Here is a 456,539-nt window from a genome sequence, read left to right as displayed (position 1 = left end):
AACGAAGCCGACCTGTACCTGGTCGTGAACTATCCGAACATGGCCGCGCTCGACGGGATCGACGAGAAGATGGATCCGATCATGGCCAAGGTCACCAAGTTGAACTACAAGCAGGCCGATGAAGCCTCCGGCAAGCGCACCGTGATGCGCACGCTGCTGGGCCAGGAACTGTTGCGCGAACTGGTACTCAAGTAAGCCCCGAGGTGCGTTCGCAAGGCGGAACCCGCGACCCGGGTTCCGTCCTGGAGGTCCCCTATACTGGCCGTCCTTGCACACACCTCAGGATCTTCCATGCTCGGCACCACCCTGACGCTGGCCGCCATTGCCGTGGCCGCCCTTATCGGCATCTCCCTGTTCTTCTGGACCATCGCCCTGCGCCGCGTGGTTCCCGTCAACGAAGTCCACATCGTCCAGACCCGCAAGAACACCGTCTCCTACGGCAAGGGCTTCGCCAGCAACACCTACTACGAATGGCCCTCGCGGATTCCGATGATCGGCCTGGTGCGGGTGACGCTGCCGGTGTCCAACTTCTCCATCGACCTGCCGGACTACGCTGCCTACGACAAAGAGCGGGTGCCGTTCCTGGTGCATGTCATGGCCTTCTTCCGCATCAGCGATTCCAACACCGCGGCCCAGCGCGTGGCCTCGTTCGAGGAACTGAAGGAACAGCTGACCGCCATTGTGCAGGGCTCCGTGCGCACCGTGCTGGCCGCGCATGAAATAGACCAGATCATGCTGGACCGCAGCCGCTTCGGCGAAGCCTTCACCAAGGAAGTGACGCCGCAGCTGGGCGGGTGGGGCGTGGAAGCGATCAAGAACATCGAGCTGATGGACATCCGCGACTCCAAGGAAAGCGAAGTGATTCAGAACATCATGGCCAAGCGCACTTCGGGCATCGAGCGCGAATCGCGGCTGGTGGTGGCGGACAACACACGCCAGGCCGAAATGGCCGAGATCGCGGCCAAGCGCGAGATCGAGATGTCGCGCCAGCAGGCCTCCGAACAGGTGGGCCTGCGCACCGCCGAGAAGGAGAAGAACGTCGGCGTGGCCAATGAGCAGTCTTCGCAGCAGGTGAAGGTGCAGCAGCGCGAAACCGCGGCCAAGGAAATGGACGTGGTGCAGGTGAAGAACGTGCGCGGCGCCGAGATCAACCGCGAAGTGGCGGTGATCACCGCCGCCCAGGCCAAGGAGGTGGCGATCGTACAGGCCGATGCGGCCAAGCAGGTGGCCATCGTCTCGGCCGAGGGCAGCAAGCAGCAGACCGTGCTGACCGCCGAAGGCAAGCTGGAAGCGGCCAAGCGCAACGCCGAGGGCATCGCGGTGGAAGGCAGCGCGAAGGGCTCGGCGGAAACCGCGATCCTGATGGCGCCGGTGGACGCGCAGATCAAGCTGGCCGAGAAGATCGGCAGCGACCAGGGCTACCAGACCTATCTGCTGGGCATCCGCAACATCGAAGCCGCGCAGGCGGTGGGCACGGCCCAGGCCGAAGCGCTGAAGTCGGCCGACGTGAAGGTGATCTCCAATGCCGGTACTCCGAGCAAAGGGTTGTCCAGCGTGATGGATCTGTTTTCCGCCGACGGCGGCACCGCGATCGCCAGCATGCTGGAAGGCCTGGCGCAGTCGCCGGAGGGCAAGAAACTGCTGCAGAAGTTCGCCGACAAAAAACCGGAGTAGGCCCCGATCCGCGTAGGAGCGTCGTAGGAGCGCTGTAGGAGCGACGTAAGTCGCGAATGAAAAATGTCGGGCCACTTGAATCGGTCCGGTTCGATCCATTCGCGACTTACGTCGCTCCTACGGCATTGTCGGCGCCGATGTTGTTCACGGCGAGAATCGGGCGCGTCTGGCTTTGATCCAGCGTGGGCGGATCCACTTCCACAGAATCGCTGTCGATTTGCGGTGCCCAGGATCGTCGTAGAGACGTGACCCCAGTCGAGGAACCCCGCATGTCCCTGCCCAAGCCCATCACCCCGCACCTGTGGTTCGACACCCAGGCCAAAGAGGCCGCAGAGTTCTATTGCTCGGTGTTTCCGGATTCCAGCATCCAATCCGTCGTGCAGATCCGCGACACCCCGTCGGGCGACTGCGATGTGGTGTCTTTCGAGCTGAATGGCCAACCCTTCATGTCCATCAGCGCCGGGCCGCATTTCAAGTTCAACCCCTCGGTGTCGTTCTTCGTCCACTTCGATCCCTCGCGGGAAGCGGACGCGGTCGCGCGCCTGGACCGCACCTGGGCCGCGCTCATCGACGGTGGGCAGGCGTTGATGCCGCTGGACGCGTATCCCTTCAGCCCGCGCTACGGATGGGTACAGGACCGCTACGGCCTGTCCTGGCAGCTGTTCCAGACCGATCCCTCCGCCGAGCCGCGACCGGCGATCGTGCCGGCGCTGATGTTCACCGGCGAGGTCTGCGGCAAGGCCGAAGAGGCGGGCGAGTTCTACCGCTCGGTGTTCGAGGACTCGCAGACCGGACAACTCGTGCGTTATGCCGAAGGTGCGGCGCCGAACCAGGCCGGCATGGTCATGTTTTCGGATTTCCGGCTGGGCGAAGCCTGGTTCATCGCCATGGACAGCGCGTATCCGCACGGCTTCGCTTTCAACGAAGCCATCTCTTTCATGATCCATTGCCGCGACCAGGCCGAGCTGGACCGCCATTGGGCGCAACTGTCCAGCGTGCCGGAGGCCGAACAATGCGGCTGGTGCAAAGACCGCTACGGTCTGTCCTGGCAGATCGCACCAGCGGTGATAGAGGAATTCATGACGTCGGGCGACCGCGAGACCATCGACAGGGTGATGCGCGCCGCCCTGAAGATGAAGAAGGTGGACGTCGCGAAGATAGAAGCGGCGGGGCGGGGCAGATAACGGACCGCGCCGAAGATATCGCCGCAGGCCGGGTCGATCCGTTCGACCCGGCCCCGTTGCGATCACCAGGTATTGGAAACGCCGTGGTCGTCCACCGGCGTGGTGGTACCGGTGTAGGCGTTCAAGGTAGCGTCGTTGGCGTAGGTATCGGTGTTGAAGTAGATGCCGGTGCCGTCGTAGTAGAGCTTGTTGTAGCCGATCCGGTTCTTCTGCACCAACGCACCTCCCTTGCCGCCCAGTCCGGCGGCGATGCCGGTGGTCTGCTTGAAGATGCTGTTGCCTTCGATCAGGTTGTCGCGCACATCGGCCGAGGCGTAAGGGCCGGTGGGGCAGCCGCCGGTGAACTGCGGAATCATCGCGATCCCGGCATAGCCGTACTCGAATTTGTTGCTCTTGATCGTGTTGTCGCGGCTGCCGCGCAGCACCAGGCCGGTGTTTTCGATCTTCAACAACTGGTTGCCGCGGACCTGGTTCTTGCCGCTGCCGTCCAGAAGATGGATTCCGTAGTCGCGGATGCCCTGCAGTGTGTTGTTCTTGAGCAGGTTGTCGGAGTTGGCGTGGCCGCAGATGAAGATGCCACCGACGCTTTCCAACACCAGGTTGTCGGCGATGGTGTGCGCGCCGAGCACCGACCGGCTGGCGCCGGGGTAGGCGAAGATGTACACGCCCCAACCGTTGATGTTGCGGAAATCGTTGCCTTGCAGAAAGGTGCCCAGCGTGTCGCTGGCGATGATGCCGGCGCTGGTGTTGTCGAAGTCCACGCCTTGCACGGTGAGATAGTCGGCGCGGGTTGCGTTCACGCCGGTCCAGAAACCGGTGATGCGGCCCGGGCCCAGGATGCGCACGTTGCTGGCGGTGAAGACGGAAACGCCTTCCAGACCGATGCCGCCGCTGATGGTGTGGCCATTGAGGCGCAGGGTAACGCCGCCGACGGGCATGTAGAGCGCGTTCCAACCCGTGGTGCAATGCAGATCGGCGGTAAGGGTAGTGTCGCTGCTGAGGGTGTCGCCGCAGGCCAGGGCGTGGGCGTTGGGATGCCAAGCGAGAAGGGCGGCCAGGGCCAGGGTGATGAATGCTTTCATTGCTGCTCCTTTAGGCAACGGCGGGGGCCGCTGTCTTTCCTTCAACGCAGGACGCGGGGGAAAGGTGCCATGGGGCAAGACGGATCGGTCCCCGTCGCCAGAGCAAGCGAAGCGCATCGCATCGCGGCTCCTTCCGGAGCTTGATGTGCCTGGCCTTGGACTTGAAGGCTACGCCGACTGACGGTTCCTATTTCTATTTCGCGCGCGGACCTGTTCCTTCACCAGACCCTCGATCCTAAGCCTGACCTCGTGCCTGCGCTTTTCGGTCGGCAGGCCACGCTGCACCGAGTCGGCCTCTCCGCTAAGCCATTGCCGGAACTCGCGCCCGCTGCATTCTCTGCGCATGCGGGGCAAGTGCGTCTCCAATTCCGTCAACACTTGCTCGACCCAGGCGGTCGAATAAGCGGGCGAATTGCGGTCGCTGAAGTCTCGTCCAAGAATCTTCATGCGCGCATACTGCACGCCACGGCGTTAAGTTACGGCACTGTTCGGCGTGAAAGCTCTGCACATCGGGTGAACAAAAACGCTTTACGGAGTGGGGCCTGAGCCCATGCGTCGCCATGCGGCGCTCACGATCAGCGTCGCGTCTTTCCATTTCAGCTGTTCGCCTGTGGGCAGTTCGCGATAGAGAATCTCGAGTTTCGGCAATAGTTCGACCAGCCTCTCTCTGTGGTGGAGCAGAAAGGAGTCGTACCCGAACTTGAACGTGGGTATGTAGGTCTTGAAAGGAATATGGCTGCTGTAGAAGCTGCGGTGGGGATAGCAGCTTTCCCAGTAGGCGAGCTCGGCGACGATGTCCAGCAATACATTCGGCGCCAAGCGCTGTATGCGTTCAGCGGAAAACATGGGATACGACCTGTGGCCTGGGCCACGCGCGCCGCTCTAACCGTCAGCGGCTAGGTCCGTTGTACTCCTAATCGGAGCTCGCGACCGATTGCGCGAAAGTAAGCGACCAAAGGTAAGCGCTCCCCAGCCGTCCTGTTCACAGGCGTTCGGCGACGCCGGATTGCCGCAGCATCCTGTTCAGCTGGTTGCGAACGTAACGGCCGTCTTCGCGGCTGACGGCGCCATCTTCGATCACCTCCGCTTCGTCGGCGAACGCCGGCCAGAAGTCGTCCTCGTCCTCGGCGTCGGCCAGCATGCTGGGCAGGTCGGCCCGGAGCTTCTGCAGCCGCGCGTCTATCTCGTTTCTATCCATTATCGTCTCCAGCGACGGGAGACGGCAGAATCGAACGCCGCTGTCTCCTGGGTTGCGACAAGAACCCGGGGTTGATGCAATAGGTCTACACTGCTTCGCATGAACATGGAACTGGTTTGATGGCGCACGCACCGCCGCCGCTGGAAGTCGCACGTGGCTTGCTCGAGTACAGCCTGCAAGCCCTGGCGAAAGTGGCTCCCGCGATGATGGCGGATACGCCGGAGTGCGATCGATTGCAGGCGTACGCGGCGACGGCCGATATTCTTTGGGCGCAGGCTTGCGAAGCGGACAAGGTCTATGTACGCAGGCGCTTGCAGGATATCTATCGCGATGCCCACGATACTTCCGGGTATTACGAGCCCGGCCCGTAGTCGCGCTGTCGTCGAATAAGCGCGTAAGGCGCGATACGTTGCGCCAACGGTAACGCGATCGGCTTCACACTACGAAGATCGGAAATCCATTCTTTACGGTCCGCTTACTTGAATTTCACGACCCCGCTTCCGGACTCCGTGTTCGAATCGATGCGTTCGAATCGATATAGGGAGAGGAAAATGAAAAGAAGATATTCCATCGCCATTGCTTTGGCGTTTCTGCTACCCATCGGCTCGGCTATGGCCGCCACGGTATATGTCAGCGGCAGCGGTCAGAGTTACGACCCCGGCATAGCGCTGGAAAATGCCCGCGCCGATGCCGTCGCCAAATGCGCGGCGCAAGACGGCACTCCCATACAGGAGGTGTACAACCATCTGACCCGTGCCAATCTCTGGATCGCTTCTTCGATCTGGACCTGCGAAGTGCCCTGACTGGCACAAAACGGGCTTGAACCCGCTCCGGTCTATGCGGATGCGATAAATGATGGCGTGTGCTGCGACCTCCGGCGTCGTCGCGCCTGCACTCAACCGCGCCTTCGCTCAACCGTGCCTTCACTCAGCATCTCTTCTGGAAGGTCGGCGGAGGCTGGGGTAATCCGGCGCGCGAAAGCGCGGCCAGCAAGCGCGCGTGAAGCCGGCTTCTTTCCTTGATGTCCGCCGAATTCCTCGCCACCGACTGGACCTCGCCGCAGAACCAGCGCCAGAAATCATCTTCCGACGAGGAACGCATCCACATGCTGGGGATGTGGCCGGCGATCTCGTTGGTCATCGCGCCCAGGTCGTGCCGCTGCCGACGCGGGGTTCTTCGCTTGGAATGGTCGCGGGCCATGGCTTTCATGACTCTATCTTGCGGCAGGCGCCGTTAGACGGAGATACGCGAGCCGGCAATCGACGGATGCGCGGGCTTAACACTCCGTTTCCCATCGGTTCACGCTTGCGGATTCATTTACCTGACTCACGACCGTGGACGCGAGACGAAGTCTTGGGCGTAGGGAGCGAGCGTGGCGGCGTTCTCGATCCCCGTGGCATCTGTGGGGCCAAGCCGGGCCTCGATGCTAAAGTGCGTCGCCTTTCCCTGACGCCACGACCAAGCGAGCGACCCGATGACGACCGACGCCTTCTATCCCATCGGCACGCCCGGCCAACCCTGGGGTCCCGCCGAAGTAGCGGATTGGCGATCGCGACAGGTCCGCCGGCGCAGCTACGATGTGGACGTGCTGCGCGTGGTGGAGGACCTGCGCTCGCGCTTCGACGTAGTGGAGTACGGCCGCCTGGACTACGGTGCCGAGGTCTATCCGCTGTTCGCCATCGAGAGCAGAGACTGGAAGGACGAACTTCCCTGCGCGCTGGTGACCGGCGGCGTGCATGGTTATGAAACCAGCGGCGTGCATGGCGCATTGCAGTTCGTCGATGCGCATGCGTCGCGCTATGCGGGCCGGGTCAACCTGATCGTGGTTCCCTGCGTCAGTCCGTGGGCCTACGAGCGCATCCATCGTTGGAACCCGGAGGCGGTGGACCCGAACCGTTCCTTCCGCGCCGATAGTCCGGCCCAGGAATCGGCCGCGCTGATGCGTCTGATCGCGCCGCTGCGCGAGCGCATCGGCCTGCATATCGATCTGCACGAGACCACCGATACCGACGAATCCGAGTTCCGCCCAGCGCTGGCCGCTCGCGACGGCAAGGCTTACGTTGCGGGTGAAATCCCCGATGGTTTTTATTTGGTCGACGATAGCGAGAACCCGCAACCCGAGTTCCAGCAAGCGGTGATCGCGGCGGTGGCCAAGGTCACCCACATCGCTCCGGCCGATAGCGACGGCCAGATCATCGGTTCGCCGGTGGTCGCGCCGGGCGTCATCAACTACGCGTTCAAGCGGCTGGGCCTGTGCGCGGGCGTCACCAACGCCCGCTACACCACCACCACCGAGGTCTATCCCGACAGCCCCCGCGCCACCCCCGAGCAATGCAATGCCGCGCAAGTGGCGGCGGTGTGCGCGGCGCTCGATTTCATGCTGGCGCACGCCTGATTCGCAAAGGGGGCGTGAGGTGGGGGTAGCCCCGCGTTGACATTCTCCATTTATCTGACTAAAGTCAGATAAATGGACGAAAGCCAAATCCAGCAAGTCCGCAGCTTCAACCGGGCCGTTACCCAGCGGATCGGAGTGCTGTCGGACGACTACCTCAGTCGCGGCCGTCCGCTGGGCGAATCGCGGCTATTGTTCGAGATCGGCAGGAGCGGCGCGGACTTGCGCGATTTGCGCGCACGGCTGTCCTTGGACTCGGGATATCTCAGCCGGATGCTGCGTTCGCTGGAGGCGCAGGGTCTGGTGGGTTCGCAGCGCGCCGCCGAGGATGGCCGGGTGCGCCGGGCGGTGCTGACGCGGAAGGGGTTGCGGGAATTCGACGCGCTCGATCGCCATTCGCAGGATTTCGCGACTTCGTTGCTGGCTTCGCTAGGCGCGACGCAGCGCGAGCGCATGATCGCGGCGATGGCGGAGGTGGAGCGGCTGATGCGCGCGTCGGCAGTGATTATCGAACCGGCCGATCCCGCCAGCGCGGACGCCCGTGCATGCTTCGAGGCGTATTTCCGAGAACTGGAAGAACGCTTCGAGACGGGGTTCGATCCGGCGCGCACCGTGTCGGCCGATCCGGAAGAACTGGTGCCGCCGGCGGGGCTGTTCCTGCTCGCGCAACTGGATGGGCGTGCGGTCGGTTGCGGCGCGCTGAAGGTGAAGGGGCGCGGACTGGGCGAGATCAAGCGCATGTGGGTGGCGCCCGACGCGCGCGGTCTGGGCATCGCGCAGCGCCTGCTCGATGCGCTGGAAAAGCACGCTGTGCGGATGGGCTTGGATACGTTACAGCTGGACACCAATCGCGCCCTGAAGGAAGCCCATGCGCTGTATACCCGCAACGGCTACCGCGAAATTCCTCGCTACAACGACAATCCCTATGCGGACCATTGGTTCGAGAAGCGGGGGCTGAAGCGGGGTGTCGAATCGGACTAAGAGAAGTTGGTTTTCTCCAGCCGCCCGAAAATCCGTCGTCCAACTCCTACGCCTGCATGCTGCCAACGTCCGTCGTGGCGTCTCTCCAAGCCGCCCGCCGGCACCCCGCAGCGTAAATAGTTCACAGCTGAGGTAGACAGCCTTGGACGGCTCCAGGAGCCATAAGGAAGCGACCGGTTCGACTTGAGCTATGCTTCCAGCCCCGGGGAACGGAGCAGGTGGCAGGACGCACCATGCAAGAAGACAGCTCCAACAATCTTTCGCCAGAGCTGCTCTCGCAGCTGGCGCTGTGCGGGGATGCCAAGTGGTATGGCCGGAACGAGCTGCTGATCGAGGAAGGCGCCGTCTCCGACGCGCTCTATATTCTTATCGCCGGACAGCTCAAGGTCTTCACCCAGGACAGCAAAGGCCGTGAGCTGGTCTACAACATCCTGCAACCCGGGGAGTTCTTCGGAGAGCTTTTCCTCGACGGCGGGCTCAGATCGGCATCGGTGAAAGCAGTCGTCGATTCGCAATGCATCGTGGTCGATCACCTGGCTATCCGCGGCTTCATGAAGACCTATCCGGAGTTCGCGGAATGCCTGGTCTACAAACTGATAGCGCGGTTGCGCCATGCCACTCAGCTGAGCAAGAGCCTGGCGCTGCATGACGTTTACGAACGCACGGTCGACCTGCTGAATCAAGTGGCGTTGAACGAGGGAGATACCCGCGTGGTGCCGCTGACCCTGACCCAGCAGGAGATCGCCGATCGAGTGGGCGCCACCCGGGAGATGATCAACCACATTCTTCGCGACCTGATACGCGGAGGATTCCTGGCGAGAGACGAACAGAAACGGCTGGTTTTCTCCAAGATGCTGCCGAAGCGCTGGTAGGTCGGGAGGCGGGAGCTGCGCGCAAGCCCTGCTTTCGGTGTCCGTTGCCTCCACGCCAGCGCGTTGGAGTTCTTGATGGCCGTCCCGGCCGATCCACGGAGATCTTCGACATGGGCCTTACCCGACGCAGTTTCCTCACCGCGCCCACGGCGCTGGCCGCCACTTCGTTGCTTCCGGCCGGACTGCTGTCCGCGCTCGCGGCCGAAACGCCCGCCTCGCCGGACCTCTCCGACTGGGACAAGGTGCGCGCGCAGTTCGTGCTGGATCCGGCCTATATGCACTTCGCCAGCTTCTTCATCGCCAGCCATCCGGCGCCGGTGCGCGAAGCGATCGAAGGCTACCGCCGCGCCATCGACGCCAATCCCTTCCTGGTGATCGAGCGCGGACTGTTCGAAGACGACGCGCACAACATGCCGCTGCAAGTACGGACCGAGATCGGCCGTTACCTGGGCGGCCGCGCGGAGGACGTCTGCCTTACCCCCAACACCACCACCGGCCTGGCCCTGGTCTACCACGGTCTGCCGCTCAAGCCCGGCGATGAAGTGCTGTGCACCACGCATGATCACTATTCGCACCACGAATCCATTCGCCTGGCCACCGAACGCGCCGGCGCCAGCATGCGCAAGATTCCTTTGTTCGCCGATGCGGCCAGCGCCAGCACCGATTCGCTGATCGCCGCCTTGCTGGCGGGGATAGGCCCGAAGACGCGGGTGGTGGGCCTGACCTGGGTGCATTCCAGCAGCGGCATCCGCCTGCCCATCCGCGAGATCTCCGCCGCCTTGCGCGCCCGCAACGGCGCGCCGCTGTTGCTGGTGGTGGATGGCGTGCACGGCCTGGGCAGTACCGACGAAACCATCGCCACGATGGGTTGCGACTATTTCTGCGCGGGCACACACAAGTGGATGTTCGCCCCGCGCGGCACCGGGCTGATTTGGGCCAACGCCGACAACTGGGCGCGACTGCATCCGATGATTCCCAGCTTCAGCGATTGGGACCAGTACACGGCGTGGGAGAAGAACGAAAAACCCGCTTCGCCCAACAACGCCAACCGCATGAGCCCAGGCGGCTTCGTCGCTTACGATCACCAATGGGCGACCGCCGCGGCGTTCCGTATGCACCAGCAGATGGGCCCGGCGCGGGTGGCGGCGCGCATCCGCAGCCTCAACGACCAGTGCAAGACCGGTCTTGCCGAGAATCCGCGGGTGAAGATCCACACGCCGAAGTCCGGCGATCTTTCCGCCGGTCTGGTCTCCTTCGAAGTGGAAGGCGTCAAACCCGCCGACGTGGTGAAGCAACTGCTGGCGCGAAACATCGTCGCCAGCACCAGTCCCTACGCCATCACCTACGCGCGGCTCGCGCCGAGCCTGGTGAACACGCCCGAGGAAGTGGAGCGCGCGGTGCGGGCGGTGCGTGAGATCTCGGGGTGAGCACTGCTGTCCCGCTACTCGAGTGGAATGTGCACGGCTTGAAGAGTCCGCAGGAGTGATGCCATCCTCACGTCATGAACCAACCGTGCCATGTGCTCTACGAACGCGAACAGACGCTCGGCGTCGATGAATTTCGACAGGTGCTGGCGCACTCCGGATTGGGAGCCACGCGACCGGTCGACGACGAGCCACGGCTCAAAGCGATGCTTTCCGGGTCCAACCTGATCGTGACCGCGCGGCTGGATCGGCCGGGCGCACCGCTGGTGGGCGTGGCCCGCTGCATCACCGACTTCTCCTGGAATTGCTATCTCTCGGAGTTGGCGGTGTCCGCCTCGGCGCAGAAACTCGGTATCGGAAAAGGGCTGCTGGACGAAGTCCGTCGTCAGCTTGGACCGAGCGTCAGTCTGATCCTGGCATCTGTGCCCGATGCCGTCGGGTTCTACGAACGGGCAGGCATGACGCGGCTGCCGGATGCGTTCTGGTATCGACGGGAATATTGAAGGCTTCCCGCGGAGCGCAGTCGGGCGCTCCGGACCGTCATGTCATGGCTCGCCCAGCCAATGGAGCACCGGCTGCGGCCGCCCGAACAGATAGCCCTGGCCGTAGTCGCATCCCATCGCCGTCAACACCTCGCGCTGGTGCTGGGTCTCTATGCCCTCGGCCACGATCTCGACGCCCAGCGCGTGGCCCAGGGCCAGGATCGCCCCGATCACCGCCGAACTGCGCGGAGAGACGCCGTCTGCGAACGGAGCGATGAAACTGCGGTCGATCTTGATCATCTTCAGCGGGAAGCGATGCACATGCCCGAGCGAGGAGTAGCCGGTGCCGAAATCGTCCAGCGCCGCTTCGATGTTGGCTTCGCGCAACCGCTTCAGCACCGCCACCATGGCTTCGGGGTCCCCGAGCAAAGTGCCTTCGGTCACTTCCAGCCGCAAGTACTTGGGATCGAATCCGATGTCCAGGGTCAGGTCGAGCAATTGCCGGTCGAAGTCTCCCTGTTGGAACAGGCGCGGCGAGACATTGAGAGTGATGTAGGCGCCATCGCGGACCAGCTCGCGGCTGCATTCCAAGGCCAAGCGGAACATGCGCCAGTCGATGGCTTCGATCAGCCCGCTGTCCTCGGCCACCTGCAGGAACTCGCCGGGCGCCAGCACCCCGCGTTGCGGATGCCGCCAACGCAGCAGCGCTTCGTAACCGACCACGACGTCATCGGCCAGGCGCACCAACGGTTGGAAGTAGGGCATGAACTCGTCGTTGAGCAAGGCATCGCGCAGCGCCTGCTCCAGGTCTAGCACCCCCATTGCGGGATGCTGCATGGCGTCGTCGAACAGCACGAAGCGATTGCGCCCCGCCGCCTTGGCCCGGTACAGGGCGAGGTCGGCATCGTGCAGGATGCGGTCGGCGGAGTCGTAGCTGTCGTCGATGATCGCAATGCCAACGCTGATGGAAACCTGTAGTTCCCGATCGCCCGCGGTCATCGTCGACCGCATCGACTGCAGCACGCGTTGCGCGATCTTGGACGCCGTTTCCGGCAGTTGCACCTGCTCGATCAGAATCGCGAATTCGTCGCCGGCCAGGCGCGCGACCATGTCCGGCTCGCGCACGCACCCCGCCAGGCGCCGGGCGACTTCCACGAGCACTTCGTCGCCGGCAAGGTGTCCCAGGCTGTCGTTGACCACCTTGAAGCGGTCGACGTCGATATACAGCAGCCCCAGCCGCTGGTTCGGATCGCGGCGCAGGCGGGCGATGCCGCGTTCGAGACGGTCCCGCATGTAGACGCGGTTCGGCAATCCGGTCAGCGCGTCGTGCATGACCTGATGCTGCAATTGCGCCTCGACCTGTTCGCGCACGGCGATCTGTTCGCGCAACTCGCCGGTCCGTTTCTCCACCCGCTGTTCCAGCGAGGCGTTGGCTTCCTTCAAGGCATCGGCGGCCATGCGGCGCTGGATGCTGTTGGCCAGCTGGTAGGACACGAAGGTCAGCAGTTCCGCGTCGCGTTCGTCGAAATTCACCTCGGCGTCGTAACTCTGCACGGCGACCACGCCTATCGGGCCCTCCGCTCCAAGCAAGGGGGCGCCCAGCCACATGAGCGTGGGTTTGGCCGTCATCCCGGGTTCGATTTCGCCGGCCTCGATCAGGGCCTGCACGCGGGCGACGTCGACCAGTTGCGGTTTGCCGGTGCGCAGGACGTACTCGGTCAGCCCGCGCCGGTGCGAGCGAGCGCTCCAATCGTTCTCCTGCTGGTCTTCCGCATAAGGGAACGACACGGTGTTGCCGTCCTCGGAGGCCAGCGCGATATAGAAGTTCCTGGCATTGATGAGCTCGCCGACGATCGCGTGCACGTGCTGGTAGAAATGGGTGCTGGTGTCTTCGGCATTGGTGAGCGCGGCGATCTGGTACAGGGCCGCCTGCAGGCGTTCGCCGCGTTCGCGTTCGATCACCTCGCGCCGGAGTTCGAAATTGGTTTCGGCCAGCTGCCGCGTGCGTTCCTCGACCCGGCGTTCCAGCTCCGCCTGCGAGGTCTTGCGCTCCAACGCGGTGAGGACGTGCTCGGCGACGAACGCCAGCAGGCTCATTTCCGCCGTGGTGTATTGCGTTCCCTCCAGGTAGCTCTGCACGACCAGCGCCCCGCGCACGCGCCCTTCGCGCATCATCGGCACCCCGAGCCAGTCGTTGCTGTCGGCGCCATGCAGGCGCAACGGGCCGGAGACCTGGGTGCTCAGCTGCTCGGCCGAACCCATCAACGGCTTGCGGTCGCGAACCAGGTACCAGGTCAGGCCGCGTTCGATCTGCGTCAGCGGAATTTCCTCGTCGGGGTCGAGTTCCTGGGTGTCGACCACATCGGCGAAATACAGGAAGCGCAGACTGTCGCGACCGCTGTCGTACAGGGCGATGTAGAAATTCTCCGCGTACATCAGGTCGGAAACGATGCGGTGCAGGCCACGCAGCATGTCCGGCATGTCCAGGTCGGAGCCGGCCATGTCGGCGATCGCATACAGCGAGCGTTGCAGCATTTCCGCCTGTTCCAGCAGCTCCACGCTTTGCTGCATGCCCAGCAGCGTCAGCACTTCGCCGAGCCGGCGTGCGGCCGGCTCCAGCCGGTCGGGACAACCGGCCGGGCAATGCAGCACCGCCACCATCTGGTCGCCGTCGTCGTGGAGAACGCGCAGGTGGGCCGGCAGCAAGCCGTCAGCCCGCGCCTTGAGCACCGCATCGGCCGCCTCGGCCAGGATGGCGTCGTCGGGTACGGCCGGGTGGTAGGTGATATCGCGCGGCCAGTGCGTCGACCACAGCACGGTAGCCTGGCGATCGATTCGCAACAGCACGTCTGCGACCTCGGCGGGTGTCGAAGCCTGCAGCAGTCGGCTGGCCTGTTCCTCGGTTCGCGCGGACGCGGCGGCCGCATCCGCGGCTTCCGCCATACCCGACCTTAGCCTGGTCATCGCACGCCTCCTTGTCGCTTGATGGAGCTGTCGCTGTTGTCGTCGCCGATAGGGGGAGGAACAGCGCTGGATTTCATGGCGGGCAGGGGTAGGACATATTTCATCCAGCGTACGGGGAGCCGGCCTCGCATACCGTGACGGTAATCGCCTTCGTCGCAGGGGTTCAGGCTAAAGAGTGCGGACAGGCGGCCTCGTCAGCGCGGGCTGGGGTAGGGCGCTACGGTGGATTGGCGCGTAACGCGGGCATCAGCGCCTGCGGAAGGCGCCCTCTGGCAGCGCAATCCGACCGCAGAAAAACCACTTGCGCGGCGTGCCGAAATACCGTATGATGATCGTCATATGAAGAGAACCGCTGCCAGATCCAAGGAAGCTACCCACGATCGCATCGTCGACGCTGCGGCGCGCGCCATCCGGCGCAGCGGCTACAACGGCACCGGCGTCGCCGACATCATGAAGGCCGCCGGCCTGACGCACGGCGGCTTCTACGCCCATTTCCCCTCGCGCGAAGCGATGCTCGCCGAGGCCGCCGACCGTGCCGGCGGCGAAGCCGTGGAGATGATGGAGCGCATCGCCGCCAGCGTGCCGCCGCAGCAGGTGCTTCCGGCCATGATGCGGGCCTATCTCTCGAAGGAGCATCTGGAAGCGATTGAGACCGGCTGCGCTACCGCCGCGCTTGGGTCTGAGATGCCACGCCAGGCGCCCGAGGTCAGGCGCGCCGCCACGCGTCGGATCAAGGAGATGATCGACCTCGTCGCTCGCCAGTCGCCCGACTGGGGGCAGCCGGGCGCACACGAGCGCGCGCTTTTCACCGTCGCGACGATGGTGGGCGCACTGGTGCTGGCGCGTGCCGTCGACGAGCCCAAACTTTCCGATGCGCTGCGCGAAGCGGCGCTGAAACAGCTCGCCCCGACCTTGGGCTGATCCCGAATTGGAACCCGTCTATGCGTTTGATCTTTAATATGATGATCATCATAAAAAATACACGAATGCGTCTCCGCTCCGCCCCGACGATCGCCACCGTATCCGCGTTCGTCCCCATCCACTGAAGGCACTCATATGAAAACCAATACATCCATCGCCCTCGTCACGGGGGCTTCTTCCGGTATCGGCCAAGCCACCGCGCAGCGGCTTGCTAAGGCCGGTTACAAGGTCTATGGCACCAGCAGACGCGGCGCACAGGAGGGCCAGCGATCGTTCCAGATGTTGTCGCTCGACGTGACCAGCGACGAATCTGTCGAAGCCGCGGTCAGCCAGCTGATCCGGTTGGAAGGCCGCATCGATCTGCTCGTGAACAACGCCGGCTTCGGCGTCGCGCCCGGCGGTGCGGAAGAGAGTTCGATCGAGCAGGCCAGGGCGATTTTCGAGACCAACTTCTTCGGGCTTATCCGCGTGACCCGTGCCGTCGTGCCGCACATGCGACGCCAGGGAAACGGCCGCATCCTCAACATCGGCTCGGTGCTTGGTTTCCTTCCGATGCCCTACGGGGCTCTCTATGCCGCCACCAAGCATGCGGTCGAAGGTTATTCGGAGTCGCTGGATCACGAGTTGCGCACACGGGGCATCCGGGTTTCGGTGATCGAGCCGGCCTATACGAAAACGCAGTTCGACGCGAACTTTATGGCTCCCGACTCGAAGCTCGATGAGTATCGCGAAGATCGCGCGCTCCTGGACAAAGTGCTAAAGGAGGTGATGGCGACTGCCGACGATCCGACAGTGGTGGCCGATGTCGTGCTGAAGGCAGCTAGCGCCGTGCACCCCAAACTCCGATATACGGCCGGCAAGCTCGCCGGGCGCTTGCGATTGCTGCGCAGGTTTGCGCCGGCCGCCCTGGTGGACGACGGGGTCAGAAAGAGCTTGGGACTCGGTAGCAGGCACAATGCCGACACGCACAAGCTCCAGCAAACCTCTGAGAAAACATCATGAAGGCATTCATCATTGATCGGTACGACAAGAAGGATCCGATGCGGTTCGGCGAAACGCCAGCGCCTGAGCTTCGGGACGACGACGTGCTGATCGAGGTTCACGCTGCAGGCCTGAACGTGCTGGACTCTAAAATAAAAAGCGGCGAGTTCAAACAGATCCTGCCTTACCGTATGCCGCTGGTGCTGGGTCATGACGTGGCTGGGGTCGTGACCCGAGTAGGGTCGCGAGTTCGGCAATTCAAAGTGGGAGACGAAGTCTATTCGCGCCCACCCGACCGCCGCATCGGCACGTTTGCGGAGTTCATTGCCGTGAATGAAAACGATGTCGCGCCCAAACCCAAGAACATCACCATGGAAGAAGCGGCGTCGATCCCTCTGGTCGGCTTGACGGTCTGGCAGGCCTTGGTCGAAAGATGCGGTCTGAAGACGGGGCAGAAGATCTTCATTCAGGCGGGGTCCGGCGGCGTCGGAACGTTCGCCATTCAGTTGGCCAAACATCTGGGAGCAACGGTAGCCACCACCACAAGCAGCGCCAACCGCGACCTGGTGAAGGGCCTCGGGGCAGACATCGTTATCGACTACAAGAAAGACGATTTCGAGAAAGCGCTGCAGGACTACGATGTGGTTCTGCACAGCCAGGATGCGGCGGCGCTGGAGAAGTCCCTACGCGTTCTCAAACCCGGCGGAATGCTTATTTCGATTTCCGGACCTCCCGATCCCGCGTTCGCCAAAGGAATCCGGGCGCCGTGGTTCGTGCGCCTCATCGTCCGTCTGCTGAGTTCCGGGGTCCGGAAAAAGGCCGCCCGTCGTAACCTGAAGTATTCGTTCCTCTTCATGCGGGCCAACGGCAACCAGTTGCGCGAGATCACCCGCCTCGTCGAGGCCGGAGCCATCAAGCCCGTGATTGATCGGGTCTTTCCCTTCGAGTCCAGTAACGAGGCTCTGGCCTATGTCGAAGCAGGCCGCGCGAAGGGAAAGGTCGTCGTCAAGATCAAGTGAGTCGCCATCTATCGCGACTCCGGGCACGACGATTGGAAAACTGATAGCGCCGCTGCGTCGGCAAATGACTATGCAGAGCAGCGGAATCTCGATCGTCCGCAGGTTACTCATGCGACTATATCGGAGGCGATTCGCGTTTACGCTAAGTCGCTCGGCGTTGCTAAATAATGTCGACGATAGTCTTCATGATCTCTGTCCCAAGCGATCGCGTAGGAATTCGATGAAGCGTTGTGTCTTCGCGGGCAGTAGGCGCGTCTCGGTGATGGCATAGACAGAAACCGTGGTGGCGTTCCACTGCGGCAGCACGCGGCGCAGACGCCCGTTGGCCAAGTCCTCGGCGGCAATCTCATCGGCCAGGACAGCGATGCCGAGATCCTGTTTGGCAAGACGCTGGATCATGCCGATGCTGTTGAGCCGGAAGCGGCCGCCGACCTCGACTTCTACCGCCTCGGTTTCGCGACGCAACGTCCACGTGTTGGCCTTCGCAGCGTAGAAGCGCAAACACTCGTGTTGGGCCAGATCGTGTGGCTGGCTCGGTTCGCCGGAAAGTTCGAGATAACGTGGCGACGCGTAAAGGCTTTGCGGTAGACGGCCGAGCTGGCGCGCGATCAGGTTCGAGCTCGGCGGCTCTCCCATACGGATGGCGACATCGAAAGGCTCGGTCACCAGATCGACCCGTCGTGGCGTGAGGTCGAATTCGAAGCTGATGCCAGGGTAGCGCTGGGCGAATTCTGCGATCAACGGCGCCAGGAAGATATTGGCGAAATCCACCGGTAGCGACGCACGCAATACGCCGCTCGGTTGCGCCAACATTTCGCCGAGTTGCTCATGCGCGAGCCTCGCTTCCTCGACGATGCGTTTGCTGCGCTCGTAATAGAGCTGTCCAGCCTCGGTCAGCTCGATCTTGCGCGTGGTGCGGTGCAAGAGCCGCAGCCCGATCGCTTTTTCCAGGGCGGTGATCCGTCGGGACAGGGACGAGTTAGGCATGCCGATCGCCTCGGCAGCACGGCGAAAGCTCATGGCTTTGACGACCTCGACGAACAAGGCCATGTCGTTCAGTAGCTCCATATCGATTGCTCCACTGGTGGATCAATTATTTCAATTCTGCCATCTTTATCCCGCGTGTGGACCGGAGGACCATGCTTCCTAGCATTCACCCAGGAGAGCGGCATGAGCCAACTGTTCACCCCCGTCCGTATCGGGCGCTACACCTTGCCTAACCGCCTGGTTATGGCCCCGATGACCCGTTCGCGCGCCGACGGCGACGGCGTTCCCGGCGACCTGACCATCACCTACTACGCCCAGCGAGCCAGCGCCGGTCTGATCATCTCCGAAGGCGTGTTCCCGTCCGCCCTGGGCAAGGGTTATGTGCATACGCCCGGCATCGAAACCAAGGCCCAGGTTGCGGCCTGGAAGAAGGTGGCCGAGGCCGTGCATGCCAGTGGGGGCCGCATTTTCATGCAGTTGATGCATTGCGGCCGGGTCTCGCATCCGTCACTGCTCGATGGCGCAACGCCCGTAGCGCCATCGGCCATCAAACCCGAGGGCCAGGCCTGGACCCCCGCGGGCCAGGTCGACTTCGTCACCCCCCGCGAGTTGAGCCTGGCCGAGATTGCCGGCGTCATCGACGACTATCGCCAGGCGACGCGTCGTGCCATTGAAGCTGGCTTCGATGGCGTGGAATTGCATGGGGCTTCTGGCTACTTGCCCGAACAGTTTCTCTCGTCGGGCAGCAACCAGCGGCAAGACCCCTATGGCGGTTCGGTCGAAGGCCGTGCCCGCTTCATGTTGGAAGTGCTGGCCGCGATGGTGGCGGAGGCCGGGGCCGACCGCGTCGGCATCAAGATTTCGCCGGAGATGAACTACAACAGCATCACCGATGCTGCGCCCCAGGAAACCTACACCTATCTCGTCGACAAGCTGCGCGGATTGGGTCTGGCTTATCTGCATGTCGCTCTGTTTGGCACGAAGGTCGACTACCACGCGCTGTTGCGCCCGCGCTTCGACGGCGCGTATCTGATCGGCAGCGGTCTGACCCAGGACAGCGCCCAAGGGGCGCTGGTGGAGGGCAGGGCCGACGCTACGGTGTTTGGCAGCGCCTTCCTCGCCAACCCCGACCTGCCTGAGCGTTTCCGCCAGGGCGCCGCACTCAACGCGCCCGACCGCAGCACGTTCTTCGCGCCGCCTACCGCCCAGGGATACATCGATTATCCGGCGCTGGCTGTAGCCGAAGCCGCCTGAGGCCGACGGTCATGACCACCATCGCCCGAATGCAGCGTGCCAACCGGGGAAGCCATTTTCGAGCCTATCGGCTGGATAGCTCCGATCCCGCGTTGATCGATCCTTTCCTGGGAATCGATCACGCCTGGATGAGCGCTCCCACGTTCCCGCCGCATCCGCATGCAGGCTTCTCCGCGGTGACTTATCTGTTCCTCGATTCGGAAACGGGCATCGCTAACCGCGATTCGCAGGGCAACCGCATGCTGATCCAACCGGGCGGTCTGCATTGGACCGCCGCCGGGCGTGGTGTGATCCACGAAGAGAATCCTACGGTGACGGATAGCACCGCGCACCTACTGCAAATCTTCGTCAACCTTCCTCGGGAACGGCAGAACGCGACTCCGTTTGCGCTGAGTCTTGACCCGCAAGAAGTGCCCGTGATTGAGCGCCCCGGCGTACGGGTTCGCGTTCCGTTTGGCAACTTCGGCGGCGTGCAGTCCCCGCTGACGCCGCCGACCGAAGTCACCTTGCTGGACATCTCGCTGGAGGCGGACTCTGAGCTGGAACTGCCGTTGGCCGCAGGGCAGCGCGCCTTGGTCATGCCTATCTTCGGCGGCGCGGAGATCGATGGCGTGAGCTTCGGCCTCGACGATCTCAGCGTCCCGATACTTCCCGCTACGACCGAAGCGGCGACGTACAAGCTCGTCGCCAAGGCTGGCGGAACCAAAGTCGCTGTATTCATCGGGGAACCGTTGCGCCAACCCGTGTTTTCGAACGGCCCCATGGCTTTTGTGAGCCAGGAGAACTTACTCGCTGCAACCGCCGCTTACCAGCTTGGCGGATTCGGACGGCTGTAACCCGTCGCCACCTACCGGGACACGCGTCCCATCGACTCAGGAGATACATGATGAAATCCGAACGATTCACTGCCGACAACACCGTCTTGCTACTGATCGACCACCAGGTCGGCACGATGCAACTGATCAAGAATATAGACCGAGAGCTCGCTGCGAAGCAGTCGATTGCCCTGGCGAAGATGGCGAAAATACTAGGTATCCCGACCGTGATCACGTCCAGCCAGGAAGACCACGCCCAAGGTCCGATTCTCCCGGAAATTGCCGAGATCCTACCCAAAGAACATGCAGCACGGATCAGGCGCCCCGGCGTGGTCAATGCCTGGGCCTATCCCGACTTCCGCAACGCCGTGCTCGCCACGGGGCGCAAGAACCTGATCATGGCGGGTGTGACCACCGACGTGTGTCTGATCTTCCCGTCAATCGATGCTGCGCTCGAAGGCTTTGCCGTACAAGCCGTGATGGATGCCTCGGGATCGCCCAGCGATCTTTCCGAAGAGTTTTCCCGTCAGCGCATGCACGATGCGGGCGTTGTGCTCACCGCCACCAACACGCTGATGGCAGAAATCGCGCAGGACTGGTCCACGCCCGCCGGGCAACAGCTGATCGGTTTGTTGTTCAGCGATGTCTTTCCAGCCCTTGGCGCCGGCATCGTTTGAGCCAGGCCTGAAGACGACTGTGTCGTGCAAGAAATACCTATGGATGCCGGCTAGTCGCGAGAAAAACAGTGCCGCCGGCTCCGCCGATGAACTATGCGGAAGCTGGCGGTATCCCCGAGGTTTCGCCAAGAGCTGAAACTCTCAAATCTATAATCCCTTGGAGTGCAACTGTGATGAGCAGCGAAAGCGATATCAAGAAGCGCAGAACGAAGGCCATAAACACCCCTTCGCCCCTGGGTACGGATGCCGTTCGCGACATCTCAGGCGAGCTCAATGCGTTGCTCGCCGACATCTTGGCGCTGTATCTGAAGACCAAGAATTTCCATTGGCACATGTCCGGACCGTACTTCCGCGACTACCATCTGCTGCTAGACGAGCAGGCTGATCAGATCTATGCGACGGTGGATCCCATCGCCGAACGCGTGCGCAAGCTCGGCGGCACTACCTTGCGTTCCCTCGGGCATGCCAAGCGGCTACAGCGCTTGCTCGATAACGATGCCGACTATGCCACCCCCGACGACATGTTGGCCGAGTTGCGCGAGGACAACCTTCAGTTAGCTGCCTATATGCGCGCTACTCATGCGCTGTGCGACGAGCACGGCGACGTAGCAACCGCAAGTGTGCTGGAGAACTGGATCGACGAGGCCGAGAACAGGGTGTGGTTCCTTTTTGAAACCAGTCGACGCGCCTGAGAGAGGTCGGTCTAAAACGGCGTGGTTTCGCGACGCGAAGCCTCACACTGCACCGCATTACGGAGGAAACGATGGACCCGGCTCAGCTTCTGGATCTTGAGCGACGTCTCGGGATGGTTGAGGACGAACTCGCCATACGCAATCTCGCCGCACGGTTCACCGACGCCGTCAACGAGCGCGATGTCGACGCGTTCCGCCAACTCTGGACCGACGATGCGGTCTGGGAGATCGGCCCGCCTACATCGGTTAGAGCTGACGGAGTCGACGCGATCACAAAGCTGTGGCTCAGCTTGCTCGAACCCAAGACCTTATTCATCCAGCTCACGCATTCCGGCGTCATCAACTTCACTGGCAGCGACAGTGCCACGGCTCGGTTCACGGAGCGCGAGCGTGGAAAGGGCGAGCACGACTATTACGAAAACCTTGCGATCTATCGGGATGAGCTCGTGCGAACCCCCAATGGCTGGAGGTTCAAGAGTCGAAAATATGAGTACCGCTATCTCGACACGTCTGCTTTTTCGGGTGATGTATTCGCCCCTGCCTCAAAGAAGGAGGCAGGGGCATGACATGGGGCGAAGATATTATTTTTAGAAGGTGTACCGCGCCGCGCTCATCCACGGGATGGGGCGGGCTTCGGTGCCCAACATGATCTGGGACACGCCCGGAAAGCTTTCGGTATCGGCGTGGGAACGCGTACGGCTGGTTCCCTACTGGACGGGACGCGCCGGACGACAAATCGGTTCGCTCGCGGGCGAAGCCGAAGTAGCGTCGTATGCCTATGAACGGCCGGACGGATCCGGTTACTACCGCGAGACCAAGGCGGGCGGCATTCCGATCGAAGGACGCATCCTTGCGGCCGCCACGGCGTTGGCCTCGCTATGCGTCCAGCGGCCCTGGCGCGATGCATTCGCCGACGACGCCGCAGAGTCACTGCTTATGGCTGAAGCCGCTGCAGGACGCTACGATGTCGACGTCGCCCGTGCCCTATTGAACAAAAGTCGATCGATCAAAACCAAGCTGCCGCCCGCGCCGCTGGCCAGTCTGCTTACCGAGCGCGAGCGGGACGTATTACGTTGGATAAGCCATGGCGCGAGCAACAAGGTGGCCGCGCAGAAACTGTCCATCAGCCCAAGTACCGTGCGCACCCACATCGAGAGCGTGTTCCGCAAGCTGGAATGCTCAACCCGAGCGGCGGCCACGCTGAAAGCTACGCAATTGGGCTTGCTGTAGACGCAGCTGTCCGTTCCCGGCTGTAGGCCGCGCAGTGCATCCAACTCGCTGTCAGCGGGGGGAGCCAGAGTCGCGATCGGTCACGACTTCGACGCCGCGCTCGGTTTGGCGCGAACCTTGTCGCCCGCGCCCAGCAGCGCGTTCGGCGCCAGGATCACTGTGTCGCCGGAGGAAATCCCCGAGAGCACTTCGATCTCATTGCCGAGATTGCGGCCCACGATTACGTCCCGGTATTCCAATGTGGAGTCCTGGCGCAGGGTAGCTACTTGCGCCCCCGTGGCGCGTTGAATCACCGTCGAAATCGGCAGGATGACCGCTGGCGCCGGTCGGGTCAGATGCATGCGCACCGTGCCCACCATGCCTGCAGGGATACGGCTGTCGGGATTGGGAAGACGCAGTTCCGTGCGCATCACGCCCGAGTCTCGGGAGAGCGCGCGCGCACTGCGCGCCACCTGGGCCTTGAAGGTTTCGCCGGGCAGTTCCGGGAAACTGACTTCAGCCTCGACGCCGGGCTGGATCTGCAACGCCACATGCTGCGGCACGTCGACCACGACCCGCAGCGGATCCAGGACGTTGATTTCGAACAGCGGCGCCGCCGCAGCGGCCGAATCGCCCACGACGCGATCGCCGCGTTCGACATTGCGTGCGACGACCACGCCCGAGAATGGCGCACGGATCGTCTGGAACGCCTGGCGCTCTCGCGCAGACGAGAGCCGCGCTTCTGCTGCGGCCCGCGCCGCGACGGCGACGTCGTTGTTGGCCTTGCGATCGCTATACAGTTCTTTCGAGATCGCACCAGAGCTGACCAGCGTGTTGGCCCGGTCGAAATTGACCCTGGCCAGGTCCTGGTCCGCCTTGGCCTGGGCGAGCTGCGCCTGCGCCTCGCGCACGGCCTGGTCGGCTTCCGGCGCGGAAACAACCGCGAGCACCTGACCGGCGGCGACCTTGTCGCCCAATTCGACGCGGCGTTCGCTGATGAAGCCGGTGGCGCGCGCGAAGATCTGCGCCGATTCGCCGGCTTGCGCGCGCGCGGGCAGGCTGAGGTCGTAGGCGCTGTCCGCGGCCTTGGCCTGGATGGTCAGCACTTCCGGCACGGCGGCGGTCGCGTTCGGCTCGGCATCGCCGCGGCTGCAGGCGGTCAACGCCACGAGAACGGCTGCGAGCAGAGAAGCGCGCACGAGGTTCGCTTGAGAGAAGGTGTTCACGGAGCTACTCCTGTTTCGGTGCCGATGACCGCGGTGTGGGCTTGTTGCGCGGAAGAGCGTTTGATGCGTCGGCCCAGGACGGCGAGGATGGACGGAACGAGAATCAGCGTGGCGGGCGTGCCGAACAACAGACCGCCGATCACGGCGCGGCCCAACGGCGCATTCTGTTCGCCGCCGTCGCCCAGGCCGATCGCCATGGGTACGATGCCCAGCACCATGGCGCTGGCCGTCATCAGCACCGGACGCAGACGCACCGCGGCGGATTCGTAGGCGGCCAGTTCCGGATCGTGGCCCTCGGCGATCAAACCGCGCACAAAGCTGGTGACCAGCACGCTGTTGGCCGTGGATACGCCGATCACCATCATCACCCCCATCAATGCCGGTACGCTCAGCGGCGTACCGGTGACGAACAGGCCCACCGCCGCGCCGGCGATGGCGATCGGCAGGCCGGACATCGCCACCAGAGGTTGTATCCAGGACTGGAAATTGATCACCAGCACCAGGAAAACCAAAGCCGCCGACATCGCCAGACCCGCAGCGAGTTCGCCATAGGCGCTCTGCATTTCACCGGCCTGGCCGACGATCTCGATGCGGTTGCCCGGCTTCAACTTGCCTTGCAGCTCACCGGTGATGCGCGTCAACTTGTCGTATACCGATCCCAGATCGGTGCCTTGCACATTGGCCAGCACGCTGATCGTGGGCGCCAGCGTCGTGCGCGCGACGCTGGCAGGCACCCTGCGCGGCGTCACCGTGGCGATGTTCCGCAACAACACGGCTTGTCCATCATTGCCGATGCGCAGCGGGGCGTTGAGCAATTCGTCGATGCTGGTCATGTTGGCCGGCGGCGCCTGCACCTGCACGGTGTAGGCGATGGCGTTGACGGTGTCGGTCCAGTACACCGGCGACACCGTACCTGCCGAACCCAGGATCGCCAGCACCGCACGCGCCGCCTGTTGCGGGTCCAGCCCCAGCTGCGCGGCGCGGGTGCGGTCTATGCTTACCTGGTACTCGGGCAGATCGAGCACCTGGCGCAAGGCGATATCGACCGCGCCAGGCACTTTGTGCAGACGCTGTTCGACTTCGCGCGCCAAGGTTAAATTTCCGGCGTTGTCGCGGCCAATGATGCGCACCTCGAAGGCCGCGGCGGCCGAGCCGGCGAGGGTTCGGCTGGTCGCATCGGGCGGACGCTCGAACAGCTTCGCCTCGGGGAAACGTTCGGCGATGCGTTGGCGGATTTTCACCAGATAGTCGTGGCTGGAGGCATGCGGTGCGCGCAGCTGCAGGAAAATCTCGGCTTCGAAGGAACCGACCACCGCGCTGTCCACCAGCGACAGGTTGACCGCATCGGGAACGCCGATCTGTTCGTAGACCGTCTGCAGCTCGGCTGGGGGAATGATCTTGCGGATCTCACGCTGGATCTCGGTCAGCTTGGCTGCGGATTCCTCCAGGCGCGTGCCGCTGGGCAACCGGATCTGCATGCGTAGCTGTCCCGCATCGACCTGCGGGAAATATTCGCGCCCCAGCGAAAGCGCGGATACGACGCCCGCGCCGAACAGCAGCAGCGCCGCCAAGGCGAGCACGCCGCCGTGGTGGCCAAGTCGTAACAGCAATGCATGGTGGCGATCGCGCAGCCTGTCCAGCACGGCCTCTACGCGGTGATTGACCGCTAGCAATAGGCGTTCGGGCTTCCAGCGCGGGTTCTTGCGGCTTTGGATGTCGGCGGGAAGCAGCAGGTAGCAAAGCACGGGGATCAGGGTGCGCGACAACAGGAACGAAGCGATCATGGCGAAGATCACCGCCAGCGCGAGCGGCGTGAACACCCAGGCCGATAATCCGGTCATCAGCAGAATGGGAGTCAGCACGATGCAGATGGCCACGGTGGAAACGAATTCCGGGAATACCACTTCGCGCGCGCTGTCCAGGATCGCGGTGGGTACATCCTTGCCCAGTGCGATGTTGCGATTGGTGTTCTCCACGTCGACCACCGCGTTGTCGACCAGGATGCCGATCGCCAGCGCCAGTCCGCCCAGGGTCATCACATTGAAGGTGTAGCCCAGCACGCTCAGCATCGCCACCGAAGCCAGCAACGCCAGCGGAATGGCCGACAGCACGATCAGGCTCGAGCGCCACGAGCCGATGAACATCAACACCACTAGCGCGACCAGCAATCCGACCAGGATGCCTTCATGGCGGATCGAGCCGATCGCGTTGTCGACGAATACCGACTGGTCGAAGATCGCCTGGATGCGCGTGCCGGGTGGGGCGGAGGCTTCGATTTCCGGCAAGCGCGCGCGTACCTGGCGCACGATCTCCACCGCAGAAGAGCCGCCCAGCTTGATCAACGCCACCGACACCGCGCTGGAGCCGTCCATGCGCGCCACATTGGTCTGCAACGCGCCGCCGTCGCGCACCGAGGCGACGTCGCGCACGTAGATCACCACGCCATTGCGCGAGACCACGGGAATGTCCAGGAATTCGGCGGCGGTCGCGGGGCTGACGTTGAGCGAGATCTGCATCTCGCGCGCACCTTCGCGTATCGAACCGGACGGCAATGTGGGGCTGCCCCTTTCCAGCGCACCGGTCACGTCGGCGGGCGTCAGGCCGTAGGTCTGCAATGCGGCCGGGTCTAGGTCGACCATGATCTGCCGTGCGGCGCCGCCGTAGGGTAGGGTCATGCGGATGCCGGGGATGGTCTGTATCTGCGAGCGCAGCTGCAAGCGCGCGTAGTCGTAGAGCTGGGCCTCGGTCAGCGAGTCCGACGACAGCACCAATTGCAACACCGGTGTACTGGAGACATTGTTGCGGATCACCAACGGCGGCGAAGTGCCGGGCGGCATGCGCCGCAGGATCGCTTGCGATACGGCGGTGATCTGCACCAGCGCACGGTCCAGGCTGACATTCGGCTGGAAATCGATACGGACGATACTGGCGCCGCTGATGGACTCCGAACGGACTTCCTTGAGGTCGTCCACAGTATTGAGGATCGCCGCTTCCGAGAACGAAGTAAGCTTCGCCGCCATGTCAGCCGCCGGCAGCCCGCTGTAGGTCCAGACCAGGTTGACCGAAGGAATGCCGACTTCGGGCAGAATGTCGGTCGGCATGCGCCGCGCTGCCAATACGCCGAACAGCAGGATCAGGATCGCCAGCACGCCGATCGTATAGCGCCGGTTCAAGGCGTATTGAACAATCCACATCTTGATTTTTCCGCAGGCTTCGTGGGGGATGCCCTACACGCGGATCGGCGCGAAACGCTCAAGACACTCCGGCTGCAGGCAGGAGCGTCTGGAGGGTCATGCGATGTGCCGGGGGAGGGCAGGAGCAAGTTAGCCCCCAACACCCAAGAGTGTTAAGCACATTACTGCCGGAAACTTGCCTATTCCTGCAATTTCACGGGATTAGTGCACTATGTCATCCAGTCGGGCTGGATAATCCACCGCTCGTAATTGCACGTCGGAAACCATGAATTCCAGCACTTCTACCGAATCCATCGCCCACACGTCCGGCTGCGCGGCGCAGGCCGAGCTGGTCGAGCGAATTGCCCGATTTACGCCTGGCGACGGAGTGCACCTTACCCCCGTGCGGCAACTGATGCTGATCCGGATCAGCTCGCCGACGGAATGCACGCCTACGGTCTACGAGCCGCGGCTGGCCCTTGTCGCCCAGGGCAGCAAAGTCGCGACTCTTGCCGGGGAAACCTATCGCTACGACCCGCTCAATTATCTGGTGGTGTCGGTGACTTTGCCGATGATCGGCCAAGTCATCGAGGCCACCCCCGAAAAACCCTACTTGAGCCTGCGTCTGGACATCGACCCGGACGAGATTGCCGAATTGCTGATCGATGCCGGCCAACCGCACGCAGACAACGGCGTCGATCTGGGCCTGTATGCCGCTCGTGTCAACGCGCCGCTGATGGATGCGGTGCTGCGCTTGATGCGGCTGCTGGACACCCCGCAGGACCTGCCGGTGCTTGCACCCATGGCGTTGCGGGAAATTTTCTACCGCGTGCTTGGCGGCGACCTGGGCCATCGCCTGCGCGCGCTGGCGGTCAACGACAGCCGTTCCAGCCGCATCGCCAAGGCCGTGGCGATACTGCGCCAAAGCTATCTGCAACCCCTGAGCATCGACGATCTGGCCCAGAGCGTGCACATGAGCACCTCGTCGCTGCATCATCAATTCAAAGCCGTAACCGCCATGTCGCCGCTACAGTTCCAGAAACAACTGCGCCTGCACGAAGCGCGCCGGCTGATGATGGCCAATGGATTGGAAGCCATCGCCGCCGCGCATCGTGTGGGCTACGAAAGCCCATCTCAGTTCAGCCGCGAATACAAACGTCTGTTCGGCGCTCCGCCGCGCTCGGAAATCGGATTGGCGAAGGCGACGTTCGAAAACTGACCCCCCGGGCGTGCCGGGTCGTCCCACCGGCGTTTTTTTTAAGGGGAAGCGGCCGGCCGCTGTCAGCCCGGCACGGCATGCAGCGCCACGTTCAACCGGTCCACCACCATCGCCCAGTCGGCATCGTCCTGGCGCTCCTCGCGCAGCAGTTGCGACTGCGCGGGCGACCAGAACGGCGCGTCCTCCAGGCGCATGCCGTCGGGCATTGGCGAATGGGTAGCGAGGAAGCGCTGGATACTGGCGTTGTCGTTGGCCAGCCCCAACTGGGCGAACAGTTCGGAGAAGGGGTGGACGGTCAGTTCCATAAGGCGCTACTCGAAGTTGCGATAGCGCCAGCCTAACGATGCGCAGGTTAAGCCGCTGCTAGGCCACGCCACGCGGACGTCCGTCATTTCATGTGTAACTGAAAGCGACGCTTTGCCTGACCGCCGCGCATGCGTTAGCTTGTCGCCCTCGCGGAATAGTGGGCTCGAAAATGAAGACAAGGCATCGTAAGGCCGACGACGCGCCGCTGTTGGCGCTATGCGACGGCGGGCAACGCACATGAGCGTGCGCAGAGGCTCGCCCATTCCCCTGCAGGACTCGCTTGCGGGCATGGAAACGAGGTCTGATACCGGCAGCCTATTCTTCTGCGTATTTCCTGAGCCCGCGGCCCGCGAAGCCATCGCTGCCGAAACCGACGCCCTGCGCGTCGAGCACTCTCTGGCCGGCCCTGCTATCCGGCCCAACCGGTTGCACGCCACTCTGCACTACCTGGGCGAGCACCTGATCGACCGTGCCGACATCGTAGACGCGGCGACGACGGCGGCCGCCCGGGTCCGGCATGCGCCGTTCGAAGTGACCCTGGCCCGCGCCTCGAGCTTCTCCACACGCAACGACAAGCATCCCTGCGTATTGCTGTGTGCGGAAGAGCGGCCGCCGATCCACGGTTTGTGGCGCGAGCTCAGCAACCGCCTGATGGCGGCCGGATTCGGGCGTTATCTGAAACGGGAATTCACCCCGCATGTCACCGTGCTCTACGACACGCGTGTGCTGACCCCGCACGCCATCGAACCGATCCGCTGGCAGGCGCGCGATTTCGCGCTGGTACGCAGCTGGCAGGGCGAATACGACGTGATCAGCAGCTGGCCGCTGCGCGCGTCATAACGGATCGGTCGCACGCAGGCCTTCCAGCATCGTTCGATATTGCGCGTGTGCCGTTTCGTCCTTACCCGCGACCAGCGCCAAGGCCTGCTGTAGAGCGCGGCGGGCGCGCCGCGAATTCCCCATCGCTGTGTAAGCGCGGGCCAGCCCGAGGTAGAACCGGTGTTCGTCGCCATACAGGCGGATTGCGTGCTGGTAACGTTTGATGGCCTGGTCGTAGCTGCCCTGCCGCTCGAATTGCACAGCGAGCAGGAACTGGTGGAAAGGATCCCTCGATTGCACCTTGTCCAGCCGGCGCTGAAACTGCGCTTCGCGTTTTTGGTCGCCATTGCGCTTGTACAAGGCCACCAGATTGAACAGGGCGCTGGAATGCTCGGGATCCAGCGACAGCGCGGTGGCATAGGCGTGTTCGGCGCCGGCCAGGTCGCCACTGTGCAAACGCAACACGCCGGTGTTGCTCCAGGTGTTCGGATAAGTGGGGTCCAGTTCGATGGCGATGTCGGCATGGGCCAGCGCCGTGGGCAGATCGTCCTGGAACATAAGTTGCGCGGCGCGATTGTTGTAGTACTGGGCTAGCAGGCGCTGTTCGCTGATGATATGCGCCGGATGGCGTCCGATCACGAAGCTGCTGCCCACGTCCACCACGTAGCGCTGCGCGCCGAGCCGCACCGCGGCGTTGACGTGGTTGCTGCGATAGACGATATCCCCGCGCTGCTGCCAGGACAGCGTTTCGTCGATCTCCTGCGGGTACGCATCCAACCCCGCCTCGCGCGCCAGCGCCAGGAACACCAACGTGTAGGTGAGACAATTGACCCGCCGGTTGAGATAGGCCTGTTCCACGGTCTGGGTGGCGTCGTCGTGGTACTCCAGGCGCAGTCCTTCCGGACTGATCGACATCAGGTCGATCAGCCGCCGCAACCGTTGCGATTGACTGCGGCCTGGAGCGTTGACCTGCTTCAGCACCAGCGCGTGAAGATCGGGCGGCACCGCCATTATCTGCGCGGGGTCGGGCGGAGCGTCGCCGCTCGCAGCTGGGGACAGCGCCATAGCCGCCGCAAGCGCCCAACCGATCATTGCGGACCCTCCCATGGCAAGCGGCCCATGCCGTTCGCGACGAGTCTAGACCCTCGTCCGTGCGATGCCTGTGCGCAGTCGGTCAGCCTGCGGACGCCGGAGAACCTGGTGTCCGCGGGTTGTACTAGTAGGACGAGGCAGGGCAGGTGAAATCGACAATCGCCGTCACCCTATCGTTCATTCCGGCGGGGTTATCCTCGCCCCCCACACGTACCTCAACAGGAGGCCACCATGGCTACCGGCTGGGCAGGCGACGGCGCCGTGCAGGACCAGATCGACGCTACCGTGAAAGACGGCATCAAGCGAGCCCGCAGCCAGTTGCCGCAGGGGCCGAGCCTCACCCACTGCGAAGAGTGCGACGCGCCCATACCAGAGCCCCGGCGCAAGGCCGTGCCTGGTGTGCGCTTGTGCGTTCCTTGCCAGGAGGCGCGCGACGAGGAAGACGGCGGGCACAGCGGCTACAACCGCCGCGGCAGCAAGGATAGCCAGCTGCGCTGAGCGTTCGAACGCCGGACGTTTTCGTTCCCATCATCGCGCCGCGATCGACAAGCAACCCGTTACGGCAGGTACTCCACGCGCAGCTTCGCGGTCGCGCCCTTGTCTATCCACAAATAGTTGGTGGAAGTGGGATTGCCGCTGAAGCGCAGGCGCAACTGGGTACGGCCGCCACGGTTGATCGCGGACAGGCCGGCGCTGGCGAATGCGTTGCTGGTCTGGCTGCCGCCGCTGAAGCTCAGCAGTTGCGCCACCGCGCTCGCGCTCGCAGCCGCTGCATAGTCGCCAGTCTCGATCACGCATGCGCCGAAACAGCCGTTGTTCACGTCCACGACCAAGGTATTGCCGGCGGGATTGCCCCATGGATTGCCCGACGCGCTGCGGTACGCCACGGTGACCGTGGCCGACACTAGAGTGGCGCCGTCCGGCAACGACGAAGTATCGAACGACAGCACGCTGCGGTTGAACTTGCCGTCGGTGCCGCGCCCCAGAGCCAGGCCGGAATAGGCTTCCAGCGTGCCTACTGCCGGTGCGCTGCCGTCCGCATTGGCCTTCACGTAACCGTCGTTCGCGTCCTCGTTGGAGAATTCCACCAGCAGCGGCGTGCCGCCACCGGAACCTTCCAGTACGTTCACCGTGACCGAGGCCGAGGTGCCCACGTTGTCCGCCAGGTCGAATGCGCGCGCCTGCAGCGCGTGGTTGCCGGTGCTGGCGGTGTCCGAGTTCCAACTGATCGAGTACGGCGCGCTGGGATCGCTGTCCAGCAAAGTGCCGTCCAGCAGGAATTCCACGCGGTCCACGCCGATGTCGTCGCTGGCCGCTGCGCTGACCGTGACCGTTCCGCTGAGGTTGGCTCCGTTCGCAGGCGCGGTAAGGCTGACGGTGGGCGCGTTGCCGTCCAGGTTGTCCAGACTCCAGAAATGGCCGATGTAGTAGCTGGAGCACAGGTTCACGTCGAGGATATAGGCACCCGCCGTGCCGCACTGGGTTTCGCCGGTGCCCGGATCGACCGGCGTCCCATGACCCATGCCGGTGATGGTGTAGGTCTCCACCCGCGGCGTACCGCCTGCGTCTTTGTAGACCTTGTGCGGAAAGCCGCCTACGGTGTCGCTGACGTCCGCGGTCTGATCGATGCCGTGCACATTGGTCCACTGCTGCATGCTTTCGGTGAGGTTGGCCGGACGCACCACATAGTCGGCGTCGCCGTGCCAGATCGAGACGATGGGCCAGGCACCGGTGTGGCTGCTGGCCGCGCGTACTTTGTCGCCCCATTGCGCCGGGGTGAGGTCGGTGCCGGGATTCATGCAGCTGAAAGCGGCCGACTGGCTGGTGGCGCAACGATAGGGCAGGCCGGCGACAATGGCGCCGCCGGCGAAGACTTCGGGATACGTGGCCATCATCACCGAGACCATCGCACCGCCGGCCGAAAGCCCGGTGACATAGACGCGCGCCGGGTCGCCGCCGTGATCGACCTGCATGCGGTCGACCATCTGCTTGATCGACAGCGCCTCGCCGGATCCGCGCGCGGTATCGCTCGCCTCGAACCAGTTGAAGCAGGTGCTGGAATTGTTGGCGCTCTGTTGCTGCGGCAGCAACAGAGCGAACTGCCAGCGCTGCGCCAGCATTTGCCAGCCGGTTTCCGCGTCGTAGCTGGCGGCGCTCTGCGAACAGCCGTGCATGGCCACCACCAGCGGCGCGTTGGCCGGCAGGCCGGGCGGTACGTATTTGAACATGCGCAGGTTGCCGGGATTGCTGCCGAAGCCGGTGACCTCGGTCTGGGCGAAGGCGGGCAGGCATAGCAGTCCCGCCATCGCCAGGAAAGCCGCGGCTTGCCAGCGCAGCCTGCGAATACGCGGGCCGGGACGAGAAGACAATGGAATGCAGTCGGGCAGGACGGACATGTGTTCGACTCCTTGGACGGCGGGCAAACCGCAGTAGCGCACGCAGCCGGAGGCGTCGCCATCGTCCAAAGGGGCAAGCTGCGCTGCAGCATGGCTGCGCCTATGCGCGGCGCGTCAGTCCAGGCCGGTGTTCGCGCAGGCAATGAAAAACGCCCGGCACTTGCCGGGCGTTCTGTTTTCAACTTCGTGCGGCGGGTCAGTGCAGCAACTGCAGGCCCAGGATCACAGCCAGGATGGTGGCAGTGATGGCGTAATCGCCGTCGCCGCTGCGGCGACCGTAGCGGTAGCGGCCGTAGTAGCCATCTTCGTAACCGCGTTGGAAGCCCTGGCGGAAATAGTAATTGTACTGGTCCTGGCGGAGGTAGTAGCCGTTGTAGCCGTAGTTGGCGTCCTCGTAGGCATAGCTGTTGCGGTAGTCGCTGCGCCAACCGTCCTCACGGTCGGCTCGGCCGGCGCGCAGACCTTCCTGGTAGCCATAGTTCACGGCCTGTGTCATCAGGTCGCGACCGTAGCGGTTGGTTTCGTAATAGCGGCCGCCGTAGTTGTAGCGGTAGCTGGCGGGGGTGTAGTAATACGGATCGTTGTAGTAGTTGTAGTTGCGCGAGCTGAAGCGGATCTGTTGCTGGCGCAGGCGGTCGTAGTACTGCTGCTGGTAGCGGTACTGCGAATTGCGGCGCTGCTCGCGCAGTTGGCGGGCGTAGCGCTGTTCCCAGTCGTTGCGGTTGCTGTAGCGCCGGCGTTCCTCTTGCTGGAAGCGTTCGGCGCGCTGGCGCTCCTCGCGGATACGGCGCTCCTGCACTTCGCGGCTCAGACGGTTCTGCTCGTTACGACGGTCGTCGTCGCGACGGTCGTCGCGGCGGCCCGGCTGGTTGCCGCCCATGACGCGTTGAGGCTGGCTGGAGGTCTGACGTTGCAGCTGCTGGCGGGCAGCGGCGTCGCGGATTGCCTGTTCCTGTTGGCGCAGGCCGCCATCGCGTCGCTGTTCGCGGATGCGCTCGCCTTGGCGCGCGGCCTGCTGGCGCTGCAACTGTTCGCGCTGCGCATTCTGGCGGGCTTCGTTCTGCTGGCGCAGGGCGCGCTGTTGGTCTTCGTTGCGGCGCTCCAACTGCTGACGCTCGCCCTGGCGCGCGGCCTGCTGGCGCTGCAGCTGTTCGCGCTGCGCGTTCTGGCGGGCTTCGTTCTGCTGGCGCAGGGCGCGCTGTTGGTCTTCGTTGCGGCGCTCCAACTGCTGGCGTTCGTTCTGACGCGCGGCCTGCTGACGGGCAGCTTGTTCGCGCTGGATCTGCTCACGCTGACCATCTTGCTGGCGCATGGCCTGCTCGCGCTGCTGTTCCTGGCGGCGTTCCTGCTGCTGGCGGGCGGCGTTCTGGCGCGCTTCCATCTGCTGACGCTGGGCATCGTCGTTGCGACGCTCCATCTGCTGGCGTTCGCCCTGACGCTGGGCCTGCTGTTGGCGGGCCTGTTCCTGGCGGGCTTCGGCCTGCTGGCGACGCTGCTCCGCACGGGCTTTGTTGTCGTCCTGTTCCTTGTCTTCGCTGTCGCGGTTGCCCCGGTCCTGCGCGGTGGCGACCGTACCCATGCCAAGGGCGAGGGCGGCGCCTAGCGCAACGGACCAAAGCGTCTGTTGGCGGTGAGAGAGTTTCATGTCGGTTTCCTGTTCGGACTACCAACGGTGTAGTTGGCCTGTGCGTAGTTGGCGGCCAAGGCAATGAATGGATTCTGAGGCCGTTCCGCACCATTTAACTGGCGGAAGGCGTAATCGGTTACAGATTTCGGATGGATTTGGAACGCTGCGTATTCCCTTGCGGCAGGTACCCGCACGGCCGGGATCGCGTCGCGCAATCCCGGCCGTGGCTAGCAAGAAATGTAGACATCAGTCAGTCAGCAGCGTGCGCAATCGGCTCCAAGCTTCCAACCATTGAAAGGGTATCTGCCGCAGACAGCCCAGCGCTCCGTCGCGCGACAGGCACGCGTTGCTGCTTGCCGGCGCCGGTGCCGGCGATTGCGCAGCAGCGCTGACAGGCTGTGAACTCTGGGTCGTGTTGCCCGTACCCGGACGTGCTGGCAGCGGACCGGACATGACGCGCGCATCGTCGGAGACGATGGTGCCTGTAGCTTGCGCATCGGCCAACGTCGCTCCCGCCGCTCCGCTGAGAGTCACGGTGAAGGCCTCGTTCGGTTCGCGTTGTTGGTCGCCATTGACCGTGACCACGAAGGTTCGGCTGGTCTGCCCGGCAGGAATGGTTTCGCTGGACAAGGAGCGGGCGACATAGTCGCTGCCCGCAGTCGCCGTGCCGTTGGCGGTGGCGATGTTGTAGCTCACCGCCGCGGTGGACGGACGCGACAAGGTGACGTTGAAGGTCATCCCCACCGTGCCGTTTTTGCCTTCGATCACCGACGCGTCGCCGATAGAAAGCGCCAGTGGCGCCGCGTTGACCGTAAGCGTGCTGGTGCGGGTAACGCCCGCATAAGTCGCCGACAAGGTGCCTGAAGCCAAGCTGTTGGAAGCGATGGTGGTGATGGGGAACGTGGCGCTGGTAGCGCCTTGCGCCACGCTGACGTTGGCAGGAACCGAGAACGCGCTGCTGGCGCTGCTGAGTGCGACCTGTGCGCCGCCGCTGGGCGCGGCAGCGGTGAGCGTGACCGTGCCGGTGGCGGTCTGTCCACCGGTCACCGGGTTGGGCGCGGCGCTGACCGCGTTGAGTGCAGCGGTGGCGACCACAGGTTTCCAGCCCAACTGGATCACTTCGAAGTCGCTGGCCTTGAGCGTGGCGAACGCGGGGTTGAGCGTGCCGTTATTCCAGCGCACATCGAAGGTGCCGGAGATATACAGATCCGAGCCGTTGTCGACCATGATCAGCCCGTACTTCTGCATGGCTCTGAAGATCTTGCGCGAAATCGGATCGCTGGTGCGCAGCGCCGGGTCGACGCCGCCGACGTTGGTCTTCAGACGCAGACGCGCGCCCATGGGTAGCGCGCCTGAGGTGCTGCCCGCGCTATGCGAGGCCGGATACACATGGCCGTTGCTGGCGCGCAGGGTGACGCGCAGGGCATGGGTGATTTCCGGCACGGCCGCATTGGCCGCTTCGTCGTAGCGCACCAGGCCCGGGAAGATCGCCAGGCCCGAGGCATCGGCCGAGGTCCAGCCTTCCGGGCGGCGGCCGTTGGTGTTCAAGTCGAAGAACGCGCCCGAACCGGCGTACCAGCGGTTCTGCGAGGCGTTGTAGTAGACGTTGTAGAGCTCGTAGAGATGGCGATTGGTGCAGTCGATCATCAATAGATGGCGGTCGGAGCTGCCGCGCTGGTCGACATTGCCTGCAGCGCCGCCTTCCACCCAGTGCACCTGGCTGATGGCCTGGGCGGGGATGGGGTAGAACGCGACGCCATTGCCATCGCTCTCGTCGTCGTAGTCGAAGGTGACGGTCTGCTTGGGCTGCGAGCCGTTGACGATGGCGTACGGGAAGCCATAGATGTTGGTGCTGCCCGGGGATTCTTCGCCGCCGAAATCCGGATGCAGCGCGCGGGTGCCGCCGATGAAGGAAATGTAGCTGGCCGAGGACGCATCGACCGGCGCCGCGCTGATGTCGGTGTTCCACCAGTTGTCGGCGGGAAACACCGGAGCGGCCACAGGCGCGCCTTGTACGGGAACGGTGGCGGGGCAGGATTGGGCCAGGACGGCGGGGACGGCAAGGAGCAACAGGGAGGAGGCAAGCAATCGGCACAACAGGGGACAGCGCATGCGTGTTTACTTCTTTCAACTACAGGGGAGCGGCGATGGTCGGGGCGGGGTTAGGGGGTGTCAAACGCGGTCAGGCGAGGTTTTTACCTGAATGGGTGTTGTGCGAGACGCAGGCCACATAAAGCGCTAAATGCGAGGTAAATGCCGGGGAATTGGCCGCGCTCTGACGCCCGGAGCGTCCTCAGCGCGCAGCGCCATGGGCCAGCGCACGTGGCGACCGGGATCAGGCTGGACCAAGGGTTCTGGCTACAGATAGGAGCGGATTTTCCGCTTGATCTGCTCCACCAGCGGTGGCGTCAACCGGCCCAGCAGATTGCGCCTCTCCACCGGGATATGGGCGGCGGGATCCTGATCATTGAAGACGTAGTGATCGAACAATCGCTTCCAGGCCTCGCGCTCGCTGCGGGGCAGCGGTTTCAGCGCGAGAATGGCGTGCATCAGCGCACCCAGCCCGGACTCCGGCATTACGCCTTCCGGAGTGATCGGTTTCCACCAGTAGTTCACCAGCGCGTTCAATCGCTCCAGCGAGGAGACGTGGTGCCACCACAGCGGCGGCATATAGATCGCGTCTCCCGGTTCCAGCTCGGACACCAACGATTGCGCCAACGCCTGTCGCAATCGCGGAAAGCGGGGATCGTCGGGTCGATCCAATCGCGCCATGCTGATGGCCGCACCGGTAGGGGCGAAATCCAGCGGGCCGATGTAGAGGTTACCGACTTGTTCCGGTGCGAACAGGGTGAAGCGTCGTCGGCCGCACACCACCACAGCCAAGTTGTGAGATGCATCGAAATGCGCGGGCGTGGTGACCTGGTTGCCGACCCATAGGCGTGGCTGGATCGCCGCATCCAATAGGGGGAGCGGATGTTGCTGCTGAAAGCCCGGTAGGCAGGCAGGGATCAGCGCGCTCTGCAACGCCACCCCTGGAGTAAGGCCGCCGTGACGGCTATAAGCCGCCAACCGTCGCAGAGCTTCGGTGACCGGGACGCGGAAGTGCCGATAGTTGAAGCCATCCATTTGCGCGTTGTAGCCGATGACGCCGTTTTCCTCGGGCGCCATCAACAGCGTGTCGACCTCGGTTCCGTTGTCGTATCCGGCCAAGCGAGTGGCGAAAGCGGTGTCGGATTCGCGGGCCGCCGCGACTATCGGCCAGTCACGGCACAATCCGCGGATCACCAGCGGTCGTTCGCGGTCGGCCAGGTCGGCCTGGGCGAAAGCGTGATCGCCTGCGTGGAATTCATCGATTGCGGAAGGCATGCATCGGTCCGGTGGTTGAAAGCCAACGGACGAATGCTAACGCGCCCTATGCATCGCGTCGCCGCTTGACCGACAATGCCCCAGGTGCCCCAGTACCGGTAGGCATCGAGCAACGCCGAGGACTTCGTATGCGTAGTTTCGCTCTGGTTTTCTGCCTTCTGGTGCTGTCGGCGGGGCATCCATATCCGGCCCTGGCGCAGGGCAGCGCCGCGCCGGCCATCCGCTATTCCGGCGGCGACGGACTGACGCTCAAGAAGGCCATCGTCGTGACCGGCGCGGGCAGCGCCAGCGAAGGTCTGGCTGCCGAGCAGGAATGGATACGCATCCATTACCCCGACGCAACAGTCGAATCGAAAGGAAGGGTGATCGGCCCGCCGCACTACGACGTGATTACTCTGAAACTGGCCAGCGGCTCACGGCTGGACCTGCATTTCGACATCACCGCGTTTTTCGTGGAATGAACGGCGAGCGGCCTCGAGACTCCAAGGATTCCGCGATGCAGACGATTTCCTGGGGCGATTTCGAGAAAGTCGAGCTGCGCGTGGGGCGGATCGTCGCCGCCGACCCGTTTCCCGAAGCGCGCAAGCCGGCCTATGTGCTGAGAATCGATTTCGGAGAAACGCTCGGCGTCCGCAAGTCCAGTGCGCAGGTCACCGGTCTGTACGCCGCAGAAGAGCTGGTAGGCAGGCTGGTGGTGGCGGTGCTCAACTTCCCGAACAAGCAAATCGGCCCGCTGATGTCCGAATGTCTGGTCACCGGCTTCCACAATGCCGATGGCGAGGTGGCCCTTTGCGTGCCGGATCGTGAAGTGCCTCTGGGCGCCAGATTGCTTTAACCCGCAAGGATTCCGGTCCTGCCGGGAAAACAGGTCTAAGCGACCGGCAATCCTCGCCAGGCAACAGGAATGTTTCTGGCGATATAGTGTTCGCGTGAATCCTGGCTGGAGTCGAGATGTCCGCGCCGCTGACACTGCCCACAGTGATGCTGTCCGAGCTGGAAGCGGCGTATGCGACGCCACTGCGTGCGTACCACAACTTCGGGCATGTGCAGGAAGTGCTGCATCGTTTCGCCGAGGTGACCGTCGGGCCAGGCTGGACGCAGCCGGTAGAGGTCTATCTTGCGGTGCTGTACCACGATGCCATCTACGAAGCCGGACGCAAGGACAACGAGGCACGTTCGGCCGAACTGGCGATGGCGCAGATTACGCGGTTTTTGCCGGAATCGGGCATCGATACGCTACGGGTGGCTGAGCTGATCGGCCTGACCGCGCGCCATGGACAATTCTCGCCGGTGGACTTCGGCGACGATGGTTTCTCGCTTGACACGCGGCATTTCCTGGATTGCGACATGGCCATCCTGGGCGCGGAAGCCGACGTGTTCGATGCCTACGATACCGGCATCGCAGAGGAATACCGCGGCCATGTGCCAGGATTCCTGTTCAGGCTCAACCGCAAGCGCTTCCTGAAAGGATTGCTTGCCCGCGAACGCATCTACCTGAGCGACTGGTTCCATCAGCGCTACGATGCCGCAGCGCGCGCCAACCTGCGGCGTGCCATCGCCGGCTAGGTGCCGCCACCACCGCAATCCAGATGGGTCAGGTACAGACGCAGGTCGAATTCGAGCTGGTAGTAGTCCGGCGCCATATGCGTGCAGAGTTGGTAGAACGGCTTGTTGTGCTCGCTTTCCTTCAGGTGCGCCAGTTCGTGCACCACGATCATCTTCAGGAACTCGGCCGGCGCGTCCCGGAACACGGTGGCGATGCGGATCTCGCGGCTGGCTTTCAACCGGCTGCCCTGCACCCGGGAGACGGTGGTATGGGTGCCCAGCGCGTGCTTCACCACTTGCAGCCTATTGTCGTAAACGACTTTGTTGAGCGGCTCGGCCTTGCGCAGATAGCGGTCCTTGATCTGCAAGGTGTACTCATACAGCTGCTTGTCGTTGCGCACCGCATGCGTTTCGCCGTATTTTTCGCGCAGGATGGCGCCAAGCCGGTCCTGTTCGATCAGGGCGCGCACTTGCTCCTGCAGATGGTCGGGATAGCCGGCGAGGTATTTCAACGGGGGCATGGGGCAACGATACCGGTTCGCGGCGCTAGAGTGAGCGCATGACTATTGCCGACGACCCGCCACCGCAGCGTCCCAGCGAACCGGATCCGGCCGATTGCTGCGGGGAAGGCTGCGCCCGCTGCGTCTACGACGTGTACGAAGCCGCGTTGGCGCGCTATGAGCAAGAACTGGCGGCCTGGCGCGAGCGCCACAAGGGTTAGATGAAGATTCCGTCCTACGGAATCGCCGGAGTGTCGTAACGCGTGCGGTAGATCTCGCGCTCGTCGCGGCAGTATTCGCTGCCCATGGCGAACTTGCGGCAGATGCCGGGGCGCTGGTCGTAGATGCTGCAGCACATGCGCAACGGATCGATCGCTACGCACCAGCCGTCTTCGCCATGGGCCATCACTTCCACGCCATGGTCGTTGCGCTCCACCAGATGGCGCGGAACCTCGTCTTCCGGCATCACCACCACGGTCAGCCGGCAACAGACGGCATCGCAGGCCGAGCAGGACACGGCAGGGTCGACGCCTTCCTGCAGGAACAGGGGAATCATGCTCATTGCAGCACGTTCATTGCAGCGCTCGCGAAGCATTGGCCATGGGTACGCCGCGCCGGTAGCTGAGCAGGCGACCCCGGAACGGTTCGCTGTCCTTTTCATCGAAACGGCTACGTATTTCGGTGACTTCGTACCCCTGCGAGGCCATGGCCCGGGTGAACGGTCCGCTATTGCCGCGGCCAGGATCGGTGACCAGCAATTCGGCATCGGGATTGGCGTGGCGCAGCATCATCGCCGCGATCTGCGCGGCGTGGTCGCGTTCGTACAGGATATCGCTGCCGATGATGAGGTCGAAGCTGCCCAGAGTCGCGTCCGGCACCGCCCAAGGCAGGTCGCGATAGGTCACCGCGGGAAGGTCGTTCAGGCCGGCGTTGTAGGCCAGGAAAGACTCAGCCAGCGGATGGTGGTCGCTGGCCACCACGTTGGCGCCGCGTTGCGCCAGCACCAGGCTGGACAGGCCCAGGCCGCAGCCCAATTCGAGGATGCGCTTGCCGGCCACGTCGAACTGGCTCATGGCCTCGGCCAGCACCCGGCCGGACGGCCAGACTTGTCCGAACAGGCTCCAGAGCGAGGAAGAGATGCCCGCACGCTGCGCCTGTCCGGTGGGGTCGGCGAACTGCTGCAGGTCGCTGAGTGCGCGGATGCGATAGTCGTGTCCGCCCAGACGGACGGTCAGCAAGCGGGTGGCATAGCCCGGCATGGGCGCTCCAGGAATGGCGTCGCAGAGGATCCCGCTGGCGGGAGGGAGGACGCGGGGAAAGGAGCGAAGCGGGCGACTGGAGTACGGCCGGGCGAGACGCGCGAGTGTGACCCCGACATCCTACGCCAGCCTTCCTGAAGGCAGCCGTCTTGCCTGCGCGGCTGTTTTCCCGAAGATCCGGAATCGCCAGACCAGGCGCGGGTCCTGGCCGGAGCCGGCGCACCTAACCGTTTCCCATTGAGTGCACGGGGAATCGCATGCTGCCTGCGAAACGGTCGACGTTCTGGATTTACCTCGCTCTGATCGGCGCCGTGGCGTTGTGCGTGTACTTCTATCGGACCAAGGTGATTCCCGCACCGACCGCATCCGACGGTGCGGTGTCTTTGGCGGTGCTCGGCGATTCGGACAGCCATGCCTACCACGACTCGGTTTTTTTCCCGCCCGGAAGCGCCAAGCGGGGCGGCGCCTATCGTCCGACCACCTGGCAGTGGACCGAGCTGTTGCAGCGTCTGCGCGGGCGGCAGCTGGATCAGGGCGAATGGGGGATTCACGGCACGCGCGGTGCGGTGGCGCGTGCCAACCGTTGGCTGGGACGGGAAGGCCGTTCCCCGCCCAAGCAGGATTACCACTACAACTTCGCGCTCTCCGGCGCCGATTGCAGCGACCTGCTGGAAAGTTATTCGCAACAGACCAGGGCGCTGCTTTCGCTGATGAATCAGGAACCGGCGCGCTGGCGCAATGGGGTGGTGCTGATCCGCATCGGCGTCAACAGCTTCGGCGATGCGCGGGATCTGGAGCAGTTGGCCCAAGACCCTCGGGCGCCAGCGGTGCAGGAGAAGATCGCCGCCTGTGTGCAGGCCATCCAGGGTTCGGTAGCGTTATTGCGCAGCCACCATCCAAGCGTACGCATCGTGCTGGTCGGGATCTTCAACAATGCCGATTGGCCGAATTACCTGGACCGCTGGCACGATCCGGTGCAACTGGCCAACATCGGCGAGGGCCTGGATGTATTCGACCATGCGCTGGCCGGGATGGCGCGCGCCGATCCGCGTATCGCCTTCTTCGACGATCGCGCCTGGTTCGCTTCGCGCTGGGGCTCACGGGACGGAGAGGGGCGCCCCGCCTACCGCGACCTGGTGCTGGGCAAGTTGCGGGTGCGCAACGTGGCGGGCGACGGGCCGGAACACACGGTGCTTGCCGACGGCCATGCCGGCAGCGCATGGAATGCGGAATGGGCGCGCGCCCTGGTCGACCTGATGAATGCGCGCTTCCAACTGGCGGTCGCGCCGATCAGCCGAGCCGAGGTCATTGCCGCGCTCGGCCAGAAAGAGGCGTCTGCGTCAGAAGCTCGACAGGCCGGTGGCCTCGGTAAAACGGTAGCGCCAGTAACGCAGCCGTGAATCATCGGCATAACGGGCATAAGGCAGACTGATCCGGCGTCCGTCGGTATTGCTCCAGCTTTGCTCGAAATAAGCGGCCGCCCGCGCCATCACTGCGGTATCGGCGGCGGCCAGCACACGCACGCTGCTTTCCAGGTTGTAGTCGTCCAGATTGCGTCGGGTGTAGTTGGCAGAGCCTACGATCAATTCCGTTTTCCCTGCGGCGCTGCGCTTGAGCATGAATTTGGCATGGCATTGCTCGCCGTGGGTGTCGCACCAGCGTATGGGCACCCCGGCGCCGTGCAGTTCCAGCGCGGCCTGGCGATTGGGAATGCCGTTCTTCTTGCGGCCGAACGCATCCTCGTTGGGATCCAGCAGCACGCGTATGCGCACGCCGCGTCGCTGCGCTGCCGCGACTTCCTTCACCAGTCCACGGTGGGAGAAGTAGAACACCGCGATGTCCAGCCGTTCGCCCGCTTTGGCGCTGGCGATGCCGGCGAGCAGCGCATCGCGGATACGGCCCTCGGTAACGACCTGCACCTGGATGCCGTCGGCGACTTTGGCGGGGAGGGCGGGCGCTTCGATCGACGCCAACGGCTGCGGCCAACTTGCGCCGGACATGGCCGCTGCAGCACGCTCGCTTTGCAGCAGGTCGAACGCGGCCGGACCGCGGAATCGCACAGCCACATTGCCGTGCGCGCTACTGCCGTCATGCGGGTTGGCGCTGGCTACCAGCCCTACCCAGTCGTCGCCCGAATCGACCACCAAGGTCTTGCGGTGGTTGGCGTTGAGGTTGAGCAAGGCCAGATAGCTACGCAGTGTGACCTCGCCTTGGCCGAACGGACTTGGCAGCCAGCCACCGCTGTCGCTATTGCCCAGCCATCGGCAGCACAGTTGCCAGAGTCCTGACCATGCGGGATTGGGCGCGCGGATCCGGGCCAGATCGGTGACCACCACTTCGATGCCCGCCGCGCGCAAGGCGTCGACGTGCTTGGATTTCATTCCGCCGTAGAGCGTGTTGATGGGGTCGGTGATCATCACCACCTGCAAGCTGGGCACCGCCCGTTTGCGTTCGACCAGCGCCTGGGTCAGCTGAGCGCTCAGGGGACGCAGGACCGGCGCGGCATCTGCCCCGGTGAAGTCGTTGAACAGGAACATGTCCACCACGACCACGCGTTGCGCCTGTCCGATCAGACGAAGGACTTCATCGAACACCTGCTGCTCGCTATGGCGCACGCCGACCGCATCGACATAGGTGATGTCGGTGAGCAATGCCACGTCATAGGACGGTGCGAGGGGAAAGTCTCGGCCGATGCCGGCGGGCAGGGGCTTGTAGACCTGCCAGAGGGCCGAAACCAAATAACAGGCGAAGAATGCCAGCAACAGGCGCTTGCATCCGCGCAGGAAGCGACCTTTTGCGGCCTCCGAGGAGACGATGGTTCCGTCCAAACTGCCTACCCCATGGAATCCGTTGCGTCGACGGACGGATGTTACGGGATGGCGAGCACTTCCCGTAGGATGGATCGGTACCCTTAGCGATCCACGGAGGAAGTCCCATGATCCAGCGATTCGAAATCGGCAAGCGTCTTTCGGAGATGGCGGTCCACAACGGCACCATCTACCTGGCCGGCCAGGTCCCCGAAGACACCAGCGTCAATATCCAAGGCCAGACCAAGCAGGTGCTGGAATCCATCGACGGTTTGCTGGCGCAGGCCGGCAGCGACAAAAGCAAGATCCTGCATGCGCAGATATTCCTGCCCGACCTAGGCGATTTCGCCGCGATGAACGAGGTCTGGGAGGCCTGGGTAGTGCCGGGACATACGCCCACGCGCGCCACCGTGCAGGCCGCGCTGGCCAATCCCAAGTGGAAGATCGAGGTGGTGGTAACCGCCGCAGTCTAGAAACTCGTGGGAGCGCCGTCCCGGCGCGAGCTTCTGCTCTTTGTCGATCAAGTCAAGGCTGATCAAGTCAAGAGCTCGCGCCGAGACGGCGCTCCCACGACGGCGGTATGCCCATCAGGGCATTATTTGCTCTTTTTCTTTTCCTGCTTCTCGGCGCGCTTTTCCTTCAGCGTCTTGGTCGGCGCCTTCTTCTCGCTTTTCTTCTGGTCCATTCCCTTGCTCATGGCAAGCCTCTCGTCGGTAGGTGGGTGATTGTTATTTATTAGGCAGAGTTATTAGGTAGAAGCGGGGGCTGCGGCGGCGAGGCCAGCGCAGCGCTTAGTTTCGGCATCGGGATGCGTCGCCGTCAATCATCGCAAGCGTGACCGCGGTTGCGTTAACAGCAAACATTCAGAAGCGTTCGCCGACCGGAAGGTAACGCCATTCGCCGACCGGCATCTTGCTCAGCGGGATACGGCCGATGCGGATGCGGCGAATGGACAGCACGTCCAACCCTACCTGCCCGCACATGTGCCGCAACTGCCCCGGCCGCACCGCTTTGATCGCAAAGCGCAGGCGGTTCTCGCTCTGCCAGCTGACTTTGGCGCGGGGCAGGGCGCGGCCCTGGTAGAGCATGCCGTCGCACAGGCGCGGCAGGCCGTAGGGGGCGAGTTCGCCGTCCACTTCCACCACGAACTCCTGCTCGATCATGTCCGCATCCTCGCTCAATCGCCGCCAGACGCGCCCATCCTGGCTCAGCACCATCAGCCCGCTGGCTTCGGTATCCAACGGCATCAGCGGAGTCAGACGCGCGAAATGGCGCTTGAGCACGCGAACCTCCGGGTCGTCGCCTTCGGTGCGACTGGCGGGAGTTGCCAGTTTGGGCGTGGCTTCGAACTCGATGCCTGCCGGTTTATGCAGCAGCAGGGTCGCCGGTTCTGCGGCTTCCAGGTCGGCTTCCGGGTCGATCAGCACGGTTTGGGTGGTGATGGGGTGTTGAGGAGCGTCGATCACTTCGCCATCCACGGTCACCCAGCCGCCCTGGATGTACTGGTCGGCCTCACGTCGGGAGCAGCCAGCGATTTCGGCGACGCGTTTGGCCAGACGGACGGGTTCGGACATGGGAAGGCGTGCGGTTGCGGGCGTGCAGTGTAAGCGCTTGCCTGCAAACGGTCCGTTTTCTCCGGTTCGGGCCGCCGGGCAGGCACAATGGGCGCCCCCACTGGCCGAACCCCGCACTGGATGAAGACCCCGCAAGGCCTGCAAGCGCTGATCGATGACGGCGTGATCGACGAAGTGATGCGCCCGCTGAAGAGCGGCAAGGAAGCTGCCGTGTACGTGGTGCGCTCCGGCGACGATGTGCGCTGCGCCAAGGTCTACAAGGACATGGCCCAACGCAGCTTCAAGCAGCGCGTGCAATACCAGGAAGGCCGCAAGGTGCGCGGCAGCCGTGAGGCCCGCGCCATCGGCAAGGCCAGCAAGTACGGGCGCAAGCAGCAGGAAACGGCCTGGAAGAACACCGAGGTCGATGCGCTCTACCAGTTGGTCGAGGCCGGCGTGCGCGTGCCGCAGCCGTTCGGGTATTTCCACGGCGTGCTGGTGATGGAACTGGTCACCGATGCGGACGGATTCTCCGCGCCGCGGCTGGGGGAAATCGACCTGAGCCCGGAAGAGGCGCGCGATTACCACTCCTTCCTCGTTCGCCAGGTGGTGCTGATGCTTTGCGTTGGCCTGATCCACGGCGATCTTTCCGCGTACAACGTCCTGGTCGGCGCGGAGGGACCGGTGGTCATCGATTTCCCGCAGGTGGTCAGTGCCGGCGGCAACAACGCGGCGCGCGCCATGCTGTTGCGCGACGTCAACAACCTCACCGCGACCCTGGGCGCGTTCGCTCCGGATTTGCTGGATACCTGGTACGGCGAGGAGATGTGGGCCTTGTTCGAGCAGGGCGACCTGCTGCCGGATACGCCGCTCACCGGCAAGTTCGTGCACGACGAGCGCAGCGTGGATCTGGATGGCGTGCGCGACGCCATCAACGACGCCCGCGAGGAAGCACTGATTCGCCAGCAGGGCCGCGAGGCCGCCGCCGAACAGGATTGATCATTCGCATTGTGCGGGTAGGAGCGATGTGAGTCGCGATGAAACCTACCGCGAAATCTACATCGCGACTCACGTCGCTCCTACATCCATTTCAACAGGAATAAAAATGACCATTCTCCTTTACGCTGCTTCCGTTCCGGTATTCCAGCAACTGCTCGGCAGCCTGGACCAGCTGCTGGCCAAAGCCGAAGCGCACGCGGCCGAACGCAAGATCGACCCGGACGCATTGCTGCAGGCGCGTTTGTTCCCCGACATGTTCCCGCTGGCCAAACAGGTGCAGATCGCCTGCGATTTCGCTCGCGGCGTGTCCGGCAGGTTGGCGGGGGCCGAATTACCTGTCTTCGACGGCGAACAGAAAACCTTCGCCGATCTGCGCACGCTGGTGGCGGCAAGTCTGGATTTCATCGGCGGTTTGGACCCTGCGGCCTTCGAAGGCGGCGAATCGCGCGAGATCGTGCTGCGTCCCGGCACCCCGAAAGAGCGCAAGATGGAAGGGCGGAACTACCTGTTGCACTACGGTTTTCCGCAGTTCTTCTTCCACGTTACCACCGCTTACGACCTGCTGCGCCACAATGGGGTGGAAGTCGGCAAGCGCGACTTCATGGGCAATTACTGAACCGGCGCCTTACCGAATCGAGACCACCAATGACCAACCGTTCACCGAAACCCTGGGACCGCAAAAATCCCTTGAGCGCCGAAGCGCATACCAAACTGACGTCGGAACAGATCGAGCAGGCCAAGGCGCGCGCCGCAGCGGCCGGGCGCAGTTATCCGAACCTGGTCGACAACATGTACGTCGCCGCCCAGGCGCGCAAACAGGGCAAGCGGAAAGCATCGGCCTGATGTTTTCCGCGAGCGATTGTTCTCACTTACTTCGATCGGGATAAGAAAATGAGCTGGCTGGGAATGCTGCTGATCGTGCTGGGCATTTACCTTGCATTGAAGGTCGCGGGCTTCGCACTGAAGCTTGCGCTGTGGGTGCTGGTGATCGCCGGCGTCTACTGGTTGCTTGCGCCGTATTTGGGGTTGCCGGTTCCCTTCTGAACACATCACTCAGTGTCATGAGAGTGACGCGGAAACCTAACCGAATTTCAACACGGCGATGGATATTCTTCCGCCACGTCCGCGATCGTCGCGGGCAGGGATAAATTCCTTGCCGGGCCATGGCGGACGACCAGATCAGGACGGCATCGACGCCTTCAGCCAAGCCACCGCGCCTTCACCGGCGCGGTGGCCGCTGGCGAAGCAGGCAGTCAGCAGATAGCCGCCGGTCGGCGCTTCCCAATCCAGCATTTCGCCTGCGCAGAACACGCCGGGCAATGCTATGAGCATCAATCCGTCGTCCATCGTCTCCAGTCGTACGCCTCCGGCGCTGCTGATGGATTCCGCCAGTGGACGCGGACGTTTCAGCGTCAAAGACAGTCGATGGATGGTGCGCGCGAGCAGCGCGGGATTGTCGAGCTGGGCTTTGTCCAGCATCTCGTAGATCAGCGCAGCCTTGACTCCGCTGATGCCCGCCTGGCGGCGCAGGTGTTCGCTGACGCTGCGGTGGTCGCGGGGCTTGGCTAGTTCCTGCTGCAGGCGTTCGAGACTGCGTCCCGGCGCCAGGTCGAGTTGTAGGGTGGCGTGGCCGTTGCGGGCGATGGCTTCGCGCAGTTCGGCGGATAGGGCATAGATCAGACTGCCTTCGATGCCGTCGGCGCTGATCACGCATTCGCCCTGCAGTTCGTGTTCGCGGCCCTCCGCATCCCGCCAATGGGCGATCACGGGTTTCAGCGGCGTGCCGGCATGGCGCGCGGCCAGATGTTCGCTCCAGTCGATATCGAAGCCGCAGTTGGCCGGCTGCAAGGGCGCGACATCGATGCCTCGTTCGGCCAGCAGCGCCTGCCACGCGCCGTCGGATCCCAGCTGCGGCCAGCTGCCGCCGCCGAGCGCGAGCACCACCGCATCGGCGGTTACGTCGGCCTCGCCATCGGTGGTGGCGAAACGCAGGGCAGCGCCGTTCCAGCCCAGCCAGCGATGATGCACATGGAAGCGCACTCCGCTTTCGCGCAGGCGGCGCACCCAGCCGCGCAGTAGCGGCGCGGCTTTCAAGTCGGAAGGAAACACGCGTCCCGAGCTGCCGACGAAAGTCCCCACGCCGAGTCCACTCGCCCATTCGCGCAGGGCGCCTGCGTCGAACTCCCTCAACCAGGCGCCCACTTCGTCCGCACGTTCGCGAAAACGCTGCACGAATGCGGGCGTCGGCTCGGAATGGGTAAGGTTGAGCCCACCCTTGCCGGCGATGAGAAATTTGCGCCCGACCGATCCCTTGGCCTCGTACACATCGACTTCGATACCCGCCGCGCGCGCGACTTCAGCGGCCATCAGACCCGCGGGGCCGCCGCCGATCACGGCCAGGCGCAGAGAGGTCGCAGCAGGAGCAGAGGTCATGGCGGATCAGTGCGGCTTGACGGCAAGTAGCTCGACTTCGAATACCAGCGACGCATTCGGCGGAATCACGCCGCCCGCGCCATCGCGGCCGTAGCCGTAATCGGAAGGAATCAGCAAGCGCCGCTTGCCGCCGACCTGCATGCCGGCGACGCCGTCGTCCCAGCCGCGGATCACCTGTCCGGCGCCGAGCAGGAAGGTGAAGGGCTCGCCGCGATCGACCGAGCTGTCGAACTTTTCGCCGCGCATATCTTTGGCTTTCTCGTCGTAGAGCCAGCCGGTGTAGTGCACGGTGACATCCGAGCCCGCGGTCGCCGTAGCGCCGGCACCGGGTTTTTCGTCGATGCGTTGCAGCTCGGCGACGCTGCCGCCGGACGGCGGGCCGGGATCGGCGCATGCGGAAAGGGCAAGCAGGGCAAGCAACGGAAGTGCGAAACGCATGGGGATTCCTGATCTCGGGGCGCGCAGGGTAGCGCATGCGGCCGCTTTCCTGCTTCGCGGCTATCATGTGGTCATGGCCAAACTCCTGCTCAACCTGCGCAACGTGCCCGACGACGAAGCCGAGGAAGTGCGTGCTTGGTTGACCGAAAGCGGCATGGACTTCTACGAAACCCAGCCCAGCCCCTGGGGGATCTCGTCGGGCGGCATCTGGATGCGCGAGGATGCGGACATCGTTCGCGCCAAGGCCTTGATGGCCGAATACCAGGCCAAGCGGCTGCGGCAAGCCAAGGCCGTCCAGGCCGCCGCACGCGACGACGGCAGCGCGGAAACTTTCGGCAAACTGTTCAACCGGCGTCCGTTGTACGTGCTGGCGGTGCTGGGGGCCATCGTCGGCATCGTGGCGTTGACGCTGGCGCTGCCGTATCTGTTCCTGGGCTAGGCGGGAAGTTTTTGCCCGTAAGCACCCCGGTAGGCGCCGGGGCGCGGCTTTCCGGCCAAGTTATGGAATGATCTTTTCGTACTCGGCTTCCAGACGCGTATGCGTGTCCCAGAAACCTGCCGGTTCGCGGCCTTCCAGCTTGTCCAGCAGTATTCCCAGGTGCGTATGCCAACCACCGGCGACGCTGAGCATCTGCTCGCGGTCGGGCAGGCGGCTATGCACGAGGATCAGCTGCACCGCATCGCCGCGTGGAATCAGCTCGAAACGGACGTGCGAGGTGGCTTCGCCTTCGCCTTCGCCCCAGTCGTAGGCCAGCAGTCGCGGCGGCTCGCAGGCGGTGATGCGGCCGCGCATGCGGCTCTCGCCTGCGTGCGCCGCGTACTTCGGGGGCGGAGTGCCGTCATGTCCAGTCAGCTCGGAATTCCGGAACACGTGTTCCACCGAACCGCCTTCCTTCAATTCCATATCACCGGCCGCCAGCCATTGGCGGCGCTTTTCCGACTCGGTGAGATACGCCCAGACCCGTTCTATCGGACCGGGCAGGGTACGTTCGATGCGTACGGTGAGGGGAGCGATGACGGTTGCGTAGGAAGCATTCATGGTTGTCCCTTGTGTCGTGGGGTCAGAAAAGCCCGGCGAGCGCGTCGAGCATGGTGTTCCAGCCATCCTGCGTGCGTTGCGCGTACTCGGCCCACTTCGCATCCATCGTGTGGACGAGGGTGAGCACGCTGCCGCTGCTGGAGGCGGCGATATCGATCCGCACCTGGCTGGGCGCGTCGTCCGAATCGCCTTTGATCGCCCAGGTGAAGACGAGGCGATGCGGACGGTCCATTTCCAGATAGGTGCCGATGTGGTCGACCAGCTCGCCCTTGCGTTCGACCTTCAGCGAAAAGCTGCCGCCTACGCGCGGATCCACGTCCAGGCGCACCACGTTCTCGTCGCGCACACGCGGGCCGAACATCCATTGCCCCAAGGTGCGCGGCACCAGCCAGGCGTCGAACACGCGTTCGGGCGGGGCATTGAAGTAGCGGGTGATGCTGACTTCGACGGGTAGGGTGGGACTCATTTGTTCTTTCCTTTGGCGGGCTCGATGGGTTCGGTGCGCAATGCGAGTTCCAGCGCATCCAGGCGTTCGCTCCAGAACTGCTGGTAGTACTGCAGCCATCGCTCGGCTTCGGCCAAGGCTTCGGCGCGCAGCTGGCAGAGGTGGGTGCGTCCTTGGATCCGTCGTTGCACCAGCCCAGCCCGCTCGAGCACCTTGATGTGCTTGGAGGCCGCGGCAAGAGAAATCTGGAAGGGCGCGGCCAGCTCGCCCACGCTGCGAGGCTGCATGCTCAGACTGCGGAGCATGCGGCGACGGGTGCCGTCGGAGAGGGCCTGGAACACCGAATCCAACTGCGGGGAATCCAGCTGTGGAGAGTCATATTCAACCATGGGGTTGAATATTAGCCGTTGCCGCTTGACTGTCAACCATTTGGTTGAATGTTTTCTTTGCGCGGGTTGGCGGCATTTACAATGGCGTCCATGATTCTCAATACCGCCGCCTACCATTTCGTTCCGATCGCCGATCCGCCCGTCCTGGCCGCGCAGGTACGCGCGTGGGCGGAGCTGGGGCCGTTGCGGGGTACCGCACTGATCGCGCCGGAAGGGGTGAACCTTTTCCTGGCGGGAGAGGAGCAAGCCATCCGCGCCTTCTTCGATCAGCTCATGGCCGATCCGCGATTCGCCGAGCTGCGGGTCAAGTACAGCCGTAGCGGTACGCAGCCCTTCGCGCGTCTTAAGATCAAGGTCAAACCGGAAATCATCAGCTTCCGTCGCGACGAGACTTCCCCCTTGGCCGGACGCGCGCCGGCAGTCGCTCCGGCGACGCTCGCGCAGTGGTTGCGGCAGGGCCATGACGACTCAGGCAAGCGCGTGGTGCTGCTGGATACGCGCAACCGACAGGAAGTGGAGTACGGCACCTTCGTCGGCGCGTTGACCTTGCCGATAGACAAGTTCACCGATTTGCCCGCGGCGATCGAGCCCCATCGCGACGGACTGGCCGATGCGACGGTGGTCAGCTTCTGCACAGGAGGCATCCGCTGCGAAAAAGCCGCGCTGTGGATGCAGGCGGCTGGCATGGACAACGTGCTGCAGCTCGACGGCGGCATCCTGGGCTATTTCGAGCACGTGGGCGGGCAGGGCTACGACGGTCATTGCTTCGTGTTCGACGAACGCGTCGCGCTGGACCCCGAACTCAAACCGCTGGTGGACGCGGCCTGACAGGACGTCGTGTCGAGCTGCATATCCGTGAGAGCGGCGTCCCGCCGCGAGCTCCTAACTGGTGCCCACACAACAAGCACGATGACTTCATCGAAAGTGGAAAGCTCGCGGCGGGACGCCGCTCCCACGTCGGTCGATCGAGTGCGTTGGGCTATGATCGGTATGCGTCGATGACGCGTTCTCCCACTATTTCGAGGAAACCATGGTCGCTGTCCATCACCTCAACAATTCCCGCTCACAGCGCGTGCTCTGGCTGCTCGAGGAACTGGGCCTGGACTACAACGTGATCCGCTATCAGCGCGATCCCGAAACCATGCTGGCGCCGCCGTCGCTGCGCAAGATTCACCCGTTGGGAAAATCGCCGGTGGTGGTGGACGGCGAGAATACGCTGGCCGAATCCGGCGCGATCCTCGAGTATCTGGTGGAGCGCTACGATACCGCGCGCGATTTCGCTCCATCGCCAGGTACGCCGGAAAGCCTGCGCTATCACTATTGGATGCATTACGCGGAAGGCTCGGCGATGCCGCCATTGCTGATGAGCCTGGTGTTCTCGCGATTGAAGAAAGCGCCGATGCCGTTCTTCGTCAAATCGGTAGCAAAGGGAATCGCGGACAAGGTGATGAAGACCTTCGTCGGGCCGCAGGTGAAGCTGCACCTGGATTACATGGAAAACGAGCTGGGCAAGTCGCGCTGGTTCGCCGGCGACGAGTTCAGTGCGGCCGACATCCAGATGAGCTTCCCGGTGGAAGCGGCCGCGGCTCGCCATGGATTGGAGGACAAGCCCAATCTGAGCGGATTCCTGCAACGCATCCACGCCAGACCCGCCTATCAGCGGGCGCTGGAGCAAGGCGGACCGTTCGACCTGCTTTCCTGATCCGCTTCATTATCTGCAGTGGCGGGCGGCGCCCGCCCTACGTAAGTGTGGTCGATATTCCATCCGCTCATGACGCTGTGACGCGGCTGGTGGCTATGCTTCAGCTTTCGATGACATGGAGTTGCGATGTCTTACGTGCGTGCCTTGCGCGGGCTGGGATCGGGCATCGAATATCCGCCGGATGTGCCGATGAACCTGGATCCGGTGGATGGACGGCCCGTGGAAATGGTGCTGGATCTCGACCGGCTCGCGGCCGAGCGGCCGAACGCGGCCTGGTACCGACCGCAGCGTCGCGATCTATGGCGTTTCGGCGCGCTGATGGCCCTGGATATCGAATCGCCCGTGGACGCTGCGCACATCGTCACACTGGGCGAGGGCGCCACGCCGTTGCTCGATTACGCGCATCATCCCGTCGCGCGCCGGGCCGGCATCGCGCTGCAGCTGAAGGACGAGGGTAGGGCGCATGTCGGTTACGGCGCCAATCCGACGCAGAGCTTCAAGGACCGCGGCATGGCCATGGTCGCCGCGCAGGCACGCCGGCTTGGCCTGAGCAAGCTCGCAGTGCCGACCCAGGGCAATGCGGGCGATTCGCTGGTGCGCTACGCGCTGGCCGGCGGGCTGTCGGTGGTGGTGGCGATGCCGGAAGACACGCCGCTGCCGATTCTGGGCAGCGTAGCCGCGGCGGCGCTGCGCTTTCCGGGCCGCATCATTCTCGAACTCGCCGGGCCGACCATTCGCGAGTCCGGTGCGTTGTTGAAAGAGAAATACATTCCGCAGCGCTATTTTTCCGTGGCCACGTTCCAGGAGCCGGGCTGGCGCATCGAAGGCAAGAAGTCGTTGGGCCTGGAGCTGGCCGAACCGTCCCATGGCGAAACCCAGTGGTCGCTGCCGGACGCGGTGATCTACCCCACCGGTGGCGGCACCGGCGTGCTGGGCATGTGGAAAGCCTGGGACGAGCTGCAGGCCTTGGGCCTGATCGACAGCCGCCGCCCGCGCATGCTTTGCGTGCAGAGCGAAGCCACGCCGCCGCTGGTCCGGGCGTTCGACGCAGGCGCGGACGACACCACCGCAATGACTGCAGGGCAGACGCTGGCCGTCGGCCTCAACGTGCCAGGAGGCGTAGGCCATTTTCGGGTGCTGCAGATCATCCGCGCCAGCGCAGGCGCGGCGGTTGCGGTGAGCGAGGCCGAGATCGCCGCCGAATTCTCGCGTCTTTGGCGCGAGCAGCCGGCGTGGATCGGCTCCGAAGGTGCGGCTTGCCTGGCCGCGTTGCCACAATTGCTGGATCGCCGGTTGATCCAACGTGGTGAACGCGTGGTCGTGGTGAATACCGGCTCGGCCGAGAAATACCTGCCGCAGCTACGCCATCTGATGTGATCGCGCAGGCCGCACACGGAATGCAGCGTCCCGCATCGGTGCGCTGGCAATGCGGCGTCACCGACCCAACGTAAATCGGTACCTTCGTCTGGAACGACCGTTGCCATGGTTCCCTTTTCCATCCTCGACCTTGCCCCCGTCTGCGAAGGCAGCGACGCCGCCCATGCTTTCCGCAACACGCTGGATCTGGCGCAACACGCCGAAGGCTGGGGTTACCAGCGCTACTGGCTGGCCGAGCACCACAACATGCCGGGCATCGCCAGCGCCGCCACCGCAGTGCTGATCGGTTATGTCGCCGGCGGCACCAAGACAATTCGCGTGGGCTCGGGCGGCGTGATGCTGCCTAATCACGCGCCGCTGCAGGTGGCCGAACAGTTCGGCACGCTCGCTTCGCTCTATCCGGGCCGCATCGATCTGGGCTTGGGCCGCGCGCCGGGTACCGACCAGCCTACGGCCAAAGCGCTGCGTCGCTATTTCGACAGCGCCGAGCAGTTCCCTCATGACGTGCAGGAATTGCTGGGCTACTTCGCGCCGGTGCAGCCTGGCCAACTGGTGCGTGCCGTTCCTGGCGCCGGGCTCGACGTGCCGGTCTGGTTGCTGGGCTCGAGTCTGTTCAGCGCACAGCTGGCCGCAGCGTTGGGGCTGTCGTTCGCCTTCGCCTCGCACTTCGCGCCCGACGCAATGGATCAGGCGTTGGCGGTTTATCACCGCGACTTCCGTCCTTCGCAATACCTCGCCAAGCCCCATGCGATGCTGGCGTTGAACGTAGTGGCCGCCGAGACAGATGCTGAAGCCAGGCGTCTGTTCACCACCGCGCAACAGAGCTTCGTCAATCTGCGTCGCGGCAAGCCGGGCCTGATCCCGCCTCCTATCGACGACATCGAAACCTATTGGCAGCCGCATGAAAAACTGGGCGTCGAGAATGCGCTGGCCTGCAGTGTGGTCGGCAACCCGGAGACGGTGAGGCGGGGCATCGCCGCTTTCGTCGACCGCCACCGGCCGGATGAACTGATGCTGGTCGCCAATGTGTTCGAGCACGGGGCGCGGCTGCGCTCGTTCGAAATAGCTGCCGATGCGATGAGGAAATCGTGATCGTAGGACGTAGGAGCGACGTGAGTCGCGAAGTTTTATCTTGTTTGTAGGGACCACCGTTTTCAGTCGCGACTCACGTCGCTCCTACGCCTCACACCGCATTGCCTGCGGCGTGGCCCGAAGCCCACGCCCACTGGAAGTTGTAGCCGCCAAGCCAGCCGGTGACATCTACTACCTCACCGATGAAGTACAGGCCCGGAACCTTCTTCGATTGCATAGTGCTGGACGACAGCTCGTCGGTATCCACGCCGCCCAGGGTGACTTCGGCGGTGCGATAGCCTTCGGTGCCGCTGGCGATCAGCGGCCAGCTCTGCAGCTGCGTCGCGATCTCCCGCAACTGGGGCTCGTTGAATTGTTTCATCGGCTTGTTCGGCAACCACAGCTCGCACAGGCGCTGTGCAAAGCGCCGCGGGAGAAGATCAGATAGCACCGTCTTGAGTTCGGCGGCCGGACGCGAAGCCTGCTGCTCGCGTAGAAGCCGCAAGGCATCGCTGTCGGGCAGCAGGTCGAGGCGCAGATCGTCGCCGGGCTGCCAGTAAGAAGAGATCTGCAGAATCGAAGGCCCGCTCACACCGCGATGGGTGATGAGCATGAAATTGCGGAAGCTGCGGCCATTGCAGGTCGCCTCGACCGGCAGCGCCACGCCGCTCAGGTCTTGCAGGTGTTCCTGATGCTTGCCCGTGAGCGTGAGCGGTACCAATCCGGCGCGCGTCGGCAGCACCGCGTGCCCGAACTGGCGCGCGAGTTCGTAACCGAATCCACTGGCGCCCATGCTGGGAATCGACAGGCCGCCGCAGGCGACCACCAAGGACGGCGCGGACAGGCTGCCGCGCGTCGTGCGCAAGCGGAAACCCTCATCGGTGCGCTGCACGTGTTCAACGCTGCAACCGGTTTCTATGCGCGCCCCGACTGCTTCGCATTCGTCCAGCAGCATCTTCACGATTTGTTTGGAGGAGTCGTCGCAGAACAGCTGTCCCAGCTCCTTTTCGTGGTACGCGATGCCGTGGCGTTCCACCATCTGGATGAAATCGAGCGGCGTGTAGCGCGCCAGCGCCGATTTGCAGAAATGCGGATTGGCCGACAGATAGTTCGCAGGCGTGGTGCCGGTGTTGGTGAAGTTGCAGCGCCCGCCACCGGACATCAGGATCTTCTTGCCCACGCGGTTGGCGTGTTCCACCACCAGCACGCGAAGCCCGCGCTGGCCGGCCGTCAACGCGCACATCAGCCCGGCCGCGCCGCCGCCGATGACCAGCACGTCGTGGCTGTGGCTCATGCGGTTACTGGCCTTGCGTGGCCGCCTGGCGCACCACGGGCTTGATGTCGATGGTGACGTCGCCGCCCAGCACCTGCAGCTCGCCGTCCTGGATCATCACGTTCAGGCGCATGCCGCGCACCATCATCGCGGTGAGCTGTTCGACCACTTCGATCGGAATATCGATCACGGTCAGGTTCCGGCTGCGGGCGAGCGAGGCGGCGTTCTTTTCCCACCAGATGTCGGAACTGCGCCCGCCGTAGGTGAACAGCACCACCTGCCGCGAGCGTCCGCAAGCCTTGCGGATGCGGGCTTCGTCCGGCTGGCCCAGATCGATCCACAACAAGATCTCGCCGGTCAGCTCCTTGAGCCACAGGTCCGGTTCGTCGTCCTGGCTCAGGCCGCGGCCGAACTCCAGGCGTTCATCGGCATACATCGCAAAAGCCAGCAGACGCACCATCAGGCGCGCGTCGGTTTCGGAGGGGTGCTGGGCAACGGTCAGGTTGTGGGCCGCGTAGTAATGGCGATCCATGTCGCTGATCTGCAGCTCGGCTTTGACGACGGTGGACTTGAGCGCCATGGAGGTGTCTGCCGTTGAGGTGCTTGGAGAAAAGGTCGGCCATGATACGGCCTTGTTCCGCGGAGGCCTCGCTTTGTCCGTTCCCCGTTCCGATCCCGAGCTCGATCCCGCCGAGGCGGTCGCCAGCACACTGCAACTTCCGCCCGGCGCCTGGGCGACCTTGCTGGACGGTTTGTGCGCGCGCTTTCCGCAGATCGGACGCACCTGCTGGCTGGAGCGGTTCGCGCGCGGGCGGGTGCTGGATTCGGCGCGGCAGCCGCTGACCGCCGATGCGCCTTATCGGGTCGGCGCGACGATCCACTATTTCCGTGAAGTGGCGGAGGAACTCCGGATTCCGTTCGAAGAGACGATCCTGCATGTGGATCAAGATTTGGTGGTGGCCGACAAGCCGCATTTCCTACCAGTAGCTCCCACGGGCGCGCACGTGCGCGAAACGCTGCTGACCCGGCTGGTCGACCGGCTGGGCAACAAGAACCTGGTCCCGCTGCACCGCATTGATCGCGGCACGGCGGGGTTGGTGCTGTTATCGGCCAATAAGGACAGCCGGGGCGCCTACCAAGCGCTGTTCCGCGAGCGTCGGATCGAGAAACACTACGAAGCGGTAGCGCCGGCATTGCCGGGGCTGAGGTTCCCGCTGGTGCGCGAGTCACGCATCGTGAAGTCGGAACCTTTCTTCCGTATGCGGGAAGCCGAGGGGGAAGCCAATTCCCGAACCCGGATCGAGGTGCTGAGCTCGGACGGGGAATGGTGGCGCTATGCGCTATTCCCCATCAGCGGCCGCAAGCACCAGCTGCGGGTGCATATGGCTGCCCTGGGGGCGCCGATCCGGCACGACCCTTACTACCCGGATCTGGCGGACCAGGCTCCGGACGACTACAGGCGCCCCCTGCAATTGCTGGCGAGGGGCCTGTCCTTCGTGGACCCTGTGAGCGGGGTCCAGCGGACGTTCGAGAGCCTGAGGGTGCTGGAGAACCTCGATTAGCGGCCGCCCGACTAGTGGCCGCCGGATTAACGGCCGCCGCCGGACGAGTCCGACCCGGCGGGCGGGGTGTCTTCGGCCTGGCCAGGCTCCCGCGTAGCCTGCTTCTTGGCCAGTTTTTCGTCCTGCTTCTTCTTCTTGGCCAGCTCACGCTGCTTCTTCTCGAACGAATAATTGGGCTTCGCCATGGGCTTCTTTCCGGTAGGGGAGGCCAGTTTAGGGCAAACCACCCCTCTGCCGCTTATCTGCGGTTGGGCGGGGGATTGGCTTTTCCCGGAAAGGTGTGTAGTGTGCACGGCACTGTGTTTGCTTGGGTCACCGTAAATCGTGGCCTGATGCAGTCGATCCAAAACGATCAGCTACATCTTTCCGCTTTGCTTAACACCTGCAACTCAGTCTCGGCCCGGGGTCCCCAGGTCGTGATTTTTTTCATCCGTTTCAGGAGTTTCAAAGATGTCTGACCGTCAAACCGGTACCGTCAAGTGGTTCAACGATGCCAAGGGTTTTGGCTTCATCACCCCGCAGAGCGGCCCGGACCTTTTCGTGCATTTCCGCGCGATCCAGGGTTCTGGCTTCAAGTCGCTGCAGGAAGGCCAGAGCGTTAGCTTTGTCGCCGTGCAGGGCCAGAAGGGTATGCAGGCCGACGAAGTCCAGCCGCTCTAATAGCGACTGTATCGTTGTCCGAAACGCCGGGGCTTGCCCCGGCGTTTTTGTTTGCGCCGCTTCAACCGCGGGCGCGTAGCCTGTGCCGATGAAACCGCTGACCTTCGACAACCGCTTCGTCACCGACCTTCCCGGCGATCCGCAGCAGGGAACGGGCGTACGCGAAGTCCGCGCTGCGTTGTATTCGCTGGTGAATCCGACTCCGGTCGCCGCGCCACGGCTGCTGGCCTGGTCGCGGGAAACGGCCGCCCTGCTGGATCTGGAAGAAGGCGACGTCGCCTCACCGGAATTCGCCCAGGTCTTCGGCGGCAACGCCCTGCTGGAGGGCATGCGGCCGTTTGCGGCCAACTACGGCGGCCATCAGTTCGGGCATTGGGCGGGGCAATTGGGCGACGGACGCGCCATTTCCCTGGGCGAAGCGATCAACGCTGCGGGCCAGCGCTGGGAACTGCAGCTCAAAGGCGCCGGCCCGACGCCTTATTCGCGCACTGCCGACGGACGCGCGGTACTGCGTTCGTCCATTCGCGAATTCCTGTGCAGCGAAGCCATGCATCACCTGGGGGTGCCCACCACGCGTGCGCTGAGCCTGGTGGCGACGGGCGAGCCGGTGGTGCGCGACATGTTCTACGACGGTCACCCCAAAGCCGAACCGGGCGCCATCGTCTGCCGCGTCGCGCCTTCCTTTCTGCGTTTCGGCAATTTCGAATTACCCGCCTCGCGTGGCGAGCTGCCCTTGCTCAAGCAGTTGGCGGACTTCACCATCCGCCGCGATTTTCCCGAACTCGAAGGCGAGGGCGAAGCGCTTTATTCGCGCTGGTTCGCGCAAGTATGCGAACGCACCGCGACCATGGTGGCGCACTGGATGCGGGTCGGCTTCGTGCACGGAGTGATGAATACCGACAACATGTCGATCCTGGGCCTGACCATCGATTACGGCCCGTATGGCTGGATCGACGACTACGACCCCGACTGGACACCCAACACCACCGATGCGCAGGGACGGCGCTACCGTTTCGCCTGGCAGCCGAAGATCGCGTACTGGAACCTGACCCGGCTGGCGGGCGCGTTGTCTTCGCTGTTCGCGAGTCCCGAACCCTTGCAGGAGGGACTGCAGCGTTATCGGGAAACCTATGCCGCCGCCGATCAAGACAACATCGCGCGCAAGCTGGGCCTGGCCGAGTGCCGTGAGGAAGATGCCGCACTGATGGAAGACCTGCAGTCGCTGCTGCATGCGGGTGAAGTGGATATGAGCATCTTCTTTCGCGGTCTGGCCTGGGTGGATCCTGCAGCGCCGACCCTCGATCCCCTCAATGGGGCTTTCTACGATGCCAGCAAGCGCTCAGCCACCGAGCCGGCGCTGATGGACTGGCTGCGGCGCTACGCGGCGCGGATCGGCTCCGATCCGCTCGATTACGAAACCAGGCAAGCGCGCATGCGCATGGCCAATCCTCGATTCGTGCTGCGCAACTATCTGGCGCAGCAGGCGATCGATCGCGCCGAGCAGGGCGATGAGGAGGGGATTGCAGAGCTATTGGACGTCATGCGCCATCCCTACGACGAACAGCCGGGTCGCGAAATCTTTGCGCAGCGTCGCCCGGACTGGGCACGCGATCGCGCCGGCTGTTCGATGCTTTCCTGCAGTTCTTGATCGGATATCCGGCGCCGGGGGTGTGGCCCCGATCTACAATTCGGCTGAATCAAGCGCGGAGAGCTCCGCGCAACCTTTCCCCCGCTTGCGGGGGAAAGTGCCGAAGGCGGACGCCCCGAAGGAAGTACCCTTGGGGTATGGGGGCGCTCTTGGCGCAGCCCATCCAATCAAAGTAAAAGCGTTTCGCGCGTTGCGCGAGTCACTTTTCTTTGAACGGCAAAGAAAAGTAACCAAAAGAAAGCCGCCCTATGGTGCGCCCAACGATGAAGCCGTTGGGTTCGCATGCGAATCGGGAATTTCCGTAAGGCGCATCCTGCGCCTCCGGAAACGGCGCACATCCTTGTGCGCCGCCCTTCGGGTTTACCCAATCCGCATGCCGCGCCTCACGGGTTGTTCCGGCAACAGCAAAAGCGAACGCTCAAATTTTACGGACGCGGAAATTCTTGCCCTTGATCCTGCCCTTCTCGAGCCGCGCCAGCGCGTTGTTGGCCTGGTTGCGCGCGATGGCGACATAGGAACGCGTGGCGAAGATGTCGATCTTGCCGATGGCGCTGGCGGGCAATCCCGCATCGCCGGTGAGCGCACCCAGGATGTCGCCGGGGCGAAGCTTGTCCGTGCGCCCCGCATCGATGCGCAGCGTCGCCATCGCGGCAGGCGGCGCGCTGCGCGCCGCGGGCGCCACGGCGACCGGCTTCTTCCAGCGCAACGGCGAACCTTGCCTTTCCTCGATCACGTGTGCGCGCGATATCTCGCGGGGAGTGACCAGGCTCAGTACCTGGCCGCCCTTGCCCGCACGCCCGGTTCGGCCGATGCGGTGCACGTACACGTCCGGATCGGTGGGCAGTTCGTAGTTGACCACGGTAGCCAGCTCGTCGATATCCAGCCCGCGCGCGGCGACGTCGCTGGCGACCAGCACATTGCAACTCCGGTTCGCGAAACGCACCAGTACCTCATCGCGGTCGCGTTGCTCCATGTCGCCATGCAGGGCCAGCGCGGTGAAGCCGAAGTGCTTCAGCGATTCGGCCACTTCGTCTACATCGCGGCGCGTATTGCAGAAGACGACGCAGGATTCAGGGCGTTGTTCGAACAACAGCCCCGCCAGCGTGGTCTGCTTGCGCGACAGATCGACTTCGTAAAAGGTCTGCTCGATCGCCGGCTGTTCGGTGACGCCGCCCGCGGTGACCTCCAGCGGGTCGCGCATGGTATTGCGGCCGATATCGCGGATGGCCTCGGGAAAAGTGGCCGAAAACAGCAAGGTCTGCCGCTCTTTCGGGGTCTTGCCGATGATTTCGCGAATCGCTTCCTCGAAGCCCATGTCGAGCATGCGATCGGCTTCGTCCAGCACCAGCGTACGCACACCGGCCAGGTGCAGGGCTTTCTTGCGCATCAGCTCCTGGATGCGGCCGGGCGTGCCGACCACCACGTGGGGATCGTGGGTCAACGAAGCCAGTTGCGGCGCCAGCGGCATGCCGCCGGTCAGCACCAGCACCTTCAGGTTGGGGATGCCGGTGGCCAGCTTGCGCAGCTGCTTGCCCACCTGATCGGCCAGCTCCCGGGTGGGGCAGAGCACCAGCGCTTGGGCACGGATCAGCGCGGGATCGAGCCGGTGCAACAGCCCCAGGCCGAATGCGGCGGTCTTGCCGCTGCCGGTGGGCGCCTGCGCAATGACATCGCGTCCGGCGAGGATCGCGGGCAGGCTTTCGGCCTGGATGGGGGTCATTTGCGCGTAGCCGGCCGCCTCCACGCCCTGCTGCAGTCCGGGCGAGAGGGAAAGGCTTTCGAAGTCCGTCGGTTGGTCGCTCATGCGCCATGATCGCAGCATCGCGCTGAACTGCGTAGCCTCGCGCCTCGCGGAGCGGCGAACGCTCAGTCCTCCAGTGCGACGAAATCCCTTTCGCGCAGGGCCAGGAACGCCCAGAACGGCACGTCGCGCTCGGCCCAGGCGCGGTTGCATTCGTCCAGAATGCTGACCAGCGTGTCGAAGTCTTGCTCATCCACGTAATGCAGTTCCCCTGCGCCATCGAACAGCAGCACATAGCCCTGGGCCGGCATCCAGTTCAGGTCGCGCAGGCTGTCGGAAAGCGCATCCCAGTTGCGGCTGGAAGTGGTGGGGAAATCCATGGCCACCGCGATCCGCAACAACAGGGTCGCCTTGTTGCCGCAACCCATCAGATCGACGAGGCACGGCAGCAGGCCGGCGTCGTGCGCGGCGGCGGCGAGCACGTTGAGATCGTCGCCGGTGACGAAGAAAACCCCGGCGCGTGTCGGGTCGTCCAGACCCAGTTCGAAACCGGATTCAGTCATCGCGCGACCTGGAAGCTGCGGAATGAGTCGTAATGGTCATCGGTGTAGTAATACATTTCCGGTGGTTTCCCTCCGGTGATGATACGGCGGGCGCCGCGATGGCTCAGACCGGGCGTCTCCACGGTGTATTCGCGGTAATAGCCGCGCGGCTTGGCGGGAAGGCGTTTTTCGCGGTTGCCGAACACGCTGCCGTCCTGCGGATGGGGGAAGGGTCCACCGCGGGCGATCAGGGTCAGGGTGTCGCGTGCTTCGGTGGGCAGGAAGGCGGGCAGGGGACCCTGCTTCGCTGCGTGCTGCCGCAATACGTCCGCGGGCGGTATGGCAACGCCCGAACCATCGGCGACACCCATGCTCTGTCGCAGCCACCACCCGCTGGCAAGCAGCAAAAGAAGTAGAGCTATGGCGGAAAGCTTTCGCATGCGGGTTCTTTTATCGATCCGGCCCGGAATAGTAGCGACAACGCATACCCGTGGGAGCGGCGTCCCGCCGCGAGCTTTTTCAGGGTAAGAGAAATCAGGAGCCCGCGGCGGGACGCCGCTCCCACTATTTCCCGGCCGGATAAGCCTCACGCACGGGACGGTCGGGTCCTGGGTTAGCTATCGAACCCAGGTGCAGTTCGGCGAGCAGTCCGAAATGGTCCGAAGCCCATACGCCTTGCGTATCGGGGCGATCGAAAAGGATAGTGGCGCTCACCGGAGCGAAGGCGTCACGCTGGAAGAAAACATGGTCGATGCGCTTGGCCGCGAAATACTTCAGGTTCAAGGTGCTGCTCGAGACCGCGTCGGCATCCGGATGCCGGTTGCCGTAAATATCGACGAAGCGTTCGCGAAGCGCCGCTAGTTCCGGCGAGTCCGCTGTCGAATTGAAATCGCCGGCCACCAGACTCGGAACGTTCTCCGAAGTCTGGTCGACGTACTGCATCAAATCGGCGACCTGTCGGCTGCGAATCGCTCCGCCCTGGTCGGTCCAGTGCAGGTGGGTGGCGTAGACGTTGAGCAACCTACCGTCCAGATCGATGCGCACGAACGCTGCGGTACGGCTGTCGTCCAGCGGCTGCAGGGACTTCTGGCCGCGTCTGAGGATCGGGTGGCGGGTCAGGATCGCATTGCCATAGCGTCGCGGGTTGCCGACTGGATCGGTGCTGACGAAATGCCACTGATAATCCAGCTGCGCCGCCAGCCATTCGGCCTGGTTGGTCAGCGTTTCGTGCTGGAGCACTTCCTGCAGCGCTATTACGTCGGGCCGCAACTGCCTCAATTTCTCCACGATCTGTACGCGGCGCTTCGGCCACTCGTCCTTGTCGTGATAGAGGTTGAGGGTGACGACTCTCACGGTCTTCTCCGAGACGCCGTCGGGGGATCCGACGGCGTATGCAGGCAGCGAGAAAGCGACCAGCGACAGCAGCAGGCACAGCGCGAGCGTCTTCATTCCATTGAAACTCATGCGAGGATCAGCGGGGAACAGTAGCGATGCGCATCACCGGGTACAGGTTGTAGCGTTCGTCCCATGAGGAATGCAATCGATAGAAGAACTCCAGGCGCGCCTGTGGATTCTGGGCGAAAGCGGCGTCTTCGCGGATGCGCTTTTCGAACCGCGCCTTCAGCGCCGGGTCCTTCGCCAGCATCGCGCGCGCGACTTCCTCGGTCACGTAATCCTCCATGTATTCCTTGCGCTCGAAGGCGTTGTTGAATTCGCCCCATGCCACCAGCGAATCCGGCGCCAGCGGTTCCAGGAGCGACATGACCAGACGCGACTTGGGTTGCGCGATCGGCACGAAGAGCGCACCGGCGCCGAGATCGCGCTTGTCCGCCTTCCATTCGCCCTTGACGACCATGCGCTGATGGCCTTCGGAAGGCTGCGCGGCGGGCGTCGTCTCGCTGGCGCGGAAGCTTTCGACCGCCAGCCCGGCGCGCGCGTCGAGCGTGCGGAAGTCGATGCCGTGCTGTTTCAGCTTCGCGCCCACCCAGGCGGCATGCGCCGCGGGCACCAGATAGCCGCCGCCCGGCGCGGCCACGCTGAGGCTGGGCTGCAGATTGTCGCGCAGCGGAATCTTCCAGATCTGCGGCTTGGTCTCGTCGTAACGCGTCATCAGCGCGCCGGAAATCTCGGAGGGCGTGCGCGTGTATTCGTAGCCGCGGAAATCGACCAGATGCGATTCCTTGCCGGCCGCATAGGTCAACGGCACGGGGCGTCCTTTCAGCTTGCTGGCGCGCGCGTCGGCCTGGTGCGCCAGCTGCAGCCATTGCCGACCGTTCTTCGCGACCTGTTCCAGTACCGAGACCACGGTATTGCGCGTAATGCGCACGCGCACCGGATAGGTCTTCCAGGAATGGGTTTCCACCAGCATGCCCAGGCGATTGCGCAGCCAGAAGTAGCCATGGGAGAACCGCGGCGGCGGCACGCCGTCGTCGAAGCCCGAAGTGGGGTCGTCGGAAACCGCGAAAGAAGGGTAATAGGGCAGGGGCAACGAGCCCTGGCGGCTCAGATCGGCGATCACGCCGTCGCGCCAGGTACGGCCGGCCTTGCGTAGTTCGCCGTCGCCGGCATGGACCGGTTCCACCTGGATGGACACGTCGTGTTCGAACTTGGCGCCATCGGTGACGTGCAGATCCACTTCGGCCAGCGGGTCCCACTCGTTGACCAGGGCCAGCATCGCCTGCATCTCCGGTGCGTCGGCTTTTACGTAGTCGCGGTTGAGGTTGTAGCCCTGCGCGGTGGTCCGCCAGCCCATTTCCTCGGGACCGCGCTGGTTGGGGCGGTTCCAGGCGCCGAAGCGCTCATGGCCGTCCACGCTGAATACCGGCACGAAGACCCACACGAGTTTGTCGAGCGCGCCCTTCGCCGCTTTGCCTTCCAGGATTTCGCGCAGCGCCAGGAAACCCGCGTCCTTGCCGTCGATTTCGCCCGCGTGGATGCCGCCCTGGATGAGCACGACGGGCAGGCCGCGTTTGCGCGCCGTCGCCGCGTCGAGCGCACCGCTGGTGGAAGCGACCAGCGCCTTCATCTGCCGGCCTTCCGGAGAGGTACCGAAGTCGATGCAGCGCACCGCATCCGGATAGGCTTTGGCGAACGAGTCGCACAGGGCGACGACCTCTTCGTAGCGTCCGGTCTTTAGGAAGCCGGAGCGTTCGGCGACCGTGGTCAACGACGCATCGGCGGCGGAGGCGGGCATGGCGGTGGTGAGCAGGAATACCGGAGCAAGCAGAAGCAATGATCGCATGGAGTCGGTTCTCGCCTTCAAAAGGCAATGATGCACGTTGCGGGCCGGTATCGCATTAGCCGGAAACGTCGATTCGCGCACGCTTCCTGGGTTACCCTTCCCGGAACTATTCGCTGGAATACCGGATGAGCACCACAGCCACGGCGCAATCGGCACGCCTGCCGCGACAGGTTCCCTACATCATTGGAAACGAGGCTTGCGAACGCTTCAGTTTCTACGGGATGCGCAACATCCTGGTCCAGTTCCTGGTCAGCAGCGTGATCCTGGCCTATATCCCGGAAGCCGATCGCGAAGGCGCAGCCAAGGATGTCTTCCACAGCTTCGTGATCGGCGTGTACTTTTTCCCGCTGCTGGGCGGGTGGCTGTCCGACCGCTATTTCGGCAAGTACAACACCGTGTTCTGGTTCTCGCTGATCTACTGCGCGGGCCATGCCTGCCTGGCCGCATTCGATGACAACAAGACCGGCTTCTACACCGGCCTGTTCCTGATCGCGCTGGGTTCCGGCGGCATCAAGCCGCTGGTGGTGTCGTTCGTCGGCGATCAGTTCGACGAGTCGAACAAGAGTATGGCCAAGATCGTGTTCGACTTCTTCTACTGGACCATCAACTTCGGCAGCTTCTTCGCTTCGCTGCTGATGCCGCTGTTCCTGCGCAGCTACGGGCCTGCGGTGGCTTTCGGCATTCCCGGCATCCTGATGTTCATCGCGACCCTGATCTTCTGGCTGGGGCGCAAACAATACGTACGAGTGCCGCCGACGCATGGCGACGACCCGGATTCGTTCTACAACGTCGCCCGTACCGCGCTGACCCGGCGCGAAGAAGGACAGGGCAGGCCTGGTCTGTCGGTGGCCCTGGCCGGTGCCGTGCTGGCGGCGGCGATGCTGCTGTGTTGGGCGGTCAAGCCCGGCTTTTGGCCGGTAGGTTTCGGTTTCGTCATTACCGCCTGCCTGGCACTGGGCGCGTTGATCGCGTTCGGCGGCATCGGCGTGTCGATGCAGCTCGAACGCGCCCGCGGCCGGCATCCGGATTCGGCGGTGGACAGCGTTCGCGCTGTGCTGCGCGTGATCATCGTGTTCGCGCTGATCACGCCGTTCTGGTCCTTATTCGACCAAAAAGCTTCCACCTGGGTACTGCAGGGCAAGACCATGATGGTGCCGCACGATCTGTGGTGGTGGCCCAGCTGGCTGGTCAAGGAGGCCGGACAGATGCAGGCGCTCAATCCGTTGCTGGTGATGCTGATCATCCCGTTCAACAATGTCGTGCTGTATCCGCTGCTGCGGCGCATGGGCTTCGAGCCTACCTCGCTCAGACGCATGGGGTTCGGCATCGCGTTCTCCGGTGTGGCATGGATCGCTGCCGGTGCGATCCAGTTGTGGATCGATGGCGGCGATCCGGTGTCGCTGGCCTGGCAGATCCTGCCGTATCTGCTGCTGACCTTCGGTGAGGTGTTGGTGTCGGCCACGGCGCTGGAATTCGCCTATAGTCAAGCCACGCAGGCCATGAAGGGAGTGATCATGGCGCTTTGGTATCTCTCCGTCACTTTCGGCAACGTCTGGGTGTTGCTGACCAATGTCAGCGTCCGCAATGAAGCGGTGATTTCGCGCATCGCCAGCACCGGGCTGAGCGAAAACGCTTTTCTGATGTTCTTCTTTGCCGCATTCGCCTTCGTCGCGGCCCTGGTATTCGCACTGTACGCCTGGCGCTATCCCATGCAGGACAACTATCGCGCCGTCGGAGCCGTTTGATGGAAACCCCCGTTACCTATGCCTTGATCGCCATCACCTGCCTGGTGTCTTGGATCGCGTTCAACAACCGCAAACTGGCCGACCGGTTGATCCTGTGGCCGCCGGCGATCGACAAGCACAAGCAGTACGACCGGCTGGTGACCTACGGCTTCATCCACGCCGATTTCATGCACCTGCTGTTCAACATGCTGACGCTGTTCTTCTTCGGACCACAGATCGAGTCGTTGATGGGCGACGTGGGCGTGTGGGTCTATCCGCTGTTCTACGTTTCGGCGCTGGTGGTGTCCATCCTGCCGACCTATCTGAAGAACCAGCACAATCCCAACTACCTCAGTCTGGGTGCGTCGGGCGCGGTGTCGGCGATCCTGTTCGCCTACATTCTGGTCAGGCCGTGGTCGATCATTGGCGTGTTCTTCATTCCCATGCCGGCCATTTTGTTCGCCGTGCTCTACGTGGGCTATAGCATCTGGATGGACCGGCGTGGCGGCGATCGCATCAATCACAGCGCGCATCTTGCTGGCGCCGCTTACGGTGTGTTGTTCATGCTGGTTATGGAGCCGCGCGTGCTGGGTCATTTCCTGCGCCAATTGCAGCAGCCCTCGTTCGGAGGCTGAACTCCAGGTCAACACGATCACCGTATCTGAATGTTTTGCGTGTTATCGAGTAACCGCAGGATTCAAAAACGGAGATCGTGAGCGATGGCTACCCCTAAAGCCGGCAAGACACCCGCCAAGACATCCAAGGTCGCCAAGAAAGCGGCCGCAAAGAAGAAGGCTCCCGCCAAAGTCGCAAAGAAGGCGACCAAGGCTGCGATGAAGAAGCCCGCAGCCAAGAAAGCTACCGCGAAGAAAGCAACCAAGTCGGTTGCGAAGAAGACGGTTGCGAAGAAGACGGTTGCGAAGAAGACGGTGGCGAAGAAGACGGTGGCGAAAAAGTCCGTGGTCAAGAAAGCGGCGAAGACGGTCGTCGCCAGCAAAGCAGCGACAAAGAAGATTCCGGCGAAGAAGGCGGCGACTACGGCAAGAAAAACGCCCGCCAAACCGGTTCCAGCGAAATCCGCCGCTGGTTCCGCACCCGCCAAGGGCGTGGGTAAGCCGCAAGCTCCGCGCAAACCCACGCCGCGGCAGGCGTTGGCCGTGACCCGGAAGCTGCTGGAACAGAAGCAGGCGCACGATCGCGAATCGCAGCCCTGGCAGTTGCTCGACCCGCATCACACGCCGGTCTTGGATCCGGGATTCCAGTCCAACGAAGCGGCTGAGAAGGCGTTGGAGCTGCATGCCGCCGAAAGCAGGATGAAGGCGATACAGGGCAGTTCCGGCACGCAGGATCGGCGCAACCAGGGCAAACGCGACAATCGCTGAGGCCGTCGACGCGGTTTTATTTGTCGCAAAAAAATGACGCAGGTGACCCCCGTCACCTGCGTCCGGACCTGTGGACAGGTCGTCTTGTTGTTGTGCTTGGAACCGTTGTTGTTTCGGTAACGCGCTGCCAATACGGCAGGAAAACTTTAGTCGACCAGATTCAGCGGATTAGCAGCCACGTGCATGCCCATGTCGACGCCACCGTTGTAGGAAGACAGCAGGCGCTCGTACACGGCGTTGTTGAGGCGCTCGAATTCCCAGTCGTCGGTGTGGCCGGTGACGGCAAGCTGGTACAGACCTTCCAGCAGGGTGAAGTCGCTGGATGCGTTGTTGCTGATGGTTGCGTCGTCGAAGTTCATTGCCGTTCCCCGTGTGTTTGCTCTTGGGAGGGATAAAGCAGTTATCGTGCCAACTATCGGCGGCCGTCTCGAAAGCGTTGCAGGACGGGAACAAGAGGCGCCAGATCGCCCGAATGTGACGCGCCGCGTCCAGTTTTGCCGCCGCTTGAACCGCCCACGGCACAATGCAGCCGCCGAGCATCCACCCATTGGAGAGACCTCATGTCCCTGCGTATCGACCACGATCCCGGTTCCCGCCGTTTCGCTACCCAGGTGGACGGATACGAGGCGGAGTTGATCTATCGCCGGCAGGGCGCGCGCATGATCATCGACCACACCGGCGTGCCCGAAGCCATAGGCGGTCGGGGCATCGCCGGGGAACTGGTCAAAGCCGCACTGGACTATGCCCGGGCCGAGGGTCTGCGGGTGGTGCCGGCTTGTTCCTATTCGGCCGCCTATGTCCAGCGCCATCCCGAGTACGCCGACCTGGTCGATTAGCGAATCGCCGCACCCCGAGAACCCGCTGTCATGCTGCTGCGTCGCGGCATAAACTGTGTGCATTCCCTGGAAGGAGTCTGGTCGTGCGATCCGTGTCGAAATTCCCCCTGTTGTTTCTGCTGGCCCTGGCCCTGGGCGCATGCAAGCGCGAAGCCGACACGCCCGCCGCCCCCGCGCAACCCGACACCGCACCGGCAGGGACGCCCGCCACAGGCACGGCCGCAGCGCCCGAGCTCAAGGACGTCATCGAAACCAACGACGCCTATGTTGTGGGTATCAGCTATCCGCCGACGCTCAACAAGTATCCGGGCCTGGCCCAAGCCGTCGCCGCCTATTCCGATGCGGCGCGAGCGGAGCTGATGCAGGCCGTGGCCGGCTTCGGCAACGACAAGCCCTCGGCGCCGTACGAACTGTCGCTCAGCTTCGAACAGGTCGCCGAAACGCCGGAACTGGTGGCCGTCGCCGCCGACGGCAGCCGCTACACCGGCGGCGCGCATGGCGAACCGTTGGTGGCGCGTTTCGTGTGGCTGCCTCTGCAGAACAAACTGCTTACCGCCAATGAGCTGGTGCCCAAGGTGGAAGGTTGGGCGGTCATCGGCGCCTATATCCGGGAACAACTGCACACCAGCGTGTCGGTACGGGCCGACGCCGACGAACTGCCGCCGGAAGAGCGCCTGCAGTTCGTGCGCAGCGCCGACAAGATGATCGACGAAGGCACCGAGCTGGACGTCGATAATTTCAGCCAGTTCCAACCGATAGTCGGCGCCGACGGCAAGATCACCGCCTTGCGCTTCGTGTTTCCGCCCTATCAGGTGGGTCCGTATGCGGACGGTACGCAGACGGTGGACGTGCCGGCGGTGATATTGCTGCCCCACGTTGCGCCCGAATACACCGGCCTGTTCGCCAAGTCCTCATAACCGAACCATAGCCATGCCGCAGCAGCGCTTCCAACGACGGGTCGCCGATCTGCTTGAGAGTGCCGATGTGCGGATCGGCAGCGACCGTCCTTGGGATCTGCAGGTGCACGATCCCCATTTCTACGCGCGGGTGCTGGGGCAGGGATCGCTGGGGCTGGGCGAAAGCTATATGGAAGGTTGGTGGGATGCGGAATCGCTGGACGGGTTCCTGTTCCATGTGCTGCAGGCCCGGCTGGAGCAGCGCGTGCACAGCGCCGGCGAACTGTGGGATGCCCTACGCGCGCGGCTGCTGAACCTGCAGAGCCGCAACCGCGCCCGGGAAGTCGGCGAACGCCACTACGACCTGGGCAACGATCTTTATGCCGCCATGTTGGGCCGGCGCCTGGTCTACAGCTGCGCTTACTGGACGCAGGCCGATGGGCGCGTGCTGGACGGACTGGACGCGGCGCAGGAAGCGAAGCTGGATCTGATCTGCCGCAAGCTGCGCCTGAAGCCGGGCATGCGCGTGCTGGACATCGGCTGCGGCTGGGGCGAGGCGCTGAAATTCGCGGCCGAGCGCTATGGCGTCAGCGGGGTGGGAATCACCATCTCGAAAGAGCAGGCCGACTATGCGCGCGAACTGTGCGCCGGCCTGCCTATCGAAATCCGTCTGCAGGATTACCGCGAGCTGCACGAACCGTTCGATGCGGTGCTGTCGGTCGGCATGTTCGAACACGTCGGCGTCAAGAATTACCGCGGCTATTTCGAAGTAGCGCAGCGCTGCCTGCCGCCGGGCGGCCTATTCCTGCTGCATACCATCGGCACCAACCGTTCGGTCAACCATACCGATCCCTGGATCGGCCGCTACATCTTCCCCAACTCCATGCTGCCGTCCACGGCGCAGATCGCGCAGGCGGTGGAAGGCCTGTTCGTCATCGAGGACTGGCACAACTTCGGCACCGACTACGACCGCACGCTGCGGGCCTGGCGCGACAATGTGGAGCGCGCCTGGCCGCCGGATCCGCGCTACGACGAACGCTTCCGCCGCATGTGGCGGTATTACCTGAGCGCGTCCATGGCGACTTTCCGTACGCGCAATTCGCAGTTGTGGCAGGTGGTGCTGTCCAACGGCGGGGTGAAGGGCGGTTATCTGGCCCCGCGCTGATAAGGGGTTTTTCATGGTGCGTGAAGGTAGGGGGGATTACGGTCGGGCCATTCCCCCAACTGGAGCCGCGTCATGAAACGCGTTCCCCTGGTTTTCGCCGCGCTCATCGGCATCGCCGCTGTGCCGACGCTGGCGCAACAACTGCAGCAGCCCACGGTGCCCACCACGAAGCCGGTCACGCCGCCGACCAATAGCGGCATCGGCCCCAAGCTCGATCAGGTGCAGCCTACGCAGGTGCCCAAAGTGGCCAGCAATCCCAACCAGCGCCCGCAGGCGCCTACTGCCATCCCGAGTACGGGGCCGGCCCGGGAAGTGCCGACCGGCACTGCCGCGCCTGGCGCCCGGAAACAGCCGACCAACCTGCTGGACGCGAACGGCAAGTCGGTCAACGGCATGATCCAGGTCGCTCCCAATCGCGTGTACGACCCGGCTACCGGTCGCTATCACTGGACCGAAATGTCGGGCGATCAGCAGAAGCTGGTGGACTAGCTACGCGGGTTCGTCCGGCGGACCGGCTAGTCGCCGTGCACATCGCCTTCTCGGGTTGTCGAACCCGGCGCCCTGTGTTGCACGGAATCCTGGGATAGCCGCATCGTTTGTTGTTTGTCGCGCTGCGCTAATCCGATCAGGGTCACGGGATGTAAGTCATTCGGTAAAGCCGCTGCAACCTGCGCATTCGAGGCTGGCCGCGTCGGCTTGAGGGGGGAGGTCGGCATCCGACTTTCCCGAAAAGGACGAACCGATGAACAAGAGACCGAATTGCATAGCGCTTGTCCGTGCGTTATCCGTGTGCGCCCTGCTCTCAATGGCCGCGATCGCTTCCGCGCAACAGGCGGTGGGGCTGCGCAAACCCGACCAGCAGCAAGGGCAGGCCAAACAAGGCTTGATCGTTATCGCCCATCGTGGCGCCAGCGGTTATCGCCCCGAGCACACACTGGCGGCCTACCGTTTGGCCATCCAGCAAGGGGCCGACTTCATCGAACCCGATCTGGTCGCCACCAAGGACGGAGTATTGATCGCGCGCCACGAGAACGAAATCTCAGGCACTACCGACGTCGCCGCCCATCCCGAATTCGCCGGCCGCAAGACCACCAAACGGGTCGATGGCGTTGCGATGACCGGCTGGTTCACCGAAGACTTCACCCTGGCCGAGATCAAGACGCTGCGTGCGAAAGAGCGCATTCCGCTGGTCCGCCCGGACAATACCCGCTTCGACGGTCAATACGCCATTCCGACTTTCGCCGAAGTGTTGCAATTGGCCAAACGGGAGAGTCGCGGTGGGCGCCGCGTCGGCGTGTATCCGGAAACCAAGCATCCGACCTATTTCGCCAAGGAAGGCCGACGGATCGATGGCACTCCCATCGGCGTGTCCCTCGGTGCCAAGCTGATCGAGACCCTGGTGGCCGAGGGCTTCACCGATCCGGCGCGGATCTATATCCAGAGTTTCGAGTTCGAGAACCTGATCGAACTGGAAAAGCGCTGGATGCCCGCGGCCGGCGTCGAGCTGCCGCTGGTGCAGTTGTACGACGACTTCTACACGGCCAAACCCTATGACGTGACCTATAACGTCAGCCATGGCGCCAACCTGGTCGCGCTATACGGCGGCTTGATCGGGCAGGTCGAGGGAGGCTTGAATGCCAACACCTTGTACGGCGCGTTCGCCACCGAGAAGGTTCTGCAGTGGATGAAGGCGAATTACGCCAGCGGTGTCGGCCCTTGGAAGGGCAGCCTGCTGCCGCGCGAATCGCTGGCGTCGAAGGTCGACGCTAACGGCGATGGCAAGGCCGAATTGGCCGGCCAGGGAACCAGTCTGGTCCATCCCATGCTGGGTTGGGCGCTGAAGGCCGGATTGCAGGTGCATCCCTATACCTTGCGCGCAGAGGAGTCTTATTTGGCGCAGACGCCGGGCGGAATCCCGCAGTCCGTGATCGCCGAGGCCGTGCAGTTATACGGTCTGGGCGTGCAGGGCTTCTTCATCGATCAGCCGGATCAGGGCGTGGCCGCGCGCGAAATCTTCCTGGATTTGAGCCGGCCTTTGCGCGATCGCTGAGTTCATTCCGCGACCAGCGCATAAAAAACGCCCGGAGAAAATCCGGGCGTTCTAGTTTTTTGCGGTTGGCGCTTCTTATTTCTTGCTGGCCTCCGGCGACGGGATCGGATCGGTGCCGTCGGCGACTTCCGCCACCAACCCGCGCTTCTTCAGCAACGGCTCGATCTTCGGCGCGTGGCCGGCGAAATCCTGGAACAGCTGCAGCGCGTCCTTGCTGCCGCCGCGCGAGAGCAGGGTCTTGCGGAAGTGGTCGCCGTTCTCGCGCTTCAGGCCGCCGTGCTGCTCGAACCATTCCACGCTGTTGGCGTCCAGCACTTCCGACCAGATGTAGGCGTAATAGCCGGCCGAGTAGCCGCCCATGATGTGGCTGAAGTAGGGCGTGCGGTAACGCGGCGGAACCGGCGCGTAGTCGGTGCCGTCGGTTTTCTGCGCGGCGGCTTCGAACGCCATCACGCCGGCCGCGGCGGGCACCTGGTCGGCGCTGATCTGGTGCCAGCGCTGGTCCAGCATGGCCGCGCCCAGATACTCGGTGGTTTTGAAACCCTGGTTGAACTTCGCGGCAGCCACCACTTTGTCCAGTAGTTCCTGCGGCATCGGCGCACCGGTTTCATGGTGCTTGGCATAATTCTTCAGGATCGACGGCCAGTCGGCCCACATCTCGTTGACCTGCGACGGATATTCGACGAAGTCGCGCGGCACGCTGGTGCCGGTGAAGTAGGGGTATTCCACGTTGGAGAACATGCCGTGCAGTGCATGGCCGAACTCATGGAACATGGTCGTCACCTCGTCCCAGGTCAGCAGGGTCGGCTTGCCGGCCGGCGGCTTGGGGATGTTGAGGTGGTTGGCCACCACCGGCAGATAGCCGGTCAGGCCCGATTGCGACACGTAGGAATTCATCCAGGCGCCGCCGCGCTTGGATTCGCGCGCGTACATATCGGAGATGAAGATCGCCAGCTGCTTGCCGTCGGCGTCGAACACGTCGAACACGCGCACGCTGGGCTCGTACACGGGCAGGTCTTTGCGTTCCTTGAAAGTCAGGCCGTACAACTGGTTGGCGGCGTAGAAAACGCCGTTCTGCTGCACGCTGTCCAGTTCCAGGTACGGCTTGAGCTGGGCTTCGTCGAAGTTGAATTTTTCCTTGCGCACTTTCTCCGCATAGAAGGACCAGTCCCACGGCGCCAGCTGGAATCCGCCGCCTTCCTTGTCGATCATCTTCTGCAGGTCGGCCGCCTCGCGTTTGGCGTTGGCCACCGCGGGCGGAGCCAGCTTGCCCAGCATGTCGTTGACGGCTTGTGGGGTCTTGGCGGTTTCGTCTTCCAGCACATAGGCCGCGTGGTTGGGATAACCCAGCAGCTTGGCGCGGTCGGCGCGCAGTTTCATGATCTTGCTGATGATCTCGCGATTGTCGAACTCGCCGCCGTGGCTACCGCGCGCGATCGAGGCTTCGTGCAGCTTCTGGCGCGTGGCGCGGTCGGTCAATTCGGATTCCGGCGGCTGGCCGGTGGTGTTGAGCAGGGCGATGACGTACTTGCCGTCCAGTTTGCGCGTCTTGGCGGCAGCGGCAGCAGTGGCGATCTGCTCGGGCGTGAAGCCGTCCAACTGCTTGGCGTTGTCGATGACTATGGCCGAGGCGTTGACGTCGCCCAGCACGTTCTGGCTGAACTTGGTGCCCAGTGCGGCCAGTTCGCCATTCATCGCCTTGAGCTTGGCCTTGTCGGCATCGGATAGCTTGGCGCCGCCACGCACGAAATCGGTGTGGTAGCGCTCGATCAGGCGCACGCCCTCGGCGTCCAGGCCCAGGGTGTCGCGCTTGCCGTATAGCGCGTCGATGCGCGCGAACAGTTTGCCGTTGAGCGCGATGGCGTCGCTATGCGCGGCGAACTTGCCGGAGTAGTCGCTGCGCAGCTTCTCGCGCGCGGGGTTGGTGTCGGCGCCGACCAGGCTGAAGAACACGGTCTGGGCGCGGTTCAGCACCTGACCGCTCTTTTCCATGGCCAGGATGGTGTTGTCGAAGGTCGGCGCTTCGGCGTTGTCGGCGATGGCGTCGATTTCCTTCAACTGTTCGGCCATGCCGGCATCGAAGGCGGGGGCGAAATCGTTGTCCTTGATCTTGTCGAACTGCGGGTAGTGCAGCGGCAGCGGACTTTCGGAAAAGAACGGGTTCGAAGCCTTGGCGGCTTCGGTGCTCGCCGGTGCGGCGGCCTGGGAATAAGCGGGCATGGCAAGTCCAAGGGAGGCGGCAAGCGCCAGGGCAAGACGGGTGGTCATTCTGCAGCTTCCTTACAGAGTTGGACTTTACAGGCTAACCGATGAGGCCATTGCCGCACCTGTGACGAAAGACAGGGGTCGCCACGGCGGTGCTGGGATAAGCTCCCGGCGGCCGCTTTCTGGCCTGCCGCTCACTTCCCATGGAGATTCCCGGATGAAGCATGTCCTGTGCCTGTCCCTTGCATTGTTCCTTGCCGGTCCGGCAGCGGCGGCCGAAACCATTCGTTATGTGGCCTTGGTCGACGGAGGAAAAAAGGCCGGCGAACAGGTCGTGCGCAAGGACGACGACGGCACCACCCATGTCGATTTCATCTTCAAGGACAACGGCCGCGGACCGGAATTGAAGGAAGAATACAAACTCGCCGCCGACGGGACCTACAGCCAGTACAAGGTCACCGGCACGTCCACTTTTGGGGCCAAGGTCGATGAAACGTTCTCGCGCACGGGCGACAACACGGAATGGAAGTCGACCTCGGACCAGGGCAAGCAGCAGGTTTCCGGCACGGCGCTGTACTCGACCCTAGGCGGCACGCCGGAAGGGTTTTCGGTGGCCATGTCCGCGCTGGCCAAGCGCAGCGACGGCAAGCTGCCGCTGATTCCCAGCGGCACGTTGACGGTGCGCAAGGTCGCCGACGCCGAAGTGAACCATGGCAGTGAAAAGCGTGCGGTGCAGCTGGTGGCGATGACCGGCGTGGGCCTGACGCCCACGTTCGCATGGGCGACCACCGGCGACAATCCGCGGCTGTTCGCCTTCATCTATCCCGGGTTCCTGCAACTGATAGAGGAGGGTTGGGAGTCCAACGCCATGGCGCTGGAAACGCGTCAGAAGCAGGCCGAGGGCGAAGTGCTGTTGGGCATGGAACAGCGCCTCGCGCATCCGCTGACCGGGACCACGCTGATCCGCAATGCGCGCGTGTTCGACAGCGAGAAGGCGACCTTGGGGGCGGCCTCGGACGTGTTGATCGGCGACGGCAAGATAGTGTCGATCTCCAATGGCGGCGGCGAAAAAACCAAGGCCGACAACGTTATCGACGCAGACGGAAAAGTCCTGCTGCCTGGCTTGTTCGACATGCACGCGCATTTCGGCCCGTGGGACGGCGGCCTGCATCTGGCTGCCGGCATCACCACCATCCGCGACATGGGTAACGACAATGCCACCCTGCAGCAGCTGATGGCGCAGCTGAGCGAGGGCAAGCTGCTGGGCCCCAGCGTGGTGCCCGCCGGTTTTATCGAAGGCGAGAGCAAGATGTCGGCCCGCAACGGTTTCGTGATCAAGAACCTGGACGAAGCCAAGAAGGCGGTCGACTGGTACGCCGAACACGGCTATCCGCAGGTCAAGATCTACAACTCGTTTCCGAAGGACATCCTGCGCGAAACCGCCGCCTATGCGCACCAGCGCGGCCTGCGGGTCAGCGGCCACATTCCCGCCTTCATGCGCGCGCAGGATGCGGTGGACCAGGGTTACGACGAGATCCAGCACATCAACCAGCTGATGCTGAACTTTTTCGTCACTCCGGAAACCGATACGCGCACGCTGGAGCGTTTCTACCTAGTGGCGAAGAAGACCGCCGGTCTGGATTTCGATTCCAAGCCCGTGCAGGACTTCATCGCCCTGTTGGCGAAGAAGCAGATCGTGGTCGATCCGACTCTGGCCACTTTCGAATTCATCCATCAGCGCGAAGGCGAGCTGTCGCCGATCGTGGCCGATGTGGCCGACCATCTGCCGCCGGACATCCAGCGCAGCCGCCGGGTCGGCGAGATGAATATTCCTGACGACGCCACCGAGTCGCTGTACAAGAAGTCGTTCGATAAGCTGGTCCAGTTCGTCGGCCTGATGTACAAGGCCGGCGTGCCGATCGTGGCCGGTACCGACGAGATTTCCGGCTTTACCCTGCAGCGCGAACTGGAGCTGTACGTGAAGGCCGGCATCACTCCGGCGCAGGTGTTGCAGATCGCCACCTGGAACGGAGCCAAGTACACGCGCACCACCGAGGATCGCGGTTCGGTGGCGGTGGGCAAGCGCGCGGACCTGATCCTGGTCGACGGCGATCCCACGGTGAACATCGCCGATATCCGCAAGGTGGCGCTGGTGATCAAGCAGGGCAAGGCGTACTACCCCAGCGAGATCGACGAAGCGCTGGGCATCAAGCCCTTCGCAACGCCCGTGCAGGTGCGACCCGCGGCGCGCTGATCGCGGACGTCGCGGTCGGTCAGAGCTGAAACGCTTCGTAGCGCCGCAAGATCCAGGACAGTTCGTATAGCAGTGCCGCCACGGCTAAGGTGCCGTGGTAGTGCCGGTTGCGGGTTTTCATGGCGACCAGGCTGGCGACGATGTAGCCGGTGTTGCGGAAGAGATATTCGGGACCCAGGTGGTGGAAGTAGTCGGCTCCCTTGATAGCGGTGTCAACCACATCCACCGCGAACATCACCGCCAGCAAACCGAAAAACCAGTGCCTGCGGGAATAGAAGTAGTCGCGGTAGTCCTGGTAGTCGTCCACGCTTTCCGGAAAGACCAGCGCGCACAGCAGGTACAACAGCAGCGCGTAGACGGTGACGAACAGGTAGAGGTTGAAGTTCCATTGCGTCCGGTGCGAGAGGGAGAATTCCCACCACCAGAAGTGCAGCAGGTAGACGAACATGAACATCGCCCACACCAGGTGCACCCAGTAAACCCGCCGCGCCTTGGGACGTTCGACGATGCGCGCCAGATGCCGTAGCAGGTGGGTCAATCCCAGGCCAACGATCATGCCCAGCAATATCCGGACGTGGATGTACAGGGTAGCTAGGGAATTGGGGTCGGAAGTTGTCTGCATGGGCGTGGAGTGTTCTGCTCTAGCACTTCAAAGGCAATTCGATCCGTGTGTCGGCGCACAGATCTCTAGGAAATTCATAAGCTCCCTCTCTTCTTCTCTTCCTTTTTGCTGCATGGCGAACGGCGAGAATGACCATGTTGCGTTCGCCTATTGTGACTTATAGAGCATTACATCGCGGAGCATTGATTTGTATCCAAGGGAAGGACAATCTTCGCCCTGCCGCAAGGTGGCGGTATCAGCAATGACGAGAATCAGCATTACAATTCTGGTCGGTTTTTTGGCTCTAGGCTCGCTTGTTTGTTTGAACAAGGCATTTGCTAGTCAATCGGTAGTGGTTAACGGCAATACTTTTGTTTGTCGGACTTCATGCGTAGTCTCTTCCAATCCCAGTGGGCAGTTAAGTGCTAGAGATAGCGCATACGGCTGGATATCGATGATCGTTAAGGGTCCTGGAATCATCAAGGTTCCCGAGTAAGCAGACATCGCTAATCGGATAACTCATGCACAAGACAAAAATAGTCTTCGTTCTAGCAGTCCTGGCTGCAATCGCGATCATTTGCGTTCTTGCAACGAATACATTGAACATCGGAAGTACGCTGTTCGGTGTAAAAACAGAGTCTTCGCCAGAGGCAGCTTCTGTGGTCAGCTCAGCTAGAGTAGGACAGAGCGATTCAGATTCTAGCGACGATGGATTATCGGCCAGTACGGCGCAGGCTCAAGCCTCCGGGAATGACAGCACTGCCGCACATCTCATTTCGACGGAGAAGGTTCGGCCAGTAGAGTCGTTGCTGGTTTCTCCGGGTGGATTAAGAGTCGGATACATCAATGCGATCATCGGCGTGGACGAGTTCAATCGAGTCTTAAACAGGCTGAAATCCGAAAGCTATACCGACCCGGACGCTACTGAGATAAGCCGGGTCTACGAGGAAAATCTAAAGGCCGCCCTGAAAACATCTGGTGCTGGGGTTTCGCTGGATAAGCTTGCCTGTGGTCTGACTGCGTGTGCAGCTTCTTTTAATGGCAAGCTCCAGGATGAAAGAAGCTTTACGACTATGTTGCTGGGAGCGGGGAGCAATGGAGGCGTAGGCATATATTCGGCAATAGTTCGATCTTTCCCCCCTTCTATCCCAAATGGTCTTGCTACTTATCGGGTGGTCTTCTCCACTGATAAGAACAACAACGCGATCACGGTGAATTGAATTTATCTTCGTAGGGTTACAACCTCACTTGTCTGACCTTGTGGTACAAAATTTAAGTTTCCAGGGGCTTGCTCATTCCGGGCATCGGGTGTCTGATAAGGCATTCTCCGGAGCGCAACCATGACCACCGCCTACGAATTCGAAGCCACCGACATCGATGGCAAAAACGTGCCCCTGGCCGACTATCGCGGCAAGGCCCTGTTGATCGTCAACGTGGCTTCCAAATGCGGTTTCACCCCGCAGTACACCGGCTTGGAGAAGCTCTGGCAGGACTACCGCGACCGCGGACTGGTGGTGCTGGGCTTCCCTTGCGACCAGTTCGGCAACCAGGAGCCGGGCAACGAGGAAGAGATCAAGAACTTCTGCTCGCTGACCTATGAAGTGGACTTCCCCATGTTCGCCAAGATCGAGGTCAACGGCGCCAACACCCATCCGCTGTGGAAATGGCTGAAGAAGGAAAAGGGCGGACTACTGGGCATCGATGCGATCAAGTGGAACTTCACCAAGTTCCTGGTCGGCCGCGATGGCAAGCCGGTCAAACGCTACGCGCCCACCGACAAGCCCGAGTCGATCGCCGGCGACATTGAAGCAGCGCTTGGCTGAGAAGAGTCGACTTGGCTAGGCCCCTGCCGGGCGCTTGAGCACTTCCTCAGGCAGCAAGTCCATGATCTCGGCGATGAAGCCCTCAAGCATCTCTTCCGAATAACCGCGATGCACGTGGGCTATTTTGCCGTCGCGGTCGATCACGAACATGTTGGGAAGCGAGTTCACCCCGTATTCGTCGCTGGCGATGCCCTTGCCGTCGTGGACGTAATTCATGTCCAGCTTGCGATTGGCGCGTAACACGTTGAGGAAATCCGATCGTGGTTCCTTGAAGTTCACCGCGATCACCTCCAGCGCGTCATGTCCGATCACTTGCTGGAAACGCGCCAGCACCGGCAGCTCGCGCCGACACGGTCCGCACCACGACGCCCAGAAGGTGACGATAACGACTTTGCCGCGGTAGTCCGCCAGGTTCACTTGGGTATTGCCGCCATGCAGCTTGCCCAGCATGGGTGGCGGAACCTCGCCGACCTTGGGTTGCGGTTTGAGTTCTGCTGCCATGCCGGCCAGCGCGCAGCCGCAAAGGGCCATACCCCACAGGATCTGTTTGATCATCGGACTCCCCTCCGTTTGCCGGAAGGCTAGCACGCGAGATCTATTTTTCGACGAAGGCGCGTTCGAAGACGTAATGGCCGGGAGTGCCTATCCGTGGCGCAGGAGCAAAACCCCGCGCATCCAGTATGCCGCGCAGGTCGGCCAGCATCTGCGGGCTGCCGCAGATCATGGCGCGGTCGTGCGCTGGGTCCAGTGCGGGCAGGCCTAATGCGTCGGTCATGCGGCCGCTGTCCAGCAGCTCGGTCAGGCGGCCTTGGTGGGTGAAGTTTTCGCGGGTGACGGCCGGGTAGTAGAGCAGCTTCTCGCGGATCTGTTCGCCCAGGAATTCATGCTGGGGCAGTTCCTTTTCGAAGTAGTCGCGGTATGCCAGGTCGTGCTGGTGACGCACGCCGTGGGTGAGCACGATGCGGTCGAAGCGCTCGTAGGTTTCCGGATCCTTGATGATGGAAAGCCACGGTGCCAGGCCAGTGCCGGTGCCGAGCAGGAACAGATTCCTTCCCACATGCAGGTCGCTGATCAGCAACGTGCCGGTAGGCTTCTTGCCGACCAGCACGGTGTCGCCTGGCTTGATGTGTTGCAGACGCGAGGTCAACGGACCGTTGGGCACCTTGATGCTGAAGAACTCCAGCTGTTCTTCCCAGTTGGCGCTGGCGATGGAATAAGCGCGCATCAGCGGCTTGGGCATGCCGTCCGCTTGCTGGCCCTGCAGGCCGATCATCACGAATTGGCCGTTGTCGAAGCGAAAGCCGTCGTCGCGCGTGGTGGTGAAGCTGAAGTAATCGTCGGTCCAGTGGCGGACGTCGAGCACCGTCTCGGTGCCGAAAGCGGAAGACATGGGGGATATCAGAGGCGGTAAGTCAGGTGTGTATTGTAGCCGACGCGATCGCGCGCCTTTGTAGGAGCGACGCGAGTCGCGAAGTCCTCAGGCTATCCACTGTCCAGAGCTTCGCGACTCGCGTCGCTCCTACAGAAAAACAGGGCGCTTTCGCGCCCTGTTTCAATTAGCCCTGACCGCCGCCGCGCGGACCGCGATTGCCGCCGCCCGGCGGGCGGCCTGCGCCACGCGGGCCGCCGGGACGCGGACCGTTCGGACGCGGGCCTGCGTTGTTGTTGGGACGATTGCCGCCCGGACGCGCGCCTTGCGGACGCGGCGGGCGCGGCTGCTGGCCGTACGGATTGTAGGCACCGGGGTTGGCGTGATCGGAAGGAAAGCTGGGCGCGTTGCCTGGATGTCCATACGGACGCGGCGCGCGCTGCTGGCCTTCGCCCTGGCCTTGTCCACCCTGACGCGGACCCTTCGGCCCCGGGCCGCGCGGACCGCGGGCTTCGTTGCCGAAATTACCTTCGCTGCGCGCGGCATAGGGACGATTGCCGCCCGCACCTGGGCGACCACCCGCGCCGCCACCAGGACGGCCGGCACCGGGGCGACCCGCACCCGCGCCCGCGGGACGCGGACCACCGGGCCTGGCGCCGTAGGGCTTGGGCGGACCGGCATTACGGTGACCGGTTGGGCCGGTGTCCACGCCTTCGGGCACATACCAGCTGCGGAACGCAGCGGGATTGCCATCGGGCAGCGGCTTCGGGCCTTTGGTGGGACGCGACTTGAATGGTTTCTGCGATTGCTTCGCCGCCGCTTCGCCGCTGACGGTCAGGCCGCCATGTGGCTTCTTGCTGCCGAAGCGGCCACGGCCGCGGTCTTCGCGCACGTGATCGAAGCGGCGCAGTTCGCGTCCTTCGTCGGCGGTGTTGTGGCCGTTGACATAAGCCTGGCCTGTCGTGCGACCGCCGCCCACATGCACGGTGGCCTTGGCCGCCTTGCGTTGGCCGATCACCGGCTGCAGGGTGAGTGCGGGCGGAGCGCCGGTTTCCAGACCCAGCTCGGCGCGCAGTTTTTCGACCTGCACGTCCGGCAATTCCTGCGACTGGCCGCGCAGCAGCGGCTGCGGCAGCGAGATCTTGCCGTAGCGCGTGCGCTTGAGGCGGCTGACCTGGCAGCCCTGCGATTCCCACAGACGGCGAACTTCACGGTTGCGGCCTTCCTTCACCACCACACGGAACCAATCGTGCGAGTCGGTGCCGCCGATGCGTTCGATCACATCGAACTTGGCCGGGCCGTCTTCCAGGGCGACGCCGCGGGCGAGGCGGTCGACCAGATTGTCGGGAACCGTCTCCATGCCTTCCGGCGCGCGCACGCGGCAGACGTATTCGCGTTCCACTTCGTAGGACGGATGCATCATCGCGTTGGCGAGTTCGCCGTCGGTGGTCAGCAGCAGCAGGCCGGTGGTGTTGATGTCCAGGCGGCCGATGGCGATCCAGCGCGCGCCTTTCAATGCGGGCAGCGCTTCGAAAATGGTGGGGCGGCCTTCGGGATCTTCGCGCGTGGTCACTTCGCCTTCGGGCTTGTTGTACAGCAGCACGCGCGCCGGTTCGGTCAGGGCGCTGGCGACGAAGGTCTTGCCGTCCAGTTCGATGCGGTCGCCGCCCTTGACCGACATGCCGGTCTGCGCGACTTCGCCGTTGACCTTGACCAGGCCGTCGGCGATGCGCTGCTCCAGCGCGCGGCGCGAACCCAGGCCGGCCTGCGCCAGCACCTTGTGCAGGCGCTCGGAAAGTTTAGCGGTGTCGCTGGCCTCAGCGGCGTCGCCGCGCTTGAGGGAGAGTTTGGAGAGTTTGTTCTTTGGGGGGGTGTCGCTCATTGTTTCTGCTCCGACGAGGCCTGGCTGTCCGGATCGGCGCCTTCGGTTTCGTCCTGGTTTTCTAAGGAATGTTCTTGATGGGGAATCGCTTCGGAAGCGTCTTCTTCCGAAGCGATGTCTTGTTCGTCTTCCGTCGCGTGGTCCGCGTCGGTGTCGAGCTGTTCGTCGTTGGCGGCCCGCATTTCTTCGTCGTCGTCGACGGTGCCGCCTTCCTGCGCGGCTTCCGGACCGGGAAGGCCGACCGGCACCGGCGCTTCGTCCATGAACAACTGCGGCTCCAGTTCGCCGATGTCCTTCAGTTCCGACAGCGGCGGCAATTCGTCGAGGCGCTTCAGGCCGAAATAATCCAGGAAAATCTTGGTGGTGCCGAACAGCGCCGGCTTACCGGGCACGTCGCGATGGCCGACCACGCGGATCCATTCGCGCTCTTCCAGGGCCTGGATGGTGTTGCTGCTGACCGCCACGCCACGGACCTGTTCGATCTCGCCGCGGGTGATGGGCTGGCGGTAGGCGATCAGCGCCAGTGTCTCGAGAGTGGCGCGGGTGTACTTGGTCTTGCGCTCGGTCCACATGCGCGAGACCCAGCCGTGCACTTCTTCCTTCACCTGGTAGCGGAAGCCGGAAGCGACCTCCACCAGCTCCACGCCGCGTTCGGCGCAGGCGTCGCGCAATTGTTCCAACGCCTGCTCGACGCTATCGGGCGGGGCGGGTTGTTCTTCGGGGAACAGTCCATGCAGCTGCGCCAGCGTCAGCGGCTGGTTGGCGGCCAACAGGGCGGCTTCGACGATACGGGTGATGAGCGCTTGATCCATGCGGTGCTTGGCTTCTGGGTGTCGGTCAGTTGTCGTTGGCGGCGTCGCCGTCGTCGAATTCGCTGGAGAACGCCAGCGGTTCGTTGGTGTTGTTGAGGGCCAGCGACTTCAGGTAGATCGGCGCCAGCGGCGCTTCCTGCACGAAGTCGAGCAGCTGTTCCTTGGCCAGTTCCAGCATGGCCAGGAAGGTGACCAGCACGCCCTGCCGGCCTTCTTCGGGCGTAAACATGGATTCGAAGCGGTGGAACTTGCCGTCCTCCAGCCGCGTCAGCACATCGCCCATGCGCTGGCGCACGCTGAGCGCATCGCGCTTGATGGCGTGACCGGTGAACAGGTCGGCACGCTTGAGCACATCGTGCAGGGCCAGCAACATCTCGCGCAGGTCCACCGGCGGCGGCAGACGGACCACGGCGCGTTCCGGCACATGCGCCTGCACCGGGGTGGTATCGCGGTCCAGACGGGGCAGGGCGTCGATGTCTTCGGCGGCCTGTTTGAAGCGTTCGTATTCCTGCAGGCGGCGCACCAGATCGGCGCGTGGGTCGCCTTCCTCGCCTTCCTCGCTGACCGGGCGGGGCAACAGCATGCGCGACTTGATCTCGGCCAGGATCGCGGCCATGACCAGGTATTCGGCCGCCAGCTCGAAGCGCAGATCCTGCATTACGCCTATGTACTGGACGTATTGGCGGGTGATCTCGGCCACCGGGATGTCCAGGATGTCCAGGTTCTGCCGGCGGATCAGGTACAGCAATAGGTCCAGCGGGCCCTCGAACGCGTCCAGGATCACTTCCAGCGCATCCGGCGGGATATAGAGGTCCTGGGGAATCTGCAGCACCGCTTGCCCATGCACCATCGCCAGCGGCATCTCATGTTGCTGAGGGGCCGGCTGTTGGGGCTTGAGCGTATCGATTTGCGGATTCGCGTCTTGCGCGAGGTCGGAAGTCATCTAATAAGCCATGAATTGCAGGCACCACGCGGCTGGGGCCGACGTGCTTGGGTCTTGCGGCTGAACAGTGCGTCGCAGTGCGATCGCATTCCCACACATCAAGCAGGCAATGCACGCCAAGGGACAGGGCGGCAGACAGCGAGAAGGTCGTTGGGCCCGGGCGGGTGGGGGCAGCGAATCGGTCGACGGGACTGCTGGCAAATGAGCCTGAAGGCGAATGAGCCGGGTCCGGGCGGGCCGCTGCTTCCGGCCGTGCAATAGATCAAGAGTAAGCGGTGGCGAGGCAGGTGTCCAGCGCCAGGCTTGCGGCCCCACCGTACAATTCAGGCTGGACAGGATCCAGGAGAGATTCAGTGTGGTATGCGATTGAAGGTTATGACGCGGTCGACGCCCTGCCCAAACGCACGGCTGTGCGCCCCGCGCACTTGGCGCGGCTGACCGCATTGCGCGACGAAGGCCGGCTTTTGCTGGCGGGGCCATGCCCGGCGATCGATGCCGAGGATCCAGGTCCGGCCGGTTTCAGCGGCAGCATCGTGATCGCCGAATTCGACTCCCTGGAATCCGCGCGTGCCTGGGCCGACGCCGATCCTTATGTGGAGGCAGGCGCCTATGTCCGCACCGAAGTGCGTCCCTTCCGCAAGGTCCTGCCTTGAGTAGCCGGCTCGCCCGCATCCGCGAGGCGCTCGAGGCCGCCTTCGCGCCGACGCGGCTGATCGTGAACGACGATAGTCACTTGCATGCCGGGCACGCGGGTGCTCGAGACGGCAGGGGCCACTACAGCGTCGAAATAGTCAGCGCCGCCTTCGCCGGCAAAACCTCCCTGGCCCGGCACCGTGCGGTGTATGCGGCATTGGGGCAGATGATGACGACCGACATCCATGCGCTGCAGATCCAGGCCCGGGCGCCGGGCGAGCCGGACTGACTTCACGAACTGTTGCGCTGCGTCTTACACGCTTTCCTGAAAACGTTTACATTTGCCCGCCTGAAATCTGGAAGAGGGAGCGGGAAATGAAAGCGACGCATCGAAAGGGGAATCGTGGAGGGCGTGCCCGGAGTTCCCTGGCGCTGTGGGTAATGGCCTTGGTGCCCTTTGGGGGCCTGACCGCCGAAGCGACAAAACCCTCCGATAGCGCGGAAACGGCTTTCGTCGAGTCCCTGCTGGCGCGGATGACCCTCGAGGAAAAGCTGGGGCAGTTGAACCAGCCGCCTGGCATCGGCAATGACACCGGCCCCAAGGCGAAAGCCGCCGGTACGGAGCAGGTGCGCAAGGGTCAGGTGGGTTCGTTCCTGGGCATGCAGGGCGTAAAGCTGACCTGCGATATGCAGCGCATCGCGGTCAAGGAATCCAGGCTGGGCATCCCCCTGCTGTTCGGCTTCGACGTGATCCACGGCTATCGCACCGTGTTCCCGGTACCGTTGGGCGAGGCGGCCAGCTTCAACCCGGTCGCCGTGGAGAAGGCTGCCCGCGTGGGTGCGGTAGAAGCCACCGCGCACGGTATCAACTGGACGTATGCGCCGATGGTGGACGTAGCGCGCGATCCGCGCTGGGGTCGGGTGGTCGAGGGATCGGGCGAAGACACTTATCTGGGCGAAGTGATGGCGGTAGCGCGAGTGCACGGCTTCCAGGGCAAGGACTTGCGCGCCGCCGACAGCGTCCTGGCCACCGCCAAGCATTTCGTCGCCTATGGCGGCGCCGAAGCCGGCCGCGACTACAACACGGTGGACATCTCCGAGCGCACCCTGCGCGAGGTCTATCTGCCCCCCTTCCACGCAGCGGTCGACGCGGGCGTAGGATCGATAATGGCCTCCTTCAACGAGATCGCCGGCGTCCCGATGCACGCCAATGGCCCGTTGATCAACGGCGTGCTGCGCGGCGAATGGGGTTTCGATGGCGTGCTGGTCAGCGATTACACCGGCGTGATGGAACTGATGAACCATCGCATCGCCGCCGATCCCACCGAGGCAGGTAGGCGCGCGCTGGAGGCCGGCGTGGATATAGACATGGTCAGCGACATCTACCGCAAGGACATGCCCAAGGCGGTGCGCGCCGGGAAACTTCCTGTAGCTACGGTCGATGACGCGGTGCGCCGTGTGTTGCGCGCCAAGTACCGGCTGGGTTTGTTCGATAACCCGTACCGGAATTGCGACGAGTCGCTGGAAAAAAGCCAGACGCTCACCGCCGACCATCGCGACGCCGCGCGCACCATGGCGCGCGAATCCATGGTGCTGCTGAAGAACAAAGGCAATGTGCTGCCGCTGTCCAAACAGGTTCGCACGCTGGCGGTGATCGGGCCGCTGGCCGACAACCCGCGCGCGATGCTGGGCAGTTGGGCGGGCATGGGCCGTCCCGAAGATGTGGTGACGCCGCTTGCCGGCATCCGCGCCGCGGTCGGACCGGAAACCAAGGTTCTGTACGCGCGCGGCACCGACATCAACACTGCCGACACCACCGGAATCGCCGAAGCGGTGCGCATCGCCGGACAGGCCGATGCCGTGCTGCTGATGCTGGGCGAAGCCGAGGACATGAGCGGCGAAGCCAACAACAGGACCTCGCTCGATCTGCCGGGCGTGCAGGAGCAACTGGCGCTGGCCGTGCAGAAGAGCGGCAAGCCGGTGGCAGCGGTGCTGTTCAATGGCCGGCCCTTGTCGATCAATAGTCTGCAGGAACAGGTGCCATCGATTCTGGAGGCGTGGTTCCCCGGCGTCGAAGCGGGCCATGCGTTGGCCGATGTCCTGTTCGGCGACTACAACCCAGCTGGGCGCCTGCCTATCACCTTCCCGCGCAACGTCGGACAGGTGCCGATCTACTACGCCCACAAGAACACCGGGCGCCCGCCGCGCGAAGAGGAACGCTATTCCTCCAAGTACCTGGATGTGTCGTGGAAGCCGCTGTACGCCTTCGGACACGGGCTCAGCTACACCAGCTTCCGTTACGACGCGTTGCGCCTGAGCCGGAAAAAGATTCCGGCCGACGGCACGCTGCAGGTGGAAGTGACCGTCACCAACACCGGCGCCCGCGCGGGCGACGAAGTAGTGCAGCTGTACCTGCGCGACGACGTGGCCAGCATCACCCGTCCGGTGAAGCAGCTGCGCGGGTTCCGCCGTGTCCACCTCCAGGCCGGGCAGTCGCAAACGCTGACCTTCACTCTGACCGCAAATGACTTGAGCTTCTACGGGGCGGACATGAAGCCGATCGTGGAGCCGGGTAGTTTCACGGTGTTCGCGGGTGGCAATTCGGTCGACAACCTTGAGGCGAAGTTCGAGGTAACCGCGCGATAAGCGGTCGCGTCGGACAGGATTGGCCGGTGGGACGAGGGTCCACCGGCGGTTGAAATATGTTGCGTTGCGTCACTTTTTCGACCGAATTATTTTCTGCAAGCGATTGAAAAATAACGAATTGTCTGCAGGACTTATGAAAGCTTTACATATGCTCCTGGAAACGTTTACAGTCGCCGCCACTTAGTACAGTCGTAACCGCGGAGGGGCGGTGAATGGCTCGAACCAATGTCACCATCAAGGATGTTGCACGTGAGGCGTCGGTATCCGTCGCCACCGTGTCGCGCGCACTGAACGGACATGAGAATGTCGCCGAAGGCGTGCGCAAACATGTGACGGAGATCGCAAATCGGCTCCGCTACCAGCCGCACGCCGCCGCCCGCAGCCTCAGCAGCCGTCGTACTCAGACCATCGGCGTGGTGCTGCCGGATCTGTACGGCGAATTCTTTTCCGAGCTGATCCGCGGTATCGACGTGGTCGCCCGCGCCCGTCGCCAGCATCTGCTGGTCTCCAGCTACCACGGCCACCCGGAAGAGCAGGGCGAGGCGTTGCGCGCCATGCGCGGCCGCGTCGATGGCCTGCTGGTGCTGTCTCCTTATGCGGATCGTCCCGGGTTCCTCACCGACAACCTTCCGACGGCGTTGCCGGCGGTATTGATCAACACGCATCTGCCCGATGCCACCTATCCGGTACTGAGCATCGACAACTTCGGCGGCGCTTCGACCATGGTCAAGCATCTCGCGGAGGCCGGGCACCAGCGGATCGCCTTCATCTGCGGCCCAGAAGACAACTTCGACGCCAGCGAGCGTTTGCGCGGTTATCGCAGCGCGTTGGCGGAGCATCTGCCCGATGCCGAGGCCATCGAGTTGCCGGGCGATTTCGACGAGTCCTCCGGCTATGAAGCCGGCAAGCGGATCGTCGCCTCCAAGCAGCGTCCCGATGCGGTGTTCGCCGCCAACGACATGATGGCGCTGGGTTGTCTCTACGCTTTCAACGAAGCGGGCGTGAAAGTTCCGGCAGATATAGCGCTTGCCGGCTTCGACGACATTCCGCTTGCGCGCTTCGTTCACCCTACCTTGACCACCATGCGGGTCAGCATTGCGGAGTTGGGTGGGTTGGCGCTTACCCGCCTGCTGCAGTCGATCGAGTCCGACGACGTGCAGCCGTCGACGCAGCAGACGCTGGTGCCGGAACTCATCGTGCGCGAATCCACCATCCATGCAACACGCCGGACAGCTAAATCCGATAGCTCTTGAGCCGAATATTTTTTGCCGACGATGTAACCGATTCCAACCGTTTTTCCAATTCTAGTTTGCATACCCTGGGAGGGGAGAGGTCATGAAGAACCGCAAGCCACGCAACATCCGTCCCACACGCACGTTGCTTACCTGCGCCCTGGCCAGTTGCTTGACGCTGAGCATGGCCCCTGCCTTCGCCCAGTCCGCCAACGCAACGTTGCGTGGTAACGCGCCTGTCGGGGCCCAGGTGACAGCGAAGAACACCGCCACTGGTGCGACCCGACGGGTCATGACCAATGCCGATGGCTCCTATTCGCTGGTAGGCCTGCCGCCAGGTACGTACCAGGTCGATGCCGGTCCCGGCACCGAGAGGACCGTGACCCTGGCCGTCGCTACTTCCGTCAGCCTCGATCTGAACGCTCCTGCGGCGGCTCCCACGGGAGACGCAACGACGCTCGATACCGTGACCGTGACCGCCCCGCCGTTGACGGAGGTCAAGACTTCCGAGGTCGGCACTAACGTATCGCTCAAGCAGATCAATACGGTTCCCCAACTGACCCGCAACTTCCTCGAATTCGCCGACACCGTTCCGGGCATGCAATTCACCACCGACGGATCCGGCCACAGCGATATCCGCGGCGGCGCGCAGACCACCAGCGCGGTGAACGTCTACATCGACGGCGTCGGCCAGAAGAGCTATTTGTTCGGCGGTGTGTCCGGTCAGCAGCAAAGCGCGGGCAACCCGTTCCCGCAGTTGGCGATCGGCGAATACAAAGTCATCACCTCCAACTACAAGGCCGAGTTCGACCAAGTTGGCTCGGCTGCGATTGTCGCGGCCACCAAGTCGGGTACTAACGAGTTCCACGGTGAGGTGTTCGGTCGGCATACGGATTCCGGTTGGCGTACGGAAACCGCTGGTGAAAGAGCACCCGGCAAGGAAAAGCAGAAGACACATCAGAACGAGTACGGCTTTGCATTGGGCGGCCCGATCATCCAGGACAAGATGCACTTCTTCTTCAGTTATGAAGGAAAAGGCTTCGTCATTCCTGCGGATCCTATCGTCCCGGGCACCAATGTCGGTATCGGCCAGTATCTGCCGGCAGACGTTCAAGGCAAGTTGGGACCGGTGACACGGCCGTTCCAGGAGGATTTGTACTTCGGCAAGATCGATTGGGAGATCGGCGACAACGACAAGTTGGAGTTTTCCGCCAAGGTGCGTGACGAGGACAGCCGCGACAGCGTTGGCGGCATCACCACGGCCGACGCCGCGAAGAACAACAAGAATACCGAAGAGCGCTACGACCTGAACTGGGAGCACTACGGCGAAAGCTACTTGAACGAACTGCGCGTCACCTATGAGGACGTGTTGTTCAATCCGACTGCCTACTCCATCGGCAACCAGTCGGTCTATACGCTTGGCCTGGACCAGAATCGGGTCATCCTTTTCGACGATGCGACCAGCGGCCTGGCTATTCAGCGCAAGGGTCAGAAAGGTCCGGCCATCCAGAACGACATCACCTTTAATGGCTTCGAGTGGCACGGCGACCATGTCGTCAAGGCGGGCATCAAGTACAAGCAGGTCGATCTGACCCAGAGCGAGAATTCGACCGAGAATCCCTCGTTCTACTACGCCGTCAACGATGGTACGCAAGCGGGGTTGCCGTTGGGCACCGGCGACATTCCGTACCAGGTCAGGTTCAATTTGCCGTTCGCGGGCGCCACGCCTTCCGTCACGACCAAGTCCAAGCAGATCGGCCTGTATATCCAAGACGACTGGAACGTGACCGACAAGCTGCAGCTCAATCTCGGCCTGCGTTGGGACTATGAGGAAATCCCGTCCTACACCGACTTCGTCACCCCGCCGGAAGTCGTCGCTGCATTGACCGGTCCGGGCACCAATCCGGCTATCACGGCGACTTACGCGGAGCAGTTGGCGCTTGGCGGCATCGATCTCGACGACTACATCAGCAACGGAAACAATCGCAAATCCGACAAGAACAATTGGGCGCCGCGTCTCGGCTTCTCCTATGACCTCAACGGCGACGAGCGGCACGTGATATTCGGTGGCGCCGGCCGCAGCTACGATCGCAACTTGTACGACTACATGGGCCTGGAACAGGTCAAGTCCGCGCTTTCCGGATATACGATTCGTTTCTCGGATACGACAGGCTGCACGCCGGCACCGGGCAGTTGCGTGGCTTGGGATCCGCGCTACCTCAATGGCTCCGAGGAGCTGGCGACGCTGGTGACCTCGAACGTCCGCAACGGCGAAATCGACCTGCTCAACAATGACCTGGTGACTCCGTATTCGGACCAGTTCTCTTTGGGCATGCGCAACAAAGTGGGCGAATGGAACACTTCGGCCACGGTAGCCTATATCCACAGCAAGGAAGGATTCGTCTTCACGCTCGGCAACCGTTATCCCAACGGCGACTTCTTCCAGGACGGTTCTCAGCCTTGGGGCCACTCGCCGCCGGGTTTCGGCGCATTGATCATCGGCAACAACGGCATCGAGACCAAGACGACCCAGCTGTTGCTTTCTGCGGACAAGCCCTACACCAAGGAATCGGGCTGGGGTGTTTCGGCGGCGTATACGTTCTCGCACGCCACGGGCAACCGGGGTGGCGATGAGCATTACGCCTTCGATGCCGCGACCATCGAGGATTACGCGTTCATCGATCTGAAGGCTGTGCCTAAGCATCGCTTGGTCGTGACCGGCATCTACGACCTGCCTTGGAACATAACCGCATCGGCCAAGCTGACCCTGGCCACTCCGGCGCCGTTGAACGAGATCGTGGGTTTCTATAATTATGGCGCGCCGAACACAGTGCTCCCGCGCGCGGTGGCGGTGGATGCGCCGGGGACTTTCGGCGTCAAACAGCTGGATCTGTCTCTGTCGAAGGACTTGCTGGTGACGGAGAACGTGACAGTGCAGGTGCGTGGCGATCTCATCAACGTCACCGACGCGGATAACCTCAGCCAATACAATGTCAACTGGGGCAGTGGTGGAGTCTACAGCCCGGACGTCAGCTTCAATCAGTACGGCTCCCAGTACACGCCGCCGCGCACGCTGTTCATGAGCGTCCGGGTGATCTGGTAACCGCAGTTGTAACAAGAGCGGCAAAGACAAGGCCCGCGAACGCGGGTCTTGTCTTACGATAGGACGGAAGCGTTGGAAATGGCTGGAATGAAATGACGAATTTGGGCCGTCATTGCGCGAAGAGCGTAATCCGATGAGCGAAAACGCGATCAAGAATATCGTCATCGTCGGAGGCGGCACCGCCGGCTGGATGGCGGCGGCGGCGCTTTCCAAGACGCTTGGCGACGCGTGCTCGATACGGCTCATCGAATCGGAGGCCATCGGTACGGTCGGTGTGGGCGAGGGCACGATTCCCCATATCAGGCTGTTCAACAGCCTGCTGCAGATCGACGAGGCCGATTTCGTTCGCAATACCCAGGGCACGTTCAAGCTCGGCATCCAGTTCAACGACTGGAACCGGCTCGGCGATTCCTACATGCATGGCTTCGGCAACGAGATCGGCCGCGGCCTGGGCATGCTCCCGTTCCATCAGTACTGGATCAAGGCTTCCCAGTCCGGAAAAGCCGCGGACATCAGCGCCTATTTGCTGAGCGCGCTGGCTGCACCGCGCGGGAAATTCATGGTTTCCGCTTCCGATGTGCCTCCGGCTTCGCCGCTGGCCAACATCGCCTACGCCTATCATTTCGACGCAGGCTTGTATGCGCGTTACCTGCGAGGCTATTCCGAGAAGAAGGGAGTGCAGCGCACCGAAGGCATCGTTGCGCGGGTGTTGCTCCACGCCGAACGCGGTTTCGTGGACGCGGTGGAAATGGAGGACGGCGAGGTTATCCGCGGCGACCTTTTCATCGACTGCTCCGGCTTCCGAGGCCTTCTGATCGAAGACACACTCAAGACCGGCTACATCGACTTCACCCACTGGTTGCCCTGCGATCGTGCGATGGCCGTGCCCAGCGAGAACGTCGGGCCTGCCGCCCCTTACACTCGCGCCAATGCGCGCGAAGCGGGATGGCAGTGGCGTATCCCGCTGCAGCACCGCACCGGCAACGGCTATGTCTACTCGAGCGCGCACATCAGCGACGACGAGGCGGCGGCGACCCTGCTGCGGAACCTGGAGGGACGCGCGCTGGACGATCCGCGTCCCTTGCGCTTCACCACCGGCCGTCGGAAAAAGTTCTGGAACAAGAACGTCGTTGCGCTTGGGCTTTCCAGCGGCTTCATGGAGCCGCTGGAAGCGACCAGCATCCATCTCATCCAGGTGGGAATAATGAGATTGCTCAGCCTGTTTCCGCGGGCGGGCGTCAACGATGTCCTGGTGGATCGCTACAACGCCCAATTGAGCTTCGAGTTCGAGCGGATCCGCGATTTCCTGATCCTGCATTACCACGCTACCGAACGCGACGACACCAGGTTCTGGCGCGAATGCCGGAAGATGTCGATTCCGCCCGAGCTGCAGGCCAACATCGATCTGTTCCGCGACAGCGGCCGTTTCTTCCGCAATGGCGAAGAGATGTTCGCGGAAATGAGTTGGGTCCAGATCATGATCGGGCAGGGCATCCTGCCGCAGAGCTACCATCCCATGGTCGATCAGCTGCCGGATGAAGATCTGGCCCGTTATGTCGCCAGCATAGGACGCACGATTTCCGATTGCGTCGATGCCATGCCGATGCAACAGGCCTTCATCGACCGATATTGCGCCGCCACGCCTCCATCGGGCATGTAGAAAAGCTTGGGTGGATTGCGCGTCAGCGTGCGATCAGATCCACGACCTAAAATGAAAACGTTTACAACGGACCGCTAGATGAATTCAGGAAATTTTAAACTTGGCCGCACGATCGCACTGGGTGCATTGATCGCCCTGGCGGCCGCATGCAACAAGGCGCCGCCGCCTACGGCGGCGCCGAAGCCGGCGGACAAGCCGGTCGCGGCCGTGCCCGCCAAGGACATCAAGCCGGAACTGCCGCCGCTGTTCCGCGACATCGAGCGCCGTACGTTCCAGTTCTTCTGGGACACCACGAATCAAACGAACGGACTTACGCCCGACCGGTTCCCGTCGCGTCCGTTCGCCAGCATCGCCTCGGTCGGTTTCGCGTTGACCGCCTATCCGATCGGCATCGAGAACAATTGGGTCAGCCGCAATCAGGCGGTGGACCGCACCTTGCTGACGCTGAAATTCTTCCGCGACATGCCGCAGGGACCGCAGCGGACGGGCAAGAGCGGCAACAAGGGTTTCTACTACCATTTCTTGGATATGCAGAAAGGCCAGCGTTACGACAGCTGGGTGGAGCTTTCCAGCGTCGATACCACCTTGCTGATGATGGGCGTGCTGTTCGCGCAGTCCTATTACGACCGAGACGATCCGCGCGAGAAGGAGATCCGCGACGTCGCCGAAGAGCTTTACCGACGCGTGGACTGGAACTGGATGCAGCAGAACAAGCCGCTGATCTCGATGGGCTGGTATCCGGAGAGCGGTTTCATCAAGCACGACTGGGCGGGTTATAACGAAGCCATGATGGTCTACATCCTGGCGCTGGGCTCGCCTACGCACCCGGTCAGCCCGGATGCGTGGGAAGTGTGGACGCGCACCTACAACGATGTGTGGGGCGTTTATCAGGACCAGGAGTTCCTGGCTTTCGGCCCCTTGTTCGGCCACCAGTACAGCCACGTCTGGATCGACTTCAAGGGCATCCAGGACGACTACATGCGCGAACGCGGCATCGACTACTTCGAGAACAGCCGTCGCGCCACGCTGGCGCAGCGCTCGTACGCCATCTCCAATCCGATGAAATGGAAGGACTACGGCGAGAACGTGTGGGGTCTGACCGCCAGCGACGGCCCGCAGCAGACCCTGCAGGACTATCGCGGCGAACAGCGCGAGTTCCGCCATTACTCGTCGCGCGGCGCCGGCTTGCGCGAGAACTTCGACGACGGCACCATCGCTCCGACCGCCGCTGTCGCCTCCTTGCCTTTCGCTCCCGAGATCGTGATACCCGCGACCGTGGAAATGCACGATCGTTATGGCGAATACATCTATTCCAGCTACGGTTTCCTGGATTCGTTCAACCGCAGCTTCGACTACGACATCCCGCTCAAGACCGGGCGACTGGTGCCGGGCGAGGGTTGGGTATCCAGCGATTACATCGGCATCGACCAGGGGCCGATCCTGACCATGATCGCCAACTACCGCAACGGATTCGTCTGGAACGTGATGAAGAAGAACGAGCACATCCGCGATGGCCTCGAGCGTGCGGGATTCAAGGGCGGATGGCTGGCTCCGGAGGGCGAGCCGGTACCGGCGGCGAAGGGCGATCCGAAAGCGGCCACCGCGCGCGCGCTGGGCAACGCCGAATCGCGTGCCGGCAACCCCGACGGCCAGCAAGAGGCGGCGCCGAGGCCGCAGCAGCCGCAGTAAGCTGTGCGAATGTCGAGCCGGAACGAAATGGACGAAGCCTGGGCCTGTCTCCATGTCGGGCCGCATAGCCACGCTCCGTCATCCCAGCGAAAGCTGGGATCCATCTTGATTTTTCCATCAGCTGGCCAGGATGTCTCCACTTCAACAGCAAAATGGATCCCAGCTTTCGCTGGGATGACGGCGGACGGGACTTGGGGTTGCGGACGACAATGACGCTACGCAGACTTCTCGCGATCGCTGCGTTGTTCACGCTGGCGGTCGCCTGCGCCCGCAAGACCGACGACCGCGAAGTCGTCACCTTCTGGGCGATGGGCTACGAAGGGGAGGTGGTCGCCCAGTTGATACCGGAATTCGAGCGCCGCAACCCCGGCATCAAGGTCGATCTGCAGCAGCTTCCCTGGCTGTCGGCGCACGAAAAGCTGTTGACCGCCTTCGCCGGCGAATCGCTCCCCGATGTCTCGCCCATCGGCAATACCTGGATTCCGGAATTCGCCGCGTTGGACGCATTGCACCCGTTGGACGAAGAAATTGCGGCGGCCAGCGATTTCGATGTGCCCGACTATTTTCCCGGTGTTTGGGACAGTGGAGTGGTGGAAGGAAAGATCTATGCGGTGCCGTGGTACGTGGAAACACGATTGCCGTTCTACCGGACCGATCTGCTGAAGGAAGCCGGCGTCGGCAAAGTGCCGCAGAGCTGGGGCGAATGGCGGACGGCCATGATCGCCGTCAAGCGAGAAGTGGGTCCTGAGCGTTACGCGATCTTGCTGCCGCTGAACGAGTTCGAACCATTGCTGAGCTTGGCGATCCAAGAACCGGAACCGCTGTTGCGCGAGGGCGGGCGCTACGGAAATTTCCGCAGCGCAGGCTTCAAGCATGCGCTGGGCTTCTACAAAGAGATCTTCGACCAGAAGCTCGCACCGGTGGTGACCAACAACCAGATTTCGAACGTATGGGACGAGTTCGGCAAGGGCTTCTATTCGTATTACATCTCCGGGCCCTGGAATATCGCCAAGTTCAAGGAACGTTTGCCGCCACAGCAGCAGGACGACTGGATGACGATGCCGCTGCCGGGACCGAATGGACCGGGCGCATCGCTGGCCAACGGCACCAGTTTCGTGGTCTTCCGCCAATCGCAGCACAAGGCTGCGGCGTGGAAGCTGATCCAGTATTTGTCCTTGCCCGAGACGCAGGCGAAATTCCATTCGTTGACCGGCGACCTTCCGCCGCGGCGTTCGCCCTGGCAGACCTCTGCACTGGCTAACGACCGGCATGCGAAGGCTTTTCGCGAGCAACTGGAGCGCGCAGTAGCCACGCCAAAAGTTCCCGAATGGGAGCGCATCGCGCAGGAAATGCGGGTGATAGGCGAGGAAGTGGCCAACGGCCGCATGAGCGTGGACGAAGCCGCCGAGGAGATGGACAGACGGGCGGACAGGTTCCTGGAAAAAAGGCGCTGGATGCTCGACCAGGCGAAAGGCAAGGCAGGGGCGCCATGAAACCGTCGACCGCAGGCTGGATGTTCGCGGCACCGGCGCTGACCGTGATTGGCTTGTTCTTCGGCCTGCCGGTGATCGCGGCGCTGGCGCTGAGCCTGACCGACTTCGACATCTACGCCCTTGCCGACCTGAATAACCTGCGGTTCGTCGGCTTGGGCAACTATGCAGGCCTGTTGCAGAACCCCTTGTTCTGGAAATCGCTGGGCAACACCCTGTATTTCGTCGTGGTGGGAGTGCCGCTGTCGGTGGCGATGTCGCTGGGGGCGGCTTTGCTGCTGCATTCCAAGGCGGGGCGGTTCAAGCCTTTCTTCCGTACCGCGTTCTTCGCGCCGGTAGTGACCACTGTAGTGGCGGTGGCGGTGATCTGGCGCTATCTCTTCCACACCAAGTACGGACTGGTGAACTGGGGCCTGTCGTCCGTCGGCATCGATGCGATTGATTGGCTGGGCGATCCACACTGGGCCATGCCGACCATCATCCTGTTCGCGGTGTGGAAGAACTTCGGCTACAACATGATCATCTTCCTGGCTGGTTTGCAGAGCATTCCGGAAGATTTGTACGAAGCCGCGCGCATCGATGGCGCCGGCACCTGGAAGCAATTCCGCCATGTGACTCTGCCGATGCTGGGGCCGGTGCTGCTGCTGGTGAGCATCCTGACCATGGCCGGTTATTTCCAGCTGTTCGCCGAACCATACGTGATGACCCAGGGCGGGCCGCTGGAGAGTACCAAGAGCGTGCTGTACCTGATGTACGAAGAAGGCTTCAAGTGGTGGAACCTGGGCAACGCCTCGGCGGTCGCGTTCCTGTTGTTCGTGCTGATGGTGGCGACGACCAGCGGATTGCTGTGGTTCGCGCGCCGCAAGGGCGTCGAATGAAGCGCCGCCTGCTTCCGTCGCTGGTCGTGAACGGACTTCTGGGGGTGGTCGCCGTCGTCAGCCTGGCGCCGCTGCTGTGGATGCTGTCGGTGTCGTTCATGCAGACCGGCGAAGCCGGACACTTCCCGCCGCCACTGCTGCCGTCGCAGGCCACCTTCGCCAACTACCGGGAACTGTTCGTGCGCGCGGGCATGGGCCGCTTTCTGTTCAACAGCTTCCTCATCTCCACCTGCGTGATGCTGTTGTCGGTGCTGTTCAATACGTTGGCGGGATACGCCTTCGCCAAATTGCGCTTCAAGGGCCGCGACCGGACCTTCCGTGCGCTGCTGGCCGCGCTGGTCATTCCCGCGCAGGTGGCGATGATGCCGTTGTTCCTGCTGCTGAAGCAGATGGGGCTGGTGAATACCTATATGGGCGCCATCGTGCCCGGTATGGCCGCGATCTTCGGTATCTACCTGGTACGTCAGTACGCGCGCACCATTCCCGACGAATTGCTGGAAGCTGCGCGCATCGATGGCGCCGGCGAATGGCGGATCTTCTTCCAGATCGTGCTGCCGGCGCTGAAGCCGATCCTGGTGACGCTGGCTATCTTCAGTTTCCTTGGCGCCTGGAACGATTTCATGTGGCCGTTGATCGTGTTGAGCGATGAGAGCCTGCAGACGCTGCCGGTGGCGCTGGCCTCGCTGTCGCGCGAACACGTGATGGACTACGAATTGATGATGGCCGGCTCGGTGGTGACCATCCTGCCGGTGCTGTTGCTGTTCCTGGTGTTGCAGCGCTACTACATCCAGGGTTTGTTGTTGGGAAGCGTGAAGGGATAAAGAAGGGTTGAAACACCGATGAAAATGAAATCGTCATTCCCGCGAAGGCGGGAACCCAGCGACTTTGCTTCACCAAGGAAGCTCAGAAGCGCAAGTCACTGGGTTCCCGCCTTCGCGGGAATGACGAGATTATTTCTTTTGGCTGCTTGCCTAGGATTGGTCGCAACCACCGCAAACGCGCAAAGCAGGTCCCGTATCCTCGACGACTTCAGCGATGCCTCCACGTGGCGGGTGGTCACGTCCAACCAGGTCACCGCCGCTCTTCGCCAGGTCGAAGGCGCGCAAGGCAAGGCGCTGTGCCTGGACTACGACTATCACGGCGTCTCCGGCTATGCAGGCATCCAACGTACCTTGCCACTGGAGTATCCGCAGAACTACCGGTTCGATTTCCAACTCCGTGGCGACTCGCCGCGCAACGACCTGCAGTTCAAGGTCACCGACGCCAGCGGCGACAACGTGTGGTGGGTCAACAAGCCCAGGTACGAGTACCCGCACCAATGGACCGGCGTGCGCTACCAGAAACGGCATATCGACAAGGCTTGGGGTCCAGATCCCGACCGTGTCCTGCGCAAGAGCGCAAAACTCGAATACACCGTCTACAACAACGAGGGCGGCAAAGGTTCGGTGTGCTTCGACGAGTTGACCTTCACTCCACTGGCGCCGGAGGACCGTTCGCCGCTCGCTGCCACGGCCAGCGCATCGGCAGCCAATGGCAGCGGCGTGGGCGGCAATGCGTTGGATGGCGATCCGGAGACGGCCTGGTATGCGGACTTCGCCGCCGCGAAACAGCCGCAACTGACCCTGGATCTGGGCAAGCAGCGCGAGTTCGGCGGCCTGAAACTGGTGTGGAAACAAGGCGAATCCGCCTCGGACTATCTATTGCAGCTCTCTGAGGACGGCGCGCATTGGCGCGACGTGCGCACCGTGGTGGGCGGCGACGGCGGCAGCGACTATCTGGCGCTTCCCGAATCCGAAGCGCGTTATTTGCGTTTGAGCGTGGGCGCTGGACCTGGGAAATCGTTCGGGCTTGCCGAGGCGGTGATAGAGCCGCTGCAGTTCGCTGCGACGCCCAATGATTTCATCAAGTCGGTCGCTGGCGAAAGTCCGCGCGGCTGGTTTCCGCGTGGCTTCGTCGGCGAGCAGCCGTACTGGACCATCGTCGGCATCGACGGCGGCCACGAGCAGGGCCTGATCGGCGAAGACGGTGCGATCGAACTCGGCAAGGGCGCGCCCAGCATCGCGCCCATGGTCCTAGTCGACGGCAAGCTGGTCACCTGGGCCGACGTCGAGTTGAACCAGTCCTTGCAGGACGGGTATCTGCCGATTCCCAGCGTCGACTGGAAGCATGCCGATTTCGGTTTGCGTGTGACCGCGTTTGCCGAGGGCGAGCCGGGCGATGCGAAGCTGGTGGGACGCTATCGGCTTACGAACACCGGCAAGCGCACGCGCGACTACGTGCTCGCCTTGGCGGTGCAGCCTTGGCAGGTCAATCCATCCAGCCAGTTCCTCAATACTCCCGGCGGCATCAGTGCGATCACCGAGCTGCAGCTGACCCCAACCCACCTCTGGATCAACAACGATACCGACAGGCCCGATACGCTCCAGCATAAGATCGTGGAAGCCGTCGAGCCAGCGGATGCGATGCTGGCGACGCCTTTCGACGCGGGCATGATCGCCCGGCGATTGCAAGCGGGCGACGATCTTTGGAGCAGCACGGACGCCAAGCTAGCAAGAGTGGAAGAGGATTCGACAGGACTGGCTTCCGGTGCGTTGCTGTACCGGATCAAGCTGACGCCTGGGGAAAGCCGCGAAGTAGCATGGCTACTGCCGCTGGAAGGCGGCATCGCCTATGACCACGTCGCCACCACCGGTTTCGATGCCCGCACCGCCCAAGAACAGGTCGCCGCGCAGTGGCGCGGAAAACTGGATCAGGTGCGGATCAAGGTTCCGCCGCAGGGCCAGGCACTGGTCGATACGTTGCGTACCGCCACCGCACACATGCTGATTTCGCGCATCGGCCCGCGCCTGCAACCGGGCACGCGTTCGTACGCGCGCAGCTGGATACGCGACGGGGCGATGATCTCTGAAGGCCTGCTGCGCATGGGCCGCGAGGAAGTGGTGCGCGACTATGTCGAATTCTATGCGCCGTACCAGTTCAAGGACGGCATGGTGCCGTGCTGCGTGGACGACCGCGGCAGCGACCCGGTGCCGGAGAACGACAGCCACGGCGAACTGATCTACAACATCGCCGAGCTGTACCGCTACGACGGCGACAAGGCGTTCCTGGAAGAGATGTGGCCGCATGTGCTGGGTGCGTACGAATACATGGAGAAATTGCGCCTGAGTGAGCGCACCGAGGCCAACCGCGCGCTCAACCCTGCCTTCTACGGAATGATGCCGGTGTCGATCAGCCACGAAGGCTATTCGGCCAAGCCGGTGCATTCGTACTGGGACAATTTCTGGGCGCTGCGCGGCTACAAGGACGCGGTGGACGTGGCCCTTTGGCTGGGCAAGGACGAAGACGCCAAGCGCTTCGCCGCTTCGCGCGACCAGTTCCATGAGGACCTGTACCTTTCTTTCCAGGCTGCGGTGCGGCAGCACGGCATCGACTTCCTGCCGGGCTCGGCGGAGCTGGGCGATTTCGACGCCACCTCGACCACCATCGGTCTAGCCCCCGGCGGCGAGCAGGACAGGATGCCGAAGCAATTGCTGGATGCGACCTTCGAGCGCTACTGGAAAGAGTTCGAGAAACGCAGCAACGGGACGCGCGAGTGGAAGGATTACACGCCTTATGAATGGCGGAATGTGTCGGCCTTCGTGCGCCTGGGCTGGCGCGAGCGGGCGTGGGACGCGGTGCAGTTCTTCTTCAAGGACCGTGCGCCGCAGCCCTGGAACCAGTGGGCGGAAGTCGTGTCGCGCACGCCGCGCAAGCCGTTCTTCGTCGGCGATCTGCCGCATGCGTGGGTGGCGTCGGATTTCGTGCGTTCGGCGCTGGATATGTTCGCTTATGCGCGCGAGTCGGACGACAGCATCGTGCTGGCGGCGGGCATCCCGACGGACTGGCTGGAAGGGAAGGGCATCGCCATCCGCGACCTGCGCACGCCGGAGGGCAAGCTGGGTTATTCGTTACGTCGGGTGGGCGGCAAGCTGGAGCTGCAGACCGATGGAGGCCTCAAGCTGCCAGTGGGCGGATTGGTGCTGCCATGGCCGTATCCGAGCGCGCCCGGGAAAACGACCGTCAACGGACAACTCGCGGAGTGGAAGGACGGTGAGCTGCGCGTGTTGAAGTTGCCCGCGCGCGTGATAGCCGAGATGCCCTAGAACAATGTCGATTGCCGTAGGAGCGACGTAGGTCGCGAATACATCTTCTTCCGGCAATCCTTCGCGACTTACGTCGCTCCTACGGCATTCCGGCTAGTCGGTGTTCCGGATGGAACGTTGGTCGGCATGGCGTACCACTACAAGAAGCTCTGAACAGCGGACTACGCCCCACGTACCTCGGCAACGATGGCAGCAGCCTTCGCCGAACTGGCAGTAACCTTGTTCCACTCGCCGGCCTCGATCCAGTTCTTCGGCACCATCCACGATCCGCCGATGCAGACCACGTTGGGCTGTGACAGATAGTCGGCGGCGTTGTCTTCGGTAATGCCGCCGGTGGGGCAGATCTTCAGGTCAGAGAGCGGGCCAGCCAGGCCTTTCAACATCGCCAGGCCGCCCACGGCACTGGCGGGGAACAGCTTGCACACGCGGAAACCGCGCGCCATCAGCGACAGCAGTTCGGTCGGCGTCGCCGCACCGGGGACTACCGGGATCGGCGCTTTGGCCAAGGCGTCGGCCATTTCCGAAGGCGTGCCTGGCGTGACCAGGAAGTCGGCGCCGGCGGCGATGGATTGCTCCATCTGCTCGATGGTCAGCACGGTGCCCGCGCCGATCACGATATCCGGCAGTTCTTTCTTCAGCATCGCCAGTGCTTCCATCGCCACCGGCGTGCGCAGGGTCAGCTCGATCGCCGGCAGGCCGCCCTTGAGCAGCGCCGCGGAGACTTTGCGGGCTTCGTCCAGCGTATGCACGGTGACCACGGGCAGGATGCCGGCGGCGCGGAGGAGTTGTTCGGCTTTCTGTTGATGCTGGGCGATGGTCATGTTGGTTCCAAGTGAGCGGTTCCTTCTCCCATTGGGAGAAGGTGGCGCGCAGCGCCGGATGAGGGAATGGAGGGAGTATCGGTTTGTAGTGAAAGTCTGTCGTGACGGAGAGAGCACGCCCTCATCCGCCCCTTCGGGGCACCTTCTCCCGGTGGGAGAAGGAAGAGCTAGGCGTCTTTGGCTTCATGCGGAGCTCCGGCCGCAGCATGATCGTGCCCCAACTCGTATTCCGCATCGTATTCCCAACCGCCTTCGGGCGAGGGCGGGCCGCAGGAAATCGACAGCGCGCCCTGGTCGGCGGGAGTCACCAGATTGCGGCTCCAGGCGAACAGATTGCGGCCCAGGTCCTGCGCGGCGGGCGCGGTATTGGGCGCGTGCGTGCGTGCGTTCCACTCATCCGCATCGATGAGGACTTCGAGGGTGCCGGCTTCGGCGTCGAGACGGATCATGTCGCCTTCGCGCAGTTTGCCGATCGGGCCGCCACGCGCCGCTTCGGGCGTGAGATGGATCGCCGCGGGAATCTTGCCGGAGGCGCCGGAAAGGCGGCCGTCGGTGACCAGCGCCACGCGCCGGCCCTGGTTCTGCAGCAGGCCCAGCAGCGGCGCGAGCGAATGCAGCTCAGGCATGCCGTTGGCGCGCGGTCCCTGGTAGCGGACCACGGCGATGAAATCCTGCGGCAACACGCCTGCCGCATGCAGTTTGTTCAGTGCGCGTGGATCGTCGATGACCACGGCCGGCGCTTCGATGCGGTGGTATTCGGACTTCACCGCCGAAATCTTCATCAGCGAACGGCCCAGATTGCCGCGCAGCAGGCGCAGACCGCCGTGCGGGTCGAAGGCGTCGCTGACCGGACGCACCACCGCTTCGTCCGCGCTCTTGGCCACGCCCGGCGTGTAGTCCAGTTTGCCGTCGGTCAGTCGCGGCTCATCGCAGAAAGCGCGCATGCCGCCGGCAACGACGGTGGCGATATCGCCATGCATCAGGCCCGCGTCGATCAGTTCGCGGAACACGAATTGGGTGCCGCCGGCGGCCGCGAAACGATTCACGTCGGCGTCGCCGTTCGGATACACGCGCGCCAGCAGCGGCACGATCTGGGAAAGTTCGTCCATGTCGTCCCAGGTCAGCACGACGCCCGCGGCGCGCGCGACGGCGATCCAGTGGATGGTGTGATTGGTGGAACCGCCGGTGGCCATCAGCGCGACCATGGCGTTGACGATGGCGCGCTCGTCGATCAGATGGCCGATGGGGCGATAGTCGTTGCCCAGGGCGGTGATGCGCAAGGCGCGTTCGGTGGAGGCGCGGGTCAGCGCATCGCGCAGCGGCGTGCCCGGATTGACGAAGGAAGTGCCGGGGAGTTGCAGGCCCATCGCTTCCAGCAACACCTGGTTGGAATTGGCGGTGCCGTAGAAAGTGCAGGTACCGGCGGCATGATACGAAGCCGCTTCCACTTCCAGCAGTTCTTCGCGGGTCGCTTCGCCGGCGGCATAGCGCTCGCGTACTTCGGCTTTCTTCTTGTTCGGAATACCCGGCGTCATCGGGCCGGCGGGCACGAACATCGCCGGCAGGTGACCGAACGCGAGGGCGCCGATCAGCAGGCCGGGCACGATCTTGTCGCAGACGCCCAGGTACAGGGCCGCGTCGAACATGTCGTGGCTCAGCGAGATGGCGGTGGCCTGGGCGATGTTGTCGCGCGAGAACAGCGACAGTTCCATGCCCGGACGGCCCTGGGTGACGCCGTCGCACATCGCCGGTACGCCGCCGGCGACTTGCGCGGTGGCGCCGAGCTCGCGAGCCACCTGGCGCACGATCTCCGGGTAATGCTCGAACGGCTGATGCGCCGACAGCATGTCGTTGTAGGCGTTGATGATGCCCAGGTTGGGGGTGACATCGGCGCGCAAGCGACCCTTGTCGGTCTTGCCGGAAGCGGCGAAGGCGTGGGCCAGATTGCCGCAGCTCAGACGCGTGCGGTTGGGGCCTTCGCGATGGGCGGCGTCGATGCCGGCCAGGTAGGCGCGCCGCGAATCGGCGCTGCGCTTGCGGAGACGTTCGGTGATTTCGTGGAGGCGCGGATGCAGGGTCATGGCGGAGGCTGGGTCTGCGGAAGGGGCAGGGAACGAAGATCCGCTGCCACTGAAGGCCGGCGGATGCAGAGCAAGACCTTTCCGCTAACAGACCACAACAATACCAATTATCTGAATGGGTCTGGGAAAGCGCTCCGCCCGACTGAGTTTAGCCGTTCTGGAGTTTCGTTTCTTGGCTATTTTGAATGCCAGTCAAATACCACTGCGTACCAACCCCGCACGAGCGCTGCGGGGGTTACTTCACGCCGAAGCTTTCCACCGCGAAGGCGGCCGCGCCTAGCAGTCCAGGACGCGGATGCACGACGGCCAGGGTGGGCACGCGCGACATGGCCGGCGAGAAACGGCCCTTGTGTTCGAAGCGCTGGCGGAAGCCAGAATGCTGCAGCGACGACAGCAGCTTGGGCACCAGTCCGCCGGTGAGGAATACGCCGTCCCAGGCGCCGGCGCTCAACACCAGATCGCCGGCGATGGCGCCGAACACCGCGCAGAACACATCCAGGGTGCGCATGCAGCGGCGATCGCCCGCCGCGGCGCGCGCGGTGATGTCGGCCGGTTGCATCGGACCAGGGTCTTCCCCCGCGATCTCGCTCAGGGCGCGGTGCAGGTTGACCAGGCCGGGTCCGCAAATCAGGCGTTCGTTGGAAACGCGGCCGAACTGCGCTGACAATTTCTCGAGTATCTCGATCTCTTCCGGCGTGCCGGGCGGAAAACTGACATGGCCGCCTTCGGTTTCCAGCGGATAGCGACGGCCGTCGCGCACGATCAGGCCGCCTACGCCCAGCCCGGTGCCCGGGCCGATGACGGCGTAGGTCTTGTTCACCGATGCGGGCGCGGGCGACCAGCGTGCGCCGCCGATCGGCACCACATCGGCCGGAGTCAGCAGCGACACCGCCATCGCCTGCGCGGCGAAATCGTTGACGAGCTTGATGGCGTCGAAGCCCAGTGCGCTGCGCGTACGCGACAGCGAGATGACCCAGGGATGGTTGGTGATGCGGGCCTCGTCGCCATCGACGCGGCCGGCCACCGCGAACACGCCGTTCTGCGCTGTCGCGCCGGTCTTGTCCAGGTAGTGCTGGGCCGCATCTGCAAGCGAAGGGAAATCCGCGACCGCGAATTCGCCGACGCTATCGACGATGAGCGGCGTTTCCAGCGAGGTATCGGCCAGCGCGAAGCGCGCATTGGTGCCGCCGATATCGGCCAGCAGTACACGCTCTATAGATGCGCGCTCTATAGAAGCACGCTCTGCGGGAGCAGGGGGCGTGGCGGTCATGCGGAGTACTTCAGGCGATGGTTACAGAGAGTATTCCGCGGCATCCGACTCAGTCGTCCTCGTTGCTCAGCGCTGCGCCGTGAGTGGCGACAACTTTCGCATAATAGCGTGCGCTGTCCTTCGGTGTGCGGGTCTGGGTTTCGAAATCCACGTGGACAATACCGAACCGTTTGGAATAGCCCAGCGACCACTCGAGGTTGTCCAGCAGCGACCACACGAAGTAGCCGCCGATGTCGCAGCCGGCCTCGATCGCCGCGTGCACTGCACGCAGATGTTGGCGCAAGTAGCTGAGACGCAAGGGATCGCGCACGCGGCGGGCCCCCGAAGAGTTCGTTTCGGATTTGGGCGGATCGAAGAAGGCCGCGCCGTTCTCGGTGATGAAAACCTTGGGGTTGCCATAGCGTTCCTTCACCCACACCAGCGTGTCGGTCAGCCCTTGCGGGAATACCTCCCAGCCGGTTTCTGTATACGTATGCTGGTTCTGCCGGACCGGTGCGACCTTCAGCGGCCAATTCAGTTCGTCGTGCTTGGCCACGTTGCGGGTGTAGTAGTTGACGCCGATGAAATCCAACGGCTGCTTGATCAGGTCCATGTCGTCCTGCGACCACTCCGGCCAGGCTTCGCCGAAGATCTCGCGCAGTTCTTCCGGATAGGTGCCGAAGAACGCCGGGTCCAGGTATTGACGGTTCATGTAGGCTTCGGCGCGACGGGTCGCAGCGAGATCTTCAGCGCTATCGCTGGCCGAGTACTTGGGCTCGATGTTCACCACCAGCCCGATCTCGTGCTTGCCCACTTCGCGGTAGGCTTTCACTGCCGCGCCATGCGCGCGCATCAGGTTGTGCGAGGCGATGGGCGCTTCGAAACGGTTGCGGTGGCCCGGCGCCAACGCACCGTGCAGATAACCGCCATCGGTGACCACCCAGGGTTCGTTGAGGGTGGCCCAGCGCTTGATGCGGCCGTCCAGCCGCTCGAACATCAAACGGCCGTAATCGGCGAACCAGCCGGCGATATCGCGGTTCAACCAGCCGCCCTGGTCGTCCAGTGCGGCGGGCAGATCCCAGTGGAAGAGGGTGGCGACGGGCTGGATGTCGTTCTCCAGCAGGGTGTCGACCAGGCGTTCGTAGAAATCGACGCCTTTCTGGTTCACGCGGCCCTTGCCCTCGGGCAGCACCCGGCTCCAGGAAATGCTGAAGCGGTAGGCCTGCATGCCCAGCTCTTTCATGATCGCGATGTCTTCGCGCCAGCGGTTGTAATGGTCGCAGGCTACGTCGCCGGTATCGTTGTTGAGCATGCGGCCCGGCGTATGGGCGAAGCGCTGCCAGATGCTGGGGCCGGCGCCATCGGCGAGCGGGGAGCCTTCGATCTGATAGGCGGCGGTGGCGCTTCCCCAGACGAAATCGTCCGGGAACTGGTAAATATTCGACATGGCCCCTCCGGCGGTGTCGTGGGTGTATCAACAGGATTCGGGATATTGCGTTGTGAAAACGGTTACATGGCAGAATACCGTAAGCCTTCGGTCAGCGGAACCGGTCAGAGGGCTGAAATAGAAATAAAGCCAACTGCATCCCGATTGCCGCACGCGGCAATCGGGATGCATGCCAGCAGTCACCGGGAGGGCCGGCGACCGTCAGTACTTCATCGCCGGAGAGATGATGGCCAGCGTTCAACTAGATAACGTCCGCAAGATATACGACAACGGCCAGGTGGCCGTGCACGGCGCCAGTTTCGAAGTCGCCGACGGCGAACTGATGGTGCTGGTCGGGCCCTCGGGCTGCGGCAAGTCCACCTTGTTGCGGATGATCGCCGGCTTGGAAGACATCACCGCCGGCACGCTTTCCATCGGCGAGCGCGTGGTCAATGAAGTGGTGCCGAAGGACCGGGACATCGCCATGGTGTTCCAGAGCTATGCGCTGTATCCGCACATGACCGTGGCCGAGAACCTCGCCTTCGGGCTGAAGCTGCGCAAGTACGACAAGGCCACCATCGAGAAACGGGTCGCGGCGGCGGCCGAGACCCTGGGCCTGACGCTCATGATGGACAAGCTGCCGGGGCAGATGTCCGGCGGCCAGCGCCAGCGCGTGGCGCTGGGCCGGGCGCTGGTGCGCGAACCCTCGGTGTTCCTGCTGGACGAGCCGCTCTCCAATCTGGACGCCAAGCTGCGTCATTCGGTACGCACCGAGATCGCCCGCCTGCACCGGCAACTGGGCACGACCATGATCTACGTCACCCATGACCAGGTCGAGGCGATGACCTTGGGCCAGCGCATCGTGGTGATGAAAGACGGCGAGGTGCAGCAGATCGACACGCCGATGGCGCTGTATCTGAAGCCCGCCAACTTGTTCGTGGCTACCTTCATCGGCAGCCCGAAAATGAACTTGTTATGGGGCGAACTGCAGCAACGCGATGGCTTGCGTCTGGTCATCGCCGAGGGCGTTGAGTTGCTGTTGCAACCGCAACCCGCCATGGAAGCGATCTTGCAGACCTACGTCGGCAAACAATTGACGATAGGACTGCGGCCTGAAGACATGCATCTGGGGCCGCCAGGGGCGGGTCGCTTGCCGGCCAAGGTGGAAGTGGTCGAGCCGGTGGGCAACGAAGCCTTCCTCAATCTGGGCTGCGGCGGCTGCGATCTGGTGATCCGCCTGCCGCCCTACGATCTACCGGTAGTCGGTGGCCAGGTCCACCTGGGCTACGTCTCCGAACGCATGCATTTCTTCGACCCGGACAGCGGAATCCGCGTCGAGCCGGCTTAAGTCTGTCGTCGGAAGCGGCCCGCATCCGTGCGCTTTTGTCCGTGCTTTAGGGGACAGAGCTTGCCCGGCTGCCTTGCCACCAGGATCAAGAGCAGCCGCGCAAGCTCGGCCCCACAAGACAATGGCTTGCGACGGGAGGCGCTCACGCCCTGCGGCCCGTTATACTCCTTGGTTGGTGCTTTGTTCGCAGACCACCTTCGCAAGTTAAATCAGTAACTTGGCGTCGAAATATAATCCCGATTACTAAATGTGGCAGCGCGCCGGCCAATCCGGCCGCGATGCCCGGAAGCAACCGCCGCATGCGCCTTTCCACCATCAAGCTGTCCGGTTTCAAATCCTTCGTCGATCCGACCACCCTGCATCTGCCCACCAACATGACCGGCGTGGTCGGTCCCAACGGCTGCGGCAAATCCAACATCATCGACGCCGTGCGCTGGGTGATGGGCGAGAGCTCGGCCAGCCGTCTGCGCGGCGATTCGCTGACCGACGTGATCTTCTCCGGCTCGGCCGCGCGCAAGCCGGTGTCGCAGGCCACGGTCGAGCTGATCTTCGACAACAGCGACCACACCATCGCCGGCGAATTCGCCGCGTTCAACGAGATCTCGGTCAAGCGTCTGGTCAGTCGCGACGGCACCAGCAACTACTACCTCAACGGCACCAAGTGCCGCCGCCGCGACATCACCGACCTGTTCCTGGGCACTGGGCTGGGCCCGCGCAGCTATTCGATCATCGAGCAGGGCATGATCAGCCAGATCATCGAGGCGCGCCCGGAAGACCTGCGTATCTATCTGGAAGAAGCGGCCGGCATCTCCAAATACAAGGAGCGCCGCAAGGAAACCGAAACCCGCATCCGCCATACCCGCGAAAACCTCGACCGCTTGGGCGATCTGCGCGAAGAGATCACCAAGCAGCTGGAACACCTCAAGCGCCAGGCCCGCCAGGCCGAGCAGTACCAGGCGTTGCAGGAAGAACGGAAGATCAAGGACGCCGAGTGGAAGGCGCTGGAATACCGCGGCCTGGACGGCGAATTGCAGAAACTGCGCGAAGGCCTGTCGCAGGAAGAGACCAAGCTGCAGCAGCTGATCGCCGAACAGCGCGAGGCCGAACGTCAGCTGGAAACCGGTCGGGTCGGGCGCGAATCGGCCAGCGACGCCTTGAACAAGGCGCAAGGCGAGGTTTACCAGGTCGGCAGCGCGCTGGCCCGCATCGAACAGCAGATCCAGCACCAGCGCGAACTCGCCGAGCGCCTGCAGAAGGCCCGCGACGAAGCGCAGAACGCGCTCTCCGAACTCGGCCAGCACATCAGCGGCGACGAAACCAAGCTCGCCGTGCTGCGCGAATCCGTGGCCGAGGCCGAGCCGCAACTGGCGCAGTTGCAGGAAGACGATCAGCACAAGCAGGAAGCCCTGCGTGAAGCGGAAACCAAGCTCTCAGACTGGCAGCAGCGCTGGGAAGGCCACAGCCGCGAATCCTCCGAGGCCGCGCGTGCCGGCGAAGTCGAACGCACCCGCGTCGACTACTTGGACAAGCAGTCGCTGGAAGCCGACCGTCGCCGCGAGATCCTGACCAGCGAACGCAGTGGTCTGGATCTGGACGCGCTGGCCGCGGCTTTCGAACAGGCGCAGTTGCAGCACGAAACCCAGAAGGCGTCGCTGGACGGGCTCAATACCGATCTGGAAACCCGCAAGCAATCCGTCGGCGCATTGCAGGAACAGCAGCGCGGCGCGCAGTCGGAGCTGGCGGAAGTCCGCAAGAACACCCAGGCCGCGCGCGGCCGACTGTCCTCGCTGGAAACCCTGCAGCACGCGGCGTTGGGCCAGGAGCAGGGCGCGGCGGTGGCGTGGCTCAAATCGCGAGGGCTCGATTCTGCTGCGCGCGTCGGTGAAAAGCTGACCGTCGAATCGGGCTGGGAAAACGCCGTCGAAGGCGCGCTCGGCCAGCTGATCGAGGGCGTTCTCGTCGATGCCCCTGAAACGCTGGTCGAAGCGCTGGGCGAACTCGGCGAAGGCCGGATCGCACTGGTGTCTTCCGATGACGACGGTTCTTCCTTCGCGCCGACTTCGCTTGCGGCGAAAGTACAGGGCCCACTGGCGATCCGTCGCCTGCTCGCGCGTTTGCACGTCGCCGAGGACCTGGCCGAAGCACGCCGCCTGCTGCCGAAACTCGGCGAGGGCGGGCATACCGATCAATCGGTCATCACCCGCAGCGGCGAACGCATGGGCGCCGGTTGGGTGCGCGTGTTGCGTTCGGGCGCGGCCAAGCAGGGCGCCTTGCTGCGCGAGCGCGACATCCAGTCGCTGCGCGTGGAAATCGAAGCGTTGCAGAAGCGCGAAGCCGAACTCGACCAATTGCTGACCAGCTTCCGCGACCAGTTGCTCGCCGCCGAACAGCACCGCGAGGACGCGCAGCGCGCGCTCTACATCGCCCACCGCGGCGTTTCCGAACTCGCCGGCCAGTTGCAGAGCCAACAGGGCAGGGTCGAATCCGCACGCAACCGCATCGACCGCATCGACGGCGAACTGCTGCAGCTGCATGAAACCCTCGACAACAGCCGCGAGCAGGCCCGCGAGGCCCGTTCCAGGCTTGAGGACGCCATCAGCCGCATGGCCGAACTGGAAACCGCACGCCAGTCGCTGGATGCCGAGCGCCGCCAGTTGGCCGAAGCGCGCGACGCCGCGCGCGATGCGGCCCGCAGTTCTCGCGACAGCGCCCATGCGCTGGCGCTGACCCTGGAATCCCAACGCACCCAGATCGTGGCCTTGAGCCAGGCCTTGGAACGCATGAGCGGCCAGCGCGGCCAGCTCGATTCGCGCCTGGGCGAACTTTCCTCGCAGTTGAGCGCCGGCGACTCTCCGGTCGAATCGCTGGAAAACGAACGCCAGGCCGCCCTGGAGCAACGCGTGCTGGCCGACCGCCAGTTGGGCGAAGCGCGCGCGGCGCTGGAGGGTATCGACAACGACCTGCGCAACTTCGAGCAGGTGCGCCACCAGCGCGATGAGCAGTCGCTGACCCAGCGCGAGGTGATTTCGCAGCGCAAGCTGGACCAGCAGGCGCTGAGCCTGAAGGCCGAGCAGCTGTCGGGCGCCGTGGTCAAAGCGGGATTCGTGCTGGAAGACGTCATCAACAGCCTGCCCGAAGTCGCCGCCGTGGCCGACTGGGAGCAGGCGGTCGGCAACATCGACGGCAAGATGCGCCGGCTGGAGCCGGTGAACCTGGCCGCGATCCACGAGTACGGCGAAGCCTCACAGCGCTCCGAATACCTGGAGGCGCAAAACGCCGATCTGACCTCGGCGCTGGAGACCCTGGAAGAGGCGATCCGCAAGATCGACCGCGAGACCCGCGGCCGCTTCAAAGACACTTTCGACCGGGTGAATTCTGGCGTGCAGGAACTTTATCCGCGCCTGTTCGGCGGCGGCCACGCCTATCTGGAGCTGACCGGAGAAGATTTGCTGGACACCGGCGTGGCGATCATGGCCCGTCCGCCCGGCAAGCGCGTCTCCAATATCTCGCTGCTCTCGGGCGGCGAGAAGGCGATGACCGCGGTGGCGCTGGTATTCGCCATCTTCCAGCTCAATCCTGCGCCGTTCTGCTTGCTGGACGAGGTCGACGCCCCGCTGGACGAGGCCAACGTCGGCCGTTTCACCGCCATGGTCAAGGAAATGAGCGAGAAGGTGCAGTTCCTGTTCGTCAGCCACAACAAGTCGACCATGGAAGCCGCACACCAGCTCAGTGGCGTTACCATGCGGGAGCCTGGCGTCAGCCGTCTGGTCTCGGTGGACCTGGAAGAGGCCGCACGCCTGGCCGGCGCCGCCTGATTTTGGGCGACATGGCCTTGGGCGGCACGACCCTTGCAAACAGGACCCTGAAAAGCGCGATCTTGATAAGCACGGCTTTGACAAGCACGATCCCCTCAGCGACCCCCGCGCGGAGAAACAGATAAATGTCCGACATGGCCTTGCTTAGAATCGGCATCCTGATCGCAGGCGTGCTGCTGATCGTGGCGATCGTCTTCTTCGGCCGCCCCAAGAAATCGAAACAGGGCAAACGCATCGAGCCCGGCGAACGCGATGGCGCGCGCACTGAGCCCAGCCTGGCCGGGGACCTTTCCGCGGACGGTTCGGGCCTGGATTACAGCAGCGATGCGGTTTCCCAGCCGGAACTGGGCCTGCCCGGCGGCGCCATCGAAAGCGATCTGGGCAAGCGTCCCAGCCAGGATTTCGACAAAATCGTCTCGCTCTACGTCGCCGCGCGTGCCGGCCATACCCTGCGTGGCGAGGACATCGTCGTCGCCGCGGAAAAAACCGGCCTGACCTTCGGCCATATGAACGTGTTCCACCGTCTGGTCGAAAACCATCCCGAGCGCGGCCCCATCTTCAGCATGGCCAATATCCTGCAGCCCGGCAGTTTCGACATGGCCAACATCCGCGAACTGGAAACGCCGGCCATCGCTTTCTTCCTCACGCTGCCGGCGCCGCTGACCGCGTTGGACGCCTGGGAGAAGCTGCTGCCCAATGTGCAGCGCATGGCCGAGCTGCTGGACGGCGTGGTCCTGGACGACAGCCGCAACGCGCTGGGCCGCCAGCGCATCATGCATATCCGCGAGGAGCTGCGCGCCTACGACCGCCAGCACGAAGCGCCGCCGCTGACCAAGTCGCCGCGCTGGTGATTGAGCCCCTCTCCCTGCGGGAGAGGGGTTGGGGTGAGGGTACGGCGAAGCCATGATGGTTACGACGACACTGACTCCGCCGTACCCTCATCCGGCGCTACGCGCCACCTTCTCCCGAGGGGAGAAGGGCTCGAAAAGCCGCTACTGCATATGACTAACCCAGCCACCCGCGCCACCAAACTCCGCCAACAGCTCGACGACGCCAGCTACCGCTACCACGTCCTCGACGAACCCAATATCCCGGACGCCGAGTACGATCGGCTGCTGCGCGAGCTGGACGAGCTGGAGGCCGCGCACCCGGAGCTGGCGACGCCCGATTCCCCGACCCAGCGCGTCGGCAATGCCCCGTCCTCGAAGTTCGCTGAAGTCCGCCACGCCATTCCCATGCTTTCGCTGGGCAATGCCTTCAGCGAAGCCGAGGTGCGCGACTTCGTGCGCCGCATCGAGGAAAAACTGAAGCGCCCAGTGCTGGAATTCTCGGCGGAACCGAAACTCGACGGCCTCGCCATCAGTCTTCGTTACGAAAAGGGCCGCTTCGTGCAAGGCGCCACCCGCGGCGACGGCGCCAGTGGCGAGGACGTCACCGCCAATCTGCGCACGGTGAAAGCCATTCCGTTGCACCTGCGCGGAAAAGGCTGGCCCGCGATCCTCGAAGTGCGAGGCGAGGTGTACATGCCGCGCGCCGCTTTCGAGAAATACAACGAGCAGGCGCGTCTGCACGGCGGCAAAGTACTGGCCAATCCGCGCAACGGCGCCGCGGGATCGCTGCGCCAACTCGACCCGCGCCTGACCGCGCAGCGCCCGCTGGCCTTCTTCGCTTATGGCGTCGGCTTGGTCGAGGGCGGCGCGTTGCCGGACACGCATTCGGCGACGCTCAAGCAGCTGCGCGAATGGGGGTTCCCGGTCAGTTCGGAATCGAAAGTGGTCGAGGGCGTCCAAGGCCTGCTCGATTACTACGGGCGGATCGGCGGCAAACGCGATGCGCTGGCCTTCGACATCGACGGCGTGGTCTACAAGCTGGACGACAACGCCGGCCAGCGCGAGATGGGTTTCGTCTCGCGCGCGCCGCGCTGGGCGATCGCGCATAAGTTCCCCGCCCAGGAACAGTCCACCACGGTCGAGGCCATCGAGATACAGATCGGCCGCACCGGCGCGGCCACGCCGGTCGCACGCTTGAAGCCTGTGCAGGTCGCCGGTGTGGTCGTCACCAACGCGACCCTGCATAACGCCGACCAGATCGCGCGACTGGACGTGCGCGTGGGCGATACGGTGATCGTGCGCCGCGCCGGCGACGTGATCCCGGAAGTGGTCAACGTGATGCTGGAGCAACGGCCGAAAGGCGCCAAGCCGTGGAAGATGCCTGCGGCTTGCCCCATCTGCGGTTCGGAGATCGTGCGCGAAGAAGGGGAAGCGGCTTGGCGCTGTTCGGGCGAGTTGAGTTGTCCGGCGCAGCGCAAGGAAGCTATCCGCCATTTCGCCTCGCGACGGGCGATGGATGTCGACGGCCTGGGCGACCGTTTCATCGAGGCACTGTCCGACCTGGGTTACCTGCAATCGGTGGCGGACCTGTACAAACTGACCCTGGAAGACCTGCTGGAAATGAAACGTCGCGCGGACGAGCGCGATGGCACCACGCCGGAGACGGTCAAAGCGGGAAAAGTCGCCACCAAATGGGCGGAGAACCTGATCGAGGCCGTCGATCGCAGCCGCAACACCACGCTGGAGAGGTTCCTGTTCGCTCTCGGCATCCAGCATGTCGGCGAAAGCACCGCCAAAGCATTGGCGGCATGGTTCGGCGATCTGCAAGTGATCCGGCACCTGCCATGGCCTTTGTTCAAGCATGTCCCGGATGTCGGCGGCGAGGTCGCGCGTTCCATCGGCCATTTCCTGGACCAGCCCGGCAACCAGCAGGTCATCGACGAGTTGCTGGCGCGAGGGGTGAAGATTTCCGATGCGCATCCGCCGACCGCGAAACTGCGCGAAGGCCTGGACGTCGCGACATTGCTGGTGGACCTGGAAATTCCCAAGGTCACCCGCGTCCGCGCCGAACAACTCGGCAACGCCTTCGGCACGGCGCAGGCGCTGGTGGATGCGCCTGCGCATCAGTTCGTAAGCGCTGGCTTGCCTTCCGAATCCGCCAATGCGTTGGCGACGTGGCTTGAGGTACCGGACAACGCCAGCCTGTTGCTGCGAAGCGGTGATGCCATCGGCCAGCTGCTGGCCGCAGTTCCTGAAACGGAAGCCATCGTCGCAGGGCCGCTGGATGGCAAGACCGTGGTCTTGACCGGCAGCCTGTCCTCGATGAGTCGCGACGAAGCCGGAGAGAAACTCGAAGCGCTGGGCGCCAAGGTCGCAGGCAGCGTTTCCAAGAAGACCAGCCTGGTGGTGGCAGGCGAGGCGGCCGGATCCAAGCTTGCCAAAGCAGAGGAACTCGGGGTCGAAGTATGGGATGAGCAGAGGTTGTTGGATTTTCTGGCAAAGCATTCATGACGCAAAGGAAGCAGCGTGCCACGCCGCCTGCCAACCTCGATGCGCTGCGCCTGCGCGCGGCGGTCAACGCGCTGTTCCGCCTGTATTTCGCCGAACGCGACGTGTTGGAGGTGGAGACGCCCATCCTGTCGGAGGCCGGCAACACCGAACCCAATATCGAAAGCTTCACCACCCACTTCACCGGGCACTCCGAAGCGGGCGCGCGTACGCGCTGGATGCGCACCTCGCCCGAGTACCCGCTAAAACGTCTGCTCGCCGCGGGCGTGGGCGACTGTTATGAGCTGGGTCGCGTGTTCCGCAACGGCGAGGCGGGCGGACGCCATAACCCCGAGTTCACGATGCTCGAATGGTATCGCGTGGGCTGGGACCACCTGCAGCTGATCGAGGAAACCGTGCAACTGGTGCAACGCGCACTCGGCCTGATCCGCCGCGAAGCCGAAGTGGTTTCCTGCACTTACCTCGAGCTGTTCCAACAAGGGCTCGGCCTGAATCCGTTCACTGCTTCCGACCAGCAACTGCGCGCGCCTTTGTCCGCACACAGCATCGACGCAGAGGGGCTGACGCGCGACGACTGGCTGGACCTGCTGATCACCCACCTGCTGCAACCTGCGTTCCCGGCGGACCGCATTACCGTGGTCCGCGACTGGCCCGCGTCGCAGTGCGCGTTGGCCAGAATCCGCCCCGGCGATCCGCCGCTGGCCGAACGCTTCGAGTTGTACTTGGGCAGTCACGAACTGGCCAACGGGTACCACGAACTGACCGATGCGACCGAGCAACGCCTGCGTTTCATGCGCGATCTGTCGGTGCGCGAGTCGAGGATCGCGTCGCTGCCGCCAGTGGACGAACGCCTGCTCGACGCCATGGCCGGTGGGTTGCCCGCGTGCGCGGGAGTAGCGCTGGGCGTGGATAGATTGCTCATGGCCATGATGGGCACCGACCGCATTGCCGATGTGCTGGCTTTCCGATTCAGGGAAGCCTGAATGGATATCGGCGGATCGGGCGTTGAGGCGCCTTATTTTTCATATTCGTTAACGGGATTCGTGTGACTCTGTCGCTGGCGTTACGGGGGCAAGCATGAAACTCCTTTCGAAAGTCTGCTTGGTGCTGCTGCTGGCATGTTCGGCCGATGCGTTCGGCGAACCGCCAACGGCCAGCGGCATGCGTTTTCGTTGCGAATCCGACCGCACCGAGCAGCACTACTGCGAGGTGGATACCGACGAAGGGATCACTTTGGTCAAGCAGTTGTCGAAAACGCCCTGCATGCAAGGGCGTAACTGGGACTACGATCGGCACGGAGTCTGGGTGTCGCACCGTTGCCGCGCCGAATTCATTACCGGCAAGTCGGTCCCGGTAGAGGACAAGGTCGACGGCACGCTGGTGCGCTGTGAATCCCGGGCCAATCGTGTGGAACACTGTCTCGCGGAAACCCGCAATGGCGTGCGCCTGACGCGGCTGTTGTCCGACTCGGATTGCGTCGAAAACCTGGACTGGGGCTACGACGAGACCGGTATCTGGACAGCGCGCGGGTGCCGGGCCGAATTCAGGGTGGGCAAAACCGACGCCACCGCGTCACCCATAGAGACCCGTTCGACGAAACTCCTGTGCGAATCCGATGACAGGCAGCGGAAGCGTTGCGAGGTAACGGTGGAAAAGGGAGTGGACCTTTTGCGCCAGCTGTCCCGGACGCGCTGCGTGAAAGGAACCAATTGGGGCTGGGACAGCGCGGGTATCTGGGTCGACAAAGGTTGCCGCGCGGAATTCGGCGTGTATTGAGCGCAACGCTTCGCTTACCGGCGATGATTTAAACTTGAGGCATGGAAAAAGATATCGACTATGCCCGCTACGACCGGATTCGCCCGATCCTCTGGACCGGGGAAACGCTTGATCTGCTGGACCAGCGCAAACTGCCTTTCCAGGTCGAACATCTCAGTTCCCGCAGCAGCGATGAAGTAGCCGCCGCGATCCATTCGCTGGCGGTCCGTGGCGCGCCGGCCATCGGCATTGCCGCGGGCTGGGGGGTGGTGCTGGCGGCACGCGAGATCGAGGCCGCCGATGGCGCCGAGGCGGCGCTCAAGCTGGAGCCGGCCCTGCAGAGGTTGAACGCAGCCAGGCCGACCGCGGTCAATCTGGCTTGGGCCTTGGCCCGCATGCGCCGGGTGCTGCAGCCCGCCGGTGCGGACTGGCAACAGGTGCTGGAGCGCGAGGCGCAGGCTATTGCGGAGGAAGACCTCGCCGCCAACCGCCACATGGGCGCGTTGGGCGCCGGCTTGATAGAACCCGGCAGCGGCGTGCTGACCCATTGCAATACCGGTTCGCTGGCCACGGCGGGCTTCGGTACCGCGCTCGGCGTGATCCGCGCCGGCGTCGCGCAGGACCGCATCGCCCGGGTATTCGCCGACGAAACCCGGCCCTGGCAGCAGGGCGCGCGGCTGACGGTCTGGGAACTGCAACAGGACGGGATCGACGCGACCCTGATCGCAGATTCCGCGGCATCGCACCTGATGAAGACCGGAGCGGTGCAGTGGGTAATCGTCGGCGCCGATCGGATCTGCGCCAACGGCGACACCGCCAACAAGATCGGGACCTACCAGCTGGCCATCGCCGCGCGCCATCACGGGGTCAGGTTCATGGTGGTGGCGCCGTCCTCGACGGTGGACATGGACACCGCCACTGGCGATCTGATCGAAATCGAGGAACGCGATCCGGGCGAAATGCTAGGCATCGGCGGGGTGCGCATCGTCGCTGAAGGCATCCGCGCCTGGAACCCGGTCTTCGACGTCACCCCGGGTGAGTTGATCGATGCCATCGTCACTGAGAAGGGCGTGATAGAGCAGCCGACCGCAGAAAAGATGCGGGCTGCTTTCGGTCATTGATTTTCCCTTCTCCCGGACGGAGAAGGAAAGACAGGCTACGGGAGCTGCAAGTGCTTGTTTTTCTGGAAAATACGCCTGCAGAAAAGCCCTGTTTTGTGGTACACTTTTCAGGTTGAAAATCCCACCGATTTCCGGCCCGCCGAACCTGCTTCGGCAGCCCGGTCTTTGGCCGTAGAAATAACCAGAAAACGGAACCCGAATGGCAGAACTCGCCAAGGAAATCATCCCGGTCAACCTCGAAGACGAGATGCGCCGCAGCTACCTGGACTACGCCATGAGCGTGATCGTGGGGCGCGCGCTTCCCGACGTACGCGATGGCCTGAAACCCGTGCATCGCCGCGTCCTGTTCGCGATGAACGAACTTGGCGCGCACAGCAACAAGGCCCACTTCAAGTCGGCGCGTATCGTCGGCGACGTGATCGGTAAGTACCACCCGCACGGCGACCAGTCGGTGTACGACACCCTGGTGCGCATGGCCCAGCCGTTCTCGCTGCGCTACCTGCTGGTGGACGGGCAGGGCAACTTCGGTTCGGTCGACGGCGACTCCGCCGCCGCCATGCGTTACACCGAGGCGCGCATGTCGCGCCTGACCGACCAGCTGATGGCGGACATCGACAAGGAAACCGTCGACTTCCAGCTCAACTACGACGAGAAGGAATACGAACCGACGGTCATGCCGACCCGGTTCCCGAACCTGCTGGTCAATGGCTCGGCCGGCATCGCGGTGGGCATGGCCACCAACATCCCGCCGCACAACCTCACCGAAATCATCGACGGCCTGATCGCGCTGATCAACGACCCGGAAATCGACGTCGATGGGTTGATGCAATACATCCCCGGCCCCGATTTCCCCACCGCGGGCATCATCAACGGCACCAGCGGGATAGTGGCTGGCTACCGCACCGGCCGTGGCCGGGTGCGCATGCGCGCCCGCGCCACCATCGAGGTCAACGACGACACCGGCCGCGAGTCGATCATCGTCACCGAGATCCCGTACCAGGTGAACAAGGCGCGGCTGATCGAGAAGATCGCCGAGCTGGTCAAGGAAAAGAAGCTGGAAGGCCTGAGCGAGCTGCGCGACGAGTCCGACAAGGACGGCATGCGCATCTACATGGAGGTCAAGCGCGGCGATTCGGCCGACGTGGTCCTCAACAACCTGTACCAGCAGACCCAGATGGAGTCGGTGTTCGGCATCAACATGGTGGCGCTGGTCGACGGCCGTCCGCAGACGCTGAACCTGAAGCAGATGTTGGAGGCGTTCATCCGCCACCGCCGCGAAGTGGTCACCCGCCGCACCATCTTCGAACTGCGCAAGGCCCGCGCCCGCGCGCACATCCTCGAAGGTCTGACCGTCGCGCTGGCCAACATCGACGAGATGATCGAACTGATCAAGACCTCGGCCAATCCCGGCGAAGCGCGCGAGCGCATGCTGGCCAAGACCTGGGAGCCCGGCTTGGTCGGCGCTTTGCTGGCGGCCACCGGCGCCGATACCTCGCGGCCGGAAGATCTGCCTGCTGGCGTCGGCTTCCTTGACGGCGCGTATCAGCTGACCGAGATCCAGGCCACCCAGATCCTGGAGATGCGGCTGCATCGCCTGACCGGTCTGGAGCAGGAAAAGCTGACCGAGGAATACAAGGAGCTGTTGGAAACCATCGGCGGCCTGATCCGCATCCTGGAAAACCCGGATGTGCTGCTGGAGGTGATCCGCACCGAACTGCTGAACATCAAGGAAGAGTTCGGCGACGCACGCCGCAGCGAAATCCGCCACAGCGAAGAAGACCTGGACATCCTGGACCTGATCGCGCCGGAAGACGTGGTGGTGACCCTGTCGCATGCCGGTTACGCCAAACGCCAGCCGGCCAGCGCCTATCGCGCCCAGCGCCGCGGCGGCCGTGGACGCAGCGCGGCGGCGACCAAGGAAGAGGATTTCATCGATCAGCTGTGGCTGGTCAACACCCACGACACCCTGCTGACCTTCACCAGCAGCGGGCGCGTGTTCTGGCTGTCGGTGTACCAGCTGCCGGAAGCAGGCTCCAATGCGCGAGGGCGTCCGATCATCAATTGGATTCCGCTGGAAGCCGGCGAACGCGTGCAGGCGGTGTTGCCGGTGCGCGAATACGCCGAAGGCCAGTACGTGCTGTTCGCCACCCAGGACGGCACAGTCAAGAAGACTCCGCTTACCGAGTTCGCCTACCGGCTGTCGCGCGGCAAGATCGCCATCAACCTGGACGAAGGCGACGCGCTCATCGGTGTGGCCCTGACCGACGGCAGCCGCGACGTGATGCTGTTCGCTTCCAACGGCAAGGCCGTGCGTTTCGCCGAGAAGGAAGTGCGCAGCACCGGCCGCAACACCACCGGTGTGCGCGGCATCCGTCTGGCCAAGGGCGAGCAGGTTCGCAGCCTGATCGTGGTCGAAGGCGACGGCGACATCCTGACCGCCAGCGAGCGTGGTTACGGCAAGCGCACTCCGGTCGAGGACTATCCGCGCAAGGGTCGCGGTACCCAGGGCGTGATCGCCCTGCAGACTTCGGCGCGAAACGGCCAGTTGGTCGGTGCGGTGCAGCTGTCCGACCACCACGAAGTGCTGCTGATTTCCGACGGCGGCACTCTGGTGCGTACCCGCGCCGCGGAAATATCGCAGGTGGGCCGCAATACCCAGGGCGTGACCCTGATCAAGCTGGCCAAGGAAGAAACCCTGCAGGCGGTGGAGCGTCTGGATGCTTCGCTGGACGAGGACGACGACGTGGTTGCAGATAGCGCGTCACTGCCGAGCCTCACCCCGGAAGCCTGAGCGAAGTAACCCCCCTTTGCAAAAGGGTGATCGAGGGGGATTTGCTTTTCGCGCCAAGAGCAAATCCCCCGTAGCCCCCTTTTCCAAAGGGGGCAAAGCAGAGTCGATCAACAATTGTCGAGGGACAAGAATTCGCCCTCGCAGAATCTGAGTTGACTTGACCCCAAGCGGACCAGATTTGCGTTCTATACTGCCAATACAATCTGGGCAGGGAAATGCAAATGGAATCGGCATCTCGGGCAAAGTCGAACGCGCGTAACCGCTGGGTACGCGCGTTTTTCGTTTCGGCATTGATGCTGTTGGCGCTGGGCGCCTGCAAGCGCAACGAAACCGGGCAGCTTCCCGAGCCGAGCGGCGAACCGATCAAGGCGCAGAAGGAAGAGATCAAAGGCTTCGCGCTGGCCAGCATCTATCCGGACGAGCACGACGGCGATCTCTCCATCGCCCTGGAATTCAGCCGCCCGTTAGTGGGCTCGCAGAACTTCGACGATCTGCTGGTAGTGACCGACGACAAGGGGGCCATCGTCAAAGGCAGTTGGGTGCTGGACGAAAAGGGCCTGATCCTGCGCTTCCCGTACGTGGAGGCGGCCAAGGACTACGAGGTCCTGGTGCGCGCCGACCTGCTTGCCGCCGACGGCAACCGGCTGGGCAAGGAGCTGAAGGAGAAAGTCCATACCGGCCAGCTCGATCCCGCCGTGGGTTTCGCTTCGCAGGGCAGCGTGCTGCCGGCACGCGAAAGCCGCGGACTGCCGGTGGTGTCGATCAACGTCAAGGAAGTGGACGTGGAGTTCCTGCGCGTCAGCGAGAAGAACCTGCCCAAGTTCTTTTCCGAATACCAGCGTGGCGGCAGGCGCGGCAGTTGGGACCTGGATAGCGAGTACAACGACAACACGCCGATAGGCGAACTGGCCGAGCCGGTCTACGTCAACCGCTTCGTGCTGGGCGGCAAGCCCAACGAACGCATGCTGACCTACCTTCCCATCCAGGACATCAAGGAGCTGCAGGATCCCGGCCTGTATTTCGCGGTGATGAAGCGGACCGGCAAGTTCTCCGGCGATTTCGAAACCGCCTTCTTCACGGTCAGCGACATCGGCCTGCATGCACGCGCCTACAAAGACAAATTGTTCGTGCACACGGCCTCGTTGAACAATGGCGATGCCATCGGCGGCGTGGAGCTGAAGATCCTCGACCCCCAGGGCGAGGTGTTCCTGAAGGGCGAGACCGACAGCAACGGCAACGCGCTGCTCAACTACAAGCTCGATGCGGGACAGGTGCTGATCGCCAAGCGCGACAAGGACGTGTCCATGCTGCCGTTCAACCAGCCGGCGCTGGATCTGTCCGAGTTCTCGGTCGCGGGACGCGAGGCGGCCTGGTTCGATGTTTTCGCCTGGTCCGGGCGCGATCTCTATCGTCCGGGCGAAACCGTGCGCATCAATGCGCTGCTGCGGGACAACGACGGCAAGCCCACCAAACCACAGCCGATTTTCCTGCGCCTGAAGCAGCCGGACGGCAAGACCTTCCGCGAGACCCGCATCCAGCCGGGCGCGCAGGGCTATTTCAGTTTCGAACAGGCCATCCCGACGGAAGCGCCGACCGGACGCTGGCAGGTCGAATTCCGCACCGATCCGGCCAGCAAGGAAGCCGTGCAGGGCATGACCCTGCGCATCGAGGAATTCCTGCCCGAGCGCATGAAACTGGATCTGGAAGCCGCCCAGCAGGTGCTCAAGCCGGGCGAGCCGTTCAAGCTGAAGGCAAAGGCGGCGTATCTGTACGGCGCGCCGGCCGACGGCAACCGTTTCACCGCCAAGCTCGCGGTCGCAGTGGAGCAGCATCCGCTGGAGCAATTGCCCGGTTATTTCTTCGGCGATCCCACCTTGAGCTTGCCCAAGGAAGCCAAGGACATCATCGACACGACCTTCGATGCCGAAGGCGTCTACGAGGAAGACATCGCGCTGCCCGCCGAAGCCAAGCCCACCAGCACGATCGCGGCGGTCGTTTCCGGCAGCGTCTACGAAACCGGCGGCCGCACCGTCAACCGCACGCTCAAGCGCGTGCTGTGGCCGGCCAATGCGCTGGTCGGCGTGCGTCCGCTGTTCGACGACAAGGACGGCGCCGACGCCAACAGCAATGCGCGCTTCGAGCTGGTGCGCGTGGACGCTGCCGGCAAGCCGCAGCCGGCCAAGGGCCTCAAAGTCACGCTGGTACGCGAAATCCGCGACTACCACTGGAACTACGACGAAGATGATGGTTGGGATTACGACTTCACCCAACGCTTCGAGAACAAAGAAGTGAAGACCATCGACATCGGCGCCACTGCCGCCAAAGTCGATTACCCGGTGGAGTGGGGTGGGTACCGGCTGGAAGTATTCGATCCGGCGACCGGCCTGACCACGCGCTATCCGTTCAATGCAGGCTGGAGCTGGGACGACGAGAACCGCGGGCTGGATGCGCGTCCCGACAAGGTGAAGATCGCGCTGGACAAGACCGGCTACAAGGCCGGCGATACGCTCAAGGTCACGGTCACTCCGCCGCATCCCGGCAAGGGTCTGCTGATGGTCGAGAGCGACCGCATGCTTTACGTGCAGGAGATAGACGCCAAGCCGGGCAGCACTTTCGAGATCCCGGTGACCAAGGACTGGGAACGCCATGACGTGTACGTCACTGCGCTGGTATTCCGCGGCGGTTCCGTGCCCAGCAAGATCACTCCTGCGCGTGCCGTGGGCGTGGCGCATGTGCCGATGGATCGCAGGGCGCGCCGGGTCTCGGTAGGACTGGTCGCGCCGAAGCAGATGCGACCCGAGCAGGACCTGCCGGTCACCGTCAGCGTGCCCGAACTAGCCGGAAAGCAGGCGTTCGTGACCGTCTCGGCGGTGGATGTCGGCATCCTCAACATCACCCGCTTCCCGGTGCCCGACGCCAACGCGCAGTTCTTCGCCCAGCGTCGCCTGGGCGTGGATGCGTACGACGTGTACGGCCGCGTGATCGAGAGTTTCGAAGGCGATACCGCCAAGATCCGTTTCGGCGGCGACATGGCGCTGGCGGCGTTGCCGCAGGCCAAGCGCCCGACCTCGCGCGTGCAGACCGTGGACTTGTTCGCTGGCCCGGTGCAGTTGGATGCGAAGGGCAATGCGCGGGTCAAGTTGAAGGTTCCGGATTTCAACGGCACCTTGCGGGTGTCGGTGCTGGTGTACTCGGAGGATCGTTACGGCAACAAGGATCGCGAAACCCTGGTGCGCGCGCCCATCGTGGCCGAAGCCAGCCTGCCGCGCGTACTGGCGCCGGGCGACAAGAGCACGGTGACCCTGGATGTGCAGAATTTCACCGGGCAGCCGGGCGATTTCAAGGTGCAGGTGGATGGCATCGGTCCGTTGTCGATCGCGCAGGCTTCGCGCAGCGCCAAACTCGGCAAGGACGCCAAGACCACGCTCAGTTTCCCGATCACCGCGGGCGAGGGCTACACCACTGCGCAGGTGCGGGTGCGGGTGGACGGAGGCGGCTTCAAGGTGGACCGCAAGTACGACGTGCCGGTGCGCGCCGGCTGGCCGTCGGTGCTGCGTTCGCAGACGCGGGTGCTGGACACGCTGGCGCCGGTTGAACTGGGAAGCGGTTTCGCCGATGGCCTGATGACCGGTTCGGTCAACGTACGCATGATGGTCAGTGCGCTGCCGCCGATCCCGTTCGCCAGTGCCTTGCAAGGCGCGCTGGAGTATCCGTACGGTTGCGCCGAACAGACCACCAGCAAGGGCTATGCCGCGTTGGAGCTGGACGATGCGACGGCGAAGATGCTGGGCGTGAAGGGCCTGGATCCGAAGAAACGCCGCGAACGCATGGAGGGCGCCTTCGGTCGTCTGGCTTCCATGCAGGTGTCCACCGGCCATTTCTCGATGTGGGGCGATGACGGCTACGTCAATCCGGGCCTGACGCCTTACATCGTGGAGTTCCTGTTGGATGCGAAGGAGGGCGGCTTCGCTGTGCCGGATACGGTGCTGCAGAAAGCCTTGACCCGCCTGAGCGAGGACCTGCTGGCCGGCGGTGCGCAGTTCTATGGCTACGATTCGCGCGACCATCTCAAATTCGCCAGCCAGGCCTATTCCGGTTATGTGCTGGCCCGGGTGAACCGCGCGCCACTGGGCACGCTGCGTGCGCTATACGATAACGAGCGCGGCAAGAGCCTCACCGGACTGCCATTGGTCCACCTGGGCATCGCGCTGTCGCTGCAAGGCGACAAGAAGCGAGGCGAGAAGGCGATCGCCGATGGCTTCGCCAAGGCCGGCGACCGTCCGGGCTATCTGGGCGACTACGGCAGCCGCGTGCGCGACGACGCCTTGATGATCGCGTTGGTGCACGAGCGCAAGCTGTCCAAGCCGGCTTACGATGCGCGTTCGGTCGCGCTGGGCCGGGAACTGGACGCGCGACGCAACAGCGGCTGGATGTATCTCAGCACGCAGGAGCAGGTGGCGCTGGCGCGTCTGGGCAAAGCCTTGATGGCGGATCAGAAGAAGCTCGTTTCCGGCAGCTACAGCGTAGGCGGCGAAAGCGAAAGCATTGCGCCGACCAAGCTGTTCGGCCGTGGGTTCGACTACGCCACTCTGGCCAAGGGCGTGAAGTTCACCCCGGAGGGCGCGCCGCCGCTGTTCGCCAGCTTGGAAATCGCCGGCATTCCGCGCAGTGCGCCGGCTTTCGACAACAAGCAGATCGGTATCGAACGCAGCTATTACACGACCGATGGCAAGGAGTGGAAGGGCAGCACCTTGAAGGAGGGCGAGGCATTGATCGTGCGGGTCAGCATCACCGCCAACGTAAGCATGCCCGACGCTTTGTTCACCGATCTGCTGCCGGCCGGTCTTGAGATCGAGAACTTCAACCTGGGCGACGCCAAGCAGTGGGCGGACGTAGTGGTGGACGGCATCAACATCACAGACCGCTCCGGCTCGGCCGACGTCAAGCACGAGGAGTACCGCGACGATCGTTACGTGGCCGCCTTGAAGCTGGATCGCGGCGACGCCGCCAAGGTGTTCTACCTGGTCCGTGCGGTCACCCCTGGCACCTACAGCGTGCCGCCGCCGCTGGTGGAAGACATGTACCGCCCGGATATCCGCGGCGTGGGCAAGTCGACGCCGGCTTCGATCACGGTGGTGCAGCCGTGATCGGTGGTTGGCAGGATAATTAACCGACGTCATCCCGGCGCAAGCCGGGATCCATCTTGATCTTGCTCCTGGTTCTCTCTTGTCCGGATGGTTCAAAAGCAAAATGGATTCCAGCTTGCGCTGGAATGACGGTTGGCTACGACGACGTGGACTGCCTTGGCTGCGCTGGGGCACGGTAATCCTGTTGGTGACGATCCTCGTCCTGGATATCACTTTCCCGCCACCACTCCCCAAAGCCCGCGATACCAGCACTCTGGTAGTGGCGCGCGACGGAACTCCGTTGCGCGCCTTCGCCGATCGCAATGGCGTCTGGCGCTACCCGGCCACTCCCGAAACCGTATCGCCGCTCTACTTGCAGGCGCTGCTCAACTACGAAGACCGTTGGTTCTGGAAGCACCCCGGCATCAATCCATGGGCGCTGCTGCGCGCAGGCGGGCAGTGGCTGCGCGGCGGACGCATCGTTTCCGGCGGTTCCACCCTGACCATGCAGGTCGCGCGCATCCTTGACCCGCACTCGCGCACGCCATGGGGCAAGGCCAAGCAGCTGTTGCGCGCGCTGCAGCTGGAAGCGCACCTGTCCAAGCGCGAGATCCTGCAGTTGTACCTGGAGCGCGCGCCTTTCGGCGGCACCATCGAGGGAGTAGAAGCGGCAAGCTGGGCCTATCTGGGCAAGCCGGCGTCGCGTCTGTCGCAGGCCGAAGCGGCCTTGCTGGCGGTATTGCCGCAATCGCCCAGCCGGCTGCGCCCGGATCGGCATCCGCAAGCTGCGCGCATCGCACGGGACAAGGTACTCAAGCGCATGGTCGCGTTGGGTGTCTGGCCGCAGGCGGAGGTGGACGATGCCCGCGTCGAATCGGTGGTCGCCCGTTCCCTGAAACCGCCGCTCAGCGCCGCCTTGCTGGCCGAACGCCTGCATCAGGCCGATCCCAAAGCCGCGCGCATCGTCTCCAGTATCGATCCCGAGCTGCAGCGCACGCTGGAGGAACGCGTCTCCGCCTATTTCTCCAATCTGCCCGAGCGTACTTCAGCGGCGCTGCTGGTGGTCGACAACGCCAGCATGCAGGCGCGCGCCTACGTCGGTTCGGTGACTTTCGGCGACAAGCAGCGGTTGGGCCATGTGGACATGGTGCAGGCCTGGCGCTCGCCGGGTTCCACGTTGAAGCCTTTTCTCTACGGTCTGGCGCTGGACGACGGGTTGATCCACTCGGAGAGCCTGCTGATCGACGCGCCGCAGACTTTCGGCGGCTACCGTCCGGGAAACTTCGATTCCGCCTTCAACGGCCCCATCGGTGCGGCCGAAGCTTTGCGGCTTTCTCTGAATGTGCCCGCGGTGGATTTGCTGGATCGTGTGGGGCCGTCGCGTTTTTCCGCGCGACTGGCCAACGGCGGCATCGAGTTGAAATATCCGCGCGGCGGCAAACCCAATCTCTCCATGATCCTGGGCGGCACCGGTGCGCGGCTGGAAGACCTGGTGGGCGCGTTCGCCGCATTCAATCGCGACGGTCTCGCCGGACGCGTGCGTTATACCGATGCCGATCCGGTCATCGACCGTCGCATGATGTCCTCGGGAGCGGCCTGGATATTGCGCGAAATACTCGAGGCCAATCCAAGGCCCGGTTACGGGCTGGGCACTTTCGACATCGGCTCGCGTCCGCGCGTGGCATGGAAGACGGGCACCAGTTACGGGTTTCGCGATGCGTGGGCGATCGGCGGCACACGCCGCTACACGGTCGGCGTGTGGGTGGGTCGGCCGGACGGTACGCCCTTGCCGGGGCAGTACGGTGCGGTCACCGCATTGCCGCTGATGTTCGAGGTGATCGACAGCCTGCCGCGAGCACGCAGCGATGGCGTGCCGGCGCCGCCGCCCGCCAACGTCGCCGAGGCGGAAATCTGCTGGCCGTTGGGCCTGCCTCCTGAAGCAGACGCCCCGCAGCTATGCCAGCGACGGATGAAGGCATGGACGTTGGACGGAGCCATTCCACCGACTTTCGCCGAGCGCGATGCCAGGCTCTGGAATACGGGACGCGAGCGCTTCGAGGTGGACGCGAAAACGGGGTTGCGGCTCTCGGGCGAATGCGCGAAGCCGCATGAGTCGCGCACCGCGCAAATCGCGCGTTGGCCGGCGCTGGCTTCGCCCTGGCTGTCATCGCAGGTGCGGCAGCAGTCCAGGCTTCCGGTGCTGTCTCCCGACTGCGTTTCGGATGGGCGCGAGGCTTCAAGCGAATTGCGGATCGAAGGTCTCAACGATCGGGCCACGATCGCGCGTGCGCCCGGCAGCGCGCATGGCGCACGGCTGCAGCTACGCGCCTTGGGCACGGACGCCAAAGTGCAGTGGTTACTGGATGGAAGATGGATCGCCGAGACGAACGGAGCGCAGGCGTTCCAGCGCGATTACGGCGAAGCGGGCGAACACACGCTGACGGCCCTGGCCGAAAGCGGCGCCTGGACGCGCATCAGTTTCCGGGTACTGTTGTAGGAGCGATTTAGGAGTGCGTAGGAGCGACGTGAGTCGCGATTGGACATAGAACCCTCGGCTCAGCGGTCGAGGGTTCTTTGGTTTCGCGACTTACGTCGCTCCTACACGCTCCTACGCTAGTTGCCGATCCAGCCGTCCAGCAGGTCCGAAAACTCGTCGGCATGCTCTTCTTCCTGGGCCAGGATCGATTCCAGGATGCGCTTGGTCGTAGTGTCGCGGTCGCCGATGTAGTTGATCATTTCGCGATAGCTGTCGATGGCGATGCGCTCGGCGATCAGATCTTCCTTGACCATGTCGCGCAGGTCGTGGCCGACCTTGTATTCGGCATGCGCGCGCTTGGTCAGCGTGTCCGGGTCGAGGTCCGGTTCGCCGCCCAGCTGCACGATGCGCTCGGCGAGCTTGTTGGCGTGCTCGTGTTCCTGCTGCGCGTGCTCCAGAAATTCGGCCTTGATCGAGTCGGCCAGCATGCCCGAGGCCATGAAGTAGTGGCGGTAGTAACGCAATACGCAGACCCATTCGGTGGCCAGCGCCTCGTTCAAGAGCCGGATCACCACTTCCTTGTCGGCGCCATAAGTGCTGGTGATTGCGCCGTCTTCGATGTTCTTGCGCGCGTTGGCGCGCAAGGTGGCGGTGGCGGTCAAAGGCGACTTGCCGGCAGTGGAAGCTTTCGGCGGCTTGGATTTGCTGGCGGGCTTGGACATTGGCTGGCCTTGTGGGGGAGGGGAGGGAATCAGTTCGGCAGGTTTTCCAGCACGTGTTCGGCCGAAGACACGTTGAACTCGCCAGGGGATTCGACCCACAGCTGCCTGACCACGCCGTCTTCCGCATACAAGGCATAGCGCTTGGAACGCACGCCCATGCCGTAGCCGCTGGCGTCCATTTCCAGACCCAGCGCGCGGGTGAAATCGGCATTGCCGTCGGCCAGCATCTGCAGGCCTTCCGGCACTTCTTGCGACTTGCCCCAGGCCTGCATCACGAAGGGATCGTTGACCGACACGCAGTACACGTCTATGCCGCGCTTGCGGAATTCGTCGAAGTGCGCGATGAAGCCGGGCAGGTGACGTTCGGAGCAGGTGGGCGTGAAGGCGCCGGGCACCGCGAACAACACCGCGTTGTGGCCTTGGAACAACGTGGGCGTGTCCACCGTTTCCACTCCCTCGCGGATGCGCTTCAGGGTGATTTCGGGGATTGCATCGCCGGTCTGGATGGTCATGGAGACTCCTTGAGAATGAACGAAGGGTAGGCGGTGGAATGGTAAGGCCGCGTCAAAGGTACTTGAAACCGGCCGCTTTACTCCTATCTCTTGGCCATGGCGGCCGAGTGCCGCTCCTTACCGGAAACAATATTCAGGAGTCACATCATGCATGCCGTTCGTTACCGCCATTGGCCGCGCCAGGTCGCGCGCCAGCAGCAGATCAACCAGTTGTTCGAGCACTTCTTCGACAAGGCCGCCGCCAACGCTCCCGCAGAAGCCCAGTGGGTGCCGCGTGTGGACGTGCGCGAGGAAGCGGAGCGTTTCGTGATTCTGGCCGACCTGCCGGGCATCTCCGCCGACGCGATCGAGATCCAGATGGACAAGGGCGTGTTGAGCATCAAGGGCGAGCGCGCCAATCCGGCGCTCGGTGAAGGTGAGAAATACTCGCGCACCGAGCGGCGCCAGGGGGCGTTCCACCGCGAGTTCGCTTTGCCGGACAGCGCCGACGCCGAAGGCATCGTCGCCAAGGGCGGCAACGGCGTGCTGGAGATCAGCATTCCCAAGAAGGCCCAGCCGGCTCCGCGCCGCATCCAGGTCGGCGAACCGACTGTGCAGTAAGCAACATGGACAGGGCGCCGGCCTCGGCAGCGGCGGCCGTCCTAGTAGAATCGGCTCGCAGTCGCAGGATTGCGGGCCGATTGTTCATGAGGTAAGCGATGCAGTTCAAGGATTACTACCAGGTGCTCGGGGTCGAACCCACCGCGGGCGATGCCGAGATCAAGACCGCCTACCGGCGGTTGGCGCGCAAGTACCACCCCGACGTCAGCAAGGAAGCAGGGGCCGAAGAGAAGTTCAAGGGCGTCAACGAAGCTTATGAGGCTCTGCGCGATCCGCAGAAGCGCCAGGCCTACGACCAGTTGCGCGCACAAGGTTACCGGCCCGGCGAGGAATTCCGCCCGCCACCCGATTTCGGACGCGGCGGCGTTGGCGGCGGCCCGGGCTTCGACTTCGAGGAAGTGTTCGGCAGCGACGGCGCGGCAGGCGGCGGCTTCAGCGATTTCTTCGAAGGCTTGTTCGGGCGCCGCGCGCATCCGGGCGCCGGCGCGCGCGGACCGCGTCCTCCCGGCGATACGCGCGCGAAGGTGTCGGTGCCGCTGCAGGCGGTCTACGACGGCGGCAGCGTGCGTTTGGGGCTCAACGGCAAGCAGCTGGATGTGCGCGTGCCCAAGGGCGTGCGCCCCGGTCAGGTGATCCGCCTGGCCGGACAGGGCGACGGCGGCGGCAACCTGCTGCTGGAAATCGAGTACGCCGCGCATCCGCAGTTCGAGGTGGACGGGCGCAACATCATTTATGTGCTACCGGTGGCTCCTTGGCAGGCCGCACTCGGGGCGACGGTCAGCGTGCAGACCCTCGGCGGTCCAGTGGAGCTGAAGATTCCCGCCGATTCGGAAGCGGGACGCAAGCTGCGCCTGCGTGGACGCGGACTGCCCGGTACGCCTGCGGGCGATCAGATCGTGGAACTGGAGGTCACCGCGCCGCGTGCGGTCAACGAGCGCCAGCGCACCATCTATCGGATGCTGGCGAATGCGTTCGAGGGAAACGAAAACGACGGGTAAGCACCCGTCGTTTTCATGAGTCGCCCGACTACTGGCGTCAGGCTGCAGTGGACGGCGGCATTTCGCTGGTGCTGAAGATGCGCTCGATGACTTCGGCCAGTTCGTCTTCCGAGAACGGCTTGGTCAGATAGGCCTTGGCGCCCTGGCGCAGTCCCCACATGCGGTCGGTGTCCTGATCCTTGGTGGTCACCAGGATCACCGGGATGTGCTTGGTGGTGGCTTCGCGACTCAAGGTACGCGTGGCCTGGAACCCGTTGAGGTTCGGCATGACCACGTCCATCAGCACCATGTCCGGAAGTTCGCGCTTGGCGACTTCGACGCCTGCGGCGCCGTCTTCGGCGGTGAGTGATTCGTGGCCAAGTTTTTCGACGATCCGCTGAATGCCCAGCAGCTGCGAAGGTGAATCGTCGACGATCAGAATGCGCGCCATGCTTTACCCCAAGTTGTCCCCAGTGCCGATTGTAGTGTGACTTTGTGTCAACGGAAAATGGGGGGTGTCCGCCCGGCGTGACCGGGTTCGCGTTTAGCCGATTTTGACCAGGGTGCGGCCGAAGGATTTGCCCGACAGCATGCCATTGAAGACCTCAGGAAGGCCGTTTAGCGTCGTTTCCCGCGTGCAAATGGCTTCCAGGCGTCTCGGTTTCCAGTCGTCGGCCAGATGCCGCCAGATATCGTCGCGTAGGTTGCGGGCGGTTCCGGCCGAGGCCACGCCCAGCAACGAGACGCCGCGGATAATGAAAGGCATGACTGTGGTGGGCAGTTCGTGGCTGGCGACCAGCCCGGCGGAGGCCACGTTGCCGTAGGGAGCCGTCTGTGCCAGCAGGCTGGTCAGCATGCTGCCACCCACGTTGTCCAGGCCGCCTCCGAAGCGCATCGATTCCATCGGACGGGTGGTGGCCAGCGCGTCGCGTCCCAGCACCTGCGTGGCGCCCAGCGACCTCAGATAGTCCGCCTGGTCGGCCTTGCCGCTGATGGCATGCACCTCGAAACCGGCACTGGTGAAGATATCGACCGCCAGAGACCCCACGCCGCCAGTGGCACCGGTCACGGCCAACGGCCCTAATGCGGGCGTCTGCCGGTTGTCCAGTATCCGGTAGAGCGCCAGTGCGGCGGTGAAGCCGGCCGTGCCCAGAATCATGCTCTCGCGCAGGCTCAGGCCCGCAGGCAGGGGGATGACCCACTTCGACTCAAGGCGCGCATAGGCGGCGTAGCCGCCGTCGCGGGTTTCGCTCAATCCGGATCCGGTAACCAGTACCGCATCGCCTTCCTTGAAAGCAGAGTCGGTACTGGCCACCACATGGCCGGCGACATCGATGCCGCCCACCAACGGGAACTTGCGCAGGATCTTGCCTTCGCCGGTACCGGCGAGCGCGTCCTTGAAGTTGACCGAGGAGTAGGCGGTCTTGATGACGACTTCGCCGGGATTGAGATCGTCCAGCGATATCGATTCGATGCCGGCGCGGTAGCCGGCGTCGTCGCTGTGGATGCGGAAGGCGGGGAAACTGCTGGGGATGGTCATGAAAAGTCCTCGTCATCCCAGCGGAAGCTGGGATCCATCTTGATCTTGTTCTGAACCGATTCAAAGTATTTCGGAATAAAGATCGCGCCAATCTGGATTCGACTTCTCTACCAGCTCAATTTTCCAGAGACGCTTCCAGGCTTTGATCGCCTTCTCGCGCAGGATTGCAGATTCCATGACCCCATGCACCTCATACCAGACCAAAGTATGTATCCGGTACTTCTTGCTGAAGCCATCCACCTGGTCGTTCTTGTGCTGCCAGATGCGGGTGGGGAGGTTGGAAGTGACGCCGACGTACAGAGTGCCTCGCGGTGCACTGGCTAGGATATAGACGCAGGGAATGCGTTCTCGTTGCATTTGGCTGTCCTTAGCCTGTAGTTGCACAGAAATAATGAATCGTCATTCCAGCGAACGCTGGAATCCATTTTGACTTTGATCTTGGCGTGGCGATTCACATTCATTCGGTCGAGTCACGCGATTGACCGGACTCCCGCGAAGATCAAGATGGATCCCAGCTTTCGCTGGGATGACATCGGTAAGAATGTTTTGAGCATCTAATTTGCTGGTATCGCATGCGGCTCCACTCACCGCAATGCGGTCCGCCTCTTCTCGTCGATCCATTTCGAAGCCTGCGCTGGCTGGTAATCGCGCATCCACTGCAGCATCGCGGCGATGTCCTCGCCGTGCCACAGGTCCTGACGTTGTTCCGCGTGCAGGAAGCGCTCCTCGACCATCCGATCGATCATGCCGATCAGCGGCGCATAGAAGCCGTCCACGTCCAGGAAGGCGCATGGCTTGTTGCCGATGCCCAACTGGCGCCAGGTCAGCATCTCGAAGATCTCTTCCATGGTGCCGAAGCCGCCGGGCAGGGTGACGAAGCCGTCGGCGAGATCGAACATGCGCGCCTTGCGTTCGTGCATCGAGCCGACGATTTCCAGTTCGGTCAGGCCGCGGTGCGCGACTTCCCAATCGGCGAGCTGCTGGGGAATCACCCCGGTGACCTGGCCGCCGGCCTCCAGCACCGCGTTTGCGACCACGCCCATCAGACCGACGTTGCCGCCGCCATAGATCAGACGAAGCCCTTCCTTGGCGATGCGATCGCCCAAAGCTGCGGCGCGCTCGGAATAGATGATCTTGCTGCCGGCGTTTGAGCCGCAATAGACGCAAATCGATTTCATGATTGCTCTTGCTTCCTTCTCCCACCGGGAGAAGGTGGCGCGCAGCGCCGGATGAGGGAGGGGGAATGACGCGCCATGAAGCTGACACTAATGCCGACAGCCCATGCCCTCATCCGCCCTGCGGGCACCTTCTCCCGGAGGGAGAAGGACGAGAGATCAATTGACTTTATGGATCGATCGCTTGGCCACCGACATCGCCGCATCGTGCACGGCTTCGGACAGGGTCGGGTGTGCGTGGCAGATACGGGCCAGATCGTCGGCCGAGCCGCTGAACTCCATGGCCAGCACGCCTTCGTGCACCAGTTCCGATACGCCGACTCCCACCAGGTGCATGCCCAGGATGCGATCGGTTTCCTCGTGCGCGATGACTTTGACGAAGCCCGCCGGCTCGCCCATCGCCACCGCGCGGCCCAAGGCGGCGAACGGGAAACTGCCGGTCTTGTAAGGAATGCCTTCGGCCTTGAGCTGCTGTTCGGTCTTGCCGACCCATGCGATTTCCGGCTCGGTGTAGATCACCCACGGAACCGTGTCGAGATTGACGTGGCCGGGCAGGCCGGCGATCAGTTCGGCCACCGCAATGCCTTCCTCGAAACCCTTATGGGCCAGCATCGGGCCGCGCACGCAGTCGCCCACGGCCCAAACGCCGTCGACACCGGTGTGGCAGTGTTCGTCCACTTCCACCTGGCCGCGTTCGTTGAGCTTCACCCCGGTGCCTTCGGCCAGCAGGCCTTTCGAGGCGGCCTTGCGGCCCACGGCCACCAGCAGGCGGTCGACGACGAGGGTCTTCTCGCCTTCGGCGTCGGTGTAGGTCACATGCACCTCTTTCTTCTTAACTTCGGTCTTGCTGACCTTGGCGCCGAGGCGGATGTCCAGGCCTTGCTTCTTGAATTCCTTCGCGGCCGTCTTCGAAACTTCGGCATCGGCGGCCGGCAGGAAGTCCGGCAGCGCTTCCAGGATGGTGACGTCAGCGCCCAGGCGCTTCCACACGCTGCCCAGCTCCAGGCCTATCACGCCGGCGCCGATCACCGCCAGGCGCTTGGGCACGCTGGTGAAATCGAGCGCGCCGACATTGTCGACGATGTATTCGTTGTCGAACTTGGCGAACGGCAGCTCGATCGAATCCGAACCCGCGGCGATCACCACGTTGGTTCCCTTCAACTCGATTTCGGTGCCGTCGTGCTGCTTCACCTTGACGATGTTGCCGGGTTGCAGCTGGCCGAAGCCGTAGTAGGGCGTGATCTTGTTGGCCTTGAACAAGAGGGCGATGCCGCCGGTGAATTGCTTCACGATCTTGTCCTTGCGGCCGATCATGGTGCCGACATCGATCTTGGCATCCTTGGCGGTGATGCCGTGGTCGGCGAACAGATGCTGCAGGTTCCAGAACTGGCGCGAGGAATCCAGTAGCGCCTTGGACGGAATACAACCGACACGCAGGCAGGTGCCGCCCAGGGCGGGCTTGCCGTCCTTGCCCAGCGCGGCGTCGATGCAGGCGGTTTTCAGGCCCAGCTGCGCGGCGCGGATGGCGGCGTGGTAACCGGCGGGGCCGGAGCCTATGACGACGACGTCGAATTGTTCTGCCATGTTCGGATTTTCCTTTGCCTTTCCCTTCTCCCTTTTGGGAGAAGGTGCCCGTAGGGCGGATGAGGGTACGGCGGAATAGAAATGGTGCCGCTAGCAGGGGATTAAAAGGGGCCGATCGCTACCTTCTTGGGTCATCGGCGCTACTCCGCCGTACCCTCACCCCAACCCCTCTCCCGGTGGGAGAGGGGCTTGAAGCATCACATCCCAAGCAGCATGCGGCTGGGATTCTCAAGTTGGTTCTTGATGTCGACCAGGAACAGCACCGCGTCCTTGCCGTCGATGATGCGGTGGTCGTAGGACAGGGCGATGTACATCATCGGCGCGGCGATGACGACGCCGTTCTCGACGATGGCGCGTTCCTTGATGGCGTGCATGCCCAGGATGGCGCTCTGCGGCGGGTTGACGATGGGCGTGGACATCAGCGAACCGAAGGTGCCGCCGTTGGTGATGGTGAAGGTGCCGCCCTGCAGGTCTTCCAAGGCCAGCTTGCCGTCGCGCGCCTTCTTGGCGTACTCGCCGATGCCTTTTTCGATGTCGGCGAAGCTCTGGCGTTCGACGTTGCGCAGCACCGGCGTGACCAGGCCCTTGTCGGTGGAAACGGCGATCGAGATATCGGCGTAACCGTGATAGATGATGTCGTTGCCGTCGACCGAGGCATTGACCACGGGGTGGCGCTGCAGCGCGTTGGCCGCGGCCTTGGCGAAGAAGCTCATGAAACCGAGCTTGACGCCGTTGGCCTTCTCGAACGATTCGCCCAGCTCCTTGCGCATCGCCATGACCTTGCCCAGGTTCACTTCGTTGAACGAGGTGAGCATGGCGATGGAGTTCTTGGACTGCATCAGGCGCTCGGCGATACGCGTACGGATGCGTGTCATCGGTACGCGCTCTTCCGGACGGGCGCCGCCGGAAACGCCGGCGGTCTTGCCGCTGGCGTAGTTGATCAGGTCTTCCTTGGTCACCGCGCCCTTGCGGCCGGTGCCTTCGACGTTGGCCGGATCGATGCCTTCGGTGACAGCGGTGAAGCGCGCGCCGGGCGGCAGGCCGTCGGTGGAAGCCACGGGCGCCGGCTTGGTGGAAGCGGGGGCAGCCTTTTCGGCCTTGGCGGCTTCGGCTTTAGGTTGGACTTCCTGCGCGCCAGCGGCCGGTGCGGCCTCGGCCTTCTTTTCCGCGCTCGGGGCCGCTGCGGCGGCGCCTTCCTCGATGATCGCCAGCAACTGCTGGCTGGTCACCGTGGCGCCTTCGGCGAACTTGATTTCCTTCAGCACGCCATCGACCGGCGAGGGCACTTCCAACACGACCTTGTCGGTCTCCAGGTCCACCAGGTTCTCGTCGCGCTTGACCGCGTCGCCGGCTTTCTTGTGCCAGGTGGCGATGGTGGCATCGGAAACGGATTCGGGAAGAACCGGGACTTTTACTTCGGTGGCCATGTTGGAAAGGCTTCCTGTTTGGATGGGTGCAATTCGAATGGAATTATTTCGAATGGAATTATTCGGCGACGATGACGTTGCCGAACTCGTTGACCAGCGCGTCGGCGACCAGCTTCAGCTGTTCCTCTACGTGCTGGGCGAAATGACCGGCGGCCGGCGAGGGCGAACGCGCACGGCCCGCGTAATACAGTTCCTGCTTGTCGGTGGTGCAAGCCTTCAAGTGGTGTCGTATCTGGTACCACGCGCCTTGGTTTTGCGGTTCTTCCTGGCACCACACGACTTCCGTGGCGCCGGTGTAGCGCTTGAGTTCGGCGGCCAGCAGTTCGCGCGGGAACGGATACAACTGCTCGATACGCAGGATCGCCACGTTCTCCTGGCCGCGCTTTTGCTGGTCTTCCAGCAAGTCGTAGTAGACCTTGCCCGAGCACAGCACCACGCGCTTGACCTTCTTCGCATTCGCGGCAGCGTCCGGAATCAGGTGCTGGAATTCGCCGTTGGCCAGCTCGTCCAGCGACGACACCGCCAGCTTGTGGCGGAGCAGCGATTTGGGCGTCATCACGATCAGCGGTTTGCGCGTGGTCATGCGCAGCTGGCGGCGGATCATATGGAAACACTGGGCCGGCGTGGTGGGTACGCAGACCAGCATGTTTTCCAGCGCGCACAGCTGCAGGAAGCGCTCCAGACGCGCGGAACTGTGCTCCGGGCCCTGGCCTTCGTAGCCGTGCGGCAGCAGCAGGGTCAGGCCGCTGATGCGGCTCCATTTGGCCTCGCCGGCGGCGATGAACTGATCGATCACCACTTGCGCGCCATTGGCGAAATCGCCGAATTGCGCTTCCCAGATGTCGAGCGTGTTGGGATCGGTGGTGGAGTAGCCGTACTCGAACGCCATCACCGCTTCTTCGCTGAGCAGCGAGTCGATGATGGTGGCGTCTTCCGGGTTGTCGACCAACTGGCGCAACGGCAGGTAATAGCTGTCGGTCTTCTGGTCGTGCAGGATGGCGTGGCGGTGGAAGAAGGTGCCGCGTCCGGCGTCCTGACCGACCAGGCGCAGGCGATGGCCTTCGGAAAGCAGGGTGGCGTAGGCCAGGTTCTCGGCGAAGCCCCAGTCGCCCGGCAGCTCGCCCTTGGTCATCTTCACGCGGTCTTCGTAGATCTTGGCCACGCGCGGATGCAGGGTCACGCCCGCGGGAATGGTGTTGACGATCTTGGCCAGCTGGTCCAGCGTCTTGCGCTTGACCTTGGTGTCGACCGGATCGGTGACCTTGCCGGACAGGTATTTCGACCAGTCGATCGCGAGCTCGTCGGGTTTGGGCTTGGCCAGCTCGGTGGTGACTTCGCCGGAGTCGAGCTTGTTGCGGTAGCTGTCGACCAGCGCCTGCGCCTCGCCCGCAGCGATCACGCCTTTCTCTTCGAGCTGCGCGGCATAGAGTTCGCGCGTGGTCTTGTGCGCGCGGATCACCTGGTACATCAGCGGCTGGGTCGCCGCCGGTTCGTCGGCCTCGTTATGGCCCCAGCGGCGGTAGCAGACCAGATCGATGACCACGTCCTTCTTGAACGCCTGGCGGAATTCGTAGGCCAGGTTCGCGCAGAACACGACCGCTTCCGGATCGTCGCCATTCACATGCAGCACCGGCGCGCCGACCATCTTGGCCACATCCGTGCAATACAGCGTGGAACGGGCGTCGTCGCGTGCGCTGGTGGTGAAGCCGATCTGGTTGTTGATGACGATATGCAGGGTGCCGCCGACCGCGAAACCGCGCGCCTGCGACATCTGGAACAGCTCCATCACCACGCCCTGGCCGGCGAAGGCGGCGTCGCCATGAATGATCACCGGCAAGACCGCCTTGCGCTCGTTGTCGCCGCGGCGTTCCTGCCGCGAGCGCACGCTGCCGGCGACCACGGGGTCGACGATTTCAAGGTGGGAAGGATTGAAGGCCAGCGCCAGATGCACCGGATTGCCCGGGGTGGCGATGTCGGCGCTGAAGCCCATGTGGTACTTCACGTCGCCGGTATGGGCGCGGTCGTCCTCGAGATGCTCGAACTTGCCTTCGAACTCGTCGAACAGCTTGCGGGGCGATTTGCCCAAGGTGTTGACCAGCACGTTGAGGCGGCCGCGGTGGGCCATGCCCAGCACGATGTCCTTGACCCCGTCGGTACCGGCGCGGCGAATGGTCAGGTCCAGCAGCGGGATCAGCGCGTCGCCGCCTTCCAGCGAGAAGCGCTTCTGGCCGACGTACTTGGTATGCAGATAGCGCTCCAGACCCTCGGCCGCGGTCACGCGCTCCAGGGTGCGGCGCTGAGCTTCGACATCCAGACCGTAATTGCCGCCGGCCGCCTCCAGGCGCTGATACAGCCATTGGCGCTGCTCGACGTCGGTGATGTACATGAATTCGGTGCCGATGGAGCCGGCGTAGGTGGCCTTGAGCCGCGCCAGCAGGTCGCGCAGCTTCATGCGCGGCTGGCCGGCGACGCCGCCGGTGCTGAATTCGGTGTCCAGATCGCGGTCGGACAGATTGTGGAATGCCAGTTCCAGGTCCGGCGAGTCCTGGCGCGGGGTCAATCCCAGCGGGTCCAGATTGGCGGCCAGATGGCCGCGCGAGCGGTAAGAGGTGATCAGACGGCCGACGTTGCGTTCACGCTCGTCGCCGGCGCCGGTGGCCCCGGCTGGAGCGCTGGCGTAGCCGTTGTTGGCGGCGTGGCGGGCGGCTTCGGTGATCTGGGAGATGATGGCCGAATGCGGCACATCGCCGGCCTCGCGGCCCTTGAAGCCGTCGAAGTAGGTCTTCCACTTGGGACCGACGCTATCTGGAGAGACCAGGTACTGCTCGTATAGGTCTTCGATGAAGGAGGCGTTGCCGCCACCGAGTTGCGAGGATTGCGCAAACTGCTTCAGGAGGTTGTCCACGATGGCGTAGGTTGGCTTTGTCGGGCTGGGCCGGTATCCGGCCTGGGGGTTACCGACGGGTGCAGATGCCACCCGTGCGGGCTATATGAATACGCGGAAATTATACGCGCATGGTGACAGGGGCGCGTAAGCGTCTAGGACTAAAGGCGCAGATCGTGCGCGGGATCGATGGCTCCCGGGACGGCGCGGGGACAGCGGCCGGGACAGGGGCCATCAGATGCCCAGGGCCCGGAATTCGGTGCAGGGCCGCGAACGTTCCCAAAATCGGCCGAACTCGTCACACAATTGCCGTGCGCGGCCTGCGCCCTGCAGATCGGCTTCGCCATCGAAACGGTGGCCCAACGTGCGGAAGTAATAGCCCCCCATGTCGTTGGCGATGAAGGCCGAGGCATAGGCTTTGTCGACGGGCTCGCGCACCTCGCGGAAGGCGAACACGCTGGGCAGACGCTGGCTCAGGGACAACAAGGGCGCCAGCGTGCGCTGTGGGGTGGCCGCATCCTGCAGCAGGACCTGCACTTCGCCACCGCGTTTGCCGGTCGAGAACCGGCGCAGCGCTTCCAGCACGCTGCTGTTGTCGAGCAGGCCCGGGTCCAGTTCGCGGCTGTAGATCCGCAAGGTACGACGTGCATGCGAGACGACGGCGACCACCGCTGCGATAGCCCCGGCCGCATTCTCGACCGCCGTGGGGCCGTGCAGCGCGCGGCGCATGGACTGGTGCTCGATGCCCGCTTCCCAAAAACGCTCCCCGTAGGGAATGAACCCCTGGCGTGCGTAGAACGTCTCGGCCGACACCTGCGCGTTGAGCGAAACCGCCGGCCATCCGAGCTTGCGGGCTTCCGCCATCAACGCCGCCAGCATCGCATCGCCGACGCCCAGGCCACGCCAGTCGCCGAGCACCGCCATGCGCCCGATTTTGTGTTCCGGTGTGAGCCGGCCGGTGCCGATGGGCCGGCCCGCCTCGTCGCGGGCGATCACATGCCGGCACAGCGGATCCAGCGCGTCCCATTCCTCGGCGATGGGCACCTGTTGTTCCTGCACGAACACGGTTTCGCGCACCGCACGCAGTTCGGCCAACCCGCTGGCGTAGTCGATGGGTTCTACGTGGAATGCGCGAGCGCTCATTCGTTTTCCTCATCCAACAGCAGCTGGTAATGCCCCTGCGAATAAAGATCCATGGCCACGTCGCGGCCTGCGTCGGACAGGCTGGCGTAAGCAGCGCAGTCCAATGCTTCGGCGGCCGCGAGTTGCTGCGCATCCTTGACGGGCAGCCTGAACTCCAGGCCGCTGCAGAAAAGCGTGGCCATGCGGCCGCTTTTGCGCCAGGCCAGTCGCGAGAAGGGATGGCGCTGCAATAGTGCGCCCTGTTGCAGATCCCATTCGATCTCTATCCGCGAACGCGAATCGCCGCCAGCAACCACTTCGCCGCCTGCGCGGTAGGTAGTGATGAACCGCCCGAACCAGTCGCCCAGCTTGTCCGGGTCGTTGAGGCGCAGGGTGTTCAGCGCCTCCACCGCGCGTGCCATCGCCGCGGCATCGATTTCGTTGGGGTCTTTCGGTGGCGCGAGGTCCGGGTCGTGATAGCGCATGGACTCGTCAGCCTCGGCGATCAGGTTGTCCAGGTAATCGCTTACCAGTTCCGCGGAGGAAGGCGCGCGCATGCCGACCGAGAAAGTCAGGCAAGGATTCACCGCCACACCGTGGTGCGGCACTCCAGGCGGCAGATAGAGCATGTCGCCGGGTTCGAGTATCCAGTCGTGGCTCGGGCTGAATTCACGGAGCAGCTTCAGCTCGACGTCGTCGCGGAAGTCGGTGGGCGGATTGGGTCCCGCGTCGATCTGCCAGCGCCGCTGTCCCTGCGCCTGCAGGAGGAACACGTCGTATTGGTCCACATGCGCACCGACCGAACCGCCGGTGGCGGCGAAACTCACCATCACATCGTCGATGCGCCAGCGCGGCAGGAAGTCGAAATGGTCCAGGATTCCACGCACGTCCACATCCCACTTATCCACATCCTGCACCAGCAGGGTCCAGTCGTGGTCGGGCATGCTAGGGAATTCTTCCTCAGTAAAAGGCCCGGTGCGCAAGGTCCAGACATCGCGCTCGCGGTCGTGCGCGACGATGCGCGATAACGCCAGTTCCTCGCAGGCCAGACCGGCCAGATCTTCGGGTTCGATCGGCGACACGAAACCTGGAAACGCATTGCGGATCAGCAGCGGCTTCTTTTGCCAGTAATCCCGCAGGAAGGTTTTGGCCGGCATACCGAGCGGTTGGTTCTTGCTGGCGTCGACTTCGATCATGGGGGCGATCCTGCGCTTTCCTTGGTGATTCTGGCGTCCAGGTTGCGGCTGGCGGTGGCGGAGTAGCGGCGACAGGCAGCCGGGTCGATCAGCGGCGCGGTGGCTTGCGGTCCCAGGCGCGACCACAGGTTACTGGCGTCGGGATGCGGGGTGATCAGAATATCGCAGGGAAGTTCGGCGACGGTGACGAGGGTTTTACGGAACGCCGCCAGTACGCCGGGATGCCGCGCTTCGTCGCTGTAGCGGTAGACCTTGTCGGAGAACGCGCTCAGGCTGTCGGCATAGACGATGCCGAGACAGCGATCGGACTCGCAGGACTTCCAGGTCCAGCTGGTGCTCCCCTGGGTGTGGCCTGGAGTGGCATGCGCTGTCAGCGATAGGGAACCCAGTGCGAGGGTTTCGCCATCGACGATGCGGCGCACGGACGCGACCGGCGGAAAGGGATCGACAGACAGATATTGGGGATCGCTGCGGTCGCTTTTTCCTCGTTCGAGAATGGCGGCGGCCGGGCCGCGGGCCACGACGGTCGCGCCGCTGTCGCGCTGCAGTTGGGCAATGCCGCCCGCGTGGTCCAGGTGTTCGTGCGAATTGAGTATGTAACGGATGTCCTTGAGATCGAAGCCGAGCGTGCGGATGTTTTTCTCGATCAGCGGCGCCGCCTTTTCGGTGGCGCCGTCGATAAGCATATGGCCTTCGGGCGAAGTGATCAGGATCGCTGAGATACCGCAGGTACCGACATACCAAGTATTGCCGTAGATGCGCCGCGGCTGTGCAGGTTCGTTCCAATCCGCATCGGTCGCGCAGGCCTTCGTGTCCGCAGGGGCGGGAACCTCAGGAAGGGATTCGGCATGGGCGCCGGAAGCGATCAAAGCCAGGAGGAAAAGGGATAATCCGTATCGCAAGCGCAAAATCCTCATGTCGTTATTTCGTCGTAGCCGCGGCCCAAGAATTGCAGCAAGCACCATCCGTGCCCGAAGGGGTCGGCGATCTGCACGATGCGTCCCCAGTTGGCTTCGCGGATGTCGCCTTCCTGCAGCGCGCCTGCCTCCAGTGCGCGGGCGAGCGCGGGTTCGAGGTCGTCGACCACGATATCGATATGCAAGGGCATCCAGTGGCGTCCGTACTTGCGAGCGTCGTCGCCGGCACCGATGCTGCCGGAGGCTTTCTGCAGCAGATAAAGCGGCGCTGTGCCGCCGAGCATCTCCAGCACTTCGCTGCCGAGGCGACGGCCCCCATGCAACCCGAATGCTTCGCTGTAGAAAGCCTCGGCTGCGTCAAGGTCAGGGACATCGATATTGATCAGCTGCTTCATGCGGGGATCACCTGGGCGAAGCGGAGGCCGAAGCCGGCGGGATCCACCATTACGAAATCGCGGAGCCCGTAAGCACGATCCGCGATCGGATTGCCGATCTTCAGCTGCAGACCGTTCGCCTTGCGCCATAGCGCGTCCACGTCGTCGACCATGATCCGCAGGCTACGCCAGCATTCGGTGATCTGCGCGTCCGGGTTGCCCGCCAGGAACAGCCGCGTGCCCTGCCAATGAACCACCGCGAATTCGCCGCTGCGGCGTTCCAGTTCGAAGCCCATCGAGAGATAGAAGTGGAGCAGGGCGTCCACGTCGGGGCCGACGATCTCGACCACGCCCTGGGATTCGGTTTCGGCAATCTCGATTTTCATCATTCACTCGTCATCCCAGCGTTCGCTGGGATGACGTCGCTTATATTTTGCGGGCCAGGGAGTCGGCAAGACCGATGTAACTTCCCGGAGTCAGATCGAGCAACCGCTGCTTCGCATCCGCAGGCAATTCCAACGAACCGATGAATTCCCGCATCGACCGCTCGGTGATGCCTTGCCCGCGAGTGAGCGCCTTCAGTTGCTCATAGGGGTTGGGCAACCCATGTCGGCGCATGACCGTCTGCACCGCTTCGGCCAGGACTTCCCAGGCGGCATCGAGATCGGCATCCAGGCGTTCCGGCGCCACGGTCAGCTTGCCCAGGCCCTTGGCCAGCGAATCCAGCGCGACCAGCGTATGGCCGAAGGCGGTGCCAAGCGCGCGCAGGACGGTGGAATCGGTGAGGTCGCGCTGCCAGCGGCTGATCGGCAGCTTAGCGCTGAAGTGTTCGAACAAGGCGTTGGCCAGGCCGAAGTTGCCTTCCGCATTCTCGAAGTCGATCGGATTGACCTTGTGCGGCATCGTGCTGGAGCCGACTTCGCCTTCCTTGAGGGTCTGTTTGAAATAACCGAGCGAGATATAGCCCCAGATATCGCGTGCCAGGTCGATCAGGACGATGTTGGCGCGGCGGGCGGCGTCGCCGATCTCGGCCACGTTGTCGTGCGGCTCGATCTGGGTGGTGTAGGGGTTGAAGACGATGCCCAGTTTTTCGATGAAGGACTGCGCGAATGCCGGCCAGTCGACCTCCGGGTAGGCGATCACGTGGGCGTTGTAGTTGCCGACCGCACCATTGATCTTGCCGGTCAGCTCCACCCCGGCTATCTGCCTACGTTGGCGCTCCAGGCGGGCGACCACGTTGGCGATTTCCTTGCCCAGCGTGGTCGGCGATGCGGTCTGTCCATGGGTGCGCGACAACATCGGCTGCGCGGCCTGGGCATGGGCCAGCGAACGCAGGAGCGCCGCAACCTTGTCCAGCGCCGGCAACAGCACTTCGCTGCGCGCCTGCTCCAGCATCAGCGCATAGCTCAGATTGTTGATGTCTTCGCTGGTGCAGGCGAAATGGACGAATTCCAGCGCCGGGCCCAGCTCGGCATCGTCCTTGAGCTGTTCCTTGATGAAATATTCCACCGCCTTGACGTCATGGTTGGTGGTGCGCTCGATTTCCTTGACCCGCGCCGCATCGTTGGTGGAGAAAGCGGCCGCCAGCGAGCGCAGGCGCTGGCTCGCGGCCGCGCTGAAGGGCGGCAGCTCGACGATGCCCGGGGCGTCGGCCAGCGCCAGCAGCCATTCGACTTCCACCTTGACCCGGGCCTTGATCAATCCGTATTCGGAGAAGATCGGACGCAGGGCGTCGACCTTGCCGGCGTAGCGGCCATCGAGCGGTGACAGGGCTAGCAGGGCGGAGTCGGACATGTAGGCAAGGTTGAGGCAGTGGGGCCGACATTCTAAACGTTGCGGGCGTATCCTTCAGAAAACCGATTTTCGTCATTCCCGCGAAGGCGGGAACCCAGTGTCTTCCGTGAAGATATCGCCATCTGTACGAAAGTCGCTGGGTTCCCGCCTTCGCGGGAATGACGATCGAAAGATATCTGGTAGCGGAGACCGTCATGAGTGCTTCCTTTCGTACCGAACACGACAGCATGGGCGAGCTACGCGTGCCCGCCGAGGCGCTGTGGGGCGCGCAGACCCAGCGCGCCGTGCAGAACTTCCCCATTTCCGGCCGACCGATACCGCGCGGTTTCATCCGTGCGCTGGGCCTGATCAAGGCCGCGTCCGCCAACGTCAATGTCGGCCTGGGATTGTTGCCGAAAGGCGTGGCCAAGGCGGTCAGGGCGGCGTCGCTGCAGGTCGCGTCCGGCGAGTACGACGCGCATTTCCCGATCGATATCTATCAGACCGGCTCCGGCACGTCGTCCAACATGAATGCCAATGAGGTCATTGCCAATCTGGCCTCGGCAGCGGGCAAAGCCAAAGTCCACGCCAACGACCATGTCAATCTGGGCCAGAGCTCCAACGACGTGATCCCCACGGCGATCCGCGTGTCGGCGCAGCTCGCGGTGGTGGAGAACCTGCTGCCGGCGTTGAAGCATCTGCGCCAGACCATCGATCGTCGCGGCAGGTCGCTGGCCAAAGTGGTGAAGACCGGCCGCACGCATCTGATGGATGCGATGCCGCTGACTTTCCAGCAGGAGTTCTCGGCCTGGTCGGCGCAGTTGAAATCGGCGGAGGACCGCCTGCAGGACAGCCTGAAGCGCCTGCGGCGCCTGCCCTTGGGAGGAACCGCGATCGGCACCGGCATCAACGCCGACCCGCGCTTCGGCGCCAGGGTGGCACGCGCGCTGTCGACGATGACGAAGTCCCGCTTCGAATCGGCGGCCAACAAGTTCGAGGGCCTGGCCGCGCAGGACGACGCGGTGGAACTCTCCGGCCAACTGAGCGCGCTTGCGGTGGCCCTGATCAAGATTTCCAACGACTTGCGCTGGATGAATTCCGGACCGCTGGCGGGCCTGGGCGAAATCGAGCTGCCCACCTTGCAGCCGGGCAGTTCGATCATGCCGGGCAAGGTCAATCCGGTGATCCCGGAAGCCACGGTGATGGTGTGCGCGCAGGTCATCGGCCACCACACCGCGATTACCGTGGCCGGGCAGACCGGCAATTTCCAATTGAACGTGACCCTGCCGCTGATCGCCGCCAACCTGCTGGATTCGATCAACCTGCTAAGCAATGTGTCGCGCTTGCTGGCCGATTCGGCCATTGCCGGACTCGGTGTGCGCCAGGCGCATATACGGGAAGCGTTGGACCGCAACCCGATCCTGGTCACTGCGCTGAACCCGGTGATCGGTTACGAAAAAGGCGCGGCCATCGCCAAGCAGGCCTACAAGCAGAACCGCCCGGTGCTGGAGGTGGCGATGGAGGTCACCGGGCTTCCGGAGAAGACGCTGAAAGCGCTGCTGGACCCGGCGCTGCTGGCCAAGGGCGGCATCCACGGCAAGCCGGGCGGCGGCGCGGGATAGAGCAATTTTGATTCAGCCCTCCACATTTCAGACCTATACAAAGCTCGTCATCCCAGCGAAAGCTGGGATCCATCTTGATCTTCGACTTGGCGCATAAAGCAAAAGCAAAATGGATCCCAGCTTTCGCTGGGATGACGAAGAAATTTCGTCTCCAATTGACCGGCAACCAGATATCAGCGTTTCTGTGTCTGGCCGTCAGCAGCAGCGGCATCCGCCTGGGCAGCCGCATCGCCGGGTTCGGCGGCCGCTTCGTCGCCTTTGACCGCTGTGGCCTCATTGCCTGCGCGGTAGCTGACCTTTTGTTTAGATCCGCAATCATCGACGTCCGACGCGTCGATGGTGGCATAAGGCTTGAATGCGGGAAGCTGGTCGGCGAGCGCGTCCTGGGAAACCTTGATGGTCACCAAGCGCTGGCATAGCCGCATCGCCTGTTGCTCGATTTTCTCGGCTTCGGCTTCTATTTTGGCGTCGATCTGGTCGCCATCGCCGTTGATCGCGCCCTTGATGGCTTCGCTGACCGCAGTGCCCGCCAGTGCGGCGCCTTGTTTGCCGATGGCGATGCCGTCGGCGGTCATCGCATTCATCTCCTTGAGGTAGCTCTGCAGCAGCGCACGCTGGGCAGGGTTCACCGCGACCGCCTTGCCGTCGATGGTCAACTCGCCGTCGGCGGAAATTTTGGCGTCGGGCTGTCCGTTGGCGCGCAAGGTGATGACCTTGCCGTTGCTGGTGACATTGCCGTTGTCGGTGGAGACATGCGTGCCAGGCTGGCAACCGGCGATCAATGCGGCCAGGGCAAGTACGAGCAACGAAGAATGCATGATCTTCATGAGGGTCTCTTGGATAGGAGTCAGTTGTCGCTCGGCACGCTGACGCGGCCGTCGATGCGATTGTGGTTCACCGAGCCGCTGCCTTTCGACTGGACGGAGAGGTCGCCGCGAATGTCCTGCACGTCGACGTCGCCCGATCCCAGTGAAGCCACCCTCACACTGCCGGAAACGTCGCTGACCGTGGCGTCGCCGGAGCCGACCGAACCGATTTCGACATCACCTGATGCGCCTTTCAGCTCGAAGTCTCCCGAGCTGATGCTGCCGACTTTGGCGGGTCCGTGCACCTTTTTGGCCGAAAGATCGCCGGAACTGACCGAAATGACATGCAGCGAACCGATGTCTTCCAGAGTGATATCGCCGGAGCCGACCGTTGCCGCCACCAGGCCACGGATGTGCCGGGCTTCCACGTCGCCCGAACCGACGTCGGCGCTGAGCAACGAGGCGCCGGTGACCACGGCATCGCCCGAACCCACTTTCAGCTGCACCGTGATGTTGTCGGGCAGCGTTCCGGCGAGTTTCAGGTAGGCGTAATTGTTGCCGAAGGAGATACCGCCGAAAGCGCCTTCCCGCCGGGCGGTGACGTACAACTTGTCCCCCGCCTTGTGCTGAGTCAGTTTGAGTTGTTGCAGGTAGTCCTCGCTGGAAGCGCAGGCCTTGCCGCCTAGTTCGGCCTTGGCACCGGCCGAGGCGTCGATGGTCAGGTCGTTGTTGGCGATATCGAAGACCACCGCCTTCACGCCGGTCAGGTCCAATTTGAGATCGCGGGGCTGCGAGTGCTTGCATTCCGGTGCCGCCGCGAAAGCCGAAACCGGCGCCAGCAACAACAGGGTCAACAGGGATAGCTTGCGCATAGGGAACTCCAGTTCAAACCAGTGCAGGAATTTGTCGCCAGGCTGGTCCGTGAGGATCCAGCCTGTTGCCACGCTTTAGTGGTGCAATCGAGTCCGGACGCCGATCAATCGGCCAGTTCGCGCCAGCGACGCAGGTAGATGGCGCCGATGATGCAGGCGACTCCGAACACCACGCCGATCCAGATGTCCGCGGTGGCGAAGGCCTGCCAGCTGGTGGTCAGGTCGACGGCGCTGGCCAACTGGTCTGGCGTATCGATGTGGACGTTGGGGTCGATGGCGCCATGCTCCAGAGTGGGGTACCAGGCGCCAGGCACGACGCTCAGCAGACCACGGTAGACCAGGGTGTACCAGACCAGATCGTGGCGGACGTCGATGCCCGGCAGGATCGAGGTCATGCTGGCGATGACGCAACCCAGCACCGGCAGCAGTACGGCCCACAGGAACGGCTTGCTGCGCGCCCATGCCGAGCACAACATCAGCCAGCCCACCGTGGGCAGGGCCCACATGATGTAGACGGGCAACGAACCCAGCACGCCGCCGATGATGCGCAGCGGATGCGAATCGGTGAACACTGCGGTGCCCGCACCCAGGCCATTAACGGTCAGGGTCAGCGCCGAAATGATCCACAAGACCACACCGATCAGGATGCCGACGGCCACGGCCACGATAGGCGCCAGCAACAGGGCCCATGCCGCCTTGGAAAGCACCATGCGCGTGTCCGAAACCGGCAGCGATTTCCAGAACAGCACGCTGCGATCGCGGCGGTCGTCGTACAGCGAACCCAGCGCGTAGAAGAAGACCACGAAGGCCAGCACGACCAGGGCCAGCAGCACACCCGCCAGCAGCACCCCGTCGCCGAACGCGCCGATGGCTTTGGCGACTTCCTCATGCGAGCCGTTGATGACGAACCCGTCGGCTCCCGCCGACCTGCGTCCGGCGATGCTGCCGATGATGGCCATCAGCAGGTAGAGGAAGGAGACGATAGCGCCGGTGATCACCGGCGCCCACAAGAAACCACCGCGGTTTTCCCAGTATTCGCGCTTCAACAGCCACTTGAAATTGTTGGTTTTGTGCGTGGTCATGCTCGTAGTGGCGGGGGCGTTCATGCGTAGGTTCCTTTCATGATGGCCACGAACAGGTCGGCCAGACCGGGGTTGCGCGTTTCGCCCAGAGCGGCGAGTTGTTGCCGGGGTACGCCGTCGAAGAGCATCACGGTCTTGCCGAAGGGCAGGGCGCGTTCGTCGATGGGCTTCAGGGCGCGGGCTGCGTCGACGTGTTCGGCCGATGCCAGCACTTCTGTGTAGCGGTCCGCGACTTCGTCCATCGGCGAAGTCAGTACGATCCTGCCGTCGCGGATGAACATCACGTCGGTGAGGATGTTCTCGATCTCTTCCACCTGGTGGGTGGTGATGATGATGGTCTTCTGTTCGTCGAAGTAATCCTCCAGCAAACGCTGGTAGAACTGCTTGCGGTACAGGATGTCCAGGCCCAGGGTCGGCTCGTCCAGTACCAGCAGCTTGGCGTCGATGGCCATCACCAGCGCCAGGTGCAACTGCACGATCATGCCCTTGGACATCTCGCGAACGCGCAGGTTGGGGTTGAGCTGGGTATTGGCGATGAAGCGCTCGCACTTGGCGCGGTCGAAGCGGGGGTGGATGCCGTCGACGAAATCGATGGCTTCCTTGACCTTGATCCAGCGCGGCAGCACGGCGACGTCGGCGATGAAACACACCTCGTTCATCAGTTCGTCGCGCTGCTTGCGAGGATCCAGCCCCAACACTTTCAGGTCGCCATCGAAGGGCACCAGCCCCAGGATCGCCTTGAGCGCAGTGGTCTTGCCGGCGCCGTTGGGGCCGATCAGGCCGATGATCTTGCCGGCTTCGATCTGGAAGCTGGTGTCGTTCAAGGCCAGCTTGTTGCGATATGCCTTGCGCAGGTTGCGCGCGGTGATCACTGTGTTGGCGACAGCGCTCATTTGGCACCCCCCTGGCGCAGCAGTTCTTCGGTGGACAGGCCCAAACGGTTGATGCGCTCGGCGACCGCCGGCCATTCGTCGTGCAGGAATCGTTCGCGCTCGCTAACGAGCAGTTTCTTCGCGGCTTCGTCGGTGACAAACATCCCCAGTCCTCTACGTTTTTCGACGAGTGCCTCGTCCGCCAGTTCCTGATAGGCGCGCGAGACGGTGATCGGGTTCAGCTGGTACTCGGCCGCCACTTGGCGGACCGAGGGCAGGGCGTCACCCGGCTTGAGTACACCGTCCAGCATCATCGCGATCACGCGATCCTTCAGCTGGCGGTAAATGGGAGCGCCGTCGCTCCACTGGATTGAAGTCAGAGTCATCATGGTTCAGCCCCGCGGGCGCAGTGATTGAGCGAAGGAGAAATAGGGCATCGACAGCGAGGAGCGGCTGCGACGGTGTTTGCGCTCAACCGGGGCCACCACTTCTTCGGTCGCCTGCACGGCGCCGGTTTCGATGGATTCGACCAGCGGGCTGTCATTGGCCAGATTGTCATTGGCATGCGCCGGAAGGCGGCTAGCCTCGCCGTTTGCCATCAGCCCCACGGCCAACAGCGCGGTGCTGATGGAGAGGCTGGACAGTGTGGTGAACAGTTTGTGGTTCATGGGACCCCCGCTGCGTTGGGTGAGTGGTGTTGTATTGAACTATAACACCTAATCACGGCGCGTCAATAGGTCATGTCAACTTTGTTACCCAACTAAAGGCATACTGCGCTCCGGCTTCCTTCCAGGTGTTCTTATAATGTCTAAGGCATTGAAAACGTTTATTTTTATTGGATTCTTGGCGGTGGGGCAGACTGCATTCGCCCAGGATTTACTGGACCAGAACTACCGGGCGCTGGCCGGGAAAACCGCCGTGAACCTGAAGGAAGCCTATGGCGGCGACGTCATCTTGGTGGTCAATACCGCAAGCAAGTGCGGTTTCACCCCTCAATACGAAGGTCTGGAGGCATTGCAGCGGAAGTATTCGGCACGCGGTTTCACCGTTCTGGGCTTTCCTTCCAACGACTTCAAGGGCCAGGAGCCGGGCGAGGAGGCGCAGATCAAGGAGTTCTGCACGCTTACCTACGGGGTGAAGTTCCCGATGTTCGAAAAAGTGCACGTCAAGGGCGAGGAAACGACACCGCTGTATCGGGAACTGGAGAAAGCGACCGGCGTGTCGCCCGGCTGGAATTTCCACAAATACCTGATCGCACGCGACGGCACGGTGGTGGCGAACTTCCCAAGCAAAGTCAAGCCGGACGACGCGGCGCTGGTGGCTGCGATAGAACGCGAACTGAAGGCCAAGCGCCCCAGCAAATAAGCCCCGCGTCATCGTCGCCGTGCATGCGACAATATTCGCATTGCGCCGGATATGGGCGTGGGTTCCAAATTTTTTTCCAGGAGTTAGCAATGAAGCGGGCGATGCGCGGCGTAGCCGCATTGATGGCGGCGACTTTGGCAATGATGGGAGGCAACTTGTCGGCACAGACCGTGGAAAAGGGCGGCAAGGCCGCGCTGGTGACGGAGAAGGATAAGGTCAGCTACGCGGTGGGCATGGACGTGGGCAGGTCTTTCCAACCTGTCGCCGAATACATCGACATCGCCGCGTTCGAACGCGCTGTCGGCAATGTCTTCGCCGGCGGGCAGCCGCTGATTACCGAGGCCGAAGCCAAGGCGACCGACGAAGCGCTGCGCATGAACCTAGCGGTGAAGCAGGGCGCGCCCGTTCCCGGCATGCCGCCGGGCTCGCAGCCGCCGGCAGTGGCCAAGGATAAAGTGGGTCTGATGCTGGGCAGCTTCGCCGTGGGCCCGTCGCTGGCGCCGCTGAAGGACGAAATCGATCTGCCGGTGCTGATCCAAGCGGTGCGCAGCTCGCTGGCCAAGAGCGCGTTGCTGATGACCGAACAGGAAGCGCAGGCCACCATGCAGGCCTACATGACCAAGAAGCAAAGCACCGCCGGTCAGAAGAACCGCGCGGAAGGGGCCGCTTTCCTGACCAAGAACAAGAACGAGAAGGGCGTCATCACCACGCCGTCCGGCCTGCAGTACATGGTGTTGCGTCAGGGCAGCGGCGCGCGTCCCACACCGCAAAGCCGCGTGCGGGTCAACTACGAGGGCAAGCTGCTCAATGGCACCGTCTTCGACAGTTCCTACCAGCGCGGTCAGCCGGCCGAGTTCGGCCTGAACCAGGTCATCGCGGGCTGGACCGAAGGCGTTTCGCTGATGCCGGTGGGCGCCAAGTACCGTTTTTGGATTCCATCCGGCCTGGCGTACGGCCCCAATGGCGGCCAGGGCCCGATCGGTCCTGACGCAACGCTGACATTTGATGTCGAACTGATGGGTATCCTGCAGTAGTCCTTTTACTGAGTCAGTGAGTCCCCCATGCGGATAGCGATTTTTGGAACCGGTTATGTCGGTCTTGTCACCGGCACTTGTCTCGCGGAAGTAGGCCATGATGTGATCTGCGTCGATATCGACGCAGACAAGGTGCAAGGCCTGAAGCAGGGCGTGGTGCCGATTTTCGAGCCGGGCCTGCAGCCGATGGTGAAAGCCAACTATGCGGCCGGCCGGCTGGATTTCACCACCGACGCCGCCCTGGCCATCGCCCACGGCGAAGTGGTCTTCATCGCGGTGGGCACACCGCCGGACGAAGACGGCAGCGCCGATCTGCAGTACGTGCTCAAGGTGGCGCGCACCATCGGCCAGCACATCGACAGGCCGGCGCTGGTGGTCAACAAATCCACCGTTCCGGTGGGAACTGCCGATAAAGTACGCGCCGCCATCGCCTCGGAATTGCAGGCGCGCGGCGCCGAAGTGGCCTTCGACGTGGTTTCCAACCCCGAATTCCTCAAGGAAGGCGATGCCGTCAAAGATTGCATGCGCCCCGACCGCATCGTGATCGGCGCCGATGGCGCACGGGCGGTCGACAAGATGAAGCGCCTGTACGCGCCGTTCAACCGCAACCACGACCGCATCGTGGTGATGGATGTGCGTTCGGCGGAGCTGACCAAGTACGCGGCCAACGCCATGCTGGCGACCAAGATCAGTTTCATGAACGAGATCGCCAACATCGCCGAACGCGTCGGTGCCGATATCGAGCATGTGCGCCATGGAATCGGCTCCGATCCGCGCATCGGCTGGCATTTCATCTATCCCGGCGCGGGCTACGGCGGCTCGTGCTTTCCGAAGGATGTGCAGGCGCTGGCACGGACCGCGCAACAACATCATTACGACGCACGCCTGCTCAACGCGGTGGAAGCGGTCAACGAATCTCAGAAAGGCCATTTGTTCGAACTGATCCAGCGCCACTACGACCTGGGCGAGGACGAAGGCGTGCGCGGCAAGACTTTCGCGGTCTGGGGGCTTTCCTTCAAACCCAACACCGACGACATGCGCGCAGCTTCCAGCCGCCGCCTGCTGGAGCAGTTGTGGCAAGCCGGCGCGCTGGTCCGCGCCTACGACCCGGAGGCCTCCCATGAAGCCCGTCGCATCTTCGGCCAGCGCGATGATCTGGTGCTTTGCGACTCGGCCACGGCGGCAGTGCAAGGCGCCGACGCGCTGGTAGTGGTCACCGAATGGAAGCAGTTCCGCAGCCCGGATTTCGCGCGGTTGCGAGCGGCGCTGGGCGATGCGGTCGTTTTCGACGGCCGCAACCTTTACGAGCCCGTCGACGTCGAGGCCGCGGGCCTGGCGTATTACGGCATCGGCCGGGGGAGATCCGTGCGTGCAGAGTGATCCGAAAGCGCTGGATCCGGCGCTGGAACAACGCCTGATCGAGCTGGAAACCCGGCTTGCCTTCCAGGAACACGCGCTGGGAGAGCTGAGCGAAGCGCTCGCCGACGCGCGTGCCGAAGGCAACCGCACTTCCGAGCTGATGCGCAGCATGCTGTCCGATCTGCGCAAGGTCCGCACCGAGTTGTACGCCGATGCCGCGGACGAACCGCCGCCGCCGCACTATTGATACGCTGCTGATACGCTGCGCGGCTCTACTGGTTCCTTTCTCCTGGCTCCAGTAGATACTGGAGCCAGCGACTCTCCCCACTGATCCACGATCATGACCGATTCCCTACGCGACCAACTCCTGGGGCTCGGCTTCAAGCCGGCACCGAAGCCCGAAAGAAAACCCGAACGCAAGCCGGAGCGCAGGCCCGACTCCCGGCCGGACAACCGACATGCCAGTGGCAAGCCTGCAGGCAAACCCGCTGGCAGGCCGGGCCAGGGTCCTAGGCCGAACAATGCGCCGCACGCGGCGCAGGCCAGGCCTGCACGCTCGCGCGAGGAAATGGACCTGGCCAAGGCTTACGCCATCCGCGCGCAGAAGGAAAAGGACGAACGCATCGAAGCCGAGCGCGTGAAGCAGGAAGAGGCGCGCGCGCGTCGCGAAGCCAAGGCCCGCGTCGAGGAGCTGCTGAAAGGCAAGCCGTTGAACGATCCGAACGCGGAGATCGCCCGGCATTTTCCTTACGGCGGAAAGATCAAGCGCATCCACGTCAATGCAGAACAGTTGAAAGCGCTGAATGCCGGCGAACTCGGCGTCGTCCAGCAGAACGGCCGCTACTTGTTGGTCACAGCGGCGCTGCTAGCCGAAGCCGAAAGCATCTTTCCGGCTTGCGTGGCGCTGAAGGTCGATCCGGATGCGCCGGCGGGCGACGATCCGTACTCCGATCCGCAGTATCAAGTGCCTGACGATTTGGTTTGGTAGCCAGGAACGATCAACGGCTTATTGTCTGCCTGCTGCCCGGGCTCGATGGCATCGGTCGACTGTATGGCCGTCTGGCAACGGACTTGTCGGGCGATTTCGACGTGCGGATACTCGACTATCCGGTCGACGGATTCGATGGTTACGAAGCGCTTGCCGAAACGCTGGCACTCCGCCTACCGCGGGACAGCTCCTTCCTGATCGTAGCGGAATCCTTTGCCGGCCCGTTGGCGGTGCTGCTCGCCGCGGCACGGCCACCAGGCCTGAAGGGTGTGGTCATCGCGGCATCGTTCCTTCGCGAACCGATTGCGCGGGCGGGCTTGCTGTCTCGAATACTGCGATTCTTGCCTGCATCGGTAACGCCGCCGCTTCCCGTGCTCGAGGCAGTCTTGATGGGAGGCTGGCAAGGCGCCGAAGTTAGACGCGAGCTTGAATCGTCATTGCGTCTAGTCGAACCGAGGGTGCTCAAGGCGCGTCTCATGGCGACGCTGCAGGTGGACGTCAGAGAAGAATTCCAGCGAATAACCGCGCCCATACTGTACCTGCGGGCCAGCCGCGACCGACTGCTTCAAAGCGGCGTCGAGAAAGACTTCGCTATGCCCGGAGTGTGGCGTAGCGACATCGATGCGCCGCATTTCGTATTCCAAGCTGTAGCTTCTCAAGCTGCTGAAGCTATACGGAATTTCCTGCGCGATCGCGATATCTGGAACGGGTGATCGACGACGCTGATCTGCCGTAGGAGCGACGTGAGTTGCGAATGGACAACTGAACGCGCGCAGATTGGAATAATTCGCGACTTACGTCGCTCCTACATCGCCCTACGGGGCGTGTCGCCTCACCAGCCAGTACCACGCTATGACGGCGGCTAGCAGCGCGAAGCAACCTGCGGCCAGGAACGCGACATCGCCGCCGAAATGCCAAAGCTGTCCGGCGGCCAGCGCACCGGCCACGCCACCGACGCCCGACGACAGGCCGTAGAAGACTCCTTGCCCGTGGCCGTTCATGCGTCCCGGAAAGAAACGCACCAGCAATTGCATCACCGCGGCGAAGAACGCGCCGAAGTTGAGGGCGTGGGTCAGCTGCGCCACCATCATCAGGGGAATATTGTCGGGCCAGAGCGCCGTCGCCCACCATCGTAACGCCGCGCTCAACAGGGCGAACGTCAACACCTTGCCGGCATCCCATCGTCGGAAGATGCGGCTGGAGAGAAAGAACACCCCGATCTCCGCCAACACGCCCACCGTCCAGAACACGCCGAGCATGGTCGCCGAATAGTGATGCTCGGTCAGATAGATCGAGAAGAACGTGTAGTACGGACCGAACGAGATCTGGGCAAGGAACGCAGCCACGAAGAAGGCGATCACCTGCGGGCGCTTCAGGCGCGCCCCGAACCCTACGTGGTTCTCGTCGTGTATCTCTTCGACCGGATGCGCGTAGCGATTAGCGAAGGACGATGCCAGCAGCCCCGCCAGCAACGGCAGCATCAGCCAGGGCAGGGTGCCCACGCCGAAACGATCGAGCAGCACGCCGAACAACGAAACCACCACGATGAAACCGATAGAACCCCAGACCCGGATATGCCCATAGCGATCGCTGCGCGCGCCCAGATGCGACATGGTGATCGATTCGAACTGCGGCATCACCGCGTTGTAGGCGAAACAGAACGCGCACATCACCGCGAACAGGCCGACAAAATCCAGCGGGAGCAGGAAAGCGGAGAAGCTCAGCAGAGTCAACAAGCAGCCCAGGCGCAGCCAGCGGATGGGATGCGGAGAGTGCGCCGCCAGCGTGGTCCAGGTGCTGGGTGCAACGATGCGGGTGGCGTACCACAGGCTCATCAGCACGCTGATCGCCGCAACGTCCATGCCGCGCGCCTTCAGGTACAGGCTCCAGTACGGCGTGAACGCTCCCAGGGCGGCGTAGTAGGCGAAATAGAAGCTGGACAGACGGACCGCAGGTACATGCGGTCCAGCTGCCGTTCGCTGCACGGGGTCAGCCATGGCCGTAAATGCTCAGAGCAGGTCCTCGACGGGCGTGTTGAGCAGCTCGCTGGCTTCGTGGGCGAAACGGCGCAGACTCGAAATGCCGAGGTCGCGGATCAGCGAATGGGTCTGATGCGGAAGCACCGAGTCATAGAGATCCTGCGGCGCGATGTTCTTGCCATGCACGCCGGGAATGAACTCGACGCCGGCCGCCGCGTAACAGTGCTGCACCATCGCCGAACAGTACAGTGCGCCTTCTTTGGCCAGCAGGTTGTCGCGTTTGCGCAGGCGGGTGCTATGCATGGCGAACAAGGTGCCGACCAGTTCGCTGAGCGAATAACTCGAGAGTCCCGACAACAGATCCAGTCCAGCAATCTGGACCTGCCGGGTCTTCGTTTCATCCAGCCCGAAATCCAGAATGGCCAGGTTGGGAAATAGCTCGTCGTCGAAATAGCGGTCGGCGCGATTTTCCTGGACTCCCAAGCGTATCTGCCGATAGCGCAGGTCCAGATCTGATTCCAATACCCACCAATGCCCGTCGAGGCGTTGTTCGCTGAAAACGAAAGCATGCGACCACAGGCTGCGATGCCCGTCGTTAGTCAACGGCGCCTGCGCCTTGCGGATGATCTTGTTGATCCAATCCCGCCCGCCGCACAGGCCGATACGGCCGGGCGCGGCATGTTTGCGTATGAAAGCGGCATTGGCGCTGTTGGTGGTGGCGTCCATGCGTGGATCCCAGGTCTAATATCGATTGATGGAAGGTAGATCAACCCTATCCTGTTCGTGGTTCCAGGTTTGTTGCCTACTTATTCCGGATCGTAGTCCAGATTGGAGGCCAGCCATCGCTCAGCCTGCACCAGCGTCGCGCCCTTGCGCTTGGCGTAGTCCTCGGCCTGTTCCTTGGACACGCGGCCGACCACGAAGTACTGGCTCTGCGGATGGCTGAAATAGTAGCCGGACACCGCCGCGGTAGGCAGCATGGCGAAGCTTTCGGTCAGCGTCATCCCGGCATTCGCGCCTGCGTCCAGTAGTTCGAACAAGGTGCCCTTCTCGCTGTGTTCCGGGCAGGCGGGATAACCCGGGGCAGGGCGGATGCCGACGTACTTCTCCAGAATCAGCGCTTCGTTATCCAAGGCCTCTTCGGCCTGGTAACCCCAGAACTCCTTACGCACGCGTTGGTGCAGCCGTTCGGCCAAGGCTTCGGCCAGACGGTCGGCCAGCGCCTTCAGCAAGATGGCGTTGTAGTCGTCGTGATCGGCTTCGAAGCGGGCCACGTGTTCGTCGATGCCTATGCCGGCGGTGACGGCGAAGGCTCCGATCCAGTCTTGCTTGCCGCTCTCCTGCGGCGCGATGAAGTCGGCGAGGCAGAAATCCGGGCGCTCTACGGGTTTGTCCACTTGCTGGCGGAGGAAGTGCAGGGTTCGCGTAGGAGCGACGTCAGTCGCGACTGACGTCGCTCCTACGCCTTCGACCACGACGTCGTCGCCTACGCTGTTCGCCGGCCACAAACCGAAAACAGCCTTGGCGGTGAGCCATTTCTCCTCGACGATCTTCTTCAGCATCGCCTGCGCATCGCGGAACAGCTCGCTGGCCTGCGTACCGACCACTTCATCGGTCAAGATCGCCGGATACCGGCCCGCCAGCTCCCATGCTTGGAAGAAAGGCGTCCAGTCGATGAGTTCCACCAGCTCGGCCAGCGGGTAGTCATCGAATACGGTGATGCCCGGCTTATTGGGCGTCGGTGGCGTGTAACTATCCCAGCCGCCCTCGAACTTCTGCCCGCGCGCCTTCGCCAGCGGCACCAGCCGCTTGGCGTCGCCACGGTTCTTGTGGCGTTCGCGGATCTCGGCGTAGTCGGCGTCGTTGGCGGCCATGAACGGGCCGCGCAGATCCTTGGAGATCAACGACTGCGCCACGCCGACCGCGCGCGAGGCATCCTTGACCCAGACCGTCGGCGATTTGTAATGCGGATCAATCTTCAGCGCCGTATGCGCTCGTGAAGTCGTCGCTCCGCCGATCAGCAGCGGCATGGTCATGCCCTGGCGCTGCATCTCGCGCGCCACATGGGTCATTTCCTCCAGCGAGGGGGTGATCAGACCGGACAGGCCGATCAGATCCGCATTCTCGGCCCGCGCCACGTCCAGGATCTTCTGCGTCGGCACCATGACGCCGAGATCAACCACGTCGAAGTTATTGCAGGCCAACACCACGCCGACGATGTTCTTGCCGATATCGTGCACGTCGCCCTTGACCGTGGCCATGATGATCTTGCCGTTGGACTTGCCGACATCGCCGGTGCGCAGTTTCTCGGCCTCGATAAAGGGCAGCAGATAGGCCACCGCCTTCTTCATGACCCGCGCCGACTTCACCACCTGCGGCAGGAACATCTTGCCGGCGCCGAACAGATCGCCGACCACGTTCATGCCGTCCATCAACGGGCCTTCGATCACGTCCAGCGGACGCGTGGAAAGCTGGCGCGCCTCTTCGGTATCGGTTTCCACGTATTGGTCGATGCCGTGCACCAGCGCGTGGCTCAGGCGTTCGCGTACCGGCTTGTCGCGCCAGGCCAGGTTCTCGACCTGCACTTCGCCCTTCTTGCCGCGGTAGCGCTCGGCGATTTCCAGCAGGCGTTCGGTGGAGTCCTTGCGGCGGTTCAGCACCACGTCCTCGACGCGCTCGCGCAGGTCGGGTTCCAGATCGTCGTAGATCGGCATGCCGCCGGCGTTGACGATGCCCATGTCCATGCCGGCCTTGATGGCGTGGTACAGGAACACCGAATGGATCGCCTGGCGCACGGGCTCGTTGCCGCGGAACGAGAACGATACGTTCGATACGCCGCCGGAGACATGGCAGTGCGGCAGAGTCTGCTTGATGATGCGGGTGGCTTCGATGAAGTCGACCGCGTAGTTGTCGTGTTCCTCTATGCCGGTGGCGATGGCGAAGATATTGGGGTCGAAGATGATGTCCTCGGGCGGGAATCCCACCTGCTCGGTCAGCACTTTGTACGCGCGCGTGCAGATCTCGACCTTGCGCGCGCAGGTGTCGGCCTGGCCGTCCTCGTCGAAGGCCATCACCACCGCGGCGGCGCCATAACGCAATACCTTGCGCGCGTGTTCGACGAAGGCTTCCTCGCCTTCCTTCAGCGAGATCGAATTGACCACGCTCTTGCCCTGCAGGCACTTCAGGCCCGCCTCGATCACGCTCCACTTCGATGAGTCCACCATCACCGGAATGCGGGCGATGTCGGGCTCGGACATGATCAGGTTGAGGAAGCGCACCATCGCTTTCTCCGAATCGATCAGTCCTTCGTCCATGTTGACGTCGAGGATCTGGGCGCCGTTGGCGACCTGCTGGCGCGCGACTTCCACCGCTTCCTCGTAACGCTCTTCCTTGATCAGCTTCTTGAACTGCGCGCTGCCGGTAACGTTGGTGCGCTCGCCCACGTTGATGAACAACAGATCGGGAGTGATGACCAGCGGCTCGAGGCCGGACAGGCGGGTATGACGGATCTCGGTGCTCATGCGGCGTCGGCCAGCTCCAGATCGGCGGGAAGGCGGCGCGGCGGGATGCCGCGCACCGCTTCGGCGATCGCCTTGATGTGCGCAGGGGTGGTGCCGCAGCAGCCGCCGACCAGATTGAGCAAGCCGGATTCGGCGAACTCCTTCAAGGTCGCAGCCATTTCTTCGGGGGTTTCGTCGTATTCGCCGAACGCATTGGGAAGACCGGCGTTCGGGTGCGCGCTGACATAGCCGTCGGCCACGCGCGCCAGCGTTTCCACGTGTTCGCGCAGGTCTTTGGCGCCGAGCGCGCAGTTCAGCCCAACCGACAGCGGTCGCCCGTGCGAGATGGAGGCATAGAAGGCCTCGGCGGTCTGTCCCGACAGGGTGCGGCCGGATGCATCGGTAATGGTGCCGGAGATCATTACCGGCAGACGGCCGCCACGGGCTTCGAATACTTCTTCGACCGCATACAACGCGGCCTTGGCGTTGAGCGTGTCGAAAATGGTTTCCACCATGATCGTATCGGCGCCACCGTCGATCAGTCCTTCGATCGCTTCGCGATAGGTGGTGCGCAGTTCGTCGAAGTTGGTGTTGCGGTAGCCCGGGTCGTTGACGTCAGGACTGATCGAGGCGGTGCGGCTGGTGGGGCCGAGCACACCGATCACGAAGCGCGGTTTGTCCGGCCGGCCTTTACCAGCCTCGGCGGCTTCCACAGCATCGCAACAGGCGCGGGCGACGCGCGCACCTTCCTTGTTGAGTTCGTAGACCAGGTGTTCCAGGTGGTAATCGGCCTGGCTGACGGAAGTGGCGTTGAAGGTGTTGGTCTCGACCAGGTCGGCGCCGGCTTCCAGGTATTCGGTGTGCACGCCGGCGATCACTTCCGGCTTGCTCAACAACAGTAGATCGTTATTGCCCTTCAAGTCGTGGCCGCATTGGCCGTCGTGGACATGCGCGCTGTCGAAACCGTCGACGAAACGCTCGCCGCGATAGTCGGCTTCCTCCAAACGATGGCGCTGGATCATCGTGCCCATGGCGCCATCGATGATCAGGATGCGTTCGGACAGCGCTTTCTGCAGGGCATTGGCACGCGCGGGATTCAGCCAGGGCAGCGTTTTCATGGTTTGACTCCGATCAGCGAGATCACTTCGAAATGCGGTGGACGGCGCTCACGGGTGACCGTGCCCAGGTTCGAGACCTGCAGGCCGGCTTTTTCGGCGAACTTGCGCAGTTCCTTGTCGCCGAAGCCCAAGTTGAGATGGCCATAGGCCTGCACCGCGGCCTGATGTTCGTGCTTGGCGAGGCTGCTGAGCAGCAGGCGTCCGCCACGGCGCAGAACGCGCGCCGCCTCGGACACCGCCTGTGCGGGCTTGGAGGAGTAAGTGAGGGCGTGCATCAGGACCACAAGGTCGAAGCTGTTGTCCTTGAAGGGCAGGGCATGCATGTCGCCTTCGCGTACTTCCACATTGGGGAAGCGGCGAAGGCGCTCGCCCGCGGCCGCCACCACGCGCGCGCTGGTATCGATGCAGACGTAGCGCTTGGCGTGCGGCGAAAGCAGTTCGGCCAGCACGCCGTCGCCGGAAGCGATGTCCAGCACGTCGCCGGTTTCCAGCAGGGGCAACGCGGTGCGCGCCAGTGCTTCCCAAGTGCGTCCCGGGGAGTAATGCCGTTCCATGTCGCCCGCGACGCTGTCGGCCCAGTTCTGTTCGGCCGCACGCGCGGCCAGCACCGAGGGCACGCGCTCGGCATCCTGGCGCAGCAGCGGATCGTCGCTGCCCTCCCGCAGATTTCGCCAGAGCTCGCGTTGCGCTTTGTCCAGATTGTCTTCGTCGAAACGGTAATAGGCCGATACGCCGGCGCGACGGTCGCGCACCAGGCCGGCTTCCTTCAGCTTGGCCAGATGGGTGGAGACACGCGGCTGGGCCAGCTGGGTGATGGCCGAAAGCTCGGCCACGGTCAGCTCTTCGGAGGCCAGCAACACCAGCAAACGCACGCGGGTGGCATCGGCGAATACCTTGAGCCGGGTAGACCAGGCTTCCAGATCCATACATATCTTCCTATCGCGATATAAAGATATTGTCCGCCCGGACGGGCGCCGGGTCAAGCCGCGTACGCCCGCGCATGGTGGCCCGGTACAATGGGCGGACATGCTTACAGGAAGGGGTTTGCCGTGGATTTCGGATTTACCGAAGAACAGTTGATGATCCAGGACGTGGCGCGGCGCATCGCGAAGGAGAAGATCGCGCCCAGCGCCGAACACTTCGACCGGGTAGGCGAATTTCCGTTGGAGAACATCCGCCTGCTGGGCGAGAACGGCCTGATGGGCATCGAAGTGCCCGAGGAATACGGCGGCGCCGGCATGGATCCGATCGCCTACGTGCTGGCCATGATCGAGATCGCGGCCGGCGACGCGGCCCATTCCACCATCATGTCGGTCAACAACTCGCTGTTCTGCAACGGCATCCTCTTGAATGGCACGGAGGAGCAGAAGCAGAAGTACGTGCGCGCGATTGCCGAAGGGCGCGAAATCGGCGCCTTCGCGCTGACCGAGCCGCAGTCGGGCTCGGACGCGACCGCGATGCGTTGCCGTGCGGTCAAACAGGCCGATGGCAGCTACGTCATCAATGGCAAGAAGAGCTGGATCACTTCCGGCCCGGTCGCCAAATACATCGTCCTGTACGCCATGAGCGCGCCGGAACTGGGTGCGCGCGGCGTCACCGCTTTTCTGGTGGACACGGCCAAGCCGGGTTTCCATCGCGGCAAAACCGAACCAAAGCTCGGCATCCGCGCTTCGGCCACCTGCGAAATCGAATTCCAGGACTACGTGGTTGCTGCAGAAGACGTGCTGGGCGCCGAAGGGCAGGGCTTCAAGATCGCCATGGGCGTGCTGGACGCCGGACGCATCGGCATCGCCTCGCAGGCCATCGGTATCGCCCGCGCCGCTTATGAAGCGACCCTGGCCTACGTCAAGGAGCGCAAGGCTTTCGGCGTGGCCATCGGCACCTTCCAGATGACCCAGTCCAAGATCGCCGACATGAAATGCAAGCTGGATGCCGCTACGCTGCTCACGCTGCGTGCGGCTTGGGTGAAGGGGCAGGGCCAGCGTTTCAGCAACGAGGCCGCCATCGCCAAGCTCACCGCGTCCGAAGCGGCGATGTGGATCACCCACCAGGCCGTGCAGATCCATGGCGGCATGGGTTACTCGAAGGAAATGCCGCTGGAACGGTACTTCCGCGATGCCAAGATCACCGAGATCTATGAGGGCACGTCCGAGATCCAGCGTCTGGTAATCGCCCGTAACGAGACCGGCCTGCGCTGAGAAGGACCGATACGCCCGCATACGCCGCTGCATGGCGGTGTATGCGGATCCGACACGGTCGACGACTTGTCGTGTCTTGTCCGGCTGGCGCTTCTGTGCGATCGACCCATCTTTAGTAATGAGACGGGCCTGTACCTGGTCCGCTAGAGTTCTCTGATGCGGGAGTCTGTCTCCCGCATCCACCCTGGAGAACCCGATGCGTAAAACCCTGATCTTCTGTGCTCTCGCACTGGCCCTGACCGCTTGCGACCGCGCGGCTTCGCCCGAAGCCGGTACCGCCTCGACGCCGGCGACCTCCTTCTCGCAAGCCGATGTCGCCGCCGAAACCGAACGCCTCAACCAGTGGTTCGAGAAGAAGTACGAGGAACAGCTGCACTTCAGCCCGATCCAGCTGACGTTCCAGGGTCGCAAGGACCTGTACGGCCAGTTGGACGACATGTCGGAAAAAGCGCAGCTGGACCAGGTCGCCTGGCAGAAGGCCAGCGTCGAGGAAATGGACAAGACCTTCGACTACGACAAGCTCAGCGACGAGGGGAAGTTTTCCTACGACCTGTGGAAGCTGCAATACGAGAACGCGCGCGATGGCGTGCCGTTCCTCGGCAATGGCTACGCGTTCGACCAGATGAACGGCGCGCAGAGTTTCCTGCCCACTTTGCTGATCAGCTTCCACAAAGTGGAAGAGGAGTCGGACTACACCGCTTACGTTTCGCGAGTGAAGGCCGTAGCGCAGGCATTCGACCAGTTGCTCGAGCGCGCGCGCAAGTCGGCCGGGCAAGGTATGCGTCCGCCGAAGTTCGCCTATGAGGGCGTCATCGAGCAGTCGCGCAAGGTCATTGCCGGTGCGCCGTTCTCCGCGGGCAAGGATTCGGCGATCTGGGCCGATGCGCAGGCCAAGGCCGACGCCCTGGTGAAGAGCGGAAAGGTCAGCGCCGAGCGCGCTACCGCGCTCAAGGAAGAAGCGCGCAAGGCGCTGCTGGAACAGTTCAAGCCGGCCTATGAGCGTGTGATCGCGTGGTCCGAGGAAGAACTGCCGAAAGCAGCGGTCAATGCCGCCGGCGTGGGCACTACCCAAAGCAACGGCAAGGCGTACTACGAGTACCAATTGCGCCAGATGACCACCACCAACATGACGGCCGAGGAAATCCATGCGCTGGGCCTGAAGGAAGTCGAGCGCATCAAGGGCGAGATGAACGCACTGAAGGACAAGGTGGGCTTCAAGGGCGACCTCGACGCTTTCTTCGCCTTCATCGATTCCGATCCCCGGTTCAAGTATCCCAATACCGACGCCGGCCGCCAGGGCTACATCGACGATGCATCGAAAGCCATCGCCAACATCAAGAAGGAACTGCCGAACTATTTCGGCTTGCTGCCGAAGGCGGATCTGGTGGTCAAGCGCGTGGAGGCCTTCCGCGAGCAGGACGGCGCGGCGCAACACTATTTCCCGGGCACGCCGGACGGCTCGCGGCCCGGCGTGTACTACGCGCATCTGTCCGACATGAATGCGATGCCGAAACCTTCGCTGGAAGTCATCGCTTACCACGAAGGTCTACCGGGCCATCACATGCAGATCTCGATCGCGCAGGAACTGACCGGCGTGCCGAAGTTCCGCACCCAGGCCGGGTTCACCGCTTATCAGGAAGGCTGGGGTCTGTATTCGGAATGGCTGGCCAAGGAAATGCCGAACACCTACCAGGACCCGTATTCGGAATTCGGCCGTTTGAGTTCGGAAATGTGGCGCGCGATCCGGCTGGTGGTGGATACCGGCCTGCATGCCAAGGGCTGGACCGAACAGCAGGCGGTGGAATATTTCGACGCCAACAGCGCGGTGCCGCTGGCGGCGATCAAGTCGGAAGTGCGGCGTTACTTGATCATGCCGGGGCAGGCCACGGCCTACAAGATCGGCATGATCCGCATCCAGCAGCTGCGCAAGAAAGCCGAAACCGAACTGGCCGACAAGTTCGACATCAAGGGCTTTCACGACACGGTGCTGGGCGGCGGCGCTTTGCCGCTGACCCTGCTGGAACGTCGTGTGGACCAGTGGATCGCGGGGCAGAAAGCGAAGGCGGTTGTTGCGGCGAAATAGCTTCGTCGAAACCAGTCCGGTTGATAGAGAGAAAAACCCCGGCCAAGCCGGGGTTTTTCATAGGCCGACGGTTGGTTTCAGGGCGACTTCGAGGCAGGCGCGAAACGGTCGCCGAAGAAATCGCCCTTGTTCCATTTCGGTCTTTCCGCTGCATCGCCGACCAGCGTGCCGATGCGCGCATTGAGACGGGCCAGGCGAGCCGCGTCTTCGTATTGAATGGGTTGCGATGCGTCGTCGCAGGGTTGGTGATAGCAAGTGCGCAAGAACTTGTCCAAGGCCTCTTTCGGACTCGCTCCGCCCGCGGAGGCGGGCTCCACGCCGCCGTCCAGATAGACGGCCGGGATGCCCGCACGCACGAAGGCGTACTGGTCGCTGCGCACGAATACCACCTCTTCCGGAAACGGATCGGCCGATAGGCCCACGCCGATTTCCTTGGCCGCCGTGTCCAGCGCGGTCTTCAGCGTCGAATGCTCCAATCCGATCGGCACCACGTCCTTGCCGGGCACCAGCAGCACCGGCATGTCCATATTGATATTGGCCACCAGATCGTTCCTGGGCACGGTGGGATGCGAGGCGAACCACTCCGCGCCCAATAATCCCTTCTCTTCGCCGGTCAAAGCGATGAATAGCAGCGAGCGTTTGGGTTTGGTCGCGGCATCGGCCAATTCCTTGGCCGCCTCCAGCATCACCGCGACGCCCAGCGCATTGTCCAAGGCGCCGTTGTAGATGCTGTCGCCATTCACCGCGGCGCCTACGCCGATATGGTCCAGATGCGCGGTGTAGGCGATGAATTCGCGGGCCAAGGCGGAGTCGCTGCCGTCGAGCCTGGCAACGACGTTGCGCGACTCGGCGGGTTCGACGCGGGTTCGCCCGGCCAAGGTCAACGTGCCCGGCAGATCGAATGCCTTCAGCTGTCCGTCGGCGGCGGCCTTGAACAAGGCGTCCGCTTCATGTCCACTGCCAGCGAAGACTGTCTTGGCGGCCGCCGCGCTGACCGAGGCGCCTGCTTTGAGCTGCGGAAAAGTATCGATGCCGGTGCCGTCCTCGGCGCGCAGACGCATGCCGGGCATGCTCCATTTGGCGGCATAATTGGCCCAGGGGCCGCGTTCCTCGTGTTCCGGAGTGCCCACGAACACGACCCCAACCGCGCCTTTCTCGGACAGCGTACGCAACTTTTGAGTGCCGGAAGAATAGAAAGCGCGACGGTCGTTGTCGAACCGCGCGGGCGCGCCTGGGAACAGCACCGCGATCTTGCCGCGCACGTCGATCCCGGCGAAATCGTCCTGCCCCAGCTCCGGTGCGTACACGCCCTGGCCCACGAATACGGCCGCTGCGGTCAGCGAATGCGAGGGCGCGTTGTAGTTGAGGCTGGGCAGGAACTCGTCGCGGAACGTCAGCGACACCTTGCTGCCGTCGCGGTCGATGGTGAATGCGGCGCCCTGTTCCTGGCGTAGCGCTTTCAGCAGCGGTACGCGCTGGAAGAAGGTTCCGTCGTCGCCTGCCGGCTTCAGGCCCATTTCGGCATAGCGGCGGGCGACGTATTCGGCCGCAAGGTCGTAGCCAGGCGTACCGGTATCGCGTCCCTCGAGCTTGTCGTCCGCCAGGTAACGCACGTCGGCTTCGATGCGTTTGGCTTCGTTGGAGGAGGCGCTTGCGGAAGGCGCCTGCGTTGAGGTTTCCGGCGCCGGGGCCGGATTGGGCTTGCATGCGGTCAGGCAGGCAAGCGCCAGGATCAAGGAAATATTCCGGGGCATTGGGAACGGCTCCATCGAAGGAGCCGGAACCCTAACATGCTCATTGCGGGCCCACCGAGTGCCGTCGCGCACAACGCCCAAATACCGACAACTCCCCGACAACTCCGGCGACAGTCCGTGGACCATCGCCGGATGAGGCGTCAATGCGGCGTCGGCGTCACCGTGGGCAGCGACGGTTCCGCATCGTCGTCTTCGGCCTGCGCATGCGCCTTGCTGTGGTCCTGGGCAAGGTACAGATAGAACGCCGGCAGCACGAACAGGGTGAACGCGGTGCCGATGGTCATGCCCGAGGCGATCACCATGCCCATCGAGAAGCGCGCGGCGGCGCCGGGACCGCTTGCGATCAGCAGCGGCACCATCGCGAATACCAACGCCGCGGTCGTCATCAGCACCGGGCGCAGACGGATGGCGGTCGCTTCCTCGATCGCCTCCCGCTTGCTCAGGCCTTTCTCGATCTGCAGCTTGTTGGCGAACTCCACGATCAGGATGCCGTGCTTGGAGATCACGCCGACCAAGGTCACCAGGCCGACCTGGGTGTAGATGTTGATGCTCATGCCCGGGAAGGCTTCGATGCCCGAGAACCCGAGTATGCCGCTCAATATCGCCAGCACGTTCAGCACCAACAGCGCGCCGCAGATCGCCATCGGTACGGTGATCAGCATGATGATGGCGTCGCGGAAGCTCTCGAATTGCGCCGACAGCACCAGGAAGATGATGATCAGCGCGAACAGCAGGGTGACCAGCATGGTCGCGCCTTCCTGCTTGAACTGCCGCGACTCGCCGGCATAGTCGACGCTGTAGCCCTGCGGCAGCACTTCCTTCGCCGCCTGGTCGAGGATCTCCAGCGCCTCGCCCTTGCTCACGCCCGGACGCGGCGCGAAGGTTATGCCGACCGCGTTGAGCTGCTGGAAGCGTTTGAGCGTCTGCGGTTGCGCGCTTTCCTTCAGGGTGACGATGGTCGACAACGGGATCAGCTCGCCGTCGCGGGTGCGGGTGTAGTAGTTGCCCAACTGCTCGGCGTTAAGCCGGTCGCTGCGCTGCACCTGCGGGATCACCCGGTAAGAACGGTTCTGCATGGCGAAACGGTTGGTGTAGCCGCCGGAAAGCATCGCCGCCATATCAGCCGACAGGGTCTGCATGTCGATGCCCAGCGAAGCCGCCTTGTCGCGGTCGATCTGCACTTCGATGCGCGGCTTGTCGATCTTCAGGTCCTTGTCCAGGAAGATGAAGCGCTTGCTGGCCATCGCCTTGGCGAGCACGGCGTCGGCCAGCTCTTGCAGCTGCTGCAGCGAGCCGATGCCGCCGATGATGAACTCGCCACCGCCGTCGCCGCCGGCGGTGGGCAACGCTGGCGGAATCAGCGCGAACACGTTCAAGCCGGTGACCTCGGAGATCTTCGGCTGCAGCTCCTGCTCCAGCACCTGCTTGGTCGAACGCTCGCGCTCGCTCCATGGCTTGAGCACGAAGCCGGCGATCGCGCTGTTGCTGGCGCCGCCGCCGCTGCCGAAGCCGCCGTTGAACAGGAAGTAGTTCTCCACTTCCGGTACGTCCTTGGCGATCTTGGTGATCTCCTCGGTGTAGCGCTCCACGTAGTCCAGCGTGGCGGATGGATCGGCGCTGCCGATAGAGAAGATGAAGCCCTGGTCCTCGGCCGGCGCCGGTTCCTTGGGCGAGCCGATGAACAGGAAGATGCAAGACACGAACACGATCGCGCCGAAGATGGCGATCACGCCCTTGGTTTCGAGGGCGCCGTGCAACTTGCCCTGGTAACCGTGGCGCAGCCAGTCGAAGCGCTCGTCGAGCCACTTCTCCAGCTTGCCTTTGCCGCCTTCGCTGTGCGGTTTGAGGATCTTCGCGCACATCATCGGGGTCAGGGTCAGGGCGATCACGCCCGACAGCAGCACCGAGCCGGCCAGGGTGAAGGCGAACTCCGTAAACAGCACGCCGGTCAGCCCGCCCTGGAAGCCGATCGGCAGGTATACCGCGACCAGCGTGGTGGTCATCGCCACCACCGGCCAGGCGAGTTCGCGCGCGCCGCGGATCGCGGCGTCGTACGGCGACATGCCTTCTTCGATATGCCGGTGTACGTTCTCCAACACGATGATCGCGTCGTCGACCACGATGCCGATCGCCAGCACCATCGCCAGCAAGGTCAGCAGGTTGATGGTGAAGCCCATCAACAGCATCAGGAACAGCGCGCCGATCAGCGACAGCGGCACCGTCACCGCCGGGATCAGCACGCTGCGGAACGAACCCAAGAACAGGAAGATCACCACGATCACGATGATCACCGCCTCGACGATCGTGCTGATGACCTCGTTGATGGCGTCCTGGATCGCCTCGGTGCTGTCGTAGGGAATCGTGGCTTTCATGCCCTCGGGCAGTTGCGGGACGATCTCGCTGTCCCAGGCCTTGCGCACATCCTTGATCACGTCCAGCGAGTTGGCGTCCGGGGCGACGAAGATGCCCATGAAGGTCGCCGCGTCGCCGTTGATGCGCACCGAGGTGCCGTAGTTTTCCGATCCGAGCGCGACGTCGGCGACGTCGCCCAGGCGCACGATCGCGCCATCCTGTTCGCGGACGACCAGCGCACGGAACTCCTCGGGCGTACGCAGGTCGGTGCGCGCGGTCAGGTCGATGGCGACCATCTCGCCCTTGGTCGAGCCCAGCGCCGACAGCACGTTGTTGGATTGCAACGCCTTGCTGACGTCGCTGGCGGTGACCTGCAATGCGGTCATGCGGTCGGGCTTGAGCCACACGCGCATCGCGAACGAGCCGGCGCCGAGGATGTCGGCGCGCTGCACGCCCGGGATCGTCGCTAGCTTGGGTTGGACTACGCGGGTGAGGTAATCGGTGATCTGGTTGTTGTTGAGCACTTCGCTGGCGAAGGACACGTACATCGCGGCGATCTGCTGGCCTTGCTGCAGGTCGATCACCGGATCCTCGGACTCCTGCGGCAGTTCGCCGCGCATCTTGTTGACCTTGGCGGAGATCTGCGTCAGCGCCTCATTCGGGTCCTGATCGAGACGGATGTAGGCTTGGATCGAGCTGATGCCAGCGGAACTGGAGGAAGTCAGGTACTCGATGCCGTCGGCGCTGGCGATCTCGCGCTCGAGCGGGGTGGTGATGAAGCCCTGGATCAGGTCCGCATCGGCGCCGAAATAGGTCGTGCTGACGTTGATGACCGCGTTCTGCAGCTCCGGATACTCGCGCACGTTGAGCGAGGTGAACGCGCGCAGGCCGAACAGCAGGATGAACAGGCTGACGACGATCGCCAGTACCGGTTTGTTGACGAAGATGTCGGTGAATTTCATCCGTTTTCTCCCCCTCTCCGGCGTGGGAGAGGGTTGGGGGTAGGGTGAGCGCGCATCTGCGCGTTCAGGACGCTAGCGACCGTGTGCGGCGTCAACGGTTTTCCGGCGTCGGCGTTTCGCTGGCCGCCGGTTGCACCTTGTTGTTGATCGTCACTTCGGCGTCGTTGCGCAGCTTCAGCAGACCGCTGGTGACCACGCGTTCGCCGGGCTTGAGGCCCTCGGTCACCGCGACCAGATCGCCGCGGGTGGCGCCGGTTTTGACGAAACGCTGTTTGACCAGGAGCTTGGAACCGGTAAGCGGCTTGCCCTGCATGTCCTTTTCGTCCTTGCCGCGCGGCACTTCCGAGATCACATACACCGAGTTGCCGTAAGGGTTGAAGCTGATCGCCGTCTGCGGGATCACGATCACCTTCTGCTCGGCGCCGGTGTTGAAATTGACGTGCGCGAACGCGCCCGGGCGCAGATTGCCTTCGGCGTTGACCAGGGTGGCCTGGGCTTTGAAGTTGCGTGTGTTGGTGTCGATCTGGGGTTCGACAGCGGTGATCCTGCCCTCGAACGTCCGGCCCGGCATCCCATCGACGGTGGCGCGGACCGGCAGGCCCAGGGTGACTTCACCGATACGCTGTTCCGGCAGCGAGAAGTCGAGGTAGATCGGGTCGAGCGCCTGCAGGCTGACGATCGGATCGCCCGGATTCACGAACTGGCCCAGGTTGACCCGGCGCAAGCCGAGCACGCCATCGAACGGGGCGCGGATGGTCTTCTGCGAAATCAGGGCGCGTTGCGCATCGGCGTCGGCCTGAGCGCTGGCCGCGGCGGTGGCGCGTTGCTCCACTTCGTCCTGCGATACCAGTTTGTCCTTTCCCAGCGTGCGCCAGCGGTCGCGTTGCACTGCCGTCAGCCTGGCGGTGGCTTCCAGCGATTTCAGCGTCGCCAGTTCGTTGGCGGTATTGAGCCGTACCAGCACGGTGCCGGCCTTGACCGGCTGGCCGGCCTCGAAGGTGAGTTCCTTGACCACGCCGCCGGCTTCGGTGGTGACGTCGGTGCCGTTGATCGCGACGAAGGTGCCGACGGCTTCCTGCGCGTCGGTCCATTGCTCCTGCTTGGCGGTATAGGCCGTCACCGCAGACGCCGGTTGCGGCATGTTGTCGAAGAACTTGTTGGTCTCTCCGCCAAGGAATGCCTTGACCCCGAATACCCCGCCGAACACAACCAGCGCTCCCAACAGCATTAGGGACAAGCGGAGGGGAAACGAGGCGGGCTTCTTCTGCTTCTCTTTCTGGACCATGGGGTAACCTCAGGGCAAGGGGCAGGCAGGGTCGTGGCGACCGTGCATAGGATTTAGCGGGGCAGGACCCGGGCGTTGGACGTCATCTCATCCGCAACCGGTGTGCGGAAGACAGACGGACGAATGCAAGCATGGCTGGGGGAAGCGCTGAAGGTGAAAGATACCGAACCCATGAGTACAAGAAAAGCCCCCTGATTGAGTCAACGCATCGGAATCATCGTGGACGTACGCAGTCGCATGGACTGCGACATGCCGTGCGACTCTGCCGGACTGAAGCCCGCGACGGGTCCGAACTCATCAGAGACACGTGGATCGCACTGGCTTCCTTCAACGACGAACCGAAGCGTGCTGTTTCGACATCCACTATGCATTTCCATAGCACTGGCTATCCTTTGCCTCGATTGGCGGCTTGCCGGCTTATCCGCCCGGCATTGTAACTGTCGTTACGGCGGCAATCTCTTCGTTCTTAAAAATAAAAACCCCGGCACGATGCCGGGGTTCTTATCGTCCACGCACGAAGATCAGCGCGGCGCAGGCTGCTGCTTGTGTTCCAGATATTCCTTCGAGGGCTCATCCAGCTTGTCGCCCAACATGCGGCGCACCACCACGAAGAACACCGGGATCAACAGCAGGCCGATGAAGGTAGCGAACATCATGCCGCCGATCACGCCGGTACCGATGGCGTGACGCGAATTGGCGCCCGCGCCGGTGGAGATCGCCAGCGGAATCACACCCATGATGAAAGCGAAAGAGGTCATCAGGATGGGGCGGAAACGCAGGCGGCAGGCTTCGACTACGGCTTCGCGCAGGGTCTTGCCTTCGCGCCGCTGTTCGACGGCGAACTCGATGATCAGGATGGCGTTCTTGGCCGCCAGGCCGATCACCGTGGTCATGCCGATCTTGAAGTACAGGTCGTTCGGCAATCCGCGCAGCATCGAGAAGGACAGTGCGCCGAGGATGCCGATCGGCACCACCAGCATCACCGCCAGCGGGATCGACCAGCTCTCGTACAGCGCGGCCAGGCACAGGAACACCACCACCAGCGAAAGCACCAGCAGCAGCGTGGCCGAGTTGCCGGCGATGATCTCCTGGTAGGACATGCCGGCCCAGTCGTAGCCATAACCCGTGGGCAGCTGGTCCCTCACTATCTCCTCCATCGCGGCCATCGCTTCGCCGGAGCTGCGGCCGGGCGCTTGCGCGCCGACGATGTTGACCGCCGAATAGCCGTTGTAGCGAGTCAGCGCGGGCGGGTTGGTCACCCATTCGCTGCTGACGACGTTGCTCAGGGGAATCATGCTGGTGGTACCACCGTTGTCCGCGGCCAGCGTGCTGGGCGTGTAGAAGCGCGATAGCGACTCGGGACCTTGCCGGTACGGCGCATCGGCCTGGATGTTGACCCGTTTGATGCGGCCTTCGTAGAAGAAGTCGTTGACGTAGACCGGTGCCAGCATCAGCTGGATCGCGCTATAGATGTCGGTGACCGACATGCCCATCGACTGTGCCTGCACGCGATCCACGTGCAGCTGCAACTGGGGAGCGTTCTCCAGGCCGTTCGGCCGCACGCCGGTGAGCACCGGGTTCTGCGCGGCGGCACCGAGCAGGGTGTTGCGTGCCTGGGTCAGGGCTTCACGGCCTGCGCCCGCGCGGTCCTGCAGCCACATGTCGAAGCCGCCGAACTGGCCCAGACCCTGCACGGTCGGCAGGTTGACCACGAAGATCTGCGCTTCCTTGATGCTCGAGAACGCGCCGTTGGCCTGGCCGATGAAATCGGAGGCGACTACGTCGCGCTCATCCCATGGTTTGAGCCGGATGAAGGCCATGCCGACGTTCTCGCCGGAGCCGACGAAACTGAAGCCGGCGATCTGCAACATTCCTTCGATCCCCTCCATGCCGTCCAACTTGCCGCGCATTTGCTCGAACACCTTGTTGGTGCGCTCCAGGGTCGCACCCGGCGGCAGCTGCACGATGGCAAGGGCATAGCCCTGATCCTCTTCCGGCAGGAAACTGCCCGGGATGCGGGTGAACAGGAAGCCGGTCAGTACCGCCAGTACCGCGAACAGGATCATCCAGCGCGGCGCATGCTTGACGGCGCTGGTGATGTGGCCGACGTAGGTGTGCTGCACCTTGTCGTAGTACTTGTTGAAAATGCGGAAGATGAAGTTGGGCTTCCTGTTCTCGTCGTGGTGCTCGGACTTCAGCATGGTCGCGCACAGCGCCGGAGTGAAACCCAGCGCCAGGAACGCCGAAAAGGCCATGGCGATGGCGATGGTGAGCGCGAACTGCTTATAGATCTCGCCAGCCGCGCCGCCCTGCAGAGCGCTGGGAATGAACACTGCGGCCAGCACCACCGTGATCGCGATCACCGCGCCGGTGATCTGTCCCATGGCCTTGCGGGTGGCTTCGCGCGGCGGAAGCTTTTCTTCCGACATGATGCGCTCGACGTTCTCGATCACCACGATCGCGTCGTCCACCACGATGCCGATCGCCAGCACCATGGCGAACAAAGTCAGCTGGTTGATGGTGAAGCCGATGATGCTCATGCCCAGGAACGTGCCCAGCAGCGCGACCGGGATCACCAGCGTGGGAATCAGCGTGGCCCGGAAGTTCTGCAGGAAGATCAGCATCACCAGGAACACCAGGACCATCGCCTCGACCAGGCTCTTGATCACTTCCTTGATCGAGATGTTGACGAAGGTGGTGCTGTCGTAGGGCGAAAACCATTCCACGCCCTGCGGAAAGCTGGGCGCCAGTTCATCCATTTTGCTGCGTACCGCGCCAGCCACATTCAACGCATTGGCGCCGGGCAGCAGCTGCACGGCGAAGGCGCCGGTGGGGGCGCCGTTGTACCTGGTGTCGTTGCCGTAGCTCTGGGCGCCGAATTCGACCCGCGCCACATCCTTCAGCCGTACCGTGGTGCCATCGCTGTTGGCGCGCAGCACCACGTTCTCGAACTGCTCCGGCGAGCTGAAACGCCCTTCGGCCGAAACCGTGGCGGTGAAACCCTGGCCCTGCGGCTGCGGCGAAGCGCCGACCGAGCCGGCGGCGAACTGCACGTTCTGGCCGCGGATCGCCGTCAGTACCTGGCTGGCCGACATGCCGTAGCCCTGCAGGCGGTCGGGATTGAGCCAGATGTTCATGGCGTATTCGGAACCGAACTGCTGGGTGCTGCCGACGCCGGGAATACGCGAAATCTGCTCCAGTACCCGCGAGCCGATGATGTCGTTGAGGCGGTTGCGGTCGATCGTGCTGTTGGTCGAACGCAGGCCCACCACCATCAGGAAGCCGGCGTTGGCCTTGGCCACCACCACGCCCTGCTGGGTGACTTCGCTAGGCAGGCGCGGCGTGGCCAGAGCGACCTTGTTCTGCACCTGCACCTGGGCGATGTCGGCGTCGGTGCCGGTTTCGAAGGTGAGGGTGATGCTGACCCGGCCGTTGGAGCTGGAAGAAGAGCTGAAGTACAGCAGGTGATCGATGCCGGTCAGCTGCTGCTCGATCACCTGGGTGACCGATTTTTCGGCGGTGTCGGCGCTGGCGCCGGGGTAGGTCGCGTTGACGGTGACCTGCGGCGGGGCGATGGACGGATAGGACTCGACGCCGAGTCCGAGGATCGAGATCACCCCCGAAAGCGTGATCAGGATCGCCACCACCCATGCGAAGACGGGATGGTCGATGAAAAACTTGGACATGGTCTGGCGCCTCGGTCAGTGCTGCTGCGCGGGCTTTTCGCCCTGCTTGGCCGGCGTCTCGCCGTTTGCGGCGGGCTTGGCGGCGCCGGCAGTACCCGCAGCGGGTTTGGCGGCGTTCGGGGCGCCGACCGGGGCTGCGTTCGGATTCCACGGGGTCGCCTTGGCGGGCGAGCCTTCCTTGACCTTCTGCAAGCCTGCGGCAATGACTTGATCGCCTGCGGCCAGGCCGGAGGTCACCAACCAATTTCCCTCGCGCGTACCGGAAGTCTCGACGTTCTTGCGCGCTACCTTGCCGTCCTTGCCGACGACCATCACGTAGGCGCCGATCGTGTCGCGCTGCACCGTCACCTGCGGTACCAGGAACACGTTGTTCTGCTCGCCCAGCGTTGCCTTGAGGGTGACGAAGCTGCCGGGCAGCAAAGCCTTGTCGGGATTCGGCAACTGCGCCCGCAACGACACCGCGCCCGTCTGCGGATCCACGACCACGTCCGAGAAATCCAGCGTGCCGGTTTCGCCATACACGCTGCCGTCTCCGAGGGTCACTTGCACCTGCGCCTTGCCGTTGCCCTGCAACGCCACGCTGCCGGCGCCCTGCGCCTTGCGCAGCGCTTCCAGCTCCGAAACGCTCATCGAGAAATTGACGTATAGGGGATCGATCTGGTCGATGGTGGTCAGCAGGGTCACGTCGCCTTGTCCGACCAACGCGCCCTCGGTGACCTGTTGCTTGCCGGCACGCCCGGAAATGGGAGCGCGCACGCTGGCGTAATCCAGACTGATGCGCGACCCGGTGACCCCCGCTTTGGCGGACTGCACGGCCGCCGCGGCGCTGCGTTCGGCGGCCTCGGCATTGTCCAGGTCCGACTTGGAAATGAACTTCTGCCCGATCAACTGGCGCGCCCGCTCGGCGGCGATATGCGCGTTGGTATAGCTGGCTTGTGCCGAAGCCAGCTGCGCCTGGCTTGAGCTGAGGGAAGCCTGCAGCGGGGCAGGGTCGATCAGGAACAGGACTTGGCCTTCCTTCACGTCGCTGCCTTCCTGATAGACGCGCTTGGTCAGTACGCCGGGCACACGAGCGCGGACGTCGGAGCTGCGGTAAGGGGCCAAGCGACCGACCAGGTCGCGCTGCAGCGGAACCGTCTGCGGCGCGGCGGTGATTACCCCGACCTCAGGCGGTGGCGGCGCGGGTTGTTCCTGCTTTTTGCAGGCAGCCACGGCCATAAGCAATGCGACGCTCAAGGCGATCGGACGAAGAGTGGGGGTCATGGGGGAACTCCGGGTCAAGACTTGGATGCGGAAGGTAGGAAAGCGATAGCAGACCTTGTGGGCGGGGCTTGTGTTCCCGGCGCGAATGCGCGCAAGAAGGCATCGACGGCGAATTCGGCCCAACGCCTGCGCACGGCATCGGTGTCTCGATGCGGTACGGCGAAGCGTTGACGCTCGAAATCCAGGCCGACGATCATGCCCAACAGCAATTCCGCCGCGCAGTGCGGATCGTCATGCCTGAGTTGCCCACGGCGCATGGCCAGATCCAACCATTCAGCCAGGCGTTGCTGCAGGGTGTCGCAGCCGTCGCGGTACAGGGTCCGGGCCTCTTCGGGGAACAGGGCAGCCTCCGCGCTCAGGAGTTGGCAGGTCGTGATCACGTGGGGCTCCGACAGGCGCTGCAGGTGCTCCATCGCGAACGCTAGCAGGGTCGTGCGCAAATCGCCGTGTTCGCCGTGTTGGTCGTCCAGGCGGGCCGTGGCCATGTCCAGGTGTTCCTGCATGACGCTGCGCATCAGCTCCTGTTTGCTGCCGAAATACGAATACAGCGTCTGTTTGGAGCAGCCGGCGCGTGCGGCTACCGCGTCCATGCTGATCCGGAAGCCCTGTTCGGCCATCAACTCCCGCACGGCGTCGTGCACGCGTTGGCGGCGCCGCAAGGCGGGACTAGGGCTGGGGGAGGCTGGCATCTGAATTGGACTATACCGTCCAGTTCAGAATTTGACCAGCCCTGGACGCGAAATCGGAGGGCTCGCTCCGATTTCGGCACAGACGATTCATCGCCAGCGGCAGGGTGCCTTCTCCACGTGATGTCCGATGCGCGCAAGCCGGATCAGCTCCGTTCGCTAGCAGCAACCCGCTGATTCCCTCATGAAGGGAGGTCGATGATTTGCGGCCGCGCAACAAGGCTGTCATCGCCCGCGAGGCTACAATTACCTACTGCCTACAAACACAGAGCCACGGCCTGCATGAACGCTGTTCGCAAACCGAAAAAAACCGCGAAGTCCTCCTCCAAATCCGACCTTACGACCAGCGATACCAAGGCCTCCGCGGCCAAGACCAGCAAGGCCACGGCAGCGAAAACGGCGCCAGCCAAGTCCACCTCTGTGTTCTCGCTCGAACCCATTTTCACCGCCATCCGCAAGCGCTTGCCGGCGGCGCGCCAGGCCGAAGCGAAGGCCTTCGCCGAATCGTTCTACAAGCGCATGGAAGACGACGAATATCCGCACCACGCGCCCGAAGCCTGGGCCGCGCTGGCCTGCGACATGCTGGATTTCGCGCGTGTGCGCAAGCCGGGCACCGCCAACGTGCGCGTGTTCAACGCCACCCTGAAAGCCAACGGTTGGGAATCGCCGCACACCGTACTGCAGATCGTCAACGACGACATGCCGTTCCTGGTCGATTCGGTGAGCATGGCCCTGGCCGAAGCCGGTATCGGCGTGCATGTGCTGGGGCACCCGTTGCTGCGCTTCAGTCGCGACAAGGCCGGCAAGCTCACCGCGGTGGGCGAAGGGCAACCCGAATCCCTGATGTTGCTGGAAATCGACCGTCAGCCGGCCGAGCAGATGCCGGTGATCGAAGCCCGCGTCCGCAAGGTGCTGGGCGAAGTCCGCTCCATCGTCCAGGACTGGACCGCGATGCGCGACAAGATGCTCTCGCTTGCCGAGGACCTGGCCACGCGTCGCATGCCGGTCAACGACGCCGGCCGTCGTGAAGCCCAGGAATTCCTGCGTTGGGCCGCCGACGACCACTTCACCTTCTTCGGCTATCGCGAATACCGGATCGAACGCAAAGACGGCGAACGCATCCTGGAAGCAACCGGGGGCGGCCTGGGCCTGCTGCGTGGCAAGGGCCAATCGACCGCGCGCAACGTGAAATCGCTCGCCGCTCACTACATGCCGCAATCCGGTTCGGTGGATACGCTGATCCTGACCAAGACCAACGCCCGCTCCAGCGTGCATCGTCCCGGCAACATGGACTACATCGGCGTGCTGGAATTCGACGCCAAGGGCAACCCCGTGGCCGAACAGCGCTTCATCGGCCTGTACACCTCCAGCGCCTACAACCGCCGGCCCTGGGAAATCCCGCTGGTGCGCGAGCGTCACGAACACGTCATGCGCCAGTCCGGCCTGTCTCCCAACAGCCATAGCGGCAAAGCCCTGCGCCACATCCTGGAAACGTTGCCGCGCGAGGAATTGTTCCAGTCCAACGAAGACGAACTCAGCCGCACCAGCCTGGGCATCCTGGGCTTGCAGGAACGCGTGCGCAGCAAGCTGTTCCTGCGCCGCGACCGCTATGGACGGTTCTTTTCGGCGTTGGTTTATATCCCGCGCGAGCGCTTCAACACGGATGTGCGTTTACGCATCGAAGCCTTGTTGAAGGAAGCGCTGCACGGCGAATACGTGGATACCAACGTCCAATTGGGCGAATCGCCGCTGGCGCAGCTGCACCTAGTGGTGCGCCCGCACGCGGGCGAGCAAGTCGACGTCGATACCGCCCAACTCGAAGCGCGCCTGGCGCACCTGCTGCGCAACTGGCAGGACGACCTGCGCGAAACGCTGATCGCGCGCCATGGCGAATCCGAAGGCCTCAAGCTTTCCGGCAGCTATGCACGCGCCTTGCCGGCCGGTTATATCGAAACCGTTTCGCCGGATATCGCCGCCAGCGACGTCGAACAGCTCGCCGCGCTCAATGGACCGGACGATCTGCGCCTGAGCCTGCATCTGTCGCGCCGCCAGCGCGAAGGCGAGGGCAGGTTGCGCCTCAACCTCTACCGCCAGCACCGCGACCTGCCGCTCTCCGACGCCCTGCCGTTGATGGAGAACATGGGCCTGCGCGTGATCTCCGAACACCCGTTCCGTCTGGAAGTGGAGGGCACCCCGGTCTATATCCAGGAATTCGAGGTCGAATCGGCCAGCGGCGAGATCGATGTCGAGAACCGCAACGCCGCCTTCGAGGAAGCTTTTGCGCGTATCTGGCGCGGCGACGCCGAGAACGACGGCTTCAACCGCCTGGTGCTGGGCGCCAGCATGGAGTGGCGGCAGGTCGCGCTGCTGCGCGGCTATTGCAAATACTTGATGCAGACCGGCGTGCCGTTCTCCCAAAGCTATGTGGAAGAAACGCTCAATCGCTATCCGCTGCTGGCCAGGCTGCTGGTCGAGCTGTTCGAGGCGCGCTTCGATCCCTGCACGGGCAAGGAGAGCAAGGCCGAGATCAAGCAGGGCCAGGAGCGTTTCGCCCGACAGCTGCGCGCCTTGGCGGGTGGCGATGAAGCCACGCTCAAGTCCCTGCAGTACGTAATCGAGATGCGCGGCGAAGGCCGCGAACACCAGGTCGAAGCCACCCACAAGACTTTGCTCAAGTTGATGGACCGCGTCTCCAGCCTGGACGAAGACCGCATCCTGCGCAGCTTCATGGGTGTGATCGAAGCCACGCTGCGCACCAACTATTACCAGAAAGGTGCGGACGGCCGTCCCGCGCACACGATCAGCTTCAAACTGGACTCGGCGCAGGTGCCGGACCTGCCCAAGCCGCGTCCGTACCGCGAGATCTTCGTCTACGGTCCGCGCGTAGAGGGCGTGCATCTGCGTTTCGGCCCGGTGGCGCGCGGCGGTTTGCGCTGGTCCGATCGTCGCGAGGATTTCCGCACCGAGGTGTTGGGCCTGGTCAAGGCGCAGATGGTGAAGAACACGGTGATCGTACCGGTCGGCGCCAAGGGCGGTTTCTTCGTCAAGCAGTCGCCGGTCGGCGCCGATCGTGATGCGGTGCTGGCCGAAGGTATCGCCTGCTACAAGATGTTCATCCAGAGCCTGCTGGACATCACCGACAACATCGTCGGCAACAAGATCGTGCCGCCGCAGGATGTGGTTCGCCACGACAACGACGATCCCTATCTGGTGGTCGCGGCGGACAAGGGAACGGCCACGTTCTCCGACATCGCCAACGGCCTGGCCATCGCGCACGGTTTCTGGATGGGCGATGCGTTCGCCTCCGGCGGTTCGGTCGGTTACGACCACAAGGGCATGGGGATCACCGCCAAGGGCGCGTGGGAATCGGTCAAGCGCCACTTCCGCGCCATGGGCCGCGATTCGCAGACCCAGGACTTCACCTGCGCCGGCATCGGCGATATGTCGGGCGACGTTTTCGGCAACGGCATGCTGCTGTCCAAGCATATCCGCCTGGTGGCCGCGTTCGATCATCGCCACATCTTCCTGGATCCGAATCCGGATGCGGCGCGCTCGTTCAAGGAGCGCGAGCGCATGTTCCAGGTGCCGCGTTCCAGTTGGGCCGACTACGACGTCAACCTCATCTCCAAGGGCGGCGGCGTCTATCCGCGCTCGCTGAAGGCGATCAACCTCACGCCGGAAGTGCGTGCGGCATTGAGCATCGCCGACGAGGTGAAGTCTATGTCGCCCAACGAACTGATGAGCGCGATCCTGAAGTCGCCCGTGGACCTGTTGTGGAACGGCGGTATCGGCGTTTACGTGAAGGCCAGCAGCGAACAACACGCCGATGCGGGCGACCGCGCCAACAACGCGCTGCGCGTGAACGGCAGCGAGCTGCGCTGCAAAGTGGTGGGCGAGGGCGGCAACCTGGGTCTGACCCAGCTCGGCCGCATCGAGGCCGCGCAGCACGGCGTGCTGCTCAACACCGACTTCATCGACAACTCCGCCGGCGTGGACACCTCGGACCACGAGGTCAACATCAAGATCCTGCTCAACGGCGTGGTTCAGTCCAAGAAACTGACCTACGACGCGCGCAACAAGCTGTTGGCGTCGATGACCGATGAAGTGGCCGATCTGGTCCTGTTCGACAATTATCGCCAGAACCAGGCGATCAGTCTGATGGAGCGGATGAGCGTCTCGCGTCTGGGTTCCAAGCAGCATTTCATCCGAACCCTCGAATCGCAGGGCCTGCTGGATCGGCAGATCGAATTCCTGCCGTCCGATGCCGAACTGGCCGAGCGCAAAGCGCGCGGGCAAGGGCTGACCCGCCCGGAGCTGTCGGTGCTGCTTTCCTACTCCAAGTTGGTGGCATACCAGCAGCTGCTGGATTCGGATATTCCCGAAGACGCCTACCTGTCCAAGGAACTGCAGCGCTACTTCCCCGAACCGTTGCAGAAGAAATACGCCAACGAAATGGAGAAGCATCGCCTCAAGCGCGAAATCATCGCCACCGCGGTGACCAATTCCACCATCAACCGCATGGGCGCGACCTTCCTGTTGCGCATGCAGGAAGACACCGGGCGCAGTCCGGCCGAAGTGGCCAAGGCGTTCACCATCACCCGCGAAACCCTGGATGCGCGCGCGCTGTGGACGCAGATCGACGCATTGGACGGCAAGGTGCCCGAGCCCGTGCAGATCGATGCCCTGCAGGTGATCTGGTCGTTGCAACGTTCGTTCACCCGCTGGCTGTTGAGCCGCCCGGGCGCGATTCCCGATATCGCCACCGCGGTGGCGCGCTACCACGATGGCTACAACGAAATCCGCGCGGCCGATGGCGTGTTGCCGGATTCCCTGCGTCCCGCCTACGAGGCCAGCCTGAAGGATTGGAAGGAAAAGGGCCTGCCGTCGACGCTCGCCGGCCAGCTCGCGGCCTTGCCTTATCTCGAGCCTTCCAGCGACATCATCGAACTCGCGCGTGCGCGCAAGCTCAAGCCGGCGGAAGTGTCCAAGGCGCATTACCGCCTGGGCGAGGCGCTGCATCTGCCGTGGCTGTTCGACCAGATCGACGGATTGCAGGTCGACGGGCGCTGGCATGCGGTGGCGCGCGGCGTATTGCGCGACGAGCTCGCGACCCAGCAGCGCCTGCTTACCGACCAGGTGCTGTCGATGAAGGGGAACGACGCCGATGCCAAGGTCCGCAACTGGATCGAACGCGACGATGCCGTCCTGCGTTTCACCCTGAACATGCTCAACGAACTGGCCGCGCAGAAGACGCTTGACTATCCGACGGCCTCGGTTGCGGTCCAGCGCCTGTCGCAGTTGTCGGCCAAGCATTGAGCGAGCTACAGGAGCGGGCCTTCCCGCTCCTGTAGCGCTGGGTTGAGGTTATGCTGCCGCCATGACTACGCCACGCATCGCCTTTCTCGCCAGTCCCTCTGAAGAAGCGCAGCAGGCGCTGACGCAAATGACCGCGCTTCACGGCGTCTGCGAACCCGAAGACGCCGACGTGCTCTGCGCGCTGGGCGGCGACGGGTTCATGCTGCAGACCCTGCATCGCCATGGCGGCCTGGGCAAGCCGGTGTTCGGCATGAAGCTGGGCACCGTCGGCTTCCTGATGAATCATTACCGCGATGGCGGTCTTTTGGACCGCATCGCCGCGGCCGAACCCGCCAAGCTGCGCCCACTGGAAATGCTGGCGCTCACCGAATCGGGCGCCAGCATCGGCTCGCTGGCCTACAACGAGGTTTCGTTGTTGCGCCAGACCCGGCAGGCCGCGCATCTGAGCATCGATCTCAATGGCCAGACCCGCGTCGACGAGCTGGTCTGCGACGGATTGCTGGTGGCCTCGCCGGCCGGCAGCACCGCCTACAATTTTTCGGCGCACGGCCCGATCCTGCCGTTGGGCTCGCACACCATCGCCCTGACCCCGATCGCGCCGTATCGCCCGCGCCGCTGGCGTGGCGCGATCCTCAAGGCCGACACCGAAGTGCGTTTCCGCGTGCTCGACCCCTACAAGCGCCCGGTCAGCGCCACCGCCGATTCGCACGAAGTACGCGACGTCGTGGAGGTCACCATCCGCGAATCACGCGAGCGCACCGTGACGCTGTTGTTCGACCCCGAGCACAATCTGGAAGAGCGCATCCTCAGCGAGCAGTTCGTGGTCTGACCCGCCTTGACTTGACCGGAAAAGAGGTATGCTTTCGATAGCCGTGAAGTGGGGCGGCTCAAGTACAGACATTCCGATTGGGGGAGGGGTCTCCTATGAAGGGCAAGTGTGCGGTCATGCTGTGCGCGCTATTGGCCGCACCGCATGTTTATGCGTGCGGAATGACCAGCAAGCTGAAGCCGTTCGCGCTGGCTGCGGGCAGTGCGCCGGTCGAAACGGTGGACGGCGAGATACCTGCGCCGGTGGTGGCGGTCACGGAAATAGTCCGCGGCATCGGTCCCAAGCACACCACCTGCGATGACACCGGCCTGCTTTCGGTGGAGGTCGAATGGCCGCGCGGAAAGCACAAGCTGCGCGATGTAGGGTTCGAGTTCAAAGTGGTTTCCAATAACCCGGCCTATGCGATCTTCCCCGAAGGGCCGATCCAGGCTCCCGTCGAGGGACGCAGCAGCGATTTCCTGTTCATGTGGCAGGAAGGCGCGCCTGCGCAGCAGAAAACCATCGACCTGCAGGTCGAAGTACGGGCCGTGACCCGCGACAATCAGCGCGGGCCTCCGACCCGGATCGTGGTGCGCGCGGTTCCCGGAGGCACAAGCTAGCCAGGGCCTTCTCGTCGGATGCGACCGGCATGCGGGATAATGGCGCATGTCTTCCGATAACACCCCCCGCCTGCTGACTGTCGCGGTCACTTCCCGCGCGCTTTTCGACTTGGAAGAAAGCCACGCGCTTTTCGAGAGCGAAGGGGTCGAGGCGTACAGCGATTTCCAGCGGACGCACGAAGACGACGTGCTGGCTCCCGGCATGGCTTACTCGGTCGTGCGGAAATTGCTGGCGCTCAATGAAGGCGCGCCCGCCGATACGCCCAGGGTCGAAGTGATCCTGCTGTCGCGCAATTCCGCCGACACCGGGCTTCGCATCTTCAATTCCATCCAGCACCATCAGCTGGGCATCGTCCGCGCCACCTTCACGTCGGGCGAGCCGACTTGGCCGTACGCGAAGCCCTTCGGCGCGGACCTGTTCCTTTCCGCCAATCCGGAGTCCGTGCGGCGCTCGCTGGAACACGGCATCGCCGCGGCTACGATCCTGCCGGCCAAGGCTTTGCAGCAACGTTCCGACCAGCTGCGTATCGCTTTCGACGGCGACGCGGTGATCTTCGGCGACGAAAGCGAACGGGTGTCGCGGGAGCAGGGAGTGGAAGCCTTCGGCCGGCACGAGCGGGACCGCGCCAAGGAGCCTTTGTCGGGCGGGCCATTCAAGGGCTTCCTGTCCGCGTTGCACGATCTGCAGGCCGCTTTTCCGCCCGGCAAGGACGCACCCATCCGCACCGCGCTGGTCACCGCGCGTTCGGCCCCGGCGCACGAGCGCGTGATCCGTACCTTGCGCGAGTGGGGCGTGCGCCTGGACGAGGCGCTATTCCTCGGCGGCAGGCATAAAGGTCCGTTCCTGGAGGCGTTCGGCGCCGATATCTTCTTCGACGACTCCCAGCACAACATCGACAGTGCGCGCCTGCATGTGGCCACCGGCCATGTGCCGCACGGCGTGGCGAATCCCTGATTTCCTACAAGGGTAAGCGGATGTCGGCCAGCTTCCAGGTCAGCCCGTTGCGTTTGAACACGAACACCACCGGGTCGCCATCCTCGTCCTGCACGGTGGCGGTGAAACGCGACAACGACTCGTACTTATGTGTCGCCGTTTTCAGAGGATCGGCAGGCACGGGTTTGCCGTAGGTGTCGCCATCCACGGTCTCGCCGATGGATTGCTTCCACATGCTACGCCCCTGCAGCAAGGCGCCGATGCCCAGCGGGGTGACCATGGCGTCCACCCCGCTGCCCATGACATTGCTGGCGATCGACAAGGCGAAGGCGCCGAAGATATTCGACCCCAGGTCGCTGCCCGCGCGCCGCGCCAGGGCATCTTCCATCTGCGCCTTGATGCTGACGCGCAGAGCAGGGAAGTCGACATGCCGCTCCAGCTTGCCGGTGTCCTGCTCGGCCAGCGCCGTGCGGATGCCGTTGATCGCAAGGTACGGGCCTGCGGCCACATAGCCGACCAGGGCGATCAACAACACCAAGACCAAAGCGATCCATTTCTTCATGTTCAGAACTCCAGATCCAGGGCGGCGCACAGATAGTCCACGAATGGGGCCAGAGCGGCAAGGTCGGCCGCCAGCGTCTGCCGCAGCTTCGGCCCGGTCATGGTCCCGTTGTCCAGCAAACGCCAGAACACGAAGTTCTTGTGCCTCAGATCGTCGATGAATTCGAAATCGGCCGGAAACCCGCGCGGCGGGCGGCTCAACATCTCGCCTTCTTCGAATTCGAAGCGCTTGCGGAATTTCGGCGCATGAGCGGCGGCCTTCCAGCTGCCGGGATTGTCGACGATGAACTGGCGGATGCGGCGTTGGGTATCGGGTTCCGGATGCCAGAGACCGGCGCCGACGAAACATTCGCCGGGTTGCAGGTGCACGTAGAAGGAAGGTGCGGGCACTTGCTTGCGCCGCTCGTGGTAGAGCCGTGCGCCTTGCCAGGATTTGTAGGGGGACTTGTCGTTGGAGAAACGCGCGTCGCGATAGATGCGGAACAGCGAGCCGCCCACGGTTTTCGGATCCGAGCGGAAATGAGGGCTAACCTGAGCAAGATCGGGCTGCAGGTCGGTCAACAGGCGCAGGAACGGCTGACGCACGTGGTCTTCGTATTTCTGCTTGTTGGCGGCAAACCAGGCCTTGTCGTTGTGCTTGGCCAGGGCCCGCAGGAACTTGAAGCTGGCATCGGAGAAATAGGTAGTCATAGAAAGGCCATAAGCAAAGTTGCAGATAATCGCGCGTAGGAGCGACGTAAGTCGCGAATGAAATCCATCAAGATCCATTCGCGACTCACGTCGCTCCTACGATAGTTGGCGTTCCAACTCTTTACCCCATGCCAGCAGTTGATCCAACAAGACTTGTTTGACGCCGTCTTCCGCGCACTGCAGGCGAAGGGTATCGATCTCCTGATAATAGGATTCGAAGGTTGCTTCCGACATTCCGCTGTCCCTATGAAGTCGTTGCCTGCGGTAATGATTCCAGCGCTCCTGTTCGGGCTGGGTCAACGTGCCGGGCCAATTGCGGGCGCGATAGCGGAACAGAAGTTCCGGCAGGCGCGGGTCCTTGAAGCCGAACTCGCGCTTGTCCAGATGCTCGGGTGGCGTGGCACGGACTTCGGCCATCCTGCGCTTGTCGCCATCGGCGATGAAGCCGTCGTAAAGGGCGGCATCGACGTCGGCTTTGTCGTGCGCTCGCTCACTGCCGAAAACCTGCCGCATCTTCTCCGCGAGCTGCGTGGCGAAAGGACGCAGCCGGTCGGCCACGGCTTCGGCGGCGAGCCTGTCGATCCCCAGGCGGACGTAGTCCTCCTCGCGCAGGTGCGACCATGCGACCAGTGCGGGCGAGCGGTTCAGATGTACTTCCTTCAGTGGCACGCGTTGCTCGCCGGGCGGAAGATCCGCCGCGGGCGTGTAGAGCCGGTCGGCGATATCCCCAGCCTCGAGGCTCAACAGCGCTTCGGGATCGCCATCGAGATCGAATACGATGATGCGGTTGTCGAATCGCGGATGGCGGGCCAGGGGAAGCACAGGCGCTGCGCACATCCGGCTTGCGGGATAACGCTGGGAAATATGTAGGGCCGGGGTCAGCGCCACGGTGTCCAGCAGCGTGGCGGCGAAACGCTTGTCGCGCAGCTTGAGCGCGTAGTCCCACAGGCGTGGCTGGGCGTCGCGGAACTTACGCGCCATGCCTATCGTGGCGTATACGTCGGACAAAGCCTCGTGGGCGTCGCCCTCACGAACGCCATTGGCCGCCGCCAGATGCTCCAGCTTGAAAGAGGTGGCTCCATCCTCGCGTTCGGGCCAGACGATTCCCTCTGGACGCAGCGCATGCGCAAGCCGCATCACATCCAGCATGTCCCAACGGCTATTCCCACCGCGCCATTCGCGCTCGTACGGGTCGTAGAAATTGCGGAACAGTCCATGGCGTACGAACTCGTCATCGAAGCGCAGCGAGTTCCAGCCCAGCGTGCAGGTCTCCGGGCGCGCCATTTCCTCGGCGATGCGGGCGAAGGCTTCCGCTTCATCCACGCCCTCACGCAACGCATGCTGCGGGGCGATTCCGGTGATCAGCGTGGCGGCAGGCGAGGGCAGCAGATCGTCGGCGGGTTTGACGAAGAAGCTGATCGGCTCTTCTACGACATTCAGATCGCTATCGGTGCGTACTGAAGCGAACTGCGCGATGCGGGTGCGACGCGGGTCGCGGCCGAAGGTTTCCAGGTCGTAGAAAAGGAAACTCGCGGCCATCAGGCGGCGTCCACCAGGATGTCGAGGCGCGACATTATTTCGGCATCCACGGCTTTCCAGTCGACCGCCTCCAGCGAGTCCAGCCCGCGCGTCGCCGCGACCAGGATTTCGCGCTGTATCTCGCTACGATGCAGCGCCGTCGCGTACGGAATCAGCATGAAAGTGACCATGGTGTAGTGCGGCACGAAACGCCCAGGATGCCGCTCCTGCAGCACACGCTCAAGTTCCCGCTGCAGCAGGAAATCCGGGTCGTCGACACGGTCCCGCATCTCCAGGTAATTCTCCAGCGCCATCTGTTGGATGGCCGAGGCATTGGGCTTGCGTTCGGCCTCGAATGCAGCGAAGGCATCGGCAAGATCCGCATGCTGTTCCAGCTTCCGCGCCAATACCACGCAATCCTCGAACGCGCAGTTCATGCCCTGGCCATGGAAGGGCACCATGGCGTGCGCGGCATCGCCGAGCAGCACGGCGCGACCGTCGATATGCCAGCGATCCAGGTACAGCGTGGCCAGCAGCCCGGGGGGATTACGCTCCCAGTCCTGCTCCAACCGTGGGATCAACGGTACGGCATCGGCGAAATCGCGTTCGAACAAGGCCCTGGCCTCGGCGCCGGTTCGCAGCGTGGCGAAACTGGGATCGCCCTGGTTGGGCAGGAACAGGGTGACCGTGAAGGTCTTTTCGTCGTTCGGCAGCGCGATGCACATGTAGTGGCCGCGCGGCCAGATATGCAATGCATTGGGTTCGATCTTGAAATCGCCGTTCGCGTCCGGCGGGATTTCGAGTTCCTTGTAGGAATGGTCGAGGAACTCCGTCGTCTCGCCCAAGTCGGATCGTTTCATCATCGCCGCGCGCAACGAAGAGCCCGCGCCGTCGGCGCCCACCAGCGCTTCGAATCCAGCTTCGCTTGCCGAGCCGTCGCGCTCGTCGAGGAAACGCGCGGAACGGGCGTCGAAGTCGACGCTTTCGAGCTTGTGGTTGAAATGCAGACGGGCCCCGGCCTGTTCGGCAAGATCGAGCAGGACGATATTGAGGTCGCCGCGGTGGATCGACCAGATCACTTCCGAATCGTCGCGTCCATAACGCTGCAACTGCTGGCGGCCATCCAGGAAATGCACCATGCGGCCGCGCATCATCACCGCCTGTTCCATCACTTCGTCGTCGGCATCGGCCTGGCGCAAGGCATTACGCCCGCGCTCGGCGAGAGCCAGGTTGATGGAACGGCCGCCTTCGTAGCCTTTTACGCGTGGATCGCCGCGTTTCTCGTATACGTCGACGCGCCAGCCACGGCGGGCGAGCAGGATGGCCAGCAACGCGCCGGCCAGGCCGGCGCCGATGAGTGTGATGGATCTGGCAGTCGTATCAGTCAATGCACCCACCTGTCGTCATTCACTTATTTGCTCGTCATTCCCGCCTTCGCGGGAATGACGATTTTAAAGATGCCGTTTACACGCCCCGCCAAGACTCGACTTCCTCGACGAAACGATAAACGTCCATGAATTTGTTGTAGAGCGGTGCGGGCGAGATGCGAATCACATCGGGTTCGCGCCAATCGCCGATGGTGCCGACGGAGGAAAGGTATTCGAACAGCTCGCGTCCCCGTTCGCGCCCACCGGCGACGCGCAACGAGAGTTGGCTGCCGCGACGTGCCGGCTCGGAAGGCGTGACGATCTCCAATGTTTCGGGAACGCGCGCGCGTATCAGCGCCTCCAGGAAGCCGGTGATCTTCTCGGACTTGGTGCGGATCGCGGCCATGCCGCCGGCCTTGTCGAACACTTCCAGCGACGCCAGCAACGGTGCCAGCGCGAGGATGGGCGGATTGCTGAGCTGCCAGCCATCGGCGCCCGGCGTCGGCACGAACTGCGGGCCCATCTGGAAACGGGTTTCCTTTTCATGGCCCCACCAGCCAGCGAAGCGGGGGCGGCTGGTGCGGGCATGGCGCTCGTGCACGAAGCAGCCGGCGACGGCGCCCGGACCGGAGTTCATGTATTTGTAATGGCACCACACCGCGAAATCGGCCTGGCTGTCGTGCAGCTCGATTGGCACGTTGCCGACGGCATGGGCCAGGTCGAAGCCCGCCACCGCGCCTTGGGCGTGGGCGAGGCGCGCGATTTTCTTGAGCTCGAAAGACTGTCCGGTGCGGTACTGGATGCCAGGCCACAAGACCAACGCGGCACGCGACCCGTGCTCGCCTATCGCACGTTCTATGGCCCCCATCGACAAGGTGCCATCGGCCTGGTCGGGCTGCACTTCGATCAGCTGGGTCGCCGGATCGAAACCATGGAAGCGGATCTGCGATTCGACCGCATGCCTATCGGAAGGGAAGGCGCCGGCTTCGATGATGATGGCGGCGCGTTCGTTGGTCGGACGGTAGAAACTGACCATCATCAGGTGCAGGTTGGCGGTCAGCGAATTCATCGCCACCACTTCCGAGGGCTGGGCGCCGACCACGCGCGCAAGCGGTTCGCGCACCTGTTCGTGATAGGTCATCCATTGCGCCTGACCGGTGAAATGGCCCTCCACCGCTTCGTGGCTCCACTTGTCCAACACCTGCAGCACATGCGCGCGTGCGCCGCGCGGCTGCAGGCCCAGCGAGTTGCCGCAGAAATAGATCTGCTCGTTGTGTTTGTGCTTGGGAATCAGGAATTCGCTGCGCAGCGGACGCAGCGGATCGGCGGCGTCCAGGGCCATGGCATGGGTACGGGAAAGCAGATCGGTCATTTGGCAATCAATCTCTGGAAAAAGCGTGGGTTCTGGTTCATGCGAAGCGCGAGGCCGACAGGCCCAGCCATTCCAGCGCGGTGCCGTGGTACAGGCGCGCCTGTCCGGCCAAATCGAGATTCAGGGCTGCGATGCCTGCGCCCGGCTCCTGTTCGCCTAGTGGGAAGGGATAGTCGGTGCCCAGCATCACGCGCTCGGTGCCCACGGTGTCCAGCAGGTATCGCAACGCGCGGGGATCGGCCACCCATGAATCGAAGTAGAGTTGCTTGATGTAATCGCGAGGATTGCCGGGGTTGTCCGTGGCCACCAAGTCGGGGCGCATATTGAAACCGTGTTCGATGCGGCCGATGGTGTAGGGGAAACTGCCGCCGCCGTGGGCCAGGCAGATCTTCAATTTCGGCAACCGTTCCAGTACGCCGCCGAAGATCAGGCAGCAAGCAGCGCGCGATTGCTCGGCCGGCATGCCTACCAGCCAGGGCAGCCAGTATTTGGGCATGCTGGCCGCGCCCATCATGTCCCAGGGATGCACCAACACCGCGGCTTCCAACTCGGCCGCCGCCTGGAAGAACTCGAAGAGCTCGGGTGCGTCCAGATTCCAGTCGCCGATATGGCTGCCGATCTGCACCCCTTGCAGACCCAACTGGTCCATGCAGCGTTCCAGCTCCTGGACCGCCAGCCGTGGCGACTGCATCGGCACCGTGCCGATGCCCGCGTAGTGGCGGGGGTACTGTCGGCAAGCTTCGGCCGTGTGATCGTTGAGCGCCTGGTGCAGTTCCAATGCCTGATTGGGCTTGGCCCAATAGCTGAACATGACCGGCACGGTGCTGAGCACCTGCACCTGCACGTCGAACCTGGCGTAGTCGTCGATGCGTACCTGCGGATCCCAGGTTTTGGGCCAGATCTCGCGGAAGAACTTGCCATCCTTGTAGATGCGAGCACGCCCGTCATCGCCGTGATGGATCACGGGGAAGCGCTCGTCGTGGTACTTCTTCGCCAGGTCCGGCCAGGTATGCGGCAGGTAGTGGGCGTGGGTGTCGATCTTGAGCATGGCTCAGTTTAGCCGGGCGAGGCGGGCATTGCCTGGCTTCTGCAATCACGGATAGGGAGCGGGCAAAAATCTGACAGGAAAATCAGGATAGTAGGGCGGGCACGGCCCGCCGATGCCGCTAGCCTGCCGGGGATGCCAAACTATCGTCGCGCTCGTGCTCCCGGAGCCTGCTACTCGTTCACCGTGGTCACCGCATACCGGCGGCCGATCCTGGTGCAGTCCAATATCGAATTGCTGCGCGGGATTGTGGCTGGGGTACAAGCCTTATTTCCATTCCAGATAGATGGCTGGGTAATACTCCCCAATCACATACATGCCATCTGGCAATTGCCCGAGGACGACTGCGACTATTCAAAACGATGGGGGCTCATCAAAGCAGGATTCTCCAGGGAGAGCGGGCTATCCCGCAGCGATGGAATCGGTTGCGACGCACGCGTATGGCAGCCCCGCTTTTGGGAGCACCTGATCCGCGATGAATCGGATTGGCGCCGTCAGATGGATTACCTGCATTTCAATCCAGTCAAGCATGGTCTCGTAGAGCAAGTGCGAGAGTGGCCTTACTCCAGCTTTCATCGTCTGGTGAGGCAGGGGTTTTACGACCGGGATTGGGGGCTTGCCAACAATGGCCCAGACTCGGGGTTTGGCGAGCGATGACGGAAAGAGCGGCGGGCAGTGCCCGCCCTACATTCGCATTCCACGTGGCAGATACGGTTTGCTGTGCGCTTAGGTGTCCGGCATTACGTACCGATCGGGAGCCGGATTCAGATGCCCGCAGTTCCCGCAGGTGCGATGTTCGGCCGAGGAATAGAAGCGGTCGAACACGGGCGGGAAATCCTTCTCGATGTCGTGCAGGTGGAAGTATTCCTCGTACACCTTGTGGTTGCATCGTTCGCAGAACCACAGCAGGCCGTCGTCCTCGTGCGGCAGGCGCTTGCGTTCGATGACCAGGCCGATGGAATCGGGCATGCGCTGGGGCGAATGCGGCACGCGCGGCGGCAACAGGAAGATCTCGCCGGCCTTGATCGGGATATCGCGCACCGCCGCATCTTCTTGGATACGCAGCACCATTTCGCCCTCAAGCTGGTAGAACCATTCCGGGCCTTCGTCCCAGTGATAATCGGTGCGCGAATTCGGCCCGCCTACGACCATCACGATGAAGTCGCCGGCATAGATCACCTTGTTGCCGACGGGCGGCTTGAGCAGGTGGCGGTGTTCCTCGATCCAGGCTTGCAGGTTCAGTGGGTTCGGAAGCATCCGGTTACTCCTTGATCGCTGCGACGCACTTCAGTTCGATGGCGATCGGCGTAGGCAGGGCCGTTATGCCCAACGTGGTCCTGCAAGGGGCGGCGGCAGGGTCGGGGAAATGCTCGCCCCAAACCCGATTGTAGGCCTTGAAGTCGCGCGCCATGTCGGTGAGATAGACGGTCACGTCGATCAGGTCTTCCCAGGCAGCGCCGCTGGCCTCAAGCACCGCACGCACATTGGCGAAAACGGCACGCGCCTGCGCCTCGATGTCGTACTTGCGCACGCGGCCATCGGCGAAATACTCGTTGCCGGCGATGCTATCGTCGACAGGGTTGCGCGGACCGATGCCGGAAAGGAACAGCAAGTTGCCAACGCGACGCGCATGCGGATAGCTGCCCACCGGGGCGGGCGCGGAATCCGTACGCACCGCCTCACTCATGGCGATCGCCGTGCGGCTGCACCGCAGCGATGGCTTTCTGGTAGGCGGGCGCGAGTTGCTCGGTGCCGTCCACGTCCATGCCTAGCTGGCGCACGCGTCCGTCGAACAGGCTGTAGACCCAGCCGTGCACCGAAACCGCCTGCCCGCGCGCCCATGCGTCCTGCAGCATGGTCGTCTGGCACACGTTGCTGACCTGTTCTATGACGTTGAGTTCGCACAGACGCGCGTGGCGCAGCGAATCGGTTTCCACCTGTTCCAGCAGAGCGGCGTGTTTCTGCGCGACATCTCCCACGTGGCGCAGCCAGTTATCGGCCAAGCCCACGCGGCGGTTGGTCAGGCTGGCATGCACGCCGCTGCAGCCGTAATGGCCGACGATGAGGATGTGCTCGACCTTGAGCAGATCGACTGCGAACTGGATGGCGCTCAGGCAGTTCAGGTCGGTGTGCACGACCAGATTGGCGATATTGCGGTGTACGAAGACCTCGCCCGGATCCAGTCCCAGGATCTGGTTGGCCGGCACGCGCGAATCCGAGCAGCCGATCCAAAGGTAGCGGGGGGATTGTTGCTGGGACAGGCGTTTGAAGAAGCCGGGATCTTCCTGCTTGATCCGTTCGGCCCATTCGCGGTTGTTGTGTAAAAGCTGTTCGAGGTCGGTCATTCGTCCATTATCCCAGACTAAAGGCAGCAGACTAAAGGCAGCAGACTAAGGCAGCAGGGCCAGGCAGACATTCTTGGGTTCGGTGAAGAAACGCATCGCTTCGGCACCGCCCTCGCGACCCAGCCCGGAAGAACCGACGCCGCCGAACGGCGTACGCAGGTCGCGCATCAACCAGGTATTGACCCACACGATGCCCGCGCGCAACTGCGCGGAGAGCCGGTGCGCGCGATCCAGGTCGCGGGTCCATAGCGATGCGGACAGGCCGTAGTCGCTGGCATTGGCGAGGGCCAGAGCCTGCGCTTCGGTATCGAAGGCTTGCAGCGTGACCACGGGCCCGAAAATCTCTTCGCGGTTGCTTGCGCAGTCGGGCCCGAGCCCTTCGATCACGGTCGGTTCGACGAACCAACCGGCGCGATCTATCCGATTGCCGCCGTACAGGAACCGGCCGCCTTCTTCGCGCGCCCGCTGCAGACAGGCCATGACCTTATCCAGGTGGGCCTGCGAGACCAGCGGGCCCAGCTGTGTTCCCTCAGCCATGGGATCGCCTATTTGCAGATTGCGCACGCGTTCGACCAGGGCATCGCGGAAATCCGCGTAAATGGAGCGTTCGATCAGCAGGCGTGAACCGCACAGGCATATCTGGCCGGAATTCTGGAAAGCCGAACGCACCAAGGTATCGGTTTGGGCGCGCCAGTCGCTGTCGGCGAACACTAACGACGGATTCTTGCCGCCCAGTTCCAGCGACACTTTCTTCAACGCGGGCGCAGCCAGCGAGGCGATGCGCTTGCCGACCGCAGTGCTGCCGGTGAACGACACCGCACGCACCTGCGGATGGGTAACCAGCGGTTCGCCGACTTCCGGCCCCAGCCCGTGCACGATATTCAGCACGCCGTTCGGAAAACCGATCTCGGCCGCCAGTTCGCCCAGCATCGTCGCCGTCAGCGGCGTCACTTCAGAAGGTTTGGCGACTACCGTATTGCCGGCCGCCAAAGCGGGGGCGATCTTCCAGGTGAACAGATAGAGCGGCAGGTTCCACGGCGAAATCGTCGCCACCACGCCTAATGGCGGGCGCAAGGTGTAATTCAACCCCGCCTCGCCGTGATGCGATTCGCTGGCGAACTGGGTCGCCGCATGGGCGAAGAAGCGCAGGTTGGAAACCGCACGCGGTATCTCGACATCGCGCGCCAGCGCGAACGGCTTGCCGCCATCCAGCGACTCTGCGCGGGCGAAGGTATCGATGCGCGATTCCAACGCCACAGCGAGTTTCTCCAGCCATGCGGCGCGGTCGCTGTTGCGCAGAGCGGACCATGCCGGGAAGGCCCTCGCGGCGGCGGCGACGGCGGCTTCCACGTCTTCGGCATCGCCGCGCGCCACCTGCGCATGGGGCTGGGCCGTGCAGGGATCGAATACCTCCAGCCAACCTCCGCTTCTGGGCGGTTGCGCCTGGCCGTCGATCCAATGGTGCAGCTTCTGCATACGCCAAGCTTAACCGCCCGCGTCGAAAGCGTCATCGTTGGCGGAATGGGCGCCGATGGAGATGTATCCGGTGAAGCGTGTTCTCGCGCTAGATCGATTGCATACGCCCGCCGTCCACCGCCAGGCTGACGCCATTGACGTAGGCGGCCGCAGGACTGGCAAGGAAAGCGATGGCGGCGGCGATCTCACCGGCTTCGGCGAACCGGCCTACCGGCACGGTCGACAACATAGTGGCGGCGATCGCATCGCGTGTCTTGCCGGTGGAGGCGGAGCGGTCGTCCAGAATTTGCTCCAGTCGTGCCGTACGGGTATAGCCGGGCAATACGTTGTTGACCGTGATTCCGTCCTGGGCCAGTTCGCGCGACAAGGTCTTGGCCCAGCTCGCGACCGCGCCGCGGATGGCATTGGAGACGCCGAGGTTGACGATAGGTTCTTTCACCGAGGTGGAAATCACATTGACGATGCGGCCCCATTGCGCGCCCTGCATGCCGGGCAGCACCGCCCGCACCAGCATCTGATTGGCCAGCAGATGTTGGTTGAAGGCGTCGAGGTAGGCGCTGGCGTCCGCATCGATCGCGCGGCCACCGGGCGGCCCGCCCGTGTTGTTGACCAGAATATGCACCGGGTTGGCGCTGGCCAGCGCCTGTACGCGCGCAGCCAGCGCTTCGTGCTCGGAAATATCGACGGCTATCCAGTCGTGCCGCTGGCCTGCGGCATTGCGGGGCAGGGAGGACGCTACTGCTTCAAGCGTTTCGGCACGCCGTGCCAGCAGAGTGACGTCCGCACCCAGCAGCGCGAGCTCCAGTGCGGCCGCGCGTCCTATGCCTGCCGAGGCTCCGCAAACCAGCGCATGTTTTCCGTTGAGATTCAGGTCCATGCATTCCTCAGTCGGGCGCGCGACTTGCGAGTCGCTCCCTCATCAATTCCGCGATCTCATGCGACTGCGGATCCTCCAGCTTCGACAGCCCGTCCGCTGCACCCCGCACATTGGCCGCAGGATGGTTCTGACTGAGCTTGAATTTCAGTTCGATCCGTTCGGGCACGAAACGGAACCCCACGATCCCGCGCAACTGGCTGCGGAGCCTGGGGTTTTCGTGCTCGTAGCGCCAATCGCTGCCGACGGCGGTTTCGTGACGGACGCTCAGGCGGTCGACGATGCTGGCAAGGAAAGCCTCTTCGGTGGAAGCTTCCAGCCTGCCGGTCAGGTGCGCTACCGCGTAGTTCCAGGTCGGCACCCGCGCCGCTTCTTCCTTGTCGGTGTACCAGCCTGGGGAGATATAGGCATGCGGGCCGTGCGCGATCATCAATGCGGAGCCGCCATGCGCTACCTGCGGATTCGGCCTGGCCCAATGCCCTTCGATCAGCACGCGCTCGCCGTTGCGCGAATACAGCACGGGCAGATGGCTGGCGAAGGGGATGCCTTCCTCACAGCTGATCAGAGTAACGAAAGGATCGCGCCCCAGCAGCCGATCGAGTTCGAGCAGGTCGGTTTCAACGAAAGCCGAGGGCGTGTACATCGAAGCGGATCAGGCCCGCGCGCCCAGCGACTGCACCATCAGATTGCGCAATGCGGCGTCGTTCTCCGCGCGCGGCGGCGAGACTTCGTCCAGCGAGAAGCCCCTGGCCAACGCATCGTCTTCGTCCAATCCATCGAAAGCCACGAATTCGGCATCGAACAGCGCGGCGCGGGCGGTGTCGTCGCTGTCGTAGGTCAGGGTATTGCCGTCGCTGTCGAAGATTTCCGCGGTGCCCGCTTCGCGCACGCGCAGCCGCGCCCAGACCAAGGTGCGGCCGAGGGACGCTACATACCACTGATAGTCGATCGTTTCGTTCATGCCATCACCAGGGACAGGACCCAAAGCGCGCCGGCGCATGCCAGACCGAAAAAAATGACCAGCAGCGAAACCTTCGCCGGCGTCGCCAGACCGGTCAGCGAACTGTCGTGCGTTTCGCGGTAGCGGCCGCTCAACAGCCAGCCCAATGCGGCCGGCTTGAGGAAAGCCCCGGCGCCGAATTCGGCGGCGAGCGCTTCATGGCGGTCGCGCACGTGCACCAGCGTCAGCGGCCAGAAAATCACGAACGCGCAAAAACCGGCGATGGCGGTGGCGACGAAGAGCAGGGCGAAGAACAGGATCACTAAGAATCAAACCTCAGGAAGTTTTTAACGTCGTCATCCCAGCGAAAGCTGGGATCCATTTTGACTTTGACTTTGTTTTTCGTGCGTCAGTTAAGGCCACCGCGAAGATCAAGATGGATCCCAGCTTTCGCTGGGATGACGATGCTCTTTTTTCTTGGATGCCGGTGACATCAAAACTCAGCATTGCCCGGCGCGCGCGGGTAGGGGATCGAATCGCGGATATTGGAAAGTCCGCAGACATAGACCACCAGCCGCTCGAAACCCAGGCCGAAGCCCGCATGCGGCACCGTGCCGTAGCGGCGGAAATCGCGGTACCAGCCGTAATGCGCCGCATCCAGCCCGAACTGCGCCATGCGCGAATCCAGCACGTCCAGCCGTTCCTCGCGCTGGCTGCCGCCGATGATCTCGCCGATGCCGGGCGCAAGCACGTCCATCGCGGCCACGGTCTTGCCGTCGTCGTTGAGGCGCATATAGAACGCCTTGATGTGCTCCGGATAGTTGGTCACCACCACCGGCCGGCCCACGTGCTGCTCGGTCAGCCAGCGCTCGTGCTCGGTCTGCAGGTCCAGGCCCCATTCCACCGGGAAATCGAACTTCTGCTTGGATTCCTGCAGCAGCTTGATCGCATCGGTGTACTCGATGCGCTCGAACGGCGCGTTGATGAATTCTTCCAGCTTGGTGATCGCGGTCTTGTCCACGCGCTCAGCCAGGAACGCCAGGTCGTCGCCGCGCTCTTCCAGGACCGCACGGAACAGATACTTCAAGAACTCCTCGGCCACGCGCGCGTCCTCGGCCAGATCGGCGAAGGCGATCTCCGGCTCGATCATCCAGAACTCGGCCAGGTGGCGGGTGGTATTGCTGTTCTCGGCGCGGAAGGTGGGGCCGAAGGTGTAGACCTTGCTCAGCGCCAGGCAGTAGGCCTCGACGTTGAGCTGGCCGGACACGGTGAGGAAGGTTTCCTTGCCGAAGAAATCGCGGCTGAAATCCACCTCGCCCTTGTCGGTGCGCGGCAGGTTGGCCAGGTCCAGCGTGGACACGCGGAACATCTGGCCGGCGCCCTCGGCATCGGAGGTGGTGACGATGGGCGTGCTGATCCAGTAGTAGCCGTTCTGGTGGAAGAAACGGTGCACCGCCTGCGCCAGGCTGTTGCGGATGCGCGTCACCGCGCCGAACAGGTTGGTGCGTGGACGCAGATGGGCCACTTCGCGCAGGAATTCCAGCGAGTGCGCCTTGGGTTGGATCGGATAGGTTTCCGGGTCTTCCACCCAGCCGACCACTTCCAGCTCGGAGGCCTGGATCTCGTAACTCTGGCCCTGGCCCTGGGACACGACCAAGGTGCCCGTGGCCACGACCGCGCAACCCGCGGTGAGGTGCTTCACTTCGGATTCGTAGTTGCCCAGCGCGCTCGGGACGACGACCTGGATCGGCGCGAAGCAGGAGCCGTCGCTGACGTTGACGAAGGACAGGCCAGCCTTGGAATCGCGCCGTGTGCGCACCCAACCGCGTACCGTGACTTCGCCGCCGGCCGGGATCTTGCCCGCCAGCGCATGTTCGACGCTTACCACCGTCATGACTTGAATCCTTCGGGAACGCAACCATTAATGGAACGCGGAGTTTACCGGAGCAGCGCCGGGAAAGCCCCGTTCGCAGTCCTATGCAGGTCTATAATTGTCGCCAGCAGGAGATTTGATGGCTATCACCCTTACCCCGGTCGCGTTCCAACGCGTGCAACGCTTCGTTGCCGAGACGGGTGCTTTGGGCCTGCGTTTCGGCGTTACCCGCACCGGTTGCTCGGGTTGGGGCCACGTGGCCGACCTGGCCCGCGAGCAACGCCAGGACGACACCGTGTTCGAGCAGGAAGGCGTGAAGATCTTCGTCGATGCCGATAGCCTGTCCTTGGTCGACGGCACCGAGATCGATTTCGGCAAGCAGGGCCTCAGCGAAACCTTCTTGTTCCGCAATCCCAACGCCACCGCCGAGTGCGGCTGCGGCGAGAGCTTCACCACCGAAGCCGATCTGGCCTGACGCCATCGCAATGTGGCGGGTGCGACCAATGGCACTCCCACCGACCTGACCTCTCCGTATTAAGCTCCCGGTTCGCCGAATCCGGAGTGGTCCATGTTTCGTTCCTTGTTGCTGGCAGCGTTGACGCTTGCCGCCGTTCTACCCGCGCACGCCCAAACCACTGCTCAGAATCCCACGCTGCACAAGCTTTTCGCCGACGAATGGGAGCGCGGCCTGCGCGAAAGCCCAGAGAACGCCAGCTACAACGGCGACCCTCGCTTCAACGACCGTTGGACCGATTTCAGCCTGTCGGCGATCGTTGCTCGCCAGGACGAGGATCGCGCGGCGTTGGAAAAGCTGCATGCGATCGACCGCAAGACCCTGTCCGCGGCCGACCAGCTGGACTACGACACTTTCGAATGGAACCTGCAGCGCAGTATCGAGCGGCAGAAGTTCCGCGAATACCAGCAGCCGATCAGCCACCAGGGCGGGCCGCAGACCGCGGACGGAATCGCGGAGGTGCTGCCTTTCGCCACGGTCAAGGACTACCAGGACTGGTTGAAGCGCCTGCAAGCGTTGCCCAAGACCATCGACCAGATCGTCGTGTTGCTGCAGGAAGGCGTGAAAGCGGGCAATCTGCCGCCGCGCGTGCTGATGCAGCGCGTGCCGGCGCAGATCGCGGGGCAGGTGGTCGATGACCCGGCCAAGAGCGCCTTCTACAAGCCGTTCCTGAAGTTCCCGGACAGCATCTCCCAGGCCGAGCGCGGCAAGCTGCAGGCCGACGCCAAGCGCATCATCGCCAGCGACGTGGTTCCCGCGTATCGCAAGCTGCAGACGTATTTCAACGGGGAATATCTGCCCAAAACCCGCGAATCGATCGCCGCGACCGATTTGCCGGACGGCAAGGCCTACTACGATTTCCTGGCGCGCTACTACACGACGACCGAGCTGAGCGCCGACCAGATCCACGCCATCGGCCTGAAGGAGGTCGCGCGCATCCGGGCCGAGATGGAGAAGGTCAAGGCGCAAGCGGGCTTCAAGGGCACGCTGGGCGAATTCTTCACCTACCTGCGCACCGATCCGAAGTTCTTCCACAAGACGCCGGACGAGCTGCTGACCGCTTACCGGGCGCTGTCCAAGCGCATCGACCCGGAACTGGTGAAGGTATTCAAGACCATCCCACGCCTGCCGTACGGCGTGCGGCCGATCCCCGACAACATCGCCCCGGACACCACCACCGCCTACTACCAGCCGGGCGCCTCCGACGGCACCCGGCCCGGCTATTACTACGTCAATCTGTACAAGCCCGAGGTTCGGCCGACCTGGGAAATGGTGCCGCTGTCGTTGCACGAGGCCGTGCCTGGTCATCACTTCCAGTTCGCGCGCGGGCTGGAGATTCCGGACGCTCCGATGTTCCGCCGCACCGCCTATTTCGTCGCCTATGGCGAAGGCTGGGGCCTGTACGCGGAGCAGTTGGGCTACGAAATGGGGCTATACGACGACCCCTATGACCGTTTCGGTCAGTTGGTCTATGAAATGTGGCGCGCGGTCCGGCTGGTGGTGGACACCGGCATGCATGCCAAGGGCTGGAGCCGGGAGCGGGCCATCGCCTATTTCAAGGACAACGCGGCCAAGACCGATCAGGACATCGTCAACGAGATCGACCGGTACATCGGCACGCCCGGGCAGGCGCTGGCCTACAAGATCGGGCAGATGAAGATCTCCGAGCTGCGGGCCAAGGCCAAGCGCGAGCTGGGGCCGAAGTTCGATCTGCGGGAATACAACGACGCGGTGCTGGAGACCGGTTCGGTACCCCTGGAGGCCCTGGAAAAGCACATCGACGCCTGGATCGCGAGCCGCAAAGCCGCCCAATAAGGCCTCGGCTTGCGGCTAAGTCATTGAGCTGACATAATTTACGGCTTCCTGCGGGCACCCGCTCGTGGGAACCCTTGCCCCACCGCGTCCTTCATCCTCATGTTTTTGGGGGACGGTTCGGGGGGCTGTCCGGTCCGGCTTCCCGCCGGGCCCTCATCCGAAAGGTATACAACGATGCGTCATTATGAAGTCGTGTTCCTGGTCCATCCCGACCAGAGCGAGCAAGTGCCTGCCATGATCGAGCGTTACAAGACGCTGGTCGAGAATGGCGGCGGCAAGATCCACCGTCTGGAAGACTGGGGCCGCCGTCAGCTGGCTTACCCGATCCAGAACCTGGTCAAGGCCCACTACGTGCTGTTCAACATCGAAGTCGAACAGGCGATCCTGGCCGAACTGACCGAAAGCTTCCGCTTCAACGATGCGGTGCTGCGCCACCTGATCATGAAGCGCGATGAAGCCGACACCGAGATGTCGATCATCATGAAGAGCAAGGACGAGAAGGGCGATAAGCCCGAGCGTGGCGAACGCCGCCGTCGCGATGACGACGAGGGCGAGGTTGTCGAAGCCGCCATCGACACCGATTCCGACACTGCCGAAGCTGCCTAAGGAGCAAACCCATGTCCAAGTTCTTCCGTCGCCGCAAGTTCTGCAAGTTCACCGCCGAAGGCGTGAAAGAGATCGACTACAAGGATCTCAACACCCTGCGCCAGTACCTGACCGAAACCGGCAAGATCGTTCCCAGCCGCGTGACCGGCACCAAGTCGCGCTACCAGCGCCAGTTGTCCACCGCGGTCAAGCGCGCCCGTTTCCTGGCGCTGATCCCGTACACCGACAGCCACGACATGTAAGGCGGTGAGGTCGGCAGCTGCGCTGCCTGCAAAGGGCCAAGGGTGAAGTAACAGCCGTTTGCCATTGACACTTCGCAGCCCGCAAGGGCGACTTCACTCTTTACCGTTTACGTCCAATTCGGACAGCCCACCGCTGCGGGATGAATCCCGCTAACGAATACGGAGCAAGACCATGCAACTGATCCTCCTGCAGAAAGTGACCAATCTCGGCGTGCTCGGCGATAAGGTCGACGTGAAGCCGGGCTACGGCCGCAACTACCTGGTGCCGCAGGGCAAGGCCGTGCCGGCCACCGCCGCCAACGTCGCCGAGTTCGAAGCCAAGCGCGCCGACTACGAAGCCAAGGCCAAGTCGATCCATGACGAAGCCGAAGGCCGTCGCGCCAAGCTGGAAGGCGCCAGCGTCACCATCAGCGCCAACGCCGCTACCGAAGGCAAGCTGTTCGGTTCGGTCGGTCCGCGCGACATCGCCGAAGCCTTCACCAAGGCGGGTTTCCCGCTGGAGAAGAGCGAAGTCATCCTGGGCGAAGGCGCGTTCCGCCATATCGGCGAATACGACGTGCTGGTGCACCTGCATGCCGACGTCGAAACCACGGTCAAGGTCGTCGTCATCGCCGACGTCTGAGCCTGATCCGCCGCAATACCGTGACGGGCGCCGAAAGGCGCCCGTTTCGTTTTCGGTATCGCAAGATTTGAGACCGGCAAGGTTTATCAAGCAATCGTACTTATCCACAGGTTGTGCCATCGCGAGCACACAGGCGGAACACCTACGATGGCCGATCAGATCCGCCGAGCGTTGTCCACCCGCGTTCACCTCATCGCAAGCCCTGCACAGGAATCCACCGCACCCATGTCCGCACGCCCAGGTTTCCGCTACGACCAGCACGACGCGCGCATCGAACAACTGCGCGTGCCGCCGCATTCCATCGAAGCGGAGCAGGCGGTGCTGGGCGGGTTGATGCTGGCGCCGGAAGCCTACGACCGCATCAACGACAAGCTCAACGACACCGACTTCTACCGCCGCGACCACCAGTTGATCTATCGCGCGATCAGCGAGCTGGCGGAGAAGAGCCGTCCCTACGACGCGGTGACCCTGGGCGAGTGGTTCGAATCTCAGGGACAGATCGAGCAGGTCGCCGGCGGCGCCTATCTGGTGGAACTGGCCACCACCACGCCGTCGGCCGCCAACATCGTGGCTTACGCGGAAATCGTGCGCGACAAAGCGGTGATGCGGCAGCTGATCGAGGTCGGCACGGCGATCATCAACGACGGCTTCCAGCCCGACGGCCGCGACAGCGCCGAACTGCTGGCCAAGGCCGAACAGGAAGTCTTCGCCATTGCCGAAGCCGGCGCGCGCGGGCGCACCGATTTCACCGCGGTCAATACCGCGTTGAAGGACGCATTCGAAGTGCTGCAGAGCCGTTTCGAGAACGGCGGCAGCATCACCGGTCTGCCCACCGGCTATCACGACTTCGACGAAATGACCGCCGGCCTGCAGCCGACCGACCTGCTGATCCTGGCCGCCCGTCCGGCCATGGGCAAAACCACGCTTGCCTTGAACATCGCCGAGTACGCAGCGATCAAGTCGAAGAAGGCGGTCGCGGTGTTCTCGATGGAAATGTCGGCTTCGCAGCTGGCCTTGCGCCTGATTTCCTCCAACGGCCGGGTCAACGCCACCCGCCTGCGCACCGGCCAGCTGGAGGACGAAGACTGGAGTCGGGTCACCAGCGCCATCCGCATGCTCAAGGAAACCAAGATCTTCATCGACGATACGCCGGCGCTGTCGCCGGACGTGCTGCGCTCCAAGGCGCGCCGGCTCAAGCGCGAGCACGATCTGGGGCTGATCGTGATCGATTACCTGCAGCTGATGGCGGTGCCAGGCAATAGCGAGAACCGGGCCACGGAAATCTCCGAGATCTCCCGCTCGCTCAAGGGACTGGCCAAGGAACTCAACGTGCCGGTGATCGCGCTCTCGCAGCTCAACCGCTCGCTGGAAACCCGCACCGACAAACGCCCGGTCATGGCCGACCTGCGCGAATCCGGCGCTATCGAGCAGGACGCCGACGTCATCATCTTCATCTACCGCGACGAGTACTACCACAAGGACTCGGCGGACAAAGGCCTAGCCGAAGTCATCATCGGCAAACAGCGTAACGGCCCCACCGGTTCGATCAAGCTGAAGTTCTTCGGCGAGTACACGCGCTTCGACAACCTGGCGCATGACGCGGTCGGAAGCTTTGAGTAGGGCGGGCATTGCCCGCCACCTAGGTGCGATGGACGTTCGCGGCGGACAGTGCCCGCCCTACATATTGGCCTTCGGCTTTTCCTGCGTCACCTTGTTCAGCAGCTTCACCGCATAACCGCTGCCCGGTACCACCGCCGAAGCCACTTCCGCGCCCAGCTCGAACATCATTTCCCGCGACATCACGATGTCGACTTTCTCGCGGAACCATTCGCCGTTCTCGATCACCTCGCCAGTGAGGCCGTCGATCTCGATCACGCCCAGCTTGTTGTTCCAGTTGTATTCGAAGGCGAACACCGGGCGGAAATACAGGTGCGCGGTGGTGAACTCGACCGTGTCGCTCTGGATCGAATGGGCGTCGATGGGCTCGGCGGCCAGTTTCGCCTTCACGATCTGCACGGCGGCGTTGAACGGCAGTTGCGGCGGAATGGTGCCGTCCATGTCGAGCTGGGCGCGCTCGGTCGCCTTGTAGCGGTCGATATAGCCCTGCAGCTTGGCCGGTTTGATCCCGCGCTTGAGCCCATCCTGGTGGACCACCGCATCGATCTTGCGGTGGCAGAATTCCTGCAGCTGCACATCGATGCGCGGCTTGCTGCCGCTATTGGGAACGATCTCGAAGGAACTTCCGGCGATCTCGACCTTGCGCGCGTAGGGATTGGTGATCTGCACCGGATATACCGCTTCGTGCAGATAGTCGATCTCGCGACGCGCAACCAGGTGCCAGAACGGTTCGTAGCGCAGCTCCCATTTCGAGAGTTTCACCGTTTCCGCCTTCGGCCGGTTCAGCGGATTGAGCCGCGCCAGCGTACCGAAGGCGGCCAGCTTGCTCTTCTCGGCCTGTTCCTCCGCCGCCCGGCTCGGGTATATCTCTTCGAAATAGAGGATGCGGTAGACCGAGCTGTCCGGAGTGAGCGTGGTGTCCATCTTCGATCCTGGCGCGCCGTGGCTATCGTTATCGATACGGAATCCGGCGACGGCGCAGGCCAATGCGCCGCCGACGGCGGGCTCGCCAACGCGAGGACGCTGCGGACCGTTCGCGTTGCCGCCAGGGTGGGGCGGCTACAATCCGGCGATGTCCGACTCGTCTCCGACCGCCGTGCCCGGTCAACCCAACCCGTCTCGCGCCGAAGCCAGCGACCGTCCCACGCGCATCCGCGTGGACCTCGACGCATTGACCCATAACCTGCAGGCGCTGCACAGCCACACCGGCGTGCCGATCATGGGCATCGTCAAAGCCAATGCCTATGGGCATGGCCTGGTGCCGGTGGCCCGGCACCTTGAAGCGCAGGGGATCGCCCAGTTGGGCGTCGCCTTCGTGGAGGAGGGCCTGGCCCTGCGTCGGGCGGGAGTGCGGATACCGATCCTGGTATTGGGCGGGATCCACGCGCCGCAGGTGACCCAGTTCCTGATCCACGACCTGGAAGTGACCGTCTCCTCCATAGACAAACTTCGCCAGGTGGAGCAGGCCGCTCAATCGGTCGGCCGCAAGGCGGTGATCCACCTGAAGATCGATACCGGCATGGAACGCATCGGCGTGCACAGCGAGAGCGCGGGTGCCTTCATCGAAGCGGCCGTGGCTTCGCGCTGGTGCACGGTCAAGGGCGTCTATTCGCATCTTGCCTGTTCCGACGATCCTTCCTCCGCCATGACTGCCGAGCAGTTGCAGCGTTTTCTGGCCGCCTGCTCGCACTTCGAGCGGATCGGCGCGCCGATGCCGCTGCGCCACCTCGCCAATTCCGGAGGCGTGCTGCATTTTCCGGACACCTGGCTGGACATGGTGCGCCCGGGCATCGCGCTGTACGGGGTGATGCCGGACCCGGCGTCGCGCGCGACCGTGGCGCTGAAACCGGCGCTGTCGCTGGTATCCAGCGTGGTCTACTTCAAAGTGGTCAAAGCGGGCCGCACGGTGAGCTACGGCGCTACCTGGGCGGCGGCGGCGGATACGCGCGTGATCACGCTTCCCATCGGTTATGGAGACGGCTATCCGCGCGCGTTGTCCTCGCGCGGCGAGGTGCTGGTGCGCGGGCAGCGTCATCCGATCATCGGCCGCATTTGCATGGACCAGTTCATGGTCGACATCGGCCCGGCCGGCACCGCCTACAACGGCGATGAAGTGGTGCTGATCGGGCGGCAGGGCGATGCGGCGATCGACTGCGAAGCGGTGGCGCAGGCCGCGGGCACCATTCCGTATGAAATCCTGACTGGCCTCAACCAGCGCATCCCACGCGAGTACCTCGTGGCCAACGCCGCCGGCGCATAGCGCCGCTTCCCGCCAAGAGACGCGCCGGCGCTGGCCGCCTGCCAGCGCAGCGCAACATCCGAACTGCGTTGACGCCCTTCGCCGCCGCGTGCTTCACTCGACGCGGGAGAGGAGAAAACGATGGCAACGACAAAAGCGCCGCGCAAGCCGCGCAAGGAACCCATGTCGCGGGTGGATACGGCATGGTTGCGCATGGAACGCCCCACCAATCCGATGATGATCACCGGCGTGTTGATGCTGGACGAGCCGATGACGCTGGAAACGCTGAAGAAACTGGTCAGGAAGCGCTTCCTGGCCTATCCGCGCTTCCTGCAGAAGGCGGTGGATACGCCCGCTGGCGCGGCTTGGCTGGAAGACGAGCATTTCGACCTGGACTGGCACGTGCGCATGACCGCGCTGCCGGGTCGCAGCGACAAGAAATCCGAGAAGAAGGCCTTCGAACGTTTCGTCAGCCAGATGGCGTCCACGCCGCTGGACAAATCGAAACCGCTTTGGCAATTCCACCTAGTGGAGAAATACGGCGGCGGTTCGGCATTGGTCACCCGTATCCACCATAGCTACGCCGACGGCATCGCCCTGGTGCAGGTGCTGCTGTCGCTGACCGACACCACCCGCAAACCCGAGAAAAGCAGCGAGTTGCGCGCCGCTTGGTTGAAGCAGGATGGGGCCGAAGTGGTGCGCCGCGTCGGCGCCATGGACCGCTACATGAAGATCGGCGGCAAAGTGCTGGACAAGGGCATGGAGATGTACCGCGATCCGACCCTGGCAACGATGCTGGCGAAGGAGGGCGGCGAGATCGGCCGCGAACTGCTGGCGGCGCTGGCGCTGTCCGACGATCCGCCCACCATGCTCCGCGGCAAGTTGGGAGTGAGCAAGCGGGTGGCCTGGGCCGAACCCTTGGACCTGGACGAAGTGAAAGCGGTCGGCCGCGCCTGCGACTGCACGGTCAACGACGTGCTGATGGCGGCAGCGGCGGGCGCGCTGCGGAGCTACATGATCGAGCGCGGCGAAGATCTGGAAGGCGTGACCCTGCGCGCCACCGTGCCGGTGAATCTGCGTCCGTTGGAGCACGCCAAGAAACTGGGCAACCATTTCGGTCTCGTCTTTCTTGAGCTTCCGGTCGGCGAGGACAATCCGATCCGCCGGGTGGAACGCGTCGCCCAATGCATGAATGACTTGAAGAATTCTAGGCAAGCTATTGTTGCATTTGGGCTTTTAGCCGCGCTCGGCATGGCGCCAACGGCAGTGCAAGGGATCGCGCTTGAGCTCTTTAGCCGCAAGGCAACCGCCGTTGCGACCAATGTTCCCGGCCCCCAGCAGCCGCTGTACCTGGGCGGCTGCAAGATGCGGGAGATGATGTTCTGGGTGCCGCAGACCGGTTCCATCGGCATCGGCATCTCCATCATGAGCTACAACAACCGGGTGCATTTCGGCCTGATCGCCGATGCCAAGCTGGTTCCTGATCCCGATGCGGTGATCCAGCGTTTCGGTCCCGAGTTCGAGAAGTTGCTGTATCTGGCGCTGATGGGCAACTGGGACAAGAGCCTGGACTCGGACGCGGCGGCGGCGCTGACCGCTAAGTCAAGCTGAACGAATTACGTTCTGTTTGCGTCTTTTTCACCTGTCTTTAGCTGTCAGACATCCCAAGCTAGGTAGCTTGCCGGTTCTGAACCACCCAGTGGGACACGGTCCCCAAGACAGGAGAAGTCGAATGAAGACCCATGCACTCAAGGCCACCGCAGCTGCACTTATCGCCACCGTTACGCTGGGTGGTTGCGCCACTTATACCGGCCAGACCAACGATCCCAATGATCCTAACCGTACCCGCAACAACGCACTGATCGGCGCCGGTATCGGCGCAGTGGCTGGCTTGCTGAGCGGCGGCAACGCTACCGAACGGCGTCAGCGCGCTCTGGTGGGCGTGGGGGTAGGCGGCCTCGCCGGTGGCGCTATCGGCGCCTATCAGGACCGTCAGGAAGCCGAACTGCGTCGCCAGACCGCAGGAACCGGAATCGAGGTCAGCCGCGATGGCGATGTCATCAAGCTCAACCTACCGGACGGCGTCACCTTCGACTTCGGCAAGGCCAACCTCAAGTCCCAGTTCTATCCGGCGCTCGACAACGTCGCTTCCACGCTGGCCCAGTACAACCAGACCATCGTGGAAGTGTCCGGCCATACCGACAGCGTCGGCAGCGACGCGGCGAACCAGACCTTATCGGTGCAACGCGCCAACTCCGTCGGCAATTACCTGATCGGCAAGGGACTGGTGCGCGAACGCTTCGAGATCGTCGGTTTCGGCGAAACGCGGCCGGTGGCCAGCAACGATACCGATTCGGGCCGTGCCCTGAACCGTCGGGTCGAGATTCGCGTATTGCCGCTGCGTTCGTAAGCCGCAGCATTTGAAGTTCAAGGAAACGGGCCGCGAAAGCGGCCCGTTTTTATTGCCGCTTCGCTCTCGCGGGATTGCCGAACACCGTGGCGCCGGCGGCCACGTCGCGGGTCACCACGCTGCCGGCGCCGATCAAGGCATCGTCGCCGATCGTTACTCCGGGCAGGATCAGCGCGCCGGCCCCGATCCAAACGTTCTCGCCGATGCGCACCGGGCGACCGAATTCCATTCCGGTGCGCCTGATTTCCGGATCGCGTGGATGATCGGCGGTCAGTATCTGCACGCCCGGTGCGATCTGGGTCCTGGCGCCGATGGTTACGGCCACAACATCCAGGATCACGCAATTGAAGTTGAGGAATACGCCTTCGCCCAGGCTGATATTGAATCCGTAGTCGCAATGGAACGGCGGACGGATGACAGCGCCATCGCCCACGGCGGCCAGACGTTCGCGCAGCAATTGGCGGCGAAACGAAGCAGGCTGATCCGCGGCGGCGTTGTAACGCGCCGTCCAGCGCTTGGCCGCGGCCTGTGCGGTCTGTATTTCCGCATCGCCCGCGTCGTACAACTCGCCCGCGAGCATTTTTTGCATTTCGGATGGGGGATTCATCGGTCTCGGCTTATGCGCGGGGTAGCGCAATTCTAGAGTCCGCGCATACGGATGGCGGAAGCAGCCTGTCTTCCACAAAAGAACGGGCCGCTTTCGCGGCCCGTTCTTTCCACTGGATGGTGGAGATGGCGGGAATCGAACCCGCGTCCGAAGGCACTCCATCCCCGGTACTACATGCTTAGCGTTCCGTTAGATCTCGTCCTCGAGCAGCACGGCACGCAAAGCGCACCCGGTGACCAGCCTGTTTTGGTTAAGCCGTGACTGACAGGCAGCCGTCACAGCCGGTTCCGTGATAATGACCCTACATCCACGAGCACGGGCACAAGTGGGTTCGGGGCTTACGCCTTAAGCGGCGAGAGCGTAGTTGTCGTCGTTGGCAACTAGAAGTTTGCTACTGGATTAACGAGGAAAGTCGCCCCCTCGGCATGCACCAGGCAATTTCGCAACCCCCGTCGAAGCCAGTGCATCCCCGGGAATCAGATCTTGCTGATGTCCCCAGTGTAGGGGCGATGGACCCGGGTCACAACTTCTGCGACAGGCGCTGGTTAGCATCGCTTCATCGCTTTCCCAGCGGATGGCCCCAAGCCCGGGGGAAGCGCGTTTCCCATGGAAAAATGGAGGATCGACCATGGCAGCAAAGAAAGGCGGCAAGCGCCCCTCTTCATCCCGCGGCGTCGCGGCAGCGGCAAAGACAACCAAGAAAGTGGGCAAGGCGGCAGCCAAGGCCAGGAAAGCCGCCTCGCCGACGGCCAACCAGTCGAACGCCCTGCAGCGGTCCGATTTCATGGCTGCCGCCCAAGGCGAGGCCAAGACCGTCATATACATCCATGGCATCGGCAACAAGCCGACCTCCGAAGTCCTGCGCTGCCAGTGGGACAAGGCGCTGTTCGGACGCGGAATGGGCGAGCGCACGCGCCTGGCGTACTGGGTCAACCGCGATCGCTACCCGACCCCGGAACCCGGCAGCTGCGGCGACCGCGACGAAGGCCCGACCATCAACCAAGCCGAGCAACGGATACTGAGCGCGCTGGGCGTCGCACCCAGTCGCCGCGATCTGGACGAACTGGCCGATGCGCTGGCCAGTACGCCCGCCGAGAGCGCGATGCTCCACACCATGCTCGATGAAATGGGCGCCACTGGGACGCCGCAACGGGGTCCCGGCAAGCGTGGACTGCTCGACAAAGTCAACGAGATCCTGCTCAAGATGATCTCGGCGGCCTTGCTGCAGGATGTGCATGACTTCTTCTTCGACAAGAAGCGGCGCGAAGCGATGGAACGTAGCCTGCTGGATCGAATGGAATCCGGCGGCGGCCCGTTCGTGGTGGTGGCGCACAGCCAGGGCTCGATGATCGCCTACGAAGTGCTGCGCAAACTCGACCCGGCCAAATACGACGTGGCGCTGTTCGTCACCATCGGATCGCCGTTGGGCCTGCCCAGCATTCGCAGCATGTTCAAGCGTTCGATCGGCAAGAAGAAGCTGCCGTTCCCCGCCTGTGTCCGCCATTGGTACAACGTGGCCGATCGCCAGGATCCCGTTGCGCTGGACGGCAATCTGACCGACGACATCGACAATCCGGGGCAGCGTTTCTCCAACCTGCAGGGAGCCGACATCAATACCGACAGCCCGCGCAACCCGCACTCGGGTTCCGGTTACCTGTCCAACCTGCATGTGCGCGCCAAGGTGCGCGAAGTGGTGGGCGTGGGCTTCGACCAGCCGGTTTCCAACACCGTGCTGATCAAGGACCTGTCCGATCAACTGGAAGCCAACGGCGCCCAGCATCGCCATGAAGTCCTGATCGAGTTGGACAAACTGCCGGCCGGCGAGGGTGGGCGCGAGGCGGCGCGCACCGCGCTGGTCGCGCGCATCCGCACTCTGGTCTCGGCGACGAGCGAGCTCAGGAACGAAGCGCTGGACGATGAAATCTGTCTGGAAGACGGCCTGCAACGTTTCGTTTCGGCCAAATTGACCCGTTTCGAAATCGAATCGCTGCGCAACGACTATCAGACGCTGAGTTTCAAGCGGCTATGGCGCGATGCGGGCAAGCGCGCGCTATTGAACCAGTCGCGCAGCGTGATCCAGGCCGATGCCGCGCAGACGGCTTACCGTGCGCTGGGGCAGAAGATCGGCTGGGCCGTGCTGGATACCGGCATCGCGGCCGGCCATCCGCATTTCTACGAGAAAGGAAAACGCGACGTCGTCGTGGCGCAGTGGGATTGCACCATGCGCGGCAAGCCGAAGAAGCTGCTCCGTGCCGATGGCGTGGCTTTCAGCAAGTTGGACCGCAATGGCCATGGCACCCATGTGGCCGGGGTGATCGCAGGGCAGTGCAGTGCTCCCTTGCCGGGCGCGGATGGCAAGGAAAAGGTGGATTTCACCGGTATCGCACCGCTGGCGCAGTTGTACGGGTTCAAGGTGCTGGATGACGACGGCAACGGTCGCGATTCGTGGATCATCAAGGCGGTGCAGCAGGTCGCCGACATCAACGACCACGCCGGAGAGCTGGTCATTCACGGCATGAACCTGAGTCTGGGCGGTTATTTCGACGCCGAAAGCTACGGCTGCGGCTTCACTCCACTGTGCAACGAACTGCGCCGCCTGTGGCGGCAGGGCGTGGTGGTGGTGCTGGCCGCGGGCAACGAAGGCCTGGCCTGGCTGGTGCAGAACGACGGCGAGTCGTACCCGGCCAACATGGACATGACCATCGGCGATCCGGCGAACCTGGAGGACGCGATCGCGGTGGGCTCGGTGCACAAGGGCAATCCGCACAGCTACGGCGTCTCCTATTTTTCCTCGCGTGGCCCGACCGCCGACGGCCGGCACAAGCCCGATGTGGTGGCGCCCGGCGAGAAGATCATTTCGGCGCACTACGATTTCAAGGCGTCCGATCCGAAGACGTGGATGGTCGAAATGAGCGGCACCAGCATGGCGGCGCCGCATGTATCCGGATTGATCGCGGGCTTCCTTTCGGTACGGCGCGAGTTCATCGGCTTCCCCGATAGGGTCAAACAGATCGTGCTGAGCCACTGCACCGATATCGGACGCGATCCCTACATGCAGGGGAAGGGCATTCCCAACATGATCCAGATGCTGGCATCGACCTGATCGGACGACCTGATCGGAAGCGTCCTGATCAGGCGTCGCGGTTGTGGCGGCGCATCACGCGCTGCTTGTCGCGCGCCCAGTCGCGGTCCTTGCTGGCTTCGCGTTTGTCGTGGGTCTGCTTGCCTTTGGCCAGGGAGATGCCGGCCTTGACCTTGTTGCCCTTCCAGTAAAGCGAAGTGGGCACGATGGTGTAGCCGTCGCGCTCGACCTTGCCGATCAGCACGTCGATCTCGCGTTTGTGCAGCAACAACTTGCGGGTGCGGCGGTCGTCGGCGACCACGTGGGTCGAAGCCTGGATCAAGGGCGTGATCTGCGCGCCGAACAGGAACAGCTCGCCGTTGCGGACCACCGCGTAGGCTTCGGTGATATTGGCGCGGCCGGCGCGGATCGCCTTCACCTCCCAGCCCTGCAACGCCATGCCCGCCTCGTAATGTTCCTCGAGGTGGTATTCGTGGCGTGCGCGCTTGTTCTGCGCAATCGTGCCAGTGCTGTTTGCTTTATCCTTGCCGGGTTTCTTCGCCATGGCGCTATTGTCGCCGATGGTGGAAGTGCAAGCGAGCCTAACCCAGCCAGAGCCCCGTCAACGCATGCAAACCATTCGCCGCAGCGCCCTGGTCGAACACTCCACCGCCCGCATGTTCGACCTAGTCAACGATGTGGCCGCCTACCCGCGGCGTTTTGACTGGTGCAGCGCCGCCGAGCTGATCGAATCGGGCACCGACAGGCTGGTCGCGCGGCTGGACCTGGGACTGGGCGCCTTGAGCACCTGGTTCACCACCGAAAACACGCTGGATCGTCCGCACAGCATCGACATGAACCTGGTCGACGGCCCGTTCCGGAAATTGCACGGGCGCTGGGAATTCCACGCACTGGACGAAAGCGCCAGCAAAGTCACCCTGACCCTGGAGTTCGATCCGAGCAATCGTTTGCTGGGTCCCGCTATCGCGCTGGGATTCCAGGGATTGGCGGATCGCATGGTGGATGATTTCGTGCGGGTGGCCGACCGGGGCGAATGATGAAAATCGAGCTGGTCATGGCCTGGCCGCGCCGACATGAGGCCGTAGCGCTGGATCTGCCCGAGAACGCCACCTTGCGGCAGGCGCTGGAGGCGGCGGGCTGGGCCAGGATCGAAGGCGTGAACGGCTACGCGATCTTCGGCATCAATGCGGAAGCATCGACCGTATTGCACGAAGGAGATCGCATCGAATTGCTGAGACCGCTGCAGATCGATCCCAAGGATGCGCGCAGACGGCGCGCGGCCAAGCCTAGATAGCGAAGATCAGCGACGGCTGCCTTTCTTCTTTTCCTTGGCCAGGTTGGGACCGAACTTGCGCACGTCCTTGGACAGCTGCACGTCGTTTTCCGGGAAATATTCGCCCTCCCACTTGGTCACCGTGTCGCCTTCGAAAAACACCGTCAGGTTCTTGATTTCGGTGGTGCCGCGACGGTTGGTGCGTTCGACGGCGGTATAGTCCCAGCGCTGCGCGTGGAACGGGTCGGCGATCGAAGGCGTGCCGAGCAGGGCGACGACCTGCTGCTTGCTCTGGCCCACGGCCAACTGGTCCGCATTGCTCTTCTCGATCAGGTTGCCCTGGTAGATCGGCTGTTTGTACAGAATGCCGCAACCGGAGACAGCGAAGGTCACGGCGGCGATCAGCAGGAATTTACGCATCGGGAAGGGCACCGCGTTTCGACTGGGAAGAGGACCCGGCGATGATACACTTCCGACGGCCGCCGCAACCCAGCCCAAGGCGGCTGGCGCTAAACCGCCAATGAACGGAGAGGCCATGGAATCGCAGGATTTACGCAAAGTCGGACTGAAGGTGACGCATCCGCGGATGCGCATCCTGGAGCTGCTGGAACAGAGCAAGCCCCGGCACATGACCGCCGAAGACATCTATCGCCATCTGCTGGACCACGGCGATGAAATCGGGCTGGCCACGGTGTATCGCGTGCTGACCCAGTTCGAGGCGGCCGGCCTTGTTCTTAAGCACAATTTCGAAGGCGGCCAGGCCGTCTACGAACTGGACCGGGGCGAGCACCACGACCACATGGTGGACATCGAAACGGGCAAGGTCGTCGAGTTCTCCAGCGAAGAGATCGAAGCCTTGCAGCGGAAGATCGCGTCCCAGCACGGTTACGAGATCGAGGAACACTCGCTGGTGCTGTACGTGCGCAAGAAGCGCTGAGGTTGTGTCTTCCCTTCTCCCCTTGTGGGAGAAGGTGCCCGGAGGGCGGAAGAGGGGCGAGCGAAGTGGTTATTTGTCTGCTTCTTCAACAGTCAGAACAACACGCGGCCTTGCGAATGCGGCTTGATGGCTGCGATCTGATGTATTTTCCTCTCCGTCGGCCCCTCTCCCGGCACGCTCCGCGCGCCGACCTCTCAGCCTTGCACACCCTGCGGGCGCCACGAGGGGAGAGGTAGACAACAGGAGCTACGCCACGTCGCTTAAAAGCCGCTTCGCCGCCGCACGCGCTTCCTTGCTGACTTCCACGCCGCCCAGCATGCGCGCGAGTTCTTCCTCCCGCTCTTTCGCGCCCAGCAATTCCACCGAGCTTTGGGTCATGCCTTCCACCGGCGCCTTACTGACCCGGTAATGCGCGTGGCCCTGCGCGGCGACCTGCGGCAGGTGGGTCACGCAGAGCACCTGACGCTTTTCGCCCAGCGCGCGCAATTTCTGCCCGACGATGTCCGACACCGCGCCGCCGATGCCGGAATCGACTTCGTCGAAGACCATGGTGGGAACCGCATCCAGTCCCAGTGCGGCGACCTCGATGGCCAGCGAGATGCGCGAGAGTTCGCCACCCGAAGCGACCTTGCGCAGTGCGCGCGGCGGTTGCCCGGCGTTGGCCGACACCAGGAACTCCACGCGCTCGCTGCCTTGCGGATCAGGCCGTTCGACTTCATTGGATTCGATGGCGATCTCGAAATGCCCGCCCGCCATTCCCAGTTCGGCGATCAATGCGCTGGTGGCCTTGGAAAGTTTCGCCGCCGCGGTTTGCCGGGTCTTGCCGAGCTTGATCGCGGCAGCGCGCCAGGCAGCGGCGGCCGATCCGATCTCGAGATTGAGGCTGAGTAGGCGCTCGCCGGCGCCGCGCAGACCCTCCAATTCCGTGGCAATGGCATCGCGACGCGCTCCAAGCTGTTCAGGCGCGACCCGATGCTTGCGCGCCAGGTCGTGGATGCGGGTGAGCTTGCGTTCCAGTTCCATGAATTGCGCCGGATCGGCATCCAGGTCGTCGCGCACCTTGTCCAGCACCACCAGCGCTTCGTCCAACTGGATGTTGGCGTTTTCCAGCAGCGAATCGACTTCGCGAAGGCGCGGCTCGTGTTCGGCCATGCGCGCCAGCTCGCTGCGGGTCTGCTGCAGCTGCCGAGAAACCGAAGGCGCTTCCTCGCCCGCCAGGCGTGCGAATGCGGCATTGCAGGCATCAATGAGGCCCGAGGCGTTGGCCTGGCGACGGTGGCTGGCGGAGAGCGACTCGATGTCCGCGGCGGCCAGATCTTCGCGCTCCAGTTCCTTGAATTGATGCTCGAGGTAGTTGATGCGGTCCGACACATCGCCTTGCTGGGAGAGAGCATCGCGTTCGTGCAGCAAGGCATTCCAGGCTTGGGCGGCGTTGCGCACAGCGCTTCGCTCGGATTCGTTGCGCGCATAGGCGTCCAGCAGCTCCAACTGGCTGGCGCGGGACAGCAGAGCCTGATGTTCATGCTGGCCATGGATTTCCACCAACAGGCCAGCGAGTTCGGTCAGCTGGGCCAGGGTGACGCTGCGGCCGTTGATGAAGGCGCGCGAACCGCCGTCGGCACGGATTACCCGGCGCAGTTGGCAGTCCCTGCCGTCGTCGGGTTCGTTGTCGAGTTCGTTGTCGCGCAGCCAGGCCAGGGCGGGGGCGGCGGCGTCCAGGCCGAACTCGGCGGAGAGCTCGGCACGCTCGGCGCCATGGCGCACCACGCCGCTGTCGGCGCGCAACCCGGAAAGGAAGCCCAGGGCGTCCACCAGCAAGGACTTGCCTGCACCGGTCTCGCCCGAAATCACGGTCATGCCCGGGCCGAATTCCAGTTCGGCGGAACGGACGACGGCGAAATCCTTGAGGGCGAGGTGTCTGAGCATGGGTGCGCATTGTAGTGGCATGCGGCGCAATCTCTGAGACGGGCGGCGGGCGTTTGCGCAGGGCGGCTTGCATTGGTCCATCGGGAAGGCTATCTATCCGCAATGTCCACACGCCCCGCCGATCTCGACATCCGCGCCCGCCACCTGCTGCGCACGCTGATATCGCGCTACATCCGCGATGGCGAACCGGTGGGCTCGCAGACGCTGGCCCGGCATGCGGGTCTGGATGTCAGCGCCGCCACCATCCGCAACATCCTGGGCGACCTGGAAGAACTCGGCTTGCTGGCCTCGCCGCACACCTCCGCCGGTCGCATTCCCACCGCGCAGGGCTACCGCATGTTCGTCGACAGCCTGGTGCAGATGCAGCCGCTGGGCGAGGGAGAGGTGGCGCGGCTGCGCTCCGAGCTTCCGGCCGGCGTCGGCACCCAGGCCTTGCTGGGCAACGCGTCCGAGCTGCTCTCGGCGATGACCCATTTCGTCGGCGTGGTCAGCGCGCCCAAACGCGAGCAGTTCGCCTTCCGCCATATCGATTTCGTGCCGTTGGACGGGCGCCGAGTGCTGGCGATCCTGGTGTTCGCCGATAACGACGTACAGAACCGGGTAATCGAGCCGCGCCGCACCTACGATCCTTCCGAGTTGGAGCGGGTCGCCAATTACCTGAATTCCAATTTCGCCGGCCGGCCCCTGTCCGAAATCCGCGCGACGCTGCTGCGCGACCTGCGCAATGCCCAGTCCGAGATGGAAGGACTGCTGGCGCATACCGTGGAGCTGGCCGAACACGCCTTCGTGCCGGCGAGCGACGACATGGTGCTGACCGGGCAGACCCGGCTGATCGGGGTGCAGGACCTGTCGGACCTGGACCGCCTGCGGGAACTGTTCGAAACCTTCGCCCGCAAGCGCGAGATCCTGCAGTTGCTGGAACGCACCCTGCAGGCCCCGGGCGTGCGCATCTTCATCGGCGAGGAAACCGGCCTGGCCCCGCTGGATGGGGTCTCGGTGGTGACCGCACCGTATATCGCGGGCGGGCAGGTGCTGGGTGTGCTGGGAGTGATCGGGCCTACCCGGATGGCGTATGAAAGGGTGATTCCGGTGGTTCAGGCCGCCGCCGATGCGCTGGGTTCCGCCTTGAATCCTGAAGCGCCGACCCCATAGGTTCGTCTTACGCCGCCCGTTACCGAGGACGGCCTGCCACGGAAGCCCGCATGACCCACAGCCAAAACCAATCCGACTCCGCGCCCGACGATGTCTCCGAAGGCGAGGAAAACAATCTTGAAGCCCAGCTGTCCAACGAAGTAGAGCATCTGCGCGCCGAACTGGAACAGACCCGAGCCGATGTATTGCGCGAACGCGCCGATCTGGACAACCAGCGCAAGCGCGTGAGCCGCGACTTGGAGCAACTGCGCAAGTTCGCCAACGAGCGCTTGCTGTCGGACCTGCTGCCGGTCTTCGATAGCCTGGACGCGGGGTTGGCGGCGGCAGGCAAGGAGCCCGGCCCGTTGCACGACGGCCTGGAGCTGACCTTCCGTCAGCTGCTGAAAGTCGCCGCGGACCATGGCTTAAGCATGATCGACCCCACCGGCGAAGCATTCAATCCGGAATTCCATCAAGCCGTCAGCCATGTGGAAGCACCGGGCGCGGCCCCCGACAGCGTTGTTCAGGTGTTCCAGAAGGGCTACCTGCTCAACGACCGTCTGCTGCGGCCCGCCCTCGTGGTGGTGGCCAAGCACGACTGATTTTTTGCTCCTTCCCCTTCAAGGGGAAGGCCGGGAAGGGGATGGTTTTCCGAGCAGACGAGATGAATCTCGGAAGCGGGCAAACACCATCCCCACCCAACCCTCCCCTTGAAGGGGAGGGCTTAAACCCCACATTCCATCCATCAACCCGGCATCGGCCGGTTAAGACTGACCTTTAGGGAGCAAGCAACATGGGCAAGATCATCGGCATCGACCTGGGCACGACCAACTCGTGCGTGGCGATCATGGACGGCGGCAAAGCCCGCGTCATCGAAAATTCGGAAGGCGACCGCACCACGCCCTCCATCGTCGCCTACACCAAGGACGGCGAAGTGCTGGTGGGCGCCTCGGCCAAGCGTCAGGCCGTCACCAACCCCAAGAACACCTTCTACGCGGTGAAGCGCCTGATCGGCCGCAAGTTCACCGACGCCGAAGTGCAGAAGGACATCGGACTGGTTTCCTACGGCATCGTCCAGCACGACAACGGCGACGCCTGGGTGACCACTTCCGACGGCAAGAAGCTGTCGGCGCAGGAAATCTCCGCGCGCATCCTGGAAAAAATGAAGAAGACGGCCGAAGCCTTCCTGGGCGAAACCGTTACCGAAGCCGTGATCACCGTGCCGGCCTACTTCAACGACAGCCAGCGCCAGGCCACCAAGGACGCAGGCAAGATCGCCGGCCTTGACGTCAAGCGCATCATCAACGAACCCACCGCGGCCGCGCTGGCCTACGGCCTGGACAAGGACGGCGGCGACCGCAAGATCGTGGTCTACGACTTGGGCGGCGGCACCTTCGACGTGTCGGTGATCGAGATCGCCAACGTCGACGGCGAGAAGCAATTCGAAGTGCTGGCCACCAACGGCGACACCTTCCTGGGCGGCGAAGACTTCGACAAGCGCGTCATCGATTACTTGGTCGAGGAATTCCAGAAGGACCAGGGCATCGACCTGCGCAAGGATCCACTGGCCCTGCAACGTCTGAAGGATGCGGCCGAGCGCGCCAAGATCGAGCTGTCGTCCTCGCAGCAGACCGAAGTGAACCTGCCGTACGTGACGGCCGACGCCTCCGGGCCGAAGCATCTCAACATCAAGCTGACCCGCGCCAAGCTTGAGGCGCTGGTGGAAGATCTGATCAAGAAGACCATCGAGCCGTGCCGCATCGCCATGAACGATGCCGGCCTGCGCACCAGCGACATCGGCGAAGTGATCCTGGTCGGCGGCCAGACCCGCATGCCCAAGGTGCAGGCGGCAGTGACCGAATTCTTCGGCAAGGAACCGCGCAAGGACGTCAACCCGGATGAAGCCGTCGCCTTGGGCGCCGCGATCCAGGGCGGCGTACTGGGCGGCGATGTCAAGGACGTGCTGCTGCTGGACGTGACCCCGTTGAGCCTGGGCATCGAGACCCTGGGCGGCGTGTTCACCAAGATCATCGAGAAGAACACCACCATCCCGACCAAGGCGTCGCAGACCTTCTCCACCGCCGAAGACAACCAGTCCGCAGTGACCGTGCATGTGCTGCAGGGCGAGCGCGAGCAGGCCCGCTTCAACAAGTCGATGGCCAAGTTCGACCTGTCCGGTATCGAGCCGGCGCCGCGCGGCTTGCCGCAGGTGGAGGTGTCGTTCGATATCGACGCCAACGGCATCATCCACGTCAGCGCCAAGGACAAGAAGACCAACAAGGAACAGAAGGTCGAGATCAAGTCCGGTTCGGGCCTGTCCGAAGCCGAGATCGCGCAGATGGTGGCCGACGCCGAAGCGCACCGCGAAGAGGACCAGAAGTTCCACGAGCTGGTGCAGGCGCGCAACCAGGCCGACGGCCTGATCCACGCCACCCGCACCGCCATCACCGAGCATGGCAGCAAGGTCGACGGCAGCGTCATCGGCAACGTCGAGGCGGCCCTGGCCGATCTGGAAACCGCGATGAAGGGCGACGACAAGGCGCAGATCGAAGCCAAGACCAAAAACCTGGAAGAAGCCGGCCAGTCGCTGTATGCGGCGGTCGCTGCGACGGGACAGGAAAGCGGCGGCGGTCAGGCCTCCGGCCAGAACGCGGGCGAAGACGTGGTCGACGCCGAGTTCACCGAAGTCAAAGAAGACGAGAAGAAGTGATCGGGTAACGATCGTGATTCTGTAGATCCGATGGGGCGGGGCGTTTGCCTCGCTCCATCTTGTTATCCGATTCCTGAAACCTGGTTCCCGATCGACTCATGAGCAAACGCGACTACTACGAAGTCCTGGGCGTGGCCCGCAACGCCAGCGAAGAAGAGCTGAAGAAGGCTTATCGTCGCTGTGCGATGAAGCACCATCCCGACCGCAATCCCGGCGACTCCGCCGCGGAAGCCGCGTTCAAGGAGTGCAAGGAAGCCTATGAGGTGCTGTCCGACGGCGGCAAGCGCCGCATGTACGACCAGCACGGGCATGCCGCGTTCGAGCACGGCATGGGCGGTGGCGGCGCAGGGCCCAACCCGGCCGACATGGGCGACATCTTCGGAGACATCTTCGGCAATATCTTCGGTGGCGGCGGTGGCGCACGCGCTGCGCGCCGTGGCGCCGACGTCGGCTATGTGATGGAACTCGATCTGGAAGAGGCCGTCGCCGGCATCGAGAAGCGTATTGAGATCCCGACATTGGCCGCATGCGAGCCCTGTCATGGTTCCGGTTCGGAGGACGGCAAGACCGAAACCTGCAGCACCTGCGGCGGTCGCGGCCAGGTACGCATGCAGCGCGGCATCTTCGCCATGCAGCAGGCCTGTCCGCATTGCGGCGGCCGCGGGCAGATCATCCGCAATCCCTGCAAAACCTGCCATGGCGCGGGCCGCGTGGAAGAAGAGAAAGTCCTGTCGGTGAAGATTCCAGCAGGCGTGGACAACGGCGACCGCATCCGTCTTGCGGGCGAAGGCGAAGCCGGCCCTGCCGGTACTCCCCCCGGCGACCTTTACGTGGAAGTGCGCGTGCGCGAGCACCCGATCTTCCAGCGCGACGGCGACGACCTGCACTGCGAAGTGCCGATCCGTATTTCCCAGGCCGCGCTTGGCGACACCGTGCGTGTGCCTACCCTGGAAGGCGAAGCGGAAATCCGCATTCCCGCCGAAACCCAGACCGGCAAGCTGTTCCGTCTGCGCGGCAAGGGCGTGAAATCCGTACGCAGCCGCAGCACCGGCGACCTGTTCTGCCGGGTGGCGGTGGAGACGCCGGTCAACCTGACCGCCGAACAGCGCGAGCTGATGGAAAAATTCGAGGCCACTTTCACCGGCGAGGATGCGCGCAGGCACTCGCCGAAGTCGGCGACTTTCCTCGACGGGGTGAAGTCGTTCTGGGACCGGATGACTTCGTAAGGATTCCCCTCGGTCCCATGCAACAATCGCCGCATGCGCAAGGGCGAGGTCACGGCCAACGGTTTGCGGTTCACCTACCTGGAGCAGGGGCAAGGTCCCCTGGTCCTGCTGCTGCATGGCTTCCCGGATAACGCGTACTCCTGGGAGCGCCAGATGCCGATGCTGGCGGAAGCCGGTTACCGGGTCGTGGCCCCTTTCCTCCGCGGCTATCCGCCGACTGAAATCCCCAATGGCGGCTACTTCGATCTGGCCACGCTGGCTACCGACATCAAGTGCCTGATCGAGGCGCTGAACGCTGGGCAGCGCTGTTGCCTGGTGGGCCAGGACTGGGGCGCGGCGATCGGCTATTCGGTTTTGAGCGCGTATCCGGGATGGATCGATCGTGCGGTCATACTGGCGGTGCCGCATCCCAAGGAAGGGCGCCGCACGATCAGGAGATCGCCCAGGCACATCCTGCGTTCGTTTCACTGGTTCCTGTTCCAGTTGCCCTGGTTGCCGGAAGCGCTATGCAAGGCCGGCAATTTCGCCTTCATCGAACTTCTTTGGAAAATGTGGTCGGCGGCCTACGACGACCGCGCGCATGTCCAGCAGGTCAAGCGGATGCTCGCGCAACCCGGCGCGATGGAAGCCACGCTGGCCTACTACCGGGCCATGATGAATCCCAAGAAAGGCGACCCGGCGCTGGCCGACGTCACCGCCAGGCTGGACGACCTCATCGCCACGCCCACGCGCGTGCTGTGCGGATCGCGCGACATACGCAGGGAACTGCTGGGTCGTCAGAGCGATCTTTTCGCCGGCCCTTACGAATGGGACATCGTCGAAGGGGCAGGGCATTTCCTGCATCGCGAGAAGCCTCTGGAAGTCGGCGCGTCCATCATCGACTGGCTGGCCAGGACGGAAGTCTGACTCTGGAAGCGCTACTGAGGCGCTAAGTCGGCCCCCGGACCAACGGCCCGCCCGGCTAACCGGTAAACTTGCCGGATGACGACCTCCATCCAAATCTCCAAGCGCGCCCAGGGCCTCACCAGCTCGGCGATCCGTGAAATCCTCAAGGTCACCGAGCGGCCGGAGGTGATCTCCTTCGCCGGCGGCCTGCCGTCGCCGGACACTTTTCCCATCGAGCGCATGCGCTGGGCCTGCACCAAGGTGCTGGACGAAGCTCCGCAGGCGGCATTGCAGTACGGCCCCACCGAGGGCTATACGCCGCTGCGCGAATGGGTTGCCAAACGGTTGAGCCAGAACGGCGCCACCATCCGCCCCAGCCAGGTGCTGATCACCACCGGTTCGCAGCAGGGCCTGGACCTGCTGGGCAAGGTGCTGATCGACGAAGGCAGCAAGGTGCTGGTGGAAACCCCCAGCTACCTCGGCGCGTTGCAGGCGTTCTCGCTGTTCCAGCCCGCGTTTTCGGCCATGGAAACGGACGAGGACGGCATCGTCACCGACGCATTGACCACGGATCAGCTGGCCGGCGCCCGTTTCATGTACTGCCTGCCCAACTTCCAGAACCCCACCGGTCGTCGCCTGCCGCTGGAGCGCCGCAAGGCGCTGCTGGAAAAAGCCATCGCTGCCGGTGTGCCGGTAGTCGAAGACGACCCTTATGGCGAGCTTTGCTACAGCGGCGACGCGCTACCCAGCCTGCTGTCGATGGCGCCGGAAAACGTGATCTACATGGGCTCGTTCTCCAAGGTGCTGGCTCCCGGCCTGCGTTTGGGCTTCGTGGTCGCGCCCGAAGAACTGCACGGCAAGCTGGTACAGGCCAAACAGGCCGCCGACCTGCATACGCCGTCGTTTTCCCAGCGCATCGTCTACGAAGCGGTGCAGGACGGCTTCCTGGATGCCCACATTCCCACCATCCGTACGCTGTATGCGAAGCAGTGCCAGCTGATGCTGGCTGCGCTGGAGCGTTATTTCCCCTCCGAAGCGAGCTGGAACCAGCCGGCCGGGGGCATGTTCATTTGGGTCAACCTGCCCGAGGGCGTGGACAGCGGCGCCCTGCTGGCCAAGGCCATCGAACAGAACGTGGCTTTCGTACCCGGCGCGCCGTTCTATGCGGTCGATCCGCAGTCCAACACCTTGCGCTTGTCGTTCGTCACCGTGCCCGCGGAGAAGATCGAGATCGGCATGCAGAAACTGGGCGCCTTGTTGAAGACGGAAATCGCCGCTTTGCCCGAGCGCAATGCGGCGTGACTTTGTTTTTTTGCTGTGCCGTAATGCGGGTTCCAGGAGTTGTAAGGTGTGACGCCGGTTGCAGGCGTCGAGGAGTACGGACATGCCTGACCCGATCGTCCCGCGCAGTTTCACGCCCACGTTGCCATTGGATATTCCGCGCCATTGGCTTCCCGGCAATCCCGTTGTCTCATCGATTCTGAATGCCTATACGGTGCTGGTGCCGGCCAACGAGGCGTTCTACATACGCACGCTGAAGCGCTGCACGCCGCGGATCCACGATCAGGCGCTTCGCGACACCGTGGTCGATTTCATCCATCAGGAAGCGCAGCACGGCATCGCCCACAAGCGTTACTGGCGCAATCTGGATGCGCAAGGCTACCGGTTCAGAGGTTTCGAAAAGGCGGTGGAGTTGCTCACTTTCCGCACGATCGAGCGCACCACGCCGCTAGCGCTGCGCGTGTCGCTGGTGAGTTGCGTGGAACACATCAACGCCTATATCGGTCATGAATTCCTGTCGCAGGACTTGCTGGCCGAGGCGCATCCGCAGATGCGCGCGCTGATGGAATGGCATTTCGCGGAAGAAATCGAACACAAGCGCGTCGCCTTCGAGGTGCTCGCCGCCGTTTCGCCGGCTTACGTAATGCGAGTGCTTGGTTTCTTGCTGACCGTGCCGCTGTTCTATCTATTGATCAGCATGGCCATGGTCCGTTTCCTGGCGCAGGACCGACTGCTGTTCAAGATCGGTACGTGGAGGCAACTGTGGCGGCATCTCGGACCGGACCACCACATGTTCGCACGCACCTTGGGTCATCTATGGGCTTATCTGCGTCCGCGATTCCATCCTGACCTGCTCGACGATCGCGAGATGTCGCGCACTGTGATCGCTGGTTATGCCTTGGCGCAGCCACCGTTGGTGGTGCCCACGGCGCGTTCGAAAAGGGCGACGCAGGTTTCTCCATAAGCCCGGATTGAAGCCGGCATCGCTCAGAGGCGGCTTGTTACCGCATGGGCATCGGGCTAGCCTTGGCGGATGAACCGCCCCATTAAATTATTGATCCACGGTGCCTCCGGTCGCATGGGCCAGGCCTTGTTGCGGTTGTGCGCCGAGCAAGGCGACTGCCAGATCGTGGCGGCCGTTACCCGCAAGTCGCCAGCGCAACGTGTGGTGGACGGCGTGCCGTTCTTCGCCGCCAATGAGCTTTCGGGTGCGCCTGCTTTCGACGTCGCCATCGATTTCAGCCTGCCCGAGGGATTCGACCCCGTGCTCGGTCTGTGCGTGGCGCGTGGTGCGGCGCTGGTGTCGGGAACCACCGGGTTGAGCGAAGCGCAACGCGCAGCGCTGGACGCTGCGGCTACCAGAGTTCCGCTGGTCTGGGCCTCCAATTTCAGCCTGGGCGTGGCGGTGTTGACCGAACTGGTGGAGCGTGCCGCGGCGGCCTTGCCCGGCTGGGACTGCGATGTGATCGAAGCCCACCACACCCAGAAGAAGGACGCGCCCTCCGGTACCGCCCTCACTCTGGGCGAGGCAGCGGCCGCCAATGGCGCCAAAGTCAGCTATGCCAGCCTGCGCGCCGGCGACATCGTGGGCGAGCACACGGTCCAGTTCACCGGCCTGGGCGAGCGTCTGGAGCTGGTGCACCGCGCCGGCAACCGCGATATTTTCGCCCGCGGCGCCTTGCACGCGGCCCTGCGCATTGTTGGCAGACCTCCAGCCGCCTACCGGCTCCGGGATTTGCTGGACTGAACGTTCCGGTTCCGCCCGATTCCTGAAAAACGACTGGCGTCCGCGACCCCGCGCCCGTACAATTCTCGCTCGCCTGTTACCCACCGCCACGGACCGGAGAAATACCGAGTTCGCGGTTTCTTGCAGCCGCAAGTTGGAGGGGCAGGGTTCCTTCACCCCCAAGGCGAGCCCAGTGACCCAACCCGCAATCCTCGTACTCGAAGACGGCAGCGTATTCGAGGGCGAATCCGTAGGCGCGAGCGGCCTTTCCGCAGGCGAGGTGGTATTCAACACCGCCATGACCGGCTATCAGGAAGTCCTCACCGATCCCTCGTACGCCCGCCAACTGGTCACCCTGACCTATCCCCATGTCGGCAACACCGGCTGCACCGACCAGGACGACGAAGCGCGCCAGGTCTGGTCCGCCGGCCTGATCGTACGCGACGTGCCGCGCCGTCCCAGCAACTGGCGCAACCAGCAGGCGCTGCCCGAGTGGCTGGCGCAACGCAACGTGGTGGCCATCGCCGGCATCGACACCCGCAAGCTGACCCGCCTGCTGCGCGACCGCGGTTCGCAGAACGGCGCGCTGATGGCGGGTGCGGCTCTCAACATGCAAGCTGATGTGGAAAAGGCCCTGGAAGCCGCTCGCAAGTTCCCAGGCCTGAAAGGGATGGATCTGGCGAAGGTGGTTTCCACCACGCAGAACTATCCGTGGAAGGAAGGGCAGCTGGATCTGGATACGGGGCTTCCCGTCAACGCCGGGGCCAGATTCAAGGTGGTCGCCTACGATTTCGGCGTCAAATTGAACATCCTGCGCATGCTGGCCGAACGTGGTTGCGATGTAACCGTGGTCCCCGCGCAGACCTCCGCTGCCGATGCGCTGGCGCTCAAGCCCGATGGAGTGTTCCTGTCCAACGGCCCCGGCGATCCGGAGCCCTGCGACTACGCGATCGCTGCGATCCGCGAGTTCGTCGCGCAGAAGATCCCGACTTTCGGCATCTGCCTGGGCCACCAGTTGCTCGCGCTAGCGGCAGGCGCCAAAACCCTGAAGATGGGCCACGGCCATCACGGCGCCAACCATCCGGTGCAGGATCTCGATAGCGGCCGGGTGATGATCACTTCGCAGAACCACGGCTTCGCCGTCGACGAATCGACGCTGCCGGCCAACGTGCGCGTGACCCACCGCTCGCTGTTCGATGGCACCAACCAGGGTATCGAACTGACCGACGCGCCGGCGTTTTCGTTCCAGGGGCATCCGGAAGCGTCGCCGGGGCCGCGAGATGTGTCGCCGTTGTTCGATCGCTTCATCGTGTCGATGCAGCGCGCCGGATGATCCGTTGGCGCGCCAATCCGGCTTTCACGCGCTGGTCGCGCCGCGTGATCGTCGTTGGCGTGCTGCTGGGGGCGTATCCGGTCTTCGTGTTGAGCGCCGTGTATGCGCAGTGCCTGGGCTCGGACCTGCCGGGTGGGCGCGACGGTCCGGGCGATGCTTATCGCCACACGCTGGCCAGCGCCATCGTCGCCTACACCAGTTCGCCGCGTTGCGTGGACTGGGTGACGCAGGCAATGGAGCGCGACGCGCAGGAGCGACCCGATCGCGCGATGGACGCGCACAACAACAAGATCGGCGCGCGAATAGGCGCCAGCGCCACCAGTTGGACTTCGATGCAGCAAGCCGTGCTTGCCGCCATCCACGACGGGACGGTCGATGCACGATCGCCCGACCAGATCACCTGGCGCGCGCCCGACGCGTGGCGGGAACGACTTTACTGAGGACGAAATGCCCAAACGTAGCGACCTGAAAACCATCCTGATCATCGGCGCCGGCCCCATCGTCATCGGCCAGGCCTGCGAGTTCGATTATTCGGGCGCGCAGGCGTGCAAGGCGCTGCGGGACGAGGGCTACCGGGTGGTGCTGGTCAACAGCAATCCGGCCACCATCATGACCGACCCGGAGATGGCCGACGCGGTCTATATCGAGCCCATCACCTGGCAGATGGTCGAGAAGATCATCGACAAGGAGCGACCCGATGCGCTGCTGCCCACCATGGGCGGGCAGACCGCGCTCAACTGCGCGCTGGATCTGGCCGACAACGGCGTGCTGGAAAAATACGGCGTCGAACTGATCGGCGCCAAGCGCGAAGCGATCATGATGGCCGAGGACCGCGAGCTGTTTCGCGTGGCCATGGCCGAGATCGGCCTGGAGTGCCCGAAGGCCGAGGTCGCGCGTTCGCTGGAACAGGCGCTGGATATCCAGACCCGCGTGGGCTATCCCACCATCATCCGCCCCAGCTTCACCTTGGGCGGAAGCGGCGGCGGCATCGCCTACAACCGCGAAGAGCTCATCGAGATCGTCAACCGCGGCCTGGAACTCTCGCCCACCAGCGAAGTGCTGGTGGAAGAATCCGTGTTGGGCTGGAAGGAGTTCGAGATGGAAGTGGTCCGCGATACCGCGGACAACTGCATCATCGTCTGCTCCATCGAGAACCTGGACCCGATGGGCGTGCATACCGGCGACTCGATCACCGTCGCTCCGGCGCAGACCCTGACCGACAAGGAGTACCAGCGCCTGCGCGATGCCTCCATCGCGGTGCTGCGCAAGATCGGCGTCGACACCGGCGGCTCCAACGTGCAGTTCGGCATCAATGCGCAGACCGGGCGCGTGGTGGTGATCGAAATGAACCCGCGCGTCTCGCGTTCTTCGGCACTGGCGTCCAAGGCCACCGGTTTTCCGATCGCCAAGGTCGCGGCCAAGCTGGCCGTGGGTTACACGCTGGACGAACTGCGCAACGAGATCACCGGCGGCCTGACCCCGGCGTCGTTCGAGCCGGCCATCGACTACGTGGTCACCAAAATTCCGCGCTTCGCCTTCGAGAAGTTCCCCGCCGCCGATGCGCGCCTGACCACGCAGATGAAATCGGTGGGCGAGGTGATGGCGATGGGCCGTACCTTCCAGGAGTCGCTGCAGAAGGCGCTGCGCGGCCTGGAAACCGGCAAGGTCGGGCTGGACCCTACCGGGCTGGACCTGTCCAGCGCCGACGACCTGGCCACGTTGCGCCGCGAGATGAAGGAACCGGGGCCCGAACGGCTGTTCTACGTGGCCGATGCGTTCCGTGCCGGCATGAGCGTGGAGGACGTGCACGCATTGTCGTTCATCGATCCGTGGTTCCTGGACCAGATCGAGGAAATCATCGCCGAGGAAAAACGGCTCGCCGCCGAAGGACTGGGCTCGCTGGACAAGGCGCGCCTGCGCAAGCTCAAACGCGCCGGCTTCTCCGACGCACGCTTGGCGCAACTGGCCCAGACCGACGAAGGCGCCGTGCGTAATCTGCGCCGTACGCTCAAGGTCAAACCGGTCTACAAGCGCGTCGACTCCTGCGCAGCGGAATTCTCCACCAGCACCGCCTACCTGTACTCGACCTACGAGGACGAGTGCGAGGCGGAGCCGACCGGCCGCGACAAGATCATGATCCTGGGCGGAGGCCCTAACCGCATCGGCCAGGGCATCGAGTTCGACTATTGCTGCGTGCATGCCGCACTGGCGCTGCGCGAGGATGGTTACGAGACCATCATGGTCAACTGCAACCCGGAAACCGTCTCCACCGATTACGACACCTCCGACCGCCTGTACTTCGAACCATTGACGCTCGAAGACGTGCTGGAGATCGTCGAGCTGGAGAAACCCAAGGGCGTGATCGTGCAGTACGGCGGACAGACCCCGCTGAAGTTGGCGCAGGCGTTGGAAGCCAACGGCGTGCCGGTGATCGGCACTTCGCCCGATTCGATCGATCTGGCCGAGGACCGCGAGCGCTTCCAGCAACTGGTGGAAAAACTGGGCCTGAAGCAGCCGCCCAACCGCATCGCCCGTAATGACCAGGAAGCGCTGGTCCTGGCGCGCGAGATCGGCTATCCGCTGGTGGTGCGTCCGTCGTATGTGCTCGGCGGCCGCGCGATGGAAATCGTCTACGGCGAATCGGACCTGGCGCGCTATGTGCGCGATGCGGTCAAGGTCTCGAACGATTCGCCGGTGCTGCTGGATCGCTTCCTGGACAACGCGGTGGAAGTGGACGTGGACATCATCGCCGACAGCACCGGCGCCGTATTGGTGGGCGGGGTGATGGAACATATCGAGGAAGCCGGCGTGCATTCGGGCGATTCCTCGTGCTCGCTGCCACCGTATTCGCTGTCGGCCAAGACCCAGGCCGAGCTGCGCCGCCAAGTCGTTGAACTGGCCAAGGCGCTGAACGTCGTGGGCCTGATGAACACGCAGTTCGCCATCCAGACCAACGACGACGGCGACGACACCATCTTCCTGCTGGAAGTGAACCCGCGCGCCTCGCGCACCGTACCGTTCGTGTCCAAGGCCACCGGCATGCCGCTGGCAAAGATCGCCGCGCGCTGCATGGCCGGCAAGTCGCTGGCCGAGCAGGGCGCGATCAAGGAAATCGTGCCGCACTACTACTCGGTGAAGGAAGCCATCTTCCCGTTCGCCAAGTTCCAGGGTGTCGATCCCATCCTCGGTCCGGAAATGCGCTCCACCGGCGAGGTCATGGGCGTGGGCCGCAACTTCGGCGCCGCGTTCGCGCGCGCGCAGGAAGCCGGCGGCATCAAGGCGCCGCCGGTGGGCAAGGTGTTCCTGTCGGTGCGCGATCCGGACAAGTCCCGGGTACTGCCGGTGGCCAGAGACCTGATCCAGCGCGGCTACACCCTGGTCGCCACCCGCGGCACCTGCGCCTGGCTGCAGCAGAACGGCCATGCCTGCGAACAGATCAACAAGGTGGTCGAAGGCCGCCCGCACATCGTCGACCTGATCAAGAACGGCGAAATCGTGTATATCGTCAACACCACCGAAGGACGCCAGGCGATTTCCGACTCGTTCTCGATACGGCGCGAAGCCCTCCAGCATCGCGTGACCTATTCCACCACCATCGCCGGCGCCCGCGCGCTGGTGCATTCGCTTGAATTCCGCGGCACCGGTCCCGTCTGGGCGCTGCAGGAGCTGCACAAGGAGTTGCAAGAGCAATGAGAGCGCCACTTACTTTGAAAGGCTCGCAGCGCCTGCGCGACGAGCTGGACCAGCTGAAATCGGTGAAGCGCCCGGAGATCATCAATGCGATCGCCGAAGCGCGCGCGCACGGCGATCTGAAGGAGAACGCCGAATACCACGCCGCCCGCGAACAGCAGAGTTTCGTCGAAGGCCGCATCAAGCAGCTCGAAAGCGAACTGTCGCATGCGGAAGTGATCGACGTGACCCAGCTCAACGCGGGCTCGCGGGTGGTCTTCGGCGCGACCGTGACCCTGGCCGACGTGGAAACCGACGAAGAGAAGCGCTACCAGATCGTCGGCGACCTGGAGGCCGACATCAAGCTATCGATGATCGCGATTTCCTCGCCGCTGGCACGCGCGTTGATCGGCAAGAACGAAGGCGACTCGGTGGTCATCGACGCGCCGGCCGGTCAGCGCGAGTACGAAATCGTCAGCGTCGCGTACGCGGGCTGAGCGGGCGGTCAACGACGATGGCATCGGCAACGCTGCTGTTGCCCGCGCGTTCGCGGTTCGCGGGCCGACCGTTGCCGGCAGCGTTCGCCAAGGCGCTGGCGCAAGCCGATCGCGAAAGCAGCGAGGCGGGCGAACCCGGGCAACTGCGCCGCCATTTCCAACTGATTCCGGACCACTGGCCCGTCGCCGCGCTCACCCGGCAACTGGATGCCGGCGACGCGGCGCAATCGTCCTGGCTACGGGTGGACCCCGCGCATATCGCCCCGGACATGGGCGGAGCACGCATGCTCTCGCATGGCGACTCGTTAGGGCTCACCGCCGAGGACAGCGCCCAACTGCTACCGGCCTTGCGGCCGCTGTTCGGCGATGCCGGTTTCGCCCTCGACGCGCCGCGGCCTTCGCGCTGGTACCTGCGCCTTCCCCGGGAATCGAAATTGCCGGCGTTCGCGGCGCCCGACGAGGTGCTGGGCGAGGACCTGTTCGCCCACCTGCCCGAAGGCGACCTGGGACGCCGTTGGCGCGCGCTGCTCACCGAAACCCAGGTCGTTCTGCATAACCATCCCTGGAACGCCATGCGCGCTTCGCTAGGCAAACCGGCGGTCAACTCCCTCTGGTTCTGGGGCGCGGGCGCGCTGCCGGATTTCGTGCGCACGCATTACCGCCAGGTCAAAGGCAACGAGATTCTGCTGCGGGCATTGGCCAATGCCGCAGGAGTGTCGGCGACGACCGCCGACGCGGAGGAAGTCGACGCGCTGGTCGATCTGCGCCATCTGCGCGACCTGGCGCTGGTGGCTCACGAGGCCGTACAGCCGCTGCTGGAAGCGGTACGCAAACGCGAGCTGCAGTCGCTGACCCTCGACTTCGAAGACGGCGCGATTTTCCATCTGCGTCGCGACCAGCGTTGGCGGTTCTGGCGGAAGCCGTTGGCGACGCTGTAAGCATGGCTCAAGGCCCGAGGATCCGTCGCCGCGAGAGCGATACGGTAGGACGCTGGCCGGAGAGCCTTCCGCCGCTGCTGCGCCGCATCTACGCCGGACGCGGCGCGACCAGCCTGGAGCAGGCGCAGCCGAAGCTGGCGCAACTGCTGCCGCCCGAAACCCTGGGCGGGCTGGCCGAAGCGACCGCATTGCTTGCCGATGCGATCGCCGCCCAACGCCATATCGTCGTGGTCGGCGACTTCGATTGCGACGGCGCCACCGCTTGCGCCGTCGGCGTGCGTGGATTGCGCATGCTCGGCGCAACGCGTGTGACCCCGGCAGTGCCTAACCGCATGGTGCACGGCTATGGCCTGTCGCCGGCCTTGGTGGGCGAGCTCGCCGCGCTGGAACCCGACCTGTTGGTGACCGTCGATCACGGCATCGCCTGCCATGCAGGCATCGCCGCAGCCAAAGCGCTGGGATGGAAGGTGCTGGTGACCGACCATCATCTGCCTGGCGAGGTGTTGCCGCCGGCCGATGCCATCGTCAATCCCAACCTGCGCGGCGACGCGTTCCCCAGCAAGATGCTGGCGGGCGTGGGGGTGATGTTCTACGTGCTGCTGGCGTTGCGGAAGCAGCTGCGCGAGCAAGGTGCGCTGGCACAAGGCGAGCCCGATCTTTCCATGCTGCTCGATCTGGTTGCGGTCGGCACCATCGCCGATCTGGTTCCGCTCGACGTCAACAATCGCGCGCTGGTCGGCGCTGGACTGCGGCGGCTGCGTGCAGGGCAGGGGTGCGCAGGACTCCGGGCGCTGATCGAGGTCTCGGGCCGCGAGGCCGCCCGGCTGACCGCTGCGGATATCGGTTTCGCCATCGGACCCCGGCTCAATGCCGCCGGCCGCCTGGAAGACATGGCCATCGGCATCGAATGCCTGCTCAGCGACGACGCCACCCAGGCCTATGAACTGGCGCAGATATTGAATGGGATCAACGCCGAACGCCGCGGTGTGCAGCAGCAGATGGTGGACGAAGCCGAAGCTGCGATCGAACGGCTCGAAAGCGCGGGCAACCAGCAGACGCCGATCGCGCTATGCCTGTTCGATGCGGAATGGCATCCGGGCGTGGTCGGCCTGGTGGCGTCGAAGGTGAAGGAAAAACTGCATCGTCCGGTGATCGCCTTCGCGCCGTCGGAACCGGGCGGCAGCAGTCTGCGCGGATCGGCAAGATCGATTCCCGGTTTTCATATCCGCGACGCGCTGGCCAACGTGGACGTCGCCTATCCGGGACTGATGGGCAAGTTCGGCGGTCACGCCATGGCGGCGGGACTGAGCCTGGAAGCAAGAGAGTTCGCTCGTTTCCAGGCCGCTTTCCTCGAACAGGTCGAGGCGATGATGGATCCAGCCATGCTGCATGCGGAACTGCTGAGCGACGGCGAACTGTCGGCCGAGGAGTTCGTCGCGGCCAACGCCGAGGCGCTGCGCAGCGGCGGGCCCTGGGGGCAGGGCTATGGCGAGCCGCTTTTCGATGGCGTGTTCGAGGTGATCGACTGGCGCGTGGTCGGCGAACGCCATCTCAAGCTCAGCTTGCGAGTCCAAGGCCGCCGGGAACCGCTCAATGCCATCCACTTCGGCGGCTGGCGCGAACAGGAACCCGAATCGCGCCTGCGCCTGGCGTATAGGCTGGTCCCGGACGACTATCGCGGTGGCGCGGCTATCCAGCTGATTGTCGAACATCGGGAAGCAGCAGTCCGGGTGGACGGCGATACTTGAGCCCGAACAGCGGCCGCATCCAATTCATCCGCCTGATGATTTCGTAGCCGCCGAAACAGACGGCGAACGTCAGCACGATCAGCAATGGCCCTTCGAACACGGGCGCAATGCCCAGCGGTTTCAGGTTGTACGCGGCGACCACGATGACGCTCTGATGCAGGATGTAGACCGGGAACACCGCCGGCACCAGATAGCGCAGCGCAGGGCTGTCCGCATGGCGGAAGCGGTAGGCGAAGCCGAAGATGGCGGCGATGCTGCTCCATTGGTTCAGCGCCCACACCGTCCGTTGGAACTGGCGCAAGGCATCCGGCGGTGGGTTGGCGTCGCCAAAACCGCTGCCGTAGAAGTACCAGACGATGAACCCATAGCTGCCGGCGGCCAGGGCCAGCGATGCCCAGCGCAGACGCTGCAGCGCTTCCCAGAATCCGGTGGCGCGTGCCATCAGGAAGCCGAGCAGGAATACACTGAAGTACTGCGCATGGTTGTACCAGTCGTCGACCAGCGCATGGGTGGCTTCGAAGCGTTCGACCAGCGCGATCCGTGCGACCGCCAGCAACAGTACCGGCCACAGCAGTACGCCCCAGCCGGATAGTCGGCCACCCAGCCATTCCCGCGCATGCCGGCAGACGTTTGGCATCAGCCGGGCGATCAGCCAGATCGCCACGGTGTACACCCACAGATAAGCAACGAACCACAGGTGGTTCCAGGTCGGCAGATCCAGGCAGCCATCGTCATCGCAGAACGTCCCGTCGTTCGCCAGATAGCGCCCCCAGAAGGCCAGATAGCCGTCGTGGTAGCCGCCGGGGATGCGCGAATCCATGACTTCGTAGTACGCCTGCGGCACCACGATGACCAGCATCCCGAAGACCAGTGGAACCAGCAGGCGCCAGGAACGCGACTTCAGGAATCCCTGCGGCTGCTTGCCGAACAGAAAGGCGCTGGCGGCACCGGACACCAGGAAAAGCAGCGAGAGCCGCCAAGGACTGCTCAGCAGCATCAGCGGCTCGATGGTTCCGCTGGCGTAGGGACTCTTCACATGCCAGTCCCAGGTCACGTAGTACATGCCCACGTGATAGAGGACAAGCACGCCGAAGGCGCAGACGCGTACCCAGTCCAGGTCGTGGCGACGTTCCATGGCGAATTCCCGTTCTCAGTGAAGATGACGGCCATTGGGACGCCGGCAGTCCTGCGGCGCGAGCGCAAAGGGACGGGTTGCCGGGACGAAGGGACGAACTGCAGTCCCACGGGGACGACCGTTGGCAGGAAATTCCGTGCGCTCGCCTAGAATGCGCCTATGCCCGAATCCGCTACCGATGCCGCCTATCGCCGTTTCCTGCCCTGGCGCCGTACCTTCGAGATCGGCTTCTGGGTATTGCTGATCGGCATCAACTGCGTGGGCAACAGCATCACTACGCTGATGGAAATCCGTCGTGGCCGGTCTGACATCCTGAGCTGGGAGCCGGCGGTGTGGGAGTCCAGCAGCGCGGTGATGTGGCTGGTGGTCTTGCTGCCCGCCATTGTCTGGTTCACTCGCCGCTTCCCGCTGCACTGGGACAACTGGCGGCGACAGCTGCCCTGGTATCTGCTGGCCAGCGTGCTGGTTTCAATATTGCACGTGACGGGCATGGTCGCCCTGCGCGTGCTGATCTATCGCTGGCAGGGCCTGGAATACGACTTCGGCCCCTGGGGCCGGGAATTCCTGTACGAATATCTGAAAGATGTCCGCAGCTTCATGATCATGGTGTTCAGCATCGAGGCTTACCGTTTCCTGCTGCGTCGCTGGCAGGGCGAAGCCAGTCTGCTCGACACGCCTGATGAGGGACCGCCGGTGGAGCGGATCGAACTGCCCGAGCGCTTCTTGGTGCGCAAACTGGGCAGGGAATTCCTGGTCGCAGCCAACGACATCGAATGGATCCAGGCTTCGGGCAACTACGTCAACCTGCGCATGCGCCAGCACGACTATCCGCTGCGCAGCACCATCGCGGCCATCGAGACCAAGCTCGATCCGCGCCGCTTCGCGCGGGTCCACCGCAGCTATCTAGTCAATCTGGACCAGGTCGCCTCTATCGAGCCGATGGATACCGGAGACGCACGCCTGCACCTGAAGGATGGCACCACGCTGCCGTGCAGCCGCCGCTATCGCGCCGACCTGCGCGGGCGAGTGGGCGCGGGAGTGGGCGTGGAATTGGGCACACCCAGCGCCTGAACCCGGCGGCCTGCTAGAATTCGCGGCTGTTTCGCATCCCAATACCCTCATGATCGAACTCAACCCCATCCGCCAGCGCATCGCCGATCTCCAGGAACGGCTGCATTCGCTTCGGGGGTATCTTTGACTACGACGCCAAGCGCGAGCGCCTGGAAGAAGTAAACCGGGAGCTGGAAAGCCCCGACATTTGGAACAACGCCGAATACGCGCAGACCCTGGGCCGCGAACGTTCCAGCCTGGAAAAGAACGTCAACGGCATCGTCAGCCTGGAAGAAGGCCTGACCGGAGCGGTCGAACTGCTGGAGTTGGCCGAAAGCGAAAACGACGAGGAAACCGCCCTGGCGGTGGTCGCCGACGTCGATCGCTTCAATATCCACGTGGAAAAGCTGGAATTCCAGCGCATGTTCTCCGGCGAACTCGATCCGGCCAACTGCTTCGTCGATATCCAGGCCGGCGCCGGCGGCACCGAGGCGCAGGACTGGGCCGAGATGATGCTGCGCATGTACCTGCGCTGGTGCGAATCGCGCGGCTGGAAGACCGAGCTGATGGAGGCCAGCGCCGGCGAAGTGGCGGGCATCAAGTCGGCCACCTTCCGTGTAGAGGGCGACTATGCCTACGGCTGGCTGAAGACGGAGATCGGCGTGCACCGCCTGGTGCGCAAGTCGCCGTTCGACTCGGACAACCGCCGCCATACCTCGTTCACTTCGGTATTCGTGTCGCCGGAAGTCGACGACAACATCGAGATCGACATCAATCCCGCCGACCTGCGCACCGACGTCTATCGCTCTTCCGGCGCCGGCGGCCAGCACGTGAACAAGACCGAGTCGGCGGTGCGCATCACCCACATCCCGACCAATACCGTGGTCGCCTGCCAGACCGGCCGCAGCCAGCACGCCAACCGCGACACCGCGATGAAGATGCTGAAGGCCAAGCTGTACGAGCTGGAAATCCAGAAGCGCAACACCGAACGCGACGCGCTGGAAGCGACCAAGTCCGATATCGGCTGGGGCAGCCAGATCCGCAACTACGTGCTCGACCAGAGCCGGATCAAGGACCTGCGCACGGGCGTCGAACGCACCGACACCCAGAAGGTGCTGGACGGCGACCTGGACGAATTCGTCGAGGCCAGCCTGAAATCGGGCCTGGAAGCCGGTTCCAAACGTAGCGACGCATAAGACGGCAAGAAGGCGGATCGAAAACTGGGCCGTCATCCCCGCGCAGGCGGGGACCCAGCGACTTTCGCTTCGCCGAGCAAAATCAAAGACACTGGGTTCCCGCCTGCGCGGGAATGACGATCAAAAGCAGCGTAGCCACGGCCATCTCCATGACAGAAAACTCCACCCCTCCCGTCGATGAAAACAGCCTCATCGCCGAGCGTCGCGCGAAACTCAAGGCGTTGCGCGGGCAGGGCATCGCGTTCCCCAACGACTTCCGCCGCGTCGACTACGCGGGCGACCTGCAGGCGCAGTACGGCGACAAGGACCTTTGGTCCGCCGAGGCGCTGGAGGCCGCACAGCGCGAAGTGAAGGTGGCCGGACGCCTGATGGCCAAGCGGGTGATGGGCAAGGCCAGCTTCGCGCAGATCCAGGACGAATCCGGGCGCGTGCAGCTGTTCCTGCAATCCAACACCCTGGGCGAGGTCTACGACGCCTTCAAGGGCTGGGACGTCGGCGACATCGTCGGCGTGGAGGGCGGACTGACCCGCACCCGCACCGGCGAACTGTCGGTCAAGGTGACCAGCCTGCGCCTGCTGACCAAGTCCCTGCGCCCGCTGCCGGACAAGTGGCATGGCCTGTCGGATGTGGAGCAGCGCTACCGCCAGCGCTATGTCGATCTGATCGTCACCCCGGAAGCGCGCGAAGTCTTCATCAAGCGCTCCAAGATCATCCGCGCCATGCGCGAATGGCTGGATGCCCGGCGTTTCCTGGAAGTGGAGACGCCGATGATGCATTACATCCCCGGCGGCGCGGCGGCCAAGCCGTTCACCACCCACCACAACGCCTTGGGCCTGGACCTGTACCTGCGGGTGGCGCCCGAGCTGTATCTCAAGCGCCTGGTGGTGGGCGGCATGGAGCGCGTCTACGAAATCAATCGCAACTTCCGCAACGAAGGCGTCAGCACCCGACACAACCCCGAATTCACCATGCTGGAGTTGTACGAGGCCTACGCCACCTACAACGAGATCATGGACCTGACCGAAGGCGTGATCCGCGATGTGGCCCATGAAGTGCTGGCCACCGGCCAGGTGCTGTGGGACGGCGAACGCATCGATCTGGACCCGGCTTTCCGCCGCTGGCGCATGGACGAAGCGGTGCGCCACCACAACCCGGAGATCAGCCTGGCCGACTGCACCGACCGCGAAGCGCTAGTGCGTCACTGCGAGCGCCTGAAGATCCACGTCAAGCCAAGTTACGGTTGGGGCAAGCTGCTGCTGGAGATTTTCGAGAAAACCGTCGAACACACCCTGATCCAGCCGACCTTCATCACCGACCATCCGGTCGAGGTCTCGCCACTGGCCCGTGCCAACGACGACCAGCCCGGCTATACCGACCGTTTCGAGCTGTTCGTCAACGGCAAGGAGCTGGCCAACGGTTTCTCCGAGCTCAACGATCCCGAAGACCAGGCGGCACGCTTCCTGGCCCAGGTCGAGGCGAAGGAGGGCGGCGACGATGAGGCCATGCATTTCGACGCGGATTACATCCGCGCCCTGGAAGTGGGATTGGCGCCCACTGGAGGCCTGGGAATCGGCATCGACCGCCTGGTGATGCTGCTGACCGGTTCGGATTCGATCCGCGACGTGCTGCTGTTCCCCTACATGCGTCCTGAAACCGCGGGCTGAGGCGGTGCTCCAAGTGACGCCATTGGGCAGCTTTTGCCCGTAGATCCCCACTTGCCTTGCCTTGCGTCTCTGGCCGAATGCGCCCCATGAACCTGGGTATCGTTAATATTGTGACGTTCGTCACAATTATTCCCTCAGGGGTTCAGGTAGGAAAAGTGGCACGGTTTCTGCGTTATTCCGGCTAAAGACAGGACTTTTCTCTCGTTCCCCCTAACATGCGGGTGAGGAGTCTCCCAGTTCCGAAGCACCGGTTTGTTCGTCGCCAAGACGAGTTTGCCGGGAGGGGTTGAAGCTATGCTAGATGCCAGCAGGGTCTACACCGGAGTATCCTCACCCGACAGCCACGTTGCGTGGCCTAACGGGGTTGGAAGCGGCTTGGATATCGTCATCGTGGACGATCAGACATCAGCGCGGACGATGCTGCGCCATGTCATCGAGGACATCGCGTCGGAATTATCTGTGCACGACTTCGGCGATCCCGCCGTAGCGCTGGCCTGGTGCGAAGCCAATCGCACCGATCTGCTGTTGCTGGATTACCGCATGCCCGGCATGGACGGACTGGAATTCGCGCGCCGTTTCCGCCGCCTGCCGATGCACCGGGATATCCCGATCATCCTGATCACCGTGGTCGGCGACGAGCCCATCCGCCAGGCGGCGCTGGAAGCCGGCGTCATCGACTTCCTGGTGAAGCCGGTTCGCCCGCGCGAACTGCGCGCCCGCTGCCGCAACCTGCTGCAGCTGCGCCAACAGAGCGAGAACATCAAACAGCGCGCCATGTCGCTGGAGCAGCGGCTGCTTTCGAGCATGCATGAAGTGGAAGAGCGCGAACGCGAGACGCTCTCGCGGCTGGCGCGCGCCATCGAATACCGCGACAGCGGCACCAGCGCCTACCTCGAGCGCATGGCGCATGTCGCCGGTCTGATCGCCGAACAGCTGGGGCTGCCCGAGGACGAAGTGCGCGCCATCGAGATGGCGGCGCCGCTGCACGACATGGGCAAGATCGCCATCCCCGATTCGGTACTGATGAAACCAGGCCCGTTGACCGAGGAGGAAACCGAGGTCATGCGCCGGCATCCGCGCATCGGCCACGAATTGCTGAGCGGCAGCCACAACCGTTTCATCCAGGCTGGCGCCATCATCGCCTTGCGCCACCACGAGCGTTACGACGGCAGCGGCTATCCCGACGGCCTGAAAGGCGACGCGATCCCGCTCGAAGCCAGAATAGTGGCGGTTGCCGATGTGTTCGATGCGCTGATTTCGCCGCGTCCGTACAAGAAGGCCTGGGATCGCGATGCCGCCCTGGCTTATCTGTACGCGCAGCGCGGCCGCCTGTTCGATCCGGCCTGCGTGGATGCGCTGGGCCGCGGCCGGGCCAGGCTGGACGATATCTGCGACCAGTATTCGACCGTGCACGTCCGCCCGGGCATGCAGTAATCCATGCACGCCTTGTCCGCCATGCACGCCTTGACGACCTGGGTCCGGAGCCGGCTCTCCAATCGCCCTGACAGCGAACACGGCCAGGCCCTCGTGCGCCTGACCCTGATATCGCTGATCCTGGCCTACGCGCTGCTGCCTTCTTCCCGCGAGATGCTGGATGTCCGGGAGTATTCGATCGTGCTGACGATCGTGCTTTCGGGTCTGTTCAACGGCATCGGCATCGTCGCCTGGCTGCTGGTTCGCCCCGGCAAGTCCGGCCCCCGCCGCGCGTTAGGCATGGTGGCCGATTACGGCTTGATGGCCGCCGCCATGATCGGCATGGGCGAGCCGCTCGCCTGGGCCTATATCGTGCTGATGTGGGTCACCGTGGGCAACGGACTGCGCTACGGCAACCGTTATTTGATCATCGCAGTGGCGATGGCCTGCGCTAGCTTCGCCGTAGTGCTGGTGATGAGCGACTATTGGGTGCAGAACCGTACCCTGGGCATCGGCCTGCTGCTGGGCTTGATCGCCGTGCCTATGTACCTGTCCGGCTTACTGCGGCAGTTGACCCGCGCCACCGAAGAAGCCCATCGCGCCAACGAGGCCAAGAGCCGCTTTTTGGCCAACATGAGCCACGAATTCCGCACGCCCTTGAACGGCTTGTCCGGCATGTCCGAGTTGTTGGCCACTACGCAACTGGACAGCGAACAGCGCGAATGCCTGCATACCATCCAGGCCTCCACCCGCAGCATGCTGGCGCTGGTAGAGGACGTGCTGGACATCTCGGCGATCGAAGCGGGCAAATTGAAGCTCGATGTCGTCGAATTCTCGCCGCAGGAGCTGATCGACAACATCGGCATGATCCTGTTGCCGCAAGCCCGCGGCAAACAGCTCAACTACGAAACGCGCATCGATCCGGACGTGCCGGCCAAGTTGCGCGGCGACATCCGCCACCTGCGTCAAGTGCTGCTGAATCTGGCCGGCAATGCGGTCAAGTTCACCAATGCCGGATCCGTGAAGCTGGAAGTCAAACGGGTACCTAGCCACGACGACAAGATAAATCTGCGTTTCATCGTCACCGATACCGGCATCGGCATTCCCGCCAGCGTGCGCGCAAAGCTTTTCGAGGCTTTCGAACAAGCCGACGTCAGCCTGTCGCGACGCTACGGCGGCACCGGCCTCGGCACCACGATCGCCAAGGGCCTTACCGAGGCGATGGGCGGCAGCATCGGCTTCGAAAGCGCCGAGCATCGCGGCAGCAGCTTCTGGGTCGAGCTGCCGTTCGAAGCGGTGCAGACCGTCAAGACGCCAGTGGTTCCGGCGTGGATCGAAGAACAAGAGCAGCACAGCGCGGAAAACATCATCGCGTTCTCCGATCCGTTCCTGCGCCATCGCGCACGCGTGCGCAGCCTGCAGATCCTGGTTGCGGACGACCACGAAGCCAACCGTATGGTCGTCCAGCGCCTGCTGCAAAAAGCAGGGCACCGGGTGGTCTGCGTGAACGGGGGCGAGGAAGTGCTGGACGCGCTGGAAATCGCCGACTACGACACCGTCATCGTCGACTTGCACATGCCCGGTATCAGCGGTTTGGATCTGCTCAAGCAGTTGCGCATCATGGAAGCCGGCGGCGGGCCGCGCACTCCGGTGCTGGTGCTGAGCGCCGACGTTACGCCCGATGCCATCTCGCGTTGCGAACAAGCGGGCGCGCGCGCCTTCCTCGCCAAGCCGATCGTGGCCACGCGCTTGCTGGACGTGCTGGCGGAAATCGCCCAGAACGGCCGCGTTACAGCTCCGGTGCAGATCGACCGGCCTCAGCTTCCGGTCTCGGACGACGTGCTGGACCCGAGCGTGCTCAACGAACTCAGCGTGTTGGGCATGGGCGATGCGTTCGAGCGCGAGTTCATCCAACAGTGCCTCAACGATGCCGAGGGCTGCCTGGGTGCGATGGCCCACGCGATGGAAAGCGGCGACGGCGCCCATCTGCGCGAGCATGCGCATGCGCTGAAAGGCGTTGCCAGCAATCTCGGCTTGGTCAAGCTTGCGCGCGCTAGCGGCGAACTGATGCAAGCGGGCGACAAGGAGATCGCCACGGAATGGCGTCAGCGGCTTGCGATGTTGAACACAAGCCTCAGCCAGGGACGCGTGGCGTTGGAAGCGCGCGGACGTACGCGCGATGGCGTCAAAAAGGACAGCGATCGTTCCTGACGGCTGCGCGGCGCAGCCGTTTTCAACCTTTCCCCCTGTGCTAGTCCTTTAGCGGTCTTGCTCCATAACCTACCGTCTTGGCTTAGGCAGCGCGCACCGAAGCGCGTCTTTCCTGGGCACGCACGATGCGCTCCATCATCTTCAGCGACTTATCGCCCAACGCCAACGCGGTATCCACCCAAACCTCGGTGATGCGCATAAGTTCGTCGTAGCCGACCGGCTGCGCGAGATTGCGGCAAGCATTCATGGCCAGGTAGGCGTGCGAGGAGCGCTGCTGCTTGCTGATCAACTCCTGCACCGCCGATGCGCCCTGGCCCTTGGGAACCAGTACATCCACCACGCCCATGCGGTACATCTCGTCGCTGCTGAAGATATTGCCTTCCAGGATGATCTTTTCCGCCAGCTGCGGCGACATGCGCTTGCACAGGAAGGAATAGGCGCCCATGCCCGGGAACAGACCGAACAGCACTTCCGGCAAGCCCATGTCCACGCCTTCTTCGGCGACGATGGTGTGGCAGGAGAGTGCGATCTCCAAGCCGCCGCCCAATGCGTCGCCCTGAATCAGGGCGATGGTGCGCACATCGCCACCCAAACCGGTGTTGAGGTGGTACACGCCATCGATGCAGCGGCGCGCGTAGCTGAGCAGGCGGTCGCGATTGCCTTCGCGGATCAAGTGCGAGAACAGCGCCAGGTCACCGCCGAGATTGAATGCGGAACCTTCGGACGCAACCACCAGGTGACGCAGTTTGCCCGACTGGCGTTGCGATTCACGCAGAGTGATGGAATTCATGAAGCTGAGCACATCGTCGAGCATCTGGCTGTGGAAGCAAGGGCGAACGCCCGGAGCGGCTTCCGCATGCATGTACATCCAGTGGCTATCGCCACTCGGCTCGGAATCGACGCGAAGGGTCTGGTAGGGGCGGCTGCGTAGCAGTTTTTCGACATTGCTCATTTTTGGATCCTCGGCTTGAATGCGTTGTAAGGGAAGCTATGGGGTCTGGACGGTGCTGCGGTCAAATGTGACTGGCGGGGCCGATCCTACACCTGAACACTCCGTTAAAAACCCCTTGCGGCGCCGTGAAGAACCAATGAAGTGGCAGGGTTAATGTCACAGCTTACAAAAGTGTGACGTAGGTCATAAAATCTCCCTGGGGGCTCCGGGGGGATATGGGCACAGGCCAAAAAAAAAGGCCGGCTTAAGCCGGCCCTCGGGCTGCTGGGCTCAGGACTTCTGCGGCGGAGGGTCGCGCAGCTCCTTGCGCAGGATTTTGCCGACATTGGTCTTGGGCAGTTCGGTGCGGAATTCGACCAGCTTGGGCTGCTTGTACCCGGTCAGGTTCTCGCGGCAATAGGCCTTGATCTGGTCGGCGGTGAGGGAGGGATCCTTCTTGACCACGAATGCCTTGACCGCCTCGCCCGACTTCTCGTCGGGCACTCCGATGGCCGCCACCTCGAGCACGCCTTCCATGCTGGCGATGACGTCCTCGACCTCGTTGGGATACACGTTGAAACCGGACACTAGGATCATGTCCTTCTTGCGGTCCACGATGTAGAAGAATCCGTTCTCGTCCATCTTGGCCATATCGCCCGTGTGCAACCAGCCGTCGGCGTCGATCACGTTGGCGGTCTCCTCCGGGCGCTGCCAATAACCCTTCATCACCTGCGGGCCCTTGATGCATAGTTCGCCGACTTCACCCAAAACGGTAAGGGTCACGCCATCGTCGTCCTTCAGGCATACATCGGTGGAAGGAATAGGCAGGCCGATAGCGCCGTTGTAGTCCTTTAGATCCATGGGATTGATGCAAGCCGCTGGCGAAGTCTCGGTCAGGCCGTAGGCTTCCACCAGCGTCACTCCAGTCACTTTCTTCCATTTTTCCGCGACCGCGCGTTGCACGGCCATGCCGCCGCCCAGGGTCATCTTGAGATTGGAGAAATCGACCTGGTCGAAGCCGGGCGTGTTGAGCAAGCCGTTGAAGAGCGTGTTGACGCCGGTGATGGCGGTGAAACGCGTCTTTTGCAGCTCCTTGACGAAACCGGGCATGTCGCGCGGATTGCTGATCAGGTGGTTGAGCCCCCCCAGTTTCATGAACACCAGGCCGTTCGCCGTCAATGCGAAGATATGGTAGAGCGGCAGCGCGGTGATGATGACCTCATCGCCATGGTCCAGGCCTTTGCCCACCCACACGCCGGCCTGCTGCATGTTGGCCACTAGATTGCGGTGGGTCAGCATGGCGCCCTTGGAAACGCCGGTGGTGCCGCCGGTGTACTGCAGAAAGGCGATGTCCTCTCCGTCTATCTCTATCTCGGGCAACTTGTGCATGCGGCCGAGAGTCAATGCGTCCTTGAAGCGAACGGCGCCGGGGATGTCGTAGTCCGGGACCAACTTCTTCACGTACTTCAGCATGAAGGTGATGATCGCCCCCTTCGGGAAGCCGACCAGATCGCCCAGCCCCGTGGTGATGACCTGCTTGAGCGGCGTATCCGCCACTACTTCCTGCACGGTATGGCCGAAATTGTCCACCACCACCAGCGCGCTGGCGCCCGAGTCGATCAACTGGTGCTTGAGTTCGCGCGCGGTATACATCGGATTGACGTTCACTACCGTCAGTCCGGCGCGCAGGATGCCAAAAATGGCGATCGGATACTGCAGGCAATTGGGCGCCATGATGGCGACGCGGTCGCCTTTCTTGAGCTTCAACTCGCCGAGCAGGTACGCCGCGAAATGACGGCTTAGCGCTTCGATTTCGCTATAGGTCAGGGTCTTGCCGAAGTTGGAGAATGCCGGACGACCGTTGAAATTCCGGACTGCGGTATCGAATACCGAAACGATGGACCGGTATTCGTCCAGATCTATTTCATGCGGCACGCCTTGCGGATAATTCTTGAACCACGGACGATCCTGACTCATCTTTCACTCCCTCCCCAGGGCCTTGGTTTGGTCCGGCACGTGCGAAAAGCAGGTGTCGATTGTGGGGTTCCACGATACGAGCATACCGCCCCGGATGGAAAAGGCGAAGACATTGCAGACCTTTCGACGATTGGCCGGGACCGGTTGGCTGCTGCTGGCTCTGGCAGCGCTGGCGGCTTGCGCACGCGATACCCCAGAAGCGGCATTGCGCGCGCAATTGCAGCGTATGCAGACTGCGGCGAGCGAGCGTAAGACATCGGATTTCATGGAAGGCGTGGCCGACGATTTCGTCGGAAACGAAGGAATGGATCGTGCTGCGTTGCACAATCTAATGCGGGCGCAGGTTCTAGGCAATTCGACGATAGGCGTAACCATCGGACCGGTCGAATTCGAAGAGAAGTCGGGCCAGGCCACCTTGCGCTTCACTGCGCTGCTGACCGGAAGCCAGGGTCGCTTCATTCCCGATAGCGCGCAGACCTATTCCATCACCACTGGCTGGCGGCTGGAAGACGGCGAATGGCGCGTTTACTACGCGCAATGGAAGCCGAATTCGTAGCCAGGAACCCGTCACCGTAGGTCGGGGCTACGCCCCGACGCATGTGATATCAATTGCCGCACGTCGGGGACGTAGCCCCGACCTACCTAGGCAGCTTTTCGGGCCGCCAGTTGACGCAGCACGTAATGCAGCAAGCCGCCGTTACGGAAGTACTCCACTTCCTTGGGCGTCAGCAGCAGCACCTTGGCGTCGAACTTCAGCATGCTGCCGTCCGCGCGGGTCGCGGTGAGCGTGGCAAGTTTGCCGGCGCCATCCTGCAGGCCGGTGATGTCGAAGGTTTCCGACCCGTCAAGGCCCAGCGTCTGCGCGTTCTCGCCGTCCTTGAACTGCAGAGGCAGTACGCCCATGCCGACCAGGTTGGAACGGTGGATGCGCTCGAAACTTTCCGCGACAACCGCTTTCACGCCGAGCAGGTTGGTGCCTTTGGCCGCCCAGTCGCGCGACGATCCGGTGCCGTATTCCTTGCCCGCGAACACCACCAACGGCACGCCGTCGGCCTTGTATTTCATGGCCGCATCGTAGATGGCCATTTTTTCTCCGACAGCGTCTTTACCGCTGAAATAAAGGGTATTTCCGCCTTCTTCGCCGCCGAACATCAGGTTCTTGATGCGGATGTTGGCGAAGGTTCCGCGCACCATCACATCGTCGTTGCCGCGGCGCGAACCATAACTGTTGAAGTCGGCCGGTTGCACGCCGCGCTGCTGCAGGAAGCGGCCCGCGGGCGAGTCCTTCTTGATATTGCCGGCCGGCGAAATGTGGTCGGTGGTGATGGAATCGCCGAACAGACCGAGCACGCGCGCGCCATGCACATCGTCGATGGTGCCGACATGCATGGTCATGCCGTCGAAGTAGGGCGGGTTTTTGATGTAGGTGGAAGATTCGTCCCACGCGTAGGACTCGCCATCGGGCGATTCGATCAACGCCCAGCGCGAGTCGCCCTTGAACACGTCCGCGTAGTTCTGCGCGAACAGCTCCGGCCCCACGGTGGCGGCGATGGTGTCGCCGATTTCCTTGTTGCTGGGCCAGATATCGCGCAGGAAAACGTCCTTGCCGTCCGCTCCTTTGCCTAGCGGCTGCGTGGTCAGGTCGATATTGACCGTGCCGGCGATGGCGTAGGCCACCACCAACGGCGGCGAAGCCAGGTAGTTGGCTTTCACTTCCGGATGCACGCGGCCTTCGAAATTGCGGTTGCCGGACAGTACCGAGGCCACCACCAGTTCGTTTTCGGCGATGCCCTTGGACACCGCATCCGGCAACGGTCCGGAATTGCCGATGCAGGTGGTACAGCCATAGCCGACGACATAGAAACCGAGTTTTTCCAACGGATCCAGCACGCCTGCCTTCTTCAGGTAGTCGGTCACCACCAGCGAACCCGGGCCGAGCGAGGTTTTCACCCAGGGAGCCGCTTTCAAGCCCTTGGCCACCGCATTGCGAGCCAGCAGGCCGGCGCCCAGCATCACCGCCGGGTTGGAAGTATTGGTGCAGGAAGTGATCGCGGCGATGACGACCGAGCCATCGTTGAGCTCGGCATCCTGGTCCTGGATGAAGATCTTCGAAATCGGCTTGGCGGCCAGGTGTTCGGCCTGCGGCTGCCCACCGCCTTCGTCGACCAGACGTTCGATACTGCCGTTCTTGGGTTTTCGGCTGGCGATCAACGGAGCCAGGCTTTCTGTGAAGTTCGCGTGTACGTCTTCCAACAACACGCGATCTTGCGGACGCTTCGGTCCGGCCATCGAAGGCCGCACTTCTGCCATGTCCAGATGCAAGGTCGCCGAGTAGGTCGCTTCCTGTTGACCGGGCTCATGCCATAGACCTTGGGCCTTGGCGTAGCTTTCGACCAGCGCGATCAGATCGGCCGGGCGCCCGGAAAGACGCAGGTAGGTCAACGATTCCGAATCGATGGGAAAGATGCCGCAGGTGGCGCCGTATTCGGGCGCCATGTTGGCGATGGTAGCGCGGTCGGCCAACGGCAGGTGCTGCAGGCCGTCGCCGAAGAATTCGACGAACTTACCGACTACGCCGAATTTGCGCAGCATCTGAGTGACGGTCAGCACCAGATCGGTCGCGGTCGCGCCCTCCGGCATCCTGCCGGTCAGTTTGAAGCCCACTACCTGCGGGATCAGCATGGAGGAAGGCTGGCCCAGCATCGCCGCCTCGGCTTCGATGCCGCCCACGCCCCAGCCCAGCACGCCGATGCCGTTGATCATGGTCGTGTGCGAATCGGTGCCGAATACGGTGTCAGGAAACGCCAGCAGTTCGCCGCCAACTTCACGCTCCATCACCACCCGCGCCAGGTTCTCCAGATTCACCTGGTGAACGATGCCGGTATTGGGCGGCACCACCTTGAAATTACCGAAGGATTTCTGGCCCCAACGCAAGAAGCTGTAGCGTTCCTTGTTGCGTTCGAATTCGATCTTGCCGTTGAGGTCCAGCGCGTCGGCGCGGCCGAACACGTCGACCTGCACGGAATGGTCGATAACCAATTCGGAGGGGATCAGCGGATTGATCTGACTGGCCTTGCCGCCGAGCTTGCCTACGGCATCGCGCATCGCCGCCAGGTCGACCACACAAGGCACGCCGGTGAAATCCTGTAATACCACCCGCGCTGGCATGAAGGCGATTTCGGTGTCCGGCTCGCGGGTGGCATCCCATTGCGCCACCGCTTCGATATGGTCCTTGCCCACGGTCATGCCGCCGTCTTCGTGGCGCAGCAGATTCTCCAGCAGGATCTTCATGGAGTAGGGCAGACGGGCGATATCGAAGCGCTGGCCCAATTTGGGCAGGCTGAAATAGGTATAGGACTTGCCATTGACCTGCAGGGAGGTGCGGGTGGCGAAGGAATCACTCATCGGGAGGCTCCTGTAGCTGGGGGAGGGCGCGCGACTGGCGCTTGCTTCGAGGTCAGACCTCATGCCGCGTCGACCGTTCAGTGATTATCCCCAATCGGGGTGTCATCCACCTTACGACCAATGTAGGTCGGGGCTACGCCCCCGACGCTCCGGGTACACGGACTACAGCCAGTATGCGCGCTTGAGTATGGATAATAAAGTACGTATTATTGACGCATACCTGAGGAGCATGCTGATGGAAGCGACCGTCGCCGAACGTGGCCAGATCACCCTGCCCAAGGCAGTGCGCGATGCCCTGGGCCTGACCAAGGGCAGCATTCTGAAAGTGGAGCTGGAAAACGGCCGCATCGTCCTGCGTAAGAGTGTGGACGACGCGATTTCCCGCGCTCGCGGCCGCTTCAAATTGGACGGCTTCGATTCCACCGACGAAGCCATGCGCGCGATCCGCGGCCGGGCGCCGGGCGATCCGCTGGATCCCTGAGACGGCCTTGTCATGATCGCCATCGATTCTTCCGTGCTGGTGGACCTGCTGGCCGACGGTCCGCAGGCCGACGCCGCCGAAGCCTGTCTACGCCAGTGCCTGAGCAACGGACCTGTCGTGGTATGCGACGTCGCCCTGGCGGAGGTCTGCAGCGCGCTGCGCGATGGCTCGGAAGCCTTGAACGTGCTGGAGGAAATGAGCATTCGTTTCGATGCCCTGGAAGCCAAGTCGGCGCTGCGGGCCGGCGAAATGCAGCGCCGTTATCGCCAGCGCGGCGGCGCCCGTAGCCGCGCGGTGCCCGATTTCCTGATCGGCGCCCACGCGCTGCTGCAGTGCGATGGACTGATCACCCGCGACGACAGCTTCTATCGCGACTATTTCAAGGGTCTCAAGCTGATCGTTCCTGCCGCTTGAACCCATTCACTGACAACTGATTTCCCCGGAGACGTATCCATGCTGCAAGCCTACCGCCAACATGTTGCCGAGCGCGCCGCGCTGGGTATTCCGCCCTTGCCGCTGTCGGCGCAGCAGACCGCCGAGGTGATCGAGCTGCTGAAGGCGCCGCCTGCGGGCGAAGAAACCTTCCTGGTCGAGCTGATCACCCATCGCGTGCCGGCCGGCGTGGACGACGCGGCCAAGGTCAAGGCTTCGTACCTGGCGGCGGTGGCGTTCGGCAGCGAGAAGTGCGCGCTGATTTCCCGCGAACGCGCGACCGAACTTCTCGGCACCATGCTGGGCGGTTACAACATCCATCCGCTGGTGGAACTGCTGGACGACGCGCAGCTGGGCGCCATCGCCGCCGAAGCGTTGAAGAAGACTTTGCTGATGTTCGACGCCTTCCACGACGTCAAGGACAAGGCCGATGCCGGCAATGCGCATGCGCAGGGCGTGATCAAGAGTTGGGCCGAAGCCGAATGGTTCACCAGCCGTCCTGAAGTGCCGCAAAGCCTGACCGTCACCGTGCTGAAAGTGACCGGCGAAACCAATACCGACGACCTGTCGCCTGCGCCCGATGCGACCACGCGCCCTGATATTCCGCTGCACGCGCTGGCCATGCTGAAGAACAAGCGCGACGGCATCACGCCCGAGGAAGACGGCAAGCGTGGCCCGGTGAAGTTCATCGAATCGTTGAAGGAAAAGGGCCACCTGGTCGCTTACGTGGGCGATGTGGTCGGCACCGGTTCCAGCCGCAAGTCCGCGACCAACTCGGTGCTGTGGTTCACCGGCGAGGACATTCCTTTCATTCCCAACAAGCGCTTCGGCGGTGTGTGCCTGGGCAGCAAGATCGCGCCTATTTTCTACAACACGATGGAAGACGCCGGCGCGTTGCCGATCGAACTCGATGTCACCCAGATGAACATGGGCGATGTGGTCGAACTGCGCCCGTACGAAGGTAAGGCGCTCAAGAATGGCGAAGTGATCGCCGAATTCCAGGTCAAGTCGGACGTGCTATTCGACGAAGTGCGCGCCGGCGGCCGTATTCCGCTGATCATCGGTCGCGGCCTGACCGCCAAGGCGCGCGATGCGTTGGGCCTGCCGCCGTCCACGCGGTTCCGCCTGCCGCAGGTGCCGGCCGATACCGGCAAGGGCTTCACCCTGGCGCAGAAGATGGTAGGCCGCGCCTGCGGTCTGCCGGAAGGCAAAGGCATGCGTCCGGGCACGTATTGCGAGCCGAAGATGACCTCGGTGGGTTCGCAGGACACCACCGGCCCGATGACGCGCGATGAATTGAAGGATCTTGCCTGCCTGGGCTTCAGTGCCGATCTGGTGATGCAGTCGTTCTGCCACACCGCCGCCTACCCGAAATCCGTGGACGTGAAGACGCACCACGAGCTGCCGGCCTTCATCAGCACCCGTGGTGGCATCCCGCTGCGTCCGGGCGACGGCATCATCCACAGCTGGCTCAACCGCATGCTGCTGCCCGACACCGTCGGCACCGGCGGCGATTCGCACACGCGCTTCCCGATAGGTATTTCGTTTCCGGCAGGTTCTGGCCTGGTGGCCTTCGCCGCGGCTACCGGCGTGATGCCGCTGGACATGCCCGAGTCGGTGCTGGTGCGTTTCAAAGGCGAGCTGCAGCCCGGCGTGACCTTGCGCGATCTGGTCAACGCGATTCCGCTGTACGCCATCAAGTCCGGCCTGCTGACCGTCGCCAAGCAGGGCAAGAAGAACATCTTCTCCGGCCGCATCCTGGAGATCGAAGGCCTGCCGAACCTGAAAGTGGAGCAGGCGTTCGAACTGTCCGACGCTTCCGCCGAGCGTTCCGCCGCCGGTTGCACCGTGCACTTGGACAAGGCGCCGATCATCGAGTACATCAACAGCAATATCGTGATGCTGAAGTGGATGATCGCCGAAGGCTATCAGGACGTGCGTTCCATCAACCGCCGCATCAAGGCCATGGAGGCCTGGCTGGCCGACCCGCAACTGCTGGCGCCCGATGCCGATGCCGAATACGCGGCGGTGATCGAGATCGATCTGGCCGATGTGCACGAGCCCATCGTCGCCTGCCCGAACGACCCGGACGACGTGAAGACGCTGTCCGAAGTCTCCGGTGCGGCGATCGACGAAGTGTTCATCGGCTCGTGCATGACCAACATCGGCCACTTCCGCGCCGCATCCAAGCTGCTGGAAGGCAAGCGCGATATTCCGACCAAGCTGTGGGTCGCGCCGCCGACCAAGATGGACGCGGCCGAGCTGACCAAGGAAGGCCACTACGGCACCTTCGGCACCGCCGGCGCACGCATGGAGATGCCGGGCTGCTCGCTGTGCATGGGCAACCAGGCGCAGGTGCGCGAGGGCGCCACCGTGTTCTCGACCAGTACCCGCAACTTCCCCAACCGCCTGGGCAAGAACTCGAACGTGTATCTGGGTTCGGCGGAACTGGCCGCGATCTGCTCGCGCCTTGGCCGTATTCCCACCAAGGCCGAATACATGGCCGACATGGGCGTATTGAGCGCCAACGGTGCCGAGATCTACCGCTATATGAACTTCGACCAGATCGAGGACTACAGGGACGCAGCCGACACCGTAAGCGCCTGACCGCGATTGCGATGCACAACAAAAACCCGGCTTCTTGCCGGGTTTTTTTATGGGTTCATCGCAGCCATTCGCTCGCCGCATCGGCCATCGCGCGCCGCGAGAACAGAAAATCCCAATAACTGCCGCCGAGTTGCCGCCACAACACCGCCGAACGCACCGCTGCCAGCAGGATGGCGCGGATCTCCGCCACCACGCCGGGCTGGCCCAGATAGTGCGGATTTCCCTGCACCATCACCCGCGGACGCAGGTGACTGATCGTGTCCGCGTACAAAGCGCCCAGTGCGGAAAGCACTTCCGGGTGCGTGCTGCCGGCGGTCTCCGCCTGGGCCGCGATCTCGTTTATTCCACTAGCGACCGCAGCCGCGGTATCGGTTTCGCCGACGAAACGCCTTTCCAACTGCAACACCGCCAGCGCAAGCCGGGGCAGGCCGTCGTCGCCGGTTTCCTTGTTGAAATAATCGCGCAACAGGCGCAGGCCGGGCGCTAGATCGGCAGCGCGGCCATAGACCGCCTGCGGCGTATCGGCATCGATGCGGAACACGCTGTCCAGCACGGTTTGCACCGCGCTGGCGTCGGACTGGCCGGTCTCGGCGATGCGCCGCACCTGAGCCAAGGCCTGGACCACGCCGGCCAGGGCCAGCACGCGTTCGGAAAGGGATCTGCTCAAGCCGCTTGCTCCGCTGATTTCCGCTTCAATTCCTGCTCCAATTTCTGCTCCAAGGGCGCATTGGTGCGCGCGATCACAGCGCCGCCCAGGCATACATCGCCCTGGTAAAGCACCACGGATTGTCCTGGGGTCACGGCCCGCTGCGGACGCGGGAAGACGACTTCCAGCGTGCCATCGTCCGCCACCTTCACCCGGCACGGTTCGTCGGTTTGCCGATAGCGCGTTTGCGCGGTGCACTCGAACTCGTCGGCAGGAGGGTTCCCTTCCACCCAATGCGCGCTTTCCGACCACAGCGCGGTGGATTGCAGGTAAGGGCTGGCCGACTCCTGATCCACGTACAGCACGTTGCTGGCCACGTCTTTGCCGACCACATACCACGGCGCTGCGGCGCGGCCGCGCACGCCGCCGATCTGCAGGCCTTCGCGCTGACCTAGCGTGAAATAGAAAACGCCCGGATGCTCGCCGATCTTCTGTCCGCCGGGGTCCCGCATCTCGCCGGTCTTGGCGGGCAGGTAGCGGCCGAGGAATTCGCGGAAATCGCGTTCGCCGATGAAGCAGATGCCGGTGGAATCCTTCTTGTCGTGCGTCGGCAATCCCGCTTCGCGGGCGATATCGCGCAAATCCGATTTCTGCAGTTCGCCGACCGGAAACAGGGTCGCCGACAACTGGGCCTGGCCCAATTGGTGCAGGAAATAACTCTGGTCCTTGTTGCGGTCCACAGCACGCAGCAATCTGGACACGCCGCGTTCGCTGGCGATACGGGCGTAGTGGCCGGTGGCGATCTTCTCGGCGCCCAGTTCGCGCGCCGCGTCCAGGAAATGCTTGAACTTCACTTCCCGGTTGCACAGTACGTCCGGATTGGGCGTGCGGCCGGCGGCGTATTCGGCGAGAAAATGCGAGAACACCTCTCGCCAGTACTCGGCGGAAAAATCGCGGAAATGGAAGGGAATTCCGAGTTTTCCGCAGACCGCGACCGCGTCCCGGCGATCTTCTTCGGCACGGCAGTCGCCGCTCCCGTCATCGGCCCAGTTTTGCATGAACAAGCCGGCCACCGAGTCGCCGGTCCGTTCGCCGGCCCTCACCAGCTGAAGAGCGGCCACCGACGAATCCACGCCGCCCGACACACCCACGATGACGCGCGGCGCGCTCATGCGATCTGCTGCAGCATCGATAACGGCGAGCGACGTCCCGCCAGATAATCCTGCACCACCTGCCAGACCAACGGACTGCGGTGACGCGCCTGTTGTTCTTGCAATTCCGCGGGAGTCATCCACAAGGCCTGCACGATACCTTCGTCCAGTTCGCGCGCCGCATCGTGGGCGAGCGGCTCGGCCGCAAACGCGAACCGCAGGTAATGGCGGTCCGTTTCGGCTTTCCACTGGTAGGCGCCGATGAACGCGGTCAATTTCACGTCCCAACCGGTTTCTTCGCGGGTCTCGCGCAGGGCCGCTTCGGACAGGCTTTCATCCGGTTCCAAATGGCCGGCTGGCTGGTTGAATACCAGCTTGCCCTGAGCCCGCTCCTCGACCATCAACAACCGCCCGTCGCGCACCACCACCGTGGCCACGGTTACGTCGGGCTGCCAGAAGCGGCCTTCGCGGTAGCTCACCTTAGAGGTCGTCCTGGCCGGGATTGAGTTCGTTCTCCATCTCGTCGGCGAGCTTGATCGCCGCATCGATGGCGTCGTCCAGCTCTTCCTTGCTGGCGTCGGAGGGAATCTTGACCACGAAGGTCGCGTTCTTGCCCTGTTTCACCCAGGCGCCCAGCTTGGCGATGTTGGAAGCCTCCAGCAGGCGATTGGCGACTGGCCCGGGGAAGTCCTCCGTAGCCGACTCGTAGGCCGGCGACCACACCTCGCGTACCGAGTGCTCGCCGTAGGTTTCCACCGCGGACAGGACATATACGACCTGGCTGCGTCCCTCGTCGCCGACTTCGAAAACCAATTTGAAATCGTTGTCGTCGTCCAGTTCGTATTTGTAGCCCAGCTCCGTCAACTGAGCCTTGATGCCCGCATCCGGAACGGTCCTTTCCGTTTCCTGGGCGCTCAGCGGCAGGGATAAAGCCAAGCCAAAGCCAAGGCCGAGGGCCAGCGATAGGGACGTCAAGGGCGATTTCCTGTGCAAAGCGACTCTCCGGTTGAAACGTTAATTGTGCGGGCAGCGATGCAGCCCGTCCAATCCGTATAATTCTCCCATGCCCCGCAATAACGAAAACGAACGCGACCACGGCGTAATGGTGGAAACCAGCAAGCCGGAAGTGGCGCGCCCGCCGCTGTACCAGGTGTTGTTGCTCAACGACGACTACACACCGATGGATTTCGTGGTGCTGGTGCTGCAGCAGTTCTTCGCCATGGACATCGAGAAAGCCACCCAGGTCATGTTGCACGTCCACACCCGGGGTCGCGGCGTATGCGGGGTCTATACCCGCGAAGTGGCCGAATCCAAGGTTTCCCAGGTCAACGAATACGCGCGGATGAGTCAGCATCCATTGTTGTGCACGATGGAAAAGGCTTGAAGGCGGTAAAGAGGCAAGGGTAAAGGGGGGAACAGGAAAAGCTTGCGCCAGCCGCTGCCGTCCGTGTGTTGCCCGATTGCCCCGCTTTTCCCGTTTACTCTTGACTCTTCACCCTTTATCTTCTTTCCGTCCATATCCTGAACACTGAAACCCGAAAGGGTTGTGGAAATCCGCCGGACAGGCCTCATATTGTGGGGAACAGCAGTCGGAGTAACCCATGTTCAGCAAAGATCTAGAGCAAACCATCGGCCAGTGCTACAAGCGCGCCCGTGAAGCCCGGCATGAATTCATGACCGTGGAGCACCTGTTGCTGGCCCTGCTGGACAACGCCTCGGCCCAGGCCGTGCTCAAAGCCTGCGGCGGCGACGCTCCACGCCTGCGCAACGATCTGGAGCAGGCCATCGAAGCCTCGGTTTCGCGTCTGGCCGAGGACGACGGCCGCGACACCCAGCCCACCCTGGGTTTCCAGCGCGTGCTCCAGCGCGCGGTCTACCACGTGCAATCCTCGGGCAAGAAGGAAGTCACCGGCGCCAATGTGCTGGTTGCGATCTTCGGCGAAAAGGACTCCCACGCGGTCTATTTCCTGACCCAACAGGACGTCACCCGTCTGGACGTGGTCAATTACCTGTCGCACGGCATCGCCAAGCAAGGCGAGGAAAACGAATCCGGCAGCCACCCCGAAGGAGAGGGCAAGACCGGTGAGGGTGCCGATGGCGAGGGCAAGGGCGATGCCCTGGCCGAATTCGCCAGCAACCTCAACGAGCTGGCGCGCAACGGCAAGATCGATCCGCTGGTGGGCCGCGCCGATGAGGTGGAGCGCACCATCCAGGTCTTGTGCCGCCGCCGCAAGAACAATCCGCTCTACGTAGGCGAAGCCGGCGTGGGCAAGACCGCGCTGGCCGAGGGCCTGGCCAAACGCATCGTCGAAGGGCAGGTACCCGAAGTGCTGCTCGATGCGACCATTTTCTCGCTGGACCTGGGCGCGCTGGTGGCCGGCACCAAGTACCGCGGCGATTTCGAAAAGCGCCTGAAGGGCGTGCTGTCGGCGATCAAGAAGCTGCCGGGCGCGATCCTGTTCATCGATGAGATCCACACCATCATCGGCGCCGGCTCCGCCAGCGGCGGTACCATGGACGCCAGCAACCTGATCAAACCTGCGCTGGCCTCGGGCGAACTGCGCTGCATCGGTTCCACCACCTTCCAGGAATACCGCGGCATCTTCGAGAAGGACCGCGCCCTGGCGCGCCGCTTCCAGAAGATCGATATCGTTGAGCCTACGGTCGGCGAAACCTTCGAAATCCTGCAGGGTCTCAAACCCAAGTACGAAGCCCACCACCACGTCACCTATGCGGACGACGCGTTGCAGGCGGCGGTGGACCTGTCGGTCAAGCACATCGGCGACCGCTTGCTGCCGGACAAGGCCATCGACGTCATCGACGAGGCCGGCGCGCGCCAGCAGTTGCTGCCCGAAGGCGTACGCAAGAGCCTGATCGACGTCGAGGAAATCGAGACCATCGTGGCCAAGATGGCGCGCATTCCGGCCAAGCAGGTGTCCTCGTCCGACAAGGACGTGCTGCAGCACCTAGAGCGCAATCTGAAGATGGTGATCTTCGGCCAGGATCCGGCTATCGAGACGCTGGCCTCGGCGATCAAGCTGGCCCGCTCGGGCCTCGCCAATCCGGACAAGCCGATCGGCAATTTCCTGTTCGCGGGCCCCACCGGCGTCGGCAAGACCGAAGTCACCAAGCAGCTGGCGCTGCAGCTGGGCATCGAGCTAGTGCGCTTCGACATGAGCGAGTACATGGAATCGCATTCGGTCAGCCGCCTGATCGGCGCGCCTCCGGGCTACGTCGGTTTCGACCAGGGCGGCCTGTTGACCGAGAAGATCGTCAAGACGCCGCACTGCGTGCTGCTGCTGGACGAAGTGGAGAAGGCGCATCCGGATATCTTCAATATCCTGTTGCAGGTCATGGACCGCGGCATCCTCACCGATACCAACGGCCGCGAAGCCAACTTCAAGAACGTGATCCTGGTGATGACCACCAATGCCGGCGCCACCCAGGCGGCGCGGCGTACGATCGGCTTCACCCAGCAGGACCATTCCACCGATGCGATGGAAGTGATCCGCAAGAGCTTCACCCCGGAATTCCGCAACCGCCTGGACGCGGTGGTGCAGTTCCAGGGCCTGGGCTTCGACCATATCCAGCGCGTGGTGGACAAGTTCCTGATCGAGCTGGAGATGCTGCTGCAGGAGAAGCACGTCAGCCTGTCCACTACGCCGGCCGCTCGCGACTGGCTGGCCAAGCACGGCTTCGACCCGCTGATGGGCGCCCGCCCGATGTCTCGTTTGATCCAGGACAAGGTCAAACGTCCGCTGGCCGACGAACTGCTGTTCGGCAAGCTGGTGGGCGGTGGTCGGGTCAGTATCGACGTGAAGGACGACGACCTGGTGGTCGTCGCCCAATCCGAACCCGAGAGGTTGTTGCCGGCAACGGTCTGACCATTGCCGGCGATCGCCGGGTCAACGCTGCCTGCGAACGTACTTTTCGTACTCGTCTTGGTCGACGCGCACCACCTCACGCGCCGAGCAGCTATCGCGCTTGCCCGAGACTTTCGTATCCCGCGGACACAGGCGGTTGGCCTGGCCGTCGGTGCTGATCTTCACGGCGGGGGAAACCGCGATAGCGCTGCAACTGCCGTTGAAGCCGAGACGGTAGTAATTGTCGCCGTCCTTAACCAGCAGGTACTGGGAACCGAAGCGCGCGGCCTGGTAATCGGCAGGCAGGTCGACGCAATCCGCCAACTTTTCATTGTCCTGCCGGGCGTGGGCTGCGGTCGCGAAACCCGCTAGCGCCACGAGTAGCAATGTCGATTTGAGCTTGAACATCTGAGCTTGACCAGGATGACAGCCCGGAAGTGGGCCGACCTCAGGTTAGGCAACCCAGGGCAGACACGAATCTGCTTGAAGTGTCGGTGACCAATCGCACGTGTTCAGGCCAAAGCGTGCAAAGCCGGTAGCGGCGGTTAGGCCGCAAGCGCCGTAAAAACAACAAAGGCGACAAAAGTCGCCTTTGTTATCAATGAGTTGATGAAATTATTTCATCCGGTACGTGATGCGACCCTTGGTCAGATCGTAGGGGGTCATTTCGACCTTTACCTTGTCGCCGGTGAGGATGCGGATGTAGTTCTTGCGCATGCGGCCGGAGATGTGGGCGATGATTTCGTGCCCGTTCTCCAGTTTGACCCGGAACATGGTGTTGGGCAGCGTCTCGGTGACGGTGCCTTCGAATTCAATTGAGTCGTCTTTCGACATGTAAACCTGTAGGTGTAGCGAGCGGCGTGGGCCGTAAGAGCGGGGATTCTACGCGTCGGCCGCCGCGCATGCAAAAAATGCGTTAATCAGACCTGACTTCGGCCAGTGCGGCGGCCTCGATGATACCGAAGCGCTGGCTCCAGTTGCCCGGCGCTTCCGGGAGGCCGGTGAGCAGGTCGATGTTCTCCAGGAACGCGGAACGAGGCCAGCTTTCCGCTCCCAAGCTGGACAGGTGCGGATTTTCCACCTGGGCATCGATCAGCGGCCATCCCCATTCGCGCAAACGGAACGCCAGCGCAGCGAGCGCGACCTTGGAACCCCCGGACTCTCCGCTGTACATGCTTTCGCCGAAGAACATCCGGCCGATCGCCACGCCGTAGATGCCGCCCACCAGCCGGCTTTCGCCCGAAGGGTCGACGTCGAACACTTCGACCGAATGCGCATGCCCCAGCCGATGCAACTCCAGGTAAGCCGCCCGCATGTCGTCGGTGATCCAGGTTCCGTCCTGGCCAGGTCGAGGCGTGCCGGCGCAAGCTTTAATCACACTGCCAAAAGCGGTGTCGGCGCCGATCTGCCATGTGCTTCGACGCAACTCCCGCCGAAAACGCGAGGATAGCCGCACGCCTTCCGTACGGAACACCATGCGCGGGTCCGGCGTCCACCACAGGATCGGTTGGCCTTCGGAATACCAAGGAAAGATGCCGTGGCGATAGGCGTTGAGCAGCCTTTGCGGGGAAAGGTCGCCGCCCACGGCCAGCAGGCCATCGGGTTGGCGCAATGCGGCATCGGCCGGCGGAAAAGGCGAGTCGGGATCGGGCGAGAGGAATGCAGGGCGTCGCATCGTTGAAGGTTAACCGGTGCGGCCTACGAGGTTCCTACGGATTTGAACGGAGAATGCATGGCAAGCGTCGCCGCATAGCGCTTCACCGATAGAGTTTCCTCGGCGCACCAACGCCGCAGCGCATCGGCGAAATCCGCATCGGCAATCCAGTGCCGGCTACGCACATAAGCGGGCAGGAAGCCGCGCGCCAGCTTGTGCTCGCCCTGGGCGCCGGGCTCGAAGACCTTCAAGCCCTCGCGCAGACAGTATTCGATGCCCTGGTAGTAGCAGGTTTCGAAATGCAACCCAGGCGAAGTTTCGCTCGCTCCCCAATAACGGCCGTACAAGGTGTCGCCACCACGCAGGCATAGGGCGCCGGCGATCGGAACCCGCCGCTCATGGTGAGCCTGTTGAACCACGCGTTCGGCGAGGAAAACGACCAGGTTGCGCGGCATGGTCCGAGCCAGATGACGCACGAATTCCAGGGTCAGCGCAGGTGAATTTCCGTAGTCGCGGAAAGTCAGCAGGTAGAAGGCGAACATGGTCGCGAGATCTTCGTCGCTGGCCTCATCGCCATGCACGACACGGAAACTGATACCGGCACGTTCGACCTTGGCGCGTTCCTGGCGGATGTTCTTGCGATGCTTGTGGTCGAAGGCGGCGAGGAACCCGTCGAAGTCCTTCCAGCCGGCCTCATTGCGCCAGTGGTATTGCACGTCGGTACGGGACAGCCAGTCGGGGCCGAAAGCGGAATCTTCCTCAAGCGTATGGAAATTGATGTGGGCAGAGGAGACGCCGTCGTTGCGGGCTTGTCCGATCACCGCGGCGAGCAAGGCTTCTTTGTGCGCTTCCGTACGCGCCAACAGGCGTGGGCCGGTGACGGGCGAGTAGGGCACGGCTCCCAGCCATTTGGGGAAGTAGTCGCGTCCATACTGCGCGTAGGCGTGCGCCCAGGCGTGATCGAACACGAATTCGCCATGCGAGTTGGTCTTCAGGTAACCCGGTGCCGCGGCGACCAGTTCGTCGCCTTCCCACAGGGTGACGTGATGCGGGGTCCAACCCCAGTCGGGACGCAGGCAACCGTGCTGCTCCAGGCCGGAGAGAAAGGCGTGCGATACGAATGGATTGCCGCTGCCGTGCAGGGAATCCCATGCGGTCGCGGGCACACCCGCCAGGCCGCCGACGATGCGAAGCTGGGTCATTCCGGTCCGCTTGCGGCGCGCCGATACACGTCCGGATCGTGTTTCTGCATATGCTGCCCCGGGTGGCTCAATTCGGTGAAGCCGACCTGGGCGTACAGATCCTGCATGTCGCGGGTCACCAAGTGCCAGCGGCGCAGGCCCTGCAAGCGGGAATCCGCCATCAGAGCACGCACGATCTCGCGTCCATAGCCCTTGCCGCGCTGATCCGGTACCACGAACACATCGGCCAGATACGCGAACGTGGCTTGGTCGGTGACCGCGCGGGCGAAAGCCACCTGTGCGCCGTCGAGATAGCCGCCATAGCAGAGGGAGTTGGCCAGGGCGCGGTCCAGGGTGGCGCGGGGGATGCCCGCGGCCCAATACGAGCCACGGGCAAGGAAATCATGGATCAGCGCGACATCCAGCTCGGTCGGGTCGGCACTGATCCGCAGCATCAAGCGTCCTTGTCCAGGTAGCGCTCGGCGTCCAGTGCGGCCATGCAACCGAAGCCGGCCGAAGTGATGGCCTGGCGGTAGACCTGGTCGGCGACATCGCCCGCGGCGAACACGCCCGGCACGCTGGTGACGGTGGCTTCGCCTTCCAGGCCGGTACGGATAGTGATGTAACCGTTCTTCATCGCCAACTGGCCTTCGAACAGGCTGGTGTTAGGCGTATGACCAATGGCCACAAACAGCCCATGCGCGATGATGTCGCGCGTACTGCCGTCCTGCACCGACTTGACCCGCACACCAGTGACGCCGGCTTCGTTGCCCAGCACTTCGTCGACTGCGTGATGCCAGACCAGCTCGATCTTGCCAGACTGGACCTTGGCGAACAGCTTGTCTTGCATGATCTTCTCCGCACGCAAGGTGTCGCGGCGGTGCACTAGGTAGACCTTGCGGGCGATATTGGAAAGGTAAAGCGCTTCCTCGACGGCCGTGTTGCCGCCGCCGACCACCACCACGTCCTGGTCGCGGTAGAAGAACCCGTCGCAGGTGGCGCAGGCGGACACGCCGCGGCCCTTGAACAGCTCTTCCGAGGGCAGTCCCAGGTACTTGGCGGTCGCGCCGGTGGCGATCACCAAGGCATCGGCGGTGTATTCGCCGTTGTCGCCGATCAGCTTGAACGGCCGCTGGGCCAGGTCCACGGTGTGGATATGGTCGAAGATCACTTCGGTGTCGAAGCGTTCGGCGTGGGCCTGCATGCGCGTCATCAGGTCCGGGCCCATCAGGCCATGGGCATCGCCCGGCCAGTTGTCCACTTCGGTCGTGGTCATCAGCTGGCCACCTTGCTGCAGTCCGGTGATCAGGACCGGCTTGAGGTTGGCGCGCGCGGCGTAGACGGCGGCGGTCCAACCGGCGGGGCCGGAACCCAGAATCAAGAGACGGCAGTGTTTTGAAGTGCTCATGTATACTCAAAATGAAGGTGGGAAAGGCGATGCGGCTGCGTTTTCGCATCGCTTCGGCGAACGCATAGAGTGGCGGTGGGGCGAAGTCGAATCAAGGCGTGCCAATGGAATGCGCTGGTGCGTATTGGTTTGTGGCGATCTCATAGCCCCGTTCGTGGTGAGCCTGTCGAACCACGCTCTTGGCGGGTTAACAGCGAATATTGAGCCCGTCCGCAAAAAGCGTGGTTCGACAGGCTCACCATGAACGGGATATTGAATCGCTACAGACAACTCCGATGGCATCACAATAACGTAAGAGCTACTGAAATCCCCATTTGATTCGTTTATTATCAAAGACTAATGCAGCATTCTTAAGGTCTGGTCGATAGGTGGCAAAGCAGCTTCCGGAAACTTCCAAAGCCAAGGGCGCCAATTCGGCCGCCCGTAAGCAGGCGTCGACGGTCAATCCGCGTCGCCAGCGCCTGTGGCGCGACCTCGCGCTCATCGCTATCGCGCCTTTGTTGCTTTATCTGCTGGCGAGTCTGTTCACCTATTCGCCCGACGATCCCAGCTGGACGCAGTCCGGCAGCCTGACCACGCCCATCCACAATCTGGGCGGCAGGGTGGGCGCCGTCGTCGCGGATCTTCTCTTGGCCTTCTGCGGCTACATCGCTTTCCTGCTGCCGATCATGCTGGGCGTGGTGGCGTGGATCGCGTTGTTCGGCATGGACAGCGATGGCGATGGCGAGGCCGACCTGGGTCCGGCGCTGCGCCTGATCGGCATCGTCGGCTTCCTGATTTCATCGACCGGGCTGCTGTTCATGCGGGCGGTACCGGCCGCCGATTTTTCCGCAGGACCAGGCGGCATCCTGGGTCGCCTGGTGGGCGGCTCGCTCAATAGCCTGTTCGGCAGCCTCGGCGGCAATCTGTTCCTGCTGGCGCTGTTCCTGGTGTCGGTGACCCTGGCCACCGGCCTGTCCTGGTTCGCGGTGATGGAACGCATCGGCAAGGGCGTGATGGCGCTGCCTGCGCTGTTCCGCCGCGGCACCCACCAGGCAGCCGAATGGCAACAGACCCGGGTCTTGCGCGAGGAGCGCGAGGAAGTGCGCAAGGTCGACGCCGTGCAGCGCGCCCGTCGTGAGCCGGTGCATATAGAACCGCCCCCGGCGCCGGTCATCGAAAAGAGCGACCGCGCCAAGCGCGAGCAGCAGATACCGCTGTTCCACGGCACCGGCGGCGACGATTCCGGCATTCCGCCGTTGTCGCTGCTGGACGATCCCAAGCCGCAGACCCGGGGCTATTCCGAAGAAACCCTGGAAACCCTGTCGCGCCAGATCGAATTCAAGCTCAAGGACTTCCGTATCGATGTGCAGGTGGTCGGCGCCTATCCGGGGCCGGTGATCACCCGTTTCGAGATGGAACCGGCACCGGGCGTCAAGGTCAGCCAGGTCAACTCGCTGGACAAGGACATCGCCCGCGGCCTGAGCGTGAAGTCGGTGCGCGTGGTGGACGTGATTCCCGGCAAGTCGGTGATCGGCCTGGAAATCCCCAACACCAGCCGTGAAATGATCTACCTCAGCGAGCTGCTGCGCTCCAAGGAATACGACAAATCGCCCAGTCCGCTGACGATCGCACTGGGCAAGGACATCGCTGGCCGGCCGACGGTAGCCGATCTGGCGCGCATGCCGCATCTGCTGGTCGCCGGCACCACCGGTTCGGGTAAATCCGTTGCCGTGAACGCCATGGTGCTGAGCCTGCTGTACAAGGCCAGCGCCAAGGATGTGCGCATTCTGATGATCGATCCGAAGATGCTGGAACTGTCCGTCTATCAGGGCATTCCGCATCTGCTGGCGCCGGTGGTCACCGACATGAAGGAAGCCGCCAACGGCCTGCGCTGGTGCGTGGCGGAAATGGAGCGCCGTTACAAGCTGATGAGCGCGGTAGGCGTGCGCAACCTGGGCGGCTTCAACAAAAAGGTGAAGGACGCGCAGGACGCCGGGCAGCCGTTGATGGACCCTTTGTTCAAGCCCGGCTCTAATACGGGATTCGCCGATTTGGGCGATGCGCCGATGCCGCTGGAAACGCTGCCTTTCATCGTCATCTTCATCGACGAATTCGCCGACATGATGATGATCGTCGGCAAGAAGGTGGAAGAACTGATCGCCCGGCTGGCGCAGAAGTCGCGCGCCGCCGGTATGCATCTGATCCTGGCCACTCAACGGCCGTCGGTGGACGTGATCACCGGCTTGATCAAGGCCAACATCCCCACCCGCATCGCCTTCCAGGTCTCCAGCAAGATCGATTCGCGCACCATCCTCGACCAATCCGGAGCAGAGACGCTGCTTGGCATGGGCGACATGCTTTATCTGCCGCCCGGCACCGCCATGCCGGAACGCATCCACGGCGCCTTCGTCAGCGACGAGGAAGTGCATCGGGTGGTAGAACATTTGAAAGCGACCGGCAAGGCCGACTACATCGAAGGCGTGCTGGAGGAAATCCAGACCATGGGCGACGGCACCGTGGTCGGCGCTACCGGCCTGCCGGAGGCCGCGGCCGGATCGGGCGATGCCGAAAACGATCCGCTGTACGACGAAGCGGTACGCATCGTCACCGAAACGCGCCGCGCCTCCATCTCCGGCGTGCAGCGCCGGTTGAAGATCGGCTACAACCGCGCAGCGCGCCTGGTCGAGGCCATGGAAGCGGCAGGCGTGGTGACGCCGCCCGAGCACAATGGCGATCGCAGCGTGCTGGCGCCGCCACCGCCACCGCCACGCGGATGATGCTGCCTGCAGCAGCTATGCCCCCGCAGCAATCCCTCGAATAACCGGAACCACGCATGCAACGAATCGCTGCACTGCTATTGATCGTCTTTTCCCCTGTCGTCTGCCTTGCGCAGGAGCCTGCCAGCACGACTCAGACGACTCCTCCGGCGGAACCGCAGCCGGCCGCAACGCAGGAGCCCGTCAACAGCTTCAGCTTCGTCCGCTACCGCGCCGACTACGAAGTGAAGGCGGACGCCACCAGCGTCGAGACCAACGAATACGAAATCCTGATCAAGACCAAGGCCGGCGTGGACAACTTCAGCCAGGTGCGCCTGAGCTACAGCGAGAAGATGGAGTCGCTGGAAGTCATCGCTGCCTACACCATCGCTCCCGACGGCACGCGCCACGACGTGCCCGCCGACAAGATCTACACCCAAGAAAGCTATTCCAGCGCCTCGGCCGCCATGTATGCGGACCGCAAGGTCAAAGTCATCGTTTTTCCCAACCTCTCGCCCGGCACGCGACTGGTCTATAGCTACCGGCAGAGCCAGAACACTCCGTATTTCCCCGGTTATTTCGGTCTGTGGGAAAACCTGAGCCTGTTCACCCAGTACGACGACGCGAAGATCACCCTGACCGCGCCCAAGAACCTGCCCATGCACCTGTACACCCGCGACGTGCAAGGCAGCGACCGCCCCAGGATCGAAGGCGATACCGCGCGCTGGTCGTGGACCTACAGCCGAAAAACGCCGATGCAGAACCAGAACTGGACCGCGGCCGGCTGGGAATACGGCCCCACCGTCATGGCCAGCACCTATCCCGACTTCTCGGCGATGGGCCGCGCCTACCAATTGAAGGGCGCCGAAGCGGCCAAGCTCACGCCGAATGTTCAGGCGCGTGCCGACGACATCACCAAGGGCATCGGCGATCGTCGCGCACAGGCCTCCGCGATCTACGAATGGGTCGCCAAGAACATCCGCTACGTAGCCGTCTATCTTGGTAACGGTGGACTGGAACCGAATTCGGCGGAAAGCATCCTCGCCAACCGTTATGGCGACTGCAAGGATCACACCGTGATTCTGGAAGCGCTGCTGGCCGCCAAAGGCATCGCCAGCACGCCGGTGCTGATCGGGGCCGGCGGCGGCCCGACCTTGCCGGCGATCGCGGTACTGGGCCGCTTCAACCACGCGATCAACTACCTGCCGGAATTCGATCTGTATCTGGATTCCACCAGCCCCTATGCACGCTTCGGCCAATTGCCCGCCAGCGACTTGGGCGCGCCGGTCGTGCACACGGTGGACGGAAAGCTCTCTCGCACGCCCCCCAATGGGCCTGCCGTCAATGCCTATCGGGCAGATAGCGTCTACACCTTCGGCGCCAACGGCGATGTCAGCGGACGCACCCGCCAGGACGGCAGCGCTTCCGGCGAAATCGGCCTGCGCGGCATGTTCGCGCAGCTGACCTCGCAAAACCGGCCGCGCGTCGAAGAATCCATCATGTCCGCCTCCGGCTTCAACGGCGTAGGACGCCTGAAACTGGAAGGAGATGTCGACGACCTGCGCAAGCCATTCGGTTATTCGTTCGCCTTCGACGCCACCGACTACGTCGATTTCAGCGTGGTCGGTGGAATGACCCTGCCGGATCCGCCGGGCGCCGATTCCATGCGCGGCATCTACGCCACCGCTTCCAGCGAAGCTAACGCCACTCCGTTCTATTGCAACGACAGCCTGCGGGAAGAGACCTATACCCTGAAATTTCCAGCGACGGTCCCCATCATCGCCATTCCGCGCAGCAGCCGCTTCAGCAACGCGGCGGGCGAATACGAGGCGAGTTGGAAGCGGGAAGGGCAGGAGGTGATCGCCACGCATCGCCTCAGCCTCAACGCCATCCACGGCGCCGACAAGCTGTGCCTTTCCAGCGACTATCCCGCGTTCCGCGAGCTTTACCAGTACGTCCGCCGCGGATTCCGCGCGCAGATCGTGTACGGGGACTTGAAAACCGCGCAGGTGGTCAATGAAGCGCCGTAGCGTCGACGCCTGCCGTTGCACGGCCGGGTTTTGCGGCCCCGCGATTCTGCGCGGTTCAGCGAAGATCGGGCGGATCGGCACGTGTTCAGCTTCATCTCGCGACACTGAGCACCAATAGTCATCCAAGGACTCCCCATGAAACAGTCCCTCCAACTGCTGTTCCTCGGCACGGCGCTGCTCGCCGGCAACGCGGTCGCCGGCGCCCGCGACGAACTCAAGTCCTTCGCTTCCGGCCTCAAGGGCCTGGACGGGCAGTTCAGCCAACAGGTCTACGACGCCAAAGGCAAGCTCAAGGAAACCTCCAGCGGTCGGGTGGCGCTGTCCGCACCGCGCCTGTTTCGCTGGGAATACGCCAAGCCGTACCCGCAGTTGATCGTCGCCGACGGCAAAAAAGTGTGGGTCTACGATCCCGATCTGCAGCAGGTCACCGTGCGCGATCAAGGCAGCGAGGAGCAGAACAGTCCGCTGTCGGCGCTGATCGATCCGGCCAAACTGGATCAACAGTTCAACGTCAAGGAATCCGGCAACGCCGACGGCCTGCAGTGGCTGACCCTGACCCCCAAGAGCGAAGGCGACGCGAGCTTCCAGTCCGCACGCTTGGGCTTCGGCAAGGGCGGATTGAGCCGGATGGAAGTGCTCGATGCCGTCGGACAGAGCACCAAGATCAGCTTCAGCGGTTGGAAACGCAATCCGGCATTCGCCGGCACCACCTTCAAGTACACCCCGGCCAAAGGCGTGGACGTAGTCGGCGATATCTAACCGTTTAAGCCTTCTCCCCTTGCGGGAGAAGGTGCCCGAACAGCCTGCCCCGCACTTGATACGAGAGGGCGGATGAGGGGCGAGCGGAGCGACGACCTTTCCGCGCCAAACCCGTCGGGGACGTGGCCCCGACCTACGGCCTTCGCGTCGCCTGCGACTCCCTGACGGCTAGAATGTCCGGGTGGCGAAGCCCAAGACCAAACTGACCGACGAGCCCGATCTGCTCAGTGTGGACCGCACTGCGATGCGTCCGCTGGCCGAGCGCATCCGGCCCCGTACGCTGGACGAAATGGTCGGCCAGCGCCGATTGCTCGCCCCGGGCAGCGCGCTGCGCCGCGCGGTCGAGTCGGGCCATGTGCATTCGATGATCCTGTGGGGCCCCCCGGGTTGCGGTAAGACCACGCTGGCGCTATTGCTGGCCAAATACGCCGATGCCGAATTCAAGGCGATCTCCGCGGTGCTGTCGGGGTTGCCCGAAGTGCGGCAAGTGCTGGCCGAAGCCGCGCACCGTTTCGCCGAGGGGCGCCACACCGTGCTGTTCGTGGACGAGGTGCATCGTTTCAACAAGGCCCAACAGGATGCGTTCCTGCCGCATATCGAACGCGGAACCATCATCTTCGTCGGTGCGACCACCGAGAATCCTTCGTTCGAATTGAACTCCGCGCTGCTCTCGCGATGCCGCGTGCATGTGATGGAATCGGTGTCCAGGGACGACATCATGGAGGCGATGCGCCACGCCTTGAACGACGAACAACGCGGGCTCGGCGGGCAGGGTATCGAGGTATCCGAAGACTCTCTTCGCGAAATTGCCGGCGCCGCCGACGGCGACGTGCGTCGCGCTTTGACTCTATTGGAAATCGCCGCCGAACTGGCGCTGGGAGAAGGCGGCCTGATCACCGAGCAAACCCTGCTGCAGGTGCTCGCCGACCGCACCCGCCGTTTCGATAAGGGTGGCGAACAGTTCTACGACCAGATCTCGGCGTTGCACAAATCGGTGCGCAGCTCGAACCCCGATGGGGCCTTGTACTGGCTTACCCGAATGCTGGATGGCGGCTGCGATCCCGGTTACCTGGCCAGGCGCATGACCCGTATGGCGGTGGAGGACGTCGGCCTGGCCGATCCGCGTGCGCTGCAGATGGCTATCGAAGCCTGGGAAACCTACGATCGCCTCGGCAGCCCCGAAGGCGAGCTCGCCTTGGCGCAATTGGCGATCTACCTGGCCAGCACCGCCAAGTCCAATGCCGGATACGTCGCTTTCGGCGCGGCCAAGCGCGACGTGCGCGAATACGGTACCCAGGACGTGCCCATCCATCTGCGCAATGCGCCGACCAAGCTGATGAAGGAACTGGGCTACGGCAGCGGTTATCAATACGATCATGACGCCGAGGGCGGCATCGCTCTGGACCAGACCGCGTTCCCCGATGCGATGGGCGAACGTGTGTACTACGAACCGGTGGAGCGGGGCATGGAGATCAAGCTGAAAGAAAAGATCGACCGCTTGCGCGCCGCTCGCACCGAAGCGCAACGCGACAGCGTCCGCAAGCCGCGCGGCGGCAAGAGGTCCGACGCATGAGTACGCCTTTTATGCAGGCCGTGGCGGTCGCGGTAGGTGGCGCCGCCGGTGCGCTGTTGCGCCATGGCGTGAATCTGCTGCTGCCCAGATCGGCGCAGCACGCGTTTTCCGTTTCCACTTTGACGGTGAACGTCGTCGGCTGTTTTTTCGCCGGCCTGGCGCTGGTCTGGATCCTGCAACGCAACGAAACCGATTTCTGGCGTGCCCTGCTGCTGACGGGCTTGATGGGTGGCCTGACCACCTTTTCCGCGTTCGGATTGGACTTGCTGCATCTGGTCCGTGCGGAACGGTGGGCGTGGTTGGGGCTGACCGTTTTCCTGCATGTGGCGCTAGGCCTGATCGCCGTATTGGCGGGCTGGCGGATAGGCCAATCGGCCTGGCCGCTGCCGGGTTGAGGCTGCGCAATCGGGCGTGTTTTCCGGCCTGAAACATACCTAAAAAGCGGGCGCTCTGAATTCGCACCCCGACTTTTTTGTTAACCCCGATGAGCCGTCTTTTCGATGTCGTTTTTTAGGATTTTCCGCTGCGTTTGTCCGGTGGCGGATTTTTGCTGCGTTATTGGCAAACTTTTATGTAATCGCGAATACAAACCGCTGGACCAGCTTTTCGCAGTCTTCAATCATTAGTTTTTCTTCACACATTGCAAGCGCACTCATAACAAATCGCGTTGTTAATGCGACGAACCGTCGCTTTATTGACGCCTCCCCTGGGTGTCAGGCCGACGTGTCAGGAGAATGGAGATGAGTACGAAGAAGACCTTGATCGCAACGGCGGTCGCGCTTGGCCTGGGATTGGGCGGTCAGGCGTTTGCCGCGGAAAACACCGAAAACGGCGCTGGTGAAAATGTGCAAGTAGCGATCGACACGATCACTCTTACAGACAACAGCGATAACAGTGACAACAGCGACAATAGCGACAATAGCGATAACAGCGACAACAGCGCGAATGGCGTCGCTTATGCGGACGGTTACGGCACAGCCGCCGCCAATAACGGCGGAACGGCCACAGCCACCTTCTCGAATTCCTTCAACCACAGCAAGGCCATAGCCACGACCAAGCTCAATGGTTATGTCACCGATGTGCGCGTGCACGATATCGGCAATGTCGCCAACAATTGGGGCGACGCCAATGGTGCCAGAGGCGGCGCAGGCGGTGACGGCTACGGTGGTGAGGGCAACGGTGGCGATGGCTACGGTGGCAATGGCGGAAACGGCGGAGACGGCGGCAGCGGCGGCTCCGGTGGCGATGCCAACAACGGTAGTGCATCGGCTGGCGATTCCAGCAATGGCAGCGCCTGGATCGGCGATGCGAACGCGGGCAACGGCGGCCGTGGCGGTCGTTCCGATCACAACGATAGCGGACGCGGCGGCGACGGCGATGGCGACGGCGGCGATGCCGGCAGCCTGAGTGCAGCGGGCGGCGGCGACGGCTATGCCGGCGGCGGCGATGGCGGCGGTTTGAGCGCAGCGGGCGGCGGCGATGGCGGTGCTTGGAGTGGGCGAGTGCGCGAACGCGGTGCGGGTAGCGCCACGAGTGGCGATGCCACGGGCACCGGCGGCGACGGCACTTCCGGCGATGGCACCGGTACCGGCGGATCCGGCACGGCCAGCGGCGGCGCGGGCACTGCTGGTTCGGCGACCGCTACCGGCGGCGATGGCACGGGCACCGGCGGCAACAGCGGTGACGTGGCCAGCACGGCGGGCAACGGCGGCGACGGCGGTTCGGCCACCAACGGCGATGCCACCAACGGCGGCGCGTCCTCAAGCGCGACCAATGGCGATGCGACTGCCGGCGATGGCGCAGTCGGCGCGATGGGCGCCGAAGGCGGCGTGGGCGGCGACGGCAACGGCGGCACCGGCAACGGCGGCGTCGGCAACGGAGCGGTCGGCGGTGCGGGCGGAAACGGCGGATCGGTCGCCAACGACGCGGGCGCCTTCGACATGTCCAACAACATGACCAGCGTTGGCCAATCGGCGGCGGGCATCATGGTAGCGGCGCAGAACAGCGGCGCAGCTTCGCTGATCCAGCAAGGCCTCACCGTGCAGGCCAATCTGACCGTAGGTCCGTAAGCGCTTCGCAGCGATGCACCGGGCCGTTACGGCGGCCCGGCGCATCACGCGCGACCGCGCCGGTAGAGGCGGCAAGCGCGTGCGGAACGCATGACAAGGATGGCAAGGGAGGAATCACCATGCGCATCAATCGCTTTATTTCATTGCTGGCTTGCGCCGTGGCGGCTAGTCCATGCGTTGCCGGCACCATGGAGGCGTCTGTACAGGGGCATGACGCCGCTCCGCTTCCGGCGACCTACACGGACGCCGGCACGATCGTATTCGCTAACGCCATGCTTTTCGGTGAAGAACCCATGCCGGCGGCGTCGACCGAAGCCAGCGACACCGGTATCGGAATTCCTGTCGATGCCGGAGAACTGGAACGGCTGCGAGGCGGAGAGAGCACGGTCGACAACGACGTGCTGATAGACGGCACCGTCGAAGGCAACACCGCCGACCATATCGTCAGCGGCGCCAATGCCATCAGCGATGGGGCTTTCACCAACGCCAACGGCATCAACACGGTGATCCAGAACAGCGGCAGCAACGTGCTGATCCAGAACGGAATGGTTGTGAACGTACAGTTCGTGGCGCCGCCGTCGCCATGATCAGGATCGGATCCCTGGTCATGGGCACGGTTCTATCGTTGGCATGGGCCGTGCCCGTGCTTGCGGGTGGAATCGATGTACGCGCACCGTACGGCGGCAGCTACGATTTGCGTATCACCAGTTTGAAGGAGGCACGGTTCAGAACGACCGTGCCTCAACGATACGATTTCAGTTGCGGATCTGCGGCCACGGCTACGCTGTTGAGCTATCAGTACGGAGTGCCGGTGAACGAAGAGCAGGTCTTCGTGAAGATGTACACCCATGGCGACCAGGTCAAGATCCGCAAGGAAGGCTTTTCCATGCTGGACATGCGGCGTTACCTGCAGTCGCAGGGTTTCGAGGCGGACGGATTCGAGTTGCCGCTGGATAAGCTGGCCGAAGAAGGCGTACCTGCGATCGTATTGTTGAACGACCGCGGCTATCGGCATTTCGTCGTGGTCAAAGGCCTGCGCAACGGTCGCGTGCTGCTGGGCGATCCGGCGCGTGGCACGCGCGCGATGTCGCGCGCACGCTTCGAGGCCTTGTGGGACAACCGGGTGCTGTTCGTGATCCACAACCGGCGCGAGATCGCACGCTTCAACCAGACACGCGATTGGCGCACCGCACCACCAGCTCCGCTGGACATGGGCATCCAGCGCGAAGGGCTGCGCAATATCGCCATGCCCCGACGTGGACCGGGAGACATCTGAGCCATGAACACGATCGCCGGTTTCGTTTCTTTATGCGCGCTCTCCGTAAGCGCGTGCCTGCCATTTTCCGCAAGAGGGCAGGTCAGTGCCGAGTCGCCCACTCTTCTCGGCGACGAATGGGTGCCCGTGGATCCGGCGCGATTGGCGGATATGAGGGGCGGCCTGTTGATGCCGTCCGGACTTTCGCTTTCGTTCGGCATCGAGCGCCTGGTCTACGTCAATGGGCAACTCGTCGCCAGCGCCACCTTGCAGATCCCCGACCTGGGACGCATGACCGCCGACCAGGCCAGTGCGCTGGCTGCCATCAACGAAGGCAGGGTAGTGCAGATAGGGGAAGGCAACCGTATCGGTCCTGGCGCCGGCGGCAACGCGCTGGTGATCCAGAACACGCTCGACGGACAGGACATCAGCGCTCTGACTACGTTGAACGTAGGCGTGGACACCTTGGGAATGCTGCAGGAACTCAACAGCTACGACGCGTTGCACAACGCACTCATCACTTCGCCAGGATCGCCCTGAGCGCCCACTACAGGGGACAGCGCATGAAACGAAAGGAATTGACTCATTTTCCGCTACTGCCCATGGCCTGCTTGGCGATGGCGATCTGTGGATCCCTCCGGGCACAGGAGCTGGTCGCGGCAGGCGATGAGTCGAAGCTCGACGGGCTACAAAGGCAGATCAACGAACAGTCGCGCCAGCTCGACGACATGCGCAATTCCATCGAGACGCAGGAGCGGAACCTCTCGCAGCTGCAGCAGGCGCTGAATGAGGAGCTGCTGGCCAATGCGCGCGCCCGTGGCTTGCCTGCACCGGCGCTTTCGGCGGGAGCCATGCAAGTACCCGCCTATGCGCAGTCCAGTGCGCAGCAACCGGCTCGGCAACCTGTGGGGCAGGCGCCCGAATCTCAGAGCAGGCCGCCCGAGGTGGCGCAGATCTTCGATCAACCCGGTGTGCTGACTCCCTCCGGCACGCTGGTGCTGGAACCCGGACTGCAGTACGGATACTCTTCCAATGATCGCGTCGCCCTGGTCGGTTACACCATCATCCCGGCCTTGCTGATCGGCTTGATCGATGTGCGCCAGGTGAAGACCACCTCGGCGACCGCCGTGCTGACCGCCCGCTACGGCATGGGCAACCGCTTCGAGATGGAAGCTAGGCTGCCTTACGTCTACATCAACAGCGATACGGTTAGCCGCGAGATCTTCACCGGTACGGCGGTGGATCGGGTGTTCAATGCCAATGGAAGCGGTATGGGCGATGTGGAAGTGACCGCCCGCTACCAACTCAATCAAGGAGGCCCGGACAAGCCTTATTACGTCGCTTGGCTGCGTTACAAGAGCCGCACCGGCACAGATCTGTTCGAGGTGACCACCGACTGCGTCACCCGCTGTATCGGCAATACCACCGGCACCGGTCTTCCCATGGAACTGCCCACCGGAAGCGGCTTCAATGCCCTCCAGCCGGGCATTACCTGGCTGTTTCCGTCCGACCCCGTGGTCTTCTTCGGCAGCCTGAGTTACCTGCATAACTTCAAGCGCAGCGATGTCTCGCGCACGGTCATAGGCGGGCAGAAGGAATTCCTGGGCGATGTCGAAGCCGGCGACATCATCGGTTTCAACCTGGGTATGGGCCTGGCGCTCAACGAGAAGGCCGCGATCAGCATAGGCTACGACCAGAACATCATCGGCAAGACAAAACAGAACGGCGAAGACGTGGCGGGCGCGGTACGCGTCACCCTGGCCACGCTGTTGCTGGGAGGAACCTATCGTTTCAACGATCAGGTGTCGCTGAACGTCGCCCTTGGCGCAGGCTTGACCCGCGATACCCCGGATCTGAATTTCACGGTGCGCGTCCCGGTGACGTTCTGAGCCGAAGAAGGAAACTACCGATGGCGATCATGATTCGCCGGATCGCTTGCCGGCAAGCTTGCGCGCGCGTTGCGCCTTCGCCTGCTTGGCCATGTCTTCGTAGCGCTGACGCAGGCGATCCAGCTCGGCTTCTTCCAGCTCTTCCAGATCCAGCAGCTCGTTGTTGGCCATCCGGCTGACGAAGATCAACTCGTCCAGCTTGATCTGCATGGCTTCGGTGTCGCGGTTCTGTGTGTTCTGGATCAGGAACACCATCAGAAAAGTGATGATGGTCGTGCCGGTGTTGATCACCAACTGCCAGCCTTCGCTGAAGTCGAACAAGGGGCCGGTGAGCGCCCATATCAGCACCAGCGCCGCAACCAGGCAGAAACACAGCGGATTGCCGGTGAATTTGGCGGTGGTCTGGGCCAGCCTGTTGAATGTCTTTGCGAGTTTCATCCCTGCGGCTCCTTGGAAGAATGCCTCGCATGATGCGCGGCTTTGAGAAACCGCGGGTGAAGCAGAATCGCGCTTCCTCACGCTTGTATAACGGCCGCAGCGGTATCGATTCCTGGTTGGCTTGAGTACCTGCGAGCCGTTCTTCAAAGGAGACCTCCATGGCACGACCCATCTGGACCGGCACGCTATCTTTCGGCCTGCTCAACGTCCCGGTCTCGCTGATGTCCGGCGAACGCAAGGTGGACCTGCATTTCCGCATGCTGGATTCCCGCGACAAGAATCCGATACGTTTCGAACGCGTCAATGCCGAGACCGGCGAGGAAGTCCCCTGGAAGGACATCGTCAAAGCCTTCGAGTATTCCAAGGGAAACTACGTCACCGTGGAAAAGGAGGACATCCAGTCCGCGGCTCCCGAAAGCCACGAATCGGTGGAGGTGGAGGCGTTCGTGGACGCTGGCAGCATCGACCAGCGCTATTACGAAAAACCCTACGTCCTGGTTCCAGGCAAGAAAGCGGAGAAGGGCTACGTGCTGCTGCGCGAGACCCTGAAGGCGAGCAATAAGATCGGAATCGCGCGCGTGGTCATCCGCACCCGCGAGTACTTGTGCGCGGTCATGCCCGAGGACGATGCGCTGGTATTGATCCTGCTGCGCTATCCGCAGGAGCTGGTGGATCCTGCGGACTACAAGCTGCCGACTGGCAAGGCCTCCCAGTACCGGATCACGCCCAAGGAAATGGAGATGGCCAAGCAGCTCATTTCTTCCATGTCGGGAAAATGGTCGCCGGACGACTACCACGACGAGTTCCGCGAGCGTCTGCAGGCCATTATCCAGAAGCGGGTGAAGTCGAAAGGCGCCACCACCAAGATCGTCGAATCCAGCGCAGAACCGGAAGACGCGGCCACCAATGTGGTGGATTTCATGTCGCTGCTGCAGAAGAGCCTGGATAGCAAGAAGCGCACACCAGCCAAGAAGGCAGCCAGAAATACCAAGATGCCTACCAAGAAGCCTGCCAAGAAGGCCGCGGCCAAGGTTCCGGCCAAGAAGGTGGCCAAGCGCAAGTCGGCTTGATCGATGTCGCTGCGCGATTACCACCGCAAGCGCCGCTTCGACGACACGCCTGAGCCCGACGCAGAATCGGGCGGGAGGAACGCAAAGGCGCGGCGCCCGATCTTCGTCGTGCAGCTTCACCACGCACGGTCGCGGCACTACGACTTCCGCCTGGAAGCCGACGGCGCCCTCAAGAGTTGGGCGGTGCCGAAAGGCCCGTCCTTCCGCCTGGGCGAAAAGCGATTGGCGGTGGAAGTGGAGGACCATCCGTTGGCCTATGCCACGTTCGAAGGAGATATTCCGGAAGGCAATTACGGCGCCGGACATGTGGATGTCTTCGATCATGGGACATGGGCCAGCGAAGGAGATCCGATGGAAGCCATCGCCGCAGGCAAGCTGGACTTCGTCCTGCATGGCGACAAACTCAACGGCGCGTGGAAGCTGGTACGCACCAACCTGCGCGGTAAACAGAAACAGTGGCTGCTGATCAAGCGCGACGACGAATACGTTGCCGATCTCGATGCGGACGAACTGGAGGCGGGAAAGAAACCGCCACCGACCGCACGCAGCCGCGTCAACACCAGCACCGGCAAAGCGAAAAAGAGCCCAAAACCTGCCGGCAAAGCACGCTGGTCGCAGCGCGCGCTGCTCATCGAAGGCGCGCGCAAGGGCGACTATCCCACCGGATTCTCTCCACAACTCGCCAGCACCCGCGAAATGCCGCCCACCGGTGAGGACTGGCTGCACGAAATAAAATGGGATGGCTACCGAATGATGGCCGACCTGGTCAAGGGCAAGGCCAAGCTGCGCTCGCGCGGCCAGCTGGACTGGACCGAAACCTTTCCCGAAGTGGCCCACGCTGTCGAAGCGCTGCCGGTCAAGGAGGTACGGCTGGATGGCGAGCTGGTAGTAATAGACAAGCAGGGCCGTAGCGATTTCAGCGCGCTGCAGCGCGCCATAGACGGAACCTCGAAACAGCCGCTGCGCTACGTGGTGTTCGACATGCCCGGCATCGAAGGCGTGGATCTGAGCCGCTGCGCGCTGGTCGAACGCAAGCGCCTGTTGAAGGAACTGGTCGGTAGCGAGCCGGGCGTGCTGGCTTTCAGCGAACACATCCTGGGCCATGGCAAGGAAGTGTTCGCCGCGAGCAAAGAGAGAGGACTGGAAGGCATCGTCAGCAAGCGCATCGATTCGGCCTATAGCCAGTCGCGCAGTCCGGCCTGGGCCAAGGTCAAGCACGAGGACACCGACGAGTTCGTCGTGGTTGGCTATACCGCCCCGAAGGGTTCGCGCAACGGATTCGGCTCTCTGCTGATGGCCAAGCCGGAGCATGGCGCGTTTCGATATGTCGGCAGGGTGGGCACCGGGTACGACGATGCGACGCTGAAATCGCTGGAGGCGACCCTTTCCAAACTGCGGACGCGCGAGGCGTCCATCGAACTGCCGCGGCATGTACCGTTTTCGGCACACAGCGTGCACTGGGTCAAGCCAGTCGTGGTCGTGGAAGTCGCCTTCCGCGGCTGGGCCAAGGAAGGCCTATTGCGACAGGCGAGTTTCAAACGATTGCGAGAGGACAAGCGGATGAAGGATCTGGACACAGGCAGCGGCGAGGTGAACATTACCCATCCCGAACGCGTGGTCTACAAGAAAGAGAAGATCAGCAAGGGGCAGGTGGCCGACTATTACCGACAGGTGGGGCGCTGGTTATTGCCCGAACTTGTGCGGCGACCGCTGTCGCTGGTGCGTTGCCCCGACGGGGCGCAGGGAGAATGTTTTTTTCAAAAGCACCACAGCGATGCGCTGGGCAAGTCAGTGCGTGCGATTTCTCTCAAGCAAAAAAGCGGCAACGAGGATTACCTGTACATCGAGGACCTGGCGGGACTGCTGGAACTGGTGCAAATGAATTCCCTAGAATTCCATCCCTGGGGCTCGCGCGTGGAGGCGCCCGAAAAGCCGGACCGGATGGTGTTCGACCTCGATCCGGGACCCGGCGTGACCTGGCCCCAGGTCAAATCCGCGGCGCGCGACATCCGTAAACGCCTGGAACAGGCAGGACTGCAAAGTTACTTGCGGCTCTCGGGAGGCAAGGGCTTGCACGTTGTCGTACCGATCAACCCGGCGCCGGGTTGGGACGAGGTCAAGGACTTCTGCGGCGCCTTCGCCGAAGCGCTGGCTGCCCATTCGCCGGAAAAGTACGTGGCGACGATGAGCAAGGCCAAGCGCAACGGGGTGATCTTCGTCGACTGGCTGCGCAACGGGCGTGGAGCTACCAGCGTGTGTTCGTGGTCGCTGCGCGCGCGCGAGTTGGCCACGGTCGCCATGCCGCTGCGCTGGGAAGAACTCGCCAAGGTCGACGCGCCCGGCATGTACACGATGGCGCGCGCGCTGCAGCGCGCGGCCAGGCTGCGCAACGATCCATGGGAAGGAATGGATCAGGTCAGCCAGGACCTGCCCGGGACCTGATCGCACGGCCTATTTTTTCCGCTCAGCGCTTGAAGCGGTAGTGGGCCACCATCCATTCGTTGCCGTTGTCGTAGCCGAACAACTCCGCGCAGGCCATCCAGAACATGCGCCAGCGCTGGTACCACACTGGCGCGTCGACCATGCCGTAGACGCCTTGCAGCACGCGCATCACCTGCTCGCGGTTGTTATCCTGATTCTGCAACCAGGCATTGGCGGTCTTTTCGTAATGTTGGCCGGACAACAGCCAACGTTGTTCGATCGAAATTCTGTCCTGGAAGTGCAGCAAGGTGTCGGCCGATGGCATCAGTCCGCCGGTGAAGAAATGCCGTCCCATCCAGTTGCCTTCGCCCTTGGCCTCGAACAGGTACAGCAGCTCGCGGTGGCAGAAAAGATGCACGAACAACTTGCCGCCAGGCACCAGCCAGCCGGCGATGCGCGACAGTAATTCCTGGTAATTGCGCATGTGTTCGAACATCTCCACCGACACCACGCGGTCGTAACTTGCGTCTTCCATGCGCAGGCTGTTCACGTCCGCGGTGACGACTTCCACGTTGAAGATGGCGCGCTCGCGGCAACGGGCCTCGATGAATTCGCGCTGGATCTTCGAATTGGAGACTGCGGTGATTTTCGACTCCGGATACTGCTTGGCCATCCACAAGGTCAGCGAACCCCAGCCGCAGCCCAGCTCCAGGATGCGCTGGCCGTTGGCCAGTTCGGCGCGCTCGCCGTACAGGCGCAGCATGTGGTCTTCGGCCATGTTCAGGCTGGTGGTGGCTTCGTCCCAATAGCAACTGCTGTATTTGAGCTGCCGACCGAGACACAGCTGGAAGAATTCCGCCGGCAGTTCGTGATGCGGGCGATTGGCGGTCTGCGTCTCGGTGGCGATATCGCTGTTGCGCAAGCCTTCCAGCCAAGCCTGCTGACGCGCGAACACTTCATCCGCACCGCCTTTGCGTTCGTCTTTCAGACGTTGCGCGCATTGACGGCGGATGCCCATGCGCAGCAGGTTGTCGGGGAGGCGACCGGATTCCGCCAAGCGAGTGGCAAGACTCTCCTTTTCTTCGAAATCGGCGGCAAAAGGGGTGGGTGTGGACATGCGGGCTCCAGGGGATGGATATCAACGCTCCGGGGGAAGCGGCTTCGGGGGAAGCGGTACACAAGGGCTGTGGTGCGGCTGGCACCCGGCATGGTCCTGAGGCGCTCGCGCCTCCGCTGGGAATGACCAGTCACGCTTTTTACGGGGCGCAGCACGGCGTAACTGAACAACCCCATGACCGCTCCCCAAAGCGCACTCAACGTTACCAGCACTAGTACCAAAGAATCTGTGAAATGGACCGCACCCCGGCCATGCGAGGCGGCCCGGCAGGAATGCGCGCTCGCGATGCGGGGCAGGGCGCTTGCCGCCATCGCCTACCGATATGAGGGTGAAAGTCCTACGGATCCGGCCCAACAATCCGCATCAGCGTCAGCTTGGCGCTTCGATAAAATTGCCAAGCGCCTACGGACAGGCGATGCAGACTGAGGAGCAGGACATGCGTGCCGCAATTCTGTCGTTGTTGTTTTTCATCGCGCCAACGGGCAATGCGCAGCAGGTTCATAAATGCGTCAAGGGCAGGGAGGTGAGCTATCAATCCGCAGCTTGCAACGCTGGCCAGCGCCTGGTGAAACAGTGGGATGCCGTACCGGAATCCGAGCCCGTGGCGGAGCTTGGCCATAATCAGGAAAAACGTCGACAGGGCGAGGTGAAATTCGCGCAATTCGGACGTGCGGCAAGCGAGCGTCGAGCACATTCCGGCAACCGTGGCGGAAAGAGATATACGATCGATGCCGCCGACAAGAGATGCAATGCCGCCAAAGCGCGTCGCGAGGCCAAGCTGATCTCGGTAGGACTGAAAAGGACGTTCGATCTTCTGCGCAAACTGGACGACGCTGTCCATGAGGCATGCAAGCCATGACGGGGCTCTACCCGATTAGCCGGTCCCATTCCGGCTCTTCGCCGAAGCGGGCAGCGAGGAAATCCAGGAAGCTGCGCACTATCAATGGCATCTGCCGTCTAGACGTATAAACGCCGTAGATGCCCATGCTATCGACGGCGTAGTCGGGCAGCACGACCACCAGTTCGCCCCTCCTGATCAACGGCGAGACCAGATAGGTCGGCAGCATGGCGATGCCCGCGTCGGCCCTTACCGCTTGCAGCAACGCGGTGGCCTCGTTGGCGCTGATGTTGCCGCCGACCGCAACCGGCGTGGTCTGGCCGGCCCGTTCGAGGTGCCACAGGCTTCTGCCGACGTAATGGTGGGTCAGGCAGTTATGCATCGCCAGATCTTCGGGATGCAGCGGCACGCCATGCGTACTGAGGTAGGCCGGCGAGGCGCACAGCACCGAGCGGCAGACAGAGAACTTGCGCGCGATCAGCCCGGAGTCGAGCTCGCCGCTGATACGGATCGCCAGGTCGATGCGCTCCTCGACCAGATTCACCGCGCGATCCATCAGCATCATGTCGACCGCTGTGCCGGGATAGCGCGCCACATAGTCGGCTACCGCCGCCGCCAGGTGGCTGAGGCCGAAAGAGGTGCTGCAAGTGATGCGGATCCGGCCGTGCGGCGCATCGTCTGGATCGGCTAAGGCGGCACGCATGTCTTCGCCCAATTCCAAAATCGTACGGCAACGCGACAGTGCCGCTTCCCCGGCGGGGGTCAGGCTGAGACGGCGGGTAGTGCGGTGGAAGACCCGCGCGCCTAGCCAATTCTCAAGTTCGGACAGGTAGCGCGACACCATGGCGCGCGACATGGAGAGCGCTTCGGACGCGGCCGTAAGGCTGCCGCGGTCGGCGACTTGGACGAAGACAGTGATGGCGGTGATCCGGTCCATTTGATCGATTTACGCAACAGTTAATCGACTTATACGCGGTTTTTAGATCTATTTCATTCTCTTATTGTGGTCGTCCATCTCCGTAGACCTAACCCCAGGAAAAGACCATGAAAGCTCGTCCTTCAAGCGCAGCTATTGCGATCGCCATTGCCATCGCCCTCAGCGCATGCACAGCAAAGACTCCCGCCAATGCTGAAGCCGAAGCCACGGCCGCGGTGGCCAGCGCGCCCGAACCCGTCCTGCAACCGCTGAAGACCGAGGTCTATAATCCCGGTGCGAATGGCATCTTCGAGGTGTCCTCGACGCTGATCACCGGCGCCAACGATGCGGTGCTGGTCGATGCGCAGTTCTCCACCGTCGACGCGCAGAAACTGGTCGATCTGATCAAGGCTTCGGGCAAGCGCCTGACCACGATCTATATCAGCCACGGCGATCCGGATTTCTATTTCGGCCTGGTGGCTTTGACTACCGCGTTCCCGGAAGCGAGGGTGCTCGCCACCCCGCAGACCATTGCCCACATCAAGGAAACCTCTGCAGGCAAGCTGCAGTTCTGGGGACCGAAGCTAGGCGCGGGCGCGCCCAGCCGGATCGTCGTTCCCGAGCCGATCCAGGGCAACCAGATCGAGTTGGAAGGGAACCAACTGGAGATCATTGGCCTCGATGGCCCCACGCCGGATCGCAGCTTCGTCTGGATCCCCTCCATCAAGACCGTGCTCGGAGGGATTTCCGTCTTCGCCGGCGAGTACGTCTGGATGGCCGATACGCAGACGCCGCAGTCGCACGCCGACTGGCTGGCCACGCTGGACCGCATCGCCGCATTGAAACCAGATGCTGTGATTCCTGGCCACTTCAAGCCAGGCTCGCCGCAGAACCTGGATGCCGTGCGTTTCACCGCCGACTACATCCGCGCCTTCGATGAGGAAACGGCAAAGGCCAAGAACGCCGACGCGCTGATCGCAGCGCTGAAGCAGCGGTATCCCGACTTGGCTGGCGTGTCTTCGCTGGAACTGAGCGCCAAGGTCGCCAAGGGTGAGATGAAATGGCCTTAGGCTACGGCTCGTGAGGAAAATCTAATCCTGCTTTCGCCACACCGAGACCGGGATGCCTCCGTCAGGACGCGGCGGCACCTGGTAGCTCAGTACGCCATCCTTTAGGGTGTACTTGCGCTTTTGTACGGTGCCTTCCCAATTAGGGAAAGAGGCCGACTCGATCGCGAAGGTGAGAATGCCTTCGTGCGCATCGACTGCCACAGTCCCGTAGTGAGTACTGGAGCCCATCACCGCGGCCTTGAATTCGGATTCTCTGCCCGCGGCCTTGTCCGCTGCCTCGAAGCGCGGGCGCTCCGACTTGAATATCTGCAGGGAATAGCGTCCGTCTGCGTCGACCATCAGTCGGCCCTTGGGGTTGTCGCCGTAATCGCGCACCTGCTCGCCGTTGGACAAGATCCGATCCGCCGCCACCAGCGTCCAGGTGCCTTGCAGAGGCGATTCGACCGTCGCTTGAGCGGCCATTGCCAAGCCGCTCAGGCCGGCCAATGCGCTTAGACCAATACCTATCGTGCTCATAGTCGGTTTCTCCCTAAATGCGAGTGCGGGTAGTAACCGTAGTGCATCTCCTATCATTTGAATATGGCATTAGTGTATATATCAATCATTGCAAATCCTTATCTTTGTAGCCCATGAAAACCTTGGACGTAGCCGCGGTCAGGGCGTTCGCGCTCACCGCAGAACTGCAAAGCTTTACCCGCGCCGCGGACGTGTTGGGCACCACCCAGTCCGCGATCAGTCTCAAGTTGCGGCGGCTGGAGCAACAGCTCGGCCGCCGGTTATTGGAGCGCACGCCACGACAGGTACGCCTGTCCGCGGAAGGATTGGTCTTCCTGGAAGCGGCCCGCGAGCTGGTGGCGGCTCACGACCGGGCCACCGCCGCATTCGAGGTCGAGCCTCGTCGGCTGGCCATCGGCATCAGTCAACAGCTGGTGGGTGGCGAGCTACCTGCATTGCTGCGCCAGTTGAAGGACCGTGATCCCGCTCTGCTGATTGAGCTGCGCATTGCCGGGACGCGCGAATTGATGCAGGCCTACGAGCAAGGCGAGATCGACGCGGCTCTGGTACTGCGCCCTGATGATGGGCGCAAGCGGGGTAGGGCCGTGTTCGCCCAATCCTTCTCTTGGTTCGCGCTGCCAGGCTGGACGCCCTATGCCGGCCAGCCGCTGCCGCTCGCGACGCAGGGCGAAAGTTGCCGCATCCGAACCATGGCGGTGCGTGCGCTCGACAAGTCCGGTATTGCCTGGAGCGAAGTTTTCATCGGTAAAGGCGGCGCTGCCGTGGGCGCTGCGGCGGCCGCAGGCCTGGCCGTGGCTTTGCTGGCGAAAAGTACGGCACCGGTAGCCACTGTGGATGTCGCCAGCAACCTTGCGCTACCGCCTATCCCTGACCAGGAGGTGATGCTCTACAGCGCCCTTAACGACTCCAGGTCCCGCGATGCGCTACGCATCCTCACCATGGCCTTCCGGTGAACCTAAGTGATCAAAGGGCAGGGCTTCCTTCGAAGGCGAGGGGCGCCGCGCCGGGCAAACGGAAAGCCCAGGCGTAAGCGTTGGCCGTCTGTTTGCGCAGCGATGCCGGGATCTCGACCACGGTGGTGTCGCCCTCGCGACGCCACGCCAGCCGCGCGTCGTCGCCGAGCAGCTTCACTTCCGCGCCGCCGACGGGTGCGGGGCCAGGAATGCGCAGCGTCGCCGGCAACTTCTTTTCATTGGCGTCGGGGAGGTAGAGCGCGTAAACGGTGCCGTCCTTCAGCCGCGTGTAACGGAACTTGCCGTCGCGGTAGGGGGCGACGGATCGGCTGGCGTAGATCGCTTCGCCGTTGACCTTCATCCACGTGCCGATTTCGTGCAGGCGCTGGACCGCGACCGGAGGAAGTTCACCGTTGGCGTCGGGACCGACGTTGAGCAGATAGTTGCCGCCCTTGGCGACCACGTCGACCAGCATCTGCACCACGCTGCGCGAGGATTTGTAGTTGTCGTTCGGTGTGTACGACCACGAGTCGCCCAGGGTCATGCAGGTCTCCCAAGGGTACGGCAGCGGTTGGTCGGGGATTTTCTGCTCCGGCGTGCGGTAGTTCTCGTAGCGCCCGCCCACCGCGCGGTCGACGACGATCAGGCCGGGCTGGTTCTTACGCGCCATCGCAGCCATGCCCGGCATATCGATGTCCTGCGGCCACGGCACGCCGGCGTTACCCTCCGCAATGTTGTCCATGGTGTCGGTCGGGCGCACCCAGCCGCCATCCAGCCACAAGATGTCGAGCGGACCGTACTGCGAAGTCAGTTCGCCGACCTGCGCATGGGTGAAGTCGGTGAAGCGTTTCCAGAGGTCCGGATGCTTGCGCGTGTCGTAGTTGTTGTGGCGGTTCGGCGTGGCCCAGCGTGGTGACCAGTAGTCGTCGCTATGCCAGTCGGGTTTGGAGAAATAAGCGCCGATGCCGAAGTCCTGCGCGCGAAACGCGTCGAATACTTCCTTGGTGATGTTGGAGCGCGGGTTGCTGTGGAACGGAACATTCGGCGCGGTGATCCTGTAATCGCTCTGCCGTGTGTCGAACATCGCGAAACCGTCGTGGTGCTTGGTGGTGAAAACCACGTACTTCGTGCCGGCGTCCTTGGCGATGCGCGCCCACAGCTCCGGGTCGAACTTGACCGGGTTGAATGTAGTCGGCAGTTGTTCGTAGCGCTTGACGTAGTCGACGTAGGGCTCGCCCTCGGGACGTTTGCACCAGTCCACGTCCTCGGAGCAGATCGACCACGACTCGACCACGCCCCACTGGCTATACGGACCCCAATGCATCATGAAGCCGAACTTCCAGTCCTGCCATTGCTCCAGTTTGCGCACCACCAACGGGTCGGTTTCCGGCACGTAAGCGCCATGGTCTTCGGCGTGCACGGCGGACAGTGGCGCCGCGCACAGCAACGCGGCCAATACGAGTCGTAGCGGTTTCATTGGTTGTTCTCGATGGGGAGGTTGTTTTCGCTGCCGGGCTCGATTGGCCGGGCAACGGGAGCAGTGCTAACGTGGACGTCTTCGCGAGCGAATGCCATTGGCGATGGCATTCTCGCAATCCGAACCAGAATAGGGAGCCGGCAGGTAGTGAAAGGAGCATCAGCGGAACAGCAACGCGCCGAGGCGAGCGCGCCGTACGTCCTCGAAATCGCCGCCAACTCGCTCGCCTCGGCGCTGGCCGCGCAGGAAGGGGGCGCTTCGCGCATCGAACTATGCACGGCGCTGGAGCTAGGCGGCCTGACTCCGTCGCCGGCGCAGATCGCACTGGTGCGCGAACGCTTGTCCATCCCGGTGCATGTGCTGGTGCGGCCGCGCGCTGGCGACTTCGCATACGGAGACGAGGAGCACGCGACCATGCTCTCCGATATCGCCCACTGCGCCGCCGCCGGTTGCGATGGGGTGGTGGTCGGTGCACTGACCGTGGATGGCGACGTCGACGTGACGCGTTGCCGGGAACTGGTCGCCGCCGCCGACGGGGTCGATCTCACCTTCCACCGTGCAATCGACGTCTGCCGCGACCCGATGGCAGCGCTTGAGGCGGTCATCGGCCTCGGGTTCAGGCGCGTGCTCAGCTCCGGCGGCGCAGCCAGCGCAATAGAAGGCAGCGCCAACCTGCGACGGTTGATCGAACAGGCCGCCGGCCGCATCGAGATCATGCCGGGCGCGGGCATCGACGCCGACAACATCGCAACGCTCATGGCCGCGACCGGCGCACGTGAATTCCATGCCTCGGCCAAGCGCGCATTGCCTTCGCGGATGCGATTCGCACCGGCGGACGCATTAGGCATGGCGGGTGGCGAAACCCGCAGCGATGCCGCCGAGGTGCGTCGCCTCGTCGAAGCGTTGCGCTGCGCCGCCAAGCGGACATGAGCGATGCCTCTCTCGCCACGAATGCCGACGGTATAAACGGCAGCGGCGAGGCGGCCGGCTCCATCTAGGCTTCCACCGCCGCTGCGCCGAGCAGCGCGATCGCTTCGGCATGCGTCGGCAGCGCCGCGAACGCGCCATGCCGGGTCACTGCCAGCGCGCCGCAGGCCGAGGCGTAACGCAGACAGCGCTCGAGTTCCGTCGAATCGGCGAGGAACGCATCGAACGTGCGCGTATCGACCCCTTCGCGCTGAAGCTGCGACAGCAGACCGCCGATGAAAGCATCGCCGGCGGCGGTGGTGTCCACCGTCTTGACATCGATCGTCGGCAGTTCGCCGCTGCGTCCGCGCGCGTACCAGCGCATCGGCGCGGCGCCGTCGGTGATCAATACCAGACGCGCGGTGCGCAGCAGGCGGGCAACGACGTCGTCGTCGCCGAAGCGGCCTTCTTTCAGATATTCGAGCTCCTCGCGCGCCAGCTTGATCAGATCGGCGGCCTCGAGCGCGCGCCAAAGCACGGGCAGAGGCGGCGCCGCGTCTGGCCACAGCGCAGGACGCAAATTGAGGTCGAAGCTGACCAGCGCACCGGCGGCACGCGCGCGGACCATGCCCGACAGCGTCGCTGCGGCGATGTCGGCATCGGTCAGGCTGTTGCTGCAGGCATGGAAGATGCCGGCTGCGGCGAAGCAGTCGGGGTCGAAATCCGCGTCGCGGAACAACAGGTCGGCGGCGGGCGGACGGTAGAAGTTGAAGCTGCGTTCGCCGTGCGCATCCAGCGAGACGAAGGCCAGCGCGGTATTGGCCGCAGCGGTGCGGCGCACGTAGCGTACGCCGGCGCCGGCGTCGCGCAGGCTGTGCAACAGGAAGTCGCCGAACATGTCCTCGCTGAGCATGCCGACGAATTCGCAGCGGCCGCCCAGTTTCGCCACCGCGACCGCGGCGTTGGCCGGTGCGCCGCCGGCGAACTGGCGGAACGTGCGTGCTTGGCCTTCGACGGGCTCGCCGGCGAGGAAGTCGATCAGCGCTTCGCCGAAGCAGAGGATGGTGTCGTTGGCGGCGCTCATCAATCGGTTACCACTCGTTGCGGATCGCGGAACTCAGGCGCTGAGCGCATGCGGGGTACTCTCTCGTTCGGTCAGCTGCACGGGCACGATCACCGATTGCCGCGGCGACGACGGCGCCGCAGCGCGCTGCAAAAGAAGTTCGGCGGCCTGGCGCCCGCGCGCGCGCGGATCGGCGTTCAACGTGGTCAGTGGCGGAACGCCGACTGCGGCTTCGGGGATATTGTCGAAACCGGTAACGGCGAAGTCGACGCCCGGTTGGCGACCCAGGCGGGCCAGCCCCAGCATCAGACCCAGCGCCACCGCGTCGTTGTAGCAAACCGCCGCGGTGGGCGCCGCATCGACGGCGAACAATGCGTCGGCATGCACATTGGCTTCGAGGCGGGTGGGCGCGGTTTCGATCATCGAGGACGGATCGACCTGGATGCTCGCCGCGCGCAACGCGTCCTGGTAGCCCAGACGGCGTTCGCGGCAGGAACTGGAATTGGCGTGACCGCCATAGAAGGCGATACGGCGATGTCCCAACTCCAATAGCCGCTTGGTCGCCACGCGCGCGCCGGCGCGATTGTCGAGGCCAAGAAAGTCGTATTCGAAACCCGTATCCGGCGTGCCGGTCAGTTCGCGGTTGAAGACCAGCAGCGGCGCGTGCCGGCCGATCGTCATTTCCACATCGGTGACGTCGCTGTTTTCGGCCGGCGACAGGATGATCCCGGCCGGATGATGCTCTATGAGCGATCCCAACAGCTGACGCTGCCGCGCAGGCGACTCATTGCTGCTACCGAGCAGGGTGACGTAGCCCTTCGCGCCGAGCGCCTCGTCGACGCCGGTAGCGAACTCGGCGAAGAACGGATTGGACAAGTCGTTGATGACCAGCGCCACCGTGGTGGACACGCGCTGGCGCAGGTTGGCGGCGGCGCGGTTGTAGACGTAGCCCTGACGCTGCATTTCCGCCTCGACCCGGCGGCGCATATTGGCGTGCACCAACGGACTGCGACGCAACACCAGCGACACGGTCGCGCGCGAAACCCCACAAGCGAGCGCAATGTCGTTCAGGGTGATACGGCGCGGTTTATCCAAGGCGTCACCAATCCGATTTAGATCGATCCAACAGTCGTATCCTGCGACAAACGGGGCACACCTGCAAGTCGTGACGTCTCGTTTGCCGCACTTGGCGGCGGCTGCCGCCAACGGCCAAATCGACTGTGCGTGGTTGAGGCCCGGACCGCCAAAGCATAGCCGTTCGACCGTGGCGCAAGTGCCGGTCAGGTACCGTTTCCTGGACCAACGCGAGCTCACAAATGAGTTTTGTGAGCCGCTGATCACAAATCGCCGGGCTGGCCGCACAGGTAAGGGCTTTTCAACAGCCGTTGGCTCGTCAAAGTGACGTCCTCGGCAGCGCGTAAACCATCAATTCCTAAGCCATCAATTCCGATGATCCGACAATCCCCTGCTATGGAGACGGCAGCAAGCGTGGATCCAGCACCACGTGCTTGATGCGCTGGCGCTTCCAGGTGTAACTGATGTGCACCAGTCCGTCGCGGGTCTGGATGACTGCCGGATAGGAGAACTCGTCCTTGGGACTGTCCTCCAGCGTCAGCACGCGCCGCCAGCGCATGCCGTCATCCGACAGCGCCACCGCCAGCACACCTCGACCCTCCCACCAGTCCTTGCCGGCCAAGGTCGGGTTATAGACCAGCAACGCGCGGCCGTCGCGCAGCATCACCGCATCGGTGCCGGAGTTGGGATTTTCGATGTCCAGCAAGGTCATCGGCTCCCAAGTGGCGCCATCGTCGTTGGAGAAGACGCTGAACACATGGTTCTGTTTGCTGCGTCCGAGCGCCTGCAGGCGGCCGTCGCGATGGCGCAGCAGGCTGGGCTGGATCGCCCCGATATGCGCAGGATCGTTGAGCGCGCCGCCACGCCGCCAGTGCAGCCCGTTGTCGTCGCTGGTTTCGATGTGCGCGCGCCAGCCGTCGGTCTCGTCCTCGCTGCTGCTCGGGGCGAGAATGCGGCCGTTGGCCAACTGCAGCGGCTTGTTCTTTATCGGACCGAGAATGCCGTCGGGCAGACGCCTAGGCGCGGACCAATGCGCGCCGTCGTCGGAGGAGAGGGTGAGCAGTCCCCACCATTGCCGCGGATTCGGGCCGACCTTGTAGTACAACTGCAATGGACCCTGCTCGGGTTGGAATAGCACCGGATTCCACGCCGGCTGCGGCCGGCTGTTGTCCTGCATGTTGTTGCCCTGGGCGCCGTCGGCCACGCGTCGCGGCGATTGCCAGTGGTCTGCATCGCGGCGAGCAAGCCAGATGCCTACATCCGCCGCGCCTTCGTGTTCGCCGCCAAACCAAGCGGCGAGCAAGCTGCCGTCGCGGGTTTCGACCAGGGTGGACGCATGGCTTTGCGGCGTCGGCGGCCGCGTGGCGATGAATTCCTCCAGCACCACCGGCGACCGTGCGGGTAAGGCTCCGCACGATGTCACGGTGGCAAGCAACGAGAAGGCGAGTAGGGCATTGGTTCGTGGAAGACGCATGGATGAGGATACGGGCGCTCACCGCGCCGCTGCTACGCCTTTGCCGGTGTTGAACAATTGGAACTCGCGGATGTGCGCGGGATCGGAACTGGACAGGATGTTCAGGCGTACTCGCGAGGTGGTCACCGGCGCGAAACGATCGATCTTCATCCGTCCGATCGCCTGCGCCTGCGTCAGCCGCACCCACCGACCGTCCTGCCACGCCTCCACCGCGTATTTCTGCACGCGCTGGCCGGCGTTGATCCATTCCATGCTCAGCGCGCTGTCGAAAGTCACCGGCTGTTTGAAAGTCAGCTCCAAGGTCGCATGGTGCGAGCCCTCGGGCGCACTCCAGAAAGTGTCGCGGTCGCCATCGGCCGCCGCGGCACCGGTACCTGCGCTTTTCAGACTGCTCGGCACCAAGTTCTTGGCAGGTCCATACAGCGCCTGGATCGCTTCGCCCAGCTCGCGCAGCCGCCGTACGTCCGCTTCCGGCAACAGACCTCGGGTGTCTGGCGCGATCCCCAGCACCAGCTGACCGCCCAAGCCCACGCTCTTCTCCCAGATCTCCACCAGCTCGTCCAGGCTCTTGAGAGTCTGGTCGCTGTTGGGATGCCAGAACCATTGAAAACGATGCAGCGGCGTATCCACTTCCACCGGCCGCCAGCGCAGGAAGCCATGACGATCGATCACGTTCCAGTTCTCGCCCACGATGAAGCCGTCTTCGTTGCCGACCCAGCGGATGTCGCCGTACTCGAACAGCGCCGTGTCGGCGAACACCATCGCGTTCGGCTGGTAGGTGCGCAGCTCCTCGATGTATTTGTCGAAGTCGTAGACATGGCCGGCGCTGCCGGCACCGTCCAGCCACCATTCGGTGATCGGCCCGTAATGAAGCGCCAGGTCCACCAACTGCGCGGTATAGAACTTGTCGTAGGCCTTGGCGTCGGCGTACTTGGGTTCGTGCCGGTCCCAGGGCGACAGGTAGATGCCGAAGCCCAAGCCTTCCTTGCGAACCGCTTCGCTGGTCATCCTGACCAGGTCGCCCTTGCCTCCCAGCCAGGGACTGTTCTTGACCGAATATTCGCTCTGCGCGGTCGGCCATAGGGCGAAGCCGTCATGATGCTTGGCGACCAGGATCAGGTATTTCGCACCGGCTGCCTTGGCCGCGCGCGCCCATTGCCCGGGATCGACCTGATCGGGATTGAACACCGACGGACTGGCGGTGCCGTCGCCCCATTCCTGGTCCAGCCAAGTGTTGGGATTGAAGTGCACGATCACGCCGAACTCCATCTCCTGCCAAGCCACTTGTTGTGGCGATGGCCGAACCTCGGAGAAGTTCTGCGCGGCGGCCAGCGGCAGAGCCAGAAAGGACAGCGTGAGCGCGGCCAGGCGAAGGATAGGAAAGCGAAAGAGGCGGGTCATCGGGATACCTTGCAAGCGATGGCACGGCCATTGGCCGCGCGGATCGGGAACGGTGGGGAAGGGTTTGATCCAGCGAGCATGCCGCGAACCTCAGTCATGTCCGTGATTGCTCCACAACGGCTCCGTGGTGCCGCGCACGCTGGCGTCGTCGACGCTGTCCAGATCGAACACCACCAACGGATTGTCGCCTTGCCGTTGCCACGGCGCCGGGAAGTACAGCGTGCGCTGCGGGCCGATGTTCCAGTGGCGACCCAGATTGCGGCCGTTGGCCCAGGCGAAACCCTTGCCGAACGCAGCCATGTCGAGCCAGACGTCGGCCGGAGCGGCGATGCGCAAGCTGCCGCGGTGGAACGCCGGACCTTCCACCTTGGCTGTGGTCCAGCCTCGCAGCGTGTCGGGCGAACGCATCGGCAACGGGAACGCCTGCCAACCCAGCAAGCGTTCGCCGTCCAGCAACACCGGATCGACCAGTCCGGCGCGGCCGTCGGCCATGCGCGGGCCATAGTTGATGCGCCCGCTGTTTTCCACCAGCACGTCGAGCGTGTGTTCTCCAGCGGGTACGTCCAGCGTCACCGATACCTGTTGCAAACGGCGTTCGACGCTGCCGGCTAGCTTGCGATCGAGATAGACGCGCGCGTAATCGCGCACTTCGCCCAAATACAACTCGCCCTTGCGCGGCCCGGTCACGGTGGTGCGGTAAAGGATGTAGCCGTAATCCTGGCCATAGGCTTCCATTGGCAATGGGGTGTCGCTGGCGACCGGCTCGGGCAGGTTGTCCCATAGCGACGCCGATTCGCGCAGCGCGACCCGCGGCAACGCGGCGAAGCGCACCGGCGCCGGCAGCGGTGGCGGCTGCACTCCGGTCGAACGTGCGATGGCGTCGCGGAGCAACGCGAACTTAGGCGTCGGCCGTCCGGCCTCGTCCAACGCCGCGTCGTAGTCGTAACTGGTGGTCTGCGGCGCGTAATGGTCGCTGGGATTGCCCTGCAAGTTGGCGCCGTTCATGAAGCCGAAGCTGGTGCCGCCGACGAACATGTACAGATTCACCGAATGGCCCTGTCGCAGTATCCATTCCAATTCCTCGGCCTGCTGTTTGGCGTTGGTGCTGGCGTGCGGCTTGCCCCAATGATCGAACCAGCCCGCCCAGTATTCGCCGACCATGCGTGGCCGGCCTGGCTGGAACTTCTCCAGCTTCTCGAACGCGCTTTTGGCTTCGCCAGGCGCGAAGTTCACCACCGCCAGCGTGTCGGGCGACGTGCCGTTTACGAGCGCGCCGTTGGCGAGCATGTCGGCGCCATCGGAAGTGAACAGCAGTGCCTTGTCGAAGCCGGCCTGCACGAACAACTCGCGATTGGCCCGCATATAGGCGTGATCGTCGTCGTAGGAGCCGTACTCGTTCTCGACCTGCACCGCGATGATCGGGCCGCCGTTGCCGTTGAGCAACGGACCCACCTGCTCGGCGACGGCTTTCAGGTACGCGCCGCTGGCGGCGAGGAAACGCGGATCGCGGCTGCGCACGCGCATGCCCGGCTCCGCGAACAACCAGGTCGGATAGCCGCCGGCTTCCCATTCGGCGCAGACGTAGGGGCCGGGGCGCAGGATCACGTTCAGTCCCTGCGCGGCAGCCTCGCGTACGAAGGCGGCGACGTCGTTGTCGCCCTGGAAGTCGAACTCGCCGCGTCGCGGCTCCACCAGATTCCAGAATACGTAAGTCTCCACCGTGTTCAGACCGAGCGCGCGTGCCTTCTGCAGACGGTCCTTCCAATACGCGCGCGGTATGCGCTGGAAATGGATCGCGCCGGAGACGATCTGGTAGGGCTCGCCGTCGCGGGTGAAATGGGTGGCTTGGGTCGAGAACACGGGCCAGATGTCTGCAGCGATGCCTGTGGTCGGTGCCGTCAGCGCGAGCGTTACGACGAGTGATGCGAGGAGGTTGCGCAGCATGTGGGTCTCTTCAGTGTGTTGCATTGGTGACGGATTGCTTGCTCGGGCCTTTTTCCCTTCTCCCACCGGGAGAAGGTGGCGCGCAGCGACGGATGAGGGAGTGGAGTGTCCGCGTGCAGCAAACTCGATGGCACGTCATTGCCATTCCCTCATCCGCCCTACGGGCACCTTCTCCCGGAGGGAGAAGGGAGAAGCCAATGCTCTGGCGATTTCCAATTCCCAACTTCCTGCTTCAAATAAACGACGGTGGCAAATCTTCCAGACGACTGCCGAAATCCCGATTGGGTTCCGGCCCCATCTCGAATTCCAGGGTGCCGCCCGCGGCCAGGTCGGCGTGGCGTATCCAACTGCGCGCATACGGTTTGCCGTTCCAACGCACGCGTTGCACGTAGACGTTCCGTGCGCTGTTGTGGCGGGTGACGATGCGCAGGGTGCGGCCGCCGCCGACATCCAGTTCGGCGCGGCGGAAGAGGGGACTGCCGAACACGTAATTGCCGCTGACCGGATCGACCGGGTAGAAGCCCAGCGCGCTGAGCACGAACCAGGCGCTCATCTGCCCGCAGTCTTCGTTGCCGGACAGACCGTCGCGGGCGTCGCGGTACTGCTCGCGCAGCAGTCGGCGCGCCATGGCCTGAGTCTTCCAGGGTTGCCCGGCGTAAGCGTAGAGATAGGCGACGTGGTGGCTGGGCTCGTTGCCGTGCGCGTACTGGCCGACCATGCCATCGATATCCGGCGGCGCGCCGGCCGGCAGCTCGGAGCTGGTGCTGAACAGTTCATCGAGCTTGCGCACGAAACCGTCGCGGCCGCCGAACCGTTCCATGTAGCCGTATAGGTCGTGCTGATTGAGGAAGGTGGCCTGCCAGGCGTTGGATTCGGTGAAGTCGTGCCAACGCTCCGAGTGGCCGAGCGCGCGCGGGTCGAACGGTGCGGCCCAGCTGCCGTCTTCCAATCGCGGCTGGATGAAGCCGCTGTCCTGGTTGAACAGGTTGCGATAGTTGCGCGAGCGGGCGAGGAGAGCGCGGTAGTCGTCCTCGGCGCCGGCCGCGCGCGCCAGATGCGCGCAGGCCCAGTCGTCGTAGGCGTATTCCAAGGTGCGGCTGGCCGCTTCGTTGACCTTGTCGCTGGGGATGTAGCCGAGTCGGCGGTAGTAGGGCAGGCCATGCGAGTCGTCGTCCATCGCGCGCTTGCGGTACAACGGCCAAGCCGCGGCGTAGTCGATGCCCTCGAAGCCCTTGGCGTGGGCTTCGGCCAGCGCCACCACCGAGTGGTAACCGATCATGGTGCCAGTCTCTACGCCCTGCAGCGGCCAGATGCCGACCCCATCCGGGCATTCGGCCGCGCCGCGCACCAAGCCCTGGATCAGATCGGGAACGCGTTCGGGCTGCACCAAAGTCAACAGCGGGTGCAAGGCGCGATAGGTGTCCCACAGCGAATAGGTACTGTAGTTGCGGTAGCCCTCGGGCAAGGTATGCACCTGCAGGTCCATGCCGCGGTAGCGGCCATCCACGTCGCTGAACAAGGTCGGCGCCAACAGCGAGTGGTACAGGCTGGTGTAGAAGATGCGCCGCTGCGTGCCGTCATCGGTATCGGGGTCGTCGGTATCGATGCGCACCCGCGCCAGTTCCTTCTCCCAGGCGGCGACCGCCTCGGCGTGCACGCGGGCGAAATCGAAATCCGGCAACTCGGCATCGAGGTTCGCCAACGCATTCTCGGCGCTGACCGCGGAGATGCCGACCTTGATCAGCAGTGGCGCGGCGTCGGCATCCGGGAAATGCAGCGCCGCCTTCAGCCGGGTGCCGTCGGCCTGGCGCGCCTGTTCGGCCAATGGCTGGTCGTCGCTATACAACTGCACTTGCGCGAACGGACGCGACAGCCGCATCGCGAAGAACAGATAGCGGCCCTTCGCCCATTGATAGACGCGACGGCCGCCGGTGACCGTGCGTTCGTCGACGATACGCAACTGCGCGTCGCTGACGCGGGTCGGAGTGGATGCGTTGTCCTGGAAGCCGTGGCTCAAGTCCAGCAGCAGATGACCGGGCTGGCCTTGGGGGAAGCGATAGCGGTGCAGGCCGGCGCGCGCGGTAGCGGTCAGTTCGGCGTGGATGCCGGTGTCCTTCAGCAGCACCCGGTAATAGCCCGGAGAGGCGGCCTCATCGGCGTGATCGTAACGCGATCGATAGCCGGTCTCCGGGGCGTTCAGCGGACCGGGCTGCAGTCTGACTTCACCCGTGCGCGGCACTATCAGGAAGTCGAGCATATCGCCGATGCCGGTGCCGGACAGATGGGTGTGCGAGAAGCCCATGATCGAACCGTCGGACTCGTGGTAGCCGCTGCACGCATCCCAAACCGCGTTGTAGGTGTCCGGGCTGAGCTGCACCATGCCGAACGGCAGCGTGGCGCCGGGGAAGGTGTGGCCGTGACCGCCGGTACCGATGAACGTATCGACATGGCGGGTCAGGTCCGCGCGCACGCGGGCATCGGCGGGCAACGCGAAGTTTCCGGCAAGCGCGCGCGCCGGTCTGGCCTGTCCGCCCACGCCGAACAAAGCCAGCGCAATGGCGCTTTGCAGGAATCCGCGTCGTGTTGGCATGCATGCTCTCCGTAGTGCGTTCTCCCGCAAGCGGGAGAAGGGATAGGTCAAACTTTGCGCAGCAAGTGCGGTTTGCGCTGCGCCAAATCGATAACCAGTTCGCCGAACAGGCTGTTGGCCCAGGCGAACCAATCGCGGGTGAACTTCGCCGGATCGTCCTGATCGAAGGCCTCGTGCATGAAACCGGTGCCCGCGTGGGTGGTCTTGAGCCAGTGTAGGCACCGACTGATTTGCGTATCGTCGTCGCTGGCCAGCGCGTATTGGATGATCGCCATCGGCCAGATCGTGCGCAGGCCGCTGTGCGGGCTGCCGACGCCCTCGGCGGCGCGGCCGCGGCAGAAATAGGGATTGCGATCGCTCCAGGCCAACTGACGGCTGCGCAGGAACACGGGGTCGTCGCGCTCGCAGCAGCCCAGATAAGCCAGGCTCAGCAGGCCGGGCGCGTTGGCGTCGTCGATGAACAGTTGGTTGCCGTATCCGTCCACCTCGTACGCCCAAAACGCTTGACCATCGGCGTCGCGCATCAAACCGTGCTGGCGCGTCGCCTTTTCCACTTGCTCGGCGAGCGCGCTGCACTCGGAGGCGAAGTCGCGGTCGTGATGGATCGTCCGGCTCATCTGCGCCAGTTGCCGCAGCACCGTTACCGCGAACAGGTTGGCCGGCACGAACAGCGGATACACGCAGGCGTCGTCGGACGGCCGGAACATCGAATGGATCATGCCGTTGGGCCGGGTCGGCTGGCCGTAGCCTCCCAGCACCAGAGTTTCGGTGGCGAGCGATGAGGGCCGTTGGAAGGTGTAGGGACCGCGGTCGTGCAGGCGCTGCTGCTCGCGGAAAGTGCGCACTACGATACGCATCGCCTCGCGCCAGTCGTCGTCGAACGGCGCGGTGTCGCCGGTGGCGCGCCAGTATGCGTGCGCCAGTCGGATCGGGTAGCACAGCGAATCGACTTCCCATTTGCGTTCGCCCACACCGGGCTTCATCTCGGTGATGTCGTTCACCGACCACTTCAGACGCTGGGTCGCGTCATCGGGCAGAAAGGCGTTGGCATAGGGATCGAGCCGGATGCAGAACGACTGCCGCCGGATCAGGCCATGCAGCATCCGCCGCAGCGCCGGGTCCTGTTTCGCCAGAGGGATATAAGAATGCACCTGCGCGGAGGAGTCGCGCAGCCACATCGCTTCGATGTCGCCGGTGATGACGAAGGTGTCCGGCTTGCCGTCGCGGGTGCCGGTCTGCACGGTGGTGTCTAGCGTGTTCGGGTAGCAGTTCTCGAACAACCAGGCCAGTTCGGGATCGCCGACCTGCGCCTTGATTCGGGCCAGCTGGCGTTCCACCGCAGCGCTGACGAAGCCGCGCCGTGCCTTGGGCGGACGGCGGCTGGTGAAGGCCGCACCGTCGGCGGCAAAGCCGGGCAGGGCGGTGGCCAGCAAGGCGGCGCCGAATACATGAAGGACATCGCGGCGGGTGGGCATGTCGAATATTCCTGATTCGTCTTCTGGGTGTGGACCGCGCAAGGGCGGCGCCGATCCGGGTGTTTCCATGGCGCTTGACGCCTCCGTCACTTCGGCATCGGCATCCGACCCTGGATCGAGAACGCCGCTTCGCCACCCGGCGCACCGGTGCCGGGCTGGCCGCCGCCGACGAATACGCGGTAGTTGCCGGCCTCGACCGCGCGCTGGCCGGCGCGGTCGACGTCGCTGAGCTTGCGCGCGTCCAGTTCGAAGTTCAGTTCACGCGATTCGCCTGGCTTCAGCGTCAACCGCTCGAATCCGACCAGACTGCGGATCGGCGATTGCGGTCGCTGCGGATACTCGAGATAAACCTGCACCACCTCATCGCCGCTGCGGTCGCCGCTGTTCCGCACCCGCACGCTTACACGCAGCGGTTCGCCAGCCTTCAACGTCGGCGTCGACAGCCGAGGCGCGTCATAAGCGAAGCTGGTGTAGCTCAGGCCGTGACCGAACGGATACAGCGGCGTGCCGGTGAAGTAGCGGTAGGTGCGGCCCTTCATGTCATAGCTGATGTAGGCCGGCAGGTCCTTGGTCGAGTGGTAGAAGGTCACCGGCAGTCGGCCGCCGGGATTGAAATCGCCGGCCAGGGCCTGGGCGATGGCGGTGCCGCCGGACTGGCCGGGGTACCACGCGGCGAGGATGGCATCGGCATGTTGCTGCGCCCAGTTCAACGCCACCGCGCTGCCGCTCATCAACACCGCGATCAGGGGCTTGCCGCTGGTCTTGGCGCGTTCGAGCAGCGCCTGCTGCATCGCCGGAAGACCGATCGCGTTGCGGTCGCCGCCGTCGAAACCGAGCACGTCGACCTTCAGTTCTTCGCCCTCCACATCCGGCGACAAACCGACGAAAGCCACCACTGCGTCGGCCTGCGCGATTACGCGCTCGGCTTCGGCCAGTTGCGCCTCCGCCGGCGCCAGCCATTCCAGGCGTAGGCCCTGATCCTGGCCTTGGTGTTCGATCTCCAGACGGAGCCGCCGTGGTCGCGTGTCCTCGAAACGGATCTGCGCCTCGACGTTGCGGCCGTCGGCGTTATGCACACCGGTGGCAACGCGCTTGTCTTCGGCGTTGCCTGCGATCACCAGTTCGTCGTCGATGTACAGGCGCACCGGATCGTGCCCGGTGCAATCGAAGCAGCGCGCCACGCGTACCGCCAACGTGTAGTCGCCGGGACCGGGCGGCAGCAGTTCGCCGGTCCAGCGTACCGAGTAACGATTCTTGTCTACGCCGGAAGCCGGCGCCACCTGATCCCAGTTGAAGCTGATCACGCGATCCTGACGTACCAGACGTGGAGTGCCGGCCAAGTCCGGATTGTCGAAGTACTCGCCCTTCAGGCCCACTTTTCCGTCGTTGCGCAGTGCGGTTTCCGGAATCATCACCGGCACTCCGGCAGACAGCGGCGCGCCTTGGGCATAGCTCACGCGCTGCTGACCGAAGCGTTGTCGCAAACCCACCAAAGGCGTCACCGGATCGACCGAGGTGCCTTGATAGTTGGCTTCCAGTGCGGCAAGAGCGTCGGCGTTCGGGCCGATCACCGCCAGCCTGGTGTCCGGCTTCAGCGGCAGTGTCGCGCCCTGGTTCTTCAACAGCACCAGCGACTGCAATGCCGCTTCAAGCGCCAGCTTGCGGCCGGCGGGTGCGCCGATGTCGTCCGCACCCAATCGTGCGTAAGGATCCTGTCGGGGTCGTTCCAGTTCACCCAGGCGGTAGCGTGCGGCGAACAGGCGTACCAGCGATTGGTCCAGCAGCGCTTCGTCGGCCTCGCCACGATCCAGCGCCTGCCCCAGTGCGCGATAAGTGTTGCCGCAGTTGAGATCGTGCCCGGCCTTCAGCGCGGCGGCGGCGGCACCGGCTTCGTCGGGACGGAAGTAATGGAAGTGAAGCATGTCGTAGAGCGCATCGCAGTCGGAGACCACGAAACCCTTGAAGCCCCAGTCGCCGCGCAAGCGGCCATCGAGCAGCCAGTCGGCAGCGCAGGCTGGCAGGCCGTGCAGCGAGTTGTAGGCGCACATCACCGCGCCGGCATGGCCCTCGACCAGCGCGGCGCGGAACGCAGGCAAATAGGTCGCCTCCAGGTCGCGCGGGGAGACGTCGACGTCGAAGCCATGGCGGCCCGGCTCCGGACCGCTGTGCACGGCAAGGTGCTTGGGGGTGGCGATCGTGCGCGGGTGTTGCGGGTCGTCGCCCTGCAGGCCGCGAATGAAACCTACCGCCAGTTCTCCGGTGAGGTAGGGATCTTCGCCGTAGGTTTCCATGCCGCGGCCCCAACGCGGGTCGCGAAAGATATTGATGTTCGGCGACCAGATGGTCAGACCGTCATAACGCTTGTGATCGCTGCCAGGGCCGCCTGCAATGTTGAACTTGGCGCGCGCCTCGGTCGAGGTCACGGTACCGACTTGCTCGAGCAGATCGGTATTCCAACTCGCCGCCAGCCCGATCGCCTGCGGGAACACCGTGGCATGGCCGCTGCGGGCGACACCATGCAGACCCTCGTTCCACCATTCGTAGGCCGGCACGCGCAGCCGCGGAATCGCCGGAGCGGCGTTCATGGTCTGAGCGATCTTCTCCTCGCGCGTCATCTTCGCCACCAGCGCGGCCGCGCGGTCCTCGGCTTCGTCGGCGCGGACGGGAGCGGATGCGATGGCAAGCAAGGCGACCAGCATCGTCATCCCCACCCAGGCGAGGACCCAGCGATTTTGGGCACGGGAAGAACAAAAGGCACTGGATCCCCGCCTGCGCGGGGATGACGGATTACTCATCGTTTCGCCTCCGCAGGTTCAGCCGGCGCACCAGCGAGTGTCGCCGCGAGGTCACGGATCTGCAGCGACGCCTGCAGTGTTTCCAATGTCGAGGCGCTGCGTACGCGTACCGTCAGCGGTTCGCCCGGCAACAAGTCGAAGGCGTTATCGGAGACATGCACGTCCAGATCGCCGAACGAGAGCCAGACCTCGCGCGCCAACGCGTCGCTGGACAAGGTCAGCGCGAAGCCGTCGCCGTCGGCCTTCCATTCGCTGCGGACCTGTACGGCAGGCAGCGCGAGATGCTTGGCGGCATCGAAGAACACCAACTGGCGCGACAGTACGCGCTCACCATCGAGCAGTTCGAACACCGCAAAGCTTCGCTTCCGATCGGCGCGGCCGAGCAGTTGCGCATCGCTGAATTGGCCGATCGGGGTGCTGCTCAGTGGCGGCAGCGTCGCTGTCTTCTCGCGGCGGCTCAGTTCCTTCCCGTCGAAATCCATTACGCGCAGCCGCCAGCGTGCGGCAAGCGGTGCGGTGCGGTCGGAAACCAGGGAAAGCGTCGTCTTGCCGTCCTTGCGCAGCGCGGCGGCCAGCTCCGGCGCGTAGAAATGACGGGCGTGGTAGTTGAGCGCTTTCCATCGTCCGTAGTAGTCCACGCTGGACCACGATGCGCCCGGCCACACGTCATTGAGTTGCCAGTACAGCGAACCCATCGCCTGAGGACGCGACGCGCGCAGGTGCGAGGCGGCCAGACCGATGCCTTCGGCCTGCATCAGTTGGCTCAGGTAGACGAAGCTTTCGAAATCCTTCGGTTCGCCGAACTCGCGGCGGATGTACAGGAGCAGGCGTTGATTGCCGTTGCCGTTGTCGTACTTCTGATGCGCGCGCATCACCGGTGATTCCGGTTGCATGTCCTGTGGGCCGGCGAAGGCGCGGAGAGTGCGCATGTCCGGAAAGGACTGCAGCCCGTATTCGGACAGGAAACGGCTGTCGACGTCCAGGTAGGCCTCGACCGGCTTGGCTTCGCCGCCCCAGACCTGCCAGTAGTGCATGTCGCCATCGTCGCTCAGGTCCGCGCCGCCATCGAAATCGGTGCCGGGCGAGGTCGCCCAGTACGGCACGTCCGGATCGTGCACGGCGACCACCTCGCGGAACACTGTGCCGAACAACGTGGTCATGCCGCGTTCGATTCGGCCGCGTTCCTCCGGATCGATCGACTGTTTGAACTTGACCCGGTCGCCCCAGTGATCCCAACCGGTCTGCACTTCGTTGTTACCGCACCACATCACGATGCTGGGATGGTCGCGTAGGCGCTTGACCTGTTCGATCGCTTCCTGCCTTGTGTTCTCGCGGAAAGCCACGTCGTACGGCGGAATAGCGCCGCCGAACATGAAGTCCTGCCAGATCATGACGCCCAGTTCGTCGGCGAGCTCGTAGAAGCGGTCGTCCTGGTAGTGGCCGCCGCCCCACATGCGCAACATGTTCATGTTGGCTTCGCGTGCGTCGAGCAAAGTGCGGCGCATGCGCTGCTCATCCACACGGGTGGGGAAGCTGTCCAGCGGAATCAGGTTGGCGCCCTTGGCGAAAATCGGGATGCCGTTGACCACCAGTTCCATGCTCTTGCCCCACTGGTCCTTCTCGCGGCGCAGCTCGACGGTGCGCAGACCGGTGCTGCGCTGGACCGCGTGCGTGTCGCCACTGGCATCGCGCAGCGTCGCGACAAAGGTGTAGCGATCCTGGGCGCCGTAGCCGAACGGGAACCAGCGCTTGGGGTCGGCGATGCGCAGCGGCATATCGATGCGATTACGGCCGGGATCGACCACCGCATCGCGTTCGAGCCGCGTGACCAAGGCGCCGTCCGGGCCGCGCACTTCCAGCGCGACCTGCACCGGCCCGCTGGCGTTGGCCTCCAGCTCGATCTGCGCTTCCAGCTGCGCCGCTCGCGCGTCCACCCGTTGCTGTGCAATGTGCAGGTCCTCCACGCGCAGCGTGTCCCAGGCTTCCAGACGCACGTTCTTCCAGATGCCGGCGGTGACGATGCGCGGCCCCCAGTCCCAGCCGAAATGGTAGGGCGCCTTGCGGACGTAGGTGGTGCTGAGCCGGGCCTTCGGCTCATCGCCGAAGGCCGAGTCGTAGCCGCCCGGCAGCGCATACGGCTGTTGCGCCAGCCACGGCTGGATCTTCTTGATCGGCGAGCGCAGGATCACTTCAAGCACGTTCTCGCCGCGCTTGAGCAGCGGTTTGGCATCCACGCGCCAACGCCGGAACATATTGTCCGCGTCCAACAGCGGCTTGCCGTTGAGGCGAACCTCGGCCAGCGTGTCCAGCCCGTCGAATACCAGTTCGACGCGCTCGCGCTTCAAAGTCGCCGCATCGATTTTGAAACGGCCGCGGTACTGCCAGTCGCTCAGGCCCACCCATTGGATCGCGCCCTCGTTGCTGCCCAGGAACGGATCGGGCACCAGTCCGGCCGCCATCAGATCCGTCTGCACCGTGCCCGGCACCTGTGCCGGCAGCCACGCCTGCGCTTGCGGATGCTCCTTCGCCTGCGCCTGTCTCGGCAGTAACCGAACTTGCCAACCCTCATCGAGGCTGAGCGAGGTTGGCGGTGCGGCCCAAGCCGGCATTGCCAGAGCCGTGCAAAGCAGTGCGGCCCAGTAAGGAAAGCGGCAGGAACGCAAGCGGAGGTAGGGCGAGAACATGCAAAGCTCCTTAAGGTGAATCAGCGCTTGGGTGGCGACTGCGCGGTGGCCTCGATCAGGTGGACGGCCCCGATCGCGTACAGCGGACCTTCGATGGGCGCAGTGAAGCGCAGGCACAGATCATGGACGCCTTCGCGTGGCGGCAGTGGCGCTTCCAGAGTGAATTGTTCGCCCAAAGTGGCGCCGGCCGGCAGCGCCACTTTGGCCAGGATCTCGCCGTCGCAACCGCTCAACACTTCCAGTTCTCCCTGCGGTGAGCTCGGAGGATACTGATGCACCTTGGACTGATCGTGCGCCAGCCCATAATTGCGCGCCAGGCGCACGGCGTCGACGCGGATTCCTGTAATACCGTCCAACCGCGCCTGCGGGTAGGTCCAGCAGGCGTAGAACAGGTCGACGTTGTACACCGGCGTGTCGGTGCCCGGCATGTCCGGCAACAGCGGTACGCGCAGGCCCAGCGGACCTCCGTCGTGGCAGTTGCGCAGGCCCTGGGTGTCGACGCTCAGCAGCGCGTCACGGTCGAGATGGCGGCTACGCGCAGCGGCCAGCGGCTGTCCATCCTCGGTGAATACCGCGGCTTTGACCGTCACCGGCAGCGTGACCGCGAACGGCGCGCCGTAGCGCGAGGATTTCAGGGTCGGCTCGCTGCCGTCGATGGTGTAGCGGATCTGGCCGATGCCGGTCTGATTGCCCAACGCGATCTTGGTCGGGCCGCCGTTCAATACCGTGTTAGTCGATACCTTGTTAGAGCTGCCGTCGATCTTGATATCGGCGGCGAAGGCGCCGTCGCTGTAGTCGATGCCCAGCGCGCGATAGCGCTGCAGCTGTGCCGGCAAGCGCGCGAGGAAACCGTCCCAACTACGCGCGGCCATCGGCGACCAAGCCACCTCGGCCACTGCGGCTAGGCGCGGGAACAGCGCGTGGTCGACGTGGCGGGACGAAGGAATGTATTCGCTCCACAACGCGCCCTGCGCGCCGAGCACGTGCCGGGCCTGGTCAGCGGTCAACCCCGCCGGTACCGGATCCAGTTCGTACACACGCGACAGCGGCAGCATCGCCAGGCGGCCGTTGGGCTCGTCGCTGCGATCGGTCTGCAGATTGTCGAGATACATCCAGCCGGCCGGCGCCAGCACCACGTCATGGCCGAGTTTGGCGGCGGCTACGGCGCCTTCCACACCGCGCCAGGACATCACCGAGGCGCTTTCCGGCAGGCCGCCTTCCAGGATCTCGTCCCAACCGATCAGACGCCGGCCCTTGCTGGTCAGGTACTTCGCCAGTTGCGCATTGAACCAACCCTGCATCGCATGCGCGTCCTTCACTCCGAGCTGTCGCATCTGCGCACGGACCGCCGGCGACGTTTCCCACTGATCCTTAACCGCTTCGTCGCCGCCGATGTGGATGTATGGCGAGGGGAACAGCTCCAGCACTTCGTCGAGCACGCCTTCGATGAACTTCATGCTGCGTTCGTCGGTGTCGAACAGGTAGGGATTGACGCCCCAATCCACTGCCACCGCTGGGCGTTCGCCGGTCACGCCGACCTCTTCCGGATAGGCCGCCACCGCCGCCTGTGCATGGCCGGGCATGTCGATCTCGGGCAGGATGGTGATGTGGCGCTCGGCGGCATAGGCCACCAGGTCGCGGATCTGTTCCTGCGTGTAAAAGCCACCATAGCGCTGCGGCGTACCGTGGCGGCCCGCGCCCGGTGGTGTGCGCCAGGCGCCGATCTCGGTGAGCTTCGGATAGCGCTTGATTTCGATGCGCCAGCCCTGGTCGTCGGTAAGGTGCAGGTGCAGCACGTTGAGCTTGTGCTGGGCCATCGCGTCGATCACGTGTTTGACCGTGTCCACGTCGTGGAAGTGGCGGGCCACGTCGAGTAACTGGCCGCGCCAGCCGAAACGCGGCCAATCGCGGATCGTCACCGCCGGTATTTCGAAAGCACCGTGCTTGGCATCGGCGCTCGCCAGTTGCCATGCGCTGATCGCACCGTAGAACAGGCCAGCAGCGTCGCGCGCGCGAATGCGCAGACCCTGCGCGTCCACATCCAACGCATATCCCTCGGCCTGGGCAACCGGCGATTTAGAGTCCAGTTGCAAGCGGATGCTGGCAGGCGAGGATACAGGTTCCTCACGCACGCTCAGGTCCAAGCCGCGCGCATCGCGCAGCAACTCGACTAAATGGTTGGCCGCGTCGCGCGCCGGAACATCGCCTGGCGGGACAGAAACGACAGTCTTGGCAGTGATCTGCAAGCGACCCTCGCCACGCTCGACTTGGGCCGGTGCGGGAATCAGCGGCAGCACTTCGGTGCGCGCGGCGGCGGTGACCGGAGCTGTGCGCTCAGCGCAGCCGGACAGCGAGAGGCCGGCGGCCAGCAGCAGGGAGAATGCGCGCATCAGCGTGCCGGTGCGTACGAAACGGACGGATGTGGTGATCATGCGGTCGCCTTCTTCATCGTTCTTGTCGAGGCCGGTCGCCTGGCAGCGATCCGCGCTGGCATCGGTCTCGCGCGCCAGGCGCTCGCGTTGGTGACGGTGGCCATGTATGCCGGAGGAACAATAACGTGGTCGTGGTCTGCGCAGCAGACGACTCTGTCACGGCGGAGAGAAAAGAGGGGAGTGCGTGCGGCCGGCGGTGCCGGCGTTCGGCGTGCGGCTCCAGCGTGGCGGCGGAATGGAGCTGCGTGGCAGCGGCTTTCGGGCGTCATGGGGAACGGCACTCCTTGCGAAAAAAGTTGCGGGGCCGCTGCCGCGGCCCTGCAAAAAAAGGGCAGGCCATCGTGGAGGGAACGATGGCCCGCCCATACCACACCACCTTAGAACTTATAGGTGAAGGCCAACTGGTAGTTGCGTCCGCTCTTGTATACGCCGAGCGGGGTGCGCTTCTGGGTGTCGTACCAGTAGTAGGTTTCGTCGAGCAGATTGGTGGCGCTGAAGGTGACGCCGAACATATCGTTGATCTGATAGCCGGCGATCAGGTCGAGTTGCTTGTACGCATCGGCGAACACGGTGGATTGCTGGCGCCCGATCTGATTGAAGTACTCCGAGCGATAGCTGTAGTTGACGCGTACGTTGAACGGACCTTTTTCGAAGTAAGGGGTCAGCGTATAGGCGTTCTTCGAGACATACGGCAAGAACAGATCGGTACTGCTGCTGGTGTCGGTATAAGTGTAGTTGGCGTTGATGCCAAAGCCGTTTTCGAACGCCTGCTGGTAGTTCAGCGACAGACCAGTAGCCGTGGCATCAGCAACGTTGATCGGGCGGCTGATGGAATAGACGCCGGATACACCCGAGATCGGATTGGTCAGCTGTTGCTCGGTGGTGTTGGTCACGACGTAGTTGGTGATATCGCGCCGGAACAACTCGGCCGCCAGCATGCTGCTCGGGGCGAAGTACCATTCGAACGACACGCCGTAGTTGTTGGCCTCGTAGGGTTTCAGATCTACGTTGCCGCCGCCGCCGGTGAAGTTCTGGTCGTTGAGGTCCAGCGTTCCGGCCAACTGACCATAACGCGGACGGGCGATCACCTTGGCGGCGGAGAAGCGCGCCACCATATCGTCGTTGAGCTCGTAGGCCAGATTGAAGTTGGGCAGCGGCTTGTAGTAGCTGCGGTTGGCCAGTGCTTGATCGTAACCGCCCGAGCCGTTGCTGACCCAGTACAGCGACTTGTCGGAGGTGTCGACATAGCGCACGCCCAGGTTGCCGCGCCACTTGCCCGACTCGAAGTTGGCCTGTGCGTAGAACGCGTTGGTGATTTCCTTGACCGCGAAAGACGGGCCGTAGTTGTAGTTGTACGGGCCTCGCGGCGTCAGCGTATTGAAATAGGCGATGGCTGCGCCCAGATCGGCCGTCGTCCAATCCGTCAAGTCTCCGCTGGCTCCCAGGCCGTCGTACAGTCCGCCCGGCGACATGCCGCCCATGATTTCGGTCAGGTTCAAGGCCGTGACCACGTCCACCGCATTGCCGCGCGAAGACACGCTGTTGTCGTGGTTGGTGTACTTGTAGCCCATCTGGATCTTGTTGATCGGACCCCATTCCACATCGTGCTCGGCGTCGAACTGGAAGTAGCGTTCCTTGTCGCGGCTGGTTTCGTAGTATTGGCCGCCGTACTGCTGGCCCGGGGCGAGGCCCCAGTTGGACGCGTCGTTGTTGTCGTAGTTCACGATGGTGTGGTTGGCGTCGTACTCGAAGTCGAATCCGCCGCTGAGCAGCAGGGTCTTCATCAAATACTCGGGATCCTTGCCGCCCTTGGCGCTGGTGGTGCCCGCCTGGGTGGTGAACACCCAGTTGTCGCCATAGTAGTCGTGACGCAGGTTCAGGCTATTGGTCTCGACCTGGCTCTTGCGCAGGTTGAAATCGTGCTGCGCATAGGCGTCGCCGTCGACGTCGGCGGCGACCACGTAGCCATCCTGGATGGTGGCGCTGGTGATCTGGCTCAGGCTGCAGGCCGGGCAGACATAGCGCGCCTGGCTAAAGTTGTCGTACTTGCCCTTGACGTAGAGGCCGGTCAGGTTGAACTCGTTGCGGTCATTGGGCTTCCACTGCAGCGCCGCCTGCAGACCGTCACGCTTACGGTCCTGCTGGAAGTAGGAGCTGCTGATGCCGACCGGCAGCTTGGCCGCGGCCGGGTCGCCTTCGCCGGTGATCGTGGCGGTGGCGGGCAAGCCGGTGACGTAGCCCCAATACTCGATGCCGGCGCGTGAAATGCTCTGCTCATCGTGCGTGCCCGTGACCAGGAAACCGAAGTCCTCGGCATCGTTCTTCCAGCTCCACAGCAACGAGCCACGCGGGTTGCCGTCTTCCGAGCGGTCGTTGTAGTTGTAGCCGAGCGAACCGCGGATGGTGTTCTTGGGCAGGTCCAGCGGCTTGCGGGTGTGCACGATCACGGTGCCGCCGATCGAACCTTCGTCGATGCGCGCTTCCGGGGTCTTGTACACCTCCATCAGGCCGATGATTTCCGGCGAGAGCAAGGTGTAGTTGAAGGTGCGGCCGCTGGTGTCGGTGGGATTGCCGCCCCAGTCGCCGGAAGCGATGGTCTGGCCGTTGATCAGCACCCGGTTCAGCGCCGGGTCGGTGCCGTTGATGCTGACCTTCTCGCCTTCGCCGAACTGGCGGTCGACGGTGATGCCGGGCAGGTGCGACAGCGATTCGGCGGCGTTGGTGTCGGGGAACTTGCCGATGTCTTCCGCGCTGATCGCGTCGACGATGGAATTGGCCGAGCGTTTGACCGCCTGGCTCTTTTCCAGAGAGAGGCGGTAGCCGGTAACGGTGACGGTGTCTAACTGCGTGGCCTGCTCATTGGAACTGGGCGCCTGGCTGGCTTCTTGCGCATGGGCGCTGAACGCTATGCTGGCGACGATGGCTGCCGATAGTGCTGACTTGCGGTACTTCATGCCACTCTCCCGATCAGTCTGTTGGTTGCTGCGGTGGTTGTTCTGTTGCCTAGTTGGTTGTGTTGTTGCCGAGCTGTTGTTGCTCCATGGATTTCCACCCCGGACGCCGTATACGTCCACTCCGTGTCTTTGATCGCGGTTGCGAAAGTTCGTGTTCTCTAGTTCAGATACCAATGTGCTGCGCCGACCACGCCAAGCTGTCCGTGCTCGACCAGACGCACGGGAATGCGCTCCAGCGCTGGGCGCATCGGTCCCTTGTTGAGGTAGCGCGCGACAAAGTCGCTATTCGGAAGGAAGTCGCGGATCTGCGGCAAAATGCCGCCGGCCAGGCGGATGCCGCCCTGCACGCCGTAGGTCAGCGCCATGTCGCCGACCACGCTGCCAAGGAAACCGCAGAAAACTTCGAGGGTTTCGCGCGCCAGCACGTCATCGCCGGTCTGCGCCGCCGCGGTGATCTGGCTTGGTTTTGACAATACGGGTTTCGCGCCGCGCAGCACCGCCAGCGCGTTGTACAAGTTGAGGATGCCGGGACCGGACAGCACATGTTCGATCGTCACGTGCGCATGCTGTTTCAATAGTTGCGCCAGCAGCGCCAGTTCGAGTTCGTTGTTGGCCGCCAGCGAGGCCTGGCCGGCCTCGGTGGCCAACACGAAGGGACGATCGCTGCGGGGAATCCACACCGCCGCGCCGAGGCCGGTGCCCGGGCCCAGCACCAGCATCGGGCCGTTGACCGTGGACTCGTACGGTCCGGTGATATGGGTGGTTTCCAAGGTGGGGAGGGCGGCGGCGGCGTAGGCCACGGCCTCGAAGTCGTTGACCAGGCGTAGGTCGGCGAAGCCGAGGTGCTCGCGGGTTTCCCGAATCGACAGCGGCCACGGCAGATTGGTGGTGATGACCGTGCCGTCGTCCAGTGCGTAGCCGGCGCTGGCGACCACCCCACGATCCACGCCGCGGCCGTCGTGCGTGGCGAGGAACTCGATGATGAAGTCGACGAGCGACGTGTAGTCGGTGCAGTCGTACTTGTGGAAGGCCAGCACCTCGATCGGCTGCCCGGCGGAAGCTCCGGCACGCACCAGAGCCAGGCGAGCGTGGGTGCCGCCGACATCTGCAGCGAGGAAGGGCATGCCCTTCGCCAGTGAACTCGTTGTGGCTCGATCGATCATTGCGAACACACTTCTCTCATGCCCCCGTATCCGCCCATGGCACCCGGCAAGGTGCCCCTGTGATCCGAGTTTGGATCGATCTAAACAACGATGTCAATGACCTGTCATCGGTTTCTGTTAAAGACGTCTTATAAGAAGCAGAAACGCCTGTTCATATATGCAAAGTCCTGGATTACTTGCAAATTTGTTGATATTTTGCCGTATTAGAACGTTCTAATGCGCCAAACTTCTGGGGCAAGGCGGGCACCAAAAGGCGGTCGTTGAGGTCCTGGAGGGGATGCCGGAGCGGGCGCAATCGAGGAACGTATGACAACGCAAGCCATCACGCGCAGATCCACCATTAAGGACGTCGCCGAACGCGCCAAGGTCTCGTTGAAGACCGTGTCCCGGGTGATCAACAACGAGCCTTCTGTGACGCAGGGCACGCGCGCACGGGTAACCCAGGCGATCACCGAGCTCGACTACGAACCCGATCCGTCCGCCCGCAATCTGCGCAATGGTTTGTCGTTCGTGATCGGCTTGGTCTACGACAATCCCAACCCGTACCACATCATCGCGGTACAGAAGGGCGTGCTCGCCGCTTGCCGCGAGACCGGCTACGGCTTGCAGATCCAGCCAGTGGATTCGACGTCGCCGCTGCTGGCCGACGAACTGGTCGACTTCGTGCAGCGCTCTCGCTTGGCCGGACTGGTGCTGACCGCACCCATGTCCGAACGCAAGGATCTGATCGATACGTTGGCCGCGCGTGGCATCGCGCTGGTACGCATCATCGCCGCGACCGAAGACCCGAACGACGGCCTGCCGTGCGTCTACGTCGATGACCGCAACGCCGCCTACGAGATCACCGAGCACCTGATCCAGCTCGGCCACCAGCGCATCGGTTTTCTGTGGGGCGGTCCGCAACACCGTTCCAGCGGCGAGCGCTACACGGGCTACGAACAGGCGTTGAAGGATTACGGCATCACCGTCGACGAGCAGTTGGCGGTGCCCGGCGATTACACCTTCGACGACGGCTTCCGTGGTGCGCGGTGCCTGCTCGCCCTGCAAGAACCGCCGACCGCGATCTTCGGCAGCAACGACGAGATCGCCGCTGGCGTGCTGGCGGCGGCGAAATCCGCCGGCATCGACGTGCCCTACGAACTTTCCATCGCCGGTTTCGAGGACAGCCCGTTCTCGCGCCAGTCGTGGCCGCCGCTGACCACCGCCAAGCAAGCCACCGAGAGCATCGCCAAGCAGGCTGCGCGCCTGCTGATCGGCGGCCTGCGCCAGCACGCCCACGCCGACAAGCCGACGCCGCTGCGCAATCAGGGCTTCGTGCCGCAACTGGTGGTGCGCGGATCTACCGCGCCGCTGCGTCTGCGCCCGCCTGCTATCCCGGACAACCTTTAACCGACACTACGCTCAACGAAATACGAGGGCGTCATCCCAGCGAAAGCTGGGATCCATTTTGATCTTGCTTCTAGCGCAAAGCTCCAAAGTCAAGATGGATCCCAGCTTTCGCTGGGATGACGATTCCGGCTTGGGTACACCTTGTCCGGCTCAGACCGACGATTGACGCAGTACCTGCAACACGTCGTAGCACGCTCCCATCGTGTGGTAATCGGTCTTGCCGGCGGGACTCTTCTCGTTGCTGTACTTGCGGTTGTCGCGATCCAGGATGCGGTACCAGGCCCCGTGTTGGTGATCGACAAAATGCCGCCACGAGTAGTCCCACAGTTTGTCGTACCAGTCCCAGTAACCGCTGTCGCCGCTGCGTACCGCCAGGCGCGCCGCTGCCGCGATCGACTCGGCCTGCACCCAGAAATACTTGTCGTCGTCGCAAACGCTTCCGTCCGGTGCGAAGCCGTAGCAGAGCCCGCCGGATTCGTCGTCCCAGGCCCGTGCCACCGCGGTATCGAACAGGTGCCGTGCGGTCGGTAGCGGCCAAGCCTCCGCAGTGCCGCGCGCTTGCAGATGACCGTCGAGGATCACCAGCAGCTTCGCCCATTCGGTCAGATGGCCCGGCTGGAAACCCCAGGGACGGAAAAGGTGCTTGGGGTCGTCGCGGTGGTAATCCCAGTCGACGTTCCAATCGCGATCGTAGTGTTCCCATACCAGGCCGCCGGCTTTCGCCGCCTGGCGTCGGGTTATGTGGTCGGCTAGCGTAAGCGCGCGATCGAGGTAGCGGGGCTCGTCACTGGCCTCGTAAGCCGCCAGCATCGCCTCGCACATGTGCATGTTGGCGTTCTGGCCGCGGTAATCGCTGAAGCGCCAATCGGCGTCGGCTTCGTCGCGATACAACCCGGCGGCCGCATCCCAATAGCGCGATTCGAGCAGCTCCCAGGTTTCGTCCATCCACGGCGCCACTTCATCGATGCCGGCCTTGCGCGCGGTCGCGTAAGCCAGCAGCACGAACGCGACGCCATAAGCATGATTGGTGCGGTCTTCGGCGAGGCCGTCGCGGATCGTCCAGACATAGCCGCCGTTGCGCGGATCGAGATGTACTTCGCGAAGGTAACGCAGACCATGGCGCGCGGCGTCGAGGTATTCCTGCCGCAAGGCTGCATCGCTGCCGAACTCGCGTGCCGCCATCGCGTAGTTGAAGACAAAACGCGTACTGCTGACCAGGTGCCGGTGGGTGGCGTCGTAGACCGTGCCATCGTCGCGGAAATAATGGAAGAAGCCGCCGCTCGGGTCGATCACGCGCGGATGGTAGAACGCCATCGTGTCGGCGATGTGCGCACGCAGGAAATCCTCGGTGCGGAAATCCTGCTTGCCGGAAAGATCGGGACTCATAAGTTCTGCTCGCAATAGGTGGTTGGCGTTGGCAAGGCCGCGAGGGCTGGAGATGTGGGTTGTCGTTCAGTGGTCTGCATACTCATGGTGTTCGCTGGCCGCTGTCGATGATGGGAGGACCTGTCTGATCTTTTGCCGACTTCGCAGGCCCGGAGCTATCTAAGTGACAGCCGCATAGGGTCGAGCCCTGTTACTTCTGTGAGGGTGCATGAGAGTCTCTCGTTAGCCCAACCAAGTCGTTAAGAGAAAATAATGTCTATGAATATCAATTAGTTGAATTCAAATCGTCGATGCGCGACACATTGCGACTTGTATTGTTCAAATATGATATGCATATTCGCATATAAAATCATGGCGTCGGTAGCATAGTGGAGCCCTCTGCCCAAGCTGCCGCCGCCATGGTTTCCAACTCCCTGGGAGGGGACGCCATGTATAGCCCCCTGGTCCGTCACCAGAAACGCTTGCCGCTGCAGCTGCGATTCGCCGAAGAGTGAAGCGAACAATGTCCGCAGCCACCGAAATCGCTGAACGCCGCTTGGGCGCCACCGATGTGCGCCTGCCGGTACTGGGCTTCGGCGCGGCGCCTATCGGCAACCTGTACACCGAAGTGACCGACGATGAGGCGATGCGGGCGATAGGCGCCGCGCTTGAGAAGGGCATCTGTTATTTCGATACCGCGCCGTACTACGGCTATGGCCTGAGCGAATCGCGCTTGGGTCGGGGGCTGAAGGGCGTGCGCCGCGACAGCGTCCATATCTCCACCAAGGTGGGGCGGCGAATCTACGAAGACGCCACCCGCGAGCCGGGCTGGGAAGGCTTCGCCGTCGCCGGCCGCAAAGCGGAGTTCGACTACAGCCGCGACGGTGTGATGCGCTCGTTCGAGTCCAGTCTGCAGCGCTTGGGAACCGATCGTGTCGATATCCTGCTGCTGCACGACATCGGTCGGCTTACCCATGGCGATAATCATCCGATCATGCTGCGGCAGGCGCTGGACGAAGCGCTACCGGCGATGGCGGAACTGAAATCCTCCGGCGCGTGCGGCGCGATCGGCATCGGCGTCAACGAAGAAGACATCGCCGTCGAACTGATGCCTTTGTTCCCGCTGGACTGCGTGATGCTGGCCGGCCGCTACACCTTGCTGGAACAGCACGCATCGCAACGGATCATGCAGGAAGCGCAGGCGCGGAACGTCGGCATCCTGGTCGCGGGTCCTTACAGCTCAGGGTTGATGGGCGATGCGCGGGCGCCGGGCAGCACCTACAACTACGCGCCGGTGGAGCCGAAAGTCCTGCAACGCGCCCAGCAGATCTACGCCATCTGCGCAGAACATGGCGTGGATGTGGGCGCTGCCGCTTTGCAGTTTCCGCTGGCCCATCCGGCGGTGATCAGCGTGGTGGCCGGAATGCGCAACGCGGATGAAGCGATGAGCGCGTCGCTGCGCTACCGCGCGGAACTGCCCGCAGAATTCTGGCAACAGCTGCGCGCCGAGGGATTGACCCAGGACTGGGCGAGAACGCCGTGAGGACCGTCGATTCGCATCTGCACTTCTGGCAGCTCTCGCGCGGCGACTATCTATGGCTGACGCCGGAGTTTTCCGCGCTGTACCGCGATTTTCTTCCGAGCGACATCGATGCGACTTTGAGGGCATGCCAGGTCGAGTCGGTGGTGGTGATCCAGGCAGCGGCGACCGAAGCCGAAACCCACTATCTCCTCGATCTCGCGCGCCAGCATCCTGTGATCGCAGGCGTAGTCGGATGGGCCGACTTCGAAGCCGACGATGCGTCGCAGCGGATAGCATCGCTGTGCCACGCCGCACAGGGTCGTTTGAAAGGATTGCGGCCGATGGTCCAGGATATTCCGGATACGCAATGGTTGCTGAGGCCGGCGCTGGATCCGGCGTTCAAAGCGTTGATAGACAACGATCTGTCGTTCGATGCCTTGGTCGCGCCTGTGCACTTGCCGGTACTTGCCGAGCGGCTGAGCCGTCACCCCCAACTGAGGGCGGTGCTCGACCACGCCGGGAAGCCGGATATCGCCGGTGAGGGGTTCGACGGCTGGGCGCAGCAGATTACGCGCCTGGCCGACGAAACCAACGTGCTGTGCAAATTATCCGGTCTGCTGTCCGAAGCGAGGCGCTCTGCGTCGGCGGCGGACATCGAACCTTACGTAGCGCATCTGTTCGCCAGTTTCGGAGCCGGACGAATCATGTGGGGCAGCGATTGGCCGGTACTGACCGCCACTGCCGGCTATCTGCACTGGTTCGAGATGGCCAAAGCGTTGGTTGGACGCCTGGCCGCAGGGCACCAGGAAGAGGTCTTCGCCAACAACGCCCAGCGCTTCTATCGCCTGGCGCGTTAATCGTACTTGTGAATTGCAGGAGAAAAACGATGTCTCAACTATCCAACGATCCTCAGGCGGTTGCGCGATGAGCGGCCGTCTGCGAGGAAAGCGCTGCCTGATTACCGCGGCCGGTGCCGGCATCGGCCGCGAAAGCGCGCTGGCCTGCGCGCGCGAAGGGGCGCTGGTGCTGGCCACCGATATCGACGCGCAAGCCTTGGCCTCGCTTGCGGCGGAGTCCGGATCTATCCAGACACAGGTATTGGATGTCACCCGTCCCGAGGATATCGACGCGTTCGTGTCCGCCCAGTGCGCTTTCGATGTGCTTTTCAACTGCGCCGGCTACGTGCATCAAGGCAGCATTCTCGATTGCGATCGGGACGCGTGGCGGCGCTCTTTCGCGATCAACGTGGACGCCATGTATTCGCTGTGCCGGGCGGTGTTGCCCGGCATGCTCGCGCAGGGCCGGGGAAGCATCATCAACATGTCCTCGGTCGCCTCGAGCATCAAAGGCGTGCCCAACCGATTCGCTTACTCCACCACCAAGGCGGCGGTGATCGGCTTGAGCAAGGCGATCGCGGCCGATTTCGTCACCCAGGGCGTGCGCTGCAATGCGATCTGTCCCGGAACCATCAAGACCCCGTCGCTTTCCGAGCGCGTCGCCGCGCTGGGCGGCGATCAGGAAGCCGTGTGGAAAAGCTTCATCGAGCGTCAACCGATGGGCCGGCTGGGCGATCCGAAGGAAATCGCGGCGCTGGTGGTCTACCTGGCATCCGACGAGTCCTCTTTCACCACCGGACAAACCCACATCATCGACGGCGGCTGGTCGAACTGACGACTGCAAGAGTAAGGAGATACTGCAATGAAATTACTGCGTTACGGACCGAGCGGAAGCGAACGCCCGGGATTGTTGGATGGCGAGGGGCGCATCCGCGACCTCAGCCATATCGTCGACGATATCGCCGGCGAGCATCTCAGTGCCGCCGGATTGGACGCGCTCCGTGCTCTGGACATCGCATCCTTGCCCTTGGTCGCCGAAAACGTACGGCTGGGCGCAGCGGTGGGACGGATCGGCAAGTTCATCTGCGTAGGCCTGAACTACGCCGACCATGCCGCCGAATCGGGGATGGCCGTGCCCGATCAGCCGGTACTGTTCATGAAAGCGACCAGCGCGATCATCGGACCCGAGGATGCGGTGGTGATTCCGCGCGATTCGCACAAGACCGATTGGGAAGTGGAGCTGGGCGTGGTGATCGGCGACAGGGCCCATGATGTGCCCATCGAAACCGCGTTGCAGCATGTGGCCGGTTACGCGGTCATCAACGATCTGTCCGAGCGCGAGTTCCAACTCGAGCATGGCGGGCAATGGGTCAAGGGCAAGAGCTGCGACACCTTCGGCCCGATCGGGCCCTGGCTGGTCACACGCGACGAAATTCCGGATCCGCAGAACCTGGCGTTGTGGCTGGAAGTGAACGGCCATCGTTACCAGAACGGCAATACCCGGACCATGGTGTTCACGGTCGCAAAGCTGGTGAGCTACATCAGCCGCTACATGACCCTCATGCCAGGCGATGTGATCAGTACGGGTACGCCGCCGGGTGTGGGTCTGGGCCAGAAGCCGCCGGTGTACCTCAAGCCGGGCGACGTCATGGAACTGGGTATCGAAGGTCTGGGCCAGCAGCGACAACAGACCGTCGCTTATGGAAAGCATTGATTCGGCCGCCGACAGCGGTATGGAAAAGCATTGAATAAGCTTGAGGAAAGGGTATGAGTAAATTCACCGCAATAGATACTTACGATGTCCGCTTTCCCACCTCGCGCGAACTGGACGGTTCCGATGCGATGAACCCGGACCCCGATTATTCGGCCGCCTATCTCATCTTGCGCACCGACGATCCCGATGGACTGGCCGGCTATGGGCTGGTCTTCACCATCGGGCGCGGCAATGACGTGCAGACCGCGGCGATCTCCGCTCTATCGCATCTGGTGCTGGGGCGGGACATGGATGCGGTGCTGGATGATCTGGGTTCGTTCGCCCGTACCTTGACCGACGATTCGCAATTGCGCTGGTTGGGACCGGAGAAGGGCGTGATGCACATGGCCATCGGCGGCGTCATCAACGCCGCCTGGGACATGGCCGCGCGTCGCGCGCGCAAGCCTTTGTGGCGTTTCATCGCCGACATGACGCCCGAAGAATTGGTGCGCATCATCGACTTCCGCTATCTCTCCGATGCGCTCACACCGGAGCAGGCGCTAGATCTGTTGCGCGCCGCCGAACCGGGCAAGGCGCAACGGATGGCGTCGTTGCTGCAGGACGGCTATCCCGCCTATACCACTTCGCCGGGCTGGCTCGGTTATTCGGACGAGAAGCTGATGCGGCTGGCCAGGGAGGCGGTGGAGGACGGCTTCCGCACCATCAAGCTCAAGGTCGGACTCAGCGTCGAGGACGATATCCGCCGTTGCCGTCTGGCGCGCGAAGCGATCGGCCCGGATATCGCCATGGCGGTGGACGCCAATCAGCGTTGGGATGTGGACCCGGCCATCGCCTGGATGAAAAAGCTGGCGCCGTTCGACATCGCCTGGATCGAAGAGCCGACCAGTCCGGACGACATCCTGGCGCATGCCGCCATCCGCCGCGGCATAGCGCCGGTGCCGGTTTCCACCGGCGAGCACACCCAGAACCGCATCGTCTTCAAGCAGTTGCTGCAGGCGCAGGCGGTGGATCTGATCCAGATAGACGCGGCACGCGTGGGCGGGGTCAATGAGAACCTGGCCATCCTGCTGCTCGCCGCCAAGTTCGGCGTGCGCGTGTTTCCGCATGCCGGCGGCGTGGGCCTATGCGAACTGGTCCAGCATCTGGCCATGGCGGATTTCATCGCCATCAGCGGCAGCAAGGAGGATCGCGCCATCGAATTCGTCGATCACCTGCACGAACACTTCGTCGATCCGGTACGCATCCATCATGGGCGTTACCTTGCGCCGGAGCAGCCAGGATTCTCCGCGGAAATGCATGCGCAGTCGGTGCAGCAGCATCTCTATCCGAGCGGCCCGGTATGGAGCCCTACGACGGCGGTCAACACCTCCGGCGCAGAGAAGGTCATGGCATAGTCGCAGCGATGGGCATCGCGCTTGCCGGATTGTCCGGTTCGTTTTCCTAATGCGGAAACTTCAGGTGAAGTGATCATGCGAAATCTGTTTCGGAAAGCATCGGCTGTGGCCTTCCTCATGCTTGCCTCTCTGGCGCATGCGCAAACCCAGCCGCATGTGCCGGCATATCGGCCGACGGAGTCGAACCTCGCGGCGCGGCGCTGGTTCCAGGACGCGAAATTCGGCATCTTCCTGCATTGGGGGCTCTATAGCGAACTCGGGGGCGTTGGAAGCAAAGGGTTGTCCGAGTGGATCATGTACGACTCGCGTATCCCCGCCAGCAAGTACGAGCGCCTGGCGACGTTCTTCAACCCAACGCAGTTCAATGCCGATGAATGGGTCGCAATGTTCAAGGCGGCCGGAGCGCACTACATCGTCATAACGGCGAAGCATCATGACGGCTTCGCCATGTTCGATAGCAAGGTTTCGCCGTATAACGTGGTCAAGTCGACGCCCTTCGCGCGAGACCCCATCGCGGAACTGGCGGCCGCCTGCCGACGACAGGGCATCAAGCTGTTTTTCTATTATTCACAGCTGGATTGGCATAGCGCCGACTATTATCCCCGCGGCCGTACCGGACAATTTTCGGGTCGGCCGGAGACGGGAGATTGGGACAAATATCTCGACTACCAGGATGCGCAACTGCGCGAACTGCTGACTCAGTACGGCACGATCGGAGGGATATGGTTCGATGGCTGGTGGGACCAGGAGCACACCCCGATGCAGAATCGCTGGCGCCTCGAACGTACTTATGCGCTTATCCATTCGCTTCAGCCCCAGGCTCTGATCGTCAACAACCATCACCAACCGCCCTTCCCGGGCGAGGACTACCAGACTTTCGAGCGCGATCTTCCCGGCGAGAACTCGATGGGGTTCAACAGGGGGCAAATCGGCTCACTGCCGCTTGAAATGTCGGAAACCATGAATGGCACCTGGGGTTTCAGCCTTACCGACGATCAATACAAAAGCGTGGAAACCCTGGTCCGAACCCTGGTGGGCGCCGCAGGACGAAACGCCAATTTCCTGTTGAATACCGGTCCCATGCCGAACGGGCAGCTGCAGCCAGAAAATGTCGCCACCTATGCCGAGATAGGTCGGTGGCTGAAGACCTATGGCGCCAGCATTTACGGCACGCGAGGCGGCCCGGTTTCTCCTCGCAACTGGGGAGTGACTACGCAGAAGGGAAATACGGTGTACGTTCACGTTCTTGACTGGACGGACGATCGCTTGTTCGTTCCGATCAAGCAGGGAATAAAAGACGCAACCTTGCTGCGCGATGGCAGCCGTGTCCGCTTCGGCAAGGTAGACGGCGGCATCGAACTGTTGGGGGTCGCGAAACCACAAGGGGTCTATGACGAAGTCGTCTCCCTTGAGCTGGAATGAGCGGGTGATCGGATCTCCAATTTATCGACGCTGGGGCTTGATGTCCCGCAAGCGAGTGTGAACATGGCCAGACCCGTTTCCGATCTGCGCGAAGCCGCGCGACGCCGCCTGCCGCGGCTGTTGTTCGACTACATCGACGGTGGCTCGTACGACGAGATCACCCTGCGACGCAATATCGACGACCTGAAAGCGATCGCCCTGCGTCAGCGGGTGATGACCGACATCTCCACGCTGTCGATGGAGACGAGTTTGTTCGGGCAGGCCATGGGCATGCCGCTGGCGCTGGCGCCGGTCGGCTTCGCCGGCATGTACGCGCGGCGCGGCGAAGTGCAGGCGGCGCGCGCGGCGCGTGCGGCCGGCGTGCCGTTCTGTCTTTCCACGCTGAGCATCTGCGGCTTGGAAGAGGTGGTCGAAGGCAGCGGTGGCCCGATTTGGTTCCAGCTCTATATGCTGCGCGACCGCGGCTTCTGCCGGAGCCTGATCGAACGCGCCAAGGCGGCCGGCAGTCCGGTGTTGTTGCTGACCGTGGATCTGCCGGTCGCCGGTGCGCGTTACCGCGACTTGCGCTCCGGCATGTCCGGACCTACCGGCATGAAGGGCACCTGCATGCGCGCCTGGCAAGGCGCGACCCACCCGCGCTGGCTGTGGGACGTGCAGTTGCATGGAGGGCCGCATCGTTTCGGCAATATTCCGCCGGAGGTGATCGGCGAGGGTGGGGTGGGCGCATTCGCAGGTTGGATCAAGGCCAACTTCGATCCTACCGTCACCTGGAAAGACCTCGATTGGGTGCGCAGCCATTGGAACGGCCCGATCGTGGTCAAAGGCCTGCTGGATCCCGCCGATGCGCGTGAAGCGCTGGCTGCAGGCGCCGACGGCATCGTGGTGTCCAACCACGGCGGCCGTCAGCTGGACGGTGTGCCGTCAGGCATAGCGGCTTTGCCGAGGATTCTGGATGAGGTGGGAGGACGCGTGCCGGTGCTGATGGACGGCGGCATCCGTTCGGGCCTGGATGTCCTGCGTGTGCTGGCTACAGGCGCGCAAGGCTGCCTGGTCGGCAAGGCCTGGGCTTACGCGCTGGGCGCGAGCGGCGGGCTGGGCGTGAACGAAATGCTGGCGACGTTCAAAGCCGAACTGGAAGTCGCCATGTCTTTGACCGGCTGCACGGACCTGAGCAAGGCCGGCCGCGAGTTGCTGGTGCTTTGATCGCCAACGGACCGAAGTGCTCGGACCGGCATTGCCGCTAGGATCCGGAGGGCGGGGCGGTGCTGCCATCGTCGGCGTTGCGCGATTGGGCTAGCGAAAAAATACGAACCATCGGTCGCCATTTCTCGCCGCCCGGCGCGGAACCGGGCAGCGGCTTCTGGAAGGTGGACATCAACGCTTCCCACGCCTGCACGCGCGGGTTCGCGTTATCTGCAGCCGCTTTCGCTTCGGCGGAATAGTCTTCGTCCACGTCCATGGTCAACACCAGCCGGTCGTCGACGCGGTAGATCTCCATATCGCGCACGCCTGCGGCAGCGATGGATTCGACGATCTCGGGCCAGATCGCCTCGGGGCTATGCCAGCGCTCGTATTCGGCGATCAGCGCCGGATCGTCGTGCAAGTCCAGGGCGTAGTAGAGCCGCGGCATCGCTCATGCTCTCCCAGCCACGGGCGCGGCTTGGGTGGCGGAGGCGGTGAACGCGAACCACAAGATCACCGCAAAGCACAGGGCTGGTACCGCCATCGCCCAATGTATGCCCGCCTGGTCCGAAACCGCGCCCATCAACGCAGTCAAGATGGCTCCGCCGATAATCGACATGACGATGAGCGAGGACCCCAGCTTGCGCTCGTCGTCGCCCAATCCTTCCAGGCCCAGCGCGAATATGGTCGGGAACATGACCGACATGAAAAGACTGCTGGCCACCAGCGCATAGACGCCAATCGAATGCGGCGTCGCCACCGCGATCGAACACAGCGCCAGATTGATCAGCGCGAATATTCCCAGCAGGCGGGCAGGGGGCAGATAGCGCAGTAGCGCCGTGCCTACGAACCGCCCGACCATGAACAGCACCAGGGAAACGGTGAGGTACACCGCGGCCGATTTTTCTGGCGTCCCTGGCAAACCGTCCTGGATGTATCGAATCAGGAAACTCCAGATGCCGACCTGCGCGCCTACGTAAAAGAATTGGGCCACGATGGCCAGCACGAAGCGCCGCTTGCGTAAAAGGCGGCCGAAAATTCCGTGACCCTGACCGGCGGGTTCGGCCGCGCTTGAGGTTGCGGGGAAGCGGGTCAGGGCGATCAGCAACGCCCACAGCACCACGATGCCGCCGATGACCAGGTAAGGCGTCTGCACGGCCGAAGATTCGGCCGCGTAGAAAGCCTGGCGCGCTGCAGGACTCATCGCCGCCAGATCGGTGGCCGTATGCTCGACGCCCGAGAAGATGAAGTGCTGTCCGATCAGAATGCCGGTGATCGAGCCCAAGGGGTTGAACGCCTGTGCCAGGTTCAAACGCCGTGCAGCGCCTTCGGCCGGACCCAGCACGGTGACCAGCGGATTGGCCGTGGTTTCCAGGAACGCCAGGCCGCTGGCGATCACGAACAGCGCCAGCAGGAAGAGGTTGTAGGTATGCGCTTGCGCCGCCGGATAGAACAGGAACGCGCCGGTGGCGTACAGCAGCAGCCCGAGAATGATGGCTGCCTTGTAGCTGTAGCGCCGCATGAACATGCCGGCGGGAATGGCGAACACGAAGTAGCCGAGATAGAACGCGCTCTGCACCAGGCCGGCCTGGAAATCGGAAAGCTCGAAGGCTTTCTTGAACTGCTTGATCAGGATGTCGTTGAGGTTGTTGGCCATTCCCCATAGGAAGAACAGGCTGACAATCAGCACCAGCGGCAGAATGGCGGTACGGACCAAGGAATTGGGCGTGGGCGCAACTGTGGTGGCGTCTTCGAAGTGCATGCCGCTTACCCCTCCCAAGGCTTGCTGCGCTAGCGTCTTTCGGAGCCTACTGCGGCTAACGGTTTTATGCAAATATAAAAGTAATATTCATATATGAATGAGCTGTTATGGATGTGCTGTTGACCACAGAGCTACAAGACTCAGTCCCCGGCTGCCGTGCCGGTACTCGCCTTGTTCCCTTATCCTGTTCAGCATGATCGCCAAGACCCCGAAGTATCGAGCACCTGCCCTGGACAAGGGCTTGGACATCCTAGAGCTGCTGGCTCAGAACGCCGGCCCCCGATCCATGGGAGAAATCTCGGAAGGTGTGGGGCGTTCGCGTGGCGAAATCTTCCGCATGCTGCAGGTGCTTGAGGAGCGCGGCTATCTGACCAAGCTGGCCGGCGATGGGGGCTATATGCTCACCAATCGCTTGTTCATGCTCGGCATGCAGCAGCCGCAGGTGCAGAACGTCACCGAAGTGGCGCTGCCGGTGATGCGGCATCTGGCCGACAAGATCCGCCAACCCTGCCACCTGGTCGCGCCCTCCGACGATCAGATCGTGGTGATCGCCCAGATCGATGTGCCTAGCGACCTCGGCCTGGTGGTGCGTCCCGGCCATCGACGGCCGCTGGCGCACTCGACCTCGGGCCTGGTGTTGTTCGCATTCCAGCAGGAAGACGAACAGGCGCGCTGGCTGAAATTGATCGACGAAAGCGAAGTGCCTTACGACCGCGCCGATTTCCTGAGAGCCGCGCAAGAAGTGCGCAAGCAGGGCTATGCGATGCATCCCAGCGAGGCGGTGGTGGGCGTCATCGATCTCACCGCGCCGATCCTGCAACAGGAGCACGCCACTTACACGCTTACGGTCCCCTTCATCGAGCGCCGTCCGCAGCAGATCAACGCGCAAGAAGCTTTGCAATCGTTGCGCGAAGCGGCCGATGAGATATCGCAAGCGCTTATGTACCGTTCGCCGCGGAATGCCGGGGCTGTTTGAGGGGATGGCCTGAGCGGGACCTGGGTTGTGGTTCGCGGATGCGCCTCGAATGACTTGGAAGCGCTTCGAAGCAGGTGATGCCGGCGTCAACCAAACTGCCGAACGTTCAAGCGCCACGATGTATCAGGGTGGCAGCCGATGGCCATTCCAACAACGCGATTGCCGATGTCAGTATTGGCATGGTCGCGAGTCGCGTCTGCCGCTACGCTCGCTGCCTGCAAAGGCTGATCCAGCCAGCGGACAGACATCAGGAGCGGCGATGGCACGACAGGTAGTGGGAGCAACCGCCGATGGCACGCCGATCAATGCCTTCGACATTGGCACCGGCCGCTTGCGTGCGCAGATCCTGGATTATGGCGCGATCCTGCGCAGCCTTAGCTATGCCGATGCGACTGCCGAGCGCACCGAGCTGATTCTGAGTTTCGACGACGTGGACGCTTATCTGCGCGACAACGCCTATCTCGGCATCGTTGCCGGACGTTACGCCAACCGCATCGCCGGTTCCGCGTTCACCTTGGATGGTACGCGCTATGAGCTCAGTGCCAATGAGACTCCCAACCACCTGCACGGTGGCACGCTCGGCTTCGGGCGTCGGCACTGGCGCGTCCTTTCAGAGAGCGAAGATCGACTCTGCCTGGGATATCACTCGCCGGACGGAGAAGAAGGGTATCCAGGCAACGTCGAGGTACGTGCGGAGTTCTGCATCGACGACGAGCGCCTGATCCTGACACTGCAAGCCAGCACCGACGCGGCCACGCCAATGAACCTGACCAACCACGCCTATTTCAATTTGGCCGGCGACGCCGCCATACCCGCATCGGCGCAGTGGCTGCAGGTGCTGGCCGATGGCTATCTTCCGGTTGCAGACGGTGCGCTGCTGCCGACAGGCGAGATCGCACCTGTGCAGGGAACGCCTTTCGATTTTCGCCAGGGCCGTGTCCTGGAGGATGCCGGCTACCACCCGCAGCTCGACCTCGCTGGCGGTTACGACCATTACCTGGTGATGTCCGATCGCCGCGCCGGCGTCGTGCTGTTCTCGCCGCACAGTCGCATCCGTCTGACCCTGAGTAGCAACCAGCCGGGGTTGCAGGTCTACGATGGGCATCAGCTTGATGCGGCGTATCCGCAATTGGGCCGGGGCATTTGCCTAGAGCCGACGGCGTATCCGGATGCGCCCAATCGCTCCGGGTTTCCCGACGCCATCCTGCGGCCGGGAACAACCTACCTCAACCGCATCGAATACAGAGTGGAGCGCGATGCCTGAAGGATCGACGGGTCTGTTCGAACTGGACCGAGGCACCGGCACTAAGCGCGTTCCCGGTGGGATTCAGACCAACGCGCGATACGAAAAATCGCGCAACAGGATGCTTCCCTGGTTCGCGCTGTAAATGCCCACCTTGAGGCTGAGAAAACCTCCGAAGACGTTGTGGTGGATTCCGGAAACCTCCATGCGGTGGCCATGCAGGATCCAGGTCTTGCCTCCATCGTGCGAGTAGTGGAAGGTCACGATGTGGTGATCGTTGGTCAGCCTGATACGCACGCTTCGCGTGGGCATCGGCTGCCGCATCCACGACTGTTCTTCCGCGAATTGGTAGGTCCTCATCTCGGTGGGCGTAAAGCCGACTCCGACGAATGCCTTGTGGCTGTAGAATAGCAGCAGCCCGCCCTCGGCGCCCTGGTCGACTTCGATCGTCGCCTCAACGGCATACGCGCGGTCGCCGACGATGCAGGTAAGCGGTGGACTGTCCACCGGCGAGCGACCCTTGGCCGCGATGCGCAAACCCTTGGACTCGTAACGAACCCGCTGCCTCTCATCAGGCGCGGGATCATGGAAACCCCACTGCACTCCGAACCGGTCGGCGCGGAAATCATCCGACAGTGCGGAACCCGACGCACCGCGTTTGCCTCCCTTCGGTTTCGGCAAGGGCCGGGAAAGATCGCCGCCCAGCGCTCGGAACCAGCCGTCGTCGGTCCATTCGATGGGCTCGAGTAGCGTTTGTCGTCCCAGCGTGCGGAAGCCGTTCTCGTAGCCGTGATAGATCATCCACCAGTCGCCCGCGGGTCCTTCCACCAGCGACGCATGTCCGCGGGACCACCACGGTTCATCGACGGACTTGGTGCGGACCAACGGATTGTGCGGGCAGTGTTCCCAGGGGCCGTGGATCGATCTGGAGCGCGCCGCGATCACCATGTGTCCGGTCGGAGGGCCGGCAGTGCCGCCCACTGCGGTGACCAGATAGAACCATTCCCCGTGCCGCAGGAGTTTCGGGCCTTCCGGCGCGAAATTCTCGACGATCCAATCGTCGGGATACCGCCAAGGGCTGTAGGCCGGTTCCAGCGCGCCATCGGTCGCCAGACCGTCATCGGTCAAACGGATCTTGCGGATGCCGTTGACGAACAGATAGCGCTTGCCGTCCTCTCCCACGACATGGCCGGGATCGATGCAGCCGTGGATCTTCAGATCGATGGGATCGCTCCACGGTCCGCGGATGTCGTCGGCCCAGATCGCGTAGATCGACCAGCCCTTTTCCTCCGGGTCGGCCGGAATGTAGATGAAGTAGCGATCGCCGTGCTTGCACAGATCGACCGCCCAAACCACGCCTAGCGATTGGGAGAGGGCCGCCGTGAGCGGTGTCCAGTTCACCAGATCCGTGGAATGCCAGATCACCAGCCCCGGATACGAGTAAAAGGACGAGAACGTCATGTAATAGTCGTCACCGTCCTTCATGACGGTGGGGTCCGGATGGTCGCCGGCGACGATCGGATTCAGGTAGGTACCGTTGCCCAGATCGGCCTTGCGCTGGTTCTCGACGCCGACTCCCCAATGCGCGAGCGGCTTACTTTCCGTTCCGCCGCCGGTACGTTCCGCCCCTCGGGCGAAGGGCACCGATACGGCGCCCGCCAATAACATCTTGAAGGCATCGCGACGGGTGGCGTTAATCGTCTTCTTCATCAGTGCGAATCGCGCGGCACGTCGGCGCCGCTGCCGCCGACCAGGATGTCCAGGTCCGCGCCCAGGTGCGCCTGTTGCACGTGGTCGACATAGAGCTTGGCCCAGCCGCGGGTCGGCGCGGGCGGTGGCGTCCACTGCGCGCGGCGCGCGGCGAGCTCTTCGTCCGACACTTCCAGGTGCAGGCGGCGCCCCGGCACGTCGAGTTCGATGATGTCGCCGTCGCGGACCAAGGCCAGAGTACCGCCGGCGGCGGCTTCGGGCGAGGTGTGCAACACCACGGTGCCGTAGGCGGTGCCGCTCATGCGCGCATCGGAAATGCGCACCATGTCGGTGATGCCTTTGCGCAGCAGCTTGGGCGGCAGCGGCATGTTGCCGACCTCGGCCATGCCCGGATAACCGCGCGGGCCGCAATTCTTCAGCACCATGATGCTGTTTTCGTCGATCTCCAGCGCCTCGTCGTCGATACGCGCCTTGAAGTCCTCGATGTTCTCGAACACCACTGCTGGACCACGATGGCGCAGCAGCGCCGGCGATGCGGCGGACGGTTTGATCACCGCCCCGTCGGGAGACAGATTCCCGTGCAGTACGGCGATGCCGGCCTCCAGCCGGATCGGATCGGCCAGGGAGCGGATCACGTCGTTGTTCCAGCACGGGGCATCGGCGATGTTCTCGCCCAGGGTCTGGCCGTTGACGGTCAGACAATCCAGGTGCAGGTGGTCGGTTATCTCGCGCAGCAGCGCGGGCAGACCGCCGGCATAGAAGAAATCCTCCATCAGGAACTGGCCCGACGGCTTGAGGTTAAGCAGGCATGGCAGCTTGGAACCGAGTTCGTCCCAGTCGTCGAGCTTGAGCGGTACGCCGATGCGACCGGCCAGGGCGAGCAAGTGGATCACCGCATTGGTCGATCCACCGATCGCAGCATTGGTCTTGATCGCGTTCTCGAAGGCGTTGCGGGTCAGCACCTTGGACATGCGCAGATCTTCTCGCACCATTTCCACGATGCGGCGGCCGGTGAGTTGGGCAAGACGCGAGCGGCGCGAGTCCACGGCGGGAATGGCGGCGTTGTCGGGCAACGACATGCCCAGCACCTCGACCATGCTGGCCATGGTCGAAGCCGTGCCCATGGTCATGCAACTGCCTTTGGAGCGTTGCATGCAGGCCTCCGCCTCGATGAATTCCTCCTGCGTCAGCGTGCCGGCGCGGACCATCTCCGACATGTGGATCACGCCGGTGCCGGAGCCGATCTGCTTGCCGCGCCAGTTGCCCGACAGCGAGGGACCACCGGACAAACCGATGGTGGGCAGATCGACGCTGGCCGCGCCCATCAGCAAGGAAGGCGTGGTCTTGTCGCAACCCATCAGCAGCACTACGCCGTCGAGTGGGTTGGCGCGGATCGATTCTTCCACGTCCATGCTGACCAGATTACGGAACAGCATGGCGGTAGGCAGGATCTGGGTTTCGCCCAGCGACATCACCGGGAACTCCAGCGGAAAGCCGCCGGCTTCATACACGCCGCGTTTTACGAATTCGGCCAGCTCACGGAAATGGCCATTGCACGGGGTCAGTTCCGACCAGGTGTTGCAGATGCCGATGACCGGACGGCCATCGAACATGTCATGCGGGTTGCCCGCGCTCTTGAGCCAGCTGCGGTAATAGAAACCTTGCTTGCCTTCGCGCCCGAACCAGGACTGGCTGCGCAGCTGCGGCTTTTTGGGAGAACCCATGCAAGTGGCATTCCTTAGGCTGGACGGTGAATTGACCTGGGCCAGCCTTTTGGCCGATCAGGCGACACTTTACGGCTGCGATGCTACCGGGCATATTCATGCTAGAAAAATAACAAATCACAGCTAATCGATATCTATTTGTATATATGTCATTCCCCTCCAACACTTCACGATGAGGCCAAGCATGAGTGCAGAAACAACCCCAATCCCAGCAGTGCAGGGCAGTGGCGTGGGGAAGGGTGCGATCTACCCGGATCTGGCCGGCCGGCCAGTTTTCATCACCGGCGGCGGATCGGGAATTGGGGCCTCGCTGGTCGAGGGTTTTGCCCGCCAGGGAGCACCGGTGGCGTTCGTCGATATCGATGAAGCTGCCAGCGACGCATTAGTCGAACGCATGCAGGCGCAAGGCTTGGCGTCGCCCTGGTGGCGTCGCGTCGACGTGACCGACATCGAAGCGTTGCGTCAGGCCGTACTGGACGGCGCGAGCGCACTGGGCGATTTCCATATCTTGGTCAACAACGTGGGCAGCGACGATCGCCACCGCCTTGAAGAGGTGACGCCCGACTACTGGAACCAGCGGGTGGCGATCAACCAGCGCGCGGCGTTCTTCGCCATCCAGGCCGCAGTGCCCGGCATGCGCCGATGCGGCGGTGGCGCGATCGTCAATCTCGGCTCTACCGGCTGGCAGAGCAAGACCGGCGGCTATCCGGTGTATGCCACGGCCAAGTCATCGGTGAACGGACTGACCCGCGGCTTGGCCCGCGAGCTTGGCGCCGACCGCATTCGCATCAACGTGCTGACCCCGGGCTGGGTCATGACCGAGCGCCAGGTCACCCTGTGGCTGGATGCGGACAGCGAGCGCGACCTGCTGCGCAACCAATGCCTGCCGGACAAGGTGCTGCCGGAAGACATCACCGCCATGACGCTGTTCCTGGCCTCGGATCAGGCCCGCGCCATCACTGCGCAGGAGTTCGTGGTCGACGCCGGCTGGACCTGAGCGCGCGGCTCTTGCGATGGTGCCGCTGCGATGGCGCGGCTGCGGTCGCAGCCGCCTCAGCCCTCGGGCTTGCCCGAGGATAGATCGACGCCGTACACCGGCACGGCCGCGGCCTTGAGCGCCTGCAACATGATCTTGGCGCCGGGCGAGAGCAGCCAATCGCTACGGGTGATGATGCCGAAGTAGTCCATCCGGCACGAAAGTTCCGCCGGCACGATGGAGACGATGTTGTGCTTGGCGTAGTAGCGCGCGACATCGGTGGGCACCACCGCCATGTAGTCGCTTTCCTCCAGCATGCGCGGCAGGAACGCAAGCGCCGAACTCTCGATGATCCGCTTCGGCGGCTCCAGTCCGGCGCTCTGGAACATCAGCTCGAAGCGATGGCGCAGCACGCTGCCGGCTGGCGGCACGATCCAGCTGGCGAGCGCCAGTTCGGCTAACGACGGTTGTTCTATTTCCAGGATCGGATGGTGCGGACGGACGATGGCCGACACCTGTTCCTCGGCCAGCGCTTCGTAGTGCAGGTTGCGCTTGTCGTGGCGGGCGAACAGGCGCGCGACGATGATGTCGAGCTTGTTCTGCGACAACATCTCCAGCAGCACGTCGCTGCTCTCCACCATCAGCGAGACGCGCAACAGCGGGTGGTCGCGGGCGATCTGGACCATTGCCGCCGGCAGCAGGTTCATGGCCGGGCCGGTGATCGCGCCGACACTTACGCTGCCGTAGTAACCGGCCTTCAAGGCCTCGATCTCGGCGCCGGCTTCGCTCAGGCTGGAGAGGGCGATGCGCGCGTGGCGGATCATGGTCTCGCCATACCAGGTCGGCTGCATGCCGCGCGGCAATCGGTCGAACAGCGACACGCCCATCGTGTCTTCCAGGTCCTTGAGCAACTTCGACGCCGCCGGCTGCGACATGTTCAGCACGTCTGCGGCGCGTTGGGTGCTGCCTTCGTCATCAATCGCGATCAGCAGCATCAGCTGCCGGGCCTTGAGGCGGGCGCGCACAAACCAGGGGGTGCTTGGAGCCACGAAGCTTCTCTCACCTATACCGATGTATATATATATTAATCACAAAAATAGAGTTGTTGTATATGAGTAGTGTCGGCAGAATGTGGCCCGGCCCGGCACTTCCTCCCAAGGGGAAATCCGTGCCGCACCGTGGCCCACGACTGCAGGCGGAGCAATGCGACTGATCCAGCTAGTTGACGATGCCGGCGAAGCCCGGGTCGGCGTGATCGATCGGGACGGAGCCCGCGTCCGTGTCCTGGGAAGCTCCAGGACTACCTATGCGCTGGCCACCGCAGCGATCGCGGCCAATCGCGACCTTGAGCAGCAGGCCGCACAAGAGCAGGGCGACGAGTCGTTGGACTATGCGACGCTGCTGCGCGAGGACCGGGTACTGACCCCGCTGGCCCATCCCGATCCGGCTCATATGCGCGTGACCGGCACCGGCCTGACCCACTTGGGTAGCGCCGCCACCCGCGATGCCATGCACCAGAACCTGCAGGACCATGTCAACGCCGGCAGCCTCACCGATTCGATGAAGGTTTTCCAGTGGGGCGTGGAGGGCGGCATTCCACGCCAAGGCCGGCCCGGCGCGCAGCCGGAGTGGTTCTACAAAGGCGACGGCAGCGTGGTGGTGGCCCCGGGCCAGACTTTGCCCTCGCCCGATTTCGCCTTGGACGGCGGCGAGGAACCGGAGCTGGTCGGGCTCTATTTGATCGGCCCGGACGGCACCCCGCATCGCCTGGGATTCGCCATCGGCAACGAGTTCTCGGACCACATCACCGAGCGCCAGAACTACCTGTACCTCGCCCATTCCAAGCTGCGCGCCTGCGCGGTCGGTCCCGAGCTGCGTACCGGGTCGCTGCCGCGCGACCTGAGCGGCACCAGCCGCATCCGTCGCGGCGACACGGTGGTGTGGGAAAAGCCGTTCCTCACCGGCGAGGACAACATGTGCCACTCGCTGGAGAATCTGGAATACCACCATTTCAAGTACGCCGCGCATCGCCGTCCAGGCGATGTGCATCTGCACTTCTTCGGCACCTCGACCTTGAGTTTCGCCGACGGCATCGCCGTGCAACCCGGCGACTGTTTCGAGATCGACTTGCCGGCGCTGGGTGCGCCCCTGGTCAATCCGTTGCAGACGGTGGCCGCCGGTTTCGCTCTCGGTGGCGTACGCTCCCTCTGATCCCAGGACACACCGCATGACCCAGCGTTTCCAGAGTTACATCGACGGCCAGTGGGTGGCCGGCAGCACCGCCGCACAGGATGAGAATCCCTCCGACTTGGCGACGCCGGTGGGCGATTACGCCAGCCTGGATGCGGCGCAAGTGCGCGATGCGATCGCCGCCGCGGCCGCTTCCCAGCGCAGTTGGTCGCTGAGCACGCCGCAGCAACGTGCCGACGCCCTGGATTTTGTCGGCAGCGAAATTCTGGCGCGCAAAGAGGAACTAGGCAGGCTGTTGGCGATGGAAGAGGGCAAGACCCTGCCGGAATCCATCGGCGAGGCAGCCCGCGCCGGACAGATCTTCAAGTTCTTCGCCGGCGAAGCCCTGCGCATTCCCGGCGAGAAGCTGGCCTCGACCCGTCCCGGTGTGGAAGTGGAAATCACCCGTGAGCCGGTGGGCGTGGTCGGCATCATCGCTCCTTGGAACTTCCCGCTGGCCATTCCGGCATGGAAGATCGCCCCGGCCCTGGCCTATGGCAACAGCGTGGTGTTCAAGCCGGCCGAGATCGTGCCCGGCTGTGCCTGGGCGCTGGCCGAGATCCTCAGCCGGGCCGGCCTGCCGGCGGGCGCCTTCAATCTGGTCATCGGTAGCGGTCGCGTGGTTGGTCAGGCCCTGGTCGAGGATCCGCGGGTCAACGCGCTGACTTTCACCGGTTCGGTGCGCACCGGCAACGCACTCCTGCAGCAGGCCGCCGCGCGCGGACTGAAGATCCAGTTGGAGATGGGCGGCAAGAACCCGCTGGTGGTACTGGCCGACGCCGACCTGGAAAAGGCGGTGGAGATCGCGGTCAACGGCGCCTATTTTTCCACTGGCCAGCGCTGCACGGCGTCGAGCCGACTGATCGTGCAGGCTCCGGTGTACGAGGAGTTCATCGCGCGCGCACGCAAGCGCTTGGCTTCGCTCAAAGTCGGCCACGCCTTGACCAGCGGCATCGATATCGGTCCGGTGGCCAGCGCCGAACAATTGGCCACCGATCTTTCCTATCTGGACATCGCCCGCCAGGAAGGCGCCGAGTTGTTGTGCGGCGGCGAACAGCTGGAGTTGGACACCCGCGGCCACTACTTGAGCCCGGCCCTGGTCGCCGCTCTGCCCGAGCACCGGATCGCACGCGAGGAAGTATTCGGTCCGGTGGCGGCGGTATTGCGTGCGGACGATTACGAACATGCGCTGGCCCTGGCCAACGACACCGAGTTCGGCCTGTGCGCGGGCATCGCCACGACTTCGCTGAAGTACGCGACGCATTTCAAACGCCACGCGGAGGTCGGCATGGTCATGGTCAATCTGCCGACCGCAGGCGTGGATCCGCACGTGCCGTTCGGTGGCCGCAAGGCCTCGAGTTACGGGCCGCGCGAACAGGGTCGCTATGCTGTGGAGTTCTATACCACGGTCAAAACGGCCTATACCTCGGCCTAGGCCGGGCAGCTACACAGTGCCAGGAAGGATTGGAAGAGAACCCTTTCTAGTCGATGCGACGGACACCTCCCTGGGAGGGGATGGGTCAAACAACCATAACGGGAGGGAAGGGATGAAACGAGGATTCATGCTAGCCGCCGCGCTGTCGTGCGCGGCAGCGTTGGTGATGGGCTGTTCGCGCGATGCGAGCGGCGATCGCGCAGCGCAACCGGTGCTGGGTTTCAGCCAGATCGGCGCCGAGAGCGAGTGGCGCACCGCCAATACCGCGTCGATCAAATCGTCGCTGGCCAAGGCCGGCATCCAGTTGCGTTTCTCCGATGCGCAGCAGAAACAGGAAAACCAGATCAAGGCCTTGCGCTCGTTCATCGCCCAGCGCGTGGACCTGATCGCGTTTTCGCCGGTGGTCGAATCGGGTTGGGAAACGGTATTGCGCGAGGCTAAGGCCGCCAACATCCCGGTGATCCTCACCGACCGTGCGGTCGATGTTTCCGACGACTCGCTCTACGTGACCCTGATCGGCTCGGATTTCGTCGAGGAAGGCCGCAAGGCCGGCCGTTGGCTGCTGCAAGACACGCCCGCCGGAAGCGGAGAAGTGCGCATCGTCGAGCTGCAGGGCACGGTGGGTTCGGCGCCGGCGATCGACCGCATGGAAGGATTCCACGAAGTCATCGACAAGGACCCGCGCTTCAAAGTGGTGCGATCGCAGAGCGGCGACTTCACCCGGGCCAAGGGCAAGGAAGTGATGGAAGCGTTCCTCAAAGCCGAGAGCTCGAAGATCGACGTGTTGTTCGCGCACAACGACGATATGGCGATTGGCGCGATCCAGGCCATCGAAGAGGCCGGCCTGAAACCTGGCAAGGACATCAAGATCGTTTCCATCGACGGCGTGCGCGGCGCATTCAAGGCCATGGAGGCGGGCAAGCTCAACGCCACCATCGAATGCAATCCGCTGATCGGCGACCAGTTGGTCGATGCGGTTAAGGCCGTGCTCGAGAAACGTCCGCTGCCCAAGCGCATCCTGGTGGAGGAGGGGGTATTCACCCAGGACCAGGCCGCTGCGGCATTGCCAGGCCGCAAGTACTGAACCCAATGGCCACGGACGAAGCTGCCATCGTCCTGCAGGCTCGCGGCCTGGGCAAACGCTTTGCCGGCGTGGCGGCGCTGGAAGAGGTCGACCTGATCCTGCGTGCCGGCGAAGTGCATGCGTTGATGGGGCAGAACGGCGCCGGCAAATCGACCCTGATCAAATTGCTGACCGGAGTGATGCGCCCGGACAGCGGAGAGATATGGGTAAACGGACAGGCGGTGTCGCCGTCCAGTCCGGCCGAGGCGCAACAGCTGGGCATCAGCACGGTCTACCAGGAAGTGAACCTGTGTCCGAACCTGTCGGTGGCCGAGAACATTATCGGCGGCCGCTATCCCCGTCGGCGCTGGAGCGGGGCCATCGACTGGAAAGCGGTCAACGCCCATGCGCGCGAGGTGTTGGCCGGACTGAACTTGGACGTCGACCCGAAACGGCCGTTGTCGGACTTTCCGGTGGCGGTGCAGCAGATGGTCGCCATCGCACGTGCGTTGAGCGTATCGGCCAAGTTATTGATCCTGGACGAACCGACCTCGAGCCTGGACGAGCGCGAGGTGCAGGAGTTGTTCGCGGTGATACGCCGCCTGCGCGAGCAAGGCATGGCGATCTTGTTCGTCACTCATTTTCTGGATCAGATGTATGCGGTTTCCGACCGCGTCACCGTCTTGCGCAATGGTCGCCGAGTAGGCGAATACGCGGCGGCGGCGTTGCCTCATGGGCCGCTGGTGGCGGCCATGGTCGGTCGCGAGCTCGCTGTCACCGAACGCGACGCCGCTGTGCGATCCGCCGCGGTGGAGGAGGGTGCGACGGTGCTGGAGGCGCAAGCGCTGGAGCGCCGCGGCCAGATCGCCCCGACCGACCTGAGCCTGCGCGCCGGTGAAGTGTTGGGCCTGGGTGGGCTGCTCGGTTCGGGCCGCACCGAACTGGTCCGGCTGATGTTCGGCCTGGATCGCGCCGACGCCGGCAAGCTGCGCATAGGACAGCGCGAAGTCGTCCTGAAAGGTCCGGCCGATGCGGTGGCCCAGGGCCTGGCTCTGTGCCCGGAGGAGCGCAAGACGGAGGGCATCGTGGCCGAGCTGTCGGTGCGCGAGAACATCGCCTTGGCCTTACAGGCCAAGCTGGGCCTGCGCCGTTTTCTCGGTCGCGGCGAGCAAGAAGAACTGGCTCGGCGCTATGTAGAGCTGCTGGGAATCAAGACCGCCGGGATCGAGACGCCGGTTGGCCTGCTTTCGGGCGGCAACCAGCAAAAAGTGGTGCTGGCGCGTTGGCTGGCCACCGAACCGACGGTGCTGATCCTGGATGAGCCGACCCGCGGCATCGACGTCGCCGCCAAGCAGGAAATCATGGGACAAATCCTGCGCCTGGCGCGCAAAGGCATGGCGGTGCTCTTCATCTCCGCGGAAATGGACGAGCTGGTGCGCATCTCGGACCGGATCGCGGTGATGCGCGACCGGCGCAAGGTGGGCGAACTTCCCGGAGACTGCGGCGAATCCGCGGTGTATGAACTGATTGCAGGCGCCGACGCATGAGCCAGATGTCATGAGAGAGATCTCTTCGCCGGCCACCTCGGTGCCGCTGTTGCGGCGTTTCGTCTCGCATCCGTTGTTCTGGCCGCTGCTGACCCTGGCGCTGCTGGTGCTGGGCAACGGCTTGGTTAACCCCGCCTTCCTTTCCCTGCACTGGCGCGACGGCCATGTGTACGGAAACCTGGTGGATATCGCCAACCGTGCCGCACCGCTGATTCTGGTTTCGCTGGGCGTGACGTTGGTGATCGCCGTTCGCGGCTTGGATATTTCCGTGGGCGCGGTGCTGGCGATCGCGGCCACGGTGGCGGCCTGGATGATCGGCGGCGAGAGCGACGTCACGCGCTTCCCCATGGCCGTGGCGATCATCGCCGCACTGGTGGCGGCTGCCCTGTGCGGGCTGTGGAACGGATTGTTGGTGGTCAAGCTTGGCATGCAGCCCATCGTCGCCACCCTGATTCTGATGGTGGCCGGACGCGGCGTCGCCCAGTTGCTGGCCGATGGGCAGATCCTGACCGTGTACTACAAACCGTACGCCTACTTCGGCAACGGCTTCCTGTTCGGGCTTCCGTTTTCGCTGTACGTGATTGCCGCCGTCTGTTTGTCGCTGTGGTTGATCCTTGGCCGCACAGCGCTGGGCTTGTTCATACGCGCCATCGGCGGCAATCCGGTGGCCGCGCGCGTAGCCGGTGTGCCGGCACGGTGGATCACGGTTGGCTTGTACGTGTTCTCCGCGTTCTGTGCGGGCGTGGCCGGGATCCTGGTCAGCTCCAACGTCAGCAGTGCCGACGCCAACAACGCCGGACAATTGCTGGAACTGGACGCGATCCTGGCGGTCACCCTCGGCGGCACCGCGCTCAGCGGAGGTCGTTTCAGTCTGGCGGGCAGCGTGATCGGGGCGTTGATCATCCAAACGCTGACCTCGACCATTTATTCGATCGGTGTACCGCCGCAGGTGAATCTGGTGGTCAAGGCGGCGTTGGTATTCATCGTGATGCTGTTGCAATCGGCCGAGTTCCGCCGCCATGTGCGCCAGTTGCTGGGGCGGCGCGAAGCGGGCGAGGGCAGCGCATGAGCAGCACGGCTCGCGCCCGGAACTCCGCAAGTCCGGCCTCGTCGCGACGGCTGGATCCGCGTCATCTGCCGTTATTGGTGACCTTGGCGTTGTTCCTGGCCATGGCCGTGATCGGCGGCATTCTTTACCCCGGTTTTCTATCGCCGCAGGTGTTCCTCAATCTTCTGGTCGATAACGCCTTCCTATGCGTGGCTGCGGTCGGTGCCACCTTCGTCATCCTGACTGGCGGCATCGATCTGTCGGTTGGCGCGGTGATCGCGTTCACCACCGTGCTGCTGGCGATGCTGGTGCAGCAGTTCGGCTGGCATCCCCTGGCGGCCATTCCCGTGGTGCTGGCGATGGGCAGCGCTTTCGGCGCGGCGATGGGCGTGTTGATCCAGCGTTACCGGCTGCAACCTTTCGTGGTCACCCTGGCCGGCATGTTCCTGGCGCGCGGCGCGGCGACGCTGTTGAGCGTGGATTCGATCGGCATCGACCATCCGTTCTACACGACCTTGTCGTATGTCCGCATTCCGCTGGGCTTCGGCAGTCTGTCGATCGGCGCAGTGCTCGCCTTGTTGGTGGTGGCTGCCGGCATCTGGATCGCCCACGCCACCCGTTTCGGCCGTACCGTCTACGCCATCGGCGGCAGCGAAACCTCGGCGCGCTTGATGGGGCTACCGGTCGACTCGACCTTGGTCGGGGTTTACGCGCTGAGCGGCTTTTGTTCGGCACTGGCCGGAGTGGTCTATACCTTCTACATGTTGTCCGGCTACAGCCAGCACGCACTGGGTCTTGAGCTGGACGCCGTCGCCGCGGTAGTGATCGGCGGCACCATGCTCGCCGGTGGCACGGGTTACGTGATCGGCACATTGATCGGCGTGCTGATCCTGGGACTGATCCAGACCATGATCGTGTTCGACGGCACGCTCAGCTCGTGGTGGACGCGTATCGCCATCGGTCTGCTGCTGTTCGTTTTCTGCGTGTTGCAGCGCTTGTTCGATCTGCGCCGGCGCCGGCGGGGCATGACCTCGTGACGGTGCTTCGAATGAGCCTTAGTCATAAGTTAGTTTTATAAATCATAAAGTTAAACGTACTTTTGAATAAATTTTCTAAATAATTTTCCCTGCATCGCTTCGCAATGAGCCAAGCCTTCGATTCCGGGAAATAAATTAGTATTGACTAATTGATTAGTATGTACTAATTTGTTGGCCATGATCGAGACCGCCAACATCAACGCCGTCATGCGCGCTCTTGCCGATCCCACTCGGCGGGCCGTGTTCGAACAGATCGTCAGGTCCGACGAAATCACCGTGGCCGAACTGACGCAGGGAAGCGGGGTGACGCAGGGCGCCGTCTCCCAGCACCTCAAGTCATTGAAACAGGCCGGCTTGGTCGCCGAGCGGCCCGAAGGCCGAAAGGTCTATTACCGCGCCCAGCCTGAGGGCCTCGAGCCGCTAGTCGATTGGATGGGCCATTACGGCGTCTTCTGGCGCGAACGGTTCGCCAACCTCCGAACCCTGCTGAAGGAAATAGATCCATGAACGACACCGCTTCGAAAGACGCCGGATTGAAACCGGACACGCAAGAAATCGTGGTCGACGAGGTCTTCCCGCATGCGCCGGAGACGATCTGGAAAACGTTGACCAGTGGCGAACTGATCGGCCGCTGGATGATGGCGCCGACCGGGTTCGAACCCGTGGCGGGCAATCGCTTCACCTTCCAGACCACGCCCGCCGGCGCGTGGGACGGCGTCATCCGCTGCCAAGTGTTGGAGGCGGTACCCAACGAACGCCTCGTCTATGCCTGGAAAGGCGGACACGAGGAGAACATCGGCTACGGCTCGCCGCTGGATACCGTAGTTACGTTGACCCTTTCCAGAGTTGAGAACGGTACACGCCTGCGCCTGGTTCATTCCGGTTTCGTCGTGCCGAAGAACGACACCGCTTTCAAGAACATGAGCGAGGGATGGCCGAAGGTCTTCAAAAACCTGGAAGCCGTCGTTGCGGAACGCGACCCATCGAAACCGCTGCACTGACAGGCGCAGACGCGAACGTATCGGAACAAGCCAGGAGAAAAGAATGAGCGAGACATACACCGGCGGATGCGCCTGCGGCGCGATCCGTTACGAAATTTCCGACCAACCGATGGCGATGAACGACTGCCAGTGCCGCGACTGTCAGCGCAAGAGCGGCACCGGGCACGGCTCCTATCTGACCTTTCCGAGCAGGGAGCAGGTGAAGCTCAGCGGACGGGCGACGCATTGGGACATGATCGGCGATAGCGGCAACGCGAAGACGCGCGGCTTCTGTCCCACCTGCGGGTCGCCGGTATACCTGACGTTCTCGGCCATGCCGGATCTGTTCACGGTGCACGCCGCCAGTCTCGACGATCCAAGCCGATACCAACCGCAAATGGTGACTTACCGAGTGCGCGGCCACGCCTGGGACCACCTCGATCCAGCGCTGCCTAAATTCGACAAGATGCCGCCGATGTGAAATGCGGCTTCGCGCTCGGGTACCGAGCGCTCGCGTTATCCATCTGATCCGATGTTCATGCGAAGAGAACGGGCGCGGCAGCGCAGCGCCCGTTCGATCGATCAGTAGGTCTTTTCGATGTTCAGCAGAACGCCATGGTCGGTGTCGTCGCTGCTGCCGAACAGTCCGCGGTACTCGAAGCGCAAGGTCAGATCGCGTGCGGTGTGCAGCATCGCGCCCAGGCCCAGTACGAAACGGTTGCGCTCCAGCCCCTGCACATCGGCACGGTAGAACGGACCGCCGGGCAGGTCGGCATAACTCATCGTGGCCGAACCGTCATCCTGGAAATCGTGCTGGTACTCCAGACGCAACTGCGGCGAGAAGGTGCCCAGACTGATCGGGTAGCGGTAATCCAAGCGCAGACCCAGGCTGGCTGTGGAAGTATCCACGTCCTGGTCTTCGTATCGCAGCGCGTAGATCGCGTCGCCCTGTTCGGTGTAGCCGTCCAGGGTGGCGCGGGCCAGGTCGAAGCGCGCGTAGGGCGAAAAATGCAGCCGGTCGCGCCGGTAGTCGCCGCCGGCCGACAGCGAAACCAGCCACTGTGTGCCGTCGCGCTCACCGCTCACCTGACCGCCGTTGGCGGCGACGTAGCGGCGGCTGTCGAAAGACAAGCGCTGATAGCCGAACAAGCCGTCGACGAAGAAGATCTCGCCGGGGTGATAGCTGCCGTAGACCGCAAGGGTGAGGCTGTCCGCATCGCTGCGGCTGCCGTTCTCGCCGATGTCGCTGTCGTCGCGGCCGTAACCGATACCGCCGCCCAACACGAAGGCACGATTGACGCGATAGTCGGCGCCCAGACTGACGCCAGTGGTCTCGAAGTCGAAACCGCTGCTGTCCGCACTGCCGTCGCGGTCGCCGCTATTGATCGAACCGCCGGTCCAGATTGAATACGAACCTCCAGCGGCAGCCTGCGCCGGCGCTGCGACGGGTGCGGCCTCGTCGAGGACGGGGCAGTGGCTGTCGGGCATGCGCCGCGTATCGTCGTTGCAGGCAGGATCGGTGGCGAAGGTCAACCGGTTCTGGAAGCGCGCGCCTTCGTTGCCGCCGTGCAGACCTTCCATGCGCTGCTGGAAGTTGCCGATCTGCGCGTTCGCGAAACGGCGTGTCGCCGAAGCCTGCGCACCGAGCACGCCCATCACCTCGGCATCGAGGGTCGGATCCGGACGCAGGGTCACTTCGATATCCACCGTCGCTGGCGCCGAAGTGGCGAACGCGTTGGCCAGAGTGAAGGTGACGGTGGCCAGGCCAGCGAAGGAAGCCGCCGGGGTGAAGGTAAGCTCGTATGCGCCGCCGCTGCCGGCGATCGTGGCGGTGCCGGAGGACGCCGGCAGAACGGAGACCAGTGTCGCCGCCGTGAATGGCCCGCCGCTGGCGCCTGCGGTGAGATCGACCACGACCGGAGTGCCGGCGATCGCGCTCACCTGTCGCGAGACGGCCACCGGTAGCGGATTGACCGTGACCGTCGCGATGATCGGCGCCGATGCGCCGAACGCATTGCTCAAGGTGTAGCCGATGGCGATCGAGCCCGCGGCGTTGGTCGGCGGCGTGTAGACGATATTGGTGCCGCTGACGGTCGCGGTGCCGGTGCTAGGCGCGGTGACGATGGCGACGCCGGTGAACGGACCGCCGCTGGCGCTGAGGGTCCCATCGATGGTGATTGCCTGACCCGCCAGCGTGGTCACCGTCTGTGGCTGGCCTTGCGGTACGGCCAGCGGAGTCACCGTGATCGACACCGTGGCCGGGGCGGAGCTGCCGCCGGGACCGATGGCGGTATAGCTCAACGAATCGGCACCGTGGTAGCCGGTCGCTGGCGTGTACACGATGCTGGTGCCGCTCACCGCCGCCGTGCCGTGCGCCGGTCCGCTGGCGATCGCGACCGCGCTGATCACTCCACTGTCGTTGCCGGTCACCGCGATGGTGATCGGTTGCTGCGCCGGCGTGGTCGCGCTGTCGGCCACCGCGACCGGCACCGTATCGGCGACGGCGATCGTGTAGGACCGGCTGGCACTGAAGCCCAGGCTATCCGTCGCCTGGACAGTGAAGTTGTAATTGCCGGAAGTGGTTGGCGTGCCGTTGAACGCTCCCGCCGAACTGAAGCTCACGCCCGGCGGCAGACTGCCGCCGGTCAAGGCGTAGGAATAGGGCGCCGTGCCGCCGCTGGCGCTGAGGCTGACCGCGTAGGGCGTTCCCACACCGCCTGCGGGCAGGCTGGCCGGTGCGATGGCGATCGTCGGCGCTGCGATCGTCAGCGAATAGCTCGCCGCGATGGTGGCTGCAGTGCCGCTCGTGCTGTCGGTGCTGCGGACCACGAAATTGAACGTGCCCGCTACCGTCGGCGTACCGCTGAGCACTCCGGCCGAGGAGAACGAAATGCCTATTGGCAGCGCGCCGCTGTCCAACGAGTAACTGTAGGGCGCGATGCCGCCGCTGGTGCTGAAACTCTGGTTGTAGGCGACGCCCGGACTACCCGCCGGCAGTGTGGTGGGTGCCAGGGTCAGGACCGGTGCGGCCAGGGTGACGCTGTAGGCGCGCGCGCCGGATTGGCCGTTCGCATCCTGCACGGCGACCGTGAAATTGAATGTGCCCGTCATCACCGGAGTACCGGACAGCACTCCGGCCGAAGAGAACGAAATGCCCACCGGCAGCGCGCCGGTGGTCAACGAGAAGGCGTACGGCGCGATACCGCCGCTGGCGGTGAGCGTCTGCGAGTAAGCGACGCCGGGCACCGGATTGGGGAGCGTGGTCGGAGCGATCGCGATGGTCGGCGCGCCAACTTGCAACACGTAATTGGCCACGACCGCGTACGGCGCGCCCGTACCGGTGCTGCTGTCGGTGGCCTGCAGGGCGATCGAATAGCTGCCCGGCACCGTGGGCGTGCCGCTGAGCAATCCCGCGCTGCTGAAAGATACGCCCGGGGGCAGGGCACCTGCAGTGAGCGCATAGCTGTAGGGCGCGGTGCCGCCGCTGGCGATGATCGCCTGCGAATAGGGCGAACCATAGGCCACCGTCAGCGTGCCTGCGGCCGGCGTCAGCGAAAGGGTCGGTGCGCCGACGGTGAGCGTGAATGCCTGCGCCTGCGTGAACGGACCGTTGCCGGTGCTGCTGTCGACGGCCGAAGCATTGAGCGAGAACGAACCGCCAGCGGTCGGCGTACCCGATACCGTCACGCTGTTGGCGGTAGTGCCAGTGATCGAGAGACCCGCCGGCAGTCCGGTGACCGAGTAAGCGCTGTACGGCGAGGCGCCGCCGTTCCAGGTGAAGGTTTGCGTGTAAGGCGCGCCGGTCTGCGCAGAGAACGGAGCGGATGCGGACACGGTGATGGTCGGGTTGCTTACCGTGATCGTCACCGTCGCGGGCGCCGAAGTGCCTGCGGCATTGGTTGCGGTATAGGTGAAGCTGTCCGGTCCGGCGTAGCCGGCATTGGGCTGGTAAGTGATCGAGAGACCGCTGGCGATGGCCGTGCCATGAGCGGGTGCGGTACCGACGGCGACCGAGGTCGGTGTTCCGCCGGTGATGTTCAACGTGATCGCATTGGCGGCGCTGCCGTAGCCGACGGTGGCGGAAACCGCATTGGCGACCGGCGCGATTTCCACGATGGTCAGCGCATAGCTCTGGGTGGCGGTGTAGGGCCCGGTGCCGGTGCTGCTGTCGGTGGCGGTGACGCTGAAGTTGAAGGTGCCGTTCGCGGTCGGCGTACCGCTCAGCGCGCCGCTGCTGCTAAGGCTGAGTCCTGCCGGCAGCGCGCCGGCGCTGAGCGCATAGGCGTAGGGCGCGGTGCCGCCGCTGGCCGGGTTCAGCGTGGCGCTGTAAGCCGTTGCCAGGGTGCCGTTGGCCAGCGTGGTTGCAGGCAGCACGACGGTAGCCGCATTGATCGTCAACGAGTACGCGCGCGAGCCCGTGTAAGGGCCGGTACCGGTGCTGCTGTCGGTGGCGGTGACGGTGAAGTTGAAAGTGCCGCCTGCTGTCGGCGTACCGCTCAGGATGCCGGCGCCGCTAAGGCTCATGCCTGCAGGCAGCGCACCAGCGGTGATCGCACGCGTATACGGCGCGGTGCCGCCGCTGGCGTTGATCGTCTGGCTATAAGCCGTCGCAACGGCGCCGGCCGGCAGCGTCGTCGGCGCTACCACGATGGTCGGCGCGCTCACCGTCAGCGAGTAGGCGCGGCTGCCGGAGAAACTGTTGGCGTCGGTGGCGGTGACGGTGAAGTTGAAAGTGCCGCCTGCCGTCGGTGTGCCGCTCAACGTGCCGGTGCCGCTGAGGCTGAGCCCTGCCGGCAACGCGCCGGCGGTGATCGCGAAGGTGTATGGCGCGATGCCGCCGCTGCCGGTGATGGTCTGGCTGTACGCGGCGCCGACAGCCGCGGCCGGAACCGTGGTCGGGTTGACCGTGATGGTCGGCGGCGGATTGACCACCAAGGTGACGCTTTCGACTTCGAAGTAAGTACCCGGTCCAGCGCTGCTGTCGGTAATGCGGATGCCGAATGTGTAGCTGCCCAGCGCCGTCGGCGTGCCGCTGAGGGTCGCACCGCTGAGGCTCAGACCCGGCGGCAGCGAACCGCTTTCAAGCGCCAGCGCATAGGACGCGACGCCGCCGACCGGCGTGAACGTGAAGGTATAGGGCACGCCATTCACCGCGGCAGTCGGATTCGCGGGCGAAAAGCTCAGCGTCGGATTGCCGACGGTAAGGGTGTAGGCCTTGCTCGCGGTCAGCGAGGCGTTGTCGGTCGCCTGAACTGTGAAAGTGTGGTTGCCACGCGCAGTCGGCGTGCCCGAGAGCAGACCGCTGGCATTGAACGTGAGTCCTGCCGGCAACGTGCTGCCGCTAGCGAGCGCCCAGATGTAAGGCGCGGTACCACCTGTGGCGGTCAACTGCTGACTGAAAGGCGTGCCGGCAGTCATGCTCAGCGTGCCGGGCGAGATCGTGATCGGCGACGCCGCTCCGATGGTGACGTTGACCGTGACTTCGTTGTTGTTTCCGTCGTCGAAGACGAAGCTGTCGCTGGTCGCAGTATCGCCGCCGCCCGCATGCGCGTAAGTGACTGTCTGGGCCAGAGTATTAACGGTGGCCGTGCCATGCGTCGGCGGTACTTCCAGCAGGCCGATGCCGAAGTCGGCCGGTCCGTCGCAGGCGCTGGCGTCGATGGTGATCGAACCTCCGTGCGCAACCGAGACATTGAATGGTCCGCAGAACGGCGAAGGCGCGGCCATCGCAACGCCAGGCCAGAACCACGCTGCGCACGACAACGCCAGCAGTCCCAACCAAGAAATAAAACCGGCGCGCGCGGTGCGCGATAGCCTTGCGCTATGCGCTGTCTGCTGATGCATGTCCTTGCCCCAATTAAGCGCCACGCGTGCTCGAGCGGATGCTCTTTGTCTTCGCGACGGCGTAGATCCAATCCCCTTTGTCCGCTGTCAGTCGGGCGATGCTCGGCCACGCTGCTTGCGAACTCTCGCCCATTCGAACAGGAACCTGGGTCAAGAATAGTGCGGCGTCTCACATTTATCCATGCTGCGGGCGCACCGTAAAAATTTACTGTCCAGGTGTAAATATTTCACTTGTACCGCACGCATGCGGTGAGCGACAGTAGCTACCGCATCTCACATCAACGTGCGGTGCCACCATTACTTGGGGAACAAAAATGACCGAAGTATTCTTGGGGCAGATCATGCTCACGGGCTTCGCCTTTGCGCCGAGGGGCTTCGCCCTCTGCAACGGACAGCTCATGGCGATCAGTCAGAACCAGGCGCTGTTCTCGCTATTGGGAACGGCTTACGGCGGCAATGGCCAAACCACATTCGCGCTGCCCAACCTGCAGGGCCGCACGCCGGTCGCTTTCGGCACGTCCGCCGATCCTGGGTGGCAACCCACTGCTTATCAGCTGGGCGAAACGGGCGGGGTCGAGAACGTGACCGTGCTGACCTCGCAGTTGCCCATGCACAACCATCAGTGCAACGGGACCACCGCCAACGGCAGCCAGCGCAACCCGACCGATGCGCTTTACGGAACCAACACCGCAGCGCTTTACGCGCCTGCCAATGGTACCCAGGTGCCGTTGTCGCCGCAGAGCATCGCGCCGGCGGGCGGCACCCAGCCGCATCCGAACATGCAGCCCTTCGACGTGATCAACTACTGCATCGCGCTGAGCGGAATCTTCCCGTCGCGCAATTGACGGGCCGCCACACCTACTCACTACACGGAGTTCCCTATGAGCACCCCGTATGTCGGAGAGATCCGTCTGTTTGGTTTTTCCCGCGTTCCCAATGGCTGGTTTCCCTGCGATGGCTCGCTGCAGTCGATCGCGGAATACGACGTCCTGTTCACTCTGATCGGCACGACTTATGGCGGCGACGGCCAGACCACGTTCGCCGTGCCTAACCTTAGCGGACGCGTGCCGATGCACTGGGGCAACGGCCCCGGCCTGAGTCCGCGCACCATCGGCGAGCTCGGCGGCAGCGAGACGGTCGCCCTGACCACGAACCAGATGCCCTCGCACAACCATGTGATGAGTGCGACCACGGCAGCGGCGAACGCCACGGCGATCGGCAACACGGTCGAACTGGGCGCGTTGTCCGGTGACACCATGTACGCCACCGACGTCACCGGCGCCACCGGCTTCGCTACCTCCCCGGCATCGACCACTGTGGCCGGCGGCAACCAGCCGCATGACAACCTCATGCCGACGCTGACGGTGCAGTACTGCATCGCCTGGGCCGGAATTTTCCCGTCACAGAGCTGACTTTCGATTCGCGCCGCTCACCGCGCGCGAGCCCGCACGTTCACCAGTTCCGAGGACCTCTCCATGACCGAACCCTTCATAGGCGAAATCCAGCTTTTCGGTTTCAACTTCCCGCCCCGCCAATGGGCTTTCTGCAATGGCGCGACGCTGTCGATTCAGCAGAACACTGCGCTGTTCTCGTTGTTAGGCACCCAATACGGCGGCAATGGAACGACCAATTTCCAGTTGCCCAACTTCACCGGCCGCGCAGGCTGCAACCAGGGCACGGGAGCTGGCCTGAGCCAGCGCGTCATCGGTGAGACTTTCGGCGAGAACAGCGTGACCCTGACTCAGGGCCAAATGCCGATGCATTCGCATCCGTTCACCGTCTACAACCAGAACGACACGAGCAAACGCGCAAGCTCGCCCAGTCCCGGCAATTCATTGGCCGTGCCTAGCATGAGCGCGCCGTTCGTCGCCGGCGGACAGGCGAACGCGCAGTTCGCTCCGGGCATGTGCGGCGTCAGCGGCGGTGGCCAGCCGCACGAAAACCGGCAACCCTATCTGGCGGTGAATTTCTGCATCGCGCTCAGCGGCGTGTTTCCCAGCTTCGGCTGAGAGCCCGCATGTCCGCTGTTCCCGTGCCGTCGCGTCCGCCGTTTCCGCCCGGCTGCGACGGCCGCTTGGCGACCCCGGGGTTGCTGCGCGCGCGCGGGATCTCGCTGCGACCCGCACGCGACGACGACTTGCCTTGGCTGCGCGTGCTCTATGCGACCACGCGTGCCGACGAACTCGCGCGGGTCCCTTGGCCGGAGGCGGCCAAACGCGACTTTCTGGATAGCCAGTTCGCACTGCAGCACTTGCACTACCTAAGCCACTACGACCAAGCGGACTTTCTGATCATCGAAAACGGCGACCTATCGCTTGGCCGTTATTACCTGTATCGCGGTGAGCCCGACTATCTGATCATCGACATCAGCATCGATCCGGCCGCGCGCAACCAGGGCATCGCCGGCGCGCTGATCGTGCAGACGCAGCGCGACGCCGCCGAGCGGGGGCGCGGCGTGCAGTTGCATGTCCAGATCGATAACTCCCGTGCGCAACGCCTCTACGAGCGCGTCGGCTTCGGCGCGGTCGAGGACTTGGGCAGCCATCGGCGCATGCGCTGGCCAACCGGGCTGGTTGAGTAAATTCAGCCGAACCGGTTCAATTGAAGATGGCCTGGTAGAGAAAGCCCTCGCGTTCGCGGGCGATCGGCACCAGGAAAATCCCGACCTCGCCGATCCCGTCGTGACGCATGAGGTACAGCTGCTGCGGAAACAGGAACGACGAACCGTTGCGGAACAGCAACGAGAATGGCGGACGCGTCGTGCCTGGCGGCGGACTTGCCTGCAGCGCACGCGCCTCGACCAACACGAACGGCACCTCGCTGTCGTTCATGGTGGCGGCGAACGTTTCGTTTACGTAAGGAGCGAAATGCTGCAGCGTCAACAATTCCATGCGGAGTCCCCTTGACCGGAACGCATGTTCGCCGGGCCGCTCGCGCGATGCAAGCACGCCGGGCGGAAACCGTAGTCGTACGCCTGCGACGGGGCAATTCGCGTGCCGATGCTGGTGTATTCTTCGTGCGGGAGGGGCGCCATGATCCGTAGATTCTTTACGCTAGCACTGGTTTGTTGCGCATTTCCTGCGTTCGCTCAATTGTTGGCGTCCAAGCCCAAGGCGTCGTCGCCACCGGCGCGGGTAAAAGCCGCCCCGTACAACTCCGCGTCTAAAGACACTACGCCGCTAGACTGCGAGAAGTATCGAGCGCATCCGCATCCGGGCATGATCGGATTCTGTCAGGGCATGGAAACCTCGCTGTTGCAGAACGAAGCGCGCAGACAGGGGCGTCCCACGCCGTCGCAATCGGTTATTCGGTTGCCGACGATGGGAACACCGGCAGCCAAGGAACTCGGCTACGCCTGTATTGGCGGAAGCGCCATGCGCAAGCTTCCTAACGGCTGGGAACAAGTCGCCACTACGGCAGGCTGGCAACGTTGCATCGAAGGGTAGAGTAGGGGGTACGCCCCACGATGGCGCTTTATCCCGCCGATAGCGGTGAGCGATCGAAAACGCCAGAGCCGGGCAGGACACCTCAATAGGCGCCTGACGCGCAATCAGTAGAACCATGGAGGTCGTTCGGAGTTCACGATTTCTTATTCCAAACGCCGGTGTTCGGGGTTAAAGTTGCGGCATGTCAGTCTGGGCAATACTCCTACGGGTACTACTTGGCCTCGCCTTGGTGCTGAACGGCGCCACAGGGGCTGCGGCGGCCGTGCGCATGCAGATGTCGCACGGCGATGCGCATAGGGCTGAGGTTCCGCCGGTCGAGTCGCCCATGGCCTCGGCTGCCGACATGCCCTGTCATCAGCAGGCGAGCGGCGTTGCCGCCGAAACTTCTCCGGTCATGGCCGATCCCGACCCGGCCAAATCGAAGCATCCGACTCCCGACTGCTGCAAGTCGTCCAGTTGCAATTGTGTCTGCGTCCAAGCTGCCCAAGCGCCGCTGGCGTCCGTGTTCGTCACTACTCTGCTCGCCGACCATAGCCAGAGCGTCCGCCTACTATTGCTGGGACACCCGTCGCCTGCGCTTCCGCACCTGAACCGACCTCCCATCGGTTAAGCACCCCTTAGGCGCTCTTGGCGCCTGTCCTGACTTGCGCCTCGCGTGGATAACCCGCGAGTAGCTGTTGTTCGATTCCGCATGCGCGGATCCTGTTTGATGGAGTTTTTATGTCGTCCGATCTTATTGGTCTTGGCGGGCTTCGCACGCCGTCCCGTCGCCGGTTTGTTCAAGGGCTGGCCGCTGGCGGCGTGGCCGCGGCGCTGGGCTTGTGGCCCAAGAACAGCTGGGCGCTCAAAGGCGCTGGCAACAACAATGTCCTTTCCGGTACCGAGTTCGATCTGGTGATCGGTGAAACACCGATGAACTTCACCGGACGCACCCGGCCAGCGATCACCGTCAACGGATCGATCCCGGCCCCCTTGCTACGCTGGCGCGAAGGCACGACCGTCAACTTGCGCGTGTCCAACGCATTGCCGGCGGGCTCCATCCACGGCCACGAGACCTCGATTCACTGGCACGGCATCCTGCTGCCGGCCAACATGGACGGTGTACCGGGATTGAGCTTCTCCGGCATCCACCGCGGCGAAACCTATCCTTACCGCTTTACGGTGCAGCAGGGCGGGACCTACTGGTATCACAGCCACTCTTCCTTCCAGGAACAGGTCGGCCTTTACGGTCCTTTGGTGATCGATCCCATCGAACCGGAGCCCTTCGCCTTCGACCGCGATTACGTGGTGATGCTGACCGACTGGACAGACCTGGATCCAGCCGCGCTGTTCTCGCGTTTGAAGAAGATGTCCAGCTACGACAACTACAACAAGCGTACGGCAGGTGACTTTATAGAAGATGTGCAGCGCAACGGACTCGCCGCTACGGTCAGTGACCGAAAGATGTGGGGCCAGATGCGCATGACGCCGACCGACCTGTCGGACGTCGATGCTCATACCTACACGTATCTGATGAACGGCACCACTGCGTTGGGGAACTGGACAGGGCTCTTCCGTTCCGGAGAGAAAGTGCGCCTGCGCTTCATCAACGGCTCGGCCATGACCTACTTCGATGTGCGCATTCCCGGTTTGAAAATGACCGTGGTCGCCGCCGATGGCCAATACGTGCATCCGGTCACCGTGGATGAATTCCGCATTGCCGTAGCCGAAACCTTCGACGTGATCGTCGAACCCTCCGGACAAGATGCTTTCACGATCTTCGCCCAGGACATGGGGCGCACCGGCTACGTCAGCGGCACGCTGGCCGTGCGAGAGGGTTTGCGAGCCACGATCCCGGCGATCGATCCCCGGCCGCTTCTGACCATGGCCGATATGGGTCATGGCGGAATGGGCGGCGGTCACGACATGGGAACAATGGGTTCAATGAAAGGCATGGAAGGCGGTTGCGGCGCCAACATGGGCCATGACATGTCCGCGATGACGCCTGCGCCATCCAGTGCCGAACACAGCGGGCACGATATGGCTGCGATGTCGGGAGGAACGATGGCGGGCATGGATCATGGCGCTGGCGGCACGCAGACACATCCGCAGAGCGAAACCGGCAATCCCCTGGTCGACATGCAGACGATGGCGCCTGTTCCCAAGCTGGACGACCCGGGCATCGGGCTGCGCGACAACGGTCGCAAGGTGCTCAGCTACTCCATGCTCAAAAGCACATTCGAGGATCCCGATGGGCGAGATCCAGGACGCGATATCGAACTGCATCTGACCGGGCACATGGAGAAATTCGCCTGGGGATTCAACGGCCAGAAGTTTTCAGAGGTGGAACCGTTGCGTCTGAACTATGGCGAGCGTCTGCGCATCGTGCTGGTCAACGACACGATGATGACGCACCCGATCCATCTGCACGGCATGTGGAGCGACCTGGAGGACGAGCAAGGCAACTTTCTCGTGCGCAAGCACACCATCGATATGCCGCCGGGCAGCAAGCGCAGTTATCGGGTGCGTGCGGACGCGCTGGGGAGCTGGGCTTATCACTGCCACCTGCTGTACCACATGGAAGCCGGAATGATGCGGACCGTGCGGGTGGAGGAGTGATCGACATGAAAGCATCGAATCGCCTGCCGAAAATTAACTCGCTGTGCCTGGTAATCGGCTTGTCGCTGGGGACGGGTCAACTCATGGCCCAGGAGATGGACCATTCCACAATGCAAATGCCGGCATCATCGGAACAGCCGGAACCGTCTTTGCCCAAGGTCGAAGCGACAGAAGAGAAACCTGCCACTCCATCTGCCTCGACCGATCCCCACGCAGGTCATGGCGGCATGACGACGTCGGCGCCGAAGGGGGAGGCCGCTTCTGCGCAGCAGGTCGACCACGCTGCCATGGGCCATGACATGCCGACGTCGTCGGCGCCTCCTGTGCCGATGGATCACTCGGCAATGGACCACGGCGCGGAATCTCCTGCACCCACCCAACCGCGCACACCCATACCTGCCGTAACCGATGCCGATCGTGCCGCCGCGGCACCGCCATCGGGCGGTCATCCCGCGCACGACAACAGCATCCAGCACCATGTACTGCTGGATCGCCTGGAGGGTTGGGATGCCGATCCAGGCGCAGGGACCGCTTGGGCTATGCAGGGGTGGCTGGGAACCGATCTCAACCGGCTCTGGCTACGCAGCGAGGGAGAGCGGGTCGACGGACGGACCGAGAGCGCCGACTTGGAAGTTCTGTACGGCCGCAGTGTCGCCCGTTGGTGGGACGTAGTGGCCGGCATTCGACACGACTTCAATCCCGGGGGATCGCAGGATTTTGCGGCGATTGGTGTGATGGGACTAGCTCCTTACATGTTCGAGGTTCAAGCCACGGGCTACATCGGGCAATCGGGACAGACTGCGGCACGGCTTGAGATCGAATACGAAATGTTGCTGACCAATCGGTTGATTCTGCAACCGATGGTCGAAGTGGATTTCTACGGACGCAACGACGAGCGCCGAGGCATCGGTTCGGGATTGAGCAGCGCAGAAGCCGGTCTGCGCCTGCGCTACGAGGTAACCAGGCAGTTCGCACCTTACGTCGGCATCGTCCTTGAGCGGGCTTTCGGCCGCACCGGGGATCTCCGGCGAGCCGAGGGCGAAGACACCGACGACACCCGCGTGATCGCGGGCTTCCGTATCTGGTTCTAACTGGGGAAGAACGCCTCCATCGCCTTGATGAAATGGTGTATCAGGCTTGCGCAAGCGGGGCATCGCCCTCGGCCCATGCCGCAATCCGTTCCGCGATCGCCTCGGGGGCCTCGATGTGCAGGAAGTGACCGACGTCGGGGACGACCTCCATCGCGTGCCGGGCGGCGAACCGATGCCGGTCGTCGACCTGTGGGGGGAGGATGCAGCCGTCGTTGGCGCCATGAAGCTGCAACATGGGCACCGTGATCGGCCGAGACATGCGGCGCGACGCCCAAAGCATGCCGGGTCGCATCATCGCCCGGTAGTACTTTAGAGGCGCGGGCATGCTCGCCCGCAGGTGCTCGTGTAGCTCCGCCTTGAGAGCAGGATCGAGCGAGAAGCCGGGCGACCACTGACGCCAGAGGCGGTCGATGAAGGCGAGATCGCGGGCGGTGGCGATCCAGCCGCTTCCCGGCAGTTGAAAGAGCCCCATGTACGCGCTCCGGCGTAGCTGAGCGGGGCTCGTCAGCCGACTCAGGAACGTGAGCGGATGAGGGATTGCGAGCGCGACCGCGCGTTCGATCCGCTCCGGCGCGGTGACGCAAGTATCGTAGGTGATCAGGGCGCCCCAGTCGTGGCCAATCAACTCCACGGGTCGCCCCGGAGACCAGCGGTCGATCAGCGCGAGCACGTCGCTGGTGAGGGCTGCGAAGTCAAACGGCCCCGCAGTCGGGGACGGCGCGTAACCGCGAAGCCAGGGTGCGACGACGTGACGTCCACGGCGGCCGAGCTCGGCAAGGAAGGGCTTCGCGGTCGGCGGATGATCCGGGAAGCCGTGCAAGACGATTGTCGGTTGGCCATCGGGATCACCACCCTGCAACGCGTGAAAGGTGCCGTGTGGCAGGTCGAAGGTGACGTGTTCGAACTTCATGTGTGCCAGGCTCTTTCAAGAGTGGTCGGACGAGAAATGCTGATGCTGGCTTCGGTGTCTCTGGTCTTGGACATGTGCGCCGCATGCTGGTTTCGCGGCCCCGCAGGCGGCAGCGGCGGAGTAGTCAGAGCCATCGGCGAACTTCGGCCTTGTAGCGGCGGTAGTCGTCGCCGAACTTCGCTTCGAGATAGCGCTCCTCGCGGGCGATCACCTGCGTCTGGATCGCGATCAGCACCAGCGGGAGCAAGGCGAAGGCGATCGGCCCGTCGAACCCGATCGCAAGGCCGGCATAGACAAGCGCCATGCCGAGATACATGGGATTGCGGGTCCACCGATAGGGACCGGTCGTTGCGATGAGAGTCGTTGGCTGCGACGGCGGAACGTTGGTGCCCAGCCGCCGGAACAGCCCCGCCGCCGCAAGCATCATCGCCGCGCCGGCAACGAACAGCAGCGCGCCCGTCGCGACCAGCAACCACCAGTCGATGCCGAAAGAGCGGAGGGTGACGAACCGCTCCGCCGCCATCCCCAACAGCAGCGCTCCCAGATAGAGGAAGGGCGGAGGGAAGCGCACACCCGCGCTGTCCGGTTCGACGGCCATGCTCATCCTCCAATCTGTGCTCTCAAACCAGCATCGACTGCTGGGCCGAGATACCCGCCGTCGCGCCCTGCGATATTGCGGTGGTGACCGAGGCCATGGCTGGGTTTGCAAGATCGCCGGCGGCGTAGATGCCGGGTGCGCTGGTTTCGCGGCGCTCGTCGACCTTGAGGGCGATGCCGAGGGGCGTATCGACCGTGGCGAGTCCCAGTGATTCATGCAGGCTTGCGGATGGCTTGTTGCGCGGATGCGCGAACAAGATGTCGACTGCGACATTGGGGGCAGTATCGAGCTTGACGGTGGCGTTATGGCTCTCGTAATGGTCGATTTCGGTGATACGGCCATCGACGACAGGTATATTGCGGCGCGCCAGATCGGCCCGAATATCGGGTGGAATGTCGTGACCATTGGCGAAGACCGTTAACGTGTCGGTCCAGTCGTGGTACAGCCTGACATAGTTGTGCGACGGCGGGCCGGACCAGATGAGGCCCCAATGCCGGCCGGCGACTTCAAAGCCGTCGCAGTAGGGGCAGGGCACGATGCTCGAACCCCAGCCTTCGACAAAGCCCGGAAGATCAGGCATCTGGTCGGCGACGCCATAGCTCAGGATCAGGCGGCGCGCCCTGAGGCTTTCGCCATCGCCAGTGAGGACGGAGAAATCGTCGATGGCGCCGGAGACGCTCTCGGCCCGGGCACTGACCAGCTTGATCGTGGGATAGCGCGCCAGCTGCTGCCGCGCCTCGGCCAGGATATCCAGCGGTGGCTTGTGATCGTGGCCGAGCAGGCCATGCGAGTGGTCGGCGAAGCGATTGCGCGGCAGGCCGGTATCGAGAACGGTGACCTTGCGGCGGGCGCGCCCGAGCTGCAGGGCGCCGGCGAGACCGGCAAAGCTGCCGCCGATGATGATGACGTCATCCATAGTGATGGGTTCCGTGTTGTGGTTGGTGGGCCTGGCGCGAAATAGTGTCCAGCGATACGCGCTCGAGACGGGCAGCGAGCAGGGCTTCGGCATCGACGAGATAGGAGGACGGTTGAAACCTACCCATTGGCTTGCACATTTCAGATACTAAATGGTATCGTAATTTAAGAATTTGAATACTGTCAAGTACTGGAATTATCGTGACCGAAAACAGCCAGGGTCGGCGCGGCCGGCCCGCCAACGAGGCGCTTGGCCAAACGATAGTCGACGCCGCGTGCGAACTCTTTGTGGAATTGGGTTTTCAAGCGACGACCTTGGACAAGGTCGCCCAGCGGGCGAAGATATCCAAGCTCAGCATCTATCGGCACTTCGAGAACAAGGAGGCGCTGTTCAGCGCGGCCATCGCGGCCCACTGCCATCAGTTTGCACCACAGGCTCTTATTGAAGGCGTCGACGGTTCGGCCGAAGATCAGCTCATGGCGGTGGGAACATTCCTGCTTCGCACGTTGTTGAGCCCGGACGTCCGCAGTGTCGAAGCCATGATCATGGCCGACAAGACGAATCAAAAGTCGTTAAGCAAGCTCCATTACGAAGCCGGCCCCGCCTATGTCATCGCCCAAATCGAGGCCCTGTTGCGTCAATTACACACGAAGGCGGTTCTGAACGTGCCCGATCCTCTCCGGTCCGCCCGCTTGTTTGCCGCGCTTATCAAAGGATCCGATCTGCTGATTATCGCGCGCTTCGATGAGGCGAGAGCAGAGGACGACAACGAGATCGAATCCTATTGCCGGTCGGCCGTCGCCATGTTCATCGCCGCGCACGGTGGCAACGACCACGCAGGCAGATAGCCTAGACGGGGCCGCGAACACGGCACTACGGATTACAGCGCCTACGAACAAATTCTGAGACGACAGGCCGGCTCGAAAACGCCCCAAAGCAAATCAGACACCAGGGTTGGATCAGCCCGTAGTTCTCGCGATTGCTTCCTGGATGTGCCTTGAATTAGTCCGAAGCGCCGGCTTTTCAGCCACAAGCCCAGCAGCCGCCATAGCCAGCCGCCTCCACCTTCTATTTCGCATAATGCATATTATGTAAATAACCAGATCGTAAGCCCTCAGGCATCTGCACCTGATATTTGCGTCCTCCGGTACAGCGCTTCGAGCTCGGCAGTCGGCAACGGTCTGGAAATGAAATACCCCTGAATCTCGTCGCAGCCGCTGGCGCGCAGAATTTCGTACTGGGCGCGGGTCTCCACGCCTTCGGCTACCACCTTCAACTTCAGACTCTGGGCCATGTCGATGACGGCGACGACGATGGCGGCCGCATCCGGCTTCACGGCGATGTCGCGGATGAAACCCATGTCGATCTTCAACGTGTCGATGGGAAAGCGCTTGAGATAAGCCAGGTTGGAATAGCCCGTGCCGAAATCGTCCATCGAAATGCCGATACCCAGCGCCTTCAGTTTGCCGAGCACCGCATCGGTTTCGTCCGTCGGCATCATCAAAGAACTTTCGGTAATCTCGATCTCCAGCAACGACGGATCGACATCGTGCGCGCGCAGCGAGGAAGCGATCAGGTCCGGCAGGCCTTCCAACACGAACGATTTTCCGGAGACGTTCACCGCTACGTGAAGCGGCCCGATCCCGGACCGGCACCATCGGCTGATCTGGCGGCAGGCCGTGTCGATAACCCAGGCGCTGACCGGCACCGCCAACCGTGTGCCGTCGACAATGGGAATAAAGATCGACGGCAGTACCAGCCCGTGTTCGGGCCGGTTCCATCTCAGCAACGCTTCCACACCGCTCCACTTCCCACTATCGGTGCGTACCTTCGGTTGGTAATACAGCTCGAACTCGCCCTGGGACAGCGCTTTGCGCAATGCACTGTCCAGTTCCAATTGCTCCAGGGCCAACGCATTCATCTCGGCGCGATAGAACCGGAACGTGTCCTGCCCTGCTTCCTTGGCCTTGTACATCGCGGTGTCGGCGTACTTGAGCAGCGTATCGGGATCTTTGGAGTCGGTGGGAAATACCGCTATGCCTATACTGGCGGTGATGGTGATTTCGTGCTCGCCGAGCAGGAACGGCTTGCGCAGAGCGCCACGAATGCTGTCGGCGACAGCCATGCCGGAAGCCTTTTCGCCTTCGGCATCGACCAGCACCAATGCGAATTCGTCGCCCCCCAGCCGCCAAACGGTTTCCCGGATATCCAGCCAGCCCGTCAGGCGCTGGCTGATCTGGCGCAGCAGTTCGTCGCCTAGCGCGTGGCCCAGGGTGTCGTTGATGGTCTTGAACCGGTCCAGGTCCACAAGCAGAACCGATACCCTCCAGCGATGCTCAGCGGCTTGACCGACGGTCCGCCTCAGCGATTCGTTGAACAGCATCCGGTTGGGCAATCCAGTCAACGCATCGTAATGGGAGAGGTAATCGAGCTCCTCTTCCTTGGCGATATTTTCCAGGCCGAACGCGATGTCGCCCACCAATTCCAGCAGCAGTTCGATCTCCTCGCGGTCGAAGAATCCGGCGTCCGCGGCGAACAGAGTCAGCACATGGACGCGCTCACGCACGGTCAGCGGAAAAGCCGCCATGGCAAGATGGCCGTGCTCGATCAGCTCTGCCTTTGCCGAAGCGACTGCCGGATCGAGCCGCAGGTCATTGCAGATGATTGGCTGTAGGGAGCGGGCCGCGCGGCTCGCAGGCCGATCCTGATAAGGGGAGCCCGGCGCCGCGCTCAGGCGGACATGATCGATATAGGCTTCCATGCCTCCGCTCCAAGCCACCACCCTGCCCTCCAGCGTTTCCGGATCGATGGATCCGATCCAGGCCAGTTTGAACAAGCCCACATCGACCGCGACGCGGCAAACCTCTTCCAGCAGTTCATTGCGGTCGCGTATGCGCACGATGGCCGAATTGATTCCGCTCCTGACTTCCTTGATCCTGGTCAGGCGCTTGATCTTTTCCTGCTGGTTGCGGACTTCGGTGATATCGGCAGCGACGCCGGCTATGCGATAGATACGGTGGACGGCGCTGGGAATCGGAAAGCTGCGCACACGGATCCATCGCACCGCCCCATCCGGACGCACGATGCGGTACTCGTGATCGAACGGACTTCTGGCGTTGGCGGGCCTGAAGATGGTCATGGCTTGCCAGCGATCGTCCGGATGGACCAGATCCAGCCACGACCGGGGAGCGGCGTGGACACTGGCGCAAGTTCTTCCGTAGATCGCCTGGAAAGCGGGACTGATGTACAAGAACTGCCCGCTGCGTGGATCGACCAGGAAAAAGGCCTCGTCGATGTTCTCCGCGAGTTGCCGGAATCGAAGTTCGCTCTCGCTAAGTTCCTCCGCCGCGCGCTCGCGTTCGCCGACTTCGATCTGCAGTTGATCGGCGTGCTGTTTTATTTCCAGGTACAGGCTTCCGTTCTCGTAGATCCGGCCAGCTTGCGCAGACAGGATCTCGAGCAGGCGTTCGTCTTCTGCGCTGAACTCGTCCGCGCCGAGTTTGCCGCTGAGACAGATCCAACCATATACATGGATCAACGACACGATGGGAGCGACCAGCACGTTATGCGCAGGCGGGTGCATGGCTGGCAACCCGAGCGCGACCGGGTCGCCTCCAGGGTTGCGCAGACGAACCGACTTGCGCTGGAGGTTGGCGCTTCCGACCACCCCTCGCCCGAGCAGCGGCAGGCCGAGCCTATCTGTCGTTCCCGACTGCATGCCGCTTGCAGCCACGAACTCCGCCTCGCCATTGTCGTCGCGCTTGCCGATGGCGAGCACCGCATACGTAGCGCCGATCAGTTCGCGGGCGGCGTGGCACACGGTCTCGAGCAGACGCTTGGGGTCGCGCTCGGAAGCCAGTTGAAGATCGATATCGATCAGCGCGGCTAAGCGGGCGTTGGTCAGCCGCAGCGTGTCGACGGTTTCGGAGAGTTTGTCGGTGATCAGGCGCAAATGACGCTCGCCGAATTCATTCGCCGAACCCGGCAACGGCATGGCGGCGTCGGCCAGCACCTTCTCGACCGCTTGCAGGATCAATTCGGGCGCGCACGGCTTGGGAAGAATGCTCTGCACGCCGCAGGCCTGGGCCAACTCCTCCGCTTCGGCGCCGTGGAAGTGGGCGGTGTAGAACATCACCGCCGTCTGCGCGATCGCCGGCTCGGCGCGCAGTCGGCGCACCAGTTCGTAGCCGTCCATGATCGGCATCAGGATGTCGGCGATCACCAGATCCGGTCGGTCCGCGTGAATCAGGGACAACGCCTCAGCTCCGTTCCGCGCGGCCAGCAGCCGATGTCCCTTGTAACCCAAGAGCACGATCAGGAAATCGCGGTTTTCCTCGCGATCGTCGACGATCAGGATCGTGGCCACGCTCAACGGCCCTCGCTAAAGCACGCTTCCACTTCTTCAAGCAATCGTTGCGGCTCTATCGGCCGGAATAGGTATTTGTTGGCGCCGTGCGCAATTCCCTTGCTACGAGCCTCCTCATTGGTGAAGGTCGAGGAAATGAACACGAACGGTATCTGGCGGAGTTGCGGATCGGCCTTGACCGCATCGATCAAATCGTAGCCGTTGCCATGCGGCATGCAGACATCGGAAAGGATCAGGTCCGGTTGCGAACTCCGCGCCAACTCCAGGGCTTGACCCGCGTTGCCGGCCGTTACTATCCGATAGCCGAGCCCTCCGAACAGGCCTTCGATCAGTTCGAGGTTGGCCGGCAGATTGTCGACCGCGAGGATAGTGCGGCCGTTGGTATCGGTCCCGGTCGGTGCCGCTTGAGTCGCGCTCTGCAGCCTCTTCGCCGCGCTGCGCAGCTGCGGCTGCAGATAAACCTCGATCTGATGAATGAATGTGGTCGGGTCTATGGGCTTGGACAAATACCCGTTGAAACCCGCAGCCAAGACCTTGGCCCGGTCGCCTACCATCGCCAACGCAGTGACCGCGACGATGACCAGGCCGGAAAGCTCCGGATGACCATGGATGCGCCGCACGACTTCGTAGCCATCTATGTCTGGCAACTGCACGTCGCACAGAATCAGATCCGGACGCTCGCGCTCTGCCAGCGCAACACCGCTGCCTCCATCGCATGCGGTCAGCGCCGAATAGCCGAACGCTTCCAACAGGTAACGCATCAGTTCCAGATTATCCGGATTGTCGTCGATGGCCAGAATGCGTGCGGCCATGATAGTTACTCCTTCAGTACCAGTGCGAAGGTGCTGCCCTGCCCGCTCGCACTGCTGAATACGATTTCGCCACCCAGCATCTCCGCCAGTTTCCGGCTCAGGTGCAGCCCGAGCCCCGTGCCTTCCTGGCGGCGCCCGGCCGAAGAGTCGATCTGCGCGAATGCCGCGAAGAGCTTCGCCTGATCCTCTTCGCCGATCCCGATACCGGTGTCTTCGACACTGATCTCGATCAGGTTTTGTTCGCCCGCGCGTCGCTCCCGCACGTGCAGATGCACGCTGCCCTCATCGGTGAACTTGATCGCGTTGCTGGCCAGGTTGAGGACAATCTGGGTCAACGCGCGCCGGTCGGTCCGCAGCACCAGATCCGGCTCAGGCAGGGTCATCAGCAGCGCCAATGATTTCGCTTCGGCCTGCGGACGGAGCGAGGCGGCCACGTCCGCTATCACCCGCTGGCAGACGACCGGTTCGATCCGCAGCTCTACCTTGCCCGCTTCTATCTTGGCGAGATCGAGCAGGTCGTTGATCAGCGCGAGCAAGTGGCGCGCGCTACCTTGTACGGTCTTGAGCTGCTTCTCCTGATCGGTATTCAACGGACCCGGCAGCTTCATCAACAAGGTTCCGGTGAAGCCGATGATCGCGTTGAGCGGCGTTCGCAACTCGTGGCTCATGCTGGCCAGGAAACGGTCTTTGGCCAGGTTGGCGTTCGACAATTCCATATTCTTTTCCTGAAGCGCCTGCTCGAAGCGTTTGCGCTCGGTGATGTCGCGGACGATGGCGGTGAAGAACGCGCCGCGTGCGGTGCTCCAGGTGGCGATGGAGATCTCGATCGGGAATTCGAATCCATCCTTCTTCCGCGCCCGGATTTCAACGGTTCTTCCGATGATGTGCGACTTGCCGGTAGTGAGGTACCGGCCGAATCCCGCCTTGTGCGCGTCCTTGTATTGCTCGGGCATGAGAAGTTCGAGCAGCTCGCCCTCGGCCTCTTCCATCGAGTAACCGAACATGCGCTCGGCCGCGGCGTTCAGATAGGTGATGCGTCCCAGCTGGTTGGCCGATACGATCGCATCGCTGGCGGTCTGCGCGACCGCGCGGAACTGTTCGCGGCTTTCGCGTATTTCCGTCTCGAAATTCTTACGCTCGGTGATGTCGCGGATAGCGCTGGAAACCAGGATTCCGTCTTCCGTGTGCAACGGGCTAAGGCTGATCTCGATCGGGAATTCCCTGCCGTTCTTGCCACGGCCGTGAAGCTCCAGCCCAACGCCCATTGGCCGGGCCTTGGGATCGGCGAAGAAGCCATTGCGGTGCCCGGGGTGCTGGTCGCGATAGCGCTCCGGCAACAGGAATTCGACCTGCTGATCGAGCAGCTCGCTGCGCGAATACCCGAAGACCGTTTCGGTTTGCGCATTGACCAGCACGATCCGGCCCTGCCGATTGACGATGACGATGGCGTCGGGCGCCGATTCCAGCAAATCGCGGAACTTCTGTTCTGCCTTCTTGCGTTCGCTGATGTCGCGAATGGCGCTCACCACCAGCGTGCCTTCCTCGGTCTGCATCGGGCTCAAGCTGATTTCTACCGGAAACTCCGTTCCGTCTTTACGCAGACCGTAGAGTTCAAGCCCCATGCCCATCGTACGCGGACGCGGCTGCCCGAAATAGTTCGAACGGTGGCCGGCATGCATTCCCCGAAAACGGCCGGGAAGCAGCTGCTCGATCGATTGCCCGCGCAGTTCCCCTTTCTGGTATCCGAAGAGAGATTCGGCTTGGGAGTTCGAGTGAACGATGCGACCTTCGCGGTCGACCATCAGAATACCGTCCGGCATGGATTCGAGCAGATCGCCGAACCGGGTTTCGACCACCGCGGCTCCTGCTTTTCCGTCGTTCATCACGCCTGATCCTTTAGCTCAGGGCGCTGCGGTTGACAGGAGCAATGGCGTCGACCACGGGACCATACGACCGCCCAATAGAAAGTACGGCAGTGTTCGCCCGCAAGGCACCGCTTCGGCACCGGTTGGCTCATCAATTGGCCGCAAAGCGACATCGACGATTACCCCCTCCTTGCACAACCATCCATTCCTATAGGTTTCGAATATACCCCTATTTAGCCTTCAAGTTGGCAGCAGCCGCGGCGAGGATCGCAACGTAAATAATTCACACCCAACCGCACGAACGATGCTCCCAATAGCGGACATCCACGCACCCCATCAGAACAAGCAGCGCAGCTTCCGCTTGTTTAGGCGCAACTTCCACCCGGTGGACTTGCAATGCATTGAAGGTCCGCTTCAATGCTGGTTGAGCCGCGATCTACAAGTAAAAGTGGATCGCCGCCGAGCTATTGCCGTGAGCGCGTTTTTTCAGCTCTGCAGCTGTAGTTCCCGCATCGCCCTCAGCAGTTCGATTAGGCTATCCGCGTCGCGTGGCCCGTCATAGCGTTCGCCGTTGATGAATAAGCTGGGCGTGCCGTTGACGCCGCTGCGTACTCCGGTGAGGAAATCGTGGCGTACACGGCCTTCGTATTCCTCGTCCAGCACGGTCTGGAACAAGGCGTCGTCCAGGCCCAGCGCCTGCGCGTGACCGGCCAGACTGCGGTCGTCCAACGCCGACTGGTGCTCGTACAGCCGATCGTGCATTTCCCAGAACTTGCCCACCGTGTCGGCGGCCTCGGTCAGCTCGGCGGCATGCTCGGCATGGGGATGCGCTTCGGCCAGCGGAAAATGCCGGAACACGAAACACAGATCATCGCCCATGGCTTCCTGCACCGCCTTGATCTCCGGATACTGCTCGCCGCAATACGGACATTGGAAGTCGCCGTATTCCACCAACACCAACGGCGCCTCCCGCGGACCCTGAGCGTGATCGGTCGGACCTATGTCGGGTTTCAGCCGGCTCATGCTTTCGCTCCCGCCGACGTGGGGAGTTTCTCCAGCGCTTCCAGGATGCCATCGGCGCCCGGATTGATGCCGCTGGGCGACACATAGCTCCAGCGCACGATGCCTTCCGCATCGATCACGAACAACGCGCGTTCGCTGATGCCTTCCGGCGACTGGTACACCCCGTATAGCCGCGAAACCGCGCCCTTGGGCTCGAAGTCGGCCAGCAAAGGAAAATGCAGCTTGCGGTCCAGCGCGAAAGCCGCGTGGCACCACGCGCCATCGACCGAGATGCCGATCACAGTTGCGTGGAAATGCCTGAATTCGGCTAGCAGTTCGTTGTACAGCGACATCTGGTCGCCGCAGACGGGACTCCAGTCCGCCGGATAGAACGCCAGCACCACCGGGTGGCCGCGCAGCTGGGAAAGCGAGAGGGTCTGGTCGGGGGTGGAATGCAAGGTGAAATCGGGTGCTTGCTCGCCGATGGCTGGCATGGAAGCGGCTTCGGGCATGGGGGCGGCTCCTGGATGCGAAGAGGAAGCGGCAGGGATCGTTCGCCTACCGCCGCGGAATAGTAAACATGGATGCGTTAGCGCGGCATCAGCCCTCCCCTGCCCAGGACCTTCTCGCGTGAATTATTTCCGGCCGTTTGTCGATTCCCCGGCTTCCGGTTCGTCATAGGTATAGAGCGCGCAGGAAACGATCCGACGGCACGATCGAGAGCCGGGGCGCGCCGTCAATCGATAAGGGAGAACAGACATGCGATTCATGGTGATGGTCAAAGCCGACAAGAATTCCGAAGCCGGAGTGATGCCCAGCGAGCAACTTCTCGCCGAGATGGGCAAATACAACGAAGAACTGGTCAAGGCCGGCGTGCTGCTGGCCGGCGAAGGTCTGCACCCGAGCTCGAAGGGCGCACGCGTCCGCTTTTCGGGCAGCAAGCGCATGGTCATCGAGGGTCCGTTTCCGGAGACGAAGGATCTGGTCGCCGGCTTCTGGCTGCTGCAGGTGAAGTCCAAGGAAGAAGCGATCGAATGGGTGAAGCGTTGCCCCAATCCGATGCCAGGCGAATCGGAAATCGAGATCCGCCAGGTGTTCGAAGCCGAGGATTTCGGCGCCGAATTCACACCGGAACTGCGGAAACAGGAAGAACGCCTGCGCGCCGAAATCGCGACGAAACAATAAATTCGAAACAATAAATATACGTCGAGAGACGCCGACAACCACTTAGGACCCCGCCGTGAACGCCATCACCCTCGTATTGGCCATCGTTGCGATACTGATCGTCGGCCTGCTGGTCGCCGCAGCGACTAAGCCCGACACATTCCGTCTGCAACGCAGCATCGCCATCAACGCTCCGCCGGAAAGCATCTTCCCGCTCATCAACGACCTGCACGCGCACGAGGCCTGGAATCCGTTCGACCAACCCGATCCCGCAACCACGAAGATCCATAGCGGTTCCCCGCAAGGCGCCGGCGCCGTGTACGAGTGGAGCGGCAAGGGCCCGTCGGGTTCCGGCAGGATCTCCATCCTGCAGGCCGATTCGCCCTCCCGAATCGCGATGCGGCTGGACATGCTGGCCCCACTGAAGGCGAGCAACGAGGTGATCTTCACTCTGGCGCCGAGGGACGAAAGCACTCATCTGACCTGGTTCATGCAAGGTCCCGTGCCCTACCCGGCCAAGATCATGCATACGCTATTCAACATGGATCGCATGGTCGGCAAGCAGTTCGAGGCCGGACTCGCCACCCTGAAAAGGATCGTGGAGAACAACCGATGAGCCGCACCGCAGCTTGCATGCGCGCGGCGGCAATGGTCTGATCGCCAACGATGACGACTGCAGATGCACACCGCGCAATCGATGCTGTCTGGCGAATCGAGTCGGCACGACTCATTGCCGGCCTGGCGCGCATGTTGCGCGACGTCGGCCTGGCCGAGGAACTCGCGCAGGACGCGCTGGTCATCGCCCTGGAGAAATGGCCCGAATCCGGGGTTCCCGACAATCCGGGCGCATGGCTGATGGCCACGGCCAAGCACCGCGCCATAGACCGCCTGCGCCGGATAAAGCTGCAACAGCGCAAGCACGAGGAACTCGGCCATGAGCTCGAACGCGACTGGGAAGACGCCACTGCGGAACTCGAAGCCAATATGGACGACGACATAGGCGACGATCTGCTGCGGCTGGTATTCACCGCCTGCCATCCCGTGCTTTCGATGGAGGCGCGGGTAGCCCTGACCTTGCGCATGCTCGGCGGGCTGACCACCGATGAGATCGCACGCGCTTATCTGGTCACCGAGTCCACGGTCGCACAACGCATCGTGCGCGCCAAACGCACCCTGGCCGAAGCGCAGGTCCCCTTCGAAGTGCCTCGTGCCGAGGAACTCGGCGAACGATTGTCGTCCGTGCTCAGCGTCATTTATCTGATCTACAACGAAGGATACTCGGCGACAGCCGGCGACGATCTGATGCGACCCGCGCTGTGCGAAGAGGCGTTGCGACTGGGCCGCATCGTCGCCGAACTCGCGCCCGAGGAACCGGAGGTGCATGGGCTGGTCGCTTTGATGGAGATCCAGACCTCGCGATCGCGGGCGCGTACGGGTCCGGACGGCGCACCGGTGTTGCTGCTGGAGCAGGATCGTTCGCGATGGGACCGTCTGTTGATACAGCGCGGCTTCGCTGCTCTGGCGCGTGCGCGCAAGCCTCGCGGCGCGTTGGGACCTTACGCCCTACAGGCTGCGATTGCGGCCTGCCATGCCCAGGCAGCGACCGCGGAGCAGACCGACTGGAAAACCATCGTGGCTCTCTACGACGCCCTGTCGCAACTCACGCCCTCCCCTGTCGTCGAGCTCAATCGCGCGGTGGCGGTGTCGATGGCGTTCGGCCCTGCCGCCGGGCTGGAACTGGTCGATGCGCTGGTTCCTGAACCCGCCCTCGCCCACTACCACCTGTTGCCGAGCGTACGTGGCGACCTGTTGGCCAAACTGGGACGCCACGAAGAGGCGCATGCCGAATTCATGCGCGCGGCCGGACTGACCCGCAATACCCGCGAGCACGCGTTTCTGCTCGAGCGCGCCCGCGTCTCCGCGCTGGACATGCCGCCTGCATCGGAAACAAAACAATAACCAGGTACTGCAGCTGCCTGTAACGCTCGGGTCGAGTTGGCTCAGGAAGCTTCTGAATAATTCAAATGTCATCCCGAGCATAGCGAGGGATCTGCTGTTTTCCTCGGCAACAGCAGATCCCTCGCTACGCTCGGGATGACAAAAAAGAAGAACTGTTCAGACCTTCCTTAGTGCATGACCCTCTAGACCAATAGCGGGGGCGTTCCGCACTCTCCGTCAGGGCTTCGCGGCCTTCTCCGGCACTACCGCTTCCATCTGGATGCGCAGGTTCACGTCCATGCTGAAGCCGTAATCCTTGCCGGCGCTGAGTCCGAACTCATCGCGCTTGAACACGGCCGAGGCATCGGCGCCGCAGAGGTCGCGTTTGAACATGGGATGCGGAATGCATTTGAAGCGGTTGATCTTCAGTTCGACCGGCCGGGTGACGCCATGCAGGGTCAGATCGCCCACTACCCGGGTGGGCGCTCCGTCCACGAAGTCCACCAGCTTGCCCTTGTACGTCGCCTGCGGGTACTTCGCGCTATCGAAGAATTCCGGCGACACCGCCTGCTCGTTCATGGCGTCGAGACCGAAATCCACGCTGGCGATGTCTATGGTGACGTCCACGCTACCGGCCGCACCTTCCTTGTCCAGGACCAGCGTGCCGGTGGTTCTGTTGAACTTGCCGCGCCAGAACGAAATGCCCATGTGGTCGGCTTCGAAACTGGGATAGGTATGCATCGGATCGATCTCGTAACTGACCGGCGCCGCCATTGCCTGGCCGCAGGCGGCAGCCAATAGTGCGAAGAGCAAGGATTTTTTGTTCATGATCATGTCTTTATCTCTATCTCGTCGGGTTTGTCAGGCTGGGAACATTGCGAAATAAGGCTGGGCTTCGGCCAGTACACGGGCATAAGACGGTCGTTGCATCAAACGGTCCAGGTAGCGGGCCAGATGCGGATGATGGGCGGAGATCGGCATCACCTTGTTAGCGTAGAACAGGGCCGGAGCGGCGGCGCAGTCGGCCAGGCCGAAGCTTTCGCCCGTCGCCCAGGTGCGGTGGGCCATGTCTTCTTCCAGCATATCGAAGGCCGTGCGCATCACTTTGCGCGCGTGCTCAACCCCATGCGGATCATCGCTTCCCGCCGGCCGCAGACGGTCGGTCACGATCTTCTGCATGGGCTCGTGCACGTACAGGTCGAAGAAGCGATCCCGCAATCTGGTTTCGCGCGCATCGTCGGCGGTCTCGGGGATCAGCTTCATCTTGCCGGGATAATGCTGTTGCAGGTATTCGATGATGATGCTCGATTCGGGGATGGTTTTCTCGCGATCCTCATCGCGCAGCACCGGGAACTTTCCGATCGGCCACACACGGAGGAACTCGGCGCGTTGCACCGGATCCCCCAGATCCACCAGTTGCGGGACGAACGGTACGTCGTTCTCGTACAGCGCAATCAGCACCTTGTGGCAGAACGACGCAAGCGGGTGGTAATGGAGCACCAACGACATACCTCTCTCTCCTTGGTCAGGCCGCAATGGGCGATCAGAGCTCGACGATGCTCTTGAAGCCGCCGAAGATCATGCGCTTGCCGTCGAACGGCAGTTTCTTGGGATCCATCATGCTGGCCAGCCGGGGATCGGCCATGACCTTCTTGTTGATCCGGTCGCGCTGGGAGCGCGACTTGTACACGATCCAGGAGAACACCACGGTCTCGTCCTTCTTGAGTTTCACCGCGAGCGGAAACGAGGTGAGCTTGCCCGGCGGCACGTCGTCGCCCGCGCATTCGATATAGGAAAGCGCTCCGTATTCCATCCAGATCTTGCCCGCCTTGCGGGACATGGCGCGATAAGCGGCCAGGTTCTTGGTCGGTACCGCCAGTACGAATCCGTCGACGTAGCTCATGGAACCCTCTCCTCGGTTGGCGCCCTTTCCGGGCTGGATACCTATGCATCGAACGAGCGACCCCGGAATCGACAAGGATCCAGACGGCAATCGCTTTCGTTCAGCCTGTGACTGAGGGCGGCCGCCGGCGGAGCGGCGGAAGCGTGGCGGTCAGGCCCTCAGCGCAGCCTCGAGTTGCGCTCGCAGCTCCGGCTTATGCGCAAAGGGGTCGGTCGGGTTGCGCAACGCCACCACGTCCTCGGCCTGCTGGAGGACGCCATCCAGCGCGTCCGGATGAGAGACGATGTAGAAGGAATCGTTCCTTATCGCTTCGAAGGTGCGCTCGGCGATGTCGGCAGCGCTGAGTTTTCCCGAAGTGACCGCCTTGCTGATCATGGCCTGGGCGATCAGTTGCGAACGGGTGGCGGGCGTGGCATTGGCCAGATCGGCCGGTCGGTTGCGGTGCGACTGGTGGATGCCGGTGGGCACGAAATAAGGACAGAGCACCGAGCAGTGCACCTGCGCGGTCACCAAGGACAGGTCGTGGAAAAGCGTCTCGCTCAGGGATACCACCGCGTGCTTGGACACGTTGTAGGCGCCGAGGTTGGGTTGATTCAACAGTCCGGCCATCGAGGCGGTGTTGACGATGTGGCCGCGATAGCCGGGATCGGCCTTGGCGGCGGCCAGCATCAACGGCGTGAAAGCGCGCACCCCATGGATGACGCCCCACAGGTTCACGCCCAGCGCCCACTCCCAGTCGCGCACGGTGTTTTCCCAGATCAGGCCGGCAGCGCCGATGCCGGCATTGTTGAACAGCAGGTGCACGCCGCCGAAAGTCTCCAGGGTCGCCGCCGCAAGCGCTTCGATTTGGCCGCCATTGGATACATCCACAACGCGTGCGAGGACCTCCACTCCCTGCGCTTCCACTTCGATGCGTGTTTCCTCGAGTGCGTCGGGCTGGATATCGGCCAGCACCAGCTTCATGCCCAACGACGCGCCAATGCGTGCGAACTCGCGGCCGAAGCCCGAACCCGCGCCCGTGATCACCGCCACCTTGCCCTTGAATTCGTTCATCGTGCCCTCCCAGGCGGCGTGCCCTTCCAGGCGATATGCGGATCAAACCGCGCTGTAACCGCCATCGACCGCCAGTATCTGTCCGGTGATGTGCTTGCCCGCATCGGAGGCGAACAACAGCGTGGCGCCCTTCAGGTCCTCGTCGTCGCCCAGACGTTGCAGCGGCGAATTGCCGATCAGCATTTCCTCGCCCAGGGTCTTGATCAGCACCTGCGACATCTTCGACGGAAAGAACCCCGGAGCCAGCGCGTTGACGGTGATTCCATACTTGCCCCACTCCCCTGCCAGCGTGCGAGTGAAGTTCACCAGCGCGCCCTTGCTGGTGTTGTAGGCGATGGTCTGCATGGCGCCGGGCGGATTGCCGCGCAGGCCGGCAATGGACGCGATATTGAGGATGCGGCCGTACTTGCGCGGAATCATCGAGCGCTTGCCGATCTGCTGGGTGAGCAGGAACAGGCCGCGGATGTTGAGATTGAACACCTTGTCCCAGGCCTCGGCCGGATAGTCCTCGGCGGGCGCTCCCCAACTGGCGCCCGCATTGTTGACCAGGATGTCGACGTGGCCGAGTTTTTCCAGCGCAGCGTCGGCCAATCCGGCGATATCGGCGTCCTTCGAGCCGTCGGCGGCGACCCAGTCGGCCTCTATCCCCAGTTTCTGCAGGTGCGATTGCGCCTGTTCCAGTTCATCGGCCTTGCGCGCGGACAGCACGACCTTCGCGCCATAACTTCCCAGCGCTTCCGCCATCTGCAGGCCCAGCCCGCGCGAACCCCCGGTTACCAGCGCGGTCTTTCCGGTGAGGTCGAAAATATTCTTGTCAGCCATGTCCTATGCCTTCTCTTGCGAATGGGTAGATCAGAAAAAAGCGTCCTGCATATCCAGCGCGGTGCGGTCCAGACTGGCCAGCAGGTCGAGTTGCGCGTCGACCTTGGGCAATTCCCAGCGGAAGAAGTAGCGCATGGCGCTACGCTTTCCTTCGTAGAAATCACCCTCCTTCGTTTCCGCCGCCAGACCCTGTTCCAGCCATATCCAGGCGATGGCGACATGGCCGAAGGCTTCCAGGTAGACACTCGCATTGGCCAGAGTCAGCTGCGTATCCCCCGCCGACCACAAGGCGCGCGTCACTTCGGCGAGTCGTCGAAAACGGAGTTCGAGGGCATCGGCGAATCCAGAAAGACTTTCATGCGCGCGCGCCTTGCCGACGGTTTCCGCCACGCGACCTGCGAACAACTTGAAAGCCGCACCGTTTTCCATCACCACCTTGCGGCCGAGCAAGTCCAGCCCCTGGATGCCGTGGGTACCTTCATGGATGGGATTGAGGCGATTGTCGCGGTAGAACTGCTCCACCTTGTACTCGCGCGTGTAGCCGTAGCCGCCGTGCACCTGGATGGCCAGGTCGTTGGCGGCCAGGCACCACTGCGAAGGCCAGCTCTTGGCGATGGGCGTCAGGATGTCGAGCAACAGCGTCAGCCGCGCGCGTTCTTCCGTATCGGCGGTCACGCGCGCTTCGTCGACCAGCCGCGCGCAGTACAGATTGAAGGCCAACGCGCCTTCCACGTACGACTTCTGCGCCAGCAGCATGCGTTTGACGTCGGCGTGATTGATGATGCGGGTCTGCGGGCTGGAAGGATCCTTGCCTTCATTGCCGATGGCGCGGCCCTGCGGGCGGTTGCGCGCATAGTCGAGCGCGTGCAGGTAGCCGGTGTAACCCAGCGCCACCGCACCCAGGCCGACGCCGATACGCGCTTCGTTCATCATGTGGAACATGTAAGCGAGCCCGTGATGGGCCTTGCCGACCAGGTAGCCGACCGCCCCGCCCTTCCCGCCCGGACGATGGGCGGTGCCTTCTCCGAAATTCAACAGGCAGTTCACCGTACCGCGATAGCCCATCTTGTGGTTGATGCCAGCGAGTTGCACGTCGTTGCGCTCGCCCAACGTGCCATCGTGGTTGACCAGGAACTTGGGCACCAACAGCAGGGAAATCCCCTTCACCCCGGGAATCGGCTTGCCGTCCGGTCCCGGGATCTTCGCCAGCACCAGATGCACGATGTTCTCGGACAGCTCGTGGTCGCCGCCGGAAATCCACATCTTGTTGCCGGTCACCCGATACTGGGGGCCGAAAGCGGATTCGCTTTCGTAGTCGGCGCGCGTGGCGATGTCGGACAGCGAGGAACCGGCCTGCGGCTCGGACAGGCACATGGTGCCGAAGTAACGGCCTTCCAGTTCCGGCTTTACGAAGGCTTCTCTCTGCGCATCGCTGCCATGCGCCAGCAACAGATTGGCATTGCCCATGGTCAGCAGCGGATAGGCGCTGGTGCCGACGTTGGCGGCATACATATAGGTCAATCCGGCCTTCTCCACCACGGCGGGAAGCTGCATGCCGCCGAGTGCGTAGTCGTGTCCGGCCGCGATCAGTCCCGCGTCGGCGAAGGCCCGCAGCGCAGGCCCGACTTCGTCGATCAGCGCGACCGACCGGCCATCGAAGTGCGGTTCGTGCTGATCGGCTTTCTGATTGTGCGGGGCGAACAGTTCGGTGGCGATGCGCTCGCAGGTGTCCAATGCCGCGTCGAAGGTTTCGCGGCTATGGTCGGCATAGCGGTCGGCCTGGGTCAGGGATTCGACCTCCAGCCATTCGTACAGCAGGAACTGCAGGTCGCGTCGCGAGAGCAACAGTGAGTCCATGCGCGCCGCCTCAACCGTCGACCAGCGTGGCGCGCATCAGGACCGCTCCGCCTGTTGTGCGAAACGCCAGCCCAGTTCGGCCAGCGGCGTTGCCTGACGGCCGTATTCGGCCGCCTGCGGACTGCTGGCCGTGCCTTCCTGCACGCGCTTGGCGATGCCCTGCAGGATCGCCGCGATGCGGAACAGGTTGTAGGCCAGATAGTAGTTCCAGTCGCCGGCGGCGCTACGGCCGATACGCCGTTCGTAGGCGGCGATGTACTCGGATTCGCGGGGAATGCCCAAGGCTTCCAGATCGAGCCCCGCCAGCCCGCGCATCGCCCCGCCCGGCACGATATGCCAGCTCATCAGGTGGTAGGCGAAGTCGGCCAGCGGATGCCCCAGCGTCGACAGTTCCCAGTCGATCACCGCAAGGATGCGCGGTTCGGTGGGATGGAAGATGACGTTGTCCAGCCGGTAGTCGCCGTGCACCAGCGATACCTGCGGGCTCTCCTCCTGTGGAATATGCAGCGGCAGCCATTCGATCAGCCGGTCCATGGCCTCGATGCTGCCGGTTTCGCTGGCGCGGTACTGACGCGTCCAGCGGTCGACCTGGCGCGAAAAATAATTGCCGGCCTTGCCGTAGTCGGCCAATCCCAGCGCGGCGAAGTCGACTCCGTGCAGCGCGGCGATAACGCGGTTGAGTTCGTCGTACAGGGCGGCCCGTTCTGCGGGTTCGATACCCGGCAGCGATTGTTCCCAGAAAATGCGGCCCTCCACGAAATCCATGACGTAGAAAGCGCGCCCTATCACCGACTCGTCCTCGCACAGGCAATGCATGCCCGCTACCGGCACCGCGCTGCCGGCCAGTGCCGCCTGCAAGCGGAACTCGCGTTCCACCGCATGCGCCGACGGCAACAGCTGCGCGACCGGCGCCGGTTTGGAACGCATCACATACTGGCGTTGGGGAGTGCTCAGCAGATAGGTCGGGTTGGACTGGCCGCCTTTGAAGCGGGAGATCTGGATCGGACCTTCGAACCCGACGATGTGCTGTTGCAGATACGCGTCCAGGGCCGCGATCTCGAAGGGATCCTGCGATGTGGCCCCGGACTTCGCTTCAGCGATCATGCGCTCGCCCGTTGCAGCAAACCGGGATGGGCCGAAGGATCCTCATAGCGATGTTGCTGAACGCATATGTTGCTCACATGTTTCGAAATGCGGGAAAACGCGTCGGCGTGATCATGGGAAAGCGATCTTAGTTTTGCATGATGGAACTAAGTTTCTGAGTTATCAATGCATCGTACTGAGTGCCTCATGTTGAAACAAGCCGGCGCAATTGGCGCATGGCGGCCTAACTCGATTCGTTTCTGACAGGGCGATGGCATTCAATCTCTCCTGGTTCTATTCCTCATCACCTGCAATGTAAACGTGCCTAGGTAGGGCGGGCTCTGCCCGCCAGGGGCTCGACTGGCCTAAGGCGCGGCGGGCAGTGCCCGCCCTACTACTGGGATTACCCCGCCGCTTGTTGCGGGCTTGTTTAATGAGCCAGAGTTCTGCTATACGGAACCAAATATCAGGTACTGACTCATGGGTAATCCCAAACGCAAACTCGATGCCTTCAGCCCCTCCATCGACGAACGCCACCCGCAATTCGTCACTTCGATCGCACGCGCGTTCTCGATCCTGCGCTGCTTCGAATTCGGCGCCCAGCATCTGGGCAACCAGGAACTGGCTCGCCAAACGGGCTTGCCCAAGGCCACCGTTTCGCGGCTGACCTTCACCCTGTCCTCGCTCGGGTACCTGACTTATTCGGCTGCGCTGGAGAAGTACTCTCTGGGCACGGCAGTGCTGTCGCTTGGGCATGCCTTCAACAAAGGCAACGATGTGGTGGCCATCGCGCGCCCACTGATGCGCGAACTGGCCGAGTACACCCAATCCGCAGTGATGTTGGCCGCTGCCGACGGCATGCGCATGGTGTTGCTCGAGGTTTGCCAGGGCGATCCGACGTTCCAGATGAAGCTCGAACCTGGCGCGCGCGTGCCGCATGGATCGACCGCGCTGGGCCGGGCCGATCTGGCCGCACGTCCGCAAGAGGTATTCGATCGCAATCTGGCCGAGTTCGAGGCTGAATGCGAACCGGGTCTGTGGCCGAAGATTCGCAGCGGCATCGTGCGGGCGCGGCAGGACTACGAGAACTACGGTTTCTGTTTCTCGCTGGGCGACTGGAATCCGGATGTGTTCGCCATCGGCGTTCCCATGGTCTCGGCCGATCGCAGCCGGGTGCTGGCGTTCAATTGCAGCGGGCGCGTGTCGCTGATGACGCGGGAGAAACTGGTGCAGGATTTCGGGCCGAAGTTGGTGGCTTTGCGGGACAAGGTTTATGAAATGACTGAGGGAAGGTTTTGAGGGGAAATGTCTTCCGTCACATGCTCAACGCTGCTGGCGGCTCGCTTAGCCACTGCCGGGAAGCGGCGGCAGAGGCCCACCCAAACGTGGTGGATGCCACCATTCGGATAAACGCGGTCTTAGTCGATATATGATCCGATATGGGGTAGCTAGCCGGACCCACGGGCCTGGCAGTTATGTAGTTAGGCGAAAATCTATTTACGGGGAGTAGTGAAATGAAGTGCATAAGCACAATCGTGACCGGTTTAAGTCTCATCTTTTTGTCGGGATGCGCAACAGTTCAATACGGAGATAAAAGTACTGAAGCCACTCTGCGTGAGCTGCAACCTGTCTCTGGAAAAGTCAGTCTTTATGTCTGTCGTGAGAATGCAGCATTTGTGGGCGCTGGCAACCGGACCACTGCAATAGTAGACAACAAACCCATTGGAACCTTGAAGCCCAACAATTTCGCGCATACCGTTGTCGAGCCGGGACCACATGATATCTACATCGAACACAATCCCGGCGGGAAAAGTGGCGTTCTGAAAGTTGACACAAAAGCCAATGAAGTGCCGATTGTTTGGGTTGGAATGACAGGGCACGGATGGGGTGTACTAACTGTGGACCACTTCGAAAGCCGGAGCGAGGCAGAGAATTGCGTCCGGCAAGCACAATATGCAGTACCAGCGGAGTAACCTGGCATGTTCAGTTTGAGAGTGAGAACTATCAAAACATTCCAATAGGCTGCTTATGTGCTACTCAGCTCAGATAGAAGCTGGTGCGGAAGCGATGGTGAAGTATTTACCCTTGTGTTTGGCCTGTTGAACCACAGTATTGAGACTGTGCCGCGGGGGCGGCGGGGACTACAACAGGAAGCGCATGATCACACTCAACACTGAGAGAGGTCTTGAACGCATCGCGTCATGGGACGACATTGCAACGATCTCTGGATTCACACCAAACATTGACCCCAAAACGGTCAAGCTAAAAGAGATCATCGGCAGCTACGCATTCGACGCTTATATCCCCTGCGGGCTTTCGACCTGCCACCAGCCTCACGGTAAAGGGTTTCTAGTTGCTGCGGTGGACGGGAGAGTGACCAATATCGGGCGCTTCTGCGGCAAGACTCATTTCTCAGTTGAGTTCACCCAGATGAGTCGCGTCTACCTCGCCGCCGTCAGGGCGCAGCAGAACCGAGAGTTCTTGGGTGCGCTTAAAAACCAGCTTCCGACCATTTCTGCGGAAGTGGCGGCCTTGAAGTCGGGGCAAAACGGGGCGAGTTGGATTTACTCGCGCATCAATCAGCTCACAGGCCAGACCGTCTCCCTTCCCGCGCCCATCACCAACGCAGTCCGCCAAGCTATCCGGCGCGGCGATGGCATTCTCATGAAAGAGCGCGCGGCAACGAAGCAAGAGCGCGAGGATCGTGCGGCGGCGGTGGACGTTGCGGGTCTTGAGCACCTACGCCGCAACGTTTCGTTCGGGGTAGAGGTTCGCATGGGCCAGTTGGATGGATTTGCTGCTATTGCTCCTGGCAGCGAGCTGCGGCCGATCCTGCTAGCCATTGAGCCGTTTCTTTCAACGCTTCCCGATACTGACATCGACAATCTGCCGGATAAGCAACTCCGCGAGCTTTCGAAGGTGGGTGGAGAGTTGGACGCCAACCTTGAGCGACTTCGCACCTTGGTTGCTGCCGGCAGGCGTTTGCTTGTGCGGCAAAACATTTCTCAGTTAGCGCCATTCGCCACCAATCGCTCTGAAACACAGTCGCTTGAAAAGTTCTTGCGCGACCTGCCGCAGCAGGAATTCTAGTCATGCCACTCACATTGCTAACTCGCGGCGGCAAGTCAGGCACTTGCAACATCTGCGGCAACGTCGGTCCACTTACTGAGGACCACACGCCACCAAAGGGGTGCGTCCGCCCAGCAGCGATGGAGCTTCAGCACGTCACGCATCGACTGGCCGCCGAGAAGGCGATTAAGACTAAAGCCAATGACGGAGTGAAGTACCGAACGTTGTGTGCTCGTTGCAACAACGCGCTTTTGGGCGGGCGATACGACCCTGCGCTGATCGACTTTGTGAACCGAGTAAGTGCCTTGCTAGCATCAGATCTAGCACTGCCTACAACAATGCCAGTCGCAGCGAAACCTGCACTGATCGTTCGCGCGGTATGGGGGCACCTGGCGGCGGTTGGCGTGGACCGATACCTGAAGGGGCCGAGGACAGAAGAATTTCGCGACTTCTTCCTAGATGAAACCTTGTCCGTGCCGCCCTGCATGAATTTCTATTACTGGGTGTATCCGTACAGGAGACAAGCATTAATTCGGGACGCAGGCTCCCTCGACATTAGTAACGGTGGACAGGCCATGTACTGGCTCATGAAGTTCTATCCGTTGGCGTTCACGGTCTGGATGCCTCAGAACGGATGGGCGTTGAACCACCGCGACCTCGCGAGCTACCGCACTTCGAAACCGGATGACATTGTTGACGTGATGGTTGACCTCGATCCTGTGCCGCATGAGCTGACCCTTGAAGCGCCTACGACCACGCAAGCAATCATGTTTGGACAGGATTCGATAGTGGCGAACAGCCGCCCTCCCCGTGGCCGTATTTTGCGGGTGTAGGGATGCAGTTGATTGAATGGCATTGTGGCGCTTCTCGACTGGCCCTCTTGATCGGGCATATCGCAATCAAGGTGCCTTGCATTAAGCGAGTGTCAGTACTGCCCCCTTGGGGCCAGGTCCGGCAGGGGCGCAACTGCAACCGCGCTGAACACGCGTCATGGATCGAGCAAAAGTTTCCTCACCTCTGCCCTATCGTATGGGCGGACCGCTTCGGGTGGATCGTGGTCATGAAACGCGCCAAGCCAATGTCGGCGACAGAATTCGATGATTGGTTCCACTCTGAAGAGTGGCCGCACGTTCCGCTTGAGCCGGTGCCGTATGAGTTGAGTGAGAAAGATGCAGGCTTCTTGCCGTGCGGACGCCGCGTGATGATCGATTACGGTATGCGCGGCTATCAATAGTTCTAAGAGCTTCGCCTAGCTCGCCGAGAAGCCATCGGGCAAATCCGCGCCGAAGGGTCGGGAAATTCCGAGTCGTTGTAGGAAGGCGCGCTCTGCGCCTCTCCGGGGGGAACCGCGCGTGCGGTTCGGTGGAAAGTTTCCGATCCGTTTCTGAAGTCCCGAAAACGAAGAAGGCCGCTTGCGCGGCCCTCGTCGTAAGTCCCAGATTTCTCGGGCTTTTTTAGTGGCGTCCCCACGGGGATTCGAACCCCGGTGTCCACCGTGAAAGGGTGGTGTCCTAGGCCTCTAGACGATGGGGACGCGGTGAAACTTGTTCCCTACCCCGAACAGGCCTAATTGCCGGGATATTGGTGGAGCCAGGCGGGATCGAACCGCCGACCTCCTGCATGCCATGCAGGCGCTCTCCCAGCTGAGCTATGGCCCCACGGGCTGGAAGGAGCGGAATTCTAGCTATCGCCCATCCATCGCGCAAGCTCTGTGACGAAGAAAGATGACTATTGTTTTCAGATTCGACGCCGCGCACAGGCGCTGCGCAGCGTCTTTCAGTCCGCCGTGGCGACTTCCACCATGGATTCATCGCAACGATGCAGCGTGGCCACCCCGTGGCCGCGCTCGGCCAGATACTCCAGCCACTTGCCCAGGAAGGTATTCATGCGCATGCGGTGGCTGATCAGCTCGGCCGGCGGCGGGTACATGCCGATCGCATCCTGCCAGCGGCGGCCCACGTAACAGTGCGTGGCCTCGGCCTGGCGCGCGTCGCGGTACACGCGCACGAAGGCGGAAGGGTCCGGCTCGCCGGTCTGCGGATCGCGCAGACCGTAGGTGAGGCGAAGCTCGACCGTGTAGCGGTGGGTCTGGATCACATCGAGGTACAGATCGAGCCCGTCGCCGATGCTGGACAGATAGCGCCCCTCGACCAGATCCCCCGGCGCGAACAACCGGGTCAGCTTGGCGTGGTTCTCGGCGTACAGCGCCATCAGCCAACCGAAACGGTTGAGTTTGGGGATGCTTGCGGTGCGGGCGACGGCCTGGGGCATGGCTCGATCCTACACGTTGATTCGCGATTGCGGCAGCATTGACGTATCGCGCAGAACGGCCTAATTTGGGGTTCCTCCGCACGCCCTTCGGCCTGCGCGATTCGCCCGGCTCCATCCGCGGCCTCCCCCCGACCTAGAACATCTCCCGCTGCAGTCCCAGCGTGGACATCACCTTGCTCGCGATTTCCTCGATGGACGTATGCGTGGTGCTGAGCGTGGGAATGCGCTCCATCTGGAACATGCGCTCGGCCGCCAGGACCTCGCTTTTGCAGGTTTCCAGCTTGGCGTAGCCGGAATTGGGGCGGCGTTCCTGGCGGATCTGCTGCAGGCGTTCCGGATCGATAGTCAGCCCGAAAAGCTTGCGCCGGTACGCGCGCAGGCGGGCCGGCAGGCGATCGGTCTCCAGATCCTGGTCGGTCAGCGGATAGTTGGCTGCGCGGATGCCGTAATGCAACGCCAGGTAGACACAGGTAGGCGTCTTGCCCGCGCGCGAGACCGCCACCAGGATCAGGTCGGCTTCGTCGTAATTGATGGCGATGCCATCGTCGTGGGTTAACGCGTAGTTCATCGCGTTGATGCGGCGGTGATAGGTCTCGAAATTCACCAGTCCGTGCGCCTGCCCTACCCGCGATTGGCGCAACGCGCCCAGCTCCTTTTCCATCGGGTCGATGAAGGGCGCGAAGACATCCAACATCAGCGCCCCGCTTTCGGCCAGGACCTCGCTGATCGCGGGATCGACATTGGAGTGGATCACGATGGGGCGGGCCTCGTGGCGCTGTCCCGCGGCGCGGATGCGTTCAGCCGCGTCGTGCGCCTTGAGCGGATCGTCGACGAAGGAAATGCGGTCGGTGACGAAACTGAACCCGGTGAACTGGGTCAGCAGACTGTGGCCGATGGTTTCGACGGTGATCCCCGTACCGTCCGAAACATAGAACACAGGTCGTACGTTCGACATCGATATCACTCCTTCGTCAACACGAAAACACCGGGAAATCAAGCTTGTCTGCGCATGTCTTGCACTGCATCATAGCGATTCTTCCCATGGACACGGCCCTCGCCGTAGGTCATAGGCGAGGCGCACGGCCGCTTTGGAGCAATGCGCTTGAACCAGAACAGCTTGAATCAGAGCATCTTGTGGTTGCACGACCTGCGCCTGGCCGACCTGGCCCGGGTAGGCGGCAAAAATTCCTCTTTGGGCGAAATGATCGGCCAGCTCGCCAATCTGGGGGTCTCGGTCCCCGGAGGCTATGCGACCACCGCGGAGGCCTTCAAGGACTTCATCGCCCATAACGACCTGTCCAAGCGCATTTTCGACAAGCTGGCCACGCTGGATGTCGAGGACGTGGACGCGCTGACCGTCGCCGGCAAGGAAATCCGCGACTGGGTGATCGAGGCGCCGCTGCAACCGCAGCTGGACGCCGATATCCGCACCGCCTACGCCCAACTCGCGGCCGACAACGGCGGCGGCGACATCGCCGTTGCCGTGCGTTCCTCCGCCACCGCCGAAGACCTGCCCGACGCCAGCTTCGCTGGCCAGCAGGAAACCTTCCTCAACGTGACCGGCGCCGACGATGTGGTGCGCAAGGTCAAGGAAGTCTTCGCCAGCCTCTACAACGACCGCGCCATCGCCTACCGCGTGCATCACGGCTTCAAGCACGAGGACGTGTTCCTGTCCGCCGGCGTGCAGCTGATGGTGCGATCGGACGTGGGCGCTTCCGGCGTGCTGTTCACCCTGGACACCGAATCCGGCTTCCGTGACGTGGTCTTCGTCACCTCCAGCCTGGGCCTGGGCGAGATGGTCGTCCAAGGCGCGGTCAACCCGGACGAGTTCTACGTCTACAAGCCCACCCTGCAAGCCGGAAAACCGGCCATCCTGCGCCGCTCGCTGGGCAGCAAGCTGTTGCGCATGGTGTATTCGGACCAGCCGGGGGAACGCGTCAGGATCGAGGACACGCCGGCCGAGCTGCGCAACAAGTTCTCCATTTCCGACGAAGACGTGCAGGCGCTGTCGAGGCAAGCGCTGACCATCGAAAAGCATTACGGCCGCCCGATGGACATCGAGTGGGCCAAGGACGGCGTCAGCGGAAAACTCTTTATCGTGCAAGCGCGTCCGGAAACGGTGAAGTCGCGGGCCAAGGCGACGCAGATCGAGCGCTATCACCTGCAGGAACGCGGCGAAGTGATCGCCGAAGGCCGCGCCATCGGCCAGAAGATCGGCAGCGGCGTGGCCCGCGTGGTGCGCAGCCTGGCCGACATGAACCGCGTGCAGCCCGGCGACGTGCTGGTCGCGGACATGACCGATCCGGACTGGGAGCCGGTGATGAAGCGGGCCTCGGCCATCGTCACCAACCGCGGCGGGCGCACCTGCCACGCCGCGATCATCGCGCGCGAGCTGGGCGTGCCGGCTGTGGTCGGCACCGGCAACGCGTTGGACCATATCGAGGACGGCAGGGAAATCACCATCAGCTGCGCCGAGGGCGACACCGGTTTCATCTACGGCAGCGCCCTGCCCTTCGAGCGCATCACCACCGACCTCACCGACATGCCCCCCGCCCCGCTCAAGATCATGATGAACGTGGCCAACCCCGAGCGCGCGTTCGATTTCGGGCAGTTGCCCAACGCGGGTATCGGTCTGGCGCGGCTGGAAATGATCATCGCCAGCCATATCGGCATTCATCCCAACGCGTTGCTGGAATACGACCGCCAGGATGCCGAGACCAAGCGCAAGATCGATGCGAAGACCGCCGGTTATGCCGATCCGGTGAGCTTCTACGTGGATCGCCTGGCCGAAGGCATCGCCACCATCACCGCCTCGGTCGCTCCGAACCCGGTGATCGTGCGCCTGTCGGACTTCAAGTCCAACGAATACGCCAACCTGATCGGCGGCAGCAACTACGAACCGCACGAAGAGAATCCGATGATCGGCTTCCGCGGCGCTAGCCGTTATGTCGATCCGTCGTTCGAACCCGCCTTCGCGCTGGAGTGCAAGGCGGTGCGCAAGGTCCGCAACGAGATGGGCCTGGACAACCTGTGGGTGATGATTCCGTTCGTGCGCACGCTGGACGAGGGCCGCAAGGTCATCGAGGTGCTTGCCAAGCACGGCCTGGTCCAGGGCGAACATGCGGAAGGACAGCAGGGCTTGAAGATCATCATGATGTGCGAGGTACCGTCGAACGCATTGCTGGCCGACGAGTTCCTGGACATTTTCGATGGCTTCTCCATCGGCTCCAACGACCTCACCCAGCTCACTTTGGGTCTGGATCGCGATTCCAGCATCGTCGCTCATCTGTTCGACGAGCGCGATCCCGCGGTAAAGAAGCTGCTGTCGATGGCCATCAAGAGCGCCAAGGCCAAGGGCAAGTACATCGGCATCTGCGGACAGGGTCCGTCGGACCATCCCGATCTGGCGGAATGGCTGATGCAGGAAGGCATCGAGTCGGTGTCGCTGAATCCCGATACCGTCGTCGATACCTGGCTGCGGCTGGCCAAGCTCAAGGCGCAATGATCCAGACGAAGGCAGCGGCCGCAGCGTCGGAGGATTTCGTGAAGGACATTCGCGGGATCGACTGGCTGCAGCTGTTGGAGACCTGGGGGCTCAAGCTGCTGGGCGCTTTGCTGATATTCCTGATCGGCATGTGGCTGGCCAAGCGGCTCAGCGCAGGGTTGGAGCGCGTGTTGGGCCGTGCCCATGTCGACTCCACCCTGTCCGGCTTCCTGCGCAACGTCAGCTACGCGGCGATGATGGTGCTGGTGCTGGTGACCGCACTCAGCTCCATCGGCGTGCCGCCCACCTCCATGCTCGCCGTGTTGGGCGCCGCCGGCCTGGGCGTAGGCCTTGCGCTCAAGGATTCGCTGTCCAACATCGCCGCCGGCGTGATGCTGATCATGCTGCGCCCGTTCCGCGACGGCGACAGTGTGCAGATCGCAGGGTTGGAAGGCACCGTGGAAGAGGTCCGCATCTTCCAGACCCGCATGCGGACGGCCGACAACCGTCTGATCATCCTGCCCAACAGCATGATCACCACCGCGCCGATCATCAACTTCACCGCCAAGCCCCAGCGCCGCATCGACATCGCGTTGACGGTGCGCTACCAGGACGATCCGGCGCGGGCGCGGGAGATACTGCTGGCCATCGCCACCGCCGACCCCTTGGTCCTGAAGAGTCCCGCACCAGCGGTGGATATCGCGCGATTGAGCGAGGGCGGCGTGGACATGACCCTGTTCGCCTGGGCCAAGACCAAGGATGTGGGCGAAGCGAAGAACAGGATCACCGAGGCCGTGCGCAGCCAACTCTTAAGTCAAGGTTTGTCTTTGCCTTTACCCCAGCGCGATCTGCATGTGTATCACCACAATGCCGACGGCACGCCGCTGACCGAGATCGTCACCCGCTCGGTGGCCGATGATGGGGGCGCGGTTTCCGCGAAGCCTCGGGCATAGGGGACGCGTAGAGGCGCGTAGGAGCGACGTAAGTCGCGAAGGAAACCGGTCCGAGCGAAATGACCGTTCACCCGAGAAAACCTTCGCGACTCACGTCGCTCCTACCCAGCCAATTCGGCCAGATGCTTACGGTAATGGCGCAACTCCTCGATCGAATCGCGCACGTCGCTGAGCGCGGTATGCGCCGATTGCTTGCGTACGCCTTCCAGCACGCTCGGCGCCCAGCGGCGCGCCAGCTCCTTGAGCGTGCTGACGTCGAGGTTGCGGTAGTGGAAATACTTCTCCAGGCGCGGCATCAGCCGGTGCAGGAAGCGGCGGTCCTGGCAGATCGAGTTACCGCACATCGGCGAGGCGTTGGCCGGCAGCCATTCGGCCAGGAACGCCACCGTCTGCGCCTCTGCCTGGCCCAGCGTGACCGTGCTCTCGACCACCCGCTTCCACAAGCCAGAACGGGTGTGCTGGGCGCGGTTCCAGTCGTCCATGGCTTCCAGCACCGCCACGGGATGGGCGATGGCGAATTCGGGGCCCTCGGCCAGCACGTTCAAGTTCGAATCGGTGACCACCGTGGCGATCTCGATGATGGAGTCCTGGCCGGTGTCCAGCCCGGTCATTTCCAGGTCGATCCAGATCAGGCGGTCGCTATTGGGGTTATTGGCTGGCATGCGCCGTTCTTGGTCCTTGAGGCTGCGCATCGCCGTCGGCGAGCGCGTTTTGCGGAAAGATCGCATTGTGCCGCATCATAACGCAGCTCCCCACGGGCACAGGCCATGCTTCAGAACAGCGACCAGTACACCCACTACGCCACCCTCACGGCGATGTTGGCGCCCGCGTTCTTCCTTACGGCGACCGCATCCCTGCTGTTGTCGGCCAACAACCGTCTGGCCAGGATCATCGATCGCGCGCGTTCCCTGCTCAAGGAGCTGCACACCCTGGACGATCCGCTGCAACGCGCGCTCTACGAACAGCGCATCGCCTTGCAGCGCCGACGCAGCCTGATCATCCTGCGTGCGGGCCAGCTGCTGTACGGCGCCATCAGCCTATTCGTCGGCACCAGCCTGGCGGTGGCCGCGGACAACCTGCTGGCGCACCGGCTGGGCATGCTTCCCACCGTGCTGGCGGCATTGGGCGTGCTGGCGATGTTCGCGGCCAGCCTGTTGCTGGCGCGCGAATCGACGCTGGCGGTCAAGGCGGTCAACGAAGAAATGGACCACCGCCATATCGCCAAGCGGGAAGAATGATGTCGTTTCAGTCCAGCAACGGTTTTCCGCGTTTGGCCCGGAAGTAATTGGTCAGGCGCTTGCTGGCTTCTTCGGCTAGCAGGCCCGAGGTGACTTCCACGCGATGGTTATGGCGCGGGTCGGCGAGCAGGTCGAACACGCTGCCGCACGCACCGGTCTTGGGATCGCTCGCCGCATAGACCAGCCTCGCCACCCGCGCGTGCACCATCGCCATCGCGCACATGGCACAAGGTTCCAGGGTCACGTACAGCGTGCTGCCGACCAGGCGATGGTTGCCCAGCTTCGCACCGGCGCGGCGCATGGCTACGATTTCTGCATGCGCGCTGGGATCGTGCTCGGCCAGATTGCGGTTCCAGCCTTCGCCAAGCAACTGCCCCTCGGCGCCGACCAGAACCGCGCCTACGGGGATTTCGTCATCTTCACGCTCGGCCCTGTCGGCCAGGGCGAGTGCATGTCGCATCCATTCGGTATCCATCTCTTGCATCGGCGAACCCTCCCCCAAAACCGTTCGTGGTGAGCTTGTCGAACCACGCTCTTCGCGAACCGGTTTCACATCAACTGCGCCGCTCTTGCTTCTAGCCAGCTCGCTGATCTTCTGCCAATCGCCCTCGATCAATGCTTCCTTCTTGGCCCTGCTCCAGCGCTTTACTTGCATCTCGGATTCGAGCGCCTCGATGCGGCTCGAAAATTCCTGGCTCCATACCACCGCTAATGGCCGGCGTTTGAACGTATAACAGCTCGGAATCTCGCCCGCGTGATGCTGGCCAACTCGCTTTTCGAGATTGTCGGTGTGGCCCATGTAATACGAGCCATCCGCGCATTTGAGCATGTAAACCCAGAAGGACATCGCCGTTCTTCGAGCTCAGCGCCAAGAGCGTGGTTCGACAAGCTCACCACGAACGGGTCCTAGAAACCGGAGAAAGGCAGCTTGTCTCACGAAACAGCCTCTTATTCCCACTCGATGGTCGCCGGCGGCTTGCCGCTGATGTCGTAGACCACACGCGAGATGCCGCGCAGTTCGTTGATGATGCGGTTGGAGACCGTGCCCAGGAAATCGTAAGGCAGGTGCGCCCAGTGCGCGGTCATGAAGTCGATGGTTTCCACCGCGCGTAGGGCGATCACCCACTCGTAAGCGCGCGCGTCGCCGACCACGCCGACCGACTTCACCGGCAGGAACACGGCGAAGGCCTGGCTGGTCTTGTCGTACAGATCGGCCTTGCGCAATTCTTCGATGAAGATGGCGTCGGCCTGCGCCAGCAGTTCGGCGTACTCGCGCTTCACTTCGCCCAGGATGCGCACGCCCAGGCCTGGACCCGGGAACGGATGGCGGTAGACCATGGAGCGCGGCAGGCCGAGTTCGACGCCCAAGCGGCGCACCTCGTCCTTGAACAACTCACGCAAGGGTTCCACCAGGCCCATCTTCATGTGTTCCGGCAGGCCGCCCACATTGTGATGGCTCTTGATCACATGCGCCTTGCCGGTCTTGCTGCCGGCCGATTCGATGACGTCCGGGTAGATGGTGCCCTGCGCCAGCCACTTGGCGTTGGCCAGCTTGCCGGACTCCTCATCGAAGATCTCGACGAACAGGTTGCCGATGATCTTGCGCTTGGCTTCCGGATCGGCGACGCCCTCGAGCGCCTCGAAATAGCGGTCGGCGGCATTGACGCGGATGACCTTGACGCCCATGTGCTCGGCGAACATCGCCATCACCTGATCGCCTTCGTTCCAGCGCAGCAGTCCGGTGTCGACGAATACGCAAGTGAGCTTGTCGCCGATGGCCTGGTGCAGCAGCGCCGCCACCACGGAGGAATCGACGCCGCCGGACAAACCGAGGATGACTTCGTCGCTACCGACCTGTTCGCGCACGCGCGCGATCTGGTCTTCGATGATGTTGGCCGCCGTCCACAACGTCTTGCAACCGCAGATATCGACCACGAAGCGGCGCAGCAGCGTCTCGCCCTGGCGGGTGTGGGTGACTTCCGGATGGAACTGCACGCCGTACCAGCGTTTGTCCTCGTTGGACATGGCCGCGACCGGGATGCGGTCGGTCACTGCGGTGATGGTGAAGCCGGGAGGCGCCTTCGACACATGGTCGCCATGGCTCATCCACACATCCAGGCGCGGCGTCTTGCCTGGATGGTCGTTGAGGCCGGCGAACAAAGTATCCGGCGCGATGACCTCCACTTCCGCGTGGCCGAACTCGCGCGCATCCGCCGCTTCAGTCGCGCCGCCCAGCTGCGCGGCCAGGGTTTGCATGCCGTAGCAGATGCCCAGGATCGGCAAGCCTGCATCGAATACCTGCTGCGGCGCCGCCGGCGCGCCGGCTTCGGTGGTGGATTCGGGGCCGCCGGACAGGATGATGCCTTTGGCGCCGAACGCGGCGATTTCCGCGGGATCGTGGTCCCAGGCCCAGATTTCGCAATACACGCCGATCTCGCGGATGCGCCGCGCGATCAGCTGCGTGTACTGCGCGCCGAAATCGAGGATGAGGATCTTGTCGGTATGGATGTTGGTCATGGTTCGCGAACGCCGCCCGATCCGGCAAGTGAAAAATTAAACCCGTCATTCCCGCGAAGGCGGGAACCCAGTGACGTTGCTCTATCGCTTACGTAAAAAAGCTACAAGTCGCTAGGTTCCCGCCTTCGCGGGAATGACGACTTGTTTATTTCGCGCAGATCAACCCATCCGGTAGTTAGGTGGTTCCTTTGTGATCTGCACGTCATGCACATGGCTCTCGCGCTGCCCGGCACCTGTAATGGTGACGAACTGGGGCTTCTTCTGCATGTCGTCGATGGTGGCGCAGCCCACATAACCCATGGTGGCGCGCAGGCCGCCGACCAGCTGGTGGATGATGTTGCCGACGGATCCGCGATACGGCACGCGGCCTTCGATGCCTTCCGGCACCAGCTTGTCGGCATCGCTCGCATCCTGGAAGTAACGGTCCTTGCTGCCCTTTTCCATCGCGCCCAGGCTACCCATGCCGCGATAGCTCTTGTAGCTGCGACCCTGGAACAGTTCGACTTCGCCCGGCGCTTCCTCGGTACCGGCGAACAAGCCGCCGATCATGACCGTGGCGGCGCCCGCGACGATCGCCTTGCCGATATCGCCCGAATAACGGATGCCGCCATCGGCGATCAGCGGAATGCGGTCCTGCAAGGCTTCGGCCACCATCGACACCGCCGTGATCTGCGGCACGCCGACGCCTGCGACCATGCGCGTGGTGCAGATGGAGCCAGGACCCACGCCGACCTTGACCGCGTCCGCTCCGGCGTCCATCAACGCCAGCGCCGCATCGCCGGTAACGATGTTGCCGCCGATCACCTGCAGCTGCGGGAAACGCTTCTTGATCCAGGCCACGCGATCCAGCACGCCTTGCGAATGGCCGTGCGCGGTATCCACGATGACCACGTCCACGCCGGCCGCCACCAGCGCTTCCACGCGTTGATCGGTATCGCCGCCCACACCCAATGCGGCGCCGACCAGCAGGCGCGTAGCGCTGTCCTTGGCGGCGTTGGGGTTGTCGGTCTTCTTCTGGATGTCCTTGACCGTGATCAGGCCGCGCAACTCGAAGTTGTCGTTGACCACCAGGACCTTCTCGATGCGGTGCTTGTGCAGCAGCTGCACCACTTCGCCATCGCTGGCGCCTTCGCGTACGGTGACCAGGCGATCCTTCTTGGTCATGATGTGGCGGACCGGATCGTCCAGCTTGGCTTCGAAGCGCATGTCCCGGCTGGTGACGATGCCCAGCAACTGGCCGCCTTCGACGACCGGCACGCCGGAGATGTTGCGCGCCCGGGTCAGGGCCAGCACGTCGCCGATGGTGGTCTCCGGACCCACGGTAAAGGGATCCTTGATGACGCCGGCCTCGAATTTCTTGACCTTGGCCACTTCGGCCGCCTGCTGCTCGACGGTGAGATTCTTGTGGATGATGCCGATGCCGCCCAGCTGGGCCATGGCGATGGCCAGGCGGGCTTCGGTAACGGTATCCATGGCCGCGGAGACGATCGGCAGTTTCAACCGCAGGTCGCGCGTCAGGCGCGTGCCGAGGTCGACATCCTTGGGCAGAACAAGGGAATGCGCGGGGACGAGGGAAACGTCGTCGTAGGTAAGAGCTTCAGCCTGGATGCGTAGCATCGGCGGACCCGTTTGGTGGGGAAGCGCGTAATTGTACTATTTCGGCGACTGAAATGTCCCTACGCGGACGATGCAACGAAGTGTTGCGCCCCCTTCTCCCCTCGGGAGAAGGTGCCCGAAGAGCCTGCCCCGTACTTGATACGGGGGCGGATGAGGGTACGGCGGAGTCAGTAGCGCGAGAACAACCAACCGGACTTCGCCGCACCCTCACCCCAACCCCTCTCAGCCTTGCACACCCTTCGGGCGCCGATGGGAGAGGGGCTTTAAGCTGCGGCCTCGGCCGCTTCCAGCGTGTTCTGCATCAGCGTGGCCACCGTCATCGGCCCTACCCCTCCTGGAACCGGAGTGATCCAACTGGCCCGCCTGGCGGCGGCTTCGAAACCCACGTCGCCAACCAGACTGCCGTCCTCCAGCCGATTGATGCCCACGTCGATGACCACCGATCCCGGTTTGACCCATTCCCCCGGAATCAGCCCCGGGCGGCCGGCGGCCACTACCAGAATGTCAGCATCGCGCACCCGCGCCTCCAGCACCGCGGCGGGAGTGAACTTGTGGCAGCTGGTCACCGTGCAACCCGCAATCAGCAGTTCCAGCGCCATCGGCCTGCCCACATGGTTGCTGACGCCGACGATGGTCGCGTTCTGCCCGCGCACCGGCTGGTCGGTATAGCCCAGCAGCGTGGTGATGCCGCGCGGTGTGCACGGGCGCAGGCCGAATTCGCGCAAAGCCAGGTGACCGACGTTCTCGGGATGGAAGCCATCCACGTCCTTGCGCGGGTCGATGCGGTGGATCAAGCGGCTGGCGTCGGAAATGCCGGGCAGCGGCAGCTGCACCAGAATGCCGTGGACCTTGGGGTCGGCGTTGAGCCGGTCGATCAGGGCCAGCAGTTCGCGCTCGGAGGTACCCGCCGGCAGGTCGTGGTCGAAGGCCTCGATGCCCACCTTCTCCGCCGCGCGGCGCTTGTTGCGCACATAGACGGTGGAAGCGGGGTCGCCCCCCACCAGCACCACCGCCAGGCCGGGACGCGGCAGGCCTGCGGCGACGCGGAGGTCGACCTTGGCCTTGAGTTCGTCGAGCAGGTTCTCGGCGATGCGGCGGCCGTCGAGGATGCGGGCGCTGGGGAGGCTGGGAGAAGCAGAGGTCATCGGCGGCGGGGGTGTAAAGTCGTTGGACCCTATTGTCCCCGATTAAGCCATGTCCGACACCACCGAACTCGAAGCCGCCGCCTTCCGCCGGCTGCTGCAGCACCTCAACGTCGAACGCAGCGACGTGCAGAACATCGACCTGATGATCCTGGCCGGCTTCTGCCGCAACTGCCTGTCCGACTGGTACCGTGAAGCGGCCGAAGCCGCCGGCCAGCCGATGAGCAAGGACGAAGCGCGCGAACGCGTGTACGGCATGCCGTTCGCGGAATGGAAGGCGAAGTTCCAGCAGGACGCCACTCCGGAGCAACTGGCCGCATTCGCCCAGGCGCAGCGGCGTCACGGCTGATGGGGATGCTGAAGAAGTCGCTATTCGGAATCGCCGCGCTGCCCGTACTCGCCTACAGCGGCATCTGCGCCCTGCTCTTCTTCAAACAGCGCGATCTGATCTATTACCCGGCCGAGACGCGGATAGCCGTGCAGGAGACGAACTTCAGTCTGGTACACGACGGAATCACCTTGCGCGGCTGGCGATTGAATCCCGACAAAACCAGGGCGGTCATCTACTTCGGCGGCAATGCCGAACGGCTGGAAAGGTCGCGCGTGGAATTCTCCGAGCTATTTCCCGACCGCACGGTCTACCTGGTCTCCTACCGCGGCTACGGCGCAAGCGAAGGCAAACCGGATCAGGCCGCCCTGTTCGGCGACGCGCTGGCGCTTTACGACGAAGTAAGCGAACAGCACCCGGCGGCCATCGCTGTCGTCGGCCGCAGCCTGGGCAGTGGCGTAGCCAGCTATGTCGCCTCGCACCGGCCGGTGGAAAGACTGGCGCTGGTGACCCCGTTCGACAATCTCGCGGCGGTTGCACAGTCTCACTATCCGTGGTTTCCCGTGCGCTGGTTCGTGCGCGACAGCTACGATTCCGTCAGCTACCTAGCGCAATATCGCGGCCCCTTGCTGGTACTGCGCGCCGGCCGCGATGAAGTGATTCCGCCGGCCAATACGGACAAATTGCTGGCTTCGCTGCCAAGCGGACCACAGGTGATCGACTTTCCACAGGCCGGCCACAACGATATCTCGGACGATCCGCGCTACGCCGCGGCCTTGCGCGATTTTCTGCGCTAGCCGGTACGCGAGTCCAAGTCCGGGCTCTTGATCACTTCCGCCGTCTCTTCGTTCAAGGCCTGTCCTTCTCGCTTGGGCGTGGTGAACGGTGTGGGCTTGGGCTTGGGAACATTGCCCAGCATCAAGGGCGCGCCGGCGCGAACATCCCCAGCCGCCATTTCCAGCTCGAAACGCTCGGCATCCCGGCGCCGGATCTCGCTGGCGATGCGCTCGGCTTCTTCTTGTGCGACCCCCAGCTCGACCAGCGCCGCAGCGCCGAAGTCAACAGCGGATTCGAAAGTCTCGCGAATCTGATAATCCACGCCGGCGTTGATCAACTCCAGCGAATGTTCGCGGTCGTACGAACGCACCAGCAGGCGCGCCTGCGAGAATTCCGCCTTGGCCAGCTCGACGATACGATTGGCGGCGATGCGGTCGTCGATGCAGACCGCGATCGCACGCGCCTTGTCGGCGCCGGACGAATGCAGCACGTCCAAGCGCGTGCCGTCGCCGTAATATATCTTGAAGCCAAACTCCTCGGCGCTGCGGATCATCTCGATATCGGTGTCGATGATGGTCACATCCACGTCGCGCGCAAGCAGCGACTGGCTCATGACCTGGCCGAAACGGCCGAAACCGATGATCAGCACGCTGCCGCTGAGCCCGCGCGCCTCGTCGATGCCTTCCAGCGACTCCTGGACCTTCGGCGTCAGGCGTTTGAGCGCGATCACGAACAACGGCGTCAGCACCATCGACAGGACCACGATGGCGGTGAGGTTGGCGTTGACCGTGGCATCGATGACACGGGCCGCCGCCGCCGCGGAGAACAGCACGAAGGCGAACTCGCCGCCCTGCGCCATCAGTACGGCGCGATCCAGCGCCTCCCAATGCGGGCTGTGGGTCGCACGTGCCGCCACGTAGATGCACAGTGCTTTCACCGCCATCATCGCCAGCACGCCGGACGCGATCAACGGCCAGTTGCCCGCCACCACGCCCAAGTCCAGCGACATGCCCACGCTAAGGAAAAACAGACCAAGCAGAATACCGCGGAAGGGTTCGATATCCGCTTCGATCTGGTGCCGGAAGGTGGATTCGGACAGCAGCACGCCGGCCAGGAACGCGCCCATTGCCATCGACAAGCCACCGACCTGCATCAACAACGCCGAACCCAGCACCACCAACAGCGCTGCTGCGGTCATCACTTCGCGCGCCTTGGCGGACGCAAGGATCCGGAACAACGGATTGAGCAGCCAGATGCCCGCCGCGATAAGCCCCGCAAGGCTGGCCACGCCAATGCCGACGCTGATCCACCGCGAGCCATCCGCATGGTCCGGCACCACCGGCGACATGAAGGCGACGACCGCGAGCAGCGGCACGATCAGCAGGTCTTCGAACAGCAGCACCGACACGATCTTCTGCCCGCGCGGCAGCGCTATGTCGCCACGTTCGCCCAAAAGCTGCATGACGATGGCCGTCGAGGTGAGCACGAAACCCGCTGCCCCGACGAACGACACCGGCACGCTGAAACCGTAAGCCAGCCCGACTCCCGTCAACGCAACCGTGCACACCGCAATCTGCAGGCTGCCGAGCCCGAAGATCTGCCGACGCAGGCTCCACAGATGCGAAGGCTGCATCTCCAGCCCGATGACGAACAGGAACATCACCACGCCCAATTCGGCCACATGCAGAATGGATTGCGGGTCGGAGAACCAGCCGAAACCGAAAGGACCGATGAGCAACCCTGCCGCCAAATAGCCCAGCACCGAGCCCAGTCCCAAACGCCGGAAGATGGGTACGGCCACCACAGCGGCGCCGAGCAGGGCGACGACCTTGATCAGGTCACTGGAGACGGCTTCGGTGGCCAAATTGGATGTCCTGCGGCGGGCATTACAGGTTAACCGCTGTCAGCGGCGATTCCGAGTCCGGGCGCTGCAGCTTTCATGGTGCCGTACGCGACATCCGACGCAGGGCGATGCTTTCCCAGGCGGCGACCAGGATCATCACGCTGGTGGTAGCGGCGCCCAGGGCCAGTGCCGACAGCTGGTGCGCGAATGCGAAGGGCGCCAACACCGCCAACAACGAAAGCCCCATCAGGTGCGACAACGGCGGCAGCTTGCGGTCGTTCGATGTCCATTTGAACAAGGCATTGCCCAGCAGATACAGCGCCGGTCCGACCAGGATGACGGCGATACCCATGGTCTCGGCGTGTCCCGGATGCACCAGCACGATTTCATCGGCCACGGCGCAGACGATGATGCCGGCGATGATCAACAGATGCATATACGTGTAGGCGAGCCGGGCGATGCGCCCCGGATCGTCGGAATGCGCGATGCGGTGGCTGGCGCGCTCGGCGGCAGTATCGAAGTACATCCACCACATCGCCACGCTGCCCAAAAAGGAAACCAGGAAAGCGGCTGCCGCGATGTTGGTGCCGGGCAGTCCCGCGAAGGTGGCCCCGGTCACCAGGATGGATTCGCCCAGCGCGATGATCACGAACAGCCCGCAGCGTTCTGCCATGTGGCTGCCATCCACATCCCATTCGGCGGTGGTCGAATGCCCCAGTCCTGGCACCCAAAAGCTAACCGACGGAGACACATACTCGATCGCGATCGCTACCAGCCACAAACCGGTGCGCAACGCGCCCTGCTCGAAGCCGCCCCACAGCCAGAACACTGCGGAAGCCAGAAACCAGATCAGGATGCGCAGAAAATTACGCGACTGCGCGGCCCCTTCCCCGCGCAAGGCCCAGAGCATGAACAAATTGCGGCCGACTTGCATCGCTGCGAAGGCGCAAGCGAACAGCAAGCCTTTTTCGCCGAACGCATCCGGTATGGAAGACGACATCAACAGCCCGCCCAACATCAGCGCGAACAGCATGACCCGCACCGGCACTTTCTCTGGATCCAGCCAATTGGTGACCCAAGAGGTGAATATCCACAACCACCAAACCGCCATCAGTAGCATCAGCGTATGCAGCGCGCCAATCGGCGTTTGCTGCGCCAGCAGACCGTGCGACAACTGGGTGACGGCGAAAACGAACACCAGATCGAAGAACAACTCGACCATGGAAACCTTGCCGCTGTCGTGCTGGCCGCGCTTGCGCAGCAACGAACGGGAATGAGCGTTCACTTTGGCGATCCCCCTTCCAAACGGTAGTCCGACTTCAACGGCCGCGACTCTTCCACGCCAGCATCCATGCGCCCAGCACGGGTATGGCGAAGATGCCTATTTGGATGGGCAGCTCTTCCTGCAGCGAATATCCATGCGACATGCCGGTGTACAGATTCCACAACGTCGCCAATAACCATACAGCGGTGAATAGCCAAGCGGTGGTCGTGCGCTTGACTGGCTTGGTCAGCCACATGGCCAACGCCATGACCACCAGACCGATCACGATGAGCAAAAGGGTACGCATGGTCTACTCCGGATCAAGCCCCACAGAATTTTTGATAATCGATATAGCCGGGGAACGGCTTGCCCGGCGCGCAAACCGCGCACTCCGGATCCGGCCGCAGCCGCATTTCACGGAAACGCATCGCCAGTGCGTCGAAATGCAGCAATCGTCCGCGCAGTGGTTCGCCGATGCCAAGCAATAGTTTGATGGCTTCGGTGGCCTGCAGCAGCCCGATCACGCCAGGCAATACGCCCAGCACGCCGGCCTCGGCGCAATTGGGCGCGAACTCCGCTGCCGGCGGCTCAGGGAACAGGCAGCGGTAGCACGGCGCCTGTCCGCGATGGCGTCCGGCGTCGAACACACTGACCTGCCCTTCGAAACGCTGCACCGCGCCGTACACCAGCGGTTTTCCCAGCTTCACGCAGGCGTCGTTGAGCAGGTAACGGGCCGGGAAATTGTCGGCGCCGTCGATCACCACGTCCACGTCGGCCAGCAGGCGTTCGACATTGCCGGCGACGACGCGCTCGGCGACCGCTTCCAATCGCGTGCGCGGATTCAACGCGGACAGCGCCGTCCGCGCCGAAGCGACTTTCGCTTCGCCGATCCGCGCCTCGGTGTGCAGGATCTGGCGCTGAAGGTTGCTGCGGTCCACCACATCGTCATCGGCGATACGCAAATGGCCAACTCCCGCCGCCGCCAGATAGAACGCAGCCGGAGATCCCAACCCGCCGGCGCCGATCATAAGCACCCGCGAAGCCTCCAGCTTGCGCTGTCCTTCTACGCCTACTTCCGGCAAGCGCAGATGGCGCGAGTAGCGATCCATGAAATCGGCGGCGTCCGCATCTAGCTGCGGCTTGACCACCGGCAAACCCTCGGAGATCCAGCGCGTGGTGCCTCCGGCGACCGAAGACAGATTCCGATACCCGGCCTCGCTGAGGAAAGCGGCCGATTGCATCGAGCGCGCGCCGCTCTGGCAGATCAGCAGGATCTCCGTGGCGCGTTCCGGCAGATGCAGGCCAGGATCGGCTTCGAGCTCGGCTTTGGCGATGCCCAGCGAACCTTCGGCCTGTCCGCTCGCGCGCTCGTGCGCCTCGCGGACGTCGATCAGGACCGCACCATGCGCCTGGCGCTGACGGGCTTGTGCGGGGGTGATTTCGGAAATCGGCATGGAGGGATTATCGCGCTGTTTGCGCTTTCCTTCTCCCTCCGGGAGAAGGTGGCGCGAAGCGACGGATGAGGGCGGGACAATCACTGACTAGTGAACCTTCACATGACCTGAAAGTCCATTCCCTCATCCGCCCTCCGGGCACCTTCTCCCGGTGGGAGAAGGAAAAACTAGTAAACCAGCACTTCCACCACGCTGCCGATCGGGAATTCCTGCGCCCCCTCCCCCAAAACGATCAACACATCGCTGTCGGCCGCCGCACGCAGGCGGTGGGAAGCATCTGCGCTGTTGGGCGCTACGCCAAGCACGCCGTCCTGTCCGTACTGAAGGCGCCCACGCAAGAACTCCAGACGCTCGTGCGATTTATTCCACGACGCTGTGAGCCGGGCGAAACGCTTTGCGCGCGGCTCCGCCCTGCCCTGCAGACCGTCCAATAGTCTGCGGCCCAGAGTGAGAAAAGTCGCGAGCACCGAAACCGGATTGCCGGGCAAGCCCAAGAACAGCGCCTGATCCAGATTTCCGAAAAGCACCGGCATGCCCGGTTTCATTTTCACTTTCCAGAAATGGATTCCGCCCTGCGCGGCCAGCAACGCAGGCAGGTGGTCCTTCTCGCCGGCGGAAACGCCGCCGCAGGTGATGACCAGGTCGAAAGCCGAGGCCGCATCGCGCAGCGCGGTTTCGATGCGGGCAGGATCGTCCGGCAAGGTCGGCCACGCGACCGGTTCCAGTCCCTCGGCGCGGAGCAGACCCATCAGCAGTTCGCGGTTGCTGTTGTAGATCTGCCCAGGAAGCAGCGGCAGCCCCGGTTCCACCAGTTCATCGCCGGTCGTGAACACCGCGACCGTGGGACGCTGCGAGACCTCCAGCTCGGCCACGCCCAGCGCGGCCGCCAGACTGACGCGGGCGGGAAACAGGACCGAGCCTGCGCCAAGCACCACCTCGCCGACCCGCACGTCTTCGCCGGCGCGGCGAATGTCGGCGCCAGCCGCCACGCCTGCCGGCACCGTCAGCAAGCCATCGCGTTCGTGCGTCTCTTCCTTGATGACGACCGTATCGGCGCCTTCCGGAAGCGGCGCACCGGTGGTGATGCGAATGCATTGACCGGACTGCAGCGCCTGGTCCAGCAGCGGTCCTGCGAACTGCGCGCCGACGATGCGCAACTCCGTGCCGCTTTCCGGATTCAAATCGGCATGGCGCAGCGCGAAGCCGTCCATCCGGCTGTTGTCGAAGGCCGGCAGACTGATGGATGCGGTGAGATCCTGGGCCAGGATGCGTCCGTCCACGCGTTTGATCGCCAGCCGCTCGTGGGCCAGCCGGCGTTCGCTGGCGATATGGTCGACGATGCGCGAGGCGTCGTCGTAGCTGATGCGTGTGGGAAAGCCGCCCATCGTCTCGCTATCGGATGCCGCGCTTATTTGCCGCGTTTGACGTGCCGGATCAAGCGGCGCTTCTTGGCTACCTGCTTGTCGGTCAGCACGTTCTTCTTGCCTTCGTACGGATTCACCGAATCCTTGAAGATGAAGCGCACCGGCGTCCCCACCATCTTGAAGCGCTTGCGGAAGAAGTTCTCCAGGTAGCGCTTGTACGACTCCGGCAAATTCTTCAGCCGCGTGCCATGCACCACGAAGGTCGGCGGATTGAGGCCGGCCGGATGCGCGAACCGCAATTTCGGCGCGCTACCGCGAACGGCAGGCGGTGGATTGGTTTCATAGGCCACTTCGATGGCCTTGGTCACTTCGCTGGTGCCGTGTTCCTTGGTGGCCGAGGCATGCGCGCGGTGGATGGCGCGGAACAGCTCGCGCAACCCCGAACCGTGCTTGGCGGAAATGCGGACGTTCTCGGCCCATTCCACGAAATTCAGTTTGCGCGACAGCAGCGATTCGGTCTGCTCGCGCTGGTAGGTCTCCAGGCCGTCCCACTTGTTCACCGCGATCACCAGCGCGCGACCAGCGTCCAGGATGGCGCCCAGCACGGTGGCATCCTGGTCGGTCACGCCTTCGGTGGCGTCCAGCATCAGCACCGCGACCTGGCATTGCTCGATCGACTGCAGCGTCTTGATGATGCTGAAGATTTCGACCGCTTCCTCGACCTTGGATTTGCGGCGCAGGCCGGCGGTATCGACCAGCCGGTACTGGCGTCCGTCCCGCTCCATGTCCACGGAAATGGAATCGCGGGTGGTGCCCGGCACTTCGGAAGCGATCATGCGCTCTTCGCCGAGCAGGCGATTGAACAAAGTCGACTTGCCGACGTTGGGACGGCCAACGAAGGCGATACGTACGCGCGCTGGATCGTTGTCCAGGACCGCGGTAGTGCCTACCTCTGGAACGCGTTTCTGCACTTCTTCCAATAGCTCGTCGATGCCCTGACGATGCGCGGCCGAAACGGTGATGACGTCGTTGAAGCCGTAGCGCGAGAACTCCGAGATCGCCGTGGATTCCTCCAGGCCGTCGATCTTGTTGATCACCAGCAAGGTCGGGCGTGCGGTCTTGCGCAGCCAGGTCAGGATGTCGTCGTCGAGCGTCGACGCGCCTTCGCGGCCGTCGACGATGAACAGGACCAGGTCCGCCTCTTCGGCCGCGGCACGCGCCTGGCGTGCCGTCGCACCTGCAAGGCCTTCCTCTTCGCCGGCGATGCCGCCGGTGTCCACCACCATGAACGGTTTGTCCTCGTCCAGGCGGCAGATGCCGTAGTTACGGTCGCGGGTCACTCCCGGCTGGTCGTGGACCAACGCGTCGCGGCTGCGCGTGAGTGCATTGAAGAGCGTCGATTTGCCCACATTGGGGCGGCCGACCAGTGCGACGAGGGGAAGCATATTAAGAAGCCGGAGAAGAAAAATGGAGATTGCTGGCCTGCGCGGCAGGCTTTGCGGACAGGATTATCTCCTATTCGGCAGCTCGGCATGGCCGATACAAGAAAAGCGCACCAGCGTGCGCTTTTTTCCCGCTGCCGGCCAAGGCTGGCGGGCCGAGTTATTGCAGGCGGAACGCGCTCAATTCGCCTTCGACGTTCTGCACCAGCAGGATCCCGTCGGCCACCACCGGTTTGGCGCGCACGGCCTTGCCGCCAACGCGTTCACGGGCGGCTTCTTGTCCGTTGTCCAACCGCAGCCAGTGCACGTAGCCGTCGAAATCGCCGACCACCGCGAAATCGCCCTGCACCGTGGGCGCTGTCAGCGAACGACGGGCCAGCGACGTATTGGACCAGAGCGGGGCACCCGAGGCCTTATCCAGCGCCCAGACCGAACCGGCCGGGTCGGAAACGATCACGTTGCCCGAGGACAAGCCCAGACCACCCGGTCCGCCATTATCGCGGCTCCACAAAGGACGGCCGCTGGGACCGTCGATGGCGACAGTTTCCTTCTTGAAACTGGTGGCATAGACCGTGGTGCCGTCGAGTACCGGCGCACCGTCGACATCAGCCATCCGTTCCAGCTCGGTACGTCCCTCGGGTACGCCGATCACCTGGTTCCACAGCGGACGCCCATCGTTCAGGCCCATGGCGGAAAGGGTGCCGTCGTCGTTGCCGACGAAGACGATGCCGGGGGCCAGGGTTACCGGCGCATTGCCGCGAACGCTCAGACTGGGAAGATCATGGTTGGAGAACCAACGGCGCTCGCCAGTGGCCGCATCGAAAGCCGACACGCGGCCATCGTTGGATCGCACCAGCACTAGGCCCTGCCCGATGGCAGGCGCAGCGATCACTTCGTTGGGAACCTTGGCCTGCCACTTCTCGGCGCCGGTGGCCGCATCCAGCGCGATCACCTTGCCATCCAGCGAACCAACGACCACCAGACCGTCGCCGGCCCCGGGACCGCCCGCCAAGCGTTCTTCGGACTTGTATTGCCACACGCTCTTGCCGGTCTGCAAGTCGAAGGCGCGCACGCCGCCCTCGACGGCTGCGGCATAGACGCGACCGTCCGCCACCGCGGGACCCTGGTGAACACCCAAGCGATCTTCGCCCTTGCCCGCGTTGGCGCTCCACAACTTGGAAACCGTGGCGGTGGCGGTGAAGTCGACCAGTTCCGCCGGCTCGGTGGGCTTGCCGTCGTCCTTGCCCTTGCCGCCGAACCAACCCTTGACCGTACTGCAGCCGGACAGCACCACTGCCAGGACCGCGATCGCCATAATGCGTTTGAACATAATACGTTCGAGCATGAAAACCGGCCTCATGAAGTTGGTTGCGCGGGCTTGGGCGGAGTGCCGCCCAAATCGCTGAGTTTCAGCTCGACCAGACGACGTTGCGGCGCAGCCACATCCATCCCGGTCAGAGCTTTCAAATAAGTGTCGCGCGCCTGATCGCGCTTGCCCGTGGCCAGCAACGCGTCGCCGCGCGCCTCCAGGCTGGCGCTGTCGGCAGCGTCGCCCAGGATTTTCAGGGCTTCTTCGCCCTTGCCCGCGTCGGTCAGCAGCCTGGAGAGACGTAGATCGACCAGTGATTGCAGCGTCTGATCCGCCTTGATGCCGCGAAGCGTGGCGATGGCCGCTTCCGCCTGTCCGGCGTCGACCTGGGCCTTGGCCAGCCGCAACGCGGCCAGGTTCGCATAGGCGTTGCCGTCTTCCAGCTTCCCGACTTCGGCCTGGGCTTTCTTGAGATCGGCCGTGCCGATGCTATCCAATGCGGACTGGTAACTCACATTGGCCTGTTCGGCCTGCTGGACCTGGCGCTTCTGCCACCACTGCCAGCCAAAAATCACCGCGAGTCCCAAGGCTATGCCGCCGATCAATCCGGCGCCGTTGTTTTTCAGCCAATTGCGGACGCGCTCGCTTTGTTCGTGCTCGTCGAGCAGATCGTCGATCGCCATGCGTACTCTCGCCCCGTCTAGGCGGGGTCTTCGGTTCGGGGTTGGACAGGGTGTCTGTTGGAAGCTTATCTGTTGGGGCCAGCGCGCGCTGGTCAGTCAGCGACCGGCGCGAGGGAACCATCAGAGGATACCGCAAAGCGCGCAATGTTCGCTCGCTTGTACGGCGTCAGGTCCACCGTACTACCTGCTTGCTGAACCTCGACCGCCGCCGCGTTGCCCAGCACGACGCGCCCGACTTCTCCGCTGCGGAAACTGCGTTCCTCGCCGGCTTTGAGCAGCCCGTACTCGAGGTTGGCGCCATCCGGCGCATCGATCTGCACCCAGCTGTCGCCGGTCATGCGCAGGCTCAACCCATTGGCGCCGTTACGCGGCAGAGGCGTCAGCGACGCGACATATGGCGCAGCTTGCGCACCGGCAATGGACGGCGACGGCCTGTCCGCACCGGCACTCTGCCCAGCCGATGCGGCAGGTGCAGGCACGACATCCAGCGAAGCAGTGGTCTGGGAAGAACCTTTCAGATGCGATTGGGTGGCCACCCAGACCGGCACCGCGATCGCCGCGGTGATGACTACATAGACCGCGCGGCGCGCGACGCTTTCCAGCACCCGTTGGTAACGCGGGGTGTGGCTGCGGCTGACCAGGTCCGCCGGGCGCACACCCTGCAGATCGACGCGTTCCAGGTACGGCTCGATGTCGACCTTGAGCAACTTGGCGTAGCTGCGCAGCTGGCCGCGCAGGAATACCGGCGCCCCCAGCACCTGCCAGTTCTCTTCTTCCAATGCCTGCACTACACGGACAGGCATCCTCAACTGGCTGCCTACCTCCTGCAGACTCAGTCCCGCACGCTCGCGTGCCTGGCGCAGGACGGACCCGCAGCCTTCGGCGTAACGACCCGCGGACGGCAGGTCCAGTGGTGTCTGGTCAGTCATGGTCTCGATTTTTCCCCAGGGTTCGCGGTAACCACTTCGGGGAACTCCGCCCGTAACCGCTGAACATATCGGCTGGCGGCGGCCTTGTCGCCCAGCTTCTCTTCTATCCCAGCCGCCAGTTGTAGCACGGCTACGGTGGCGGGTGCAGCAGCCAATCTTCGTTCTGTGAACGCTCTCGCTTCAAAATAGCGACCACGACGGTATTCGCTCTCGGCCAGGGAGGCTAGCGCATAGGCGTTTTGCGGGGCTATTGAGAGCGCTTTGCGCAAATCGCGGTCGGCGCGGTCGTACTGACCGGTCTTCAACGCGCACCCTCCGGCATTGGCCAGCGCCGACTCCGGGCTGCCGTATCCGGGCGCCGCCAGGGCGCGGTCGAACCAGACCAAGGACTCCGCAGGAAAGCCATTGCCGCACAACCAAGCCCCGTAGTTGTTGAGCACCCCGCCTTGCTTGGGCGCCACCTCGGCGGCTCGTTTGTAGTAATCGCCCGCCTGGGTTTCGGCTCCCTTACGGTCTGCAATGACGGCCAGCAAGGTCAAAGCGTCAGCGGACGAAGGGCTTGCCTTCAGCGCCGCCGTGGCCTCGGCCTCGGCCGACTTGAGATCACCTGCCCGCAACCGCTGCTCGGCCAAACTCAGCCTGCGCTCCAATGCCATTCGCTGGGTGGTCTTGGCGTTATCGGCAACGTGGTAATCCGGGGCCACCCATTCGGCGCCTTGCTCCTTGATGGCCGGCTCCATAAAGGCCCGGCATCCGGTGAACAACGGCAGCAGTACGACCAGCGCGGCGAATGCAGCACTACGCAGCCGCATCATCGATTCCTTGCGACTGCAAATGCAGGCGGAATTCGGCCTGGCGCCGGGTGCGATCGACCACCTGCCCCTTCAGCTGCCCGCAGGCCGCGTCGATGTCGTCGCCCCGGGTGCGCCGCACCATCGTCAGTACCTGCGCATCCAGCAGGATCTTCTGGAACGCACGGATGTCCGCCTCGGTGCTGCGCTCATAGCGCGTGCCCGGGAACGGATTGAAGGGAATCAGATTGACCTTGCCCGCGTCCTTCGACTGCACCGTGTTGTCGAACTGGCGCATCAGGCGCGCCAGTTCGCGGGCATGTTGTGGCTGGTCGTTGACGCCGCGCATCATGGTGTATTCGAAAGTCACCGAATCGCGCTTCTTGTTGTGCTGCACATAACGCGCGCACGCAGCCATCAGTTCGGCGATCGGATATTTCTTGTTCAACGGGACCAATTCCGTGCGCAGCTCGTCGTTGGCCGCATGCAAGGACACCGCAAGCGATACGTCGGACTCGACCGAAAGACGGTCGATCATCGGCACCATGCCCGCGGTGGAAAGCGTCACTCGCTTGTTGGCCAGGCCGTAGCCCAGGTCGTCGCGCATCACGCTCATCGCACGCACGACGTTCTCGAAATTCATCAACGGCTCGCCCATGCCCATCATCACCACGTTGGTGAGTTTGCGCTGCAGATGCGGCACATTGCCCAAGTGGCGTGCCGCCACCCAGACCTGGCCGATGATCTCGGCAGTGGAAAGATTGCGGTTGAAGCCTTGGGTGGCGGTCGAACAGAACTGGCAGTTCAGCGCGCAACCCACTTGCGAGGAAACGCAAAGCGTGCCGCGGCCTTTGTCGGGAATGAACACCGCCTCGATGGAATTCTTGCCGTCCATGCCCAACAGCCACTTGTGGGTGCCGTCGGCGGAGGGCTTTTCGAACTGTATCTGCGGAACCACGACCTCGGCATGTTGCTGCAGCTTCGCGCGCAGCGCCTTGCCGAGGTCGGTCATGGCATCGAAATCGGTGACATAACGGTGATGGATCCACTTCATCACCTGATGGGCGCGGTAGCGCTGTTCGCCGAGGGTATCGGCGAAGAAGCGCTCCAGCCCCTCGCGATCGAGGTTGAGCAAGTTCTGTTTCTTGGCGACCTCGTTCACGGCATCGATCTCAGCGCGCGACCACTTCGGTCGCGGCGAAAAAGTAAGCCACTTCCACTGCGGCGTTCTCCACCGAATCGGAACCGTGCGCGGCATTGGCGTCGATCGAATCGGCGAAGTCGGCGCGGATCGTGCCCGGTGCCGCATCCTTCGGATTGGTGGCGCCGAGCAGCTCGCGATGCAAAGCCACGGCGTTCTCGCCTTCCAGCGCCTGGATCATCACCGGGCCGGAGATCATGAAATCGACGAGTGCATTGAAGAACGGACGTTCGCGGTGCACGGCGTAGAAACCTTCCGCTTCACGACGCGACAACTGCTTGTACTTGGCGGCCACGATCTTCAGGCCGGCTTTTTCGAAACGCGAATAAATCTCGCCGATCACGTTCTTGGCGACGGCATCGGGTTTGACGATTGACAGGGTGCGCTCCAGCGCCATGGATTTTCTCCGTTGGGTGGGCCACTGCGGACCCGAGGTTAACATGAAAAACCCGCGTCGAAACGCGGGCTTAGACTAAAAAGCGTAGTGGAATTCTAACGTATCGGAAGCACATTTGCAGCGGCCCATACGCCATCTGCTGCGATGCAGCATGACTTCCAAAGCCGCCAAGCACAAAATCAAACAAGCGTTTGATTACCGAGAGCCTTATGGCCAACACCACCCACTTCTCCACCAAGGACCGGATCCTGGGCGCCGCCGAGGAACTGTTCGCCCAGCATGGCTTCGCCGGCACCTCGCTGCGCCAGGTCACCAGCCGTGCCGACGTCAACATCGCCGCGGTCAACTATCACTTCGGCTCGAAGGAGAACCTGGTCAACGAGGTCTTCCGTCGGCGCATGGACGACATGACCGCGCTGCGCCTGAGCCAGCTAAAAACCGCTTTAGAACAACACCCCGGGGAGCTTCGGCCGGTGCTGGCCGCGTTCGTGGAACCCGCACTGGCGATGTCACAGGACCGTCATGGCGGCGGCGCCTTCGTGCGCGTGGTCGCACGCGCCTACGCGGAAAAGAACGATGGCCTGCGCAAGTTCCTCTCCGACCACTACGGCCACGTGCTGCGCGAGTTCGGCAAGGCGATCGCCACTTGCGTGCCTGGCCTGAGCAAAGAAGAGCTGTACTGGCGGCTCGACTTCCTGGCCGGCGCGCTTACCTACGCCATGGCCGACTTCGGTCTGATCAAGCGTCCCGCCGATGTCACCGAAGCGGCGCACCGTGAGCGTGCCGCCCGTGAATTGATCCGCTTCGCGGAAGCTGGAATCCGCGCCGGAAACTGAATAATTTTAATTAATAAACAAGGGCTTATATAATATGTCTAACAAATTACTTGTACGCAAAGTCGCCGTGCTCGGAGCCGGGGTCATGGGTGCGCAGATCGCTGCGCACCTGACCAACGCCGGCGTGGACACCGTGCTGTTCGACTTGCCTGCGAAAGAAGGGAACCCAGACGGTGTGGTGCTCAAGGCCATCGCCAACCTGAGCAAGCTCAGCCCCGCCCCGCTGGCCAGCAAAGCATTGGCCGAAGCCATCACGCCGGCTAACTACGGCACGCCTGATGACAGCAGCGGCCTGGAACAGCTGCGCGGTTGCGACCTGATCATCGAAGCCATTGCCGAGCGCATGGACTGGAAGCAGGACCTGTACAAGAAGATCGCCCCGTTCGTGGCCGACCATGCGGTGCTGGCCAGCAACACTTCGGGCCTGGGCATCAACGCCCTTTCCGATGTGCTGCCGGAACAGCTGCGCCACCGCTTCTGCGGCGTGCATTTCTTCAACCCGCCGCGCTACATGCACCTGGCCGAACTGATCCCGACCAAGGTCACCGATACCGCCGTGCTGGAAGGCCTGGAAGGTTTCCTGGTCACCACCTTGGGCAAAGGCGTGGTCTACGCCAAGGACACGCCCAACTTCATCGGCAATCGCATCGGCGTTTTTTCCATCCTGGCCAGCATCCATCACACCGCCGAGTTCGGCCTGGGTTTCGATGAAGTGGATGCCGTCAGCGGCCCGCTGATCGGGCGTCCGAAGTCGGCGACCTACCGGACTTCCGATGTGGTCGGCCTGGACACCATGGCCCATGTCATCAAGACCATGGGCGACACCTTGCCCAACGATCCGTGGCACAAGTACTTCGCCGCGCCCAAATGGCTGGGAGCGCTGATCGCCAAGGGCGCTTTGGGACAGAAGACCGGCGCCGGCATCTTCCGCAAGGTCGGTAAGGACATCGTAGTGCTCGACCTGAAGGCCCAGGACTATCGCCCGTCGACCGGCCTCGCCGCGCCGGAAGTCGTCGAGATCCTGAAGCTCAAGAACCCAGCGGAAAAGTTCGCCAAACTGCGCGAAAGCCAACACCCCCAGGCGCAGTTCCTGTGGGCCACCTTCCGCGACCTGTTCCACTACAGCGCCTACCACCTGGCCGATATCGCCGAGACAGCGCGCGATGTCGATCTCGCCATCCGCTGGGGCTACGGCTGGGCGCTGGGCCCGTTCGAGACCTGGCAGGCGGCCGGCTGGAAACAGGTGGCGCAATGGATCGCCGACGACATCGTCGCTGGCAAGACCATGAGCTCCGCGCCGTTGCCCAACTGGGTATTCGACGGTCGCGAAGGCGTGCACGCCGCCGAGGGCAGCTACAGCCCGGTCAAGAACGCCAAACTGCCGCGCTCTTCCCTGCCCGTCTACCAGCGCCAGCGTTTCCCGGACCCGCTGCTGGGCGAGAAATTCCCGGCCGGCGACACCGTATTCGAGAACGATGGCCTGCGTATGTGGACCGACGGCGACGGCATCGCGGTGGTCGGCTTCAAGACCAAGATGAACACCGTCAACGACCACGTGCTCAACGGCCTGCAGGAAGCGGTGGGCCGCGCCGAGCGGGACTTCAAGGGGCTGGTGCTGTGGCAGAACAGCGAGCCGTTCTCCGCCGGCGCCGATCTTTCCGGCGCCATGGGTTTGTTGCAAGCCGGCGATGTGAAAGGTTTCGAGGCCATGGTCGCCAACTTCCAGGCCACCAGCCAACGCATCAAGTATTCGCTGGTGCCTGTAGTGGCCGCGGTGCGCGGCCTCGCGCTCGGCGGCGGCTGCGAATTCCAGATGCACAGCGCCAAGACCGTGGCGGCGTTGGAAAGCTATACGGGACTGGTGGAAGCAGGCGTCGGCCTGTTGCCCGCAGGCGGCGGCCTGAAAGAGATTGCGGTGCGCGCCTCGCAAGCGGCAGGTGCGGGCGGCGATGTGTTCGCCGAACTGAAGAAGACTTTCGAGACCGTGGCGATGGCCAAAGTGTCCGCTTCGGCGATGGAAGCGCAGGAACTCGGCCTGATGCGCCGAACCGACAAGATCGTGTTCAACGCCTTCGAGCTGCTGTACGTGGCCAAGCAGGAAGCGCTGGCGCTGGCCGAAAGCGGCTACCGCCCGCCCCTGCCCGCGCGCCGCGTCCAGGTCGCCGGCGATGTCGGCATCGCCACTTTCAAAATGATGCTGGTGAACATGCTGGAAGGCCGCTTCATCAGCGAATACGACTATGAAATAGCCGTGCGCATCGCCACCGTTCTGTGCGGCGGCGCTGTGGACCGCGGATCGCTGGTCGACGAGGAATGGTTGCTGAATCTCGAGCGCCAGCACTTCGTGGAACTGGCGCAACAGGAAAAGACCCAGGCGCGCATCGGCCACATGCTGAAGACCGGCAAGCCGCTTAGAAACTGAGATTCGGGAAACGGGATTCGGGATTCGTGAAAGCGAAGCCCGAATCCCTGCACTACCGAATCCCAATCCCGAATCTCGAATCCCGGAGTTATCCATGAGCAAACAGATCCAGGAAGCCTACATCGTCGCCGCCACCCGCACCCCGGTAGGCAAGGCACCCAAAGGCGTGTTCCGCAATACCCGTCCCGACGACATGTTGGCGCATGTGCTGAAAGCCGTCGTCGCCCAAGCCCCGGGCATCGATGTGAGCCGCATCGACGACGCCATCATCGGCTGCGCCATGCCCGAAGGCGAGCAAGGCATGAACGTGGCGCGCATCGGCCTATTGCTGGCCGGATTGCCCAACACCATCGCCGCGCAGACTATCAACCGCTTCTGTTCCTCGGGCCTGCAGGCCGTGGCGCTGGCGGCCGACCAGATCCGCCTGGGCAACGCCGACCTGATGCTGGCCGGCGGCACCGAATCGATGTCGATGGTGCCCATGATGGGCAACAAGATCGCCCTGGCGCCCAGCGTGTTCGACAATGATCACGTGGCCATCGCCTACGGCATGGGCATCACCGCCGAGAAAGTGGCCGAGGAGTGGAAGGTCTCACGCGAGGACCAGGACGCCTTCGCGCTGGCCTCTCACCAGAAAGCGATCGCAGCGATGCAGGCAGGCGAATTCCGCAGCGAAATCACCCCTTATGAAGTGATGTCGCACGTGCCCAACCTGGCTGGCAATACCATCCAGCTACGCAAGCTACTGGTCGAGAACGATGAAGGTCCGCGTCCGGATACCACGCTGGAAGGCCTGGCCAAATTGCGCACCGTTTTCCGCAACCCACAGTTCGGCGGCACCGTGACCGCAGGCACCTCATCGCAGATGAGCGACGGCGCCGCTGGCGTGCTGTTGGCTTCGGAACAGGCGATCAAGGATTACGGCCTGACGCCGTTGGCGCGATTCGTTTCTTTCTCGGTCGCCGGTGTGCGTCCGGAAGTGATGGGCATCGGCCCCATCGCCGCGATTCCGAAAGCGCTCAAGCAGGCCGGCATCACCCAAGACCAGCTCGACTGGATCGAGTTGAACGAAGCCTTCGCGGCCCAGGCCCTGGCGGTGATTCGCGACGTGGGTCTGGACCCGTCCAAGATCAACCCGCTCGGCGGCGCCATTGCGCTCGGCCACCCGTTGGGCGCGACCGGCGCGATTCGCACCGCCACCCTCGTCCACGGCATGCGCCGTCGCCAGCAGAAATACGGCATGGTGACGATGTGCATCGGCACGGGCATGGGTGCGGCGGGCGTGTTCGAAAGCCTCTGAACCGCATCGTCTCTGAAATAGGAAAGGGCAGCCAGGGGCTGCCCTTTTTCGTCAACAGCGCATGCGCGCCGCCGAATTATTCCAATTCGGTGACACCGAGTTCCTTAAGCGCGTTCTGCATCAGCTGCTGCGCGGCGTCGCTCAGTTTCTCGTGGTCCAGCGCGTAACGGATGGTGGCTTCGATCAGGCCGATATGTGTCCCGCAGTCGAAACGCGTGCCGCGGAAACGGTAGGCGTGCACGGGATGCTCGGTCAGCAATGCCGCGATCGCATCGGTCAATTGGATCTCGCCGCCAGCCCCGGGCGTAGTGCTCTCCAGCAGGTCGAAAATACGCGAACTCAGCACATAACGTCCCACTACTGCCAGCGTGCTCGGCGCCACCTCAGGGCTGGGCTTTTCCACGATGGCGGAGATACGGCCCTCGCGGCCTGAGAACGTTTCGGTCGCCACAATGCCGTAACTGCCGGTCTGCTCGCGCGGCACGTCCTGCACAGCGATCACGCTGGCGCCGGAAGCTTCGGCGGCGTCGGCCATCTGCGTGAGCGCGCCGGGGCCACGGTTCCAGATCAGATCGTCGGGCAGCAATACCGCGAAAGGCTCGTCGCCCACGATGGGTTTCGCGCAAAGCACGGCATGCCCCAGCCCCAGCGCTTCGGCCTGAGTGACGAACACCGCGCGCACATGGCTGGGCAGCACGTTGCGCACCAGTTCGAGCTGCTCCAGCTTGCCTGCCTGCTCGAGCTTCTGCTCCAGCTCGTAGGCCTTGTCGAAGTAGTCGGCCACCGCATGCTTGTAGCGGTTGGTGACGAAGATCAGCGTATCGCAACCGGCTTCCACCGCTTCATCCACCGCGTACTGGATCAGCGGCTTGTCGATGATCGGCAGCATCTCCTTGGGGACGGTCTTGGTGGCGGGCAGGAATCGGGTTCCGAGGCCTGCGACGGGGAAAACGGCTTTCCGGATACGTGGGTTCATCGGGTATGTCTGGCCTCGCGGGCGGGGAATTGCACGATCGTGGCGCCGGCGTCAGCATTCTGTCCCGACGGAGAAAACTCGGGTATCGCCGCACGCAGGATGCGTGAAAGTTCGTCGTTGTCGTAGTTCGCTACCGCGGTCTGCAACAGGGAAACGGCACGCGTGATGATCTCCGTCGAGGCATCGCGCGCGCGCGCTTCGAGGATCTTGGAATGCGAGGTGGGCCGGTAGAGTTCTTCCGCGTGAAACAGCGTTTCATGCAGCTTCTCGCCGGGGCGTAGCCCGGTATAGACGATGGCGATGTCCTTGCCCGGCTGCTTTCCGGCAAGACGAATCATCTGCTCGGCCAGCACGCGAATCGGTACCGGCTCGCCCATGTCCAGCGTGTAGATGGAAGCATGCGCGGCACTGGCGGCGGCCTGTACGATCAGCTGGCAGGCTTCCGGGATGGTCATGAAATAACGCGTGACTTCCGGGTCGGTGACGGTCACCGGGCCGCCCAAGCGGATCTGCTCGCGGAAGAGGGGCACCACGCTTCCCGCCGAATCCAGCACGTTGCCGAAACGGACGGTCACGAAACGCGTCGAGACGCGGTCATCCAGGGTCTGGCAAACCATTTCGGCCAGACGCTTGGTTGCGCCCAGCACATTGACCGGATCGACTGCCTTGTCGGTGGAGATGAAAACGAAGGTTCCCACATTCGCCTCGCGGCAGGCGCGGGCCACGGCCTCGGTCGCCAGTACGTTGTTGCGCACTGCTTCGCGTAGCTGTTTCTCTAGAAGCGGAACCTGCTTATAGGCCGCGGCATGGAAAACCGCATCCGGCTCGGCGGTCTTCAACGCATGCTGGATAACCGCCGGATCGCCGCAGTTGCCCAGGACCGAAATGATTTCGAGGTCGGGAAACGCGCGATGCAGTTCCGTCTGGGCCGTGACCAGAGCGAGCTCATCGACTTCCAGCAGTGCAATCCTGCTCGCGCCATGTCGGGCGCATTGACGGCAGAGTTCCGAACCGATGGAGCCGCCGGCGCCGGTTACCAGGACGGTACGTCCACCCAACCAGCCGCGAATGAGTTTCCAGTCCGGGGTGACCGGCTTGCGACCCAAAAGATCGTCGATCGCGACTTCTTTGAGTTCGCCAGGCAAAGAACGGCCTTCCAGCACGTCCACCAATCGGGGTACGGTGCGGAACGGCAGGCCGGTGCTTTCGCAGATGGCCACCACCCGCTGCATGTTGGCCGCATCCAGCGACGGCATCGCGATGACGATCAACTTGGCGGCGGTTTCCTTGGCGATGGTCGCGGCATCGGATAATCCGCCGAGCACGGGAACGCCATGCAGCTTGGTGCCCTGCAGACGGGCCGAGTCGTCCAACAGACCGACCGGCTGATAGGCGCCGCTGCGCCGTAGGTCGCGCACCAGGGCCTCGCTGGATCTGCCCGCACCGAGTATCAGGACCCGTAGGGCGATGCCGTTCTTGCTGTCCGTGTTCTGATTGTCCTTCCAGGCTCGAAACATGAGGCGTGGCATACCCAGCAGACCCACCAGCAGGAACGGGTACATCACCAGCACAGCGCGCGGCACCGAGCCCAGACGGTTGTAAAGGGCCAGCCCCAGGGCGAGCGCCAGCAAGCCGATCAGACTGGCTTTAAGAATATTGCCCAGGTCGGGGACGCTGGCGAAGCGCCAAAGACCCCGATAAAGACCGACCCACCAGAACACCAGCCCCTGCGCGACCAGGACGATCGCGATCTCAGGCGACCAGAGGGGGTACGAAGGAGGGTTGGGCAACATCGCATAACGCAAATGGTGCAGCGCTTCCCAACACAACCAGACCATCAATAGATCGTGCCCGACCACCATCAAACGGGGTACCACGGCAGCCATCTTTCCGCGCCAAGAATTCACTTTTGCGCATCCTTACTCATTAGAGATATCCCTGCGCATGCGCGCCCATAAAAAGCCTGCGCCCAGAAACCATACCAGGCAAATACTCGCTGACCCATAGTCCGTCCAGCCTATTCCAATAAGAACCAGCATCGCGGCCACGAGGCTGAATCCTGCGTAAGCCAAGGTGACTCCCACGTGACTCACATTACGACCCGCCCACTTTTGGTAGGTGTGCTGGACATGTGGCATCCACCAGGGTTCCCTTCGCAGGATGCGCATACCCAATGTGAAGCCCGCGTCTACCAGAAATGCGGAAATCGGCAGCAGAAGCAACGGCCAGGAAACCCGGTCCGACCGGAAAGCCGCTACCAGCAGTCCCGCAAGCAGGAACCCAAGCGCCCCACTGCCCACATCGCCCAGAAAAATCCGGGCCTTGGGGAAATTAAAAGGCAAGAATCCGGCCAAAGCCGCGACCAATCCTGCGGCTATCCATGCCCACACCCCATCGAGCAGGAGCACCATGGCCAACGCAACGATCGCCGCCTGGCTGGCCGCCAGCCCGTCGATGCCGTCCATGAAGTTCCAGATATTCACCAGCACCAGGGCAAGAACGAAGGCCACGACAGGGGCGAGTAAACCCGGACTGGAGCTGTGCACTCCCCAAGCCAGAAGAAATGCCGCCACCGCATGCACCAACAATCTTGGCCAGGCCGGGATGGGTCGATGATCGTCTACCCAGCCGATACCTGCGACCAGGATCAACCCAGTAGCGAAACAGCCCAGCAGCAAAGCATCCGACGGGTCTTTCAGCGCCAGCCAGACTATTCCCAACAATACGCTTACGACTATCGCGATACCGCCCCCCCTTGGGGTAGCCACGACATGACTACGCCGCTCGCCGGGCTGATCGAGCAACTGCTTCTTCAATGCATAACGTCGCGCCAACCATGTGCCCGTTGCTGCGAGCACCAGGTGCAGCAGCATCCACGCGGGTAGTGCCGTCATCAGACCACCGCGTAGTTCAGCAACGGTTTCACCGTTCCCCACTCCTTGCAACTGGGGCACTGCCAATGGTGGGTGCGCGCGCCGAAACCGCAACGCGTGCAGCGATAGCTCGGATTGCGCACCAGCAATTGATCGGTGATGTGCTTGAGATCGGTCAGGGTGGCGGTGGGATCGGCGCCTTCGGCCAGGGTCAGGTCGATCAGCGCCGCTTCCCCACGCACCGAAGGACGGTCCTTCAACTGACGCGCCAGATACGCACGGGCCGCCGCAACGCCATCCTGACTTTCTACCAGCCGGGTAAGCGCCAGCACGGGCGCTATGCCCCGATAGTGCTCGCACATCTCGGAAAGGAACGCCCGCGCGCCGGACAGGTCCGCACCCAGTTCGTAGTTCGCCATCAGGCTGGGCAACACTTCGGGCAAGTAGTCCGGATCGTGCCGTGCCGCGCGTTCGAATGCGCGTATCGCCGCTTCATGATTGCCGACGTCGGATTCGATACGCCCTTCCAGGATGCCCGCGCGCACGCAGCTGGCGTCCGCCTGGTAGGCGCGGGCGATGGCGGCGCGGGCGGATTCGACATCGTTCGCGGTGCGGTGCCGCTCGGCCAGTTCGCACTCGAACTGGGCGATCAGCTTACCCATCGGCTCGCCAGCGACCTCTTCGTAGCGGGTGGCGTTGTCGATGGCTTTTTCCCAGTCCCGCTCGGTCTGGTAAATGCCGATCAAATGCTTGAGCGCCTGCGGGGCGCGCTGGTCGATGCGGGTCAGGTCGCTGAAAACGGTCTCGGCGCGATCCAGTAAACCCGAGCGCATGTAGTCCTCGCCCAAGGCCAGCAACGCCTGCACTTTCTGCTGATCGCTCAGGTCGTGGCGCTGCACCAGCCCCTGATGCAGGCGAATGGCGCGATCGACCTCGCCACGGCGGCGGAACAGGTGGCCCAGGGCGACCTGGGTCTCGAAGGTTTCCTTGTCCAGCTCGGCGATGTGCAGGAACAACTCGATGGCTTTGTCGGGCTGTTCGTTCAACAGATAGTTCAGGCCGCGGAAGTAAGTGCTCGAGAGCCGGCTGACCTGGGTGTCGCCGTGGCGCTGCCCGCCCCTGCGCCCAATCACCCAGCCGCTAAGCGCGGCCAGCGGCAGGAATAGAAAGAACCAGAACCATTCGTTGAGGAATTGCATTTGCTGGAGGCCTATCTGATGGCTCAGGCGGCACTACTACCGACCGGGGGCACAGGCGCCGCAGCCTGCTTGTTGGCTTTGCGCAGTTTCGTATACAGAGGCCAGACCAAGGTCGCCAGGACGATCAGACCGCCGATGATCACCCCCGCCAGCAGCGAAAGGATGATGGCGACTCCCGAAGAAGTCTGGATATCGGCGAACAGCAATTTGAGCGTGATGGGCTGGGTATTCAGCACACCGACCAACAAACCTATGCCCAGGAAGATCAATGCGATGATCAAGCGGAAAATGTTCACCGGCCGGCTCCATGCTTGGGAGCCGCTAGCTTAGCCGAGACTTGTGCTGTGCAACACAACAAAGCCCCTCTCCCACCGGGAGAGGGGTTGGGGTGAGGGTACGGCGAAGTGACGATGGCGCAGGTCACGCCTACCCAACCGCATCCGCAAAGCTAAGGCCGCTTGTTTCCGGATATCTGCGAGAGGGAGGTACGCCACTTCGCCGTACCCTCATTCGCCCTTCGGGCACCTTCTCCCGATGGGAGAAGGGAAAAGCAGCGCTTATTCGCCGCTTTCCTCGATGGGTGTCACGCTGCTGACGCGTTCGCGCAACTCCTTGCCAGGCTTGAAGTGCGGCACGTGCTTAGCCGGCAGGGCCACCGAATCGCCCGTCTTGGGATTGCGACCCAGACGGGGCGGACGGTAATGCAGGGAAAAACTGCCGAATCCGCGGATCTCGATGCGCTCGCCATGGGCCAGGGCACCGCCCATCATCTCCAGCAGCGACTTCACTGCAAGATCGACGTCGTCGGCCTTCAGGTGCGGCTGGCGACGGCTCAGGATTTCGATGAGTTCGGATTTGGTCATCGTCACGGAGATAGGCGAAAAGCACCACTACCGGCCCGGATTGAACCGGGCCGGAGTGGATCGAGTGGCTTGCTTACTCGGACTTGTTGCCGTCCAGCTGCGCGCGCAGCAGCGCGCCCAACTGGGTGGTGGCGCCCGTGGAGGAAGACTGCGACTGGTAGTCCTCCAGCACTTCGCGCATTTCCGCGTCGTCCTTCGCCTTGATCGACAACTGCAGGGTGCGGCCCTTGCGGTCCATACCCATGAAACGCGCTTCGATCTTGTCGCCGACCTTCAGGTGCTGGCTGGCGTCGTCGACGCGCTCGGTGCTGATGTCGCGCGCGGCGACGTAGCCTTCCACGCCCTCGGCGATGTCGATGATGGCGCCCTTGGCGTCCACTTCGCGCACGGTGCCTTCCAGCTTGGTGCCCTTCGGGTTGGCCGCCATGAACTGGCCGAACGGATCCTGTTCCAGCTGCTTGACGCCCAGGCTGATGCGTTCGCGTTCCGGATCCACGGCCAGCACGACCGCTTCCAGCGTGTCGCCCTTCTTATAGTTGCGGGCCACGTCTTCGCCGGTGGAGTTCCAGCTGATGTCGGACAGATGGATAAGGCCGTCGATACCGCCGTCCAGGCCGATGAAGATGCCGAAGTCGGTGATCGACTTGATCTGGCCCGACACCTTGTCGTTCTTCTTGTGGATCGCAGCAAAGGTTTCCCACGGATTGGCGGCGACCTGCTTCATGCCCAGCGAGATGCGGCGACGCTCCTCGTCCACGTCCAGCACCATCACTTCGACGTCGTCGCCGACCTGCACGACCTTGGACGGGTTGACGTTCTTGTTGGTCCAATCCATTTCCGACACGTGTACCAGGCCTTCGACGCCCGGCTCGATCTCGACGAACGCGCCGTAATCGGTGACGTTGGAGACCTTGCCGAACACGCGGCTGTTGGCCGGGTAGCGGCGGGCGATGTTGTCCCACGGATCCTCGCCCAGCTGCTTCAGGCCCAGGCTGACGCGGTTGCGCTCGCGGTCGTACTTCAGCACGCGGACATCCAGCTCCTGGCCGACTTCCACCACTTCGGACGGATGGCGCACGCGCTTCCAGGCCATGTCGGTGATGTGCAGCAGACCATCGATGCCGCCCAGGTCGACGAACGCGCCGTAATCGGTGAGGTTCTTGACCACGCCCTTCAGCACCACGCCTTCCTGCAGCTTGTCCATCAGCTGCTCGCGCTCTTCCGAATGCTCGCTCTCGACCACCGCACGGCGGGAGACCACCACATTGTTGCGCTTGCGATCCAGCTTGATGAGCTTGAACTCGAGTTCCTTGCCTTCCAGGTAACCCGGGTCGCGCACGGGGCGCACATCGACCAGCGAGCCCGGCAGGAACGCGCGGACGTCCTTGATGTCGACGGTGAAGCCGCCCTTGACCTTGCCGCTGATGCGACCGGTGATGGTGGCGTTGGCTTCCAGCGCCTCTTCCAGTTCGTCCCACACCATGGCGCGCTTGGCCTTCTCGCGCGACAGCACGGTTTCGCCGAAGCCGTTTTCCAGGGAGTCCAGAGCGACCTTTACTTCGTCGCCGACGGCCACGGTGAGCGTGCCATCGTCGTTACGGAACTGTTCGATCGGCACGATGCCTTCGGACTTCAGACCGGCATTGATCACCACCACGTCGTTGCGGACTTCCACCACGGTGCCCATGACGATGGAGCCGGGCTTCAGTTTGGTGAGATGGATCTGGCTCTGTTCAAACAGTTCTGCAAATGATTCGATCATTGAATAAATCTCGGTTGATGACGCAGACCGTGCACGTGAAGGTGCGGCGGTCCACCCGTTGTCGGCCTGGGCGGGATGCCTGTGACCGTGAGTGTTGTAGTGGAAAAACCGCCGGAAAGATTCCCGACGGGGCTGCTTTTGTTGCGTTGTCTGCTGCGTTGGATCCGGACCGGACTAGGTTTTCACCAAGGCCAGCACGCGTTCCACGACCTGATCGATGTTCAGGCCGGTGGTATCGATGAGGACGGCGTCTTCGGCCGGCCTCAACGGCGCCACCGTGCGCTGGGCATCACGGGCGTCGCGGGCGAGAATCTCCCGTAGCAGACCGTCTATTGTGACCGAAACCCCTTTGTCTTTCAACTGGTTATAGCGCCTTTCGGCTCTCTCCTCGGCACTGGCGGTCAGGAAAACCTTGTAGGGAGCGTCCGCGAAGATGACCGTCCCCATGTCCCGCCCATCGGCCACGAGTCCCGGGGCCTGCCGGAAAGCCCGCTGGCGCTCTTTGAGAGCGGAACGGACCTCGGGGAAGGCGGCGATGGCCGAGGCGACGGCCCCGGTGGTTTCGAGCCTGAGCTCGTCCGTGGCATCGGAGCCATTGACCCAGACCCGCAGATCGCCCTTGGCGTCTTCCTTGAAGACGACCGCGGTATCGAAGGTGCAGCGCACCAGGGCTGCGGGGTCGGAAATGTCCAGATTGGCCCAACTCGCCGCCACGCCCACCGCTCGGTACAAGGCGCCGGAGTCGAGGTAATGCCAACCCAGCCGGGCCGCCGCGATTCGGCTCACGGTGCCTTTGCCAGCACCGGAAGGGCCATCGATGGTCAGAACTGGAATGCTGTCGGACATGGGAACCCCGTGGTTTTGCCGGCATTATGCCCGGCCGCCCCGCTGACGACCGGCGAACGCCAGTCGTCAGCAGGCAAAGGCTTGAACCTCAAAGGAAAAACCCGCTAGAATGCGCGGCTTGATTTTTGTCCCGGCCGAACCACTGGTCCGTTCCGGCCACATTCCCAGACAGTTACAGTCCAAATTTCCCGAGGTGCGTCATGAAAGTCCTTTCCTCCCTGAAGTCGGCAAAGACCCGTCATCGCGACTGCAAGGTGGTCCGCCGCCGTGGCAAGGTCTTCGTGATCTGCAAGTCGAATCCGCGCTTCAAGGCGCGTCAGCGCTGAAGCCGAAAGAGGTGCCCAAGGCGCGTCAGCGCTGAAATAACGGGTTAGCCTCGATGCGGCGGCGCCAAAGGCGCACCGCTGCAAGCCGCAGAAAGACCGCCTCCGGGCGGTTTTTCTTTATCCGGGCCTCCTGGTGGTCCGAGATCCGGACCCCCGACGACGCGCTCACCGTCACGGTTGCCGCACTACATCGCGGCGCGGCGGTTTTTTGTTGGGGCCGTTTTGCTATAAAGACCCGTCCTCTGGGGAGCCACCGCCATGAACCACCGCCTTCTCGCTATTCCGATGTTCGCTCTGCTCTGCTGCGCGGGCACCGCCAGTGCCGACACCCTGCTGATCGAGCGGGTGCAGGAAACCCCTGCCGCAGTGCCCGTGCGCGGCCAGACCGCCGCCGCCGTGGAAGCCAGGTTCGGCGCACCCCAACAGAAGCTCGAACCGCGTGGCGGCCAGAAGCGCCAGTGGCCGGTGATCAACCGCTGGGTGTATCCGGCTTTCACCGTGTATTTCGAAAAGAACCGCGTCATCGACGTGGTCGCCAACCAAGCCAGCCCGGAAGAAATCGGGCCCAAGCCCCCGATCCAATAGAACTTCAACACAGAACTTCAACGCAGAACTTCAATGACCGATGCTTTTCGCTTCCCTGCGGAATGGGAGCCCCAATCCGCGGTCCTGATCGCGTGGCCGCACGCCGAAACCGACTGGGCCGAACGGCTTGGCGAAGTGGAGGAAACCTACGTTGCGCTGGTCGCGGCGATCACCCGTTTCGAGCCGGTGGTGATCTGCGTGGCCGACGAAGATCTGCAGACCTATGCCGAAGCGCGCCTGCGTTCGGCGCGGGTGGACATGACCAAAGTCCAATTCGTACCCGCCGAATACGACGACACCTGGCTGCGCGACACCGGCCCTATCACGCTGCGCGCCGGCGACCGCTTCAAGCAGCTGGATTTCCGCTTTACCGGCTGGGGCGGCAAGTACCAGGCGAGCCGCGACGACCTGTTGGTCGGCGAGTTATCCGGCATGAACTTGTTTCATAACTATTTCGTGCAAAGCATTGATTTTGCACTGGAAGGTGGTGCGGTAGAGACCGACGGCGCAGGCACCCTGCTGAGCACGTGGCAATGCCTGCACGAGCGCCACCCGGAACTTCCGCGGGAAGAAATCACCACCCGGCTGGCCGGCTGGCTGCAACAGGATCGGGTGCTGTGGCTGGATCATGGCTACCTGGAAGGCGACGATACCGATGCGCATATAGATACCCTGGCGCGCTTCGCCGGGCCGGAAGCCATCGTGTTCCAAGCCTGCGACGACCCGGCCGATTCGCATTACGCGGAGCTGGGCGCGATGGCCGAGGAAATCGCGGCGCTACACACCCGCGATGGCAAACCGTACCGCTTGTTCCCCTTGCCGTGGGCACGACCGATCCTGGATGGAAGCCGGCGCCTGGCGGCTTCGTACGCCAACTTCCTGATCGTCAACGGCGCGGTGCTGATGCCGGCTTACGGCGACCCGGCCGATGCCGGGGCCGCGGCGGTACTGGCCGAAGCCTTCCCGGATCGCGAAATCGTGCAGGTGCCCTGCCGTTCGTTGATCTGGCAGAACGGCAGCCTGCACTGCATCACCATGCAATTGCCGGAAGGAATGCTGGCCGCAGGATGACCCCTGCGTCACGGAAATACGGCTGCATGTCTTTAGTTGGGTCGCGATAAAACGATTCGTTTACACAACCCAGAACCGTATCGCCGATAACCCAAGGTCCCCGCCTCGACGGAGACCGCCATGTATTCACGACGCAGGTTCCTGACCGCCGCCGCTACTGCGGCCGCCGGCCTCACCCTTGCCGCCTGCCGGGACGACGCGCGGGCGGTGCCGGCCGCTACGCCCTCCCCGACTGCCGCCGCTTCGGGCAATGAGCCATTGAATACGCGCAGCATTCCTTCCAGTGGCGAGAAGCTGCCGGTGATCGGCATGGGCACCTCGGGCAGCTTCGAAGTCGGCGACTCGGCGTCCGAACGCGATCCCTTGCGGGAAGTCTTGAAACGATTCTTCGCCGGCGGCGCCACCTTGATCGACACGGCACCGACCTACAGCGTGGCCGAGGATGTGCTGGGCGCCCTGTTGGCCGAACAGCAGCTGCGCGGCAAGGCGTGGATCGCCACCAAACTGTCCGGCGTCAATGGGCGCGCAGCCGGCCTGGCACAGTTCAACGACACGTTGCGGCGCCTGCAGACCGACAAGGTCGAACTGTTGCAGGTCCACAACCTGGGCGATCTGAAAATCCAGCTCGCCCTTGCGCGCGAACTGAAGGCGCAGGGCAAGGTGCGCTACGTGGGCGTGACCCATTACCTCGAGCGCGCGCAGGACGAACTTGCGGACGCGGTGCAGGCGGAGAAACCGGACTTCCTGCAGATCAACTATTCGGTAGTATCGCGCGGCGCCGAAAAACGCGTTTTCCCGCTGGCGCGGGAGCTTGGCGTGGCGGTGCTGGTCAATCGGGCTTTCGAGGACGGCCGCCTTTTCTCCCAGGTGGCCGACAAGCCGCTTCCGGCCTGGGCCGCCGCCGCGGGTATCACCTCGTGGGCGCAGGCCTTCCTCAAATTCGCCCTGAGCCATCCGGCGGTGACGACCGTGATCCCGGCTACCGGCAAACCGGACCGACAGAGCGACAACCTCAAAGCGGGCGTGGGGCCGGATCTAGATGAGGAACAGAGGCGATCGCTGATCGCAGCGGTCGGTTGATTGCGGAATGAACGAAGGCAGCGGCAATCCGGTACTGCGTGCGATAGCGAAACTGTTCAACATCGAGGGGCGGGAAGCCTCGGCGGTATTGGCCGGCTTGCTGATGTTCTTTTTCCTGTTCACCGGATATTTCATGCTGCGGCCGGTGCGCGAGACCATGGGCATCGCCGGTGGCGTGGACAACCTGCAGTGGCTGTTCACCGCCACCTTCGTGGCGACGCTTGCGGCGTTGCCGCTGTACGGCTGGATCGCCTCGAAGGCAGCGCGGCGCCGGATCCTGCCTTGGACGTATGGTTTCTTCGTACTCAACCTGCTGGCATTCGCCGCAGGCCTGCTGGCGCGACCGGAAAACCTCTGGCTGGCGCGTTCCTTCTACGTCTGGCTGTCGGTCTTCAACATGCTCACCATTTCGCTGGCGTGGAGCGTGCTGGCGGATCTGATGGCCACCCGCCAGGCCAAGCGTCTTTTCGCGCTGATCGCGGCCGGCGCCAGCTTGGGCGGCCTGACCGGGCCGCTATTGGGCACCCTGCTGGTCGCGCCGCTGGGGCATGCGGGCCTGCTGGTGCTTTCCGCCGCTTTCCTGGTAGCCAGCGCGATATCGGCCATGTGGCTGCAGCGCTGGCGTGATAGGCATCCGCTGCCGAGCGAGGAAACCAGCGCGCGCCGGAAGCCGTTGGGCGGCAATCCTTTTGCCGGCGCCAGCGCGGTATTCAGATCGAAGTACCTGATGGGCATCGCGATCTTCGTAATCCTGCTGACCAGCGTCAGCACCTTCCTCTATTTCGAACAGGCGCGGTTGGTGGCCGAAACCTTCACTGATCGCACACGGCAGACCCAGGTCTTCGGCACCATCGACACGGTAGTGCAATCGCTGGCCATCCTGACCCAGGTGCTGGTGACGGGCCGGGTCGCGCAGCGCTTGGGCGTAGGCGTACTGCTGGCGGCGGTGCCGTTGATCGTCGCCGCTGGTTTCGTCTGGCTGGCGCTATCGCCTGTTTTCGCCGTGTTCGTGGTGGTGATGGTGGTACGCCGGGCGGGCGAATACGCCTTCGTTCGGCCAGGCCGGGAAATGCTGTACACGGTCGTTCCCGCCGAGGACAAGTACAAAGCCAAGAACTTCATCGACACCGTCGTCTATCGTGGCGGCGACGCCATCAGCGCCTGGGTCAAGCGCGGTCTGGACCTGCTGGCCGAACACCCGGCAATGGCGATGTTCATCGGCGCCGCCATCGCGCTGGTCTGGGCAGCCAGTGGCGGTCTGCTGGGCAGGTGGCACCGTCAGCGCGAGGAAGCGTCGCCTGCGGGCCGCGGTTAACGCCATCCGCGATACCATGCGCGCTTTCCGCAGAACCGCCCCACGATGACCCGCAAAACATTGCCCGTCGCCCTGATTCAGGAAAAGGCCATCATTGATCAAGGCCGTGGCAACGCCGAGGCCAACCTTTCCATCATCGAGGCCCGCGTCGCCGAAGCCGCCGCTCGCGGCGCCAGGCTGGTGCTGCTGCAGGAACTGCACAACGGCGCGTACTTCTGCCAGCACGAGTCGGTCGCCGAGTTCGACCTGGCCGAACCCATCCCCGGTCCCAGCACCGAGCGCCTGGGCAAGCTGGCAAAGCGGCATGGCGTGGTGCTGGTCAGCTCGCTGTTCGAACGCCGCGCTCCCGGGCTGTACCACAACACGGCCGTCGTCTTCGAAAAGGACGGCAGCACCCTGGGCAAATACCGCAAGATGCATATCCCGGACGATCCGGGTTTCTACGAAAAATTCTATTTCACCCCCGGCGACCTCGGCTTCAAACCGATCGACACCTCGGTGGGCAGGCTCGGTGTGCTGGTCTGCTGGGACCAGTGGTATCCGGAAGCCGCGCGGCTGATGGCGCTGGCCGGTGCGGAACTGCTGCTCTACCCCACCGCCATCGGTTGGGATCCATCCGACGAACAGGCCGAGAAGAACCGCCAGCGAGACGCCTGGATCCTGAGCCATCGCGGACACGCAGTGGCCAACGGCTTGCCCGTGCTCTCGTGCAACCGCGTGGGCCACGAACCCTCGCCCCTGGCTTCCGACAAGCATGCGGGCGCAGCGGGCATCCAGTTCTGGGGCAACAGCCACGTGCTGGGTCCGCAGGGCGAATTCATCGCCGAAGCCGGCGGAGATGCCGAGATCCTCAGCGCGGAAATCGACCTCGACCGCAGCGAACACGTGCGCCGCATCTGGCCGTTCCTGCGCGACCGCCGCATCGACGCCTACGGCGATTTGCTGAAGCGGTATATCGATTGAACCTGCAGCTGCGCACGGCCACCCGCACCGACATTCCGCACATCCACGAGCTGTACGCCCGGGAAGTGCGCGACGGCGTGGCGACTTACGAGTACGAAGTCCCGGACGAAGCGGAGATGGCGCGGCGCATGGACGAACTCCTGGGTCGCGGATATCCGTACCTGGTCGCCGAGCTGGAAGGCGCGTTCGCCGGTTATGCGTACGCCAGCTCCTACCGAGGCCGCGCGGGCTATCGCTGGACCGTGGAAGACACGGTCTACGTGAAAGCCGAGGCGCAAGGAAAGGGAGTAGGCCGCGCCCTGCTCTCCCGACTGATCGCCGACTGCGAAGCACTCGGTTTCCGCCAGATGGTCGCGGTGATCGGCGAACCCGGCAACGGCGCCTCGGTGGTGCTGCACGAGAAGCTCGGCTTCGACATCATCGGCATATTTCCGGGCCTGGGCCGCAAACAGGGACGCTGGCTGGACACCGTACAGATGCAGCGCGCATTAGGCAGCGGCAAAAACGAAACACCTTCCGAAGAATGAATCCATGAACGACATCTCTCTCCCCGCGGCGCAAGACCCGCTCGCCGGACAGCCGCACCAGATCGTCGAGCGCGATGGCGTGCGCTACACCTTGCTGGGCACCGCGCACGTCTCTCGGACCAGCGTGGAGACCGTGCGGGCGGCGATCGCCAGCGGCGACTACGACACCGTCGCGATAGAACTGGACGCCGGACGCCTGCAGGCGCTGACCGATCCCGACGCCCTGTCGAAATTGGACCTGGTCAAGGTGATCCGCGAAGGCAAGACCCACCTGTTCGCGGCGAACCTCGCGTTGGCTGCCTACCAGCGACGGCTGGCCGAGCAGCTCGACGTCGAACCCGGCGCCGAATTGAAAGCCGCCGCGCTCGATGCGCGCGAGCGCAATCTGCCGCTGCATCTGATCGACCGCGAAGTCGGGCTGACCTTCAAGCGCGCCTTGAGCCGGCTGGGTTGGTGGGGACGCGCCAAGATCAGCGCGGGCATCATGATGGCGATGTTCGCGGACGAGGAAGTGGGCGACGACGAGATAGAGAAACTGAAGCAAGGCGACCTGCTGGAATCGAGCTTCGGCGAATTCGCGGCGGAGAGCCCCGCACTGTACGAAAGCATCATCGCCGAACGCGATCGTTATATGGCCGCACGCCTTCGCGAATCGGTCACCTACGCCAGCGGCGCGCGCGAGGTGTTGGCGGTGATCGGTGCCGGCCATCTGCACGGCATGGCCGAGCACTTGCGCGACGATGCGGAGTCGCCCGTCACGGTGCGCGCCGCGCTGGAATCCGTTCCGGAAAAGAGCAAGGTGCCGTGGTTCACGATCGCGCTGGCCGCCTTCCTGGTCGGCGGATTCGCCTGGGGTTTCTACCGCGGCGGCGTCGACGTCGGCGCGGACCTCATCGTGCAATGGGTACTGGCGACCGGCCTGCTGGGCGCGTTGGGTTGCGCCATCGCCGGAGGCCATCCGCTGAGCATCCTGGCCGCCTTCATTTCGTCTCCGCTGACGCCGCTGCACCCGGCGCTGGCATCGGGCACCGTGAGCGCGTTCGTCGAAGCGGCAATGCGCAAACCCACCCACGCGGATTTCATGGCGCTGCGCGACGACGTGCAGACGGTGCGCGGCTGGTGGAAGAACCGGGTTGCGCGGATCCTGCTGAATTTCTTCCTGACCAGCCTGGGCACCGCCATCGGCGTGTGGACCGGCGGCCTGCGGATGGTCGGCAAACTCTTCGGCTGATCCCGGATCTTCGTAGAGCCGGGCAAGCTCGGCTCTGCGAGGGCGACCCAGCCGTAGCCTGCAAGGCGGGCCAATGCCCGCCCTGCATCACTCCGCTTTCAACGCCGTTATCGCCGCCGCCGGTAGGCCTTCGCCGCGGCGCGCGCGGGCGCGCTTGGTCAGCCGCGCGGTGCCGCTGCGCATGTCGTCCAGGATCGCGTAGATGGTCGGCAGGAACAGCAGGCTGACCACGGTGGAGAACGCCAACCCGCCGGCGATGGCACGCGCCATCGGGTAATACGGCGGACCGTCGCCACCCATCTGCGTGTTGCCCCAGGCGATGGGGATCATCGCCAGGATCGCCGTGCCCATGGTCATCAGGATCGGCCGCAGACGTTCGCGGCTGCCTTCGACCAGCGCATCGGTGCGCGACTTGCCGCGCCGCCGCAGGTTGTTGATGTGCTCGATCATCACGATGCCGTTGTTCACCACCACGCCCATCAGCACCAGGATGCCGATGAAGGCCATGATGTTGAACTCGGTGCCGGTCAGCCAGAACAACCAGAACACGCCGAACACCGAGAACAGCACGCCGCTCATGATCGCCGCTGGGAACAGCAGCGATTCGAACACCGCCGCCATCACGATGTAGATCAGCAGCAGCGCGATCACCAGATTGGTCATCATCTGCGCGCCCGCCTCGTCCTCTTCCTGGAAAGCGCCGCCATCGAAGGAATAGCTGTAGCCGGTCGGGAACGAAGCCGCCTTCAGCGTGTCCTCCATCGCCTTGCGCGCCTCGGGCACGGTCACCTTGTCGGCCAGGTTGGCCTGTACGGTCAGCGTGGTCTGGCGGTTGGTGCGCGAGATCTGCGTGGCCGCGGGCGTGACGCCCACATCCACCATGCTCAGCAGCGGCACCGTGCGTCCGTCCGGTGCGCGCACCATGAAGGAATCCAGGTCCTCGATGCCGTACTGCTCGGCGCCGGCGAAGCGCACCCATACCGGTACTTCGTTCTCGCCGCGACGGAACTCGCGCAGCGGCGCGCCGCGCAAAGCCACGCCCACGAAACTGGCGACGTCATTGGCGCTGAAGCCGAAGGCGGCGGCGCGCTCGCGGTCCACGCGTACCGACAGTTCGCTGTTCTGATCGCCGGCATCGACGCGCACGTCGCGCAGCTGCGGACTCTTGGACAGCATCGGCACGATGTCCTTGGCTATCTCCGCCAGGGTTTCGGTGGAATCGCCGACCAACTGCACCTGCACTTTCTCGCCCGGGCCGCCACCGCCGCCCGGGCCACCACCATCGTTGCCGATGCCGATGGTGGCGCGGGCCGACTTAGGCAATGCCTTGCGGATTTCCTCGATCAAGGCCTTGGTGTCGTCATTGTCGAGGTCCTTCATGTCGAACTTGATGCGGGTGCCCGCGTCGCCCTGTTCGCTGTACCAGGAATAGATCTGTTCGACATGGAAACGCTTGCGATTGGCGTCCATGAAGTTCTCGACCTTCAACACCTCGTCCGACATCTGTTTCAGGCTGTAGGAACCCTTCCATTGGTAGAAGATATTGGTTTCGCCGCCATCGTCGCCGCCGAACATGTTCTTCTTGGTCAGCATCATCGGCACGATGCTGACCGCGATGATCAGCAAGATGCCCATCACGCTCCAGCCGCGATGCTCCAGGGTCCAGCGCAGCATCCCCGCATAGCGTTTCTGCATGCGCGGAATGATGCCGGTGTGGTTTCCCACCGCCGGAGGCGTCTTCAGGCGCGCCGACAGCATCGGGATCAGGCTCACCGCCACCAGCCACGAGGCCAGCAGCGACACCGAGATGGTGATGGCGATCTGCGACAGGTAGATGCTCAGGAAATTGCGCTCTCCGAACAGATTGGGCACGAACACGATGCAGTGGCACAGGGTGCCGGCCGACAGCGCGATGGCGACATGCCGGGTACCGACGATGGACGCCAGGCGCGGCTGGTCGGGCATCCGCTCGCGTTCCTGGTAGATGCTCTCCACCACCACCACGGCATTGTCCACCAGCATGCCGATGGCCAGCAGCAGGCCCATCATCGACAGGATGTTGAGGGTGACTCCGGCGAAGTACATGAAGCCGAGTGTCATGATGAAGCAGATCGGGATGGCCAGCGTAACCATCATGGTCGAGGGCCAGTGGCGCAGGAAGAAGAACAGCACCGCGATCGACAGCACCAGGCCGATGCCACCGGCTTCCGCAAGCTCGATCAGCGAAGTGGTGACGTTGTCGCCCTGGTTTTCGATGATCTTGATCTGCAGGTCGCTCAGCGAAGGTTCTTTGCGGATCTCCTCCACTTCTTTGAGCGCATTCTTAGAGACTTCCACCAGGTTCGCGTTGCGTTCCTTGAAGATGTCCAGACCCACCGCTTTCTTGCCGTCCAGGCGCCGGCCCAAGGTCGTGCGCTCCTGCTTCAAATGCACCTCGGCGATGTCGGACAGGCGCACGCCGTTGGCGATCACCAGATCCCGCAGTTGCTGCAGGTCGGTGAGTTCGCCGACGGGCTGCACGCGCAAGCGCATCCCGCCGTCGGTGATGGTGCCGGCCGAAACGGAGAAATTGACGGACTGCAGCCGCGTGGTGAGATCGTTGAGACCCAGGTTGTGCGCGGTCAGGCGATCCTGGTTGATCGCGATCTCCACCTCGTTGGCCTGGGCGCCGGAGATATCCACGCGCGCCACGCCCGGAATGCGCTCGATGCGCCGCTTGAACTCGCGGTCGATCATGTCGTAAGAACCGGCCAGATCCATGTCGCTGGCCAGACGCACCCGCAACACCGGCTGGTCCGTAGTGGAGAACCTCAGCACCAGATAACGCTGCAGGTCGTCGGGCAGATCGGCGCGGATGGCGTCGATGCGCTCGCGCGCATCGGAGGCGGCGATGGCGACGTCCCGCTCCCAGTCGGAGAACTGGATGAACAGTTGCGCGCCATCCGCGTTCGCGCTGGTGTCCATGCGCTTGATGCCCGGCATCGTGGACAGCGTCTCTTCCACCGGCCGCAGCACCGTGCGCTCCACTTCCTCGGGCGTGGAGCCCACATAAGGCAACTGCACGAAGATGAAGGGCGGCGACACTTCCGGGAATGCCTCCAACGGCAGGCGGAACGCGGCGATCAGCCCGATCACGGTCAGCGACACGAACAGCATGATCGCGCTGACCGGCCGCTTGATGCTCAGTTCGGCGATGCTCATGCGGGTTCGAGTCCTTCATTGCCCGCTTCCAGCGAAGCACGATGCAGACGGCCGCGTTCGGCGTAGTACTCGTCCGAACGGCGGTCCAGCAGGTCGTACACCACCGGAATCACCACCAGCGTCAGCAGCGTGGACACCAGCAGCCCGCCGATCACGGTGATCGCCATCGGCGAACGCACTTCCGCGCCCTCGCCGAAGGCCAATGCCAGCGGCAGGAAGCCGAACAAGGTGCACAACGTGGTCATGGTGATGGGCCGCAAACGCGAACGCGCGCCTTCCACCAGCGCCACCCGCTTGGCCACGCCGGCCTCACGCAGTTGGTTGACCTTGTCGATCAGGATGATGGCGTTCTTCACCACCAGGCCGACCAGCAGGATCAATCCTATGAACACCACCACCGATACCGGCGAGCGCGTCAGCAGCAACGCCAGCACCGCGCCCACCAGCGCCAACGGAATGGTGAACAGGATCACGAACGGATGCAGCAACGATTCGAACTGCGAAGCCATCACCAGGTACACCAGGAAGATCGCCAACCCGAAGGCGAACAGCAAGGCCTTCACCGATTCGGCCAGCTCTTCGCCCTGGCCGCCGATGTGCATGCCGATGCCGGCGCCGAGGTTGTTCTCGGCCACCATCTCTTGTACTTCGTCCACCGCACCGCCCAGGTCGATATCGCGCAGATTGGCCGAAACGATGGCCACACGCACCTGATCGGCGCGGTGGATCTCGCTGGGACCCGTGGTGGACACCACCTCCGCCACCGACTCCAGCGTCACCGGACGCGAACTGCCTGGATTGACGATCAGCTTGCGGATGCTTTCCACCGATGCGCGATCGGATTCCTGCGCCCGCACCAGCACGTCGATCTTGCGATCGCGGAAGCTGTAGCGCGTGGCCACATCGCCGCGCACTTTCTTCACCACTATGTCTGCGATCTGTCGCGTGGTCAGCCCCAGCGCACCCGCGCGGTCCTGGTCGAAGCGGATCTGGATCTCAGGAAAGCCCTCTTCCACCGTCGATTTCACGTCGGCGTAGTGCGGGTTGGCGCGCAGCATGGCCGCCATCTTCTGTCCGGCGCGCTGGATGGTGTCGAGATCCTGGCCGCGCAGTTCGATTTCAAGCGGTGTGGAGAAACTGAAAAGCTCGGGGCGACGGAAATCGACCTGCACGCCCGGATGATCCTTCATCGACGAACGCAACTTTTCGGTTTCGTCGGCTTCCAGCTGCTTGCTTCCGCCATCGGCCATCACCACGGTGATCTTGCCGATGTTCTCGCCGCTTTCGGTGGGGCTGGCATCCAGCCGCGTACCGGTGCCGCTGACGCCGTACAGCGCTTTTATGCCTTCATCCTTGGCATGCGCTTGCTGCAGGTCGCGCACCAGACCGTCGGTTTCGCGCAGCGGCGTGCCAGGCGGCAATTTCACCGTCATCTCGAAGCGGTCTTGCGCCAGCTGCGGAATCAGATCCGCGCCCAGCATGGGGACGGTCAGCATGGTCAGCACGAAGGCGGCGGCGGCGAGACCCAGCACCAGCCACGGCCTGCGCAGCGAGCCCGGCAGCAGTTTCATGTAGCCGCGTTCGGCGTGATCGTACGGCATCATCGCGATGTCGCTGGCCTTGCGCATGATGGGCCCCACCACGGCGACCAACCCACGCCAGAGACGTATGAAAAACCAGGCGATACCGAAGAAGACTCCACGCGTGCCGATGCCTACGCCGCGTTGGGTCGCAGCGAGAGGTTTCTGCCAGCGTGAGGTCGGCTTCCAGTCCGGATGCGGTGGCTCCTCCGGAAACGCCATCGGCGGCCTGCCCTTCAATGCGCTGAGCATGGGGATCAGCGTCATCGAAACGACCAGCGAGACAGCGATGGCGATGGCCACCGTCAACGCCTGGTCGCGAAATAACTGGCCTGCGATGCCTTGCACGAACACCAGCGGCAGGAATACCGCGATGGTGGTTAGGGTGGAGGCGACCACCGCCATGCTGACTTCGCGGGTGCCGGTGATCGCGGCCTGAAGAACGCTGAGCCCGCGCTCGCGCGCCTTGGCGATGCTTTCCAGCACCACGATGGAGTCGTCGACCACCAGACCCGTGGCCAAGGCGAGGCCGCCCAGCGACATCACGTTCAAGCTCAGACCAAGCTGGTCCATGAAGAAGAACGTGGTGACGATGGAGGCCGGCAAGGACAGCGCGACCACGAAGGTGCTCCAGCCGTCGCGCAGGAACAGGAAGATGATCAGGATCGCCAGGAAACCGCCGATCACCGCATCGATCTTGACGTCGCTGATGGCGTGGCGGATGAACTGCGACTGGTCGTCGATGGGGGTGAGGTCGACATCCGGCGGAATCTGACTCTTGATTTGTTCCAACTTGGCTTGAATGGCGTCGGCGGTGGCGACCGTGTTTGCGTCGCCTTCCTTGTAGATCGCCAGCTCGACCGCCTCGCTGCCTGCCAGCCGGATGATGCCTTCGCGCTCCTTGTAGCCCTGGCGCACATCGGCGATGTCCTTCAGCCGCACCGGCATGCCGCCCGCGATAGTGCTGGAAGAAGAGGAGTTGGCGCTCTGTACCGACGCCGCGGCCGCCATGGCCGCCGCGTCGCCGGTGGAAGCGGCGATCGCCGCCATTTGCGCCGCCGCGCTCGCCGCCGCGTTGCTGCCGCCGCTCTGCGTGGTGACCAGCATGTTGCGGATTTCCTCGACGGTGGCGAACTGGTTGACGGTCCGCACCAGGTACCGCTGCGATCCCTGCTCCAGACGGCCGCCCGAAATATTGATGTTCTCCTGCTGCAGGCGCTGGATCACCGTGTCGATGGGCAGGTTCAACTGGGCCAGCTTCTGCTGGTCGATATCGACCTGGATCTCATCTTCGAGACCGCCGCCGACCTTCACCGCGGCCACGCCTTCCACCGGCTCCAGCTTCTTCTTCAGGTCTTCGTCGGCGTAACGGCGCAGCTCGGTGAGCTGGCGGATGGAATCGGCTTCGGTCTTGCCGGCCACCTTCGACGACAGCGCCAGGCGCATGATCGGCTCGGTGGAGGGATTGAAGCGCAGCAACACCGGCGCCTTGGCTTCCAGCGGAAGCTGCAGCACTTCCATCTTGTCGCGCACCTCCAGACTGGCCTGGTCCATGTCGGTGCCCCAGGCGAACTCCAGCACCACGTCGCTCTGGCCGGTGCGCGAAATGGATTTCAGTTTGCGCAGGTTCTTCACCACGCCGACGGCTTCTTCCACCGGCTCGGAGATCAGCGTTTCGATTTCGGACGGAGCGGCGCCGGTGTACTCGGTGCGCACGGTCAATGTGGGATAGCTCAAATCAGGCAGCAAGTTGACCTTCAAAGCCGCCAGCGCGATGCAGCCGAACAGGAACATCGTGACCCAGAACATCGCCACGGTGACGCGACGGCGCGTGGAGAATTCCACCAATCCGCCGCCGGTCAAACCGGCGGGCGGCGCCAGAGGATCGTTCGCTTCAGGACCCGGAGCTCCCCGGTCAGGAGTTCCCCCTTCAGAGCCGTGGCCGCTCATTTCTTCTTACCGGCTGCTTCAACCTCCACCTTGGCGGTGGTCTTCTTGGCATCGCCGATGATTTCCACCGGGGTGCCGTCGCGCAACGCGATCTTGCCGGCGGTCACTACGCCATCGCCAGGCTTGAGGCCTTCGCGGATTTCAACCCACTCGCCGTCCATGTAGCCCAGCTTGACGGAAACGCGCGCGGCCTTGCCGTTGCGCACCGCGAACACCGCTGGATCGGCATCGTCATCCAACAATGCGACGCGCGGCACCACCAGTGCATCAGCGCGCTTGTCGTAATCGATCTTGATGCGTCCGAACATGCCAGGCTGCAACAGGCCGTCGCCGGTGAAAGCGCAGACCACGCGGAAAGTGCCGCTGCCCGAATCCACCACCGGCGCGATACGGTCCACCGTGCCGGTGAAGCTCTGGCCCGGCAGCGCGTCGGCGGTCAGCTCGACCGGCTGGCCGGCTTTGAGCGTGGCGATTTCGCGTTCGGGAACGTTGAGCGTGGCTTCCAACCGCGAGTTGTCGACGATGCGGAAGATCGGCGTATTGATCTGCACGAAGTTGCCGGTCTTGATCGAACGCGATGCGATCACGCCGGAGATCGGCGCCACCACGGTGGTGTAGGAAAGTTCCAGCGTGGCCATGGTGTACTGGGCGCGCGCGTTCTCCAGGTCGAACTTGATCTGATCGACGTCGTTGGCGCTGATCATCTGCTGGGTGACCAGTTGCTTGGCGCGGTTGTAGTTGTTTTCCAGCTTGTGCATCTGCGCCGAAGCCTGGGCCACCGCCAAGCGGGAGCGATCCGGATCCAGCCGCACCAGCGGCTGTCCGGCGCGGACTACCTGACCTTCCTCCACCATCACCGCCAAAGCGACACCGGAGGTCTTCGCCACCACCTGCGATTCTCCGCGCGGCTCCAGCGCCGCTGTGCCGGTATAACTGGCCGCGACCGGCCGATGGGCAGCCTTGACCACCTCTACCGGCACCGCATCCGGCCCCTTGGGCTTGTCGCCGGACTTGGCCTGAGCCTCTCCGTCCCCCTTTTTGCAGGCGGCCAGAGCGAACACAAAAACACAGATAAGCGCGGACGCACGGAGCGCACGCATCGGGAGACGGCCTGCGGTGAAGTCGGGTCGAGACATGGTGGTACCGGGTGGTTGTTAGGTGTTGTACATAGGTATATCACCCAAGTACAGCTCCGGCATGCGCCGAAGGTCATGGTGACTTGCGTCGCGTTGTGTGGTGACCATTAGAAAGACAACGGCACAAGAGGCATGACCAGGCCGGTCGCGGCGGCGCTGGTCCTGTTACGGATGGCAGGTATCGGGAGTCGCACGCTATACTTGCCGCAGCCAAGCGCTGCGTTGGACGTAGCGCGCGCAACATAACCATTAAAGCCTGAGAGTCCCGGATTACGACATGATGCGACCGCTACCGCTCGCCGCTTGCCTTGCCTTGGCCGCCGCCCTTTCGGTGGCCGTCGTCACAGCTCAAACCCCCGCTCCAGCGGCCGCCGCGCCTGCCGACCCCAAACCTGCCGCAACCGCTCCGGCCACCGCAGCGCCTGCAGCGGCGGCGTCGCCCGCCGTACTGGTCGGCAACGCCCAAGCCGGCCGCACACTGGCCTATACCTGCCAGGGCTGCCATGGCGTCGAAGGCTATAAGAACGCCTATCCCAGCTTCCACGTACCGCGCATCGGCGGCCAGTCGGCCGAGTACCTGGCCCAGGCGCTGACCGAATACAAGAAAGGCAACCGCAAGCATCCGACGATGCAAGCCCAGGCGCAGAGTTTCTCTGACCAGGATATTGCCGACCTTTCCGCCTATCTCTCTTCCGTGAAGTAAGCCACCCATGTCGAACGCCGTGCACGCCCAGCGTCTAGCCATCGCCCTGCTCGCCGCCCTCGCCCTGGCCGCCTGCTCCCAGAACAACGAAATCGCCGCCGAGGATCCCGGCCACGCCAGCGGCGAGCACGGTTCCAGCTCGTCCGCGGGTCTGCCCGAAGGGCATATCGCCGCCGGCGAGAAGCGTTCGCAGGTGAAGAGCGAAGCGACCAAGCAGAGCTGCATCGATTGCCATGGTGCGGAAGGCAATAAGCCGATCGACCCGACCTATCCCAAGCTCGGCGGCCAGTACGGCGACTACATCGCCCATGCGTTGCAAGCCTATCGCGCAGGCGACCGCCAGAACCCGCAGATGACGCCGCAAGCGGCGGCGCTAACCGACCAGGAGATTTCCGACCTGGCCGCTTACTTCGGCTCGCGTCCCACGCAGTTGCGCGATCTGCACGGCGTAGATTAAGCAGGCTAGCTCGCCACCCGACCCCAAAACCCCCACGCAGATGGGGGTTTTTTTATGTCCGGAGATCTCGTGGTCGCACCGTCTCCCGGAATTGGTTGACATACTGTGTATTGCAATGTAGTGTGCGTCAAACTTCATAAGGTGCCGTATGGTGGAATCCAACCAAAACCCGACGCCCAAGCTGGAGCTTGAGCTCCGCCGCGGCGCGCTCGTGCTGGCGGTGCTCTCCCAGCTGCGGGAAGTCCAATACGGCTATTCGCTGCGTCAGGCCCTGGCGCTGCGAGGCATGCCGATCGAGGAAGGCACGCTCTATCCGTTGCTCCGCCGCCTGGAGGGCCAAGGGTTGCTGGCTTCGGAGTGGCGGATTGAGGACGGGCCGCCGCGGCGCTACTACCGAATCAATGACGCTGGCGAGGCGTTGCTCGTTGACCTGACCGCCACTTGGAACGCACTGGTCGCGACCATGGCCGGACTACTTGAGGGGATTGAAAAATGAGCTCGAACGATGTGATCGAATCGTATGTGTCCGAGGTGATGCGCCGCCTGCCCCGCAAGGAGCGCAACGAAATCGGCCTCGAGCTTCGCGATTTACTTAACCAGATGCTGGCCGAGAGGACGCAGGATGCGGCCACCGATGATGTGGTTTTGAACATGCTGCGGGAATTCGGCACGCCCGCCGAAGTCGCAGCACGCTATCGCCCGCCCGGTGTGGTGATTATTCCCGCCGAGCAGACCAGAACCTTCGCCCTGCTCTCGCTGGGGGGCATGGCTCTGCAGTGGGCTTCGACCCTTCCGCGCGTGTTCGATGGACAGCCTTTGGTCGCCTGGTGGTTCACCTGGGGACTAGGTGCGTTCTGGTGGCCTGGCTTTCTGGCGATGATGTCGCTCATGAGCCTGTTTGCACACCAGCTGGGCATGTTCAAGCCGACCTGGAAGCCTCGCATCGTCGATCCGGAGCGGGTCAACCGCAACTCGATGGCCTTCGGGCTGGCCGGGTTCGCCATCGGGGTGGCGCTGATGATCTGCCTGCCCTGGATCACCCCGCTGATGCCCGAGCCCATGCCGCGAATTTTTGCTTTCGATCCCACTTTCCTGCGCGAGCGGGCACCACCGGTAATCCTACTGTGGCTGGGCAGCTTCGTTACGATGTTCGTAGCCATGCTAAAGGGCCGCTGGTCGAAACTGACGCGAAATTTGTCCACCGCTTTCAGCCTGGGATTCGGTGCGCTGCTCGTCTGGTGGATGACAGCGGGAGCTATTTTCCTGTCGCCGCCGACCGACGAAGGCGCCAAGGGCGCCCTGGGATTGGTCGTGGCCATCATCGTGGTGGATCTGGCTTACAGGCTGTACCGTCGGCGTCCGCGGATGCACGCGCCGAAGATCAAAGCGTCGGGGACGTAGCGTTACCCGCGCATGGATGGGAACGCGGCCTGGCAATGCCGGCCGCATCAAGCCGATCAACTGTCGGTGGGGATCGGATTGCGCTTGACCGGAATGTCCGGCGGTGGCCGCGCCACCGCCGGCTGCTCGTTGAGGTTGGGATCGAACAGGCTGCAGGCTCCTCCGACCTGCAGCACCGACACCACGCATTTCACCCGCTTGTTGGTGCCGGGAATCTTCATTTCCACTTCGCGGATATTGCGGCGTACCCATTCGGCCAGCAGCGACTCGTTGGTCGGGCGCCAGTACTTGTCGAACATGCTCGGTTCGTAAGGAAACTCAGGACGCTCCAACCATTTGCTGGCGCGATCGGCATCGGCGCGCTGTTGTTGCTTGGAGCCGGGCGCGCCCGGACGCGATGCGTCTCCGGTAGCGTTAGGCGGCACGCGTACGCTGCCGTCGGCATTGAACAGACCGGGACCGTCGCCCGCACGTCCGCCGGTATTCTGGCCAGGGCTATTGCGGGTGGAGTCGCCCCAATCATCCCCGCGCTTGGGTGTGACGACACCTCCAGGACGACTTGCAGCTGCCGAAGAACCGGCGGCGGTTGAGCTAGGTTGCGTGCCCTGTTGCGTGCTGGGAGTGCGCGCGGAATCGCCGGTTGTAGAAGAACTGGCCGTATTGGCGGCGCTGCTGGAGGAGGCCGTGCCGCGATTCGGTGCCGCGATCTCGGCCTGGCGCACGCTTTGCGCGGGCGCGCGCAGTTCGGGCGCGGCGATCGCGCGTGAGGGAATCTGCACAGTGCGTATCTGCGGCAACGGCGCCGCGATCTCCCGCTGCCGCACTTCCTGGGTGGGCTGGGCGACTTGGGGAATCGCGATTTCCCGCTGCGGCAGTTCGCGCTGCGCCGGAGGCGCTTCGACCACCGTAACCTCACGTGTCGGCACGCCCAACTCACGCGGTTTGACTTGCGGCGGCGCGATTTCCAGCGAACGTGGAGTCGCGGGCGGCAACACGAAGGTCGTGGTGGGCTCGGCCGTTTCCGTCACCTGCACGTTCTGCTGCGCCACGGGCGGTGCCGGCACGGGAGTTTCCTGCTGCGGCACCGATGAAGCCTGCGCAGTTTCAGCGGGCGTGCTGGAGGACGGCGTTGTCGCGGACTGGGCAGCAGCAGCGGCGGCCGCGGATTCGGATTGCGCTGCGGGTGGTCCGCCGCCCTCTTCTTTGGGCGTGCCCTCGCCCATGAACTCCACCTGCACCCGGCTTTCATCTTCGGCTGCTGGCGGCGGCGGCAGTTTGATCATCGCCAGCAGTATCAGCAGCAGCGCGAACAACAGATGCATGAAGAAGCTGACGCCGCCTGCGAACCAGCGCAACCTGCGGTCCTCGCGCAGCGGCGGACCCCAGTCCTGATAGAACATCGAGCGGAAAGCCTGCCAGCGGTTCAATGCCAAGGGCCGTCGTGGGGTTTCCGCCACCGGCCGTTCCGAGAACAGCTGGACGATCGCTTCGGCGCTGTCGTGCCGGATCACTCCCAGCTTTTCCCTCAAGGCTCGCATCCACAGCCCCCAGCCATAGGGCATGCCGGTGTGGCGTTCCAGGATGGGCGCTGGCCTGCCCGCCTGCAGCGCTGCGATGATTTCGGCGGCTCGCGTCACCGGAAAAGGGGAGTCAGGCCGCGTTGTCGCGCGGAATGTATGGTGCGTCGCCGGTATCGTGATCGGTGACGTCGCGCACCGCGGTAACGCCGGGCACGCGCGCCATCAGCGTCTTCTCGATACCCTGCTTCAAAGTCACGTCCGCCATGCCGCAGCCATTGCAGCCGCCACCGAAACGGAGCAACACCACGCCGTCCGCGCTCACCTGTTCCACCGCCACCCTGCCCTTGTGCTGGGCAAGCTGCGGGTTGACCTCGTTCTCCACCACCCAGCGCACGCGTTCCACCAGAGAAGCGGATTCGGCCGGCGCCTGGCCCTTGATCTTCGGCGCCTTGATGGTGAGCTGACTGCCGGCGCCTTGGGTGACGTAGTCGATCTCGGCGCCGTCCAGCCAGGCCACGCTATTGGCATCGACATAGACGGTGAAACCATCGCAGTCGACCGCCCATTCGTCGCCCACCAGATCGCGCGGTTCGGCGAACTCCAGGCGCGCGTCGGCGCGCGCCGTCCCTGGATCGACCGCGCTCAGTCGCACACCCAGGCCGGGCAGCGCCTCGCGTTCGATCAGCTTGCGGAAATGGGTCTGGGCGGTGTCGGAGATATGGATCATGCGGCTATTCTAGCCACCCTAATGTTAGACGCTCATTCGAGCACGTAACGGCGTGGATGGTACGTTCAGCCAGTCCGAGTCCGAGGAAGTCCCCATGTCCGACCTGATCCCCCTGGCCCAAGCGCATTGCCTGCCGCTCAAGGGCAGCGAGCACAAACTCACCAAGGCCCGCGTTGCCGAACTGATCCTGGAAGTGCCGGGCTGGGACCTGGTCGAAGAAGGCCGCGCGCTGTGCCGAACCTACCATTTCGACAATTACTACCAGACCATGGCGTTCGTGAACGCACTGGCCTATATCGCGCACGCCGAAGACCATCATCCCGATCTGGGGGTGCACTACAACCGCGCGGTCGTGCGCTACTCGACGCACGATGTTGGCGGCCTTAGCGAGAACGATTTTATCTGCGCGGCCAAGGCCGATGCGCTGGCCAACTAGTCGGATCAGCGCGCCGACTTCACCCCAACTCCGGAAACCGCCGATATGGACACCAACTCGATTTCCTGCGCTTTTCCTCGCGCGGCCTGCGCCCTATTAGCGCTTTCCTGTTCCTTGATCGCCAGCTGCAGCGACGACACACCGGTCGTCGCGGCGATTCCCTCTACCCCGCTGACTGCGGTGCAGACGCCCAAGCCCGACTATCCGATCGAACTGGCCTGCGCCAATGTGGGCGGCACCGTGGTGTTCAATGTGGTGGTCGGCGTCGAAGGCAAGCCGGTGGAGGTGAAACTGCTTGCCAGTAGCGGGCAGCCCAAACTGGATGCCTCGGCCGAGGCGGCCGTGCATACCTGGATTTTCGAAGCAGCCACCCGCAACGGCAAGCCGGTGGTACAGGGCCTGCAGGTACCCGTGCGGTTCACCCCTCCGGCCGAACGGCCGAGCCAGTGTTTCGCACTCGACTCGCAATCCTGAGGTAGGTCGGAGCTACGCCCCCGACGCACGGAGACCCGCGGATCAGGCCAGACGATCCAGTGCCGCAGCCAGGTCATCGGCCAAAGGCGCATTCAGCACATAAGGCGCCTTGCCGCCATCGAGCGCGAATTCCAGCGACGCCGCATGCAGGAACAGGCGCTTCAGTCCGACCTGTTCGCGTAGCCGCTTGTTGACTGCCTCATCGCCGTATTTGTCGTCGCCGGCCACCGGATGGCCGATGTGCTGGGCATGCACGCGGATCTGATGAGTGCGGCCGGTCTCGATTCTTACTTCGCAATAAGAATGGCCACCGCGACGCTCGAGCACCTTGAAATGGCTTAGCGATGGTTTGCCGATAGCGTTCACTTGCACATGCCGCTCACCACCCTGGCGCAGACCGACATGCAGGGGCGCGTCCACGCTCATGGTCCCGTCCGGCATGCGCCCCACCAGCAGGGTCAGATACCGCTTGCGGATACCGGTACCGCCCTCCTCGCGCATCAACGCCTGCAGCTCGGTCAGAGCCGAACGCTTCTTGGCCACGATCAACAGGCCGGAGGTATCCCGATCCAATCGATGGACCAGCTCCAGATTCATTTGCGGGCGTAGCGCCCGCAGGGTCTCGATGGCGCCATGGCTGATCCCGCTGCCGCCATGGCTGGCCACGCCGGTAGGCTTGTTCAGCACCAGCAAACGGGCATCCTCAAACACGATCGCCGCTTCCAGCCGCTGCAGGAACCCGCTTGGGGGCGGCGCCTTGTCTTCCGGGTCACTGAGACTGACCGGCGGGATACGGACTTCATCGCCGGACAAAAGCTTGCGGTCCGCCTTTGCCCGTCCCCCGTTGATCCGGACCTGCCCACTGCGCACCAGCTTGTAGACCAGGCTGCGCGGGGCGCCCTTCAGCTGGCCCAGCAGGAAGTTGTCCAGGCGCTGGCCATCGCGGTCTTCAGGCACCTTGATGGTGCGAACGGCGGTCTTGGTGGCCCCTTCGGGCTTGCTTGCGGGGGGCTGATCGGTCATCCGTCTTTTATTCTGATACACTCGGGGGGCGAGATAAGGGTTTGATTTCGCTGGAAGTTAACCAGCATCTTCACGATGCTGCGGGCCAGAAGCCCAGCTTCCCGCGATTCCGACAAAGTGCGCGGCCACCGCCCTCGGGGCGACCATGTTAGCGGCTAGTCGGCGGATCCGGACATCGCCCGATGCGTCAGACGTCGGTAGCTGAACATGCCCCGTGAGGCGCAAGAGCAAAAGCTCGAGCAGCCTCCGGTCCGAAACATATTTGTTAAATGAACCAAAGCGCTCCCGCGGCCTGCCGTGGTGTTGTAGCGCTGGAAACCAACCCTACCCCGTTCGCGCCTGCGCGAGGGGTGGCGAGCAGTATCCAGATAGCGAAACCCACGGTGTTCCGCGCGGTAGCAGCGCGCGAGGAACGCACAATGAAACGTATGCTGATCAATGCGACGCAGGAAGAAGAACTGCGCGTCGCCATCGTTGACGGACAGACCCTGTACGACATCGATATCGAACAACCGTCCAAAGAACAGAAAAAGTCCAATATCTACAAAGGCCGCATCACCCGGCTCGAGCCTTCGCTGGAAGCGGCCTTTGTCGAATACGGCGGCGAACGCCATGGCTTCCTGCCGCTGAAGGAAATCTCCCGCGACTATTTCCAGGCAGGCGTCGACCACCACAAGGCCGGGCTGAAGGAACTCCTGCGCGAAGGCCAGGAAGTCGTGGTTCAAGTCGACAAGGACGAACGCGGCAACAAGGGCGCGGCCCTGACCACGTTCATCTCGCTGGCCGGCCGCTACATGGTGCTGATGCCCAACTCGCCCACCGCAGGCGGCGTCTCGCGCCGGATCGAGGGCGACGACCGCGCCGAGCTGAAGAAGGCGATGGATGCGCTGGCCATCCCCGAAGACATGGGCGTGATCATCCGCACCGCCGGCGTCGGCCGCGATGCCGAAGAGCTGCAATGGGACCTGGACTACCTGCTGCAGGTCTGGCGCTCGGTCGCCGAGGCCGCGCTCAGCAAGCCGGCCCCGTTCCTGATCTACCAGGAATCGCGCCTGATCGTGCGCGCCCTGCGCGACTACCTGCGTTCGGACGTCGGCGAGATCCTGGTCGACACTCCTGAGCTCTACGCCACGGCGAAGGAGTTCATGGAACAGGTGATGCCGCACAACCTGCGCAAGCTCAAGCACTACACCGACGACATCCCGCTGTTCAACCGCTTCCAGATCGAATCGCAGATCGAGGGCGCCTACGAGCGCAACGTGCGTCTGCCCTCGGGCGGTTCCATCGTGGTCGACCAGACCGAAGCCCTGACCGCGATCGACGTCAACTCCTCGCGCGCCACCAAGGGCAGCGACATCGAAGACACCGCCTTCCAGACCAACATGGAAGCGGCCGACGAAGTGGCCCGCCAGCTGCGCCTGCGCGACCTGGGCGGCCTGGTGGTCATCGACTTCATCGACATGTCCAGCAGCAAGCATCAGCGCGACGTCGAGAACCGCTTGCAGAACGCGCTCAAGTACGACCGCGCGCGCGTGCAGATCGGCCGCATCTCGCGCTTCGGCCTGATGGAAATGAGCCGCCAGCGCCTGCGTCCCTCGCTCGGCGAATCCAGCCAGATCGTATGCCCGCAATGCGAAGGCCATGGCCGCATGCGCAGCATCGAATCGCTGTCGCTCTCCATCATCCGCGTTGCCGAAGAGCATGCGATGAAGGAGAACACCGGACAGGTGCTGGTGCAGGCCCCGGTGGAGATCGCCAACTTCCTGCTCAACGAAAAGCGCAACGCGCTGCGCGAGATCGAAAAGCGCCACGACGCGCCGATCGTCATCGTCGCCGACGAGGCGCTGCATACCCCGCACTACGAAGTCACCCGCATACGCGAGAACGAACTGGGCGAGGAATCCTCCAAGCCGAGCTACCAGCGCAATACGCCGCGCAAGCTGCCGGTGCACGCCTTGACCAAGGCGCAGTTGAACATTCCCGCGCCCGCGGTCACCCATGTGAAGCACAGCCAGCCCGCGCCGATCCGGGAAGAGCGCGAGGAAGCGGCGGCGCCCGCACCGGCGTTCGCAGCCCCCGCTTCGTCCGTGTCCGCACCTGCCGCTTCCGGCGGCGTGGTGGGATGGTTGAAGCGCGTCTTCGGCGGCGGCTCCAGTGAAACTTCCAACGCCACCCTTGCCGAGCAAACCCGCCAGCGCGAAAACCGCCAGCGCAACGAACGCGGCAACGACCGCAACAACGGCCAGCGTCGCGACGGTCGCGGTGGCCAACAGGGTCAGGGACGCGGTAACGCCGGCGGCCAACGCCGCGACGAGCAACGCGGTCCCAAGCCGCAGAGCGCGCAGCCCGCCCAGAGCGGCCAGCAGCAGAAGCCGCGCAACGAACAACCGCAGAAGCAGCAACAGCCGAAACAGCAGCAGAACCAGCCAAAACAGCAGAAGCCGCAGAACGAAGCGGGCCAGAACAGCGGCCGCCAGCAGCAGCGCCAGCCGCGCAACAACGATGCGCCCAAGCAGCCGCGGCCGGAAAACGCGACGGAAACGGCCGATCTGACCGTAGCACCCGCCATCGCGACGACGGCGACAATAGTGACAACGACTGCGACGCCGGTGTCTGCCGCAGTTGTCAGCGAAACGCCTCCCGCCTTCGCTTCTGAAATGGAGGAAAAGGAAGGTTCTTCCGTGCAGGCTGCAGCCGCCAACGATTCCAGCGAAGGCGAAACTGCCGAGACCGGCGACGGCGCAGGTCGTCGTCGTCGTGGCCGCCGCGGCGGACGCCGCAGGCGTCGTGGCGCGGGTGAAGCCGGCGCCGGCAATGAAGCGGGCGGATCAGAGGACTTCGGCGACGACGAACAGCCGCAGGTCATCATCGCCAACGGTTCGCAGCCCGAGTTCGACTTCGACGATGAAGCACCCGCCGCCAAGCCGACCGCGCGTCCCGCTGCCGCTCAAGCGCCTGCAGCGCCCGTGGTAGCGGTTGCCGCTTCTGCGCCCTCTGTCGTGGCACCCTCTTTCGTGGAACGGACGCCTGCTGCTGTCGAACAAAGTGCTGTCGAACAGAGTGCTGTCGAACAGAGCCACACCACTCCGGTGTGGGCCACGCCCGAGCCCATCGCTACCGCTCCGGTAATGGCCACGTTCGAGTCCGAGTCCATCGTCGCCGCTCCGCCTGCTGCGGTGGAAACGGTGGAAGCGCCTCTGCCTTCAGCTGCATCGACGCCGTCTGTCGTCGAGCCACGGACGGAGTCGGTCGCGCAGGCCGAACCCGCCGTGATCGCCACACCGGCCGAAGCCAATGTGGCCGCTCAGGAAATCCTGAAGAACGACACCGTGGAAAGCTTCACCCTGGCCGAGAATCCGACGCCTGCGGAAGCCGCTTCGATCGCCGCGGTAACTGCTACGCCTGAAGTTGCTACGCCCGAAGTCGAGAAACCGGCGCCCGCGCCAGTGGCTGCCGTCGAGCCGCCGAAGCCCGCACCCGTGCGGCCCGCTGTCGGCAATACCGGTTCGCTGTTCTTCACCGCCGACGCCGACACGCCGTCTTCGGTCACGCGCCATTTGTTCGAGCCCATGCCGGCGCCGCAACCTGCGGCAGTGGTGGAAAAGCACGAAGAGCGCGATCTGGCCCTGCACGCCGACAACGATGAGCACGCCGACAAAGATGAAATGGCCGGCGCAGAAAAGGATCAGGGCAGCGAGCGCAGCGCCTGATCCCAACGTCCCACGCGTTCGCTACAACGAGCGCGTGGGATCCAGCAGTCCGTACTGCGCGGCTAGCCGCGCCAGTGCGATGTTGTCCTGGATGCCGACCTTCTGGAACAACCGCGTCTTATGCGTGTTCACCGTCTTGGCGCTCAGGCTGAGGCGCTTGGCGATATCTTCCTGGCGCAGTCCCTGGATAAGCAGCATCGCCACTTCCAGTTCCCGGGGCGACAATCCGTCGAATGGCGATTCGCTTCCGCCCACGTTGGAAAGCGCCATGTTCTGGGCGACGTTCGTGCCCAGGTAGCGCTTGCCGCGCGCCACTTCGCGCACTGCGCGCAACAGTTCGGTCGCATCGCCGGCCTTGCCGATGTATCCGCAAGCGCCCGCTTCGATCAGGCGTTTGGGCAAGGGACCGTCTTCCAGTACCGATACGATGATCACCTTGGTTTCGAGATCGCCGCGGGTAATGCGCTCGGTGATCTCAAGCCCGCTCAATCCCGGAAGGTGCAGGTCGCACAGCACCACATCCGGTTTCAGGCTGCGTATCTGGCGCAAGGCGTCTTCGCCGTTGTCGGCGTCGCCCACGACTTCGATATCCACTTCGCCGGCCAATATCATCTTCATGCCGGTACGCACCAGCGCATGGTCGTCGATCAGGTATACCCGTATCGTCATCCTTGTTTCCCCTTTGGTGACACTCCCGTCGCGAGACTAGCCTCGGCAATCGGCGCGAGGCAACTCACATTTCCCTGTGGGAGCGGTGAAAAACAAGGCCAGGCCACGTAATGAATGTTTCGCAGTGGCGCTTACTTACGGGCATTCTACTTATTCGTACCGAGTGCGCAGCATCTGGCGGTCACGCTTCCAAGCAGTCCGCACTTCGGCTTCAGGCTCCGAACCATCCCTTGTCGCGCGCCTCTTCGAGCCGGCTCTGCAGGTAGTCCCACAGCGCGGGACAGCCCGCTTTGATCGGCGGCGCCACTCGGTCAACCACGCGCTCGTAACTGATTCCGTTCTCGCGCCAGCTCTGGCCCGCGTTGGCGAGATTGAGCAGTACCGGCATGGCGCGATCGGCCGCGTTGGCGAAACGCGCATCGGCGCTTTCGCCGCGTTCGAATTCCTCCCACAGCGCTAGCGACTGGGCGCTCTGCGTTTCCGGCAGCAAGCCGAAAATACGCTTCACCGCGGCAAGTTCAGCGGCCTTGCGTTCTTCCCAACCGCCCTCCACGAAGACCATGGTGTCGCCGGTATCGATCTCGCCGATATCGTGCACCAACAGCATGCGGATCACCCGGTCGATGTCGACCGAGGATTCCGCGTAAGGCACGAGCGATACCGCCAGTAGCGCGATCTGCCAGCTGTGTTCGGCGGAATTTTCGTAGCGATCCTGGCCCAACGGCCGCACCTTGCGGGCCACGCCCTTGAGCTTGTCTATTTCCAGGATGAAATCGACGGCCTGTTGCATTCGATGGCGGAACACCAAAACGCGGAAGGAATGGCGGAGAGAGTGGGATTCGAACCCACGGATGGTTTGACCCATCGCCGGTTTTCAAGACCGGTGCCTTAAACCGCTCGGCCATCTCTCCGAAGCTGTTGCTGCGGCGGCCCGTTGCGGGCCGTGCGGCATTTTCCCATGAAGCGGGCTGGCTTGCCTACGAAGCCTTCTTGACCTTGATTTCAGGCAGTTCCCCGCCCTTTCCCGCCTCATCGCACTTGCCGCCGCAATCCAGGCGGGACGACTCGATCTCTTTCGGCAGGTGCTCGGCCAAGAAATCGATGAACACGCGCACCGCCGGCAACATGCCCCGGCGCGAGGCGAATACGGCATGGCAGATGCCCTGCGGCAAAGTCCAGTCGCGCAGCACCACTTCCAACTCGCCCTTGCGCACCAGGTCGGCGCACACCGTCTCCGGCAGCAGAGTAATGCCGAAACCATCGCGCGCCATCGACTGCAGCAAAGGGAAATCGAAACCCGACACGCGCGGCTGGATATCCACGCGGCGGATGTCGCCATCGGGGCCGTGCAGCTCCCAGCGCTGGCGCGCCTCGTCCTCGCTGGTGCTCAGGGTCACGTGATTGGCCAGTTCCTCGGGATTCTTCGGCCGCCCTGCGCGCGCCAGGTATTTGGGACTGGCGACCATCAGCTGGCGGATCTGGCCGAAGCTGCGCATGACCAGACTGCCGTCGTCGTCCAGCTTGGCGCGCACACGCAGGGCTACGTCGTAGCCTTCGTTGATCAGGTCCACGCGGCGGTTGCTGACGTGCAGTTGCAGACGCACCTTCGGGTACTTGTCGAGGAAAGCGGGAAGGATCTTCGGCAACTGCGTCTGCGCCACCTCCACCGGCACACTGACGCGAACCACGCCGCGCGGCTCGGCGCTGAGGCGGTCGACCACTTCGCGGGCGGCCTGGGCCTCGGCCAGCATGGTCTGCGCGTGGCGATGCACGCTCATCCCCACATCGGTGACCGCGAAGCGGCGGGTGGAACGCTGCAGCAGGCGCACGCCCATGTCGGTTTCCAACTGGCTGATGCGCCGGCTCAGGCGCGACTTGGGAATACCCAGCGCACGCTCGGCCGCAGCGAAGCCACCGTGGTCCACGACCATGGCGAAGTAATAAAGGTCATTCAGATCCTGCATGGCAATAATTCCATATTCAGAACGATTAGTGATATTAAACCATCTTTATTCTATTTATACAACGATCTACCTTGGCCTCCAACGCGGCACTGCCGCTTCTGAAGTGGATAGCCAACATGAAACTCCTGCACCTCGACTCCAGCGCACTGGGCACCGGTTCGGTCACCCGTGAGCTCACCGCCGCCATCGTAGCCCGTTGGCAGGACAAACTCCCGCAGCTGCAGGTCGAATACCGCGACTTGGACCGCGATCCCCTGCCCCATCTAACCGGCCAATCGCTGGCCCAGGCCAATCCGGAAGAAGCGGCCGACGCGGCGCGCACCATGGAACAGTTCCTGGCCGCCGATGTCCTGGTGATCGGTGCGCCGATGTACAACTTCTCCATTCCCTCAACGTTGAAGGCCTGGATAGATCGCGTGGCGGTCGCCGGCAAGACTTTCCGCTATGGCGCGCAAGGTCCCGAAGGCCTGGCCGGCGGCAAGAAGATCATCATCGCCAGCGGCCGTGGCGGCATCCATTCCGGCGCGCCGAGCGATTTCCAGGAAACGTATTTGCGCCAGGTATTCGGCTTCCTGGGCGTGACCGATATCGAATTCGTTCGCGCCGAGGGCGTGGCCTATTCGCCGCAGCATCGTAGCGATGCGATCGCCGGGGCGTTGGCTTCCATACCGGAGCCGGTGCGGTTGGCTGCATAAAGTACAAGTTGTTCGTGCAGATCGAAGCGGGCCCGCTTGCGGCGGGCTCGTTATTTTCGGCGAGCGTGCTGGAATCCCTGGTCGTCATCCCAGCGAAAGCTGGGATCCATTTTGACTTTGCTTTGGCTTGTGCCTTTGGCTTGTGCCTTTGGCTTTTGCCGTTTCCCATCCCGCGCCAAGCCAGATCAAGATCAAAATGGATCCCAGCTTTCGCTGGGATGACGTTGCTTGTTCTGCCGGCTGGACGACTAAGCGATGGTCTTGATGCCACCCATGTAGGGACGCAGCACTTCCGGCACCGTGATGGAGCCATCCGCATTCTGGTAGTTCTCCATCACCGCGATCATCGCGCGGCCCACGGCGACACCGGAACCATTGAGCGTATGCACGGGTTCCGGCTTGCCGGTGGCGGGATTGCGCCAGCGCGCCTGCATGCGGCGGGCCTGGAAGTCCTCGCAGTTGGAGCACGAGGAAATCTCGCGGTAAGTGTCCTGCGAAGGCAACCAGACTTCCAGATCGTAAGTCTTGGTGGCGGAGAAGCCCATATCGCCGGCGCACAGCAGCATCCGCTTGTACGGCAGACCCAGTTTTTCCAGCACCACCTCGGCGCAGCGGGTCATGCGCTCGTGCTCGTCGTAGCTTTCGGCGGGACGCGCGATGGAGACCATTTCCACTTTCTCGAACTGATGCTGGCGGATCATGCCGCGGGTATCGCGGCCGTGGCTGCCAGCTTCGGCGCGGAAGCACATGGAATGCGCGGTCATGCGCAGCGGCAATGCCGCGTCTTCCAGGATCTCGTCGCGGACGATATTGGTCAGCGGCACTTCCGAGGTTGGAATCAGATACTTGTCCTTTTGATCTTGAATCACCTTCTTAACGGACTCGTAAACTCCGAGAAGCGCTAGCCCATCTGGACCGTTTGGGTTATCGATAACGCTTTGCGAGTCTTTAACTTGTTGGCCAGACCAAATAAGTTCCTCCAGAACACTCTTTCGCGCGAGCAGCCTATTTCCATCTTCTCCATACGGCTTCATCGTGAAAAATAGGTCTTCTTCAAACTTTGGTAACTGACCAGTTCCCCGCATTGAATCAGCATTCACTAAAAGCGGAACGTTCGTTTCCTCATATCCATGCTCCTCTGTATGCAAGTCCAGCATGAATTGAGCTAGCGCCCGATGCAGTCGCGCAAGCTGCCCACGCAACACGGTGAAACGAGCGCCGGACAATTTCGCCCCGGCATCGCCATCCAACCAGCCATGGCGGGCGCCGAGTTCCACATGATCCTTTACCGCGAAATCGAAAGCGCGCGGCGTACCCCAGCGCATCACTTCCACATTGGCGCTTTCGTCCTTTCCTGGCGGCACGCTGTCGTGCGGCAGGTTGGGGATGCCCAGCGCGATGGCTTCGATCTCGCCGCGGATGCGCTCCAGCTCGACTTCCGAAACCTTCAGCTCTTCGCCGAAACCGGCTACTTCCGCCATCAACGCCGCCGTATCCTCGCCCTTGGCCTTGGCCTGGCCGATGGCCTTGGAGCGCGTATTGCGCAGATTCTGCAACTCCTGGGTGCGGGTCTGAAGTTGTTTGCGCGAGGACTCCAGCGCTTCCAACCCGGACACGTCGAGGTTGTAGCCGCGGGTCGCTTGCAAGCGTTGGGCGAGTTCGGCGGGGTTGGAGCGAAGCAGGACAGGATCGAGCATGGAATGAATTCGTGGATATCGAAGCTTAATTATCGCCTGATCCGCAGGCGGTTGCCTCGTCGTATCGCCGCCGGCCATGTCAGAATCGTCCCCGAACCGACCGGAACCCGCCATGCCCGCCTCCAATCCGCCAGACCACGACTACGTTTTCCGCTTGCCGCGCAGCGCGCTGCGTATCGCGGGCATTGCCTTCGGAATCGGGCTGGTGCTGTTCTTGATCGTCTGGTGGATGGGTCGCGACCAGGCGTTCTACAAAGTGGAGCCCACCGCGCCCGGCAAGCCCTTGAGCGAACTGGAAGCCCTGCCGGAACCTTTGGCCGGCGGCGACAGCGCCAGCGACATGCCTTCGGCGGGCACCGGCGCCGAACAAGCGGACCGCCCGCAACTGGTGGAAACAGCGCCGCCGCCGCCCTTGCCGGCACCCATCGACGAAACCGGATTGCCCGTGGCTCCGGAGGTAGGCGCTGCGACCGCGCCGGGCACCGTCGCACTCGCGCCGGGCGACCAGCCGGTTCCGCTCGCCGGACAGACGCCGCCGCCACGTTACCCTAGCGAGGCACTGCGCAGAGGCGAAAGCGGCACGGTGCTGGTGCGGGTGGAAGTGGACGCCAACGGCGCTCCGGCAGGCGTGGCGCTGGTCCAGCGCAGCGGTTCGCGCGACCTCGATCGCGCGGCGATGGAAGCGGTACGCAAGTGGCGTTTCATGCCCGCGCAACGCGATGGCCAGGCCGTCGCCGCGAGCCTGGTCATCCCCATCGATTTCAAGGCCGACCAGTAGCTTCCGAACCTGAACGGCCTGGGCGCCGAATAGGCGCTTTCACGGTGCCGTGACGCTTTCGCAACAAACCCGCGTGCAAGACTCCCACCTGTTCATCCACTTGTTCAGGGAGGTCAAGTATGTCCACACCCAATCCGAACGATCCCGGTTACAACCGCGTCGATCCCGATGCCCCCGTAGTCGCTCCTCCGCGCAACAGCAGCGCGCTGCTCTGGTTGCTGGTGCTGGTGGCGCTGATCGCACTGGGCCTGTGGTGGTATGGAAAACGGCAGGCCACCGAAGCAGTCGACACGTCCGCCACCACCCAACAGCCCGCCTTGGTCGGAGAAACGACACCGCCCCCCGCGGTAGTGGCGGAAAAGAAACCGGTAGCGAAAAAGCCCGAAGCGAAGCCCAAGCCAGTCGCCAAGCTCACCCGCGATCCGTCGCCGCTGGCCGGCAATCAGGCGCCGAAATACCCGCCGCAAGCGCTGCGCTCAGGGGTGGAAGGCAGCGTAAGCGTACGCGTCGAAGTCGACGCCGCCGGCAACCCCACCGATGTCACGGTGGTGGAACGCAGCGGCGAACGCAGCCGCGATCTGGACCGGGCAGTGACCGACGCCGTGCGCAAATGGCGGTTCGAGCCTGCGATGAAGGATGGCAAGGCCGTAGCCGGCGCCGTGGTGGTGCCGGTGGAGTTCAAGAGCCAGTAAACGATCCGAACCCGACGCTTCGCGCCAGCGCATCGTAGTTCGGGAACGAGGTGGCCACATTGGCCACATCGGAGATCTCGATTTTCCCGGACGCCGCCTGGGCGGCCACGCTGAAGGCCATGGCGATGCGATGGTCGCCATGGCTGTCCACTGCACCGCTTCCGATTTGGCCGCCAAGGACGGTGGCACCATCGGGAGTCTCGTCCACCCGTATGCCCAGCGTGCGCAGGCCCGCCGCCATCGAAGCGAGACGGTCGGATTCCTTGACGCGCAGTTCGGCCGCGCCGCGCACCACGGTGTTGCCGGTGGCGCAGGCCGCGGCTACGAACAGGGCGGGGAATTCGTCGATCATGTCCGGCACGATTTCCACCGGCACTTCGATGCCATGCAGCGGCGCATGACGCACGACCAGATCGGCGACCGGTTCGCCGCCATGCTCGCTGCGGTTTTCTTCCGTGATGTCCGCACCCATCGCGCGCAATGCGATCAACAGTCCGGTACGGCGCGGATTCAGCCCGACGGCGCGCAAGCGCAGTTCCGAACCGGGAACGATGCTGGCGGCCACGATGAAAAACGCCGCCGAGGAAAAGTCTGCGGGCACGGCGATATCGGTCGCACGCAAACGCTGTCCGCCACGTAGACGCGCGTGGCCTGGGGAGAATTCGATCTCCACACCGAATGCCGAGAGCATGCGCTCGGTGTAGTCGCGGGTGGGGTGCGGCTCACGCACCACGGTTTCGCTTTCGGCGTACAGACCGGCTAGCAACACCGCGGACTTCACCTGCGCGCTGGCCACTTCCAACGTGTAGTCCATGCCGCGGATCGGCTGTCCACCGTGGATGCGCAATGGCGGCACGCCGCCCGGCTCGGAATCGATGCGCGCGCCCATTTTGGCCAGCGGATCCATGATTCTGCGCATAGGACGTTTGGAAAGCGATTCGTCGCCCACCAGAACGCTGTCGAAGTTCTGCGCGGACAGCAAGCCCGCCAGCAGGCGCATGCCGGTGCCGGCGTTGCCGCAGTCCAAGGGCCCTGCAGGCGCGCGCAAGCCGTCGACGCCGACACCGTGCACGATGCGTTGCGAAGATGAAGGGGTTTCGATGCGCACGCCTAGCTGCGAGAAGATCGCGGCGGTGGCGCGGGTGTCTTCTCCCTCAAGGAAACCATCGATGCGAGAGACGCCATCGGCCAGGGCCGCGAACATCACCGCGCGATGAGAGACCGACTTGTCTCCCGGGATCTCGATTTCGCCGCGCAGCGCTTGGCCGGGGGAAACGCTCCAGTTTTGCTTTTCAGTCATTCTTTGAATCCTACTCGCCTGTACCGTCATCCCAGCGAAAGCTGGAAGTGTTTTTCAACAGCCGAATGGCTGGTCATCTCTGTTCTTTGGCTTTAGCTCTAACTAGCCCCGTGAGACGCGGCAAGCAGGCCGGGCAAACCCCGAAGGGGCGGCGCACAAGGATGTGCGCCGTTTCCGGAGGCGCAGGATGCGCCTTACGGAAATTCCCGGCCTGCTTGCGGACCCGGCGGCTTCATCGCCGGGCGCGACGTTAGGGCGGCTTTCTTTTGGTTACTTTTCTTTGCCGTTCAAAGAAAAGTGACTCGCGCAAAGCGCGAAACGCTTTTCTTTTGAAGTAATGGTAGAGAAACGAGGCAAGATCAAGAGCACCCCTCCTCAATCCTCCCCTGCGCTGCGCGCAAGGGAGGAGGCAGAAGCAGAGCCAAGTGCAGGAGCAGGATCAAGACTTAAGGCACCGCTACCGGATACGAACCCAACACCTTGATCTGGGCCGAATGCGCTTCCAATTCGGCCAGCGCCTTTTTCATCGATTCGTCCTCGACATGGCCGGCCAGGTCGATGAAGAATCCGTACTCCCACTTGGCATGATGCGAGGGCCGCGATTCGATGCGGTTCATGCTGATGCCGTGGCGCGCGAACGGACTCAGCACATTGAACAGCGCACCGGGCTGGTCGCGGATGAATACCAGCACCGAGGTGCGGTCATGGCCCGACGAGGGGAAGATCTGCCGGCCGATCACCAGGAAGCGCGTGGTGTTGTCGGCGTCGTCCTCGATCGAGGCCATTATGACCTTCTTCAGGCCGTAGACGTGGCCGGCGCTCTCGCCGGCGATGGCAGCCGCGTCGTCCGAATTGCGGGCGCGCCGCGCGCCTTCGGCGTTGCTGGAAACGGGGATCTTCTCGACCTTGGGCAGATTGGAGCGCAACCAGGAAGAAGTCTGCGCGAACGACTGCGGATGCGAGTAGATGCGCTCGATATCCTCGATGCGGCCGGTACGCGACAGCAGATACTGGTGCACGCGCAGCTCGACTTCTCCGCAGATCTTGAGGTTGGAGGTGAGGAACATGTCCAGGGTGACCTGGATGGTGCCTTGCCCCGAATTCTCCACCGGCACCACGCCGAAATCGGCGTTGCCGTTCTCCACTTCCTGGAATACTTCCTCGATGCTGGCCAGCGGCAGCCCGTGCGCGGAGCGGCCGAAGTGCTTCATCACCGCCTGCTGGCTGAAAGTGCCTTCCGGACCGAGGAAACCGACTTTCAAAGGCTCTTGCTGCGCCAGACAGGCGGACATGATTTCGCGGAATACATGCACCAGCACTTCATCGCTGAGCGGGCCTTCGTTGCGGTCCACCACCATGCGCAGCACCTGGGCCTCGCGCTCGGGGCGGTAATAGTCGACGGCGGCGGCGAGCTTGCCCTTGGCCTTGCCGACCTGCAGTGCGTACGCGGCGCGATCGGCGATCAGGCCCTGGATCTGACGGTCGATGCCGTCGATATGGGCGCGTACGTCGGCCAGAACCGGCGGCGAGACGGCGGCCTTGGCGGGTTTCTTCGCGGCCGGCTTGGCGACTTTCGCTGTTTTCTTGATTTTCGAGGCCATGGGTAATCCGATTACTTTGATCAATTTGGTCGTAGGCGCGACGTAAGTCGCGATGGAAATCACCTGCAATCGATTCGCGACTTACGTCGCTCCTACGAAAGCCTCATCCATTGCGTTTCTGGAAATCGTGCATGAAGCCGACCAGCGCCTGCGCGGCTTCTACCGGCAATGCGTTATACAACGAAGCACGCAGGCCGCCGACCGCCTTGTGGCCCTTCAGCGCCAGCAGGCCTGCCGCTTTCGACTCGGCCACGAAGCGCGCGGTCAGCGTCTCGTCCGGTAGGAAGTAAGGGATGTTCATGCGCGAACGCGCCTGCGGCACCACTTCGTTGCGGTAGAACCCGCCCGAAGCGTCGATGGCGTCGTACACCAGCTTCGACTTCAAGGCGTTGCGGCGCGCGAATTCGGCCACCCCGCCCTGCGCCAGCATCCACTTGAACACCAGTCCGGCCAGATACCAGTTCCAGGTCGGCGGCGTGTTGAGCATGGAGTCGCGTGCGGCATGCGAGCGGTAGTCGAAGATGTCCGCGCGCGGCTGGCCGCTGCGTTCCAGCAGATCGCGACGGATGATCACCACCGCCACGCCTACCGGACCCAGATTCTTCTGCGCGCCGGCGTAGATCACGCCGTACTTGGACACATCGATGGGTTCCGAGGCGATGCTGGAGCTGAAGTCGGCGAACAGCGGCACGCTGCCGACGTCCGGCGCGGCGCCTTTGCCGTCAACCGGCCTGAATTCGACGCCATGGATGGTTTCGTTGGCGGTGATGTGCACGTAAGCCGCGTCGGGCGTCAGCTTCCAACCGTCGCGCGCGGGAATGCTGCGAAAACCTTCCGGTTCGCCATCGGCGGCGATATTCACCTTGGCATACGGCGCGACTTGCTTGATCGCCGTCTTGCCCCAGTGGCCGGTGACCACGTAGTCGACGGTCTGGCCGGGCGCAGCGAAATTCAGGGCCAGCAGAGCCTGCTGGGTGGTGGCGCCCCCGGAGAGGAACAACACCGCGTAATTTTCCGGAATTCCGATCAGGGTCCGCAGGTCGGCTTCGGCCTCGGCGGCCACCGCGATGAAATCGGCGCTGCGATGGCTGATTTCCACGATCGAGGCGCCCACCCCATTCCAGTCGAGCATTTCCGCCTGGGCCTGCAGCAGTACTGATTCCGGCAAGGTGGCGGGGCCGGCACTGAAATTGAAGACGCGGGTCATGGTTAGCCTGCAAAGTGGACGCCTAGTATGCCGCAGCGCAGCACCCAGAGCAGTCCTGGTTTCAAACGTAACTTCTGCTGTCTGGATCGGGCGGCCGCGAAACCTTTTGCCGTGTGCCCGCCTCTATAGTTGGCAATCCCAAGGAACGCCACCATGCCACTCCGCGACGCACTGAAAATCCCCGCCAGCCAGATCACCGACGAGTCGGTCTACCGCGAGCGCCGCACGCTGCTGCAGGCCTTCGCCATGGCCCCGGCGTTGACCCTGGCCGGTTGCGCCGAAGCCGAGCCGCCCGCCGCCCCCAAGACCGTGGTCACCCCGGCGCAGGCGCGTTCGGGTTTCCGTACCACCGAGGAACTGACCAAGTTCGCCGACATCACCAGCTACAACAATTTCTACGAATTCGGCACCGGCAAGACCGACCCGTCCAACGCCGCCAAGACTCTGAAGACCAAGCCATGGTCGGTGGCGGTCGGCGGCGAATGCGCCAAGCCCGGACGCATCTCCATGGAAGACCTGATCAAGGGACTGACGCCGGAAGAGCGCATCTACCGGCTGCGTTGCGTGGAAGGTTGGTCGATGGTGATCCCGTGGCTGGGCGTGCCCTTGGGCGAGGTACTGAAGAAGTTCGCGCCGACTTCCAAGGCCAAGTATGTGGCCTTCACCACCTTGGCCGATCCCAGGCAGATGCCTGGCGTGCGCTACAACTCGATCAACTGGCCGTATCGCGAAGGCCTGCGCATCGACGAGGCGATGCATCCGCTGACCCTGCTGGCTACCGGTTTGTACGGCAAGCCGCTGCCGCAGCAGAACGGCGCGCCGCTGCGGCTGGTGGTGCCTTGGAAATACGGTTTCAAGAGCATCAAGTCGATCGTGGAGATCAAGTTCGTGGAAAAGATGCCGGAAACGGCCTGGCACGACCTGCAACCTTCCGAGTACGGCTTTTTCTCCAACGTCAATCCGGCTGTCGACCACCCGCGCTGGAGCCAGAAGACCGAGCGCCGCATCGCCGGCAATGCCAGCAAACTGTTCGCCGAGCGCATCCCCACCCAGCTCTTCAACGGCTACGCGGCGCAGGTGGCTTCGATGTATACCGGGCTCGATCTAAAAAAATGGTATTGACCCGAGCGCAGGGGCACGTAGGAGCGACGTAAGTCGCGAAGGGGGCTTCCTATAAATCCATCGCGACTTACGTCGCTCCTACGCGTTATCGATCCCGACCTACAACGGACTGCAATGGCCAAGACCTCCAGCGGCATCATCATCGCCAAAACCCTGGTGCACGTCGCCGCGCTGACGCCTGCCGCGATCCTGGCCTGGCAGTTCTACGATGTCTGGCAGACCAATAGCGACGCGCTGGGCGCCGACCCGGTGGCCGAGATCGAACACCGCCTCGGCCTGTGGGCGTTGCGCCTGCTGATGGTCGCCTTGGCGATCACCCCGCTGCGGCAACTGACCGGGCAGCCGGTGCTGATCCGTTTCCGCCGCATGCTAGGCCTGTACGCGTTCTTCTACGCCTGCCTGCACTTCGCCGCCTATCTAGGCCTCGACCTGCGCGGCTACTGGACGCAGATATTCGCCGAGATCGTGAAGCGCCCGTACATCACCGTGGGTTTCAGCGCCTGGCTGTTGCTGTTGCCGTTGGCCATCACTTCGACCAAGGGCTGGATCAAGCGCCTGGGGCGCAACTGGGGACGCCTGCACAAGCTGGTCTATGCCGCCGGCGTATTGGCCGTGCTGCATTTCTGGTGGCTGGTGAAATCCGACATCCGCGAACCGCTGTTGTACGCCGCGATCCTGGCGGTGCTGCTGGGCTGGCGCGCGTGGAAAGCCTTCAGCCGGCGCCGAACAGCAATAGCGCGCTGAGCATCGCAGCCAGGAACAGGGCCGCCAGCAACAACCATGGCCAGCGCCGCAGGGAGTGCAGCTTGGCCGGAGCGTAATCCGCGCCGGTTCCCTCCTGGACACTGTCGTCGGTGAATTCAGGGGCGTCGCCGGAGGCCTCCTGCCAGGGCACTTCCACCAAGAACCGGTGCTGGCTGCCGAATGCGACCTGGTCGCCGGACGCGAGCAAGGCATCGCGCACCGCAACGCCGTTGACCATGCTTCCGCTGGACGAGCCCAGATCGCGCAACAGCACGCGGTCTCCGCGACGTTCCAGTTGCGCATGACGGTCGGCAAAACCCGGATCGTCGATACGGATCGCCGCGTTGGGCGAAGCTCCGACCAGGCAGGGTTGCGACAGCGCGTAGGCGCGCCCATGGTGCTTGCCGCCCACGCCCCGGAGGACGATGCGCGGATCGCTGCCGTCGGCCGGATCGGCCGGCGGCACCGCGTCCAGACCCTGGTGCGAAGCCTGCACCAGGATTTCGGCGCCGTCGAGGTAAACCGTATCGCCGGCGCGCAAGAGCGCCATGCGTTGTACCGGCCTGCCGTTGACGTGGATGCCCCGGATACCCGAGGCCACCTGCAGCCACAAGCCGCGACGGTCCATGCAGAACTGGGCCAGCAAGGCGCCCTGAGCGTTATCGCCCACGCCGAGCAGGCCGCTGGCTTCGCGCACGATACGATGCACGCCGGTGACCAGCGCGCGATCGGG

Annotated in this window: 396 protein-coding genes, 3 tRNA genes, 1 other RNA gene and 5 pseudogenes (2 of these 405 only partly in view); 207 read left to right on the top strand and 198 right to left on the bottom strand. The window is 63.3% G+C overall.

The window, feature by feature from the left end; all coding sequences use genetic code 11:
• The 3 genes from J2W94_RS06420 to J2W94_RS06410 all read left to right on the top strand — a co-directional run.
• Positions 1-195, top strand: partial view of a hypothetical protein gene (locus J2W94_RS06420; protein ID WP_310091237.1) — the final stretch only. 246 nt of this gene lie to the left of the window's left edge; 195 of the gene's 441 nt are visible here — the last part of the coding sequence; its start codon lies off the left edge, out of view; the stop codon is at positions 193-195.
• Positions 196-291: 96 nt separating this feature from the next.
• Positions 292-1,674, top strand: coding sequence for an SPFH domain-containing protein (locus J2W94_RS06415; RefSeq protein ID WP_310091235.1), 1,383 nt, complete (start codon positions 292-294; stop codon positions 1,672-1,674).
• A gap of 269 nt (positions 1,675-1,943) precedes the next feature.
• Positions 1,944-2,858 carry a VOC family protein gene (locus J2W94_RS06410; protein WP_310091232.1) on the top strand — a complete coding sequence of 305 codons (915 nt, stop codon included), beginning with the start codon at positions 1,944-1,946 and terminating at the stop codon, positions 2,856-2,858.
• A 62-nt stretch (positions 2,859-2,920) separates the two neighbouring features.
• On the opposite strand, the gene J2W94_RS06405 is transcribed toward J2W94_RS06410, so the two are convergent.
• From J2W94_RS06405 to J2W94_RS06395, 3 genes are all read right to left on the bottom strand, one after another.
• Positions 2,921-3,940, bottom strand: coding sequence for a right-handed parallel beta-helix repeat-containing protein (locus tag J2W94_RS06405; protein WP_310091231.1), 1,020 nt, complete (start codon positions 3,938-3,940; stop codon positions 2,921-2,923).
• A 528-nt stretch (positions 3,941-4,468) separates the two neighbouring features.
• A complete protein-coding gene (locus J2W94_RS06400) occupies positions 4,469-4,786 on the bottom strand; it encodes a hypothetical protein (protein WP_310091229.1) in 318 nt (105 codons plus the stop codon).
• A gap of 136 nt (positions 4,787-4,922) precedes the next feature.
• Positions 4,923-5,138 carry a hypothetical protein gene (locus J2W94_RS06395; RefSeq protein ID WP_310091227.1) on the bottom strand — a complete coding sequence of 72 codons (216 nt, stop codon included), beginning with the start codon at positions 5,136-5,138 and terminating at the stop codon, positions 4,923-4,925.
• A 119-nt stretch (positions 5,139-5,257) separates the two neighbouring features.
• Here J2W94_RS06395 and J2W94_RS06390 point away from each other — a divergent pair, with 119 nt between their 5' ends.
• Both J2W94_RS06390 and J2W94_RS06385 read left to right on the top strand, forming a co-directional pair.
• Positions 5,258-5,509 (top strand): hypothetical protein, encoded by a 252-nt coding sequence (locus J2W94_RS06390; protein WP_310091225.1) that lies wholly within the window; start codon positions 5,258-5,260, stop codon positions 5,507-5,509.
• Between the two features lie 180 nt (positions 5,510-5,689).
• Entirely contained in the window at positions 5,690-5,941 is a 252-nt protein-coding gene (locus tag J2W94_RS06385) for a hypothetical protein (protein ID WP_310091223.1), read from the top strand.
• Between the two features lie 124 nt (positions 5,942-6,065).
• On the opposite strand, the gene J2W94_RS06380 is transcribed toward J2W94_RS06385, so the two are convergent.
• Positions 6,066-6,347, bottom strand: coding sequence for a hypothetical protein (locus J2W94_RS06380; protein ID WP_310091221.1), 282 nt, complete (start codon positions 6,345-6,347; stop codon positions 6,066-6,068).
• Between the two features lie 265 nt (positions 6,348-6,612).
• Here J2W94_RS06380 and J2W94_RS06375 point away from each other — a divergent pair, with 265 nt between their 5' ends.
• The 5 genes from J2W94_RS06375 to J2W94_RS06355 all read left to right on the top strand — a co-directional run bounded on the left by J2W94_RS06375 (position 6,613) and on the right by J2W94_RS06355 (position 11,310).
• On the top strand, positions 6,613-7,533 hold the full coding sequence (locus J2W94_RS06375) for a M14 family metallopeptidase (RefSeq protein WP_310091218.1): 921 nt from the start codon (positions 6,613-6,615) through the stop codon (positions 7,531-7,533).
• Positions 7,534-7,605: 72 nt separating this feature from the next.
• The gene (locus J2W94_RS06370; RefSeq protein ID WP_310091215.1) at positions 7,606-8,511 is read left to right on the top strand and encodes a bifunctional helix-turn-helix transcriptional regulator/GNAT family N-acetyltransferase; all 906 of its coding nucleotides are present in this window, start codon (positions 7,606-7,608) and stop codon (positions 8,509-8,511) included.
• 233 nt (positions 8,512-8,744) lie between these two features.
• Positions 8,745-9,383 carry a Crp/Fnr family transcriptional regulator gene (locus tag J2W94_RS06365; protein ID WP_310091213.1) on the top strand — a complete coding sequence of 213 codons (639 nt, stop codon included), beginning with the start codon at positions 8,745-8,747 and terminating at the stop codon, positions 9,381-9,383.
• Positions 9,384-9,493: 110 nt separating this feature from the next.
• Positions 9,494-10,810 carry an aminotransferase class V-fold PLP-dependent enzyme gene (locus J2W94_RS06360; protein WP_310091211.1) on the top strand — a complete coding sequence of 439 codons (1,317 nt, stop codon included), beginning with the start codon at positions 9,494-9,496 and terminating at the stop codon, positions 10,808-10,810.
• Positions 10,811-10,902: 92 nt separating this feature from the next.
• Positions 10,903-11,310: a GNAT family N-acetyltransferase gene (locus J2W94_RS06355; protein ID WP_310091209.1), complete on the top strand. Its 408-nt coding sequence runs from the start codon at positions 10,903-10,905 to the stop codon at positions 11,308-11,310.
• A gap of 42 nt (positions 11,311-11,352) precedes the next feature.
• Here the strand turns inward: J2W94_RS06355 and J2W94_RS06350 are convergent, their stop codons facing one another.
• Positions 11,353-14,232 carry an EAL domain-containing protein gene (locus J2W94_RS06350; protein ID WP_310091207.1) on the bottom strand — a complete coding sequence of 960 codons (2,880 nt, stop codon included), beginning with the start codon at positions 14,230-14,232 and terminating at the stop codon, positions 11,353-11,355.
• A gap of 360 nt (positions 14,233-14,592) precedes the next feature.
• On the opposite strand from J2W94_RS06350, the gene J2W94_RS06345 reads away from it, so the two are divergent.
• The 3 genes from J2W94_RS06345 (at position 14,593) to J2W94_RS06335 (ending at position 17,174) form a co-directional block, all read left to right on the top strand.
• Positions 14,593-15,174: a TetR/AcrR family transcriptional regulator gene (locus J2W94_RS06345; RefSeq protein WP_310091205.1), complete on the top strand. Its 582-nt coding sequence runs from the start codon at positions 14,593-14,595 to the stop codon at positions 15,172-15,174.
• Positions 15,175-15,309: 135 nt separating this feature from the next.
• Positions 15,310-16,176 (top strand): oxidoreductase, encoded by an 867-nt coding sequence (locus J2W94_RS06340; RefSeq protein ID WP_310091203.1) that lies wholly within the window; start codon positions 15,310-15,312, stop codon positions 16,174-16,176.
• Positions 16,173-17,174, top strand: coding sequence for an NADP-dependent oxidoreductase (locus J2W94_RS06335; protein ID WP_310091200.1), 1,002 nt, complete (start codon positions 16,173-16,175; stop codon positions 17,172-17,174). The genes J2W94_RS06340 and J2W94_RS06335 overlap by 4 nt, the downstream gene beginning before the upstream one ends.
• Positions 17,175-17,357: 183 nt before the next feature.
• Here the strand turns inward: J2W94_RS06335 and J2W94_RS06330 are convergent, their stop codons facing one another.
• Positions 17,358-18,224: a LysR family transcriptional regulator gene (locus J2W94_RS06330; RefSeq protein ID WP_310091198.1), complete on the bottom strand. Its 867-nt coding sequence runs from the start codon at positions 18,222-18,224 to the stop codon at positions 17,358-17,360.
• Between the two features lie 120 nt (positions 18,225-18,344).
• Between J2W94_RS06330 and J2W94_RS06325 the strand changes: the two genes are divergently transcribed.
• From J2W94_RS06325 to J2W94_RS06300, 6 genes are all read left to right on the top strand, one after another.
• Complete coding sequence (locus tag J2W94_RS06325) at positions 18,345-19,415, top strand: alkene reductase (RefSeq protein WP_310091196.1); 1,071 nt, start codon at positions 18,345-18,347, stop codon at positions 19,413-19,415.
• 11 nt (positions 19,416-19,426) lie between these two features.
• Positions 19,427-20,251, top strand: a complete 825-nt coding sequence (locus tag J2W94_RS06320) for a pirin family protein (RefSeq protein ID WP_310091193.1) — start codon at positions 19,427-19,429, stop codon at positions 20,249-20,251.
• A 50-nt stretch (positions 20,252-20,301) separates the two neighbouring features.
• Positions 20,302-20,907, top strand: coding sequence for an isochorismatase family protein (locus J2W94_RS06315; protein ID WP_310091191.1), 606 nt, complete (start codon positions 20,302-20,304; stop codon positions 20,905-20,907).
• A gap of 173 nt (positions 20,908-21,080) precedes the next feature.
• Positions 21,081-21,599 carry a Dps family protein gene (locus tag J2W94_RS06310; RefSeq protein WP_310091189.1) on the top strand — a complete coding sequence of 173 codons (519 nt, stop codon included), beginning with the start codon at positions 21,081-21,083 and terminating at the stop codon, positions 21,597-21,599.
• 71 nt (positions 21,600-21,670) lie between these two features.
• On the top strand, positions 21,671-22,165 hold the full coding sequence (locus J2W94_RS06305; RefSeq protein WP_310091188.1) for a nuclear transport factor 2 family protein: 495 nt from the start codon (positions 21,671-21,673) through the stop codon (positions 22,163-22,165).
• A gap of 28 nt (positions 22,166-22,193) precedes the next feature.
• A complete protein-coding gene (locus J2W94_RS06300) occupies positions 22,194-22,829 on the top strand; it encodes an HD domain-containing phosphohydrolase (RefSeq protein ID WP_345784450.1) in 636 nt (211 codons plus the stop codon).
• 80 nt (positions 22,830-22,909) lie between these two features.
• Here the strand turns inward: J2W94_RS06300 and J2W94_RS06295 are convergent, their stop codons facing one another.
• Together J2W94_RS06295 and J2W94_RS06290 are read right to left on the bottom strand one after the other, a co-directional pair.
• Positions 22,910-24,034 (bottom strand): efflux RND transporter periplasmic adaptor subunit, encoded by a 1,125-nt coding sequence (locus J2W94_RS06295; RefSeq protein WP_310091184.1) that lies wholly within the window; start codon positions 24,032-24,034, stop codon positions 22,910-22,912.
• Positions 24,031-27,228 (bottom strand): efflux RND transporter permease subunit, encoded by a 3,198-nt coding sequence (locus tag J2W94_RS06290; protein WP_310091182.1) that lies wholly within the window; start codon positions 27,226-27,228, stop codon positions 24,031-24,033. The genes J2W94_RS06295 and J2W94_RS06290 overlap by 4 nt, the downstream gene beginning before the upstream one ends.
• 265 nt (positions 27,229-27,493) lie before the next feature.
• Between J2W94_RS06290 and J2W94_RS06285 the strand changes: the two genes are divergently transcribed.
• Complete coding sequence (locus J2W94_RS06285; RefSeq protein WP_310091180.1) at positions 27,494-28,426, top strand: AraC family transcriptional regulator; 933 nt, start codon at positions 27,494-27,496, stop codon at positions 28,424-28,426.
• A gap of 62 nt (positions 28,427-28,488) precedes the next feature.
• Here J2W94_RS06285 and J2W94_RS06280 read toward each other — a convergent pair whose 3' ends face one another.
• Complete coding sequence (locus tag J2W94_RS06280) at positions 28,489-28,731, bottom strand: DUF2789 domain-containing protein (protein ID WP_310091178.1); 243 nt, start codon at positions 28,729-28,731, stop codon at positions 28,489-28,491.
• A gap of 238 nt (positions 28,732-28,969) precedes the next feature.
• Here J2W94_RS06280 and J2W94_RS06275 point away from each other — a divergent pair, with 238 nt between their 5' ends.
• On the top strand, positions 28,970-29,572 hold the full coding sequence (locus tag J2W94_RS06275) for a 2'-5' RNA ligase family protein (RefSeq protein ID WP_310091176.1): 603 nt from the start codon (positions 28,970-28,972) through the stop codon (positions 29,570-29,572).
• Here J2W94_RS06275 and J2W94_RS06270 read toward each other — a convergent pair.
• Positions 29,567-30,643 (bottom strand): tetratricopeptide repeat protein, encoded by a 1,077-nt coding sequence (locus J2W94_RS06270; RefSeq protein WP_310091174.1) that lies wholly within the window; start codon positions 30,641-30,643, stop codon positions 29,567-29,569. The genes J2W94_RS06275 and J2W94_RS06270 overlap by 6 nt on opposite strands.
• A 231-nt stretch (positions 30,644-30,874) precedes the next feature.
• Between J2W94_RS06270 and J2W94_RS06265 the strand changes: the two genes are divergently transcribed.
• The gene (locus J2W94_RS06265; RefSeq protein ID WP_310091170.1) at positions 30,875-31,141 is read left to right on the top strand and encodes a DksA/TraR family C4-type zinc finger protein; all 267 of its coding nucleotides are present in this window, start codon (positions 30,875-30,877) and stop codon (positions 31,139-31,141) included.
• 59 nt (positions 31,142-31,200) lie between these two features.
• On the opposite strand, the gene J2W94_RS06260 is transcribed toward J2W94_RS06265, so the two are convergent.
• The gene (locus J2W94_RS06260) at positions 31,201-33,039 is read right to left on the bottom strand and encodes an extracellular catalytic domain type 1 short-chain-length polyhydroxyalkanoate depolymerase (RefSeq protein ID WP_310091169.1); all 1,839 of its coding nucleotides are present in this window, start codon (positions 33,037-33,039) and stop codon (positions 31,201-31,203) included.
• A 196-nt stretch (positions 33,040-33,235) separates the two neighbouring features.
• Positions 33,236-33,919, bottom strand: a complete 684-nt coding sequence (locus J2W94_RS06255; RefSeq protein ID WP_310091167.1) for a hypothetical protein — start codon at positions 33,917-33,919, stop codon at positions 33,236-33,238.
• Between the two features lie 30 nt (positions 33,920-33,949).
• Here J2W94_RS06255 and J2W94_RS06250 point away from each other — a divergent pair, with 30 nt between their 5' ends.
• The gene (locus J2W94_RS06250) at positions 33,950-34,642 is read left to right on the top strand and encodes a hypothetical protein (protein ID WP_310091165.1); all 693 of its coding nucleotides are present in this window, start codon (positions 33,950-33,952) and stop codon (positions 34,640-34,642) included.
• A 270-nt stretch (positions 34,643-34,912) separates the two neighbouring features.
• Here J2W94_RS06250 and J2W94_RS06245 read toward each other — a convergent pair whose 3' ends face one another.
• Both J2W94_RS06245 and J2W94_RS06240 read right to left on the bottom strand, forming a co-directional pair.
• Positions 34,913-36,778, bottom strand: coding sequence for a Calx-beta domain-containing protein (locus J2W94_RS06245; protein ID WP_310091163.1), 1,866 nt, complete (start codon positions 36,776-36,778; stop codon positions 34,913-34,915).
• Between the two features lie 246 nt (positions 36,779-37,024).
• Positions 37,025-38,032, bottom strand: a complete 1,008-nt coding sequence (locus tag J2W94_RS06240) for a cupin-like domain-containing protein (RefSeq protein ID WP_310091161.1) — start codon at positions 38,030-38,032, stop codon at positions 37,025-37,027.
• 128 nt (positions 38,033-38,160) lie between these two features.
• Here J2W94_RS06240 and J2W94_RS06235 point away from each other — a divergent pair, with 128 nt between their 5' ends.
• From J2W94_RS06235 to J2W94_RS06225, 3 genes are all read left to right on the top strand, one after another.
• On the top strand, positions 38,161-38,493 hold the full coding sequence (locus J2W94_RS06235; RefSeq protein WP_310091159.1) for a hypothetical protein: 333 nt from the start codon (positions 38,161-38,163) through the stop codon (positions 38,491-38,493).
• Between the two features lie 35 nt (positions 38,494-38,528).
• On the top strand, positions 38,529-38,867 hold the full coding sequence (locus tag J2W94_RS06230; protein WP_310091158.1) for a tRNA-binding protein: 339 nt from the start codon (positions 38,529-38,531) through the stop codon (positions 38,865-38,867).
• Positions 38,868-38,983: 116 nt separating this feature from the next.
• A complete protein-coding gene (locus J2W94_RS06225) occupies positions 38,984-39,598 on the top strand; it encodes an HD domain-containing protein (RefSeq protein ID WP_310091156.1) in 615 nt (204 codons plus the stop codon).
• Here the strand turns inward: J2W94_RS06225 and J2W94_RS06220 are convergent.
• Positions 39,595-40,098 carry a M48 family metallopeptidase gene (locus J2W94_RS06220; RefSeq protein WP_310091154.1) on the bottom strand — a complete coding sequence of 168 codons (504 nt, stop codon included), beginning with the start codon at positions 40,096-40,098 and terminating at the stop codon, positions 39,595-39,597. The two genes, J2W94_RS06225 and J2W94_RS06220, sit on opposite strands and share 4 nt — an antisense overlap.
• A gap of 38 nt (positions 40,099-40,136) precedes the next feature.
• Between J2W94_RS06220 and J2W94_RS06215 the strand changes: the two genes are divergently transcribed.
• Positions 40,137-40,298 carry an oxidoreductase-like domain-containing protein gene (locus J2W94_RS06215; protein ID WP_310091152.1) on the top strand — a complete coding sequence of 54 codons (162 nt, stop codon included), beginning with the start codon at positions 40,137-40,139 and terminating at the stop codon, positions 40,296-40,298.
• Positions 40,299-40,312: 14 nt separating this feature from the next.
• Here the strand turns inward: J2W94_RS06215 and J2W94_RS06210 are convergent, their stop codons facing one another.
• Together J2W94_RS06210 and J2W94_RS06205 are read right to left on the bottom strand one after the other, a co-directional pair.
• Positions 40,313-40,639 (bottom strand): YkgJ family cysteine cluster protein, encoded by a 327-nt coding sequence (locus tag J2W94_RS06210; protein WP_310091150.1) that lies wholly within the window; start codon positions 40,637-40,639, stop codon positions 40,313-40,315.
• A gap of 10 nt (positions 40,640-40,649) precedes the next feature.
• Entirely contained in the window at positions 40,650-41,336 is a 687-nt protein-coding gene (locus tag J2W94_RS06205) for a class I SAM-dependent methyltransferase (RefSeq protein WP_310091148.1), read from the bottom strand.
• 257 nt (positions 41,337-41,593) lie between these two features.
• On the opposite strand from J2W94_RS06205, the gene J2W94_RS06200 reads away from it, so the two are divergent.
• A complete protein-coding gene (locus J2W94_RS06200) occupies positions 41,594-42,736 on the top strand; it encodes an SGNH/GDSL hydrolase family protein (protein ID WP_310091146.1) in 1,143 nt (380 codons plus the stop codon).
• On the opposite strand, the gene J2W94_RS06195 is transcribed toward J2W94_RS06200, so the two are convergent.
• Entirely contained in the window at positions 42,677-44,164 is a 1,488-nt protein-coding gene (locus J2W94_RS06195) for a phospholipase D family protein (RefSeq protein WP_310091143.1), read from the bottom strand. The genes J2W94_RS06200 and J2W94_RS06195 overlap by 60 nt on opposite strands.
• Before the next feature lie 107 nt (positions 44,165-44,271).
• Between J2W94_RS06195 and J2W94_RS06190 the strand changes: the two genes are divergently transcribed.
• On the top strand, positions 44,272-44,616 hold the full coding sequence (locus J2W94_RS06190; protein ID WP_310091141.1) for a RidA family protein: 345 nt from the start codon (positions 44,272-44,274) through the stop codon (positions 44,614-44,616).
• A 390-nt stretch (positions 44,617-45,006) separates the two neighbouring features.
• Here J2W94_RS06190 and J2W94_RS06185 read toward each other — a convergent pair whose 3' ends face one another.
• Positions 45,007-45,717, bottom strand: coding sequence for an rRNA pseudouridine synthase (locus tag J2W94_RS06185; protein ID WP_310091139.1), 711 nt, complete (start codon positions 45,715-45,717; stop codon positions 45,007-45,009).
• Positions 45,718-45,837: 120 nt separating this feature from the next.
• On the opposite strand from J2W94_RS06185, the gene J2W94_RS06180 reads away from it, so the two are divergent.
• The 4 genes from J2W94_RS06180 to J2W94_RS06165 all read left to right on the top strand — a co-directional run bounded on the left by J2W94_RS06180 (position 45,838) and on the right by J2W94_RS06165 (position 47,739).
• Positions 45,838-46,695, top strand: coding sequence for a PA4780 family RIO1-like protein kinase (locus tag J2W94_RS06180; protein WP_310091609.1), 858 nt, complete (start codon positions 45,838-45,840; stop codon positions 46,693-46,695).
• A gap of 106 nt (positions 46,696-46,801) precedes the next feature.
• Positions 46,802-47,311 (top strand): DUF1993 domain-containing protein, encoded by a 510-nt coding sequence (locus J2W94_RS06175; protein WP_310091137.1) that lies wholly within the window; start codon positions 46,802-46,804, stop codon positions 47,309-47,311.
• Positions 47,312-47,340: 29 nt separating this feature from the next.
• Positions 47,341-47,538 carry a hypothetical protein gene (locus J2W94_RS06170; RefSeq protein WP_310091135.1) on the top strand — a complete coding sequence of 66 codons (198 nt, stop codon included), beginning with the start codon at positions 47,341-47,343 and terminating at the stop codon, positions 47,536-47,538.
• Between the two features lie 48 nt (positions 47,539-47,586).
• Positions 47,587-47,739, top strand: coding sequence for a hypothetical protein (locus J2W94_RS06165; RefSeq protein WP_310091133.1), 153 nt, complete (start codon positions 47,587-47,589; stop codon positions 47,737-47,739).
• 135 nt (positions 47,740-47,874) lie between these two features.
• Here J2W94_RS06165 and J2W94_RS06160 read toward each other — a convergent pair whose 3' ends face one another.
• The gene (locus J2W94_RS06160; protein ID WP_310091131.1) at positions 47,875-49,128 is read right to left on the bottom strand and encodes a TIGR03862 family flavoprotein; all 1,254 of its coding nucleotides are present in this window, start codon (positions 49,126-49,128) and stop codon (positions 47,875-47,877) included.
• Positions 49,129-49,134: 6 nt separating this feature from the next.
• The gene (locus J2W94_RS06155; protein ID WP_310091129.1) at positions 49,135-49,566 is read right to left on the bottom strand and encodes an FKBP-type peptidyl-prolyl cis-trans isomerase; all 432 of its coding nucleotides are present in this window, start codon (positions 49,564-49,566) and stop codon (positions 49,135-49,137) included.
• 73 nt (positions 49,567-49,639) lie between these two features.
• Between J2W94_RS06155 and J2W94_RS06150 the strand changes: the two genes are divergently transcribed.
• On the top strand, positions 49,640-50,005 hold the full coding sequence (locus tag J2W94_RS06150) for a DUF6164 family protein (RefSeq protein ID WP_310091607.1): 366 nt from the start codon (positions 49,640-49,642) through the stop codon (positions 50,003-50,005).
• Positions 50,006-50,065: 60 nt separating this feature from the next.
• Here J2W94_RS06150 and J2W94_RS06145 read toward each other — a convergent pair whose 3' ends face one another.
• From J2W94_RS06145 to J2W94_RS06135, 3 genes are read right to left on the bottom strand one after another with little or no spacing between them, the layout of a single operon-like run.
• A complete protein-coding gene (locus tag J2W94_RS06145) occupies positions 50,066-50,605 on the bottom strand; it encodes an SRPBCC family protein (RefSeq protein WP_310091127.1) in 540 nt (179 codons plus the stop codon).
• A 22-nt stretch (positions 50,606-50,627) separates the two neighbouring features.
• Positions 50,628-51,071: an SRPBCC family protein gene (locus J2W94_RS06140; protein ID WP_310091125.1), complete on the bottom strand. Its 444-nt coding sequence runs from the start codon at positions 51,069-51,071 to the stop codon at positions 50,628-50,630.
• Positions 51,068-51,439, bottom strand: coding sequence for an ArsR/SmtB family transcription factor (locus J2W94_RS06135; protein WP_310091123.1), 372 nt, complete (start codon positions 51,437-51,439; stop codon positions 51,068-51,070). Before J2W94_RS06135 ends, J2W94_RS06140 begins: the two co-directional genes overlap by 4 nt.
• A 90-nt stretch (positions 51,440-51,529) precedes the next feature.
• Here J2W94_RS06135 and J2W94_RS06130 point away from each other — a divergent pair, with 90 nt between their 5' ends.
• The 4 genes from J2W94_RS06130 (at position 51,530) to J2W94_RS06115 (ending at position 55,610) form a co-directional block, all read left to right on the top strand.
• On the top strand, positions 51,530-52,267 hold the full coding sequence (locus J2W94_RS06130) for a sulfurtransferase (RefSeq protein ID WP_310091605.1): 738 nt from the start codon (positions 51,530-51,532) through the stop codon (positions 52,265-52,267).
• Positions 52,268-52,469: 202 nt separating this feature from the next.
• Entirely contained in the window at positions 52,470-53,141 is a 672-nt protein-coding gene (locus tag J2W94_RS06125) for a glutathione S-transferase (RefSeq protein WP_310091120.1), read from the top strand.
• Positions 53,142-53,267: 126 nt separating this feature from the next.
• Positions 53,268-54,518 (top strand): threonine synthase, encoded by a 1,251-nt coding sequence (locus J2W94_RS06120; RefSeq protein WP_310091118.1) that lies wholly within the window; start codon positions 53,268-53,270, stop codon positions 54,516-54,518.
• A 105-nt stretch (positions 54,519-54,623) separates the two neighbouring features.
• Positions 54,624-55,610: an LLM class flavin-dependent oxidoreductase gene (locus J2W94_RS06115; RefSeq protein WP_310091116.1), complete on the top strand. Its 987-nt coding sequence runs from the start codon at positions 54,624-54,626 to the stop codon at positions 55,608-55,610.
• Positions 55,611-55,701: 91 nt separating this feature from the next.
• Here J2W94_RS06115 and J2W94_RS06110 read toward each other — a convergent pair whose 3' ends face one another.
• Together J2W94_RS06110 and J2W94_RS06105 are read right to left on the bottom strand one after the other, a co-directional pair.
• Complete coding sequence (locus tag J2W94_RS06110; protein WP_310091114.1) at positions 55,702-56,883, bottom strand: NAD(P)/FAD-dependent oxidoreductase; 1,182 nt, start codon at positions 56,881-56,883, stop codon at positions 55,702-55,704.
• 4 nt (positions 56,884-56,887) lie between these two features.
• Positions 56,888-57,442: a YaeQ family protein gene (locus J2W94_RS06105; protein ID WP_310091112.1), complete on the bottom strand. Its 555-nt coding sequence runs from the start codon at positions 57,440-57,442 to the stop codon at positions 56,888-56,890.
• Between the two features lie 73 nt (positions 57,443-57,515).
• Here J2W94_RS06105 and J2W94_RS06100 point away from each other — a divergent pair, with 73 nt between their 5' ends.
• The gene (locus J2W94_RS06100; protein WP_310091110.1) at positions 57,516-58,424 is read left to right on the top strand and encodes a pseudouridine synthase; all 909 of its coding nucleotides are present in this window, start codon (positions 57,516-57,518) and stop codon (positions 58,422-58,424) included.
• A 26-nt stretch (positions 58,425-58,450) separates the two neighbouring features.
• On the opposite strand, the gene J2W94_RS06095 is transcribed toward J2W94_RS06100, so the two are convergent.
• A complete protein-coding gene (locus J2W94_RS06095) occupies positions 58,451-58,609 on the bottom strand; it encodes a hypothetical protein (RefSeq protein ID WP_310091108.1) in 159 nt (52 codons plus the stop codon).
• A 265-nt stretch (positions 58,610-58,874) separates the two neighbouring features.
• Between J2W94_RS06095 and J2W94_RS06090 the strand changes: the two genes are divergently transcribed.
• Together J2W94_RS06090 and J2W94_RS06085 are read left to right on the top strand one after the other, a co-directional pair.
• Positions 58,875-59,084, top strand: coding sequence for a cold-shock protein (locus J2W94_RS06090; protein WP_093279947.1), 210 nt, complete (start codon positions 58,875-58,877; stop codon positions 59,082-59,084).
• A gap of 88 nt (positions 59,085-59,172) precedes the next feature.
• On the top strand, positions 59,173-60,732 hold the full coding sequence (locus J2W94_RS06085) for a protein adenylyltransferase SelO (protein WP_310091104.1): 1,560 nt from the start codon (positions 59,173-59,175) through the stop codon (positions 60,730-60,732).
• A 418-nt stretch (positions 60,733-61,150) separates the two neighbouring features.
• On the opposite strand, the gene dbpA is transcribed toward J2W94_RS06085, so the two are convergent.
• The 5 genes from dbpA to J2W94_RS06060 form a co-directional block, all read right to left on the bottom strand.
• A complete protein-coding gene (gene dbpA / locus J2W94_RS06080) occupies positions 61,151-62,536 on the bottom strand; it encodes an ATP-dependent RNA helicase DbpA (RefSeq protein ID WP_310091102.1) in 1,386 nt (461 codons plus the stop codon).
• A gap of 62 nt (positions 62,537-62,598) precedes the next feature.
• Complete coding sequence (locus J2W94_RS06075; protein ID WP_310091101.1) at positions 62,599-63,036, bottom strand: barstar family protein; 438 nt, start codon at positions 63,034-63,036, stop codon at positions 62,599-62,601.
• Positions 63,033-63,455: a ribonuclease domain-containing protein gene (locus J2W94_RS06070; protein ID WP_310091099.1), complete on the bottom strand. Its 423-nt coding sequence runs from the start codon at positions 63,453-63,455 to the stop codon at positions 63,033-63,035. The genes J2W94_RS06075 and J2W94_RS06070 overlap by 4 nt, the downstream gene beginning before the upstream one ends.
• A 124-nt stretch (positions 63,456-63,579) precedes the next feature.
• Positions 63,580-64,479, bottom strand: a complete 900-nt coding sequence (locus J2W94_RS06065; RefSeq protein ID WP_310091096.1) for an endonuclease/exonuclease/phosphatase family protein — start codon at positions 64,477-64,479, stop codon at positions 63,580-63,582.
• Between the two features lie 7 nt (positions 64,480-64,486).
• Positions 64,487-66,256: a M14 family metallopeptidase gene (locus J2W94_RS06060; RefSeq protein ID WP_310091094.1), complete on the bottom strand. Its 1,770-nt coding sequence runs from the start codon at positions 66,254-66,256 to the stop codon at positions 64,487-64,489.
• A gap of 125 nt (positions 66,257-66,381) precedes the next feature.
• Between J2W94_RS06060 and J2W94_RS06055 the strand changes: the two genes are divergently transcribed.
• From J2W94_RS06055 to J2W94_RS06045, 3 genes are all read left to right on the top strand, one after another.
• Positions 66,382-68,001 carry an oligopeptide:H+ symporter gene (locus J2W94_RS06055; RefSeq protein ID WP_310091092.1) on the top strand — a complete coding sequence of 540 codons (1,620 nt, stop codon included), beginning with the start codon at positions 66,382-66,384 and terminating at the stop codon, positions 67,999-68,001.
• A complete protein-coding gene (locus tag J2W94_RS06050) occupies positions 68,001-68,615 on the top strand; it encodes a rhomboid family intramembrane serine protease (RefSeq protein WP_310091089.1) in 615 nt (204 codons plus the stop codon). Before J2W94_RS06055 ends, J2W94_RS06050 begins: the two co-directional genes overlap by 1 nt.
• A gap of 84 nt (positions 68,616-68,699) precedes the next feature.
• Complete coding sequence (locus J2W94_RS06045) at positions 68,700-69,362, top strand: hypothetical protein (protein WP_310091087.1); 663 nt, start codon at positions 68,700-68,702, stop codon at positions 69,360-69,362.
• A gap of 146 nt (positions 69,363-69,508) precedes the next feature.
• Here the strand turns inward: J2W94_RS06045 and J2W94_RS06040 are convergent, their stop codons facing one another.
• Positions 69,509-69,721, bottom strand: coding sequence for a hypothetical protein (locus J2W94_RS06040; protein ID WP_310091086.1), 213 nt, complete (start codon positions 69,719-69,721; stop codon positions 69,509-69,511).
• Positions 69,722-69,922: 201 nt separating this feature from the next.
• On the opposite strand from J2W94_RS06040, the gene J2W94_RS06035 reads away from it, so the two are divergent.
• The 5 genes from J2W94_RS06035 to J2W94_RS06015 all read left to right on the top strand — a co-directional run bounded on the left by J2W94_RS06035 (position 69,923) and on the right by J2W94_RS06015 (position 74,309).
• Positions 69,923-70,198 (top strand): GNAT family N-acetyltransferase, encoded by a 276-nt coding sequence (locus J2W94_RS06035; RefSeq protein ID WP_310091084.1) that lies wholly within the window; start codon positions 69,923-69,925, stop codon positions 70,196-70,198.
• 83 nt (positions 70,199-70,281) lie between these two features.
• Positions 70,282-71,115, top strand: coding sequence for a DUF3298 and DUF4163 domain-containing protein (locus J2W94_RS06030; protein ID WP_310091081.1), 834 nt, complete (start codon positions 70,282-70,284; stop codon positions 71,113-71,115).
• Positions 71,116-71,128: 13 nt separating this feature from the next.
• Positions 71,129-72,259, top strand: coding sequence for a cyclopropane fatty acyl phospholipid synthase (cfa, locus tag J2W94_RS06025; RefSeq protein WP_310091078.1), 1,131 nt, complete (start codon positions 71,129-71,131; stop codon positions 72,257-72,259).
• A 72-nt stretch (positions 72,260-72,331) separates the two neighbouring features.
• Entirely contained in the window at positions 72,332-72,748 is a 417-nt protein-coding gene (locus J2W94_RS06020) for a hypothetical protein (RefSeq protein WP_310091076.1), read from the top strand.
• A 316-nt stretch (positions 72,749-73,064) separates the two neighbouring features.
• Positions 73,065-74,309, top strand: a complete 1,245-nt coding sequence (locus tag J2W94_RS06015) for a glycerophosphodiester phosphodiesterase family protein (RefSeq protein ID WP_310091074.1) — start codon at positions 73,065-73,067, stop codon at positions 74,307-74,309.
• A gap of 75 nt (positions 74,310-74,384) precedes the next feature.
• On the opposite strand, the gene J2W94_RS06010 is transcribed toward J2W94_RS06015, so the two are convergent.
• Complete coding sequence (locus J2W94_RS06010) at positions 74,385-76,577, bottom strand: M3 family metallopeptidase (RefSeq protein WP_310091072.1); 2,193 nt, start codon at positions 76,575-76,577, stop codon at positions 74,385-74,387.
• A gap of 154 nt (positions 76,578-76,731) precedes the next feature.
• Between J2W94_RS06010 and J2W94_RS06005 the strand changes: the two genes are divergently transcribed.
• Positions 76,732-78,768, top strand: coding sequence for an amidohydrolase family protein (locus J2W94_RS06005; RefSeq protein WP_310091070.1), 2,037 nt, complete (start codon positions 76,732-76,734; stop codon positions 78,766-78,768).
• A gap of 19 nt (positions 78,769-78,787) precedes the next feature.
• Here J2W94_RS06005 and J2W94_RS06000 read toward each other — a convergent pair whose 3' ends face one another.
• Positions 78,788-79,390 carry a hypothetical protein gene (locus J2W94_RS06000; protein ID WP_310091068.1) on the bottom strand — a complete coding sequence of 201 codons (603 nt, stop codon included), beginning with the start codon at positions 79,388-79,390 and terminating at the stop codon, positions 78,788-78,790.
• 500 nt (positions 79,391-79,890) lie between these two features.
• Between J2W94_RS06000 and J2W94_RS05995 the strand changes: the two genes are divergently transcribed.
• Both J2W94_RS05995 and J2W94_RS05990 read left to right on the top strand, forming a co-directional pair.
• Entirely contained in the window at positions 79,891-80,589 is a 699-nt protein-coding gene (locus J2W94_RS05995; RefSeq protein WP_310091065.1) for a hypothetical protein, read from the top strand.
• Between the two features lie 120 nt (positions 80,590-80,709).
• Positions 80,710-81,192, top strand: coding sequence for a glutathione peroxidase (locus J2W94_RS05990; RefSeq protein WP_310091063.1), 483 nt, complete (start codon positions 80,710-80,712; stop codon positions 81,190-81,192).
• 15 nt (positions 81,193-81,207) lie between these two features.
• Here J2W94_RS05990 and J2W94_RS05985 read toward each other — a convergent pair whose 3' ends face one another.
• The 5 genes and pseudogenes from J2W94_RS05985 to J2W94_RS05965 all read right to left on the bottom strand — a co-directional run bounded on the left by J2W94_RS05985 (position 81,208) and on the right by J2W94_RS05965 (position 86,198).
• The gene (locus tag J2W94_RS05985) at positions 81,208-81,747 is read right to left on the bottom strand and encodes a TlpA disulfide reductase family protein (RefSeq protein WP_310091062.1); all 540 of its coding nucleotides are present in this window, start codon (positions 81,745-81,747) and stop codon (positions 81,208-81,210) included.
• 40 nt (positions 81,748-81,787) lie between these two features.
• Positions 81,788-82,582, bottom strand: a complete 795-nt coding sequence (locus J2W94_RS05980) for a ferredoxin--NADP reductase (RefSeq protein ID WP_310091060.1) — start codon at positions 82,580-82,582, stop codon at positions 81,788-81,790.
• A 166-nt stretch (positions 82,583-82,748) separates the two neighbouring features.
• Positions 82,749-84,443: a pseudouridine synthase gene (locus J2W94_RS05975; RefSeq protein WP_310091058.1), complete on the bottom strand. Its 1,695-nt coding sequence runs from the start codon at positions 84,441-84,443 to the stop codon at positions 82,749-82,751.
• Positions 84,444-84,699: 256 nt separating this feature from the next.
• Positions 84,700-85,255, bottom strand: a pseudogene (gene scpB, locus J2W94_RS05970) (SMC-Scp complex subunit ScpB); the annotation flags it as partial.
• 25 nt (positions 85,256-85,280) lie between these two features.
• Complete coding sequence (locus tag J2W94_RS05965; protein ID WP_310091056.1) at positions 85,281-86,198, bottom strand: segregation and condensation protein A; 918 nt, start codon at positions 86,196-86,198, stop codon at positions 85,281-85,283.
• Positions 86,199-86,551: 353 nt separating this feature from the next.
• Here J2W94_RS05965 and J2W94_RS05960 point away from each other — a divergent pair, with 353 nt between their 5' ends.
• The 11 genes from J2W94_RS05960 (at position 86,552) to J2W94_RS05910 (ending at position 103,671) form a co-directional block, all read left to right on the top strand.
• Positions 86,552-86,851: a YciI family protein gene (locus J2W94_RS05960; protein WP_310091054.1), complete on the top strand. Its 300-nt coding sequence runs from the start codon at positions 86,552-86,554 to the stop codon at positions 86,849-86,851.
• Entirely contained in the window at positions 86,848-87,120 is a 273-nt protein-coding gene (locus J2W94_RS05955) for a BolA family protein (RefSeq protein ID WP_310091052.1), read from the top strand. Before J2W94_RS05960 ends, J2W94_RS05955 begins: the two co-directional genes overlap by 4 nt.
• Positions 87,121-87,272: 152 nt before the next feature.
• Positions 87,273-89,477, top strand: coding sequence for a glycoside hydrolase family 3 N-terminal domain-containing protein (locus tag J2W94_RS05950; protein ID WP_310091049.1), 2,205 nt, complete (start codon positions 87,273-87,275; stop codon positions 89,475-89,477).
• Between the two features lie 212 nt (positions 89,478-89,689).
• A complete protein-coding gene (locus J2W94_RS05945; protein ID WP_310091047.1) occupies positions 89,690-90,730 on the top strand; it encodes a LacI family DNA-binding transcriptional regulator in 1,041 nt (346 codons plus the stop codon).
• 82 nt (positions 90,731-90,812) lie between these two features.
• A complete protein-coding gene (locus J2W94_RS05940; RefSeq protein ID WP_310091045.1) occupies positions 90,813-93,812 on the top strand; it encodes a TonB-dependent receptor in 3,000 nt (999 codons plus the stop codon).
• A gap of 133 nt (positions 93,813-93,945) precedes the next feature.
• Positions 93,946-95,472: a tryptophan halogenase family protein gene (locus J2W94_RS05935; RefSeq protein ID WP_310091042.1), complete on the top strand. Its 1,527-nt coding sequence runs from the start codon at positions 93,946-93,948 to the stop codon at positions 95,470-95,472.
• Between the two features lie 78 nt (positions 95,473-95,550).
• On the top strand, positions 95,551-97,161 hold the full coding sequence (locus J2W94_RS05930) for a glucoamylase family protein (RefSeq protein ID WP_310091040.1): 1,611 nt from the start codon (positions 95,551-95,553) through the stop codon (positions 97,159-97,161).
• A 209-nt stretch (positions 97,162-97,370) separates the two neighbouring features.
• Positions 97,371-98,654 carry a sugar ABC transporter substrate-binding protein gene (locus J2W94_RS05925; RefSeq protein WP_310091038.1) on the top strand — a complete coding sequence of 428 codons (1,284 nt, stop codon included), beginning with the start codon at positions 97,371-97,373 and terminating at the stop codon, positions 98,652-98,654.
• Positions 98,651-99,529, top strand: a complete 879-nt coding sequence (locus J2W94_RS05920) for a carbohydrate ABC transporter permease (protein WP_310091035.1) — start codon at positions 98,651-98,653, stop codon at positions 99,527-99,529. The genes J2W94_RS05925 and J2W94_RS05920 overlap by 4 nt, the downstream gene beginning before the upstream one ends.
• Positions 99,526-100,350 (top strand): carbohydrate ABC transporter permease, encoded by an 825-nt coding sequence (locus tag J2W94_RS05915; protein ID WP_310091032.1) that lies wholly within the window; start codon positions 99,526-99,528, stop codon positions 100,348-100,350. The genes J2W94_RS05920 and J2W94_RS05915 overlap by 4 nt, the downstream gene beginning before the upstream one ends.
• A gap of 120 nt (positions 100,351-100,470) precedes the next feature.
• Positions 100,471-103,671, top strand: a complete 3,201-nt coding sequence (locus tag J2W94_RS05910) for a discoidin domain-containing protein (RefSeq protein WP_430540550.1) — start codon at positions 100,471-100,473, stop codon at positions 103,669-103,671.
• A 161-nt stretch (positions 103,672-103,832) separates the two neighbouring features.
• On the opposite strand, the gene J2W94_RS05905 is transcribed toward J2W94_RS05910, so the two are convergent.
• The 4 genes from J2W94_RS05905 to J2W94_RS05890 form a co-directional block, all read right to left on the bottom strand.
• Positions 103,833-104,492 carry a bifunctional 4-hydroxy-2-oxoglutarate aldolase/2-dehydro-3-deoxy-phosphogluconate aldolase gene (locus tag J2W94_RS05905; RefSeq protein ID WP_310091029.1) on the bottom strand — a complete coding sequence of 220 codons (660 nt, stop codon included), beginning with the start codon at positions 104,490-104,492 and terminating at the stop codon, positions 103,833-103,835.
• 167 nt (positions 104,493-104,659) lie between these two features.
• Complete coding sequence (edd, locus tag J2W94_RS05900; protein ID WP_310091026.1) at positions 104,660-106,573, bottom strand: phosphogluconate dehydratase; 1,914 nt, start codon at positions 106,571-106,573, stop codon at positions 104,660-104,662.
• Positions 106,574-106,808: 235 nt separating this feature from the next.
• Positions 106,809-107,843 (bottom strand): glucokinase, encoded by a 1,035-nt coding sequence (gene glk / locus J2W94_RS05895; protein WP_310091024.1) that lies wholly within the window; start codon positions 107,841-107,843, stop codon positions 106,809-106,811.
• A gap of 49 nt (positions 107,844-107,892) precedes the next feature.
• Positions 107,893-109,269, bottom strand: a complete 1,377-nt coding sequence (locus J2W94_RS05890) for a GH1 family beta-glucosidase (RefSeq protein WP_310091022.1) — start codon at positions 109,267-109,269, stop codon at positions 107,893-107,895.
• A gap of 226 nt (positions 109,270-109,495) precedes the next feature.
• On the opposite strand from J2W94_RS05890, the gene J2W94_RS05885 reads away from it, so the two are divergent.
• The 10 genes from J2W94_RS05885 to pbpC all read left to right on the top strand — a co-directional run bounded on the left by J2W94_RS05885 (position 109,496) and on the right by pbpC (position 131,039).
• Positions 109,496-110,596, top strand: coding sequence for an ABC transporter ATP-binding protein (locus J2W94_RS05885; protein WP_310091603.1), 1,101 nt, complete (start codon positions 109,496-109,498; stop codon positions 110,594-110,596).
• Between the two features lie 299 nt (positions 110,597-110,895).
• Complete coding sequence (gene smc / locus J2W94_RS05880) at positions 110,896-114,411, top strand: chromosome segregation protein SMC (RefSeq protein WP_310091020.1); 3,516 nt, start codon at positions 110,896-110,898, stop codon at positions 114,409-114,411.
• A 125-nt stretch (positions 114,412-114,536) separates the two neighbouring features.
• On the top strand, positions 114,537-115,262 hold the full coding sequence (gene zipA / locus J2W94_RS05875) for a cell division protein ZipA (RefSeq protein ID WP_310091018.1): 726 nt from the start codon (positions 114,537-114,539) through the stop codon (positions 115,260-115,262).
• A 150-nt stretch (positions 115,263-115,412) separates the two neighbouring features.
• A complete protein-coding gene (gene ligA, locus J2W94_RS05870; RefSeq protein WP_310091015.1) occupies positions 115,413-117,752 on the top strand; it encodes an NAD-dependent DNA ligase LigA in 2,340 nt (779 codons plus the stop codon).
• Positions 117,749-118,732, top strand: coding sequence for an EF-P lysine aminoacylase EpmA (gene epmA, locus J2W94_RS05865; RefSeq protein WP_310091014.1), 984 nt, complete (start codon positions 117,749-117,751; stop codon positions 118,730-118,732). The genes ligA and epmA overlap by 4 nt, the downstream gene beginning before the upstream one ends.
• A gap of 121 nt (positions 118,733-118,853) precedes the next feature.
• Positions 118,854-119,525, top strand: coding sequence for a DUF3011 domain-containing protein (locus J2W94_RS05860; protein ID WP_310091601.1), 672 nt, complete (start codon positions 118,854-118,856; stop codon positions 119,523-119,525).
• A 41-nt stretch (positions 119,526-119,566) separates the two neighbouring features.
• Complete coding sequence (gene mtnA / locus J2W94_RS05855) at positions 119,567-120,625, top strand: S-methyl-5-thioribose-1-phosphate isomerase (RefSeq protein ID WP_310091011.1); 1,059 nt, start codon at positions 119,567-119,569, stop codon at positions 120,623-120,625.
• 199 nt (positions 120,626-120,824) lie between these two features.
• Positions 120,825-123,416 carry a DNA gyrase subunit A gene (gene gyrA, locus J2W94_RS05850; protein WP_310091009.1) on the top strand — a complete coding sequence of 864 codons (2,592 nt, stop codon included), beginning with the start codon at positions 120,825-120,827 and terminating at the stop codon, positions 123,414-123,416.
• Positions 123,417-123,709: 293 nt separating this feature from the next.
• On the top strand, positions 123,710-128,563 hold the full coding sequence (locus J2W94_RS05845) for an alpha-2-macroglobulin family protein (protein WP_310091599.1): 4,854 nt from the start codon (positions 123,710-123,712) through the stop codon (positions 128,561-128,563).
• A 115-nt stretch (positions 128,564-128,678) separates the two neighbouring features.
• Positions 128,679-131,039 carry a penicillin-binding protein 1C gene (gene pbpC, locus J2W94_RS05840; protein ID WP_310091006.1) on the top strand — a complete coding sequence of 787 codons (2,361 nt, stop codon included), beginning with the start codon at positions 128,679-128,681 and terminating at the stop codon, positions 131,037-131,039.
• A 116-nt stretch (positions 131,040-131,155) separates the two neighbouring features.
• On the opposite strand, the gene J2W94_RS05835 is transcribed toward pbpC, so the two are convergent.
• Together J2W94_RS05835 and J2W94_RS05830 are read right to left on the bottom strand one after the other, a co-directional pair.
• Positions 131,156-131,740, bottom strand: a complete 585-nt coding sequence (locus J2W94_RS05835) for a ferritin-like domain-containing protein (RefSeq protein ID WP_310091004.1) — start codon at positions 131,738-131,740, stop codon at positions 131,156-131,158.
• A 29-nt stretch (positions 131,741-131,769) separates the two neighbouring features.
• Complete coding sequence (locus tag J2W94_RS05830; RefSeq protein ID WP_310091002.1) at positions 131,770-132,252, bottom strand: peroxiredoxin; 483 nt, start codon at positions 132,250-132,252, stop codon at positions 131,770-131,772.
• A 147-nt stretch (positions 132,253-132,399) separates the two neighbouring features.
• Here J2W94_RS05830 and J2W94_RS05825 point away from each other — a divergent pair, with 147 nt between their 5' ends.
• Positions 132,400-132,852 (top strand): Hsp20/alpha crystallin family protein, encoded by a 453-nt coding sequence (locus tag J2W94_RS05825; protein ID WP_310090999.1) that lies wholly within the window; start codon positions 132,400-132,402, stop codon positions 132,850-132,852.
• A gap of 98 nt (positions 132,853-132,950) precedes the next feature.
• Positions 132,951-133,850: a DnaJ C-terminal domain-containing protein gene (locus tag J2W94_RS05820; RefSeq protein WP_310090998.1), complete on the top strand. Its 900-nt coding sequence runs from the start codon at positions 132,951-132,953 to the stop codon at positions 133,848-133,850.
• Between the two features lie 37 nt (positions 133,851-133,887).
• Here the strand turns inward: J2W94_RS05820 and pilH are convergent, their stop codons facing one another.
• The 13 genes from pilH to purB all read right to left on the bottom strand — a co-directional run bounded on the left by pilH (position 133,888) and on the right by purB (position 147,842).
• Positions 133,888-134,280, bottom strand: a complete 393-nt coding sequence (pilH, locus tag J2W94_RS05815; RefSeq protein WP_310090996.1) for a twitching motility response regulator PilH — start codon at positions 134,278-134,280, stop codon at positions 133,888-133,890.
• A gap of 93 nt (positions 134,281-134,373) precedes the next feature.
• On the bottom strand, positions 134,374-135,369 hold the full coding sequence (locus J2W94_RS05810) for a YhdH/YhfP family quinone oxidoreductase (RefSeq protein WP_310090994.1): 996 nt from the start codon (positions 135,367-135,369) through the stop codon (positions 134,374-134,376).
• Positions 135,370-135,429: 60 nt separating this feature from the next.
• On the bottom strand, positions 135,430-135,726 hold the full coding sequence (locus J2W94_RS05805; protein WP_310090992.1) for a GIY-YIG nuclease family protein: 297 nt from the start codon (positions 135,724-135,726) through the stop codon (positions 135,430-135,432).
• A 227-nt stretch (positions 135,727-135,953) separates the two neighbouring features.
• Positions 135,954-136,547 (bottom strand): TIGR00730 family Rossman fold protein, encoded by a 594-nt coding sequence (locus J2W94_RS05800; RefSeq protein WP_310090990.1) that lies wholly within the window; start codon positions 136,545-136,547, stop codon positions 135,954-135,956.
• A gap of 156 nt (positions 136,548-136,703) precedes the next feature.
• Positions 136,704-138,128: a dihydrolipoyl dehydrogenase gene (gene lpdA, locus J2W94_RS05795; RefSeq protein WP_310090988.1), complete on the bottom strand. Its 1,425-nt coding sequence runs from the start codon at positions 138,126-138,128 to the stop codon at positions 136,704-136,706.
• 197 nt (positions 138,129-138,325) lie between these two features.
• On the bottom strand, positions 138,326-139,555 hold the full coding sequence (gene sucB, locus J2W94_RS05790; RefSeq protein ID WP_310090986.1) for a dihydrolipoyllysine-residue succinyltransferase: 1,230 nt from the start codon (positions 139,553-139,555) through the stop codon (positions 138,326-138,328).
• Positions 139,556-139,613: 58 nt separating this feature from the next.
• Positions 139,614-142,460 carry a 2-oxoglutarate dehydrogenase E1 component gene (locus J2W94_RS05785; protein WP_310090984.1) on the bottom strand — a complete coding sequence of 949 codons (2,847 nt, stop codon included), beginning with the start codon at positions 142,458-142,460 and terminating at the stop codon, positions 139,614-139,616.
• Positions 142,461-142,673: 213 nt separating this feature from the next.
• On the bottom strand, positions 142,674-143,582 hold the full coding sequence (locus J2W94_RS05780; RefSeq protein WP_310090982.1) for a GNAT family N-acetyltransferase: 909 nt from the start codon (positions 143,580-143,582) through the stop codon (positions 142,674-142,676).
• Positions 143,579-144,757, bottom strand: a complete 1,179-nt coding sequence (locus tag J2W94_RS05775; RefSeq protein WP_310090980.1) for a cupin domain-containing protein — start codon at positions 144,755-144,757, stop codon at positions 143,579-143,581. Before J2W94_RS05775 ends, J2W94_RS05780 begins: the two co-directional genes overlap by 4 nt.
• Positions 144,754-145,674, bottom strand: coding sequence for a subclass B3 metallo-beta-lactamase (bla, locus tag J2W94_RS05770; RefSeq protein WP_310090978.1), 921 nt, complete (start codon positions 145,672-145,674; stop codon positions 144,754-144,756). Before bla ends, J2W94_RS05775 begins: the two co-directional genes overlap by 4 nt.
• Positions 145,671-146,069, bottom strand: a complete 399-nt coding sequence (locus J2W94_RS05765; protein ID WP_310090977.1) for a VOC family protein — start codon at positions 146,067-146,069, stop codon at positions 145,671-145,673. Before J2W94_RS05765 ends, bla begins: the two co-directional genes overlap by 4 nt.
• Positions 146,066-146,434 carry a VOC family protein gene (locus tag J2W94_RS05760; protein WP_310090975.1) on the bottom strand — a complete coding sequence of 123 codons (369 nt, stop codon included), beginning with the start codon at positions 146,432-146,434 and terminating at the stop codon, positions 146,066-146,068. The genes J2W94_RS05765 and J2W94_RS05760 overlap by 4 nt, the downstream gene beginning before the upstream one ends.
• 40 nt (positions 146,435-146,474) lie before the next feature.
• Complete coding sequence (gene purB / locus J2W94_RS05755) at positions 146,475-147,842, bottom strand: adenylosuccinate lyase (RefSeq protein WP_310090973.1); 1,368 nt, start codon at positions 147,840-147,842, stop codon at positions 146,475-146,477.
• Positions 147,843-148,036: 194 nt separating this feature from the next.
• Here purB and J2W94_RS05750 point away from each other — a divergent pair, with 194 nt between their 5' ends.
• Complete coding sequence (locus J2W94_RS05750; RefSeq protein ID WP_310090971.1) at positions 148,037-149,443, top strand: class II fumarate hydratase; 1,407 nt, start codon at positions 148,037-148,039, stop codon at positions 149,441-149,443.
• Positions 149,444-149,616: 173 nt separating this feature from the next.
• Here the strand turns inward: J2W94_RS05750 and J2W94_RS05745 are convergent, their stop codons facing one another.
• The 6 genes from J2W94_RS05745 to J2W94_RS05720 form a co-directional block, all read right to left on the bottom strand.
• A complete protein-coding gene (locus tag J2W94_RS05745; protein ID WP_310090969.1) occupies positions 149,617-150,270 on the bottom strand; it encodes a DUF2884 family protein in 654 nt (217 codons plus the stop codon).
• Between the two features lie 20 nt (positions 150,271-150,290).
• Positions 150,291-151,121, bottom strand: coding sequence for a DUF4097 family beta strand repeat-containing protein (locus tag J2W94_RS05740; protein ID WP_310090967.1), 831 nt, complete (start codon positions 151,119-151,121; stop codon positions 150,291-150,293).
• A gap of 104 nt (positions 151,122-151,225) precedes the next feature.
• Positions 151,226-152,227, bottom strand: coding sequence for an ABC transporter permease (locus J2W94_RS05735; protein WP_310090965.1), 1,002 nt, complete (start codon positions 152,225-152,227; stop codon positions 151,226-151,228).
• Complete coding sequence (locus J2W94_RS05730; RefSeq protein WP_310090963.1) at positions 152,224-153,096, bottom strand: ABC transporter ATP-binding protein; 873 nt, start codon at positions 153,094-153,096, stop codon at positions 152,224-152,226. Before J2W94_RS05730 ends, J2W94_RS05735 begins: the two co-directional genes overlap by 4 nt.
• On the bottom strand, positions 153,093-153,455 hold the full coding sequence (locus J2W94_RS05725; protein ID WP_310091597.1) for a GntR family transcriptional regulator: 363 nt from the start codon (positions 153,453-153,455) through the stop codon (positions 153,093-153,095). The genes J2W94_RS05730 and J2W94_RS05725 overlap by 4 nt, the downstream gene beginning before the upstream one ends.
• A gap of 12 nt (positions 153,456-153,467) precedes the next feature.
• The gene (locus J2W94_RS05720) at positions 153,468-153,743 is read right to left on the bottom strand and encodes a hypothetical protein (RefSeq protein WP_310090961.1); all 276 of its coding nucleotides are present in this window, start codon (positions 153,741-153,743) and stop codon (positions 153,468-153,470) included.
• A 133-nt stretch (positions 153,744-153,876) separates the two neighbouring features.
• Here J2W94_RS05720 and J2W94_RS05715 point away from each other — a divergent pair, with 133 nt between their 5' ends.
• The 6 genes from J2W94_RS05715 (at position 153,877) to J2W94_RS05690 (ending at position 158,534) form a co-directional block, all read left to right on the top strand.
• Positions 153,877-154,440, top strand: a complete 564-nt coding sequence (locus J2W94_RS05715) for a glutathione peroxidase (protein WP_430540567.1) — start codon at positions 153,877-153,879, stop codon at positions 154,438-154,440.
• Between the two features lie 89 nt (positions 154,441-154,529).
• Complete coding sequence (locus J2W94_RS05710; RefSeq protein ID WP_430540549.1) at positions 154,530-155,474, top strand: FKBP-type peptidyl-prolyl cis-trans isomerase N-terminal domain-containing protein; 945 nt, start codon at positions 154,530-154,532, stop codon at positions 155,472-155,474.
• Between the two features lie 27 nt (positions 155,475-155,501).
• Positions 155,502-156,854 carry a UDP-glucose dehydrogenase family protein gene (locus J2W94_RS05705; protein WP_310090956.1) on the top strand — a complete coding sequence of 451 codons (1,353 nt, stop codon included), beginning with the start codon at positions 155,502-155,504 and terminating at the stop codon, positions 156,852-156,854.
• A complete protein-coding gene (locus J2W94_RS05700; RefSeq protein ID WP_310090955.1) occupies positions 156,844-157,080 on the top strand; it encodes a SlyX family protein in 237 nt (78 codons plus the stop codon). Before J2W94_RS05705 ends, J2W94_RS05700 begins: the two co-directional genes overlap by 11 nt.
• Before the next feature lie 93 nt (positions 157,081-157,173).
• A complete protein-coding gene (locus J2W94_RS05695; RefSeq protein ID WP_310090953.1) occupies positions 157,174-157,821 on the top strand; it encodes a DUF2058 domain-containing protein in 648 nt (215 codons plus the stop codon).
• Entirely contained in the window at positions 157,815-158,534 is a 720-nt protein-coding gene (locus J2W94_RS05690) for an alpha/beta fold hydrolase (protein ID WP_310090951.1), read from the top strand. The genes J2W94_RS05695 and J2W94_RS05690 overlap by 7 nt, the downstream gene beginning before the upstream one ends.
• Positions 158,535-158,636: 102 nt before the next feature.
• Here J2W94_RS05690 and J2W94_RS05685 read toward each other — a convergent pair whose 3' ends face one another.
• From J2W94_RS05685 to J2W94_RS05665, 5 genes are all read right to left on the bottom strand, one after another.
• The gene (locus tag J2W94_RS05685; RefSeq protein WP_310090949.1) at positions 158,637-159,818 is read right to left on the bottom strand and encodes an MFS transporter; all 1,182 of its coding nucleotides are present in this window, start codon (positions 159,816-159,818) and stop codon (positions 158,637-158,639) included.
• A gap of 12 nt (positions 159,819-159,830) precedes the next feature.
• On the bottom strand, positions 159,831-160,526 hold the full coding sequence (locus tag J2W94_RS05680; RefSeq protein WP_310090947.1) for a hypothetical protein: 696 nt from the start codon (positions 160,524-160,526) through the stop codon (positions 159,831-159,833).
• 80 nt (positions 160,527-160,606) lie between these two features.
• Positions 160,607-163,321: a methionine synthase gene (gene metH, locus J2W94_RS05675; protein WP_310090945.1), complete on the bottom strand. Its 2,715-nt coding sequence runs from the start codon at positions 163,319-163,321 to the stop codon at positions 160,607-160,609.
• Positions 163,318-164,418: a homocysteine S-methyltransferase family protein gene (locus J2W94_RS05670; RefSeq protein ID WP_310090942.1), complete on the bottom strand. Its 1,101-nt coding sequence runs from the start codon at positions 164,416-164,418 to the stop codon at positions 163,318-163,320. Before J2W94_RS05670 ends, metH begins: the two co-directional genes overlap by 4 nt.
• Positions 164,415-165,344 (bottom strand): ArsR/SmtB family transcription factor, encoded by a 930-nt coding sequence (locus J2W94_RS05665; protein WP_310090940.1) that lies wholly within the window; start codon positions 165,342-165,344, stop codon positions 164,415-164,417. Before J2W94_RS05665 ends, J2W94_RS05670 begins: the two co-directional genes overlap by 4 nt.
• Positions 165,345-165,467: 123 nt before the next feature.
• Here J2W94_RS05665 and J2W94_RS05660 point away from each other — a divergent pair, with 123 nt between their 5' ends.
• Both J2W94_RS05660 and J2W94_RS05655 read left to right on the top strand, forming a co-directional pair.
• Positions 165,468-166,616 carry an acyl-CoA dehydrogenase family protein gene (locus J2W94_RS05660; RefSeq protein WP_310090938.1) on the top strand — a complete coding sequence of 383 codons (1,149 nt, stop codon included), beginning with the start codon at positions 165,468-165,470 and terminating at the stop codon, positions 166,614-166,616.
• A 196-nt stretch (positions 166,617-166,812) separates the two neighbouring features.
• Positions 166,813-168,699, top strand: a complete 1,887-nt coding sequence (locus tag J2W94_RS05655) for a DUF885 domain-containing protein (RefSeq protein ID WP_310090936.1) — start codon at positions 166,813-166,815, stop codon at positions 168,697-168,699.
• A 77-nt stretch (positions 168,700-168,776) separates the two neighbouring features.
• Here J2W94_RS05655 and J2W94_RS05650 read toward each other — a convergent pair whose 3' ends face one another.
• The 6 genes from J2W94_RS05650 to J2W94_RS05625 all read right to left on the bottom strand — a co-directional run bounded on the left by J2W94_RS05650 (position 168,777) and on the right by J2W94_RS05625 (position 180,690).
• Positions 168,777-170,453, bottom strand: a complete 1,677-nt coding sequence (locus J2W94_RS05650; RefSeq protein WP_310090934.1) for a M28 family metallopeptidase — start codon at positions 170,451-170,453, stop codon at positions 168,777-168,779.
• A gap of 140 nt (positions 170,454-170,593) precedes the next feature.
• Positions 170,594-173,767, bottom strand: coding sequence for an efflux RND transporter permease subunit (locus tag J2W94_RS05645; RefSeq protein WP_310090932.1), 3,174 nt, complete (start codon positions 173,765-173,767; stop codon positions 170,594-170,596).
• Positions 173,768-173,858: 91 nt separating this feature from the next.
• Positions 173,859-175,052: an efflux RND transporter periplasmic adaptor subunit gene (locus tag J2W94_RS05640; protein WP_310090930.1), complete on the bottom strand. Its 1,194-nt coding sequence runs from the start codon at positions 175,050-175,052 to the stop codon at positions 173,859-173,861.
• A 521-nt stretch (positions 175,053-175,573) separates the two neighbouring features.
• Positions 175,574-178,738: an efflux RND transporter permease subunit gene (locus J2W94_RS05635; protein ID WP_310090928.1), complete on the bottom strand. Its 3,165-nt coding sequence runs from the start codon at positions 178,736-178,738 to the stop codon at positions 175,574-175,576.
• Positions 178,739-178,753: 15 nt separating this feature from the next.
• Positions 178,754-180,001, bottom strand: a complete 1,248-nt coding sequence (locus J2W94_RS05630; protein WP_310090926.1) for an efflux RND transporter periplasmic adaptor subunit — start codon at positions 179,999-180,001, stop codon at positions 178,754-178,756.
• Positions 180,002-180,015: 14 nt separating this feature from the next.
• The gene (locus tag J2W94_RS05625) at positions 180,016-180,690 is read right to left on the bottom strand and encodes a TetR/AcrR family transcriptional regulator (protein ID WP_310090924.1); all 675 of its coding nucleotides are present in this window, start codon (positions 180,688-180,690) and stop codon (positions 180,016-180,018) included.
• 279 nt (positions 180,691-180,969) lie between these two features.
• On the opposite strand from J2W94_RS05625, the gene J2W94_RS05620 reads away from it, so the two are divergent.
• From J2W94_RS05620 to J2W94_RS05605, 4 genes are all read left to right on the top strand, one after another.
• Positions 180,970-186,003 carry an NAD-glutamate dehydrogenase gene (locus tag J2W94_RS05620; RefSeq protein WP_430540548.1) on the top strand — a complete coding sequence of 1,678 codons (5,034 nt, stop codon included), beginning with the start codon at positions 180,970-180,972 and terminating at the stop codon, positions 186,001-186,003.
• A 61-nt stretch (positions 186,004-186,064) separates the two neighbouring features.
• Positions 186,065-186,832: an NAD kinase gene (locus J2W94_RS05615; RefSeq protein ID WP_310090921.1), complete on the top strand. Its 768-nt coding sequence runs from the start codon at positions 186,065-186,067 to the stop codon at positions 186,830-186,832.
• A gap of 95 nt (positions 186,833-186,927) precedes the next feature.
• A complete protein-coding gene (locus tag J2W94_RS05610; protein ID WP_310090919.1) occupies positions 186,928-187,431 on the top strand; it encodes a hypothetical protein in 504 nt (167 codons plus the stop codon).
• 46 nt (positions 187,432-187,477) lie between these two features.
• Complete coding sequence (locus J2W94_RS05605) at positions 187,478-188,386, top strand: 5'-nucleotidase (RefSeq protein WP_310090917.1); 909 nt, start codon at positions 187,478-187,480, stop codon at positions 188,384-188,386.
• Between the two features lie 4 nt (positions 188,387-188,390).
• Here J2W94_RS05605 and J2W94_RS05600 read toward each other — a convergent pair whose 3' ends face one another.
• From J2W94_RS05600 to J2W94_RS05575, 6 genes are all read right to left on the bottom strand, one after another.
• Positions 188,391-188,927 (bottom strand): DUF2939 domain-containing protein, encoded by a 537-nt coding sequence (locus J2W94_RS05600; RefSeq protein ID WP_310090915.1) that lies wholly within the window; start codon positions 188,925-188,927, stop codon positions 188,391-188,393.
• A gap of 2 nt (positions 188,928-188,929) precedes the next feature.
• Entirely contained in the window at positions 188,930-189,616 is a 687-nt protein-coding gene (locus J2W94_RS05595) for a DUF2461 domain-containing protein (RefSeq protein WP_310090914.1), read from the bottom strand.
• A gap of 96 nt (positions 189,617-189,712) precedes the next feature.
• Entirely contained in the window at positions 189,713-191,155 is a 1,443-nt protein-coding gene (gene sbcB, locus J2W94_RS05590) for an exodeoxyribonuclease I (RefSeq protein ID WP_310090912.1), read from the bottom strand.
• A complete protein-coding gene (locus J2W94_RS05585) occupies positions 191,155-192,522 on the bottom strand; it encodes an FAD-dependent oxidoreductase (RefSeq protein ID WP_310090910.1) in 1,368 nt (455 codons plus the stop codon). Before J2W94_RS05585 ends, sbcB begins: the two co-directional genes overlap by 1 nt.
• A gap of 76 nt (positions 192,523-192,598) precedes the next feature.
• Positions 192,599-193,873 carry a kynureninase gene (kynU, locus tag J2W94_RS05580; protein WP_310090908.1) on the bottom strand — a complete coding sequence of 425 codons (1,275 nt, stop codon included), beginning with the start codon at positions 193,871-193,873 and terminating at the stop codon, positions 192,599-192,601.
• A gap of 37 nt (positions 193,874-193,910) precedes the next feature.
• Positions 193,911-194,921: an amidohydrolase family protein gene (locus J2W94_RS05575; protein WP_310090907.1), complete on the bottom strand. Its 1,011-nt coding sequence runs from the start codon at positions 194,919-194,921 to the stop codon at positions 193,911-193,913.
• A 132-nt stretch (positions 194,922-195,053) separates the two neighbouring features.
• On the opposite strand from J2W94_RS05575, the gene J2W94_RS05570 reads away from it, so the two are divergent.
• Complete coding sequence (locus J2W94_RS05570) at positions 195,054-195,575, top strand: REP-associated tyrosine transposase (RefSeq protein ID WP_430540547.1); 522 nt, start codon at positions 195,054-195,056, stop codon at positions 195,573-195,575.
• Between the two features lie 69 nt (positions 195,576-195,644).
• Here J2W94_RS05570 and J2W94_RS05565 read toward each other — a convergent pair whose 3' ends face one another.
• The 9 genes from J2W94_RS05565 to asnS all read right to left on the bottom strand — a co-directional run bounded on the left by J2W94_RS05565 (position 195,645) and on the right by asnS (position 202,447).
• Entirely contained in the window at positions 195,645-196,175 is a 531-nt protein-coding gene (locus J2W94_RS05565) for a 3-hydroxyanthranilate 3,4-dioxygenase (protein ID WP_310090905.1), read from the bottom strand.
• 4 nt (positions 196,176-196,179) lie between these two features.
• Positions 196,180-196,605, bottom strand: a complete 426-nt coding sequence (locus J2W94_RS05560; protein WP_310090904.1) for a RidA family protein — start codon at positions 196,603-196,605, stop codon at positions 196,180-196,182.
• Positions 196,598-197,263 (bottom strand): carbonate dehydratase, encoded by a 666-nt coding sequence (gene can / locus J2W94_RS05555; RefSeq protein WP_310090903.1) that lies wholly within the window; start codon positions 197,261-197,263, stop codon positions 196,598-196,600. Before can ends, J2W94_RS05560 begins: the two co-directional genes overlap by 8 nt.
• A 45-nt stretch (positions 197,264-197,308) precedes the next feature.
• Positions 197,309-198,739: an aldehyde dehydrogenase gene (locus J2W94_RS05550; RefSeq protein ID WP_310090902.1), complete on the bottom strand. Its 1,431-nt coding sequence runs from the start codon at positions 198,737-198,739 to the stop codon at positions 197,309-197,311.
• Positions 198,740-198,827: 88 nt separating this feature from the next.
• On the bottom strand, positions 198,828-199,616 hold the full coding sequence (locus tag J2W94_RS05545) for an SDR family NAD(P)-dependent oxidoreductase (RefSeq protein WP_310090901.1): 789 nt from the start codon (positions 199,614-199,616) through the stop codon (positions 198,828-198,830).
• A 7-nt stretch (positions 199,617-199,623) separates the two neighbouring features.
• On the bottom strand, positions 199,624-200,256 hold the full coding sequence (locus J2W94_RS05540; protein WP_310090900.1) for an FMN-binding negative transcriptional regulator: 633 nt from the start codon (positions 200,254-200,256) through the stop codon (positions 199,624-199,626).
• Positions 200,257-200,265: 9 nt separating this feature from the next.
• Complete coding sequence (locus tag J2W94_RS05535) at positions 200,266-200,574, bottom strand: hypothetical protein (protein ID WP_310090899.1); 309 nt, start codon at positions 200,572-200,574, stop codon at positions 200,266-200,268.
• Positions 200,571-200,876: a hypothetical protein gene (locus J2W94_RS05530; protein ID WP_310090898.1), complete on the bottom strand. Its 306-nt coding sequence runs from the start codon at positions 200,874-200,876 to the stop codon at positions 200,571-200,573. The genes J2W94_RS05535 and J2W94_RS05530 overlap by 4 nt, the downstream gene beginning before the upstream one ends.
• A gap of 170 nt (positions 200,877-201,046) precedes the next feature.
• A complete protein-coding gene (gene asnS / locus J2W94_RS05525; protein ID WP_310090896.1) occupies positions 201,047-202,447 on the bottom strand; it encodes an asparagine--tRNA ligase in 1,401 nt (466 codons plus the stop codon).
• A gap of 118 nt (positions 202,448-202,565) precedes the next feature.
• Here asnS and J2W94_RS05520 point away from each other — a divergent pair, with 118 nt between their 5' ends.
• The 6 genes from J2W94_RS05520 (at position 202,566) to J2W94_RS05495 (ending at position 207,845) form a co-directional block, all read left to right on the top strand.
• On the top strand, positions 202,566-202,901 hold the full coding sequence (locus J2W94_RS05520; RefSeq protein WP_310090895.1) for a HesB/IscA family protein: 336 nt from the start codon (positions 202,566-202,568) through the stop codon (positions 202,899-202,901).
• A gap of 93 nt (positions 202,902-202,994) precedes the next feature.
• The gene (locus J2W94_RS05515; RefSeq protein ID WP_310090894.1) at positions 202,995-204,755 is read left to right on the top strand and encodes a DUF885 domain-containing protein; all 1,761 of its coding nucleotides are present in this window, start codon (positions 202,995-202,997) and stop codon (positions 204,753-204,755) included.
• A 174-nt stretch (positions 204,756-204,929) separates the two neighbouring features.
• On the top strand, positions 204,930-205,361 hold the full coding sequence (gene rpsF, locus J2W94_RS05510; protein WP_310090893.1) for a 30S ribosomal protein S6: 432 nt from the start codon (positions 204,930-204,932) through the stop codon (positions 205,359-205,361).
• 11 nt (positions 205,362-205,372) lie between these two features.
• Positions 205,373-205,603 (top strand): 30S ribosomal protein S18, encoded by a 231-nt coding sequence (gene rpsR, locus J2W94_RS05505; RefSeq protein WP_310090892.1) that lies wholly within the window; start codon positions 205,373-205,375, stop codon positions 205,601-205,603.
• 172 nt (positions 205,604-205,775) lie between these two features.
• Positions 205,776-206,225, top strand: coding sequence for a 50S ribosomal protein L9 (gene rplI / locus J2W94_RS05500; protein WP_310090891.1), 450 nt, complete (start codon positions 205,776-205,778; stop codon positions 206,223-206,225).
• Between the two features lie 225 nt (positions 206,226-206,450).
• Complete coding sequence (locus J2W94_RS05495; RefSeq protein ID WP_310090890.1) at positions 206,451-207,845, top strand: replicative DNA helicase; 1,395 nt, start codon at positions 206,451-206,453, stop codon at positions 207,843-207,845.
• A 57-nt stretch (positions 207,846-207,902) separates the two neighbouring features.
• Here J2W94_RS05495 and J2W94_RS05490 read toward each other — a convergent pair whose 3' ends face one another.
• Entirely contained in the window at positions 207,903-208,766 is an 864-nt protein-coding gene (locus tag J2W94_RS05490) for a hypothetical protein (RefSeq protein WP_310090889.1), read from the bottom strand.
• On the opposite strand from J2W94_RS05490, the gene alr reads away from it, so the two are divergent.
• From alr to J2W94_RS05475, 3 genes are all read left to right on the top strand, one after another.
• A complete protein-coding gene (gene alr / locus J2W94_RS05485; protein WP_310090888.1) occupies positions 208,759-210,102 on the top strand; it encodes an alanine racemase in 1,344 nt (447 codons plus the stop codon). The two genes, J2W94_RS05490 and alr, sit on opposite strands and share 8 nt — an antisense overlap.
• Before the next feature lie 120 nt (positions 210,103-210,222).
• Positions 210,223-211,692 (top strand): WS/DGAT/MGAT family O-acyltransferase, encoded by a 1,470-nt coding sequence (locus J2W94_RS05480; RefSeq protein ID WP_310090887.1) that lies wholly within the window; start codon positions 210,223-210,225, stop codon positions 211,690-211,692.
• A 121-nt stretch (positions 211,693-211,813) separates the two neighbouring features.
• Positions 211,814-212,491 (top strand): OmpA family protein, encoded by a 678-nt coding sequence (locus J2W94_RS05475; RefSeq protein WP_310090886.1) that lies wholly within the window; start codon positions 211,814-211,816, stop codon positions 212,489-212,491.
• A 49-nt stretch (positions 212,492-212,540) separates the two neighbouring features.
• Here the strand turns inward: J2W94_RS05475 and J2W94_RS05470 are convergent, their stop codons facing one another.
• Both J2W94_RS05470 and ssrA read right to left on the bottom strand, forming a co-directional pair.
• A complete protein-coding gene (locus tag J2W94_RS05470; RefSeq protein WP_310090885.1) occupies positions 212,541-213,098 on the bottom strand; it encodes a sugar O-acetyltransferase in 558 nt (185 codons plus the stop codon).
• A 117-nt stretch (positions 213,099-213,215) separates the two neighbouring features.
• Positions 213,216-213,569: a transfer-messenger RNA gene (ssrA, locus tag J2W94_RS05465) on the bottom strand.
• 157 nt (positions 213,570-213,726) lie between these two features.
• Between ssrA and J2W94_RS05460 the strand changes: the two genes are divergently transcribed.
• On the top strand, positions 213,727-216,201 hold the full coding sequence (locus J2W94_RS05460; RefSeq protein WP_430540546.1) for a S8 family serine peptidase: 2,475 nt from the start codon (positions 213,727-213,729) through the stop codon (positions 216,199-216,201).
• 28 nt (positions 216,202-216,229) lie between these two features.
• On the opposite strand, the gene smpB is transcribed toward J2W94_RS05460, so the two are convergent.
• Positions 216,230-216,724 (bottom strand): SsrA-binding protein SmpB, encoded by a 495-nt coding sequence (gene smpB, locus J2W94_RS05455; RefSeq protein ID WP_310090884.1) that lies wholly within the window; start codon positions 216,722-216,724, stop codon positions 216,230-216,232.
• 64 nt (positions 216,725-216,788) lie between these two features.
• Between smpB and J2W94_RS05450 the strand changes: the two genes are divergently transcribed.
• Both J2W94_RS05450 and J2W94_RS05445 read left to right on the top strand, forming a co-directional pair.
• Positions 216,789-217,217, top strand: a complete 429-nt coding sequence (locus tag J2W94_RS05450; RefSeq protein ID WP_310090883.1) for a type II toxin-antitoxin system RatA family toxin — start codon at positions 216,789-216,791, stop codon at positions 217,215-217,217.
• The gene (locus J2W94_RS05445) at positions 217,217-217,474 is read left to right on the top strand and encodes an RnfH family protein (RefSeq protein ID WP_310090881.1); all 258 of its coding nucleotides are present in this window, start codon (positions 217,217-217,219) and stop codon (positions 217,472-217,474) included. The genes J2W94_RS05450 and J2W94_RS05445 overlap by 1 nt, the downstream gene beginning before the upstream one ends.
• A 6-nt stretch (positions 217,475-217,480) precedes the next feature.
• Here the strand turns inward: J2W94_RS05445 and J2W94_RS05440 are convergent, their stop codons facing one another.
• The gene (locus J2W94_RS05440; RefSeq protein WP_310090880.1) at positions 217,481-217,873 is read right to left on the bottom strand and encodes an outer membrane protein assembly factor BamE; all 393 of its coding nucleotides are present in this window, start codon (positions 217,871-217,873) and stop codon (positions 217,481-217,483) included.
• Positions 217,874-217,988: 115 nt separating this feature from the next.
• Here J2W94_RS05440 and fur point away from each other — a divergent pair, with 115 nt between their 5' ends.
• Entirely contained in the window at positions 217,989-218,390 is a 402-nt protein-coding gene (gene fur, locus J2W94_RS05435; protein ID WP_310090879.1) for a ferric iron uptake transcriptional regulator, read from the top strand.
• Between the two features lie 246 nt (positions 218,391-218,636).
• Here fur and recN read toward each other — a convergent pair whose 3' ends face one another.
• Positions 218,637-220,316: a DNA repair protein RecN gene (gene recN, locus J2W94_RS05430; protein ID WP_310090878.1), complete on the bottom strand. Its 1,680-nt coding sequence runs from the start codon at positions 220,314-220,316 to the stop codon at positions 218,637-218,639.
• 102 nt (positions 220,317-220,418) lie between these two features.
• Between recN and hrcA the strand changes: the two genes are divergently transcribed.
• From hrcA to recJ, 14 genes are all read left to right on the top strand, one after another.
• Positions 220,419-221,468: a heat-inducible transcriptional repressor HrcA gene (gene hrcA / locus J2W94_RS05425; RefSeq protein ID WP_310090876.1), complete on the top strand. Its 1,050-nt coding sequence runs from the start codon at positions 220,419-220,421 to the stop codon at positions 221,466-221,468.
• 50 nt (positions 221,469-221,518) lie between these two features.
• Positions 221,519-222,049, top strand: a complete 531-nt coding sequence (gene grpE / locus J2W94_RS05420) for a nucleotide exchange factor GrpE (RefSeq protein ID WP_310090875.1) — start codon at positions 221,519-221,521, stop codon at positions 222,047-222,049.
• A gap of 191 nt (positions 222,050-222,240) precedes the next feature.
• Entirely contained in the window at positions 222,241-224,157 is a 1,917-nt protein-coding gene (dnaK, locus tag J2W94_RS05415; protein ID WP_310090874.1) for a molecular chaperone DnaK, read from the top strand.
• A 98-nt stretch (positions 224,158-224,255) separates the two neighbouring features.
• Positions 224,256-225,383: a molecular chaperone DnaJ gene (gene dnaJ / locus J2W94_RS05410; RefSeq protein WP_310090872.1), complete on the top strand. Its 1,128-nt coding sequence runs from the start codon at positions 224,256-224,258 to the stop codon at positions 225,381-225,383.
• Between the two features lie 33 nt (positions 225,384-225,416).
• On the top strand, positions 225,417-226,289 hold the full coding sequence (locus J2W94_RS05405; protein ID WP_310090870.1) for an alpha/beta fold hydrolase: 873 nt from the start codon (positions 225,417-225,419) through the stop codon (positions 226,287-226,289).
• A 75-nt stretch (positions 226,290-226,364) separates the two neighbouring features.
• On the top strand, positions 226,365-227,570 hold the full coding sequence (locus J2W94_RS05400) for a PLP-dependent aminotransferase family protein (RefSeq protein ID WP_310090868.1): 1,206 nt from the start codon (positions 226,365-226,367) through the stop codon (positions 227,568-227,570).
• 82 nt (positions 227,571-227,652) lie between these two features.
• Positions 227,653-228,513: a metal-dependent hydrolase gene (locus tag J2W94_RS05395; RefSeq protein ID WP_310090866.1), complete on the top strand. Its 861-nt coding sequence runs from the start codon at positions 227,653-227,655 to the stop codon at positions 228,511-228,513.
• Positions 228,514-228,582: 69 nt separating this feature from the next.
• Positions 228,583-229,296, top strand: a complete 714-nt coding sequence (dapB, locus tag J2W94_RS05390) for a 4-hydroxy-tetrahydrodipicolinate reductase (protein ID WP_310090864.1) — start codon at positions 228,583-228,585, stop codon at positions 229,294-229,296.
• Between the two features lie 172 nt (positions 229,297-229,468).
• Positions 229,469-230,608 (top strand): glutamine-hydrolyzing carbamoyl-phosphate synthase small subunit, encoded by a 1,140-nt coding sequence (gene carA / locus J2W94_RS05385; protein ID WP_310090863.1) that lies wholly within the window; start codon positions 229,469-229,471, stop codon positions 230,606-230,608.
• A complete protein-coding gene (locus tag J2W94_RS05380) occupies positions 230,605-231,048 on the top strand; it encodes a DUF6973 domain-containing protein (protein WP_310090861.1) in 444 nt (147 codons plus the stop codon). The genes carA and J2W94_RS05380 overlap by 4 nt, the downstream gene beginning before the upstream one ends.
• Before the next feature lie 7 nt (positions 231,049-231,055).
• Positions 231,056-234,301, top strand: coding sequence for a carbamoyl-phosphate synthase large subunit (carB, locus tag J2W94_RS05375; RefSeq protein ID WP_310090858.1), 3,246 nt, complete (start codon positions 231,056-231,058; stop codon positions 234,299-234,301).
• Positions 234,298-234,774 carry a transcription elongation factor GreA gene (gene greA, locus J2W94_RS05370; RefSeq protein WP_310090856.1) on the top strand — a complete coding sequence of 159 codons (477 nt, stop codon included), beginning with the start codon at positions 234,298-234,300 and terminating at the stop codon, positions 234,772-234,774. The genes carB and greA overlap by 4 nt, the downstream gene beginning before the upstream one ends.
• Before the next feature lie 17 nt (positions 234,775-234,791).
• Positions 234,792-235,712, top strand: a complete 921-nt coding sequence (locus tag J2W94_RS05365) for a phosphoglycerate mutase (protein WP_310090855.1) — start codon at positions 234,792-234,794, stop codon at positions 235,710-235,712.
• 2 nt (positions 235,713-235,714) lie between these two features.
• Positions 235,715-237,460 carry a single-stranded-DNA-specific exonuclease RecJ gene (gene recJ / locus J2W94_RS05360; RefSeq protein WP_310090854.1) on the top strand — a complete coding sequence of 582 codons (1,746 nt, stop codon included), beginning with the start codon at positions 235,715-235,717 and terminating at the stop codon, positions 237,458-237,460.
• Here recJ and J2W94_RS05355 read toward each other — a convergent pair.
• Positions 237,402-238,595, bottom strand: a complete 1,194-nt coding sequence (locus J2W94_RS05355) for an acyltransferase family protein (RefSeq protein ID WP_310090853.1) — start codon at positions 238,593-238,595, stop codon at positions 237,402-237,404. The two genes, recJ and J2W94_RS05355, sit on opposite strands and share 59 nt — an antisense overlap.
• 159 nt (positions 238,596-238,754) lie before the next feature.
• Between J2W94_RS05355 and J2W94_RS05350 the strand changes: the two genes are divergently transcribed.
• The 5 genes from J2W94_RS05350 (at position 238,755) to J2W94_RS05330 (ending at position 246,129) form a co-directional block, all read left to right on the top strand.
• Complete coding sequence (locus tag J2W94_RS05350) at positions 238,755-239,666, top strand: LytTR family DNA-binding domain-containing protein (protein WP_310090852.1); 912 nt, start codon at positions 238,755-238,757, stop codon at positions 239,664-239,666.
• 49 nt (positions 239,667-239,715) lie between these two features.
• A protein-coding gene (prfB, locus tag J2W94_RS05345; RefSeq protein WP_310090851.1) for a peptide chain release factor 2 occupies positions 239,716-240,841 on the top strand; the annotation gives its coding sequence in 2 pieces (ribosomal slippage) (positions 239,716-239,790 and positions 239,792-240,841; 1,125 coding nt in all).
• 149 nt (positions 240,842-240,990) lie between these two features.
• Positions 240,991-242,505, top strand: a complete 1,515-nt coding sequence (gene lysS / locus J2W94_RS05340; protein WP_310090850.1) for a lysine--tRNA ligase — start codon at positions 240,991-240,993, stop codon at positions 242,503-242,505.
• Positions 242,506-242,799: 294 nt separating this feature from the next.
• Positions 242,800-243,939 carry a two-component system response regulator gene (locus tag J2W94_RS05335; protein WP_310090849.1) on the top strand — a complete coding sequence of 380 codons (1,140 nt, stop codon included), beginning with the start codon at positions 242,800-242,802 and terminating at the stop codon, positions 243,937-243,939.
• A gap of 21 nt (positions 243,940-243,960) precedes the next feature.
• On the top strand, positions 243,961-246,129 hold the full coding sequence (locus J2W94_RS05330; protein WP_310091591.1) for an ATP-binding protein: 2,169 nt from the start codon (positions 243,961-243,963) through the stop codon (positions 246,127-246,129).
• An 82-nt stretch (positions 246,130-246,211) separates the two neighbouring features.
• On the opposite strand, the gene J2W94_RS05325 is transcribed toward J2W94_RS05330, so the two are convergent.
• Both J2W94_RS05325 and J2W94_RS05320 read right to left on the bottom strand, forming a co-directional pair.
• Entirely contained in the window at positions 246,212-247,081 is an 870-nt protein-coding gene (locus J2W94_RS05325; RefSeq protein ID WP_310090848.1) for a crotonase/enoyl-CoA hydratase family protein, read from the bottom strand.
• A 270-nt stretch (positions 247,082-247,351) separates the two neighbouring features.
• Positions 247,352-249,037, bottom strand: coding sequence for a long-chain fatty acid--CoA ligase (locus J2W94_RS05320; protein WP_310090847.1), 1,686 nt, complete (start codon positions 249,035-249,037; stop codon positions 247,352-247,354).
• A 94-nt stretch (positions 249,038-249,131) separates the two neighbouring features.
• On the opposite strand from J2W94_RS05320, the gene J2W94_RS05315 reads away from it, so the two are divergent.
• Entirely contained in the window at positions 249,132-249,593 is a 462-nt protein-coding gene (locus J2W94_RS05315) for a nuclear transport factor 2 family protein (RefSeq protein ID WP_310090846.1), read from the top strand.
• 86 nt (positions 249,594-249,679) lie between these two features.
• On the opposite strand, the gene acnA is transcribed toward J2W94_RS05315, so the two are convergent.
• Positions 249,680-252,442, bottom strand: coding sequence for an aconitate hydratase AcnA (gene acnA, locus J2W94_RS05310; protein ID WP_310090845.1), 2,763 nt, complete (start codon positions 252,440-252,442; stop codon positions 249,680-249,682).
• Between the two features lie 235 nt (positions 252,443-252,677).
• On the opposite strand from acnA, the gene J2W94_RS05305 reads away from it, so the two are divergent.
• From J2W94_RS05305 to acnB, 3 genes are read left to right on the top strand one after another with little or no spacing between them, the layout of a single operon-like run.
• Positions 252,678-252,923 carry an AbrB/MazE/SpoVT family DNA-binding domain-containing protein gene (locus J2W94_RS05305; protein ID WP_093280101.1) on the top strand — a complete coding sequence of 82 codons (246 nt, stop codon included), beginning with the start codon at positions 252,678-252,680 and terminating at the stop codon, positions 252,921-252,923.
• A gap of 12 nt (positions 252,924-252,935) precedes the next feature.
• A complete protein-coding gene (locus tag J2W94_RS05300) occupies positions 252,936-253,337 on the top strand; it encodes a type II toxin-antitoxin system VapC family toxin (RefSeq protein ID WP_310090844.1) in 402 nt (133 codons plus the stop codon).
• 39 nt (positions 253,338-253,376) lie between these two features.
• Positions 253,377-255,962, top strand: a complete 2,586-nt coding sequence (gene acnB, locus J2W94_RS05295) for a bifunctional aconitate hydratase 2/2-methylisocitrate dehydratase (protein ID WP_310090843.1) — start codon at positions 253,377-253,379, stop codon at positions 255,960-255,962.
• A gap of 55 nt (positions 255,963-256,017) precedes the next feature.
• Here acnB and hflD read toward each other — a convergent pair whose 3' ends face one another.
• Genes hflD through J2W94_RS05275 form a run of 4 tightly spaced genes read right to left on the bottom strand, consistent with a single transcriptional unit; the run spans position 256,018 to position 258,734 of the window.
• The gene (hflD, locus tag J2W94_RS05290) at positions 256,018-256,629 is read right to left on the bottom strand and encodes a high frequency lysogenization protein HflD (protein WP_310090842.1); all 612 of its coding nucleotides are present in this window, start codon (positions 256,627-256,629) and stop codon (positions 256,018-256,020) included.
• The gene (gene mnmA, locus J2W94_RS05285) at positions 256,626-257,780 is read right to left on the bottom strand and encodes a tRNA 2-thiouridine(34) synthase MnmA (protein WP_310090840.1); all 1,155 of its coding nucleotides are present in this window, start codon (positions 257,778-257,780) and stop codon (positions 256,626-256,628) included. Before mnmA ends, hflD begins: the two co-directional genes overlap by 4 nt.
• Positions 257,777-258,238 (bottom strand): NUDIX hydrolase, encoded by a 462-nt coding sequence (locus tag J2W94_RS05280; RefSeq protein WP_310090838.1) that lies wholly within the window; start codon positions 258,236-258,238, stop codon positions 257,777-257,779. The genes mnmA and J2W94_RS05280 overlap by 4 nt, the downstream gene beginning before the upstream one ends.
• Position 258,239: 1 nt before the next feature.
• Positions 258,240-258,734: a hypothetical protein gene (locus J2W94_RS05275; protein ID WP_310090837.1), complete on the bottom strand. Its 495-nt coding sequence runs from the start codon at positions 258,732-258,734 to the stop codon at positions 258,240-258,242.
• 88 nt (positions 258,735-258,822) lie between these two features.
• Between J2W94_RS05275 and clpS the strand changes: the two genes are divergently transcribed.
• Entirely contained in the window at positions 258,823-259,143 is a 321-nt protein-coding gene (clpS, locus tag J2W94_RS05270; RefSeq protein WP_310090835.1) for an ATP-dependent Clp protease adapter ClpS, read from the top strand.
• A 217-nt stretch (positions 259,144-259,360) separates the two neighbouring features.
• Complete coding sequence (gene clpA / locus J2W94_RS05265; RefSeq protein ID WP_310090833.1) at positions 259,361-261,643, top strand: ATP-dependent Clp protease ATP-binding subunit ClpA; 2,283 nt, start codon at positions 259,361-259,363, stop codon at positions 261,641-261,643.
• A 21-nt stretch (positions 261,644-261,664) separates the two neighbouring features.
• Here clpA and J2W94_RS05260 read toward each other — a convergent pair whose 3' ends face one another.
• From J2W94_RS05260 to trxB, 6 genes are all read right to left on the bottom strand, one after another.
• Complete coding sequence (locus tag J2W94_RS05260) at positions 261,665-262,030, bottom strand: hypothetical protein (protein ID WP_310090832.1); 366 nt, start codon at positions 262,028-262,030, stop codon at positions 261,665-261,667.
• A gap of 207 nt (positions 262,031-262,237) precedes the next feature.
• Positions 262,238-262,456 carry a translation initiation factor IF-1 gene (infA, locus tag J2W94_RS05255; protein ID WP_079726088.1) on the bottom strand — a complete coding sequence of 73 codons (219 nt, stop codon included), beginning with the start codon at positions 262,454-262,456 and terminating at the stop codon, positions 262,238-262,240.
• An 82-nt stretch (positions 262,457-262,538) separates the two neighbouring features.
• A complete protein-coding gene (gene aat, locus J2W94_RS05250; RefSeq protein WP_310090828.1) occupies positions 262,539-263,297 on the bottom strand; it encodes a leucyl/phenylalanyl-tRNA--protein transferase in 759 nt (252 codons plus the stop codon).
• Positions 263,298-263,320: 23 nt separating this feature from the next.
• Positions 263,321-264,478, bottom strand: coding sequence for a GNAT family N-acetyltransferase (locus tag J2W94_RS05245; RefSeq protein WP_310090826.1), 1,158 nt, complete (start codon positions 264,476-264,478; stop codon positions 263,321-263,323).
• Positions 264,475-264,912 carry a GNAT family N-acetyltransferase gene (locus J2W94_RS05240; protein ID WP_310090824.1) on the bottom strand — a complete coding sequence of 146 codons (438 nt, stop codon included), beginning with the start codon at positions 264,910-264,912 and terminating at the stop codon, positions 264,475-264,477. The genes J2W94_RS05245 and J2W94_RS05240 overlap by 4 nt, the downstream gene beginning before the upstream one ends.
• On the bottom strand, positions 264,912-265,865 hold the full coding sequence (gene trxB, locus J2W94_RS05235) for a thioredoxin-disulfide reductase (RefSeq protein ID WP_310090822.1): 954 nt from the start codon (positions 265,863-265,865) through the stop codon (positions 264,912-264,914). The genes J2W94_RS05240 and trxB overlap by 1 nt, the downstream gene beginning before the upstream one ends.
• 368 nt (positions 265,866-266,233) lie before the next feature.
• On the opposite strand from trxB, the gene J2W94_RS05230 reads away from it, so the two are divergent.
• From J2W94_RS05230 to J2W94_RS05185, 10 genes are all read left to right on the top strand, one after another.
• Entirely contained in the window at positions 266,234-268,624 is a 2,391-nt protein-coding gene (locus J2W94_RS05230; protein WP_310090820.1) for a DNA translocase FtsK, read from the top strand.
• 56 nt (positions 268,625-268,680) lie between these two features.
• Positions 268,681-270,633 (top strand): DUF3857 domain-containing protein, encoded by a 1,953-nt coding sequence (locus tag J2W94_RS05225; protein ID WP_310090818.1) that lies wholly within the window; start codon positions 268,681-268,683, stop codon positions 270,631-270,633.
• Between the two features lie 135 nt (positions 270,634-270,768).
• Positions 270,769-271,392, top strand: a complete 624-nt coding sequence (gene lolA / locus J2W94_RS05220; protein WP_310090816.1) for an outer membrane lipoprotein chaperone LolA — start codon at positions 270,769-270,771, stop codon at positions 271,390-271,392.
• A gap of 244 nt (positions 271,393-271,636) precedes the next feature.
• Positions 271,637-272,965, top strand: coding sequence for a replication-associated recombination protein A (locus tag J2W94_RS05215; RefSeq protein ID WP_430540566.1), 1,329 nt, complete (start codon positions 271,637-271,639; stop codon positions 272,963-272,965).
• Positions 272,962-273,360, top strand: a complete 399-nt coding sequence (locus J2W94_RS05210; RefSeq protein ID WP_310090812.1) for a fluoride efflux transporter FluC — start codon at positions 272,962-272,964, stop codon at positions 273,358-273,360. Before J2W94_RS05215 ends, J2W94_RS05210 begins: the two co-directional genes overlap by 4 nt.
• Positions 273,361-273,705: 345 nt before the next feature.
• The gene (locus tag J2W94_RS05205; RefSeq protein WP_310090810.1) at positions 273,706-275,034 is read left to right on the top strand and encodes a hypothetical protein; all 1,329 of its coding nucleotides are present in this window, start codon (positions 273,706-273,708) and stop codon (positions 275,032-275,034) included.
• A 119-nt stretch (positions 275,035-275,153) separates the two neighbouring features.
• Positions 275,154-275,621, top strand: a complete 468-nt coding sequence (locus J2W94_RS05200) for a hypothetical protein (RefSeq protein WP_310090808.1) — start codon at positions 275,154-275,156, stop codon at positions 275,619-275,621.
• Positions 275,622-275,641: 20 nt separating this feature from the next.
• Entirely contained in the window at positions 275,642-276,310 is a 669-nt protein-coding gene (locus tag J2W94_RS05195) for a C39 family peptidase (protein ID WP_310090806.1), read from the top strand.
• A 3-nt stretch (positions 276,311-276,313) separates the two neighbouring features.
• Positions 276,314-276,829, top strand: coding sequence for a hypothetical protein (locus J2W94_RS05190; protein ID WP_310090804.1), 516 nt, complete (start codon positions 276,314-276,316; stop codon positions 276,827-276,829).
• 23 nt (positions 276,830-276,852) lie between these two features.
• On the top strand, positions 276,853-278,178 hold the full coding sequence (locus tag J2W94_RS05185) for an acetate kinase (RefSeq protein ID WP_310090802.1): 1,326 nt from the start codon (positions 276,853-276,855) through the stop codon (positions 278,176-278,178).
• 27 nt (positions 278,179-278,205) lie between these two features.
• Here J2W94_RS05185 and J2W94_RS05180 read toward each other — a convergent pair whose 3' ends face one another.
• Complete coding sequence (locus J2W94_RS05180) at positions 278,206-278,616, bottom strand: low affinity iron permease family protein (RefSeq protein WP_310090800.1); 411 nt, start codon at positions 278,614-278,616, stop codon at positions 278,206-278,208.
• Positions 278,617-278,774: 158 nt separating this feature from the next.
• On the opposite strand from J2W94_RS05180, the gene J2W94_RS05175 reads away from it, so the two are divergent.
• Entirely contained in the window at positions 278,775-279,686 is a 912-nt protein-coding gene (locus tag J2W94_RS05175) for a Ku protein (protein WP_310090798.1), read from the top strand.
• 3 nt (positions 279,687-279,689) lie between these two features.
• The gene (gene ligD / locus J2W94_RS05170; RefSeq protein WP_310090796.1) at positions 279,690-282,128 is read left to right on the top strand and encodes a DNA ligase D; all 2,439 of its coding nucleotides are present in this window, start codon (positions 279,690-279,692) and stop codon (positions 282,126-282,128) included.
• Between the two features lie 22 nt (positions 282,129-282,150).
• Here ligD and J2W94_RS05165 read toward each other — a convergent pair whose 3' ends face one another.
• From J2W94_RS05165 to J2W94_RS05155, 3 genes are all read right to left on the bottom strand, one after another.
• Entirely contained in the window at positions 282,151-283,224 is a 1,074-nt protein-coding gene (locus J2W94_RS05165) for an SAM-dependent methyltransferase (protein WP_310090794.1), read from the bottom strand.
• Positions 283,225-283,561: 337 nt separating this feature from the next.
• Positions 283,562-284,065 carry a hypothetical protein gene (locus J2W94_RS05160; protein WP_310090791.1) on the bottom strand — a complete coding sequence of 168 codons (504 nt, stop codon included), beginning with the start codon at positions 284,063-284,065 and terminating at the stop codon, positions 283,562-283,564.
• Between the two features lie 25 nt (positions 284,066-284,090).
• Positions 284,091-284,999, bottom strand: a complete 909-nt coding sequence (locus tag J2W94_RS05155) for a LysR family transcriptional regulator (protein ID WP_310090789.1) — start codon at positions 284,997-284,999, stop codon at positions 284,091-284,093.
• A 107-nt stretch (positions 285,000-285,106) separates the two neighbouring features.
• Here J2W94_RS05155 and J2W94_RS05150 point away from each other — a divergent pair, with 107 nt between their 5' ends.
• Entirely contained in the window at positions 285,107-286,048 is a 942-nt protein-coding gene (locus tag J2W94_RS05150; RefSeq protein ID WP_310090787.1) for an MBL fold metallo-hydrolase, read from the top strand.
• 21 nt (positions 286,049-286,069) lie between these two features.
• Here J2W94_RS05150 and J2W94_RS05145 read toward each other — a convergent pair whose 3' ends face one another.
• Complete coding sequence (locus tag J2W94_RS05145; RefSeq protein WP_310090785.1) at positions 286,070-286,564, bottom strand: lipocalin-like domain-containing protein; 495 nt, start codon at positions 286,562-286,564, stop codon at positions 286,070-286,072.
• A gap of 113 nt (positions 286,565-286,677) precedes the next feature.
• On the opposite strand from J2W94_RS05145, the gene J2W94_RS05140 reads away from it, so the two are divergent.
• Entirely contained in the window at positions 286,678-287,517 is an 840-nt protein-coding gene (locus J2W94_RS05140) for a LysR family transcriptional regulator (protein WP_310090783.1), read from the top strand.
• Between the two features lie 10 nt (positions 287,518-287,527).
• Here the strand turns inward: J2W94_RS05140 and J2W94_RS05135 are convergent, their stop codons facing one another.
• Positions 287,528-288,994, bottom strand: coding sequence for an alpha-L-fucosidase (locus tag J2W94_RS05135; protein WP_310090780.1), 1,467 nt, complete (start codon positions 288,992-288,994; stop codon positions 287,528-287,530).
• A 147-nt stretch (positions 288,995-289,141) separates the two neighbouring features.
• Between J2W94_RS05135 and J2W94_RS05130 the strand changes: the two genes are divergently transcribed.
• Entirely contained in the window at positions 289,142-289,924 is a 783-nt protein-coding gene (locus tag J2W94_RS05130; protein ID WP_310090778.1) for a copper homeostasis protein CutC, read from the top strand.
• 64 nt (positions 289,925-289,988) lie between these two features.
• Here J2W94_RS05130 and J2W94_RS05125 read toward each other — a convergent pair whose 3' ends face one another.
• The 12 genes from J2W94_RS05125 to glk (J2W94_RS05070) form a co-directional block, all read right to left on the bottom strand.
• Complete coding sequence (locus tag J2W94_RS05125) at positions 289,989-290,984, bottom strand: carbohydrate kinase family protein (RefSeq protein WP_310090776.1); 996 nt, start codon at positions 290,982-290,984, stop codon at positions 289,989-289,991.
• A gap of 33 nt (positions 290,985-291,017) precedes the next feature.
• The gene (locus J2W94_RS05120) at positions 291,018-292,085 is read right to left on the bottom strand and encodes a LacI family DNA-binding transcriptional regulator (RefSeq protein WP_430540565.1); all 1,068 of its coding nucleotides are present in this window, start codon (positions 292,083-292,085) and stop codon (positions 291,018-291,020) included.
• Positions 292,086-292,431: 346 nt separating this feature from the next.
• Positions 292,432-293,511 carry a sialidase family protein gene (locus J2W94_RS05115; protein WP_430540545.1) on the bottom strand — a complete coding sequence of 360 codons (1,080 nt, stop codon included), beginning with the start codon at positions 293,509-293,511 and terminating at the stop codon, positions 292,432-292,434.
• Positions 293,512-293,529: 18 nt separating this feature from the next.
• Positions 293,530-294,912 carry an alpha-L-fucosidase gene (locus tag J2W94_RS05110; protein ID WP_310090772.1) on the bottom strand — a complete coding sequence of 461 codons (1,383 nt, stop codon included), beginning with the start codon at positions 294,910-294,912 and terminating at the stop codon, positions 293,530-293,532.
• A 90-nt stretch (positions 294,913-295,002) separates the two neighbouring features.
• A complete protein-coding gene (locus tag J2W94_RS05105) occupies positions 295,003-296,856 on the bottom strand; it encodes a glycoside hydrolase family 35 protein (protein WP_310090768.1) in 1,854 nt (617 codons plus the stop codon).
• 232 nt (positions 296,857-297,088) lie between these two features.
• Positions 297,089-299,446 carry a GH92 family glycosyl hydrolase gene (locus tag J2W94_RS05100; RefSeq protein ID WP_310090764.1) on the bottom strand — a complete coding sequence of 786 codons (2,358 nt, stop codon included), beginning with the start codon at positions 299,444-299,446 and terminating at the stop codon, positions 297,089-297,091.
• Positions 299,447-299,493: 47 nt separating this feature from the next.
• Entirely contained in the window at positions 299,494-300,921 is a 1,428-nt protein-coding gene (locus J2W94_RS05095; protein WP_310090762.1) for a glycoside hydrolase family 125 protein, read from the bottom strand.
• An 86-nt stretch (positions 300,922-301,007) separates the two neighbouring features.
• Complete coding sequence (locus tag J2W94_RS05090; RefSeq protein WP_430540544.1) at positions 301,008-303,626, bottom strand: glycoside hydrolase family 3 C-terminal domain-containing protein; 2,619 nt, start codon at positions 303,624-303,626, stop codon at positions 301,008-301,010.
• An 86-nt stretch (positions 303,627-303,712) separates the two neighbouring features.
• Positions 303,713-306,400 carry a beta-mannosidase gene (locus tag J2W94_RS05085; RefSeq protein WP_430540543.1) on the bottom strand — a complete coding sequence of 896 codons (2,688 nt, stop codon included), beginning with the start codon at positions 306,398-306,400 and terminating at the stop codon, positions 303,713-303,715.
• 20 nt (positions 306,401-306,420) lie between these two features.
• Positions 306,421-308,832 carry a beta-N-acetylhexosaminidase gene (locus tag J2W94_RS05080; RefSeq protein ID WP_430540542.1) on the bottom strand — a complete coding sequence of 804 codons (2,412 nt, stop codon included), beginning with the start codon at positions 308,830-308,832 and terminating at the stop codon, positions 306,421-306,423.
• A 377-nt stretch (positions 308,833-309,209) separates the two neighbouring features.
• Complete coding sequence (locus tag J2W94_RS05075) at positions 309,210-311,786, bottom strand: TonB-dependent receptor (RefSeq protein WP_310090758.1); 2,577 nt, start codon at positions 311,784-311,786, stop codon at positions 309,210-309,212.
• 158 nt (positions 311,787-311,944) lie between these two features.
• Positions 311,945-312,949 carry a glucokinase gene (gene glk / locus J2W94_RS05070; RefSeq protein WP_310090756.1) on the bottom strand — a complete coding sequence of 335 codons (1,005 nt, stop codon included), beginning with the start codon at positions 312,947-312,949 and terminating at the stop codon, positions 311,945-311,947.
• A gap of 306 nt (positions 312,950-313,255) precedes the next feature.
• Between glk (J2W94_RS05070) and J2W94_RS05065 the strand changes: the two genes are divergently transcribed.
• Entirely contained in the window at positions 313,256-314,338 is a 1,083-nt protein-coding gene (locus J2W94_RS05065) for a LacI family DNA-binding transcriptional regulator (RefSeq protein WP_310090754.1), read from the top strand.
• A 150-nt stretch (positions 314,339-314,488) separates the two neighbouring features.
• On the opposite strand, the gene J2W94_RS05060 is transcribed toward J2W94_RS05065, so the two are convergent.
• On the bottom strand, positions 314,489-315,724 hold the full coding sequence (locus tag J2W94_RS05060; RefSeq protein WP_310090751.1) for an AGE family epimerase/isomerase: 1,236 nt from the start codon (positions 315,722-315,724) through the stop codon (positions 314,489-314,491).
• 502 nt (positions 315,725-316,226) lie between these two features.
• On the opposite strand from J2W94_RS05060, the gene J2W94_RS05055 reads away from it, so the two are divergent.
• From J2W94_RS05055 to J2W94_RS05025, 7 genes are all read left to right on the top strand, one after another.
• The gene (locus J2W94_RS05055; protein ID WP_310090750.1) at positions 316,227-317,246 is read left to right on the top strand and encodes an aldo/keto reductase; all 1,020 of its coding nucleotides are present in this window, start codon (positions 316,227-316,229) and stop codon (positions 317,244-317,246) included.
• Positions 317,243-318,082 (top strand): amidohydrolase family protein, encoded by an 840-nt coding sequence (locus tag J2W94_RS05050; protein WP_310090748.1) that lies wholly within the window; start codon positions 317,243-317,245, stop codon positions 318,080-318,082. Before J2W94_RS05055 ends, J2W94_RS05050 begins: the two co-directional genes overlap by 4 nt.
• A 67-nt stretch (positions 318,083-318,149) precedes the next feature.
• A complete protein-coding gene (locus J2W94_RS05045) occupies positions 318,150-318,896 on the top strand; it encodes an SDR family oxidoreductase (protein WP_310090746.1) in 747 nt (248 codons plus the stop codon).
• A 27-nt stretch (positions 318,897-318,923) separates the two neighbouring features.
• Positions 318,924-319,775 (top strand): fumarylacetoacetate hydrolase family protein, encoded by an 852-nt coding sequence (locus tag J2W94_RS05040; RefSeq protein WP_310090744.1) that lies wholly within the window; start codon positions 318,924-318,926, stop codon positions 319,773-319,775.
• A 53-nt stretch (positions 319,776-319,828) separates the two neighbouring features.
• Complete coding sequence (locus tag J2W94_RS05035; protein ID WP_310090742.1) at positions 319,829-321,169, top strand: L-fuconate dehydratase; 1,341 nt, start codon at positions 319,829-319,831, stop codon at positions 321,167-321,169.
• 75 nt (positions 321,170-321,244) lie between these two features.
• Positions 321,245-322,591 (top strand): alpha-L-fucosidase, encoded by a 1,347-nt coding sequence (locus tag J2W94_RS05030; RefSeq protein WP_310090740.1) that lies wholly within the window; start codon positions 321,245-321,247, stop codon positions 322,589-322,591.
• Positions 322,592-322,654: 63 nt separating this feature from the next.
• On the top strand, positions 322,655-323,794 hold the full coding sequence (locus J2W94_RS05025; RefSeq protein ID WP_310090738.1) for an L-lactate dehydrogenase: 1,140 nt from the start codon (positions 322,655-322,657) through the stop codon (positions 323,792-323,794).
• A gap of 37 nt (positions 323,795-323,831) precedes the next feature.
• Here J2W94_RS05025 and J2W94_RS05020 read toward each other — a convergent pair whose 3' ends face one another.
• Together J2W94_RS05020 and fucP are read right to left on the bottom strand one after the other, a co-directional pair.
• The gene (locus J2W94_RS05020) at positions 323,832-324,221 is read right to left on the bottom strand and encodes an L-rhamnose mutarotase (protein ID WP_310090736.1); all 390 of its coding nucleotides are present in this window, start codon (positions 324,219-324,221) and stop codon (positions 323,832-323,834) included.
• Between the two features lie 3 nt (positions 324,222-324,224).
• On the bottom strand, positions 324,225-325,535 hold the full coding sequence (gene fucP / locus J2W94_RS05015; protein WP_310090733.1) for an L-fucose:H+ symporter permease: 1,311 nt from the start codon (positions 325,533-325,535) through the stop codon (positions 324,225-324,227).
• 193 nt (positions 325,536-325,728) lie between these two features.
• Here fucP and J2W94_RS05010 point away from each other — a divergent pair, with 193 nt between their 5' ends.
• Complete coding sequence (locus J2W94_RS05010) at positions 325,729-326,511, top strand: IclR family transcriptional regulator (protein ID WP_310090731.1); 783 nt, start codon at positions 325,729-325,731, stop codon at positions 326,509-326,511.
• Positions 326,512-326,770: 259 nt separating this feature from the next.
• Entirely contained in the window at positions 326,771-327,775 is a 1,005-nt protein-coding gene (locus J2W94_RS05005; protein ID WP_310090729.1) for an aldose epimerase family protein, read from the top strand.
• A gap of 63 nt (positions 327,776-327,838) precedes the next feature.
• On the opposite strand, the gene J2W94_RS05000 is transcribed toward J2W94_RS05005, so the two are convergent.
• Positions 327,839-329,464 carry a family 43 glycosylhydrolase gene (locus tag J2W94_RS05000; RefSeq protein ID WP_310090726.1) on the bottom strand — a complete coding sequence of 542 codons (1,626 nt, stop codon included), beginning with the start codon at positions 329,462-329,464 and terminating at the stop codon, positions 327,839-327,841.
• Positions 329,464-331,188: an IlvD/Edd family dehydratase gene (locus tag J2W94_RS04995; protein WP_310090724.1), complete on the bottom strand. Its 1,725-nt coding sequence runs from the start codon at positions 331,186-331,188 to the stop codon at positions 329,464-329,466. The genes J2W94_RS05000 and J2W94_RS04995 overlap by 1 nt, the downstream gene beginning before the upstream one ends.
• A 184-nt stretch (positions 331,189-331,372) precedes the next feature.
• Here J2W94_RS04995 and J2W94_RS04990 point away from each other — a divergent pair, with 184 nt between their 5' ends.
• On the top strand, positions 331,373-332,185 hold the full coding sequence (locus J2W94_RS04990) for an SDR family NAD(P)-dependent oxidoreductase (protein ID WP_310090722.1): 813 nt from the start codon (positions 331,373-331,375) through the stop codon (positions 332,183-332,185).
• Between the two features lie 56 nt (positions 332,186-332,241).
• Here J2W94_RS04990 and J2W94_RS04985 read toward each other — a convergent pair whose 3' ends face one another.
• Positions 332,242-333,159 (bottom strand): LysR family transcriptional regulator, encoded by a 918-nt coding sequence (locus J2W94_RS04985; RefSeq protein WP_430540564.1) that lies wholly within the window; start codon positions 333,157-333,159, stop codon positions 332,242-332,244.
• A gap of 208 nt (positions 333,160-333,367) precedes the next feature.
• Here J2W94_RS04985 and araD1 point away from each other — a divergent pair, with 208 nt between their 5' ends.
• The 9 genes from araD1 (at position 333,368) to J2W94_RS04940 (ending at position 341,984) form a co-directional block, all read left to right on the top strand.
• Positions 333,368-334,375: an AraD1 family protein gene (araD1, locus tag J2W94_RS04980; RefSeq protein ID WP_310090718.1), complete on the top strand. Its 1,008-nt coding sequence runs from the start codon at positions 333,368-333,370 to the stop codon at positions 334,373-334,375.
• A gap of 16 nt (positions 334,376-334,391) precedes the next feature.
• Complete coding sequence (locus tag J2W94_RS04975; protein WP_310090716.1) at positions 334,392-335,828, top strand: aldehyde dehydrogenase family protein; 1,437 nt, start codon at positions 334,392-334,394, stop codon at positions 335,826-335,828.
• 112 nt (positions 335,829-335,940) lie between these two features.
• Positions 335,941-336,912, top strand: a complete 972-nt coding sequence (locus J2W94_RS04970; protein ID WP_310090714.1) for an ABC transporter substrate-binding protein — start codon at positions 335,941-335,943, stop codon at positions 336,910-336,912.
• 5 nt (positions 336,913-336,917) lie between these two features.
• Positions 336,918-338,438, top strand: a complete 1,521-nt coding sequence (locus J2W94_RS04965) for a sugar ABC transporter ATP-binding protein (protein ID WP_310090711.1) — start codon at positions 336,918-336,920, stop codon at positions 338,436-338,438.
• Between the two features lie 10 nt (positions 338,439-338,448).
• Complete coding sequence (locus J2W94_RS04960; protein ID WP_310090709.1) at positions 338,449-339,507, top strand: ABC transporter permease; 1,059 nt, start codon at positions 338,449-338,451, stop codon at positions 339,505-339,507.
• Positions 339,504-340,523 (top strand): galactofuranose ABC transporter, permease protein YjfF, encoded by a 1,020-nt coding sequence (gene yjfF, locus J2W94_RS04955; RefSeq protein ID WP_310090707.1) that lies wholly within the window; start codon positions 339,504-339,506, stop codon positions 340,521-340,523. Before J2W94_RS04960 ends, yjfF begins: the two co-directional genes overlap by 4 nt.
• 177 nt (positions 340,524-340,700) lie before the next feature.
• Positions 340,701-341,030, top strand: coding sequence for an ArsR/SmtB family transcription factor (locus J2W94_RS04950; protein WP_310090705.1), 330 nt, complete (start codon positions 340,701-340,703; stop codon positions 341,028-341,030).
• Positions 341,027-341,524, top strand: a complete 498-nt coding sequence (locus J2W94_RS04945) for an SRPBCC family protein (RefSeq protein ID WP_310090703.1) — start codon at positions 341,027-341,029, stop codon at positions 341,522-341,524. The genes J2W94_RS04950 and J2W94_RS04945 overlap by 4 nt, the downstream gene beginning before the upstream one ends.
• Before the next feature lie 43 nt (positions 341,525-341,567).
• On the top strand, positions 341,568-341,984 hold the full coding sequence (locus J2W94_RS04940) for a GFA family protein (RefSeq protein WP_310090692.1): 417 nt from the start codon (positions 341,568-341,570) through the stop codon (positions 341,982-341,984).
• A gap of 128 nt (positions 341,985-342,112) precedes the next feature.
• Here the strand turns inward: J2W94_RS04940 and J2W94_RS04935 are convergent.
• Positions 342,113-347,347, bottom strand: a pseudogene (locus J2W94_RS04935) (putative Ig domain-containing protein); the annotation flags it as partial.
• 314 nt (positions 347,348-347,661) lie between these two features.
• Between J2W94_RS04935 and J2W94_RS04930 the strand changes: the two are divergent.
• The 4 genes from J2W94_RS04930 (at position 347,662) to J2W94_RS04915 (ending at position 349,928) form a co-directional block, all read left to right on the top strand.
• Entirely contained in the window at positions 347,662-348,192 is a 531-nt protein-coding gene (locus J2W94_RS04930; protein WP_310090688.1) for a phage tail protein, read from the top strand.
• A gap of 36 nt (positions 348,193-348,228) precedes the next feature.
• Entirely contained in the window at positions 348,229-348,759 is a 531-nt protein-coding gene (locus J2W94_RS04925) for a phage tail protein (RefSeq protein ID WP_310090685.1), read from the top strand.
• A 63-nt stretch (positions 348,760-348,822) separates the two neighbouring features.
• Positions 348,823-349,356: a phage tail protein gene (locus J2W94_RS04920; RefSeq protein WP_310090683.1), complete on the top strand. Its 534-nt coding sequence runs from the start codon at positions 348,823-348,825 to the stop codon at positions 349,354-349,356.
• 8 nt (positions 349,357-349,364) lie between these two features.
• On the top strand, positions 349,365-349,928 hold the full coding sequence (locus tag J2W94_RS04915) for a GNAT family N-acetyltransferase (protein ID WP_310090681.1): 564 nt from the start codon (positions 349,365-349,367) through the stop codon (positions 349,926-349,928).
• A 16-nt stretch (positions 349,929-349,944) separates the two neighbouring features.
• On the opposite strand, the gene J2W94_RS04910 is transcribed toward J2W94_RS04915, so the two are convergent.
• On the bottom strand, positions 349,945-350,238 hold the full coding sequence (locus J2W94_RS04910) for a DUF6916 family protein (RefSeq protein ID WP_310090678.1): 294 nt from the start codon (positions 350,236-350,238) through the stop codon (positions 349,945-349,947).
• A gap of 141 nt (positions 350,239-350,379) precedes the next feature.
• Here J2W94_RS04910 and J2W94_RS04905 point away from each other — a divergent pair, with 141 nt between their 5' ends.
• The 4 genes from J2W94_RS04905 (at position 350,380) to J2W94_RS04895 (ending at position 354,482) form a co-directional block, all read left to right on the top strand.
• A complete protein-coding gene (locus tag J2W94_RS04905; RefSeq protein WP_310090676.1) occupies positions 350,380-350,793 on the top strand; it encodes a hypothetical protein in 414 nt (137 codons plus the stop codon).
• A gap of 181 nt (positions 350,794-350,974) precedes the next feature.
• A complete protein-coding gene (locus J2W94_RS18140; RefSeq protein ID WP_430540541.1) occupies positions 350,975-351,403 on the top strand; it encodes a CopL family metal-binding regulatory protein in 429 nt (142 codons plus the stop codon).
• A gap of 110 nt (positions 351,404-351,513) precedes the next feature.
• Positions 351,514-353,391, top strand: coding sequence for a copper resistance system multicopper oxidase (locus J2W94_RS04900; RefSeq protein WP_310090673.1), 1,878 nt, complete (start codon positions 351,514-351,516; stop codon positions 353,389-353,391).
• A 5-nt stretch (positions 353,392-353,396) separates the two neighbouring features.
• The gene (locus J2W94_RS04895) at positions 353,397-354,482 is read left to right on the top strand and encodes a copper resistance protein B (protein WP_310090671.1); all 1,086 of its coding nucleotides are present in this window, start codon (positions 353,397-353,399) and stop codon (positions 354,480-354,482) included.
• A gap of 40 nt (positions 354,483-354,522) precedes the next feature.
• Here the strand turns inward: J2W94_RS04895 and J2W94_RS04890 are convergent, their stop codons facing one another.
• The 3 genes from J2W94_RS04890 to J2W94_RS04880 all read right to left on the bottom strand — a co-directional run bounded on the left by J2W94_RS04890 (position 354,523) and on the right by J2W94_RS04880 (position 356,906).
• Positions 354,523-355,392 carry an alpha/beta fold hydrolase gene (locus J2W94_RS04890; RefSeq protein WP_310090668.1) on the bottom strand — a complete coding sequence of 290 codons (870 nt, stop codon included), beginning with the start codon at positions 355,390-355,392 and terminating at the stop codon, positions 354,523-354,525.
• 124 nt (positions 355,393-355,516) lie between these two features.
• A complete protein-coding gene (locus J2W94_RS04885; protein WP_310090666.1) occupies positions 355,517-355,990 on the bottom strand; it encodes a methyltransferase family protein in 474 nt (157 codons plus the stop codon).
• 22 nt (positions 355,991-356,012) lie between these two features.
• Positions 356,013-356,906, bottom strand: coding sequence for an NAD(P)/FAD-dependent oxidoreductase (locus J2W94_RS04880; protein ID WP_310090663.1), 894 nt, complete (start codon positions 356,904-356,906; stop codon positions 356,013-356,015).
• A 200-nt stretch (positions 356,907-357,106) separates the two neighbouring features.
• Between J2W94_RS04880 and J2W94_RS04875 the strand changes: the two genes are divergently transcribed.
• On the top strand, positions 357,107-357,754 hold the full coding sequence (locus tag J2W94_RS04875; protein ID WP_310090661.1) for a TetR/AcrR family transcriptional regulator: 648 nt from the start codon (positions 357,107-357,109) through the stop codon (positions 357,752-357,754).
• A gap of 266 nt (positions 357,755-358,020) precedes the next feature.
• Here J2W94_RS04875 and J2W94_RS04870 read toward each other — a convergent pair whose 3' ends face one another.
• The 5 genes from J2W94_RS04870 to J2W94_RS04850 form a co-directional block, all read right to left on the bottom strand.
• Entirely contained in the window at positions 358,021-361,272 is a 3,252-nt protein-coding gene (locus tag J2W94_RS04870) for an EAL domain-containing protein (RefSeq protein WP_310090660.1), read from the bottom strand.
• Between the two features lie 2 nt (positions 361,273-361,274).
• Positions 361,275-362,084: a response regulator gene (locus tag J2W94_RS04865; RefSeq protein WP_310090658.1), complete on the bottom strand. Its 810-nt coding sequence runs from the start codon at positions 362,082-362,084 to the stop codon at positions 361,275-361,277.
• A gap of 5 nt (positions 362,085-362,089) precedes the next feature.
• A complete protein-coding gene (locus J2W94_RS04860; RefSeq protein ID WP_310090656.1) occupies positions 362,090-363,967 on the bottom strand; it encodes a PAS domain S-box protein in 1,878 nt (625 codons plus the stop codon).
• A gap of 468 nt (positions 363,968-364,435) precedes the next feature.
• Positions 364,436-364,972, bottom strand: a complete 537-nt coding sequence (locus J2W94_RS04855; RefSeq protein ID WP_310090654.1) for a DsbA family protein — start codon at positions 364,970-364,972, stop codon at positions 364,436-364,438.
• A complete protein-coding gene (locus J2W94_RS04850) occupies positions 364,969-365,463 on the bottom strand; it encodes a redoxin domain-containing protein (RefSeq protein WP_310090651.1) in 495 nt (164 codons plus the stop codon). The genes J2W94_RS04855 and J2W94_RS04850 overlap by 4 nt, the downstream gene beginning before the upstream one ends.
• 247 nt (positions 365,464-365,710) lie before the next feature.
• Here J2W94_RS04850 and J2W94_RS04845 point away from each other — a divergent pair, with 247 nt between their 5' ends.
• Genes J2W94_RS04845 through J2W94_RS04835 form a run of 3 tightly spaced genes read left to right on the top strand, consistent with a single transcriptional unit; the run spans position 365,711 to position 368,074 of the window.
• Entirely contained in the window at positions 365,711-366,136 is a 426-nt protein-coding gene (locus J2W94_RS04845) for a YciI family protein (protein ID WP_310090650.1), read from the top strand.
• Positions 366,137-366,191: 55 nt separating this feature from the next.
• Complete coding sequence (locus tag J2W94_RS04840; protein ID WP_310090648.1) at positions 366,192-366,731, top strand: SRPBCC family protein; 540 nt, start codon at positions 366,192-366,194, stop codon at positions 366,729-366,731.
• 50 nt (positions 366,732-366,781) lie between these two features.
• Entirely contained in the window at positions 366,782-368,074 is a 1,293-nt protein-coding gene (locus J2W94_RS04835) for an RNA polymerase sigma factor (protein ID WP_310090646.1), read from the top strand.
• Between the two features lie 216 nt (positions 368,075-368,290).
• Here J2W94_RS04835 and J2W94_RS04830 read toward each other — a convergent pair whose 3' ends face one another.
• The 7 genes from J2W94_RS04830 to J2W94_RS04800 form a co-directional block, all read right to left on the bottom strand.
• On the bottom strand, positions 368,291-368,881 hold the full coding sequence (locus J2W94_RS04830; protein ID WP_310090644.1) for a YceI family protein: 591 nt from the start codon (positions 368,879-368,881) through the stop codon (positions 368,291-368,293).
• A gap of 33 nt (positions 368,882-368,914) precedes the next feature.
• A complete protein-coding gene (locus J2W94_RS04825) occupies positions 368,915-369,562 on the bottom strand; it encodes a glutathione S-transferase family protein (RefSeq protein ID WP_310090641.1) in 648 nt (215 codons plus the stop codon).
• A gap of 34 nt (positions 369,563-369,596) precedes the next feature.
• The gene (locus J2W94_RS04820) at positions 369,597-369,956 is read right to left on the bottom strand and encodes a DUF1428 domain-containing protein (RefSeq protein ID WP_310090638.1); all 360 of its coding nucleotides are present in this window, start codon (positions 369,954-369,956) and stop codon (positions 369,597-369,599) included.
• 150 nt (positions 369,957-370,106) lie between these two features.
• A complete protein-coding gene (locus J2W94_RS04815) occupies positions 370,107-371,009 on the bottom strand; it encodes an SDR family oxidoreductase (protein WP_310090636.1) in 903 nt (300 codons plus the stop codon).
• Positions 371,010-371,051: 42 nt separating this feature from the next.
• Positions 371,052-371,831 (bottom strand): SDR family oxidoreductase, encoded by a 780-nt coding sequence (locus tag J2W94_RS04810; RefSeq protein ID WP_310090633.1) that lies wholly within the window; start codon positions 371,829-371,831, stop codon positions 371,052-371,054.
• Between the two features lie 30 nt (positions 371,832-371,861).
• Positions 371,862-373,688, bottom strand: coding sequence for an acyl-CoA dehydrogenase (locus tag J2W94_RS04805; protein ID WP_310090631.1), 1,827 nt, complete (start codon positions 373,686-373,688; stop codon positions 371,862-371,864).
• 36 nt (positions 373,689-373,724) lie between these two features.
• Entirely contained in the window at positions 373,725-374,792 is a 1,068-nt protein-coding gene (locus tag J2W94_RS04800; RefSeq protein ID WP_310090629.1) for a phosphotransferase, read from the bottom strand.
• Between the two features lie 459 nt (positions 374,793-375,251).
• Here J2W94_RS04800 and J2W94_RS04795 point away from each other — a divergent pair, with 459 nt between their 5' ends.
• The 5 genes from J2W94_RS04795 (at position 375,252) to J2W94_RS04775 (ending at position 379,074) form a co-directional block, all read left to right on the top strand.
• A complete protein-coding gene (locus tag J2W94_RS04795) occupies positions 375,252-376,070 on the top strand; it encodes an IclR family transcriptional regulator (protein WP_310090626.1) in 819 nt (272 codons plus the stop codon).
• A 215-nt stretch (positions 376,071-376,285) separates the two neighbouring features.
• Complete coding sequence (locus J2W94_RS04790) at positions 376,286-376,744, top strand: hypothetical protein (RefSeq protein WP_310090624.1); 459 nt, start codon at positions 376,286-376,288, stop codon at positions 376,742-376,744.
• 184 nt (positions 376,745-376,928) lie between these two features.
• Positions 376,929-377,861: a hypothetical protein gene (locus J2W94_RS04785; RefSeq protein WP_310090623.1), complete on the top strand. Its 933-nt coding sequence runs from the start codon at positions 376,929-376,931 to the stop codon at positions 377,859-377,861.
• Positions 377,862-377,863: 2 nt separating this feature from the next.
• On the top strand, positions 377,864-378,673 hold the full coding sequence (locus J2W94_RS04780) for a hypothetical protein (protein WP_310090621.1): 810 nt from the start codon (positions 377,864-377,866) through the stop codon (positions 378,671-378,673).
• 227 nt (positions 378,674-378,900) lie between these two features.
• The gene (locus J2W94_RS04775; protein ID WP_310090619.1) at positions 378,901-379,074 is read left to right on the top strand and encodes a hypothetical protein; all 174 of its coding nucleotides are present in this window, start codon (positions 378,901-378,903) and stop codon (positions 379,072-379,074) included.
• A 224-nt stretch (positions 379,075-379,298) separates the two neighbouring features.
• Here the strand turns inward: J2W94_RS04775 and J2W94_RS04770 are convergent.
• From J2W94_RS04770 to ppsR, 4 genes are all read right to left on the bottom strand, one after another.
• Positions 379,299-379,374, bottom strand: a tRNA-Glu gene (locus tag J2W94_RS04770).
• Between the two features lie 48 nt (positions 379,375-379,422).
• A tRNA-Ala gene (locus tag J2W94_RS04765) sits at positions 379,423-379,498 on the bottom strand.
• Between the two features lie 118 nt (positions 379,499-379,616).
• Complete coding sequence (locus tag J2W94_RS04760; RefSeq protein ID WP_310090617.1) at positions 379,617-380,111, bottom strand: DUF1249 domain-containing protein; 495 nt, start codon at positions 380,109-380,111, stop codon at positions 379,617-379,619.
• A gap of 133 nt (positions 380,112-380,244) precedes the next feature.
• The gene (gene ppsR, locus J2W94_RS04755; RefSeq protein ID WP_310090615.1) at positions 380,245-381,066 is read right to left on the bottom strand and encodes a posphoenolpyruvate synthetase regulatory kinase/phosphorylase PpsR; all 822 of its coding nucleotides are present in this window, start codon (positions 381,064-381,066) and stop codon (positions 380,245-380,247) included.
• Positions 381,067-381,228: 162 nt separating this feature from the next.
• Here ppsR and ppsA point away from each other — a divergent pair, with 162 nt between their 5' ends.
• Positions 381,229-383,616 carry a phosphoenolpyruvate synthase gene (gene ppsA / locus J2W94_RS04750; RefSeq protein WP_310091585.1) on the top strand — a complete coding sequence of 796 codons (2,388 nt, stop codon included), beginning with the start codon at positions 381,229-381,231 and terminating at the stop codon, positions 383,614-383,616.
• A complete protein-coding gene (locus tag J2W94_RS04745) occupies positions 383,523-384,548 on the top strand; it encodes a mechanosensitive ion channel family protein (protein ID WP_430540540.1) in 1,026 nt (341 codons plus the stop codon). Before ppsA ends, J2W94_RS04745 begins: the two co-directional genes overlap by 94 nt.
• 101 nt (positions 384,549-384,649) lie before the next feature.
• Here J2W94_RS04745 and orn read toward each other — a convergent pair whose 3' ends face one another.
• On the bottom strand, positions 384,650-385,210 hold the full coding sequence (orn, locus tag J2W94_RS04740) for an oligoribonuclease (RefSeq protein ID WP_310090611.1): 561 nt from the start codon (positions 385,208-385,210) through the stop codon (positions 384,650-384,652).
• Positions 385,211-385,315: 105 nt separating this feature from the next.
• On the opposite strand from orn, the gene J2W94_RS04735 reads away from it, so the two are divergent.
• Positions 385,316-385,786 carry a DUF2721 domain-containing protein gene (locus J2W94_RS04735; RefSeq protein ID WP_310090609.1) on the top strand — a complete coding sequence of 157 codons (471 nt, stop codon included), beginning with the start codon at positions 385,316-385,318 and terminating at the stop codon, positions 385,784-385,786.
• 7 nt (positions 385,787-385,793) lie between these two features.
• On the opposite strand, the gene tadA is transcribed toward J2W94_RS04735, so the two are convergent.
• The 5 genes and pseudogenes from tadA to folD all read right to left on the bottom strand — a co-directional run bounded on the left by tadA (position 385,794) and on the right by folD (position 391,065).
• Positions 385,794-386,270, bottom strand: coding sequence for a tRNA adenosine(34) deaminase TadA (gene tadA / locus J2W94_RS04730; RefSeq protein WP_310091583.1), 477 nt, complete (start codon positions 386,268-386,270; stop codon positions 385,794-385,796).
• Between the two features lie 150 nt (positions 386,271-386,420).
• Positions 386,421-386,615 (bottom strand): annotated as a pseudogene (locus J2W94_RS04725) (GIY-YIG nuclease family protein); the annotation flags it as partial.
• 119 nt (positions 386,616-386,734) lie between these two features.
• On the bottom strand, positions 386,735-388,303 hold the full coding sequence (gene guaA, locus J2W94_RS04720) for a glutamine-hydrolyzing GMP synthase (protein WP_310090606.1): 1,569 nt from the start codon (positions 388,301-388,303) through the stop codon (positions 386,735-386,737).
• A 159-nt stretch (positions 388,304-388,462) separates the two neighbouring features.
• Positions 388,463-389,920 (bottom strand): IMP dehydrogenase, encoded by a 1,458-nt coding sequence (guaB, locus tag J2W94_RS04715; protein ID WP_310090604.1) that lies wholly within the window; start codon positions 389,918-389,920, stop codon positions 388,463-388,465.
• Positions 389,921-390,183: 263 nt separating this feature from the next.
• Positions 390,184-391,065, bottom strand: coding sequence for a bifunctional methylenetetrahydrofolate dehydrogenase/methenyltetrahydrofolate cyclohydrolase FolD (gene folD / locus J2W94_RS04710; protein WP_310090602.1), 882 nt, complete (start codon positions 391,063-391,065; stop codon positions 390,184-390,186).
• A 49-nt stretch (positions 391,066-391,114) separates the two neighbouring features.
• Here folD and J2W94_RS04705 point away from each other — a divergent pair, with 49 nt between their 5' ends.
• Both J2W94_RS04705 and J2W94_RS04700 read left to right on the top strand, forming a co-directional pair.
• Positions 391,115-391,411, top strand: coding sequence for a DUF1244 domain-containing protein (locus J2W94_RS04705; RefSeq protein WP_310090599.1), 297 nt, complete (start codon positions 391,115-391,117; stop codon positions 391,409-391,411).
• A complete protein-coding gene (locus tag J2W94_RS04700; RefSeq protein WP_310090597.1) occupies positions 391,411-392,187 on the top strand; it encodes an alpha/beta hydrolase in 777 nt (258 codons plus the stop codon). Before J2W94_RS04705 ends, J2W94_RS04700 begins: the two co-directional genes overlap by 1 nt.
• Here J2W94_RS04700 and J2W94_RS04695 read toward each other — a convergent pair.
• From J2W94_RS04695 to ndk, 12 genes are all read right to left on the bottom strand, one after another.
• Entirely contained in the window at positions 392,184-394,031 is a 1,848-nt protein-coding gene (locus J2W94_RS04695; RefSeq protein WP_310090594.1) for a monovalent cation:proton antiporter-2 (CPA2) family protein, read from the bottom strand. The genes J2W94_RS04700 and J2W94_RS04695 overlap by 4 nt on opposite strands.
• 73 nt (positions 394,032-394,104) lie before the next feature.
• A complete protein-coding gene (locus J2W94_RS04690) occupies positions 394,105-395,295 on the bottom strand; it encodes a low temperature requirement protein A (protein WP_310090592.1) in 1,191 nt (396 codons plus the stop codon).
• 34 nt (positions 395,296-395,329) lie between these two features.
• Positions 395,330-395,581: a hypothetical protein gene (locus tag J2W94_RS04685; protein ID WP_310090590.1), complete on the bottom strand. Its 252-nt coding sequence runs from the start codon at positions 395,579-395,581 to the stop codon at positions 395,330-395,332.
• A 13-nt stretch (positions 395,582-395,594) separates the two neighbouring features.
• Positions 395,595-396,728 carry a molybdopterin-synthase adenylyltransferase MoeB gene (gene moeB, locus J2W94_RS04680; protein WP_310090588.1) on the bottom strand — a complete coding sequence of 378 codons (1,134 nt, stop codon included), beginning with the start codon at positions 396,726-396,728 and terminating at the stop codon, positions 395,595-395,597.
• A 167-nt stretch (positions 396,729-396,895) separates the two neighbouring features.
• On the bottom strand, positions 396,896-398,113 hold the full coding sequence (locus J2W94_RS04675) for a molybdopterin molybdotransferase MoeA (RefSeq protein WP_310090585.1): 1,218 nt from the start codon (positions 398,111-398,113) through the stop codon (positions 396,896-396,898).
• A 23-nt stretch (positions 398,114-398,136) separates the two neighbouring features.
• Positions 398,137-399,537, bottom strand: a complete 1,401-nt coding sequence (gene der, locus J2W94_RS04670; RefSeq protein ID WP_310090583.1) for a ribosome biogenesis GTPase Der — start codon at positions 399,535-399,537, stop codon at positions 398,137-398,139.
• 157 nt (positions 399,538-399,694) lie between these two features.
• Positions 399,695-400,879: an outer membrane protein assembly factor BamB gene (bamB, locus tag J2W94_RS04665; RefSeq protein WP_310090581.1), complete on the bottom strand. Its 1,185-nt coding sequence runs from the start codon at positions 400,877-400,879 to the stop codon at positions 399,695-399,697.
• Between the two features lie 11 nt (positions 400,880-400,890).
• Positions 400,891-401,526, bottom strand: coding sequence for a YfgM family protein (locus J2W94_RS04660; protein ID WP_310090579.1), 636 nt, complete (start codon positions 401,524-401,526; stop codon positions 400,891-400,893).
• A 92-nt stretch (positions 401,527-401,618) separates the two neighbouring features.
• Positions 401,619-402,455 carry a helix-turn-helix domain-containing protein gene (locus J2W94_RS04655; protein ID WP_310090577.1) on the bottom strand — a complete coding sequence of 279 codons (837 nt, stop codon included), beginning with the start codon at positions 402,453-402,455 and terminating at the stop codon, positions 401,619-401,621.
• Positions 402,452-403,267, bottom strand: a complete 816-nt coding sequence (pilW, locus tag J2W94_RS04650; RefSeq protein WP_310090575.1) for a type IV pilus biogenesis/stability protein PilW — start codon at positions 403,265-403,267, stop codon at positions 402,452-402,454. Before pilW ends, J2W94_RS04655 begins: the two co-directional genes overlap by 4 nt.
• The gene (rlmN, locus tag J2W94_RS04645) at positions 403,254-404,408 is read right to left on the bottom strand and encodes a 23S rRNA (adenine(2503)-C(2))-methyltransferase RlmN (RefSeq protein WP_310090573.1); all 1,155 of its coding nucleotides are present in this window, start codon (positions 404,406-404,408) and stop codon (positions 403,254-403,256) included. The genes pilW and rlmN overlap by 14 nt, the downstream gene beginning before the upstream one ends.
• Before the next feature lie 10 nt (positions 404,409-404,418).
• Entirely contained in the window at positions 404,419-404,844 is a 426-nt protein-coding gene (ndk, locus tag J2W94_RS04640; RefSeq protein ID WP_310090570.1) for a nucleoside-diphosphate kinase, read from the bottom strand.
• A 209-nt stretch (positions 404,845-405,053) separates the two neighbouring features.
• On the opposite strand from ndk, the gene J2W94_RS04635 reads away from it, so the two are divergent.
• From J2W94_RS04635 to J2W94_RS04625, 3 genes are all read left to right on the top strand, one after another.
• Entirely contained in the window at positions 405,054-405,680 is a 627-nt protein-coding gene (locus J2W94_RS04635; protein ID WP_310090568.1) for a TetR/AcrR family transcriptional regulator, read from the top strand.
• Between the two features lie 34 nt (positions 405,681-405,714).
• Positions 405,715-408,102 (top strand): 3-hydroxyacyl-CoA dehydrogenase/enoyl-CoA hydratase family protein, encoded by a 2,388-nt coding sequence (locus tag J2W94_RS04630; protein WP_310090566.1) that lies wholly within the window; start codon positions 405,715-405,717, stop codon positions 408,100-408,102.
• 94 nt (positions 408,103-408,196) lie between these two features.
• On the top strand, positions 408,197-409,402 hold the full coding sequence (locus tag J2W94_RS04625) for an acetyl-CoA C-acyltransferase (RefSeq protein WP_310090564.1): 1,206 nt from the start codon (positions 408,197-408,199) through the stop codon (positions 409,400-409,402).
• Positions 409,403-409,478: 76 nt separating this feature from the next.
• Here J2W94_RS04625 and galU read toward each other — a convergent pair whose 3' ends face one another.
• From galU to cmk, 8 genes are all read right to left on the bottom strand, one after another.
• Positions 409,479-410,378 carry a UTP--glucose-1-phosphate uridylyltransferase GalU gene (gene galU, locus J2W94_RS04620; RefSeq protein WP_310090562.1) on the bottom strand — a complete coding sequence of 300 codons (900 nt, stop codon included), beginning with the start codon at positions 410,376-410,378 and terminating at the stop codon, positions 409,479-409,481.
• Positions 410,375-412,285 carry a polysaccharide biosynthesis protein gene (locus J2W94_RS04615; RefSeq protein WP_430540539.1) on the bottom strand — a complete coding sequence of 637 codons (1,911 nt, stop codon included), beginning with the start codon at positions 412,283-412,285 and terminating at the stop codon, positions 410,375-410,377. Before J2W94_RS04615 ends, galU begins: the two co-directional genes overlap by 4 nt.
• A 12-nt stretch (positions 412,286-412,297) precedes the next feature.
• On the bottom strand, positions 412,298-413,272 hold the full coding sequence (locus J2W94_RS04610) for a lipopolysaccharide biosynthesis protein (RefSeq protein WP_310090559.1): 975 nt from the start codon (positions 413,270-413,272) through the stop codon (positions 412,298-412,300).
• A complete protein-coding gene (lapB, locus tag J2W94_RS04605) occupies positions 413,272-414,450 on the bottom strand; it encodes a lipopolysaccharide assembly protein LapB (protein ID WP_310090557.1) in 1,179 nt (392 codons plus the stop codon). The genes J2W94_RS04610 and lapB overlap by 1 nt, the downstream gene beginning before the upstream one ends.
• A 23-nt stretch (positions 414,451-414,473) precedes the next feature.
• Positions 414,474-414,746 carry a LapA family protein gene (locus J2W94_RS04600; protein WP_310090554.1) on the bottom strand — a complete coding sequence of 91 codons (273 nt, stop codon included), beginning with the start codon at positions 414,744-414,746 and terminating at the stop codon, positions 414,474-414,476.
• Between the two features lie 261 nt (positions 414,747-415,007).
• On the bottom strand, positions 415,008-415,313 hold the full coding sequence (locus J2W94_RS04595) for an integration host factor subunit beta (protein WP_310091581.1): 306 nt from the start codon (positions 415,311-415,313) through the stop codon (positions 415,008-415,010).
• Between the two features lie 73 nt (positions 415,314-415,386).
• On the bottom strand, positions 415,387-417,075 hold the full coding sequence (rpsA, locus tag J2W94_RS04590) for a 30S ribosomal protein S1 (protein ID WP_310090552.1): 1,689 nt from the start codon (positions 417,073-417,075) through the stop codon (positions 415,387-415,389).
• A 174-nt stretch (positions 417,076-417,249) separates the two neighbouring features.
• Positions 417,250-417,921, bottom strand: a complete 672-nt coding sequence (gene cmk / locus J2W94_RS04585) for a (d)CMP kinase (RefSeq protein ID WP_310090550.1) — start codon at positions 417,919-417,921, stop codon at positions 417,250-417,252.
• Positions 417,922-418,121: 200 nt separating this feature from the next.
• Between cmk and ykgO the strand changes: the two genes are divergently transcribed.
• From ykgO to J2W94_RS04545, 8 genes are all read left to right on the top strand, one after another.
• Complete coding sequence (gene ykgO / locus J2W94_RS04580; protein ID WP_005913193.1) at positions 418,122-418,247, top strand: type B 50S ribosomal protein L36; 126 nt, start codon at positions 418,122-418,124, stop codon at positions 418,245-418,247.
• A gap of 258 nt (positions 418,248-418,505) precedes the next feature.
• Positions 418,506-418,832: a hypothetical protein gene (locus J2W94_RS04575; RefSeq protein ID WP_310090547.1), complete on the top strand. Its 327-nt coding sequence runs from the start codon at positions 418,506-418,508 to the stop codon at positions 418,830-418,832.
• A gap of 33 nt (positions 418,833-418,865) precedes the next feature.
• Positions 418,866-419,903, top strand: a complete 1,038-nt coding sequence (locus J2W94_RS04570) for an agmatine deiminase family protein (RefSeq protein WP_310090545.1) — start codon at positions 418,866-418,868, stop codon at positions 419,901-419,903.
• 120 nt (positions 419,904-420,023) lie between these two features.
• Entirely contained in the window at positions 420,024-420,983 is a 960-nt protein-coding gene (locus tag J2W94_RS04565; RefSeq protein ID WP_310090543.1) for an aldo/keto reductase, read from the top strand.
• Positions 420,984-420,990: 7 nt separating this feature from the next.
• On the top strand, positions 420,991-422,298 hold the full coding sequence (locus J2W94_RS04560; protein ID WP_310090541.1) for an NTP/NDP exchange transporter: 1,308 nt from the start codon (positions 420,991-420,993) through the stop codon (positions 422,296-422,298).
• A gap of 45 nt (positions 422,299-422,343) precedes the next feature.
• Complete coding sequence (locus tag J2W94_RS04555; RefSeq protein WP_310090539.1) at positions 422,344-423,261, top strand: carbon-nitrogen hydrolase; 918 nt, start codon at positions 422,344-422,346, stop codon at positions 423,259-423,261.
• Positions 423,258-423,788 (top strand): GNAT family N-acetyltransferase, encoded by a 531-nt coding sequence (locus J2W94_RS04550; protein WP_310090538.1) that lies wholly within the window; start codon positions 423,258-423,260, stop codon positions 423,786-423,788. The genes J2W94_RS04555 and J2W94_RS04550 overlap by 4 nt, the downstream gene beginning before the upstream one ends.
• Before the next feature lie 4 nt (positions 423,789-423,792).
• Complete coding sequence (locus tag J2W94_RS04545) at positions 423,793-425,019, top strand: TraB/GumN family protein (protein ID WP_310090536.1); 1,227 nt, start codon at positions 423,793-423,795, stop codon at positions 425,017-425,019.
• Positions 425,020-425,106: 87 nt separating this feature from the next.
• Here the strand turns inward: J2W94_RS04545 and J2W94_RS04540 are convergent, their stop codons facing one another.
• From J2W94_RS04540 to J2W94_RS04530, 3 genes are read right to left on the bottom strand one after another with little or no spacing between them, the layout of a single operon-like run.
• Positions 425,107-428,220: an efflux RND transporter permease subunit gene (locus J2W94_RS04540; protein WP_310090534.1), complete on the bottom strand. Its 3,114-nt coding sequence runs from the start codon at positions 428,218-428,220 to the stop codon at positions 425,107-425,109.
• Entirely contained in the window at positions 428,217-431,750 is a 3,534-nt protein-coding gene (locus J2W94_RS04535; RefSeq protein ID WP_310090532.1) for an efflux RND transporter permease subunit, read from the bottom strand. Before J2W94_RS04535 ends, J2W94_RS04540 begins: the two co-directional genes overlap by 4 nt.
• Positions 431,747-432,850, bottom strand: coding sequence for an efflux RND transporter periplasmic adaptor subunit (locus J2W94_RS04530; protein ID WP_310091579.1), 1,104 nt, complete (start codon positions 432,848-432,850; stop codon positions 431,747-431,749). Before J2W94_RS04530 ends, J2W94_RS04535 begins: the two co-directional genes overlap by 4 nt.
• A 316-nt stretch (positions 432,851-433,166) precedes the next feature.
• Between J2W94_RS04530 and J2W94_RS04525 the strand changes: the two genes are divergently transcribed.
• The 4 genes from J2W94_RS04525 to J2W94_RS04510 all read left to right on the top strand — a co-directional run bounded on the left by J2W94_RS04525 (position 433,167) and on the right by J2W94_RS04510 (position 435,447).
• On the top strand, positions 433,167-433,589 hold the full coding sequence (locus tag J2W94_RS04525) for a c-type cytochrome (RefSeq protein ID WP_310091577.1): 423 nt from the start codon (positions 433,167-433,169) through the stop codon (positions 433,587-433,589).
• Between the two features lie 7 nt (positions 433,590-433,596).
• The gene (locus J2W94_RS04520) at positions 433,597-434,046 is read left to right on the top strand and encodes a c-type cytochrome (protein WP_310090530.1); all 450 of its coding nucleotides are present in this window, start codon (positions 433,597-433,599) and stop codon (positions 434,044-434,046) included.
• Between the two features lie 148 nt (positions 434,047-434,194).
• A complete protein-coding gene (locus J2W94_RS04515; RefSeq protein WP_310090528.1) occupies positions 434,195-434,542 on the top strand; it encodes a PadR family transcriptional regulator in 348 nt (115 codons plus the stop codon).
• Positions 434,539-435,447 carry an HAAS signaling domain-containing protein gene (locus tag J2W94_RS04510; RefSeq protein ID WP_310090526.1) on the top strand — a complete coding sequence of 303 codons (909 nt, stop codon included), beginning with the start codon at positions 434,539-434,541 and terminating at the stop codon, positions 435,445-435,447. The genes J2W94_RS04515 and J2W94_RS04510 overlap by 4 nt, the downstream gene beginning before the upstream one ends.
• Positions 435,448-435,503: 56 nt before the next feature.
• On the opposite strand, the gene J2W94_RS04505 is transcribed toward J2W94_RS04510, so the two are convergent.
• Both J2W94_RS04505 and J2W94_RS04500 read right to left on the bottom strand, forming a co-directional pair.
• The gene (locus tag J2W94_RS04505) at positions 435,504-437,084 is read right to left on the bottom strand and encodes a hypothetical protein (RefSeq protein ID WP_310090524.1); all 1,581 of its coding nucleotides are present in this window, start codon (positions 437,082-437,084) and stop codon (positions 435,504-435,506) included.
• A 13-nt stretch (positions 437,085-437,097) separates the two neighbouring features.
• Positions 437,098-437,694 (bottom strand): NfuA family Fe-S biogenesis protein, encoded by a 597-nt coding sequence (locus J2W94_RS04500; protein WP_310090522.1) that lies wholly within the window; start codon positions 437,692-437,694, stop codon positions 437,098-437,100.
• 94 nt (positions 437,695-437,788) lie between these two features.
• Here J2W94_RS04500 and J2W94_RS04495 point away from each other — a divergent pair, with 94 nt between their 5' ends.
• Complete coding sequence (locus tag J2W94_RS04495) at positions 437,789-438,130, top strand: 4a-hydroxytetrahydrobiopterin dehydratase (RefSeq protein WP_310090520.1); 342 nt, start codon at positions 437,789-437,791, stop codon at positions 438,128-438,130.
• Between the two features lie 45 nt (positions 438,131-438,175).
• Complete coding sequence (locus J2W94_RS04490) at positions 438,176-438,604, top strand: TonB family protein (protein WP_310090518.1); 429 nt, start codon at positions 438,176-438,178, stop codon at positions 438,602-438,604.
• 42 nt (positions 438,605-438,646) lie between these two features.
• Here the strand turns inward: J2W94_RS04490 and J2W94_RS04485 are convergent, their stop codons facing one another.
• Positions 438,647-439,627: an RluA family pseudouridine synthase gene (locus J2W94_RS04485; RefSeq protein ID WP_310090516.1), complete on the bottom strand. Its 981-nt coding sequence runs from the start codon at positions 439,625-439,627 to the stop codon at positions 438,647-438,649.
• Positions 439,628-440,046: 419 nt separating this feature from the next.
• Between J2W94_RS04485 and J2W94_RS04480 the strand changes: the two genes are divergently transcribed.
• Entirely contained in the window at positions 440,047-443,337 is a 3,291-nt protein-coding gene (locus tag J2W94_RS04480; RefSeq protein ID WP_310090513.1) for an Rne/Rng family ribonuclease, read from the top strand.
• A 21-nt stretch (positions 443,338-443,358) separates the two neighbouring features.
• Here J2W94_RS04480 and J2W94_RS04475 read toward each other — a convergent pair whose 3' ends face one another.
• From J2W94_RS04475 to J2W94_RS04460, 4 genes are all read right to left on the bottom strand, one after another.
• Entirely contained in the window at positions 443,359-444,006 is a 648-nt protein-coding gene (locus tag J2W94_RS04475) for a response regulator (protein WP_310090512.1), read from the bottom strand.
• A gap of 211 nt (positions 444,007-444,217) precedes the next feature.
• The gene (locus J2W94_RS04470; protein ID WP_310090511.1) at positions 444,218-444,796 is read right to left on the bottom strand and encodes an HD domain-containing protein; all 579 of its coding nucleotides are present in this window, start codon (positions 444,794-444,796) and stop codon (positions 444,218-444,220) included.
• A gap of 31 nt (positions 444,797-444,827) precedes the next feature.
• Positions 444,828-444,917 (bottom strand) — tRNA-Ser (locus tag J2W94_RS04465).
• 66 nt (positions 444,918-444,983) lie between these two features.
• Positions 444,984-445,970, bottom strand: coding sequence for a LysR family transcriptional regulator (locus J2W94_RS04460; protein ID WP_310090510.1), 987 nt, complete (start codon positions 445,968-445,970; stop codon positions 444,984-444,986).
• A gap of 116 nt (positions 445,971-446,086) precedes the next feature.
• On the opposite strand from J2W94_RS04460, the gene J2W94_RS04455 reads away from it, so the two are divergent.
• Entirely contained in the window at positions 446,087-446,665 is a 579-nt protein-coding gene (locus J2W94_RS04455; RefSeq protein WP_310090509.1) for an FMN-dependent NADH-azoreductase, read from the top strand.
• Positions 446,666-446,913: 248 nt separating this feature from the next.
• On the opposite strand, the pseudogene serS reads toward J2W94_RS04455, so the two are convergent.
• Positions 446,914-447,522, bottom strand: a pseudogene (serS, locus tag J2W94_RS18135) (serine--tRNA ligase); the annotation flags it as partial.
• A gap of 117 nt (positions 447,523-447,639) precedes the next feature.
• A pseudogene (locus J2W94_RS18130) lies at positions 447,640-448,362 on the bottom strand (serine--tRNA ligase); the annotation flags it as partial.
• A gap of 112 nt (positions 448,363-448,474) precedes the next feature.
• Between J2W94_RS18130 and J2W94_RS04445 the strand changes: the two are divergent.
• The gene (locus tag J2W94_RS04445) at positions 448,475-449,140 is read left to right on the top strand and encodes an energy transducer TonB (protein ID WP_310090507.1); all 666 of its coding nucleotides are present in this window, start codon (positions 448,475-448,477) and stop codon (positions 449,138-449,140) included.
• A 119-nt stretch (positions 449,141-449,259) separates the two neighbouring features.
• A complete protein-coding gene (locus J2W94_RS04440; RefSeq protein ID WP_310090506.1) occupies positions 449,260-449,832 on the top strand; it encodes an energy transducer TonB in 573 nt (190 codons plus the stop codon).
• On the opposite strand, the gene aroA is transcribed toward J2W94_RS04440, so the two are convergent.
• The 3 genes from aroA to serC form a co-directional block, all read right to left on the bottom strand.
• Complete coding sequence (aroA, locus tag J2W94_RS04435) at positions 449,819-451,132, bottom strand: 3-phosphoshikimate 1-carboxyvinyltransferase (RefSeq protein ID WP_310090505.1); 1,314 nt, start codon at positions 451,130-451,132, stop codon at positions 449,819-449,821. The two genes, J2W94_RS04440 and aroA, sit on opposite strands and share 14 nt — an antisense overlap.
• Before the next feature lie 446 nt (positions 451,133-451,578).
• Positions 451,579-452,733, bottom strand: coding sequence for a prephenate dehydratase (gene pheA, locus J2W94_RS04430; RefSeq protein ID WP_310090504.1), 1,155 nt, complete (start codon positions 452,731-452,733; stop codon positions 451,579-451,581).
• A gap of 103 nt (positions 452,734-452,836) precedes the next feature.
• The gene (gene serC / locus J2W94_RS04425) at positions 452,837-453,940 is read right to left on the bottom strand and encodes a phosphoserine transaminase (protein WP_310090503.1); all 1,104 of its coding nucleotides are present in this window, start codon (positions 453,938-453,940) and stop codon (positions 452,837-452,839) included.
• A 153-nt stretch (positions 453,941-454,093) separates the two neighbouring features.
• On the opposite strand from serC, the gene msrP reads away from it, so the two are divergent.
• Both msrP and msrQ read left to right on the top strand, forming a co-directional pair.
• Positions 454,094-455,062 carry a protein-methionine-sulfoxide reductase catalytic subunit MsrP gene (msrP, locus tag J2W94_RS04420; RefSeq protein ID WP_310090502.1) on the top strand — a complete coding sequence of 323 codons (969 nt, stop codon included), beginning with the start codon at positions 454,094-454,096 and terminating at the stop codon, positions 455,060-455,062.
• 114 nt (positions 455,063-455,176) lie between these two features.
• Positions 455,177-455,806, top strand: a complete 630-nt coding sequence (gene msrQ, locus J2W94_RS04415) for a protein-methionine-sulfoxide reductase heme-binding subunit MsrQ (protein ID WP_310090501.1) — start codon at positions 455,177-455,179, stop codon at positions 455,804-455,806.
• Here msrQ and J2W94_RS04410 read toward each other — a convergent pair.
• On the bottom strand, positions 455,775-456,539 hold the 3' portion of the coding sequence (locus J2W94_RS04410) for an FHA domain-containing protein (protein ID WP_310091573.1). Its footprint extends 39 nt past the window's final position; 765 of the gene's 804 nt are visible here — the last part of the coding sequence; its start codon lies off the right edge, out of view; its stop codon occupies positions 455,775-455,777. The genes msrQ and J2W94_RS04410 overlap by 32 nt on opposite strands.

This window comes from Pseudoxanthomonas sacheonensis, assembly GCF_031455975.1.
In the GTDB taxonomy this organism is placed as follows: domain Bacteria; phylum Pseudomonadota; class Gammaproteobacteria; order Xanthomonadales; family Xanthomonadaceae; genus Pseudoxanthomonas_A; species Pseudoxanthomonas_A sacheonensis_A.
Note: the sequence above shows the minus strand (reverse complement) of the source record. Positions and strands in the feature narration are given on the sequence as shown.

What these genes read in the sequence shown, in the direction of transcription:
- J2W94_RS06415 (WP_310091235.1), top strand. Translation starts at nt 292, where the DNA reads ATGCTCGGCACCACCCTGACGCTGGCCGCCATTGCCGTGGCCGCCCTT.
- J2W94_RS06410 (WP_310091232.1), top strand. Translation starts at nt 1,944, where the DNA reads ATGTCCCTGCCCAAGCCCATCACCCCGCACCTGTGGTTCGACACCCAG.
- J2W94_RS06405 (WP_310091231.1), bottom strand. Translation starts at nt 3,940, where the DNA reads ATGAAAGCATTCATCACCCTGGCCCTGGCCGCCCTTCTCGCTTGGCAT.
- J2W94_RS06400 (WP_310091229.1), bottom strand. Translation starts at nt 4,786, where the DNA reads ATGTTTTCCGCTGAACGCATACAGCGCTTGGCGCCGAATGTATTGCTG.
- J2W94_RS06395 (WP_310091227.1), bottom strand. Translation starts at nt 5,138, where the DNA reads ATGGATAGAAACGAGATAGACGCGCGGCTGCAGAAGCTCCGGGCCGAC.
- J2W94_RS06390 (WP_310091225.1), top strand. Translation starts at nt 5,258, where the DNA reads ATGGCGCACGCACCGCCGCCGCTGGAAGTCGCACGTGGCTTGCTCGAG.
- J2W94_RS06385 (WP_310091223.1), top strand. Translation starts at nt 5,690, where the DNA reads ATGAAAAGAAGATATTCCATCGCCATTGCTTTGGCGTTTCTGCTACCC.
- J2W94_RS06380 (WP_310091221.1), bottom strand. Translation starts at nt 6,347, where the DNA reads ATGAAAGCCATGGCCCGCGACCATTCCAAGCGAAGAACCCCGCGTCGG.
- J2W94_RS06375 (WP_310091218.1), top strand. Translation starts at nt 6,613, where the DNA reads ATGACGACCGACGCCTTCTATCCCATCGGCACGCCCGGCCAACCCTGG.
- J2W94_RS06370 (WP_310091215.1), top strand. Translation starts at nt 7,606, where the DNA reads ATGGACGAAAGCCAAATCCAGCAAGTCCGCAGCTTCAACCGGGCCGTT.
- J2W94_RS06365 (WP_310091213.1), top strand. Translation starts at nt 8,745, where the DNA reads ATGCAAGAAGACAGCTCCAACAATCTTTCGCCAGAGCTGCTCTCGCAG.
- J2W94_RS06360 (WP_310091211.1), top strand. Translation starts at nt 9,494, where the DNA reads ATGGGCCTTACCCGACGCAGTTTCCTCACCGCGCCCACGGCGCTGGCC.
- J2W94_RS06350 (WP_310091207.1), bottom strand. Translation starts at nt 14,232, where the DNA reads ATGGCGGAAGCCGCGGATGCGGCCGCCGCGTCCGCGCGAACCGAGGAA.
- J2W94_RS06345 (WP_310091205.1), top strand. Translation starts at nt 14,593, where the DNA reads ATGAAGAGAACCGCTGCCAGATCCAAGGAAGCTACCCACGATCGCATC.
- J2W94_RS06340 (WP_310091203.1), top strand. Translation starts at nt 15,310, where the DNA reads ATGAAAACCAATACATCCATCGCCCTCGTCACGGGGGCTTCTTCCGGT.
- J2W94_RS06335 (WP_310091200.1), top strand. Translation starts at nt 16,173, where the DNA reads ATGAAGGCATTCATCATTGATCGGTACGACAAGAAGGATCCGATGCGG.
- J2W94_RS06330 (WP_310091198.1), bottom strand. Translation starts at nt 18,224, where the DNA reads ATGGCCTTGTTCGTCGAGGTCGTCAAAGCCATGAGCTTTCGCCGTGCT.
- J2W94_RS06325 (WP_310091196.1), top strand. Translation starts at nt 18,345, where the DNA reads ATGAGCCAACTGTTCACCCCCGTCCGTATCGGGCGCTACACCTTGCCT.
- J2W94_RS06320 (WP_310091193.1), top strand. Translation starts at nt 19,427, where the DNA reads ATGACCACCATCGCCCGAATGCAGCGTGCCAACCGGGGAAGCCATTTT.
- J2W94_RS06315 (WP_310091191.1), top strand. Translation starts at nt 20,302, where the DNA reads ATGAAATCCGAACGATTCACTGCCGACAACACCGTCTTGCTACTGATC.
- J2W94_RS06310 (WP_310091189.1), top strand. Translation starts at nt 21,081, where the DNA reads ATGAGCAGCGAAAGCGATATCAAGAAGCGCAGAACGAAGGCCATAAAC.
- J2W94_RS06305 (WP_310091188.1), top strand. Translation starts at nt 21,671, where the DNA reads ATGGACCCGGCTCAGCTTCTGGATCTTGAGCGACGTCTCGGGATGGTT.
- J2W94_RS06290 (WP_310091182.1), bottom strand. Translation starts at nt 27,228, where the DNA reads ATGTGGATTGTTCAATACGCCTTGAACCGGCGCTATACGATCGGCGTG.
- J2W94_RS06285 (WP_310091180.1), top strand. Translation starts at nt 27,494, where the DNA reads ATGAATTCCAGCACTTCTACCGAATCCATCGCCCACACGTCCGGCTGC.
- J2W94_RS06280 (WP_310091178.1), bottom strand. Translation starts at nt 28,731, where the DNA reads ATGGAACTGACCGTCCACCCCTTCTCCGAACTGTTCGCCCAGTTGGGG.
- J2W94_RS06275 (WP_310091176.1), top strand. Translation starts at nt 28,970, where the DNA reads ATGAGCGTGCGCAGAGGCTCGCCCATTCCCCTGCAGGACTCGCTTGCG.
- J2W94_RS06270 (WP_310091174.1), bottom strand. Translation starts at nt 30,643, where the DNA reads ATGATCGGTTGGGCGCTTGCGGCGGCTATGGCGCTGTCCCCAGCTGCG.
- J2W94_RS06265 (WP_310091170.1), top strand. Translation starts at nt 30,875, where the DNA reads ATGGCTACCGGCTGGGCAGGCGACGGCGCCGTGCAGGACCAGATCGAC.
- J2W94_RS06260 (WP_310091169.1), bottom strand. Translation starts at nt 33,039, where the DNA reads ATGTCCGTCCTGCCCGACTGCATTCCATTGTCTTCTCGTCCCGGCCCG.
- J2W94_RS06255 (WP_310091167.1), bottom strand. Translation starts at nt 33,919, where the DNA reads ATGGGCGGCAACCAGCCGGGCCGCCGCGACGACCGTCGCGACGACGAC.
- J2W94_RS06245 (WP_310091163.1), bottom strand. Translation starts at nt 36,778, where the DNA reads ATGCGCTGTCCCCTGTTGTGCCGATTGCTTGCCTCCTCCCTGTTGCTC.
- J2W94_RS06240 (WP_310091161.1), bottom strand. Translation starts at nt 38,032, where the DNA reads ATGCCTTCCGCAATCGATGAATTCCACGCAGGCGATCACGCTTTCGCC.
- J2W94_RS06235 (WP_310091159.1), top strand. Translation starts at nt 38,161, where the DNA reads ATGCGTAGTTTCGCTCTGGTTTTCTGCCTTCTGGTGCTGTCGGCGGGG.
- J2W94_RS06230 (WP_310091158.1), top strand. Translation starts at nt 38,529, where the DNA reads ATGCAGACGATTTCCTGGGGCGATTTCGAGAAAGTCGAGCTGCGCGTG.
- J2W94_RS06225 (WP_310091156.1), top strand. Translation starts at nt 38,984, where the DNA reads ATGTCCGCGCCGCTGACACTGCCCACAGTGATGCTGTCCGAGCTGGAA.
- J2W94_RS06220 (WP_310091154.1), bottom strand. Translation starts at nt 40,098, where the DNA reads ATGCCCCCGTTGAAATACCTCGCCGGCTATCCCGACCATCTGCAGGAG.
- J2W94_RS06215 (WP_310091152.1), top strand. Translation starts at nt 40,137, where the DNA reads ATGACTATTGCCGACGACCCGCCACCGCAGCGTCCCAGCGAACCGGAT.
- J2W94_RS06210 (WP_310091150.1), bottom strand. Translation starts at nt 40,639, where the DNA reads ATGAGCATGATTCCCCTGTTCCTGCAGGAAGGCGTCGACCCTGCCGTG.
- J2W94_RS06205 (WP_310091148.1), bottom strand. Translation starts at nt 41,336, where the DNA reads ATGCCGGGCTATGCCACCCGCTTGCTGACCGTCCGTCTGGGCGGACAC.
- J2W94_RS06200 (WP_310091146.1), top strand. Translation starts at nt 41,594, where the DNA reads ATGCTGCCTGCGAAACGGTCGACGTTCTGGATTTACCTCGCTCTGATC.
- J2W94_RS06190 (WP_310091141.1), top strand. Translation starts at nt 44,272, where the DNA reads ATGATCCAGCGATTCGAAATCGGCAAGCGTCTTTCGGAGATGGCGGTC.
- J2W94_RS06185 (WP_310091139.1), bottom strand. Translation starts at nt 45,717, where the DNA reads ATGTCCGAACCCGTCCGTCTGGCCAAACGCGTCGCCGAAATCGCTGGC.
- J2W94_RS06180 (WP_310091609.1), top strand. Translation starts at nt 45,838, where the DNA reads ATGAAGACCCCGCAAGGCCTGCAAGCGCTGATCGATGACGGCGTGATC.
- J2W94_RS06175 (WP_310091137.1), top strand. Translation starts at nt 46,802, where the DNA reads ATGACCATTCTCCTTTACGCTGCTTCCGTTCCGGTATTCCAGCAACTG.
- J2W94_RS06170 (WP_310091135.1), top strand. Translation starts at nt 47,341, where the DNA reads ATGACCAACCGTTCACCGAAACCCTGGGACCGCAAAAATCCCTTGAGC.
- J2W94_RS06165 (WP_310091133.1), top strand. Translation starts at nt 47,587, where the DNA reads ATGAGCTGGCTGGGAATGCTGCTGATCGTGCTGGGCATTTACCTTGCA.
- J2W94_RS06160 (WP_310091131.1), bottom strand. Translation starts at nt 49,128, where the DNA reads ATGACCTCTGCTCCTGCTGCGACCTCTCTGCGCCTGGCCGTGATCGGC.
- J2W94_RS06155 (WP_310091129.1), bottom strand. Translation starts at nt 49,566, where the DNA reads ATGCGTTTCGCACTTCCGTTGCTTGCCCTGCTTGCCCTTTCCGCATGC.
- J2W94_RS06150 (WP_310091607.1), top strand. Translation starts at nt 49,640, where the DNA reads ATGGCCAAACTCCTGCTCAACCTGCGCAACGTGCCCGACGACGAAGCC.
- J2W94_RS06145 (WP_310091127.1), bottom strand. Translation starts at nt 50,605, where the DNA reads ATGAATGCTTCCTACGCAACCGTCATCGCTCCCCTCACCGTACGCATC.
- J2W94_RS06140 (WP_310091125.1), bottom strand. Translation starts at nt 51,071, where the DNA reads ATGAGTCCCACCCTACCCGTCGAAGTCAGCATCACCCGCTACTTCAAT.
- J2W94_RS06135 (WP_310091123.1), bottom strand. Translation starts at nt 51,439, where the DNA reads ATGGTTGAATATGACTCTCCACAGCTGGATTCCCCGCAGTTGGATTCG.
- J2W94_RS06130 (WP_310091605.1), top strand. Translation starts at nt 51,530, where the DNA reads ATGATTCTCAATACCGCCGCCTACCATTTCGTTCCGATCGCCGATCCG.
- J2W94_RS06125 (WP_310091120.1), top strand. Translation starts at nt 52,470, where the DNA reads ATGGTCGCTGTCCATCACCTCAACAATTCCCGCTCACAGCGCGTGCTC.
- J2W94_RS06120 (WP_310091118.1), top strand. Translation starts at nt 53,268, where the DNA reads ATGTCTTACGTGCGTGCCTTGCGCGGGCTGGGATCGGGCATCGAATAT.
- J2W94_RS06115 (WP_310091116.1), top strand. Translation starts at nt 54,624, where the DNA reads ATGGTTCCCTTTTCCATCCTCGACCTTGCCCCCGTCTGCGAAGGCAGC.
- J2W94_RS06110 (WP_310091114.1), bottom strand. Translation starts at nt 56,883, where the DNA reads ATGAGCCACAGCCACGACGTGCTGGTCATCGGCGGCGGCGCGGCCGGG.
- J2W94_RS06105 (WP_310091112.1), bottom strand. Translation starts at nt 57,442, where the DNA reads ATGGCGCTCAAGTCCACCGTCGTCAAAGCCGAGCTGCAGATCAGCGAC.
- J2W94_RS06095 (WP_310091108.1), bottom strand. Translation starts at nt 58,609, where the DNA reads ATGGCGAAGCCCAATTATTCGTTCGAGAAGAAGCAGCGTGAGCTGGCC.
- J2W94_RS06090 (WP_093279947.1), top strand. Translation starts at nt 58,875, where the DNA reads ATGTCTGACCGTCAAACCGGTACCGTCAAGTGGTTCAACGATGCCAAG.
- J2W94_RS06085 (WP_310091104.1), top strand. Translation starts at nt 59,173, where the DNA reads ATGAAACCGCTGACCTTCGACAACCGCTTCGTCACCGACCTTCCCGGC.
- dbpA (WP_310091102.1), bottom strand. Translation starts at nt 62,536, where the DNA reads ATGAGCGACCAACCGACGGACTTCGAAAGCCTTTCCCTCTCGCCCGGA.
- J2W94_RS06075 (WP_310091101.1), bottom strand. Translation starts at nt 63,036, where the DNA reads ATGACTGAATCCGGTTTCGAACTGGGTCTGGACGACCCGACACGCGCC.
- J2W94_RS06070 (WP_310091099.1), bottom strand. Translation starts at nt 63,455, where the DNA reads ATGCGAAAGCTTTCCGCCATAGCTCTACTTCTTTTGCTGCTTGCCAGC.
- J2W94_RS06065 (WP_310091096.1), bottom strand. Translation starts at nt 64,479, where the DNA reads ATGAGTTTCAATGGAATGAAGACGCTCGCGCTGTGCCTGCTGCTGTCG.
- J2W94_RS06060 (WP_310091094.1), bottom strand. Translation starts at nt 66,256, where the DNA reads ATGCGATCATTGCTTCTGCTTGCTCCGGTATTCCTGCTCACCACCGCC.
- J2W94_RS06055 (WP_310091092.1), top strand. Translation starts at nt 66,382, where the DNA reads ATGAGCACCACAGCCACGGCGCAATCGGCACGCCTGCCGCGACAGGTT.
- J2W94_RS06050 (WP_310091089.1), top strand. Translation starts at nt 68,001, where the DNA reads ATGGAAACCCCCGTTACCTATGCCTTGATCGCCATCACCTGCCTGGTG.
- J2W94_RS06045 (WP_310091087.1), top strand. Translation starts at nt 68,700, where the DNA reads ATGGCTACCCCTAAAGCCGGCAAGACACCCGCCAAGACATCCAAGGTC.
- J2W94_RS06040 (WP_310091086.1), bottom strand. Translation starts at nt 69,721, where the DNA reads ATGAACTTCGACGACGCAACCATCAGCAACAACGCATCCAGCGACTTC.
- J2W94_RS06035 (WP_310091084.1), top strand. Translation starts at nt 69,923, where the DNA reads ATGTCCCTGCGTATCGACCACGATCCCGGTTCCCGCCGTTTCGCTACC.
- cfa (WP_310091078.1), top strand. Translation starts at nt 71,129, where the DNA reads ATGCCGCAGCAGCGCTTCCAACGACGGGTCGCCGATCTGCTTGAGAGT.
- J2W94_RS06020 (WP_310091076.1), top strand. Translation starts at nt 72,332, where the DNA reads ATGAAACGCGTTCCCCTGGTTTTCGCCGCGCTCATCGGCATCGCCGCT.
- J2W94_RS06015 (WP_310091074.1), top strand. Translation starts at nt 73,065, where the DNA reads ATGGCCGCGATCGCTTCCGCGCAACAGGCGGTGGGGCTGCGCAAACCC.
- J2W94_RS06010 (WP_310091072.1), bottom strand. Translation starts at nt 76,577, where the DNA reads ATGACCACCCGTCTTGCCCTGGCGCTTGCCGCCTCCCTTGGACTTGCC.
- J2W94_RS06005 (WP_310091070.1), top strand. Translation starts at nt 76,732, where the DNA reads ATGAAGCATGTCCTGTGCCTGTCCCTTGCATTGTTCCTTGCCGGTCCG.
- J2W94_RS06000 (WP_310091068.1), bottom strand. Translation starts at nt 79,390, where the DNA reads ATGCAGACAACTTCCGACCCCAATTCCCTAGCTACCCTGTACATCCAC.
- J2W94_RS05995 (WP_310091065.1), top strand. Translation starts at nt 79,891, where the DNA reads ATGCACAAGACAAAAATAGTCTTCGTTCTAGCAGTCCTGGCTGCAATC.
- J2W94_RS05990 (WP_310091063.1), top strand. Translation starts at nt 80,710, where the DNA reads ATGACCACCGCCTACGAATTCGAAGCCACCGACATCGATGGCAAAAAC.
- J2W94_RS05985 (WP_310091062.1), bottom strand. Translation starts at nt 81,747, where the DNA reads ATGATCAAACAGATCCTGTGGGGTATGGCCCTTTGCGGCTGCGCGCTG.
- J2W94_RS05980 (WP_310091060.1), bottom strand. Translation starts at nt 82,582, where the DNA reads ATGTCTTCCGCTTTCGGCACCGAGACGGTGCTCGACGTCCGCCACTGG.
- J2W94_RS05975 (WP_310091058.1), bottom strand. Translation starts at nt 84,443, where the DNA reads ATGAGCGACACCCCCCCAAAGAACAAACTCTCCAAACTCTCCCTCAAG.
- J2W94_RS05965 (WP_310091056.1), bottom strand. Translation starts at nt 86,198, where the DNA reads ATGACTTCCGACCTCGCGCAAGACGCGAATCCGCAAATCGATACGCTC.
- J2W94_RS05950 (WP_310091049.1), top strand. Translation starts at nt 87,273, where the DNA reads ATGGCCTTGGTGCCCTTTGGGGGCCTGACCGCCGAAGCGACAAAACCC.
- J2W94_RS05945 (WP_310091047.1), top strand. Translation starts at nt 89,690, where the DNA reads ATGGCTCGAACCAATGTCACCATCAAGGATGTTGCACGTGAGGCGTCG.
- J2W94_RS05940 (WP_310091045.1), top strand. Translation starts at nt 90,813, where the DNA reads ATGAAGAACCGCAAGCCACGCAACATCCGTCCCACACGCACGTTGCTT.
- J2W94_RS05935 (WP_310091042.1), top strand. Translation starts at nt 93,946, where the DNA reads ATGAGCGAAAACGCGATCAAGAATATCGTCATCGTCGGAGGCGGCACC.
- J2W94_RS05930 (WP_310091040.1), top strand. Translation starts at nt 95,551, where the DNA reads ATGAATTCAGGAAATTTTAAACTTGGCCGCACGATCGCACTGGGTGCA.
- J2W94_RS05925 (WP_310091038.1), top strand. Translation starts at nt 97,371, where the DNA reads ATGACGCTACGCAGACTTCTCGCGATCGCTGCGTTGTTCACGCTGGCG.
- J2W94_RS05920 (WP_310091035.1), top strand. Translation starts at nt 98,651, where the DNA reads ATGAAACCGTCGACCGCAGGCTGGATGTTCGCGGCACCGGCGCTGACC.
- J2W94_RS05915 (WP_310091032.1), top strand. Translation starts at nt 99,526, where the DNA reads ATGAAGCGCCGCCTGCTTCCGTCGCTGGTCGTGAACGGACTTCTGGGG.
- J2W94_RS05910 (WP_430540550.1), top strand. Translation starts at nt 100,471, where the DNA reads ATGACGAGATTATTTCTTTTGGCTGCTTGCCTAGGATTGGTCGCAACC.
- J2W94_RS05905 (WP_310091029.1), bottom strand. Translation starts at nt 104,492, where the DNA reads ATGACCATCGCCCAGCATCAACAGAAAGCCGAACAACTCCTCCGCGCC.
- edd (WP_310091026.1), bottom strand. Translation starts at nt 106,573, where the DNA reads ATGACCCTGCATCCGCGCCTCCACGAAATCACCGAACGTCTCCGCAAG.
- glk (WP_310091024.1), bottom strand. Translation starts at nt 107,843, where the DNA reads ATGACCGCCACGCCCCCTGCTCCCGCAGAGCGTGCTTCTATAGAGCGC.
- J2W94_RS05890 (WP_310091022.1), bottom strand. Translation starts at nt 109,269, where the DNA reads ATGTCGAATATTTACCAGTTCCCGGACGATTTCGTCTGGGGAAGCGCC.
- J2W94_RS05885 (WP_310091603.1), top strand. Translation starts at nt 109,496, where the DNA reads ATGGCCAGCGTTCAACTAGATAACGTCCGCAAGATATACGACAACGGC.
- smc (WP_310091020.1), top strand. Translation starts at nt 110,896, where the DNA reads ATGCGCCTTTCCACCATCAAGCTGTCCGGTTTCAAATCCTTCGTCGAT.
- zipA (WP_310091018.1), top strand. Translation starts at nt 114,537, where the DNA reads ATGTCCGACATGGCCTTGCTTAGAATCGGCATCCTGATCGCAGGCGTG.
- ligA (WP_310091015.1), top strand. Translation starts at nt 115,413, where the DNA reads ATGACTAACCCAGCCACCCGCGCCACCAAACTCCGCCAACAGCTCGAC.
- epmA (WP_310091014.1), top strand. Translation starts at nt 117,749, where the DNA reads ATGACGCAAAGGAAGCAGCGTGCCACGCCGCCTGCCAACCTCGATGCG.
- mtnA (WP_310091011.1), top strand. Translation starts at nt 119,567, where the DNA reads ATGGAAAAAGATATCGACTATGCCCGCTACGACCGGATTCGCCCGATC.
- gyrA (WP_310091009.1), top strand. Translation starts at nt 120,825, where the DNA reads ATGGCAGAACTCGCCAAGGAAATCATCCCGGTCAACCTCGAAGACGAG.
- J2W94_RS05845 (WP_310091599.1), top strand. Translation starts at nt 123,710, where the DNA reads ATGCTGTTGGCGCTGGGCGCCTGCAAGCGCAACGAAACCGGGCAGCTT.
- J2W94_RS05835 (WP_310091004.1), bottom strand. Translation starts at nt 131,740, where the DNA reads ATGTCCAAGCCCGCCAGCAAATCCAAGCCGCCGAAAGCTTCCACTGCC.
- J2W94_RS05830 (WP_310091002.1), bottom strand. Translation starts at nt 132,252, where the DNA reads ATGACCATCCAGACCGGCGATGCAATCCCCGAAATCACCCTGAAGCGC.
- J2W94_RS05825 (WP_310090999.1), top strand. Translation starts at nt 132,400, where the DNA reads ATGCATGCCGTTCGTTACCGCCATTGGCCGCGCCAGGTCGCGCGCCAG.
- J2W94_RS05820 (WP_310090998.1), top strand. Translation starts at nt 132,951, where the DNA reads ATGCAGTTCAAGGATTACTACCAGGTGCTCGGGGTCGAACCCACCGCG.
- pilH (WP_310090996.1), bottom strand. Translation starts at nt 134,280, where the DNA reads ATGGCGCGCATTCTGATCGTCGACGATTCACCTTCGCAGCTGCTGGGC.
- J2W94_RS05810 (WP_310090994.1), bottom strand. Translation starts at nt 135,369, where the DNA reads ATGACCATCCCCAGCAGTTTCCCCGCCTTCCGCATCCACAGCGACGAC.
- J2W94_RS05805 (WP_310090992.1), bottom strand. Translation starts at nt 135,726, where the DNA reads ATGCAACGAGAACGCATTCCCTGCGTCTATATCCTAGCCAGTGCACCG.
- J2W94_RS05800 (WP_310090990.1), bottom strand. Translation starts at nt 136,547, where the DNA reads ATGAAATCGATTTGCGTCTATTGCGGCTCAAACGCCGGCAGCAAGATC.
- lpdA (WP_310090988.1), bottom strand. Translation starts at nt 138,128, where the DNA reads ATGGCAGAACAATTCGACGTCGTCGTCATAGGCTCCGGCCCCGCCGGT.
- sucB (WP_310090986.1), bottom strand. Translation starts at nt 139,555, where the DNA reads ATGGCCACCGAAGTAAAAGTCCCGGTTCTTCCCGAATCCGTTTCCGAT.
- J2W94_RS05780 (WP_310090982.1), bottom strand. Translation starts at nt 143,582, where the DNA reads ATGAGCGCTCGCGCATTCCACGTAGAACCCATCGACTACGCCAGCGGG.
- J2W94_RS05775 (WP_310090980.1), bottom strand. Translation starts at nt 144,757, where the DNA reads ATGATCGAAGTCGACGCCAGCAAGAACCAACCGCTCGGTATGCCGGCC.
- bla (WP_310090978.1), bottom strand. Translation starts at nt 145,674, where the DNA reads ATGAGGATTTTGCGCTTGCGATACGGATTATCCCTTTTCCTCCTGGCT.
- J2W94_RS05765 (WP_310090977.1), bottom strand. Translation starts at nt 146,069, where the DNA reads ATGAAGCAGCTGATCAATATCGATGTCCCTGACCTTGACGCAGCCGAG.
- J2W94_RS05760 (WP_310090975.1), bottom strand. Translation starts at nt 146,434, where the DNA reads ATGAAAATCGAGATTGCCGAAACCGAATCCCAGGGCGTGGTCGAGATC.
- purB (WP_310090973.1), bottom strand. Translation starts at nt 147,842, where the DNA reads ATGTCCGACTCCGCCCTGCTAGCCCTGTCACCGCTCGATGGCCGCTAC.
- J2W94_RS05750 (WP_310090971.1), top strand. Translation starts at nt 148,037, where the DNA reads ATGAGTGCTTCCTTTCGTACCGAACACGACAGCATGGGCGAGCTACGC.
- J2W94_RS05745 (WP_310090969.1), bottom strand. Translation starts at nt 150,270, where the DNA reads ATGAAGATCATGCATTCTTCGTTGCTCGTACTTGCCCTGGCCGCATTG.
- J2W94_RS05740 (WP_310090967.1), bottom strand. Translation starts at nt 151,121, where the DNA reads ATGCGCAAGCTATCCCTGTTGACCCTGTTGTTGCTGGCGCCGGTTTCG.
- J2W94_RS05735 (WP_310090965.1), bottom strand. Translation starts at nt 152,227, where the DNA reads ATGAACGCCCCCGCCACTACGAGCATGACCACGCACAAAACCAACAAT.
- J2W94_RS05730 (WP_310090963.1), bottom strand. Translation starts at nt 153,096, where the DNA reads ATGAGCGCTGTCGCCAACACAGTGATCACCGCGCGCAACCTGCGCAAG.
- J2W94_RS05720 (WP_310090961.1), bottom strand. Translation starts at nt 153,743, where the DNA reads ATGAACCACAAACTGTTCACCACACTGTCCAGCCTCTCCATCAGCACC.
- J2W94_RS05710 (WP_430540549.1), top strand. Translation starts at nt 154,530, where the DNA reads ATGAAGCGGGCGATGCGCGGCGTAGCCGCATTGATGGCGGCGACTTTG.
- J2W94_RS05705 (WP_310090956.1), top strand. Translation starts at nt 155,502, where the DNA reads ATGCGGATAGCGATTTTTGGAACCGGTTATGTCGGTCTTGTCACCGGC.
- J2W94_RS05695 (WP_310090953.1), top strand. Translation starts at nt 157,174, where the DNA reads ATGACCGATTCCCTACGCGACCAACTCCTGGGGCTCGGCTTCAAGCCG.
- J2W94_RS05685 (WP_310090949.1), bottom strand. Translation starts at nt 159,818, where the DNA reads ATGGCTGACCCCGTGCAGCGAACGGCAGCTGGACCGCATGTACCTGCG.
- J2W94_RS05680 (WP_310090947.1), bottom strand. Translation starts at nt 160,526, where the DNA reads ATGGACGCCACCACCAACAGCGCCAATGCCGCTTTCATACGCAAACAT.
- metH (WP_310090945.1), bottom strand. Translation starts at nt 163,321, where the DNA reads ATGAGCACCGAGATCCGTCATACCCGCCTGTCCGGCCTCGAGCCGCTG.
- J2W94_RS05670 (WP_310090942.1), bottom strand. Translation starts at nt 164,418, where the DNA reads ATGAAAACGCTGCCCTGGCTGAATCCCGCGCGTGCCAATGCCCTGCAG.
- J2W94_RS05665 (WP_310090940.1), bottom strand. Translation starts at nt 165,344, where the DNA reads ATGGATCTGGAAGCCTGGTCTACCCGGCTCAAGGTATTCGCCGATGCC.
- J2W94_RS05655 (WP_310090936.1), top strand. Translation starts at nt 166,813, where the DNA reads ATGCGTAAAACCCTGATCTTCTGTGCTCTCGCACTGGCCCTGACCGCT.
- J2W94_RS05650 (WP_310090934.1), bottom strand. Translation starts at nt 170,453, where the DNA reads ATGCCCCGGAATATTTCCTTGATCCTGGCGCTTGCCTGCCTGACCGCA.
- J2W94_RS05645 (WP_310090932.1), bottom strand. Translation starts at nt 173,767, where the DNA reads ATGAAATTCACCGACATCTTCGTCAACAAACCGGTACTGGCGATCGTC.
- J2W94_RS05640 (WP_310090930.1), bottom strand. Translation starts at nt 175,052, where the DNA reads ATGGTCCAGAAAGAGAAGCAGAAGAAGCCCGCCTCGTTTCCCCTCCGC.
- J2W94_RS05635 (WP_310090928.1), bottom strand. Translation starts at nt 178,738, where the DNA reads ATGTCCAAGTTTTTCATCGACCATCCCGTCTTCGCATGGGTGGTGGCG.
- J2W94_RS05630 (WP_310090926.1), bottom strand. Translation starts at nt 180,001, where the DNA reads ATGACCCCCACTCTTCGTCCGATCGCCTTGAGCGTCGCATTGCTTATG.
- J2W94_RS05625 (WP_310090924.1), bottom strand. Translation starts at nt 180,690, where the DNA reads ATGCCAGCCTCCCCCAGCCCTAGTCCCGCCTTGCGGCGCCGCCAACGC.
- J2W94_RS05620 (WP_430540548.1), top strand. Translation starts at nt 180,970, where the DNA reads ATGAACGCTGTTCGCAAACCGAAAAAAACCGCGAAGTCCTCCTCCAAA.
- J2W94_RS05615 (WP_310090921.1), top strand. Translation starts at nt 186,065, where the DNA reads ATGACTACGCCACGCATCGCCTTTCTCGCCAGTCCCTCTGAAGAAGCG.
- J2W94_RS05610 (WP_310090919.1), top strand. Translation starts at nt 186,928, where the DNA reads ATGAAGGGCAAGTGTGCGGTCATGCTGTGCGCGCTATTGGCCGCACCG.
- J2W94_RS05605 (WP_310090917.1), top strand. Translation starts at nt 187,478, where the DNA reads ATGTCTTCCGATAACACCCCCCGCCTGCTGACTGTCGCGGTCACTTCC.
- J2W94_RS05600 (WP_310090915.1), bottom strand. Translation starts at nt 188,927, where the DNA reads ATGAAGAAATGGATCGCTTTGGTCTTGGTGTTGTTGATCGCCCTGGTC.
- J2W94_RS05595 (WP_310090914.1), bottom strand. Translation starts at nt 189,616, where the DNA reads ATGACTACCTATTTCTCCGATGCCAGCTTCAAGTTCCTGCGGGCCCTG.
- sbcB (WP_310090912.1), bottom strand. Translation starts at nt 191,155, where the DNA reads ATGGCCGCGAGTTTCCTTTTCTACGACCTGGAAACCTTCGGCCGCGAC.
- kynU (WP_310090908.1), bottom strand. Translation starts at nt 193,873, where the DNA reads ATGACCGATCTGCTTTCCCGTACCCATGCCATGGCCCTGGACGCCGCC.
- J2W94_RS05575 (WP_310090907.1), bottom strand. Translation starts at nt 194,921, where the DNA reads ATGCTCAAGATCGACACCCACGCCCACTACCTGCCGCATACCTGGCCG.
- J2W94_RS05570 (WP_430540547.1), top strand. Translation starts at nt 195,054, where the DNA reads ATGCCAAACTATCGTCGCGCTCGTGCTCCCGGAGCCTGCTACTCGTTC.
- J2W94_RS05565 (WP_310090905.1), bottom strand. Translation starts at nt 196,175, where the DNA reads ATGCTTCCGAACCCACTGAACCTGCAAGCCTGGATCGAGGAACACCGC.
- J2W94_RS05560 (WP_310090904.1), bottom strand. Translation starts at nt 196,605, where the DNA reads ATGAGTGAGGCGGTGCGTACGGATTCCGCGCCCGCCCCGGTGGGCAGC.
- can (WP_310090903.1), bottom strand. Translation starts at nt 197,263, where the DNA reads ATGACCGACCTCGAACAGCTTTTACACAACAACCGCGAATGGGCCGAA.
- J2W94_RS05550 (WP_310090902.1), bottom strand. Translation starts at nt 198,739, where the DNA reads ATGCAGAAGCTGCACCATTGGATCGACGGCCAGGCGCAACCGCCCAGA.
- J2W94_RS05545 (WP_310090901.1), bottom strand. Translation starts at nt 199,616, where the DNA reads ATGGACCTGAATCTCAACGGAAAACATGCGCTGGTTTGCGGAGCCTCG.
- J2W94_RS05540 (WP_310090900.1), bottom strand. Translation starts at nt 200,256, where the DNA reads ATGTACACGCCCTCGGCTTTCGTTGAAACCGACCTGCTCGAACTCGAT.
- J2W94_RS05535 (WP_310090899.1), bottom strand. Translation starts at nt 200,574, where the DNA reads ATGAACGAAACGATCGACTATCAGTGGTATGTAGCGTCCCTCGGCCGC.
- asnS (WP_310090896.1), bottom strand. Translation starts at nt 202,447, where the DNA reads ATGACGGTGGTAAGCGTCGAACATGCGCTGGCGGGCAAGATCCCGGCC.
- J2W94_RS05520 (WP_310090895.1), top strand. Translation starts at nt 202,566, where the DNA reads ATGGCTATCACCCTTACCCCGGTCGCGTTCCAACGCGTGCAACGCTTC.
- J2W94_RS05515 (WP_310090894.1), top strand. Translation starts at nt 202,995, where the DNA reads ATGTTTCGTTCCTTGTTGCTGGCAGCGTTGACGCTTGCCGCCGTTCTA.
- rpsF (WP_310090893.1), top strand. Translation starts at nt 204,930, where the DNA reads ATGCGTCATTATGAAGTCGTGTTCCTGGTCCATCCCGACCAGAGCGAG.
- rpsR (WP_310090892.1), top strand. Translation starts at nt 205,373, where the DNA reads ATGTCCAAGTTCTTCCGTCGCCGCAAGTTCTGCAAGTTCACCGCCGAA.
- rplI (WP_310090891.1), top strand. Translation starts at nt 205,776, where the DNA reads ATGCAACTGATCCTCCTGCAGAAAGTGACCAATCTCGGCGTGCTCGGC.
- J2W94_RS05495 (WP_310090890.1), top strand. Translation starts at nt 206,451, where the DNA reads ATGTCCGCACGCCCAGGTTTCCGCTACGACCAGCACGACGCGCGCATC.
- J2W94_RS05490 (WP_310090889.1), bottom strand. Translation starts at nt 208,766, where the DNA reads ATGGACACCACGCTCACTCCGGACAGCTCGGTCTACCGCATCCTCTAT.
- J2W94_RS05480 (WP_310090887.1), top strand. Translation starts at nt 210,223, where the DNA reads ATGGCAACGACAAAAGCGCCGCGCAAGCCGCGCAAGGAACCCATGTCG.
- J2W94_RS05475 (WP_310090886.1), top strand. Translation starts at nt 211,814, where the DNA reads ATGAAGACCCATGCACTCAAGGCCACCGCAGCTGCACTTATCGCCACC.
- J2W94_RS05470 (WP_310090885.1), bottom strand. Translation starts at nt 213,098, where the DNA reads ATGAATCCCCCATCCGAAATGCAAAAAATGCTCGCGGGCGAGTTGTAC.
- J2W94_RS05460 (WP_430540546.1), top strand. Translation starts at nt 213,727, where the DNA reads ATGGCAGCAAAGAAAGGCGGCAAGCGCCCCTCTTCATCCCGCGGCGTC.
- smpB (WP_310090884.1), bottom strand. Translation starts at nt 216,724, where the DNA reads ATGGCGAAGAAACCCGGCAAGGATAAAGCAAACAGCACTGGCACGATT.
- J2W94_RS05450 (WP_310090883.1), top strand. Translation starts at nt 216,789, where the DNA reads ATGCAAACCATTCGCCGCAGCGCCCTGGTCGAACACTCCACCGCCCGC.
- J2W94_RS05445 (WP_310090881.1), top strand. Translation starts at nt 217,217, where the DNA reads ATGAAAATCGAGCTGGTCATGGCCTGGCCGCGCCGACATGAGGCCGTA.
- J2W94_RS05440 (WP_310090880.1), bottom strand. Translation starts at nt 217,873, where the DNA reads ATGCGTAAATTCCTGCTGATCGCCGCCGTGACCTTCGCTGTCTCCGGT.
- fur (WP_310090879.1), top strand. Translation starts at nt 217,989, where the DNA reads ATGGAATCGCAGGATTTACGCAAAGTCGGACTGAAGGTGACGCATCCG.
- recN (WP_310090878.1), bottom strand. Translation starts at nt 220,316, where the DNA reads ATGCTCAGACACCTCGCCCTCAAGGATTTCGCCGTCGTCCGTTCCGCC.
- hrcA (WP_310090876.1), top strand. Translation starts at nt 220,419, where the DNA reads ATGTCCACACGCCCCGCCGATCTCGACATCCGCGCCCGCCACCTGCTG.
- grpE (WP_310090875.1), top strand. Translation starts at nt 221,519, where the DNA reads ATGACCCACAGCCAAAACCAATCCGACTCCGCGCCCGACGATGTCTCC.
- dnaK (WP_310090874.1), top strand. Translation starts at nt 222,241, where the DNA reads ATGGGCAAGATCATCGGCATCGACCTGGGCACGACCAACTCGTGCGTG.
- dnaJ (WP_310090872.1), top strand. Translation starts at nt 224,256, where the DNA reads ATGAGCAAACGCGACTACTACGAAGTCCTGGGCGTGGCCCGCAACGCC.
- J2W94_RS05405 (WP_310090870.1), top strand. Translation starts at nt 225,417, where the DNA reads ATGCGCAAGGGCGAGGTCACGGCCAACGGTTTGCGGTTCACCTACCTG.
- J2W94_RS05400 (WP_310090868.1), top strand. Translation starts at nt 226,365, where the DNA reads ATGACGACCTCCATCCAAATCTCCAAGCGCGCCCAGGGCCTCACCAGC.
- J2W94_RS05395 (WP_310090866.1), top strand. Translation starts at nt 227,653, where the DNA reads ATGCCTGACCCGATCGTCCCGCGCAGTTTCACGCCCACGTTGCCATTG.
- dapB (WP_310090864.1), top strand. Translation starts at nt 228,583, where the DNA reads ATGAACCGCCCCATTAAATTATTGATCCACGGTGCCTCCGGTCGCATG.
- J2W94_RS05380 (WP_310090861.1), top strand. Translation starts at nt 230,605, where the DNA reads ATGATCCGTTGGCGCGCCAATCCGGCTTTCACGCGCTGGTCGCGCCGC.
- carB (WP_310090858.1), top strand. Translation starts at nt 231,056, where the DNA reads ATGCCCAAACGTAGCGACCTGAAAACCATCCTGATCATCGGCGCCGGC.
- greA (WP_310090856.1), top strand. Translation starts at nt 234,298, where the DNA reads ATGAGAGCGCCACTTACTTTGAAAGGCTCGCAGCGCCTGCGCGACGAG.
- J2W94_RS05365 (WP_310090855.1), top strand. Translation starts at nt 234,792, where the DNA reads ATGGCATCGGCAACGCTGCTGTTGCCCGCGCGTTCGCGGTTCGCGGGC.
- recJ (WP_310090854.1), top strand. Translation starts at nt 235,715, where the DNA reads ATGGCTCAAGGCCCGAGGATCCGTCGCCGCGAGAGCGATACGGTAGGA.
- J2W94_RS05355 (WP_310090853.1), bottom strand. Translation starts at nt 238,595, where the DNA reads ATGGAACGTCGCCACGACCTGGACTGGGTACGCGTCTGCGCCTTCGGC.
- J2W94_RS05350 (WP_310090852.1), top strand. Translation starts at nt 238,755, where the DNA reads ATGCCCGAATCCGCTACCGATGCCGCCTATCGCCGTTTCCTGCCCTGG.
- lysS (WP_310090850.1), top strand. Translation starts at nt 240,991, where the DNA reads ATGACAGAAAACTCCACCCCTCCCGTCGATGAAAACAGCCTCATCGCC.
- J2W94_RS05335 (WP_310090849.1), top strand. Translation starts at nt 242,800, where the DNA reads ATGCTAGATGCCAGCAGGGTCTACACCGGAGTATCCTCACCCGACAGC.
- J2W94_RS05330 (WP_310091591.1), top strand. Translation starts at nt 243,961, where the DNA reads ATGCACGCCTTGACGACCTGGGTCCGGAGCCGGCTCTCCAATCGCCCT.
- J2W94_RS05325 (WP_310090848.1), bottom strand. Translation starts at nt 247,081, where the DNA reads ATGAGCAATGTCGAAAAACTGCTACGCAGCCGCCCCTACCAGACCCTT.
- J2W94_RS05320 (WP_310090847.1), bottom strand. Translation starts at nt 249,037, where the DNA reads ATGAGTCAGGATCGTCCGTGGTTCAAGAATTATCCGCAAGGCGTGCCG.
- J2W94_RS05315 (WP_310090846.1), top strand. Translation starts at nt 249,132, where the DNA reads ATGGAAAAGGCGAAGACATTGCAGACCTTTCGACGATTGGCCGGGACC.
- acnA (WP_310090845.1), bottom strand. Translation starts at nt 252,442, where the DNA reads ATGAGTGATTCCTTCGCCACCCGCACCTCCCTGCAGGTCAATGGCAAG.
- J2W94_RS05305 (WP_093280101.1), top strand. Translation starts at nt 252,678, where the DNA reads ATGGAAGCGACCGTCGCCGAACGTGGCCAGATCACCCTGCCCAAGGCA.
- J2W94_RS05300 (WP_310090844.1), top strand. Translation starts at nt 252,936, where the DNA reads ATGATCGCCATCGATTCTTCCGTGCTGGTGGACCTGCTGGCCGACGGT.
- acnB (WP_310090843.1), top strand. Translation starts at nt 253,377, where the DNA reads ATGCTGCAAGCCTACCGCCAACATGTTGCCGAGCGCGCCGCGCTGGGT.
- mnmA (WP_310090840.1), bottom strand. Translation starts at nt 257,780, where the DNA reads ATGAGCGCGCCGCGCGTCATCGTGGGTGTGTCGGGCGGCGTGGATTCG.
- clpS (WP_310090835.1), top strand. Translation starts at nt 258,823, where the DNA reads ATGCCCCGCAATAACGAAAACGAACGCGACCACGGCGTAATGGTGGAA.
- clpA (WP_310090833.1), top strand. Translation starts at nt 259,361, where the DNA reads ATGTTCAGCAAAGATCTAGAGCAAACCATCGGCCAGTGCTACAAGCGC.
- J2W94_RS05260 (WP_310090832.1), bottom strand. Translation starts at nt 262,030, where the DNA reads ATGTTCAAGCTCAAATCGACATTGCTACTCGTGGCGCTAGCGGGTTTC.
- infA (WP_079726088.1), bottom strand. Translation starts at nt 262,456, where the DNA reads ATGTCGAAAGACGACTCAATTGAATTCGAAGGCACCGTCACCGAGACG.
- aat (WP_310090828.1), bottom strand. Translation starts at nt 263,297, where the DNA reads ATGCGACGCCCTGCATTCCTCTCGCCCGATCCCGACTCGCCTTTTCCG.
- J2W94_RS05245 (WP_310090826.1), bottom strand. Translation starts at nt 264,478, where the DNA reads ATGACCCAGCTTCGCATCGTCGGCGGCCTGGCGGGTGTGCCCGCGACC.
- J2W94_RS05240 (WP_310090824.1), bottom strand. Translation starts at nt 264,912, where the DNA reads ATGCTGCGGATCAGTGCCGACCCGACCGAGCTGGATGTCGCGCTGATC.
- trxB (WP_310090822.1), bottom strand. Translation starts at nt 265,865, where the DNA reads ATGAGCACTTCAAAACACTGCCGTCTCTTGATTCTGGGTTCCGGCCCC.
- J2W94_RS05225 (WP_310090818.1), top strand. Translation starts at nt 268,681, where the DNA reads ATGCAACGAATCGCTGCACTGCTATTGATCGTCTTTTCCCCTGTCGTC.
- lolA (WP_310090816.1), top strand. Translation starts at nt 270,769, where the DNA reads ATGAAACAGTCCCTCCAACTGCTGTTCCTCGGCACGGCGCTGCTCGCC.
- J2W94_RS05215 (WP_430540566.1), top strand. Translation starts at nt 271,637, where the DNA reads ATGCGTCCGCTGGCCGAGCGCATCCGGCCCCGTACGCTGGACGAAATG.
- J2W94_RS05210 (WP_310090812.1), top strand. Translation starts at nt 272,962, where the DNA reads ATGAGTACGCCTTTTATGCAGGCCGTGGCGGTCGCGGTAGGTGGCGCC.
- J2W94_RS05205 (WP_310090810.1), top strand. Translation starts at nt 273,706, where the DNA reads ATGAGTACGAAGAAGACCTTGATCGCAACGGCGGTCGCGCTTGGCCTG.
- J2W94_RS05200 (WP_310090808.1), top strand. Translation starts at nt 275,154, where the DNA reads ATGCGCATCAATCGCTTTATTTCATTGCTGGCTTGCGCCGTGGCGGCT.
- J2W94_RS05195 (WP_310090806.1), top strand. Translation starts at nt 275,642, where the DNA reads ATGGGCACGGTTCTATCGTTGGCATGGGCCGTGCCCGTGCTTGCGGGT.
- J2W94_RS05190 (WP_310090804.1), top strand. Translation starts at nt 276,314, where the DNA reads ATGAACACGATCGCCGGTTTCGTTTCTTTATGCGCGCTCTCCGTAAGC.
- J2W94_RS05185 (WP_310090802.1), top strand. Translation starts at nt 276,853, where the DNA reads ATGAAACGAAAGGAATTGACTCATTTTCCGCTACTGCCCATGGCCTGC.
- J2W94_RS05180 (WP_310090800.1), bottom strand. Translation starts at nt 278,616, where the DNA reads ATGAAACTCGCAAAGACATTCAACAGGCTGGCCCAGACCACCGCCAAA.
- J2W94_RS05175 (WP_310090798.1), top strand. Translation starts at nt 278,775, where the DNA reads ATGGCACGACCCATCTGGACCGGCACGCTATCTTTCGGCCTGCTCAAC.
- ligD (WP_310090796.1), top strand. Translation starts at nt 279,690, where the DNA reads ATGTCGCTGCGCGATTACCACCGCAAGCGCCGCTTCGACGACACGCCT.
- J2W94_RS05165 (WP_310090794.1), bottom strand. Translation starts at nt 283,224, where the DNA reads ATGTCCACACCCACCCCTTTTGCCGCCGATTTCGAAGAAAAGGAGAGT.
- J2W94_RS05160 (WP_310090791.1), bottom strand. Translation starts at nt 284,065, where the DNA reads ATGGACAGCGTCGTCCAGTTTGCGCAGAAGATCGAACGTCCTTTTCAG.
- J2W94_RS05155 (WP_310090789.1), bottom strand. Translation starts at nt 284,999, where the DNA reads ATGGACCGGATCACCGCCATCACTGTCTTCGTCCAAGTCGCCGACCGC.
- J2W94_RS05150 (WP_310090787.1), top strand. Translation starts at nt 285,107, where the DNA reads ATGAAAGCTCGTCCTTCAAGCGCAGCTATTGCGATCGCCATTGCCATC.
- J2W94_RS05145 (WP_310090785.1), bottom strand. Translation starts at nt 286,564, where the DNA reads ATGAGCACGATAGGTATTGGTCTAAGCGCATTGGCCGGCCTGAGCGGC.
- J2W94_RS05140 (WP_310090783.1), top strand. Translation starts at nt 286,678, where the DNA reads ATGAAAACCTTGGACGTAGCCGCGGTCAGGGCGTTCGCGCTCACCGCA.
- J2W94_RS05135 (WP_310090780.1), bottom strand. Translation starts at nt 288,994, where the DNA reads ATGAAACCGCTACGACTCGTATTGGCCGCGTTGCTGTGCGCGGCGCCA.
- J2W94_RS05125 (WP_310090776.1), bottom strand. Translation starts at nt 290,984, where the DNA reads ATGAGCGCCGCCAACGACACCATCCTCTGCTTCGGCGAAGCGCTGATC.
- J2W94_RS05115 (WP_430540545.1), bottom strand. Translation starts at nt 293,511, where the DNA reads ATGCGTCTTCCACGAACCAATGCCCTACTCGCCTTCTCGTTGCTTGCC.
- J2W94_RS05110 (WP_310090772.1), bottom strand. Translation starts at nt 294,912, where the DNA reads ATGACCCGCCTCTTTCGCTTTCCTATCCTTCGCCTGGCCGCGCTCACG.
- J2W94_RS05105 (WP_310090768.1), bottom strand. Translation starts at nt 296,856, where the DNA reads ATGCTGCGCAACCTCCTCGCATCACTCGTCGTAACGCTCGCGCTGACG.
- J2W94_RS05100 (WP_310090764.1), bottom strand. Translation starts at nt 299,446, where the DNA reads ATGCCAACACGACGCGGATTCCTGCAAAGCGCCATTGCGCTGGCTTTG.
- J2W94_RS05095 (WP_310090762.1), bottom strand. Translation starts at nt 300,921, where the DNA reads ATGCCCACCCGCCGCGATGTCCTTCATGTATTCGGCGCCGCCTTGCTG.
- J2W94_RS05090 (WP_430540544.1), bottom strand. Translation starts at nt 303,626, where the DNA reads ATGACGATGCTGGTCGCCTTGCTTGCCATCGCATCCGCTCCCGTCCGC.
- J2W94_RS05085 (WP_430540543.1), bottom strand. Translation starts at nt 306,400, where the DNA reads ATGTTCTCGCCCTACCTCCGCTTGCGTTCCTGCCGCTTTCCTTACTGG.
- J2W94_RS05080 (WP_430540542.1), bottom strand. Translation starts at nt 308,832, where the DNA reads ATGATCACCACATCCGTCCGTTTCGTACGCACCGGCACGCTGATGCGC.
- J2W94_RS05075 (WP_310090758.1), bottom strand. Translation starts at nt 311,786, where the DNA reads ATGAAGTACCGCAAGTCAGCACTATCGGCAGCCATCGTCGCCAGCATA.
- glk (WP_310090756.1), bottom strand. Translation starts at nt 312,949, where the DNA reads ATGATCGATCGAGCCACAACGAGTTCACTGGCGAAGGGCATGCCCTTC.
- J2W94_RS05065 (WP_310090754.1), top strand. Translation starts at nt 313,256, where the DNA reads ATGACAACGCAAGCCATCACGCGCAGATCCACCATTAAGGACGTCGCC.
- J2W94_RS05060 (WP_310090751.1), bottom strand. Translation starts at nt 315,724, where the DNA reads ATGAGTCCCGATCTTTCCGGCAAGCAGGATTTCCGCACCGAGGATTTC.
- J2W94_RS05055 (WP_310090750.1), top strand. Translation starts at nt 316,227, where the DNA reads ATGTCCGCAGCCACCGAAATCGCTGAACGCCGCTTGGGCGCCACCGAT.
- J2W94_RS05045 (WP_310090746.1), top strand. Translation starts at nt 318,150, where the DNA reads ATGAGCGGCCGTCTGCGAGGAAAGCGCTGCCTGATTACCGCGGCCGGT.
- J2W94_RS05040 (WP_310090744.1), top strand. Translation starts at nt 318,924, where the DNA reads ATGAAATTACTGCGTTACGGACCGAGCGGAAGCGAACGCCCGGGATTG.
- J2W94_RS05035 (WP_310090742.1), top strand. Translation starts at nt 319,829, where the DNA reads ATGAGTAAATTCACCGCAATAGATACTTACGATGTCCGCTTTCCCACC.
- J2W94_RS05030 (WP_310090740.1), top strand. Translation starts at nt 321,245, where the DNA reads ATGCGAAATCTGTTTCGGAAAGCATCGGCTGTGGCCTTCCTCATGCTT.
- J2W94_RS05025 (WP_310090738.1), top strand. Translation starts at nt 322,655, where the DNA reads ATGGCCAGACCCGTTTCCGATCTGCGCGAAGCCGCGCGACGCCGCCTG.
- J2W94_RS05020 (WP_310090736.1), bottom strand. Translation starts at nt 324,221, where the DNA reads ATGCCGCGGCTCTACTACGCCCTGGACTTGCACGACGATCCGGCGCTG.
- fucP (WP_310090733.1), bottom strand. Translation starts at nt 325,535, where the DNA reads ATGCACTTCGAAGACGCCACCACAGTTGCGCCCACGCCCAATTCCTTG.
- J2W94_RS05010 (WP_310090731.1), top strand. Translation starts at nt 325,729, where the DNA reads ATGATCGCCAAGACCCCGAAGTATCGAGCACCTGCCCTGGACAAGGGC.
- J2W94_RS05005 (WP_310090729.1), top strand. Translation starts at nt 326,771, where the DNA reads ATGGCACGACAGGTAGTGGGAGCAACCGCCGATGGCACGCCGATCAAT.
- J2W94_RS05000 (WP_310090726.1), bottom strand. Translation starts at nt 329,464, where the DNA reads ATGAAGAAGACGATTAACGCCACCCGTCGCGATGCCTTCAAGATGTTA.
- J2W94_RS04995 (WP_310090724.1), bottom strand. Translation starts at nt 331,188, where the DNA reads ATGGGTTCTCCCAAAAAGCCGCAGCTGCGCAGCCAGTCCTGGTTCGGG.
- J2W94_RS04990 (WP_310090722.1), top strand. Translation starts at nt 331,373, where the DNA reads ATGAGTGCAGAAACAACCCCAATCCCAGCAGTGCAGGGCAGTGGCGTG.
- J2W94_RS04985 (WP_430540564.1), bottom strand. Translation starts at nt 333,159, where the DNA reads ATGCTGCTGATCGCGATTGATGACGAAGGCAGCACCCAACGCGCCGCA.
- araD1 (WP_310090718.1), top strand. Translation starts at nt 333,368, where the DNA reads ATGCGACTGATCCAGCTAGTTGACGATGCCGGCGAAGCCCGGGTCGGC.
- J2W94_RS04975 (WP_310090716.1), top strand. Translation starts at nt 334,392, where the DNA reads ATGACCCAGCGTTTCCAGAGTTACATCGACGGCCAGTGGGTGGCCGGC.
- J2W94_RS04970 (WP_310090714.1), top strand. Translation starts at nt 335,941, where the DNA reads ATGAAACGAGGATTCATGCTAGCCGCCGCGCTGTCGTGCGCGGCAGCG.
- J2W94_RS04965 (WP_310090711.1), top strand. Translation starts at nt 336,918, where the DNA reads ATGGCCACGGACGAAGCTGCCATCGTCCTGCAGGCTCGCGGCCTGGGC.
- J2W94_RS04960 (WP_310090709.1), top strand. Translation starts at nt 338,449, where the DNA reads ATGAGAGAGATCTCTTCGCCGGCCACCTCGGTGCCGCTGTTGCGGCGT.
- yjfF (WP_310090707.1), top strand. Translation starts at nt 339,504, where the DNA reads ATGAGCAGCACGGCTCGCGCCCGGAACTCCGCAAGTCCGGCCTCGTCG.
- J2W94_RS04950 (WP_310090705.1), top strand. Translation starts at nt 340,701, where the DNA reads ATGATCGAGACCGCCAACATCAACGCCGTCATGCGCGCTCTTGCCGAT.
- J2W94_RS04945 (WP_310090703.1), top strand. Translation starts at nt 341,027, where the DNA reads ATGAACGACACCGCTTCGAAAGACGCCGGATTGAAACCGGACACGCAA.
- J2W94_RS04940 (WP_310090692.1), top strand. Translation starts at nt 341,568, where the DNA reads ATGAGCGAGACATACACCGGCGGATGCGCCTGCGGCGCGATCCGTTAC.
- J2W94_RS04930 (WP_310090688.1), top strand. Translation starts at nt 347,662, where the DNA reads ATGACCGAAGTATTCTTGGGGCAGATCATGCTCACGGGCTTCGCCTTT.
- J2W94_RS04925 (WP_310090685.1), top strand. Translation starts at nt 348,229, where the DNA reads ATGAGCACCCCGTATGTCGGAGAGATCCGTCTGTTTGGTTTTTCCCGC.
- J2W94_RS04920 (WP_310090683.1), top strand. Translation starts at nt 348,823, where the DNA reads ATGACCGAACCCTTCATAGGCGAAATCCAGCTTTTCGGTTTCAACTTC.
- J2W94_RS04915 (WP_310090681.1), top strand. Translation starts at nt 349,365, where the DNA reads ATGTCCGCTGTTCCCGTGCCGTCGCGTCCGCCGTTTCCGCCCGGCTGC.
- J2W94_RS04910 (WP_310090678.1), bottom strand. Translation starts at nt 350,238, where the DNA reads ATGGAATTGTTGACGCTGCAGCATTTCGCTCCTTACGTAAACGAAACG.
- J2W94_RS04905 (WP_310090676.1), top strand. Translation starts at nt 350,380, where the DNA reads ATGATCCGTAGATTCTTTACGCTAGCACTGGTTTGTTGCGCATTTCCT.
- J2W94_RS18140 (WP_430540541.1), top strand. Translation starts at nt 350,975, where the DNA reads ATGTCAGTCTGGGCAATACTCCTACGGGTACTACTTGGCCTCGCCTTG.
- J2W94_RS04900 (WP_310090673.1), top strand. Translation starts at nt 351,514, where the DNA reads ATGTCGTCCGATCTTATTGGTCTTGGCGGGCTTCGCACGCCGTCCCGT.
- J2W94_RS04895 (WP_310090671.1), top strand. Translation starts at nt 353,397, where the DNA reads ATGAAAGCATCGAATCGCCTGCCGAAAATTAACTCGCTGTGCCTGGTA.
- J2W94_RS04890 (WP_310090668.1), bottom strand. Translation starts at nt 355,392, where the DNA reads ATGAAGTTCGAACACGTCACCTTCGACCTGCCACACGGCACCTTTCAC.
- J2W94_RS04885 (WP_310090666.1), bottom strand. Translation starts at nt 355,990, where the DNA reads ATGGCCGTCGAACCGGACAGCGCGGGTGTGCGCTTCCCTCCGCCCTTC.
- J2W94_RS04880 (WP_310090663.1), bottom strand. Translation starts at nt 356,906, where the DNA reads ATGGATGACGTCATCATCATCGGCGGCAGCTTTGCCGGTCTCGCCGGC.
- J2W94_RS04865 (WP_310090658.1), bottom strand. Translation starts at nt 362,084, where the DNA reads ATGGCCGCACGCATTCTGGCCATCGACGACAATCCGGATAATCTGGAA.
- J2W94_RS04860 (WP_310090656.1), bottom strand. Translation starts at nt 363,967, where the DNA reads ATGAACGACGGAAAAGCAGGAGCCGCGGTGGTCGAAACCCGGTTCGGC.
- J2W94_RS04855 (WP_310090654.1), bottom strand. Translation starts at nt 364,972, where the DNA reads ATGAGCCGGCTGAAACCCGACATAGGTCCGACCGATCACGCTCAGGGT.
- J2W94_RS04850 (WP_310090651.1), bottom strand. Translation starts at nt 365,463, where the DNA reads ATGCCCGAAGCCGCTTCCATGCCAGCCATCGGCGAGCAAGCACCCGAT.
- J2W94_RS04845 (WP_310090650.1), top strand. Translation starts at nt 365,711, where the DNA reads ATGCGATTCATGGTGATGGTCAAAGCCGACAAGAATTCCGAAGCCGGA.
- J2W94_RS04835 (WP_310090646.1), top strand. Translation starts at nt 366,782, where the DNA reads ATGACGACTGCAGATGCACACCGCGCAATCGATGCTGTCTGGCGAATC.
- J2W94_RS04830 (WP_310090644.1), bottom strand. Translation starts at nt 368,881, where the DNA reads ATGAACAAAAAATCCTTGCTCTTCGCACTATTGGCTGCCGCCTGCGGC.
- J2W94_RS04825 (WP_310090641.1), bottom strand. Translation starts at nt 369,562, where the DNA reads ATGTCGTTGGTGCTCCATTACCACCCGCTTGCGTCGTTCTGCCACAAG.
- J2W94_RS04820 (WP_310090638.1), bottom strand. Translation starts at nt 369,956, where the DNA reads ATGAGCTACGTCGACGGATTCGTACTGGCGGTACCGACCAAGAACCTG.
- J2W94_RS04815 (WP_310090636.1), bottom strand. Translation starts at nt 371,009, where the DNA reads ATGAACGAATTCAAGGGCAAGGTGGCGGTGATCACGGGCGCGGGTTCG.
- J2W94_RS04810 (WP_310090633.1), bottom strand. Translation starts at nt 371,831, where the DNA reads ATGGCTGACAAGAATATTTTCGACCTCACCGGAAAGACCGCGCTGGTA.
- J2W94_RS04805 (WP_310090631.1), bottom strand. Translation starts at nt 373,688, where the DNA reads ATGGACTCACTGTTGCTCTCGCGACGCGACCTGCAGTTCCTGCTGTAC.
- J2W94_RS04800 (WP_310090629.1), bottom strand. Translation starts at nt 374,792, where the DNA reads ATGATCGCTGAAGCGAAGTCCGGGGCCACATCGCAGGATCCCTTCGAG.
- J2W94_RS04795 (WP_310090626.1), top strand. Translation starts at nt 375,252, where the DNA reads ATGGGTAATCCCAAACGCAAACTCGATGCCTTCAGCCCCTCCATCGAC.
- J2W94_RS04790 (WP_310090624.1), top strand. Translation starts at nt 376,286, where the DNA reads ATGAAGTGCATAAGCACAATCGTGACCGGTTTAAGTCTCATCTTTTTG.
- J2W94_RS04785 (WP_310090623.1), top strand. Translation starts at nt 376,929, where the DNA reads ATGATCACACTCAACACTGAGAGAGGTCTTGAACGCATCGCGTCATGG.
- J2W94_RS04780 (WP_310090621.1), top strand. Translation starts at nt 377,864, where the DNA reads ATGCCACTCACATTGCTAACTCGCGGCGGCAAGTCAGGCACTTGCAAC.
- J2W94_RS04775 (WP_310090619.1), top strand. Translation starts at nt 378,901, where the DNA reads ATGAAACGCGCCAAGCCAATGTCGGCGACAGAATTCGATGATTGGTTC.
- J2W94_RS04760 (WP_310090617.1), bottom strand. Translation starts at nt 380,111, where the DNA reads ATGCCCCAGGCCGTCGCCCGCACCGCAAGCATCCCCAAACTCAACCGT.
- ppsR (WP_310090615.1), bottom strand. Translation starts at nt 381,066, where the DNA reads ATGTCGAACGTACGACCTGTGTTCTATGTTTCGGACGGTACGGGGATC.
- J2W94_RS04745 (WP_430540540.1), top strand. Translation starts at nt 383,523, where the DNA reads ATGGCTGATGCAGGAAGGCATCGAGTCGGTGTCGCTGAATCCCGATAC.
- orn (WP_310090611.1), bottom strand. Translation starts at nt 385,210, where the DNA reads ATGCCAGCCAATAACCCCAATAGCGACCGCCTGATCTGGATCGACCTG.
- J2W94_RS04735 (WP_310090609.1), top strand. Translation starts at nt 385,316, where the DNA reads ATGCTTCAGAACAGCGACCAGTACACCCACTACGCCACCCTCACGGCG.
- tadA (WP_310091583.1), bottom strand. Translation starts at nt 386,270, where the DNA reads ATGCAAGAGATGGATACCGAATGGATGCGACATGCACTCGCCCTGGCC.
- guaA (WP_310090606.1), bottom strand. Translation starts at nt 388,303, where the DNA reads ATGACCAACATCCATACCGACAAGATCCTCATCCTCGATTTCGGCGCG.
- guaB (WP_310090604.1), bottom strand. Translation starts at nt 389,920, where the DNA reads ATGCTACGCATCCAGGCTGAAGCTCTTACCTACGACGACGTTTCCCTC.
- folD (WP_310090602.1), bottom strand. Translation starts at nt 391,065, where the DNA reads ATGACCTCTGCTTCTCCCAGCCTCCCCAGCGCCCGCATCCTCGACGGC.
- J2W94_RS04705 (WP_310090599.1), top strand. Translation starts at nt 391,115, where the DNA reads ATGTCCGACACCACCGAACTCGAAGCCGCCGCCTTCCGCCGGCTGCTG.
- J2W94_RS04700 (WP_310090597.1), top strand. Translation starts at nt 391,411, where the DNA reads ATGGGGATGCTGAAGAAGTCGCTATTCGGAATCGCCGCGCTGCCCGTA.
- J2W94_RS04685 (WP_310090590.1), bottom strand. Translation starts at nt 395,581, where the DNA reads ATGCGTACCCTTTTGCTCATCGTGATCGGTCTGGTGGTCATGGCGTTG.
- moeB (WP_310090588.1), bottom strand. Translation starts at nt 396,728, where the DNA reads ATGCCGATTTCCGAAATCACCCCCGCACAAGCCCGTCAGCGCCAGGCG.
- J2W94_RS04675 (WP_310090585.1), bottom strand. Translation starts at nt 398,113, where the DNA reads ATGGGCGGCTTTCCCACACGCATCAGCTACGACGACGCCTCGCGCATC.
- der (WP_310090583.1), bottom strand. Translation starts at nt 399,537, where the DNA reads ATGCTTCCCCTCGTCGCACTGGTCGGCCGCCCCAATGTGGGCAAATCG.
- bamB (WP_310090581.1), bottom strand. Translation starts at nt 400,879, where the DNA reads ATGCTCGAACGTATTATGTTCAAACGCATTATGGCGATCGCGGTCCTG.
- J2W94_RS04660 (WP_310090579.1), bottom strand. Translation starts at nt 401,526, where the DNA reads ATGGCGATCGACGATCTGCTCGACGAGCACGAACAAAGCGAGCGCGTC.
- J2W94_RS04655 (WP_310090577.1), bottom strand. Translation starts at nt 402,455, where the DNA reads ATGACTGACCAGACACCACTGGACCTGCCGTCCGCGGGTCGTTACGCC.
- pilW (WP_310090575.1), bottom strand. Translation starts at nt 403,267, where the DNA reads ATGCGGCTGCGTAGTGCTGCATTCGCCGCGCTGGTCGTACTGCTGCCG.
- ndk (WP_310090570.1), bottom strand. Translation starts at nt 404,844, where the DNA reads ATGGCGCTGGAGCGCACCCTGTCAATCGTCAAACCCGATGCCGTCGCC.
- J2W94_RS04635 (WP_310090568.1), top strand. Translation starts at nt 405,054, where the DNA reads ATGGCCAACACCACCCACTTCTCCACCAAGGACCGGATCCTGGGCGCC.
- J2W94_RS04630 (WP_310090566.1), top strand. Translation starts at nt 405,715, where the DNA reads ATGTCTAACAAATTACTTGTACGCAAAGTCGCCGTGCTCGGAGCCGGG.
- J2W94_RS04625 (WP_310090564.1), top strand. Translation starts at nt 408,197, where the DNA reads ATGAGCAAACAGATCCAGGAAGCCTACATCGTCGCCGCCACCCGCACC.
- galU (WP_310090562.1), bottom strand. Translation starts at nt 410,378, where the DNA reads ATGAACCCACGTATCCGGAAAGCCGTTTTCCCCGTCGCAGGCCTCGGA.
- J2W94_RS04610 (WP_310090559.1), bottom strand. Translation starts at nt 413,272, where the DNA reads ATGACGGCACTACCCGCGTGGATGCTGCTGCACCTGGTGCTCGCAGCA.
- lapB (WP_310090557.1), bottom strand. Translation starts at nt 414,450, where the DNA reads ATGCAATTCCTCAACGAATGGTTCTGGTTCTTTCTATTCCTGCCGCTG.
- J2W94_RS04595 (WP_310091581.1), bottom strand. Translation starts at nt 415,313, where the DNA reads ATGACCAAATCCGAACTCATCGAAATCCTGAGCCGTCGCCAGCCGCAC.
- rpsA (WP_310090552.1), bottom strand. Translation starts at nt 417,075, where the DNA reads ATGATCGAATCATTTGCAGAACTGTTTGAACAGAGCCAGATCCATCTC.
- cmk (WP_310090550.1), bottom strand. Translation starts at nt 417,921, where the DNA reads ATGTCCGACAGCATTCCAGTTCTGACCATCGATGGCCCTTCCGGTGCT.
- ykgO (WP_005913193.1), top strand. Translation starts at nt 418,122, where the DNA reads ATGAAAGTCCTTTCCTCCCTGAAGTCGGCAAAGACCCGTCATCGCGAC.
- J2W94_RS04575 (WP_310090547.1), top strand. Translation starts at nt 418,506, where the DNA reads ATGAACCACCGCCTTCTCGCTATTCCGATGTTCGCTCTGCTCTGCTGC.
- J2W94_RS04570 (WP_310090545.1), top strand. Translation starts at nt 418,866, where the DNA reads ATGACCGATGCTTTTCGCTTCCCTGCGGAATGGGAGCCCCAATCCGCG.
- J2W94_RS04565 (WP_310090543.1), top strand. Translation starts at nt 420,024, where the DNA reads ATGTATTCACGACGCAGGTTCCTGACCGCCGCCGCTACTGCGGCCGCC.
- J2W94_RS04560 (WP_310090541.1), top strand. Translation starts at nt 420,991, where the DNA reads ATGAACGAAGGCAGCGGCAATCCGGTACTGCGTGCGATAGCGAAACTG.
- J2W94_RS04555 (WP_310090539.1), top strand. Translation starts at nt 422,344, where the DNA reads ATGACCCGCAAAACATTGCCCGTCGCCCTGATTCAGGAAAAGGCCATC.
- J2W94_RS04545 (WP_310090536.1), top strand. Translation starts at nt 423,793, where the DNA reads ATGAACGACATCTCTCTCCCCGCGGCGCAAGACCCGCTCGCCGGACAG.
- J2W94_RS04540 (WP_310090534.1), bottom strand. Translation starts at nt 428,220, where the DNA reads ATGAGCATCGCCGAACTGAGCATCAAGCGGCCGGTCAGCGCGATCATG.
- J2W94_RS04535 (WP_310090532.1), bottom strand. Translation starts at nt 431,750, where the DNA reads ATGAGCGGCCACGGCTCTGAAGGGGGAACTCCTGACCGGGGAGCTCCG.
- J2W94_RS04530 (WP_310091579.1), bottom strand. Translation starts at nt 432,850, where the DNA reads ATGCGTGCGCTCCGTGCGTCCGCGCTTATCTGTGTTTTTGTGTTCGCT.
- J2W94_RS04525 (WP_310091577.1), top strand. Translation starts at nt 433,167, where the DNA reads ATGCGACCGCTACCGCTCGCCGCTTGCCTTGCCTTGGCCGCCGCCCTT.
- J2W94_RS04520 (WP_310090530.1), top strand. Translation starts at nt 433,597, where the DNA reads ATGTCGAACGCCGTGCACGCCCAGCGTCTAGCCATCGCCCTGCTCGCC.
- J2W94_RS04515 (WP_310090528.1), top strand. Translation starts at nt 434,195, where the DNA reads ATGGTGGAATCCAACCAAAACCCGACGCCCAAGCTGGAGCTTGAGCTC.
- J2W94_RS04510 (WP_310090526.1), top strand. Translation starts at nt 434,539, where the DNA reads ATGAGCTCGAACGATGTGATCGAATCGTATGTGTCCGAGGTGATGCGC.
- J2W94_RS04500 (WP_310090522.1), bottom strand. Translation starts at nt 437,694, where the DNA reads ATGATCCATATCTCCGACACCGCCCAGACCCATTTCCGCAAGCTGATC.
- J2W94_RS04495 (WP_310090520.1), top strand. Translation starts at nt 437,789, where the DNA reads ATGTCCGACCTGATCCCCCTGGCCCAAGCGCATTGCCTGCCGCTCAAG.
- J2W94_RS04490 (WP_310090518.1), top strand. Translation starts at nt 438,176, where the DNA reads ATGGACACCAACTCGATTTCCTGCGCTTTTCCTCGCGCGGCCTGCGCC.
- J2W94_RS04485 (WP_310090516.1), bottom strand. Translation starts at nt 439,627, where the DNA reads ATGACCGATCAGCCCCCCGCAAGCAAGCCCGAAGGGGCCACCAAGACC.
- J2W94_RS04480 (WP_310090513.1), top strand. Translation starts at nt 440,047, where the DNA reads ATGAAACGTATGCTGATCAATGCGACGCAGGAAGAAGAACTGCGCGTC.
- J2W94_RS04475 (WP_310090512.1), bottom strand. Translation starts at nt 444,006, where the DNA reads ATGACGATACGGGTATACCTGATCGACGACCATGCGCTGGTGCGTACC.
- J2W94_RS04470 (WP_310090511.1), bottom strand. Translation starts at nt 444,796, where the DNA reads ATGCAACAGGCCGTCGATTTCATCCTGGAAATAGACAAGCTCAAGGGC.
- J2W94_RS04460 (WP_310090510.1), bottom strand. Translation starts at nt 445,970, where the DNA reads ATGCAGGATCTGAATGACCTTTATTACTTCGCCATGGTCGTGGACCAC.
- J2W94_RS04455 (WP_310090509.1), top strand. Translation starts at nt 446,087, where the DNA reads ATGAAACTCCTGCACCTCGACTCCAGCGCACTGGGCACCGGTTCGGTC.
- J2W94_RS04445 (WP_310090507.1), top strand. Translation starts at nt 448,475, where the DNA reads ATGCCCGCCTCCAATCCGCCAGACCACGACTACGTTTTCCGCTTGCCG.
- J2W94_RS04440 (WP_310090506.1), top strand. Translation starts at nt 449,260, where the DNA reads ATGTCCACACCCAATCCGAACGATCCCGGTTACAACCGCGTCGATCCC.
- aroA (WP_310090505.1), bottom strand. Translation starts at nt 451,132, where the DNA reads ATGACTGAAAAGCAAAACTGGAGCGTTTCCCCCGGCCAAGCGCTGCGC.
- pheA (WP_310090504.1), bottom strand. Translation starts at nt 452,733, where the DNA reads ATGGCCTCGAAAATCAAGAAAACAGCGAAAGTCGCCAAGCCGGCCGCG.
- serC (WP_310090503.1), bottom strand. Translation starts at nt 453,940, where the DNA reads ATGACCCGCGTCTTCAATTTCAGTGCCGGCCCCGCCACCTTGCCGGAA.
- msrP (WP_310090502.1), top strand. Translation starts at nt 454,094, where the DNA reads ATGCCACTCCGCGACGCACTGAAAATCCCCGCCAGCCAGATCACCGAC.
- msrQ (WP_310090501.1), top strand. Translation starts at nt 455,177, where the DNA reads ATGGCCAAGACCTCCAGCGGCATCATCATCGCCAAAACCCTGGTGCAC.